The organism is Sulfitobacter sp. EE-36, from assembly GCF_000152605.1.
GTDB lineage: Bacteria > Pseudomonadota > Alphaproteobacteria > Rhodobacterales > Rhodobacteraceae > Sulfitobacter > Sulfitobacter pontiacus.
Window position 1 is genome coordinate 2,472,692 of record NZ_CH959310.1, and the last position, 454,582, is coordinate 2,927,273.

The 454,582-nt window shown below is 60.9% G+C and carries 430 protein-coding genes, 5 tRNA genes, 1 other RNA gene and 1 pseudogene (2 of these 437 cut by a window edge); 188 read left to right on the forward strand and 249 right to left on the reverse strand.

Annotated elements, in window-relative coordinates:
* Positions 1 to 724 carry the beginning of a penicillin acylase family protein gene (locus EE36_RS14540; RefSeq protein WP_005853505.1) on the reverse strand. Its footprint begins 1,745 nt before the window's first position, so 724 of the gene's 2,469 nt are visible here — the first part of the coding sequence; its start codon is at positions 722 to 724; its stop codon lies off the left edge, out of view.
* Positions 725 to 822: 98 nt separating this feature from the next.
* Here EE36_RS14540 and EE36_RS14545 point away from each other — a divergent pair, with 98 nt between their 5' ends.
* On the forward strand, positions 823 to 1,695 hold the full coding sequence (locus EE36_RS14545; protein ID WP_005853507.1) for an NAD(P)-dependent oxidoreductase: 873 nt from the start codon (positions 823 to 825) through the stop codon (positions 1,693 to 1,695).
* Between the two features lie 45 nt (positions 1,696 to 1,740).
* Here EE36_RS14545 and EE36_RS14550 read toward each other — a convergent pair whose 3' ends face one another.
* Both EE36_RS14550 and hemB read right to left on the reverse strand, forming a co-directional pair.
* On the reverse strand, positions 1,741 to 2,307 hold the full coding sequence (locus EE36_RS14550) for a YSC84-related protein (RefSeq protein ID WP_005853509.1): 567 nt from the start codon (positions 2,305 to 2,307) through the stop codon (positions 1,741 to 1,743).
* Positions 2,308 to 2,450: 143 nt separating this feature from the next.
* The gene (hemB, locus tag EE36_RS14555; protein ID WP_005853511.1) at positions 2,451 to 3,449 is read right to left on the reverse strand and encodes a porphobilinogen synthase; all 999 of its coding nucleotides are present in this window, start codon (positions 3,447 to 3,449) and stop codon (positions 2,451 to 2,453) included.
* A 153-nt stretch (positions 3,450 to 3,602) separates the two neighbouring features.
* Between hemB and EE36_RS14560 the strand changes: the two genes are divergently transcribed.
* Positions 3,603 to 4,130 (forward strand): hypothetical protein, encoded by a 528-nt coding sequence (locus EE36_RS14560; protein WP_005853514.1) that lies wholly within the window; start codon positions 3,603 to 3,605, stop codon positions 4,128 to 4,130.
* Between the two features lie 31 nt (positions 4,131 to 4,161).
* Positions 4,162 to 7,650, forward strand: coding sequence for a transcription-repair coupling factor (mfd, locus tag EE36_RS14565; RefSeq protein WP_005853515.1), 3,489 nt, complete (start codon positions 4,162 to 4,164; stop codon positions 7,648 to 7,650).
* Between the two features lie 51 nt (positions 7,651 to 7,701).
* On the opposite strand, the gene EE36_RS14570 is transcribed toward mfd, so the two are convergent.
* The 5 genes from EE36_RS14570 to mazG all read right to left on the reverse strand — a co-directional run bounded on the left by EE36_RS14570 (position 7,702) and on the right by mazG (position 12,407).
* Positions 7,702 to 8,523 carry a DUF533 domain-containing protein gene (locus tag EE36_RS14570; RefSeq protein ID WP_005853518.1) on the reverse strand — a complete coding sequence of 274 codons (822 nt, stop codon included), beginning with the start codon at positions 8,521 to 8,523 and terminating at the stop codon, positions 7,702 to 7,704.
* Positions 8,524 to 8,667: 144 nt separating this feature from the next.
* The gene (locus EE36_RS14575; RefSeq protein ID WP_005853521.1) at positions 8,668 to 10,080 is read right to left on the reverse strand and encodes a YdiU family protein; all 1,413 of its coding nucleotides are present in this window, start codon (positions 10,078 to 10,080) and stop codon (positions 8,668 to 8,670) included.
* A gap of 42 nt (positions 10,081 to 10,122) precedes the next feature.
* Entirely contained in the window at positions 10,123 to 10,572 is a 450-nt protein-coding gene (locus EE36_RS14580) for an N-acetyltransferase (protein ID WP_005853523.1), read from the reverse strand.
* Positions 10,569 to 11,510, reverse strand: a complete 942-nt coding sequence (locus EE36_RS14585; RefSeq protein ID WP_005853525.1) for a nucleoside hydrolase — start codon at positions 11,508 to 11,510, stop codon at positions 10,569 to 10,571. The genes EE36_RS14580 and EE36_RS14585 overlap by 4 nt, the downstream gene beginning before the upstream one ends.
* A 72-nt stretch (positions 11,511 to 11,582) precedes the next feature.
* Positions 11,583 to 12,407 carry a nucleoside triphosphate pyrophosphohydrolase gene (mazG, locus tag EE36_RS14590; protein ID WP_005853526.1) on the reverse strand — a complete coding sequence of 275 codons (825 nt, stop codon included), beginning with the start codon at positions 12,405 to 12,407 and terminating at the stop codon, positions 11,583 to 11,585.
* A 62-nt stretch (positions 12,408 to 12,469) separates the two neighbouring features.
* On the opposite strand from mazG, the gene EE36_RS14595 reads away from it, so the two are divergent.
* From EE36_RS14595 to EE36_RS14605, 3 genes are all read left to right on the forward strand, one after another.
* Positions 12,470 to 13,639: a M20 aminoacylase family protein gene (locus tag EE36_RS14595; protein ID WP_005853528.1), complete on the forward strand. Its 1,170-nt coding sequence runs from the start codon at positions 12,470 to 12,472 to the stop codon at positions 13,637 to 13,639.
* Between the two features lies 1 nt (position 13,640).
* Positions 13,641 to 14,618, forward strand: coding sequence for an agmatinase (gene speB, locus EE36_RS14600; RefSeq protein WP_005853529.1), 978 nt, complete (start codon positions 13,641 to 13,643; stop codon positions 14,616 to 14,618).
* A 72-nt stretch (positions 14,619 to 14,690) separates the two neighbouring features.
* Positions 14,691 to 15,122, forward strand: coding sequence for a DUF1499 domain-containing protein (locus tag EE36_RS14605; protein ID WP_005853531.1), 432 nt, complete (start codon positions 14,691 to 14,693; stop codon positions 15,120 to 15,122).
* Here the strand turns inward: EE36_RS14605 and EE36_RS17395 are convergent.
* On the reverse strand, positions 15,063 to 15,368 hold the full coding sequence (locus EE36_RS17395) for a hypothetical protein (RefSeq protein WP_083776471.1): 306 nt from the start codon (positions 15,366 to 15,368) through the stop codon (positions 15,063 to 15,065). The two genes, EE36_RS14605 and EE36_RS17395, sit on opposite strands and share 60 nt — an antisense overlap.
* A 62-nt stretch (positions 15,369 to 15,430) precedes the next feature.
* On the opposite strand from EE36_RS17395, the gene prfA reads away from it, so the two are divergent.
* The 3 genes from prfA (at position 15,431) to EE36_RS14620 (ending at position 18,225) form a co-directional block, all read left to right on the forward strand.
* On the forward strand, positions 15,431 to 16,486 hold the full coding sequence (gene prfA / locus EE36_RS14610; protein WP_005853534.1) for a peptide chain release factor 1: 1,056 nt from the start codon (positions 15,431 to 15,433) through the stop codon (positions 16,484 to 16,486).
* Positions 16,483 to 17,325 carry a peptide chain release factor N(5)-glutamine methyltransferase gene (gene prmC / locus EE36_RS14615; protein ID WP_005853536.1) on the forward strand — a complete coding sequence of 281 codons (843 nt, stop codon included), beginning with the start codon at positions 16,483 to 16,485 and terminating at the stop codon, positions 17,323 to 17,325. Before prfA ends, prmC begins: the two co-directional genes overlap by 4 nt.
* 216 nt (positions 17,326 to 17,541) lie before the next feature.
* A complete protein-coding gene (locus tag EE36_RS14620; protein ID WP_005853537.1) occupies positions 17,542 to 18,225 on the forward strand; it encodes a DUF4167 domain-containing protein in 684 nt (227 codons plus the stop codon).
* 77 nt (positions 18,226 to 18,302) lie between these two features.
* Here EE36_RS14620 and rsmA read toward each other — a convergent pair whose 3' ends face one another.
* Genes rsmA through lptF form a run of 6 tightly spaced genes read right to left on the reverse strand, consistent with a single transcriptional unit; the run spans position 18,303 to position 25,732 of the window.
* Positions 18,303 to 19,145, reverse strand: a complete 843-nt coding sequence (rsmA, locus tag EE36_RS14625; protein WP_005853538.1) for a 16S rRNA (adenine(1518)-N(6)/adenine(1519)-N(6))-dimethyltransferase RsmA — start codon at positions 19,143 to 19,145, stop codon at positions 18,303 to 18,305.
* Positions 19,146 to 19,185: 40 nt separating this feature from the next.
* On the reverse strand, positions 19,186 to 20,172 hold the full coding sequence (pdxA, locus tag EE36_RS14630) for a 4-hydroxythreonine-4-phosphate dehydrogenase PdxA (RefSeq protein ID WP_005853539.1): 987 nt from the start codon (positions 20,170 to 20,172) through the stop codon (positions 19,186 to 19,188).
* Positions 20,169 to 21,386 carry a peptidylprolyl isomerase gene (locus tag EE36_RS14635; protein ID WP_005853540.1) on the reverse strand — a complete coding sequence of 406 codons (1,218 nt, stop codon included), beginning with the start codon at positions 21,384 to 21,386 and terminating at the stop codon, positions 20,169 to 20,171. The genes pdxA and EE36_RS14635 overlap by 4 nt, the downstream gene beginning before the upstream one ends.
* 5 nt (positions 21,387 to 21,391) lie before the next feature.
* On the reverse strand, positions 21,392 to 23,506 hold the full coding sequence (gene lptD, locus EE36_RS14640; RefSeq protein WP_005853541.1) for an LPS-assembly protein LptD: 2,115 nt from the start codon (positions 23,504 to 23,506) through the stop codon (positions 21,392 to 21,394).
* A 1-nt stretch (position 23,507) separates the two neighbouring features.
* A complete protein-coding gene (gene lptG / locus EE36_RS14645; protein WP_005853542.1) occupies positions 23,508 to 24,605 on the reverse strand; it encodes an LPS export ABC transporter permease LptG in 1,098 nt (365 codons plus the stop codon).
* The gene (gene lptF / locus EE36_RS14650) at positions 24,602 to 25,732 is read right to left on the reverse strand and encodes an LPS export ABC transporter permease LptF (protein ID WP_005853543.1); all 1,131 of its coding nucleotides are present in this window, start codon (positions 25,730 to 25,732) and stop codon (positions 24,602 to 24,604) included. The genes lptG and lptF overlap by 4 nt, the downstream gene beginning before the upstream one ends.
* Before the next feature lie 139 nt (positions 25,733 to 25,871).
* Between lptF and EE36_RS14655 the strand changes: the two genes are divergently transcribed.
* Together EE36_RS14655 and EE36_RS14660 are read left to right on the forward strand one after the other, a co-directional pair.
* Positions 25,872 to 27,344 (forward strand): leucyl aminopeptidase, encoded by a 1,473-nt coding sequence (locus EE36_RS14655; RefSeq protein ID WP_005853544.1) that lies wholly within the window; start codon positions 25,872 to 25,874, stop codon positions 27,342 to 27,344.
* Positions 27,345 to 27,349: 5 nt separating this feature from the next.
* Positions 27,350 to 27,808, forward strand: coding sequence for a DNA polymerase III subunit chi (locus EE36_RS14660; RefSeq protein ID WP_005853545.1), 459 nt, complete (start codon positions 27,350 to 27,352; stop codon positions 27,806 to 27,808).
* 17 nt (positions 27,809 to 27,825) lie between these two features.
* Here the strand turns inward: EE36_RS14660 and EE36_RS14665 are convergent, their stop codons facing one another.
* Genes EE36_RS14665 through EE36_RS14675 form a run of 3 tightly spaced genes read right to left on the reverse strand, consistent with a single transcriptional unit; the run spans position 27,826 to position 31,013 of the window.
* Positions 27,826 to 28,410, reverse strand: a complete 585-nt coding sequence (locus tag EE36_RS14665; protein WP_005853546.1) for a TIGR02281 family clan AA aspartic protease — start codon at positions 28,408 to 28,410, stop codon at positions 27,826 to 27,828.
* A gap of 51 nt (positions 28,411 to 28,461) precedes the next feature.
* Positions 28,462 to 29,097 (reverse strand): MarC family protein, encoded by a 636-nt coding sequence (locus EE36_RS14670; RefSeq protein ID WP_009824621.1) that lies wholly within the window; start codon positions 29,095 to 29,097, stop codon positions 28,462 to 28,464.
* Between the two features lie 53 nt (positions 29,098 to 29,150).
* The gene (locus tag EE36_RS14675; protein ID WP_037945024.1) at positions 29,151 to 31,013 is read right to left on the reverse strand and encodes an ABC-F family ATP-binding cassette domain-containing protein; all 1,863 of its coding nucleotides are present in this window, start codon (positions 31,011 to 31,013) and stop codon (positions 29,151 to 29,153) included.
* Between the two features lie 104 nt (positions 31,014 to 31,117).
* Between EE36_RS14675 and ndk the strand changes: the two genes are divergently transcribed.
* Positions 31,118 to 31,540, forward strand: coding sequence for a nucleoside-diphosphate kinase (gene ndk / locus EE36_RS14680; protein WP_005853549.1), 423 nt, complete (start codon positions 31,118 to 31,120; stop codon positions 31,538 to 31,540).
* A gap of 91 nt (positions 31,541 to 31,631) precedes the next feature.
* On the opposite strand, the gene EE36_RS14685 is transcribed toward ndk, so the two are convergent.
* Positions 31,632 to 32,048: a DUF4112 domain-containing protein gene (locus tag EE36_RS14685; protein ID WP_005853550.1), complete on the reverse strand. Its 417-nt coding sequence runs from the start codon at positions 32,046 to 32,048 to the stop codon at positions 31,632 to 31,634.
* Positions 32,049 to 32,141: 93 nt separating this feature from the next.
* Positions 32,142 to 32,468 (reverse strand): TfoX/Sxy family protein, encoded by a 327-nt coding sequence (locus tag EE36_RS14690; RefSeq protein ID WP_005853551.1) that lies wholly within the window; start codon positions 32,466 to 32,468, stop codon positions 32,142 to 32,144.
* Positions 32,469 to 32,844: 376 nt separating this feature from the next.
* On the opposite strand from EE36_RS14690, the gene EE36_RS14695 reads away from it, so the two are divergent.
* The 5 genes from EE36_RS14695 (at position 32,845) to EE36_RS14715 (ending at position 35,848) form a co-directional block, all read left to right on the forward strand.
* A complete protein-coding gene (locus EE36_RS14695) occupies positions 32,845 to 33,012 on the forward strand; it encodes an RSP_7527 family protein (protein ID WP_235183784.1) in 168 nt (55 codons plus the stop codon).
* A gap of 83 nt (positions 33,013 to 33,095) precedes the next feature.
* Positions 33,096 to 33,314 (forward strand): DUF1127 domain-containing protein, encoded by a 219-nt coding sequence (locus EE36_RS14700; RefSeq protein WP_005853553.1) that lies wholly within the window; start codon positions 33,096 to 33,098, stop codon positions 33,312 to 33,314.
* A 321-nt stretch (positions 33,315 to 33,635) separates the two neighbouring features.
* Positions 33,636 to 34,388: an amino acid ABC transporter substrate-binding protein gene (locus EE36_RS14705; protein ID WP_005853554.1), complete on the forward strand. Its 753-nt coding sequence runs from the start codon at positions 33,636 to 33,638 to the stop codon at positions 34,386 to 34,388.
* Between the two features lie 6 nt (positions 34,389 to 34,394).
* Entirely contained in the window at positions 34,395 to 35,069 is a 675-nt protein-coding gene (locus EE36_RS14710; RefSeq protein WP_005853555.1) for an amino acid ABC transporter permease, read from the forward strand.
* Positions 35,066 to 35,848: an amino acid ABC transporter ATP-binding protein gene (locus tag EE36_RS14715; protein ID WP_005853556.1), complete on the forward strand. Its 783-nt coding sequence runs from the start codon at positions 35,066 to 35,068 to the stop codon at positions 35,846 to 35,848. Before EE36_RS14710 ends, EE36_RS14715 begins: the two co-directional genes overlap by 4 nt.
* 3 nt (positions 35,849 to 35,851) lie before the next feature.
* On the opposite strand, the gene EE36_RS14720 is transcribed toward EE36_RS14715, so the two are convergent.
* Complete coding sequence (locus EE36_RS14720) at positions 35,852 to 36,619, reverse strand: DeoR/GlpR family DNA-binding transcription regulator (RefSeq protein ID WP_005853557.1); 768 nt, start codon at positions 36,617 to 36,619, stop codon at positions 35,852 to 35,854.
* A 169-nt stretch (positions 36,620 to 36,788) separates the two neighbouring features.
* Between EE36_RS14720 and EE36_RS14725 the strand changes: the two genes are divergently transcribed.
* Genes EE36_RS14725 through EE36_RS14750 form a run of 6 tightly spaced genes read left to right on the forward strand, consistent with a single transcriptional unit; the run spans position 36,789 to position 42,565 of the window.
* Positions 36,789 to 37,757, forward strand: coding sequence for an ABC transporter substrate-binding protein (locus EE36_RS14725; protein WP_005853558.1), 969 nt, complete (start codon positions 36,789 to 36,791; stop codon positions 37,755 to 37,757).
* Positions 37,757 to 39,460: an iron ABC transporter permease gene (locus EE36_RS14730; protein ID WP_005853559.1), complete on the forward strand. Its 1,704-nt coding sequence runs from the start codon at positions 37,757 to 37,759 to the stop codon at positions 39,458 to 39,460. The genes EE36_RS14725 and EE36_RS14730 overlap by 1 nt, the downstream gene beginning before the upstream one ends.
* Positions 39,448 to 40,491: an ABC transporter ATP-binding protein gene (locus EE36_RS14735; protein WP_005853560.1), complete on the forward strand. Its 1,044-nt coding sequence runs from the start codon at positions 39,448 to 39,450 to the stop codon at positions 40,489 to 40,491. The genes EE36_RS14730 and EE36_RS14735 overlap by 13 nt, the downstream gene beginning before the upstream one ends.
* Before the next feature lie 51 nt (positions 40,492 to 40,542).
* Positions 40,543 to 41,559 carry an MBL fold metallo-hydrolase gene (locus EE36_RS14740; protein ID WP_005853561.1) on the forward strand — a complete coding sequence of 339 codons (1,017 nt, stop codon included), beginning with the start codon at positions 40,543 to 40,545 and terminating at the stop codon, positions 41,557 to 41,559.
* 2 nt (positions 41,560 to 41,561) lie between these two features.
* Positions 41,562 to 42,104 carry a histidine phosphatase family protein gene (locus EE36_RS14745; protein WP_005853562.1) on the forward strand — a complete coding sequence of 181 codons (543 nt, stop codon included), beginning with the start codon at positions 41,562 to 41,564 and terminating at the stop codon, positions 42,102 to 42,104.
* Positions 42,101 to 42,565, forward strand: coding sequence for an HAD family acid phosphatase (locus EE36_RS14750; protein ID WP_005853563.1), 465 nt, complete (start codon positions 42,101 to 42,103; stop codon positions 42,563 to 42,565). Before EE36_RS14745 ends, EE36_RS14750 begins: the two co-directional genes overlap by 4 nt.
* A gap of 122 nt (positions 42,566 to 42,687) precedes the next feature.
* Here EE36_RS14750 and EE36_RS14755 read toward each other — a convergent pair.
* Positions 42,688 to 42,777: transfer RNA gene (locus EE36_RS14755), tRNA-Ser, on the reverse strand.
* Between the two features lie 198 nt (positions 42,778 to 42,975).
* Here EE36_RS14755 and EE36_RS14760 point away from each other — a divergent pair.
* The 10 genes from EE36_RS14760 to EE36_RS14805 all read left to right on the forward strand — a co-directional run bounded on the left by EE36_RS14760 (position 42,976) and on the right by EE36_RS14805 (position 51,150).
* Positions 42,976 to 43,767, forward strand: a complete 792-nt coding sequence (locus EE36_RS14760; RefSeq protein WP_156785591.1) for a DUF2059 domain-containing protein — start codon at positions 42,976 to 42,978, stop codon at positions 43,765 to 43,767.
* Positions 43,768 to 43,769: 2 nt separating this feature from the next.
* The gene (locus EE36_RS14765; RefSeq protein ID WP_005853567.1) at positions 43,770 to 44,579 is read left to right on the forward strand and encodes a hypothetical protein; all 810 of its coding nucleotides are present in this window, start codon (positions 43,770 to 43,772) and stop codon (positions 44,577 to 44,579) included.
* Between the two features lie 223 nt (positions 44,580 to 44,802).
* Positions 44,803 to 45,516 (forward strand): 50S ribosomal protein L21, encoded by a 714-nt coding sequence (locus EE36_RS14770; protein ID WP_005853569.1) that lies wholly within the window; start codon positions 44,803 to 44,805, stop codon positions 45,514 to 45,516.
* A gap of 12 nt (positions 45,517 to 45,528) precedes the next feature.
* The gene (rpmA, locus tag EE36_RS14775; RefSeq protein ID WP_005853571.1) at positions 45,529 to 45,798 is read left to right on the forward strand and encodes a 50S ribosomal protein L27; all 270 of its coding nucleotides are present in this window, start codon (positions 45,529 to 45,531) and stop codon (positions 45,796 to 45,798) included.
* 98 nt (positions 45,799 to 45,896) lie between these two features.
* A complete protein-coding gene (locus EE36_RS14780; RefSeq protein WP_005853573.1) occupies positions 45,897 to 46,493 on the forward strand; it encodes a GNAT family N-acetyltransferase in 597 nt (198 codons plus the stop codon).
* Entirely contained in the window at positions 46,490 to 47,092 is a 603-nt protein-coding gene (locus EE36_RS14785; protein WP_005853574.1) for a LysE family translocator, read from the forward strand. Before EE36_RS14780 ends, EE36_RS14785 begins: the two co-directional genes overlap by 4 nt.
* A 2-nt stretch (positions 47,093 to 47,094) precedes the next feature.
* Positions 47,095 to 47,631, forward strand: a complete 537-nt coding sequence (locus EE36_RS14790) for a GNAT family N-acetyltransferase (protein WP_005853576.1) — start codon at positions 47,095 to 47,097, stop codon at positions 47,629 to 47,631.
* Positions 47,632 to 47,658: 27 nt separating this feature from the next.
* Positions 47,659 to 48,696 (forward strand): GTPase ObgE, encoded by a 1,038-nt coding sequence (gene obgE, locus EE36_RS14795; RefSeq protein ID WP_005853579.1) that lies wholly within the window; start codon positions 47,659 to 47,661, stop codon positions 48,694 to 48,696.
* Positions 48,684 to 49,793: a glutamate 5-kinase gene (gene proB / locus EE36_RS14800; RefSeq protein ID WP_005853581.1), complete on the forward strand. Its 1,110-nt coding sequence runs from the start codon at positions 48,684 to 48,686 to the stop codon at positions 49,791 to 49,793. Before obgE ends, proB begins: the two co-directional genes overlap by 13 nt.
* A 79-nt stretch (positions 49,794 to 49,872) precedes the next feature.
* The gene (locus EE36_RS14805) at positions 49,873 to 51,150 is read left to right on the forward strand and encodes a glutamate-5-semialdehyde dehydrogenase (protein ID WP_005853583.1); all 1,278 of its coding nucleotides are present in this window, start codon (positions 49,873 to 49,875) and stop codon (positions 51,148 to 51,150) included.
* Here EE36_RS14805 and EE36_RS14810 read toward each other — a convergent pair.
* Positions 51,147 to 51,749 (reverse strand): histidine phosphotransferase family protein, encoded by a 603-nt coding sequence (locus EE36_RS14810; RefSeq protein ID WP_005853585.1) that lies wholly within the window; start codon positions 51,747 to 51,749, stop codon positions 51,147 to 51,149. The genes EE36_RS14805 and EE36_RS14810 overlap by 4 nt on opposite strands.
* A gap of 82 nt (positions 51,750 to 51,831) precedes the next feature.
* Here EE36_RS14810 and EE36_RS14815 point away from each other — a divergent pair, with 82 nt between their 5' ends.
* The 5 genes from EE36_RS14815 (at position 51,832) to tsf (ending at position 55,810) form a co-directional block, all read left to right on the forward strand.
* Positions 51,832 to 52,035, forward strand: coding sequence for a DUF3553 domain-containing protein (locus EE36_RS14815; protein WP_005853586.1), 204 nt, complete (start codon positions 51,832 to 51,834; stop codon positions 52,033 to 52,035).
* 99 nt (positions 52,036 to 52,134) lie between these two features.
* Positions 52,135 to 52,899, forward strand: a complete 765-nt coding sequence (locus EE36_RS14820) for a GNAT family N-acetyltransferase (RefSeq protein WP_005853588.1) — start codon at positions 52,135 to 52,137, stop codon at positions 52,897 to 52,899.
* A complete protein-coding gene (locus tag EE36_RS14825) occupies positions 52,896 to 53,750 on the forward strand; it encodes a 1-acyl-sn-glycerol-3-phosphate acyltransferase (RefSeq protein WP_005853590.1) in 855 nt (284 codons plus the stop codon). The genes EE36_RS14820 and EE36_RS14825 overlap by 4 nt, the downstream gene beginning before the upstream one ends.
* A 188-nt stretch (positions 53,751 to 53,938) precedes the next feature.
* Positions 53,939 to 54,808 carry a 30S ribosomal protein S2 gene (gene rpsB / locus EE36_RS14830; protein WP_005853591.1) on the forward strand — a complete coding sequence of 290 codons (870 nt, stop codon included), beginning with the start codon at positions 53,939 to 53,941 and terminating at the stop codon, positions 54,806 to 54,808.
* Positions 54,809 to 54,934: 126 nt separating this feature from the next.
* Positions 54,935 to 55,810, forward strand: coding sequence for a translation elongation factor Ts (gene tsf, locus EE36_RS14835; protein ID WP_005853593.1), 876 nt, complete (start codon positions 54,935 to 54,937; stop codon positions 55,808 to 55,810).
* An 88-nt stretch (positions 55,811 to 55,898) separates the two neighbouring features.
* Here tsf and aroQ read toward each other — a convergent pair whose 3' ends face one another.
* Together aroQ and EE36_RS14845 are read right to left on the reverse strand one after the other, a co-directional pair.
* Positions 55,899 to 56,336 carry a type II 3-dehydroquinate dehydratase gene (aroQ, locus tag EE36_RS14840; RefSeq protein ID WP_005853594.1) on the reverse strand — a complete coding sequence of 146 codons (438 nt, stop codon included), beginning with the start codon at positions 56,334 to 56,336 and terminating at the stop codon, positions 55,899 to 55,901.
* A 60-nt stretch (positions 56,337 to 56,396) separates the two neighbouring features.
* Complete coding sequence (locus tag EE36_RS14845) at positions 56,397 to 56,795, reverse strand: rhodanese-like domain-containing protein (RefSeq protein ID WP_005853596.1); 399 nt, start codon at positions 56,793 to 56,795, stop codon at positions 56,397 to 56,399.
* 286 nt (positions 56,796 to 57,081) lie between these two features.
* Between EE36_RS14845 and EE36_RS14850 the strand changes: the two genes are divergently transcribed.
* A complete protein-coding gene (locus tag EE36_RS14850) occupies positions 57,082 to 57,921 on the forward strand; it encodes a fumarylacetoacetate hydrolase family protein (protein ID WP_005853598.1) in 840 nt (279 codons plus the stop codon).
* A gap of 5 nt (positions 57,922 to 57,926) precedes the next feature.
* On the opposite strand, the gene phoB is transcribed toward EE36_RS14850, so the two are convergent.
* The 10 genes from phoB to EE36_RS14900 form a co-directional block, all read right to left on the reverse strand.
* Positions 57,927 to 58,616, reverse strand: coding sequence for a phosphate regulon transcriptional regulator PhoB (gene phoB, locus EE36_RS14855; protein ID WP_005853599.1), 690 nt, complete (start codon positions 58,614 to 58,616; stop codon positions 57,927 to 57,929).
* A gap of 4 nt (positions 58,617 to 58,620) precedes the next feature.
* Positions 58,621 to 59,328: a phosphate signaling complex protein PhoU gene (gene phoU / locus EE36_RS14860; RefSeq protein ID WP_005853601.1), complete on the reverse strand. Its 708-nt coding sequence runs from the start codon at positions 59,326 to 59,328 to the stop codon at positions 58,621 to 58,623.
* A gap of 5 nt (positions 59,329 to 59,333) precedes the next feature.
* Positions 59,334 to 60,131: a phosphate ABC transporter ATP-binding protein PstB gene (gene pstB / locus EE36_RS14865; protein ID WP_005853603.1), complete on the reverse strand. Its 798-nt coding sequence runs from the start codon at positions 60,129 to 60,131 to the stop codon at positions 59,334 to 59,336.
* 17 nt (positions 60,132 to 60,148) lie between these two features.
* Positions 60,149 to 61,489, reverse strand: coding sequence for a phosphate ABC transporter permease PstA (pstA, locus tag EE36_RS14870; protein WP_005853605.1), 1,341 nt, complete (start codon positions 61,487 to 61,489; stop codon positions 60,149 to 60,151).
* Positions 61,486 to 62,985 (reverse strand): phosphate ABC transporter permease subunit PstC, encoded by a 1,500-nt coding sequence (pstC, locus tag EE36_RS14875; protein WP_050752203.1) that lies wholly within the window; start codon positions 62,983 to 62,985, stop codon positions 61,486 to 61,488. Before pstC ends, pstA begins: the two co-directional genes overlap by 4 nt.
* Before the next feature lie 108 nt (positions 62,986 to 63,093).
* Positions 63,094 to 64,134 (reverse strand): substrate-binding domain-containing protein, encoded by a 1,041-nt coding sequence (locus tag EE36_RS14880; protein ID WP_005853609.1) that lies wholly within the window; start codon positions 64,132 to 64,134, stop codon positions 63,094 to 63,096.
* Positions 64,135 to 64,286: 152 nt separating this feature from the next.
* On the reverse strand, positions 64,287 to 65,330 hold the full coding sequence (locus EE36_RS14885) for a cell wall metabolism sensor histidine kinase WalK (protein ID WP_005853611.1): 1,044 nt from the start codon (positions 65,328 to 65,330) through the stop codon (positions 64,287 to 64,289).
* 2 nt (positions 65,331 to 65,332) lie between these two features.
* The gene (locus EE36_RS14890; protein ID WP_005853613.1) at positions 65,333 to 65,854 is read right to left on the reverse strand and encodes a gamma carbonic anhydrase family protein; all 522 of its coding nucleotides are present in this window, start codon (positions 65,852 to 65,854) and stop codon (positions 65,333 to 65,335) included.
* Positions 65,851 to 66,492, reverse strand: a complete 642-nt coding sequence (gene gmk, locus EE36_RS14895; RefSeq protein WP_005853615.1) for a guanylate kinase — start codon at positions 66,490 to 66,492, stop codon at positions 65,851 to 65,853. Before gmk ends, EE36_RS14890 begins: the two co-directional genes overlap by 4 nt.
* A 3-nt stretch (positions 66,493 to 66,495) precedes the next feature.
* Positions 66,496 to 67,386, reverse strand: coding sequence for a YicC/YloC family endoribonuclease (locus tag EE36_RS14900; RefSeq protein WP_039912021.1), 891 nt, complete (start codon positions 67,384 to 67,386; stop codon positions 66,496 to 66,498).
* 228 nt (positions 67,387 to 67,614) lie between these two features.
* On the opposite strand from EE36_RS14900, the gene EE36_RS14905 reads away from it, so the two are divergent.
* Positions 67,615 to 68,274 (forward strand): PAS domain-containing protein, encoded by a 660-nt coding sequence (locus tag EE36_RS14905; RefSeq protein ID WP_005853619.1) that lies wholly within the window; start codon positions 67,615 to 67,617, stop codon positions 68,272 to 68,274.
* Between the two features lie 97 nt (positions 68,275 to 68,371).
* Here the strand turns inward: EE36_RS14905 and EE36_RS14910 are convergent, their stop codons facing one another.
* Positions 68,372 to 69,742 carry a class II 3-deoxy-7-phosphoheptulonate synthase gene (locus EE36_RS14910; protein ID WP_039912024.1) on the reverse strand — a complete coding sequence of 457 codons (1,371 nt, stop codon included), beginning with the start codon at positions 69,740 to 69,742 and terminating at the stop codon, positions 68,372 to 68,374.
* Between the two features lie 204 nt (positions 69,743 to 69,946).
* Here EE36_RS14910 and EE36_RS14915 point away from each other — a divergent pair, with 204 nt between their 5' ends.
* Complete coding sequence (locus EE36_RS14915; RefSeq protein ID WP_180827738.1) at positions 69,947 to 70,951, forward strand: GlxA family transcriptional regulator; 1,005 nt, start codon at positions 69,947 to 69,949, stop codon at positions 70,949 to 70,951.
* On the opposite strand, the gene EE36_RS14920 is transcribed toward EE36_RS14915, so the two are convergent.
* Entirely contained in the window at positions 70,948 to 72,057 is a 1,110-nt protein-coding gene (locus EE36_RS14920; protein ID WP_005853624.1) for a PQQ-dependent sugar dehydrogenase, read from the reverse strand. The genes EE36_RS14915 and EE36_RS14920 overlap by 4 nt on opposite strands.
* Positions 72,058 to 72,216: 159 nt before the next feature.
* Here EE36_RS14920 and EE36_RS14925 point away from each other — a divergent pair, with 159 nt between their 5' ends.
* From EE36_RS14925 to EE36_RS14955, 7 genes are all read left to right on the forward strand, one after another.
* Positions 72,217 to 73,407 (forward strand): ABC transporter substrate-binding protein, encoded by a 1,191-nt coding sequence (locus EE36_RS14925; protein ID WP_005853628.1) that lies wholly within the window; start codon positions 72,217 to 72,219, stop codon positions 73,405 to 73,407.
* A gap of 90 nt (positions 73,408 to 73,497) precedes the next feature.
* Positions 73,498 to 74,277, forward strand: a complete 780-nt coding sequence (locus EE36_RS14930) for an ABC transporter ATP-binding protein (protein ID WP_005853630.1) — start codon at positions 73,498 to 73,500, stop codon at positions 74,275 to 74,277.
* Positions 74,274 to 74,840, forward strand: a complete 567-nt coding sequence (locus tag EE36_RS14935; protein ID WP_005853631.1) for a hypothetical protein — start codon at positions 74,274 to 74,276, stop codon at positions 74,838 to 74,840. The genes EE36_RS14930 and EE36_RS14935 overlap by 4 nt, the downstream gene beginning before the upstream one ends.
* 11 nt (positions 74,841 to 74,851) lie before the next feature.
* Positions 74,852 to 75,673 (forward strand): ABC transporter ATP-binding protein, encoded by an 822-nt coding sequence (locus tag EE36_RS14940; protein WP_005853633.1) that lies wholly within the window; start codon positions 74,852 to 74,854, stop codon positions 75,671 to 75,673.
* 21 nt (positions 75,674 to 75,694) lie between these two features.
* Entirely contained in the window at positions 75,695 to 76,123 is a 429-nt protein-coding gene (locus EE36_RS14945) for a hypothetical protein (protein WP_005853634.1), read from the forward strand.
* Positions 76,123 to 77,133, forward strand: a complete 1,011-nt coding sequence (locus EE36_RS14950) for a branched-chain amino acid ABC transporter permease (protein ID WP_005853635.1) — start codon at positions 76,123 to 76,125, stop codon at positions 77,131 to 77,133. Before EE36_RS14945 ends, EE36_RS14950 begins: the two co-directional genes overlap by 1 nt.
* Positions 77,130 to 78,434, forward strand: coding sequence for a branched-chain amino acid ABC transporter permease (locus tag EE36_RS14955; RefSeq protein WP_005853637.1), 1,305 nt, complete (start codon positions 77,130 to 77,132; stop codon positions 78,432 to 78,434). Before EE36_RS14950 ends, EE36_RS14955 begins: the two co-directional genes overlap by 4 nt.
* A 71-nt stretch (positions 78,435 to 78,505) precedes the next feature.
* On the opposite strand, the gene EE36_RS14960 is transcribed toward EE36_RS14955, so the two are convergent.
* Entirely contained in the window at positions 78,506 to 80,056 is a 1,551-nt protein-coding gene (locus EE36_RS14960; RefSeq protein ID WP_005853639.1) for a helicase HerA-like domain-containing protein, read from the reverse strand.
* Positions 80,057 to 80,579: 523 nt separating this feature from the next.
* On the opposite strand from EE36_RS14960, the gene EE36_RS14965 reads away from it, so the two are divergent.
* On the forward strand, positions 80,580 to 81,218 hold the full coding sequence (locus EE36_RS14965; RefSeq protein WP_005853641.1) for an invasion associated locus B family protein: 639 nt from the start codon (positions 80,580 to 80,582) through the stop codon (positions 81,216 to 81,218).
* A gap of 89 nt (positions 81,219 to 81,307) precedes the next feature.
* Here the strand turns inward: EE36_RS14965 and EE36_RS14970 are convergent, their stop codons facing one another.
* The 4 genes from EE36_RS14970 to EE36_RS14985 are packed head-to-tail and all read right to left on the reverse strand — an operon-like array spanning position 81,308 to position 85,524.
* On the reverse strand, positions 81,308 to 82,516 hold the full coding sequence (locus EE36_RS14970) for a beta-ketoacyl synthase (RefSeq protein ID WP_005853643.1): 1,209 nt from the start codon (positions 82,514 to 82,516) through the stop codon (positions 81,308 to 81,310).
* A gap of 3 nt (positions 82,517 to 82,519) precedes the next feature.
* The gene (locus EE36_RS14975) at positions 82,520 to 82,777 is read right to left on the reverse strand and encodes an acyl carrier protein (RefSeq protein ID WP_005853645.1); all 258 of its coding nucleotides are present in this window, start codon (positions 82,775 to 82,777) and stop codon (positions 82,520 to 82,522) included.
* A 35-nt stretch (positions 82,778 to 82,812) separates the two neighbouring features.
* Positions 82,813 to 83,910: a UDP-3-O-(3-hydroxymyristoyl)glucosamine N-acyltransferase gene (gene lpxD / locus EE36_RS14980; RefSeq protein WP_005853647.1), complete on the reverse strand. Its 1,098-nt coding sequence runs from the start codon at positions 83,908 to 83,910 to the stop codon at positions 82,813 to 82,815.
* Between the two features lie 27 nt (positions 83,911 to 83,937).
* On the reverse strand, positions 83,938 to 85,524 hold the full coding sequence (locus EE36_RS14985) for a murein L,D-transpeptidase (RefSeq protein WP_005853649.1): 1,587 nt from the start codon (positions 85,522 to 85,524) through the stop codon (positions 83,938 to 83,940).
* A 355-nt stretch (positions 85,525 to 85,879) separates the two neighbouring features.
* Between EE36_RS14985 and EE36_RS14990 the strand changes: the two genes are divergently transcribed.
* The gene (locus tag EE36_RS14990) at positions 85,880 to 86,449 is read left to right on the forward strand and encodes a DUF882 domain-containing protein (RefSeq protein ID WP_037944325.1); all 570 of its coding nucleotides are present in this window, start codon (positions 85,880 to 85,882) and stop codon (positions 86,447 to 86,449) included.
* Between the two features lie 82 nt (positions 86,450 to 86,531).
* On the opposite strand, the gene EE36_RS14995 is transcribed toward EE36_RS14990, so the two are convergent.
* The 10 genes from EE36_RS14995 to acuI all read right to left on the reverse strand — a co-directional run bounded on the left by EE36_RS14995 (position 86,532) and on the right by acuI (position 96,774).
* A complete protein-coding gene (locus EE36_RS14995; RefSeq protein ID WP_005853655.1) occupies positions 86,532 to 86,963 on the reverse strand; it encodes a YqaA family protein in 432 nt (143 codons plus the stop codon).
* A gap of 89 nt (positions 86,964 to 87,052) precedes the next feature.
* Positions 87,053 to 87,142 (reverse strand) — tRNA-Ser (locus EE36_RS15000).
* An 82-nt stretch (positions 87,143 to 87,224) separates the two neighbouring features.
* Positions 87,225 to 87,944: an alanyl-tRNA editing protein gene (locus EE36_RS15005; protein WP_005853657.1), complete on the reverse strand. Its 720-nt coding sequence runs from the start codon at positions 87,942 to 87,944 to the stop codon at positions 87,225 to 87,227.
* Positions 87,941 to 90,283 carry a DUF3772 domain-containing protein gene (locus EE36_RS15010; protein WP_005853658.1) on the reverse strand — a complete coding sequence of 781 codons (2,343 nt, stop codon included), beginning with the start codon at positions 90,281 to 90,283 and terminating at the stop codon, positions 87,941 to 87,943. The genes EE36_RS15005 and EE36_RS15010 overlap by 4 nt, the downstream gene beginning before the upstream one ends.
* Positions 90,280 to 91,314 carry a cysteine synthase A gene (locus tag EE36_RS15015; RefSeq protein WP_005853660.1) on the reverse strand — a complete coding sequence of 345 codons (1,035 nt, stop codon included), beginning with the start codon at positions 91,312 to 91,314 and terminating at the stop codon, positions 90,280 to 90,282. The genes EE36_RS15010 and EE36_RS15015 overlap by 4 nt, the downstream gene beginning before the upstream one ends.
* 14 nt (positions 91,315 to 91,328) lie before the next feature.
* Positions 91,329 to 92,462: an NUDIX domain-containing protein gene (locus tag EE36_RS15020; protein WP_005853662.1), complete on the reverse strand. Its 1,134-nt coding sequence runs from the start codon at positions 92,460 to 92,462 to the stop codon at positions 91,329 to 91,331.
* A gap of 4 nt (positions 92,463 to 92,466) precedes the next feature.
* Positions 92,467 to 92,907, reverse strand: a complete 441-nt coding sequence (locus EE36_RS15025; protein ID WP_005853664.1) for a TrgA family protein — start codon at positions 92,905 to 92,907, stop codon at positions 92,467 to 92,469.
* 32 nt (positions 92,908 to 92,939) lie between these two features.
* A complete protein-coding gene (locus tag EE36_RS15030) occupies positions 92,940 to 94,148 on the reverse strand; it encodes a cyclopropane-fatty-acyl-phospholipid synthase family protein (protein ID WP_005853665.1) in 1,209 nt (402 codons plus the stop codon).
* Between the two features lie 77 nt (positions 94,149 to 94,225).
* Entirely contained in the window at positions 94,226 to 95,647 is a 1,422-nt protein-coding gene (locus EE36_RS15035; RefSeq protein WP_005853666.1) for a deoxyribodipyrimidine photo-lyase, read from the reverse strand.
* Between the two features lie 134 nt (positions 95,648 to 95,781).
* Positions 95,782 to 96,774, reverse strand: coding sequence for an acryloyl-CoA reductase (gene acuI / locus EE36_RS15040; protein ID WP_039912037.1), 993 nt, complete (start codon positions 96,772 to 96,774; stop codon positions 95,782 to 95,784).
* A gap of 189 nt (positions 96,775 to 96,963) precedes the next feature.
* On the opposite strand from acuI, the gene EE36_RS15045 reads away from it, so the two are divergent.
* The 9 genes from EE36_RS15045 to EE36_RS15080 all read left to right on the forward strand — a co-directional run bounded on the left by EE36_RS15045 (position 96,964) and on the right by EE36_RS15080 (position 103,272).
* Positions 96,964 to 97,707, forward strand: coding sequence for a FadR/GntR family transcriptional regulator (locus EE36_RS15045; protein ID WP_005853668.1), 744 nt, complete (start codon positions 96,964 to 96,966; stop codon positions 97,705 to 97,707).
* Positions 97,708 to 97,738: 31 nt separating this feature from the next.
* Positions 97,739 to 98,085: a transfer-messenger RNA gene (ssrA, locus tag EE36_RS17400) on the forward strand.
* Positions 98,086 to 98,346: 261 nt separating this feature from the next.
* Positions 98,347 to 99,165, forward strand: a complete 819-nt coding sequence (locus EE36_RS15050; protein WP_005853669.1) for a glycosyltransferase — start codon at positions 98,347 to 98,349, stop codon at positions 99,163 to 99,165.
* A gap of 154 nt (positions 99,166 to 99,319) precedes the next feature.
* Entirely contained in the window at positions 99,320 to 100,576 is a 1,257-nt protein-coding gene (gene chrA, locus EE36_RS15055; RefSeq protein WP_005853670.1) for a chromate efflux transporter, read from the forward strand.
* 72 nt (positions 100,577 to 100,648) lie between these two features.
* A complete protein-coding gene (locus tag EE36_RS15060; RefSeq protein WP_005853671.1) occupies positions 100,649 to 101,119 on the forward strand; it encodes an SspB family protein in 471 nt (156 codons plus the stop codon).
* A 112-nt stretch (positions 101,120 to 101,231) separates the two neighbouring features.
* Positions 101,232 to 102,626 (forward strand): class II fumarate hydratase, encoded by a 1,395-nt coding sequence (fumC, locus tag EE36_RS15065; RefSeq protein WP_005853673.1) that lies wholly within the window; start codon positions 101,232 to 101,234, stop codon positions 102,624 to 102,626.
* Positions 102,623 to 102,799 (forward strand): DUF4169 family protein, encoded by a 177-nt coding sequence (locus EE36_RS15070; protein ID WP_005853675.1) that lies wholly within the window; start codon positions 102,623 to 102,625, stop codon positions 102,797 to 102,799. Before fumC ends, EE36_RS15070 begins: the two co-directional genes overlap by 4 nt.
* Entirely contained in the window at positions 102,796 to 103,029 is a 234-nt protein-coding gene (locus EE36_RS15075) for a ribbon-helix-helix domain-containing protein (RefSeq protein WP_005853677.1), read from the forward strand. Before EE36_RS15070 ends, EE36_RS15075 begins: the two co-directional genes overlap by 4 nt.
* A 9-nt stretch (positions 103,030 to 103,038) precedes the next feature.
* Positions 103,039 to 103,272 (forward strand): hypothetical protein, encoded by a 234-nt coding sequence (locus EE36_RS15080; protein WP_005853679.1) that lies wholly within the window; start codon positions 103,039 to 103,041, stop codon positions 103,270 to 103,272.
* A 48-nt stretch (positions 103,273 to 103,320) separates the two neighbouring features.
* On the opposite strand, the gene EE36_RS15085 is transcribed toward EE36_RS15080, so the two are convergent.
* The 4 genes from EE36_RS15085 to EE36_RS15100 all read right to left on the reverse strand — a co-directional run bounded on the left by EE36_RS15085 (position 103,321) and on the right by EE36_RS15100 (position 107,668).
* Positions 103,321 to 104,214, reverse strand: coding sequence for a fructose bisphosphate aldolase (locus tag EE36_RS15085; RefSeq protein ID WP_005853681.1), 894 nt, complete (start codon positions 104,212 to 104,214; stop codon positions 103,321 to 103,323).
* 69 nt (positions 104,215 to 104,283) lie between these two features.
* Positions 104,284 to 105,636, reverse strand: coding sequence for a cytochrome P450 (locus EE36_RS15090; RefSeq protein ID WP_005853683.1), 1,353 nt, complete (start codon positions 105,634 to 105,636; stop codon positions 104,284 to 104,286).
* Positions 105,633 to 106,859, reverse strand: a complete 1,227-nt coding sequence (locus tag EE36_RS15095; RefSeq protein WP_005853685.1) for a hypothetical protein — start codon at positions 106,857 to 106,859, stop codon at positions 105,633 to 105,635. The genes EE36_RS15090 and EE36_RS15095 overlap by 4 nt, the downstream gene beginning before the upstream one ends.
* A gap of 56 nt (positions 106,860 to 106,915) precedes the next feature.
* The gene (locus EE36_RS15100; protein ID WP_037945030.1) at positions 106,916 to 107,668 is read right to left on the reverse strand and encodes a cytochrome c biogenesis CcdA family protein; all 753 of its coding nucleotides are present in this window, start codon (positions 107,666 to 107,668) and stop codon (positions 106,916 to 106,918) included.
* Between the two features lie 104 nt (positions 107,669 to 107,772).
* Here EE36_RS15100 and EE36_RS15105 point away from each other — a divergent pair, with 104 nt between their 5' ends.
* Complete coding sequence (locus EE36_RS15105; protein WP_037945031.1) at positions 107,773 to 108,000, forward strand: sulfurtransferase TusA family protein; 228 nt, start codon at positions 107,773 to 107,775, stop codon at positions 107,998 to 108,000.
* Between the two features lie 98 nt (positions 108,001 to 108,098).
* Here the strand turns inward: EE36_RS15105 and EE36_RS15110 are convergent, their stop codons facing one another.
* The gene (locus tag EE36_RS15110; protein WP_005853690.1) at positions 108,099 to 111,038 is read right to left on the reverse strand and encodes an Rne/Rng family ribonuclease; all 2,940 of its coding nucleotides are present in this window, start codon (positions 111,036 to 111,038) and stop codon (positions 108,099 to 108,101) included.
* Positions 111,039 to 111,605: 567 nt separating this feature from the next.
* On the opposite strand from EE36_RS15110, the gene EE36_RS15115 reads away from it, so the two are divergent.
* A complete protein-coding gene (locus tag EE36_RS15115; RefSeq protein WP_005853692.1) occupies positions 111,606 to 111,890 on the forward strand; it encodes a hypothetical protein in 285 nt (94 codons plus the stop codon).
* Positions 111,891 to 111,912: 22 nt separating this feature from the next.
* Here the strand turns inward: EE36_RS15115 and EE36_RS15120 are convergent, their stop codons facing one another.
* The 5 genes from EE36_RS15120 to purC are packed head-to-tail and all read right to left on the reverse strand — an operon-like array spanning position 111,913 to position 116,760.
* Positions 111,913 to 113,247: a sigma-54 dependent transcriptional regulator gene (locus tag EE36_RS15120; RefSeq protein ID WP_009824697.1), complete on the reverse strand. Its 1,335-nt coding sequence runs from the start codon at positions 113,245 to 113,247 to the stop codon at positions 111,913 to 111,915.
* Between the two features lie 4 nt (positions 113,248 to 113,251).
* The gene (locus EE36_RS15125; protein ID WP_005853695.1) at positions 113,252 to 115,012 is read right to left on the reverse strand and encodes an ATP-binding protein; all 1,761 of its coding nucleotides are present in this window, start codon (positions 115,010 to 115,012) and stop codon (positions 113,252 to 113,254) included.
* A gap of 36 nt (positions 115,013 to 115,048) precedes the next feature.
* Complete coding sequence (gene purQ, locus EE36_RS15130; protein ID WP_005853697.1) at positions 115,049 to 115,717, reverse strand: phosphoribosylformylglycinamidine synthase subunit PurQ; 669 nt, start codon at positions 115,715 to 115,717, stop codon at positions 115,049 to 115,051.
* Entirely contained in the window at positions 115,717 to 115,947 is a 231-nt protein-coding gene (purS, locus tag EE36_RS15135) for a phosphoribosylformylglycinamidine synthase subunit PurS (protein WP_005853698.1), read from the reverse strand. The genes purQ and purS overlap by 1 nt, the downstream gene beginning before the upstream one ends.
* 51 nt (positions 115,948 to 115,998) lie before the next feature.
* On the reverse strand, positions 115,999 to 116,760 hold the full coding sequence (gene purC, locus EE36_RS15140) for a phosphoribosylaminoimidazolesuccinocarboxamide synthase (protein ID WP_005853701.1): 762 nt from the start codon (positions 116,758 to 116,760) through the stop codon (positions 115,999 to 116,001).
* 224 nt (positions 116,761 to 116,984) lie between these two features.
* On the opposite strand from purC, the gene bmt reads away from it, so the two are divergent.
* The gene (bmt, locus tag EE36_RS15145; RefSeq protein WP_005853702.1) at positions 116,985 to 117,998 is read left to right on the forward strand and encodes a betaine--homocysteine S-methyltransferase; all 1,014 of its coding nucleotides are present in this window, start codon (positions 116,985 to 116,987) and stop codon (positions 117,996 to 117,998) included.
* On the opposite strand, the gene EE36_RS15150 is transcribed toward bmt, so the two are convergent.
* Positions 117,995 to 119,080 carry a PA0069 family radical SAM protein gene (locus EE36_RS15150; RefSeq protein WP_005853704.1) on the reverse strand — a complete coding sequence of 362 codons (1,086 nt, stop codon included), beginning with the start codon at positions 119,078 to 119,080 and terminating at the stop codon, positions 117,995 to 117,997. The two genes, bmt and EE36_RS15150, sit on opposite strands and share 4 nt — an antisense overlap.
* A 202-nt stretch (positions 119,081 to 119,282) precedes the next feature.
* Here EE36_RS15150 and EE36_RS15155 point away from each other — a divergent pair, with 202 nt between their 5' ends.
* Together EE36_RS15155 and EE36_RS15160 are read left to right on the forward strand one after the other, a co-directional pair.
* Positions 119,283 to 119,981, forward strand: coding sequence for a cobalamin-binding protein (locus EE36_RS15155; protein WP_005853706.1), 699 nt, complete (start codon positions 119,283 to 119,285; stop codon positions 119,979 to 119,981).
* A 65-nt stretch (positions 119,982 to 120,046) separates the two neighbouring features.
* A complete protein-coding gene (locus EE36_RS15160; RefSeq protein WP_039912298.1) occupies positions 120,047 to 120,685 on the forward strand; it encodes a DUF1638 domain-containing protein in 639 nt (212 codons plus the stop codon).
* A 61-nt stretch (positions 120,686 to 120,746) separates the two neighbouring features.
* On the opposite strand, the gene EE36_RS15165 is transcribed toward EE36_RS15160, so the two are convergent.
* Positions 120,747 to 121,157 (reverse strand): SufE family protein, encoded by a 411-nt coding sequence (locus tag EE36_RS15165; protein WP_005853710.1) that lies wholly within the window; start codon positions 121,155 to 121,157, stop codon positions 120,747 to 120,749.
* A gap of 120 nt (positions 121,158 to 121,277) precedes the next feature.
* On the opposite strand from EE36_RS15165, the gene EE36_RS15170 reads away from it, so the two are divergent.
* Positions 121,278 to 121,799: a hypothetical protein gene (locus EE36_RS15170; protein WP_005853711.1), complete on the forward strand. Its 522-nt coding sequence runs from the start codon at positions 121,278 to 121,280 to the stop codon at positions 121,797 to 121,799.
* A 36-nt stretch (positions 121,800 to 121,835) separates the two neighbouring features.
* Here the strand turns inward: EE36_RS15170 and rnd are convergent, their stop codons facing one another.
* From rnd to purM, 3 genes are all read right to left on the reverse strand, one after another.
* Positions 121,836 to 122,993, reverse strand: coding sequence for a ribonuclease D (gene rnd / locus EE36_RS15175; RefSeq protein WP_005853713.1), 1,158 nt, complete (start codon positions 122,991 to 122,993; stop codon positions 121,836 to 121,838).
* 73 nt (positions 122,994 to 123,066) lie between these two features.
* Complete coding sequence (gene purN, locus EE36_RS15180; RefSeq protein ID WP_005853715.1) at positions 123,067 to 123,663, reverse strand: phosphoribosylglycinamide formyltransferase; 597 nt, start codon at positions 123,661 to 123,663, stop codon at positions 123,067 to 123,069.
* Entirely contained in the window at positions 123,660 to 124,706 is a 1,047-nt protein-coding gene (purM, locus tag EE36_RS15185) for a phosphoribosylformylglycinamidine cyclo-ligase (RefSeq protein WP_005853717.1), read from the reverse strand. The genes purN and purM overlap by 4 nt, the downstream gene beginning before the upstream one ends.
* 136 nt (positions 124,707 to 124,842) lie before the next feature.
* Here purM and EE36_RS15190 point away from each other — a divergent pair.
* Positions 124,843 to 124,919: transfer RNA gene (locus EE36_RS15190), tRNA-Ile, on the forward strand.
* 107 nt (positions 124,920 to 125,026) lie between these two features.
* On the opposite strand, the gene EE36_RS15195 is transcribed toward EE36_RS15190, so the two are convergent.
* The 4 genes from EE36_RS15195 to EE36_RS15210 all read right to left on the reverse strand — a co-directional run bounded on the left by EE36_RS15195 (position 125,027) and on the right by EE36_RS15210 (position 130,707).
* Positions 125,027 to 127,123 (reverse strand): ATP-binding protein, encoded by a 2,097-nt coding sequence (locus EE36_RS15195; RefSeq protein WP_005853719.1) that lies wholly within the window; start codon positions 127,121 to 127,123, stop codon positions 125,027 to 125,029.
* A 235-nt stretch (positions 127,124 to 127,358) separates the two neighbouring features.
* Positions 127,359 to 128,735: an NAD-dependent succinate-semialdehyde dehydrogenase gene (locus tag EE36_RS15200; RefSeq protein ID WP_005853720.1), complete on the reverse strand. Its 1,377-nt coding sequence runs from the start codon at positions 128,733 to 128,735 to the stop codon at positions 127,359 to 127,361.
* A gap of 111 nt (positions 128,736 to 128,846) precedes the next feature.
* Positions 128,847 to 129,428 (reverse strand): DUF1190 domain-containing protein, encoded by a 582-nt coding sequence (locus EE36_RS15205; protein ID WP_005853722.1) that lies wholly within the window; start codon positions 129,426 to 129,428, stop codon positions 128,847 to 128,849.
* A gap of 43 nt (positions 129,429 to 129,471) precedes the next feature.
* Positions 129,472 to 130,707, reverse strand: a complete 1,236-nt coding sequence (locus EE36_RS15210) for a glutathionylspermidine synthase family protein (protein WP_005853724.1) — start codon at positions 130,705 to 130,707, stop codon at positions 129,472 to 129,474.
* A 230-nt stretch (positions 130,708 to 130,937) separates the two neighbouring features.
* Between EE36_RS15210 and EE36_RS15215 the strand changes: the two genes are divergently transcribed.
* The 6 genes from EE36_RS15215 to queF all read left to right on the forward strand — a co-directional run bounded on the left by EE36_RS15215 (position 130,938) and on the right by queF (position 134,754).
* The gene (locus EE36_RS15215) at positions 130,938 to 131,612 is read left to right on the forward strand and encodes a type 1 glutamine amidotransferase domain-containing protein (RefSeq protein ID WP_005853727.1); all 675 of its coding nucleotides are present in this window, start codon (positions 130,938 to 130,940) and stop codon (positions 131,610 to 131,612) included.
* A 71-nt stretch (positions 131,613 to 131,683) separates the two neighbouring features.
* Entirely contained in the window at positions 131,684 to 132,280 is a 597-nt protein-coding gene (locus EE36_RS15220) for an SDR family oxidoreductase (protein WP_005853728.1), read from the forward strand.
* Positions 132,281 to 132,512: 232 nt separating this feature from the next.
* Entirely contained in the window at positions 132,513 to 133,214 is a 702-nt protein-coding gene (queC, locus tag EE36_RS15225; protein WP_005853730.1) for a 7-cyano-7-deazaguanine synthase QueC, read from the forward strand.
* Positions 133,214 to 133,567, forward strand: a complete 354-nt coding sequence (gene queD, locus EE36_RS15230) for a 6-carboxytetrahydropterin synthase QueD (protein ID WP_005853732.1) — start codon at positions 133,214 to 133,216, stop codon at positions 133,565 to 133,567. Before queC ends, queD begins: the two co-directional genes overlap by 1 nt.
* Entirely contained in the window at positions 133,564 to 134,274 is a 711-nt protein-coding gene (gene queE / locus EE36_RS15235; protein ID WP_005853734.1) for a 7-carboxy-7-deazaguanine synthase QueE, read from the forward strand. The genes queD and queE overlap by 4 nt, the downstream gene beginning before the upstream one ends.
* Before the next feature lie 18 nt (positions 134,275 to 134,292).
* Positions 134,293 to 134,754, forward strand: a complete 462-nt coding sequence (queF, locus tag EE36_RS15240; protein WP_005853736.1) for a preQ(1) synthase — start codon at positions 134,293 to 134,295, stop codon at positions 134,752 to 134,754.
* Positions 134,755 to 135,360: 606 nt separating this feature from the next.
* Here queF and EE36_RS15245 read toward each other — a convergent pair.
* Positions 135,361 to 136,986, reverse strand: coding sequence for a long-chain fatty acid--CoA ligase (locus EE36_RS15245; RefSeq protein ID WP_005853738.1), 1,626 nt, complete (start codon positions 136,984 to 136,986; stop codon positions 135,361 to 135,363).
* 88 nt (positions 136,987 to 137,074) lie between these two features.
* Here EE36_RS15245 and EE36_RS15250 point away from each other — a divergent pair, with 88 nt between their 5' ends.
* Complete coding sequence (locus EE36_RS15250; protein WP_005853740.1) at positions 137,075 to 137,554, forward strand: thioesterase family protein; 480 nt, start codon at positions 137,075 to 137,077, stop codon at positions 137,552 to 137,554.
* Positions 137,555 to 137,590: 36 nt separating this feature from the next.
* Complete coding sequence (locus EE36_RS15255) at positions 137,591 to 138,043, forward strand: GNAT family N-acetyltransferase (protein WP_005853742.1); 453 nt, start codon at positions 137,591 to 137,593, stop codon at positions 138,041 to 138,043.
* A gap of 86 nt (positions 138,044 to 138,129) precedes the next feature.
* Here EE36_RS15255 and pgi read toward each other — a convergent pair whose 3' ends face one another.
* From pgi to zwf, 3 genes are read right to left on the reverse strand one after another with little or no spacing between them, the layout of a single operon-like run.
* Positions 138,130 to 139,719: a glucose-6-phosphate isomerase gene (gene pgi / locus EE36_RS15260; protein ID WP_005853744.1), complete on the reverse strand. Its 1,590-nt coding sequence runs from the start codon at positions 139,717 to 139,719 to the stop codon at positions 138,130 to 138,132.
* A complete protein-coding gene (pgl, locus tag EE36_RS15265) occupies positions 139,716 to 140,387 on the reverse strand; it encodes a 6-phosphogluconolactonase (protein ID WP_005853745.1) in 672 nt (223 codons plus the stop codon). Before pgl ends, pgi begins: the two co-directional genes overlap by 4 nt.
* Positions 140,384 to 141,853 carry a glucose-6-phosphate dehydrogenase gene (gene zwf / locus EE36_RS15270; protein ID WP_005853748.1) on the reverse strand — a complete coding sequence of 490 codons (1,470 nt, stop codon included), beginning with the start codon at positions 141,851 to 141,853 and terminating at the stop codon, positions 140,384 to 140,386. Before zwf ends, pgl begins: the two co-directional genes overlap by 4 nt.
* 177 nt (positions 141,854 to 142,030) lie before the next feature.
* On the opposite strand from zwf, the gene EE36_RS15275 reads away from it, so the two are divergent.
* Positions 142,031 to 142,978: a radical SAM protein gene (locus tag EE36_RS15275; RefSeq protein WP_005853749.1), complete on the forward strand. Its 948-nt coding sequence runs from the start codon at positions 142,031 to 142,033 to the stop codon at positions 142,976 to 142,978.
* A gap of 18 nt (positions 142,979 to 142,996) precedes the next feature.
* Here EE36_RS15275 and EE36_RS15280 read toward each other — a convergent pair whose 3' ends face one another.
* Positions 142,997 to 144,058: a DUF2855 family protein gene (locus tag EE36_RS15280; RefSeq protein WP_005853751.1), complete on the reverse strand. Its 1,062-nt coding sequence runs from the start codon at positions 144,056 to 144,058 to the stop codon at positions 142,997 to 142,999.
* 239 nt (positions 144,059 to 144,297) lie between these two features.
* Here EE36_RS15280 and gyrA point away from each other — a divergent pair, with 239 nt between their 5' ends.
* On the forward strand, positions 144,298 to 147,054 hold the full coding sequence (gene gyrA, locus EE36_RS15285) for a DNA gyrase subunit A (protein ID WP_005853753.1): 2,757 nt from the start codon (positions 144,298 to 144,300) through the stop codon (positions 147,052 to 147,054).
* 135 nt (positions 147,055 to 147,189) lie between these two features.
* Here gyrA and EE36_RS15290 read toward each other — a convergent pair whose 3' ends face one another.
* The 4 genes from EE36_RS15290 to EE36_RS15305 form a co-directional block, all read right to left on the reverse strand.
* Positions 147,190 to 147,540, reverse strand: a complete 351-nt coding sequence (locus EE36_RS15290; RefSeq protein WP_005853754.1) for a hypothetical protein — start codon at positions 147,538 to 147,540, stop codon at positions 147,190 to 147,192.
* Positions 147,541 to 147,682: 142 nt separating this feature from the next.
* On the reverse strand, positions 147,683 to 149,158 hold the full coding sequence (locus tag EE36_RS15295; RefSeq protein ID WP_005853755.1) for a carboxypeptidase M32: 1,476 nt from the start codon (positions 149,156 to 149,158) through the stop codon (positions 147,683 to 147,685).
* Positions 149,158 to 150,309, reverse strand: coding sequence for a heme A synthase (gene ctaA / locus EE36_RS15300; RefSeq protein ID WP_005853756.1), 1,152 nt, complete (start codon positions 150,307 to 150,309; stop codon positions 149,158 to 149,160). Before ctaA ends, EE36_RS15295 begins: the two co-directional genes overlap by 1 nt.
* A gap of 55 nt (positions 150,310 to 150,364) precedes the next feature.
* Positions 150,365 to 151,117: an RNA methyltransferase gene (locus EE36_RS15305; protein WP_005853757.1), complete on the reverse strand. Its 753-nt coding sequence runs from the start codon at positions 151,115 to 151,117 to the stop codon at positions 150,365 to 150,367.
* Positions 151,118 to 151,273: 156 nt separating this feature from the next.
* Here EE36_RS15305 and EE36_RS15310 point away from each other — a divergent pair, with 156 nt between their 5' ends.
* Positions 151,274 to 151,894 carry a thiamine phosphate synthase gene (locus EE36_RS15310; protein WP_005853758.1) on the forward strand — a complete coding sequence of 207 codons (621 nt, stop codon included), beginning with the start codon at positions 151,274 to 151,276 and terminating at the stop codon, positions 151,892 to 151,894.
* 16 nt (positions 151,895 to 151,910) lie between these two features.
* Here the strand turns inward: EE36_RS15310 and EE36_RS15315 are convergent, their stop codons facing one another.
* Positions 151,911 to 153,236, reverse strand: coding sequence for a HupE/UreJ family protein (locus tag EE36_RS15315; RefSeq protein ID WP_005853759.1), 1,326 nt, complete (start codon positions 153,234 to 153,236; stop codon positions 151,911 to 151,913).
* Between EE36_RS15315 and EE36_RS15320 the strand changes: the two genes are divergently transcribed.
* From EE36_RS15320 to EE36_RS15335, 4 genes are all read left to right on the forward strand, one after another.
* Complete coding sequence (locus EE36_RS15320) at positions 153,235 to 154,050, forward strand: DUF4198 domain-containing protein (RefSeq protein WP_039912046.1); 816 nt, start codon at positions 153,235 to 153,237, stop codon at positions 154,048 to 154,050. The two genes, EE36_RS15315 and EE36_RS15320, sit on opposite strands and share 2 nt — an antisense overlap.
* Positions 154,051 to 154,107: 57 nt before the next feature.
* Complete coding sequence (locus EE36_RS15325; RefSeq protein WP_039912048.1) at positions 154,108 to 154,992, forward strand: PfkB family carbohydrate kinase; 885 nt, start codon at positions 154,108 to 154,110, stop codon at positions 154,990 to 154,992.
* A complete protein-coding gene (locus EE36_RS15330; protein ID WP_005853762.1) occupies positions 154,989 to 155,903 on the forward strand; it encodes a pseudouridine-5'-phosphate glycosidase in 915 nt (304 codons plus the stop codon). The genes EE36_RS15325 and EE36_RS15330 overlap by 4 nt, the downstream gene beginning before the upstream one ends.
* A gap of 86 nt (positions 155,904 to 155,989) precedes the next feature.
* Positions 155,990 to 156,736 (forward strand): DUF502 domain-containing protein, encoded by a 747-nt coding sequence (locus EE36_RS15335; protein WP_050752204.1) that lies wholly within the window; start codon positions 155,990 to 155,992, stop codon positions 156,734 to 156,736.
* On the opposite strand, the gene EE36_RS15340 is transcribed toward EE36_RS15335, so the two are convergent.
* Together EE36_RS15340 and EE36_RS15345 are read right to left on the reverse strand one after the other, a co-directional pair.
* Positions 156,729 to 157,760, reverse strand: coding sequence for a patatin-like phospholipase family protein (locus EE36_RS15340; protein WP_005853766.1), 1,032 nt, complete (start codon positions 157,758 to 157,760; stop codon positions 156,729 to 156,731). The two genes, EE36_RS15335 and EE36_RS15340, sit on opposite strands and share 8 nt — an antisense overlap.
* 54 nt (positions 157,761 to 157,814) lie before the next feature.
* Entirely contained in the window at positions 157,815 to 158,588 is a 774-nt protein-coding gene (locus EE36_RS15345; protein WP_198005506.1) for a 3-hydroxybutyrate dehydrogenase, read from the reverse strand.
* Between the two features lie 423 nt (positions 158,589 to 159,011).
* Here EE36_RS15345 and EE36_RS15350 point away from each other — a divergent pair, with 423 nt between their 5' ends.
* Positions 159,012 to 160,730 (forward strand): extracellular solute-binding protein, encoded by a 1,719-nt coding sequence (locus tag EE36_RS15350; protein ID WP_005853770.1) that lies wholly within the window; start codon positions 159,012 to 159,014, stop codon positions 160,728 to 160,730.
* 91 nt (positions 160,731 to 160,821) lie between these two features.
* Here EE36_RS15350 and EE36_RS15355 read toward each other — a convergent pair whose 3' ends face one another.
* Positions 160,822 to 161,445 carry a helix-turn-helix domain-containing protein gene (locus EE36_RS15355; protein ID WP_039912303.1) on the reverse strand — a complete coding sequence of 208 codons (624 nt, stop codon included), beginning with the start codon at positions 161,443 to 161,445 and terminating at the stop codon, positions 160,822 to 160,824.
* A gap of 64 nt (positions 161,446 to 161,509) precedes the next feature.
* Here EE36_RS15355 and EE36_RS15360 point away from each other — a divergent pair, with 64 nt between their 5' ends.
* The 4 genes from EE36_RS15360 (at position 161,510) to EE36_RS15375 (ending at position 165,586) form a co-directional block, all read left to right on the forward strand.
* Positions 161,510 to 163,024, forward strand: a complete 1,515-nt coding sequence (locus tag EE36_RS15360; RefSeq protein ID WP_005853772.1) for a class I adenylate-forming enzyme family protein — start codon at positions 161,510 to 161,512, stop codon at positions 163,022 to 163,024.
* Positions 163,021 to 163,662, forward strand: coding sequence for a DsbA family protein (locus EE36_RS15365; protein WP_005853773.1), 642 nt, complete (start codon positions 163,021 to 163,023; stop codon positions 163,660 to 163,662). Before EE36_RS15360 ends, EE36_RS15365 begins: the two co-directional genes overlap by 4 nt.
* 115 nt (positions 163,663 to 163,777) lie before the next feature.
* Positions 163,778 to 164,260, forward strand: coding sequence for an adenylyltransferase/cytidyltransferase family protein (locus EE36_RS15370; RefSeq protein WP_005853774.1), 483 nt, complete (start codon positions 163,778 to 163,780; stop codon positions 164,258 to 164,260).
* A 90-nt stretch (positions 164,261 to 164,350) separates the two neighbouring features.
* Positions 164,351 to 165,586, forward strand: a complete 1,236-nt coding sequence (locus EE36_RS15375; protein WP_005853775.1) for a multidrug effflux MFS transporter — start codon at positions 164,351 to 164,353, stop codon at positions 165,584 to 165,586.
* A gap of 161 nt (positions 165,587 to 165,747) precedes the next feature.
* On the opposite strand, the gene EE36_RS15380 is transcribed toward EE36_RS15375, so the two are convergent.
* Together EE36_RS15380 and EE36_RS15385 are read right to left on the reverse strand one after the other, a co-directional pair.
* The gene (locus EE36_RS15380; RefSeq protein ID WP_005853776.1) at positions 165,748 to 167,049 is read right to left on the reverse strand and encodes a DEAD/DEAH box helicase; all 1,302 of its coding nucleotides are present in this window, start codon (positions 167,047 to 167,049) and stop codon (positions 165,748 to 165,750) included.
* Between the two features lie 317 nt (positions 167,050 to 167,366).
* Positions 167,367 to 168,410, reverse strand: a complete 1,044-nt coding sequence (locus EE36_RS15385) for an AbrB family transcriptional regulator (protein WP_005853778.1) — start codon at positions 168,408 to 168,410, stop codon at positions 167,367 to 167,369.
* Positions 168,411 to 168,544: 134 nt separating this feature from the next.
* On the opposite strand from EE36_RS15385, the gene EE36_RS15390 reads away from it, so the two are divergent.
* Entirely contained in the window at positions 168,545 to 169,414 is an 870-nt protein-coding gene (locus EE36_RS15390; protein ID WP_005853779.1) for a DMT family transporter, read from the forward strand.
* Between the two features lie 69 nt (positions 169,415 to 169,483).
* Positions 169,484 to 170,761 (forward strand): phosphopyruvate hydratase, encoded by a 1,278-nt coding sequence (gene eno, locus EE36_RS15395; protein ID WP_005853781.1) that lies wholly within the window; start codon positions 169,484 to 169,486, stop codon positions 170,759 to 170,761.
* A gap of 91 nt (positions 170,762 to 170,852) precedes the next feature.
* Here the strand turns inward: eno and EE36_RS15400 are convergent, their stop codons facing one another.
* Together EE36_RS15400 and EE36_RS15405 are read right to left on the reverse strand one after the other, a co-directional pair.
* Positions 170,853 to 171,533, reverse strand: a complete 681-nt coding sequence (locus EE36_RS15400) for a hypothetical protein (RefSeq protein ID WP_005853783.1) — start codon at positions 171,531 to 171,533, stop codon at positions 170,853 to 170,855.
* 333 nt (positions 171,534 to 171,866) lie between these two features.
* Positions 171,867 to 173,012: an anhydro-N-acetylmuramic acid kinase gene (locus EE36_RS15405; RefSeq protein ID WP_005853785.1), complete on the reverse strand. Its 1,146-nt coding sequence runs from the start codon at positions 173,010 to 173,012 to the stop codon at positions 171,867 to 171,869.
* Positions 173,013 to 173,077: 65 nt separating this feature from the next.
* Here EE36_RS15405 and tyrS point away from each other — a divergent pair, with 65 nt between their 5' ends.
* On the forward strand, positions 173,078 to 174,328 hold the full coding sequence (gene tyrS, locus EE36_RS15410; RefSeq protein WP_005853786.1) for a tyrosine--tRNA ligase: 1,251 nt from the start codon (positions 173,078 to 173,080) through the stop codon (positions 174,326 to 174,328).
* A gap of 41 nt (positions 174,329 to 174,369) precedes the next feature.
* Here the strand turns inward: tyrS and EE36_RS15415 are convergent, their stop codons facing one another.
* The 3 genes from EE36_RS15415 to EE36_RS15425 form a co-directional block, all read right to left on the reverse strand.
* Positions 174,370 to 176,181 carry an ABC-F family ATP-binding cassette domain-containing protein gene (locus EE36_RS15415; RefSeq protein ID WP_005853787.1) on the reverse strand — a complete coding sequence of 604 codons (1,812 nt, stop codon included), beginning with the start codon at positions 176,179 to 176,181 and terminating at the stop codon, positions 174,370 to 174,372.
* Positions 176,182 to 176,265: 84 nt separating this feature from the next.
* Entirely contained in the window at positions 176,266 to 177,015 is a 750-nt protein-coding gene (locus EE36_RS15420; RefSeq protein WP_156785549.1) for a GNAT family N-acetyltransferase, read from the reverse strand.
* Positions 177,016 to 177,024: 9 nt separating this feature from the next.
* Positions 177,025 to 177,489 (reverse strand): outer membrane protein assembly factor BamE, encoded by a 465-nt coding sequence (locus EE36_RS15425; protein WP_005853789.1) that lies wholly within the window; start codon positions 177,487 to 177,489, stop codon positions 177,025 to 177,027.
* A 91-nt stretch (positions 177,490 to 177,580) separates the two neighbouring features.
* Between EE36_RS15425 and EE36_RS15430 the strand changes: the two genes are divergently transcribed.
* From EE36_RS15430 to EE36_RS15465, 8 genes are all read left to right on the forward strand, one after another.
* Positions 177,581 to 178,135, forward strand: coding sequence for a DUF177 domain-containing protein (locus EE36_RS15430; RefSeq protein WP_039912052.1), 555 nt, complete (start codon positions 177,581 to 177,583; stop codon positions 178,133 to 178,135).
* A 195-nt stretch (positions 178,136 to 178,330) separates the two neighbouring features.
* Positions 178,331 to 178,537: a 50S ribosomal protein L32 gene (gene rpmF, locus EE36_RS15435; RefSeq protein ID WP_005853791.1), complete on the forward strand. Its 207-nt coding sequence runs from the start codon at positions 178,331 to 178,333 to the stop codon at positions 178,535 to 178,537.
* A gap of 42 nt (positions 178,538 to 178,579) precedes the next feature.
* Positions 178,580 to 179,656, forward strand: coding sequence for a phosphate acyltransferase PlsX (gene plsX / locus EE36_RS15440; RefSeq protein WP_037953718.1), 1,077 nt, complete (start codon positions 178,580 to 178,582; stop codon positions 179,654 to 179,656).
* On the forward strand, positions 179,653 to 180,624 hold the full coding sequence (locus EE36_RS15445; RefSeq protein WP_005853793.1) for a beta-ketoacyl-ACP synthase III: 972 nt from the start codon (positions 179,653 to 179,655) through the stop codon (positions 180,622 to 180,624). The genes plsX and EE36_RS15445 overlap by 4 nt, the downstream gene beginning before the upstream one ends.
* Before the next feature lie 97 nt (positions 180,625 to 180,721).
* A complete protein-coding gene (gene ihfA / locus EE36_RS15450; protein WP_005853794.1) occupies positions 180,722 to 181,024 on the forward strand; it encodes an integration host factor subunit alpha in 303 nt (100 codons plus the stop codon).
* Positions 181,025 to 181,028: 4 nt separating this feature from the next.
* Positions 181,029 to 182,054: a MerR family transcriptional regulator gene (locus tag EE36_RS15455; protein WP_005853795.1), complete on the forward strand. Its 1,026-nt coding sequence runs from the start codon at positions 181,029 to 181,031 to the stop codon at positions 182,052 to 182,054.
* Positions 182,055 to 182,123: 69 nt separating this feature from the next.
* A tRNA-Pro gene (locus tag EE36_RS15460) sits at positions 182,124 to 182,200 on the forward strand.
* A gap of 64 nt (positions 182,201 to 182,264) precedes the next feature.
* Complete coding sequence (locus EE36_RS15465; RefSeq protein ID WP_005853796.1) at positions 182,265 to 183,344, forward strand: 2'-deoxycytidine 5'-triphosphate deaminase; 1,080 nt, start codon at positions 182,265 to 182,267, stop codon at positions 183,342 to 183,344.
* A 25-nt stretch (positions 183,345 to 183,369) separates the two neighbouring features.
* Here EE36_RS15465 and EE36_RS15470 read toward each other — a convergent pair whose 3' ends face one another.
* The 7 genes and pseudogenes from EE36_RS15470 to EE36_RS15500 all read right to left on the reverse strand — a co-directional run bounded on the left by EE36_RS15470 (position 183,370) and on the right by EE36_RS15500 (position 190,160).
* Positions 183,370 to 183,612: a hypothetical protein gene (locus EE36_RS15470; RefSeq protein WP_005853797.1), complete on the reverse strand. Its 243-nt coding sequence runs from the start codon at positions 183,610 to 183,612 to the stop codon at positions 183,370 to 183,372.
* 83 nt (positions 183,613 to 183,695) lie between these two features.
* A complete protein-coding gene (gene scpB / locus EE36_RS15475; RefSeq protein ID WP_005853798.1) occupies positions 183,696 to 184,349 on the reverse strand; it encodes an SMC-Scp complex subunit ScpB in 654 nt (217 codons plus the stop codon).
* 1 nt (position 184,350) lies between these two features.
* Positions 184,351 to 185,136 carry a ScpA family protein gene (locus EE36_RS15480; protein ID WP_005853799.1) on the reverse strand — a complete coding sequence of 262 codons (786 nt, stop codon included), beginning with the start codon at positions 185,134 to 185,136 and terminating at the stop codon, positions 184,351 to 184,353.
* The gene (gene nagZ / locus EE36_RS15485) at positions 185,129 to 186,133 is read right to left on the reverse strand and encodes a beta-N-acetylhexosaminidase (RefSeq protein WP_005853800.1); all 1,005 of its coding nucleotides are present in this window, start codon (positions 186,131 to 186,133) and stop codon (positions 185,129 to 185,131) included. Before nagZ ends, EE36_RS15480 begins: the two co-directional genes overlap by 8 nt.
* A complete protein-coding gene (locus EE36_RS15490) occupies positions 186,133 to 187,137 on the reverse strand; it encodes an SPOR domain-containing protein (protein ID WP_254655596.1) in 1,005 nt (334 codons plus the stop codon). The genes nagZ and EE36_RS15490 overlap by 1 nt, the downstream gene beginning before the upstream one ends.
* A gap of 75 nt (positions 187,138 to 187,212) precedes the next feature.
* A pseudogene (gene argS / locus EE36_RS15495) lies at positions 187,213 to 188,954 on the reverse strand (arginine--tRNA ligase).
* A gap of 63 nt (positions 188,955 to 189,017) precedes the next feature.
* Positions 189,018 to 190,160, reverse strand: a complete 1,143-nt coding sequence (locus EE36_RS15500) for a deoxyguanosinetriphosphate triphosphohydrolase (RefSeq protein WP_005853804.1) — start codon at positions 190,158 to 190,160, stop codon at positions 189,018 to 189,020.
* 84 nt (positions 190,161 to 190,244) lie between these two features.
* Between EE36_RS15500 and EE36_RS15505 the strand changes: the two genes are divergently transcribed.
* Positions 190,245 to 190,568: an iron-sulfur cluster assembly accessory protein gene (locus EE36_RS15505; protein WP_005853805.1), complete on the forward strand. Its 324-nt coding sequence runs from the start codon at positions 190,245 to 190,247 to the stop codon at positions 190,566 to 190,568.
* Positions 190,569 to 190,651: 83 nt separating this feature from the next.
* Here the strand turns inward: EE36_RS15505 and EE36_RS15510 are convergent, their stop codons facing one another.
* Together EE36_RS15510 and EE36_RS15515 are read right to left on the reverse strand one after the other, a co-directional pair.
* Positions 190,652 to 191,743 (reverse strand): hypothetical protein, encoded by a 1,092-nt coding sequence (locus tag EE36_RS15510; RefSeq protein WP_005853806.1) that lies wholly within the window; start codon positions 191,741 to 191,743, stop codon positions 190,652 to 190,654.
* 57 nt (positions 191,744 to 191,800) lie between these two features.
* Positions 191,801 to 192,031 (reverse strand): hypothetical protein, encoded by a 231-nt coding sequence (locus EE36_RS15515; protein ID WP_005853807.1) that lies wholly within the window; start codon positions 192,029 to 192,031, stop codon positions 191,801 to 191,803.
* A gap of 349 nt (positions 192,032 to 192,380) precedes the next feature.
* Between EE36_RS15515 and xth the strand changes: the two genes are divergently transcribed.
* Positions 192,381 to 193,163, forward strand: a complete 783-nt coding sequence (gene xth, locus EE36_RS15520; RefSeq protein WP_039912068.1) for an exodeoxyribonuclease III — start codon at positions 192,381 to 192,383, stop codon at positions 193,161 to 193,163.
* Positions 193,164 to 193,189: 26 nt separating this feature from the next.
* Here xth and EE36_RS15525 read toward each other — a convergent pair whose 3' ends face one another.
* The 4 genes from EE36_RS15525 to EE36_RS15540 all read right to left on the reverse strand — a co-directional run bounded on the left by EE36_RS15525 (position 193,190) and on the right by EE36_RS15540 (position 196,037).
* On the reverse strand, positions 193,190 to 193,774 hold the full coding sequence (locus tag EE36_RS15525; protein ID WP_005853809.1) for an HNH endonuclease: 585 nt from the start codon (positions 193,772 to 193,774) through the stop codon (positions 193,190 to 193,192).
* A 213-nt stretch (positions 193,775 to 193,987) separates the two neighbouring features.
* Positions 193,988 to 194,653 carry an alpha/beta hydrolase gene (locus EE36_RS15530; RefSeq protein ID WP_005853810.1) on the reverse strand — a complete coding sequence of 222 codons (666 nt, stop codon included), beginning with the start codon at positions 194,651 to 194,653 and terminating at the stop codon, positions 193,988 to 193,990.
* Positions 194,650 to 195,282: a DNA-3-methyladenine glycosylase gene (locus EE36_RS15535; protein WP_005853811.1), complete on the reverse strand. Its 633-nt coding sequence runs from the start codon at positions 195,280 to 195,282 to the stop codon at positions 194,650 to 194,652. Before EE36_RS15535 ends, EE36_RS15530 begins: the two co-directional genes overlap by 4 nt.
* Positions 195,279 to 196,037 (reverse strand): precorrin-6A/cobalt-precorrin-6A reductase, encoded by a 759-nt coding sequence (locus EE36_RS15540; protein ID WP_005853812.1) that lies wholly within the window; start codon positions 196,035 to 196,037, stop codon positions 195,279 to 195,281. The genes EE36_RS15535 and EE36_RS15540 overlap by 4 nt, the downstream gene beginning before the upstream one ends.
* Positions 196,038 to 196,112: 75 nt before the next feature.
* Here EE36_RS15540 and EE36_RS15545 point away from each other — a divergent pair, with 75 nt between their 5' ends.
* On the forward strand, positions 196,113 to 197,336 hold the full coding sequence (locus tag EE36_RS15545; RefSeq protein WP_005853813.1) for an MFS transporter: 1,224 nt from the start codon (positions 196,113 to 196,115) through the stop codon (positions 197,334 to 197,336).
* A gap of 2 nt (positions 197,337 to 197,338) precedes the next feature.
* On the opposite strand, the gene EE36_RS15550 is transcribed toward EE36_RS15545, so the two are convergent.
* From EE36_RS15550 to cysS, 3 genes are all read right to left on the reverse strand, one after another.
* Complete coding sequence (locus EE36_RS15550; RefSeq protein ID WP_005853814.1) at positions 197,339 to 198,106, reverse strand: squalene/phytoene synthase family protein; 768 nt, start codon at positions 198,104 to 198,106, stop codon at positions 197,339 to 197,341.
* A gap of 5 nt (positions 198,107 to 198,111) precedes the next feature.
* Positions 198,112 to 199,728: a citramalate synthase gene (cimA, locus tag EE36_RS15555; RefSeq protein WP_005853815.1), complete on the reverse strand. Its 1,617-nt coding sequence runs from the start codon at positions 199,726 to 199,728 to the stop codon at positions 198,112 to 198,114.
* Positions 199,729 to 199,834: 106 nt separating this feature from the next.
* Entirely contained in the window at positions 199,835 to 201,298 is a 1,464-nt protein-coding gene (gene cysS / locus EE36_RS15560; RefSeq protein ID WP_005853816.1) for a cysteine--tRNA ligase, read from the reverse strand.
* Between the two features lie 225 nt (positions 201,299 to 201,523).
* Between cysS and EE36_RS15565 the strand changes: the two genes are divergently transcribed.
* A complete protein-coding gene (locus EE36_RS15565) occupies positions 201,524 to 202,702 on the forward strand; it encodes a pyridoxal phosphate-dependent aminotransferase (protein ID WP_005853817.1) in 1,179 nt (392 codons plus the stop codon).
* Positions 202,703 to 202,853: 151 nt separating this feature from the next.
* Here EE36_RS15565 and EE36_RS15570 read toward each other — a convergent pair whose 3' ends face one another.
* A complete protein-coding gene (locus EE36_RS15570; protein WP_005853818.1) occupies positions 202,854 to 203,462 on the reverse strand; it encodes an outer membrane protein in 609 nt (202 codons plus the stop codon).
* 371 nt (positions 203,463 to 203,833) lie between these two features.
* On the opposite strand from EE36_RS15570, the gene EE36_RS15575 reads away from it, so the two are divergent.
* Positions 203,834 to 205,198 carry a phosphatidylserine/phosphatidylglycerophosphate/cardiolipin synthase family protein gene (locus EE36_RS15575; RefSeq protein ID WP_005853819.1) on the forward strand — a complete coding sequence of 455 codons (1,365 nt, stop codon included), beginning with the start codon at positions 203,834 to 203,836 and terminating at the stop codon, positions 205,196 to 205,198.
* Complete coding sequence (locus tag EE36_RS15580; RefSeq protein WP_005853820.1) at positions 205,195 to 205,902, forward strand: endonuclease/exonuclease/phosphatase family protein; 708 nt, start codon at positions 205,195 to 205,197, stop codon at positions 205,900 to 205,902. The genes EE36_RS15575 and EE36_RS15580 overlap by 4 nt, the downstream gene beginning before the upstream one ends.
* A 99-nt stretch (positions 205,903 to 206,001) precedes the next feature.
* Here EE36_RS15580 and EE36_RS15585 read toward each other — a convergent pair whose 3' ends face one another.
* Positions 206,002 to 209,418 carry an indolepyruvate ferredoxin oxidoreductase family protein gene (locus EE36_RS15585; RefSeq protein ID WP_005853821.1) on the reverse strand — a complete coding sequence of 1,139 codons (3,417 nt, stop codon included), beginning with the start codon at positions 209,416 to 209,418 and terminating at the stop codon, positions 206,002 to 206,004.
* A 118-nt stretch (positions 209,419 to 209,536) separates the two neighbouring features.
* Here EE36_RS15585 and EE36_RS15590 point away from each other — a divergent pair, with 118 nt between their 5' ends.
* A complete protein-coding gene (locus EE36_RS15590; RefSeq protein WP_005853822.1) occupies positions 209,537 to 210,007 on the forward strand; it encodes an Lrp/AsnC family transcriptional regulator in 471 nt (156 codons plus the stop codon).
* A gap of 163 nt (positions 210,008 to 210,170) precedes the next feature.
* Here EE36_RS15590 and EE36_RS15595 read toward each other — a convergent pair whose 3' ends face one another.
* From EE36_RS15595 to pdxH, 5 genes are all read right to left on the reverse strand, one after another.
* A complete protein-coding gene (locus EE36_RS15595; RefSeq protein ID WP_005853823.1) occupies positions 210,171 to 213,824 on the reverse strand; it encodes a vitamin B12-dependent ribonucleotide reductase in 3,654 nt (1,217 codons plus the stop codon).
* A 640-nt stretch (positions 213,825 to 214,464) separates the two neighbouring features.
* Positions 214,465 to 214,541 (reverse strand) — tRNA-Pro (locus EE36_RS15600).
* Between the two features lie 74 nt (positions 214,542 to 214,615).
* Positions 214,616 to 215,125, reverse strand: a complete 510-nt coding sequence (locus EE36_RS15605) for a DUF192 domain-containing protein (protein WP_050752205.1) — start codon at positions 215,123 to 215,125, stop codon at positions 214,616 to 214,618.
* Complete coding sequence (locus tag EE36_RS15610) at positions 215,080 to 215,628, reverse strand: cold-shock protein (RefSeq protein ID WP_174226609.1); 549 nt, start codon at positions 215,626 to 215,628, stop codon at positions 215,080 to 215,082. Before EE36_RS15610 ends, EE36_RS15605 begins: the two co-directional genes overlap by 46 nt.
* Before the next feature lie 72 nt (positions 215,629 to 215,700).
* Positions 215,701 to 216,306 (reverse strand): pyridoxamine 5'-phosphate oxidase, encoded by a 606-nt coding sequence (gene pdxH / locus EE36_RS15615; protein WP_039912308.1) that lies wholly within the window; start codon positions 216,304 to 216,306, stop codon positions 215,701 to 215,703.
* A gap of 219 nt (positions 216,307 to 216,525) precedes the next feature.
* Here pdxH and fabI point away from each other — a divergent pair, with 219 nt between their 5' ends.
* The 6 genes from fabI to EE36_RS15645 all read left to right on the forward strand — a co-directional run bounded on the left by fabI (position 216,526) and on the right by EE36_RS15645 (position 223,630).
* The gene (gene fabI / locus EE36_RS15620; protein ID WP_005853827.1) at positions 216,526 to 217,332 is read left to right on the forward strand and encodes an enoyl-ACP reductase FabI; all 807 of its coding nucleotides are present in this window, start codon (positions 216,526 to 216,528) and stop codon (positions 217,330 to 217,332) included.
* Positions 217,333 to 217,336: 4 nt separating this feature from the next.
* Positions 217,337 to 217,849: a xanthine phosphoribosyltransferase gene (gene gpt, locus EE36_RS15625; RefSeq protein WP_005853828.1), complete on the forward strand. Its 513-nt coding sequence runs from the start codon at positions 217,337 to 217,339 to the stop codon at positions 217,847 to 217,849.
* 135 nt (positions 217,850 to 217,984) lie between these two features.
* Complete coding sequence (locus tag EE36_RS15630) at positions 217,985 to 219,151, forward strand: aminotransferase (protein ID WP_083776473.1); 1,167 nt, start codon at positions 217,985 to 217,987, stop codon at positions 219,149 to 219,151.
* Between the two features lie 67 nt (positions 219,152 to 219,218).
* Positions 219,219 to 221,063 carry a peptidyl-prolyl cis-trans isomerase gene (locus tag EE36_RS15635; RefSeq protein WP_005853830.1) on the forward strand — a complete coding sequence of 615 codons (1,845 nt, stop codon included), beginning with the start codon at positions 219,219 to 219,221 and terminating at the stop codon, positions 221,061 to 221,063.
* Positions 221,064 to 221,075: 12 nt separating this feature from the next.
* Positions 221,076 to 222,587 (forward strand): anthranilate synthase component I, encoded by a 1,512-nt coding sequence (gene trpE / locus EE36_RS15640; protein WP_005853832.1) that lies wholly within the window; start codon positions 221,076 to 221,078, stop codon positions 222,585 to 222,587.
* A 2-nt stretch (positions 222,588 to 222,589) separates the two neighbouring features.
* Entirely contained in the window at positions 222,590 to 223,630 is a 1,041-nt protein-coding gene (locus EE36_RS15645; RefSeq protein ID WP_005853834.1) for a succinylglutamate desuccinylase/aspartoacylase family protein, read from the forward strand.
* A gap of 65 nt (positions 223,631 to 223,695) precedes the next feature.
* Here EE36_RS15645 and EE36_RS15650 read toward each other — a convergent pair whose 3' ends face one another.
* Positions 223,696 to 225,402: a divergent polysaccharide deacetylase family protein gene (locus EE36_RS15650; protein WP_005853836.1), complete on the reverse strand. Its 1,707-nt coding sequence runs from the start codon at positions 225,400 to 225,402 to the stop codon at positions 223,696 to 223,698.
* Positions 225,403 to 225,560: 158 nt separating this feature from the next.
* Between EE36_RS15650 and EE36_RS15655 the strand changes: the two genes are divergently transcribed.
* The 7 genes from EE36_RS15655 to lexA all read left to right on the forward strand — a co-directional run bounded on the left by EE36_RS15655 (position 225,561) and on the right by lexA (position 231,047).
* The gene (locus EE36_RS15655) at positions 225,561 to 226,142 is read left to right on the forward strand and encodes an aminodeoxychorismate/anthranilate synthase component II (RefSeq protein ID WP_005853838.1); all 582 of its coding nucleotides are present in this window, start codon (positions 225,561 to 225,563) and stop codon (positions 226,140 to 226,142) included.
* Positions 226,139 to 227,158, forward strand: coding sequence for an anthranilate phosphoribosyltransferase (gene trpD, locus EE36_RS15660; protein ID WP_005853840.1), 1,020 nt, complete (start codon positions 226,139 to 226,141; stop codon positions 227,156 to 227,158). The genes EE36_RS15655 and trpD overlap by 4 nt, the downstream gene beginning before the upstream one ends.
* Positions 227,155 to 227,823 (forward strand): uracil-DNA glycosylase, encoded by a 669-nt coding sequence (locus EE36_RS15665; RefSeq protein WP_005853841.1) that lies wholly within the window; start codon positions 227,155 to 227,157, stop codon positions 227,821 to 227,823. The genes trpD and EE36_RS15665 overlap by 4 nt, the downstream gene beginning before the upstream one ends.
* Positions 227,820 to 228,644, forward strand: a complete 825-nt coding sequence (trpC, locus tag EE36_RS15670) for an indole-3-glycerol phosphate synthase TrpC (RefSeq protein ID WP_005853843.1) — start codon at positions 227,820 to 227,822, stop codon at positions 228,642 to 228,644. The genes EE36_RS15665 and trpC overlap by 4 nt, the downstream gene beginning before the upstream one ends.
* Positions 228,644 to 229,117: a cyclic pyranopterin monophosphate synthase MoaC gene (gene moaC, locus EE36_RS15675; RefSeq protein WP_005853845.1), complete on the forward strand. Its 474-nt coding sequence runs from the start codon at positions 228,644 to 228,646 to the stop codon at positions 229,115 to 229,117. Before trpC ends, moaC begins: the two co-directional genes overlap by 1 nt.
* On the forward strand, positions 229,114 to 230,286 hold the full coding sequence (gene glp / locus EE36_RS15680) for a gephyrin-like molybdotransferase Glp (RefSeq protein WP_005853847.1): 1,173 nt from the start codon (positions 229,114 to 229,116) through the stop codon (positions 230,284 to 230,286). The genes moaC and glp overlap by 4 nt, the downstream gene beginning before the upstream one ends.
* A 62-nt stretch (positions 230,287 to 230,348) precedes the next feature.
* Complete coding sequence (lexA, locus tag EE36_RS15685) at positions 230,349 to 231,047, forward strand: transcriptional repressor LexA (protein ID WP_005853849.1); 699 nt, start codon at positions 230,349 to 230,351, stop codon at positions 231,045 to 231,047.
* A gap of 6 nt (positions 231,048 to 231,053) precedes the next feature.
* Here the strand turns inward: lexA and EE36_RS15690 are convergent, their stop codons facing one another.
* Entirely contained in the window at positions 231,054 to 233,102 is a 2,049-nt protein-coding gene (locus tag EE36_RS15690) for a ComEC/Rec2 family competence protein (RefSeq protein ID WP_005853851.1), read from the reverse strand.
* A 126-nt stretch (positions 233,103 to 233,228) separates the two neighbouring features.
* Between EE36_RS15690 and gltX the strand changes: the two genes are divergently transcribed.
* The 3 genes from gltX (at position 233,229) to EE36_RS15705 (ending at position 236,696) form a co-directional block, all read left to right on the forward strand.
* Entirely contained in the window at positions 233,229 to 234,629 is a 1,401-nt protein-coding gene (gene gltX, locus EE36_RS15695; protein ID WP_005853853.1) for a glutamate--tRNA ligase, read from the forward strand.
* A 114-nt stretch (positions 234,630 to 234,743) separates the two neighbouring features.
* Positions 234,744 to 236,039 (forward strand): citrate synthase, encoded by a 1,296-nt coding sequence (gene gltA, locus EE36_RS15700; protein WP_005853855.1) that lies wholly within the window; start codon positions 234,744 to 234,746, stop codon positions 236,037 to 236,039.
* Positions 236,040 to 236,402: 363 nt separating this feature from the next.
* Positions 236,403 to 236,696 carry a hypothetical protein gene (locus EE36_RS15705; protein WP_005853859.1) on the forward strand — a complete coding sequence of 98 codons (294 nt, stop codon included), beginning with the start codon at positions 236,403 to 236,405 and terminating at the stop codon, positions 236,694 to 236,696.
* Positions 236,697 to 236,701: 5 nt separating this feature from the next.
* Here the strand turns inward: EE36_RS15705 and EE36_RS15710 are convergent, their stop codons facing one another.
* From EE36_RS15710 to EE36_RS15755, 10 genes are all read right to left on the reverse strand, one after another.
* On the reverse strand, positions 236,702 to 237,478 hold the full coding sequence (locus tag EE36_RS15710) for an enoyl-CoA hydratase-related protein (protein WP_005853861.1): 777 nt from the start codon (positions 237,476 to 237,478) through the stop codon (positions 236,702 to 236,704).
* Positions 237,479 to 237,550: 72 nt separating this feature from the next.
* Positions 237,551 to 238,021, reverse strand: coding sequence for a cytochrome c-type biogenesis protein (locus EE36_RS15715; RefSeq protein WP_005853863.1), 471 nt, complete (start codon positions 238,019 to 238,021; stop codon positions 237,551 to 237,553).
* A complete protein-coding gene (locus tag EE36_RS15720; RefSeq protein WP_005853864.1) occupies positions 238,018 to 239,979 on the reverse strand; it encodes a heme lyase CcmF/NrfE family subunit in 1,962 nt (653 codons plus the stop codon). The genes EE36_RS15715 and EE36_RS15720 overlap by 4 nt, the downstream gene beginning before the upstream one ends.
* 90 nt (positions 239,980 to 240,069) lie before the next feature.
* Positions 240,070 to 240,645 carry a holin family protein gene (locus EE36_RS15725; protein ID WP_005853866.1) on the reverse strand — a complete coding sequence of 192 codons (576 nt, stop codon included), beginning with the start codon at positions 240,643 to 240,645 and terminating at the stop codon, positions 240,070 to 240,072.
* Positions 240,636 to 241,247, reverse strand: coding sequence for a holin-associated N-acetylmuramidase (locus EE36_RS15730; protein WP_005853868.1), 612 nt, complete (start codon positions 241,245 to 241,247; stop codon positions 240,636 to 240,638). Before EE36_RS15730 ends, EE36_RS15725 begins: the two co-directional genes overlap by 10 nt.
* A gap of 80 nt (positions 241,248 to 241,327) precedes the next feature.
* On the reverse strand, positions 241,328 to 241,771 hold the full coding sequence (ccmE, locus tag EE36_RS15735; protein WP_005853870.1) for a cytochrome c maturation protein CcmE: 444 nt from the start codon (positions 241,769 to 241,771) through the stop codon (positions 241,328 to 241,330).
* 6 nt (positions 241,772 to 241,777) lie between these two features.
* Positions 241,778 to 242,806 carry an N-acetyl-gamma-glutamyl-phosphate reductase gene (gene argC / locus EE36_RS15740; protein ID WP_005853872.1) on the reverse strand — a complete coding sequence of 343 codons (1,029 nt, stop codon included), beginning with the start codon at positions 242,804 to 242,806 and terminating at the stop codon, positions 241,778 to 241,780.
* Positions 242,807 to 242,842: 36 nt separating this feature from the next.
* A complete protein-coding gene (locus EE36_RS15745) occupies positions 242,843 to 243,652 on the reverse strand; it encodes a glutamate racemase (RefSeq protein ID WP_005853874.1) in 810 nt (269 codons plus the stop codon).
* 12 nt (positions 243,653 to 243,664) lie between these two features.
* Entirely contained in the window at positions 243,665 to 244,555 is an 891-nt protein-coding gene (locus EE36_RS15750) for a lysophospholipid acyltransferase family protein (protein ID WP_198005507.1), read from the reverse strand.
* Between the two features lie 97 nt (positions 244,556 to 244,652).
* A complete protein-coding gene (locus EE36_RS15755) occupies positions 244,653 to 248,069 on the reverse strand; it encodes an indolepyruvate ferredoxin oxidoreductase family protein (protein WP_005853878.1) in 3,417 nt (1,138 codons plus the stop codon).
* A 261-nt stretch (positions 248,070 to 248,330) separates the two neighbouring features.
* On the opposite strand from EE36_RS15755, the gene EE36_RS15760 reads away from it, so the two are divergent.
* The gene (locus EE36_RS15760) at positions 248,331 to 249,236 is read left to right on the forward strand and encodes a LysR family transcriptional regulator (RefSeq protein WP_005853880.1); all 906 of its coding nucleotides are present in this window, start codon (positions 248,331 to 248,333) and stop codon (positions 249,234 to 249,236) included.
* Positions 249,237 to 249,488: 252 nt separating this feature from the next.
* Entirely contained in the window at positions 249,489 to 251,648 is a 2,160-nt protein-coding gene (gene purL / locus EE36_RS15765) for a phosphoribosylformylglycinamidine synthase subunit PurL (protein ID WP_005853882.1), read from the forward strand.
* On the opposite strand, the gene EE36_RS15770 is transcribed toward purL, so the two are convergent.
* Positions 251,645 to 252,907 (reverse strand): VWA domain-containing protein, encoded by a 1,263-nt coding sequence (locus EE36_RS15770; RefSeq protein WP_005853884.1) that lies wholly within the window; start codon positions 252,905 to 252,907, stop codon positions 251,645 to 251,647. The two genes, purL and EE36_RS15770, sit on opposite strands and share 4 nt — an antisense overlap.
* 76 nt (positions 252,908 to 252,983) lie before the next feature.
* Positions 252,984 to 253,895 (reverse strand): MoxR family ATPase, encoded by a 912-nt coding sequence (locus tag EE36_RS15775; RefSeq protein WP_005853886.1) that lies wholly within the window; start codon positions 253,893 to 253,895, stop codon positions 252,984 to 252,986.
* Between the two features lie 214 nt (positions 253,896 to 254,109).
* On the opposite strand from EE36_RS15775, the gene EE36_RS15780 reads away from it, so the two are divergent.
* From EE36_RS15780 to EE36_RS15795, 4 genes are all read left to right on the forward strand, one after another.
* Positions 254,110 to 255,111 carry a hypothetical protein gene (locus EE36_RS15780; RefSeq protein ID WP_005853889.1) on the forward strand — a complete coding sequence of 334 codons (1,002 nt, stop codon included), beginning with the start codon at positions 254,110 to 254,112 and terminating at the stop codon, positions 255,109 to 255,111.
* A gap of 69 nt (positions 255,112 to 255,180) precedes the next feature.
* Positions 255,181 to 256,218: a dihydroorotase gene (pyrC, locus tag EE36_RS15785; RefSeq protein ID WP_005853891.1), complete on the forward strand. Its 1,038-nt coding sequence runs from the start codon at positions 255,181 to 255,183 to the stop codon at positions 256,216 to 256,218.
* 95 nt (positions 256,219 to 256,313) lie between these two features.
* Positions 256,314 to 256,994: an orotate phosphoribosyltransferase gene (locus EE36_RS15790; protein WP_005853893.1), complete on the forward strand. Its 681-nt coding sequence runs from the start codon at positions 256,314 to 256,316 to the stop codon at positions 256,992 to 256,994.
* Between the two features lie 157 nt (positions 256,995 to 257,151).
* Positions 257,152 to 258,654, forward strand: a complete 1,503-nt coding sequence (locus tag EE36_RS15795) for a replicative DNA helicase (RefSeq protein WP_005853895.1) — start codon at positions 257,152 to 257,154, stop codon at positions 258,652 to 258,654.
* Positions 258,655 to 258,699: 45 nt separating this feature from the next.
* On the opposite strand, the gene EE36_RS15800 is transcribed toward EE36_RS15795, so the two are convergent.
* Both EE36_RS15800 and EE36_RS15805 read right to left on the reverse strand, forming a co-directional pair.
* Positions 258,700 to 259,425, reverse strand: a complete 726-nt coding sequence (locus EE36_RS15800; protein ID WP_005853897.1) for a sterol desaturase family protein — start codon at positions 259,423 to 259,425, stop codon at positions 258,700 to 258,702.
* A gap of 12 nt (positions 259,426 to 259,437) precedes the next feature.
* Positions 259,438 to 260,754: a dienelactone hydrolase family protein gene (locus tag EE36_RS15805; protein ID WP_005853898.1), complete on the reverse strand. Its 1,317-nt coding sequence runs from the start codon at positions 260,752 to 260,754 to the stop codon at positions 259,438 to 259,440.
* Positions 260,755 to 260,991: 237 nt separating this feature from the next.
* Here EE36_RS15805 and alr point away from each other — a divergent pair, with 237 nt between their 5' ends.
* The 11 genes from alr to EE36_RS15860 all read left to right on the forward strand — a co-directional run bounded on the left by alr (position 260,992) and on the right by EE36_RS15860 (position 271,161).
* Entirely contained in the window at positions 260,992 to 262,026 is a 1,035-nt protein-coding gene (gene alr / locus EE36_RS15810) for an alanine racemase (RefSeq protein ID WP_005853900.1), read from the forward strand.
* Positions 262,016 to 262,489 carry a paraquat-inducible protein A gene (locus tag EE36_RS15815; protein WP_005853902.1) on the forward strand — a complete coding sequence of 158 codons (474 nt, stop codon included), beginning with the start codon at positions 262,016 to 262,018 and terminating at the stop codon, positions 262,487 to 262,489. Before alr ends, EE36_RS15815 begins: the two co-directional genes overlap by 11 nt.
* Before the next feature lie 166 nt (positions 262,490 to 262,655).
* Positions 262,656 to 263,423, forward strand: coding sequence for a hypothetical protein (locus EE36_RS15820; RefSeq protein WP_005853904.1), 768 nt, complete (start codon positions 262,656 to 262,658; stop codon positions 263,421 to 263,423).
* A 60-nt stretch (positions 263,424 to 263,483) separates the two neighbouring features.
* The gene (gene radA, locus EE36_RS15825; RefSeq protein ID WP_005853906.1) at positions 263,484 to 264,851 is read left to right on the forward strand and encodes a DNA repair protein RadA; all 1,368 of its coding nucleotides are present in this window, start codon (positions 263,484 to 263,486) and stop codon (positions 264,849 to 264,851) included.
* Between the two features lie 28 nt (positions 264,852 to 264,879).
* Positions 264,880 to 265,434 (forward strand): CvpA family protein, encoded by a 555-nt coding sequence (locus EE36_RS15830; protein WP_005853908.1) that lies wholly within the window; start codon positions 264,880 to 264,882, stop codon positions 265,432 to 265,434.
* Positions 265,435 to 265,620: 186 nt separating this feature from the next.
* The gene (gene purF, locus EE36_RS15835; RefSeq protein ID WP_037944446.1) at positions 265,621 to 267,105 is read left to right on the forward strand and encodes an amidophosphoribosyltransferase; all 1,485 of its coding nucleotides are present in this window, start codon (positions 265,621 to 265,623) and stop codon (positions 267,103 to 267,105) included.
* A 219-nt stretch (positions 267,106 to 267,324) separates the two neighbouring features.
* Positions 267,325 to 267,591, forward strand: coding sequence for a hypothetical protein (locus EE36_RS15840; protein WP_005853915.1), 267 nt, complete (start codon positions 267,325 to 267,327; stop codon positions 267,589 to 267,591).
* 72 nt (positions 267,592 to 267,663) lie between these two features.
* On the forward strand, positions 267,664 to 268,314 hold the full coding sequence (locus EE36_RS15845) for an SDR family oxidoreductase (protein WP_005853917.1): 651 nt from the start codon (positions 267,664 to 267,666) through the stop codon (positions 268,312 to 268,314).
* Between the two features lie 72 nt (positions 268,315 to 268,386).
* On the forward strand, positions 268,387 to 269,172 hold the full coding sequence (gene surE, locus EE36_RS15850) for a 5'/3'-nucleotidase SurE (protein ID WP_005853919.1): 786 nt from the start codon (positions 268,387 to 268,389) through the stop codon (positions 269,170 to 269,172).
* Complete coding sequence (locus tag EE36_RS15855) at positions 269,169 to 269,828, forward strand: protein-L-isoaspartate(D-aspartate) O-methyltransferase (RefSeq protein WP_005853921.1); 660 nt, start codon at positions 269,169 to 269,171, stop codon at positions 269,826 to 269,828. The genes surE and EE36_RS15855 overlap by 4 nt, the downstream gene beginning before the upstream one ends.
* Positions 269,829 to 269,904: 76 nt before the next feature.
* Complete coding sequence (locus EE36_RS15860) at positions 269,905 to 271,161, forward strand: LysM peptidoglycan-binding domain-containing protein (RefSeq protein ID WP_005853923.1); 1,257 nt, start codon at positions 269,905 to 269,907, stop codon at positions 271,159 to 271,161.
* 77 nt (positions 271,162 to 271,238) lie between these two features.
* Here EE36_RS15860 and EE36_RS15865 read toward each other — a convergent pair whose 3' ends face one another.
* The 4 genes from EE36_RS15865 to EE36_RS15880 are packed head-to-tail and all read right to left on the reverse strand — an operon-like array spanning position 271,239 to position 273,837.
* Positions 271,239 to 272,078: an ATP-binding protein gene (locus EE36_RS15865; RefSeq protein ID WP_005853925.1), complete on the reverse strand. Its 840-nt coding sequence runs from the start codon at positions 272,076 to 272,078 to the stop codon at positions 271,239 to 271,241.
* Positions 272,075 to 272,959 (reverse strand): twin-arginine translocase subunit TatC, encoded by an 885-nt coding sequence (gene tatC, locus EE36_RS15870; protein ID WP_005853927.1) that lies wholly within the window; start codon positions 272,957 to 272,959, stop codon positions 272,075 to 272,077. The genes EE36_RS15865 and tatC overlap by 4 nt, the downstream gene beginning before the upstream one ends.
* Positions 272,956 to 273,594: a Sec-independent protein translocase protein TatB gene (tatB, locus tag EE36_RS15875; protein ID WP_005853928.1), complete on the reverse strand. Its 639-nt coding sequence runs from the start codon at positions 273,592 to 273,594 to the stop codon at positions 272,956 to 272,958. The genes tatC and tatB overlap by 4 nt, the downstream gene beginning before the upstream one ends.
* A 6-nt stretch (positions 273,595 to 273,600) precedes the next feature.
* A complete protein-coding gene (locus tag EE36_RS15880; RefSeq protein WP_005853930.1) occupies positions 273,601 to 273,837 on the reverse strand; it encodes a twin-arginine translocase TatA/TatE family subunit in 237 nt (78 codons plus the stop codon).
* Positions 273,838 to 274,056: 219 nt separating this feature from the next.
* Between EE36_RS15880 and EE36_RS15885 the strand changes: the two genes are divergently transcribed.
* Complete coding sequence (locus EE36_RS15885; RefSeq protein WP_039912083.1) at positions 274,057 to 274,710, forward strand: YafY family protein; 654 nt, start codon at positions 274,057 to 274,059, stop codon at positions 274,708 to 274,710.
* A 49-nt stretch (positions 274,711 to 274,759) separates the two neighbouring features.
* On the opposite strand, the gene EE36_RS15890 is transcribed toward EE36_RS15885, so the two are convergent.
* The 3 genes from EE36_RS15890 to EE36_RS15900 form a co-directional block, all read right to left on the reverse strand.
* Positions 274,760 to 275,863 (reverse strand): ABC transporter ATP-binding protein, encoded by a 1,104-nt coding sequence (locus EE36_RS15890; protein ID WP_005853933.1) that lies wholly within the window; start codon positions 275,861 to 275,863, stop codon positions 274,760 to 274,762.
* 43 nt (positions 275,864 to 275,906) lie between these two features.
* Positions 275,907 to 277,265, reverse strand: a complete 1,359-nt coding sequence (locus EE36_RS15895; RefSeq protein ID WP_005853935.1) for a hypothetical protein — start codon at positions 277,263 to 277,265, stop codon at positions 275,907 to 275,909.
* Between the two features lie 153 nt (positions 277,266 to 277,418).
* Positions 277,419 to 278,198 (reverse strand): SDR family oxidoreductase, encoded by a 780-nt coding sequence (locus EE36_RS15900; RefSeq protein ID WP_005853937.1) that lies wholly within the window; start codon positions 278,196 to 278,198, stop codon positions 277,419 to 277,421.
* Between the two features lie 183 nt (positions 278,199 to 278,381).
* On the opposite strand from EE36_RS15900, the gene EE36_RS15905 reads away from it, so the two are divergent.
* The gene (locus EE36_RS15905) at positions 278,382 to 279,395 is read left to right on the forward strand and encodes a Hint domain-containing protein (RefSeq protein WP_005853939.1); all 1,014 of its coding nucleotides are present in this window, start codon (positions 278,382 to 278,384) and stop codon (positions 279,393 to 279,395) included.
* Here EE36_RS15905 and EE36_RS15910 read toward each other — a convergent pair whose 3' ends face one another.
* Complete coding sequence (locus EE36_RS15910; RefSeq protein ID WP_005853941.1) at positions 279,396 to 279,755, reverse strand: nuclear transport factor 2 family protein; 360 nt, start codon at positions 279,753 to 279,755, stop codon at positions 279,396 to 279,398.
* 130 nt (positions 279,756 to 279,885) lie between these two features.
* On the opposite strand from EE36_RS15910, the gene EE36_RS15915 reads away from it, so the two are divergent.
* The 3 genes from EE36_RS15915 (at position 279,886) to EE36_RS15925 (ending at position 284,249) form a co-directional block, all read left to right on the forward strand.
* The gene (locus EE36_RS15915) at positions 279,886 to 281,505 is read left to right on the forward strand and encodes a peptide chain release factor 3 (protein ID WP_005853943.1); all 1,620 of its coding nucleotides are present in this window, start codon (positions 279,886 to 279,888) and stop codon (positions 281,503 to 281,505) included.
* A 42-nt stretch (positions 281,506 to 281,547) separates the two neighbouring features.
* Positions 281,548 to 282,492 (forward strand): glycosyltransferase family 2 protein, encoded by a 945-nt coding sequence (locus EE36_RS15920; RefSeq protein ID WP_005853945.1) that lies wholly within the window; start codon positions 281,548 to 281,550, stop codon positions 282,490 to 282,492.
* 137 nt (positions 282,493 to 282,629) lie between these two features.
* The gene (locus EE36_RS15925; protein ID WP_039912313.1) at positions 282,630 to 284,249 is read left to right on the forward strand and encodes a DEAD/DEAH box helicase; all 1,620 of its coding nucleotides are present in this window, start codon (positions 282,630 to 282,632) and stop codon (positions 284,247 to 284,249) included.
* Positions 284,250 to 284,421: 172 nt separating this feature from the next.
* Here the strand turns inward: EE36_RS15925 and EE36_RS15930 are convergent, their stop codons facing one another.
* From EE36_RS15930 to EE36_RS16095, 34 genes are all read right to left on the reverse strand, one after another.
* Entirely contained in the window at positions 284,422 to 286,089 is a 1,668-nt protein-coding gene (locus tag EE36_RS15930; RefSeq protein ID WP_005853949.1) for a ribonuclease J, read from the reverse strand.
* Positions 286,090 to 286,093: 4 nt separating this feature from the next.
* Positions 286,094 to 286,867: a type III pantothenate kinase gene (locus EE36_RS15935; RefSeq protein WP_005853951.1), complete on the reverse strand. Its 774-nt coding sequence runs from the start codon at positions 286,865 to 286,867 to the stop codon at positions 286,094 to 286,096.
* Between the two features lie 21 nt (positions 286,868 to 286,888).
* On the reverse strand, positions 286,889 to 287,671 hold the full coding sequence (locus EE36_RS15940) for a biotin--[acetyl-CoA-carboxylase] ligase (RefSeq protein ID WP_039912315.1): 783 nt from the start codon (positions 287,669 to 287,671) through the stop codon (positions 286,889 to 286,891).
* A 16-nt stretch (positions 287,672 to 287,687) separates the two neighbouring features.
* Positions 287,688 to 289,133, reverse strand: a complete 1,446-nt coding sequence (gene nuoN / locus EE36_RS15945) for an NADH-quinone oxidoreductase subunit NuoN (protein WP_005853955.1) — start codon at positions 289,131 to 289,133, stop codon at positions 287,688 to 287,690.
* 11 nt (positions 289,134 to 289,144) lie between these two features.
* Complete coding sequence (locus EE36_RS15950; RefSeq protein ID WP_005853958.1) at positions 289,145 to 290,701, reverse strand: NADH-quinone oxidoreductase subunit M; 1,557 nt, start codon at positions 290,699 to 290,701, stop codon at positions 289,145 to 289,147.
* A complete protein-coding gene (gene nuoL / locus EE36_RS15955) occupies positions 290,701 to 292,812 on the reverse strand; it encodes an NADH-quinone oxidoreductase subunit L (RefSeq protein ID WP_005853962.1) in 2,112 nt (703 codons plus the stop codon). The genes EE36_RS15950 and nuoL overlap by 1 nt, the downstream gene beginning before the upstream one ends.
* Before the next feature lie 4 nt (positions 292,813 to 292,816).
* A complete protein-coding gene (gene nuoK / locus EE36_RS15960) occupies positions 292,817 to 293,122 on the reverse strand; it encodes an NADH-quinone oxidoreductase subunit NuoK (protein WP_005853964.1) in 306 nt (101 codons plus the stop codon).
* A gap of 180 nt (positions 293,123 to 293,302) precedes the next feature.
* A complete protein-coding gene (locus EE36_RS15965) occupies positions 293,303 to 293,905 on the reverse strand; it encodes an NADH-quinone oxidoreductase subunit J (RefSeq protein WP_005853967.1) in 603 nt (200 codons plus the stop codon).
* Complete coding sequence (locus tag EE36_RS15970) at positions 293,902 to 294,303, reverse strand: carboxymuconolactone decarboxylase family protein (protein WP_005853969.1); 402 nt, start codon at positions 294,301 to 294,303, stop codon at positions 293,902 to 293,904. The genes EE36_RS15965 and EE36_RS15970 overlap by 4 nt, the downstream gene beginning before the upstream one ends.
* Positions 294,300 to 294,794: an NADH-quinone oxidoreductase subunit NuoI gene (gene nuoI, locus EE36_RS15975; RefSeq protein ID WP_005853971.1), complete on the reverse strand. Its 495-nt coding sequence runs from the start codon at positions 294,792 to 294,794 to the stop codon at positions 294,300 to 294,302. Before nuoI ends, EE36_RS15970 begins: the two co-directional genes overlap by 4 nt.
* Before the next feature lies 1 nt (position 294,795).
* Positions 294,796 to 295,836 carry an NADH-quinone oxidoreductase subunit NuoH gene (gene nuoH / locus EE36_RS15980; RefSeq protein ID WP_005853973.1) on the reverse strand — a complete coding sequence of 347 codons (1,041 nt, stop codon included), beginning with the start codon at positions 295,834 to 295,836 and terminating at the stop codon, positions 294,796 to 294,798.
* A 6-nt stretch (positions 295,837 to 295,842) separates the two neighbouring features.
* Entirely contained in the window at positions 295,843 to 296,211 is a 369-nt protein-coding gene (locus EE36_RS15985; protein WP_005853975.1) for a hypothetical protein, read from the reverse strand.
* 11 nt (positions 296,212 to 296,222) lie between these two features.
* Complete coding sequence (nuoG, locus tag EE36_RS15990; RefSeq protein WP_005853977.1) at positions 296,223 to 298,238, reverse strand: NADH-quinone oxidoreductase subunit NuoG; 2,016 nt, start codon at positions 298,236 to 298,238, stop codon at positions 296,223 to 296,225.
* Between the two features lie 4 nt (positions 298,239 to 298,242).
* Positions 298,243 to 298,644 carry a DUF5333 domain-containing protein gene (locus tag EE36_RS15995; protein WP_005853978.1) on the reverse strand — a complete coding sequence of 134 codons (402 nt, stop codon included), beginning with the start codon at positions 298,642 to 298,644 and terminating at the stop codon, positions 298,243 to 298,245.
* 117 nt (positions 298,645 to 298,761) lie between these two features.
* Entirely contained in the window at positions 298,762 to 299,088 is a 327-nt protein-coding gene (locus EE36_RS16000; RefSeq protein WP_005853981.1) for a hypothetical protein, read from the reverse strand.
* A gap of 92 nt (positions 299,089 to 299,180) precedes the next feature.
* Positions 299,181 to 299,588, reverse strand: a complete 408-nt coding sequence (locus EE36_RS16005; RefSeq protein ID WP_005853983.1) for an MAPEG family protein — start codon at positions 299,586 to 299,588, stop codon at positions 299,181 to 299,183.
* A 6-nt stretch (positions 299,589 to 299,594) separates the two neighbouring features.
* Positions 299,595 to 300,890 carry an NADH-quinone oxidoreductase subunit NuoF gene (gene nuoF, locus EE36_RS16010; protein ID WP_005853985.1) on the reverse strand — a complete coding sequence of 432 codons (1,296 nt, stop codon included), beginning with the start codon at positions 300,888 to 300,890 and terminating at the stop codon, positions 299,595 to 299,597.
* Positions 300,891 to 300,901: 11 nt separating this feature from the next.
* Positions 300,902 to 301,129: a DUF5337 domain-containing protein gene (locus EE36_RS16015; RefSeq protein ID WP_005853987.1), complete on the reverse strand. Its 228-nt coding sequence runs from the start codon at positions 301,127 to 301,129 to the stop codon at positions 300,902 to 300,904.
* A 21-nt stretch (positions 301,130 to 301,150) separates the two neighbouring features.
* Positions 301,151 to 302,143 (reverse strand): endonuclease, encoded by a 993-nt coding sequence (locus EE36_RS16020; protein ID WP_254655597.1) that lies wholly within the window; start codon positions 302,141 to 302,143, stop codon positions 301,151 to 301,153.
* Positions 302,144 to 302,177: 34 nt separating this feature from the next.
* Positions 302,178 to 303,488, reverse strand: a complete 1,311-nt coding sequence (locus tag EE36_RS16025) for an NADH-quinone oxidoreductase subunit E (RefSeq protein ID WP_005853991.1) — start codon at positions 303,486 to 303,488, stop codon at positions 302,178 to 302,180.
* Positions 303,489 to 303,566: 78 nt separating this feature from the next.
* Positions 303,567 to 304,790 (reverse strand): NADH-quinone oxidoreductase subunit D, encoded by a 1,224-nt coding sequence (locus EE36_RS16030; protein WP_005853993.1) that lies wholly within the window; start codon positions 304,788 to 304,790, stop codon positions 303,567 to 303,569.
* A complete protein-coding gene (locus EE36_RS17650) occupies positions 304,790 to 304,954 on the reverse strand; it encodes a hypothetical protein (RefSeq protein WP_005853995.1) in 165 nt (54 codons plus the stop codon). The genes EE36_RS16030 and EE36_RS17650 overlap by 1 nt, the downstream gene beginning before the upstream one ends.
* A gap of 8 nt (positions 304,955 to 304,962) precedes the next feature.
* Positions 304,963 to 305,568: an NADH-quinone oxidoreductase subunit C gene (locus EE36_RS16040; protein WP_005853997.1), complete on the reverse strand. Its 606-nt coding sequence runs from the start codon at positions 305,566 to 305,568 to the stop codon at positions 304,963 to 304,965.
* 9 nt (positions 305,569 to 305,577) lie between these two features.
* Positions 305,578 to 306,114: an NADH-quinone oxidoreductase subunit B family protein gene (locus tag EE36_RS16045; protein WP_005853998.1), complete on the reverse strand. Its 537-nt coding sequence runs from the start codon at positions 306,112 to 306,114 to the stop codon at positions 305,578 to 305,580.
* Positions 306,105 to 306,470, reverse strand: coding sequence for an NADH-quinone oxidoreductase subunit A (locus EE36_RS16050; protein ID WP_005854000.1), 366 nt, complete (start codon positions 306,468 to 306,470; stop codon positions 306,105 to 306,107). The genes EE36_RS16045 and EE36_RS16050 overlap by 10 nt, the downstream gene beginning before the upstream one ends.
* Positions 306,471 to 306,640: 170 nt before the next feature.
* Positions 306,641 to 307,540, reverse strand: coding sequence for an NAD(P)-dependent oxidoreductase (locus EE36_RS16055; RefSeq protein ID WP_005854001.1), 900 nt, complete (start codon positions 307,538 to 307,540; stop codon positions 306,641 to 306,643).
* A gap of 56 nt (positions 307,541 to 307,596) precedes the next feature.
* Positions 307,597 to 308,382 (reverse strand): crotonase/enoyl-CoA hydratase family protein, encoded by a 786-nt coding sequence (locus EE36_RS16060; RefSeq protein ID WP_005854002.1) that lies wholly within the window; start codon positions 308,380 to 308,382, stop codon positions 307,597 to 307,599.
* Positions 308,382 to 309,239 (reverse strand): hydroxymethylglutaryl-CoA lyase, encoded by an 858-nt coding sequence (locus EE36_RS16065; protein ID WP_005854003.1) that lies wholly within the window; start codon positions 309,237 to 309,239, stop codon positions 308,382 to 308,384. Before EE36_RS16065 ends, EE36_RS16060 begins: the two co-directional genes overlap by 1 nt.
* A 53-nt stretch (positions 309,240 to 309,292) precedes the next feature.
* On the reverse strand, positions 309,293 to 309,958 hold the full coding sequence (locus EE36_RS16070; protein ID WP_005854006.1) for a glutathione S-transferase family protein: 666 nt from the start codon (positions 309,956 to 309,958) through the stop codon (positions 309,293 to 309,295).
* 11 nt (positions 309,959 to 309,969) lie between these two features.
* The gene (locus EE36_RS16075; RefSeq protein WP_005854008.1) at positions 309,970 to 311,904 is read right to left on the reverse strand and encodes an acetyl/propionyl/methylcrotonyl-CoA carboxylase subunit alpha; all 1,935 of its coding nucleotides are present in this window, start codon (positions 311,902 to 311,904) and stop codon (positions 309,970 to 309,972) included.
* A 185-nt stretch (positions 311,905 to 312,089) separates the two neighbouring features.
* Positions 312,090 to 313,694, reverse strand: coding sequence for a carboxyl transferase domain-containing protein (locus EE36_RS16080; RefSeq protein WP_005854009.1), 1,605 nt, complete (start codon positions 313,692 to 313,694; stop codon positions 312,090 to 312,092).
* A 52-nt stretch (positions 313,695 to 313,746) separates the two neighbouring features.
* Entirely contained in the window at positions 313,747 to 315,270 is a 1,524-nt protein-coding gene (locus EE36_RS16085) for an AMP-binding protein (RefSeq protein WP_005854011.1), read from the reverse strand.
* Entirely contained in the window at positions 315,270 to 315,761 is a 492-nt protein-coding gene (locus EE36_RS16090) for a lysozyme inhibitor LprI family protein (protein WP_005854013.1), read from the reverse strand. Before EE36_RS16090 ends, EE36_RS16085 begins: the two co-directional genes overlap by 1 nt.
* Positions 315,758 to 316,921, reverse strand: coding sequence for an isovaleryl-CoA dehydrogenase (locus EE36_RS16095; RefSeq protein WP_005854015.1), 1,164 nt, complete (start codon positions 316,919 to 316,921; stop codon positions 315,758 to 315,760). The genes EE36_RS16090 and EE36_RS16095 overlap by 4 nt, the downstream gene beginning before the upstream one ends.
* Before the next feature lie 146 nt (positions 316,922 to 317,067).
* Between EE36_RS16095 and EE36_RS16100 the strand changes: the two genes are divergently transcribed.
* Together EE36_RS16100 and EE36_RS16105 are read left to right on the forward strand one after the other, a co-directional pair.
* Positions 317,068 to 317,538: a pyridoxamine 5'-phosphate oxidase family protein gene (locus EE36_RS16100; protein WP_005854017.1), complete on the forward strand. Its 471-nt coding sequence runs from the start codon at positions 317,068 to 317,070 to the stop codon at positions 317,536 to 317,538.
* A 139-nt stretch (positions 317,539 to 317,677) separates the two neighbouring features.
* Positions 317,678 to 318,079 carry a VOC family protein gene (locus EE36_RS16105; RefSeq protein ID WP_005854020.1) on the forward strand — a complete coding sequence of 134 codons (402 nt, stop codon included), beginning with the start codon at positions 317,678 to 317,680 and terminating at the stop codon, positions 318,077 to 318,079.
* On the opposite strand, the gene EE36_RS16110 is transcribed toward EE36_RS16105, so the two are convergent.
* Together EE36_RS16110 and EE36_RS16115 are read right to left on the reverse strand one after the other, a co-directional pair.
* Positions 318,076 to 319,281 (reverse strand): DegT/DnrJ/EryC1/StrS aminotransferase family protein, encoded by a 1,206-nt coding sequence (locus tag EE36_RS16110; protein ID WP_005854022.1) that lies wholly within the window; start codon positions 319,279 to 319,281, stop codon positions 318,076 to 318,078. The genes EE36_RS16105 and EE36_RS16110 overlap by 4 nt on opposite strands.
* A gap of 1 nt (position 319,282) precedes the next feature.
* On the reverse strand, positions 319,283 to 319,954 hold the full coding sequence (locus tag EE36_RS16115; RefSeq protein WP_005854024.1) for an HAD-IA family hydrolase: 672 nt from the start codon (positions 319,952 to 319,954) through the stop codon (positions 319,283 to 319,285).
* A gap of 118 nt (positions 319,955 to 320,072) precedes the next feature.
* Between EE36_RS16115 and glmU the strand changes: the two genes are divergently transcribed.
* Genes glmU through EE36_RS16130 form a run of 3 tightly spaced genes read left to right on the forward strand, consistent with a single transcriptional unit; the run spans position 320,073 to position 323,982 of the window.
* A complete protein-coding gene (gene glmU / locus EE36_RS16120) occupies positions 320,073 to 321,425 on the forward strand; it encodes a bifunctional UDP-N-acetylglucosamine diphosphorylase/glucosamine-1-phosphate N-acetyltransferase GlmU (RefSeq protein ID WP_005854026.1) in 1,353 nt (450 codons plus the stop codon).
* Positions 321,426 to 321,427: 2 nt separating this feature from the next.
* The gene (gene glmS / locus EE36_RS16125; RefSeq protein WP_005854028.1) at positions 321,428 to 323,248 is read left to right on the forward strand and encodes a glutamine--fructose-6-phosphate transaminase (isomerizing); all 1,821 of its coding nucleotides are present in this window, start codon (positions 321,428 to 321,430) and stop codon (positions 323,246 to 323,248) included.
* The gene (locus EE36_RS16130) at positions 323,245 to 323,982 is read left to right on the forward strand and encodes a DNA alkylation repair protein (protein WP_005854030.1); all 738 of its coding nucleotides are present in this window, start codon (positions 323,245 to 323,247) and stop codon (positions 323,980 to 323,982) included. Before glmS ends, EE36_RS16130 begins: the two co-directional genes overlap by 4 nt.
* A 73-nt stretch (positions 323,983 to 324,055) precedes the next feature.
* On the opposite strand, the gene EE36_RS16135 is transcribed toward EE36_RS16130, so the two are convergent.
* Entirely contained in the window at positions 324,056 to 324,565 is a 510-nt protein-coding gene (locus tag EE36_RS16135; protein ID WP_039912098.1) for a hypothetical protein, read from the reverse strand.
* A gap of 85 nt (positions 324,566 to 324,650) precedes the next feature.
* Between EE36_RS16135 and moaA the strand changes: the two genes are divergently transcribed.
* The 3 genes from moaA to EE36_RS16150 are packed head-to-tail and all read left to right on the forward strand — an operon-like array spanning position 324,651 to position 328,007.
* A complete protein-coding gene (moaA, locus tag EE36_RS16140; RefSeq protein ID WP_005854034.1) occupies positions 324,651 to 325,658 on the forward strand; it encodes a GTP 3',8-cyclase MoaA in 1,008 nt (335 codons plus the stop codon).
* Between the two features lie 7 nt (positions 325,659 to 325,665).
* Entirely contained in the window at positions 325,666 to 326,949 is a 1,284-nt protein-coding gene (locus EE36_RS16145; protein WP_005854036.1) for a 3-deoxy-D-manno-octulosonic acid transferase, read from the forward strand.
* Positions 326,946 to 328,007, forward strand: coding sequence for a glycosyltransferase family 4 protein (locus EE36_RS16150; RefSeq protein ID WP_005854038.1), 1,062 nt, complete (start codon positions 326,946 to 326,948; stop codon positions 328,005 to 328,007). The genes EE36_RS16145 and EE36_RS16150 overlap by 4 nt, the downstream gene beginning before the upstream one ends.
* Positions 328,008 to 328,041: 34 nt before the next feature.
* Here the strand turns inward: EE36_RS16150 and EE36_RS16155 are convergent, their stop codons facing one another.
* The 5 genes from EE36_RS16155 to EE36_RS16175 all read right to left on the reverse strand — a co-directional run bounded on the left by EE36_RS16155 (position 328,042) and on the right by EE36_RS16175 (position 334,941).
* Positions 328,042 to 329,205, reverse strand: a complete 1,164-nt coding sequence (locus EE36_RS16155) for a M20 aminoacylase family protein (protein ID WP_005854046.1) — start codon at positions 329,203 to 329,205, stop codon at positions 328,042 to 328,044.
* A 67-nt stretch (positions 329,206 to 329,272) separates the two neighbouring features.
* Entirely contained in the window at positions 329,273 to 330,436 is a 1,164-nt protein-coding gene (locus tag EE36_RS16160) for a M20 aminoacylase family protein (protein WP_005854047.1), read from the reverse strand.
* Positions 330,437 to 330,457: 21 nt separating this feature from the next.
* The gene (locus EE36_RS16165; protein WP_005854049.1) at positions 330,458 to 331,804 is read right to left on the reverse strand and encodes an FAD-binding oxidoreductase; all 1,347 of its coding nucleotides are present in this window, start codon (positions 331,802 to 331,804) and stop codon (positions 330,458 to 330,460) included.
* Between the two features lie 131 nt (positions 331,805 to 331,935).
* Entirely contained in the window at positions 331,936 to 333,096 is a 1,161-nt protein-coding gene (gene argE, locus EE36_RS16170; RefSeq protein WP_005854052.1) for an acetylornithine deacetylase, read from the reverse strand.
* 12 nt (positions 333,097 to 333,108) lie between these two features.
* Positions 333,109 to 334,941 (reverse strand): ABC transporter ATP-binding protein, encoded by a 1,833-nt coding sequence (locus EE36_RS16175; RefSeq protein WP_039912316.1) that lies wholly within the window; start codon positions 334,939 to 334,941, stop codon positions 333,109 to 333,111.
* 309 nt (positions 334,942 to 335,250) lie between these two features.
* On the opposite strand from EE36_RS16175, the gene EE36_RS16180 reads away from it, so the two are divergent.
* The 4 genes from EE36_RS16180 (at position 335,251) to EE36_RS16195 (ending at position 340,368) form a co-directional block, all read left to right on the forward strand.
* The gene (locus EE36_RS16180) at positions 335,251 to 336,972 is read left to right on the forward strand and encodes a peptide ABC transporter substrate-binding protein (RefSeq protein WP_005854055.1); all 1,722 of its coding nucleotides are present in this window, start codon (positions 335,251 to 335,253) and stop codon (positions 336,970 to 336,972) included.
* Positions 336,973 to 337,110: 138 nt separating this feature from the next.
* Positions 337,111 to 338,178 (forward strand): ABC transporter permease, encoded by a 1,068-nt coding sequence (locus EE36_RS16185; protein ID WP_005854056.1) that lies wholly within the window; start codon positions 337,111 to 337,113, stop codon positions 338,176 to 338,178.
* Entirely contained in the window at positions 338,171 to 339,169 is a 999-nt protein-coding gene (locus EE36_RS16190) for an ABC transporter permease (RefSeq protein WP_005854057.1), read from the forward strand. Before EE36_RS16185 ends, EE36_RS16190 begins: the two co-directional genes overlap by 8 nt.
* Before the next feature lie 164 nt (positions 339,170 to 339,333).
* A complete protein-coding gene (locus EE36_RS16195) occupies positions 339,334 to 340,368 on the forward strand; it encodes a YeeE/YedE family protein (RefSeq protein WP_005854058.1) in 1,035 nt (344 codons plus the stop codon).
* A 2-nt stretch (positions 340,369 to 340,370) separates the two neighbouring features.
* Here EE36_RS16195 and EE36_RS16200 read toward each other — a convergent pair whose 3' ends face one another.
* The 4 genes from EE36_RS16200 to EE36_RS16215 form a co-directional block, all read right to left on the reverse strand.
* Complete coding sequence (locus EE36_RS16200; RefSeq protein ID WP_005854059.1) at positions 340,371 to 341,654, reverse strand: DUF3422 family protein; 1,284 nt, start codon at positions 341,652 to 341,654, stop codon at positions 340,371 to 340,373.
* Positions 341,655 to 341,775: 121 nt separating this feature from the next.
* Positions 341,776 to 342,675 (reverse strand): MBL fold metallo-hydrolase, encoded by a 900-nt coding sequence (locus EE36_RS16205; RefSeq protein ID WP_005854060.1) that lies wholly within the window; start codon positions 342,673 to 342,675, stop codon positions 341,776 to 341,778.
* 124 nt (positions 342,676 to 342,799) lie between these two features.
* Positions 342,800 to 344,233: an NAD(P)(+) transhydrogenase (Re/Si-specific) subunit beta gene (locus tag EE36_RS16210; protein ID WP_005854061.1), complete on the reverse strand. Its 1,434-nt coding sequence runs from the start codon at positions 344,231 to 344,233 to the stop codon at positions 342,800 to 342,802.
* A gap of 13 nt (positions 344,234 to 344,246) precedes the next feature.
* Positions 344,247 to 345,821 (reverse strand): Re/Si-specific NAD(P)(+) transhydrogenase subunit alpha, encoded by a 1,575-nt coding sequence (locus tag EE36_RS16215; protein ID WP_005854062.1) that lies wholly within the window; start codon positions 345,819 to 345,821, stop codon positions 344,247 to 344,249.
* A gap of 246 nt (positions 345,822 to 346,067) precedes the next feature.
* Between EE36_RS16215 and EE36_RS16220 the strand changes: the two genes are divergently transcribed.
* Together EE36_RS16220 and EE36_RS16225 are read left to right on the forward strand one after the other, a co-directional pair.
* Positions 346,068 to 346,820 (forward strand): SDR family NAD(P)-dependent oxidoreductase, encoded by a 753-nt coding sequence (locus tag EE36_RS16220; protein WP_005854063.1) that lies wholly within the window; start codon positions 346,068 to 346,070, stop codon positions 346,818 to 346,820.
* Positions 346,821 to 346,869: 49 nt separating this feature from the next.
* Positions 346,870 to 347,088 carry a hypothetical protein gene (locus EE36_RS16225; protein WP_005854064.1) on the forward strand — a complete coding sequence of 73 codons (219 nt, stop codon included), beginning with the start codon at positions 346,870 to 346,872 and terminating at the stop codon, positions 347,086 to 347,088.
* Between the two features lie 4 nt (positions 347,089 to 347,092).
* On the opposite strand, the gene EE36_RS16230 is transcribed toward EE36_RS16225, so the two are convergent.
* The 5 genes from EE36_RS16230 to EE36_RS16245 all read right to left on the reverse strand — a co-directional run bounded on the left by EE36_RS16230 (position 347,093) and on the right by EE36_RS16245 (position 351,271).
* Positions 347,093 to 347,869, reverse strand: a complete 777-nt coding sequence (locus tag EE36_RS16230) for a gamma-glutamyl-gamma-aminobutyrate hydrolase family protein (protein ID WP_005854066.1) — start codon at positions 347,867 to 347,869, stop codon at positions 347,093 to 347,095.
* A 74-nt stretch (positions 347,870 to 347,943) separates the two neighbouring features.
* The gene (locus tag EE36_RS16235; RefSeq protein WP_005854068.1) at positions 347,944 to 348,369 is read right to left on the reverse strand and encodes a heme-binding protein; all 426 of its coding nucleotides are present in this window, start codon (positions 348,367 to 348,369) and stop codon (positions 347,944 to 347,946) included.
* 85 nt (positions 348,370 to 348,454) lie between these two features.
* Positions 348,455 to 350,596 carry a malate synthase G gene (locus tag EE36_RS16240; protein WP_005854070.1) on the reverse strand — a complete coding sequence of 714 codons (2,142 nt, stop codon included), beginning with the start codon at positions 350,594 to 350,596 and terminating at the stop codon, positions 348,455 to 348,457.
* Between the two features lie 106 nt (positions 350,597 to 350,702).
* Positions 350,703 to 350,861, reverse strand: coding sequence for a DUF2256 domain-containing protein (locus EE36_RS17405; RefSeq protein ID WP_083776474.1), 159 nt, complete (start codon positions 350,859 to 350,861; stop codon positions 350,703 to 350,705).
* 113 nt (positions 350,862 to 350,974) lie between these two features.
* A complete protein-coding gene (locus tag EE36_RS16245; RefSeq protein ID WP_005854072.1) occupies positions 350,975 to 351,271 on the reverse strand; it encodes a hypothetical protein in 297 nt (98 codons plus the stop codon).
* A 116-nt stretch (positions 351,272 to 351,387) separates the two neighbouring features.
* Here EE36_RS16245 and pepN point away from each other — a divergent pair, with 116 nt between their 5' ends.
* Both pepN and EE36_RS16255 read left to right on the forward strand, forming a co-directional pair.
* A complete protein-coding gene (gene pepN / locus EE36_RS16250; protein WP_005854074.1) occupies positions 351,388 to 353,940 on the forward strand; it encodes an aminopeptidase N in 2,553 nt (850 codons plus the stop codon).
* Positions 353,933 to 354,394, forward strand: a complete 462-nt coding sequence (locus tag EE36_RS16255) for a hypothetical protein (RefSeq protein WP_005854076.1) — start codon at positions 353,933 to 353,935, stop codon at positions 354,392 to 354,394. Before pepN ends, EE36_RS16255 begins: the two co-directional genes overlap by 8 nt.
* Positions 354,395 to 354,426: 32 nt before the next feature.
* On the opposite strand, the gene EE36_RS16260 is transcribed toward EE36_RS16255, so the two are convergent.
* Positions 354,427 to 355,269, reverse strand: coding sequence for a transglycosylase SLT domain-containing protein (locus EE36_RS16260; protein ID WP_039912104.1), 843 nt, complete (start codon positions 355,267 to 355,269; stop codon positions 354,427 to 354,429).
* 204 nt (positions 355,270 to 355,473) lie between these two features.
* Between EE36_RS16260 and EE36_RS16265 the strand changes: the two genes are divergently transcribed.
* The 4 genes from EE36_RS16265 to EE36_RS16280 all read left to right on the forward strand — a co-directional run bounded on the left by EE36_RS16265 (position 355,474) and on the right by EE36_RS16280 (position 359,588).
* Positions 355,474 to 356,790, forward strand: a complete 1,317-nt coding sequence (locus EE36_RS16265; protein ID WP_005854079.1) for a hypothetical protein — start codon at positions 355,474 to 355,476, stop codon at positions 356,788 to 356,790.
* A 122-nt stretch (positions 356,791 to 356,912) separates the two neighbouring features.
* Entirely contained in the window at positions 356,913 to 358,424 is a 1,512-nt protein-coding gene (gatB, locus tag EE36_RS16270; protein WP_005854083.1) for an Asp-tRNA(Asn)/Glu-tRNA(Gln) amidotransferase subunit GatB, read from the forward strand.
* Positions 358,425 to 358,504: 80 nt separating this feature from the next.
* The gene (locus tag EE36_RS16275; protein ID WP_005854085.1) at positions 358,505 to 358,972 is read left to right on the forward strand and encodes a thioesterase family protein; all 468 of its coding nucleotides are present in this window, start codon (positions 358,505 to 358,507) and stop codon (positions 358,970 to 358,972) included.
* 46 nt (positions 358,973 to 359,018) lie between these two features.
* Entirely contained in the window at positions 359,019 to 359,588 is a 570-nt protein-coding gene (locus EE36_RS16280) for a hypothetical protein (RefSeq protein WP_005854087.1), read from the forward strand.
* A gap of 21 nt (positions 359,589 to 359,609) precedes the next feature.
* Here the strand turns inward: EE36_RS16280 and EE36_RS16285 are convergent, their stop codons facing one another.
* A complete protein-coding gene (locus tag EE36_RS16285; protein ID WP_005854089.1) occupies positions 359,610 to 359,867 on the reverse strand; it encodes a BolA family transcriptional regulator in 258 nt (85 codons plus the stop codon).
* 75 nt (positions 359,868 to 359,942) lie between these two features.
* Here EE36_RS16285 and EE36_RS16290 point away from each other — a divergent pair, with 75 nt between their 5' ends.
* The 5 genes from EE36_RS16290 (at position 359,943) to EE36_RS16310 (ending at position 366,063) form a co-directional block, all read left to right on the forward strand.
* Positions 359,943 to 360,569: a J domain-containing protein gene (locus EE36_RS16290; RefSeq protein WP_005854091.1), complete on the forward strand. Its 627-nt coding sequence runs from the start codon at positions 359,943 to 359,945 to the stop codon at positions 360,567 to 360,569.
* A gap of 241 nt (positions 360,570 to 360,810) precedes the next feature.
* Positions 360,811 to 361,797 (forward strand): cobaltochelatase subunit CobS, encoded by a 987-nt coding sequence (gene cobS / locus EE36_RS16295; protein WP_005854093.1) that lies wholly within the window; start codon positions 360,811 to 360,813, stop codon positions 361,795 to 361,797.
* A 155-nt stretch (positions 361,798 to 361,952) separates the two neighbouring features.
* Positions 361,953 to 363,830, forward strand: a complete 1,878-nt coding sequence (gene cobT / locus EE36_RS16300) for a cobaltochelatase subunit CobT (protein WP_005854095.1) — start codon at positions 361,953 to 361,955, stop codon at positions 363,828 to 363,830.
* 57 nt (positions 363,831 to 363,887) lie between these two features.
* Positions 363,888 to 365,678 (forward strand): aminopeptidase P family protein, encoded by a 1,791-nt coding sequence (locus EE36_RS16305; protein WP_005854097.1) that lies wholly within the window; start codon positions 363,888 to 363,890, stop codon positions 365,676 to 365,678.
* Between the two features lie 40 nt (positions 365,679 to 365,718).
* Positions 365,719 to 366,063, forward strand: a complete 345-nt coding sequence (locus tag EE36_RS16310) for a DUF427 domain-containing protein (protein ID WP_005854099.1) — start codon at positions 365,719 to 365,721, stop codon at positions 366,061 to 366,063.
* A gap of 57 nt (positions 366,064 to 366,120) precedes the next feature.
* On the opposite strand, the gene EE36_RS16315 is transcribed toward EE36_RS16310, so the two are convergent.
* From EE36_RS16315 to EE36_RS16395, 17 genes are all read right to left on the reverse strand, one after another.
* Positions 366,121 to 367,881 carry a calcium-binding protein gene (locus tag EE36_RS16315; RefSeq protein ID WP_005854101.1) on the reverse strand — a complete coding sequence of 587 codons (1,761 nt, stop codon included), beginning with the start codon at positions 367,879 to 367,881 and terminating at the stop codon, positions 366,121 to 366,123.
* A 143-nt stretch (positions 367,882 to 368,024) separates the two neighbouring features.
* Positions 368,025 to 369,710, reverse strand: coding sequence for a chloride channel protein (locus EE36_RS16320; protein ID WP_005854103.1), 1,686 nt, complete (start codon positions 369,708 to 369,710; stop codon positions 368,025 to 368,027).
* A gap of 79 nt (positions 369,711 to 369,789) precedes the next feature.
* Positions 369,790 to 371,451, reverse strand: a complete 1,662-nt coding sequence (recN, locus tag EE36_RS16325; RefSeq protein ID WP_005854105.1) for a DNA repair protein RecN — start codon at positions 371,449 to 371,451, stop codon at positions 369,790 to 369,792.
* 38 nt (positions 371,452 to 371,489) lie between these two features.
* Positions 371,490 to 372,362 carry an outer membrane protein assembly factor BamD gene (locus EE36_RS16330; protein ID WP_005854107.1) on the reverse strand — a complete coding sequence of 291 codons (873 nt, stop codon included), beginning with the start codon at positions 372,360 to 372,362 and terminating at the stop codon, positions 371,490 to 371,492.
* 211 nt (positions 372,363 to 372,573) lie between these two features.
* Complete coding sequence (gene lpxC / locus EE36_RS16335) at positions 372,574 to 373,497, reverse strand: UDP-3-O-acyl-N-acetylglucosamine deacetylase (protein ID WP_037964582.1); 924 nt, start codon at positions 373,495 to 373,497, stop codon at positions 372,574 to 372,576.
* A 349-nt stretch (positions 373,498 to 373,846) separates the two neighbouring features.
* Positions 373,847 to 375,487 carry a cell division protein FtsZ gene (gene ftsZ / locus EE36_RS16340; protein ID WP_005854110.1) on the reverse strand — a complete coding sequence of 547 codons (1,641 nt, stop codon included), beginning with the start codon at positions 375,485 to 375,487 and terminating at the stop codon, positions 373,847 to 373,849.
* 172 nt (positions 375,488 to 375,659) lie between these two features.
* On the reverse strand, positions 375,660 to 376,994 hold the full coding sequence (ftsA, locus tag EE36_RS16345; protein WP_037944512.1) for a cell division protein FtsA: 1,335 nt from the start codon (positions 376,992 to 376,994) through the stop codon (positions 375,660 to 375,662).
* Between the two features lie 4 nt (positions 376,995 to 376,998).
* On the reverse strand, positions 376,999 to 377,886 hold the full coding sequence (locus EE36_RS16350; RefSeq protein WP_005854115.1) for a cell division protein FtsQ/DivIB: 888 nt from the start codon (positions 377,884 to 377,886) through the stop codon (positions 376,999 to 377,001).
* On the reverse strand, positions 377,874 to 378,794 hold the full coding sequence (locus tag EE36_RS16355; RefSeq protein ID WP_074634488.1) for a D-alanine--D-alanine ligase: 921 nt from the start codon (positions 378,792 to 378,794) through the stop codon (positions 377,874 to 377,876). Before EE36_RS16355 ends, EE36_RS16350 begins: the two co-directional genes overlap by 13 nt.
* Before the next feature lie 89 nt (positions 378,795 to 378,883).
* Positions 378,884 to 379,807 (reverse strand): UDP-N-acetylmuramate dehydrogenase, encoded by a 924-nt coding sequence (gene murB, locus EE36_RS16360; RefSeq protein ID WP_198005496.1) that lies wholly within the window; start codon positions 379,805 to 379,807, stop codon positions 378,884 to 378,886.
* Between the two features lie 74 nt (positions 379,808 to 379,881).
* Complete coding sequence (locus EE36_RS16365; RefSeq protein ID WP_005854121.1) at positions 379,882 to 380,163, reverse strand: hypothetical protein; 282 nt, start codon at positions 380,161 to 380,163, stop codon at positions 379,882 to 379,884.
* Positions 380,160 to 380,420, reverse strand: coding sequence for a DUF2484 family protein (locus tag EE36_RS16370; RefSeq protein WP_005854123.1), 261 nt, complete (start codon positions 380,418 to 380,420; stop codon positions 380,160 to 380,162). The genes EE36_RS16365 and EE36_RS16370 overlap by 4 nt, the downstream gene beginning before the upstream one ends.
* Positions 380,417 to 380,668, reverse strand: a complete 252-nt coding sequence (locus EE36_RS16375) for a DUF2484 family protein (RefSeq protein ID WP_005854125.1) — start codon at positions 380,666 to 380,668, stop codon at positions 380,417 to 380,419. Before EE36_RS16375 ends, EE36_RS16370 begins: the two co-directional genes overlap by 4 nt.
* A 32-nt stretch (positions 380,669 to 380,700) precedes the next feature.
* Entirely contained in the window at positions 380,701 to 382,116 is a 1,416-nt protein-coding gene (murC, locus tag EE36_RS16380) for a UDP-N-acetylmuramate--L-alanine ligase (protein WP_005854127.1), read from the reverse strand.
* Positions 382,113 to 383,213 (reverse strand): glycosyltransferase, encoded by a 1,101-nt coding sequence (locus EE36_RS16385; RefSeq protein WP_005854129.1) that lies wholly within the window; start codon positions 383,211 to 383,213, stop codon positions 382,113 to 382,115. Before EE36_RS16385 ends, murC begins: the two co-directional genes overlap by 4 nt.
* The gene (gene ftsW / locus EE36_RS16390; protein WP_005854131.1) at positions 383,210 to 384,379 is read right to left on the reverse strand and encodes a putative lipid II flippase FtsW; all 1,170 of its coding nucleotides are present in this window, start codon (positions 384,377 to 384,379) and stop codon (positions 383,210 to 383,212) included. Before ftsW ends, EE36_RS16385 begins: the two co-directional genes overlap by 4 nt.
* Before the next feature lie 111 nt (positions 384,380 to 384,490).
* On the reverse strand, positions 384,491 to 385,018 hold the full coding sequence (locus EE36_RS16395) for a redoxin domain-containing protein (RefSeq protein WP_005854133.1): 528 nt from the start codon (positions 385,016 to 385,018) through the stop codon (positions 384,491 to 384,493).
* 113 nt (positions 385,019 to 385,131) lie between these two features.
* Here EE36_RS16395 and EE36_RS16400 point away from each other — a divergent pair, with 113 nt between their 5' ends.
* Both EE36_RS16400 and EE36_RS16405 read left to right on the forward strand, forming a co-directional pair.
* The gene (locus EE36_RS16400; RefSeq protein WP_039912320.1) at positions 385,132 to 386,313 is read left to right on the forward strand and encodes an NAD(P)/FAD-dependent oxidoreductase; all 1,182 of its coding nucleotides are present in this window, start codon (positions 385,132 to 385,134) and stop codon (positions 386,311 to 386,313) included.
* A gap of 170 nt (positions 386,314 to 386,483) precedes the next feature.
* The gene (locus EE36_RS16405; RefSeq protein WP_005854136.1) at positions 386,484 to 386,867 is read left to right on the forward strand and encodes a nuclear transport factor 2 family protein; all 384 of its coding nucleotides are present in this window, start codon (positions 386,484 to 386,486) and stop codon (positions 386,865 to 386,867) included.
* A 218-nt stretch (positions 386,868 to 387,085) separates the two neighbouring features.
* On the opposite strand, the gene EE36_RS16410 is transcribed toward EE36_RS16405, so the two are convergent.
* The 4 genes from EE36_RS16410 to EE36_RS16425 all read right to left on the reverse strand — a co-directional run bounded on the left by EE36_RS16410 (position 387,086) and on the right by EE36_RS16425 (position 389,699).
* Positions 387,086 to 387,643, reverse strand: coding sequence for an MFS transporter (locus tag EE36_RS16410; protein ID WP_005854138.1), 558 nt, complete (start codon positions 387,641 to 387,643; stop codon positions 387,086 to 387,088).
* 100 nt (positions 387,644 to 387,743) lie between these two features.
* On the reverse strand, positions 387,744 to 388,829 hold the full coding sequence (locus EE36_RS16415; protein WP_005854140.1) for an FAD-dependent oxidoreductase: 1,086 nt from the start codon (positions 388,827 to 388,829) through the stop codon (positions 387,744 to 387,746).
* Positions 388,829 to 389,017, reverse strand: coding sequence for a hypothetical protein (locus tag EE36_RS16420; RefSeq protein WP_254655598.1), 189 nt, complete (start codon positions 389,015 to 389,017; stop codon positions 388,829 to 388,831). Before EE36_RS16420 ends, EE36_RS16415 begins: the two co-directional genes overlap by 1 nt.
* 1 nt (position 389,018) lies before the next feature.
* Positions 389,019 to 389,699: a cupin domain-containing protein gene (locus EE36_RS16425; protein ID WP_005854143.1), complete on the reverse strand. Its 681-nt coding sequence runs from the start codon at positions 389,697 to 389,699 to the stop codon at positions 389,019 to 389,021.
* Positions 389,700 to 389,825: 126 nt separating this feature from the next.
* Here EE36_RS16425 and EE36_RS16430 point away from each other — a divergent pair, with 126 nt between their 5' ends.
* On the forward strand, positions 389,826 to 390,371 hold the full coding sequence (locus EE36_RS16430) for a TetR/AcrR family transcriptional regulator (RefSeq protein WP_005854145.1): 546 nt from the start codon (positions 389,826 to 389,828) through the stop codon (positions 390,369 to 390,371).
* A gap of 165 nt (positions 390,372 to 390,536) precedes the next feature.
* Positions 390,537 to 391,538 carry a YHYH protein gene (locus EE36_RS16435; protein WP_254655599.1) on the forward strand — a complete coding sequence of 334 codons (1,002 nt, stop codon included), beginning with the start codon at positions 390,537 to 390,539 and terminating at the stop codon, positions 391,536 to 391,538.
* Positions 391,539 to 391,693: 155 nt separating this feature from the next.
* On the opposite strand, the gene murD is transcribed toward EE36_RS16435, so the two are convergent.
* The gene (gene murD, locus EE36_RS16440) at positions 391,694 to 393,097 is read right to left on the reverse strand and encodes a UDP-N-acetylmuramoyl-L-alanine--D-glutamate ligase (protein WP_005854149.1); all 1,404 of its coding nucleotides are present in this window, start codon (positions 393,095 to 393,097) and stop codon (positions 391,694 to 391,696) included.
* 46 nt (positions 393,098 to 393,143) lie between these two features.
* Here murD and EE36_RS16445 point away from each other — a divergent pair, with 46 nt between their 5' ends.
* Positions 393,144 to 394,055: a glutaminase gene (locus EE36_RS16445; protein WP_235183792.1), complete on the forward strand. Its 912-nt coding sequence runs from the start codon at positions 393,144 to 393,146 to the stop codon at positions 394,053 to 394,055.
* A 160-nt stretch (positions 394,056 to 394,215) separates the two neighbouring features.
* Here EE36_RS16445 and mraY read toward each other — a convergent pair whose 3' ends face one another.
* From mraY to EE36_RS16485, 8 genes are all read right to left on the reverse strand, one after another.
* Positions 394,216 to 395,298, reverse strand: coding sequence for a phospho-N-acetylmuramoyl-pentapeptide-transferase (gene mraY, locus EE36_RS16450; RefSeq protein WP_005854153.1), 1,083 nt, complete (start codon positions 395,296 to 395,298; stop codon positions 394,216 to 394,218).
* A gap of 31 nt (positions 395,299 to 395,329) precedes the next feature.
* Positions 395,330 to 396,766 carry a UDP-N-acetylmuramoyl-tripeptide--D-alanyl-D-alanine ligase gene (murF, locus tag EE36_RS16455; protein ID WP_005854154.1) on the reverse strand — a complete coding sequence of 479 codons (1,437 nt, stop codon included), beginning with the start codon at positions 396,764 to 396,766 and terminating at the stop codon, positions 395,330 to 395,332.
* A complete protein-coding gene (locus EE36_RS16460) occupies positions 396,763 to 398,244 on the reverse strand; it encodes a UDP-N-acetylmuramoyl-L-alanyl-D-glutamate--2,6-diaminopimelate ligase (RefSeq protein WP_005854157.1) in 1,482 nt (493 codons plus the stop codon). The genes murF and EE36_RS16460 overlap by 4 nt, the downstream gene beginning before the upstream one ends.
* A gap of 16 nt (positions 398,245 to 398,260) precedes the next feature.
* Positions 398,261 to 400,048: a penicillin-binding protein 2 gene (locus tag EE36_RS16465; RefSeq protein ID WP_005854159.1), complete on the reverse strand. Its 1,788-nt coding sequence runs from the start codon at positions 400,046 to 400,048 to the stop codon at positions 398,261 to 398,263.
* Positions 400,045 to 400,398 carry a hypothetical protein gene (locus tag EE36_RS16470; protein ID WP_005854161.1) on the reverse strand — a complete coding sequence of 118 codons (354 nt, stop codon included), beginning with the start codon at positions 400,396 to 400,398 and terminating at the stop codon, positions 400,045 to 400,047. Before EE36_RS16470 ends, EE36_RS16465 begins: the two co-directional genes overlap by 4 nt.
* A complete protein-coding gene (rsmH, locus tag EE36_RS16475; RefSeq protein ID WP_005854162.1) occupies positions 400,395 to 401,387 on the reverse strand; it encodes a 16S rRNA (cytosine(1402)-N(4))-methyltransferase RsmH in 993 nt (330 codons plus the stop codon). Before rsmH ends, EE36_RS16470 begins: the two co-directional genes overlap by 4 nt.
* 5 nt (positions 401,388 to 401,392) lie before the next feature.
* Complete coding sequence (mraZ, locus tag EE36_RS16480; protein ID WP_081781250.1) at positions 401,393 to 401,896, reverse strand: division/cell wall cluster transcriptional repressor MraZ; 504 nt, start codon at positions 401,894 to 401,896, stop codon at positions 401,393 to 401,395.
* A 768-nt stretch (positions 401,897 to 402,664) separates the two neighbouring features.
* Entirely contained in the window at positions 402,665 to 403,735 is a 1,071-nt protein-coding gene (locus EE36_RS16485; protein ID WP_005854165.1) for an Mrp/NBP35 family ATP-binding protein, read from the reverse strand.
* Between the two features lie 514 nt (positions 403,736 to 404,249).
* Here EE36_RS16485 and EE36_RS16490 point away from each other — a divergent pair.
* Positions 404,250 to 404,462: a DUF1127 domain-containing protein gene (locus EE36_RS16490; protein ID WP_005854169.1), complete on the forward strand. Its 213-nt coding sequence runs from the start codon at positions 404,250 to 404,252 to the stop codon at positions 404,460 to 404,462.
* Positions 404,463 to 404,682: 220 nt separating this feature from the next.
* Here the strand turns inward: EE36_RS16490 and EE36_RS16495 are convergent, their stop codons facing one another.
* Positions 404,683 to 407,103 (reverse strand): ATP-dependent helicase, encoded by a 2,421-nt coding sequence (locus EE36_RS16495; protein WP_005854171.1) that lies wholly within the window; start codon positions 407,101 to 407,103, stop codon positions 404,683 to 404,685.
* A 348-nt stretch (positions 407,104 to 407,451) separates the two neighbouring features.
* Between EE36_RS16495 and EE36_RS16500 the strand changes: the two genes are divergently transcribed.
* From EE36_RS16500 to EE36_RS16510, 3 genes are all read left to right on the forward strand, one after another.
* A complete protein-coding gene (locus tag EE36_RS16500; protein WP_005854173.1) occupies positions 407,452 to 410,892 on the forward strand; it encodes a pyruvate carboxylase in 3,441 nt (1,146 codons plus the stop codon).
* A 4-nt stretch (positions 410,893 to 410,896) separates the two neighbouring features.
* Positions 410,897 to 411,283 (forward strand): VOC family protein, encoded by a 387-nt coding sequence (locus EE36_RS16505; protein ID WP_039912114.1) that lies wholly within the window; start codon positions 410,897 to 410,899, stop codon positions 411,281 to 411,283.
* A 105-nt stretch (positions 411,284 to 411,388) separates the two neighbouring features.
* Entirely contained in the window at positions 411,389 to 411,871 is a 483-nt protein-coding gene (locus EE36_RS16510) for a DUF2244 domain-containing protein (RefSeq protein WP_005854177.1), read from the forward strand.
* Positions 411,872 to 411,874: 3 nt separating this feature from the next.
* Here EE36_RS16510 and EE36_RS16515 read toward each other — a convergent pair whose 3' ends face one another.
* Positions 411,875 to 412,333: a GatB/YqeY domain-containing protein gene (locus EE36_RS16515; protein WP_005854179.1), complete on the reverse strand. Its 459-nt coding sequence runs from the start codon at positions 412,331 to 412,333 to the stop codon at positions 411,875 to 411,877.
* A gap of 199 nt (positions 412,334 to 412,532) precedes the next feature.
* On the opposite strand from EE36_RS16515, the gene carA reads away from it, so the two are divergent.
* Positions 412,533 to 413,693, forward strand: a complete 1,161-nt coding sequence (gene carA / locus EE36_RS16520) for a glutamine-hydrolyzing carbamoyl-phosphate synthase small subunit (RefSeq protein WP_005854180.1) — start codon at positions 412,533 to 412,535, stop codon at positions 413,691 to 413,693.
* 97 nt (positions 413,694 to 413,790) lie between these two features.
* Positions 413,791 to 415,707 carry a glycosyltransferase family 2 protein gene (locus tag EE36_RS16525; protein WP_005854181.1) on the forward strand — a complete coding sequence of 639 codons (1,917 nt, stop codon included), beginning with the start codon at positions 413,791 to 413,793 and terminating at the stop codon, positions 415,705 to 415,707.
* Here the strand turns inward: EE36_RS16525 and EE36_RS16530 are convergent.
* A complete protein-coding gene (locus EE36_RS16530) occupies positions 415,704 to 416,357 on the reverse strand; it encodes a GntR family transcriptional regulator (protein ID WP_005854182.1) in 654 nt (217 codons plus the stop codon). The genes EE36_RS16525 and EE36_RS16530 overlap by 4 nt on opposite strands.
* A 98-nt stretch (positions 416,358 to 416,455) precedes the next feature.
* On the opposite strand from EE36_RS16530, the gene EE36_RS16535 reads away from it, so the two are divergent.
* Together EE36_RS16535 and EE36_RS16540 are read left to right on the forward strand one after the other, a co-directional pair.
* Positions 416,456 to 417,103: a pyrimidine 5'-nucleotidase gene (locus EE36_RS16535; protein WP_005854183.1), complete on the forward strand. Its 648-nt coding sequence runs from the start codon at positions 416,456 to 416,458 to the stop codon at positions 417,101 to 417,103.
* A 9-nt stretch (positions 417,104 to 417,112) separates the two neighbouring features.
* Positions 417,113 to 418,315 carry a UbiH/UbiF family hydroxylase gene (locus EE36_RS16540; RefSeq protein WP_039912117.1) on the forward strand — a complete coding sequence of 401 codons (1,203 nt, stop codon included), beginning with the start codon at positions 417,113 to 417,115 and terminating at the stop codon, positions 418,313 to 418,315.
* Positions 418,316 to 418,333: 18 nt separating this feature from the next.
* Here the strand turns inward: EE36_RS16540 and EE36_RS16545 are convergent, their stop codons facing one another.
* The 3 genes from EE36_RS16545 to EE36_RS16555 are packed head-to-tail and all read right to left on the reverse strand — an operon-like array spanning position 418,334 to position 420,424.
* Positions 418,334 to 419,461: an aminotransferase class V-fold PLP-dependent enzyme gene (locus EE36_RS16545; protein ID WP_039912322.1), complete on the reverse strand. Its 1,128-nt coding sequence runs from the start codon at positions 419,459 to 419,461 to the stop codon at positions 418,334 to 418,336.
* A gap of 49 nt (positions 419,462 to 419,510) precedes the next feature.
* The gene (locus EE36_RS16550) at positions 419,511 to 419,972 is read right to left on the reverse strand and encodes an Lrp/AsnC family transcriptional regulator (protein WP_005854186.1); all 462 of its coding nucleotides are present in this window, start codon (positions 419,970 to 419,972) and stop codon (positions 419,511 to 419,513) included.
* A complete protein-coding gene (locus EE36_RS16555) occupies positions 419,969 to 420,424 on the reverse strand; it encodes an Lrp/AsnC family transcriptional regulator (protein ID WP_005854187.1) in 456 nt (151 codons plus the stop codon). Before EE36_RS16555 ends, EE36_RS16550 begins: the two co-directional genes overlap by 4 nt.
* A 135-nt stretch (positions 420,425 to 420,559) precedes the next feature.
* Between EE36_RS16555 and ilvC the strand changes: the two genes are divergently transcribed.
* Both ilvC and EE36_RS16565 read left to right on the forward strand, forming a co-directional pair.
* Positions 420,560 to 421,582, forward strand: coding sequence for a ketol-acid reductoisomerase (gene ilvC, locus EE36_RS16560; protein WP_005854188.1), 1,023 nt, complete (start codon positions 420,560 to 420,562; stop codon positions 421,580 to 421,582).
* 104 nt (positions 421,583 to 421,686) lie between these two features.
* Entirely contained in the window at positions 421,687 to 422,613 is a 927-nt protein-coding gene (locus tag EE36_RS16565) for a DMT family transporter (RefSeq protein ID WP_005854189.1), read from the forward strand.
* A gap of 120 nt (positions 422,614 to 422,733) precedes the next feature.
* Here the strand turns inward: EE36_RS16565 and glmM are convergent, their stop codons facing one another.
* The 8 genes from glmM to EE36_RS16605 form a co-directional block, all read right to left on the reverse strand.
* Positions 422,734 to 424,080 (reverse strand): phosphoglucosamine mutase, encoded by a 1,347-nt coding sequence (glmM, locus tag EE36_RS16570; protein ID WP_037944541.1) that lies wholly within the window; start codon positions 424,078 to 424,080, stop codon positions 422,734 to 422,736.
* Positions 424,077 to 425,093, reverse strand: coding sequence for a dihydropteroate synthase (gene folP / locus EE36_RS16575; protein ID WP_005854191.1), 1,017 nt, complete (start codon positions 425,091 to 425,093; stop codon positions 424,077 to 424,079). The genes glmM and folP overlap by 4 nt, the downstream gene beginning before the upstream one ends.
* Before the next feature lie 3 nt (positions 425,094 to 425,096).
* Complete coding sequence (locus EE36_RS16580) at positions 425,097 to 426,020, reverse strand: dihydroneopterin aldolase (protein ID WP_005854192.1); 924 nt, start codon at positions 426,018 to 426,020, stop codon at positions 425,097 to 425,099.
* Positions 426,021 to 426,128: 108 nt separating this feature from the next.
* The gene (locus EE36_RS16585; RefSeq protein WP_005854193.1) at positions 426,129 to 426,764 is read right to left on the reverse strand and encodes a cell wall hydrolase; all 636 of its coding nucleotides are present in this window, start codon (positions 426,762 to 426,764) and stop codon (positions 426,129 to 426,131) included.
* 128 nt (positions 426,765 to 426,892) lie between these two features.
* A complete protein-coding gene (locus tag EE36_RS16590) occupies positions 426,893 to 429,415 on the reverse strand; it encodes a putative PEP-binding protein (protein ID WP_180829350.1) in 2,523 nt (840 codons plus the stop codon).
* A gap of 104 nt (positions 429,416 to 429,519) precedes the next feature.
* Positions 429,520 to 431,640, reverse strand: a complete 2,121-nt coding sequence (gene glyS / locus EE36_RS16595; RefSeq protein WP_005854196.1) for a glycine--tRNA ligase subunit beta — start codon at positions 431,638 to 431,640, stop codon at positions 429,520 to 429,522.
* Positions 431,641 to 431,738: 98 nt separating this feature from the next.
* Positions 431,739 to 432,260 (reverse strand): DUF6446 family protein, encoded by a 522-nt coding sequence (locus EE36_RS16600; RefSeq protein ID WP_005854197.1) that lies wholly within the window; start codon positions 432,258 to 432,260, stop codon positions 431,739 to 431,741.
* The gene (locus EE36_RS16605; RefSeq protein WP_005854198.1) at positions 432,257 to 433,195 is read right to left on the reverse strand and encodes a glycine--tRNA ligase subunit alpha; all 939 of its coding nucleotides are present in this window, start codon (positions 433,193 to 433,195) and stop codon (positions 432,257 to 432,259) included. The genes EE36_RS16600 and EE36_RS16605 overlap by 4 nt, the downstream gene beginning before the upstream one ends.
* Positions 433,196 to 433,352: 157 nt before the next feature.
* Here EE36_RS16605 and EE36_RS16610 point away from each other — a divergent pair, with 157 nt between their 5' ends.
* Positions 433,353 to 435,182 (forward strand): serine protease, encoded by a 1,830-nt coding sequence (locus EE36_RS16610; protein ID WP_005854199.1) that lies wholly within the window; start codon positions 433,353 to 433,355, stop codon positions 435,180 to 435,182.
* Positions 435,183 to 435,255: 73 nt separating this feature from the next.
* Here the strand turns inward: EE36_RS16610 and EE36_RS16615 are convergent, their stop codons facing one another.
* From EE36_RS16615 to ftsY, 8 genes are all read right to left on the reverse strand, one after another.
* Complete coding sequence (locus EE36_RS16615; protein WP_083776475.1) at positions 435,256 to 436,848, reverse strand: 5-guanidino-2-oxopentanoate decarboxylase; 1,593 nt, start codon at positions 436,846 to 436,848, stop codon at positions 435,256 to 435,258.
* Entirely contained in the window at positions 436,848 to 438,296 is a 1,449-nt protein-coding gene (locus tag EE36_RS16620; protein ID WP_037945061.1) for a TrkH family potassium uptake protein, read from the reverse strand. Before EE36_RS16620 ends, EE36_RS16615 begins: the two co-directional genes overlap by 1 nt.
* A gap of 113 nt (positions 438,297 to 438,409) precedes the next feature.
* Positions 438,410 to 438,646 carry a hypothetical protein gene (locus EE36_RS16625; protein WP_005854202.1) on the reverse strand — a complete coding sequence of 79 codons (237 nt, stop codon included), beginning with the start codon at positions 438,644 to 438,646 and terminating at the stop codon, positions 438,410 to 438,412.
* A gap of 227 nt (positions 438,647 to 438,873) precedes the next feature.
* Positions 438,874 to 439,962, reverse strand: coding sequence for a GTP cyclohydrolase FolE2 (folE2, locus tag EE36_RS16630; protein WP_005854203.1), 1,089 nt, complete (start codon positions 439,960 to 439,962; stop codon positions 438,874 to 438,876).
* 93 nt (positions 439,963 to 440,055) lie between these two features.
* A complete protein-coding gene (locus EE36_RS16635; protein ID WP_005854204.1) occupies positions 440,056 to 441,240 on the reverse strand; it encodes an aminotransferase class V-fold PLP-dependent enzyme in 1,185 nt (394 codons plus the stop codon).
* Positions 441,241 to 441,503: 263 nt separating this feature from the next.
* Positions 441,504 to 442,109, reverse strand: coding sequence for an inner membrane-spanning protein YciB (locus EE36_RS16640; RefSeq protein WP_005854205.1), 606 nt, complete (start codon positions 442,107 to 442,109; stop codon positions 441,504 to 441,506).
* Between the two features lie 12 nt (positions 442,110 to 442,121).
* On the reverse strand, positions 442,122 to 443,024 hold the full coding sequence (locus EE36_RS16645) for a DMT family transporter (RefSeq protein ID WP_005854206.1): 903 nt from the start codon (positions 443,022 to 443,024) through the stop codon (positions 442,122 to 442,124).
* Between the two features lie 22 nt (positions 443,025 to 443,046).
* On the reverse strand, positions 443,047 to 444,243 hold the full coding sequence (gene ftsY, locus EE36_RS16650) for a signal recognition particle-docking protein FtsY (RefSeq protein WP_005854207.1): 1,197 nt from the start codon (positions 444,241 to 444,243) through the stop codon (positions 443,047 to 443,049).
* 144 nt (positions 444,244 to 444,387) lie between these two features.
* Between ftsY and EE36_RS16655 the strand changes: the two genes are divergently transcribed.
* Positions 444,388 to 445,239 (forward strand): lytic transglycosylase domain-containing protein, encoded by an 852-nt coding sequence (locus EE36_RS16655; RefSeq protein ID WP_156785599.1) that lies wholly within the window; start codon positions 444,388 to 444,390, stop codon positions 445,237 to 445,239.
* Between the two features lie 30 nt (positions 445,240 to 445,269).
* Here EE36_RS16655 and EE36_RS16660 read toward each other — a convergent pair whose 3' ends face one another.
* A complete protein-coding gene (locus EE36_RS16660; RefSeq protein WP_005854210.1) occupies positions 445,270 to 446,982 on the reverse strand; it encodes an NAD(P)H-dependent oxidoreductase subunit E in 1,713 nt (570 codons plus the stop codon).
* A 170-nt stretch (positions 446,983 to 447,152) separates the two neighbouring features.
* Between EE36_RS16660 and EE36_RS16665 the strand changes: the two genes are divergently transcribed.
* Together EE36_RS16665 and EE36_RS16670 are read left to right on the forward strand one after the other, a co-directional pair.
* Positions 447,153 to 448,166: an alkane 1-monooxygenase gene (locus EE36_RS16665; RefSeq protein WP_005854212.1), complete on the forward strand. Its 1,014-nt coding sequence runs from the start codon at positions 447,153 to 447,155 to the stop codon at positions 448,164 to 448,166.
* 32 nt (positions 448,167 to 448,198) lie between these two features.
* Positions 448,199 to 448,594 (forward strand): hypothetical protein, encoded by a 396-nt coding sequence (locus EE36_RS16670; RefSeq protein ID WP_005854214.1) that lies wholly within the window; start codon positions 448,199 to 448,201, stop codon positions 448,592 to 448,594.
* 3 nt (positions 448,595 to 448,597) lie between these two features.
* Here the strand turns inward: EE36_RS16670 and xseA are convergent, their stop codons facing one another.
* A complete protein-coding gene (gene xseA / locus EE36_RS16675; protein ID WP_005854216.1) occupies positions 448,598 to 450,133 on the reverse strand; it encodes an exodeoxyribonuclease VII large subunit in 1,536 nt (511 codons plus the stop codon).
* A gap of 84 nt (positions 450,134 to 450,217) precedes the next feature.
* Between xseA and purD the strand changes: the two genes are divergently transcribed.
* Positions 450,218 to 451,483 carry a phosphoribosylamine--glycine ligase gene (purD, locus tag EE36_RS16680; protein ID WP_005854217.1) on the forward strand — a complete coding sequence of 422 codons (1,266 nt, stop codon included), beginning with the start codon at positions 450,218 to 450,220 and terminating at the stop codon, positions 451,481 to 451,483.
* 87 nt (positions 451,484 to 451,570) lie between these two features.
* On the opposite strand, the gene EE36_RS16685 is transcribed toward purD, so the two are convergent.
* Together EE36_RS16685 and EE36_RS16690 are read right to left on the reverse strand one after the other, a co-directional pair.
* Entirely contained in the window at positions 451,571 to 452,302 is a 732-nt protein-coding gene (locus EE36_RS16685) for a VCBS repeat-containing protein (RefSeq protein WP_217564303.1), read from the reverse strand.
* 20 nt (positions 452,303 to 452,322) lie between these two features.
* Complete coding sequence (locus tag EE36_RS16690) at positions 452,323 to 452,646, reverse strand: 2Fe-2S iron-sulfur cluster-binding protein (RefSeq protein ID WP_005854231.1); 324 nt, start codon at positions 452,644 to 452,646, stop codon at positions 452,323 to 452,325.
* 384 nt (positions 452,647 to 453,030) lie between these two features.
* Here EE36_RS16690 and EE36_RS16695 point away from each other — a divergent pair, with 384 nt between their 5' ends.
* On the forward strand, positions 453,031 to 453,399 hold the full coding sequence (locus EE36_RS16695) for a peptidoglycan-binding domain-containing protein (protein ID WP_244268797.1): 369 nt from the start codon (positions 453,031 to 453,033) through the stop codon (positions 453,397 to 453,399).
* Here the strand turns inward: EE36_RS16695 and EE36_RS16700 are convergent.
* Positions 453,396 to 454,154, reverse strand: coding sequence for an ABC transporter ATP-binding protein (locus EE36_RS16700; protein WP_005854234.1), 759 nt, complete (start codon positions 454,152 to 454,154; stop codon positions 453,396 to 453,398). The genes EE36_RS16695 and EE36_RS16700 overlap by 4 nt on opposite strands.
* Positions 454,151 to 454,582, reverse strand: partial view of an iron ABC transporter permease gene (locus EE36_RS16705; RefSeq protein ID WP_005854241.1) — the end only. 561 nt of this gene lie beyond the right edge of the window; only the last 432 of its 993 coding nucleotides appear in the window; its start codon lies beyond the right edge, outside the window — the gene reads right to left on this strand; it ends in the stop codon at positions 454,151 to 454,153. Before EE36_RS16705 ends, EE36_RS16700 begins: the two co-directional genes overlap by 4 nt.

Sequence of the window (454,582 nt, forward strand, 5' to 3'; positions counted from 1 at the left end):
TGGCAGCGAACTGCGGCAGGCCGGGGGCCAGCTGCGCATATTCGGGCAGGGCGGCGATGCCGCTACCGGGGGCGTCAGGCAGAATATCGGACAGGCGCTTATGATCGGGCAGCGCGAGCGAGGTGCGGGCGCGCTTGACCTCGGCATCCAGATGCCCCGACAGCTGCAAGGCCATCAGCTTGACCAGCGCGACGGAATCCGCTGCGCGCCAGGGGGCGACAGGGGCATCAAACAGCAGCATCTCGGGGGCACCGCGACCCAGGGCTTCGGTGTTGATCTGATCCAACCGGGCATTCACCCCGGCGGCATAGGCATCCAGCGCTGCGCGGGTCTTGGGGTCGAGCGCCTGAAGCGATTGCACCGACAAGGTATAAAGATCAAAGCGGCGCAGCAGACGGTCGATACGGACGGTCGTGGTGCCGAAAACCTCGGACAAGCGGCCTTGGACCGTGCGGCGCATGGTGATCATCTGCCACAGACGGTCCTGCGCATGGGCAAAGCCCAGCCCGTAGAACACATCTTGGTCACTTTCACCGAAGATATGCGGCACATTGGCGTTGTCGCGCACGATCTCCACCTCGGCCCCGAGGTTGGGCACGCGGACCGTATCGTCGTAGTCAGGCAGCGACCGCGAGGCCAGCCAATAGGCACCGCCGACACCAATTACCGCCAGCACCACCAAGAGCGTTGCAATTCGCATCAGCCACCGAAAAACCACTGCCATGTCACGCTCCTGGGTATATCTACGCGCGATTGACCAATGCGCGCAGGGTGATAGGTTCCTCTCAGGCAATAGCGCAACTGAATGACAAGGAAAAGACGATGGCAAAGCTCGCATTTTTGGGATTGGGCGTGATGGGCGCGCCAATGGCCGCGCATCTGCAAAAAGCGGGGCATGACGTGACCGTGTACAACCGCACCACAGAGAAGGCGCGCGCTTGGGCAGAAACCCACGGTGGCAAGATGGCAGAGACGCCCAAAGCCGCCGCTGAAGGAGCAGAAATCGTTTTTTCCTGCGTCGGCAATGATGACGATCTGCGATCCGTCTGCATTGGTGACGACGGCGCTTTTGCCGGAATGGGCGAGGGCACGATTTTTGTCGATCACACCACGGTCTCGGCAGCGGTTACGCGCGAGTTGCACGCGGCGGCGGATGCGCGCCAGATCAGCTTTGTCGATGCGCCGATTTCCGGCGGGCAGGCGGGGGCGGAGAATGGCCAGCTGTCCATCATGTGCGGTGGCGATTCCGGTGCCTTTGATCGTGCGCTGCCCGTGATGGAGGTTTACGCCAAGATCTGCCGTCGCCTTGGCGACAGTGGTGCCGGCCAGATGACCAAGATGTGCAACCAGATTGCCATTGCCGGTCTGGTGCAGGGCCTGAGCGAGGCGCTGCATTTCGCCCAGAAGGCCGGATTGGACGGGCGCGATGTGGTCGAGGTGATCAGCCAGGGTGCCGCAGGCAGCTGGCAGATGGCCAACCGCTACGAGACAATGCTGGACGATAAATTCGACCACGGGTTTGCCGTAGACTGGATGCGCAAGGATCTGGGGATTTGTCTGGACACCGGTAACGAGATCGACGCGAGCCTGCCTGTCACGGCGCTGGTCGATCAATTCTATAAGGATGTGCAGAAAATGGGGGGCGGACGTTGGGACACGTCGGCGCTGTTCAAACGTCTGAACGCCTTGGGTTAAGCCCAAAGCTGCCCGATCCGCGATGGTGCGGATCGGGCGTTTTGCTTAGGGAATGATGCGCGAATATTTCGTGCCTTCAAGCGTGGCACCGATACGCAGACCGGCGCGGCCAAAGACGGCGGCCAGCACGGGGGCAAGCACGGTTGTGGTATCCGCTTCGACGCTTTCGCCGCGATCCGAGATGACATATTCCAGATCGGCACCCGCAGCCCAACCGGGGGAGCGGCGGAAATCGCTGAGCGCGGCTTCGGTCATGAAGAACAGCACATGCGCATATTGCTGCGCCCCGATCTGCAAGCCGCCCGTCGCCTTGGTGACCGAGTAATAGTCGACAGTCACGTTATTCACCCGCAGCGCACCACGACCATAGGCACCGCCAAAGCCAAGGCCCGCCTCGGTCACCAGCGGCATGATCAGCATACCGTTGGATTTTTCCGCCAGTTGCCGCGTGTTGGGGAAGCTGCGGTACATCGCGTTGAGCGTCGCATCAACGCGGGCGTCGATCATCCCGCTGCCACGGCTGCCGACACCGTTGCCACATGCCGCAACGGCACCCGCGCTTGCAATCGCACCCAAAGCGAAAGCCCGGCGCGAGAAAGTGTTGTTTGTCATAGTCTTCTGCCTGTAATTGCCTGTGCCGGTTCATCCGGTTTCTGCGCGATCTTATGCTCAAAACCCGCGGGTGTCACGAATTTAGGGCTTGAATCGGCGGTGATTTGCCACAAGTGGCGTGCTATTTGCGCATCGAAGCCGCGTTATCCGTTCATCAACCGCGCCACGGCGGGGGCAAAATAGGTCAAGACCCCGTCACAGCCCGCACGTTTGAACCCCATCAGGCTTTCCATCATCACGCGGTCTTCGTCGATCCAGCCATTCTGGGCGGCGGCTTTCACCATGCTGTATTCACCCGACACCTGATAGGCAAAGGTCGGTGCCCCAAAGCTGGATTTCACGCGATGGCAGATATCAAGATACGGCATGCCGGGTTTGACCATGACCATATCGGCCCCTTCGCGCAGATCACGCTCGATCAGGCGGATCGCCTCGTTGCTGTTGGCGTAATCCATCTGATAGGTCTTCTTGTCGCCGGTCAGCGCCCCCGAGGCCCCGACAGCATCGCGGAACGGGCCATAGAAGGCCGAGGCGTATTTCGCCGCGTAGCTCATGATCATCACATCCGAATGGCTTGCCCCTTCAAGACCTGCGCGGATCGCGGCGATGCGCCCGTCCATCATATCGGACGGCCCGATGATATCGGCCCCCGCGTCGGCCTGCGCCAGCGCCATCTTGACCAGCGCCTCGACCGTGCGGTCATTGACGATGATCCCGTCTTCGACAAAGCCGTCATGGCCGTTGATATTATAGGTGTCCAGCGCGACATCGGTCATGAGGACCATATCGGGTACCGCCTCGCGGATCGCACGCAGGGCGCGGTTGGCGTTGTTTTCAGGATCCCAGGCACCGGCGCAATCCTCTGTCCGGTCCTCGATACCGGTATAGGGGAAGATACACATCGCCCCGATCCCCAGATCAGAAGCCTCGCGCGCGGCATCGACCAGCTTGTCAACGCTGCGCCGATAGACGCCGGGCATGGAGGGGACGGGCTCTTCCACGCCCTCACCGCTGCGCACGAACACCGGCCAGATCAGATCCCCCAAAGACAGCGCATTTTCACGGACCAATGCGCGGACGCCCTCGGATTGACGGGTGCGGCGCAGGCGGGTGGCGGGAAAGGGGGCTTGTTGGGGTCTCATGCAAAAATACCTCAGATGCTATCGGGCAAGGCTTGCCACGTATTTTTGCACGGCTCAAGGCTAGGAATTTCGCGAACGCGCCGCTATGACAGGCAGACGATTGTAGGGCAGCACGTCTGAACACAATGATTTCACTTCAAAGATGAGCGAACCTTGACCCTCTATCAGACAATTTTCGAAGTCATCGACATGCGGTCTTTTTCCAACCTGTGGTACTGGATCGCCGTTGCGGTGATCTGGTCTTCTGCCAGCCATTGGGTCTTGGGCGTGCCCTTTGATATGGTGCTGCGTGCGCGGCGCAACGGTGAACAGGCGCTGGTCGACCTGGAGGATATGGCACGCATCAACGTGAACCGTATTCTATATATCACCCAAGTGTCCGGCATCTGGATTTTGGGGTTCACCTGCTTTTTCATGACGATGCTCTTTACGCTGGCGGTTTTCTACCGTTTCGAATTCGCCCAAGCCGTGCTGTTGCTGGCCTTTCCGCTGTGTCTGGTAGGGGTGCTGAGCGTGTCGACCGCGCAGCAGATCCGCGAGGATTCCGGCACCGGCGACCGCCTGATCAAACGGCTGAACCGTCACCGTCTTTATACCCAGATCATCGGGATGATTTCGATTTTCATCACATCGATGTGGGGCATGTACCAAAACCTTTATACAGGTCCGTTTGGCGGTTGAAAAAACCGCGATCGGATACAGGTAGCTGCTGATGTCAGAGAAATCCCAAATCACGCTGTCCGGCGTTCCCGAAGGTTTTGACGCACAGGCGGTGCTGAACGAACTGGGCAAAAGTGGCACACCGGTGTTGCATATTGCCCGCGATGACAAACGCATGGTGGCAATGCAGGCGGCGCTGCGCTTTTTCGCGCCGGATGTGCCTGTGGTCGTCTTCCCCGGATGGGATTGCCTGCCCTATGACCGCGTGTCGCCCAATGCCGATATCTCGGCGCAGCGGATGGCGACGCTGGCGGGACTGGTGCATGGAATGCCGGACCGTTTTATCCTGCTGACCACGCTGAACGCCGCGACCCAGCGGGTGCCTGCGCGCGATGTGCTGCGCGATGCCGCGTTTTCGGCCCGTGTGGGCGACCGGATAGACGAGGCGGCCTTGCGCGGATTCCTTGTCCGCATGGGCTTTGTCCAGAGCCCGACGGTGACCGAGCCGGGCGACTACGCGATCCGCGGCGGCATCATCGACATTTTCCCACCCGGTGATCTTGGCCCTGTGCGGCTGGACCTCTTTGGCGATACGCTGGACGGGGCGCGCCGCTTTGATCCGGTGACGCAGCGCACTACAGAAAAGCTGGAGCTCGTGGAGCTTGCCCCCGTCAGCGAAGTCATCCTTGACGAAAGTGCTATCACCCGTTTCCGCCAGAACTACCGGATCGAATTCGGGGCCGCGGGGACCGATGATCCGCTATACGAAGCGATCAGCGCAGGGCGCAAGCATCAGGGCGCGGAACACTGGATGTCGTTCTTTCACGAAACGCTCCAGACCTTGTTCGACTATGTGCCGCAGGCGACGATCACGCTGGACGACCAACTGACCGCGCAACGTCTGTCGCGGTGGGAGAGTATCGCGGATCAATACGAAACCCGCAGGCTGGCGATGGCGAACCGGTCGAAGATGGACAGCGTCTACAAGCCCGCACCGCCCGAAGGGCTGTACCTGACCGACACCGCGTGGGAAACCGCGCTGATCGGCAAACGTGTGATCAGTTTCAAGCCGCTCCCACAGCCGACAGGTCCGAATGTGCTGGATGCGGGTGGACGCTTGGGGCGCAACTTCGCGCCCGAACGTCAACAGGAAACCGTCAGCCTTTTCGGTGCCTTGGCCGCGCATATTAAAGCAAAACTTCAAGAAGGTCCGGTGGTCATCGCCAGCTATTCCGACGGTGCGCGCGAACGGTTGACCGGGCTGATCGAAGACGAAGGCATGGGCGAGACCATCGCCATCAAGAACGGCACCCGCATCGGCAAACGCGGTCTGCATCTGGCGGTTTGGGCGTTGGAACACGGGTTCGAATCCCCTTGGGAAAGCGGCAGCAGCGCGTCGAAACTGACCGTCATCTCTGAACAGGACATCCTTGGCGACCGCTTGATCCGCGCGCCGAAACGTAAACGGCGGGCCGAGAATTTCCTGACCGAGACACAATCGCTGAGCCCCGGCGATCTGGTCGTGCATGTGGATCACGGTGTCGGCCGCTATCTGGGGATGGAGGTGGTCACCGCCGCCGGTGCCGCCCATGAATGTCTGCTGCTGGAATACGCCGAAAGCTCGAAGCTCTATCTGCCGGTCGAGAATATCGAACTGCTGTCCCGTTATGGCCATGACGAGGGGCTGCTTGACAAGCTGGGCGGTGGCGCGTGGCAGTCCAAGAAAGCCAAGCTCAAGGAACGCATCCGCGAGATGGCGGACAAGCTGATCCGCATCGCCGCCGAACGTGCGCTGCGCAAAGCGCCTGTCATGGATCCGCCCCCCGGCATGTGGGACGCGTTTTCCGCGCGCTTCCCCTATACCGAGACCGACGACCAGTTGAATGCCATCTCGGATGTGCTGGACGATCTGACCAGCGGCAACCCGATGGACCGGCTGATCTGCGGCGACGTGGGCTTTGGCAAGACCGAGGTCGCCATGCGCGCCGCCTTTGTCGCGGCGATGTCAGGGCTGCAAGTGGCGATTGTCGCGCCGACGACCCTGCTGGCACGTCAGCACTATAAATCCTTCGCCGAACGCTTCCGTGGCTTCCCGCTTGAGGTGCGTCAGCTGTCGCGTTTTGTCTCTGCAAAAGAGGCCACAGCCACCCGCGACGGCATCAATCGCGGCACTGTCGATGTGGTGGTCGGCACCCACGCGCTGCTGGCAAAGACGGTCAAGTTCAAGAACCTCGGCCTGCTGATTATTGATGAAGAACAACACTTTGGCGTGGGTCACAAAGAACGGCTGAAGGCGATGCGCACGGATATTCACGTGCTGACCCTGACCGCCACGCCGATCCCGCGCACCCTGCAGCTTAGCCTGACCGGCGTGCGCGACCTGTCGATCATCGGCACGCCCCCTGTCGACCGTCTGGCCATCCGCACCTATGTCAGCGAATTTGATGCCGTCACCCTGCGCGAGGCGCTGTTGCGCGAACATTATCGCGGCGGGCAGTCTTTCTATGTGGTGCCCCGCATCACCGATCTGCCGGAAATCGAAGCGTTCCTGAAAGAGCAACTGCCCGAGCTGACGTATCTTGTTGCCCACGGGCAGATGGCCGCCGGAGAGCTCGACGATCGGATGAACGCCTTTTACGACGGGAAGTATGACATCCTGCTGGCCACGACGATTGTGGAATCCGGGCTGGATATCCCGACCGCCAACACGATGATCGTGCACCGTGCCGATATGTTTGGTCTGGCGCAGCTCTACCAGATCAGGGGCAGGGTGGGCCGATCAAAAACCCGCGCCTATGCCTATCTGACAACCAAACCCCGTGCCAAGCTGACTGCCACCGCAGAGAAACGCTTGCGGGTGTTGGGCAGCCTCGACACGCTTGGGGCAGGCTTTACGCTGGCGTCGCAGGATCTTGATATTCGCGGTGCGGGCAACCTGCTGGGCGAGGAACAATCCGGCCAGATGCGCGACGTGGGGTTCGAGCTTTATCAATCCATGCTGGAAGACGCGATTGCCAAGATCAAATCGGGCGAGCTGGAAGGCGTGATCGACGACGATGGGCAGTGGGCACCGCAGATCAATCTGGGCGTGCCGGTGCTGATCCCCGAGGATTACGTGCCTGATCTGGATGTGCGCCTCGGGCTCTACCGTCGCCTGTCCGAACTGACCACCAAGGTCGAGCTGGAAGGCTTTGCCGCCGAGCTGATCGACCGTTTCGGCAAGCTGCCGAAAGAGGTGAACACGCTGATGCTGGTCGTGCGGATCAAGGCGATGTGCAAACGCGCCGGTATTGCCAAGCTGGATGGCGGGCCCAAGGGCGTCACGATCCAGTTCCACAACGACAAATTCGCCTCGCCCGAGGGGTTGGTCACCTTCATTCAGGACCAACGCGGACTGGCAAAGGTCAAAGAGAACAAGATCGTCGTCAAGCGCGACTGGAAAACCGATGCCGACAAGATCAAAGGGGCCTTTGCCATCGCCCGTGATCTGGCAGAGCATGTGATCGCCAAGGAAAAGAAGGCCAAGAAAGCAAAAGCCTGACCCGTTTCGGGGTCAGGCTTTCACAACCGTCTGTGGTCAGGCCGCGCCGCTTTAGGTGTAAAGCGACGGCACCCCCATCTGCGCGTGGATCTCGTTCACCGCGGCGGGCTGCATCCCATAGGCGCTGGCCAGCTTGTGCAGATATTGCGCCTCTTCCTGCGTATCCAGATCAATCGCCAGCAGCGACATCGCATAGATTTGCGGGCCCATGCCGTCGGGGGTCTGGGCGACCAGCGCGTCGACATCCACAGGGGCTTCCATCTGGCCTTGCACGAATGCGGCCTCGTCGGCGTCCACGTCGCCCAGATGGTTCAGCAGCTTTTCACGCTCGGACTCATCAAATGTGCCGTCGGATTTCGCGGCCTGGATCATTGCGGCGATCATCAGCGCGGCGGTGGCCTCCTGATCGCGCGAGGGGGTGATTTCGGGGGCAGGGTTGCTATCGAATTGCGAGTTCAGCACCGCGCCAAAGTCTGCCTCTGGCCGTTCGGGGGCTTTTTGGCTGGCACCGCCCAGACTGGACAGCAAGCCACCCGCACCTGCGGCACCGGCAAGCCCACCCAGCAGCCCGCCAAGGCCGCCCGAGCTGCCAGACGTGCTGGTGCCTGTGCCGCCGCCAAGCTGGTTCAGCAAACCGCCCAAGCCGCCGCTGCTGGCACCGGAGGATCCGCCCATCAAACCACCCAGCATATCCTGCAGGTTACCGCCCGAGCCGCCCGTGCTGCCGCCAGTCAGACCGCCCAGCAATCCGCCCAGTCCGCCGCCGCTGCTGGCGCTGCCGGTCGTGGATTTATTCTTGTTCATCATGGCGCTGGCCCCTTTGGCCACAGCCACGCCGATCGCCACTTTGGCCAATGTTTTCATCAAGCTCATTATCGATAATCCTTTTGGGTCAAATCGCCTGCAAGTCTGTTGCAGTTTACTGTGCAAAACAACCAAAAGATCGCGGGGGTTCCCGCTTGTCGACGTGCTTGACGGTGGGACAACGGGTGGCACCTGCCACCCGCTGGCCGTCGTTCAGGTGCCGCAGAAGGTGGCCGGCACGATTTCCTGCGTCGTCGGCGCGCGGTGCAGATCGGCGTCGGTTTCGCGGTAAGGGTGGGCAAGCGCTGTCATCAGCCGGTGGAACGGGTCCATATCACCAGCAACGGCGGCGTTGATCATCGCCTCTATCCGGTGGTTGCGCGGGATCACGGCCGGGTTGGCGGCCTCCATGACCGATTTAGGGTCCGGCTCGGCCGCGATGCGCTGCTGCCACGCGTCGCGCCAGTTGGCAAAGGCCGCGCGGTCGGTGAATTGGCCGGCGGCGTCATCGCCTGACAGCGCGCGGAAAGCATTGGTAAAATCCGCGCCATCCGTTTGCATCAGCGACAACAGCGCATCGATCAGCGCAGTATCTTCAGCCTTGGGCGTCGTGATCCCGATCTTGGCGGCAAAGCGTCTCAGCCAGGCTTGCTCGATCAACGCGGGCATGGCGTGCACGATCTCTGTTGCCTCGGCCACGCCGCTTTCGGGATCATCAAGCTGCTGCAACAACGAGGTTGCAAGCTGCGCCATATTCCACACGACGATCTGCGGCTGATTGGCATAGGCATAGCGCCCCTGCCGGTCGATGGAACTGAACACACGGTTGGGGTGGAACGCATCCATGAAGGCGCAGGGGCCGTAATCAATCGTCTCGCCCGAGATGGCGCAATTATCGGTGTTCATCACCCCGTGAATAAAGCCCACAGACATCCACGCCGCGACCAGATCCGCCTGTGCGGAGCACACCGCGCGCAGCAGGCCCAAGGGCCCGTCCGCCTGCGGGTAGTGCCGCTGGATCGCATAGTCGGTGAGGCGGCGCAGATTTTCGACCTCGCCCCGATGGGCAAAGACCTGAAACGTCCCCACACGCAGATGGCTTGCGGCGACACGGGTCAGCACGGCACCGGGCAGGGCGGTTTCGCGAAAAACATCCTCGCCACTTTGCACAGCGGCCAGGGCGCGGGTGGTGGGGATGCCTAGGGCGTGCATCGCCTCGGACACCACATATTCGCGCAAGACCGGCCCAAGCCAGGCGCGCCCGTCGCCGCCACGGGAATAGGGCGTGCGCCCCGATCCTTTCAGCTGGATATCGCGGCGCTGGCCCTTTGCATCCAGCACCTCGCCCAAGAGGATCGCGCGGCCATCGCCAAGCTGCGGGTTGTAATTCCCGAACTGATGCCCCGCATAAAGCTGCGCCAGCGGATCGGCACCGGCGGGCAGTTCGTTCCCGCTGAAGATAAAGGCCAGATCCTCGGTCGATCCGTGGGTGATCCCCAGCGTCTTTGCCAGCGGCGCGTTGAAAGCCAGCAGTTTGGGATCGGCCACCGGCGTAGGCGTGGTGCGGGTGAAAAAGCCATCGGGCAAGGCCGCGTAGCTGTTATCGAAGGGGGCTGATAATGTCATAGGGCAGATATAGGGGCCGCGGCCCCAGCTTGCCAGTCCGCGTCAGAATTTGCGCGACATGAACATGTAGTTTTCGCGAGGGCGAAAGCCTGCACGGTGGTAAAGCTTCTGCGCGATCTCGTTGCTACGCTCTACCTCAAGATGGATCGCGCGCAGACCGCCGCCCGCCAGCGCATTCGGGACGGCCAGCAATGCCTCTGTCGCGATGCCACGGCCACGCACGCCGGGGCGCACGTAGATTTCATCGATAATCGCGTCCAGACCGCCGAATTCAACCGACCAGCCGAAGGTGATGATGATATAGCCGATGGGTGCACGGGCCGGGCCGATCAGATAGGCCACCCCATAGGGCGTGCCTTCGAGCAGCGGTGCCAGCCCGTTGCGGCGGTCGTCATCCGTCTGCTCGATCCCCGTCTCGGCGTGAAAGCTGCCCACGAGGGCAACGAGACGGTCCAGATGCTCTGGCTTGGCAAGGGTGAAGGCCGCGCTCATAGACGGGCCAGCCGTTCGGTCAGCAGGGCAAAGAAGCCATCAGAATCCAGATCGCCCATAAAGGTCGCATTGGGGGCGCGGTCGGTCACGCCCCACCAATCGGCGACGGTCATACCCATGGTCAGCTCTGACTCTGTCTCGATCTCGACGTTGATGTGGCGGCCTTTGAACAGATCGGGGTTGATCAGATAGGCCGTGACGCAAGGGTCATGCAGCGGCGCGCCGTCAGAGCCGTATTTCTCTTTGTCGAACCGTTCGAAGAAATCGGTCATTTCAGCCACGGCGATGCCCACAGGCGTGCCAAGGGCGCGGAAAGCATCGTTGCGCGCTTTGGTCACCAGCGCCTTATGGGTAACGTCCAGCGGCATAACAACGATAGGAGCTCCGGATTTAAACACAATATCAGCCGCTTGCGGGTCGACGTAGATGTTAAACTCCGCCGTTGGGGTGATGTTACCCCCTTCGAAATAGCCACCGCCCATCAGCACGATCTTGGCGATGCGATCGGCGATATCGGGTGCTTTTTGCAACGCGGTGGCGATATTGGTCAGCGGTCCCAGCGGGCATAGCGTGACGGTTCCCGGTGCGTTATCGCGCAGCGTGTCGATGATGAAATCCACCGCATGGCCTTCGGCCATCGGCATGGTAGGTTCGGGCAAATCGGGGCCGTCCAGCCCGGTCTTGCCGTGCACATGCTCTGCCGTGACCAGTTCGCGGCCCAGCGGGCGGTCACATCCGGCAAAGACTTTGACATCCCGTTTGCCTGCCAATTCGCACACGATCCGGGCGTTGCGCGAGGTGAGGTCCAACGGCACATTGCCCGCGACGCACGTGATCCCCAGAACATCAAGCTCTTCGGGGCTGGCCAAAGCGACAAGGATCGCTACGGCGTCATCCTGACCGGGGTCCGTGTCGATAATGATCTTGCGCGGTGTCATGGGCTCTCCTGTCTTGGCTGTGCCAGAGCCTTGCCGCAAGTGCCGCGACTTGTCCAGCAGGCACGGGCGGTCCTAGCTGCGTTCCGCCCGTTTTACATCCTCCCACAGGGCATCCATCTCGGCCAGATCGCTGTCCGAGGGGGATTTACCTCGTGCGGCCAACCGCGCCTCTACGCCGCTGAAGCGGCGCATGAATTTGGCGTTGGCGGCGCGCAGGGCGGCTTCGGGTTCAACACCAAGATGCCGGCCCAGATTGGCCATAACGAACATCAGATCACCGTATTCCTCGGTCACCTCGGCCTGAGTCAGCGTATCGCGCGCCTCGACCAGTTCGGTCGCTTCCTCGGTGATCTTGGCGATCACATCATCGACCTGCGGCCAGTCAAACCCGACACGGGCCGCGCGTTTTTGCAGCTTGTAGGCGCGCAGCAGCGCGGGCAGGCCGACGGCCACACCGTCAAGCGTTCCCCCCTGGGCCTTACCCGCGCGTTCTGCCGCCTTGATCTTTTCCCAATCCGCGGTCTGCTGTTCGGCTGATTTATCGCGGCTTTCATCGCCGAAAACATGCGGGTGCCGCGCGACCATCTTGTCCGAGATATTGCGCACCACCGTCTGAAAGCTGAACCGCCCGTCCTCTTCGCCCATGGCCGTGTGATACACGGTCTGGAGCAGCAGATCGCCCAACTCTCCCTCAAGCTCGGGCCAGTCGCGGCGCTCGATCGCATCGGCGACTTCATACGCTTCTTCAATGGTATAGGGGGCAATGCTGTCGAAATCCTGTTCGATATCCCAAGGGCATCCGGTTTGCGGGTCACGCAGGCGGCGCATGATTTCCAACAAGCGTTCGATCCCGGCGTCGCGATCGTGGATCAACGCATCATTTCTTGTCTCGGCCATTGCAGCCCCCATGTGTCTGATGTCAGATGCAACCTGACCAACATCCCCACAGGAGTCCAGTAATGCCCGTCGTGAACCGTATCGCGGATTATGCCCCCCAAATGACAGAATGGCGCAGATATCTGCACACGATTCCGGAACTGGGGAACGACTGCTTCAAGACCGCGGCTTTCGTGGCGGAACGCCTGCGCGACTTCGGCGTGGACGAGCTGCACGAAGGCTTTGCCACCACGGGCATCGTCGCCATTATCAACGGTCAGGCCGAGGGGCCGACCATCGGGCTGCGCGCCGACATGGATGCGCTGCCGATCCCCGAGGAAACCGGGCTGGACTATGCCAGCACCCACGCAGGCAAGATGCACGCCTGCGGGCACGACGGGCATACAACGATGCTGCTGGGGGCGGCGAAATATCTGGCGGAAACGCGCAATTTCGCGGGCCGCGTGGCGCTGATCTTCCAACCTGCCGAAGAAACCGGCGGTGGGGCCGAGGTGATGGTCGAGGAAGGGATCCTTGATCGCTTCGACATCGGCCAGGTCTATGCGCTGCACAATGCGCCCGGCTTTGAGAAAGGGGGGTTTTACACATCCCCCGGCGCGATGATGGCGGCGGTCGATGAATTTCATATCCACATCAAGGGTTTGGGTGGTCATGGTGCCACACCGCACCTGACCCGCGATCCGGTCGTTGCCGCCTGTGGTATTGCGACGGCATTGCAGACCATCGTCAGCCGCAACCACTATGCGCAGGATGATCTTGTCGTTTCGGTCACGCAGATCCACACGGGCACCACCGACAACGTGATCCCCGAAACGGCCTATATCAACGGCACGGTACGCAGCTTTGACAAAGAGGTGCAGGCCATGGTGATCCGCCGGATGGAGCAGATCGTCGCCGGGCAGGCCGCCAGCTATGATGTCAGCGCGACACTGGAATACGAAAAGGGCTATCCCGCCACGGTGAACACCCCAGAAGAGGCCGGATTTGCCGCCGCCGTTGCCACCGAGATTGCGGGCGAGGACCGCGTGATTGCCGATAATGGCCGCGAGATGGGGGCCGAGGATTTCAGTTATATGCTGGAAAAACGCCCCGGTGCCTATTTGTTCATCGGGCAGGGTGATACCGCAGGGCTGCACCACGCCGCCTATAACTTCGACGATGAGATCGCGCCCGTGGGTGCATCCTTTTTTGCCCGCATCGTCGAGCGGGCCCAACCATTAGGAGCCAAGTAACATGGGTTTGGAAGACGCGAAAAATCAGGTTGATCAAGCCTTTACCCGCGATGATCTAAAAGGGCCGAGCTTCGAGAACGCCTTTGGCGGGGCCACGTCCTTTCTGCGGCGGCGCTATACCAAAGACCTGCGCGGCGTGGACATCGCCGTGACAGGCGTGCCCTTTGATCAGGCCGTGACCAACCGTACCGGCACCCGTCTGGGCCCGCGTGCGATCCGCGAAGCGTCTTCCTTACAGCCCTACGATCCGCCCTATGGCTGGGATTTCGACGTGCTCAGCGAGTTTGCCATCGCCGACTATGGCGATCTGGCGTTCGACTATGGTCACACAAGCCAGTTTCCTGCCGCTTTAATAAGGCATATCAAAGGGATACTGGACGCAGGTGCGGCAAGTGTGACCCTGGGCGGCGACCACTACATCAGTTTCCCGATCCTCAAGGCCTATGCCGAAAAATACGGCCCTATCAGTCTGTTACAGTTCGATGCCCATTCGGATACATGGCCCGACGATGATATGGACCGGATCGACCACGGCACCATGTTCTACAAGGCGGTGAAGTCGGGCATCGTTGATCCGAAAACCTCGGTTCAGGTGGGCATCCGCACGACCAACCCGGATACGCTTGGCGTGACAACCATCGACGCGCGCGAGGTCCACGAGAAAGGGCCACAGGCAGCCGTTGCCAAAATAAAACAGGTACTTGGCGACCGTCCTTGCTATCTTACATTCGATATCGATGCGCTTGATCCGGCCTTTGCGCCGGGCACAGGCACGCCTGTATGGGGCGGGCTCACGTCGGCGCAGGCGGCGATCATGATGCGGGATCTGGCGGGGATCAACATCGTGGGCGGCGACATCGTTGAAGTCTCTCCGCCTTTTGACACGACAGGTGCGACAGCGATCGCCGGCGCCCATGTGGCGACCGAGATCCTGTGCCTGCTGGGGTGGAACATGCGGCAGACCAAAGCCCGCGCATAACCACTGGCGGCGCAGTTTGCGACGGCAGGACGCTCCGCGGGGAGTTTATTTGGCAAAATGAAGGTAAAGATTATGATGGCATTTTTCTGGATCGCACTGGCGATTTTCGTCGCCTTGCAGGCGTTCATCCGCCTTGCACCCGCCCCCGCGGCCCGGTGGGAATTGGGCGCGGTCGACAAGGCCCCCGGTGATTACCCCTCGGCGGGGGGCTTTATGGCCGTGCGCGAGGTTGAAGGCGATGGCACGGCGTTCTTGAACCGGTTTGAGGACGCGATGCTGTCGTTGCCCCGAACCCAGCGGATCGAAAGCAACGCAGGTCAGGCGCTTTATGTCACACGCTCGGGCTTCTGGGGCTTTCCCGATTACACCAGCGTCGCGGTCACCCCCGTTGACGGGAAGGATCAGAGCCGCGCGGTGGTCTATGGGCGGCTGCGTTTTGGCAAGTCAGATATGGGTGTGAACGGCAAGCGTTTGAAGCGGGTTCTGGCCCAAGCCGGGGTCTAGGCGCTGTGCGAGGCCGGGGCAGGCCTCGCCGATATCGCGCCACATGGGCACATTCAGTGACATCTGGCATTGCGCGGCAAAGCGGCGACCGTTGACATCGAGGCAGATCGTTTGCCCCAGCTCGACCCGCTGGCCGTTGCGGTCGGTGCAATAGCACTCAACCGTTTTGCGCCCCGAGGGCGCAGGGTCCGCCGCAAGCGACGGGGCAAGGCAGATCAGACTGAAAACCAGCGAAATGCGTTTCATAGGGGCATCATAGCACAGGCTGGGTCTTGACCATAGCCGCTTCATCAGCGACATCCAGCGGTATGATCCCCATGGACCGCCTTGCCCAAATCACCCAACGTTTCCAGTTTCTGGAGGCGTCGATGTCTGCTGGCTCTGACGGGGCGGATTTTGCCAAGCTGGCCAAGGAATACGCCGATCTGCGCCCTGTGGTCGAACAGATCGACGCCTATCGCCAGTTGCTCCAAGACATGGACGACGCCCGCGCCATGTTGAAAGACCCCGAGATGGCGGAGCTGGCCGAGGAAGAGCTGCCGCGCCTGAAAGCCGCCTTGCCGCAAGCAGAGGCTGATTTGCAGCTCGCGCTGCTGCCGCGGGACGAGGCCGACAAAAAGCCCGCAATGCTGGAGATCCGCCCCGGGACCGGCGGGGATGAGGCAGCACTTTTCGCCGCTGATCTGCTGCGCATGTATCAACGCTATGCCGAGGCGCGGGGTTGGAAGGTCGAGCTGATCGAACAACAGTTCACCGAGCTCGGCGGCGTCAAAGAGGTCGTGGCCCATATCAAGGGCGAGAATGTCTTTGCCCGTCTGAAATACGAATCCGGTGTGCACCGCGTGCAGCGTGTGCCCTCTACCGAAAGCGGCGGGCGTATCCATACCTCTGCCGCGACTGTCGCCGTTCTGCCAGAGGCAGAGGATGTGGATATTCACATCGACGCCAATGATCTGCGGATCGATACGATGCGCAGTTCAGGGGCGGGCGGGCAACACGTCAACACCACCGATTCTGCCGTGCGCATCACCCACCTGCCGACGGGGCTGGTGGTGACGTCTTCCGAGAAATCGCAGCACCGCAACCGCGAGATTGCGATGCAGGTGCTGAAAGCACGGCTTTATGATATGGAGCGTCAGCGGGTGGACAGTGAACGATCGGCCAGCCGTGCCGCGCAGGTGGGGTCGGGGGACCGGTCTGAACGGATCCGGACCTATAACTTCCCGCAAGGGCGCCTGACCGACCACCGGATCAACCTCACCCTCTACCGGCTTGAAGCCGTGATGCAGGGCGATCTGGACGAGATTGTCGATGCGCTGACCGCGGATGCGCAGGCGCAGCTGCTGGCCGAGATGGGGCAGTGAGCGCGCCAACCGCCGCGCAAGCCATGGTCGCCGCCACAGCGCGATTGCGCGCGGCGGGCGTGCCTGACCCCGCACGGGATGCGCGGATCTTGCTGGCGCATGCGGCGTCAGTCGATGCGGCGCGGGTGACGTTGATCGCGCCCGAGGAAATCGCGCCGGATATTGCCGAACGCTACGAAAAGCTGATCGCCTTGCGGGCGGTGCGCGTGCCGGTCTCGCATCTGGTAGGGCAGCGGGCGTTCTACGGGCGCGATTTCAAGGTCAGCCGCGATGTGCTGGACCCGCGGCCCGAGACCGAATCCCTTATTGAACTGGCGCTGTCCGAGCGCTTTGAACGGGTGCTTGATCTGGGCACCGGATCGGGCTGTATTCTGGTGACGCTTCTGGCCGAACAGCAAGATGCACGCGGCGTGGGCCTTGATCTGTCCGAAGCTGCCTGTCTGCAGGCCAGCGCCAATGCGGTGTTGCACGGGGTGCAGGCACGCGCGGAGATCAAGCAATCGGATTGGTTCAGCGCGGCCGAAGGGCGGTTCGATCTGATCGTCTCCAACCCGCCATATCTGGCACAAAGCGAGATGGCGGATGTTTCGCCCGAACTGCGCTTGCATGAACCCGAGATGGCATTGACCGACGGGCAGGACGGGTTGAGTGTGTACCGTATCATCGCCGCGCAGGCACAGGGGTATCTGACGCCCACAGGTCGCGTTCTGGCAGAAATCGGCTGGCAACAGGGTGCCGATGTGAAAGCGATCTTTGAGGCGGCCGGTTGGGGCCGGGTGCGCATCTTGCCCGATCTGGGCGGGCGCGACCGTGTCCTTTGGGCCGATACGCCAGCATAAACACGCCAAAACTTGTCATTTGGGGGTGTTTTTCGCCAATTTCCACTTGCTCCAAATCATTTGCCGTGCTTATTCAAGGATGTTGCAGCGGTGGATGCCTTTTGGGCGGTCCCGCGCGGCGTTAAGCCCAACAGAGCGTAAAGCTAGCTTTTCAGGGACGCGACTGCGTCCGGCAGCTTATTCCGAAGCCCAGCATAACAAGGCTGAACTGATTACATGAAATCTTCCAGATCACGGTCCCGGTCCAAGAATAATCGCAACCGTCAGCCGCAAGGTGGCAACGTCGTTAACCGCGTTTTCGACAGTTCTGGCCCCGAAGGCAAGGTCCGCGGCACGCCGCAGCAGATTATCGAGAAATACAACCAGTTGGCGCGTGATGCCCAGCTGAGCAACGACCGCGTGGCGGCAGAGAACTTCCAGCAGCACGCCGAACATTACCTGCGGATGCTGTCCGAAGCACAACGCGAGATTGACCAGCGTCGCGATCAGCAAGAACGCGAGAACCGCGAACGTCAGGCAGAGCGGGACCGCGAGCGGGTAGAGCGTCAGGAACGCGAAGCTGCCCAAGCCGGTCAGAACACTGCGGATCAACCTGCCGCGGAAGCAGATACGGGCGACAAATCCGATGCGCCCCAGCAGGACAACGCCAAGGGCGATGCCCCCAAGCGCCGCCGCAGCCGCAGCAACAACCAGAATGATAATGCCCCTAAGTCGGACAGCGCGCCCAAGTCGGATGGCGATGATACGCAAGACGGCAGTGCGGCAGAGGACAATCTGGTGGACACGCCCGAGAACAAGCCCAAGCCCCGACGCGCGCCGCGCCGCAAACCTGCCCCCAAGGCAGAGGCGAGCGAACCGGCCAAGGACAACAGTGGCGACCAGCCCGAAGCGGCTGAATAAACGCTTTGATATCGTAACAAAGGCCCCGCGATTGCGGGGCCTTTTGCGTTTCGGACGGTGAGTGTGTTGTGGTGGCCTTAGCCCTTGGCGATTTCGCGGGCCAGCGCGCAGAAACCTTCCAGCGGCACCTGTTCGGCGCGCTCCGTCGGTTTCAATCCGGCCGCAAGCAAACGATCCTCGATATCCGGTGCGGTTCCTTTGAGGGCAGAGCGTAGCATTTTGCGCCGCTGATTAAACGCGGCCGCCACAACGCGGTTCAACACATCAGGATCCGCCGGAAAGCGGGGTTGGGGCAGGGCCGTCAGATGCACCACAGCGGAGGAGACTTTGGGCGGCGGGGTAAACGCCTCGGGTGGCAGGTTCAGCACGATACGCGCATCGGCCCGCCACTGTGCAAGCAGCGCCAGACGGCCATAGGCCTTGGAGCCGGGCTTGGCCACGATCCGCTCTGCCACTTCGCGCTGGAACATCAACGTCAGGCTTTGCCAGAACGGTGGCCATTCCTGCGGGGTCAACCAGCGCACCAGCAGCTCTGTCCCCACGTTATAAGGCAGGTTCGCCGCAATACGGATCGGTGGGGTCAGATGGGCCAGCGGGTCGATTTCAAGGGCGTCACCTTCGATCACCGTCAGACGGTCGGGATAGGCCTCGGCGATCTCGGCCAAAGCGGGCAGGCAGCGTTTGTCTTTCTCGATCGCCAGCACGCGGCGCGCGCCTTCGGATAGCAACCCGCGCGTCAACCCCCCGGGGCCCGGCCCGATTTCAAGCACATCACATTCGGTCATATCGCCCGCTTGTCGCGCGATCTTGGCGGTGAGGTTCAGGTCGAGCAGAAAGTTCTGGCCCAGCGATTTGCGCGCCTTCAGGTCATGGGTATTGATCACCTCGCGCAGGGGCGGCAGGTTGTCGATTGTGCTCATTCTTGGACCTGTGAAACAGAAGGGTTCTGGGGGCGCGGGGTCATGATTGCGCCATGCGATAGGCCATGCGCAGCGCCTCGACCATGCTGGTGGGGTTTGCGATGCCCTGACCCGCGATATCAAAGGCGGTGCCGTGATCGGGCGAGGTGCGGATGAACGGCAGACCGAGCGTCACATTGACGCCGCGGTCGAAATCCAGCGTCTTGATCGGGATCAGCGCCTGATCGTGATACATGGCAATCGCCGCGTCATAGCGCGCCCGTGCGGCGGCGTGGAACATCGTATCGGCAGGGTGCGGGCCGCTCAGGTCATAGCCTTCGCTCTGCATCCGGGTGACCAGCGCCGTCATCCAATCTGCTTCCTGACGACCCATCGTACCGCCTTCGCCCGCATGGGGGTTCAGACCTGCGATGGCGATCCTGGGGGCCTTGATCCCGAATTGAGAGCGAAGCCCCGCCGCTGTAATCTCTATCACGCGGCGCAGATGGGCGGGGGTCAGCACATTGGGGACCTGATCCAGCGCGATATGGATTGTGGCCGGCACCACCCGCAGTTGGTCAGAGGCAAGCATCATCACCACATCGCTTCCGCCCGCCAGCGCGGCAAGGTATTCGGTGTGGCCCGGATAGGCAAAACCGGCCCCGTCTTTCAGCGCCTTTTTGTGAATGGGCGCGGTGGTCAGCGCAGATGCGGCACCGCTGCGCACCAGGTCAACACCGCGCGCGATCACGTCGATCACTCCCTGCGCATTGGCGGGGTCCGGCTTGCCCGCGACGGCACCGGCGGCAAAGTCGTGGCGCAGCACGGGCAAAGCGTCGCTGCCCGCGGCAAGCGCGTCCGACGCGCTGTCGATAATGCAATGGGGAATGTCTTGGGGCAGGTGGCGCGGATCCCCGATCCAGGCGAGCGGCACTTCGCCCGCCAGCATCGCCCAGGCCCGTGCGGCGACCTCTGGTCCGATGCCAGAGGGTTCGCCGCAAGAGATCACAACCGGCTTGTCGGCCAAGCCCGTCTTGGCTTGGGTCATTTGCGAACGATGCGCGCGTCGGCCCGCAATTGCTCCAGCAGCTGTTCGGCATAGCCGGTCAGCCGTTCCTGGCGCAGCGCATTGGTCACATCCTCGCGCGAGGCAGAGGCATTGGCGGCGGCGGTACGCCCACACATCATCAGCAGCATCAGCGTCTGACCATTGGCACGGGTCAGCGTGGTCGAAACTTCGCCCGTGTCGAGCTTGGACAGTTCAATCGCCACGTCCTGCGGGATGTCCGAGGGGGCTTTTTTCACACGCTCCAACACTTCGGCGGGCTGGCCTTTGGCGATGCCGTAAAGGTCATCGCAGGTATCGATGCGGCCACGGATCTGCGCCGCCTGTGCCAGCGCGGGTTCTGTGCGGCCACCGGGGATGTAATAGGCAGCGTATTCAATCTCGGAATAGGTCGGCGCGGCGACGCTGGTTTCCTCGATGTCGCGCAGTTGGAACAGTGCCACGGCGTTGGGGATCGGCAGCGGGTCGGTAACCTCGCCCGGAGCGAGGTTCAGGATCAGCGGCTGCAGGCTTGGCGGCAGATCGGTCAGGTTCTGCCACGGCAGCCGCCCGCCACGCCCGCGCGATGCGGTCGCGGAATAGCGGCTGGCGTAGTTCGAAAACTCTGCCGTTGATTTGGATTGCGAGATTTGTTCGGCCAGCGCGTTCACCCGTGCGGCTTGCTGGGGCGGAGCGGGAATGATGATCTCGGACACGAGAACGCGCACACCGCTACCTTGTGTTTCGCCCAAAGCGCGGTTGATTTCAGCGTCGGTGATCTGCACGCGGCTGGCATAGCGGGCACGCACCAGTTCACGCCACCCGACCGAGTTTACGACGAAATCGCGAAACGTTTCGCGCGAGACGCCGGATTGACCAAGCGCCTGGGTGAATTCTTCGGTGCTCAGATCCGCGCGCGAGGCGAATTCGGCAAGGCTGTCTTCGATGCCCTGCGGCGTCAGTTCGATGCCCGCTTCGGCCACGGCCTCGTTGCGCAGGCGTTCGTCGATCAGCGAGGTCAGCGCCCCTTCGCGGGTCGCCCCCGGTGCGTTCAACACTTCAAGAAAGCGCTGGCGCTGCTGGACTTCGAATTCGGTTACAACGGATTCATTCACCTTGGCGACGGGCGCAAAGAGGTTCTGCGCCGAAACGGGGGCGGCGGTCATCAGCCCCAGCCCAAGGACGGCGATGCTTCGTGTCAGACGGTTCAGGTTCATCTTACTTATTTCCCACATGATCGCTCATATCTTTCTGTTCCGTTGGAGGCCGAGAAGCCCCGCAGGCCGATGTTAAACCCGATATCGGTAGAGGGCTCAACACTTGTTGAGGAGGTATAGCGGCGGCGCACCGAAAGGTCGACGCTTACACATTCATTATTGTAGGTCAGGCCAAGCCCAGCCGTCGCCGCTGTACTGTTTTGCACGTCATAGCGCACGTCGGCGCTGGCGGACCATTGCTTGTTGATGTCGTAGCTGCCGTCAAGCGACACCTCGGAAATCGCTTCGGTCCGGTCTTCGGCAGTATCCGCCTCGAGCCAGACATAGGTGCCTTCGACGGTGGTTTTGCCAAAGCTCCACCCGCCGCGCAGTTCCGCCTTGGAGATGTCGAAATCGGAGTCGACCAAGGTCCGCGCGGTCAGCGAAAGACCCGCGTTATTCTTGATCTGCCCCGCCAGCAGCACGTCAGAGCGCACGCCCGACAGGCCGGACGTATCGGTAAAGGCAGGGTCGCTGATGCTGCGGAACACCTGACCGACCGCGACATAGGTGTCCCAGCCATTGGGGTCAAAGCGCGACCAGTTCACCGCCACTGCCGCGGTTGTGCCGCGTTCGCGCCGGTCGGGGCGCGGAAAGCGCGAGAGTGACAGGATGTTACCCTGATCGAATTCAACGCGGGTGCTTTCCTCGTTCGGAATGTCGAGCCGGCTGCCATCGGTCCACCCCAGTTGCACCACAGGCGTCAGCACCTGCGACGCACCACCAGCCTCGCGGCGTGCCATCGGGTAGCTTAGACCGACCGCTGCGAAAGGCGCGATGTCGCTATGGTTCTGCGCAAAGGTATCGTCTTGGGTGATGTCGAAGAAATTGAACGTCGTGCCGACCTGCGCATCGGTGACCAAGCCGGAGCGATGGGTGAAGCGACGCAGATATTTTAGCGACCCGTTGATCCGCGATACATCGCGGCCAATCACATCCATATCGGACGAGCGCCAATGGCTATGCGCCTCCAGCCCGAACCGCAGTTCGCCCCCCCATGCCTTGGGGAAAAAGCGCCGTTCGAATTCGCCGTCGATCACGACTGTGGGCAGGGTGCTGTTCAACTCTCCGGGGCGGAGGGTTTCAAAGTTGTAAAGGCTGGTACGCACAAAGCTGTCACGTCGCGCGCGTGACAGTGTGAGGTCACTGCGCAAACGGTCCTCGTCCGAATAGCCGTATTCGGTAAAGTAAGAGCTGTCACTAACGGCCTCGATCGTGAAGCTCAGCTTGTAGCCGCGCTCAAGCTCAAAGCTGCCTTCACCGAACAGATAGCCGCGGGTCTCATCTGGCAGCTGGTCATCGCGGGTGTAGGCCCCGTTAAACTCGATATCACCATTGGTGAACGCCTGCCGATAGCGGAATTCAAGCGTGCGGGTCGAGGACGACAGATAGGGCGTCAGGGTCAGGTCGCGACTTTCGCCCAAGGTGATGAAATAAGGCAGCTTCAGCCCCGTGCCCAACAGCGACGTGGTGCGAATGGATGGGGCCAAAAACCCGTCCGCGCGGTCCAGCGTCGGGTCGGGCAGCCGCAAACGGGGCAGGTAGAACACCGGCACCGACCGGATATGAAAAGTCGCATCATCGAAATACAGTTGCTGCGCCTCGGTATCATGCACCACGCGGCGCGCGCGGATCTGCCAGAGGGGCAGCTCGCCGTCATTGCAGGTTTTGCAAGAGGTCACGGCGGTCTTGTACAGCTGGCTATAGCGCCCCTCGACGCGGTCGATCTGGACGGCGGCCATCTGCACCTGCTGGTTCAGCACCATACGTGCGCCGCGCAGCAGACCGTTCTGAAACCCCTGATCCAGCTCTGCCGCATCCGCGAGAATGACGGTGCCATCACCGTCGTTCAGCACAATCGGCCCTTCGATCACCAAGGCACCGGTTTCGTCATTATAGCGGATCGCAGAGGCACGGATGCGGGTCGTGCCTTGAAACGCCTCTACGTTACCTTGGGCGACCAGTTCCCGGTCACGGGTGATGAACAGGTCATCGGCCACCAGAACGGCAGGACGCTCGCTGTCTTGCGCGGCAGCGGGCAGACCAAGGGCGACAAGAAGGGTCAGGAGCAAACGGCGCATGTCAGCCATCCTCTGAATGAAGTAGAAGACCAAGCGCCAGAAGAATGGACGCGACAGGCGGTGCCCAGGCCGCAAGAAGAACCGGAATTTGCCCGTTCTCCCCCAGAATTTGCGCAAAACTGCGAATAAAATACAAGCCGAACCCCATCAGAACAGAGGCCAGCACCGCGACGCCCGTGCCTCCGAACCTCGTATGGCGCATGGTAAACGCGCTCGCAACCAGAACCATCGCAACCAGAAAGAACGGGCGCGCCAGTTCGGTCTGCAGCCAGACCTTGTGGCGACGCGGGCTGAAGCCTGCCAGTTCAAGCTGCTTGATGTAATCGGGCAGATCATAGATCGAGACGGCACCGGGATCGGTGATACTGTCGCGGATACGGTCCAGCGTCAGGGTCGAGGGCAGGGTGAGCGTGTCAAATGTCTCTGCCGCGCCTTCGGCGTTCACGCCCACCTCAAGCGGCCATGACTTCGCATCGGTTAGCGTCCAGATGCCATTCTCCAGCGCGGCGCTGTCCGCTTCGATCCGGCGTGCGGGACCGCCCTCGGGCGCGTAGCTGAGGAATGTGACATCATAAAGCACCGAGGCGTCCTTGTTTGACCGCCATGCGCGGATCACGGTCTGCCCCTCGTCACTGCCTTGGCGCAGCCACAGCCCTTCGTCGCTGACCGACAGGACAGAGGTCCCGCCCGCGCGAATGCTATCGCTGAGCTGGATGTAACGTTTGGCGGTCGCCGCAACGATGGGGTTCAACATGCCCACAGCCATCACGCCAATGATGAACGCCACCCAGATCGGGGCCTGCAACGCGCTGAGCGCTGACCGGCCGGCGGCACGGGTCACCACCAGTTCTGACGAGCGTGCCAGCGACAAAAACAACACCACAGTCGCAAGGATCATGATCAGCGGCAGGATCAGGTTCATGGTTTCAGGCGTGTTTAACAACGTCATCCCGAAGAGGCGCAGCCAGCCGATATCGTAGCTGCTGAACCGGCGCGCCTGATCGACCATATCCACCAACACGAGCAGAGAGAACAGCACAGCGGAAATGAGGATAAACCCCATAATAAAGCGGCGCGCGAAATAGAGATGCAGGATCATGCGACGCCCCTTTGCTTGCCCATCCGTTTGGTCCAGCCCGGATGGGCCGTTTGCCAGATCATCCCGATCACAATCACAGCGCCAATCAGGCTGGGCAGGAACAGCAGCGGCCAGCGGCTGGCGTCGTCGCGCACCGTTTCGACCAAAGTGCCGCGCAACCCGTCAATCGCGATGAGCAGACCAAAGGCAATCACGATCTCGCGCCAGACCCCGAAGCGCGAAAACCCTCCGAGCACCAGTGTCGCATAGCCGATCATCGCGGCGATCATACAAAACGCCGCCGAGGCAAAGCGCGCCGTCAGCTCTTCTGCGATCTCGCCCGCGCTGGATTTGGTGATCGTCTCAAGCTGATCCCACTGGGCAAACATCTCGGCAGTGGTCATGGCGTCGATGGATTGGGTGCGGGGTTTGTCGCTGCTGACCAATGCCGAGATATCGAACGAGAAATCGCGGAACTTGGCGGTCGACAGGCGCTTGCCGGCCATCTCAAGCCGTTGCGCCATGCCATCGACCATGATCAGCGTCGTGCCATCGCCATTGCGGATCAGATAGGCTTCGGACGCGGTATAGATCACGCCCTCGTCGGGGTTGCGTCGGTCCGACAGAAACACATCGCGCAACACCCCGTCGGCGTCGATCACGCGGGTATAGAATGTAACCTTGGAGGTCGGGTGCAGGAATGTGCCTTCGGTCAGCAGCCGCGCGGTGACATTCTGCGAAATCTCGGCCTCGCGTTCAGACAGCTGTCCGTTGGACAGGGGCAACAGCAGATGGGTCAGCACCGACATCATGATCGCGACGCATAGGCCATAGACGAACACGGGCCGCGCCAGACGCCAAGGGCTGGTGCCCGTTGCCTGCAGCACCGTCAGCTCGGATTCGCTGGTCATCCGGTTGATCACATAGACCGACCCCGCAAAGGTCGCGATCGGCAGCACAGTGGTGATCAGCTTGGGCAGCCCCAGCACGGTAAATTCCAGAAACACCAGCGCCGTCTGGCCGTCGCCGATCAGCCGGTCAAACAGCACCACGGCGCGGTTGATCCAGAAAATCGCCACCAGGATCAACGCAAAGAAACTGAACAAAATCAGGAACTGGGACAACATATAGCGGTCGAACTTGGCCAATCTGCATCCCTTGGGTATCAACACGGGTGAACTTTCGCCCGACGATAAAGTAAATTTCCGCCCACGAAAACTGCTATCTGGCCTTAACGACGCACGCAGGATACGTCTAAGCGAAATTCAGACAAAAGGGGTTCACCTGATGACCGCATTGACGCCAATGACATTTACCGAAACCGATATTGACCAGATCGCAGGCCACACGGGCCGTGTGGCTGTGACTGTGGGCGCGGATGGCAAGCTCAACCCCTCCGCGCGTCGCATCAACAAGCTGACCAAAGGCGCGCTGGAACGTCTGGTGGCCAGCGACAGCTTCACGAAATTGTCAGCGGGCGATGCGGTCAGCCTCGGTTTTCCCACCGGCATGGCGGCCGAAGCCGTGGATGTGGTGCAATTGGCGAATAACGCCGATCAGGAAGCCCTGCGCGCGGCCGGTGCGGCGCTTGCGAAACGGCGCGGCGATGCGGATCTGCTGGTGTTGACGGGCGGCTTGCGCAAAGCGGCCGAGCTTTGCTTTGGACTGGCCATGCGCGACTACACGTTCGAGGATCGCAAAAGCAACGGCAAGCCACGCAAGGGGCAGGTCGTGATCATGAATTCCAAACCCGAAGAGGTCGAAGCCGCTGCGGCGCCCCTGCTGGCCATCGCCGACGGTGCCTTTATGACCCGCGACCTGACGAACGAGCCCGCGAATATCCTGACCACCACCGAATTCGCCGACCGTCTGGCCGAGATGAGTTCAATCGGCCTTGAGGTCGAAGTGCTGGACGAAGCCAAGCTGGAAGAGCTGGGGATGCGCACCTTGCTCAGCGTCGGGCAGGGGTCGGCCAGCCCGTCCTACGTCGTGGTGATGAAATGGAACGGCGGCGAAAAAGACGCGGCCCCGCTGGCGCTGGTCGGCAAGGGCGTGGTGTTCGACACCGGCGGCATCAGCCTGAAACCGGGCGCGGGCATGGAAGACATGACCATGGATATGGGCGGCGCGGGCGTTGTCTCGGGCGTGATGCGCAGCCTTGCCCTGCGTAAGGCCAAGGCCAATGTCGTCGGTCTTGTCGGTATCGTAGAGAACATGCCATCCAGCACGGCAACCCGCCCCGGTGACGTGATCAAGACGATGAAGGGCGACACGGTCGAGGTGATCAATACCGACGCCGAAGGCCGTTTGGTGCTTTGTGATGTGCTTTGGTACGCGCAAGAACGGTTCAACCCCGCGGGCGTGATCGATTTGGCCACGCTGACCGGCGCGATTATCATCGGCTTGGGTCATGACAATGCGGGGGTTTTCTCGAACGACGATACGCTGTGCAACGCCTTCCTCAAGGCCGCGCAAACCGAGGGCGAAGGCGCGTGGCGGATGCCCTTGGGCGCGGGGTATGACAAGCTGCTGAAAAGCCGCATCGCCGACATGAAAAACATCGGCGGGCGGCCTGCCGGGTCGATCACGGCGGCGCAATTCCTGCAACGGTTCATTAAGGACGGCACGCCGTGGATTCACCTTGATATCGCCGGTGTGGCCTCCGTCAAATCCGAGACGGCGCTGGCACCCGTCGGGGCCACGGGCTGGGGCGTTGCCGCGTTGAACCGATTGATTTCAAACCTCTACGAGACAGAGTAAACCTGATGGGTGCCGCGTATTTCTACCATCTGACCCAGCGACCGCTGGTCGAAACGCTGACCATGCTTTTGGGCAAGGCCCAAGGCGCGGGCTGGCGTGTGGCGGTACGCGGCACCGATCAATCCTTGCTGGAACAGCTTGACGTCGCCCTGTGGCGCGGGCCCGAGGATAGCTTTCTGCCTCATGGTCTGGCCGGCGGGCCGCATGATGCCGAACAGCCGGTTTTGCTGACCACGGACACCCACGCGCCGAATAACGTAAGCTGCGTGTTCTCGATCCACGGCGCGGCCGTGTCGGCACAGGAAGTCGCGGCGCTGGATCGGGTGTGCATCCTGTTCGATGGGCTGGACGACCACGCCTTGAACGTCGCGCGGGACCAGTGGAAATCGCTGAAAGCCGCAGGAGCCTCTGCGCAATACTGGTCCGAGGAATCGGGCCGATGGGAGAAAAAGGCAGAGACCTGAGGGCGTTACGCCATGTTTCAACGGGTGAGGATCAACTCTCCGTTGGTGATCTCGATCCGGCCCCAGCGTTGCAGATAGCCCATCCCCAGCAAGGATTGCCGCATCTCGCCTTCGTTCACGACCGCGGGCACATCGGTATCGCGCACCCCGCCCAGTTCAACCTCGTCCAGCCGCACATAGGCGGTGCGCACTTCGCCATTGGCAGTGCTGGCACGGCCCAGATAGTTCAGGCGATCGGGCGAGAGCCCTGCGGCTTCGGCATCGGCGCGGGTCAGCACCATATCCGTCGCGCCGGTGTCCACCACAAAGCGGAGCGGCGTGCCGTTGATCGTCGCCGTCAGATAATAATGCCCGTCGCGGGCGCGTGGCAGGGTGACGCTGCCGGTGCTGGCCTCATAGGCTTGGCGCGGGATGTCGCCTTGCCGGTTGATATCCTCCCACAGGCCGTAGCCCGCGGCGACACCGGTAAAGATCATGGCCCAGACCGCGACCTGTTGCAGCGTCTTGTTCCAGCCCTGACGGCTTTGCATGAAGAACCAGCCCGCGACCATCGCCATGAGCACGATCAGATAGATCAAACGTCCTGTTTCAATGTCCGGCATCGTATATCCTTTGGCAATCTTCCAAAGATATGGGGGCAGGGTGCGGAAAAGTCAGCCCGGACCCGGTCCGAAACCAAAGGCGCTAAGCCCGTCGAGCACGAATTGCACCGACAGCGCGGCAAGCAGCATCCCCAAAAGCCGCGTGATCACGTTGATCCCGACCTTGCCCAAAGCGTTTTCAAGGTAACCGCTGGCCTGCATCGTGATGCCCATGATGATCAGGACGGCGAAAGTGATCGCGACGACGGTCACCAGCCCTTCAAGGCCCGGTTTCTCGCCCGTCAACAGGATCACCGACGCGATAGAGCCAGGGCCCGCGATCAAGGGAATGGCCAGCGGAAATACCGATGGGTCGTCGTGATCGTCATCCGCCTCGGCATGGCCCTCGCGGCGTTTCGTGCGGCGGTCGAACAACATATCAAGCGCGGTCAGAAACAGCAGCACGCCGCCCGCGACACGGAAGGCGGGCATGGAGATCCCGATAAAGCCAAGCACAGCCTCGCCAAACGCAGCAAAGACCAGCAGCAGCAGCCCCGCGATGACCACAGACCGCCACGCAATCAACCGGCGCTGGCGCGGTGTCATACCGGGGGTCAGAGCCAGAAACATCGGGCCAATCGCAAAGGGGTCAATGATCACGATCATCGTCGCAAACGCGGTGATCATGAATGCCAGATCAAGTGCCATCATAAACCGTCACCGGGGCCAGCCCCGTCCTTATCCCTTGCGCCGCGCTGGCATTACGCCGACGCGGTTTCCAGTTTTTCCAACGCGCCCATCCAGATCGCTTCCGCCCGTTCAAGCGCGGCCATGACTTCGGCGTATTTTTTGTTCCAGACCTCAAGTTCGCCGACTTTGTCCTTTTCGTAAAGGGCAGGGTCCGCGAGCTTTTTCGCAAGCTTGTCGCGCATGTCGTTGATCTTGGTGACCCGCGCCTCGGCCGTGCGCACTTCGGCGCGCAGGGCAAGGATGTCTTCGCGGTTGGCACGTTTGGGCTTTGGCGCTTCCTTGACTGGTTTGGGGTTCTTGCTGACGGGCTTTTCCACGGTCAACAGCATCTTGCGATAGGCTTCGAGGTCATCCTCATAGGGCTTGACCGTGCCGTTCGACACCAGCCACAGACGGTCCGCAACCATCGACAAAAGGTGCATATCGTGGCTGACAAGGATCACAGCACCGGAATAGCGCGTCAACGCCTCGACCAGCGCTTCGCGCGATTCGATATCAAGGTGGTTGGTCGGCTCATCGAGGATCAGCAGATGCGGTGCGTCCAATGTGGCGAGCAGCAGCGACAGACGCGCCTTTTGCCCCCCCGACAAACGCCCCACTTCGGTATCGGCCTGATCCGGCCCCAGACCGAACCCCGCCAGCTGTGCGCGCAGCTTGGATTGCATCACACCGGGGCGCGCGCTGATCATATGCTGCAGCGGCGTTTCATGGACGATCAATTCATCCACCTGATGCTGTGCAAAGAACCCGATGCGCAGCTTGCTGGAGTTGATTGCCTTGCCCTCGAACAACACCAAACGGTTGGAGAGCAGCTTTGACAGGGTAGATTTACCCTGACCGTTTTTGCCCAACAGCGCGATGCGGTCGTCTTGGTCGATCCGCAGGTTCAGGCGCGACAGGACGGGCTGGCCTTCGGTATAGCCGGTCGATCCGCCTTCGATACTGATGATGGGCGGTGAAAGCTCATCGGGCTGCGGGAAGGTAAAGACCTTGCGCGCGGCTTCTTCCGGCGGCGTGATTGTCACCATCTTCTCGATGGCCTTCATTCGCGATTGCGCCTGTTTCGCCTTGGACGCCTTGGCCTTAAAGCGGTCCACAAAGGCCTGCATATGCGCCTTATGCGCTTGCTGCTTTTTCGCCTGCGCTGTCAGCTGCGCGCGCTTTTCGGCCCGCATTTTCGCGAATTGGTCGTAATTACCCTGATAATACGTGAGCTTACGGTCTTCGAGGTGCAGGATACCACCGACGGCACGGTTCAACAGACCACGGTCGTGGCTGATGATGATCACCGTGTGCGGGTATTTCGACAGGTAGTTTTCCAGCCACAACGCGCCTTCAAGATCAAGGTAGTTGGTCGGTTCGTCCAACAGCAGCAAATCCGGCTGCGCGAACAGAACGCCCGCCAGCGCCACGCGCATCCGCCAGCCGCCCGAATAGGCCGAACAGGGCTGCTGCTGATCATGGTCGTCAAAGCCGAGCCCCTTGAGGATCGCGGCGGCACGGCCTTCGGCGGACCAGGCGTCGATATCGGCAAGGCGGGTCTGCACCTCGGCGATGCGCGCGGGATCATCCGTTGTCTCTGCCTCGTGCATCAAGGCGGCGCGTTCGACATCGGCGGCCAGCACCGTATCGATCAGCGACACGTCAGAGGACGGGACCTCTTGGGCGATGCCCCCGATCTTGGCGCGCGAGGGCAGACTGATGTCGCCCGCGTCCAGCGACAGCTCTCCGCGAATGATTTTGAACAGCGTGGTTTTACCCGCACCGTTTTGCCCGACCAGACCCACTTTGTGGCCTTCGGGGATAACCGCGCTGGCTTCCTCGAACAAGGGACGGCCTTCGACGGAATAGTTGATTTCTGAAATGCTTAACATGGACGCGGTGTGAACCATGTCTGGCCCCGCGTCAATCGCGGCTTTTCACGGGGCATGACCCATGCTAGGGAGCGGCCAAATCAACCCCACCTAGGAGAGCTATCATGGCCCTTGAGCGCACATTCTCGATCATCAAACCAGACGCAACACGCCGCAACCTGACCGGCAAAATCAACGCTAAATTCGAAGAAGCCGGCCTGCGCATCGTCGCACAAAAGCGTATTCACATGACAAAGGCACAAGCCGGCGTTTTCTATGCCGTGCACGCCGAGCGTCCTTTCTATGACGAACTGTGCGAATTCATGGCGTCCGAGCCTGTTGTTGTTCAGGTTCTCGAAGGCGAAGGTGCCATCGCGAAAAACCGCGAAGTGATGGGCGCAACCAACCCAGCAGACGCAGCCGAAGGCACGATCCGCGCAGAATTCGCCGAATCCGTTGGCGAAAACTCCGTTCACGGGTCCGACGCGCCTGAAACAGCCGCCGTCGAAATCGCGTATTTCTTCTCCGGTCTGGAACTGGTTGGCTAAGCCTTCACAGGTTTGGACAGATGAAAAGGGTCGCAGGCAACTGCGGCCCTTTTTTCATGCAACGGGGATCACATAGCGGCGACCGACCTGTTCAGCCTTTAAGGGTCGGATGGTGTGACGACAGTTCACCGTCCACAGGGCTCACGGTTTTCATCGGTGCCGTTTGTTCAAGATGACGGTGCAACAGATCGACGTTGCGGATGTTTGCCTTCCAGCCCACGTCAAAGATGTCACCGATCAGGGGGATCGCACCGATCGCAAGGTCGATGCCCACATTCGCCCCCATACGCGCCAGAACCGACCGGCTTGCGCCCATGCGATGCGCTTCCTTCAAGATATAGCCCGCCGGTGCCAAAGCCAGAACGTCGCCAACACCGGGTATCAGGCCAAGGATGCTGTCCCAGCCCAGCCGAACGCCCAGAACAGGCACCCGTAGGGCGCTATCCATCGTACGGGCAAGGCCACGCAGCCGGTCAAGGTCGTGTTGAACATCGGGGGAATGTGGCATGGGGCAGGGTATCCTGTTGGGGCTACGTTAGCGACCCAACGCTTATGGGCGCAGTGCCGTTCCGCTGCCGCCTTCAGGTTTCGCAGGGACGCGTTACGCCTCGCGCACACCGATCAGGTTCATCATGCGTTCGAATTCAGAGCGTCCGGTATCATGGGCACGGGCCTTGATCGCGTCGAACTTGACCCGCAGGGCTTTCTTTTCTTCCCCCTTGCAGTCGTTCCACGGGCGCCCCTGAAGCCCCATCACCAGAACATAGTACCCGATGAAGTGGGGGCGCTGACCATTTTGCAGCAACCTCTCATAGGCTGCATCGGCACCAAGATCGCGCAGCTCTTGCGCAGAGTGGATGCCAGCACGGGCGCAGCTTTCCTCGAACGCGGGGCCAAGATTGCGGATGGAAGAAACAGGGTCGGTCATACCGGCTGTTTATACCGCAGCGTGCCGCCTGTCACTTTCAGATGCTGGCGTAATCCGTAAATATCACCGGCTGGGGTTTTTCCGGCGCGGGTTTGGGTGGGGCGGATTGTTGCTGCTGCGGCGATTGCTTGGTCATGGGTCTTCTCCGGCTTGTGTTGGTCTCTCCGTTTCAGGGGCTACCAACGTTCGGGCGGCCCTTTCGTTCACGGTGAAGTCGAAAACTGCCGGTTTCGGGGCCGGATATGGGCGATATTGGGGCAAAACTGTGCCATTTAAGCCATGCATTTTCCGCATATCCACTATGGTTTGCACCTTTGCTGCACCGCGCACATATGACGGTCACGGGCATTGAAGCCCTGAAATGGAAAGCTGGAAAATGAAAACCGAAGCTACATACAAAACCGCCACTCCGGTCGAAGTCGACCGTCTTCTTGCCGAAGCCAACGCGCTGCGCAGTGCCTATATCTCTGCCGCTGTTGCCAAAGCATCGCGCAAGTTTACCGGCCTGTTCCGCACCGCACCCCGCGGCACGGCAGCAGCCTAAACCGCCAGCGCTTCGCTGACGGAACATACCAAACCGAATGCGGTGGATAGGCCGCCGCATAGACGTGAAAGAGAGAATAAGAAATGAGCTATACATCCACATATACCGCCGCACCTGTTGCGGGTCTGATGCCCAAGCTGCGCCAGTCGCTTGATGCATTCCGTGCCTACAGCGCTGACCAACGCGCCAAACGCCAGACCTTCCGCGAGCTGTCGGCGATGAATGACCGGGATCTGGCAGATATCGGTGTTGCACGTGGCGAGATCCGCCGTATTGCCTCGCAAGCGGTTGCCCTGCGCTAACCACGACGCCTAAAGCCACAAGAATTTCCCCGCCGCAAAGTCCTCCCACTTTGCGGCGGTTTTATTTTGTCCGATCAGATGCTTATGCGGTGCAATCCGGCGCTGGTGATTCCCCCAATTGCGCGCTAATTCGCTTGATATCTTCCCGCAATGCCCCTTCCGCCGCTGCGACCCCCGAAACAGCGTTTCGCGATCAAAGCCCTTGCCAGAATTTTATTCCTGACCAAGGATGAATGACACCACCGCGGACTTGCTTGACGCTGCGCCATTGAAGCGCGGCTGCGTCATGTTACCTCCCCCTTAGACGTAACGGAGAATATCATGATCAAACACGCCACACTCACCGCAATCGCCCTTGCTACCGGCGTCAGTGCTGCTCAGGCAGAGACGCTGAATGTCGGCATGTCGGGCGGGTACTTTCCCTTTACCTTCGTAAAGCTTGACGAGCTTCAAGGGTTCGAGGTCGATTTCATCAATGCCGTCGCCAAGGAAACCGGCGACGAGGTGAACTTTGTCACCATGTCCTTTTCCGGCCTGATCGGCGCGCTGGAATCTGGCCGCATCGACACGATCGCCAACCAGATCACCATCACCCCCGAACGCGAGGCGAAATTCGCCTTTTCGCAGCCCTATGTCTTTGACGGGGCGCAGGTCGTGGTGAAAGAGGGCAACGAAGACACCATCGGCAGTGTCGAGGATCTGAGCGGGAAGACCGTTGCGGTCAACCTCGGCTCCAACTTCGAGGAACTGCTGAACGAGCTGCCGAACGCGGGCGAGATCGACATTCGCACCTATGAAAGCAACATTGCGCAAGACACGGCCCTTGGTCGGGTGGATGCCTTTGTGATGGACCGCGTTTCCTCGGCCCAGCTGATCGCGGAAAGCCCGCTGCCGCTGGCGCTTGCGGGCAAACCCTTCAGCGAGATCCGCAACGCACTGCCCTTCCGCAACGATGACGAAGGTCAGGCCCTGCGTGACCGGTTCGACGCCGCGATCACCAAGCTGAAAGAAGACGGCACCCTGACCGAGATTTCGGAAAAATGGTTCGGCTCTGACATCACAACAGCCGAGTAACACAAGATGCGGGGACTGGATTTCGAATATATGTGGGGCCTGCTGCCTGTGTTGCTGGGCTATGTCCCGCTGACGCTGTTCATGGCGTTTGTGGGCATGGTCTGCGCATTGGTGCTGGCCTCTGTGCTCGCGGTTGAACGGGTGTTTCGGGTTCCGGTCCTCGACGTTTTTGTGCGGCTGTTCATCAGCTTCTTTCGCGGCACGCCGTTGTTGGTGCAGTTGTTCCTGTTCTACTACGGCCTGCCGCAAGTCCTGAGTTTTCTGGGCAAGATCGACGGCGTCACCGCGACCATCATGGGGCTGACGCTGCATTTCTCGGCCTATATGGCGGAAAGCATCCGCGCCGCCATTCTGGGTGTGGACCGCAGCCAGTGGGAGGCCGCGCAGGCTGTTGGCATGACCCAAGGCCAGATGATGCGCCAGATTATTCTGCCTCAGGCCTCGCGGGTCGCGGCACCGACTTTGGTGAACTACTTTATCGATATGATCAAAGGCACCTCGCTGGCCTTTACCCTTGGCGTGACCGAACTGATGGGGGCGACCCAGAAAGAGGCGGCGGGCAGCTTCCTCTACTTCGAAGCCTTTCTCGTCGTCGCCGCGATCTATTGGGTCATGGTCGAGACATTGGCCTTCGCACAGCGTCACCTAGAGGTCTATCTGAACAAGGCACATGCGCGATGACCGATACACGAAGCATTCCAGAGACGGGCAGGGCGACGGGTGACGGGATTACCATATCCTGCCTGACCAAATCCTTTGGCAGCACCGCCGTGCTGAAAGACATCTCGCTTGATATTGCCCAAGGCGAACGGGTGGTGATCATCGGGCCGTCGGGTACGGGGAAGTCCACCTTGCTGCGCTGCCTGAACTTTCTTGACGCGCCTGACGCGGGCATTATCCGTATTGGCGATATGTCTGTCGATGCAGCTACGGCGAAACGCGCCGATATTCTGGCGCTGCGGCGGCGCACGTCCTTCGTGTTCCAGAACTACGCACTGTTTGCCAACAAGACCGCGCGCGAGAATATCACTCAGGCGCTGATCACCGTTCAGGGCTATAGCAAGGCCGAGGCTAACGCCCGTGCCGATGCGACGCTGCGCGAAACCGGTCTGTTCGAGAAAGCCGACAGCTACCCCGCTGCACTGTCGGGCGGCCAGCAGCAACGGGTGGGCATCGGCCGCGCGATGGCGCTGGATGCGGATCTGATGCTGTTTGACGAACCGACCTCGGCGCTGGACCCCGAATGGGTGGGAGAGGTGCTCGACCTCATGCGGCGCGTGGCCGAGAAACGACAGACCATGCTGATCGTCACGCACGAGATCCAGTTCGCGCGCGAGATTGCGGATCGGATCGTCTTTATGGACGAGGGGCGGATTGTCGAACAGGGCCCACCGGCAGAACTGCTTGATGCGCCCAAAGACCCGCGCACCCAATCCTTTCTACGGCGTGTCACGGGGTAGGGATCAGACCTTGATCACCGTGCACCCATGGGCGGCGGCGCGGGACAGCAGATCGGGCGACAGCGCGGCCCCTGTGACAAGGTAATCATAGGCCCAGATCTCCCCGTGCTGGCAGGCAAGGTCCAACTCCGCCTTGCCCTGATCGGCCACCAGGATCGTTGTCTTGGCGCAGCCCGCAATCGCCTTGCGCGCCAGCACCTCGTCCGAGTTATAGTCCATCACCGCGCCCGACCCCGACAGCCCGCCACAGCTGAACACCGCGTAATCCATGCGGTAACCCGCGAAAAACGCCAGCGCTGCAGCGCCGATCAGATCCAGATCGCGCATCCGTACGTTGCCGCCCGCCAGCTCCACCATCACGCCCGCGGCATTCTGCAGGGCGCACACCGCGTGGATGCTATTGGTCGCGACGAACAGGTCTTTGTGCGACGACAGAAACCGCGCGCAATGCTCGACCGTTGTCCCCGTCCCAAGCGCCACCCGTGCGCCATCGGGGATCAGGTTCTTGACCGCCAAGGCGATGCGCTGTTTCTCCTGTCGCGCGATGGTTTCGCGGGGCAGGTAGCCGATATTCTCGCTTTGCTGGCGCAGCTGCACCTTTCCCTTGCGGCGCTGCACCAGTGCCGCGTCATCAAGGTCGCGCAGATCGGCGCGGATGGTCTGCACCGAAACGTCCAGATGCTGCGATAGTTCGGCAGGGGACAAAGCGTCGTTCTGCGACAGCAGCGCAATGATCCTGTCGCGCCGGTCGGTCAGAGTAGGTCGCGCCATCTATTTTCCTTCGAAAACAACTCAAGGTTAGCCGGACCCTAGAGCGACCCCGTTCACGGCGCAATATAATTAAATATGTTACGCAAATGTCATAAATCTGTAGCGTAAGATGGGAATAAGGCGAGCGTGAAATGCTTTCGTACGAAAGCTACCTTTTCAGGAGAGCCCCATGAAAACCATCCTCACCACCACCGCTTTTGCCCTGATGGCCAGCACGGCCCTTGCAGATACCATCACACTTTACACCTCGCAGCCCAATGCAGATGCGCAGCAGACTGTGGACGCCTTCAAAGCCGCCAACCCCGATACCGATGTCGAATGGGTCCGCGACGGCACGACCAAACTGATGGCCCGTCTGCGCGCCGAGATCGAGGCAGGCAACCCGCAGCCCGACGTGCTGCTGATCGCCGACACCGTGACGCTGGAGGGCATGGCCCAAGAAGGTCTGCTGACCGCCTACCAATCCCCCGAGGCTGCCAATTATGACAGCGCGCTTTATTCTGCCGACGGCTTCTATCACTCGACCAAGCTGATCACGACAGGCATCGTCTATAACACCGGCGTCGAGACGGCTCCGACATCGTGGAACGACCTGAGCGATGCGGCTCTGAAAGGGCAGGTGGCGATGCCATCCCCGCTGTATTCCGGCGCTGCGCTGATCCATCTGGCAACCCTGACCGGCGATGACAGCCTTGGCTGGGGCTATTACGAACAACTGGCGGAAAACGACGCCCGCGCCCAAGGCGGCAACGGCGGCACGTTCAAGGCCGTGGCCTCGGGCGAGAAACCTTATGGCATGGTCGTCGACTTCCTCGCGATCCGCAACAAGGCCGAAGGGTCGCCTGTCGAATTCGTCTTCCCGACCGAAGGCGTATCCTATGTGACCGAGCCTGTGGCGATCATGTCGACCGCCAAGAACGTCGAAGGCGCACAGAAGTTCGTCGATTTCCTGCTCAGCGCGGAAGGTCAGGATGTGGTGCTTGAGATGGGCTATATCCCCGCACGCGACGGCATGGGCGTGCCCGCCGGTTTCCCTGCGCGCGAAGACATCAAACTGATGGATTTCGATCCCGCGACCGCGTTGAAGGACGCCGAAGCCAACAAGGCCAAATTCACAGAGCTGTTTGGCGCCGAGTAATGGGCGTTCTGACAAAAAACGGGGGCAGCCGGTCCGAGGGGTGGCTGCTCTCTACCATTTTGATTGTGGCGATCAGCCTGACCCTTGCGCCGGTGCTGCGCCTGTTTGTCGAAGGCGTGACGGATCAGGGCGCGGTTGGCCTGTCGCTCGCGGGCGAGGTGCTGCGCCAGCCATCGACGCTGAGCGCGCTGAAGCATTCGCTGGTGACCGCAGGGTTTGGCACCTTGGTCTCGGTGGTTCTGGGGTCTGCCTTTGCGTTTCTGGTGGCGCTGACCGATCTGCGCGCCAAGGCGGCGCTGGTGTTCTGCCTGATGATCCCGATGATGATCCCGCCCCAGATTACTGCGCTGTCCTGGACCCAGATCATGGGGCCGTCGTCGGTGTTGCTCAAGACCTTGGGGCTGGCACCGCCACTGGGGTCGCCGCAGCCGCTTTATTCGGCGCAAGGTATCATTCTGTTGCTGGGCATCCAGCATATGTCGATCATTTTCCTGACCCTGCGTGCAGGTCTGCGCGCCATCCCGCAAGAGGTGGTAGAGGCGGCGCGCATCAGTGGCGCGCGGGGGCTGCGCACGTGGTGGCAGGTGGTCATGCCCTTGACCCTGCCCAGTTTGGCCGCGGGAACGGCGATCACCTTTGTCACCGCCCTTGGCAACTTTGGCATTCCCGCGATGCTGGGTATTCCGGCGGGCTATGCGACCCTGCCGACACTGGTTTACCAAAAGCTGGCGGGCATGGGCACCAGCGTGCTGGCCGAGGTATCGATTCTCGCCATGCTGATCGGTGCGGTGGCTGTAACGGGCATCCTGACGCAACGGTTCTTCCAATCGCGCCAACGGGTCTATCTGGTGGGGGCCACCTCGCGCCCCTTGGCGATCCCGCTTGGGGCGGCGCGTCTGCCGGTCGAGGTGTTGCTATGGGCCGTGGTCTGCACGATCCTTGTGCTGCCCATGTTCGGCCTGCTGGCGACGTCGCTGGTGCCTGCCTATGGCGTGCCACTGCGGCTTGACACCGTAACCCTTCAGGCGTGGACCGAGGTCCTGCTGCGCCAGCCCGTCACGACGCGGGCCTTTGCGAACTCCTTTGGTCTGGCAATCGGCGCGGCGGTTGTGCTCATGCTGCTCTGCCTGCCGCTGGCGTGGCTGATGGAGCGGAACCCGACGCGGCTGTCGCGGCTGTTCGATAGCCTGCTGGATCTGCCCTATGCCTTGCCCGGAGTGGTGTTGTCGATTGCGATGATCCTGCTGCTGATCAAGCTGCCGTTCACCGATGCGACGCTTTACGGCACGATCTGGATCATCTTCTTGGCCTATCTGGCGCGGTTCTTTGCGGTGATGTTCCGCCCCGTGCAAGCGAGCCTCAAGCAGTTGGAGCCTGCCATGGGCGAAGCCGCGCAATCGGTGGGGGCATCGCTGTTCCAGCGGCTGCGCGATGTGATCGTGCCGCTCTCGGCTCCGGCGGCGGCGGCTGGGGCGATCCTTGTGTTTCTCACCGCGTTTAACGAGCTCACGGTTTCCGCGCTGCTCTGGTCCTCGGGGACCGAGACGTTGGGCGTGGTCATTTTCAATCTGGATGACAGCGGCGAGACCGCAATGGCCAGCGCGCTGGCGATGACCATCGTACTGGTGGTTATGGCGCTGATGGTGCTGGTGCAGCTGATGTCCCGACGTTTCCCCAAAGGAGTAGTCCCATGGCAGACATAAGCCTGTCCGCGCTTGGCAAATCATTCGCCGGCGCCCCCGCGCTGCATGACATCACCACCACGTTCAAGGATGGCGAATTCGTCGCCCTGCTGGGGCCGTCGGGCTGCGGCAAGACCACGCTGCTGCGCCTGCTTGCGGGGTTCGAGATGCCGACGACGGGGCAGATTTCCATCGGCCCGCGCGAGGTCGCACATGTGGCCGGCAACCGCATGGTCCCGCCCGAGGATCGTAACATCGGTTTCGTGTTCCAGTCCTACGCGCTTTGGCCCCATATGAACGTGCGGCGCAATGTGTCCTATCCGCTGGAGATCCGGCGTTTTTCCAAGGCCGAAATCACCGCGCAGACCGATCAGGCGTTACAGGCGACGGGGCTGACGGACTATGCCGACCGGATGCCCTCCGAACTGTCGGGCGGGCAGCGTCAGCGGGTCGCTTTGGCGCGCTGTCTGGTGTCGCACCCCGATGCGGTGCTGCTGGACGAACCGCTGGCCAACCTTGATGTGGCGCTGCGGGCGTCGATGCAAACGGTGTTCACCGATTTCCACAAGCGCACCGGCGCGACGATGGTCTATGTCACCCACGATCAGTCAGAGGCGATGGCCATGGCCGACCGCATCGCCGTGATGGACAAGGGCCGCATCCAGCAGTTCGACACGCCTCAAACGCTGTATGAACGCCCCAGGAACCGCTTTGTCGCCGAATTCGTCGGGCGCGGCACGGTGGTGCCCATGCGCGGGGTCGAAAAGAGCGATAGCGCCCTGCACGGCCATGTCCTGGGCACGCGGATCGCGGTGCAAAGCGGGGATGACCTGCCAAGCCATGTCTGCCTGCGCCCGGAAAACCTGACCATCAGCGAAACCGGCGACCTGCGCGCCAAAGTGGCGCGGGTGACCTATCTGGGCGGCAAATACCTTCTGGAAACCGTCGCGGACTGTGGCACGCGCCTGCTGGCTGAAACACGGGCACGGTTTGATGTCGGCATGCAGCTTGGCCTGACGATCACCACCCCATGGGCATTCTCCGAGGAATAAATGCAAAGCGTAAGAGTACTTTCCGGCATCGGGGACAAGGGCCCCGCATGCATGCAATTGAACACGGGCAATCGGCGCTGGCTGCTGGACTGCGGCTTTGGCCCCGAGGCCCACGCCCATTTTGACCCGCGCTGGCTGAAGGGCGCGGATGCGGTCTTTATCACCCACGACCATATCGACCACATCGGCGGGGCGATCTATGCGGTAGAGGCGGGGCTGCCGATCTATGCCACTGCGCAAACCGCCAAGGCGCTGCCCCCTGCCGCCAAGGTCAACCTTCTGCCCGAACGGGGGGTATCTGTGATCGACGGCGTGCAGCTGACCACGGGGCGCAACGGGCACGCCATGGGCGGTGTCTGGATGCATTTCGCCTTGGGCGAGGGGCTGTTCTATTCGGGCGATTGGTCCGAGGAATCCGACTGGTTCCCGCTGGATCTTCCGCCGCCCGCGGCAACGGCGATCCTGGATTGTTCCTACCAGCTTGACGATGTGCCCCAGACCGAAAGATTTGCAGCACTTGACGCCTTGCTGGACAGGCTTGAAGGGCAGGTGCTTTTGCCAGTGCCGCCATCGGGCAGGGCGGGCGAAATGGCCTTGCACCTGATCCGGCGCTATGGTCACGCCAGCGTCATGCTGGACCCTGAATGTCAGGCGGTGCTGGCGACGGGTCTGCGCAGCGGCACGCTTGGCGTGGATGCGGCCAAGATCGCCCCGCTGCTGGCGCGCGGCCCGCTGGACGAGGCGCGTTTTCTGGTCTGCGACACCCCCAATGCCGATGGCGGTGCCGCCTGGGGCTATGTGCGCGCCTGGCATGAAAGCGGCCGTTTGGGGCGCGACGCGCATGTGGTTTTTACCGGCCATATGACCGCCCATGCCCGCGGCATCTGCAGCGTGCCGGGGGGATATTTCCAACGCTGGAACGTACACCCGCCGCTGCGTGATCAGGTGCGTATGCTGGAACGGCTTGGCGCGAAACGCTTTGCGCCAGCCTTCTGCACACAGCCAGAAGACTATTTGATCGAGGATCTGGGCGTCGAGGTTTTCATGCATGATCCGGTGCGCCTGTGAGGGTGGCTGCGCTTCCGCCCTCGGACTTTTGCCTGATCCGCCACGGCGAGACGACCGCCAATGCGCAAAGCATTATCGCAGGGGTGACCGATGTCGCGCTGACCGCCCGTGGCCGCGATCAGGCGCGCGCGCTGGCCCGTCGTCGCTGGCCGCAGCCGGTCACGCTTTTCGCCAGCCCCGCCGCACGGGCGCGAGAAACGTGCAAGCTCGCCTTTCCGCAGCGCGGTTTTACCGTGATTTCCGCGTTGCGCGAACGCGATTGGGGGGCGTTCGAGGGGCAGCCGCTGTCGCAGCAACCCATACGCGAAGACACCCCCGAAGGCGGCGAAAGCTGGCCCGCCATGCTTGATCGTGTCGCAGGCGCGATCCACGCGGCCTGTGCCGCCACACCCGCCGGCCACCTTCCGGTGCTGGTCTGCCATTCCGGTATCATCCGCGCCGCGCGCGTGCTGTGGACACCCCATGACGCGGGCACACGCCCGCCAAACGCCATCCCGATCCTGTTTCAGCGGTCGGGCACATTTCTTGAGGAGAAAGAGCTATGACATCCGCCCCCCTGACACCTTGCGTGGTATTCGACGTCGACGGCACTCTGGCCGAGTTCGACGCGGCAAAGCTGGGTCATCTGGTGCATGGCGTCGAGAAGCAATGGGATGCCTTCCACATGGCGATGGCCGACGCCCCGCTGATTGCACCCATAGCCAAACTGATGCGCCGCCTGAAGCAAAGCGGAGAGACGATCGTCATCTGCTCGGGCCGCCCTGACGGTTGGGCGGAACACACGATCGCCTGGCTGCACAAGCACGAACTGCCCTTCGACGGCGTTTACCTGCGCGCCAAGGATCAGGACGCCGCAAGCGATCCGGAGGTCAAACGTCAAGCGCTGGCGCAAATGCAAGCGGACGGGCTGGCCCCCTGGCTGGTCATCGATGATCGCAGTTCGGTCGTTGACGCATGGCGTGCCGAGGGGCTTGCCTGTCTGCAATGCGCGCCGGGAGATTTTTAACGCGGACGGGTGCAGCATCTCGACCCTGATCGCGAATTTTGACAGCGCACCGCTCCACAGGGGCGTGCGACCAAGGCGACGGCTTGTCCCGTAAGGGGTGAGCCTCAACTGTCAGGGTGAAATGGCGGAGAGACAGGGATTCGAACCCTGGGAACCCGTGAAGGCTCAACGGTTTTCGAGACCGCCCCGTTCGACCACTCCGGCACCTCTCCGCATCGGTGTGGTGCGTCCGTTTAGGATGGATTTTACGGGGTGGCAAGGGGGGCTAGGCCAGTTTTCGCGGACACGGGGAATTTCATTGCTGACAGATGGATTTCGCATAAGCTCTTGGGGTGGATCAACTTGAAAGGAATGCCCTGATGCGCCGACTGTCCCGTTTGCCGTTAACTTTATGTTTTGGATTGGCGGTCATGGTATCGCTGATTGCACCGATGGCGCGGGCCGCCGACAGGGAAAGGGTCGATGCATTTCTGGAAGTCACAGGGTTTGATATCGCCCTTGAAAGCATCCGGCTGTCTGCTGATTCCGCGCCGCAAATGCTGGGGATTGATGCGGATGCCTTCGGCTCTGAATGGTCGCGTCTGGTGCGCGAGGTATTCGAGACGGATTTGATGCTGGACATGGGGGCCGGTATTCTGGCGCAGGCGCTCAGCGATGATGCGCTGGAACATGCGTCGGATTTCTATGCCAGCGATCTGGGCCGACGCCTGGTGGCCGCCGAAAACGCGTCGCATATGGAGGAAGACGATGCCGCGAAGGCAGAGGCGGGCGATGCGATCCTGAACGGGCTGCGCGGGATCGATTCTCCGCGTGTGGATCTGTTGGCGCGTCTGAACGGGGCAAGCGATGTCGAGGATAGCTCGATCAAGGCGCTGCAAGAGGTGCAGATCCGGTTCCTGATGGCAGCGGCGGGGGCGGGCGTGATCGAATTACAGATGGAAGAGCCCGACCTGCGCGAAGCGATGCGCGCGCAAGAGCCCGAGATGCGCGCCTCTATCAAAGAGAACGCGCTGGCGGGGGCGGCCTATACCTATCAGGCGTTTTCGGATGAAGAGGTACTGGTCTATGCCAAGGCGCTGGAAGATCCGCAGATGCAGGAGGTCTACGCGCTGATGAACGCCGTGCAGTTCGAGATCATGGCGAACCGGTTTGAAGAGGTCGCACAGCGGCTTGGCACCATGCAACCCAGTCAGGACCTGTAACCATGCGCGCCCTTGTTCTTGCTGCTGGCCTGTGGATGCTGGCGCTGCCGCTTTGGGCCGACGCGCGGTCAACCGTGCTGGTGGATGTCCTGCGTCTTGGTGAACTGGCCGAGATTTTGCAGCGCGAGGGGTTGGAGAACGCGGAAACGCTTGATCGCGATATGCTGGGCGGGCAGGGCGGCGCGGGGTGGGCGCTGCAGGTGCGTGCCATCTACAACCCCGAACGGATCGTCGAAACCCTGCGCGGGGCATTGGATGCGGGCTTGCAAGGTCAGGCCCGCGAGGATGTCATTGCCTTTTTCGCGCAAGACACGGGCGCAAGGATCATCACGCTCGAGAACGAGGCCCGCGCCGCTATCACCGACCCCGAGGTGGAAGACGCCGCCCGTGCAGGGTTCCATGACCTTGAGGGCAGTGACGACCCACGTCTGGGGCAGATCACCACATTGATTGACAGTGGCGATATGATCGATCGCAATGTTACCGCCGCGATGAATTCCAACTTTCAATTCATGCGCGGGATGGCAGATGGCAACGCGCTGCAAATGACAGAGGCCGAGATGCTGGCCGACGTGGCGCAGCAGCAAGAAGAGATCGCGCAAGACACGCGCGGCTGGCTTTATGGCTATCTGCTGCTGGCGTATTCTCCGCTGGAGGATACAGAGCTCGACCGCTATATCGCCTTTGCGCAAAGCGATGCGGGGCGCAGCCTGAACACAGCGCTGTTCGAAGGCTTTGGCGCCGCGTACGAAGACGTGTCCTATGCACTTGGTCGCGCAGTTGCGTTGAACATGGTGGCCGAGGAACTATAGCCGGCCGCACCGCCTTTGCGATAAGTCCCGCGAGGCCCGTGCTGGCCCTTGACATCAGGGGGGCGGTGCATCATACGGCAAGCCTCAACCTAAGGGTGCCCGTTTCGGGTGCCTTTGTTATTTCATGAACATCCCGAAACGGGATGCGCTGTCCGAGGTGGGCCAAGGCCCGACAAACTCCCGAACGGGGACCACAGGATGCGGAAACAGTAAAGGAAGACGCATGTTTGCGGTCATCAAGACAGGCGGCAAGCAGTACAAAGTTCAATCCGGCGATATGCTGCGGGTAGAACGTTTGGCTGCTGACGCGGGCGAAACAGTCCAATTCAACGAAGTTCTCATGCTGGGCGGCGATTCCCCCAAGCTGGGTGCTCCTTTGGTCGCAGGGGCCGGCGTTCAAGCCGAGGTCGTCGATCAGATCAAGGGCGAGAAAGTCATTCACTTCGTCAAGCGCCGCCGGAAGCACTCTTCCAAGCGTACCAAAGGCCACCGTCAAAAGCTGACACTGGTCAAAATCGGCGAGATCCTGTCGTCCGGCGCGGATAAATCCGACGTCAAAGCGGCCATCGGAACCGGTTCCGTCAGCGCTGCTGCCGTGACAGCCATGGAAGAGCGTTATGCGCTGAACAAAACCGATCAGGCCGAAATGGCCAAGCGCGTGAAGAACAATCAGGCCGAAGAGAAATCGGCCAAGCCTGCCAAGGCGAAGAAGGCTAAAGCTGCACCCGCAGCCGAAGGTGCCGACGATCTGAGCAAGATCTCCGGTGTTGGCCCCGTCATCGTTGGCAAGCTGAACGGTGAAGGCATCACAACCTTCGCACAGATCGCTGCTTGGACAGACGCTGACGTCGAAGCTATCGAAGAGAAACTGTCGTTCAAAGGTCGCGTCGGTCGTGAAGACTGGATCGCACAGGCCAAAGAACTCGCAAAAGGCTAAGGAGAGACACCAATGGCACATAAAAAAGCAGGCGGCTCATCCCGTAACGGCCGCGACTCAGCAGGTCGTCGTCTTGGCGTGAAAAAATATGGCGGCGAAGCTGTCATTCCCGGCAACATTCTGGTGCGTCAGCGCGGTACAAAGTACTGGCCCGCTGAAGGCGTTGGCATGGGCAAGGATCACACGATCTTCGCAACCGTTGACGGCAAGGTCCAGTTCCACAAGGGGCTGAAGAACCGTACGTTTATCTCGGTCCTGCCAGCGGCAGAAGCCGCAGAATAAGCCGCACCCGAGAGGTTTGAAAATTTAGGGATCGGCGGAAACGCCGGTCCCTTTTCCATTTTATCGCCCAGTGTTCACCCAGGAAGGGAGGGGCCGTTATGTCACGATCAAACCGCCCCGCGCTGAGCGATGGCACCATCCGTCTGCGCGCGCCCGAACACCGTGACATCGACGCCCGGTTCAAGCTTGGAAACACGCCCGAGATCCACCACATGTTCGGGGCAGAGCTGAACGCCGTACCGGTGATGACCAAGGCGCTGGCCGAACGTTGGTATGAAACGCAGCTGGTTGAACCGCTGGCCTGGGTCATCGAACATCGCGGCAAGATGATCGGTGCGCTGCGCCTGCACAGTCTGCGTCCGTGGGACGCCAGCGCCGATGTCGCGATCGGCATTCTCGCCCCCAAGAAACTGGGCAAGGGGTTGGGGACACGCGCGCTGCATCTGCTTGCGGCCCACGCCTTTGGCTCGCTGTCGCTGCACCGCCTCTCGGCCCGTGTGCTCGACATCAACGAACGCGCTGCGGCCTGTTTCACCAAAGTCGGCTTTGCCGCCGAAGGGCGCGCGCGGCAGTCGTCTTTTCTGGGGGGCGAATGGCACGACAACCTGTTGTTCGGGCTAATCAAACCTGATTATGTTCCGCCCGTCTATGACGCCAAGCCGCGGCAAAAGCGCAAGAAGAAGAGCCAGTCATGAGCGTCGCCCTGACATCCTTTATCGTCTTCGCTGCAAGCCAGATCGGCACACCCGGACCCGCGAATATGGCGCTGATGGCCACTGGCGCGCGCTTCGGCTTTCGCGCGGCATTGCCTTTTGTCGCGGGCGTGGCACTTGGCAAACAGCTGGTGATCTGGCCAGTGGGTTTCGGGTTGATGCAACTGGCCGACCGCGCGCCGGCGGTTTTCGTCGCGCTGAAATTCGCCTCTGCCGCCTATATCATCTGGCTGGCGTGGAAGGTTGCGAACCTGCGGTTGGGGCAGGGCGCACGAACCGAGGCCGCACCGGGCTTTCTGGCCGGGCTGATCGTCCACCCGCTGAACCCCAAGGCCTGGGCGATGATCGTGGGCAGCTTCACGGCCTTCATCGCGCCTGGAACGCCTGCGCTGGCGGCGACGGCCACGGTGGCCGCCGTGCTGCTGGGATGCCAGATCGTGCTGCACCCCTTGTGGACGCTGGCCGGTGCGGGGATCGCAAAGACGGTCGCCGGCACCGTTTGGGAGAAATATTTGATGTGGACCTTGGCCGCTTTGACGGTGGCCTCTGTCTTGTTCGTGCTGTTCGGAGGAGGGACATAACGATGGAAGATTTAACAGTGTCGCAACAGCAAGTGATTGAAACAGAACGGTTTGACCTGCGCCCTGTGCGCATGTCGGATCGTGGGATGATCGAACATTATGCCAGCGATCCACGGGTTGCGATGCGCACCGCATCCATTCCGCACCCGCTACCGCCCGGCGTGATCGAAAGCTTCATCACCCGTGCCACAAGCACCCCCCGGACAGAAGATGTCTGGGTCATGGACGGGCTGAAAACCGGCGGCTCCGAGGTGATGGGCGTGATTTCCCTCATCCGGATGGACCGCGATCAATCCGAAGTCGGCTATTGGGTTGCCCCGGCGTTCTGGAACACGCATCTGGCGTCCGAGGCCGTACAGGCGCTGGTGCAGGCCAATCCCCTGCGCAACAAAAATATGTTCGCCTCGGTGTTTCGCGACAACCCTGCCTCTGCCAAAGTGTTGACAAATGCGGGCTTCCGCTATCTTGGCAATGCGGAAACCTATTGTCTGGCGCGCGAGACCTGCGTACCAACCTGGACGTATAGCCATAAACTATGACCACACGTGCCCCGAAAGGCCCTTTTGATGAAGTTTCTTGACCTGTGCAAAGTCTATATCCGCTCTGGCGCAGGCGGGGGCGGTTGCGTGTCTTTCCGGCGCGAAAAATACATTGAATACGGTGGTCCCGATGGCGGGGACGGCGGGTCGGGCGGATCGGTCTGGGCCGAAGCCGTCGACGGGCTGAACACGCTGATCGACTTCCGCTACCAGCAGCACTTCTTTGCCAAGAACGGCCAGCCCGGCATGGGCAAGCAGCGCACCGGCAAGGATGGCGATGACATCATCCTGCGCGTCCCCGTGGGCACAGAGATCCTTGATGAGGATCAGGAAACCGTGCTGGCCGATATGACAGAGCTTGGCCAGCGCGTCGAACTGGCGCGGGGCGGCAACGGCGGCTGGGGGAACCTGCATTTTAAATCCGCGACGAACCAGGCACCGCGCCGTGCCAATCCCGGACAGGAAGGCGTGGACCGCACGCTGTGGCTGCGTCTCAAGCTGATCGCGGATGTGGGTCTGCTCGGCCTGCCGAACGCGGGCAAATCGACTTTCCTCGCCGCGACATCGAACGCGCGGCCGAAGATTGCCGATTACCCGTTTACCACACTGCACCCCAATCTGGGCGTTGTGGGGGTGGATAATACCGAATTCGTCGTCGCCGATATCCCCGGCCTGATCGAAGGCGCGTCCGAAGGGCGCGGTCTGGGCGATCTGTTTCTGGGCCATGTCGAACGCTGCGCGGTGCTGCTCCACCTGATTGATGGCACGTCAAACACCATTGCCGAAGATTACCAGACCATCATCAACGAACTCGAAGCCTATGGCGGCGAGCTGGCGGATAAACCGCGGATCACCGTGCTGAATAAAATTGATGCACTGGATGAAGATGATCGCGTAACCGCCCGCGAGGAATTGGAAAAAGCCTGCGGCGCAGAGGTCATGATGATGTCTGGCGTCGCCCGCGAAGGGGTCACCGAGGTGCTGCGGGCTTTGCGTGGCCAGATTGACGACGATCGGCTGCGTTTCCGGTCCGAAGATGAAGAAGAGGCACCTTGGCAACCCTAAGCGACGGCACCCGTATCGTTGTAAAAATCGGCTCGGCGCTGCTCGTCGATCGGGCCACCGGCCAGCTTCGCCGCGATTGGCTGCAAAGTCTCGCGCAGGATGTGGCGTGGCTCAAGGGGCAGGGCAAGGATGTGGTGCTGGTGTCTTCGGGCTCCATCGCATTGGGGCGTGGTGTGCTTGGGCTGCCGGCAACCACGCTTGCGCTGGAACAATCCCAAGCCGCGGCGGCGGTGGGGCAAATCCGTCTCGCCCGCGCCTATGAAGAGGCGCTGGAACCCTACGGGATCACCGCCGCGCAGGTGCTTGTCACCCTGGAAGACAGCGCGGATCGTCGGCGGTATCTCAACAGCCGCGCCACGATGGAGCAGCTGTTGTCCATGGGGGCGGTACCCATCGTCAACGAGAATGACACCGTCGCCACGGACGAGATTCGCTTTGGCGACAATGACCGGCTCGCGGCGCAGATCGCCGTGACCGTGGCAGCCGACCGGTTGATCCTGCTGTCGGATGTGGATGGTTTCTATTCCGCCAATCCCAATGACGACCCCGATGCCATCCGCTATGAGGTGATCGACACGATTACCCCAGAAATCGAGGCGCAGGCGGGCGATGCGGGCTCTGGCCTGTCCAAGGGCGGCATGAAGACAAAGCTGATGGCCGCGAAAACCGCGACTGCTGCGGGCTGCGCTATGGCCATCTCCGAAGGATCACCGTTGCGGCCTTTGCTGACCCTCGAAAACGGGGCCAACGCCACTTGGTTCACCGCGCAATCCGACCCCCAAACCGCGCGCAAACAATGGATTACGGCACTCAAACCGCGCGGCAGCGTCACATTGGATGCCGGTGCAGTGGCTGCCATGTCCAAGGGCAAGTCGCTTTTGCCCGCCGGTGTCACCGCTGTTTCCGGCCCTTTCGGGCGCGGCGACTCCGTCGCGCTGCTGGCCCCAGATGGGCGCCCCATCGGGCACGGGCTGACACGCTATACCTCGGCAGAGGCAGAGCTGATCAAAGGTCGTCAATCCTCGGAGATCGAGGCCATTCTGGGCGCGCCGGGACGTGCTGCTTTGATCCATCGGGACGATCTTGCGCTTTCCTGACGTCCAAATGGTTTAAAATCCTCGCCGAAGGCTTTAGGTAGAGGGCAACCCGAAATGACAAAAAAGCAGTAATTAGGTTATGACCTTGGATATGACACAGACAGACGACATTCCCGCGTTGATGGCGGATATTGGCGCGCGCGCCAAAGCCGCCGCCGCGACATTGGGCTTTGCCAGTGCCGACCAAAAGCAGACCGCGCTTGAAAAAGCCGCCGACGCGCTGATGGCCAGCAGCGCCGATATTCTGGACGCGAACGCCAAAGATCTGGAGTTTGGCCGCGACAAGGGGCTCTCTGACGCAATGATGGACCGGCTCTTGCTGGATGATGCGCGCATCAGTGCCATCGCCGACAGCCTGCGCAGCATCGCCGCACAGGATGATCCCGTGGGGCAGGTGCTGACCGAATGGGATCAGCCGACGGGCCTGAACATCCAGCGCGTGCGCACGCCTTTGGGTGTCATCGGCGTGATCTATGAATCGCGCCCGAATGTGACCGCGGATGCCGGTGCGCTTTGCCTCAAGGCGGGTAATGCCGTGATCCTGCGGGGCGGCTCCGAAAGCTTCCATTCCTCGCGCGCGATCCATGCGGCCTTGCAACAGGGGCTCGAGGCCGCTGATCTGCCCGCGGATTCAATCCAGCTGGTGCCCACGCGCGACCGCGCCGCGGTGAGCGAGATGCTGACCATGACCGACACGATTGATGTGATCGTCCCGCGCGGCGGCAAGGGGCTGGTCGGGCTGGTTCAGCGCGAAGCGCGGGTGCCGGTCTTTGCCCACCTCGAAGGCATCGTGCACATCTATATCGATGAAAACGCCGACCCCGAGAAGGTTTTGAAGGTTGTTCTGAACGCCAAGACCCGCCGCACCGGCATCTGCGGCTCGGCTGAATGTCTGCTGATCCATGAAAAAGTGGCGCGGACGATTGGCAAGGGCGTGATCAAGGCGCTGCTGGACGCTGGCGTCGAAGTGCGCGCCGATGGCGCGCTGACCGAGATCGAAGGCACCGTGCCGGCCACGGCGGATGATTGGGGTCATGAATACCTTGATATGATCATCGCGGCAAAAACCGTGGGCAGCATCGACGACGCGATCACCCATATCCGCACCTACGGCTCGAACCACACCGATTGCATCATCACCGAAGACGATGCGGCGGCGACCAAATTCATGACGCGGCTGGATTCTGCGATCCTGATGCACAATGCTTCCACCCAATTCGCCGATGGTGGAGAGTTTGGGATGGGTGCCGAAATCGGGATCGCCACCGGCAAAATGCACGCGCGCGGGCCCGTCGGTGCCGAGCAGCTGACCAGCTTCAAGTATCTGGTGCGCGGCGATGGGGCTGTGCGCAGCTAAGCCGTGATCCCGAGGGTGATGGTCGTTTCTGTCACGATGGATGTTAACTGTTGCCCGCTGTCTTTCACGATGGCGGGCAACAGTCCGAACTGCACCTGCGATGCTGTTAGACGCTCTGCCCGAGACTGCCCCGCCAGCACGCCCCAAAGCGCAGCGTTGATGCTTAGCCGGTCGGCCGTGCCGGTGATGTCCCATCCCGCATCGCGGTGGTCTATGTTGATCTGCCCACCGTAGGGCATCCCCGTTTCCAGACACAGCAGGCTCAGGAACACCATCCGCAGCGCGTTGCGCGGCGCGGCAACGCCGTCGGGCCAGGATACCTGCCATTTGGACTGCGCATAAAGATCACGCAGGATACCGCTGGTCTCTTGGGCAGGGACAGGCTGCGCGTCGCCCGAGCCGAAAGCCACGCGAAAGAACCGCAGCCGCGCACTGGCGTTGCGCACGCTTTCATCGATCAGCGCGACTTCGGGGCTCATATTCATGCCCGACATCAAAAGCAGCTCAAGCCCATTGTTGATCGCGCCCACCGGCGATATCAAGTCATGACAGATGCGGCTGCCGATCAAGGCGGCAAGATCAGTGTCGGTTTCTACCATGGGAGACCCCCCAATTAGCTGGCCCTAAATAGCTGGTCCTAAATAGCTGCCCCCCACACCGCGCCGCAGAAAGGACGCACGTTTGGAAGACCTGAATGCGATACTGACACCCGGAATGCTTGTACGCCACCCCGCACATCCCGATTGGGGCGTGGGGCAGGTGCAAAGCAATATCAGCGGCAAGGTCACGGTAAACTTCCGCAGCGAGGGCAAGATCGTGGTCGATAGTCATCGGGTGATGCTCACCCCCGTCTTTGATGAAGGCTCTTCGTTAGCAAATCGTTAATTTTTCGCCGAAAACCACCGCGACGTGGGGCAAGCATTGCGCAACGGGCGGCAACTGCCTATTTATCCGCGTGATTGCGACCGGAGACGAAACCAGCCCATGATCATTGCAAAAGCGGCAGAGTTCGAAGTCCGTCTGGCGCGCACCCAAGCGGATCTTCATGCGGCGCAGCGGCTGCGGTATGACGTTTTTGTCACCGAGCTGGGGGCGGGCGGGCCTTTGGTGGATCACGAAAACCGGCGAGAGGTCGATCAATACGACGATTTCGTGGACCATCTGCTGCTTATTGATCGCAAAACCCAGCAAACCGTTGGCGTGTACCGGCTGATCCGCCGCGATATGGCGGATCGGGCAGGCGGGTTCTATTCGGAAAACGAATATGATCTGACCGCGCTCAAATCCTCTGGCCGCGAGATACTCGAGCTGGGGCGGTCCTGTTTGCATCCGTCCTATCGCGGGGGCATCGCGATGCACCAGCTTTGGGCAGGGCTTGCCTCTTACGTGGCGGAACACGGGATAGAGATACTTTTTGGCGTCGCGAGCTTTCATGGCACCCAAGCCGAGACATTGGCGCAGCCCTTGTCGCTGCTGCATCACACCTACCTCGCGCCACCCGATCTGCGCGTCACCGCCTTGCCAAAGGCACGCCAGGAGATGAACCTGATCCCCGCCGACATCCTGAACCGGCGTCAGGCGATGGTGCAGATGCCCAGCCTGATCAAAGCCTATCTGCGGCTTGGCGGATGTGTGGGCGAGGGGGCCTTTATCGATCATGACTTCAACACCACGGATGTGCTTTTGATGCTCGACACCGCCCGGCTTAGCGAGCGGCAGGCCAAGATCTATAGCGGACAGCAAGGATGAGCGCGGCCTGGGACAGCGCCGACCACCCGACACTAGTATCCGTCGGGCCCCTTGGCTGGGTGCTGATGCTGCTGCGAGGGGTGGTGCTGGCGACGGTGGTTCTTGTGGGGCTGGTGATCCTGCTCGCGATCCGCTTGATAGAGCGTCCGCTATATGGGCAGGGCCGGCCCGTGACCCCGCATATCACCCAGATCGTCTGCAAAATCGCATTCTGGATCATGGGGTTACGCCGCGCGGTTGTCGGCACCCCGATGCGCCACAGGGGCGCTGTCGTCGCCAATCACACCAGTTGGCTTGATATCTTCAGCTTGAACGCGGCGCAGCGGATATACTTTGTGTCCAAATCCGAAGTCGCCAGCTGGCCCGGCATTGGCTGGCTCGCCAAGGCGACGGGCACGTTGTTCATCGAACGCAACCCGAAACACGCGCGCAAACAGACCGAGGTGTTCCAGCAGCGCTTGCTCGACAACCACCGGCTGTTGTTCTTCCCCGAAGGCACCAGCACCGATGGCCTGCAGGTCTTGCCGTTCAAGACCACGCTCTTCCAGTCCTTCTTCGCGCCCGAACTGCGCGACGTGATCTGGGTGCAGCCTGTGACCGTGCTCTATACCGCGCCCGATGGGACCGATCCGCGGTTTTATGGTTGGTGGGGCGACATGAGCTTTGGCGGCCATCTGCTGCGCACCTTGGCGTCCCTGCGGCAGGGGCAGGTGACGACGATCTATCACACGCCGCTGGCCGTCGCCGATTTCGAGAACCGCAAAGCCCTGGCCCAAGCCTGTGAAGCACAGGTGCGCGCGGCCCATCCCTCGGGCGGGATTGCAGCGCCAAACCCCGCTGAATTGCGCTGATATAAGGCCCCAATGGCTAAAACATGCGCCTTGGACCTTGCGAAGCGTGAAAATCCGGACTATACGCGCGTCACTTAAACCCGCAGTCGGGGTTGGGCCTTTGAGGGAGAAATCCTTGAACGTCCGCCGGTTGGTCCCATTCCGGGATCGAGACCCCCGACGAGGCAAAACCGGAAAGGTATAAAGACATGGCTCTTCCTGAGTTCTCCATGCGCCAACTGCTTGAAGCAGGCGTACACTTTGGTCACCAAACACAGCGCTGGAACCCCCGCATGGGTCCGTTCATCTACGGCGCGCGTAACGGCATCCACATCATGGACCTGACACAGACTGTTCCAATGCTGGACCAGGCGCTGCAAGTCATCCGTGACACCGTCGCCAAAGGCGGCAGCATTCTTTTCGTTGGCACCAAGCGTCAGGCGGCACAGCCGATCGCAGAAGCCGCAGAGAAATGCGCACAGTACTACATGAACCACCGTTGGTTGGGCGGCACGCTGACAAACTGGCAGACCGTTTCCAAATCCATCCAGCGCCTGAAGTCCATCGACGAACAGTCCGAGCGTGGCTTCTCCGGTCTGACCAAGAAAGAGCGTCTTGGCATGGAACGTGACCAAGCGAAGCTGGAAGCATCGCTGGGTGGTATCCGTGAAATGGGCGGTCGCCCTGACCTGATCTTCGTCATCGACGTGAAAAAAGAAGCACTGGCCGTGGCCGAAGCGAACAAACTGGGCATTCCGGTTATCGCTGTTGTCGACACCAACTGCTCCCCCGACGGGATCGACTACATCATCCCGGGCAACGATGACGCCGCCCGCGCGATCCACATGTATTGCGATCTGGCCGCACGTGCAGCACTTGACGGTATGTCCGCGCAGCTGGGTGCCGCAGGTGTTGATATCGGTGCGATGGAAGAAGCGCCCGAAGAAGAAGCCCTGATCGACGGTGGTGTCGAAGTTGGCAACGCTTCGGAAGAAACCGTTTCGAACGACGCAATGGCAAAAGACGCACCTCTGGATATCGAATCCAAGAAGGAAACGCTGGCCGACGCCAAGTCGTAAGCGACGCGAAAGAGACGGGCAGGGGGCATGTTTCCCTCTGCCTGTCACAAAACCATTACATGATTGAGACAGTGGTGCAGGACGCTCTGCCCCTCAATTTATCCCAATTCAAGGAGAACCAAAGCGATGGCAATTACAGCATCCATGGTCAAAGAACTGCGCGACACAACCGGTGCCGGCATGATGGACGCGAAAAAAGCGTTGACTGAAACAGATGGCGACATGGAAGCAGCCGTTGACTGGCTGCGCACCAAGGGCCTAGCGAAAGCAGCCAAGAAATCCGGCCGTACCGCAGCCGAGGGCCTTGTTGCCGTTAAAGTCGAAGGCGGCCACGGTGTTGCTGTCGAAGTGAACTCCGAAACCGACTTCGTTGGCAAAAACGCTGACTTCCAGAAAATGGTTTCCGGCATCGCAGATGTTGCAACCGGTGTGTCCGACGTTGACGCGCTGAACGCGGCTGACATGGGCGGCAAGCCCGTTTCCACCGTCATCACCGATGCCATTGCGAAAATCGGCGAGAACATGTCGGTGCGCCGCATGCAGTCCATCGATGGGGACCAGGTCGTGTCCTATGTGCACAACGCTGTAGCACCCGGCATGGGCAAAATCGGTGTTCTGGTCGCAATGACCGGCGGCAACGAAGAGCTAGGCAAACAGATCGCGATGCACATCGCCGCTGTGAACCCTGCGTCCTTGTCCGAAGCGGATCTGGACCCGGCTGTTGTTGAAAAAGAAAAGCAAGTTCAAATGGACATTGCACGCGAGTCCGGCAAGCCGGAAGCTGTGATCGAGAAAATGATCACCGGCCGCATGCAGAAATACATGTCCGAAGTGACACTGCTGAACCAAGCATTCGTTGTGAACCCTGACCTGACAGTCGGCAAAGCCGCGGAAGAAGCCGGCGCGACCATCACCGGTTTCGTCCGTCTTGAAGTTGGCGAAGGCATCGAAGTCGTCAAAGAAGACTTCGCAGCAGAAGTTGCAAAAGCCGCCAAAGGCTAAGCTGTCACACAGCAGACGAGAAAAAGGGCGAGGGCGCATCGGCACCTTCGCTCTTTTTTATTATAAATCAGCTACTAAGCGATGAAACCTAATCCTTTAGGTGAGCTTTCAGCGCATCTAGGGCGATCAGATAACCCTGCGCACCAAACCCGCAGATCTGACCCAGAGCCACAGGCGCGATGTAAGACCGGTGCCGGAATTCCTCGCGCGCGTGGATGTTGCTCAGGTGTACCTCGACAACCGGCAGCTCGACCGAAGCGATCGCATCCATCAGCGCAATCGACGTATGGGTATAGGCACCGGCATTCAGCACGATCCCGGCATGTTTGCCTTTGGCCGCGTGGATTAGATCGATCAGCGCGCCTTCGTGGTTGGACTGCTCAAACGCCACATCAAACCCGAGCGACTTCGCTTTTTCGCGGCACAGCGCCTCGACATCGGCCAAAGTCGTCTTGCCATAGACCTCGGGCTGGCGCGTGCCCAGCAGGTTCAGGTTCGGACCGTTCAGGATCAGAATGGATGTCATAGCGATGGCCTTGTTGTTACGATGTGGTGGCGCAGACGTAGCACAGGCGCCGCGGCGTCGTTAGTCTTTCTTTTCAGGGTATTCGACCGGACCACCGTGCTTTTCCCACGTCGAAAAACCTTCGCGCAGATGCGCCGCGTCAAAGCCCATGTCTTGCAGCGTCGCCGTGGTGATCGCCGATCGCCAGCCAGAGGCACAGTGAAAGACAAAGGTCTTGTCCTGACCGAAGATCTCTTTGAAGTACGGGCTGTCAGGGTCGACCCAGAATTCGATCATGCCGCGCGGTGCGTGAAAGCTGCCGGGGATATAGCCGCTGCGCTGGCGTTCACGGATATCGCGCAGGTCAACGACAACAACATCCGGATCCTTCAGCATGGCCATCAGATCAGGCGTTTCGATCTCGCGGATACGCGCACGGGCAGCGGCAACCATATCCGCCGAAGACATCTTGAGCGTCATATTCTTCCTTTCGTTCAGCAGCCGCCAAAGCGCCGATCGCTTACAGTTGCATCGGCTTGGCGCATGTGGATTATGGCACGCAGAACAACGGGGTAAAGCAAGAAGCCACGCGGATGGGAGAATGGATAAACTGGATGAAGAAGCGTCTTTTTACATGAATTTTCAAAGCTTTATGGCGCACTTTAACAGTAAAACATCACCCAAGGCATACCAATTATTTACATAATACTGATTATGGGAATCAGATTAAGCGCATGCGCACCCCTCACAAACACAGGATTAGCTAATGAAACTCTGCCGTATCGAAACCCCTGACGGGATAAAACCTGCGATGATTGACGCAGATGGTGCCGCTCGCGATCTGACGCAGCATCTGACGGATATCGAGCTTGCCACAATGGCACCCGCAGCGCTGGACCAGCTGCGCGATGTGGACGTTACGGCCTTGCCTGTCATCACGGGCCGGTTTGCGCCTGTGATCAATGACATACGTCGTATTCTGTGTATCGGGCTGAATTACTCCGACCACGCGGCAGAAGCTGGCATGGACGTGCCCGATCACCCGATCCTGTTTAGCAAACTCTGCGCGGCCACCGGTGCCAACGACCCGATCATCATCCCCAAGGAATCCGAGAAAACCGATTGGGAAGTTGAACTTGCGGTCGTGATCGGTACTAAGGCACAGCATGTGTCCGAGGCCGACGCGTTGTCCCATGTGGCGGGTTATGCGACTTTCAACGACGTGTCAGAGCGCGCTTTTCAGATCGAATTCGGCGGTCAGTGGGTCAAGGGCAAGTCCTGCGACAGCTTCGCGCCCATCGGCCCGTATCTGGTGACCGCAGACGAGGTGCCGGACCCGCAGAACCTTGATCTATGGCTTGATGTGAACGGCACCCGTCGCCAGACGGGCAATACCCGCACGATGGTCTTCTCGGTGGCCGAGATTATCTCTTTTCTCAGCCGTTTCATGACCTTGCTGCCCGGAGACGTGATCGCCACCGGCACACCGCCCGGCGTTGGCATGGGCTTTAGGCCGCCGGTGTACCTGCAACCGGGCGACGTCGTTGAACTGGGCATCGAAGGCTTGGGGGATCAACGCCAAGAAGTTATTAAATTCAACGGGTAAGCGCCCTACCCTAATGCATAACCTGCACCGCGCACCGTGCGGATCGGGTCATCGCCACCGTGAGATGTCAGCGCCTTGCGCAGCCGCGCGATGTGCACATCCACGGTGCGCGTGTCGACATAAATATCGCGGCCCCAGACGTGATCCAGCAGCTGATCGCGGCTAAACACACGGCCCGGACGCTCTAACAGGGTGACCAGCAGCCGGTATTCTGTCGGGCCCAGTTTCAGCTCGTTCGCGGCGCGGTTCACGCGGTGGCGTTCCGTGTCCAGCGTGATATCGGCATAGCTGAGCGCCGCGCCCGACGATGCCGGGCGCACACGGCGCAATTGGGTGCGCACACGGGCCATGAGCTCGCGCATGGAATAGGGTTTGACGACGTAATCATCTGCCCCCGTCTCTAGCCCGCGCACGGTGTCCACCTCTTCTGACCGTGCCGAGAGCATGATCACGGGGATATTGCGCGTATCCTCGCGGGTCTTGAGCTGCCGGCACACCTCGATCCCGCTCAGCAGCGGCATCATCCAATCCAGAATAATCAGGTCCGGCAGCGCCTCTGCCACCAGCAGGATCGCTTCTTCACCATTCTCGGCCCGCCTTACGTCAAACCCTTCGGATTCGAGGTTATAAGCCAGAATTTCGCGCTGTGCGGGTTCGTCTTCCACCAACAGGATCTGGGGCTGCGCCGCCGACATGGTTCTACCCCTTCAGCTTGGTGGAGGTGTTATCCGCCTTTGGGCGGTCCTCGTCCGGATGGGTGCCGGTCACCAGATAGACGACCTGTTCCGCGATCGATGTGACCAGATCGCCCATGCGTTCCACGTTTTTCGCGATGAAATGCAGGTGCATACACGATGTGATGTTGCGCGGGTCTTCCATCATGAAGGTGAGGAATTCACGGAACAGCGCGTTGTACATCTGATCGACGTCTTCATCGCGTGCGATCACGTCCATCGCCAGTTCTGCGTCGCGCTGCACATAGGAATCCAGCGCGTCCTTGAGCATGGATTCAACCGTTTTACACATGCGGCGGATGGCACCGGCGCTATCGGCAACTGCAGGAAGCTGCGCGAGCACTGTATTACGCTTGGCCATGTTTTTCGCATAGTCGCCAATACGTTCCAGGCTGGCGCTGATCTTGATCACGCTCAGGATCAGACGCAGATCCACGGCTGTGGGTGCGCGCAGGGCGATGATGCGAGCGGCGCGTTCGTTGATCAGCTCTTCGAGCGCGTCAATCGCCTTGTCCCCGCCGCGGACCTGATCGGCCAGCTCTTCGTCGCGGGTTTCAAGCGATTGTGCGGCAAGGCGAATGGCATCTTCGACCATGCCACCCATTTTCATGATCTGTGCCTGAACGCTTTCGAGGTCACGGTCAAAGGCAGAGACAATGTGTTGATCTTGCATGATACTTATCCAATCCGGCCAGTGATGTAGCTTTCCGTCCGAGGGTCTTCGGGCGACGTGAAAATCTTGTCGGTCTCGCCGAACTCCACCAGATTGCCAAGGTGGAAGAACGCTGTTTTCTGGCTCACCCGTGCGGCCTGCTGCATGGAGTGTGTGACGATCACTACCGAATAGTCCTGACGCAGCTCGTCGATCAGCTCTTCGACCTGCGCGGTGGCGATCGGGTCAAGCGCGGAACAGGGTTCGTCCATTAGCAGAACTTCGGGTTCGGTCGCAACGGCACGGGCGATGCACAGACGCTGCTGCTGCCCGCCAGAGAGGCCAGTGCCGGGCGCGTGCAGACGGTCCTTGACCTCGTTCCAGATGGCACCGCGTTTCAGGGCCCGTTCAACGATATCGTCAAGCTCGGACTTGTTGCGGGCCAGACCGTGGATGCGGGGGCCATAGGCGACATTGTCGTAGATCGATTTGGGGAACGGGTTGGGCTTCTGGAACACCATGCCGACCTTGGCGCGCAGCTGCACCGGATCGACCGCGCTGTCATAGATGTCTTCGCCGTCGATCAGGATATCGCCCTTGACGGTGCAGATATCAATCGTGTCGTTCATCCGGTTGATACACCGCAGGAAAGTCGATTTCCCGCAGCCCGATGGTCCGATAAAGGCGGTGACGGTTTTGTCTTGGATATCGACAGAGACATCCTTGATCGCGTGGGTGTCCCCGTAGAAAACCTGCACGTTGCGGGCGGCGATTTTTGTTTGGTTCGTTGTCACGTCCGTCTCCGAAATTACGTTGTCTTTCATAGCCTTGCCTTTCATTCTTACCAGCGCCGCTCGAACCGGCGCCGCAGCATTACGGCGATGGCATTCATGGTGATCAAAAAGACCAGCAAGATGATGATACCGCCCCAGGCGCGTTCATAGAACGCGGGATCGGCGCGTTTGGCCCATTCGTAGATCTGCGCCGGCATGGCGGAGTTCGGGTCCATCAGCCCCGATGCGATGCCATCGGGCGGGTTCGAGGCGATGAAGCCCACCATCCCGATCAGCAGCAGCGGGGCCGTTTCACCAAGCGCCTGCGCCAGACCGATGATTGTGCCAGTGAGGATACCCGGGGCAGCCAAGGGCAGCACGTGGTGGAACACCGATTGCATCTTCGACGCCCCTACCCCCAGTGCCGCGTCACGGATGCTGGGCGGGACAGATTTCAGCGAGGCGCGGGTCGAGATGATGATCGTCGGCAGCGTCATCAGCGTCAGCACCAGCCCGCCCACCAGCGGGGCCGAGTTTGGCAGGTGCATATAATTAATGAAAACCGCCAGACCCAGAATACCAAAGACAATCGACGGCACCGCCGCGAGGTTAGAGATATTCACCTCGATGATATCGGTCAGCAGGTTCTTGGGGGCGAATTCTTCAAGGTAGATCGACGCGGCGACCCCGATGGGCAGCGCCAGCGCCAGCACCACCAGCATCATAAAGAGCGAGCCAAGCATCGAGACGCCCATGCCCGCCGCCTCGGGTCGTGCGTCAGACGCATCGGCACCGGTGATGAAATCGATGTTAAAGCGTTTTTCCAGCGCCCCATCTGCGACAAGGGCGTCCACCAGATCAAGCTGCTCTGCGCTGATGCTCTTGTCGTTGGCGATGCTGTCGCGCGTGACGCGGCCTTTCATATAGCCATCAACGCGGCTGTTGGTCAGGAATTTGAATTCAACCGCGGTGCCAATGAGCTCGGGGTTATCCAGCACAAAGTCACGCAGCTGTGCCGCCGCATCCTTAGACAGGATGCCCGCCATATCCTTGGGCTTTAGGTCCGTGGTAATCCCGGTCTCGGCCACCTTGGCCTCAAGTGCGGCGGCCATCAGCGGCGCGTAGCCGAAGGTCGATACCTTCTTGATCTCGTCCAGATTCCGGTTGCCGTTCTTGTCCAGCTTTTCCTCAAGCAGTTGCACGTTCAGCGTCAGGAACGTCTGCTGAAAGGCCCCTACGCCGCGTCCGATAATCGTGGTCAGCAAGATCGCCAGCATCAGCAGGCCCACGGCGATGGCCGCGATACCGTAGGATTTGAAACGGGCCTCTGCGCGGTTGCGTTTGACGGTGCGCGCGTCGGGCTTCAGCAGCGAATGGCGCGGCGTTGCGGTATTGGGCATGTCGGTCATTCGTACTGCTCCCGGTATTTGCGCACGATATAAAGCGCCAGAACGTTCAGCCCCAGGGTCAGCACGAACAGCGTCAGACCAAGGGCAAAGGCGACCAGCGTTTCAGGGCTGGCAAAGTCGGTATCCCCGGTCAGCTGGCTGACGATACGGGTGGTGATGGTGGTCATCGCTTCCAGCGGGTTGCCCGAGATGCGGGCGATAGCCCCTGCCCCCAGAACAACGATCATCGTCTCGCCGATGGCCCGGCTCGCGGCGAGAAGCACAGCCCCCACAATCCCCGGCAAAGCGGCAGGCAGCACGACTTGGCGGATGGTTTCGGAATGGGTCGCGCCCAGGCCAAATGACCCGTCGCGCATCGATTGCGGCACAGCGTTGATGATATCGTCGCTCAGCGAAGAAACGAAGGGGATCAGCATGATGCCCATGACCAGCCCCGCCGTCAGGACCGATGTCGCCCCGCTCATCCAGTCGACGCCCAGCAGACCATTCTCGCCGCGGCCAAAGATGTTCACAAGGAACGGCCCCACTGTCAGCAAGGCAAACAGACCGTAAACAATGGTCGGGATACCGGCGAGGATCTCCAGCAAAGGCTTGGCGAAAGAGCGTACTTTGTTGTTGGCGTATTCCGACAGGTAGATGGCGGCAAAGAGGCCGATGGGCACGGCCACCAGCAGCGCGATGATCGAGATATAGAGCGTCCCCCAAAGCAGCGGCAGGATCGACAGATCACTGTCCCCGCGGAAGTTCGGGGCCCATGTGGTGCCCAAAAAGAAATCCTGCCACGGATGCAGGCGGAAGAAATTCAGCGTCTCGAACAGCATCGACAGGACGATCCCCACGGTGGTCAGGATCGCCAGCGACGCGGCGAGCACCAGCAACCCGAGCAAAAAGCGTTCCACCGTATTGCGCGCGCGAAAATCGGCCCGTGCGGTGCGCATCGCGATGAACAGACCGGCCAGCGCCAAAACAGAGATCACCGCGATCATCAGCCAGCGGCCGGTGTATTCCATTGATCGGTAGCGCTGCGCGGCGGCCAGCACCTCTGGCGTCACGTCAGACCCAAGCGCCACGCCCGTGCCCGCCAGCAGCGCGCGCACGTCGGTGCCGGTCACGTCCAGATCACGGGCGCTTTGCGCGTCCAGCGCGCCCGATTGCACGGCCGCGTCCAGCCCGTTGGCCACGCGGCGCACGTCGCTCATCACCAGATTGACCGAAGAGCCTTCGTTCACAGCGCTTTGCGGGATCATGTCGATAACCGCGTTCTGGATCAGCATCGGCTGGACCAGCATCCAGATCGCCAGCACAAACAGCGCCGGGATGGCGGTGAGCATGGCGGCATTATAGCCGTAGTAATTCGGAAGGGAGTGCAGCTTGCGCGCATCGCCCGAGACGGACGACATGGCCCGGCTGCGCACCAGACCATAGGCAAGGACTGTTAATATCAAAACAACGGCAACTAAGAGCGTGGTAGATCCCACATTTAAAATATCGCGCATGGTGGCCCCCGGTCGCAGCCTGTTTCAGGCTGTCATTGTTTGGAAAGTATCAGTCGGCAGCAAAAATCCGGAGGCACCTCGCAGCGCCTCCGGATCGTCAGACAGGGTTTAGGAACCGCTGCCCATTACAGTTTCTTCAGCAACAACCGACTGTGTTTTCGCCAGTTCCGGGTCGGAGACCAGACCGTATTCAGCCAAAGGACCGTCGGGGCCAGCAATCTCGTCTGCCACGAAGAACTCGGCATATTCTTTCAGGCCGGGGATCACGCCGATGTGCGCTTTCTTGACGTAGAAGAACAGCGGGCGGGATACGGGGTAGTCGCCGCTCGAGATGGTTTCAACGGTGGGCTCAACGCCGCTCATGTTGGCGACGGTCAGCTTGTCGGTGTTGTTCTCGTAGAAGGCCAGACCGAAGACGCCGATGCCGTCTTTGTTGCTTTCGATGCGCGCCAGCGTTTCGGTGTAGTCACCGTCGATGTCCACGGACACACCATCGGTGCGCAGCGCGATACATGCTTTTTCAGCGGCTTTCTTGTCGTCGCCATTGGCGGCCTTGAACGCTTCGAAGTCGCCGGTGGCTTCACAGCCTGCCAGGATCACTTTTTCTTCGAAAACTTCGCGTGTGCCGTGCTTGGTGCCGGGGATGTAGGCCTGGATCGGCTGCTCGGGGAAGCTGGCGTTCACATCGGACCACATTTTGTTGGGGTTCGCCACGATCTCGCCGTCGACAACGACTTCGGCGGACAGGGCTTTGTACCAGTCTTCGGGGGTGAATTCGAATGTGTTGCCATTGATGTCAGAGGCAAACACGATGCCGTCATAGCCGATCTGGACTTCGATGATGTCGGTCACACCGTTCGCGGCGCAGGCTTCGACTTCGGAGCTTTTGATCTGGCGCGAGGCGTTCGCCACGTCGATTGTGTTCTCGCCAACACCTTCACAAAAACGCTTCAGACCCGCCGAGGACCCACCGGATTCAACAACAGGTGTCGGGAAATCGAAGTTTTCGCCAAAGGCTTCGGCAACGATGGACGCATAGGGCAAAACAGTGGAGGAACCGGCAACCTGTACCTGATCACGCGCGGCAGCGGCGGTTGCGGATACGGCGGCAATGGCCAGCGCGGAAGTGGTGAGTTTAACGAGCGACATGATGTCTCCTGTCAGCTTAGATTTGTCTGACCACCCCCATGGTGATCTTGCCGCACCAATAGGCGGGCGACACTGAGCTTTTGTGACAGTCATGTTACAGTTTTATGACACGGACGGAAATTGTAATTTCTTTTTGACCAAAATGCGCCCGATCACGCCACATCCATAGGCAAGATCACCGTGAATCGCGCCCCATCTCCCAGATCAGAGGTGATTTTCAGCCGTCCGCGGTGCCGGTTCAGGATATGTTTTACAATCGCCAGCCCCAGCCCCGTCCCGCCAAGGGCGCGGCTGCGGTGGCTGTCTGCGCGGTAGAAGCGTTCGGTCAGGCGTGGCAGGTGCACAGGGTCGATCCCCGGCCCGTGGTCGCGAATGGTGACCCGCACCGCAGGCCCGCGCAAGGAAGGGTCACGCAAGGTCGTCTCGACCGAAATTTCAACTTCTTTACCCACGCCCCCATATTTGATGCCGTTTTCAATAAGGTTCGTGAACACCTGCAACAGCTGGTCCGTATCCCCCATCAGGGGCAGCGGATCGTCCCCCATGGTCGCGACCAGCGTCACATTCGCCTCTACGGCCAAGGGGTTGAGGTTGCGCATGGTCGATTGGAGCACATAGCGCAGATCGACCTTATCCGTCGGGCGCACCCGTTCGTCCGATTCGACGCGGGACAGCGACAGCAGATCGCCCACCAGCCGGTTCATGCGTTCGGCCTCTCCGGTCATGATCCCCAGAAACCGGTCCCGTGCGGGGGCGTCGTCACGCGCAGGGCCGCGCAAGGTTTCAATGAACCCCATCATCGCCGTCAGCGGGGTGCGCAATTCGTGGCTGACGTTGGCAACGAAATCGCGGCGCATCTGGCTGGCGTTGGTGACCTGTGTGATGTCTTGAAAGCTCAGCAAGACGTAGTCCATGCCGGTCACCTTTCGGACGTGCACCCGAAAGGTCGTGTCATTGCCATTGTCGCTGGCCAGATATTGCGCCTCGCGCGGGGTATCATCCTGTTGGCATTGCTCTACCGCATCGACCACCGCAGGCTGGCGCAACACGTTGATGTAATGGCGGTCCAGCGCGCCACGGCCCAGCAGGGCTTGGGCCGGCGCATTCATCGCGACGATACGGTCAGCCCGATCAACGGCAAGCGTAGGCAAAGGCAGCGCTGCCATCAGATCCGGCAGATGCGGGCGCAGCACCATGCTCAGACGGGTTTAAGCTGGCTGGCAAAGCGCCGCGCGTTGTCTTGGTAGTGTTTCGCGCTGGCCGTCAGCCCCGCAATCGCCACCGCGTCCAGCTCGCGCACGACCTTGCCCGGTGCGCCCATCACAAGCGATCCGTCGGGGATCACCTTGTTTTCAGTGATCAACGCCCCTGCCCCGATCAGGCAATTCTTGCCGATCTTGGCCCCGTTCAGGATCGTCGCCCCCATCCCGACCAGCGAATTATCCCCGATGGTGCAGCCGTGCAGCATGACCTTGTGACCGATCGTACAGTTTTCCCCCACGGTCAGCGGGCAGCCCGGGTCCGTGTGAAAGACGCAGTTTTCCTGCACATTACTGCCCTTGCCCACGAGGATCAGCTCGTTATCGCCACGCAGCGTACAGCCGAACCAGACAGAGGCATCTGCCTCGAGCGTCACATTCCCGATGACATTGGCATCGGGGGCAACCCATGCATCAGCGTGAACCTGCGGGGTGATATCGGCCAGAGCGTAAAGCGTCATTTCGTGTCCTCGAATTCTGATTGCAGCGCGCGCACATGATCCACCAGTTTCGGCTGCTGCGAAAGGCGCAATCTTTCGGCGGTGATGATCGACTTCAGCTTGGCCTCTGTTTCGGTCAGGTCATCATTGACCAGCACGTAGTCGTAGCCGTCCCAGTGGCTGATCTCGTCCCAGCTTTTCTCCATTCGAAGCGCGATGGTATCGGGGGCGTCCTGACCACGGGTTTCCAGACGCCGCCGCAGCTCTTTGATCGAGGGCGGCAGGATGAAGATCGACAGCACGTGCTGCTTGAGCGTCGAGTTGCTGATCTGCTGCGCGCCCTGCCAATCCACGTCGAACAGCACATCGCGGCCACTGTCGATCGCCTTTTGCACCGGTCCCTTGGGCGAGCCGTAATAGTTGTTGAAGACGCGGGCGTGCTCCAGCATATCGCCATCGTTCACCATGGCGCGGAAGTCATCCTCGGCGGTGAAAAAGTAGTCCTTGCCGTCTTCCTCGCCGACACGCGGTGCGCGGGTGGTGGCCGAGACAGAGAATTCAAGCGAGGTATCCCAATCGCGCAGCTTGCGGGCCAGCGTCGATTTACCCGCCCCCGAGGGCGAGCTGAGGATGATCAATAGGCCGCGTCGGTCGCTCATGTCTTACTCCACATTTTGCACTTGTTCGCGCATCTGATCTATCACCGCCTTCAAGGCCAGCCCGATCTGGGTCAGCGCGGTGTTTTGTGCCTTGGCGCACAGTGTATTGGCCTCGCGGTTGAACTCCTGCATCAGGAAATCCAGTTTGCGCCCCACGGCCCCGTCCTGCGCCAGCAAGGCGCGGGCGGCATCCACATGGGCGTGCAGGCGGTCGATCTCTTCCGTGATGTCGGATTTGACGGCGATCAGCGCTAGTTCCTGCGCCAGCCGGTCAGCGTCCACGCCTTCGGCATTGTCCAGCACCCGCGAAAGATTGCGTTGCAACGTCTGTGCCATCTCGTCCTTGCGCGTCTCGGCCAGCGCGGCGGCCTGTGTCGTCAACTCTGCCACCTGCGCCAACTGCGCCTCAAGAACCTGCGCCAAGGCAGCCCCTTCGCGGGCGCGCATGTCGTTGAAATCGGCAAGCACCGTGGGAAATTCCGCCAACAATGTCGCGCAAAGGGCGGCCACATCATCCACCGTCGTCGCCTGTTCAAGCACGCCGCGCATGGTGACGATATCGGTCGCCTTGGAGGGCGCAAGCGAGATCCCCGCATCCATCGCGCGCGCTTCGATCTGGTGCAGCGCGTTCAGCACGACCTCAAGCTGATCCGCGTTCACCGTCAACGCGCCAGAACCATCCTCGCGGGTGATCCTCAGGTTGCAGGTGACATTGCCGCGGGCGATGGCGGCGCTTAGCGTCTTGCGCAGGCCCGCCTCCAGCCCGTCGATCCAGTCGGGCACACGCAGGCGCAGGTCGAGCCCCTTTCCGTTGACCGATCGCAATTCCCACCCCCAACTGTGCGGGCCGGACGCACCACTGGCCGAGGCGAAACCCGTCATTGAACGTATCATGGCATGGTCCTTGTCGATTGCGATTGTTGCGCGCCTTAAAAGGGAAACTCGCAAATGGGGCAAGTAAAAAGCCATTCTGCCGCGCGAGGTCTCCCCTTAACGGTCTGTTAACCAAGTTTGCTGTTATATCTACAAATTACCGCTGATTTGACTAAACTCAGGCAATACATCGCGGCCCCGCTGCCGCCCCCTGTCCTGCTCTTGTCCCGACCGCAATAAGGCTGCCCGATGAAACATCTTCCCCCTCTGGATGACATGCCCCAGACCGGCTCTCGCCGCGTGATGCCGCCGCCGACACCCGCGATGGTTGACGTGCGCGCCTATTGGCAGGGGCTGTGCCGTGGTCAGCCGGTCCCGTTCCGCTCGCAGATCGACCCTGCACAGATCACCTCCGTGCTTGATCGCGCCTTTGTTCTGGAACGCAGGCGGTCTGAACTGGCGCGGTTTCGCGTCGCCGGATCGCAGCTGTGCACTGCCATGGGGATGGACCTGCGCGGGATGCCGATGATCTCTCTGTTCGACCCGTCCGAACGTCGCCGCTGCAGTGATTGGCTGGATCACATTCTGGCACAACCCGCCACCGGAGAGATGACGCTCACCGCGGGGGATGCGGCCGTTCAGGCGCGTATGCTGGTGCTGCCGCTGCGCAGTGACATGGGGCAGATCGACCGGATGCTTGGCTGTCTGGAGATCACATCCAATGCCATCGAGCATCCGGGGTTGTATCGGATCGGCGACCTTGCCACGACACCAATCCCGCGCCCGCCACGGGCCGATGTGGCAGAGGAAACGCACACGCCCTGCCCCGAAGGTTTCGCCGATCCCGCCGCGCGTTTTGCCGCGCGGCGAGATCGCAACCGGCCAGCCTATCTACGGGTCGTGAAGTAAACGGGGCAACCCCGATGGGACGCACCCCGATGCCGCAAAAGAAAAAGGCCGCGCATGATGATATGCGCGGCCTTCCTTATTGCATGAGCTGCGGCAGTTAGCCGACGGCTTTGACCTGTTGGTTCGCCCGGCGTGCCGACAGTTCCTCGGCCACGAGGAAGGCAAGCTCCAGCGACTGGCTGGCGTTCAAACGCGGGTCGCAGGCAGTGTGGTAGCGGTCCGACAGGTCTTCGTCCTGAACGGCGCGGACACCACCTGTACATTCGGTCACATCCTGACCGGTCATCTCAAAGTGGACACCACCGGGCACGGTGCCCTCGGCCCCATGTACCGCAAAGAATTCACGCACTTCGCGCAGCACGGAATCAAAGGGCCGCGTCTTATAACCGCTTGAGGATTTGATCGTGTTGCCATGCATGGGGTCACAGGTCCAGACGACATTCGCGCCCTCTTCCTGCACGGTCTTGATCAGACGCGGCAGATGTTCCCCCACATTGCCGGCCCCGAAACGCGCGATCAGGGTCAGGCGACCCTCTTCGTTTTCGGGGTTCAGCTTGTGCATCAACAGCTTGAGGTCATCGCTGGTCATCGTCGGGCCGCACTTGAGGCCGATGGGGTTCTGAACGCCGCGGGCAAATTCCACATGCGCGCCATCAGGCTGACGTGTCCGGTCGCCGATCCAGATCATATGACCCGAGCCCGCCAGCCATTTGCCGGTCTGGCTGTCCTGACGGCACAGTGCCTCTTCGTATTCCAGCAGCAGCGATTCGTGGCTTGTATAATATTCCACCGATTGCAGCGTATGCGCCGTCTCGGACGTGACACCAGCCGCCGCCATGAAATCAAGCGTGTCTGAAATGCGGTTCGCGATCTCGCGGTATTTTTCCGCCTTTTCGCTTTCGGTAAAGCCCAAAGTCCAGCCGTGCACCTGATGCACATCGGCATAGCCGCCGGTCGAGAACGCCCGGATCAGGTTCAGGGTCGCGGCGGCCTGTGTGTAGGCGCGCAGCATCTTTTTAGGGTCGGGAATACGGGCGTCGGCGGTAAAGGCCAGCTCGTTGATGATGTCACCGCGGTAGCTTGGCAGTTCCACCCCATCCACCGTTTCAGTGGGCGCTGAACGCGGTTTGGCGAACTGACCCGCCATGCGGCCCAGCTTGATCACCGGCACTTTGGCACCGTGGGTCAGCACGATGGCCATCTGCAACATCACCTTGAAGGTGTCGCGGATCATATCGCTGCTGAATTGTTCGAAGCTTTCGGCGCAATCGCCACCCTGAAGCAAGAACGCCTCGCCACGGCCCGCCGCCGCCAGATGCTTTTTCAGCCGCCGCGCTTCACCCGCAAAGACCAACAATGGATAACGGGACAATTCAGCTTCGACCGCGCGCAGCGCGTCCTGATCAGGATAGTCGGGCATCTGGATCCGCGGTTTGTCGCGCCAGCTTGATTTTGTCCAATCGGTCATCATTTTTCTCCGAAGTCCGCAGCGCCCGAAGTGTCAGGCGCAAACATTGTGAAATTGTGGTATATAAAGGTCTGACCCAAGTGACCAGAACCGAAATTCACCCTATTGACCTTCGCCCCCGCCCGTGGGCAAGGTTTTTGGCAGGTTTTTGAGGGCAGCGCCCACTTTGCCCCAACGTATAACGCAAACCTGAAAGGCGACGTGATGAGCGACACCCGTCTGGCCAACCGCATTCTTCCTGACGCTGAAAAGACACGCCGCTTTGTCTTTGTGCTGCTGGAAAACTTCACCATGCTAAGCTTTGCCTCGGCGGTGGAATGTCTGCGCATTGCCAACCGCATGGCGGGTCGTCCGGCCTATGACTGGCGTCTGATCGGCGAGGATGGCGGGCGCGTGCGCTGTTCGGCAGGGGCGGAATTTACGCTGGACGGCGATCTCGACGATCTGGGCCGCGACGACACGCTGGTGGTGTGTAGCGGCATCGACGTGCAGGCGGCGACGACCAAGAAGCTGCTGGGATGGCTGCGCCGTGAGGCCCGCAAGGGCATGATGGTCGGCGGTCTGTGCACAGCCGCCTTTACGCTGGCCAAGGCCGGATTGCTGGACGGGAAGAAAGCCACGATCCACTGGGAAAATCAGGATAGTTTCAGCGAAGACTTCGAGGACGTCACCCTGACAAAATCGGTCTTTGTGGTGGACGGCAACCGGATGACGACAGCGGGCGGGACATCCTCGATCGATCTGATGCTCAAGCTGATTGCCGACGATCTGGGCGAGGATCTGGCAAATGCCGTTGCCGACCAGCTGATCTATAGCTCCATCCGCACGGACCAGGACACGCAGCGTCTGTCGGTGCCCACCCGTATCGGCGTGCGGCATCCCAAGCTGGGTCAGGTCATCCAGATGATGGAGGCCAATATCGAAGAGCCGATCAGCCCGTCCTCATTGGCGCGCGATGTCGGCATGTCGACGCGGCAGCTTGAACGGCTGTTCCGCCGCTACCTCAACCGCAGCCCGAAACGCTATTATATGGAACTGCGCCTGCAAAAGGCGCGTAACCTGCTGATGCAAACGGATATGAGCGTGATCAACGTGGCGCTGGCCTGTGGCTTTGCCTCGCCGTCGCATTTTTCCAAATGCTACCGTGCGCATTATAACACGACACCTTACCGCGAACGCGGGTCGCATGCGGCCAAGCCTGTCGCCTAATCGTTACTGATCCGGTACACCGCCCCGTTCCCGACCGAGATAAACCAGATCGCGCCGTCCGGTGCCTCTATGATGTCGCGCACCCGTGCCGTGGCGGGGGTAGAGATTTGCGCCACCTCGGCCAGCAGATCGCCCTTTAGCCGCGCGATATAATTGAACTTGAGTGAGCCGACGAAGATATCGCCCCGCCAGTCGGGAAACATCGTGCCCGAATAGACCAGCAACCCCGAGGGCGCGATAGACGGGTCCCAGTAGAAGGCGGGCTGCTCCATCCCCTCTTTCGCGGTGCCTTCGCCGATCTTGGCACCGGAGTAGTGACGCCCGTAGGATATCACCGGCCATCCGTAATTCGCGCCCTTGTGGACCGCGTTAACCTCGTCTCCGCCGCGCGCACCATGTTCTGACACCCAAAGGTTGCCCTTCAGATCAAGCGCTGCCCCTTGCGGGTTGCGATGCCCGTAGGACCAGATTTCCGGCAACACATCGTCACGCCCGACAAACGGGTTATCGGCGGGCACAGTACCGTCACGGTTCACCCGCACAACAGAGCCGTTGTGCTGCCCCAGATCCTGCGCCGCGGGGCGGTCGCCGCGCTCTCCGACAGTGACGAAAAGCGTGCCATCGCGCGCCTCGACCACGCGGCTGCCAAAGTGCTGACCGGCGGCAGACCCGCGTGACATGGTAAAGAGATCGCGTAGATTTTCGAGCCGCGCACCATCCTGCGACAGCTCTGCCGCGGCAAGCGCGGTACCGGCCCCGCCTTCAAGCGCCTTGGCGTAGGTCAGAAATATGGTGCGCGATCTGTCAAAATCCCGTGCCAGCGCGATATCGAGCAAGCCGCCCTGCCCTGCGTCAACGACCTGCGGTGCACCGGCAACCTCGTGGCTGGTCCCCTCGCGGACCCGCAGCAAGCGGCCGTCGCGTTCGGTGACCAGCACGTCCCCGTTTGGCAAAATCGCCAGCGCCCAAGGCGTCTCCAGCCCTGACACCTGCTGGGTAATCCGCAGCTCTTGCGCGACAACGCCCGACGCGCCCATGACCGATCCGGCTATGACCAACGCCCCGATGGCCCGTGTGGCCTGATGCATCATCCCCCCGCGAAACATGGCTTTCCCCCTTCATACAACCTATCCCTGCAAACCTAGCGCAGACAAAGCGTCGATCCACATCATCTTGCCCCACTTTACCTAGGGATAACGCTTTTCTTTTCCAAAATCGCCGCATAGGCTCTGGCGCAGAACACCATGTTCAACAGGGAGAGAAACATGAAAAAGATGCTTATGGCCACAACGGCTGCAGCATTGCTGGCCACCAATGCCTATGCCGACGCGCATAGCAAGGACGTGAAGCTTGGCGTGATCTTTGGCTACACCGGCCCGATTGAATCGCTGACCGGCATCATGGCATCCAGCGCCGAGCTGGCCATGAAAGAAGTCACCGACAGCGGCATGCTGATGGACGGGGCGACAGTCACCGCCTCGCGCGCGGACACGGGCTGCGTCGATAACGCGCTTGCGGTATCCAGCGCGGAACGCCTGATCGCCGAAGGGATCAACGGCATTGTGGGCGCGGCCTGCTCTGGCGTGAGCGGCGCGATCTTGCAAAACGCGGCACTGCCCAACGGCATGGTGATGATTTCGCCATCCTCCACATCCCCCGGCCTGAGCACGATGGAAGACGACGGCCTGTTCTTCCGCACCGCCCCCTCCGACGCCCGTCAGGGCGAGGTCATGGCAGAGGTGCTGATGGAAGAAGGCATCAAGGAAGTCGCGGTCACCTATACCAACAACGACTACGGCAAGGGTTTGGCGGACGCGTTCCAGCAGGCCTATGAAGCCGCGGGCGGGACGATCACCATCTCTGCCGCACACGAAGACGGCAAGGCCGATTACTCTGCCGAGGTTGGCGCGCTGGCCTCTGCCGGTGGCGACCGTCTGGTGGTTGCGGGTTACGTCGATCAGGGTGGATCGGGCGTTGTGCGTGCAGCGATTGATTCAGGCGCGTTCGACACGTTCCACTTCCCCGACGGGATGATCGCGGCGAACCTTGAAAACAACTTCGGCTCCGAGCTGGACGGCTCCACCGGCCAGCACCCCGGCACCGATAGCCCCGGCGCTGACAAATTCACCGCGCTGGTCGACGGTGCCTTCGATACCACATCGCCCTTCGCACCCGAAAGCTATGACGCAGCGGCGCTGCTGATGCTGGCGATGCAGGCCGCAGGGTCTTCCGATCCGCAGGTCTATAAGGATCAGGTCATGTCGGTTGCGAACGCCCCCGGCGAAAAGATCTATCCGGGTGAGCTGGCCAAAGCGCTGCAAATCCTCAAGGACGGCGGCGAAGTCGATTATGAAGGCGCAACCGCGGTTGAACTGATCGGCCCCGGTGAATCCGCTGGCAGCTACCGTCAGATCAAGATCGAAGACGGCAAGATCACGACGGTTCAATACCGCTAACATCACATGACGTGACAGAAAACAGCCCGGTGCATTGCGACCGGGCTGTTTTTGCAACGGGGCTTCGGCACCGCACGGGGAGACTACAAAATGATCGTCGTAGACGACATCCATAAACATTTCGGCGGGTTCCACGCCGTGGACGGGGCCAATCTGACCATTGGCAAAGGCACGATCACCGGTTTGATCGGCCCGAACGGTGCTGGCAAAACGACGCTGTTCAACGTGATCGCGGGGGTGCTCAAACCGACCTCGGGGCGCGTGACGATGGACGGCGAGGATATCACCGGCCTGCCCCCCCATACGCTGTTTCACAAAGGGCTACTGCGGACCTTCCAGATCGCGCATGAATTCTCGTCGATGACCTGCCGCGAGAACCTGATGATGGTGCCCGGCGATCAGGCGGGCGAGACGCTGTGGAACACGTGGTTCGGGCGCAAGCGCATCGCCGATCAGGAACGCGCCTTGCGCGCCAAAGCCGACGAGGTGCTTGAGTTTCTGACGGTGGAACATCTGGCCGAGCAGAAAGCGGGTCAGATCTCCGGCGGTCAGAAAAAGCTGCTGGAACTGGGGCGCACCATGATGGTCGACGCCAAGATCGTGTTCCTTGACGAGGTCGGGGCCGGTGTGAACCGCACGCTGCTCAATACCATCGGTGACGCGATCATCCGTCTGAACAAGGAACGCGGCTATACCTTTGTTGTGATCGAACACGACATGGATTTCATCGGCCGTCTGTGTGATCCGGTGATCTGTATGGCCGAGGGCAAGGTTCTCGCTCAAGGCACCCTGCCCGAGATCAAGGCCAACGAACAGGTGATCGAGGCCTATCTGGGCACCGGGCTCAAGAACAAGGCCGTGTCTGCATGAGACGGATGGCCACCGCATTGATGCTCTGCGCGGGATTTGCCCTGCCGCAGGCCGCTGCGGCCTGTGCGCAGCTGTCGGCGCAGGTCTGGATGTGCGATCGGGGCACCCCGTGGGAAGAAGCAACCTGGGACACGGTCGGCGACGGCTCTACGCGCTATCTGGGCGAGGTGATCCTGAACTTCACCCAAGAATGGCCCGGGTACGACATCGCCGACAGCACCTCGACGCTGGAAGAGCAATACGAGACCTATAGCGCCTGGATCGCGGCGGATGGCGGCCCTGCCCCCGAGGTGCTGAAGGTCGACCGGATCGACACCCCGATGGGCACGACCCTGCGCCACCTGCAATATGACGAGATCGAAGGCGACCGCACCATGAGCGCGGTCATGTTATCGGATGTCGGATCAGCGCGGATTATGCTGTATCTCGATACCACCGATACAATGCCTTTGGATGAAATGGACAAGATGTCCTTTGAGGTGGCCATGATGCTGCGCGACACATGTGCGGATGAGATATCCTGCGCCGCGCCCATCCCTGCGGCAGCCCTGGACACCGAATGAAAGAGAACGACATGAGCAACCCATACGGCGACCGGGGCAATAAGGACCTGTCGATCGCGAACCCCAAAGGCCAAGGCACCGCGCAGCCGGTCAAAGGGGGCGGCAAAAGCCACCCCGCGCCGGGGGGCGCCTTCCTGATCGGCGACACGATGACGGGCGGTTATGGCAAGGGCCCCGATATCCTGCACGGCTGTACCATCGCCGTCGAAAAGGGTGAGATCGCAGTCATCGTCGGCCCCAATGGCGCGGGCAAATCCACAGCGATGAAGGCGGTCTTTGGCATGCTCGACGTGCGCCAGGGCCATGTCCGGCTGGACGGCGAAGACATCACCGCGCTGTCGCCGCAGGACCGTGTGGCCAAGGGCATGGGGTTCGTGCCGCAGACCTCGAACATCTTTACCTCGATGACGGTGGAAGAAAACCTCGAGATGGGGGCGTTCATCCGCCGCGATGATTTCCGTGATACGATGGCGCAGGTCTATGACCTTTTTCCGATCCTCAAGGAAAAGCGCTATCAGGCCGCGGGCGAGCTGTCGGGCGGGCAACGCCAGCAGGTCGCTGTGGGCCGCGCGTTGATGACGCAGCCGAAGGTGCTGATGCTGGACGAACCCACCGCTGGCGTGTCCCCCATCGTGATGGACGAACTGTTCGACCGCATCATCGAGGTCGCGCGGACCGGTATCCCGATCCTGATGGTGGAACAGAACGCCCGCCAAGCGCTGGAGATTGCGGATAAGGGCTATGTTCTGGTGCAAGGGGCCAATGCCTTTACCGGCACGGGCAAAGAGCTTTTGGAAGACCCCGAAGTTCGCAAGTCCTTTCTGGGGGGTTAAGCGATGCGATGGACCCTTCCGATGGCCCTATTGGCAACCACGGCGCCAGCCTTGGCGCAGGACAGCGTTACCACGACCGCTGCAACAGCCCCGACCGCCGCAGCCGCTACGGCCCCCGCAGAGCCCTTCCAGCAGACGATTGCGATCGCCTGCCGCTTTACGTGGGAATGTGTGGAAAACGAGCCCTGCACCGAGACAGAGTTCACCCCCGACATCACCGGCAACGCAGGCGGAGCCTCTGCCGATGCGCTGACGGTTCAATCACAAATGGTCAGCGACGCCGAAACCGTCGACATGACCGGCACGAAACAGGTCAAGGCGCTGTCCCTGACGGGGGGTGGGTTTGATGCCCGCCACCTGCTGAGCATCGCCGCCGACGGGGCCTCCCGTTATACCGTGCATTACGCTGATGGGCCGATTGTCATCAGCTATCTAGGGACATGCAAATAATGGATTTACTCAACGCTTTCATCGCCTTGGCCAACTATGTGCTGGTTCCGGGCATCGCCTACGGGTCGCAGCTGGCGCTTGGTGCGCTTGGGGTGACGCTGGTCTATGGCATCTTGCGGTTCTCGAACTTTGCCCATGGCGACACGATGGCGCTTGGCGCGATGTCCGCCGTGCTGATCACCTGGGGTTTCCAGTCGCTGGGGCTGAGCCTGGGGGTCTTACCGACCGCACTGCTGGCGCTGCCATTCGCGATCATCATCACCATCGGGCTGCTGCTTGGCACGGATAAGCTGGTCTATAGTTTCTACCGCGAAAAGAAGGCAAAACCGGTGATCTTTGTCATCGTCTCGCTGGGGGTGACATTCGTCTATAACGGCATCACCCGCTTTATCATCGGCGCAGAGGATCAACGGTTTCTGGATGGCGAACGCTTCATCATCTCGGCCCGCGACTTCAAAGAGATGACGGGGCTGGAGGAAGGTCTGGCGATCAAGACAACCCAAGGGCTGACCGTGGTGACGGCTGTCATCGTGGTTGCCGCGCTGTTCTGGTTCCTGAACAAGACACGCTCGGGCAAATCCATGCGCGCCTACTCTGATAACGAGGATCTGGCGCTGCTGTCGGGCATTAACCCTGAACGCGTGGTCATGATCACCTGGATCATTGTGGCCTGTCTGGCGACCACCGCCGGCGTGCTGTATGGCTTGGACAAGTCCTTTAAACCCTTCACCTATTTCCAACTGCTGCTACCGATCTTTGCCGCCGCGATCGTGGGCGGTCTTGGCAGCCCGATCGGTGCCATCGCGGGGGGCTTTGTTATCGCATTCTCCGAGGTGACGATCACCTATGCGTGGAAAAAGGTCTTTGGCTACCTCGCACCCGAGGGGATGGCCCCCGACGGTTTGGTGCAGCTTTTGTCCACCGACTATAAATTCGCCGTCAGCTTCGTGATCTTGTTGATCGTGCTGCTGTTCAAACCCACAGGTCTGTTCAAGGGGCAATCGGTATGAACGAGACACTGAAAAACACCGCTCTTTTCGCCATTGTCGCGCTGCTGATCGTACTGACCGGGCTGGCGCAAAGCTGGAACGCGGCGCTGCTGATCATTGCGATGGGGCTGATCTCCAGCATCATGGCACTTGGCGTGAACCTGCAATGGGGCTTTGCGGGGCTGTTCAACGTGGGCATCATGGGGTTTGTAGCCCTTGGCGGTCTGGCCGCTGTGCTGATCGGCATGCCCCCCACGCAAGGCGCATGGTCCGCGGGGGGCTGGGGGATCCTCACCGCCCTGCTGATGGGGGCCGCGACGATCATTCTGGCGGTTCAGGTGATGAAACGCATGGCCAAGGGATGGCTGCGCACGCTGGTCGTTCTGGTGGTGCTGGTGGCGGGGTTCTTTATCTTCCGCGCCCTGCTCGACCCGTCGGTAAGCGCGGTCGAGGCCGTGAACCCCGCGACCACCGGCTATCTTGGCGGGCTTGGCCTGCCGGTGATCATTGCCTGGCCCGTAGGCGGGCTGTTTGCAGCCGGAGCGGCCTGGCTGATCGGGAAAACCGCGCTTGGGTTGCGGTCGGATTACCTAGCGATCGCGACCCTGGGCATCGCCGAGATCATCATCGCCGTGCTTAAGAACGAAGACTGGCTGTCGCGGGGCGTCAAGAACGTCATCGGCATCCCGCGCCCCGTCCCCTATGAAATCGACCTGCAAAATAACGCGGGCTTTGTCGAACAGGCGGCCGGCTTCGGACTGAACCCGGTAGAGGCATCGACGCTTTGGGTGAAGTTCCTGTATGTGTGTCTGTTCGCCGTGGTGCTCTTGGTGCTGATGTGGCTAAGCCAGCGGGCGCTGAATTCGCCCTGGGGCCGCATGCTGCGCGCGATCCGCGACAACGAGGTCGCGGCCGAAGCCATGGGCAAGGACGTGACCGCACGGCATCTGCAGGTGTTCATTCTCGGCTCTGCCATCTGCGGGATTGCCGGCGCGATGATGACCACGCTGGACAGCCAGTTGACGCCCGGATCCTACCAGCCGCTGCGCTTTACCTTCCTGATCTGGGTCATGGTGATCGTTGGCGGGTCCGGCAACAATCTAGGGGCCGTGCTGGGGGGCTTTCTGATGTGGTACCTTTGGGTGATGGTTGAACCCATGGGGCTGTGGCTGATGCAATTGGTCACCGCGGGCATGTCCGACGGCTATTGGCTGAAAGACCACCTGATCGAGTCCGCTGCGCATATGCGGCTGATGACGATGGGGGCGGTCTTGCTGCTGGTATTGCGGTTCAGCCCGCGTGGGTTGATCCCCGAGAAGTAAAAGAAAAGGCCTTATCCCTTGCGGGATAAGGCCAGCCTTCGGCGAGGATTTAGGACCATTTGGAAGCGCATTCAGCGTCCTTTGAACAACCCGCCCAAGATTCCGCGCACGATGCGCCGGCCGGTTGTGCCTTTCAACTCCTTGATCACCACACTCGCGATGGCACCGCCAAAGCTGTCGTCGCTTTTGGTCGTGCGTTTCGAGGTCGAGCGCGTGACCCGTTTGCCCGCATAGCGCCGCGCTGCGTTGAATTCGCGCAAGGCGGGGGATGTGTCTTCGGACTCGGCTTGTTCCTCGGCCTGTGCTGCCTCTTTCGCGGCGTCTTCGGCGCGTTTGGCCAGCATTTCGAACGCGGAGGCGCGATCAAGGCGGGTGTCGTATTTCCCCGCCATCGGGCTTTGCGCCATCAGGGCGGCGCGGGTGGCCGGATCGATCGGACCAAGCTGCGAGGATGGTGGCCGGATCAGGGTGCGTTCCACAATGCCGGGGATCCCTTTTTTCTGCAGCATGGAAGTCACCGCCTCGCCCACGCCCACATCGCGGATCGCGTCTTCGGTTTCGAAACGCGGGTTCCCGCGGTAGGTTTCGGCGGCAAGGCGCAGCGCCTTGCGATCACGCGCGGTGAAGGCGCGCAAGGCGTGCTGGATGCGGTTGCCCAATTGGCCAAGGATATCTTCGGGCACGTCTGCGGGGTTCTGTGTGATGAAATACACGCCCACGCCCTTGGAGCGGATCAGCCGCGCCACCTGTTCAACCTTGTCGACCAGCGCTTTGGGGGCGTCGTCAAACAGCAGATGCGCCTCGTCGAAGAAGAACACCAGTTTGGGTTTATCGGGGTCCCCGACCTCTGGCAGTTCCTCGAAGAGTTCTGACAGCAACCACAGCAGGAAGGTCGCGTAGAGCTTGGGCGACTGCATCAGCTGGTCGGCCGCCAGGATGTTGATAAAACCGCGCCCGTCCGTGTCTGTGCGCATCAGGTCGGTGAGCGCCAGCGCAGGTTCCCCGAAGAGATCAGCCGCGCCTTGGTTTTCCAGCACCAGCAAGCGCCGCTGGATCGCGCCGACCGAGGCCGACGATACATTGCCGTAGCGCAGTGCCAGGGTTGCAGCGTTTTCCCCGATCCAGACCAGCAGCGCCTGCAGATCCTTGAGGTCCAGCAGCGGAAGCCCGTCTTCGTCAGCAACGCGGAAGGCGATGTTGAGGATACCTTCTTGGGCCTCCGTCAGATCGAGAAGCTGCGCCAGCAGCAAGGGCCCCATTTCCGAGATTGTCGTCCGCACCGGATGCCCTTGTTTGCCGAACATATCCCAGAAGGTGACCGGAAAGGCGCTGTAGTCGAAATCGTCAAAGCCGATGGTCTGGGCGCGCTCTGAAAAAGGGGTGTGCAGCTTGTGGCTGGCAGACCCTGCCTGCGCCAGCCCTGACAGATCGCCTTTGACGTCGGACAGAAACACCGGAACCCCTGCGGCGGAAAACCCTTCGGCCAGGATTTGCAGCGTGACGGTTTTGCCTGTGCCCGTGGCCCCCGCGACCAGCCCATGACGGTTGGCATAGCCGATGTTGAGAAACTGTTTCGTCGCGTAGTTTTCGCCACCGCCGCCGATGAAGATATCATTTGTCACGTATTTAATTCCTTTTGGGCCAATAACCTGCAGCCAAAGTGCAGAGCGAGCATACAAACTTAACCTTTTCACACCATAGTGATTTTGTCGCCGGTCGTGATGTCCTTTTCGTGCTGGCGGCACTTCCTCCCTGTCAGACTTGGCCGCGCCTTCGGGTGCGGCCCTTTTTACGTTTGAGGTCCGTTTTACGCGCTTGAAACCGCTGTGATATTTTATGTTGACGGTGCCCGAATGCTTTCGTAACGTGCTTTCAATAAATCGGCCAAGTCCGATGGGGAGAACGAAGAACAGGGAAAAGGACGCATCGCGTCCTTTTTTCTATTTCAGCCCCCCGCGCCCGGCCTCTTCCCCGTGAAAACCTGATGAAATAGGCAATATTTTGCCTTAAATCACGATGGTTTCAGCGCTATCGTCCTGACATTGGCATTGGCGCATGGTAGATGGCGTCGAATTTAACTGATTTGGAACGAGCATGAAAAAGTATATCACACTTCTCCCTCTCTGCGCGGCGATGGCTCTGACTATGCCCGTTTCCGGTTACGCACAAACTGCAGCCACGGAAACACCCGCAGCAACAGACGCCCCGGAAACGGCGCAGCCGACCGCTGAAGCGGCACCCGCGACGGAAGAAAACACCACCACCGGCAGCAGCACCGACGTGCAGTCGCAGCTGAGCCTTGGTGAAGATGCCGACGGGGAGCCGACCCTGGGCAAGCCCTACACCAAAGAGGTGATCGGTGCCTGGGAAATGCGCTGCATCAAGACCGAAGAAGAGGTCGACCCCTGCCAGATGTACCAGTTGATGGATGATGGCCAAGGCGCGCCTGTCGCCGAATTCTCGCTGTTCCGCCTGCCAGCGGGCGGTAAGGCGACAGCCGGTGCCACTGTGGTTGTGCCCTTGGAAACGGCCCTGCCCTCGCAGCTGACGCTGACCGTCGATGGTGGCAAAGCGCGCCGCTATCCTTTCGCTTTCTGTAACCCCGTTGGTTGCTACGTCCGCATGGGCCTGACCGAAGCCGATGTCGCCGCGTTCAAACGCGGGAAAGAGGCCGTGATCACCATCGTGCCCGCGCTGGCACCTGACCAGAAGGTCGAACTGTCGCTGTCGCTGGACGGGTTCACCGCAAGCTTCGACAAATCCTCGGTTGTTGAAGACCGGTAAGCAGACGCTTGGCCCTCGGGCCGTTGAGACGACAAAGCCGCCCCGTTTGACGCGGGCGGCTTTTTCCATGGGCGGTGTCGCTGGTAAGATCAGATCGCGCGCAGCGCCAGTACCGCGTTCATGCCGCCAAAGGCAAAGGCGTTGGACAGCGCCACCGTGACCCGCGCATCGCGGGCCACATTGGGCACCACATCCAAAGCGCAGTCGGGGTCGGGCTCTTCGTAGCCGATGGTGGGGGCGATAACCCCGTCGCGCAGGGCCATGATGCAGGCCAAAAGCTCTACCGCGCCGGTGCCGCCGATCAGATGCCCATGCATCGATTTGGTCGAGCTGATCATCAGCCTGTCTGCATGGGTGCCGAACACATCTGCCACCGCCGCACATTCGGTTTTATCATTGGCTGCCGTGCCCGTGCCATGGGCGTTGATATAGCCCACCTCATCCGGGTTGATCCGGGCGTCGTCCAACGCGCCTTTGATCGCGCGGGCAGCACCCGCCTTGGACGGCATCACAATGTCCGACGCGTCAGAGGACATGGCAAAGCCCGATACTTCGCACAGGATATCGGCCCCGCGGGCGCGGGCGTGGTCATATTCCTCGAACACGAAAATGCCTGCGCCTTCGCCCTGCACCATCCCATTGCGATTGGCCGAGAACGGGCGGCAGGCGTCGCGCGACATCACGCGCAGCCCTTCCCACGCCTTGACCCCGCCAAAGCACATCATGGATTCCGAGCCGCCCGTGACCATCGCCGGTGCCATCCCGCTGCGGATCATCGAAAACGCCTGCGCCATCGCGTGGTTCGAGGACGCGCAGGCGGTTGAAACGGTGAAGGATGGCCCCTTGAGGTGATGCTCCATGCTCACATGGCTGGCGGCGGCGTTGTTCATCAGGCGCGGCACCACAAAGGGATGCACGCGGTTCTTCCCTTCGGCATAGACCGCACGGTAGTTATCGTCCCATGTGCTGACCCCGCCGCCCGCAGTGCCAAGCACCACGCCGGATTTCGCCGAGAGCTCTCCCTTGAACTCAAGCCCCGATTGGCGGATCGCCTCCGCCGCGGCGGCAAGGGTGAACTGGGTGAACCGGTCATACAGCGCGATTTTCTGGCGGTTATACTGGCTTTCACCGTCAAACCCATGGACCTGACCGCCGATCTTGATCGACAGCCGATCCACGTCGCGGAAATCAAGCGGCCCTATTCCACAGACCCCGTTGCGCATGGCCGCAAGCGTATCGGGCACGTTCAATCCCAGCGGATTGACCGTGCCCGCACCCGTAATCACGACACGTTTCACGCGTCAGGCCTGCTCGGCGCGCAGCCGTTCCACCCCTGCGACAATGCTGGCCACGCTGGAAATATCGAAACCCGTGGCATCCGGCTGGTTCGCGTTGAACGGCACCGATACGTCGAATGTCTCTTCGATCGCGAAGATGCTTTCGACGATGCCCATGCTGTCGATGCCAAGGCTTTCGAGCGTGCTGTTCATGGTGACATCCGATGGCGCCAGAAACGCTTGATCGGCGATAATGCTGATGACCTGATCTTTGATGTTCATCCTAAGTCTCCGTCAGAACGGGCCATGGATCGGCCCTAGCTTGTCTCACTGTCTTTGGAGGTGCCCATCTGGGATTTTAACGCCGCCACATCGCGAAGCAAGCGCGGCAAACGGCGCAGCGCTTTGTAGCCTTCGATCTGCTTGCCCATTTCCGTCGCGGGATAGCCCAGTAACGACCGGCCCGCGGGCGCGTTGGACAGGATCTTGGTGCCGCCGCCCGCGATCACCCCGTCGCCGATGGTGATATTGTCGCTGACGCCCACCTGACCCCCCAGCACCACGTTGTCGCCGATGGTCACGGAACCGGCGATACCGACCTGCCCGCACAGCAGACAGTTTTTGCCGACCACAACATTATGCCCCAGATGCACGAGGTTATCGAGCTTGCTGCCGTCGCCAATCGCGGTGTTGCGAATGGTGCCGCTGTCAACCGTGCAGTTCATACCGCATTCCACGTCGTTCCCGATGGTCACACTTCCAAGGGTGTGAATACGGGTCCATTGTTGCGCTTTTGTGTCGCCGCGATCACCAAGGGTCTTGCGGGTCTGTTCCACCGTGCTGGGCTCAGCCGTCACGAACGAAAACCCGTCGCCACCGATCCGCGCGCCCGGTTGTGCGATGAAATCATCGCCGATGCGCACCCGCGCGCCAATGCTGACGTGATCGCGCAGATAGGCGTTCTTACCCAGAACCGCGTCTGTACCAATGTAGCACTGCGGCCCGATGACAGAACCAGCGCCGATTTTCGCGCCCGCCGCCACAATCGCCAGTGGCCCGACAGAGACGTCCTCGGCCAGTTCGGCAGTCTCATCAATAACGGCAGAGGGGTGGATGCCAGCCCCGAACCCCTGCCCCGGATCCATCATGCGGGTCAGTCCCGACATGGCAAAGCGCGGACGGTCCGGCAGGATGGCGGCCTTCAACCCCATCTCTTGCCAATCGGCATCGGGCCAGAGCATCGCCGCGCGGGCCGATCCGTCAGACAGCGATTGTGCGTATTTGGGGCTCATGGCGAGCGCGAGATCGTCGGGGCCCGCGTCTGCCGGCTCTGCCAGTTTGGCAATCGAAATGGAGGTATCGCCGACCGCTGGCAAGCCAAGCGCGTCGGCGATCTGTTGGATGGTGTAGGTCATGTGCGGTCTCCCCTTATCAGGGACGAGTTAACCCTGAACCGCGCCCAATGCCACCCCCGCCTTGCTCAGCGCATCCCAGATACGGCCGTCGCGACCATAGATATCGGCGCGATACTGCGTATGGCCGCGCGGTGTGGTGAAGGCGGTGCGGTAGATGATGTGGACCGGCACTTCGGTATCCAGATGGACGAAAGTCTCGCGGCCTGTGGCCAGTTGCCGTTTGAAATAGGCGACAGGATCAGCCGCTTGCGGGGCCAGCAGCGTATAGGCGAAATCAAACGGATCGGCGAGCCGCACGCAGCCGTGGCTAAAGGCACGAACGTCGCGGTCAAACAGGCTCTTGGAGGGCGTGTCGTGCAGGTAGATGTTGTATTTGTTGGGGAAAATGAACTTCACCAACCCAAGCGCATTGGTCCGTCCCGGCTTTTGGCGCATGCCATAGGGGAAGGTACGCGCTGTATAACGGCTAAAGTTCACCGACCCGCGGCTGATGATCCGGCCACGATTATCGATCAGATCAATATGACCCGCTGCATTGGGATTGCGCTGCATCGACGGCAGATATTCCTTGGTCACGATCGACCGCGGCACCGTCCACGTCGGGTTGATGACGATATATTCCATCACATCCGAGAATTCAGGCGTCAGACGGTCCGATTGGTTCGCCCCCACGACCGAGCGTGTCTCGAAAGTGACCTGCCCGTTGTCGACGACGGACGCGGTGAAGGCGGGGATATTGACCAGCACGTGACGTGCGCCGCGTTCCTTGTTCAGCCAGCGTTCACGCTCCATCGCGACGATGACGGATTGCAGCCGCGTCTCGACGCTCTTGTTGATCTCGGCCATGGTGCCGGAGCCAGCGACGCCGTCCTCATTCAGCCCGTGATCTTTTTGAAAGCTGCGCACCGCCTCTTGCAAAGTGGCGTCATAGGTCATCACGTTGGATCGTTTCAGATACCCCATCGACATCAACCGGTTGCGCAGCGCGACCACTTGCGTGCCTTGCGCCCCGGGCTTGAGCGAGGATGCAGGCACTGCGGGGCCCCAACCGCCTTGGGTCAGCAAATGCTCCATCCGCAGCTTTTCACGCATCAGGGCGTTATACTCCATCGTCCGCGGGCGCAGATTGCGTAGGAACGGCGTGGGATCGGAAGAAATGAAATCGGTGATATAGGTCTGACGGTCGCGGTATGGCACCTCGCGCACGATGGACGGATCAATGCGCGACGGCACCAGCACACCGGTTTGCAGATCACGGGCGTATTGCAGGAAAACGCGCGTCATCTCGACCTCGGCCAGCCCGCGATCCCGCGGGGTCTGCGCGTTTTTGAGCTTTTCCATCAGCCCTTGAGGGTCATAGCGTGCGACGGGCAGCCCGTGCAAATCAGCCGCGCGGATCGCTGACATAAGTGCGGCACGTCGGGCGCGCTGTGTCTCTGTCGCTTCGGTCCAGATCGGTGCATAGCCGTGGGTCCGGTAGTAGGCGGCGATATCCTCATCCCGCGCGGCGGCTTCGGCAACGGCCTGTTTGAACGCGGTCACCTGCGCAAAAGCGGGTTGCGGCGCGGTAAAGAGTGTCAGAGCGGTGGCAGCAGCCCCAAGAAAACCGGCCATGCGGCGAAATTTCCGCGATTGAATGCTTAAAATACGAGTCATTGATTCCCCCGAAATCGGTGAGCTTTGGATTTCCTAGATAGGCAGGGAACCCTATGCTCTTGTCCAATAACAATGCCCGTGAACTGAAAACTAAGGATAAATTGATGCTTATCGGCATCGCCCCTGTGGCAAAAATGAACAACCAACTAAGGGTTGCGCAAAAATTCGCCTAAATTTGTTGATGGATGGAACCTTTTCGATTCAGCACTTGGTTCAAGAATCGCGCTATGCCATAAATTGTTGCATCTGGGGATCGATGGAAAACTCCGTGTAACATCATGGAACCAAAGGCAGAAGACGGGACATACAATCAATGACTGGTAAGAGCACTTCGGGCATGACCCGGCGCTCCGTATTGGGCGCATTCGCAGCGACAGCCGTAGCAGCGGCACCGACCTTCGCAAACGCAGCAGGATTTTTGCGTGGGGCCGGCGATATTCGTCGCATCAAGATGTATTCCGGCCGGACAGGCGAACGCATCGACATGATCTATTGGATCGAAGGCAACTACATCAAAGATGCCGTATCCGAGCTGAACTATTTCATGCGTGACTGGCGTACCGATGGCGTCAAATCGATGGACCTGCGCACCGTGGACATCATGGCCGCGTCGCATAACCTGCTGGATGTGTCCGAGCCCTACATGCTTCTATCCGGCTACCGCAGCCCGCAGACCAACGCGATGCTGCGTTCCAGATCGCGCGGTGTGGCCAAGAACTCCCTCCATATGCGTGGTCAGGCGGCTGACCTGCGTCTGGCATCGCGTTCGGTGAACCAGATGGCACGTGCGGCGATTGCCTGTAACGGTGGCGGCGTTGGTCGCTATTCCGGCTCTAACTTCGTGCATATGGATTGCGGTCAGGTGCGTAACTGGGGCGGCTAAGCGCCAGACGACGATCACGGAAACAAAGCGCCCTCGGGCGCTTTTTTCGTTTGAAGACAACGCGCTATTCGATCTCTTTCGCTCAGCCGATCCACACAAGCGTTACCCAGGCCAGCACCCCATAGCGCAATGCCTTGCCGATGCCGACGATTGCGACGAAGGACCACAGCGGCTCTCTTAGCACCCCTGCGGTGACGGTCAGCGCATCGCCGACAACCGGAAACCAGCTTACCAGCAACGACCAGCGTCCATAGCGCGCGTACCACGTCTCGGCTCGCGCCATTTGCGACGGGGATGCAGGAAACCATCGCTTGTGCTGGAACCGCAGCACCGCGTGCCCCAGCCCCCAATTCACCACCGAGCCCAAGACATTGCCCACCGTGGCAACCGCCAGCAAAGCCAGAACCCCGTGCTGGCCGTGGATCATCAGCCCGACCAGCAACGCTTCGGATTGCATCGGTAGAATCGTCGCTGCCAGAAAGGCGACCGCAAAAAGGCTCAGGTAACCGGTCATCGACGCGCCCGAACCAACGGGCAACTGGCGACCCGTTCGGGGCGTCGAAACCGATCACCGTACAGGCGGAATATATCGTAAGGGGGGTATGGCGGACAGACAGGGATTCGAACCCTGGAGACGGTCTCCCGCCTACACACTTTCCAGGCGTGCGCCTTCGACCACTCGGCCACCTGTCCATTGAGGGGGTGTTTAACGTGACCTGCGGGCGGGGTGCAAGGGGTAAAACGCGCGAAATTCAACAAGATTTCAATGCGCCGTTCAGCTGTCGAGATGGACGTAGATCCGGCGGGTGCCGCGCCCCTTTTTCTCAATCTTGCCAAGGCGTACCGCGCCAATCTCTCCGGTGCGGGCAACATGGGTACCGCCGCAAGGCTGCAGGTCGATCCATGCGTCACCCTCTCCGATTTGCACCAGACGTACGTTGGCCGCCGTGACCGGTGGTGCGACGGATAACGTCTTGACCAGCTCAGGCGCGGCTTGCAGTTCCTCTTGGGTAATCCAGTGATCCGTAATCGGCAAATCCTGCGCGATATAGGACGCCAGCGCGTCCTCGATGCCGTCGCGATCCTCTGGCGCATCGGCAAGGTCAAAGTCCAGCCGCCCATGGGTGGCCGAGATTTGCCCTCCCACCACGGGGAACGGCACGACCACGGACAACAGATGCAGCAGGCTGTGCACCCGCATATGCCGGTGCCGGCGGTCCCAATCCAGCTTCTGCGTGACATGGGTGCCCGGCTGGGGGATTTCCTCGGGTTCGGCCGGAACCAGAATGATGGACCCGTCCAGCCCCTTGACCGTCGTCGCAATCGGCATGCGCTGCTTGTCCCAGTTCAGCCAACCGCTGTCCCCTGGTTGCCCGCCGCCCGTGGGATAGAACACCGTCCGGTCCAGCACGATCCCGCCCTCGTCGGTGATGGCGATGACTTTTGCGGCACTGTCGCGGGCATAGGCGTCGGTGAGGTAGATCGGCTCGTTCAACTGTCCTCTCCATCCTGCTTAGAGGTTTTTTCGCCGGCGCGGGTGCGCAGCCATACGTCCCGCTGGGGAAAGGGCACCTCGATGTTTTCGGCGGCAAAGCGTTCGACGATGGCGTGGTTGATATCGCTTTTGACCGACATCATCCAATTCACGTCCCGCAGGAAGGCACGGATCTCGAACTCCAGCGCGTCGGCCCCGAACCGCACCAGCAGCACATTCGGCGCGGGGTTCGCAAGCACCAGCGGCTGGTCCTCCGCGATCTCGCGCAGGATCGCCTCGACACGGCGGGTATCGGTGCCATAGGCCACCCCGACCGAGATAATGACCCGCCCCACGGTATTGCCACGGGTAAAGTTGGTCACCGTACCGCTGACAAGATCGGCATTCGGGACAATGACATCGGTGCGGTCAAAGGTTTCGATCCGCGTGGACCGTACCGAAATATCGCGCACATAGCCGGACTTGCCACCGACCTCGATCCAGTCGCCTTCGGAAATGGGGCGTTCGATCAGCAGGATGATCCCCGAGACGAAGTTGCTGACGATGTTCTGCAGACCGAAACCGATACCGACCGACAGCGCACCGGCGACGATGGCAAGCGAGCTAAGGTCAATGCCCGCCCCCGTGATCGCGGCCAGCGCGGCGAGAAAGATCCCGACATAGCCCAGCCCCGACAGCAGCGCGTTCTGCCCGCCGATGTCGATCTTGGTCTTGGGCAGGACATTGCTGCGCAGCGCCCCTTGCAGCAGCCGCGTGAGCAGATAACCGATCGCAAAGATAACCGCGAAGGCCAGCAGGTTCGACGGCGAGATCTGGCTTTCCCCGATGGTGAACCCGCGCGAGAATGCGGCCCATAACTCGGTCAGGTCCGCGACCCGTGCGCCCCAGACCAGCGCAAGCACAGGCATCGCCAGTAACAGCAGAATCAGACCGAAGAACAGCGGCATCAGCGCTTCGCGTGCGGCAACGCCCTGCCCCGTGATCGCGCCATAGACATCCGCAGAAAAGCGTTGTAGCGCCATGACCAGCCCCAGCACCGCCAGTGTCGTCACATAGGGGCGCAGGATCGCATCCGACAGATCCTGATAGCCAAAGGCATACAGCAGCGGTGCCACAACAGAGACCGCAATAGCCCCCAGCCCGGCACTGCGTACAACCCGCGCATGGGACGACGCTTTGGTCATGCCATCGGCGTCTGGCGTATCCTCTTCGGGTTCACGGTAGCTGCGCAGGATCCGACCGATCTGGAACAGCGCGAGGCTGGTCAGCACCGCCAGCGGGAATTGCACCACCGCGCGTGTCGCCAAGCTGGGGTCACCGATTTCAAGCACCGTCAGCGCCACGATAGACAGGATCATCACGAAGGTGATCGCGTTCACGTAGAACCGTGCGGATTTACGTTGCTGTGCAGACAGCGGCAAAAGCGCTTCGTCTTCTTCGCGGGCAAAGACCCGTTCGGACACCCAGCGGAACCCGAAGATAAGCAGGCCAATCAGCGGCAGCAATTCAACGACCTGTGTCGCGCGTGTGCCCAGAAAACCAGATTGCCGTGCCGCGATGGTCAGCAGGTAGAGCCCCACCAGCGGGAACAGGATGCGCAACAGGGAGACGACAAAGCGCCAGATCCCCATGCCGCGCGCCTGATGAACGCGCAGGGTATGCGCAATCTTCATCGCCCAGACACGGCCGCGGAACAGCAAGAGCAAGCCTGCAATACCCGCGAAGAAAACGGTCGGCAGGTTGTTTTCCAACGTGTTCAGCGCGCTGTCCGTATCCTGTTCAGCACTTTCCTGCCAGAAAGCGGCAAAGGCATCCTGCATCTCGACCAGCGCGGGGCCCCAATAGGCGGGGTTCAGCGGCGACGGCGTGGTGCGGAGCAGCCGTTCGGTCTGGCGTTCGCGAATGATCTTGTCGATCTCGCGCACCAGTCCGTCTGCGCGCAGAAACTCGCGCTCTGCGATCTGCACGGGGGCCAGCAGGGTGTTCAGCTGCTGGTTGATGTCGGCGCGGGTCTTGGCCACCTCTGGTGCTTCGGGTTCGGCATTTTCGCCCTCGGGCGCTGTGCCCAAGGCGGCAAGCTGGTCACGCAGCGCAGCGATACGTTCAGCGTTCAGCGTGCGCGCGGCCTCGAACTCGGACCGGTAGTTGACGATACGTCCGCGCAGGCTGTCGAGTTCGGAAGTCGGTGTGTCGGCCTCTTCAACCGATTGTTCCGCCTTGACCGCAACACTATCCCATTGCTCCGCCGTTTCTTCGACGTCGGTCTGCGCGAAAGCCGCGGTCGTCAGGCAAAGCGCCAGAAGACCGCAGGCCAGAAGCCCCCTGAGCGTCGCGATCATTGGTCTTCGAATACGCCGGGAATGGATTGTGGGGCGCGGTCCAGCCAAGCGGGCACGGGCAGATCCTTTTCGCGCAGGAAGTCGGGGTTGAACAGTTTCGACTGATAGCGCGTGCCAAAGTCGCACAGGATCGTCACGATTGTATGCCCCGGCCCCATATCCTTGGCCAGACGCACCGCACCGGCGACGTTCACACCCGACGACGCCCCAAGGCAAAGCCCTTCGTGTTGCAGCAGATCAAAGACATAGGGCAGCGCCTCTGCGTCCGAGACGTTGTAGCTGAAATCGGGCGTGAACCCTTCGAGGTTCTTGGTGATGCGGACCTGACCGATACCTTCAGCGATTGATCCGCCTTCGGCGACCAGTTCACCCTTGGTGTAATAGTTATGCAGCGCGGCCCCGTCCGGGTCGGCAATCGCGATTTTCACGCCTTTGGGCTGCAACGCCATGCCGATCCCGGCCAGCGTGCCGCCAGATCCTACCGCACAGCAGAATCCGTCAACCTTGCCGCCGGTCTGCTCCCAGATCTCGGGGCCGGTGGTTTCGATATGCGCCTGACGGTTGGCGACGTTGTCGAACTGGTTGGCCCAGATCACCCCTTCATTCGTGGTGCGCGCCAGTTCATTCGCGAGCCGTTCCGAGTAGCGCACAAAGTTGTTGGGGTTGCGGTAGGGTGCCGCGGGCACTTGCACCAGCTCGGCCCCGGCAAGGCGCAGCATGTCCTTTTTTTCCTGACTTTGTGTTTCAGGAATGACGATCACGGTTTTGAACCCCATTGATGCGCCGACAAGTGCCAGCCCGATACCGGTGTTCCCTGCCGTGCCTTCGACAATCGTACCGCCGGGTTTCAGCGTGCCCTTGGCAATGGCATCCTGAATGATGAACAGCGCGGCACGGTCCTTGACCGACTGGCCGGGGTTCATGAATTCTGCCTTGCCGTATATCTCGCAGCCGGTTTCCTCGCTCGCCTTGCGCAGACGAATAAGAGGGGTGTTGCCAATGGCCTGCGCCAGATCAGATGCGACGTGCATGGGATGCTCCTAAATCAAGTTACATCCGGTGTAGCGGCGGGCGCTTCCAACCTCAAGCGTTCCCGATGCCGCGCAAGCCAGTAAGCGGCGATCACCAGCGGCGCATTGGCAGCTTCAAGCTGGTCTACCATCGTCATCAGCGCATCAAAGCCGATGAGATGGGACCGGATATCCTCGTTTTCGGCCTCAAGCCCGTTCACGCCGGTGCTATCATCGGGCAAATCGGCAAGGCCCAGATAGATATAGAAAAATTCCGTAGAATCCCCCGGAGAGGCATAGACTTCCGCGATTTTTTCAAGCTTGCGCAGGGTCAGACCCGCTTCTTCCTGCGCTTCGCGGTGCGCGGCGTCTTCGGGGCTTTCGCCCGGATCAACACGGCCCGCGATGGGTTCAAGCTGCCACTGCGCGCGATCCCCCCGCGCCACCGGCCCCATGCGCAGCTGCTCTACCAGCATCACCCGATCCCGCACCGGATCATAGGGTAGCACCAAGGCGGCATCGGTCGCGACGAAGACCGCACGCTCCAGCACATCGGTCATCGTGCCGTCGAAACGCTCGTGCGCGAGGTGATATTCGTTCAGCGCGAAATAATTGGTATAGGCGCGGTCAATCCGGTCGATCCGGACCTTGCCGTCCAGCGTCCCTGCCCCGTGTTTCGACCGAAGCGCATTCACCTGCGCCGCTGCCCGTGACCGGATCATCGGGAACATCTGCGCCACGCGGTCGGCAGTATAGACACCGAAATAATCCATCACCTCGCGCGCGGCAAAGCAGCTGAGCGCTCCCCAGTCCGTCTGCCACTGTGCCAGCGACCACGGGTCACGCGTTGTCCATTGATCGGGCCGCGCGAAATAGCCCAAAGCCTTTGCGCCGCTTTCCAACGTGATTTCTTGCAGGTCGTAGGCAAAGCTGCCCTCGTAGAAATTCAAGCGGTCCAGATCGTTCTGCCCCAACCCGCGCAGCAACAACCCTTCGGCGGATTGGCCCGGTGCCGGCACGATGCAGGGGAACGGCCCCTCGACAACGGACAAGGCGATGTGATCCGGCAAACGATCCGGCGAGATGTCAAGCCGGTCCGCCGCGCGCCCCATCACAATTTCAAGCAGCGGCACATGCCGCAACGACCCATAGAGAAAAAGATCTGTCATCGGCTTAAGGGAACTTGCTGTCGATAAGGTTTGTGATCACGCCACTGACGGCACCACCAATCAACACGACCGCGATGATCGGCACAGTTGCCATGATCAGGAAGTATTCGGCACCGATACCAATCATGCCCACCAGCGCCTCTCCGACACCGCCATAGCGGTGCATCATCGCGTTCTCGATCATCTCGCGGCCTGCCTGGATGAACAGCCCCCAGAACACCAGAACCACGGCACCGGTCAGCCCGATGGTGATCCCTTCGGAAACGCCACCGCCCGCACGTGCCCCCATGACCCGCCACCCGACCGCGAGCCCGAGGGCAATATTGGTGGGAATGAAATACCCGAACTGGGTGGATTCAGGCATCAGGGGCATGATCATGCGCGAAAGGGCAAAGCCCATCAGCGCCAGGCAGAAAGCGGCTGTCAGGCGGGCAGCGGTCGGCATCGGGATTTCCTTAGACTACAAGCAATGCGCCCTCAGGCCGGACGCTTCACGGTAATCTGTGTCACATCGCAATTGCCGCTGTCAAAGGTAGACGCGCAAGACGTGAGGTAGAAATCCCACATCCGCTTAAAGCGTTCGTCAAAGCCCATGCGCGCGATCTCTTCCCACTTCTCATTGAAGGTCGTATGCCAGCGGCGCAGCGTGACGTCGTAACTTTTCCCAAATTCGATAGACTTTTCAACGGCTAGCCCGGCATTCTCAACCTGTTGCTTCAACACCGTGGGGCTTGGTAGCATACCCCCCGGAAAGATATATTTCTGAGTGAAATCAACGCCTCGCTTGTAAACCTTCCAGCGACGATCCGGCACAGTGATGATTTGCAGGGTCGCTTGACACCCAGGTTTAAGACAGGCGTGCAACGTATTGAAATACGAAGGCCAATACTGTTCCCCAACGGCTTCGAACATCTCGATGCTGGCAATACCATCGTAGGTGCCACGCTCGTCACGGTAATCTTGAAGCTTGAACTGAACGACATCCGCCAAGCCCGCGTTTTCAATACGTTCTTTGGCGTAGTTAAACTGCTCTTTGCTGATCGTGAGGCAGGTGACCTTGAGCCCGCGTTCCTTCGCTGCATATTCAGCGAAACCGCCCCAGCCGCAGCCGATTTCCAGCACATGGTCCCCAGCCGAGACTCCCATCTGATCCACCATAGAGGCATATTTCGCAGTCTGCGCCGCCTCTAGCGATTGTTGAAAGCCGTCCTCGAAAAGCGCGCTTGAATAGGTCATCGTGTCATCAAGCCACAATTTGTAGAAATCATTCCCCAAATCATAGTGATAGCTGATGTTCTTACGCGCTTGCTTCTTGCTGTTGCGCTGCAACCAGAAGCGCAGGGATTCAAATTTGCGGATCAACCCCATGCCGGGGAATGAATCGTAGATATCCTCATTCGCATGGGCCACGTCCATAAAGGCCTGCAGGTCCGGTGTGCTCCACCATTCGTCAAGGTAGGCATCGCTGAAACCAAGATCACCCTCCCTGATAAGACGCGCGAACAAGTCATTGTTATGGATACGGATTTCCGCAACGGGCAGCGGGTTCTTTCCGGTTGCGCGAAAGCACCGCCCGTCGGGCAAAACAAAGTCGACCTGCCCGTTTTGCATTTCCTGCGCCATCGCAAAAACACGCGAGAAATATCGTGGAAGGGCAGTCTGCCCCTCGGTGCTGGTCAAAATCATTCGCTCTCCAGTATGCGCTTGGACGCGTATCTTATTGGTTTATGGGTGTTACGTGGGAGATCCACGTTTCATAAAGGTTAAAAGTTTCGCCCCTTATAGGTTTCAAGGGCCCGTTCGCGCCCTTCGTCCAGCGCGATGATCTTTTCGGGATAGTCATCATCCGCCGACAAGGGCCAACTGCGCGGGATCGCATCAAAGAATGCAAGCGCGTCCTTATGCGGATTGGCGCGCCCTTCGGCGATCCAGCGACTGGCGTAGTCTCTATTCTTATCAAATTTATCCAGCTGTGTCTCGGGGTTGAACACGCGGAAATACGGAGACGCATCCGGCCCCGACCCCGCCGCCCATTGCCACCCCATCGCATTGCTCGCGGGGTCCCAGTCGATTAGACAATGTTCAAACCACTTTTGCCCGATGCGCCAGTGACACATCAAATGTTTCGTCAGATAGCTCGCGACGATCATGCGGCCCCGGTTATGCATGCGGCCGGTGACATAGAGCTCGCGCATGGCGGCATCGACAAAGGGTTCGCCCGTGCGCCCCTGTTTCCAGGCTTTCACCTCGGCGCGGCGTTCATCTTCGTTCCAGGGGAAGGCATCCCATTCCTCGCGCCAGTTATCGGTCAGCATCCGTGGCGTGTGATGCATCAAGTGATAGGCAAACTCGCGCCACACCAGCTCTTTCAGAAAGGTCTCCGCCCCCTGTTTGCCGTCATGCAAGGCGCGCTGTGCGGCGTGCCAGCATTGATGCGGGCTGATCTCACCCAGCGACAGGTTTTCCGACAGGTTCGACGTGCCATCGGTGCCGGGAATGTCACGGGTCAGCTTATAGTCGGCCACCCCATGCGCCATGAACGCCCCCAGCCGCGACTGCGCGGCTTTTTCGCCCAGACAGACAAACCGGCGCACCACATCGGCACCACGGTCCATCGCAGCCCCCAAGCCCCACCCGTCCAGCGCATCACTGTCGGGCCAGCTTTCCGGCGCGGGCAGATCTGAAGGTGCGGACAACGGCGGTTCAACATCACGGGTTTTGACGTTGTTCCAGAACGGCGTGTAGACCTTATAGCAGTCGCCCGCCTTGGTCTCGACCGTCCAGGGTTCGAACATGACGTGCCCGCCAAAGGATTTCGCCTCTATCCCGTCGTTGCACAGGGTCTCTTTGATCTTGCTGTCGCGCTGCACGCTGTCCGGATCATAAAGCCGCGACCAATAGACCGTGCCCGCGCCCGTCTCCTTGATCAGAGCCTGTAATGCCTCAAGCGCATCGCCTTCACGCAAGATCAGCCTGCTCGACACCCCCTCAAGACTGTCCGCCAGCGCCCCGACCCCCAACCCCAGACGCCATTTCGGTGCCGCGCCAAGGGCGTTGACGCTCTTGTCCTTGATAAAGACGGGTATCACGGGCCGCCCCGCGTTTGCAGCGGCAGATAGGGCCGGATGATCGCTAAGCCGCAGATCGCGGCGATACCAAAGAAGGATGGGGCTTTTATCGGACATGTCACACTTTGCGTTAAGGTGATGCAAAGCTAGTGCTGACCCCGCAAGGTCAAGGCCGTACCAGTCCCTAAATACGCCAAACGGCGACCCCAAGGGGCCGCCGCCAGACAAATCGTAGCCTTAGTGCCGGTGGTTTAGCCGTTCACATCAACCACAACACGGCCCCGCACCTGACCGTTCAGGATGTCTGCCCCCAGCTTGGGCAGATCGCTCAGTGTCGCAGGCACGACCATATCCTCAAGCTTGGACAGTGGCAGGTCTTTCCCGATCCGCTGCCATGCGCGCAGACGGTTGTCATAGGGTTGCATGACGGAATCGATCCCCAGCAGGTTCACACCGCGCAGCAGGAAGGGGATCACCGTGGCCGGCAACCCTGCCCCGCCTGCAAGCCCGACAGCTGCGACTGAACCGCCGTATTTCATCTGCCCCAAGACCCGCGCCAGCATTTCGCCGCCCACGGCATCAATGCAACCGGCCCAGGTTTCGGATTCCAGCGGACGTTTAACGGTTTCGTTCAACTCTTCCCGCGCGACGATCTGCGTGGCACCCAGCGATTTCAGATAATCCGCCGTATCCGGGCGGCCCGTCACACCGGCGACCTCGTGACCCAATGCAGCAAGGATGGCGACCGCGACGGACCCCACGCCACCGGCGGCACCCGTCACCAGCACCGGCCCGTTGCCTGGCACCAGCCCGTGATCCTCCAGCGCCATGACAGACAGCATCGCGGTAAAGCCCGCCGTGCCCACGGCCATGGCTTGGCGGGTATCCAGCCCCTCGGGCAGCGGCACCAGCCAGTCTGCCTTCACACGCGCCTTTTGCGCATAGCCGCCCCAATGGGCCTCGCCCACACGCCAGCCGGTCAGCACGACCTTGTCGCCGGGTTTGTAACGATCATCGTCCGATGCCTCCACGGTGCCTGCGAAATCGATACCGGGAATATGGGGATACTTGCGCACCAAGCCGCCGCCCGGTCCGATGCACAGCCCGTCCTTGTAGTTCACGGTCGAATATTCGACAGCAACGGTCACATCACCCTCGGGCAAACGGTCAAGGTCGATCTGGGTAACCTCGGCATGGGTCTTGCCGGATTCCTCATCCTTATTCACCATCAACGCATCAAACATCATTTCTCCTGTCTCGGACCGCCGTTCAGGGCCCGCTTCATTTTGCCAGTAAACTCCGGGGAGCCCGAGGGGCTGGCCCCTCGGTTCCATGGGTTCAAGCTGCGCGCCAGTGGAGTTGCCCGCCGACTCACATCTTGCAAAATTAATGTCAGACAATTAAAGTTTTTCCAAACCATAAATGTAAGACATATGAATTCCACGCCAGAAACCGCCTCTGATCTGTCCAGCCATATTGCCGCGAACATCCGTGATGCAATCATCAAGGGTGTGCTGATCGTCGACGAACGCCTCCCCTCCGAGGCGGAGCTGTCGGCGCAGTTCAACGTCTCGCGCGCGACGGTGCGCGAGGCGCTCAAGCGGTTGGCGGCACAATCACTGATCCGTACGCAACGGGGGGCAACGGGCGGCGCTTTCGTCAATCGCATCAGCTTTGAAGCCGCCCAAACGCAGCAGATCACCACCTCTACCCTGCTTTTGTCGATGAACGACGTGAGCTTCGAGACCGCCTGCGAGGCCCGCTTCGCGCTAGAGCGCGCCTGCGCCCCCCTATCGGCGGCACGCAGGCAGGATCATCATCTAGACGCGATGCAAAACGCGCTTACCGCGCAATCTGCCCCCGATCTGTCGGACGCGGGCTTTTGCGCGGCTGATGTCGCGTTTCACCGCGCGCTGGTCGATGGGGCGTGCAATCCGGTGCTGTCCTATCAACTCGCCGGTGCTGTCGAAGCGATGCAGCCGCTGATGAACATGATCACCTTCACCGCATGGTCCCGCGACGCCATCGTCGCGCGCCATCGTGACATCGCCACCGCGATCGCCGCCCGCGACGCCGGCGCCGCCGCCCAAGGGCTGACCCTGCTTGAGGAAGAGACCCAGGCCCTCGCCCGCACCGTCTTTGCCCGCCGCAGCAAACAGAGTGACGCGGCCCGATAGCCCGCGGGTCACCTTTCGTTTTCAAAGCTTTCCCCTTGCAAAGCAAATCACGCCCCTTATATCTGGGGTGTCCTTCGGGACTATGGGTATAAACGCGCATGTAATAAGCGGTTCGGACCCGGGGGCGGTACCCGGCGACTCCACCAAACATCCGTCATTTGCGGATCATGGGGTCGAAATAGGATCGACGAACGTCTAAAGATGTTGCTTTATCTCGGCTGACTGCCACCGTTATCGGCGTAAAATGTACAATTGCAAATGACAATCGTGCTCCAATGGCGATGGCCGCGTAAGCGACCGGAACTATTGAAACTTAAGTCCTTACGTTTAGCGACCTAAGGCGGGGTTCGCAGGTACCTGGCAACAGAAACCTGCACTTACCTCTCCCCCGTAATTTTCCACTTTCAAGCGCATGATGTGCACTTTCGGCCTGCTTATGGTCAGGCGGGCCTTCGCCTGTGCTGCAATCGAAGGGCAGCTTGCATAAGCACTTCGTCCGCTTCAGAATGAAGGGCAGAACACCCAAGCCCTTGAACCCTGACTTTCAACGCGCAGTTCGGGTTTGTTTGACTTGCAGTCAAAAAGTCCATAATTTTTAATAAGATACATTAACCGCCCACAACGCAGAGAAGCCGCTCAATGTCCCAATCGACTGAAATCCTTGTCTCAACTCGGTTCTCGTTTCTAGGGGCGTCAGGATGGCAAAGCGACTTTTCCAAAGATGCGGCGATGCTGTTCGATAAAAACAGGCTATTGCGGCGGCTGTGGCTGTTCAACAATATCGCATTGGCGAGCCTCGCGTCGCAAACGGACGATAACTTTCACCATTTCATCCTCTCCAGCGATCAGATGCCCGATTGGGCGAAATCAGAGCTGACCGATATGTGTGAAGACCGTTTAGGGGCTGGCAAGTTCACGATACAATTCGCGCCGCAGGGCCCGGCGAGGAAGTTTCAGCGCCACGCAATCGCAAAATTCGCAGGGAGCGATCCGGTAGCGCAAGTCGTCCTTGATGATGATGACGGGCTGTCTTCGGATTTTATCGCAACGCTCAGAGCGCATCTAGCGCAAGCCGAGCCGCTCGAAGCAGAGGGCACGCCCCATTTTTACACATTCCCAAAGGGGTACGCATTGGGCCTGCGTGACGACGAGGTTCAGCTATGGGCACATCGCTTTAAATTCATCAACTTGGGTCTGACGATGGTTGGCAGGAAAGACCATAAAAACATATTCGGCATCGGCCATATGGATGCACCAAAACGGTTCGGCTACACCAGCGACACTCGGAAACTCATGTATATCCGCACGTTGAGCGACGTGAACGACTCGCGTGTCAGCGTCGGTGAAAGATGGACAGAGGTCGAGAATTGGCGCGACGACGAGGACTTTAAATCAAGGTTCCCTTGGATGCTGGACGTGCCGTTCAAAGAGTTCAACGAGTTCGATAGTTTGGCGTGATAGCAACCCGCGCCCCCTAACTGACAATCCGCATCGTTTGAAACCCGCCGCGCGTATGTGCGGGCAGTGCCAATCGGTGCCCCACCGGCGCTTGACCTCGGGGGCCGGTACTGCGACCTCTGGCGCGGGGCATCGTGAGAGGCATATGCGAGATATGAGTGTACCGGAATGGGGCCTGCTGGCGCACGTGTTCGGGCGGATCGGGGTGCTGTCCTTTGGGGGGCCAGCGGCCCAGATCGCCCTGATGCACAAAGAGTTGGTCGAGCGTCATCGCTGGCTTTCGGAAGACGGGTTTTTGCGCGCGCTGTCCTTGTGCATGTTGTTGCCCGGGCCAGAGGCAATGCAACTGGCGACCTATGCCGGATGGCGGCTGCGCGGCACCCTTGGCGGGCTGTTGGCGGGGCTTTTGTTTGTACTCCCCGGGGCTACGGTCATTCTGGCGCTGGCCTTTGGCTATGCCTATTTCGGCCAGCTTCCCTTGGTTCAAGCCGCGTTTATGGGGATCAAGGCGGCGGTCATTGTCGTGGTCTTTCAAGCCTTGCGCAATCTGGGACGGAAAGCGTTGCACGGGCGCGCGGGATGGGTGCTGGCCGAGCTGGCTTTTGTGGCTTTGTTCGTCTTTGGCCTGCCCTTCCCGCTGATCATTCTGGGTGCGGGCCTTTGGGGCGCTTTCGGTGCCACCGGGCACGGCAGCATGGCCGAGATTGAGGGGCTACATCATCGCCCTGCCCGCCCCTTCGGCGTCATCGGACTTTGGGTCGCGCTATGGGCGTCGCCGCTGATGTTTGTCTGGGGTATGGGGAATGAATTCCTGCTCAAGATCGGGCTCTTCTTCTCGAAGCTCGCGGTGGTGACCTTTGGCGGCGCCTATGCGGTGCTGGCCTATATGGCGCAGACTGTGGTGCAGGATCACGGGTGGATCACCACCGAACAGATGATCGACGCTTTGGGGCTGGCCGAGACGACGCCGGGCCCTCTCATTCTGGTGACGGAGTTTGTCGCCCTGTTGGCGGGTTTTGCCCAATCGGGGCCATGGGGCGCGGTCTCGGCCGGGGCTCTGGCGCTTTGGGTGACGTTTACGCCCTGTTTTCTATGGGTTTTCCTTGCCGGCCCGTATCTGGAGGCGATCTCGGCGCAGCCGCGGCTGGCGGGGGCCTTGCGCGCGATTACCGCCGCCGTCGTCGGCGTGATTGCCAATCTATCGGTCTGGTTCGCGCTGCATGTGATGTTTGAACGCGTGCTGACTATGGCGCATCTGGCCGTGCCTCTGCCTGATTGGAGCAGTTTTGATCCCGTGGCCGCTGTATTGACGGGTGTGGCGGGAGTGTTGATGCTGGGGCTGCGGTTCGGCTTTGTCCTGACGATGACGATAAGCGCTGCATTGGCACTTTGCTGGCGCCTGTTGCTATAAATTTTTGCGCCCCCTTTTCACTGGTGCGAAATGCCGTATGCTATCGCCATCAACCAAGGCCGGAGAGAAGTAATGAGCCGAAGCATTGAGTATGGCAATCTGATGCACGATGCCATGCGCGGGTTAATTCGTCAGGTATTACTTGACGTTGCAGCCAATGGACTGCCCGGCAACCATCACTTCTTTATCACGTTCGACACCTCACATCCGGATGCGGAACTGGCCGATTGGCTGTCTGACCGCTACCCCGGCGAGATGACCGTTGTCATGCAGCATTGGTACGACAAGCTTGAGGTCACCGAGGAAGGATTCTCGGTCACGTTGAACTTTGGCGATGCGCCCGAACCGATGTATATCCCCTATGACGCGATCCGCACCTTTGTGGATCCGTCGGTGGAATTCGGCCTGAAGTTTGAACAGCAAGAACCCGGCCAGCAGGACGAGGACGAAGACCTGCCCCAGCAGGACGAAAGCGAGCTTGAGGTCGAGGAAGAAGCCCCGAAAGCCGCCGAAATCGTATCGCTGGACAGCTTCCGCAAGTAATCGACCGATCACCGCGCCTTGTCGCCAAGGTTAGCGCCATCGGCTCATTGCACCGCAGCGGCCCGCGGGGTAAACCCTGATCAGACATAAGCCCAAGATCAGGAGCCTTTTCATGGCCGATACCCGTACAGAAACCGACAGCTTTGGCCCATTGGAAGTGCCGTCCGACAAATACTGGGGCGCGCAGACCCAGCGGTCGATCATCAATTTCCCCATCGGGTGGGAAAAACAGCCCGTGCCGATCATCCGCGCCCTTGGCGTCGTGAAAAAAGCCTGTGCGATGGAAAACCTGAACCAGGGCAATCTGGACCAGAAGCTGGCCGATGCGATCACCGCCGCCGCGACCGAGGTGATCGAGGGTAAGTTCGACGACAATTTCCCGCTGGTCGTCTGGCAGACCGGTTCCGGCACCCAGTCGAACATGAACGCGAACGAGGTGATCTCGAACCGCGCGATCGAGATGCTGGGCGGCGAGATGGGGTCGAAAGATCCGGTCCACCCCAACGACCACTGCAACATGGGACAGTCGTCCAACGATACCTTCCCCACCGCGATGCATGTGGCCATCGGCATGCAGGCCCGCGATGTGCTGCTGCCCGGTCTGCAAAAACTGCACGACGCCTTGGTCGCGAAGTCCGAAGAGTTCAAGGACATCATCAAGATCGGCCGGACCCATACCCAGGATGCGACACCGCTGACCTTGGGTCAGGAATTCTCGGGCTATGCGCATCAGGTGAAAAAGGGGATCGAACGGGTCAACGCCTGCCTGCCCGATATCTATGAACTGGCTCAAGGCGGTACTGCCGTTGGCACCGGTCTGAACACCAAAAAAGGCTGGGCCGAAGCCGTGGCCGCGCATATGGCCGAGATCACCGGCCTGCCCTTTGTCACCGCGCCGAACAAGTTTGAATCGCTGGCCGCCCATGACGCGATGGTCATGTTCTCGGGTGCGCTGAAAACCGTGGCGGGATCGCTGTTCAAGATCGCCAATGACATGCGCTTGCTGGGGTCCGGCCCGCGTTCGGGTCTGGGCGAGTTGATCCTGCCCGAGAACGAGCCCGGGTCGTCGATCATGCCGGGCAAGGTGAACCCGACGCAGGCCGAAGCGCTGACAATGGTCTGTGCGCATGTCATGGGTAATGACGCCGCCGTCGGCTTTGCCGGGTCGCAAGGGCATTTCGAGCTTAACGTCTACAACCCGATGATGAGCTATAACGTCCTGCAATCCATGCAGCTTTTGGGCGACAGCGCCTCGGCCTTCACGGACAATATGGTGGTCGGCACGCAGGCCAATGTCGAACGTATCGACAAGCTGATGAAAGAAAGCCTGATGCTGGTCACAGCGCTGGCCCCCACGATTGGCTATGACAACGCGACCAAAGTCGCGAAGACGGCCCACAAGAACGGCACGACGCTCAAGGAAGAAGCAATCGCCTTGGGCTTTGTCGATGCCGAAACATTCGACCGCGTGGTGCGGCCGGAGCAAATGATCGGACCCAAAGAATGAGCGCCCCCATCAACCTCAACAAGGTCAAGAAAGAGCGCAACCGCGCCTCGCGCAAGGCCCGTGCCGATGAAAACGCGGTACAGTTCGGCCAGAGCAAGGACCAGAAAGAGGTTTTAAAAGCCCGTCTGGCGCAAATCTCGCGCAATCTGGAAGCCCATAAGCGCGACACATGAGCGCCCGGCCGGTGAAACATTCGGTGACCCTTCGGGGTCACCGTACGTCGATCTCGCTGGAGGATGAATTCTGGCAGGAATTGCGCGACCTTGCGCAAGAGATGGACATGCCGATCAATGCGCTGGTGGCGCAGATCGATGCAGAGCGCGGCGTTGAAGCGGGGCTGGCCTCTGCGATCCGCGTCTATGTGCTGCGTGCATTAAGGGAACGTTTACCTTCGCGGGGGTAAGTTTCCCCCATGGTCAAACAACAGTTTTCTCCATTGTCGCCCGAGGGCTGGATGCTCGCCCTATTCAGTTCGAAGGCCGCCCGCAGCGGGTGTGTCGTGCGGCGGAATGTCAGGGATGTCGAAAGATATGTGGGCCGCCACGCGTTCGAGCAAGAACTGCTACGCCGCGGCTATCACGCTGTAGAAAATGCGGGCCAGCTCGTGATCTTTTGCAATCAAGAGCCGATCCGCATTATTGTTTAGGGGTTTTCTTCCCAAGAAAACCCCCGCGGAATTTAGGAAAATTCCAATTTAGGCGACAGAGGCGTCGTAGATCTTGCTAATGTTCTGCCCCAGTGCCGTGTTGAACTCGGCATCCGACATTTTGACGTTCAACCCTTCGGTCAGCGCGCGCGAGAAGCTGGCGATCATCTTGGGGTTTTGCGTCAAACGCGCGCAGGCGTCTTCGGTCGAATACCCGCCCGACAGCGCCACGACCCGCAGCACATTGGGGTGATCCGCAAGGCTGTCATAAAGCCCCGCGCGTTCTGGCAGGGTCACCTTGAGCATCACCAGTTCCTCCGCGGACAGCGCGGCGAGGTGTTTCTCGAGCTCGGATTTCAGGATGTCTTCGGCTTCCGCCTTGCTCTCGGAATGGATGTTCACCTCTGGCTCGATGATCGGGACCAGACCGGCGGCACAGACGGTTTTGGCAACGGCGAATTGCTGCGCCACGACCGACGCGATCCCTTCGGCATTGGCGGATTGGATGACCGACCGTTCCTTGGTGCCAAAGATTCCGGCGGCTTTCGCGCGTTTCAGCAGATCGTCTAGCTCGGGCATGGGTTTGAGCAGTTGCACGCCGTTTGCTTCGTCTTCCAGACCTTTGTCGATCTTCAGGAAAGGCACAACGCCGCGGTCTTCCCACAGCAGTTGGGCCACAGGTTTGCCGTTAATCGTGTTGTCCATCGTGCGTTCAAACAGGATCGCGCCCAGAACTTTGCCAGAGGTGAAATCATCGGCCAGAATGATCCGCGCGCGCATGTCGTGCATGGCTTGAAACATCTCGGCATCGCCCGAGTAATCAGAGGGTTCAACGCCATAAAGGCTCAGCGCCTTGGGGGTCGATCCGCCCGACTGGTCCAATGCGGCCACAAATCCCTCCCCTGTTTCCATTTGTGTGCGCTGTGCGTCTGTCGTGGTCATGATGATCCTGGCCCTTATTGATTCCGTCGAATGTTCGTTTAACGCATCTATTCCCGCGATGATATATCGTTAGCGCCGGACAAAGCGCAGCAAAATGCCGTCTTTTGAACGAACTGTCAGATGTGCCACGGGAATAGGTGGCTTTTCGCCGACAACCTCTATGCGGTAATCGCGCAGGATACGCGACAGGATCAACGGGCCTTCGACCATGGCGAAGCCTGCCCCCGGGCAGACCCGCGCACCGGCGCTGAACGGCAGATAGGCCTCGCGCTGGCATTTCTTGCCGTTCTCGCTGTGCCAACGCGCCGGATCAAACCCGTCGGGGTTATCCCACAGGCGTTCGTGACGATGCAGATGCCACGGGCTGATCACCACCTGTGCCCCACGCGCCACGGTCCGGTCGCGGAACGTCGCGGGGCAGCTTGCTTCGCGCACCATCATCGGCACGGGGGGATAAAGGCGCAGTGCCTCGCGGAAGACATCGCGGCTTTGTTTGAGCTTGCCCATAACCGCAAAATCGCACTGGTCGATCGCCTGCGCCTCTGCGGCCAGACGGTCCTGCCAGTCGGGATGGGTCGCCACCAGATACATCGCCCATGCCAGCGCCGAGGCGCTCGTCTCGTGGCCCGCAAGAAAGAAGATCGCGACCTGATCGACCATTTCATCGGTGGTAAAGGTAGATCCGTCTTCGGGATCGGGCGTGGTCATGATCTTGGTCGCCAGATCGTCTGGTGCGGTGCCCGCCTTGATCGCCTCCATCCGTTCGGCCGTCAGCGCGGTGATCAGTCGCCGGATCTTGGCAGCGCTGCGTTTGGTGTCGCGGCGGAACAGCCGTGGCAGCCAGCGGGGCAGCGGTACAAAGGCCGCGATGTTCAGGATCGGCTGGCTGCGCTGATAGGTTTTGAATTCGTCAAAGACCTCGCGCGCCATGTGGTGTTCGATGGGAATCGAAAACAACGTGCGAAAGATCACATCCGCCGCCGCGTGGCTGGTCTGCGCCTCGACCTCTAGCGGCGCGCCATCATGAGGCGCAAGCCGTGCCGCCGCTGCCTCTGCCGCGTCCCAGATCGCGGGGAAGGTTTCGCGCAAACGGCCCCCTTCAAACGCGGGGTCGATGATGCGCCGCTGCCGTTTCCATATCGCCCCGTTGGTCAGGAAGACCGAATTGCCAAGCAGCGGGCGCAATCCTTCGCCGATCCGGTCGGACTTGGGATAATCGTCGGGGCGCGTCTTGAGCACGGTCTGGATCAGATCGGGCTGGTTGATCAGATAACTGCGGAAGAACGGCGTCTTGAACTCTGCCATCCAGGCCCGATACAGCCGTGCGGGCTGCGCCGACAGGATGTCTTGGCGAAAGAGCCGCGCATAGCGCCAAAGCGACACTTTCGCGGGGCGGCTCTCGGGTTTGGGGGGCAGCGTCATGGCGCGGTAGAGGTGAATTTATTCACCGGTTTGACAATGCGCGACCGGGATGCAGGCCGTCCGGCATAGCGTTCGGCCAGACTGTGCGGGCCGGCGGTGATCTGGAAATAGTCATAGTCCTTGGGCGCATCAAAGGCGCAGAGGTATTGGAAATGCAGCCGGAAAAACCGCCAGCGCAGCTCTTTCCAGCGGGCTGGGGTCAGCGATTGAGTGAAGGCCGCGGAAAACACCAGCGGCCAGCGTTTATCCTCGGGGGCAACGCCCGACACCGCTACCGGATCGCAAAGCGCAAAGGCACAGCCGTCGCCGGGGGCGGTCACATCGACCCACGTCAGACCCTCGCATTGGGACAGAAAGCGCAAATCAGCGCGCAGACGGTGGGCATCGCGCAGGAAGGACACCATCGGCACCACCTGCCCCAAGGTCATAAAGGCCAGCGCAGGTCCGTCAGCAGGGACACGGCCCGCGCGGATCAGATCGGCAAGGATCGACACCCCCAGATGCGCGCCCGAGGAATGGCCCACGACAAGCACCTCGTCCACATCAGACCTCAGCGCCTGCGCGATGGCATCCCCGAATTCGGTCATGCGCGTTTCAAGCGCGGGCGGGTTCGCCCCTCGCGTCGCGGCCCCGAAGGCGTAATCATGCATCAGGTAATAGGCGAAAAGCTTGCCATCGTGTTTCTTGAACCAGCGCAGCACCTGCCAACCCAGCCCCACGCCAGCGGCGGCGGCGATCCCCTTGAACCACGCAGCCCCGCCAAAGAAGGTCACCCCCGCGTAGAGCAGCTTGCCCGCGAGGGCCGCGATCAACAGTTGCAGCAGCAACATCCCCACCGGATAAAGCGCTGCAATCACCGGCCCCTTGCGCAGCTTCATCAACCGCCAAAGCGCACCCGATGCGATATAGACCCAAGCCGTCTGCACCAACTGCCCATAGGTCGCTAGGATCGAATTGCTCATGGAGATGCGCACGATGTCGGACCAGACGAGCACGTCGACCTGAGCCTCTACATCAACGCCATCGATATGCGCGGCGACGTTCCAGCCGTAGTTCCCGCCGCCCTTCTTGGGCGACAGCGCGATCTGATAGTCCGAGATCCGCGCCTGCGCGCTGCCTTCCTTGCGGTAAAGCTCGCGGTAGCGGCGCGGATGAATGGGGTCATAGCCCGGGATATAGAAAACCCGTCGCGTCCTGACTGTCTGCTCTATGTTCTCGGCCATCGTTCACCCTGTATTTCGCCGCAGCTTAAACAGGTTTTCCGGCAAGAGTAAGGCGCCTAACCCAAGGATCCCAATGCAGGAAATGTTTCCAGCAACCAGAAAGAGAAGGTCGTAAACGCTCCCGTCAGCAGCGCCAGACCGACGACCACCAGCAAGATCCCCATGCCGCGTTCGATCAGCTTCATATAGGGCTTGATCCGGTTCATGACGTGGGTGGCGCGGGTGATGAACATCGCCGCCAGCAAAAAGGGAATACCCAAGCCCGCCGCATAGACCCCCAGCAAAAGCGTGCCGCGCGTGACCGAGGCTTCGGACGCCGCGAGCGACAGGATCGCGCCAAGCTGCGGCCCGATGCAGGGTGTCCAGCCGAAGGCGAAGGCCAGCCCAAGGATATAGGCCCCAAAGGACGTGCCGCCCTTGTCGCCCGCATCCAGACGCGCTTCTTGGTCGAGAAAGGGAATGCGGAAAACGCCCAGGAAATGCAGACCAAAGATGATCACCACAATGCCCGACAGCCGCGCGAAGAGCACCTGATTTTGCAGGAAGAACGCCCCGAAAACAGAGGCCGTGAACCCCAGAATAAGGAACACCGTGCTGAGCCCCATCACAAAGAACAGGGCCGCGATGACAGCCTTGCGGCGCGCGGCGGCGACCGATGACATGTCGTTCAGGGTTACCCCGCTCATATAGGCGAGGTACGGGGGGACGATGGGCAGGACGCAGGGGCTCAGGAAGCTGATGATCCCGGCGGTCAGCGCGATGAGTATGGCGGGCAGTAGTCCCGCGTCGATCAGGTCAAATCCAAACATGACATCAGCCATAATCTGCTTTGTCCGGCGCGTCACCTGCTGTTGCGCGTGATCCCCGTCACAAGGTTGTGGACGCGTTGAAACATGTGGCTTATCTGAGGATCATGACAGATAAAAACTTTCTCGACGCGACGGGGCTTTTGTGCCCCCTGCCCGTGCTCAAAGCCCGTAAACGCCTGCAATCATTGGCCTCTGGCGATCTTCTGACCGTGCATGCGGATGATCCCGCCGCGATCATCGACATCCCGCATTTCTGTGCCGAGGCCGGCCACAGCCTTGAAAGCGCCGCGATGGACGAAACGCCGCAGGCCTATGTGATCCGCAAAAAGTAACAGCCCGCGCTGCCCCCCGCGCCGCGGATACCGCAGAAAAAAGGCAGACCCGAAGGTCTGCCTTTTGTCGTTTCTATATGTCAGCGCAGGGGCGCTGCTTAGCCGCCCAAGGACCACCAGCCGCGCCGCTTGGGCTTGGCGGGTTTTTCGGGCTCCGCCTGCGGGGTCGCCTCGGGCTGAGGTACTTCGGTGACCGGTGGCTCCGGCTGGATTTCCTGCGCGGGCGGCATTTCCGTCGGGGTGCTATCGGGCACCTCGGTCGGGGCCGGCGTTTGCTCCACCTCGGCGGGCTGGGACGGCTGCGCAGGCGTGGGTTCCGGCGTCGGGATCGGCGTCGGCTCCTTTGCGGGCTCGGGCGTCGGCGCGTCTGGCGTCACCTCTGGTTCGGGCTTGGGCTCGGGGGTTGGCTGCTCTTTTGGCGCAGGTGTTTCCTCGGGCTTGGGTGCCTCTTGCGAGCCCTCTTCGGTAGCCTCAACCGGAGCGGCCTTGGGCTTGCGCGTGCGAGTCCGCTTGGGTTTTGGCTTGGGCGCGTCTTCGGCGGCTTCCGCGTCGGCAGGGACCGCGTCGGCAGGTTTCGCGTCCTCGGAGGTCTTGGCATCCGCGTCTACGGTCGCTTCTGCCGCGGCATCAGCCTTGGGTTTGCGGGTCCGGCTGCGGGTGCGCTTGGGTTTGTCCTGCGGTTTCGCGTCATCAGAAGCGGCGTCTGCAGCCGCATCCGTTTTCGTGTCATCCTTGGCACCAGCAGTATCCGCCTCGGTTTCCGCGGGCGCGTCACTATCGCCGTTGTCACCGTTAGTGTTGCTATCGCCGTTGTTTTCACCGTTGGCCGCATCATCCCCGTTGGATTTGCCACCCCGACGCCGCCGGCGACGACGACGACGCTTGGGTTTCCCTTCGCCATCATTGTCATCGTCAGAGCCATTGTGCTGGCTCTGCCCGCCATTGCCGTTGCCGCTGGGTTCATTGTCAGCGTTGTCCGCATCTGCTTCCGGATCGACATCCAGATCGTCGACCTCGTCCATGATGGAGGTATCAACCGACACCACATGTTCGATCGGCGTGACAACGCGTGTCGCGGTCTTGAACTTTTCAAGCGAGAAATCGGGGCTGACCAAAGCGGGGTCGCCTTCGATGCGCACGGCCATGCCATAGCGGCCTTCGATATGGGCGATATGTTCGCGCTTCTGGTTCATCAGGAAGTTGGCGATGCCGACGGGCGCGGTGATCAACACCTCGCGCGACCGTTTGCGGGTGCCCTCTTCCTCGATCTGGCGCAGGATCGACAGCGCAAGGTTGTCGTCCGACCGGATCAGGCCGGTGCCGTGGCAGGCGTGGCACGGCTGTGTCGTCGCCTCGATCATACCGGGACGCAAACGCTGGCGCGACATTTCCATCAGGCCAAAGCCGGAAATACGGCCCACCTGAATACGCGCACGGTCGGTTTTCAGCTTTTCCTTCATCAGCTTTTCAACGGCGGCGTTATTGCGACGCTCGTCCATGTCGATAAAGTCGATGACGATCAGACCAGCGAGATCGCGCAGACGCAGCTGGCGGGCGACTTCGGCGGCGGCTTCCAGGTTAGTCTTGGTCGCGGTCTGTTCGATGGAGCCTTCCTTGGTGGCCCGGCCCGAGTTCACGTCGATGGCAACTAGCGCTTCGGTCACACCGATCACGATATACCCGCCCGAAGGTAGCTGTACCGTGGGGTTGAACATGCCCGAGAGGTAGCTTTCGACCTGATAGCGCGCGAACAAGGGCAGTGTTTCGCTATAGAGCTTCACGTTCTTGGCGTGGGACGGCATGATCATCTTCATGAAGTCCTTGGCGATGCGGTACCCGCGTTCACCTTCGACAAACACCTCGTCAATCTCGCGGTTATAAAGGTCGCGGATCGAGCGTTTGATCAGGTCGCCTTCTTCGTAGATCTTGGCGGGCGCGATGGATTTCAGCGTCAGCTCGCGGATCTGTTCCCACAGGCGTTGCAGGTATTCGTAGTCGCGCTTGATCTCGGCCTTGGTGCGTTGTGCACCGGCGGTGCGCACGATCAGACCGGCACCTTTTGGCACCTGAATTTCGTTTGCGATCTCTTTCAGCTTCTTGCGGTCCGCGGCGTTGGTGATCTTGCGGCTGATGCCGCCCCCACGCGCGGTGTTGGGCATGAGCACACAATACCGGCCGGCCAGCGACAGATAGGTTGTCAGCGCCGCGCCCTTGTTGCCACGTTCCTCTTTAACGACCTGCACCAGCAGGATCTGACGCACCTTGACGACTTCCTGGATTTTATAGCGCTTGGGCCGTGGCTTGCGCGCGGTGCGCAGATCGTCGTGGTCATCGTCATCCGCCACGGATTCGATGCTGTCATCCTTGGAGGACGCATCTTTAGCCTTGGGGCTATCGTCGCTGTCATCCGCGTCGTCGCTGTCGTCCTGATCATCGGCATCAGGTTTTGCGGCGTCTTTCGCATCTGCTTTGGCGGCCTTGGGGGTGTCACCCTCTGCCTTGCTGTCATCGCCGTCTGGCTCTTCGACAGGCGTCTCGGCAACCCGCTCCATCGGAGAGGAGCCTTCTTCATCGTCCAGATCGACGGTCTGCATGCCGTTGATCTGGTCGCTGTCGGTCGCATCGGCGTCTTTACTGACCGTCGCGTCATCGGACACGGTGTCTTCGGCTTTGGACTTGCTGCGGCTGCGCGAGCGTGTCCGGCGTTTGGGCTTTTCGTCTTCGTCTTCCTTGGCGGCCTGCGCTTCGGCATAGGCACGCTCTTCCTCCATCAGCGCCAGACGGTCAGCGACGGGGATCTGGTAGTAATCGGGGTGAATTTCCGAAAAGGCGAGGAAACCATGACGGTTGCCGCCATAATCCACAAACGCGGCCTGCAACGAAGGTTCGACCCGCGTGACTTTCGCGAGGTAGATATTGCCAGCTAGTTGGCGTTTATTCTCTGATTCAAAGTCAAATTCTTCGACCTTGTTTCCGTCAACCACAACAACGCGAGTTTCCTCAGCGTGGGTGGCATCGATAAGCATTTTCTTAGGCATAAATCCATTTTGCACAGCTGCGCAAACAGCAGCCCCGGTGGGGCGCTGCGAGGCAGGGTATGTCTTGTCAGGGCGATGGGTGACGCGGCTAAAACAGGGCCCAAAAGGCCGCCTGTCTGTCTGCTCTTGGCGTCTGCGCGCGTCATCGCGGTTCTTCTCCGACATGGGTGGTGCGTACCGCGCCCCCATATCCATTAATTTACTGCGGTTGTCCGGCCAAAGGCACGGCGCAATCGTCAGCGGTTCTTGAGCCTTTTTTAAGGGCCTAATCGGTCTGCCTGGTCACCACATGCCGGGGAACCGAGGCATCGAAACTGTCTGGGGTCTGGTTTGCCATCCAAAGAGGCAAACAGCCCTATCTACAATTAACGGCAGAAGGCACCAAATGACAATGGGAAATCGCGTTTAGCGGCTTTGCAGATACGGGGGCCGATAGCGGTATCACGCCCCCTGCCGCCTTGCTTGACAAGCGTCGGTGCTATGGGAAAAGCTTTGCCAGCGGGTTTATGCCCGTGCCGCAGCCCTGTGACGGGATGCACAAAAATAAGACAGATAAGGATGATACGAATGTATATTTCCCTGCGCGCAGCCCTGTGCCTGCCGTTTCTGGCGCTTGCCGCCTGCGAAGACATGAGCACGACCGGCGGCAGCGACCCCGAGGGCCCGTCCAAGCGCAGTTGCATCCGTGCCGTGGAAAAACACACCGGCAAATCGGGCGGTACACTCAACACGACCATCCCTATCGTCGAGACGGGCCAGCATATTGTCGATATCCCCGGCGGCCCGTCGTGGACCTGCTACACCGATGAAACCGGTGCGGCACGCGAGCTGATCGAGACGCGGCTCGGCTGAGCCTTTCTTCAAAATGCGGCGCTCAGAGGTAATCCGAGCGCTGCAAACCGTATTTCGCCATCTTCTCGTTCAGCGTCCGGCGCGGCAGGCACAACTCCTCCATCACACTGGCGATAGACCCTTTGTGCCGGCGCATGGTATTATCGATCAGCATACGCTCGAAGGCTTCTACATATTCTTTCAACGGCTTGCCGTCGGTGGTCATCACCGGCTGCATCTCTTCGTGGTCCGACATCAGCAGTGATGCGATAGAACCGGACCCGCGACGCGACTGCAACACAGCGCGTTCAGCCACATTGATCAACTGGCGCACGTTCCCGGGCCAGGGAGCTTGCAACAGTTGCGCGGCCTCTTGCGCGGAAACCTGCGGAGTCTCGCAGCCATATTCATCCGCGAATTCTTCGGACAAACGTGTGAACAACGTCAGAATATCCTCGCCCCGTTGGCGCAGCGGCGGCACGGTGATGCGCAGAGCAGCCAGACGATAGAAAAGATCAGAACGCAGCGCATCTTCGGAGGTGCGCCCCGCTTCTTGCAGGTTCGAAATCGCAACGATCCGCGTTTCCGCAGGCGTGCCTTGGTCATTGATCGCGCTAAGAAGACGGGCTTGCAGCGTCTCGCTGAGCGATTCAACCCCTTCCAGCACCAAAGTGCCGCCGCGGGCCTCCTCGATCGCGGGAAGCTGGGCGTCTTCAGGCATCATGGGCCCGAACAAACGCTTGCTCAGCGCGTCTTCCTCTAGCGCGCCGCAGCTGACCAGCACGAACTTCTTGCCCGCGCGCGATCCCACAGCATGCAGCGCATGCGCCACCAGCGTCTTGCCCGTACCGGTTTCACCGTCGATCAGCACGTGACCGTCGGCTTGACCAAGATCCAGAATATCCTCGCGCAGCCGCTCCATCACGGGCGAGCCGCCGATGAGCTTTTTCATCAACTGGCTGCCGTCAGACAGTTCCCGACGCAGGGCGCGGTTGTCCATGACCAGACGGCGCGCATTGGTGGCCTTCTTGGCCAGTTCGCTCATCCGGTCGGGGTTAAAGGGCTTTTCAAGGAAGTCGAACGCGCCGACGCGCATCGCCTCGACAGCCATGGGCACATCACCGTGGCCGGTGATCATGATCACGGGCAGCGCGCTGTCGGTCCCCATCAGCTTTTTCAGGAACTGCATGCCGCCCATGCCGGGCATCTTGATGTCGGAGATCACGATACCGGGGTAATCCGGCCCCAGTGTTTTCAGCGCATCCTCGGCGCTGCCGAACGTCTCTGTGTCATAGCCCGAAAGCGCCAGCCACTGGCTGATCGACTGACGCATGTCTTGTTCATCATCAACGATCGCGATTTTCATTGCCTGAGCCATTGGTTTACTCTGCCGCCTGTGTCTTCTCTGTGCTGTCCATAATGGGCAGCTGCATTTCAAAAACCGCACCGCCATGTTGGCCGTTGCGGGCTGTCAGCCTGCCCCCCAGATCGGATACAATACCCGACGAGATCGCAAGCCCCAGCCCGACACCATCGCCGGGCTGCTTGGTCGTGTAAAACGGCTCGAACAGGCTATCGAGATCTTCGATCCCGGGGCCATTATCGCGCACGGTAAGCGTCGCCGTCTCACCCGCTGATAGTATAATCTCTACCGTCGGGTTTCGTTCCGATTTGGTGGCATCCAATGCGTTGCGCAAGAGATTGACCAATACTTGTTCGATCCGCATGCGGTCCCCCATCACCTGAACAGGCTCTGCGGGCAGGATACGGTTGATCTGCACCTGACGCTGACGTAGCTGCGGCTCCATCATTGACAAGGCAGAGGCAAGCGCCTCCCCCATATCAAAGGGCGAAAACTGCTGTTGGCCCTTGCGCGCATAGCTTTTCAGCTGCCGCGTGATGGCCCCCATGCGTTCGATCAGATCGTCGATGCGCCCGAATGACGCCAGCGCTTCCTCCAGCCGGTTGCGCTGCATCAACAGACGCGCGCCCGCCAGATAGGTTTTCATCGCGGCCAACGGCTGGTTCAGCTCGTGGCTGACGGCGGCGGACATTTCGCCCAAGGCAGCGAGCTTGCTGGATTGTTCCAACGTCTGCTCGGCCACGGCCAAAGTCTGCTGCACCCGTTTGCGTTCCGCCACCTCGCGCTGAAGGGCGGCGTTCAGCGCGCGCAGCTCGGCGGATTCACGCTGAAACAGCGCCGCGCGCCCCGCCGTCCGACGGCTGAGAGCATAAAACGTCAGCGCCAGAAGGATCGCAAAGCCCATCACCTCAAGCGCCAGCACCCCGTTCACCTTCTCGCGGACCGAGGCATAGGTGGTATAGCTCGTGATCCGCCAGCCCCGAAACGGTATCCGCGACGACAGACGCATCACCGCCTCGCCCTGCAGATAGGCATCCGCGGGCAATGCGGTCCAATCGGCGGTGGCCTTGATCGCGCGCTCGATGGCGCTTTGCGGGGTCTGGTTCGACAAAGCCTCGCTTTCCGTCAGACCGCGCCATCGCGGTTCGGTCGCCATGATGATGTCACCCGTGCTATCAGTGACAATCACCGCATCCGAGATACCGGCCCAGGCCCGTTCAAACCGTTGCAGATCCACCTCGGCCGCGATCACCCCAAGGTTGGTGCCGCCTTCCTGAATACGCCGCGAATAGAAGAACCGATAGCCGCCGGTATCACGGGGAATAACGCTGAACACGGTCGAATTCGATCGCAGCGCGTCAACAAAATACGCCTCTTGCCGGTGCGAGGCCCCCAACCGGTTGCGGTCGGTCGCAGCCACCGTGCGCCCATCGATATCATAAAGCATCAAGGACGCCGCGCCGATCTCTTCTACAAAAGAGATCAATCGCTGGGTCGACAGGGAATAATCGGATCGGGTCAGCGCCTCGATCAAGGCAGGATCGCGCGACAAAAGCTGTGGCACAATCGCGTTCTGGCGTAGCTCGGCCAGCAGGTTGCCGCTGTAGAGCGCGATCCGAAGCTCGGCCCGGTTACGTGTGCTTTCGGTAAAGCGATCCGTCAGCAGCTTGTTGGTGACCGAAATCGTGGCCACGGCAATGACCAAAAGCAAAGCAACCGCCAGCCGGACGCGCCAGCTGACAGATAAAGGGGCTTCACTAGAGGACGCAGACCGAAACATGGCGGCAATCTACGCGTCCTCACCGGTGCACTCAAGTCACGCCGTGACCAGAGACCCCGCCAATGCGCGGAAGAGCGCCGCCCCGTCCGTGCCCCCATGCCCCGCATCCGCTGCGCGTTCGGGGTGTGGCATCATCCCCAGCACACGACGGTTCGACGAAAGGATGCCCGCGATGTCCGACTGCGACCCGTTGGGGTTATCGCCATAGGTAAAGGCAACACGATCCTCGCCATGCAGTTTGGCAATTGTATCGCCATCGGCAAAATAATTGCCATCATGGTGTGCGATCGGGATGTCGATCATCGCACCGGCCTCGTAACCCGATGTGTAATCGCTGTCCGCCGTGGCCACGCGCAGCGGCACGGTGCGACAGATGTATTTCAGCCCCGCATTGCGCAGCAGGGCACCGGGCAGCAGACCGGTTTCGGTCAGCACCTGAAAGCCGTTGCAGATCCCCATGACATAACCGCCACGCTCCGCATGGGCCGCCACTTCGCGACAGATCGGAGAATTCGCCGCGATGGCACCGCAGCGCAGATAGTCGCCATAGGAAAAGCCGCCGGGTACACCTACAATATCGACGCCCTCGGGCAGGCTCGTGTCCTTGTGCCAGACCATCGACACTTTGGCACCGACCGCCTTGAACGCCACCGCCAGATCGCGGTCACAGTTAGAGCCGGGAAAAACGATGACCGCTGCGTGCATCAGCTCATCTCCACTGTGTAGGATTCGATCACCGTGTTCGCGAGCAGCTTTTCACACATCGCCTCGACGTCGGCCTTGGTTGCGCCCTCGTTCAGGTCCAGCTCGATCACCTTGCCCTGACGCACGCCATTGACGCCTTCAAAGCCCATGGCCCCAAGCGCGTGGCGCACGGCCTCGCCCTGCGGATCCAGAACACCGTTTTTCAACATCACATGCACCCGTGCTTTCATGACGCGTCCCCTATCTTCATTTTGCAAAATAAACTCATCTGCGACGCCAGCCTAGTTGATCAACGTCGGTTTCATCATCGGTGTCGACGTCTTGGGCATGACCCCCAAACGTCGGGCGACTTCGGTATAGGCATCCGTCAGCGACCCCAGATCGCGGCGGAACACATCCTTATCCAGCTTCTGTCCGGTTTCGATATCCCACAGACGGCAGCTGTCGGGGCTGATCTCGTCGGCGACGATCAGACGCTGGAAATCGCCCTCGTAGATCCGGCCCACCTCAAGCTTGAAGTCCACCAGCCGGATGCCCACGGCCATCATCACGCCGGACATGAAATCATTGACCCGCAGCGACAGGCTCAGAATGTCTTCCATGTCCTGCTGACCGGCCCAGCCAAAGGCGGCGATATGTTCCTCGGTGACCAGCGGATCGCCAAGGTCATTGTTCTTGAAGTGATATTCTACAATCGGGCGCGGCAGTTGCATGCCCTCGTCAATGCCAAGCCGCGTGGACAGATCCCCCGCCGCATAGTTGCGCACAACGATCTCGAGCGGGATGATCTCTGCCTGACGGATCAGCTGTTCGCGCATGTTCAGACGTTTGATGAAATGCGTGGGCACGCCGATGTTGTTCAGGCCGGTCATGAAGAATTCGGACAGGCGGTTGTTCAGCACGCCCTTGCCTTCGATCACCGCTTTTTTCTCGGCGTTAAAGGCGGTTGTGTCGTCTTTGAAGTGCTGGACAATGGTCCCCGGTTCCGGTCCTTCATACAGGATCTTCGCCGTACCTTCATAGATTTTCGTGCGACGGGCCATGCACATCCCTTCCAGACAACAGGCCGGTTGGAATACCCATCAGCCATTTCTAGCCTGTCACATAGTCCAAGCGCCCCTGCCACGCAAGCGCGCGCCCTGCCCTCATGGCAGCCATGCACGCAGAAACCATGGCAACGGCTCATGACGATCATGAGAATAATGAAGTTGCGTCAACAGGGGCGTTGTGGGAAACGGCAAAATCACCCATTTAGCGGAGCGTTTTGATGTCCAACCCCCTCACCGATCTTCTGGCTGAAAAAGGCACGCTGCTGGCCGATGGTGCCACTGGCACGAACCTGTTCAACATGGGCCTGATGTCCGGTGATGCGCCAGAGATGTGGAACACCGAACAGCCGCAAAACATCATCAAGCTGTATCAGGGTGCGGTGCAATCAGGCAGCGATATCTTCCTGACCAACTCCTTCGGCGCGAATGCCTCGCGTCTGAAACTGCATAATGCCGAAAAACGCGCCCATGAGCTTAGCCGCGTGTCCGCCGAGCTCGCGCGCGAGGTCGCGGATAAGGCCGGTCGCAAGGTCATCGTTGCGGGCTCCGTCGGCCCCACAGGCGAGATCATGGAGCCGGTCGGCCCCCTCACCCACGCGCTGGCGGTCGAGATGTTCCACGAAACCGCAGACGGGCTGAAAGCCGGTGGTGCCGATGTGGGCTGGCTGGAGACCATCAGCGCCCCCGAGGAATACCGCGCCGCCGCCGAAGGCTTCAAGCTGGCAGGGCTCGACTGGGTCGGCACAATGAGCTTTGACACCGCAGGCCGCACCATGATGGGCATGACCTCCGAGGCGATGGTCGACATGGTGCATGACCTCGATTATGGCCCGCTGGCCTATGGGGCCAACTGCGGCACCGGCGCGTCGGATGTGTTGCGCACGGTGTTGGGGTTCGCCTCAAAAGGCATGCCGACGCCGATTGTGTCCAAGGGCAACGCGGGCATCCCGAAATACGTCGAAGGCCACATCCACTATGACGGCACGCCCGAACTGATGGCCGATTACGCCGAGATGGCCCGCAACTGCGGCGCGTCGATCATCGGCGGTTGCTGTGGCACCATGCCGGAACATCTGGTGCATATGCGCGCCGCTCTCGACAGCCGACCCAAGGGCGACGCCCCCACGCTGGAACAGATTGTCGAGGCCCTTGGCCCGTTTTCATCGGCAAGCGATGGCACCGATGGCGAAGGCCCAACCCGCGCACCACGCCGTGGCCGCCGCCGGGGTTAATCCCCGAACAGATCCAACTGCGCGCTCGCCCGTTTGGGCGGGCGGAACAGATCGCAGCGCATCGGCGGCAATAGCGTATCCAGCCCCAACCGTTTGACCGCCAAGGTAAACCGCTGCGCAATCATCTCGGCATAGGGGCCTTCGCCGCGCATCCGTCGGTGCCAATTTGCGTCATATTCCTTCCCCCCGTGCATCTCGCGCAGCCGCGCCATGATGCGACTCGCGCGGTCAGGGTAATGCGCCGTCAACCATTCCTGCATCAAGGGCGACACCTCGCGCGGCAAGCGCAGCATGATCCAGCTGGCCGCGACGGCCCCCGCATCGCGCCCCGCTTCCAAAATCGCCTCAAGCTCGGGATCGGTCAGCGCCGGCACCATGGGGGACGCCATGACCCGCACCGGAATTCCTGCCTCTGCCAAACGTTCGATCACCTGCAACCGGCGTTTCGGGGCAGGCACCCGCGGCTCCATCAACCGCGAAAGCTTCGCATCCAGCGTCGTCACCGACACGCCCACGCGGCACAGCCCGCGCGCCGCCATATCCGACAGAATATCAATATCCCGCTCGATCAGACTGCCCTTGGTCACAATGGCAACGGGATGGTTCGCGTCTGACAACACCTCAAGCAGAGCGCGCATGATCCGATGCTCTTTCTCGATCGGCTGATAGGGATCGGTATTCGTGCCAATCGCAATGGGGGCGACCTGGTATTTCTTCGCCGCCAACTCTCGTTTCAACACCTCGGGTGCCTCGGGCCGTGCGATCAGCCGCGTCTCGAAATCCAGGCCCGGCGACAACCCCAGATAGGCGTGGCTTGGCCGCGCGAAACAATAGACACAGCCGTGTTCACACCCGCGATACGGGTTGATCGACCGGTCGAACGGCAGGTCCGGCGACTGGTTGTAGCTGATCACAGAGCGTGGAATTTCAACGCTCACCTGGGTGCGCAAGACCGGCAAAGGGTCATCATCGCCCGCCCATCCATCGGCCACAGCGCTGACGGTCAGCGGCTCGAACCGGCCCGATCGGTTGCTGGATGTGCCCCGTCCGGGCAGTCTGTATTTGCGCTGTGCCTGATCCATTCAAATCTTTTGGAACAAATTAGGAACATGGTCAAGTATATTGGCCCAAGCCATTGTTTTACAGCACGATTGAGCGTAATTTCCCAACAACCAAAGCGTCGCACGCGGTGCCGGGTTTGTCGCAAAAAGCACGAAGCTTTCGGCGCGTATGTGACAAAAAGGCACAAGCCCGCGCGGGTGAGTTAACCGATGAGGAACGACTATGTCGGATGAAGACGAAATTATCCTTGCCGATCTGGACGACGAAGAACTTGTTCAGCAGATGTTTGATGATCTCTATGACGGTCTGCGCGAAGAGATCGAAGAAGGGGTCAATATCCTGATCGAACGCGATTGGGCACCCTATGATATTCTGACCAAGGCGCTTGTTGGCGGCATGACCATCGTCGGGGCCGACTTCCGCGACGGTATCCTCTTTGTCCCCGAAGTGCTTCTGGCTGCGAACGCGATGAAAGGCGGCATGGCGATCCTAAAGCCGCTGCTGGCCGAAACCGGTGCGCCGCGCGTGGGCAAGATGGTGATCGGTACGGTCAAGGGCGACATCCACGACATCGGCAAGAACCTTGTGTCGATGATGATGGAAGGCGCGGGCTTTGAGGTTGTCGATCTTGGCATCAACAATTCGGTCGAAGCCTATCTTGAAGCGATGGAGACCGAAGGGCCGGACATTCTTGGCATGTCCGCGCTCCTGACCACGACCATGCCCTATATGAAAGTCGTGATCGACACGATGGTCGAACAGGGCATCCGCGATGACTATATCGTGCTGGTCGGCGGTGCCCCGTTGAACGAAGAATTCGGCAAGGCCATCGGTGCCGATGCCTATTGCCGCGATGCCGCCGTCGCGGTGGAAACCGCCAAGGAATGGGTCGGGCGGAAACACAACGCCGCCAAGGCGTAAACAGTTGATCTAGAACATAAAGGCCCTTCCCTACCGGAGGGGCCTTTTGCATGACGGAGCGTGAGATGAAGCCGCCCTCGGACCGTGATCTGACAGAAAAAGGCCTGCCGCTCGCCCCGCAGACGGGCCGCATTCTGCTGATCGCCTGCGGGGCGCTGGCGCGGGAAATTCTCGACCTGAAAGAGGCGAACGGCTGGTCGCATCTGGACCTGACCTGCCTGCCCGCCAAGCTGCATCTCTACCCAGAAAAAATCACCGACGAAGTCCGCGCAGCCGTTAAGAAACATCGCGACAAATACGACGATATATTCGTTGTCTACGCCGACTGCGGCACCGGCGGATTGCTAGAGGCGGAGTGTAAGAAACTTGGCGTGCAGATGGTCGCCGGGCCCCATTGCTATAGCTTTTTTGAGGGCAATGACCGCTTTGCCAAGATCTCGGAGGACGAGATTACCACCTTCTATCTCACTGATTTTCTGGTCCGCCAGTTCGACGCTTTCATTATAAAACCCATGGGGCTCGACCGGCACCCCGACCTGCGCGATATGTACTTCGGGAACTACGAAAAGCTTGTGTATCAGGCGCAAACAGATGATCCCGCGCTCACCGCCAAGGCGAAAACATGCGCTGATAGGCTCGGCCTTGCCTTTGAACGGCGCTTTACCGGCTACGGTGATCTGGCGCGCACCCTCAAGGCGCTCTGATCTTCATTTTGCCAAATAAACTCAACTGGCACAGCCGTCGCCACCCCCCGCAGGCGCGCGTTCAACCTTGCTGTGCAGCCTCGCCGCGAATCCGTTCGATCATCGCGGTCAGCCCGTTAGACCGCTGCGCCGACAGATGTTCGTTCAACCCAAGACGCCCCATCTCGGCACGGGCATCGATGGCGCTGACGTTTGCCGCGGGCACGCCGTTATACAGTTTTTGAAGCACGGCAATCAGGCCTGAAACGATCATCGCATCGCTGGCCCCGTCGAAATGGAGCACGCCATCCTCGAACTGCGTATGCAACCAGACCTGACTGGCGCACCCATCTACTTTGGTTGCGGGCACGCGCAGCTCTTCGGTCAGCGGCTCCATCGCCTTGCCCAGATCGATCACATGGCGATAGCGGTCTTCCCAATCGTCCAGAAACTCGAAATCCTCGACCAGTTCTTCAAATGCCTCTGTCGCCACGGTGCGTCCCTCTTTTCGCTTGCCAAACAGGTAGGTTGCACGATGCCAAAGGTCCACCCCCTTCCCAACGGGTCTGGGATGGGTTAGTCAAATATTACCGAAATTTCTACGGCGGACCCCATGCGCAAGACCTTTTCAGCCATCCTGGTATCGACCCTTGTTTTGACAGGCTGCGCGACCGTGCGCGACAGCCGTGTCAACCCGTTCAACTGGTTCGGGACCGCGCGGTCTGAACCGATCACCCGTCAGGAAGCCTCGACCAACCCTTTGATCCCGCAGCGGACCGGATTGTTCTCCTCCTCGCGGAATAAAGAGGTTGTATATGCCGGTCGCCCCTTCGACCAGATCATTGATCTGACGATCGAAGAAGTACCAGGCGGTGCCGTCGTGCGCGCCACCGGTCGCGCGGATCGTCAGGGCATTTACGAGGTGCAGCTGACCCCCGCGAACGAAGACGAGCTGCCAGTGGACGGCGTTCTGACCTACCGTCTTGAAGGGGTAGAACCAAGCGAGGCGACCGCCGTCGGCACGCCTCCAACCCGCGAGGTTACGGCCGGCCGCAAGCTGACCAACCAGACGCTGGCTGGCGTGACGACCATCCGCGTCGAAGGGCTGCGCAACGCGATGACATCGCGCCGCTAACCCAAAATAAATTAATAAAAACCAAAAGGTTGAGCGTTAAAGCTCAACCACTTTCAGATCGGACCCGACCGCGGTCAAAGCGATCTCACCGTTGCACAGTCTCAGCGCATCTTCCCCGAATACCTCGCGTCGCCACCCTTTCAGGGCGGCCACATCACGCAGCCCTGCGGCGATCCCGTCAAGATCCGCAGCGGGGGCGATCAGCTTGGCCGCAACGCCTGCGCTTTCGGACTTGGCCTTCAGCAAGACACGCAGCAGATCGGACAACGCCGGATTGACCTGAAGCTTGTCGCGGCTGCGATCCGGTTGCGGCATATCGCCGGGCGGGCAATTCACGCCAGCGGCCACCGCCTTGAGGATACCATCCGCGATCTCGCCCTTGCGGGCCTCGCGCAGAAGCAAACGGGCGCGGCCCAGTTCCTCGTGGTTTTTCGGCTTATTGCTGGCCAGCTCTACCATCGCGTCATCCTTATAGACGCGGCTGCGCGGGATGTTGCGTGTCTGGGCGTATTCCTCGCGGAAGGCGGCCAGTTCGCGCACAAGCGCCAGGAACTTTGGCGAATTCGTGCGCGTCTTGACCCGACGCCATGCCTCGCGCGGCGGGGTGACATAGGTGTCAGGGCTGGTCAGGATCTCAAGCTCTTCCTGAACCCAGCGGGCGCGGCCCGTCTGTTCAAGCTTACGCGCAAGGAATTCGTAAATCTGGCGCAGGTGCGTGACATCGGCCAGCGCGTATTTCGCCTGCGCATCGCTCAGCGGGCGGCGCGACCAGTCGGTAAAACGGGACGTCTTATCAAGAGGTTGATGGGCGATCTTGCGCACCAGAGTTTCATATCCCACCTGTTCGCCAAAGCCACAGACCATCGCTGCGACCTGTGTGTCGAACAAGGGTTCGGGAAAGACGCCCGCATCGACATAGAAAATCTCTAGATCCTGCCGCGCGGCGTGGAAGACTTTGACCACCGACGTATCACGGAACAGCGTGTACAGCGGGTCAAGCGACAGCCCTTCGCTCAGCGGGTCCACCAGAACGGCATTGCTATCGTCGGTGCCGGGCATCGCCAACTGGATCAGACAGAGCTTGGAATAATAGGTCCGTTCGCGCAGAAACTCGGTATCGACGGTCACGTAATCATGCTTGGCGGCCTCTGTGCAGTAGGCTTCAAGCTCGGCGGTGGTGGTGATTGTTTTCATAGCGCTACTTTGGACAGAGGAAGCCATTCAGGCAATGGAAAAGCGCATGGTTTCAGCGCAATAGACCGCGCGGTCAGCTTTCCAGCATTAAAAGATCACGGTTGCCGCTGGCAAACCGCCGCAGCACCGCAGGGTAAAGACGATGTTCCTGCACCAGAACCCGCGCTGCCAGATCCTCTGGCGTGTCGCCGGCCATGACGGGAATGGTCGCCTGCCCCAAAATCGGCCCGTCATCCAGCGCCGCTGTAACCTCGTGCACGGTGCAGCCATGTTGGGTATCGCCGGCCTCAAGCGCCCGGGCATGGGTGTGCAGCCCCTTATAGCGCGGCAGCAAAGACGGATGGATATTGATCATCCGCCCCGCCCAAGCATCCGTAAAGCCACCGGTCAGTTTGCGCATAAACCCGGCCAGACAGATGATGTCCGGTGCGTGGGGCATCAGCCGCGCGGTCAGTTCGTTTTCAAAGGCAGCGCGATCCCCTGCAAAGGGCTTGTGATCCACGACTTCGGTCGGGATGCCGCGTTCTTTGGCCCAGGCGATCCCGCCCGCGTCCGCCACATTCGACACCACCACACAGGGACGCGCGGGGTGGTCGCCGGTCATGTCTTCGACCAGCGCCCGCATGTTCGACCCGCCACCCGAAAGGAAAATCGCAACCCGTTTGGTCACAGCAGGCTGCCGGTATAGGCAACGCCCGTGGTCTCGGTGACATTACCCATCGGATAGACCGTTTCGCCCGCCTCGGACAGCAGTTTGCTCAGCGCCTCGGCCTCATCCGCCTTGACCACAAGGATCATACCCACGCCGCAGTTAAAGGTCTTGAGCATCTCGGCTTCCGAGATCGCACCCACATCGGCCATCCATTTGAACACGCCGGGCAGCTCCCAGCTGTCCAGATCAATCTGCGCGCCCAGATCATCGGGCAGCACACGGGGCAGGTTTTCCGTCAGACCGCCGCCGGTGATATGGGCCAGCGCATTCACGCCCCCTGCCCGCACGGCCTGCAACGCGGGTTTCACATAAAGCCGCGTCGGCGTCAGCAGCACCTCGCCCAATGTTCCGTCTGCCCAGGGGCAATCCGCATCCCAGCCAAGACCAGAGATCTCGACCAGTTTACGCACCAAAGAATAGCCGTTCGAATGCACCCCGTCCGAGGCAAGCCCCAGCAGCACATCCCCCGCCGCCACATCACGGGGCAGGTCCGCGCCGCGTTCCATCGCGCCCACAGAGAAGCCCGCGAGGTCGAAATCACCTTCGGAATACATGCCAGGCATCTCTGCCGTCTCGCCCCCGATCAACGCGCAGCCAGAGCCTTCGCAGCCTTTGGCGATGCCTTCGATGATCCGCGCGGCCTGTTCGGTCTCAAGCTTGCCGGTGGCGAAATAATCGAGGAAAAACAGCGGCTCCGCCCCTTGGCAGACCAGATCGTTGACGCACATGGCGACCAGATCGACCCCAACGCCATCGACGTTGCCGGTATCAATCGCGATCCGCAGCTTGGTGCCCACACCGTCCGTCGCAGCGACGAGGATCGGGTCGGTATAGCCCGCCCCCTTGAGGTCGAACAGCGCGCCGAAACCGCCAAGCCCCGACATCACGCCCGGACGCTTTGTCCGTTTGGCCGCCGGTTTGATACGTTCTACCAGCGCGTTGCCTGCATCAATATCCACACCAGCGTCTGCATAGGTGATCGAGTTCTTGGAGTTGGTCATGACGCATCCCGCTGCCTGTTCCCTTTGCGAAAGTGGGTTATAGCAGGTTGCGCAGGCGTGCAATGCACCTAAGCCACATCTGCGCGTTTCTATCCCTTGACGCGACGCGCCCGCCCGCTTACCAAACCGCGCAGGCGGGCCTGTAGCTCAATTGGTTAGAGCAGAGCGCTCATAACGCTTTGGTTGCGGGTTCAAGTCCTGCCGGGCCTACCAAACTTTCAGTATTCAAACTGAAACCGCCGCGTTCCATTTGAAAATACAGGGTTACTCCGGGGTTGCACGCTACGATCCGCGGGACAATCGCGCTGTTTCGCGTGGCCTCAGGCGGCAGCGTTTACCTCGAGGCTTTGCGCGGCGCGGATGGGGAGTGTCAGGATAAAGCAGCTGCCCTGCCCGACGACGCTGGACACGCTGAGGCTGCCGCCCTGCATCTCTGCCAGACTGCGCGAAATCGCGAGCCCCATGCCCGTGCCGCCTGCCCGACGCGTGGCGGTGGAATCGACCTGATAGAAGACCTCGAAAATGCTTTGGAGTTCGGCTTCGGGGATGCCGGCACCGCTGTCATGCACTTCGAAGCTGACGACATCGCCCACGGGTTTCACCACCAGACGGACGAAACCGGTGTCGGTGAATTTGATCGCGTTGCCGATGAGGTTGAACAGGATCTGCCGCGCGCGCACCTTATCGGCAAAGACCATATCCGCCTCTTGCACCACATCAAAGGCCAGCCCCTTCTTGCTTGAAAGTGTGCGAAGCTGTTCGATCACCGGATCGACAATATCCTGCACCGCACAAGGACTGGGTTCGATCACAAGGCTGCCGGATTCGATCTTGGCCACGTCGAGGATCTCGTTGATGAGGTGCAACAGATGCTCGCCGGATTGCACCAACCGGTTCATCAGGCCGGACAGCTGGTCGTACATCTCATCCAGCAGACGCTTTGCCTCTGCGTGGCTGATCTCTCCGTCCTCATAGCCCTTGAGCAGCGCCTTGGATGACGACAGCATACGCGCATTGCGGGAAAGCTGCGCCACGCCCATGATCACCGTCAGCGGCGTGCGCAGCTCGTGGCTGAGGACGCCCATGAAATCAGTCTTGGCCTTGCTGGCAGCTTCGGCGGCATCCTTGGCGTGGCTCAGCTCGGTCACATCCACGCGCAGGCCGACATAGCTACCGTCTGCCAAAGGCCGGTCAGAGGCTTTGATCACGCGCCCGCCCCACAAGTGTTGTTCTGTCTCGGATGTCCTGTTTTCGCGATGAATGGCCAAGCGACGCTCGATCCATTCTTCCTCGTTATAGCGCCCCATGGGAAATTGCTTGCTTTTGACACCGATACGCAGCAGCTCGGCAAATGGTGTTCCGGGTTTGAGCACTTCAGAGGGAAGATCGTACATCTCTTTGTATTTCGAGTTGCTCAGAAGCAAACGATCCTGCGCGTCGAACATGACAAACCCGTCGTTCAGCGCCTCGATCCCGCTGCTTAGCAGAACTTCGGCACGTTTGCGCCGCTCTGACACCTGCAGCACATAAAGCAGCGTGCCCAAAAGCATCAGCCCGGCCGATGCGATCAGCGCGCGTTTTGACCATTGATCGGGCGCGTGTTTGGGCCATCCGCCCTTGGTGCGCGCTTCCAGCATCCATTCCTCGAAGGAGAAATCGAATTCCAACGTAACAGTATCCGCCTCCAGCAGGCTCTGATCGCCGTAGGTGAACATCTGCGGCCCTACCCCCACCTGCGGAGAGGCCGCATGAATGAGGATATCATAGCGTTCTTCGGCCTCACGTATGCCGGAATTGATCAGGAATTGATCATAGTCCAGCACGAGCGATACGATCCCCCACAGCTGGCGTTTGCTGCCGTCAACATCGCCTTCGGTGGCAAAGTCGGGATCGGGCCAATAGACCGGGGCGCGCAGGATCAGTCCCTTACCGCCTTGCACCAGATCGACGGGGCCGGTCATCAGTTCTTTGCCCAGGTTCAGCATCCGTTCGATGCCGGGAAACTGGTCTTCGTTTGTGCGGTAATCTAACCCAAGCGCGCCCATGTTAGGCTCGAGCGGGTGGATCAGGGTCACGACAAGTTCGGGCGCGGCAGCGATATTGATGACCGTGTCGTCGATTTCACGTATATTCTGAACCCGCTGGGTAAACTCTTCCTGCTTGGCAAAGGGGTTTTCGCCTATGAACGTCGCAAGTTCGCGCAGCGCGAGGGACCGTTCGTGAATGATCTCTTCGAACTGTTCGCGCACCTCAAGCAGGTCCAGATATGTCTGGGCGCGGGCTTCGTATACGAAAGCTTCGGAGAGCAGACGATCCAGACGGCCGGCGGCGTAGGTAATGATGACCGTCGCGACAAAAAACGCGACCAGTGACCAGATACCACCGATGTGGGTGCGCTTTGTTCTACTTAAGGGCAAGCACTGTTCCGCCTGAAGCGCAGCCTAGCTGCGGATTACATCAAGCATCCAAGTCTAAGAGATCGTTCTATGCGGCGGCAGGGCGAGGTTCCGCCGACATAATACTATTGGAGATGTGTGGCGCGCGCGCCTCATTTATTAACTTTGCGTAAACCTTAACCTTCGCGCCCAAATAAGTTGCGCGCGCCGGATAAATATCCGACGCGCGCACCACGTTTACCGTTGCCTCGCAGGCTTAGGGCAGGAAAATCGCCTTGGCATTGGCGAATTCCTTCATGCCGAATCCGCCATGCTCACGCCCATAGCCGGAATCTTTCACCCCGCCAAAGGGCATATTCGGATCGGCAGCCCCGAAGGAGTTGATGCGGATCATGCCTGTGTCGAAATGCTCTCTCGCGAGCTTCAAGGCGCGGTCCTCGTCCTTCGAGAATATCCCGCCGCCCAGACCGTAGCGACTGTCATTCGCCAGACGCATCGCATCGTCGTCATCCTTCGCACGGATGATCGACGCGACGGGCCCGAAGATTTCATCGTCAAACGCCGGCATACCGGGTTTGAGGTCGGACAATACCGTCGCGGGGTAATAGGCCCCCGTACGGTCAGGCACCTCGCCACCGCACAGCACCTTGGCCCCTTTATCAACGCTTTCTTTCACCTGATCGCGCACGGTCTCGAACTGGTCTTGGCTGGACAACGGCCCGAGCTGAACGTTTTCGTCGGTCGGATCGCCCATATTGATCTTCTTCATCTCGGCGACGAAGGCATCAACAAAGGCGTCATGCACCTTATCGGCGACAATAAAGCGTTTCGCCGATACACAGGTTTCCCCGTTGTTATAGAGCCGACCCATAACCGAGAATTTGACCGCTGTTTCGATATCAGCATCCTCAAGCACCAGATAGGCGTCGTTGGACCCGAGCTCGAGCACGGTCTTTTTCAGCGACTTCGCGGCGACCGACCCGATGTGACGGCCCGCGCCATCGCTGCCCGTCATTGTCACGCCACGCACCTTGGGGTGTTCGATCAGCTTGTCGCTGGTGTCGTGGTCGATGAGGATCACTTGGAATAGGTCTTCGGGTAGCCCAGCCTCGATACAAAGTTCGCGCAGGCGAAGGCCCGAGCCGGTGCAGATGCTCGCGTGTTTCAGAACACAACCGTTGCCGGTCATCAGGTTCGCCGCAAGCACACGGGTGGGTTGGTACAGTGGGAAGTTCCACGGCTGGATCGAATAGATGACGCCGATAGGCTGATAAGTCACGACCCCGCGTTTGCCGTCGGCACCGTGGGTGCGTTCTTCATCCGCAAGCACGTCGGGGCCATTCTTGGCGGTATATTCAAAGATGGCCGCGCAAATCTCTACCTCGGTCTTGCCATCTTTCAGCAGCTTACCTGTCTCGCGCGTCATGAGGGCGGCTAATTCATCCGCGTTCTCGCGCAGCTTGGCGGCGATCTTGGTCAGATAGGGCGCGCGTTCTTTGTGCGACAGCTTGCGCCATTCAAGATGCGCGTCATGACAGGCTTCGACCCGCTGAATAGCCTCTGCTTCGCTCATCAGATCGTAGGACTGGATCTCTTCTTCGGTGGCGGGATTGATTGTCGTGATCTTGGACATGTCTGCTCCTTCTTCGCTTATTCGCGTCGAAGGGCAAACACATGGCCGTCGTATCAAGTTCCTGCGGTTGCGGCTGCTGCGGTCACGTCTGCGTGTGCGACACCCGCGCACTTAGCCGCCGAAGCCCGTGCGCCCGCTGCCCACCTTCCCGAAACCGCCGCGGGATTTCGCCGTAGCGCGGGTCATCGGGGTTTTGCCCACGGTCGTCGCGGGGCGGGTGAATTGCGAGGTGCTGAGCTTGGCGGCCCCCTTGTTGCTGGAATAGGTGCTGGTGCGCGCCGCATTGGTAAACTTGCCATCCGCCGTCTTATACATCGGCTGGCTTGCGGCCATGCCCGACCGCCCGCCCAGCATGTTCCCGATCAGATAGCCCGCGAGCAACGGCATGAAGATACCGCCCGACCCGCCCTGTGTTTGCTGCGCCTCTGACCCGCAGGCCCCTTCGCCGTGTTGTTCTTCGCAGACATCCAAACTGTTGTAACGCGGTGCGGATTCTACATGCAGTGTCTCTGCCTCGGCAAAGGCGGTTTCACAATCGGCGGCGGTGAATGTGCCCCCAAAAGACGCCTCGTTCTTGCAGCTTTGCACATCGGGAAAGGCAGCGGCATCAATCTTTTCGTCGCGGCAACCGGCCAGTGTAAAGGCGGTGGCCCCGATGATCGCGATGGCGACGCGTTTTGACCGTTTTGTCATGATGATCTGCTTTCTGCTGTGGTTCGGCGATTAGGCGACGATGCTAACCGGAATATGGCGCAATGTAATGGGGTTTGAAACGTGACAGATCCTGCGTGATCCTAGACCTGTCCTCGCGCAGGCCGATGCCCGCACAGGTCTGCCCGATGATCCACGCGCCGACCACGGGGCGCATCCCGTCGAACTGCGGCAAAGGCGCATAGGCCTGAAGGATACGGGCGTGTTCGGCATACGCCGTGTTGCTGGCACTTTCGATGATCTGGCCGGATTTCACGATCTCGACCGAGGCCCCTTCGCGCGACAGGATCGGTTTGCGCACATGGGCCCGTGCAAGCCATGCGCGCGCTCGGTCAAAGGCATCCGCCGCACGCCCCGTGACAGAGCCGCGCCCCGCCATCGCCTCGCCCACATCCTGTTCAAAGAACGCAGGGAGCAGGTTCGGGTGATCCTCGAACATCTCCCACAGCACGGGCAGTAGGCCCTTGTTGGAAAGCAGCGCTTTCCATGCGGGTTCAAGAAACAGACAGCCAGAGCCTTCGATGTGGTCCGCGTAATCGTCGCGCAGCAGGTCTTCCCACGGGTAGAGTTTGAACAAGACGGCGATGCGGCGGTCCTCATCATCCAGAAACTGCCCGTCATCGCTCAGCGCGATTTTATCAAGGTCGCAATAATGCGCCCCCAACCCCGCCTCGCGCGCAGCCCAACCCATAGCCTCTACCGTGCCGTAATCTTCGGGATTGCCCGCCACGGCGGTGAAATGCAGATCGCTATCGGGTTCAAACACGTCGGCGAAACGGGCGACAAGCGCCTCGTGGATGCCGTTGAACTGATCCGCCCCCTCGGGCAGGTTGCCTGCCTCTAGCTGATCTTCCAACCACTGCCACTGGAAGGACGCCGATTCATAAAGCGAGGTCGGCGTATCGGCATTATACTCCAGCAGTTTGGCAGGCCCCTGCCCGTCATATGCCAGATCGAAGCGGCCATAGATCTCGGGGTCGCCTTGCTTCCAGCTGTTCGCAATGAGGTCGCGGTGCGCTTCGGGAATGGCAAGCTTGTCCAACAGCTCTTCGCTGGCAAGGATGTGATCCACCGCCTCGCGGCACATAGCATGCAGCGCGGTCGCGGGGTCTTCGATGTCATTTTCAATCTGGTCAAGCGAGAACGCATATACAGAGGTTTCGTCCCAATAGGGTTCGCCGTGCATGTCCGCGAAGGAAAAACCGACCTCTTTGGCGTGGTCGCGCCAATGGGGCCGTTCGGCTAGTTCTACTCTTTGCATCCGGCCCGACCTTTCCCGCGAAAAACTACCGCGGGTTTAATCGCTTTGCCCCTGTGGTGCCAGAGCATATCCACCATTGCCCCTTCCGCACCCGCATCAGTCACAAAAACGTCAGACATATCGCGGAACAACAGGCGCGCCCATTCGTTGAACGGTCTACGCGGTCGTTATTGCGGCGTCTCGGATGACGCCCTGACCGGTATAAGAAATGAATTGAAAGGCCCAAAAACATGAAAATTCTCATGGTACTCACCTCCCACGACAAGCTGGGCGACACTGGTAACAAAACCGGTTTCTGGCTCGAAGAGTTCGCGGCCCCCTATTATGTGTTCAAGGACGCTGGTGCAGAGATCACTTTGGCATCGCCCAAAGGCGGACAGCCGCCGCTTGATCCGTCCAGCGATGCAGATGATGCGCAAACCGACGCGACCAAACGGTTCAAGGGCGATGACGCCGCACAGAAAGAGCTGGCCAACACCGAGGTGCTTTCGAGCGTTTCGGCTGACGGTTTCGACGCGATCTTCTACCCCGGGGGCCACGGCCCGCTGTGGGATCTGGCTGAAGACAAGGCCAGCATCAACCTGATCGAAAGCTTTGCCGCCAGCGACCGCCCCGTCGGGGCCGTCTGCCATGCGCCAGCGGTGTTCAAGCACACCAAAGGCACCGACGACAAACCGCTGGTATCGGGCAAAACCGTCACCGGTTTCACCAATACCGAGGAAGAGGCCGTGGGCCTGACCGACGTGGTCCCCTTTCTGATCGAAGACATGCTCAAGACCAATGGTGGGACCTATAAGAAGGGTGACGACTGGGCATCCTTCGTGGTGACCGATGGCAAGCTTATCACCGGCCAGAACCCCGCGTCTTCGGAAGAAGCCGCCCACAAGCTATTGTCGCTGCTGTAAAAGACCGCCCGCCGCGCGAGGGTCGCGCGGCGGGCAGTTTTTCCGCGACACGTATAACAAGGATTACAACCATGAATATTCTCGTCGCCGGCGCGACCGGCAAAACCGGTATCCGCGTCACTGAACAACTCCGCGAACAGGGTCACACGCCGATCGCCCTTGTCCGCGATTCCTCTGACACCAGTGCGCTGGCCTCTGACGTGGTGCTGCGCAAGGGGGACCTGACCAATCTGTCCGCTGACGCCTGCGAAGGCTGCGATGCGGTGATCTTTGCCGCGGGCTCTGGCGGGTCCACAGGGCCAGAGATGACCGACAAGGTCGACCGCGATGGTGCCAAAGATCTGGTGGATATCGCCGCCAAGGCCGGCATCTCGCGCTTTGTGATGCTCAGCAGTGTCGGCGCGGACAACCCCGACCCAGACAGCGAGCTTGCGCATTATCTGCAAGCCAAGCACGAAGCCGACGTGCATTTGCAAAACTCCGGCCTCGAATACGCCATCCTGCGCCCCGTCGCGCTGACGGATGATGCGGGCAATCGGAATATGATTTTTGGCGACAGCGTTGACGTCAAAGCCAAGGCCGCCCGTGGCGATGTTGCCGCCGCTTTGGTCGATGCCGTCACCGACCCCGAATGGAAGAACCAGGCTTTGCTGATGCAATCCGCCTGATCACGAGTTTGCTTATAATCTGACTACGCGCGGCACCTCCCACCCGCTCGCGGAAAGAATGCGCTATGCCGCCAGACCCCATCGGTCTGGCGGTTTTTCTATGAGTGACGCTGCGAAAGCGACATTTCGCGCCAAATCCGCCCCATTGCCCCCCTTGGCATCCCTGATCGTCTCGTCTATCAGGCGCCTTCCCGGTCGCAGCCTACCCGGGTATCAAAACAAGGGTTAAGAAATGAAAACGATTGTCATCTGCTCCGGCGGATTGGATTCTGTGTCGCTCGCTCATATGGTGGCGGCAAATCGCAAGCTGACGGGGCTGGTGTCTTTCGACTACGGTCAGCGTCACCGCAAGGAACTAGACTATGCCGCGCTCTGCGCCAAACGTCTGGATGTTCGCCATGACATCATCGATATGCGCGGGATCGGTGCGGCGCTGACCGGGTCCGCGCTGACTGATGATGTGGATGTACCCGACGGGCATTACGCCGAAGAAACGATGCGGGTCACCGTTGTCCCCAACCGGAATGCGATCATGCTGACGGTCGCCTATGGCATTGCCGCCGCACGGGGGGATCAGGCGGTCGCAACCGCGGTGCATGGGGGCGATCACTTCATCTACCCCGACTGCCGCCCCGATTTCACCCAAGCGTTTGAGTTCATGCAATATATGGCGCTGGACGGCTACGCCGATGTGTCGCTTTACACGCCGTTTGTGCACCGCTCAAAAGCCGATATCGTGACTGAAGGCCAGCGCCATAACACCCCCTTCGCCGAGACATGGTCTTGCTACAAGGGCGGCGTGCATCACTGCGGGCGCTGTGGCACCTGCGTGGAACGGCGCGAGGCTTTCGATCTGGCGGGGGTTACCGACCCGACCCAATATGACGATCCCGATTTCTGGGCCGAAGCGGTCAAGCGGAAGATCCTCGCCTGATGTATACCATTACGAAAGAGTTCCATTTCTCCGCCTCACATCAGCTGTCGCATCTGCCCGATGGCCACCAATGCGCCCGCCTGCACGGGCATAACTATGTCGTGGTGGTGGAGCTTCGGGCCAAAGAGCTGAACGCCGACGGTTTTGTTCGCGACTACGGAGAGCTGAAGCCGCTCAAGACCTATATAGACGAGACTTTCGATCATCGTCACCTCAACGACGTGCTGGATTTTGTCTCCACCGGCGAGAATATGGCGCGTCATCTCTATGAATGGTGCGCGAACCGTTGGCCCGAGACCACCGCCGTCAAAGTCAGCGAGACGCCCAAAACCTGGGCAGAGTACCGGCCATGAGCCAGCTACGCATCGCCGAGGTGTTCGGCCCCACGATACAGGGCGAAGGCGCGCTGATCGGGGAACCCACCGTCTTTGTGCGCACGGGCGGCTGTGACTATCGCTGCGCGTGGTGCGACAGTATGCACGCGGTTGACCCCGCATTCCGCCATGACTGGGCCAACATGTCGACCGACGCGGTCTGGCAAGAGGTGCAGCGCCTGTCGGATAACACGCCGCTGACCGTATCCCTGTCAGGCGGCAACCCCGCCATTCAGGACTTCGCGCCCTTGATCCAATTGGGTCATGCTGCCGGCTACCGTTTTGCCTGCGAAACGCAAGGCTCCATCGCGAAGCCGTGGTTCGGGCAGTTGGATTGTCTTGTGCTGAGCCCGAAACCACCATCCAGCGGCGAGACGGTGGATTGGGCCGCTTTCGACCGTTGCGTTGCAGCTGGCGAAACGGCGGCCCAGACGGTGATGAAGATCGTGATATTCGACGACGCGGATTACGATTGGGCCCGCGTCGCCGCCACCCGCTACCCCCAACTGCCGCTTTATCTGCAACCGGGCAACGACGAGGTCGACCCGAGCGTCGCTGTCGATCCGCAGGTGCTGGCGGGTAAGCTATTGTGGCTGGTGGACAAAACCATGGCAGATCGCTGGTTCACGCCGCGCCTGCTGCCGCAACTTCACGTATTGCTATGGGGCAACAAACGCGGGGTCTGACCCGCCACCGGAGGATTTATGGAAACGATTTACAGCGATTTGCAGCAGCTTGGCGGCAAGACAGAGCTTCCCGCCTCGCCCGAAGAAGCGATGCTCGAGAAAGTCGCGAACCCTCAGGCCGATGTCGATTACTGCGTGCGCTTCACCGCGCCCGAGTTCACCTCGCTTTGCCCGATGACCGGCCAGCCCGACTTTGCGCATCTGGTGATTGACTATGTACCGGATCAGTATCTGGTCGAGTCCAAATCGCTCAAGCTTTACCTGGGCGCATTTCGCAACCACGGTGCCTTTCACGAGGATTGCACCGTCTCTATCGGCCGCCGTCTGGTAGAGCTGCTGTCGCCCCGCTGGCTTCGCATCGGCGGTTACTGGTATCCGCGCGGGGGCATCCCCATCGACGTGTTCTGGCAAACGGGCGAGACCCCCAAAAGCGTCTGGATTCCCGACCAGGGCGTGCCGCCCTATCGCGGGCGCGGGTGAAGCGAGAGAAACCCCAACACTACCTAAGGTGGATCAAAGCCGCGCAACGAGTGCCTCGCTGCGCGGCTTTTTTGTGCTCGGATTTCTCGGCATATTCTTATGCCAAACCTGCCGATTACCTTTAGATATGAGCGCAAAGCCCGGCGATCAGTCAGCCCCGTCTCGCAGGACCCAGAACAACTAAAACGTGTTACCGCACGTAAGCTGTTAGCCTTAAAGGTTATTTATCGCTAGACATTGCACTTTTTAATTGCGTTAATATTTCAATAGCGAGTGATTTCAGTACGAGTATCGATTTTTACACTTCGCCAAGTTTTTTTGGCAGACATTTCAGGTGACACATGTTTTCGAAGCTCGTCCGGGCGCTTTCGCGCGTGCCGTGCAAATTTGGTATTCATCGCTGGCGTGACAGTACAACCATGCCGCAAAAAGTCTGTACGAGGTGCCACTGTCGGCGACAGACCTACGTTTAAGGTCAATGTCTCCGCTTTATAATGCGCCCTTCTGAAGACCACATATAACGCTCCTGCCCCGCATATATTCTATACTGTGGGACAGAAGAAAGCTCAGTCACCGGGGCAGCAGCCTGCCCCGGTGAAGCATTCATCAGCCGTTGATCAGCACTTCGCCGAAGCTTTCGCGCAGATCACGTTTCAACACCTTGCCGGTCGCGTTGCGCGGCAATGCGTCGGTAAAGACGACGCGATCAGGGATCTGCCATTTGGCGATCTTATCCTCGAAAATCGACAGGATCTCTGCCTCGCTCGGGTCCTGGCCTTCGGCTTTCACCGCAATCAGGATCGGACGTTCGTCCCATTTCTCGTGACGGGCACCGATGACGGCCGCATCTGCGATTTGCGGGTGACCGATCGCGATGTTTTCAAGCTCGACCGAGCTGATCCATTCGCCGCCCGACTTGATGATATCTTTTGACCGATCACGGATCGTGACATAGCCGTCAGGGTCCATTGTCGCCACATCGCCCGTGTCGAACCAACCGTCCTTGTTCAGCGTCTCGCTGCGGGTCTTGCGGAAATAGCTGTCGAGAATCCAGTAGCCCTTGGTGACCAGATCGCCCTGCGTCACGCCGTCATGCGCCACGGGATTGCCGTCGTCATCAAGGATTTCAAGATCCACACCAAAGACCGGACGACCCTGATTTTCGCGCAGCTTGTTTTGCGCGTCGGCAGAAAGCTTGGTGTGTTTGGCCAGCAGCTGGTTGATGCTGCCGACGGGCGACATCTCGGTCATGCCCCAGGCGTGGATCGTCTCTACCCCGTATTTCTCGCGGAAGGCGGTCATCATCGACGGCGGGCAGGCAGAGCCGCCAACCACGGTACGCTGCAGGCTTTCCAGCTTGCTGCCGATCTTATCCGCCTCGTTCAGCAGCCCCAGCCAGATGGTTGGAACGCCAAGCGCCAGCGACACATGGTTGGTGTCGATCAGTTTTACCAGCGACGGGCCATCCAGACCGGGACCGGGCATTACCATTGCCGCGCCAACCATGGCGCAGGCATAGGGCGCGCCCCAGGCGTTGACGTGGAACATCGGCACGACGGGCAACACCACATCCTTGGCCGTGATCGCAATGCTGTCGGCCAGGTTGATCCCAAAGCTGTGCAACACGGTCGAACGGTGTGAATACAGAACGCCCTTGGGGTTACCCGTGGTGCCCGAGGTGTAGCACAGGCTGGAGGCGGTGTTCTCGTCCAGATCCGGCCAGATGAACTCGGGGTCGCCGCTGGCGATCAGGTCGTCATAGAACTTGATCCCGGGCAGTTGCGCGGCGGCTTCTTCATCGGTGCCTTCCATCAGAACGACATGCTCAAGATGTTCAAGCTTGTCCTGAATGCCCGCAATCAGCGGCACAAACGTCTTGTCGATGAACAGCACCTTATCTTCGGCGTGGTTCAGGATATAGACAAGCTGTTCGGGGAAGAGACGCGGGTTGATGGTGTGGCAGACGAAGCCGCCGCCCGATGCACCAAAGTAGATTTCGAGGTGACGGCGGTTGTTCCAGGCGATGGTGCCGCAGCGCGCCTGCGGGTCCAGCCCCAGATTTGTCAGCGCAGAGGCCAGCGCACGGGCGTTGCGCGCGACTTGACCCCAAGAGGTCTGCTCCAACCCGCCGGTGGTCTTGACAGAGACAATCTCTGTCTCGCCGTGAAAGCGTTGTGCGTGTTCGATCAAGCTCGAAATCAGCAGCGGTTTATTCATCATTTGGCCAAGCATGGCGCATCCTCCCAATTACTCGTTGGGTGCAAAATGGACAAATCACCCCAGTCTTGCAAGCGCCCTCATTGCTGCTTACGCAGGGTTCATGACAGTTATTTATCACACGCCCCTTTCCCCCGATCAGCAACGCGCCGCCGGTATGCCAACACCGCAACCGCTGGCCATGGCAGATCAGGTCCGCTTCTCTGATCTGGACACCAACAACCACGTCAATAACACCGTTTATTTCGAATGGTTCGAACGGCTGCGCATCCGCTATACGCAGTCATTGGTGGAACGCGGGCTGATCGACAGCCCCGGCCCGCGCGTGGTGATCCGGTCAGGGTCGATCCGCTATCTGCAAGAGATGCTGGAGCGCGAGAATTACATCGTCACCTGCCGCTGCACCAGCTTTCGCAACACCTCTTACGCTTTGGCGCAAGAGGTTTGGGTGGGCCGCGAACTGCGGGCGACGTTCGAGTGTATTTTGGTACTGCTGGAACGAGACGGCTCCGGTCGGTATCCCCTGCCCGACCGTTTGAAACAGTATTTTGAGCAGACTGAAAACGCCCGCCCCGAGGGGTAACCGCCGCGCGCGCATGCATCGAAAGGAACATAAGATATGACAGTCACCACCCGCCCGATGGACGCCGCGGATCGCAGCGCCTGGGAAACGCTCTTTGCCGGCTACGCCGCCTTCTACAAGGTCGATCAGACGCCGCAGATGCGTGAAACCGTCTTTGGCTGGTTGATGGACCCCGATCACGGCAGCAATTGCATCGTGGCACAGGATGACAGCGGCACGCTTGTCGGATTTACCCATTACCGCCCCTTTGTCAGCCAGCTGCGCGCGGCGACGAACTGTTTTCTGGATGATCTGTTTGTCAGCCCGCAGGCCCGCGGTACCGGAGCCGCACAGGCGCTGATCAAAGCGGTTGAGACGGTGGCGAAAAACAACGGCTGGGGCACGCTGCGCTGGATCACGGCAGAAGATAACTATCGCGGGCGTGGGGCCTACGACAAGCTGGCGACCCGCACGGGCTGGGTGACCTATGACATCGCGCTGAAGGGGTAGGCTGCAGCGCTGTGCGCGAGGTTGGGGATGAGGGGCGCTGCCCCTCACACTCCCCGGAGTTTATTTGGCAAAATGAAGCCGTGATCCTAATCGGCGTGTTTTGCAATAAAGGCGACAAGAGCGGCGGTTGAGCCGTCTTTATCGGTCGCAGGTGCCGCGCCCTCGACGATGGGTTGCAATGAGGTGGCGAGCTCTTTGCCCAGCTCCACGCCCCACTGGTCGTAGGAATTGATGCCCAGAATGACCCCTTCCACAAAGACGCGATGTTCATACAGCGCGATGATTTGGCCCAAAGTGAACGGGTCGAGCAGAGGGTAGCTGAGCGTGGTCGAGGGGCGGTTTCCGGGGAAGACGCGGTGGCGCGCCTGACGGTCCAGCTCGGCACCGGTCAGACCTTTTGCCGCCATCAGCTCTGACGCTTCTTGCAAGGATCGACCGCGCATCAATGCTTCGGATTGCGCAAGGCAATTGGCGATCAGCAGCTTGTGGTGATGCGTCAGGTCCGGCTCGTGCCCATTGGCCGCGATCAGGAATTCGCAAGGAATAACGCGGGTGCCTTGGTGGATCAGTTGGTAGAACGCGTGCTGACCATTGGTGCCCGCTGCGCCCCAGACGACGGGACCCGTGTGATAGGGCGCGGCAGTGCCATCCATCAGGGTCGACTTGCCGTTGGATTCCATTTCAAGCTGCTGGAGGTAATCGGGCAGTTGCCCCAACCGCTGGTCATAGGGCAGCACAGCGCGGGTGGCATAGCCGCAGATCTGATTATGCCAGATGCCGACCAGGGCGAGCAACATGGGCATGTTCTCGTGTGGGGCGGCCGCGCAGAAGTGACGGTCCATCGCCTGCCCCCCGCGCAAGAACGCATCAAAGGCGCGTGGGCCAATGGCGATCATCAGCGACAGGCCGATGGGCCCCCAGACAGAATAGCGCCCACCGACCCAGTCTTCGAAGCCAAAGACCTGATCCGCATCGATACCGAAATCGCTGGTCTTGTCCTGCGCTGTGCTCAGGGCTGCAAACTGTTTTGCCGGATCGCCGCCATTCTCTGTCATCCACGCACGTGCGGTACGGGCGTTTGTCATCGTCTCGATCGTGGTGAAGGTCTTGGAAGCGACGATCACCAATGTGGTTTTCGCATCAAGCCCGCGGAGCGTGTCCGAGATATGTGCCCCGTCGACATTCGACACGAAGTGGCAGCGCGGCCCGTCATGATAGGGCGAGAGCGCCTGCACCGCCATCGCGGGCCCAAGATCGGACCCACCGATCCCGATATTCACCACATCCGTGATGTCGCTGCTGCGGATCTGATCCGCGAAACCGCGCATCCGGTCGAGCGTATCATGGACGCCGGGAATCACATCCGCCCCATCCACCATCACCGCGCCCCCATCAAGATTGCGCAGCGCCGTGTGCAGTACCGCGCGGTCTTCGGTCTCGTTGATCTTTTCGCCGGCGAACATCGCATCGCGGCGCGCGGGCACATCGGCGGCGTCTACCAGTCCCAGCAGCGCATCCATCGTATCGCGGTCAAGGTTGGTTTTGGAGAAGTCGAACAACATGTCGCCGGTCTGCGCGCTGAACGTCTGGGCGCGATCGGCTGTGTCGAACAACGACAGGATAGAGCGGTCTTGCACCGCCGCCTGCATACGGATCAAATCATCAAACTGCGTCATGGTGCCCAATGTACTGTTGCCTCGTTCAATACTGCGCCGATGGGGGCCTGAAGGGCCGGCAGGCTTTGCGCCTGTTCCACCGCTGCACGTTTTTCATCGCCAAAGATCACAAGATGTTTTGACATTGCACCTTCCAGCACCCTGCGCGACAGGGTGATGCGCCCGATATCCTGCCCGTCGACATCGATCGGACAGAGCGCCGGCGCGTCCGCGGCCATCGCCGCCTCCAGCCCGTTTGACCCGGGAAAGAGCGAAGCCGTGTGCATATCCGCGCCCATGCCCAGCAACAGCACCGACAGCGGCAATCGGGTTTCGATCTGGGGGGACAGTGTTTCTGCGGCCTCGGCCGAGGTCAGCCCGTCGATGTAGAAAGGGGTGAACGCTGCCTCGGCCGCGCGGCCCACCAGCAGGCGATTGCGCAAGAGCCGCGCGTTCGACATCTCGTGGTCGGGGGCGACCCAGCGTTCGTCGCCTAGCATGACCTGCACCCGCGCCCAATCAAGATTGGCCGCGCTCAGGCTGTCAAAGATCGGCCCCGGGGTTGTTCCGCCCGGCACGGCGAAGCTGACCGTGTCATGGGATAACAGGGCGTTCTTCAGCTCCCCTGCGATCAGATTGGCAAGGTCCATCGCAAGGACTTCGCGGTCGGCATATTCGATCAACCTCATGCAGAATACTCCCGCCATTGGCGCTGGTCACGGCGCATCAGTTCGTTGGCATCTGTCGGGCCGTCAGACCCGCTGTCGTAGGGTTTGGGCACGTCATTGCGCGCTTCCCAGCCCTGGATGATCGGGTCGGTCCAGGCCCAAGCGGCCTCTACCTCGTCGCCGCGCATGAACAGGGTCTGGTTGCCACGGATCACGTCCATGATCAGACGTTCATAGGCGTCTACCTGTTCGGAGCCTTCAGGCCCCAAAGCGTCGGCGAATGTCATGTCCAAGGGCACGTCCACCAAACGCATGCCGCCCGGGCCCGGTTCCTTGATCGTCACGCCAAGGGTGATGCCTTCGTTCGGCTGCAAACGGATCGACAGAACATTGCGGTGGCGGCCTGCGTCTTCGGCAAAAATCGAATGGGGTGTTTCCTTGAAGACGACCGTGATCTCGGAGGACCGCGCCGCCATGCGTTTGCCGGTACGTAGATAAAAAGGCGTGCCAGCCCACCGCCAGTTACTGATGTGGGTTTTCAGCGCGACGAAGCTTTCGGTGCGCGAGCGTGGATCCCCCACAGCGGTACGGTAACCGGGTTGTTCGGCCTCGTTGCACGGTTCCGCTTGATATTGACCGCGGGCGATATGATGCGGCAGCACAGGGTCAAGCGCGCGGATCACCTTGAGCTTTTCATCGCGTACCGCGTCGGGGTCAAACCGCGCGGGCGGCTCCATCGCGATCAGGCACAAAAGCTGCATCAGGTGGTTTTGCACCATATCGCGCATGGCACCCGATTTGTCGTAATATTCGCCCCTGCCCCCGACGCCGACGGTTTCAGCCACGGTGATCTGGATGTGATCGACATATTGGCTGTTCCACAGCGGCTCGAACAGCATGTTGCCAAACCGCACAGCCATCAGGTTTTGCACTGTCTCTTTGCCTAGATAGTGGTCGATCCGGTAGATCTGGCTTTCGTCGAAATACTTGGCGAGCGTGGCGTTGAGCGCCTGCGCGGTTTTCAGGTCGCGGCCAAAGGGCTTTTCGACGACGATCCGGCTTTGCGCGTCAGCCATGCCCCATTGTTGCAGACGTTCCGCCAGATCACCGAACAACGCGGGCGAGACAGAGAAATAATAGGCCTCTACCCGTTCGGTCCCGGCCATGAGCTTTTGCAACTCGGCCCAGCCGTCCTCGCCTTTCGCGTCGATCGCGACATATTCCAGCCGGTCGATGAACCCGTCCAGCTGCGCCTTCTCGTGCCCGAAGTCGCCGTTGAATTCGGCAATCGCCTCGCGGATCATCTGCTGGTAGCCCGCGCGGTCCATTTCTGTGCGCGCGGCACCGATGACACGGGCGTTTTCGGGCATCTGCCCTGCGCAAAAGCGCCGGAACAAGCCCGGCAGGATCTTGCGGCGCGCCAGATCGCCTGTGCCGCCGAAAATCACCAGATCAAAAGGATCGACCGGAATGACGCGTGATACCATGTGGATGCTCCTTGTCGCGAGGCTACGACGTTTGGGTGCCGAGATGTGATGTTAGCGCAAACATACTGAGATTTCCGTTTTTCACAAGTCTGTGCACCAAATGACACGGGGTTTTATTGCGCATACCATTCGCATAGACAAAGAAAAGTAATTTATACAGGTGAGGTCCGGTTTCCTATGAAAGACGTTGTCGACGCAAATATCGGTAAATTTCAGGATCCTGCCCTGACGGCCAAGGGCGAACCCCGCGCGACTGTCAGCCTGACAAACCCGCAGACGCTGTGGTTCAACACCGGCACCCTGTGCAACATTGAATGTGTGAACTGCTATATCGCGTCCAGCCCGACGAATGATGCGCTGGTCTATATCACCGCCGACGAGGTGCGCGATTATCTGGGGCAAATCACGCAGCGCAACTGGCCGGTGACAGAGATTGCCTTTACCGGCGGTGAGCCGTTCATGAACCCGCAGATGATCGAGATCACCGAAGCCTCGCTGGCCGCCGGATATGACGTGCTGATCCTGACCAATGCCATGCGCCCGATGATGCGTAAATCCGTGCAAGCGGGGCTGGTACGCCTGAACGAAGCCTATCCCGGCAAGCTGACATTGCGCATTTCCGTCGATCACTACCGCACCGATCTGCATGACGCAGAGCGCGGCGCGGGCGCGCTGGAAAAGACAGTGACCGGCATGAAATGGCTGCGCGACAATAACATCCGCATGGCCGTTGCGGGGCGGTCGGTCTTTGGCGCGACGGACGAAGACAGCCGCGCCGGATACGGGGCTTTCTACGCTGAACACAACTTTGACATCAACCCGCAAGACCCTGGGATGACAGTGCTTTTTCCTGAGATGGATGAAACCGTCGAAGTGCCCGAAATCACCACCGCCTGCTGGGGAATTCTGGATAAATCCCCCGACGCGGTGATGTGTTCAAGCTCGCGTATGGTGGTAAAGCGCAAAGGTGCGGCGACCCCTGCCGTGCTGGCCTGCACCCTGCTGCCCTACACCGAAGAGTTCGAGCTGGGCCATTCGCTGGAAGAGGCGGAAAAAGACGTAGCCCTGAACCACCCTCATTGCGCCAAATTCTGCGTCTTGGGCGGGGCAAGCTGTTCGGCCTGACCCCGCGCCCGCACTGCACTAGGGGCGGATGATCGCGCCGACCTTGGGGTCGGCCTCCCCCCGTGCGAGGGTGGCATAGACCTCTTCCGCATCGGCCACGCCGTCATGCACCTGCACCTCCATCCAATCGGATGCGCTGGCCGCGATGCGTTTCCACGCGGCGGTGATCTGCGCCTCGATCTTGCCGGGACCCCATTCCTCGCGCCGCTTGGCGACCTGTGAGGGCGCAAAGAAGAATTGCGGCTTGGGGCCATCCAACGGGGCTGTCGGGGTGAACTGATCCCAATGGCTCAGCCCGACAGCCGAGGAATGTTTCAGCTGATTTTTCAGCGTGCTGTGCAGTTTGGCTTTGACCGTACTATTGCCGGACATATCGACATAGACGGATGGGACGTGGGCCAGCGCGTCGATCTGGTCGTAGGTCAGCACCGTATCGCAATGCCCCAAACCTTCAACAAACGCGCGATTGCCAGCAGATGTGAGGCCCACGATCTTGACCCCGCGCGCCTCTGCCTCGGCGAGGTAGCTGCACAGGCCCAATCCGGTCTTGGACGATGCGCTGCCCACAATAATCTGCTTGGCACCGAAGAATTCGTTATCCAGCAGCCAGTCGTAGATCAGATACGACGTCGCCAGCAGCGGTTGCAGCAAGGCGCGCAAGTGATTCTCTGATGCGGGGGCGGTTTTGACGGGCGTGTACTGATTATAGATCAAGGGCAATTTCGCGCGATGTGCCGCCGCATCCATCAGACCGGCCGCGCCTTTTTCAGGCGTGATCACCAGTTCGGATGCCATTGGATAGAAGCCATAAAGCCGCGTGCCGAGCTCAAGAACCTCTGTGCGGCTTTCGACGACTTTTGCAGTCCCCCACACGGGCACAATCCCCCATCCGTTCTCGGATGTCGGGAAAAACTGCCAATAGCCGATATCGAAACCCGCCGCCGCATAGGTCACATTGTTCGATGTCACCGCGAAGCTTTCGATCGCAAGACGCGCCTGCCCCGGTGCCAGCGGCTCTCCCTCCGCCTCGAGCATGCGGGTTTCGGTGATTGCGTTTTGATTGACTAATATCTGTTGCACGTAGATGCCTCCCCCTCGTTTTGCTTTAGCCTACCCCAAACGCGCGGGCTTGAACCACCAATTGACATTGACGTTACGCCACAAAAGTCACGCCGGATTTAGTATCATTACATTTCAACAACTTAGCCTGATGAGCAAGTGAATCCCCGCCTGCCAAGGCCGCAGGCATTGCACCCGATATGCCCCGTCTGCTATACAAAACCGCAAGATATAGAACCAGCAAGAGCTAGGCAGATTACGTGAACGACACGCCAGAAACCCCTGAAAACGATGATGAAATCCCGGCTACGCGCCCCGTGTATGATGGCCCTTCGGTCAATATCGAACACGAGATGCGGACATCCTATCTGGATTACGCCATGTCGGTCATCGTTTCGCGCGCCATTCCCGACCTGCGAGACGGGCTGAAACCGGTTCACCGCCGCATCATCTATTCGATGTATGAAAAAGGCATCACCCACGAAAAAGCCTACCGCAAGTCGGCAAAGTCCGTGGGCGACGTGATGGGTTCCTATCACCCGCATGGGGACAGCGCGATCTATGACGCTCTGGTCCGCATGGCGCAGGACTTCTCTATGTCGCTACCGTTGATTGACGGTCAGGGTAACTTTGGGTCGATGGACGGCGATAGCGCTGCGGCGATGCGTTATACGGAATCGCGCCTTGATAAGGTCGCGTCCTTCATGACCGGCGATCTGGACAAGGAAACCGTTGATTTCATCGACAACTACGATGGCAAAGAACGCGAACCTACAGTTTTGCCTGCACGTTTCCCGAACATGCTGGTCAACGGTGCGGGCGGTATCGCCGTTGGTATGGCGACGAACATCCCGCCGCATAACTTGGGCGAAGTGATCGACGCCTGTCAGGCCCTGATCGAGAACCCCGATCTGACCTCGGAAGAGCTGATCGAATATATCCCCGGCCCCGACTTCCCCACCGGCGGGATCATGCTGGGCCGATCGGGCGCGCGCAAAGCCTATCTTGAGGGGCGCGGCAGTGTGATCATGCGGGCCAAAACCCGTGTCGAAGAGATTCGCAAAGACCGTTTCGCCATCGTCATCGACGAGATTTGCTATCAGGTGAACAAATCCACCATGATCGAAAAGATCGCCGAGCAGGTGCGCGAGAAGAAGATCGACGGCATCGCCCATGTTCAGGATGAATCTGACCGCAACGGCGTGCGGGTTGTGATCGAGCTGAAGCGCGACGCGACGGCCGAAGTGGTGATGAACCAGCTTTACCGTTTCACCCCGATGCAGACCTATTTCGGCTGTAACATGCTGGCGCTCAACGGCGGCCGGCCAGAGCAGCTGACCCTGCGCAAGTTCCTGACATCCTTCATCGATTTCCGCGAAGATGTCGTCGCCCGCCGCACTGCCTATCTGCTGCGCAAAGCGCGTGAACGCAGCCACATCCTGTGTGGTCTGGCCGTGGCCGTTACCAATATCGACGAGGTCGTCGCGACGATCCGGTCCTCCGCCGATGCCGCTGAAGCGCGCGAAAAGCTGATGACCCGCCGTTGGCCCGCGGAACAGATCCTGCAATATATCGCACTGATCGACGATCCGACACATACCGCCAATGACGACGGCACCTATAACCTGTCCGAAGCACAGGCCCGCGCCATTCTGGAACTGCGTTTGCAGCGTCTGACACAGATCGGGGTGAAAGAGGTCACCGACGAGCTGGAAGAACTGGCCAAGAAGATCAAGGAATACCTTGAAATTCTGGGCAGCCGCGAACGGATCATGGGCATTATCTCGGACGAGCTGGCCGAGGTGAAAGACCAGTTTGCCGTGCCGCGCCGCACAGAGATCGTCGACTGGTCCGGCGATATGGACGACGAAGACCTGATCGCGCGCGAGGATATGGTCGTGACCGTAACCTCCGGCGGCTATATCAAGCGCACCCCACTGGTCGATTTCCGCAGCCAACGCCGCGGCGGTAAAGGTGTTTCGGGCATGCAGACGAAGGAAGAGGACGTCGTCACCACTCTCTTCGTTGCCAATACCCACACGCAACTGTTGTTCTTCACGACCGACGGCATGGTCTACAAGCTCAAGACCTGGCGCTTGCCCCAAGGCGGGCGCACGTCAAAGGGCAAGGCGATCGTTAATATCCTGCCCATCCCGACCGGCGTCTCCATCGCGGCGATTATGCCCGTGGATCGCGACGAAAAAGAATGGGACGACCTTCAGGTCGTGTTCGCGACATCCGCCGGCACCGTGCGCCGTAACAAGCTGTCGGATTTCACTAACGTCATGCGCAACGGCAAGATCGCCATGAAGTTCGAGGACGACCACGCCGACACCACGCTGATCAACGCACGCATCGCGTCGAATGACGATGATGTCATGCTGGTGACCAATTCGGGCCGCGCGATCCGCTTCCCTGCGACGGATGTGCGCGTCTTCAACAGCCGCGCCTCTGTCGGGGTGCGCGGGATCAAGCTGAACGGCGATGACGAGGTCGTCTCCATGTCGATCATCCGTCACTTCGACGCCAGCTCGGAAGAGCGGACGGCCTACCTCAAGATGCGGCGCGCGATGGCCGGTCTGGCCGATGATGCGGAAGGCGACGAAGACGAAGCCCCCGCCGATCCGAATTTCTCTCAAGAACGCTACGCTGAAATGTCCGCAGCCGAGAACCTGCTGCTGACAATCACCGAAAAAGGCGCGGGCAAACTATCCTCCAGCCACGACTATCCCGTGCGCGGGCGTGGTGGCCTAGGCGTGACCGCGATGGACAAAGCGATGCGCGGTGGCGATATCGTCGCCTCCTTCCCTGTCGAGATGGATGATCAGATCATGCTCGCGACCTCTAAAGGGCAATCGATTCGCGTCCCGGTAGAGGGTATTTCTTTCCGGTCGCGCAGTGCCGGTGGCGTCAAAGTCTTTGACACCGGACGCGGCGAAGTTGTGGTTAGCGTTGCCTGGATTGCAGATCAGGGTGATGAAACCGGCGACGACGAGATCGCAACGCCTGAAGCGTAAGTCGCCCACCAGAATGCTAAAAGCCGCCCCTCGTACTGAGTGGGCGGCTTTTTTCTTTGCGCGCTACGGATTGGCATAAAAAAACGCCCCCGAGGGGGCGTTTTCGAAACTCTCAGATCGTCAGATCTGTATTGGTTACGACCCGTTGGAACCGTTGGAGCCGTTTGTGCCGTTTGCGTCGTCATCGTTGCTTGCGATAACTGCAACTGCAACGATAACCGCTGCGATACCACCGGCCGCGGCGGGGCTCAGGCCCTCAAAGCCAACGCCACCAGCGGCGCTTGGATCGATGCAACGACGTGCAATGATGCCATCGATTTCGGTAGGTGCCTGGCAAGCGTAGGTAACGCCGTTTTCGCCAACAACTGTGGTTGGGTAGCCGGCAACGCCGGAATCACCACCAACAGCGGCTTGGGTTGTAACTTGGGCGGAAGCTGCGCCGGCAGTCATCAAAAGCGCGGCGGCAAATGCTGTAAAGCGTGTCATAATAATTTCTCCAGTTTGCGAAGGTCAAAAATCTTGATCATCATATCGCATATTTCAGGCGCAATAGCAAACTTGATATTGACGCTAGGGTCATCAGATCAAGTAAATGCAATTCAACCGACCGTTTTCGGGCTCGGCCAGACTATAATGCATATAGAGTGCTGAATTTCTCCGTCAAATAGGAAAGCAAGGGGGCCTCGCTCGGCTGCTCCCCGGTGGCGCGCGTGATCAGATTCCGCGGGGCGTAAAGCCCGCCGTGGCGTTGGACATTCTCACGCAGCCAGCCCGTCGCCGCAGAGGTATCGCCCTGCGCCAATTGCGCATCCAGTTCCGGTACATCGCGGCGCAGCGCCGTATTCAGGCACCCGGCATAGACATTGCCCACGGAATATGTCGGGAAATAGCCGAACAACCCGACCGACCAATGTACATCTTGCAGCACGCCATTCGAGGGCCGGTCAACCGCATAGCCGAAATCGGCTTCGAACCTGTCGTTCCACGCGGCTTCCAGATCACCGACCTGCAGATCACCCGCCATCAAAGCGCGTTCCAGATCAAACCGCAAAAGCACGTGCAGATTGTATTGCAGCTCGTCGGCCTCGGTCCGGATATAGCCGTCAGAGACGCGGTTGACGATGCGGTAGAAGGTTTCTTCATCCGCTACGCCAAAATCACCGAAGGCATCGCGCATCTGACCATACAACCAGCCGGTAAAGGCACGGCTACGTCCAAGCTGGTTTTCATAGATGCGGCTTTGACTTTCGTGGACCCCCATAGACACCCCCGCCCCCAGCGGCGTCAGAAGGTAGTCCTTGTCGATGCCCTGCTCGTAGCAGGCATGCCCGACCTCGTGGATGGTGGAATAGAAACAGTTGAACGGGTCCAGCTCGTTGGTGCGTGTGGTGATCCGCACATCAAGCCCGGACCCGCTTGAGAACGGATGCACGGCCTTATCCACGCGCCCCATGGTCATATCATAGCCGAAGGTGGTGGCGAGCTGGCGTGTCAGCTTCATCTGGGTCTCCGCGTCAAAACGGCCCTCTAGCACCGGCGGTGCTTCGGCGGCGCGCACGGCTTCACGCAGGCGCGTCAGCTCGGGGCGCAATGCGCCGAACATCGCCTCCAGCTCGGCAGCACGCGCACCGGGTTCATAATCATCCAGCATCGCGTCATAGACATCGCCGCCAGCAGCCAGCGCCTGCCCTTCTTCGCGCTTCAACGCGATCACCTCGGCCAGGGTCGGGGCAAAGGCCGCGACATCATCGGCGGCGCGCGCCTCGGCCCAGATGCCCTGCGCTTCCGAGGTGACCCGCGCGATGCGCGCGGCAAGGGCTGCGGGCACTTTAGAGCTGCGCGCGTGACTGCGACGGATGTCACGCAGCTGCGCTTGTCCCACGGGGTTCAGCGCCGCCTCGTCGATCCTGTCCAGCCATTCGGGAATGCGCGGATCCACACGGCGCGCATGAAGCACGCCTTCCATTGCCGCCATCTCCTCGCCACGCTGCGGGGCGGCCCCGCGTGGCATGACGGTCTCCTGATCCCAGCCCAATCGGCCTGCGACCTGTGCCAGCGCCTCGGTTTCGCGCTGGAACGCCATCAGCTCATCAAAAGCACTCATCAGGATTTACCTCGTACAGATGTCGGAATGGGATAGGCGCTCAGGAAGCGGGCGCGCAGGATCAGCACCCACAGCACCACGGCAAGCACCTGATGGAAGATCGCGATATGTACCGGTGCGGCGTTGATCACGGTCACAATGCCCAAGGCAATCTGCCCCAGCATCGCAATCATCATCAGGTTGAACGCTTTGCGCGTATTGGGATGCGCCGATTTACGGCCGCGCAGCCAGACCACGATAGCAAAGGCAAACAGCAGATAGCCCGCCATGCGGTGCATGAACTGCACCAGCCCGGGGTTTTCAAAGAAGTTGCGCCAGACCGGCATGATGCTGAAGGCGTCAGGCGGAAAGAACTGCCCCTGCATCAGCGGCCAATCGACAAAGAACCGCCCCGCATCGATCCCCGCGACCAGCGCGCCCAATAGGATCTGCAGGAAGGCAAAGTGCAACAGGCCCGTCGACATGCCGAACAGCTTCGCCTCCTTGGCGCGGCGCGCCTGCATCAGGTCACGCTCGCTTCGGCCCAAGAGCAACGCATACCAGGTGATGAACCCGAGGATGACAAAGGCAAGCCCCAGATGCGTGGCCAAACGGTAGCTGGCGACATCCAGAACCGCCTCTCCGGTGGTGACGCCCGATGACACCATCCACCAGCCGATCGCGCCCTGCAGACCGCCAAGACCGCCCAACACAAGCAAACGCCCGGACCAGCCAACGGGGATCTGGCGACGCAAGAGAAACCACAAGAACCCGACAGCCCAGACCAGACCAATCACCCGGCCCAACTGCCGATGGCCCCATTCCCACCAGTAGATTGCTTTGAAATCAGACAGTTCCATCCAGGAGTTCTGGACCTGAAACTCGTCAATCTCTTGGTATTTGGCGAATTCCGACTGCCAGTCCGCCTCGTTCATCGGCGGCATGGCTCCGGTAAAGGGCTTCCATTCGGTGATGCTCAGGCCGCTATCGGTCAATCGGGTCAGACCGCCCACGGCGATCATCACAAAGACCAATGCGAATAGGATGAACAGCCAGATACGGATGCCACGGCGTGCCCCACCCCGCCCACGGTCAATGCCGCCAGCCTGTGCCACGGGGCGCGTGGCCTGCGCCTCGCCTACGTCCTCGAACAGCTTTCGTTTTTCGGCCATGGTGCCTCTCGTCTGCTAGGGTTTGTGCAGAAGTAGGACACAAGCGCACAAAGGTCTAGCCGCGCTCTTTCCAACGTACCATCTGTCGCAGGGTGCCGTGCAAGGTCTGCACATCGGCACGGGTCAGCGGCAGGCGCGACCACATGTTGCGCAGATTGATCTTCATGCTGGCGGCCTTGTGCTCGGGATAGAAAAAGCCGGCGGTGTCCAGACGGTCCTCGAAATGCCGTGCGAGATGTTCGATCTCGCTGTTGTCGGCCCAGTCGGTGCCCGCCATCTCGACCTGCTCGGCCACGACATCGCCCTGCGCGCGCATCCACTCATAGCCCATCAACAACACACATTGCGCAAGGTTAAGCGAAGCAAAGGCAGGGTTCACCGGCACCGAGACAATCGCATTCGCGCGGCTGATATCGTCATTCTCAAGCCCTGCCCGTTCCGGCCCGAACAGCACCGACACACGGCGGCCCTCGCGGATCATCTGCGCGGCTTTCGCCATAGCCGCTTCAGGACTATAAACTGGCTTGGTCAGATCTCGATCACGCGCCGTGGTGGCAAAAACAAAGGCAGCATCACCCACAGCACCAGCCAGATCATCATAGATCACCGCCTCATCCAGCAACCGCCCCGCACCAGATGCCATGGCAACGGCCGAAGGGTTCGGCCAGCCGTCACGCGGCGCGACAATGCGCATGCGATCAAGGCCAAAGTTCCACATGGCGCGAGCGGCGGCACCGATGTTTTCGCCCATCTGCGGGCGCACAAGCACAAAGGCCGGGATCTGCGGGTGTTCTACTGTATCATTCATGGGCACCTCATACGCGCGCGGCGCGCACCTCGCAAGAACGACGGGGCGCTCCATCCGCCTTCCAAATGGGAAAAAATCCTCGCCGAAGGCATAAAAGTTTTTCTTTCCCCGCGTGATCCGCTAATTGACGCGCAATAATGCAAAGGACAGCAAGCCATGGATACGCCCGAACAGCCGCAGCTTTACCTGATTACCCCGCCCGAGCTTGAACTCTCCAGCTTTCCCGACCAGCTGGCGCGTGTGCTGGATGCGCATGATGTGGCCTGCGTGCGTCTGGCGCTTAGCACCCGTGACGAAGATCGCGTGATGCGCGCGGCGGATGCGCTGCGGGGCGTCACCGACGCGCGTGACATTGCGCTGGTGATTGCGGATCACACTTTGCTGGCGGAACGGTTGGGGCTTGATGGCGTGCATCTGTCGGATGCGGCGCGCTCCGTGCGTCATGCGCGCAAGACCTTGGGCGATGACGCCATTGTCGGCAGCTTTTGCAACGGCTCGCGTCACGACGGCATGGCCGCAGGCGAAGCGGGTGCGGATTACATCAGCTTTGGTCCGGTGAACGCGTCCCTGCTGGACGATGGCACCCACGCCGAACAAGACCTGTTCCAGTGGTGGTCCGAAGTGATCGAAGTGCCGGTCGTCGCCGAAGGCGGGCTCAACACCGATCTGATCCGCACGCTCACCCCCGTTACCGACTTTTTCGGCATCGGGGATGAAATCTGGACCAGCGAAACACCCCAGCAGGCGCTCGCTGATCTGATTGCCGCGATGAAGTAACCGCGCAGGGCGGGTGTTACAGGAACACCCGCTCTACGAACCAATAGGCCCCGATGATCGCAATCGCGACCGAAGCCGGGATGGCGACAAAGCGACGGTAGGGTGCCGCGACCTGACGGAACTGCACCGACAGGAAACACCCGGTAAAAACCAGCGCCAGCGGGATCAGGAACACCGGCACCGGTGCCTCCAGCAGCGCGGCCACGGCGGGCATCGGCACGATGCACAGCGCCAGCGCAATCACCGTCAGCGCCACATAAAGCCCCTTGGCCGCACGCGGGTCACCCTGCCCGCGCATCACCCGCAGCGCCTGCCAGACACAGAGGAACATGACTGCAATCACGGTGAGCTGCCCGATCTCTACCCCGATGTTGAACCCGATGAGCGCCGGGATGAACTGGTCTTGCGGCAAGCCGAATTCCCCCAGCACCGAGGCAAAACCAAGCCCGTGCAACAGACCAAAGCCAAAGATCACCAGCGGTCTCCACGGGCTGAGCCCTGCAAGAAAGATATTCTCGACCGCGACATAAACGATAGAGGCGGCGATCAGCGGCTCGACAATGCTGCCGGGAACAGTCACCCAGCCAAGCGCGCCAAGCGCCAATGTCACCGTATGCGCTGCCGTAAACGCCGTAACCTGCCAGATCAGCGGGCGCAGATGTGTCGACAGGAAAAATAGGCCCAGCACGAACAGGATATGATCCAGCCCCTTGGGCAGGATGTGGTCAAACCCGACGGGAATATAGCTGGTAAAGGCCTCCCACGCGGATTGCTGTCCGCCGCCCGCAAGCAAAATTTCGGGGCTTTCCGCGCCACCGTCCAGATAACCGGTATAGGGGTTTTCGACCCCTTGTTGGCGCAGGACCAGCGCGCCTGACCCATCGGGCCATGACACCACCAGCCCGCGCGTGTCTTGCGGCACCGTTGCTTGCAGCGACCATTCTGCGATACGGGGCAGCTCTGGGTTCACATCTTCGGGAAGCGTCAGCGCCACTGCCTCCAGCGCCACAGGCTCCCCATCGGCGCGCAGCAGCGGTAGCGCGTTCCACTGGGCCAGCAATTCCGGCGCACGGGCCGCGACCTCACCGGTCGGCAAGGCACGCAAGCTGTCGTAATCGCTGGCATTTTCGGCATCATTCGTATCGGCCACCGCGTCCAGATCAATGCCGGACATCAGCGCCTCTAGGTTCACGCGCAGATCAAGCGTGACCTGACCGTCGCTGCTTTGCACGTCGGCGATGGTCGGCACGACTTCATGCGCCTGCGCGAGCCCTGCCATCCCACTTGACAAAACCAGCGCATAGGCCAGCTTGAGTATCAGTTTATAAAAGGTTGTTGTCATGTTTCTGTCCCGTTTCGTACTCGTACTATCATTCTTATTACCAACTTCGGCTGTCACTGCGCATGAATTCTGGTTGGACGCGCCCGCGTATCAAGTACAGACCGGCACCGAAATAACAACCGACATCCGCAACGGTGAGTTGTTTGAGGGCACACGCCTCGCCTATTTCCCGAACAGCACCGAACGGTTTGACGTGACTTTTGACGGGGAAACCACACCGGTCTCAGCGCGCATGGGCGATATCCCGGCGCTGAAGATGACCGCGCCGGATCAGGAAGGGCTGGCAATCGTCGCGCATCAGTCCAAGGCGACAATGCTGACCTATAAAGACTGGCAAACATTCGTCGGATTTACCGTGCATAAGGATTTCATGCAGGCATTGGCCGAGCACCGCTCAAAGGGCTACCCCCAAGACAAGGTCCGCGAACGCTATAGCCGCTATTCCAAGGCGCTGATCGCGGTCGGCGACGGACAAGGTGAAGACAAAGCCTTGGGGCTTGAAACCGAATTTGTCGCGCTCACCAACCCCTACACGCTTGCGGCGGATCAGCAGATGGAGGTCGCGCTGACCTACCAGCAAGAGCCGCGCCGCGATGTGCAGGTTGAAGTCTATGAACGTGACGCTGACAAGAACGTCACCGTGACCAAATACCGGACGGATGACACGGGGCACGTCCAATTTCCGGTTACCGCGGGGATGACCTATCTGGTGGATGCCGTGGTGCTGCGCCCTGCCCCGGACGTGGAAACCACCCCCACCAGCCCCCAATGGGAGAGCCTTTGGGCATCGCTGACATTTGCCGTGCCGGAATAGGCCTTTTCGCGCCGCCGCGCCTTGCGCCCGCCATATCGGTTGGGCCATACCGGCGGCATGACACATACACCTGACATTCTCTGCATCGGTTCCGTGCTTTGGGACATTATCGGCCGTGGCGATACGGTCATGCGACAAGGCTCTGATATGCCCGGTCGCATCTCGCGTCTGCCCGGTGGCGTTGCGCTGAATATCGCGATGGCGCTGGCCCGCTTTGGGCTGTCCCCCGCCCTCATCAGCGCCGTCGGCCGCGACCCCGAAGGGGACGAGCTGATCGCCGCGTGCAAGCTGCGCGGGCTGCATACGGATCACGTGTACCGCTCGGATGATCTGCCCACGGACCGCTATATGGCGGTCGAGGGCACCAACGGCCTGATCGCCGCCATTGCCGATGCCCATTCGCTCGAGGCTGCGGGCGATAAAATCTTGCGCCCGTTGGAAGACGGATCGCTGCCCACTCCCTACCGCGGGGCCGTGGCGCTGGATGGCAACCTGACGCTGGACCTGCTGTCGCAAATGGCACGTAGCCCGCTGCTTGAGCATGCCGATCTGCGCGTCGCTCCTGCGTCGCCGGGCAAGGCGCAACGGCTCACACCGTTTTTGCAGGCGGAACGCGGCACGCTTTACGTCAACCTCGAAGAAGCGGGCCTGCTGTGTCAGGCGACATTCGACAATTCGCGCGATGCGGCCACGGCGCTGCTGTCCCGCGGTGCGGTTCGCGCGGTGGTGACCGATGGCGGCAATCCCGCGACGGTGGGTGCGCCAAGCGGTCTGATCACCCAGAGCCCGCCGCCCGTCTCTGTCACCCGCGTCACCGGTGCCGGTGATACGTTCATGGCTGCCCATATCGCGGCTGAAATCAAAGGGGCGGCACCAGACGCGGCCCTGACCCAAGCGCTTAGTGCCGCTGCCCAATATGTTTCTGGAGAGACCAAAATATGATTCCCCTGCACCGCTCTGCCGAAGTCGCCAAAGCCCATGCGAATGGCACCCCCGTTGTTGCGCTGGAAAGCACGATCATCACCCACGGGATGCCCTATCCGCAAAACCTAGAGGTCGCGCGTCAGGTCGAGGCGGATGTGCGTGAGGCCGGTGCGATCCCCGCCACCATCGCTGTGATCGACGGGCGGTTGCACATCGGGCTCGAGGACGACGAGCTGACAGCATTGGCGCAGGCCAAGAATGTCGCCAAACTGTCGCGTGCCGATATGGCGGCCTGCATCGCCACGGGCGGCACCGGCGCCACAACGGTTGCCGCGACAATGATCGCCGCCCATCTGGCCGAGATCGCGGTTTTCGCCACCGGCGGTATCGGCGGCGTGCATAAGGGCGCAGAAGACAGCTTTGATATCTCTGCCGACCTGATGGAGCTTGCCCAAACGCCGGTGACCGTTGTCGCCGCGGGGGCCAAGGCCATTCTGGATGTGGCCAAAACGCTCGAGGTGCTGGAAACGCAAGGCGTGCCGGTGATCACCGTCGGCCAAGACAGCTTCCCCGCGTTCTGGAGCAGCACCTCCCCGCTGAAATCGCCCCTGCGCATGGATAGCGCGACTGATATCGCCGCCGCCCATAAAATGCGCGGTCATATGGGTTTGCCTGGGGGGCAGCTGGTCGCCAACCCGATCCCGAAAGAGGATGAAATCGCCGCCGCTGATCTGGCACCCATCATCAAGGCCGCCCAAGCCGATGCCAATACCCACGGCATCAGCGGTAAGGCCGTGACCCCCTATCTGTTGCAGCGCATCTTCGAACTGACCGAAGGCCGGTCGCTGACCGCGAACATCGCATTGGTGCGCAACAACGCCCGTTTTGCGTCCAAAATTGCGGCTGCACTTATGTCAAAAGACGCATAAAGCTTAATTATTATGCGTCCTCCATTGTAGCAACGCGTGAAACGCCCTAGCTCTAACGCATTGCTGCAGTGGGATAACCTTCATTCATGAACACACCGTTTACGCCGCCCCTTCCTCCCGCACCGCGCCGGACTTTGTTCGCGCGGATCAGGGCTTCGTTCCTGACGGGGCTGGTGGTGATTGCGCCGGTCGGCCTCACGATCTGGCTGATCTGGACCGTGATCGGCTGGATCGACGGGATCGTGCTGCCGATGGTGCCGCTGGCCTATCACCCTGATCGGCTGATCCAGACGTATTTCGGGTTGGACCCGTCTGCCCAGATCAACGTGCGCGGCATCGGTGTGATCATCTTCTTGCTGTTCACGGTCATCGTCGGTTGGCTAGCCAAGGGCATTATCGGCCGGTCGTTCATCCGTTTCGCCGAAAGTCTGGTAGAGCGTACACCTGTTGTGCGGACCATCTATTCCGGCATCAAGCAGATCTCGGAAACGATTTTCGCCCAGTCAGAGCGCAGCTTTGAAACCGCCTGCATGATAGAATACCCGCGTAAAGGTATGTGGGCGCTTGGTTTTATCTCTATCCCCGCAAAGGGAGAGGTCGCCGCCGCAGGGGGTGAAGGATCGAACCTTGTGGGGGTGTTTGTGCCGACCACGCCCAACCCCACCTCGGGCTTTTTGTTGTTCGTGCCGCAAAAGGATGTGACCGAGCTCGACATGTCGGTCGAGGACGCGGCCAAGCTGGTGATCTCTGCCGGGCTGGTCTATCCGCCAAAGAAACCGGTGCCGGTGGACCCACCCGCGACGCCGCGGCCCGACCGCATTTCCCCTAGCTGAACATCTTGCGCAGATCGACTGAACTGCACTTGCCTACGCTGTCGATATCCGTTTGCAGAAACCGCTCGGCCGAGGTGCGGCCTGCGGATTTAAGCGCGGTGATCACCGCCCCGTTCGGCACGCTTTTGGTAGCGGTGGACAGCTGTGACATCAGATCATCGTCAGCGATCATGTGAATCCGCAACCGCTGCATCTGGCCTTCCTCGACACGTCCCTGATCCAGCAGGTTCTGCACAAAGTGGATCGCACGAAGTTCGCGCAACAGGCTGGAGTTAAAGCTGATTTCATTCACTCGATTATGGATCATCTGCGGCGTGGTGGGCAGTTCGTCCCGTTCAAGCGGGTTGATATTGATGATGACGATATCCCCCGGCAAGTCCGAGGAATACAGCGGGAAAAGCGCCGGATTGCCGGTATAGCCCCCGTCCCAGAACGCCTCGCGCCGGCCCGATTTCGGATCCTCCATCTCGATCGCCTGAAACAGCGTCGGCAGACAGGCAGAGGCGAGGATCGCATCTGGCGTGATTTCTTCTTTCTCGAAGACGCGGATCTTGCCGTCGCGCACTTTGGTCGCGCTGACAAACAGCCGTGGTCCCGCCGCCTCGCAGATATGTTCGTAATCAAACGTCTCGACGATATCGCGCAGCGGGTTGCGATAGAGCGGGCCGTAAACATAGGGCGACACGATCTGCGTCATCGCCGTGCTGAGCATGACCGGCCAGCTATAAGCCATCGCCTGACTAAGTGCCCCCACGCCAAAGGGGGCCATCCAGCCGTTCAGATGCAGGTTCCCGACACCGGCGACCTTGTCCCACAGCCAATCCAGATTATCGCGCGCGGCCTGATGCCCGCCCTTGATCAGCCCCGCCTTCAACGCAGCGCCGTTCAGCGCGCCAGCCGATGTGCCGGAAATGCCGCTGATCTCAAGCTCTGGCTCTTCCAGCAGCCGGTCAAGCACGCCCCAGGTATAGGCCCCATGCGCGCCGCCGCCCTGTAGCGCAAGGTTGATCTGTTTTTTCTGCATCTAGACGCTCCGCCAATCGGCGCGCGCGAGGTATCCCCGCGCCCGCGTGTTATATTACAAGGCGGTCCAGCCACCATCGACGCTGATCGTTGTACCGGTGATCTGGTCCCCCGCCTCGGAACATAGGAAGGTCGCGGTGCCGCCCAGTTGTTCGACCGTGGCGAACTCTTTCGACGGTTGGCGCTTGAGCATGACGTTCTTGATCACCTCTTCGCGCGACATGTCGTATTCTTTCATCGTGTCGGGGATCTGCTTTTCGACGATATCGGTCAACACATAGCCCGGGCAGATGGCATTGCAGGTAATCGGGTCTTCGGCCGTTTCCAGCGCGGTGGTTTTGGACAGCCCGACGATCCCGTGCTTGGCCGCAATATAGGCGGATTTATAGGGCGAGGCCGTCAGTCCGTGCGCCGAAGCGACGTTGATCACGCGGCCCCAGCCCGCCTCGCGCATCATTGGCAGAGCCACCGCCGTGGTGTGAAACGCAGAGCTGAGGTTGATGGCGATGATCGCGTCCCATTTCTCGGTCGGGAAGCTGGGGATCGGTGCGACATGCTGGATCCCCGCGTTGTTCACCAGAATATCGCAGCGCCCTGCATCGGTGATCAACTGGCGGCATTCTTCGGCTTTCGACATATCCGCCTTGATATAGCGCGCGGTCACGCCGGTTTCGGTGGCGATGTCTTTAGCAATAGCGTGGTCTTCGTCACGGTCGGTAAAGGAGTTCAGCACAACATCCGCCCCCGCCCGCGCCAATGCCCAAGCGATGCCAAGCCCGATACCGGAATTGGACCCCGTGATGACTGCTGTTTTTCCTGAAAGATCGATGCTGTAAGCCATGAAAATCTCCTAGCGTTTCTGCAGGTGCATCATGGCGGGCTGCGAAACGAATGGAAACGGCTAATTCCGCACCCCGGCGGAATGCCCCTGCTGCCCGGACATATGCCGGATCACGGGCAAAAAAAAACGTCCGCACGAAGCGGACGTTAAGTTATTGAGGCAGGTTTCATACAGGCAAGAAACCTATCGAGCAGTGAGTTCGTTATACGCAATTCGCCGCCGTAATCCAAGCTTAAAGTTTGAACTGTAGCCGCCGCATCGCTAAGGAATACGCTAATAAAACAAGGGCAGAGCGGGATTGTTGCTAAAATGGCGTTTAAATTTTTCCAAAGCTGTCGGGCAGTTGCAGCTGTTTCTTCACTGATTCTTCTCGGTGGATTCGCCCGCGCCGAGCCCGCACATGGTATATCTATGTATGGGGACCCTGCTCTCCCACCTGATTTTGTGTCGCTGCCCTATGCCAACCCGGACGCACCCCAAGGCGGCGCGATCGTTCTGGGCAACACCGGCGGGTTTGACAGCCTCAATCCCTTCGTGCGCAAGGGCACCTCGCCGTGGCAGTTGCCGTTCTTTACCCATGAAAGCCTGATGGGCCGTTCGTGGGATGAACCTTTCGCGCTTTACGGTCTTTTGGCCGAATCGATTGAGGTCCCGGAGGACCGGTCCTGGGTCGAGTTCACCCTGCGACCCGAGGCGCGTTTCTCCGATGGCAGTCCGGTCACCCCCGAGGATGTGATCTTTAGCTACGACATGCTCGGCACTGAAGGGCACCCGCGCTACCACGGGCTTTATGCCCAGATCGACAGCATCACCCAGACCGGTCCGCGCAGCGTCAAAATGGTGTTCAACACCGACAACCGAGAGCTGGCCCTGCTGGCAGGGATGCGCCCGATCCTGAGCAAGGCGCAATGGGAGGGCCGCGATTTCGCCAACGCCCCGCTGGCGGATATACCGCTCGGCTCCGGCCCCTATGTGGTCAGCGATTATAAAGCCGGCAAACAGGTCACCCTGACGCGCAACCCTGACTACTGGGGCAAGGATGTGCCGTTTCGCAAAGGCACCCATAACATCGACGAGATAAAGCTCGACTTTTATGGCGACGCGAATGTGTTGTTCGAGGCGTTCAAGGCCGGAGAGATTTCCGCCCTGCGCGAATTCAACGCCGAAAGCTGGGAGACGCAATATGACTTCCCGGCCGTGCAGCGCGGTGATGTGGTCAAATCCACCTTCGCCCATAGCAAACCCTCGGGCATGACCGGATTGGTCATGAACACCCGCCGCGCCCCGTTTGACGACATCCGTGTGCGTGAGGCGCTGATCGCGGCCTTTAACTTCGAGTATATCAACGAGACGCTGACCGGCGGGGCGCAACCGCGCATTACCTCTTATTTCTCGAACTCCCCGCTGGCGATGCAAGACGGCCCCGCCACCGGCCGCGTGGCCGAGTTGTTGACCCCCTTTGCTGATGATCTGCCCGCCGGCGCGCTTGACGGCTATGCGCTGCCCGTGTCCGACGGATCCGCCCGCAACCGCGCGGGCATCCGCCGCGCCATGGGCGCGTTGGCCGACGCGGGATTCAGCGCCGACGGCGGCACCATGCGGGGGCCTGACGGGCAGCCCTTGTCGTTCAGCATCCTGCTGTCCAAAGGCAGCAGCGAGAATATCGCCATTGCCGAGCTTTATATCCAGGCGCTGGCCCGTCTGGGCATCACCGCCCGCGTGGACGCTGTGGATGACGCGCAATTCGTCGCGCGCAACGCGGCCTTCGACTTTGACATGGCCATCTTCCGCCGCGCCCTTTCGCTGAGCCCGGGCAACGAACAACGCTATTACTGGGGGTCGGAGGCAGCCGATCAGGAAGGCAGCCGCAACCTGATGGGGGTGAAATCCCCTGCCATTGACGCGATGATCGATACGATGGTCGGGGCCAGCAGCGCCGAGGCGTTCACCGCCGCCACCCGCGCGCTGGATCGCGTGCTGACCGCCGGGCGCTATGTCATTCCGTTCTGGCAGTTCACCGAAGACCGCATCGCGCATGTCGCAGCGATGAAATACCCTGAACACGTGCCGCTGTATGGAGATGGGCCGAACTATATGCCCGAGGTCTGGTGGATTGAACCGGCCCAGTAAGCGACGCGTATCGGTATCAGGCGAAGGTGCCTGCGGCGTAGCGGCCCTTCGGGGAGAGTTTACTTGGCAAAATGAAGCGCGGGCCCGTCGGTTAGGTGAGCGATGTGACCCAAAGGATCGTGGCGTCCTCGTCGCTGGTAGAGACGACGTTATGCCCCATCGTCGCATCATAATAGGCGCTGTCGCCGCGGCGCATTTCGACGGGTTCGTAGAATTCGGTGTATAGGGTGATGACGCCGGTCAGCACGTAAAGGAACTCCTCCCCGTCGTGGCGCACCCAGCCGTCGAACTCATCCATCCGGCGGGCACGGATACGCGCGCGGTAGGGCAGCATCTGCTTTTTGCGCAGCGTATCGGCCAGCATTGTGTGCTCGTAGGTGGTCGTCGCCTTGGCCGCCCCCTCGCCCGATTTGGTGACCGCCATGCGCCCGTTGATCTGCCCCGCCGAGGGGGGCGTAAAGAGCTGCGGCACCGAGATTTCCAACCCCACGGCAAGCTTTTTCAGCGCCTCATAGGTGGGCGACATCTGGCCGTTCTCGATCTTGCTGAGCGTGGAGCGGGCCAGTCCGGCCTGATTGGCGGCTTGCTCCAGCGTCCAGTTGCGCGCCTTGCGCAGCTCGCGCACGCGCGCCCCCAGATCAACAGGCGGGGCGGTTTCCGTCTCGCCGCTTTCGCGGGCGATCTGGATCATGGATTTCGGGCCGTCTTGCGTCATGCGCTGGCTATAGCGCCGCGCCGGGGCGCTTGCAACGCTGCTGCGCGCGGGGTAGCGATTGGGCATGCTGTCCGTCTCTGCGTCCTCCGGCTTTGCGCCTTGCCCCGCCCCGTTCAATCTTGCCGCCCATGTTCTGGGCCGCGCCGCCGATTTGGGCGACAAGACGGCGCTTGCCATTGTCGGGCCCGATCGCGTTGAGGCGTGGCGTTTCGACCAGCTTGAGGCCGCCGTGCGCGGCACCGCGACGGGGTTGCTGGGCATGGGGCTGCGCCCGGGGGACATCGTGCTGATGCGCCTTGGCAATACTGTGGATTTCCCGCTGGCCTATCTGGGCGCGCTGGCCGCAGGCTTGGTGCCTGTCCCCACCGCCGCCGCACTGACAGAACCGGAGGTCGCCGCGATCATCGCCACCCTCGCGCCCAAGGCGATCTTGCGCGATCCCGCTGTGCCCTGTCCGCCGAATGACACCACCGTTGATCTGGCCCAGCTCAGGTCCATGCGCGATTTGCCCGCGGCCCCCTGGCATATGGGAGACCCCGACCGGCTGGGCTATATCATCTATACATCTGGCACGTCGGGCCGGCCAAGCGCGGTGATGCACGCACATCGCGCCATCTGGGCACGGCAGATGATGGTGCGCGGATGGTATGATCTGAAGCCCGAGGATCGGGTCATGCATGCAGGCGCGTTCAATTGGACCTATACGCTGGGGACCGGCCTGATGGACCCCTGGACCGCCGGTGCCACCGCCCTGATCCCGGCTGCGGGCGTGGTGCCTGCGGATCTCCCTGCCTTGATGGCGCGGCATGACGCGAGCCTTTTTGCAGCCGCACCGGGGGTGTACCGTCAGATCCTGAAACACCACGACCGGATCAATGCGCCAAGCCTGCGCCACGGGTTGAGCGCGGGGGAAAAGCTGCCCTCGGCGGTTGCCCGCGCATGGCAGGCTGCCAGCGGCACGCCGATCTTCGAGGCCTACGGTATGTCGGAGTGTTCGACCTTCCTCTCCGCCTCTCCCGACCGTCCGGCGCGGGCCGGCACATTGGGCCGGCCCCAGGACGGGCGGCGCATCGCGTTGATCGGGACGGAAGGCCCGGTAGAGATCGGCCAAGAGGGCACCATCGCGATCCACAAGAGCGACCCGGGGCTGATGCTTGGCTATCTTGGCGCGCCGGATCAAACGGCCCAGAAATATCAGGGTGACTGGTTCGTGACCGGCGATCAGGGCGTCATGGGCACCGATGGGCAGATCACCTATCTGGGGCGCAATGACGATATGATGAACGCGGGCGGGTTCCGCGTCTCGCCGATCGAAGTGGAACAAACCCTCGCCAAATTCCCCGGCATCCATGCTGTCGGCGCGGCGGAGGTCGAGGTTAAACCCGACGTGACCGTGATCGCGGCCTTCTATACCGCCGATAGCCCGCTGGACGAGGCCGCGCTGGCACTTTATGCACAAGACAACATGGCGCGCTACAAGCAGCCGCGCCTTTTCATCCACCTGCCAGAGCTGCCGATGGGCGCGAATGGCAAACTGCTGCGCCGGTCCTTGCGTGCAGCCTATGAGGCACAACGATGACCCAGACGATCAAGCTTGATATCATGTCCGACCCGATTTGCCCTTGGTGCTATATCGGCAAGGCCCATCTGGACCGCGCCTTGGAAAGCGAGCCGGACCACCCTTTCGCGATCGAATGGCACCCGTTCCAGCTTAACCCCGACATGCCTGCCGAAGGGATGGACCGCCGTGCCTATCTGGAAGGCAAATTCGGTGGCAAGGAAGGTGCGGTGCGGGCCTATGCCCCTGTGGTGGAACATGCCGAGAAAGCCGGTCTCAAGATCAACTTCGAAGCGATGCAGCGCACCCCCAACACGCTGAACGCCCATCGGTTGATCCACTGGGCCGGGATCGAAGGGCGCCAAACCGCTGCGGTATCGGCGTTGTTCAAAGCCTATTTTGTTGATGCGCGCGATATTGGCGATGCCGAGGTGCTCGCCGATATCGCCGACGGGATCGAGATGGATGCATCTGTTGTGACGCGTCTATTGGCGACGGATGAGGATATGGAAGACATCCGCAAACGCGACGCGCACAGCCGCGAGATGGGCATTAACTCCGTCCCGACCTTTATCGTGGGCGGGCGTCACGCGGTGCCGGGCGCGCAGCCGCCTGAGCTTTGGAAAAAAGTTCTGGCCGAGCTGCGCAACGCGGGCTGAGGTCACGCGCCGGTACTGGCAATATGGGGCAGAAAGGCTTTGCCTTTGTGCTGAAACCCGCCTAGAATCAATCGGATAAAGGGGCAAAGACCCCTATCCAGATCGAGCGGGCAGCATGAAATACGATATCCCCTTTCCCTTTATGGGACGCGGGCGGGCGACGGTGGTGACACCGGCGGCGCGCCCGTCCAGCTTCACACCCTCCACGCCAATGACGCGGACGATCCTGACCTATGGCGGGTTCGACGGATTCCACACCGGTCACGCCGACTGGCTACGGCAGCTGGCCCGTATGGGCAGCGATCTGGTCGTCGGCTGCCAGAGCGAACAGTTCTGTCAACGAGCGGGGCGTCCGGCGCATCTCGGCTTTGCCGCCCGCCGTGCAGTGCTGGAGCGGTGCCGCTATGTCTCGCGGGTCATTCCGCTTGAGACATGGGATCAGGTGCGCAGCGATATCGTGAATTACAACGTCTCGGTATTGGCCCTGCCAGCGCATCTTCCCCTGCCGGTGTCGGGACTGGACGAGATCGTGCAGGTATTGCGTTTGCCGGTGACCACCCGCGAGACAGGGCCGCGCCAGCGCGCCCGAGCCAGCTGACGGCGCGACGCCGATTGCACTATCTGTAAGGCAGCCTTATGAACACCATAGGCTGCGCCCTGCGGCCCACCGTCACGATGGAGCCGATGGATGACCGACGACCGCCCCGACATCAACATGAGCCGCCCCGAGTTTGTGGCGCTGATTGCGATGATGTTTGCAATCATTGCGTTCTCGACCGATGCAATGCTGCCTGCCCTGCCCGAGATCGGCGCAGAGCTGTCGCCTTTGGATATGACCAAAGTCCCGCTGATTGTGACCGCCTTTATCCTGGGCATGGGGATGGGCACTTTTGTCACAGGGCCGCTGTCGGATGCTTTCGGGCGCAAGAATATCATCTACCTCGGGTCTGCGATCTATATCTCGGGGGCTGTGGTGGCGTGGCTGAGCCAATCGCTTGAGGTGATGCTGATCGCGCGGGTCGTGCAGGGCGTGGGGGCTGCGGGCCCTCGGGTTGTGGCGCTTGCGGTGATCCGCGACCTTTATTCGGGCCGGCAGATGGCCAAGATCATGTCTTTCGTGATGATGATCTTTGTCGTCGTGCCCGCCTTTGCCCCTGCGATGGGGGCTGTGATCATCGCCCTGTCCGATTGGCGTGGCGTATTCTTGTCATTCATCGTTTTCTCGGCAACCTGTGTGGTCTGGGCCATGCTCCGCCTGCCCGAAACCCTGCCCAAGCCCAAGCGTCGACCTTTGCAGATCGGCCTGCTGTGGAACGCCGTGAAAGAGATTTTCAGCAACCCGATGGTGTGTCTGTCGATCACGGTGCAGACGCTGGTGATGGGTTTTTTGTTCTCGACGCTGATGCTGGTGCAACCCATTTACGACCAAGTCTATGATCGCGCCGAGAGCTTCCCCTTCTGGTTTGGCGTCGCGGCGCTGATCTCGGGGACGTCGAGCTTGCTGAACGCGCTGCTGGTCGTCCGGCTGGGGATGCAGCGGATCGTGATCCTTGCGCTTGGCCTGCAGATCGTACTGTCGGGCCTGATGCTGGGTCTTGGTCTGGGCGATCTGCCCGAGCCCTATGGCTTTGTCTTTTTCCTGATGTGGCAGGCGTCGCTGTTCTTTCAGGTGGGGCTGGTGATGGGCAACCTCAACGCGCTGGCGATGGAGCCTTTGGGCCACATCGCCGGCATGGCGGCGTCGGTCATCGGGGCGGTGTCGACGGTGATGGCAGCCATGCTCGCCTCGCCCATCGGGTTGATGTTCAACGGCACGATCACGCCGCTGATCGGCGCGGTACTGACGCTGGCGACACTCGCCTTTGCGCTGATGCTGCTTCTGGCGCGGGTCAACCGACAGGCGGCTGCAGACCCCGCGGAATAGGGCTGAGCGACCACGTGGTTGCTGGCGGTGCCGGTTTCGCCCTTCGGGCGAGGATTTAGAGCCATTTGGAAGCGCGGACCATGGCGCTTTAGAGAGAGGTAACAAAAAGGGGCACCGCTGATGGCGGTGCCCCTTGTGATAGTGCGTTGATACCTGCGCGCTTATGCGGCGCGCTGCCCGGCTGGCTTGCGACGACGCCGCGCGGCACCGGCGGGTTTGCCCGCACCGCCGCCATTACCACCGCCACCGTTACCGCCACCGCCACCGGGGCGACCACCGCGACCACGACCGCGTCCCCCGCGACCCTTTGGCTTGGCAGGCTCATCAATCGCTTCCCACGGACGGCCGGAGGCCACGGGGATCGAGATTTTCATCGTCTTCTGGATATCTTTCAGTTCGCCCATCTCATCCGGTGCGCAGAAAGCGATCGCCGCCCCGTCTTTGCCCGCGCGTGCGGTCCGGCCGATACGGTGGACATAATTGTCGGGCACATTGGGCAGCTCGTAGTTGTAGACGTGCTTCACGTCGGGAATATCCAGACCGCGGGCGGCGACATCCGTTGCCACCAGCACGGTGACCTCGCCTTTCTTGAAGGATTCAATGGCGCGGTCCCGCTGACCCTGGCTTTTGTTGCCATGGATCGATGCCGCTTTGAAACCGGCTTTGACCAGATCTTTCATCAGCTTTTCACAGCCGTGTTTGGTCCGCCCGAACACCAGGGCGCGTTCCTCGGTGTGTTTGCCAAGCAGTTCGATCAGCAGGGATTTCTTTTCCGCCTTGGCGATGAAATGCACCTCTTGGGTGATCTTGTCCGCCGCCTTGCCCGGAGGCGAGACTTCGATGCGGATCGGGCTGTTGAGGTAGCTGTTGGCGATCTCGTTCATCAGTTTCGGCATGGTTGCCGAGAAGAGCATCGTCTGACGCTCTTTCGGCAGCACCGCCGCAATCTTGCGCAGATCGTGGATGAAGCCCATGTCGAGCATCTGGTCCGCTTCATCAAGCACAAGGAAAGTGGTCTTGTGCAGCAACACCGCGCGGCGGTCCATCAGGTCCAGCAAGCGCCCGGGAGTGGCCACCAGCAGGTCGACGCCGCGCTCCATCCGTTTGATCTGCGGGTTGATCGACTGGCCGCCGACAATCATCATGGTTTTCAGCTGGGTCCCTTCGCAGAACCCCTTGAGGTTCTCCATGATCTGGTTGGCCAGCTCGCGGGTCGGGGCCAGCACCAGCCCGCGCACGGTGCGCGGCTCGGGGCGGGCTTCGCGTTCCAGCATCTGGGCCACCAGCGGGATACCGAAGGCGGCCGTCTTGCCGGTGCCGGTCTGTGCCAGCCCCATCACGTCGCGGCCATTCATCCCGTGGGGGATCGCCTGTTTCTGGATCGGGGTCGGATCGGTCATGCCCATATTGGTCAAGGCTTTGACCAGACGGCGCGGCAGGCCCATCATTTCAAAATCGCTCATCGTTTTGTCGTCTTTCCGCGGGATGCGGGGCAAAGCCCCTTCCCGCCATAGCAATCACGCGGGCCCTGTCGATGCAGGGAAACCGCGAGGGACGCAAAGCAGATCGCAGGGGGCAGCCTAGTGCCAACACCCTGTCTGTTGCGCTTGGCCCCACGCGTGATTTTGGGAACATCGGCGGCCTTTTGTTCAGCTATCGTAAGACGCGACGATTTTAGGTCGACAGGTCAAGGGCTGGTCTGCTCACGCGGCAGAAGGCATCGCTTGCGCCCCAGATGGGCTGTTTGGGCGGCAAAGTCAACGGTGCTGTGAAAGATAGCCTAGCGCGGGGTGCTCCGCGCCAACATCAGGGGCAGCACAGCGCTGAGGATGAACAGGCGCATCATGTGGCATGCGGCGACGAAACCCGGGCTGATCCCCAGCACGCTGCCCATGGCGATCATGGTCTCGAACCCACCGGGCGCAAAGGCCACGAGGATATGCGCCAGCGGCATACCAAGCGCCATAGCGACCGGGATCGCCCCCAGCAGGGCCAACCCCACGGCAAGGCAGGTCACAGCCAGCCCCGCGGCAAGCCCCTTGGTCAGATCGTCAAGCCGCACGCCGGAGAACCGCGTGCCGATCAAGGCACCGAGCACCACATAGGCGGGCATCACCAGCCACAGGGGCAGCACACCGGGGGCGAGCCCTGTCACATGCGCAAGCGATGACACCAGCATCGGCCCGATCAACATCGGCGCAGGCACCCGGATGCGCCCCAGCAGCACCCCTGCCGCGACGGAGAGCACCGCCATCACCAGCAATGTCACGCAGCCCATAACGGGGCCGTCGGGCACGATGGACCCGCCCAGATCAACACCCATCGCCAGCGCGACAAAGGGCACCACCAGCGTGAGCGACAACAGCCGCACCGACTGCGTGGTCGAGATCCGCACCACATTATCCCCGCCATCGGCCGCCATCGCCAGCACAAAGCTGAGGTGTCCGGGCGCCGAAGCCAGCAGTGCTGCACGACGGTCAAAGCCAAAGAACCGCGCCAGCAGCCAGCGGCTGAGCACCAGCATCGCCCAGACCAGCACGGCCATCCCTACAAAAGCCAGCGGCCAGCGCAGCATCGCATCGACCGCGTTCTGGTCAAACCCTGCCCCCACCGACAGGCCAATGACGACAAAGCAGATGTTGCGCAGTGGCAGCGACACCCCCATGCGCGCGCCCGCCAGACCTGCCAGCGACACCAGCACCGCAGGCCCCAACAGCATGTAGATCGGCGCGTTCAGCAGCCAGCCGATACCGGCCCCCACCGCGCCGATACAGACGGTGAAAACGGTCGTATGCGTATCAGACGGGGGGCGCGGCCATTTCATACGCTTGTGCTAGCAGTTGGTCCCTTCCGCCACCAGCCCCGTCACGGAATGCGCCGCGAGGCTTGCACATCCCACGACAAAGGGACATGCATCCTCTGACGGAATTTTAGAACGATTGTATGAAGGAATAGGATATGGACAATCTGCGCGGCGCTTTGATCATGGTGCTGTCGATGTTGGGCTTTGCCATTGAGGACATGTTCATCAAGCTGATCGGGACGGATATCCCGATCGGGCAGATTATCTTTATGCTCGGGACCGGTGGCGCGCTTTGCTATGGTGCGATGGTGGTGATGAAGGGCGAGCCCTTGATGGATCGCGCGATGCTGACCCGCCCGATCCTGCTGCGCGCCTTGGGCGAGATTGTCGGCACATTAGGGTTTGTATCGGCCATTGTGCTGACGCCGATTTCTTCTGCCTCGGCCATCTTGCAGGCGACACCGCTGGTGGTGACCCTAGGCGCGGCGCTGTTTCTGGGCGATCCCGTCGGCTGGCGCCGGTGGAGCGCTATTTTGGTTGGTATGCTGGGCGTCTTGCTGGTGATCCGCCCGGGGATGGACAGCTTTCAGGCGCTGTCCCTGCTGGCGGTGCTTGGGGTGCTGGGGCTGTCCTTGCGCGATCTGGCAACGCGGCGGGTACCGCAATCGACCTCTACGTTCCAGCTGTCGTTCCTTGCGTTTCTGGCGCTGGTCCCTGCAAGCCTGCTTTTCATGCTGGGCACGGGCACGGCCTTTGCGCCGATGTCGGGGGTGCAATGGCTGTTCATGGGGGCCGCGCTGACAACCGGCATGGTCGCCTATTACGGCATCGTCGCGGCCATGCGTATCGGCGAAATCAGCTTTGTCACACCGTTCCGCTATGCGCGCTTGCTGTTCGCGATGGTTGTGGGCATCACGATCTTTGGCGAACGCCCCGATCTGCTGACCTATGTTGGCGCAACCATCATTGTTGCCTCGGGCATCTATACGGTATGGCGTGAGCGAAAGGTCAAAGAACAGGCCTGAACACTTTCCATCCTCCCCCCGGCGCGCTAAACCGCTGCGCAATTGTCATCTGCAAAAGGATAGCCCCTTATGAGCACGATCATCGACATCCACGCCCGCGAAATCATTGACAGCCGGGGCAACCCCACGGTCGAAGTCGATGTGACGCTTGAAGACGGCACCATGGGCCGTGCGGCCGTTCCCTCTGGCGCATCCACCGGTGCCTATGAGGCGGTAGAGCGTCGCGACGGCGACAAAAATCGCTATATGGGCAAGGGCGTTCTGGAAGCCTGCGCCTCGGTCAATGGCGAGATCGCGGATGCGCTGGTCGGCATCGACGCGACAGAGCAGGTCGAGATTGACGGCACGATGATCGAGCTGGACGGTACCGACAACAAGTCGCGTCTGGGGGCCAACGCCATTCTGGGCGTCTCCCTCGCGACGGCGAAGGCCGCGGCTGATTATTGCTCGCAGCCGCTCTACCGCTATGTGGGCGGCACCTCTGCGCGCATGCTACCCGTGCCGATGATGAACATCATCAACGGGGGCGAGCACGCGGATAACCCGATCGACATTCAGGAATTCATGATCATGCCCGTCGCGGCAGAGAATATCCGCGACGCGGTGCGCATGGGCTCCGAGGTGTTCCACACGCTGAAGAAAGAGCTTTCGGCCGCAGGTCTGTCCACCGGTATCGGCGACGAAGGCGGCTTCGCACCCAACATCAGCTCCACCCGCGATGCACTTGATTTCATTCTGAAATCCATCGAAAAAGCAGGCTATAAGCCGGGCGAGGAAATCTACCTCGCGCTGGATTGTGCGGCGACGGAATACTTCAAGGACGGCAGCTATGTCCTTTCTGGAGAAGGGAAAACCCTGACCAGCGCCGAGAATGTGGATTATCTGGCGGCCCTCTGCGCCGATTACCCCATCATCTCTATCGAAGACGGCATGTCCGAAGACGATTGGGATGGCTGGAAACTGCTGACCGACCGTCTGGGTGACAAGATCCAGCTGGTGGGCGACGATCTATTCGTGACCAACCCCGAACGTCTGGCCGAAGGCATCAAACGGGGGTCTGCCAACTCCATGCTGGTGAAGGTCAACCAGATCGGCACCCTGTCCGAGACGCTGCAAGCGGTCGACATGGCGCATCGTGCGGGCTTTACCAACGTGATGTCCCACCGCTCGGGCGAGACTGAAGACGCGACGATTGCGGATCTTGCTGTTGCGACGAACTGCGGTCAGATCAAGACCGGCTCGCTCGCGCGGTCCGACCGGTTGGCGAAATACAACCAGCTGATCCGCATCGAGGAATCGCTTGGTGTGACAGCGGAATACGCCGGCCGTTCGATCCTGAAAGGTTGATCAAGGGGGGGGCATCTTGCCCCGCCCGAAGATACGAAAGCGCGCCCGATCAAGGCGCGCTTTTTTTGTGCTTGCGGTGTCGCGTCCAGTGTCAGCTTTGGATCTGACGCAACAAGCCCGACTTGGTAAAGCCCACACGGATCATATCCGTGTCACTTTTCAGCATCGGCATCTTGATCTGGATTGTCCGCGGCTGTGCGCCAAAGGCTACGTTCATTCGGATGGTGGCCACGAATTTGCCTTGCGTCGACGGGCGCACGTCTTCGATCATACCGACGACTTCGCGGTCGGTGGTCATGACCGTAGCGCCCAATGCCGCCGTGATCGGGACAGAGGCCGCGGCGCGGGACACATCGCCGCTAACACTGCGCGATACCGCGGCGGTCGCGCTGCTGGTCGTCCCGCTGCTGTCGGTCGTCGTGCCGCCACCGCTGTTGGACCCGCCAGTGCTGCCGACACCCACGCCAACGCCCGCGACGGAACCCCCGCCAACCGAGGCCCCGACACCAGCGCCCACGCCGCCGACAGAGGCGCCAGCGCCCGCATCAGCAACCGAACCGCCACCGACAGAGGCACCCGCCCCCGCGCCGACGCTGCCTGCGCCCACACCAACACCGACATCCGCGGCGGACCCGTGGCCGACGCTGGCCCCTACGCCCGCGCCAATACCGCCAACGCTGGCACCGACGCCAACATCCAGCGCAAAGGCCGACGTGGCGATGAATACAGTTGCAACCGAAGTTGCGGCGTTTTTAAGAAACATACTCGTCATGGTCATTCTCCTTTTGAAAAGGAACGGCGCAAGCAAAGCCCCCACTTTCTGCGCCACCGTTCTGAGGTAGTACAATTCAAGGTAGAACCACCCAGATATCAAGCAAGGAAACAGACTGTTTACGGAATACCACTGTGCAAGCGGGCAACAGCCCTTTGCCGCGCCAGAAACCCGCGCCGCGCAACTAACCTATTCGGGAAAAACGAAGAATACGCACGACTATAGCGCGAAAAGCCAACGGGCGACTCACGCCGCAACACGTCCTGTCCAGAGAAAAGCGCAGGTCACAGGGGTGACGATACGCTGGCGCAAAACCCATCAAAGGGCCCTATTCTAAACGCTGATCGCCTCTGTCGGCATGCTGACGGTGCCGCCCCCGACCGCAGCCCGCACCCCCGTGGTGCCGGGGCAAGAGGTCGGCAGCCCGCGCGCCACCCGCACGGCAAGATATCCGAAGGCCTGCGCCTCCAGCATATCACCGTCGAGCCCGATCTCTTCTATCGGCATGACCGGACAATCCAGACTGACGCTGAGCATCTTCATCAACACAGGATTGTGCCGCCCGCCCCCGGTGACCAGCACACGATCGGGCAAACGCGGACAATGCTGCATTGCTTCGGCCACGCCAGCGGCACACATGGCCGTCAGCGTCGCGGCGGCATCTGCGTCCGACAGTTCGGTCACCAGCGCGACCATCTCGTCAAAATCGTTCCGGTCCAGCGACTTGGGGGGCATCCGTGCGAAATAGGGCTCGGCCAGAAACAGCTCAAGCGCGCCGGTCTCTACCCGCCCGCGCGACGCGGTCTTGCCGCCCTCGTCAAAGGGCAGCCCCAGACGCGCCTGCATCAGATCGTTGATGGGCGCATTGGCGGGCCCCGTGTCGAAAGCCAGCAGCGCCCCCTCCGCCTCGGGCAACGGGATCGCCGAATCCACCCAGGTCAGGTTCCCCACCCCGCCAAGATTCAAAAAGGCCACCGGCCCCGTCAGCCCCGCATAGCGGGCACAGGCGTGGTGAAAGAACGGCGCGAGCGGTGCGCCCTCTCCGCCCAGATGCACATCGGCGCTTCGGAAATCCCACACGACGGGCAGCCCCAGATGATCCGCCAGCGCTGCACCATCGCCCACTTGCAACGTCCCCTGCATGCGCGGCGCATGGGCCAGCGTCTGCCCGTGAAAGCCGATCAGATCCACATCGGTATACGCGCCAAGGGCATCGATATGCGCCGCCTCGACCACCTGCGTCGCCGCCGCCACCTCTGGCCCTGACCATTTGCCGAAACCGGCCGCGATAGTGCGGCGCTCCTCGGCGGAATAGCTGCGGTAGCTCGATGTGCCGAAACCCATGATATCGCGGCCGTCCGTCTCGATCACCGCAACGTCTACCCCGTCGAGCGAGGTGCCGCTCATCGCGCCTGCGGCCCGCAACGGGCCTGTTTTCGCGATCCGTGTCGGGGTTCTTGCCCCTTGGGCCTTATTCATGGCCTTTTCCTTTGTCTGCTCAGCACCTATAGAGTGCACCACCACCCAAGCTGAGGGCAAGCACCATGACATACCACCCCAAATCCGATTTCATCCGCATCATGATGGAGCGCGGCTTTCTCGCCGATTGTACGGACTATCAGGGCCTTGATGACGCGCTGATGAACGGGGCTGTTCCTGCCTATATCGGCTATGACGCGACAGCGAAATCCCTTCATGTGGGGCATCTGATGAATATCATGGTGCTGCGCTGGTTGCAGAAATGCGGCGGCAAACCGATCACCCTGATGGGCGGCGGCACAACCAAAGTGGGCGACCCGTCCTTCCGGTCGGATGAACGCCCCCTGCTCGACAATGCCGCCATCGACGCCAATATCGCCGGCATGCAGCAGGTTTTCGAGAAATACCTGTCCTACGGTGACGGTGCCAGCGACGCGATCATGCTGAACAACGCCGAATGGCTGGACAATCTGAACTACCTCGCATTCCTGCGCGACATCGGGCGGCATTTCAGCGTGAACCGGATGCTGTCGTTCGAAAGCGTCAAATCCCGTCTTGATCGGGAACAGTCGCTGTCCTTCCTCGAATTCAACTACATGATCTTGCAGGCCTATGACTTCCTTGAACTCAACCGCCGCTATGGCTGCCTACTGCAGATGGGCGGCTCGGATCAATGGGGGAATATCGTCAACGGGATCGACCTGACCCGCCGCGTGCTGGATCAAGAGATTTTCGGGCTCACCACGCCTTTGCTGACCACCAGCGACGGCCGCAAAATGGGCAAATCCCAGGGCGGCGCGATCTGGCTGAACGGGGACATGCTGTCGCCTTACGAGTTCTGGCAGTTCTGGCGCAACACCACCGATGCGGACACGGGCAAGTTCCTCAAGATCTTCACCGAACTACCGGTCGAGGAATGCGACCGTCTGGGCGCGCTGAAAGGCTCCGACATCAACGCGGCCAAGATCATCCTCGCGAACGAGGTCACGACCCTGCTGCACGGTGCCGAAGCCGCAAAGAATGCCGAAGCCACGGCACGCGAAGTGTTTGAAAAAGGCGGCGTCGGCGATGACCTACCCACCCTGACGCTCAGCGCTGAGGATATCGGCGACGGCATTTCTATCGTGCAGTTGATCGTGAAATCCGGTCTGGCCGGTTCGGGCAAAGAGGCAAAGCGTCTGATCACCGAAAACGGTGCCCGCTATAATGACGAACCGCTGACAGACGCAGGGCTGATGGTCGATGCCGACACGCTGGCCACACCGATCAAGCTTAGCGCGGGCAAGAAACGCCACGCGCTTGTACAACTGGGCTAAGCCCCCGCAATACGCGAGGGGGGCGGGTCGCCCTGCCCCCTTCAGTTTTCGGCTTTTTCTTCCAGCATCAGCCACTCGGCCTCTGCGTCCTGCAGCTTTTCATTCCGCTCGACCAAGGCATCGGTCGCTTTCTGGAATTTCACCGGATTGTCGGAATAGAGCGTCGGATCACTCATCAACTCTTCCAGTTTCGCGATTTCAGCTTCCAGTCGCGCAATCTCGGCGGGCAGCGCCTCTAGCCGGTGCTTTTCGGTAAAGCTCAGGCCCGATTGCTGCGTCGCTTTGGGCTTTTCGGATTTCGCCCCGGGCTTTGATTTGGCGACGACGCTTTGGTCAAAATCATCCTGCTGGCGCTGCGCCAGATAATCCGTCCAGCCGCCCGCATAGACGGTCGCCTTGCCGTCACCCTCCATCGCAATGGTGGTCGCGGCAACACGGTCAAGGAAGTCACGGTCGTGGCTGACCAGCAGCACAGTGCCGTCATAGGTCGACAGCAGCTCCTGCATCAGATCAAGGGTTTCGACATCCAGATCGTTGGTCGGTTCATCAAGCACCAAGAGGTTGCTGGACCGCGCCATGATCTTGGCCAGCAGCAACCGCGCCTTTTCGCCCCCCGACAAGGACCGCACGGGCGCACGGGCCTGCCCCTCGTCGAAGAGGAATTCTTTCAGGTAGCCGACCACGTGTTTCGGCTGCCCACGCACCAGAATCTGGTCCGCCTTGCCCGATACACGCATTTCCGGATCGCCGGTCAGACTGTCCCACAGCGACATATCGCCATCAAGCTGCGCGCGCGCCTGGTCGAACAGCGCGATCTCAAGATTGGTACCCTGTTTGATCTCGCCCCCGTCGGGCTGTTCTTTCCCGATCAGCATATTCAGCAACGTCGTCTTGCCCACACCATTCGGCCCGACCAATGCGATCCGATCACCCCGCTGGATGGTGATGTCAAAGGGACGTAGAATCGTCTTGTCGCCAAAGGCCTTGGTGATGCCCATAGCCTCGACCACCTTGCGGCCCGACTTCGGCCCCGCTTCCAGCGCCATGGCGGCGGTGCCCTGACGTTTGATCTGGCTGGCGCGTTCGGCTCGCAGGTCTTGCAGGGCGCGCACACGGCCCTGGTTACGCTTGCGCCGCGCCGAAATACCTTCGACAGCCCACCGTGCTTCCGCCTTGATCTTGCGGTTCAGCTTGTGGCGCTGCATGTCCTCTTCTTCCCACATCTGGTCGCGCCAGGCTTCAAACCCGCCAAAGCCGATGTCCTGCCGACGCACAACACCACGGTCTACCCACAGCGTCGCACGGGTCAATTCGCGCAGGAACGCCCTATCGTGAGAGATAATCACAAAAGCGGCCCGCGTCGCTTTCAGCTCGTCTTCAAGCCAGCGGATCGCTTCAATATCCAGGTGGTTCGTCGGCTCGTCCAGCAACATCAGCTCGGGCTCGGACGCCATCAAACGCGCCAATGCCGCACGGCGACGTTCCCCCCCGGATGCGGTGCTGACAGGGCGCGCGGGGTCGAACTTCAACCCCTCTCCGGCCCGTTCGACCTTGTACATCTCGGACGGGTCCAGTCCATGGGCCGCGAAGTCGCCCAAAGTCTCGAATCCGGTCAGATCCGGGTCTTGCTCCATATAGCCTACCGAAACGCCGGGCCCGACGATCACGTCGCCGCTGTCGGCCTCGACCAATCCGGCCATAACCTTCATTAAAGTGGATTTACCTGACCCGTTCCGGCCCACCAGCGCCAGTCGGTCGCCGGATTGAACCACAAGGGACATGTCTTCGAATACGGGATCTCCGCCGAATGTCAGCGAGATCTCGTTAACTTGTAAAAGGGGTGCGCGTGCCATGACAGCCAGCTAGCGCCGCGCCGCGTCAGCGTCAATGACCCCTCTTCCAAATGGGCTAAAATCCTCGCCGAAGGCATGAAACTCTTAGGCGGCACCGCGCAGCAGGCGCTTACGCCCCTCGGGGATCGCCGCGATTTCAAGGCCGGTAAACACATGCAGCGTGTTCATCTGATGGTCGATCACCGCATGATCGCTCACCCAGCCCCCCATCATCAGATAGCTTCGCAGCAGCGGCGGCAGCATTTGTAGCGCGGCTTTCTCGGCCGGTTTGTCCAACCTCCGTTCCACAAAGCCCACCGTATCGGGGGCCTTGACCTGCGGCTGCCATTGCAGTGGCGCAAGGTGGCGGCGGTGCAAAAGCGCCATGACATCGCTATAGGGTCCCGGATCGGTACCCTTGAAGGAGGTGCACCCAAAGAGCAACGCGACCGTATGGGCGTCCACAAACTGTGCCAGCGCGGCCCAGGCCATGCGCACGACATCCGGGTCTGTGACCCCCGGGGCCAGACAGAACCGCCCCAGTTCCATCATAGCGCCGGGGAAATATGCAAGCTTGGTCAGATCGTAGAATTGCGCGGCATAGCTTTGATCCAGCGACGCGCCCTCCATCAGCCCGATCCGGTAGCAGCACAGCAGGTCACCGCTGCCTTGATGCCGCACGAGGATATGATGTTTTTGCGCATCAAACCCATCGATATCGCGCGGCTGAACCAGCCCAAAGGCCCGCGCGCGCAATGCTTGCGCGGCGTCGATATCCTCAGGCGTGGTGGCACAATAGGCGCGGTACGGACCGCGTAAAAGCGGCTTGATCACAGCACCCTCCGGCACCGTCACGCGCCTGCCCTAGCCAGCCAGCGCCGCAGGGTTGAAGCGGCCAATGTTGCCCAGAAGCTGGCGAATAAAGGATTTATCCGAGATCGGCGAACTGGTGACGCGGCGGTCAAGGGTGACGACATTGCCACGCTCCAGCCCGAAACGTTCGACGTTCTGCACCACCCCGTTGCTGTCAAAGCTGACAGCGACAACTTCGCGCTCTGTCTCGCGCGGGGCCATGAACCACATCGCCTGACGGCGCGACCGGACATAGTAATACCCCGAATTGGTCAGCAACCCTGCCGACGCGGGCACGCCCACGGTTTCGGCCACGGTGTCGCGTGTGTCCTGGCCCACGGTGATCTTCTCAAGATCCTCTTGCGGCGGGATATAGCCGTGGTTGGAGTATTGCGGGGAGCAGGCCCCAAGCGTCAGACCAGCAGCGAGAACTGTGGCGGTCAGCAGTGTCTTTTTGACATGGCGGTCGATACGCATTCTTGGTGCCCTCTTGCCCTTGGGGATCATGGCTTTTATCTCGCATACACTAAGCACGCCCCATGGTTCAAGAAACGAAAGTACCCCTAACATGTCTCGCACGCCCCCAAGCCCTACAGCATTGCGCGTCGCAGAGCTGTCGCAGAATGCGCAAACCCCTTTCTCCCTGCGTCCCGACGCCGACAGCTTGCGGATGATCGCAGAAGAACTTGATCTTTCAGCCTTACGTAAACTTTCATTCGAAGGGCACCTCAAAGCGCTTGGTCGCAGTGATTGGGAACTCAAGGCGCGTCTGGGGGCCACTGTGGTACAGCCCTGCGTGGTGACGCTGGAGCCGGTCCAGACTCGGATCGACGTCGATGTCACACGGCTTTTCGTGCAGGATTACGAAGAACCCGAGGAAGCCGAGATCGAGATGCCCGAGGATGATCGCACCGAACCGCTTGGCGCGTGGATTGATCCCGCGGCCATCATGATCGAAGCGCTGGCGCTTGAGATTCCCGAATACCCCCGCGCCGACGGGGCCGAACTGGGGCAAGCGGTCTATACCAAACCCGGCGACACCCCGATGACCGACGAAGACGCCCGTCCCTTTGCGGGGCTGGCCGGCCTCAAGAACCAGCTTAAGGACGATACCACCGAATAACCCTGCCGGTTTGGGTGAAAAAAGGGTTGCTTCGGCGGGTTTTCGCAGTATTTTGCGCCCTTCACCCCAATTAAGGTTGGACATCGGATAGGCTTCGGCCTAAACGCACGTCACGCCCAAACCGGGAGTTGATCTGAAACACGGTCGTCTTTGGCAGGAAGCCGATGAACGACCCCGAAGGCAAAGGCACCAGACATGGCTGTCCAACAGAATAAAGTTTCCAAATCGCGTCGCAACAACCGCCGCGCACACGATTCGCTGACTGCAGCGAACCCGAACGAATGCTCCAACTGTGGTGAGCTGAAGCGCCCGCACCACGTTTGCGCAGCATGCGGTCACTATGACGACAACGAAGTTGTTTCTCTGAACGAAGAGATCGACCTCGACGAAGACGCGGCGTAAGCTCGTCCCGTCAACCGCAGTTCATAAGAGGCATCGCACCAGATGACGGCCACGTCCGATCAGCCTAGCGCGAGAACTCAGCGCACCCTTATCTCAGTTGATGCGATGGGGGGCGATCAGGGCCCGGCAATCGTTGTTGCCGGGTGCTCTGCGTCCGCGCTAAAAAATCCCGATATCAGCTTTATCCTGCACGGCCCTGCCGAAACGCTGGAACCGCTGGTAGCAAAGCGGCCCGAACTGAAAGGGCGCTGCACCATTCGGGATGCCCAAGGGGTTGTCACAATGGATGACAAGCCCAGTAATGTCGTGCGCAATGGCAAGGGCACATCGATGTGGTCCGCCATCGAATCCGTGCGCGACAACGAAGCCTCGGTCGCGGTCAGCTGCGGGAACACCGGCGCGCTGATGGCGCTGTCGATGATCCGCCTGAAAAAGCTGCCGGGTGTGAACCGCCCTGCCATCGCCGTGCTCTATCCCTCCACCAACCCTCAGGGCTTCAACGTTCTGCTGGATGTGGGTGCGGATGTGCGTGCGGATGCCGATGACCTGCTGCGCTATGCGCTGATGGGCAAATCCTACGCCCGCAACGGCATGGACATCGAACGCCCGCGGATCGGGTTGCTGAATGTCGGCACCGAAGAACACAAAGGCCGGACCGAGCTGAAAGAAGCCCACGAGTTGATTCGCGACGCCGCGGATGACGCGGGTTTTGAATTTGTCGGTTTTGTTGAAGGCGGCGATATCTCGGGTGATGTCGCAGATGTGATCGTCACCGATGGATTTACAGGTAATATTGCGATCAAGACCGGTGAAGGCACCGCGACGCTGATCGGCAATGGCCTGCGCCAAGCGTTCAAGAATTCGATCTGGTCCCGCGCGGCATCGCTGCTGGCCTATACCTCGCTGCGCCGCGTCAGCAAACGGTTTGACCCGCGCCGTGTGAACGGCGGTGTGTTTTTGGGGTTGAACGGCACGGTCGTTAAATCACACGGTGCCGCTGACGCGACGGGGGTTTCCTCGGCGATCAAACTGGCCGCGCGATTAGCGGAAAGTGAATTTACAAATCGGTTGGCTGCGCGTGTTGCTGCAGCAAAGCCGACGAAAGAGACCGAAGAATGACAAAAAGAGCCGTCGTAATTGGTGCCGGACACTACCTTCCGGAACGCGTTGTCGAAAACGCGGAGTTTGAAGGCAAGATCGACACCAGTGACGAATGGATCCGGTCACGCTCTGGCATTGAACGGCGTCACTTTGTCGGCGAAGGCGAAACCACGTCGACCATGGCCACCGCCGCCGCCAAGGCCGCACTGGCCGACGCGGGCAAGACAGCCGCCGATGTGGATGCGGTGATTGTCGCCACCTCTACCCCCGATCTGACTTTCCCCTCTGCCGCAACGATGGTGCAGGCGCAGCTTGAGATGGAGCGCGGCTTTGCCTTTGATGTACAGGCCGTATGCGCGGGCTTTGTCTATGCGCTGGCCAATGCCAACGCGCTGATCGTCTCGGGTCAGGCTGACCGCGTGCTGGTCATCGGCTCCGAGACCTTCTCGAAAATCATGGACTGGACCGACCGCAGCACCAGCGTGTTGTTCGGTGACGGTGCCGGCGCGATCCTGCTTGAAGCGCAAGACGGCGACGGCACCGCAGCCGACCACGGTATCCTCTCCACCGATCTGAATTCGGACGGGCGCTACAAAGACTTGCTCTATGTCGACGGTGGCATCAGCACGGGCACGACCGGCTATCTGCGCATGCAGGGGAATCAGGTCTTCCGTCACGCGGTTGAAAAACTCGCCGCGTCGGCAAACACAGCGATGGACCGTGCCGGCGTCAGCGCCGAGGACGTCGACTGGATCGTCCCGCATCAGGCGAATATCCGTATTATTCAAGGCACTGCCAAAAAGCTGAACCTGTCGATGGATAACGTCGTCGTGACGGTTCAAGACCACGGCAACACCTCTGCCGCATCGATTCCGCTGGCACTTTCCGTCGGGCAAGAGCGTGGCCAGATCAAGAAAGGCGACCTTCTGGTCACCGAGGCGATCGGCGGCGGGCTGGCCTGGGGCGCGATCGTTCTGCGCTGGTAAGCGGCTTTTCTTCGCGCGAACAGCACGTTACGCCCCATAGTTGTTGACTTGCGGAAAAATCACAGCCTATGCTGCTTAAAACACATGGGGGGAAGATATGGCCGACAAAACGTTGACCCGGATGGATTTGAGCGAAGCAGTCTTTCGTGAAGTAGGTCTTTCCCGCAATGAAAGCGCACAGCTGGTCGAAGCGGTGCTTGAACATATGTCCGATGCGCTGGTCAAAGGCGAACAGGTCAAGATTTCATCTTTCGGCACTTTCTCGGTGCGCGACAAGTCGGCCCGCGTTGGCCGGAACCCCAAAACCGGCGAAGAGGTCCCGATTAACCCGCGCCGCGTGCTCACATTCCGCCCGTCCCATCTGATGAAGGACCGGGTTGCAGACGGGAACAAGCGATAACCTAATGCCCAAGTCTCCGGACGCATTCAGAACCATCTCAGAAGTTGCAGAATGGCTTGAAATTCAGGCGCATGTCCTGCGTTTCTGGGAAAGCAAGTTCACGCAAGTCAAACCGATCAAACGCGCAGGCGGGCGGCGATATTATCGCCCCAACGATATGCTGCTGCTTGGCGGCATCAAACGCTTGCTGCATGAAGACGGGCTGACGATCAAAGGCGTCCAGAAGGTATTGCGCGAAGAAGGCATGGGCCATGTCGCGGCCCTGTCTGCGCCTCTTGACGGGGTCACGCAGGATGATCTGGATGCCGGTGGCGACACGATCGACATGACCCCCGCGCCGATGCACGAGGACGCAGAACAGACCCACGAGGGTGTTGTCCTCCCGTTCGAGCAACGCGGGAGCAAAGCGGCTAAGCCAGCCCCTGTCGAAGCGCCCGAAACACACGCAGAAGCCGCTTCCGCGCCCGAGGTGTCGGCAGAGGATACCCCACCCCTGCCTGCCGACGAACCGACCCTCGACGCGACAGAGGCGGAGCCGGAGGAGAAAACCACTGCCCCCGCCGATACCTCTGCGGAGGACGGTGCCACCCTGCCCGGCTTCCTGCGCCACCCGATGACCGATGCACCGGTGCCGCCAAGCGATAACACGCCGGACGACGCCCCTGACGCTACGCAAACACGCGCCCCGGATCAGGACGCGCACGCACTGCCCATCGACAGCGCGCCAGAGGCAGCGCCGGAAGACAGCACCGCCGAAACGCTGGAGGCGGAAACGCGGGACGTCGAAGCGCCAGAGATCAACGAGGCACCGGAAGCCCCTGTTGTGGCAGGTCCCAAGCCGCGTGTGATCGATCTGCCGCCTCTGACGGCAGAAGAAGACTTCCCCGCCAAACCCTCTGTGCTTTCTGCTGCATTGCTGTGCCGCGATCTGCCCGAGGATTCGGCCCGCGATATCGCGCCTTTGCTTAACCGTTTGGGTGAACTGCGCGATTCCATTCGGGCCGATGTGGTCCGCGGCACAAAAGTCTAAGCCGCGCGTGCGATTTGCGACAATTCCCCCTTGCACGCACGGTTTTATCAGGTATGAAACGCCTCATGTCGGGCTATGGCGCAGCCTGGTAGCGCGTCCGTCTGGGGGACGGAAGGTCGCAGGTTCGAGTCCTGCTAGCCCGACCAACCGACATAAAACAAACGCCCGTACCCTAATGGGTGCGGGTGTTTGCATTTGAAAGGCCCGGATATGATCGGCGTAGTTCCCAACCAGCATATCACCGACATGATCGCTTCGGGTCAGATCATCGGCACACCACCTGTCGACAGCGCCCAGATCCAGCCTGCGAGCCTTGATCTTCGTCTAGGAACAGTGGCTTACCGCGTACGTGCCTCATTTCTTGCGGGGCATGGGGCCAAGGTCGCCGACCGTCTGGAAGAGTTCGAGATGCACCGCGTCGACCTGACGAATGGGGCGGTGCTGGAAAAGGGCTGCGTCTACGTTGTCCCGCTGATGGAAAGCCTCGCCCTGGCCCAAGGCACCTCTGCGGCGGCCAATGCCAAAAGCTCCACCGGGCGGCTGGACCTGCTCACGCGCACCATCACCGACGGCGGGACCGAGTTTGATCGCATCGCGTCGGGCTATACCGGCCCGCTTTACGCAGAGATTTGTCCGCGGTCTTTTTCGGTGCTCGTACGTCCGGGCATGCGGCTGAACCAGATCCGTTTTTCCACCGGTGCCGCCACGCTTGACGATGCCGCGCTGCGCGCATTGCACGCCGACAGCCCGCTGGTGGATGGCGAGGCCGTGATCGATGATGGTCTGGGATTCTCGGTCGATCTGCGCCTGCCTGACACCACGCTGGTCGGCTACCGCGCCAAACCGCATACGGGTGTGATCGATCTGGACAAGATCGGCCATTATGACCCCGCGCAATACTGGGAAGAGGTCCACAGCGACAACGGTCAGATCATCCTCGACCCCGGTGCGTTCTACATTCTGGTGAGCCGTGAAGCCGTGACCATCCCGCCCGAATACGCCGCAGAAATGGCCCCTTATCTGGCAATGGTGGGCGAATTCCGCGTGCATTACGCGGGCTTCTTTGACCCCGGTTTCGGCCATGCCTCCGCAGGGGGTGCGGGATCACGGGGCGTACTTGAAGTGCGCTGCCACGAGGCCCCTTTCGTGCTGGAGCATGGTCAGGTCGTCGGACGGTTGGTCTATGAGAAAATGACCGACGTACCGACCCAGCTTTACGGGTCGGGCATCGCGTCGAACTATCAGGGTCAGGGCCTCAAGCTCAGCAAGCATTTCAGCGCGCCGCGCTAAGCTTCGCAGCGCCTGATCACGCGGGTTAGAAACGCGTCAGCTTGCGCATGTTCTTGACCATATTGCGCGCCTGTTTGCCCTGCTCGCGGCTGCTTTTGTCACGACGGGCCATTTCCTCGGCGCTTGGTTGGACAGGATTGCCGTCACGGTCCACTGACGCCCGACGCCCCTTGCCCAGCTTTGACGCCTGATCAAAGCCGATATCAACGCCTTTGTTGATCAAACGCCCCATCACGCGACGCATAATCATATTAATTATCTGGTTCATGTCCTGACCTCTTTACCGCGCGTTAAACTGTGTCTGAGGCCAATATAGCACCTATTGCGGCGATTTTCAGGCCACCTGCGGGATTAATCCTCGAACAGCTCGCTCTGGCCCTCGGTCGCTTCTGGCTCTTCCTCGCTGTCGACACCGGGCATCTCGCCAAAGGCGGGGCGGCTTTCCAGCAATCCGGCAGAGCGGAGCTCTTTCAACCCCGGCAGGTCGCGGGGGCTTTCCAGACCGAAGTGGGCCAGAAATTCCTGTGTCACGACAAAGGTCACCGGACGACCGGGGGTCATTTTGCGACGGCCAAAGCGAATCCAGTCCAGCTCAAGCAGCTGATCCAGTGTGCCGCGCGATACGGATACGCCGCGGATCTCTTCGATCTCGGCGCGGGTGGCGGGCTGGTGGTAGGCGATGATCGCCAAGGTCTCGATCGCGGCGCGCGACAGTTTGCGGGTCTCGACCGTTTCGTGTTGCATGAGATACCCCAGATCCGCCGCCGTGCGCATGGCGTAGGCATCCCCGATGCGGCACAGCTCCACACCGCGGCCGGTGTAGCGTTTGCGTAGATGCACCATCGCTTCGGCAGGGTCACAGCCATGCGGCAGACGCGCCGCGATCTCGCGCAGGGTCATCGGCTCTGCGGTGGCGAAAAGGATCGCTTCGATCATGCGCTCCTGTTCGGCCAACGGCGGGGCCTCGAACAGGCTTTCTTCTGTTTGTTCAACGGGTTCGGCCACGTCAGATATCCTTCTTGCGCAACTGGATCGGGGCAAACACGCCCTCTTGGCGAATTTCCAGATGCCCTTCCTTTACCAATTCAAGCGACGCCGCAAACGTCGATGCCGTGGCCGAGCGGCGCATTGCCGGTTCTTCGCCCCATCCGTCGGGCATGTAGCTGGTCAGGTCAGACCAGTCGCCAGAAAACCCAATCAAGCCGCGCATGCGCTCCAGCGCCTGCTCCATCGTAAAGACCTTGTCACGGTCCATCACGAAGGGGCGGAAATCGTCGCGGGTGCGGATACGCGCGTAGCCCTGCATCAGGTCCAGCAAGGTCGCGGTATAGGTCACGCGGCGGGTCTGGCGCATTTCCTGCGTCTGGCCGCGGGCAAAGAAGTCGCGCCCCAACTGGTCACGGGCCATCAGCTGGGCCGCCACGTCGCGCATCGCTTGCAGACGTTCAAGCTGGAACGCCAGATGCGCGGCCAGTTCCTCGCCCGAGGGGCCATCGTCCTGCGGATCAGGTGGCAGCAGCAGGCGGGATTTCAAAAACGCAAGCCACGCAGCCATGACCAGATAATCCGCCGCAAGCTCAAGCCGCAGCGCCTTGGCCTTGTCCACGAACATCAGATATTGGCGTGCCAGTTGCAGCACAGATATCTTGCGCAGGTCGACCTTCTGGGTGCGGCTGAGGGTCAGCAACAGGTCCAACGGGCCCTCGAACCCGTCGACATCCACGATCAGCGCCTCGGCCGCGAGCCGTTCAGCAACTTTCGTTTGCCCGTCTTCCAACTGCGTTTCAGCCATAAACCGCCCCGCCCAAAAGCTTGTCGAGCTTTGCAGTCAGGGCAGGAATGTCAACATCATCAGGGGTCCGGCGCATGGCAAGGGCCCGCGCGGCCCGTGTTTGCGCAGCGTCGGACATCTCTCCGGCAGCATCGGCAACCCGGGTGCGATCCTCAAGCGTGGCGTTGCAATACAGCACCACATCACAGCCTGCGGCCAAGGCACCGGCGGCGATGGCATCCACCTCGCCCGTCAATGCTTTCATCGAGATATCATCCGTCATGATCAGGTTATCAAAGTCGATATCCTCGCGGATCAGCTGCATCATCACGGGCGACAGTGTGGCAGGGCGCGGATCAATCGCGTCATAGACCAGATGCGCCGTCATCCCCATCGGCAGGTCGTTCAACGCCTTGAACGGGGCGAAATCATGGGTGTCCAACGCGGCACGCGGCGCATCAACCTGCGGCAAGTCAAAATGACTATCCATTGTGGCGCGCCCATGTCCGGGCATATGTTTGACCACGGGCAAAACGCCCCCCGCCAACATGCCGTCTGCCGCCGCACGGCCCAAAGTCGCCACGGCATCGGGCGTCGTGCCGTAACAACGGTTGCGCAGGAAAGCGTGGGTTTGCGCCCCAGCGACATCGACCATCGGCGCGCAATTGCTGTCGATGCCCACGCGGTGCAGCTCGTCCGCGATCAGTCGAAAGCGCAGATACATCGCCTCTGCCGCCTTGGGGCCTGCCGCTTGCACGAAGTCCAGCGGTGCTGTCCAGTCGCGCCAATGCGGTGCGCGCAACCGCTGCACCCGCCCGCCTTCTTGATCCACGGTGATCACAGCCTCGTGGCCCGCCGCCTCGCGCAGTTCATCACACAGCGCACGGACCTGATCCGGCGTGTCGATATTGCGCGCAAAGAGAATGAACCCAAAGGGCTTTACGGCGCGAAACAACGCCTTTTCCTGCGCCGTCAGCCGAAGCCCCGACGCGTCCAGTATCGTCGCCCCGTATCGCATCAGCGTGTAACGACGGGAATGCAGTCGGTGTTTTCAGCAACCAGCGCCGAACAGAAGCGTCGCGCATCCGCGATGTCCGAGAACCCATGCGCACGCAGACGGTAGAAAGTGCGCCCGCCGCTGCTGGCCTCTTGGATGATGCGGTCCTTGCCTTCCATATAGGCCCCGAAACGCGCGTTCAGACGGACCCATTGCGCCCGTGCGATCTGCGGTGAATCGAATGCGCCAAGCTGCACCAGACGCGTACCGGTGGGCAGGCTGTCGGGCGAAAGCTCTTTCACTTCGGCGGCGGCGACCGGTGCCGGTTCAAACGACGCTTTGGTCGCGACGGCACGGCCACCGGGGCGCGTTTGAGGACGCAAGGAGGCGCGCACGCCCGGCTCTTCACCCATGGCAACGGCCACCGCGTTCGACACCGCCATCTCAAGCGGGTCGACATCCATCGTCGCACTTGCGTTCATCGGCTCTGGCAGGGCGGTGCCGTCTTCTTCGTCTTCCAGTGGTTCCACCCCATCGGTGAGAGAGGCGACAAGATCGTCCACATCGCCGTTTTTCAAAGCCTCTGCCACGTCAGCCGCAGGCGATGATTGCGTTGGTGCCTGTTGCGCAGGTGCAACCATCGCAACGGGAATGGGCTGGTCTTCTTCTTCCAGATCCAGTGGCTTCGGGGCCAAAATCAGCTGTTCCGCGAATTGGTTCGCCGTCCCCTCAGAGGCCACAGCATTGACCGACAGACCCTGATTGTCCGCCAGTTGGCCGCCAGGATTTTCGGGCCGCACGCGCATATCGCCCTGGGCCGCACGCACCACCGGAATGCCGGTAACATCGCGCACCAGCAGCTTGTAGCCCCAGACCCCGATGCCGACGATCAAGGTGATGGAAAGCGCCGCGCCCGCGAAATTTGCAAACTTGGTCAAGGGCTTGGCCGCAACTTGCGGTGCCATGCCTGCGTCATGTTCAAAGGAGTACCCCCCACCCTGGGAGGAGGACGTGTAATCTGCCATTTCTGCCTCACTGCCCGCGTCAGATATCACCCGCGCGGGTCTGTTTTTTGAACCTGCCTGACCAGCAATGGTGCGTTATCGCATCTCTTCCGCTGGCTTGACCCCAAGAATACCAAGACCTGACGCAATTACAATCGCTGCGGCTTGGGCCAGCGCGATTTTTGACTGGGACAGGGCCGCATCATCCTGCAGGAAACGCAGTTCAGGCACGTCGTTGCCGCGGTTCCACAGGCCGTGGAAATCGCCCGCCAGCTCATACAGGTAAAAGGCGATCCGGTGCGGTTCGTTGCTGCGCGCCGCGGTCTCTACCATCCGGGGCCATTCGGCCAGCTTTTGCGCCAGTTTCAGCTCTGCTTCGTGGTCAAGCTGGCTCAGGTCGGCACGCTGCAAGGTTTCAATATCGGTGTCGACACCCGCCTCTGCTGCCTTGCGCAGGACAGAATGCACACGCGCATGGGCATATTGCACGTAGAACACCGGATTCTCACGCGACTGTTCCAGTACCTTGGCAAAGTCAAAGTCCAGCATCGCGTCATTCTTGCGGGTCAGCATGACAAAACGCGTCACATCAGGGCCCACCTGATCAACAACATCGCGCAGGGTGACGAATGTCCCTGCCCGTTTGGACATCTTGAATTCCTTGCCGTTCTTGAACAGCTTGACCAGCTGCGTCAGCTTAATGTCGAGCGGCACCGCCCCCTCGGACAGCGCCGAAACAGCGGCTTTCATCCGTTTGACATAGCCGCCGTGATCCGCGCCAAAGACGTCGATCAGCCTGTCAAAGCCACGCTGCACCTTGTCGTAGTGATACGCGATATCGGGCGCGAAATAGGTCCAGCCGCCGTCGGACTTCATCACCGGACGGTCGACGTCATCGCCATGGGCGGTGGATTTGAACAGGGTCTGCTCGCGCGGCTCCCAGTCCTCGGGCTTCTTGCCTTTTGGCGGCTCAAGCACGCCCTCATAGATCAGCCCTTTGGCTTTCAGGTCATCAATCGCGGATTCGATCCGGCCCGTGCCATAAAGCGACTTTTCGGAATAAAACACATCCATCTCCACCCCGAGAGAGGCGAGATCATCGCGGATCAGCTTCATCATCTCGTCGGTGGCAAAATTGCGCACCTCTTCAAGCCAGACGGATTCATCGGCGTCGATATAGGCGTCGCCCACGTTGTCTTCAGCGCGGCCCCCACATCGATCAGATAGTCGCCGGGGTATGTGCCTTCGGGAAAGGCGACCTCTTGGCCGTGCGCCTCGAGATAGCGCAGATAGACAGAGCGCGCCAAAACATCGACCTGCGCGCCGCCGTCATTGATGTAATATTCACGCGTGACATCGAAACCCGCGAAATCCAGCAAGGACGCCAGCGCATCGCCAAAGACCGCGCCGCGGGTGTGCCCCACATGCAGCGGCCCCGTCGGGTTGGCCGAGACATATTCGACGTTGACCCGCTTGCCTTGCCCCAGATCGCCCCGGCCAAAGTCTGTGCCCTGCCCCAGAACGGCACCGACAACGCCCTGCCAGACCGCAGCGCTTAGCCGCAGGTTCAAGAACCCCGGTCCCGCCACATCCGCCGCGGTGATCCGTGGATCCTCGGCCAGCTTTTCGGCCAGCTTTTCAGCGATATCGCGCGGTTTCATACGGGCCGGTTTCGCCAGCACCATCGCGGCATTGGTCGCCATATCCCCATGCGCCGCATCGCGCGGCGGCTCTACGGTGATGGCGTCAAAGCTCAGCCCCTCGGGCAGAAACCCGTCGGCAACCAGCGTATCAAGGGTGGACAGCACGAGGCTGCGGATATCGGCAAATAGGTTCATAACGGGGTTCCTTCGACTTGGCCCCGTGTATCACCTGAATATGCGCCCATAATCAAGGGCGGTTCAGCCTTTAACGATCAACCGCTCATGTTCCTGCAAGGCAAAGCGATCTGTCATCCCCGAGATATAGTCGCTGACGATCCGCGCAAGCGCCGTATCGCCGTCCGCGTCCTCTACATCCTTGCGCCATTGCTTGGGTAATTGGTCCGTATGCGCGCAGAAATAGGGGAACAGATCCTCGACCACCTGCGTGACCTGCTTGCGCATGATCACCACGGATGGCGCGCGATACATGCGGTCAAAAAGAAAGGCGCGGATGACCTTGAGATCCTGGAAAACCGGATCGGAGAACTGGATCAACGTGCGCCCGGCCATGCGAATATCGGTGGCGGTTTCGGGCTTCATCTCGGCCAGACGGTGGCGAGCGACGCTGATCACGTCCTCCACCAGCACGCCAAAGAAACGGCGCAGTGCCTCGTGACGGCGGCGATAGTAGTTCAGACCGGGATACAGCCTGTCCACTTCGGCGAAATTCTGCTTCAGGATCGGCAGTTCGGCCAGCTCGTCCGTCGAGAACAGTTCGGCCCGCAAACCGTCATGCAGGTCGTGGTGGTTATAGGCCACATCATCGGCAATCGCCGCCACCTGCGCCTCGGCACTGGCGAATGTCTCCAGCTCAAGATCATGCTGACGCTCATAGGCCGCAAGTGCCCACGGCAGCTCTCCCGTCACCGGCCCGTTATGTTTGGCCAACCCCTCCAGCGTGTCCCAAGTCAGGTTCAGCCCGTCGAAATCCGCGTAATGCCGCTCCAGATGGGTGACGATGCGGATGGCTTGGGCGTTGTGGTCAAACCCGCCATAGGGGGCCATCAAAGCTTCCAGCGCGTCCTCGCCCGTGTGACCAAAGGGCGGATGCCCCAGATCATGGGCCAGGGCGACCGCCTCTGTCAGCTCGGCATTCAGACCCAACGCACCGGCGATCGTGCGTGCCACCTGCGCCACCTCGATCGAATGGGTCAGCCGCGTGCGATAGTAATCGCCCTCATGCTCGATAAAGACCTGCGTCTTGTGCTTGAGCCGCCGAAAGGCGCTGGCGTGGATGATCCGGTCGCGGTCCCGCTGAAAGCAGGAACGAAAGGTGCTTTCCTCTTCCGGTATCAACCGTCCCCGGGTCAACGCCGGATCAGAGGCAAAAGAAGCGCGCATAGTCGGTGGTCCTTGTGGCCTGTCCTGCGGGTTTCTATATTGTAAGACAACACAGATGGAAACCGATCACACCGGAGCCCGAAAATGAACCTGCCCCCCCAAGTTACCCCACGCGCCTTTGACCGCCTTGCCGAAATCGGTGCCGCCGCAGAGGGCAAAGCCCTACGCGTCGCAGTAGAGGGCGGCGGCTGCTCCGGATTTCAGTATGACATCGCGCTGGATGATCCCAAAGACGATGACCTAATCCTTGAAGGGGCTGGCCAGAAAGTTGTGGTCGACAGCATCTCCCTGCCCTTTCTTACCAATGCCGTCATCGACTTTTCCGAGGAATTGATCGGCGCGCGTTTCGTGATCGAAAACCCCAATGCCACCAGCGCCTGTGGCTGCGGCACGTCTTTCTCGATGTAACGCGCGCCCGATACACGCGCCCGCTTCATTTTGCCCAAGTAAACTCCCGCCGGAGGCTGGCCTCATGCCCGCATGAGGCCATTCTAGTGCCGTCGCTGCACCATAGAGCCCACTGCCAGGATCGGTGCCCGCGCAAACCGCGCGAAAAACGCTTCAAATTGCGGGCAGGATGCCTCTGCCTCGGTCAGTATCTCCTGCGCCTCTGGGTCCAGCGCCCTCATGACCCGTCCACGCATAAGCGACCACTGCGCTTGCCGCGTCTCTCCCATGTCAAAAAGCGCCGCCGATAGCGCCTGCAGCGCCCCGTTTGGCGGGGTATAGCGGATGGCCACAGCCCCTTGTGGCACCGGTTGGCAAAATGCCGCCCCTCCGGACATGTGCGCGGCCCAGCCGGTCACCAGATATGCGTGATACCCGTCCACCGGTCCGCCCCCCTGCTGCGGTACGATCCGGCAGGCACGTGCAGCGGACTGAACCGCATCCTTCCACAGTGCAGGTGACGCAGCGCCTGCAAACCGTAGCGCGGCACAAATCTCGGCCAGCAGATCCATATCCTGATCAAGATACGCCAGAATACCGGCAAAACTCAGGCTTCTGATCGCTGTCGTCGGCAGTTGGGGGGCGCGCTGACCGTAGTCAGACAGATAAAAAACGATATGTGCCAGCTCATAGGATGCTTTCTTATTGGGCAGCGCAAAGGTTTCGGATCGCGTGAAAAACCGGCGCAAGCGGGATTGCAGGGCGTCGTCGCGCGGCACGGACATCCGACGCGCCAGCAGGCGCTGCGCTTCGGCGCGTTGCAGGTCAGACAGTTCCCCATCCGCCAGCCGCATACGGGCGACCCAATGCACCAGCCGCTCCCCCGCGTCGCCGGGCAAGCCCAGATCCTCAAGGTCCAGCGCGAGGGACAGGAAAAATCGGTAGTACTGCGGGAAGAAGCGGATCGTCTCTTCGATACGGTCATAGAACGACGCATAGGGCACCAGAGCGTCTGGCGGGACAGGCATGTTCGCGCTTGCGAAAATCCCCAGCCATTCCGCATTTTCCTTCAACCAGAATACATCCCCCGCACGGCGTCGCTGCACCGCAAACATACGGCTGATCGCGGCGCTATCGGCGTGTTTGCGACCGCTATTGCGCGCACGGACGGATGACAGCGGTATAACATTCGACATAGGCCCCCCTTTTGGCAAGAAACCCCTGCGCCGGTTCCAGCGCAGGGTGTGTTTGGATTAGCAGCCGGTGGTAAACAAACCGGTAAGCGTCCCAGTCGCCATGCCGCCTGCCTGCGGTCCCGACTGGGATCCTGTGGTGAACAGCCCGGTGCCGTGGCCGCAATGGGGGTCTTGCCCTGCACGGATACAGCCGGTGGTATAAAGCGCGGTCCCCGCCCCCTGATGGAGCGATGCCGCCCCGGCGTGAACATTCGGGAAAGCAGTTTCGACGTAAGCAATAGCGGTCATGAGTTTTCCTTTTTGACGCGATTTTGAAATCGGCAACTAAACCTCAAGCTGCACTCCCTTCATCAATCACCACCTCAGGGCTTTGACCTAGGCGACAAAAAGATCGCATTTTAACGATGTAAATCATCCACATGCGCTGCGTGTTTGATCCGGTTGAAACCACGCAGTGATGCCGTGTTCTCCACAATAGCGACAATTGTAACGGAACGCAGGCAAAGCGCCCCGCCGCGGCGTGGGCACTGTCGGCTCTCCTTCGAATCGCAGGCGAAACCTGCCCAAACCGGTGCAGCCCCCTTGCCCCATATTGCGGTATGCGCGATAGCTGCGGAGACCAATGCAGGGGGCCGTCATGAAAATCGCCACGTTCAACATCAACGGGATCAAAGCGCGGATCGACGCCCTGCCCCAATGGCTCGACGAAGCGCAGCCCGATGTCGCCATTCTGCAAGAGATCAAATCCGTCGACGAAGGCTTCCCGCGCGAGCTGTTCGAGGATCGCGGCTATAACGTCGAGACCCACGGGCAGAAATCATTTAACGGCGTCGCGATCCTGTCAAAGCTCCCGCTTGAGGATGTAACCCGTGGCCTGCCCGGGGACGAAAGCGACGAACAGGCGCGCTATATCGAGGCAACGGTCGTGGGTGATCATTCATCTGTGCGGCTCTGTGGGTTGTATCTACCCAACGGCAACCCCGCACCGGGCCCCAAGTACGATTACAAACTGGCGTGGATGCAGCGTCTTGAAGACCGTGCGCGCGCACTCTTGGCCGAGGAAACACCGTTTCTGCTGACAGGCGACTTCAATATCATCCCCCAAGCCGAAGACGCGGCAACGCCAGATGCCTGGCGTGAAGATGCGTTGTTTCGCCCTGAATCCCGCGCCGCCTGGCGACGTCTGCTGGCCCTTGGCCTGACAGAGGCGTTCCGCGCACGGACCCAAGGGCCGGGGCATTACAGCTTTTGGGATTATCAGGCAGGCGCATGGAACCGCAACAACGGCATCCGTATCGACCATTTCCTGCTTAGCCCTGCCATCGCCGACAGCCTGCGCGACTGCCAGATCGACAAGGATGTACGCGGACGCGAGAAACCCTCCGATCACGTGCCCGTCTGGGTGGAGCTTGACCTCTAGCTCGGACGCACAAGTGCGGCCCTAGATCACGCCTGAAGCTCGGCATCCCAATAAAGAAAATCCATCCAGCTATCATGCAGGTAGTTGGGCGGGAATTTCCGGCCCATATTGCGCAGATCCTCGGCTTGCGGCTGGCGCGGCGGTTTGCGCAGCTGGAATCCGGTCTGGTGCAGCGCCTTGGACCCTTTTTTCAGATTGCACGGGCTACACGCCGCAACAACGTTCTGCCAGCTTGTGATACCGCCCGCGGCACGGGGCACCACATGGTCAAAGGTCAGATCCCCCCGTGCCCCGCAGTACTGGCAGCAGAATTCGTCCCTCAGAAATAAATTAAAGCGCGTGAAGGCCACGCGCTTTTGAGGTTTGACATAATCTTTGAGAACGACCACCGACGGGATGCGAATTTGCATCGACGGGCTGTGAACATAGTCGTCATATTCAGCGACGATATCCACCCGATCCAGCCATTTGGCCTTTACCGCTTCCTGCCAGGGCCACAGCGACAGCGGATAGTAGGACAAGGGCCTGTAATCCGCGTTCAGCACAAGGGCCGGTTTGTTTTTCAGCCCTGCCGGGCTTCGGGTGAATTCAGTTCTAAAGTCGCCGTCCATTGTTCGATAGCCCCTTGCCGTTCCGCGTCCGGTCCAGCGGGACAGCCCCGCTGATGCTTTCGACTATATCTCGTGGTTTGCGTCTGACAAGTCGCAAACGGGTACAAGATGTCGCAGAATGCGTAAGCTGATTACGTAACAGGCATGTGACGGAAACGGTTAATCCGGCCGGGGCCTTCCTGCGGGTCGCGCATGCGCCCGCAGGGGATGGGATCAAAGACCCAGTTTGTCGCGCATAAAGGCCAGCGCCACGCTCAGCCCGTCGGGGGCGATTCCGTGGCCTGTGCCCTTCATGATATGGGCGAAAACGTCCGTCCATCCGGCTTCTTGCAAGGTTTCGGCGGCCTGCGGCAGGGATTGCGGCGGGACAACATCATCGGCGTCGCCGTGCACCAGCAAGACCGGAGGGCGCACGACCGCTTCGTCTTTCAGGCTCTCGGGCGACAGCAAGCGGCCCGAAAACGCGACAACACCGGCCACGGCGTCTTCGCGGCGCGGCGCGACATGCAGCGCCATCATCGTACCTTGGGAAAAGCCAAACAGCACGACCTGTTCGGGCAGCAGATCTTCGTCCACCATCAGCGCATCGAGAAAGGCGTTCAGGTCGTCGACCGCCTGCATCATCCCGCGTTCGGCTTCTTCCTCCGAGGAGTTATCGATCCAGGGGATCGGGAACCACTGGAATCCCATGGGCGCACCGGCACAGGCTTCGGGCGCATCGGGGGCCACGAACAGCGTGTCGGGCAGATGTTCCCCCAACGGGTCGGCAAGCCCCAGCAGATCGGCACCATTCGCGCCATAGCCATGCAGGAACACGACGGCAGACCGCGTTTCCCCCGAGACCGGTTCGCGGCGCTCTGCGTTTAGTACTCGTGTCATGAAATCCCTTCCCGTTGTTTTGCCACGCGGTAGTACGAAAACAGGATGCGGGCTGCAACCGATCGCCACGGCGACCAGTCCTGCGCCATGTCCGCAAGCTGCTTCGGCTTTGGTCGCTGGGGCAGATCAAACAGGATTTTCGCGGCCTCTTGCAAGGCCAGATCGCCCTGCGGCAGGATATCGGCGCGGCCCAGCGAAAACATCGCATAGATCTGCGCCGTCCACAGCCCGACACCGGGCACCGCGGTCAGCGTGTCAATCACCACCGCATCCGGTGCGTCCCGCAAGGCGGTATAGTCGATCCCGGCCTCGGCCAACGCCAACGCATAGCGGATTTTCTGGCGGCTCAGCCCCGCCGCGCGCAGGCCATCCTCGCCCGCGGTGAGTATCGCCGTCTCATGGGTCAGTCCCGCCGCATCCATCTTGGCACGCATGGCATTTGCCGACGCGACAGAGACTTGCTGGCTGATGATCGCCCCGATCAGCGCGTCAAACCCGTCCGCACGCAACCGCAGAGGCAAAGGGCCAGTAGCGGCCAAGGCGGTAGCAAACTGCGGCACATGCGCAGCGAGCCAATCAGCCCCTTCGGCGACATCCGCGTCGCCAGTGATAATCCGTCCGATGCTCATCCGGTTTTGCCCCCCGTTGTCAGCGTCTCGACCCAGCGGATCGCCGCATCCGGCGCGGCGAGAACCTGCGCGCCGACGGGGGCCGCCGGACGGTCAATGGCAATCACCCGCAGACTCATTGCGCACGCTGCGTCCAGTTTGGGGCGGCTTGGCACGCCACCGACGTTGCGCAGAACCAGCGTATCGATCTGCAAGGCGCGAAACAACGCCTCCTCCGCCACCCGAGTGAAGGGCGGCTGGCCATAGACGGCTTCGGCAAAGGGGGGCAGCTTGGTTCGGGCCTGCGCGTTGGTCTGCCGCAGATAAAGCCGCGCGCCTGCGAAAGGGGCGTAATCCGCCACCGTTCCGCGCCCCGTCGCGGCAAAGACCCGTGCTTGGGGTCGGATCATCCGTGCCGCCGCCGCGACCGACGCGGCCCGTTCAACCGGTGCCGAGATGTCCCACATGGGCCGCAGGACACGCAGATAAGGCAGCCCCAACCGCGCGGTGGCGTCATAAGCGATCTGCGAAATATCCGCGTCAAACCCGTGCCCTGCGTCCAGCACCGCGGTAAACCCATGGGCGCGCAGGTAAGCTGCCATCTCATCCATGTTGCGCGGCGACCAGATCTCGGATGGTACGGCCAGCGGGCCAAAGCTGCGCTCCGCCCGCCTTAACACCGCCCGTGCACAGACGTCAGAGGCCGACATCGCAGCGGCGATCTCATGCGCTTCGGCGCTGCCAGCGATCAGCAGAATATGGGGGGCCTGGTTCATGGCGCGACCATCGTTGACCCCGCCGCGGGACGCAAGGCCCTTGCAGCCCCCCAAAGCCCGGTCTACGCATTCACCATGACAGTGATTGATGACACCCGCGCCAAGCGCAACGTCGCCGTGCTGGTGACCGCGCAGGCCTTTCTTGGCAGCCAGATGCCGATGTATTTTGTAGTCGGCGGATTGGCGGGGCAACAGCTATCGCCCAACGTCTGCCTCGCGACATTGCCGATCTCTATGATCGTCTTCGGGTCGATGACCACGGCCCCGTGGCTGTCGACGGTGATGCAACGCTTTGGCCGTCGCGCGGGCTTTGTGGCGGGCGCATTTGGCGGGATGACGGGGGCCGTGCTTTGTGCCTATGCCTTGACGATCCAGAGTTTCATGACCTTCCTGCTGGGCAGCTATCTGATCGGCATCTACATGTGCTCGCAAGGGTTTTTCCGCTTTGCAGCGACGGACACCGCATCTGACGCGTTCCGGCCCAAGGCGATTTCCTATGTCATGGCGGGCGGGCTGATTTCGGCCATCATCGGGCCGCAGCTGGTAGGGTTTCTGACCGGTGCCAACGGCGATGCGACGATGATGCGGTTTTTCCCGGTCTACCTCGCCGCGATTGCGCTGAACGCTGTGGGCATGGTGCTTTTCGCCTTCCTCAACATCCCCAAGCCGCCCGTGCCGGCCGTAGATGCCCCCAAGGGCCGCACCCGGATGGAGCTTTTGAAGACCCCGCGCATCGCCGTCGCTGTGATCTGCGGCATGGTATCCTATGCGCTGATGAACCTTGTCATGACCTCGACGCCGCTTGCGGTTGTGGGCTGCGGCTATGACATCGTGGATGCGTCCCATGTGGTCACAGGCCATGTTCTGGCGATGTATGCGCCGTCGTTTTTCACCGGCCACCTGATCGCGAAATTCAGGGTCGAAAAGATCCTCGGCCTTGGCATCGCGATCCTTGCGGGGGCCGGTGTGGTCGCGCTGCAGGGGGTGGAGCTGAACAACTTCTACATCGCGCTGATCCTGCTGGGGATCGGCTGGAACTTCGGCTTTATCGGCGCGACATCCATGCTGGCCGGGGCCCATGAACCGCACGAGCGTGGCCGCATGCAAGGTCTGAACGATCTTCTGGTATTTGGCGGGGTGACCTTTGCGTCGCTGTCAAGCGGCGGTCTGATGAACTGCTCGGGCGGCAACCCCGTCGAAGGCTGGGCCGCCGTCAATATCGCGATGATCCCGTTTCTGGTGCTGGCAGGCGGGTCGCTGATCTGGCTGATGCTGCGGCAACGCAGCGCGCGGGTCTAGCGCTACCAACGCCCCGACAAAGCCCGCCACGACAGGGCGAAATCATTCATCGGCGGCAGTTCTGCGGCGCTGACACGCCCGGGGGCGGCGATGGCCGCGCTCAGCACCTTGTCTGCCGCGCCGACGCTATACATCGCCGGTCGCGCCGCTTTCGAGATCTTGCCACGGTTGGCCCGCGCCTGTCGCAACCGCGCCCGCGCCTTTTGGGCCAGCGCCACAACGCCAGCGTCGGTGCCATCCAACAACGGGACACGCCCCTGCTCTACCAGCTGAGGGATCGCGTGCAGCCAAGCCGCCACCCCCGCCCCATAGGCCGCATCGCGCACCGTGGTCTCCTCCGCCGGTCCCAAAGACCGCGCCGCCACCCACATCAGATGGCCCGCGGTCTGGTCGATATAGGCGTCGAAATGGGCGGCATCTTCAAAGGCGTCGCGGTAGATATCCCACCGCCGCGCGGCGGCCAGCGTGTCCAGCAACACCGCGTCTTCGGGCGAGATGGCCAGTGCAAGGGGTGTCGCAACCTCGTGCCGCCGCACAACCCCACGGTTCGCGATCTCGTCACAGACATCGCGCCACCACTGCAAACGCATCTCGGCGATCATGGTTTCCTGCGTCACCCAGGGCGCGCGCGCCACCTCGATATTAAAGGCATAAAGCGGGAACAACACACGGCGTGCGGCCACAGGGGCCGCCATGCTGGCGCGAAAGCGCAGCGGATCGGCACGCTCGATAATAGCCGCGCAGGCGCTTAGATCGGCATCAAATTCCATGGGTCCTATCCCTTGCGGTCGCGGATCAGCTTCCAGCGGATCGCGTCCAACAGCGCTTCGAAAGACGCATCGACGATGTTGGCCGACACACCCACAGTAGACCAGCGCCGCCCCTGCCCGTCTTCGCTGTCGATGATCACCCGCGTCACCGCCTCCGTGCCACCTTGCGTGATCCGCACCTTGAAATCCACCAGATGCATATCCTCCAGCAGCGCCGAGTACTGCCCCAGATCCTTGACCAGCGCCTTGCTGAGCGCGTTCACCGGCCCGCGGTCGCAGCCTTCGGCATCCATGCTCTCGCTCACCGACAGACGTTTCTCGCCATCAACTTTCACGACGACAACCGCTTCTGACAGGCTGACCATCTGGTCGTATTTGTTTTTGCGCCGCTCGACGGTCACACGATAGCGTTTTACCTCGAAGAGGTCCGGCATCTGCCCCAGAGCTTTACGCGCCAGCAGCTCAAAGCTGGCCTGAGCGGTGTCATAGCTATAGCCTTCGGCCTCGCGCGCCTTCACCTCGTCAAGGATCTGCCCCAAGGCCGGATCCCCCTTGGCGATGGTCAAGCCCGCACTTTCAAGGCGCCGGCGCAGGTTTGACTGGCCCGCCTGGTTCGACATGGGGATGATACGCGTGTTGCCGACCAGCGCGGGGTCGATATGTTCATAGGTGGACGGGTCTTTCAGGATCGCGCTGGCATGCAGCCCCGCCTTATGCGCAAAGGCCGACGACCCGACAAAGGCCGCCTGTTTGGTCGGCACGCGGTTCAAGATCTCGTCCAGCGCACGGCTGATCTGGGTGAGGTTCGCCAGACCATCTATCGGTATTCCCGTGTCGAACCGGCTGGCATAGGGCTCTTTCAGCAGCAAAATCGGGATCAGCGTGGTCAGGTTGGCATTACCGCAGCGTTCGCCTAGGCCGTTCAACGTGCCCTGTATCTGCCGCGCGCCCGCATCAATGGCGGCCAGCGAACAGGCGACCGCGTTTTCGGTGTCGTTATGGGTATGGATGCCCAGATGATCGCCGGGGATGCCTGCGGCGATGACCTCGGCTGTGATGCGCCCGACCTCGGCGGGCATGGTGCCGCCATTGGTATCACAAAGCACGATCCACCGCGCGCCAGCCTCATAGGCCGCCTTGATCGCGGTCAGCGCATAATCGGGGTTGGCGCGGTAGCCATCAAAGAAATGCTCCGCATCGAACAGCGCCTCGCGGCCCTGCGCCACCAGATGCGCGATGGATTTCACGATATTATCCGTGTTCTCGTCCAGCGTAATCCCGAGCGCTGCCGAGACGTGAAAATCATGGGTTTTACCCACCAAGCAGACCGTCCGCGTGCCCGCATTCATCACCGCCGCCAGCACATCATCGTTCTGCGCCGACATGCCGTTGCGCTTGGTCATGCCAAAGGCCGTCATCTTCGCCCGTGTGGTCGGCGCTGCGTCGAAAAAGGCACTGTCCGTCGGGTTCGCGCCGGGCCAGCCGCCCTCGATGTAATCCACCCCCAGCGTATCGAGCGCGCTGGCAATCGTGATCTTTTCGGCGGTCGAGAATTGCACCCCTTGGGTCTGCTGCCCGTCGCGCAAAGTCGTGTCATACAGATAAAGGCGTTCGCGGGTCATCGCAGCGATCCCTCCTTCATTTTGCCAGATAAACTCCGGGGAGCGTGAGGGGCTGGCCCCTCACTCCCGCACGTCGCACAAGCACCAGCGCTGGACCCGGCGCAGATCACTTCAACACATCCAGCTTGGTAGGGTCGAAGGTGGGACCCGCTATAACTTCGGTTCCCAGCTTGCTTATCCTCACCTCGCACCCCGCTGCCAGCAATGCAGACTTGAGGGCGTCGACATTAGAAAAATCCTTGGTCTTCATAGCCATCTGCCGCAGCTCGTCCAAGCGATTGGCCAGCTCGGTCTCGACCTCAGAGCCACCGCTCCCGAAACTTGTCGTGTAGGCGGCACGTGCTTTCGCATCATCCTCCCGCGATTTGTCGCTGAGAAACCCTAGCCATCGCGCATGATCGAGCAGTTTTTGCGGCTGCGCGGTCAGAGCGTTCAAATAGGTCAGCGCGAGATGCGTATTCAGGTCGTCGGCAAGCGCGTCGATCAGTTTCTGATCGGGCTTAAAGGCGGCAGGGTCGCAAGGCTCTAAGTCTCGCGTCAGGTCCATCCACTTCGTTAACGTCTTCGTCGCTTCGTCCCGCTTTTTCTCGGTCCAGTCCATCGGCTTGCGGTAATGCGTGCTGAGCATGACAAAACGGATCACCTCTCCGGGCACGCCTTGATCCAGCAGATCGCGTACGGTGAAGAAGTTACCAAGCGATTTGGACATTTTCTTGCCCTCGACCTGCAACATCTCGTTGTGCAGCCAGTAGCGCGCCATCTCGTCGGTGCCATTGGCGCAGCAGCTTTGGGCGATCTCGTCCTCGTGGTGGGGGAATTGCAGGTCCAGACCGCCGCCGTGGATGTCAAAGACGTGCGGTGCGCTCTTCGCCTCATCCGATAGACGGTCCTGACGCAGGGGCTCTTTCCACAGCAGCTCGTCCGCCATGGCGGAACATTCGATGTGCCAGCCAGGGCGGCCACGGCCCCAGGGGCTGTCCCAGCCCGGCGTCGCGTCGTCCGACGGCTTCCACAGTACGAAATCCATGGGGTTACGCTTGTAGGGCGCAACCTCGACCCGCGCGCCGGCAATCATATCGTCGATCGACCGGCCCGATAGCGCGCCATAGGCTTTGTAGCTTTCGACAGAGAACAGCACATGCCCCTCGGCGGCATAGGCGTGGCCCTTTGCAATCAGGTCTTCGATCATCGCGACCATCTGCGGAATATAAGCGGTGGCGCGTGGCATGTGGTCGGGCTCAAGCGCGCCGACGGCGGCCATATCGTCCAGAAACCACTGGGTTGTCTCGGCGGTGATCTCTCCGATCGACCGTCCGCTTTGTGCTGCGCGCGCGTTGATCTTGTCATCCACATCCGTGAAGTTGCGCACATAGGTCACATGGGCGTCGCCATAGACATGACGCAGCAACCGGTTGAGCACGTCAAACACGATCACGGGGCGCGCATTGCCCAGATGGGCGCGGTCGTACACCGTGGGCCCACAGACATACATCCGCACGTTCTTATCATCAATCGGGGTGAAATCCTCGCGTTTGCGGGTTTTCGTGTTGTGCAGCTTGATCGTGGTCATGGCGCGTCCTTACGCAAGGATTGCGCGGGCATGGCACAGAAATCTCGGGAAGAAAACGATGTGAGCAAGCCCGCCGGAAGGTCTTAGCAGGTAATACAGCAAATAATGAGTGGCATCATCTTCATGCCGTCTGCGTAGCCCGACCCGCCACTGGCGGTCAAGCCTGATTGACAAATCAACCATGCTCTGCGCCCCTGCGTCTTCAAGTTACGAGGGAGAGACGGCATGCAACTATCATCGCGCATCACAGGGCTGCTTGGCGGCGGATCAGACGGCTGGGGCGTTTTCCTGCGTGCCCGCCAGATGATTGAACAGGGTACGCAGGTGACAGAGCTGACGATTGGCGAACATGACATCCGCACCGCCGCACCGATCCTGCAAGATATGCACCGCGCCGCTTTGGCCGGTCACACCGGATATGCAGCCATCCCCGGCACCACGGGTCTGCGCGATGCCGTGGCCGCGCGGTTGCAGGAACGTACCGGCGTGCCGACGACGCGCGACAATGTGCTGATCACGCCGGGTGGTCAAAGCGCGCTGTTTGCCGCGCATATGGCCACCTGCAACCCCGGCGATACAGCGCTGTATATCGATCCCTATTACGCCACCTACCCCGGTACGATCCGCGGTGTCAGCGCCCTGCCCCATGCGATCGCAGCCCGTGCGGAAGATGCGTTCCAGCCCCGTGCGGACGTGATTGCCGCCGCTGCGAAACAGACCAACGCGGCGTCGCTGTTGGTGAATTCGCCCAACAACCCCACCGGCGTTGTCTATTCCCGCAAGACGCTTGAAGGCATCGCGCAGGTCTGTCGCGATCACGACATGTGGCTGATCTCGGACGAGGTTTACGACACGCAGGTCTGGGAGGGCGCGCATCTCTCGCCACGCGCATTGGACGGGATGGCGGAGCATACTCTGGTCGTCGGGTCGATGTCGAAAAGCCACGCGATGACCGGCTCGCGCTGCGGCTGGATCGTCGGGCCCGTGGATGCGATCGAGCATCTGACCAATCTGGCGACCCACACGACCTATGGCGTGCCCGGATATATTCAGGACGCGGCGTTGTTCGCGCTGAACCAAGGTACCGGTTTCGAGACAGAGATCGCCGCGCCGTTCCAGCGCCGCCGTCTGCTGGCGCAGGATATTCTTGCGCGACAGAACGCCGTCAGCCTCGTACCCGCCCAAGGCGCGATGTATCTGATGCTGGATGTGCGCAGCACCGGCATGAGCGGCGAGGATTTCGCCTATGCGCTGCTGGAAAAACACCACATCGCGGTGATGCCCGGCGAAAGCTTCGGGACGGCAGCGGCAGGCCATATCCGCGTCGCGATGACCATCGAGGACACGCGCTTTGCCCAAGCGCTGGCGACAGTATGCGACTTCGCGGAGGGCCTCGCCGCCTGACGAAAGCGTCGCGCGGCCGCAGTTTCCAACATACGAAAAAGGCCGGAGGATCATCCTCCGGCCTTTTTGACTGGCACATTATTATTTCCTGCCGAGGGCACCGTTATGCGACGCCCTCGGCAGATACACCGCCAGTTGTCAGCGTGTCAGCTTAGAAGCGGTAGGAACCACGGATGTTGAATGTGGTTACATCCGCGTCGTCACCGGAAACACCGTTTACGTCGTCAAACTTGTGCTCAAGCAGTTCTGCGCCAACGCTGTATTGCTCGGTGATTTTGTAATCCATGCCGATACCATAGAAGGCACCGTCTTCGTCACCCAAGGATGTGTCGGCACGAGCGTAACCGCCGGTTGCGTAGATCAGAGTGCTACCCAGGTCGTAGCCACCTTTGATTTTCGCACGAGCAACGGAGTCGATGGAACCCTGTGTTACGCCTGCAGCGTCGTCCAGATCGATGTCTGTTTTGTCGTAGTCAAGCTCACCGCCCAAAACGAAGCGACCGAAGTCGTAGTTGTAACCAGCGTGGAAACCGTAGGACCCGTTGTCGCCTTCCAGACCGTTGTCGACCTCAGCGTCGGAATAGCCCAGTTGCAGACCGGTGTAGAAGCCTGTCCAGTCGCCACCCAGATCGGGTGCAGGAACGGGTGCGGTCATTACGGGCTCAACCACTGGCTCTGCCAGGCTACCGGCGTATGTTGCGCCAGCGAATGCTGTGGATGCCAGAACGGCTGCGGATGCAAGTTTCATAGTGCGTTTCATAATCGTAACTCCTCGATCAGTTTGTACCGGAGCGGGTGCTTCCCGCTTCATCGACACAACACGGCAGCTAAGATCTGGTTTCGGGATTTCCCAATCACGGGTTGGTGATCGGAAAATTGTTGCTCAAATGCACGGCGTCTCGGCGGCCCGTCGCCGCTATTAACCCTTTTTACCAAGGCCAAAACGCGGTTCCGCGGAGATGCGCCAAAATCACCCGAAATTAAATTTTCAAGAAGATGGAACAATCTGCGCGTAGGCTGCAGCGGAAATCCCGCGAAAATGCTGCGAAAAGTGGCGTTTACCCCCCTATGTGCTAGGTAGCGATGCGGCGCGGATGACAGCATGTCCGGCATAATCGAGGCGAAACGAGTATGATCGAATTCTTCATCACCCATATAGAGGTCGTTGGCGTCATCCTTTTGACCCTCGGCGTGGCCTTCATCCTGCTTCAGCAGCGCCGCAGCCCACAATCAACTGCCGCCTGGATCCTGTTTCTGGTGGTGATGCCCTATGTCGCCGCGCCCTTGTTCTTGGCGCTTGGCTTTCGCAAACAGGGCAAACGCTACGAGCCTATTATCTTTACCCAAAAAGAAGACCCGCAAACGCCCGTGCATGCGCTGGACGAGATGTTCCAGAGCTTCAACCTGCCCCCCGCGCTGGAAGCACAGCGACTGAACCTGCATGATACACCGCAAACCGCCTATGCCGCCGCGATGGAGGTGATCGAGAGCGCGACACAGACGATTGATGTGCTGTTCTATATCGTCTCGGACGATGACACCGGCAATCACGTGGTCGACGCCCTGACCGAAAAAGCCCGCAACGGCGTCAAGGTGCGCCTGCTGATGGACCGGCTTGGCACCCTGCGCGGCCCCTCCAAGGCGGTCAAGGCGCTGCGCAAGGCCGGCGGCGAAGTGCTGTTCTTTTCGCCGATCCTGCAACTGCCCAGCAGTGGCCACCTAAACCTGCGCAATCATCGCAAGATGATCATCGCCGATCATGCCCGTGTTTTTTCAGGCGGGATGAACATTGGCGAACACTATATGTCAGACCACCCGCACACCGATCATTGGGTCGATCTGGCCTTCACCCTTGAAGGGCAATCGGTACAGACATTCTGCGATGTCTTCCGCTCGGACTGGGAAGTCGCCTGCGGTGAAGACGTGGATCATATTAAAACGCCTGCCCCTACCACCGCGGGCAATGCGACGGTGCAGCTGATCCCCTCGGGCCCTGATATTATCGAAGACCCGCTGCACGACGGGATCATTCGCGCGCTGCATCTGGCGAAAACCCGTATCTGGATCGCCACCCCCTATTTCGTCCCGACCGAGCCGCTGGCCAATGCGCTGCGCATCGCGGCGCTGCGCGGCGTGGATGTGCGTATTCTGGTGCCGCAGAAGTCGAACCAGCATATCGCGGACTTCGCCCGTGGCGGCTATCTGCGCGATGCGCATACCGCGGGGGCCAAGGTCAAATATTTTGAACCTGCGATGATCCACGCGAAAGCCGCGCTGATTGACGATGTGGGGCTTGTGGGCACGGCGAATTTCGACGTGCGCAGTATGCTTTTGAACTTTGAGGCGATGTTGTTCGTTTATGATGCACGCAGCGTGTCAACCCTGTCGGACTGGTTCACGGCCCGCGAAGCAGACTGCCACGAGAATATGCCAAGCCCGCATTTGCCCCGCCGTCTGGCCGAGGGCGTCTTTCGCATAGGAGCACCGATCTTGTGACCCAAGCCCCCCTTCGCATCGCCAGCTATAACATGCGCAAGGCCATGGGCACTGACCGCAAACGCGATCCCGCCCGCATCCTGCGTGTGATCCAGACGCTCGCGGCGGATATCGTTGTACTGCAAGAGGCCGACATGCGCCTTGGCCCCCGCCCCTCGGCGCTGCCCATGGATCAGGTGACGGCGCAGACCGGTTTGATCGCGGTGCCGGTCCCCAGTGAGGTCAGCATCGGCTGGCATGGCAACGCGGTCTTGCTGCGCCCCGAGGCAGAGCTGATCGAGGTCAAACACCTGAACCTGCCGGGGATGGAGCCGCGCGGTGCGATGGTGGTGGACTTCGACCTGCGCGATATCCCACTGCGCATCATTGCCACCCATCTGGGGCTGATGCGCCGGTCGCGGCGCGCTCAACTTTCCGCGCTCATTGCCCATCTGGATGCGCAGTCCAAACGGCCGACGTTGATCGCGGGCGATATGAATGAATGGTCGCTGAACGTCGGGCTTGGGCGTCTGGCGCATCACTTTGACATTTACGCACCGGGTAAAAGCTATCACGCGCGCCTGCCTTTGGCCGCACTGGATCGCATCGCGGTGGATGACGCGCTGCATGTGATGGGCGGTGGCGTTTGCGAGACTGACGATGCGCGCCGCGCCTCGGACCACCTGCCGATCTGGCTGGATTTCGCGCGTTCTACCGATCAGTAGAGCGCGCGAAATCAGCTAAATTATCAGATGAGACTGCCAACATAACCTACTGATAATTATAATACAAACGCCACACTTAAACCAATTTCTGAAGTGCCGTCAGAGCAATTTCCGCAGCCGCGCCTCCTCTGCGCGCGCCTGTTCGATCGCGGCGTGTTTCACCGGCCCATAGCCCCGAATATCCATCGGCAGTGCCAGCAGATTCTGCACCGTCTCGACCGTTGACTCGCCGGTCTTGGCGGGCAGCTCTGACAGCAAGGCTTCATACCAGCGGATCAGCGCCACCTCTTCGCGACGTTCCTGAGTGTAGGAAAACACATCCAGCGCCGTGCCCCGTAGGGGTCGCAGCTTTGACAGTGCGGTCAATACCGGCGTGAACCATGCACCGAACGCGCGCTTGACGGGCCGCCCCCGCGCGTCCTTGCGCAGGGACACGATCGGCGGAGCCATGTGGTAGTTGATCTTGAACCCCGGCTCGAACTCCTGCGCCAACATCTCGGCAAAGGCAGGATCGCGGTGCAGCCGCGCGACCTCGTATTCATCCTTGAACGCCATCAGTTTGAACAGGGCCTTGGCCGCGACCTCTGTCAGCGCGTCGGCATGGGCGGCGGGCACGGCGGCGTTGAACTGCGTAAGCCTGTCGCGGTAGCGCTGTGCGTAGCTGTCGTTTTGATAGGCCCGCAACCGGTCGGCGCGATCCGCGATCAACGCGGCGCGGTCCAAGTCTGGCTGTTTGCTCGACGGCAGGGCCAGCGCGTCAGGCGTTTCCGCCATCACGCGGCCCAGATCAAAGGCGCGATGATTCTTGTCGATAGCAACGCCATTCAACACGACCGCCTGCCGCAGCGCGCCGTGTGACACGGGCACCAACCCTTTCTGCCATGCGAAGCCCAGCATGATCATATTGGCGAAAACCGTATCGCCCAGAAACCGTTCTGCCATCGCATTGGCATCGAAACCGGCAAGGTTTTCACCCCCCACGGTATCGCGGATCACACTCTCGCGCTGGTCGGTGTGCAGCTGCGCGTCACGGTGCAATACCAGATCGCCCGTGGGCATTTCGGCGAGGTTCAGCACCACCTTGGTCGCGGGCCCGTAGTAGACCGACGCCTGCGCGGCAGAGGAAACGACGATATCGCAGCCAATCACCGCATCCGCCGCCCCGTGATCAATGCGCACCTGATGGATCGCATCAGGGCGCGCCCCGATCCGGATAAAGCTAAGCACCGTGCCGAACTTCTGCGCGAAACCGGTGAAATCCAGCACGCTGGCCCCCTTGCCCTCCAGATGCGCGGCCATGGTGATCAGCGCGCCAACCGTGATCACGCCGGTGCCGCCCACGCCTGTGACCAACAGATCAAAGGGCGCATCAAGGCTGGGCAGTTCGGGACGCGAGATACCCGCCAGCAGCGCGTCCACATCGACCTCTGCCCCGGTTTTCTTGCGCCGCACCGCCCCTTCAAGGGTGACGAAGCTGGGGCAGAACCCGTTCAGACACGAGAAATCCTTGTTGCAGCTCGACAGGTTGATCTTGCGCTTGCGGCCCAGATCCGTCTCCAGCGGTTCGATGCTCAGACAGTTGCTTTCAAGCGAGCAATCGCCGCAGCCCTCGCATACGGCGGGGTTGATGAAGGCAAAGCGTTTGGGGTCCTCCATCTGCCCGCGCTTGCGGCGGCGGCGTTTCTCGGTGGCGCAGGTCTGTTCGTAGATCAGCACCGACACGCCTTTGACCTCGCGCAGTTCGCGCTGCACGGTGTCCATCTCTTCACGCGGGTGAAAGCTGGTGCCTTGGGGGAAATCGCCGCGGTCGAATTTGTCGATCACATCCGACACCAAGGCGATGCGCTGGACCCCTTCGGCACGACAGGCCTGCGCGATTCCGGTCACGCTGATCGGCCCGTCCACCGGTTGCCCCCCGGTCATGGCCACCGCGTCGTTATAGAGGATTTTATAGGTGATATTCGTCCCTGCCGCGACAGCCTGCCGAATGGCGAGCGACCCTGAATGGTACCACGTGCCCTCGCCCAAGTTCTGGAACAGGTGTTTGCCGCCGTTGAACTTTGAGGCCACCACATGCGGCACACCCTCGCCGCCCATCTGCGCATAGCCACCGGTTTCGCGGTCCATCCACCCCGCCATGACGTGGCAACCGATGCCCGATGCGGCTTGCGACCCCTCGGGCAGCTTGGTCGAGGTGTTATGCGGGCAGCCCGAACAGAAATATGGCGTGCGCTTTGCCCCCGGCACATTCAGCAGGACAGGCGGCTTTTCCGTCAACGCGCGGGCCTTTTGCGGCAGGTTTTCATCGGGGAAGAACGCGTCCAACCGCTCGGCCACCACGGGCACCAGCGCCAGCGGGCTTAACTCACCGGTCCAGGGCAGCAGCGGATCACCTGCCGCGCGGTGTTTGCCGACCATGCGACCGGGCTTGTGCCCCGGCCAGTCGTAGAAATATTCCTTCAGCTGGCTTTCGATGATGCCGCGCTTTTCCTCGATCACCAGCACTTCTTCCGTGTCGGCAACAAAGGCCAGCGCATCACGCCGCGCCAAGGGCCAGACCATGCCGACTTTGTAGATATCGATGCCAAGACGGCGGCAGGCGGCTTCGTCCAGACCCAGCAGACGCAGCGCCTCCATCAGATCCAGATGGCCCTTGCCGGTGGTGACGATGCCAAAGGTGGCATTGTCCAGATTATAGATACGCCTGTCGATCGGGTTGGCCTCGACAAAGGCTTCGACGGCGCTGAGCTTATGCTGCAACCGGGTCTCGATCTCGGGGCTTGGCATGTCAGAGCGGCGCACATGCAGCCCGCCGGGCGGTGGCGTGATCTGGGGCAGCGTAAACGCGCGGTCTGGCTGCAACGCCACCGATTGCCCGCTTTCCACCGTCTCGGAAATCGCTTTGAACCCGACCCATGTGCCGGAAAAACGGCTTAGCGCGAGCCCGTAGGCCCCGAATTCAAGGAACTCTCCCACATTCGCGGGGTTCAGCGTCGGCATCATCCAGGTCATAAAGGCGACATCCGATTGATGCGGCATGGACGACGACACACAGCCGTGGTCATCCCCCGCCACAACCAGCACGCCCCCCTTGGGCGAAGAGCCATAGGCGTTGCCGTGGCGTAGCGCGTCCCCCGACCGGTCCACCCCCGGCCCCTTGCCGTACCACATGGAGAACACACCCTCGACCTCGCAATGGGGATCGAGCACAGCCTGCTGCGCCCCCAGAACCGCCGTGGCCCCCAGATCTTCGTTCACCGCGGGCATAAAGGTGATGTTGTTCTCCTTGGTCACATCCCGTGCGCGCCACAGCTCAAGATCGACCGCGCCCAATGGCGACCCGCGATACCCCGAGATAAACCCAGCGGTGTTCAGCCCCTGTTGCTTATCACGCCGCGCCTGATCCAACATGATCCGCACCAGCGCTTGGGTGCCGGTCAGAAACACCGTTCCTTCTGTGCGCGTGTAGCGGTCGGATAAGGCATAGGGGTAAAAATCGTGGGTTTCTTTGGTCATGATGGCAATCCTTGGCTGTCTTGACCATCAAACCACGTTTCCGTGAAATATCTGCCCCCTCTTGCGCCTGCACGCGGAATAAACGAATGTTTTATTCAGCATATAGGGGATTGATGAAATGTCTGACCAAATGCGCTTTGACGACCGCGACCGCAAGATACTGGAGCTGTTGCAGCGCGACTGCCGCATCTCCAACGCCGATCTGGCAGAACGGGCCGGCATGTCCGCCTCCGCCTGCTGGCGACGGGTGAAAGCTTTCGAGGACGCCGGCGTGATCGAACGCTACCGCGCGGATGTGTCCCCGACCAAAGCGGGCAACAGCTTTCAGGCGCTGGTGCAGGTGCAGCTTGCGCGTCACAATCAGGAAAAGCTGGCAGAGTTCATCAAAGCCATCGCACACCGCGCAGAGGTGCTGGAATGCTATGCCACCACCGGACAGGCCGACTACCAAATGCGCGTCCTCTGCCGCGACATCGCCGCCTATAACCGCTTTCTCGAAGACTTCCTGTTCCGCCTCCCCGCCGTCGAAAGCGCCCAAACCAACGTGGTCCTGCGCGAGATCAAACGGAATACGAGCATCCCGATGTAGCCCCCAAACGAAGAAAGGGTGCCCGATGGGGCACCCTGAGTTTCGCCTGACCTTGCTCATCGTTCACCGCTCGTTTGTTTTATGCCTGCGGCAAGGCCAGCGTCAGGGGCAAGCGCACCTGCCCCATGTAGAAAGCCCCGACCGCAAGGCCGGGGCGTTTGTCTTAGCTGCAGCCCGACGTTCCGCCGCAGGTGTTGCACTTCATGCAGGTGCCGTTGCGGACCAGCGTGTAGTTGCCGCATTCTCCGCAGGCTTCACCCTCGTAGCCCTGCATCTTTGCCTTGGTTCGGGCGTCCATGCTGACCGCGCCGCTGGACACCGCTGTGGTCGACCCCATGCTGGCCGCGACCGAGGCTTGGCCTGCCTGTGGCATCATACGGTCAAGCGTCTGCGTGTCGCCCTGCCCCTGCCCGCCTTGCAGCAGCACCAGATCCTGCGGCAGACGGTTGCGCAGATACCCGGTGGAGCTGATCTGCTTGAGCACCTCGAGCGAGCGGTTGGCGGCGGTTTCAGAGATCTCCGCCACATTGGCAACGCTTTCCTGATCGCCGCGGCCGAGGCTGTCAAAGCTGGCCCCTTCGGGTTGCACATGCGCCAGATCGGTACGGTCCAAATAGGACACGGCGAGCTCGCGGAACACATAGTCAAGGATCGAGGTCGCGTTCTTGATGCTGTCGTTGCCCTGCACCATGCCAGCGGGTTCGAACTTGGTGAAGGTGAAGGCGTCGACGAATTCCTCCAGCGGGACGCCGTATTGCAGGCCCACGGACACGGCGATGGCAAAGTTGTTCATCATCGCACGGAAGCCCGCGCCTTCCTTGTGCATGTCGATAAAGATCTCGCCCAAGGAGCCGTCTTCGTATTCACCGGTGCGCAAATAGACCTTGTGCCCGCCCACATTGGCCTTTTGGGTATACCCCTTGCGGCGCTGAGGCATCTTTTCGCGGTGCGATTTGATGATTTCTTTGACGATGACCTTCTCGACGATCTTTTCAGCCAGCACGGTGGCTTTCTCGTGGGTGGTGCCGCTTTCCAGCGTTTCGGCGGCCTCGTCATCATCCTCGACCAGCGCAGAAGCCAGAGGCTGCGACAGTTTTGATCCGTCGCGGTACAGCGCGTTGGCTTTGACGCCAAGCGACCACGACAGCTCGTATGCGTTCTGGCAATCCTCGATGGTGGCGTCATTCGGCATGTTGATCGTCTTCGAGATCGCGCCAGAGATGAAGCTTTGCGCCGCCGCCATCATGTAGATGTGGCTGTTGACGGACAGGTAGCGCTTGCCCTTCTTGCCGCAGGGGTTGGCGCAGTCGAAGATGCCGTAGTGTTCGGGCTTGAGGTGCGGCGCGCCTTCCAGCGTCATCGTACCGCAAACATGGTCGTTGGCCGCTTCGATGTCTTTCTTGGAAAAGCCCAGGGATTTCAGCAGGTCAAACGTCGGGTCGTTCAGCTTTTCGGCAGGGATGCCAAGGACTTGCGTGCAGAACTCCTCGCCCAATGTCCATTGATTGAAGACAAAGCGGATGTCGAAGGCCTGTGCCAGCGCCGCGTCGATCTTGGCCAGCTCGTTAGGGCCAAAACCGTGACCGACCAGCGTGGTGTGGTTGATCGCAGGCGCGTTCCCGATAGTGCCGTGACCGACGGCATAGCCGACGATCTCTTCGATCTGGGCCGAGCCGTAGCCAAGCTTTTCAAGCGCTGCGGGTACCGACTGGTTGATGATCTTGAAATAGCCACCGCCCGCGAGCTTCTTGAATTTCACCAGCGCAAAGTCAGGCTCGATCCCGGTGGTGTCGCAATCCATCACCAGACCGATGGTGCCCGTCGGCGCAATCACAGAGGTTTGCGCGTTACGGTACCCGTGCTTTTCGCCAAGCCGCAGGGCTTCGTCCCAGGTCGCGGTGGCGATGTCGATCAGGTTGGCTTGCGGGCAGTTTGCGTGATCCAGTGGAACGGGCTTGACCGACAGCGCCTCGTAGCCGTCGGTCTTGCCATGGGCCGCATTGCGGTGGTTGCGGATGACGCGCAGCATGTGGTCGGCGTTCTTGGCGTGACCGGGGAAGGCCCCCAGCTCGCCCGCCATCTCGGCGGAGGTGGCATAGGAAACGCCTGTCATGATCGCGGTCAGCGCCCCGCAAAGCGCACGGCCTTCGTCGCTGTCGTAGCTAAAGCCCATGTTCATCAGCAGACCGCCGATGTTGGCATAGCCCAGACCCAGCGTGCGGAAATCATAGGACCGCTGCGCGATTTCCTTGGACGGGAACTGCGCCATCATCACCGAGATTTCGAGCGTAACGGTCCACAGACGCGAGGCGTGCATATAGTCTTCGACCATGAACTCCCCGTCTTGCAGGAAGGTCAGCAGGTTCATCGACGCAAGGTTACAGGCCGTGTCGTCGAGGAACATGTATTCGGAACACGGGTTAGACCCGCGGATCGCGCCGTCTTCGGGGCATGTGTGCCAGTCGTTTACCGTGTCGTGATACTGGATACCGGGATCGGCGCAGGCCCATGCGGCGTGGCCGACTTGCTCCCACAGGTCACGGGCACGGATGGTTTTCGACACGCGTCCGGTGGTGCGGTCCAGCAGTTCCCAATCGGCGTCTTTTTCGACGGCGTGCAGGAAGGCGTTGGTCACCCGGATCGAGTTGTTGGAGTTCTGGCCCGAGACCGAGGAATAGGCTTCGGAATCCCAGTCTGTGTCATAGGTCGGGAATTCGATCGAGGTATGACCCTGCTTGGCATAATCCAGCACGCGCTTGACGTATGTCTCTGGGATCGCGCATTTTTTCGCGCTGCGGATCGCGGCCTTCAACTGGTCGTTCTTGGCGGGGTCATAGGCGTCGGCCTCTGCGCCGTCCCATGCTTTGATCGCGGCAAACAGCTTGTTCAGCTCGCGTTCATGCATCTTCGAGCCAGCGACGATGCTCGCCACCTTTTGCTCTTCGATGACCTTCCAGTTGATGAAATCCTCGATATCGGGGTGGTCCGCATCCACGATCACCATCTTGGCCGCGCGCCGTGTGGTGCCACCCGATTTGATCGCGCCCGCTGCACGGTCACCGATCTTGAGAAAGCCCATCAAGCCAGAGGATTTCCCCCCGCCCGACAGTTTCTCGCCCGCCGCCCGCAGGCTCGAGAAGTTGGTGCCGGTGCCGGAACCGTATTTGAACAGACGCGCCTCGCGGACCCACAGGTCCATAATGCCGCCGTCACCTACCAGATCGTCAGCGACGGACTGGATGAAGCAAGCGTGGGGCTGCGGATGCTCGTAAGAGGATGTCGACCGCGTCAGCTTACCGGATTTGTAATCGACATAGTAATGCCCCTGCGCGGGACCATCGATGCCGTAAGCCCAATGCAGACCGGTGTTGAACCATTGCGGGCTGTTGGGTGCGCCGCGCTGGCTGGCCAGGATGTGGCGCATCTCGTCATAATAGGCTTGGGCGTCTTCTTCGGTGGTGAAATAGCCACCTTTCCAACCCCAATAGGCCCAAGCGCCGGCCAGACGGTCGAACACTTGCTTCGACGACGTCTCGCCGCCCATGGTCGCATCATCGGTCGGCACCGAACGCCAGAGGAATTCTGGCACGCCCTTTTCCTTGACCTTCTTGGTCTCGGACGGGACGCCTGCCTTGCGGAAATATTTCTGGGCGATCACATCAGAGGCGACCTGGCTCCAGCTGGAGGGCACTTCGACGTTATCGAGGCGAAAGACCACCGACCCGTCAGGATTGCGGATTTCGGAGGCTGTGCTCACAAAGTCCAGTTCTGCGTAGGCATCCTGACCGGATCGCGTGAATTTTCTCTCGATTTTCATAAGTGCTGCCCCAAATTTTCAAACTCTCAACCAGCGGCATGATCGGGCCGCCAAACCTATCGCCGGTGTGCATCGTCCCCCGCACCCGCATCAGGTTGGTCTTGGATCAAGCCGTTTAACCGGCGCAAAAGTGCGAAACCCAATTTCACCCGATCAGCACGCCACCCCGATCAATCACCAGATGTAGTGGCCCGCCCGTCGATTTACACAAACTGGCGTATGCAGCCCTATTGGGTCAACGGCTTTATTATCGAAATAAGGGAAGTTGCATCTTGACCGGATCGGCATTTTTTGAAGCTTCGGTCGGCGCGGTGATTCAGCGAAATGATATGCACAGACAGCGGATCACGAGGGTGATTTCCCACACCGCGGATAAAGTTAATAAACGCTAAGGTTTAGCGCGGCTGGCTCATGTATCGCTTGAGTTATCCACAAAATCCCAAACAGCGGGCTGGGGATAAACATGGCGGAACTGTGGATGATAAAAATTTATGCAGCCACCAGATATAGGTTCGCAATCCCGGCTATCTCACCAGATTTAGAGCGTGCTTCTGTGGCAAAAAAGAACGACTGCACACAAATACAGCGTTCTGATCTGCATGAAGCAGATCAGGAACACTATATGTGGTGGTTCTTAAAGTGGTCGGGGCGAGAAGATTCGAACTTCCGACCCCCTGTACCCAAAACAGGTGCGCTACCAGGCTGCGCCACGCCCCGACTGCGGCCTACTTAGCCCCAAGCAATCGGATTGAAAAGCCCTAAGTTCACAGAAAATGATAGTTTCTGACGAACTAACAGGGCCATGCCGGATTGCGCCCTGCAAACGCGGGATGGCGCAGCTCTGTCCCCGGTGTGATGCCCATCCGCGCGCTTAACCCGCCGTTAATTTCCAACACCGCCAGCAGCGCATCACTGCCCCCCTCAAGCGGAGATTCGTCGAGCGGAATCGCATTATGGTGGATGTGCTGCACCACACCGTGGGAATCGATGAACAATAGGTCGAGGGGAATCAAAGTGTTGCGCATCCAAAAGCTAAGCGGCTGCGGTTCTTCATAGATAAAGAGCATACCCGCGCTGCCCGCCAGTGAGGTGCGATGCATCAGTCCTTGGGCACGTTCACCGGCATCATCGGCAATCTCGACGCTAAAGCGCGCCTGCCCCCAGTCGCCGCGCAACGCCACGCTGGTGTCGCTGCATTTGGCAGCGGCCGCCCCTGCCATCGCCAGAGAGGCTAAGGCCAAAAGACCCGCGCGGATCAGCTTTGCGCGGTGCCAGATGAATCGAGTCGTACCGTTTCCCATGCATGTACCTCTGCCGCCATCTGGCCGCGTTCCCCGTTAATGACCCGCAGCGCCAATGCCTCGCCCGGTTGCAAATCCGACAGGCCCGACTGGCGCAACACTTCTATATGTAGAAAGATGTCATCGCTTTTGCCAAACACATTCGCGAAACCAAAGCCTTTGGATTTATCGAACCATTTGACCCGCGCGGGTTCCAGCGGTGCGGCGGCCACCAGCGCGGGATCAATGCCCACAATATCCGACAACGCCATCGCCTGAGCGGCAGCGGGCGGGTGTACCGCATGGACCTGGGTCGCCTGCACCCCACGTTCGGTCTTTTGCACCGTCAGATCAATGCGCGCACCGTCCGCGACAGAGCTTTGACCGTAATTACGTAACACATTGACGTGCAACAGGATATCAGGCCCGCCAGCGTCTGAGACAACGAAACCGAACCCCTTTGCGGGGTCAAACCATTTCACCACGCCGGAAATGGCAGAGCTATTGCTGGATACTTCTGACACAAATGTCCTTTGGTCTTCTCTAGGTCAGGCAACAGCGTGCCCGCGTACAAAATATCAGCGGCAAAAGCCGCCTTATGGGTTCAATCTCGTTACGCTCCAATCACCGTTTTGTTCGGCACGTCGCCAGACAAAACGGTCATGCAATCTATACTCTCCGTCGGCCCAGAACTCGATTTCAACCGGGGTGATCCGGTAGCCCCCCCAAAACGGTGGACGGTCTGGGTTTGGCCCCTTTTTGGCGGTGACTTTTGCCACTTCGGCGACCAATGACGCACGGCTGGCTAAAGGGGACGATTGGTCAGAGGCCCAGGCCCCCAACCGGCTTTTGAGCGAACGCGACTTGTAATATGCGTCCGCCTGCGGGCCTTCTTCTTTGGAAACCACGCCGCGCACCCGTATCTGGCGGCGCAGGGATTTCCAATGCATCACGAAAGCGGCCTTGCCCGCGTGATCCAGCTCTTGCGCCTTGGCGCTGGTGTAGTTTGTGTAAAAGACGAATGCCGCGTCTTCGATTTCCTTTAGCAACACCATGCGCGCATTGGGCATACCGTCGGCATCCACGGTCGATAGCGCGATGGCATTTGGGTCGTTAACCTCTGTCTGCGTTGCCTCATCCAGCCAGCGGCGCGCAATCACAAAGGGATCGTCACCGGCAAAAATGCCTTTGCGCACTTCCATGATCATGATCCCCTTCCTTGCGCATCGACGCAAACTTGCGACAATGCCTTACATCAAATGACATACTAGAACAACTAAACACACTGTCGCGCCTAGAAACCGCCAGGGCGGTCTATCACGGCGTCCTCTCAAGTGCCGCGATCACCGTGCAGCCTTGATGCCAAACTATCAATAGCATAAACCGGATAAAAGTTCAGTGACATAGTCGAAGGAAGTACAATGGCAAATGACCTGATGGCAGGCAAACGTGGGCTTATCATGGGCCTCGCCAATGACAAGTCGATTGCCTGGGGCATCGCACGCACCCTCGCGGATGCCGGTGCAGAGCTGGCATTCTCGTATCAAGGCGACGCGCTGAAAAAGCGGGTCGATCCGCTGGCGGCGCAACTGGGTAGCGATCTGGTCCTGCCCTGCGATGTGGGGTCGGAAGAGTCGATTGACGCGCTGTTTACCGCTTTGGGCGAACGTTGGGACGGGATCGACTTTATCGTCCACGCGATCGGGTTCTCTGACAAGAACGAATTGCGCGGGCGCTATGTCGACACAAGCCGCGCCAATTTCGCGATGTCGATGGATATCTCTGTCTACTCCTTCACCGCTGTGATGCAGCGCGCGGAAAAGATGATGAAGTCCGGCGGCAGCGCGGTCACGCTCACCTATTACGGTGCCGAAAAAGTGATGCCGCATTATAATGTGATGGGCGTCGCCAAGGCCGCTCTGGAAGCATCGGTCAAATATCTAGCCGAGGATCTGGGCAAGGACGGCATCCGCGTTAACGCCATCAGCGCCGGCCCGATCAAGACATTGGCCGCATCCGGCATCGGCGACTTCCGCTATATCATGAAGTGGAACGAGTATAACTCGCCCCTGCGTCGCAACGTGACCATCGACGATGTGGGTAAATCCGCGCTGTTCCTGCTTAGCGATCTTGGCTCGGGCACGACGGGCGAGAATCTGCATGTGGATGCGGGTTACCACGTGGTGGGCATGAAAGCCGTCGACGCCCCAGACATGGCAAAGGAATAACGACATGAGCAAGGATGCCTCGCGCCTGCCCCATGAAAAAGGGTTTCACATCAGCTGGGACCAGATCCATCGTGACAGCCGTGCGCTGGCGTGGCGTCTGGACGGCATGGGCCCCGATGACGGCGGCTGGCGTGCTGTGGTTGCGATCACCCGTGGTGGTATGGCCCCCGCGATGATCGCCGCCCGCGAGCTGGATATCCGCACCGTCGACACGATTTCGATCAAGTCCTATGACCATCAGGATCAATCGGACGCGGTCGTGCTCAAGGCCCCCGATGCAGAGCTGATGGGTGACGGCACCGGTATCCTGATCATCGACGATCTGGTGGATTCCGGTAAGACCCTTGAAGTCGTGCGCCAGCTTTACCCCAATGCGCATCTGGCCACCGTCTATGCCAAGCCCAAGGGCCGCCCGCAGGTGGATACCTTCATTACCGAAGTCAGCCAGGATACGTGGATTTTCTTCCCCTGGGATATGGCGCTGCAATATGTAGAGCCCTACCGCGGAAAAGACTAAGCGGCACCCCCGCAGATACCTGCCTTCGGCGAGGATTTAGGACCATTTGGAAGCAGCGGCCCCGCGCCGTGTCAGACTTTGCGCTGGTCCGCTCGCCGAAGCGCCCCCTCCCTCGCCCAGTCAGGAGCATTGACCATGACCCCGCGTACCGCTGCGACTTTCTCTCCTCCGGTGATGGAGGCGCGCCGCTGGTTGACGGGCGTCCACTTTGACGCCGACCGCCCCCTGATCAACGTGAGCCAAGCCGCCCCTGTCGATCCGCCACCGCAGGCCATGCGGCAGGCCATGGCTGATGTCGCGCTGAACAACGATGATGCGCATCTTTATGGTCCGGTGCTGGGTCTGCCCGAATTGCGCGACGAACTGGCCGCGCAGGTCAGCGCCCATTACGCTGGCGCGGTAGAGCCCGCGCAAGCGGCGATTACATCGGGCTGCAACCAGGCCTTTGCCGCTGCGATTGCCACGCTCTGTGCCGAGGGGGACGAGGTGATCCTGCCGGTGCCGTGGTACTTTAACCACAAGATGTGGCTGGATATGTCGGGTGTCGCCGCCGTGCCGCTGCCGGTGGGGGATGCACTTTTGCCCGACCCGGAACAGGCTGCTGCCCTGATCACCGACCGCACCCGTGCCATCGCCTTGGTCACGCCCAACAACCCCGGCGGCGTTGAATACCCCGAAGAGTTGGTGCAGGCGTTTTTCGATCTGGCCCGTGCGCGCGGTATCGCCCTCATCCTGGACGAGACCTATCGTGACTTTGACAGTCGTTCCGGCCCGCCGCACCGTCTGTTTCAGGACCCCGACTGGCACGATACGTTGATCCATTTATATTCTTTTTCAAAGGCCTACCGTCTGACTGGTCACCGAGTGGGCGCGATTGTCGCCTCCCAGACGCGTCTTGCCGAGGTTGAGAAGTTCCTGGATACCGTTGCCATTTGTCCCGGCCAGATCGGCCAACATGCCGCCCTTTGGGGGATGCAGAACCTTGACACATGGCTGGCCGCCGAGCGGCGCGAGATCCTGGCGCGGCGACAGGCGATTGCCGACAGTATGCATCGTTTGGACGCGAGAGGCTGGAAGCTTTTGGGGCTTGGCGGCTATTTCGCCTATCTCTCGCATCCCTTTGACGAAAGCTCTGCCACATTGGCCCCGCGGCTGGTGCGCGAGGCGGCCGTGCTGACCCTGCCCGGCACCATGTTCCATCCGGCAGAGGATATCACCGGCGGGCGGCATCTGCGCCTCGCTTTTGCCAATCTGGATGTCGCAGGCATCGAGGTGCTGTTTGACCGTCTAACACAGGTCTAACGCGGCTCTTGCCCCCCTGCCGCGCACCGCATAGACAGGGCAAAACGTGCGTTTAAGGGATGACACCATGAAAGCCAAAGGCAACAGCTTTACGAAAACCGCAGTATGGGGGCTGATGGGTCTTTTGATCCTGGGTCTGGGCGGTTTTGGCGCGGTGAATCTGAACGGCAGCGCACGCACTGTCGGCGAAGTGGGCGACAAGTCTATCTCGGTCGACGATTACGCCCGCGAGCTGCAGCAGCAGATCCGCGCCATCGAAAGCCAGTCCGGCGAACAGCTTAGCTTTCAAGAGGCCCAAGCCATCGGGCTAGACCGTGCCGTGCTGCAACGTCTGGTCCGTTTGCGCGCGCTTGACAATGAGGCCGACGAGATGGGCCTGTCCATCGGCGACGCAAACCTGCGCGAACGCGTTGTGGAAATACCGTCGTTTCAAGGCGTTGACGGGAATTTCGACCGCGAGGGCTATCGCTTTGCCCTACAGCAGGCCGGTCTGAACGAGAATGAATTCGAACAATCGCTGCGCGAGGAAGCGGGCCGCACCCTGTTGCAGGAAGCGATCACCGGCGGGGTTGCGATGCCCGACGCCTATGCCGACACGCTTGTATCCTATGTGGGCGAGCAGCGCAGCTTTACCTGGGCTAAACTGACGCAAGATGATCTGGACGCGCCCCTGCCCGACGCTACCGATGCGCAGTTGCAGGCCTATTACGACGAGAACGCCGACCAGTTCATTCTGCCCGCCAGCAAGACCATCAGCTATATCACCATGGGCCCGCAGGATCTGCTGGACGAAGTAGAGCTGACCGACGAAGAGCTGCAGGCCGCCTATGACGACCGCGCGGATGAATACATCCAGCCCGAACGCCGCTTGGTCGAACGTCTGGTCTTCCGCGATCAGGAGGCCGCCGATCAGGCTGCCGCCGCGCTCGAGGTGGATGGCAATACATTTGAGGGGCTGGTCGCGGACCGTGGGCTTTCCCTGTCGGATGTGGATCTTGGCGATCTGAGCCAGCAACAGTTGGGTGCCGCAGGGGACGCCGTGTTTGCTGCCAAAGTGGGGGATATTGTCGGCCCGCTGCCCAGTAACCTCGGGCCTGCATTGTTCCGTGTGAACGGTGTGCTGCCGTCGCTGAACACCACCTTCGAAGAAGCCCGCCCGACGCTGGTGCAAGACCTTGCCGCGGACCGCGCGGCCCGTCTGGTTGAGGTCCGCGCCCAAGATCTGGATGACCAATTGGCCGGTGGTGCCACGCTGGAACAGATCGCCGAGGAAAGCAAAATGACCCTCAGCACCATCGAATGGACGCAGGACAGCAGCGAAAGCATCGCCGCCTATGCCGGTTTCCGCGAGGCCGCGACACGTCTGACCGAAGGCGACTTCCCCCAGATCCAGCAGCTGGATGACGGTAGCGTTTTTGCCATGCGTCTTGATGGCACCAAAGAGGAACGCCCCAACCCGTTTGACGCCGCCCGTGCAGACGTGGCCGAGGCGTGGCAGAACGAACAATTGATCACCGCCCTGCGTGTCAAGGCCGAGACCCTGCAGGCCGAGCTTGCCGATGGCGCTGATTTTGCCGAGCTGGGGCTGGAGCCCAAGACCGGGACCGACCAGACCCGCGACGCCGTGGTCAGCGCCGCGCCGCAGGGGTTCATCGCCGCTGTGTTTGACGCAACCCCCGGCGAGGTCGAACTGCTGGAAGGTGCCGATGAGGTCGCGCTTGTCCGTCTTGATAGCATCAAGGACGCGGGCGAGAATGACCGGATGACGCAGGTCAAAACCCAGATCGCCACCCAGCTGGATGACCAGCTGTCGCAAGCGCTTTTCGCCGCTTTCTCTGACGACGTGATCCGCCGCACGGCACCGCGTGTCGATCAGCAGGCGATCAACGCCGTCCACGTGAACTTCCCCTAAGTTAGGTCTCCCATGTCGTTGACACCCGATTATGACAGCTTTGCCGCAGGCTATGCGGCGGGCAAGAACCAGATCGTTTACACCCGTCTGGCTGCCGATCTGGACACGCCTGTTTCGCTGATGCTCAAGCTCACCGGTGCGGCACAGAACGCCTTTGTGCTGGAATCTGTGACCGGCGGCGAGGTCCGCGGGCGCTATTCGATTATCGGGATGAAGCCCGATCTGATCTGGCGCTGTCAGGGCACCACATCGGCCATCAACCGTTCGGCACGCTATGACGTAGATGCCTTCGACGATGTTGCGGGGGATCCGCTGGATACTTTGCGAGCGGTGATCGCGGAGTCGAAGATCGACCTACCTGATGACCTGCCGCAAGCCGCCGCCGGGCTGTTCGGATATCTGGGGTATGATATGATCCGGCTGGTGGAGCATCTTCCGAATGTGAACCCCGATCCCATGGGGCTGCCCGATGCGATGATGGTGCGCCCCTCGGTGATTGCCGTGCTCGACGGGGTCAAGGGCGAGGTCACGATCGTGTCGCCAGCTTGGGTGTCTGACGGGCAATCGGCCAAGGCCGCTTATGCCCAAGCCGCCGAACGCGTGATGGATGCGGTGCGTGATCTGGAACGGTCGATGCCCGGCACCAGCCGTGATCTGGGTGACGCCCACGAAGAATCCGCCCCCGTCAGCAATTTCACCCGCGAAGGCTATAAATCCGCCGTAGAAAAAGCGCGCGAATATATCGTGGCGGGCGACATCTTTCAGGTGGTGCCGTCGCAACGGTGGGCGCAGGGGTTCTCTCAGCCGCCCTTTGCGCTGTATCGCAGTTTGCGCCGGACCAACCCGTCGCCCTTCATGTTCTATTTCAACTTCGGTGATTTCCACGTCGTCGGGGCCTCGCCCGAGATCCTTGTGCGCGTCTTCGGCAACGAGATCACGATCCGCCCCGTTGCAGGCACCCGTCGTCGCGGGGCCACGCCGGAAGAAGACCGCGCGCTGGAGGCTGATCTGCTGGCCGACCAGAAAGAGCTGGCTGAACATCTGATGCTGCTTGATCTGGGCCGCAATGACGTGGGCCGGGTCGCCAAGATCGGCACCGTGCGCCCGACCGAGGAATTCATCGTCGAACGCTACAGCCACGTCATGCATATCGTGTCCAATGTTGTGGGCGAGCTGCGCGAAGACCGCGATGCGCTGGATGCCTTCTTTGCGGGGATGCCTGCGGGCACAGTGTCAGGCGCACCCAAGGTCCGCGCGATGGAGATTATCGACGAGCTGGAGCCCGAGAAACGCGGCCTCTACGGCGGCGGTGTTGGCTACTTTAGCGCGGGCGGCGACATGGACATGTGCATCGCCCTGCGCACTGCCGTCATCAAGGACAAGACCCTGTACATTCAGGCCGGTGGCGGCGTCGTCTATGACAGCGACGCAGAGGCGGAGTATATGGAGACGGTGCATAAATCCGACGCGATCCGCCGTGCGGCGGCCGATGCAGCACGCTTCGCAGGTCAAGGGAACAGCTGAGGATGCCGACCCAAGCCCCGTTCGAGATTTCGGGTCAACACGTGGCACCCGGCACTCGGGCACAGATCGACTTGCCGATCTCGATCCTGCCGGACCACACGCCTGTCGGGCTCTCGCTTGAAGTGATCCACGGCAAGCGCCCCGGCCCCACAATGTTTGTCAGCGCCGCTGTTCACGGGGACGAGCTGATCGGGGTCGAGATCGTGCGCCGTCTGCTGCGCGCACCGCAGTTGAAATCCCTGCGGGGGACGCTGCTGGTGATCCCGGTGGTGAACTCTTTCGGGTTCCTGAACCGGTCACGCTATCTGCCGGACCGGCGCGATCTGAACCGTTGTTTTCCGGGGCACCCGTCGGGGTCTTTGGGGTCACGGCTGGCGCATATCTTTCTGAACGACGTGGTGCTGCGCTGTGATTTCGGAATCGATCTGCATTCAGCCGCGATCCACCGGACCAACCTGCCGCAGGTGCGGATATCTCCATCAGATGCGGTGACGCGGCGCATGGCCGCCAGCTTTGCCGCACCGGTGGTGCTGACCTCGCCCCTGCGCGACGGATCGCTGCGCGCGGTCGCCGCCGCCAAGGGCACGCCGGTGCTGCTGTATGAGGCGGGCGAAGGGCTGCGCTTTGACGAGATGGCCGTGCGCGCGGGCGTTGCGGGTATCTTGCGGGTCATGCATGCCGAAGACATGCTGCCGGCCAAGGGCATCGCCCCTTCGCGCAGGCAGTCCCATGTCTGCTCAAGCTCGACCTGGCTGCGCGCGCCCGTGGGTGGGCTGCTGCGCACCTTCAGGGCCGAGGGGGAGACCGTGAAACAGGGCGACGCGCTGGCGACAGTCTCTGACCCGTTCGGCAAGACCGAAGAGGATATTATCGCCCCCCATGACGGTATCCTGATCGGCCGCGCGATCCTACCCGTGGTGAACGAGGGCGACGCGGTCTTCCACTTGGCAAAGCTGCTGCCCAAGGCGGTGGCAGACACGGTCGAGGATATGATCACGCAGCTCGAAAGCGACCCACTGTTCGACGAAGACGAGATTATCTAGGCAAATCACATCCAGGCACGTCGAAGCCCGCGCAGCGCGCAGGTTTTGACGGCTTTACCGGTAGATCATTCAGGCGTGGCGTTTTTCAGCACGGCTGAGACAGGGGCAAGTGCGACTTGGCTGGCACGGTCCTGCAACCCCCAGACCAACAGCGCCGAGATCGTCTCGGGCCGCATCCGCCCCATCATGATCACCGACCCTTCGATCCCCGCCTTGAACGCGGCCTGATCAAGGAACCGTCGGATCACGGTGGGCGTCTGCCCCTTGCTGTCAAAGTCGCGGAACACAGGTGCAGCGGGCACGCCCTCTTTCACCGCAAGCTTGGGCATCGTGTTCAGCCCCTTGTCCTGGGTCACAAGGCCATAGCCCCCCTGCCCAAGGATCGCAGTCACCTGATCTGCTGTCGCACGGTCGGGTTGCAGCCCGGCACCCTGCCCTTCCAGCACGCCGATCACCTCGGGCATGCGCGAGAAGGCGACCGCCAGCGTGGTCTCTGCATCGCTTGGCTGCGCGCCTTGGGGCAGGTCAACCATCGCCAGCACCTCGAACCCTTCGTTGCGGTAGGTCTGCATGCGCTCTGCCGCGTCGGGCAGGCTGACGTCGACGGCAAAGCTCAGCGGATAGGGAAAGCTGCGCAGCGCGGCGATACCGACCTCGCCCCCTTGCAGATCACTGCCCACGTCCATCAACAGGACGCTCATCAGCGGTTTGTCATCAGGATTCGCGAAAGGCTGGCCATAACGGGTGATAGCGGGGCTTTGTGCGGTGGCTTGCGCCTCGGGGGCGGTCTGTTCGCCCGATTGGGCGTTCGGCAGGCGGTTGATCGTCACGCCCGTATCCCGTTCAGAGGTGATCGCCGCAGGGGTGCCGATTGTGGGCCGCCCGTCTGTGCGTTGCTCGGGCGCGCCAAAGACAACATCGGCAGGGGCTTCTTCGGGTCGCGCGTCGGGCGCGCTTGGCGCGGTGGCGACTTCGGTGTCCGGCGTGGGCGACACGGGGGTGGTGTCCGGCGTGGGCGACACGGGGGTGGTGTCCGGCGTGGGCGACACGGGGGTGGTGTCCGGCGTGGGCGACACGGGGGTGGTGTCCGGCGTGGGCGACACGGGGGTGTCGACGCTTTCGTCGGCGGTGACGGGCGGTGCTGTCCGGGTCTCGATGCCAAGCGCATCCGGCTCGGTCGGTTCCATCGGTGCGAGCGCCATCGGATTGGGCAAAACAGGATCATCAAGCGTGATCTTCGGTGCAGCCGCATCGGGCACGGTCACGGGAGCTGTCGCGTCGACATCCTGCGCGATCTGCGGCGCGGGCTGCGGCGTTGGGGCGAGCTCTGGCTCGGGCTGTGGTTCAGCCTCTACCGTCTCAGGTGCTGCCGCGACATCCGGCGCGTCCTCTGAAGGTGCATCTTGCACAGCCTCTTGCGTGACCGGTGCTTCTACTTCTGGTGTGACCTCGGCTCGCGGCACAGTCTCGGGCTCTGGTTCAACGGTAGGCGCCTCGACGACAGGCGCTTCGACAACTGGCTCCGGCTCTGGCGTGATCACATCCTCGTTAGTGTCCTCAGCCGCCGTCACGGGCGTTTCATCAGCCGCTACTACCGGGGGTTCCGCAATATCGGCCGCGTTGGTCGCGCGCTCTGCGTCAGGCGCGTCACTTGGCACAGGCGTGTCTTGCAAGGGCGCGGGCCCCATAGGTACCATGAAGGACGCGACACCGGCGACGCCGACACTGAATACCGCACCAATAAGGATGCCGCCAATAAACCCGCGTGACATAGATGATCGCTCCTGTTTTTGTTCCGGTTCGCGCGGCTCTCCGGCCTGCTGCCCTTGACGATAGGTCTTAACCCTGAACATGTATCAGCGGACATTATACCGTGGTTTTGCACGGTTCCTCTAGCCCTAAACCCTGCCCCAATACAAAGAATTGCCGCATGCTGCTCTTGATAGATAACTACGATAGCTTCACCTACAACCTCGTACACTATCTGGGTGACCTCGGGGCCGAAGTCGAAATCCGCCGCAACGACCAGATCGACGTGCAGGCCGCGATGGCGATGAACCCCGCGGGGATCATCCTGTCGCCCGGCCCCTGCGACCCGGATCAAGCGGGCATCTGCCTTGCGCTGACGGCAGCCGCCGCCGAAACAAGCACGCCGCTTTTGGGTGTGTGCCTTGGCCATCAGACGCTGGGTCAGGCGTTCGGCGGCAAGGTCGTGCGCGCGGGCGAAATTGTGCACGGCAAGATGGGCATGATGCACCACAAGGGTCAGGGCGTCTTTGCGGGGCTGCCATCGCCCTTTGCCGCGACACGCTATCATTCGCTGATCGTTGACCGCGCCACCCTGCCCGACTGTCTTGAGATCACGGCAGAGCTTGAGGACGGCACGATCATGGGCCTGCAACACCGTGACCTGCCGCTGCATGGCGTGCAGTTCCACCCGGAATCGATCCGCTCGGATCACGGTCACCAGATGCTGCAAAACTTCCTGAACAACGTAAAGGTGCCCGCATGAGCGATGCTCTGAAACCTCTGATCGATGCGGCCGCCAATGGCCCGCTGACCCGCGATCAGGCCGAGACCGCGTTCCAGATCCTGTTCGAGGGCGAAGCGACCCCCAGCCAGATCGGTGGTTTCCTGATGGCCCTGCGCACCCGTGGCGAGACGGTGGATGAATATGCCGCCGCCGCCCATGTCATGCGCGCCAAATGCAATCCTGTCACAGCCCCCGAGGGCGCGATGGACATCGTGGGCACCGGCGGCGATGGCAAGGGCACGCTGAATATCTCTACCGCGACGGCCTTTGTCGTGGCCGGCGCGGGCGTCGTGGTAGCGAAACATGGCAACCGCAACCTTTCGTCCAAATCCGGTGCGGCGGATGCGCTGACGCAGATGGGGCTCAAGGTGATGGTCGGGCCCAAGGTGGTCGAGGCCGCCCTGCGCGATGCGGGCATCGGCTTTATGATGGCCCCGATGCACCATCCCGCGATTGCCCATGTCATGCCCACACGGTCCGAATTGGGCACACGCACGATCTTCAACATCCTCGGCCCGCTGACCAACCCTGCGGGCGTCAAACGGCAGCTGACCGGGGCCTATCGCCGCGATCTGATCCGCCCGATGGCCGAAACACTTGGCGCGCTTGGCTCTGATAAAGCGTGGCTTGTGCATGGCTCCGACGGGACGGACGAGCTGACGATCACCGGCACCAGCTGGATCGCCGCGCTGAACCCTGATGGCACCATTTCCGAATTCGAGATCACGCCCGAAGACGCGGGCCTGCCGGTCCATCCGTTCGAGGATATTGTCGGCGGCACACCCGAAGAAAACGCACGTGATTTCAACGCGCTGCTGGACGGAACCCCATCGGCCTACCGCGATGCGGTCTTGCTCAATTCGGCGGCGGCGCTGGTCGTGGCCGATGCCGCGCCCGATCTGAAAGCGGGGGTAGAGATGGCGCGCCACAGCATCGACAGCGGTGCGGCCCGTGACAAGATCACCCAAGTCGCGCGGATCACCCAGACCGCATGAGCCGTTTTGACCTGTCGCGCCTCGGGGCCTGGCGCGACCTTGCGTTCTTTGACGATACCCTGCCCGGCATCGCCGCCGCGCTGGCCGCGGACCCGCGCGAGACCCTGCCGCCCCGACCGCAGGTTTTCGCCGCGCTGGAACATACCCAGCCCGACGCGGTGCGCGCGGTGATCCTGGGGCAAGATCCCTATCCCACCCCCGGCCATGCCCACGGCTTTGCCTTTTCCGCCAGCGCCGATATCAAACCGCTGCCCCGTTCGCTGTCCAATATCTATAAGGAAATGGTGGATGACATCGGCGCCTGCCCACCGGATGCCGATCTGCGGTTCTGGGCGGATCAGGGCGTGCTGTTGTTGAACACAACATTGACCGTGCCTGCGCGGGACGTAGGCGGCCATGGGAAACTGGGCTGGCAGCAGCTGACCACGCAAATTCTTGGCCGCTTGGCCGACCGTCCCCGCGCGTATTTGCTGTGGGGCGCGCATGCCCAAAAAGTCGCGCGGGATGTGGACGGGGGACCGAACTTCAAACTCGAAACCCCGCACCCGTCGCCCCTGTCCGCGCGGCGTGGGTTTTTCGGGTCACGCCCCTTCTCGCGCTGCAATGACTGGTTGCACGCCCAAGGCCAAGCGGCCATAAACTGGGCAACACCGGAGAGATCATGACCGATACCAACACTGGCACCATCCTAGACAAGATCAAAGCCTACAAGCTGGAAGAGATCGCCGCCGACAAGGCCGCCAAACCGCTTGAGGCCGTAGAGGCAGAGGCGCGCGCCGCCTCGCCCGTGCGCCCCTTTGCCGACGCATTGTTCGACGCCTCTCGCGAGGGGTACGGGCTGATCGCCGAGGTCAAAAAAGCAAGCCCGTCAAAAGGGTTGATCCGCGCCGATTTCGACCCCGCTACACTGGCCGCTGCCTATGCCGCGGGTGGCGCGACCTGCCTGTCGGTGCTGACGGACACGCCCAGCTTTCAGGGGGCCAAGGAATATCTTGTCGCCGCCCGCGAGGCCTGCACCCTGCCCGTGCTGCGCAAGGATTTCATGTACGACCCCTATCAGGTCGCCGAAGCCCGCGCGCTTGGGGCCGATTGCATCCTGATCATCATGGCCTCTGTCAGCGATGCCCAAGCGATCGAGCTTGAGGACGCCGCCGCCCAATGGGGCATGGACGCGCTGATCGAGGTGCATGACAAGGAAGAGCTGGACCGCGCCGCCGTGCTGAAAAGCCGCATGATGGGGATCAACAACCGCAACCTCAAAACCTTCGAGACGACGCTTGATACCACGCGCCGCCTGTCGAAACATGTGGATGTGGAAAAGATGATCGTATCGGAAAGCGGGCTGAACACGCCCGACGATCTGGCCGATATGGCGAAATACGGATCGCGGGTGTTCCTGATCGGGGAAAGCCTGATGCGTCAAGACGATGTAGAGGTCGCAACCCGCAATCTGCTGGCCACACCGCTGCGGCCGGGGGGCATGTAATGGCGCTCACGCATTTTGACGGTAAGGGTGACGCGCATATGGTCGACGTGTCGGACAAACCCGTGACGTCGCGGGTGGCCATTGCTGAAACCCACATCAAGATGTTGCGCGAAACCTTTGATATCATTACCGAGGGCCGCGCCAAAAAGGGTGATGTCATGGGTGTGGCCCGTCTGGCGGGGATCATGGCGGCAAAACGCACCGCCGATCTGATTCCGCTGTGCCACCCTCTGCCGATCACCAAAGTGTCGGTTGAACTGACACCCGATGCCGACCTGCCCGGCCTGCGCATTGCCGCGACCGTCAAGACCACCGGACAGACCGGCGTCGAGATGGAGGCGCTGACCGCCGCCTCTGTCACCGCGCTGACCGTCTATGACATGGCCAAGGCCGTGGACAAAGGCATGGAGATCGGCGGCCTGCGGGTCGTGCTGAAAGACGGCGGCAAATCGGGCCGATACGAGGCAGAATGATCTCTGTCAGCGACGCCCTGTCGCATCTCTTTGATCTCGTCACCGCCACCGAAGTGGAATCGGTCCCGCTGCGTCAGGCCGCGGGCCGTGTGCTGGCGCGCGATGGTGTTGCCACCCGCACCCAGCCGCCTTTCGCGGCCTCCTCTATGGATGGCTATGCCCTGCGCCAGACAGAGGTCGAGCCCGACGCGATGTTCAAGGTCATCGGCGAAGCGGCGGCGGGCCATCGGTTTGACGGAGTGGTCAAGGCCGGTCAGGCCGTGCGCATCTTTACCGGTGCCCCTGTCCCCGAAGGGGCTGATTTCGTTGTGATCCAAGAGGATACGACCCGTCGCGGCGATCTGATCATGCTGGGCCATGACATCGGCCCCAAGACCAATATCCGCCCCGCCGGTGGGGATTTCCATGCAGGCGACACGATGGATGCGCCGCGCCTGCTGCGCCCTGCCGATATCGCGCTGCTGGCGTCGATGAATGTGGCGACGGTGCCGGTCTATGCCAAACCACGCGTCGCGATCATCGCCACGGGGGACGAGCTGGTGCAACCCGGCGAGGTGCCGAACCCCGACCAGATCATCGCCTCCAACACCTATGGACTGGCCGCCCTGCTCGAACAACATGGCGCGCAGTGCCGCATGATCCCGATTGCCCGCGACACGGTGCCCTCGCTGACCCAAGCCTTCACCATGGCGCAGGATGCCGATCTGATCATCACCATCGGCGGTGCCTCTGTCGGAGACCACGATCTGGTCGCCCCCGTCGCTGCCCAAATGGGGATGGACCAGTCTTTCTACAAAGTCGCGATGCGCCCCGGCAAACCTCTTATGGCGGGGCGGCTGCGTGATGTCCCAATGATCGGCCTGCCCGGCAATCCGGTGTCGGCCATGGTCTGCGGGACGGTCTTTGTCGTGCCGGTGCTGCGCAAGATGCTAGGCCTGCCCGCCGCGCCCGCCGCACGGATCGATCTGCCGCTTGGCGTCGATCTGCCCGCCAATGGGCCACGCGAACATTATATGCGTGCGATGCTCCGTGACGGTGCCGTCCTGCCCGAAGACAATCAGGACAGTTCGCTGCTGGGTATCCTGTCGCGCGCCGATGTCCTGATGGTCCGCCCGCCCCAAGATGGGGCCCGCACAGCCGGAGAGATCATAGGCTGTATTCCCCTCTGACGGTTGACACAAAACAGGAACATCCCTAGAACAAACCCCAAATAGAAACGGGGAATGTCCGGATGCTGACCAAGAAACAACTCGATCTGCTGGCCTTTATTCACAAACGTGTGCAGCGCGACGGCGTGCCGCCCAGCTTTGACGAGATGAAAGAAGCGCTTGATCTGCGGTCCAAATCCGGCATCCATCGTCTGATCACAGCGCTGGAGGAACGCGGATTCATCCGCCGCCTGGCGCATCGCGCCCGCGCGATAGAGGTGGTGAAACTGCCCGATAGCTTGGGCAGCCTTTCCGGTGCGGGCTTTACCCCGCGCGTGATTGACGGCGACCGCCCCGATGGTCCGCCCCCTTCTGCCGCGCAGCCGGTCAGCGCGTCGTCCTTTGATGTGCCGATGATGGGCCGGATCGCCGCCGGTGTCCCGATCGAGGCGATCAGCACCATGACCCAATCCGTCGCCGTCCCCGGCGGGATGATCAGCGGCAGCGGCGAACATTACGCTTTGGAGGTGCAGGGTGATTCCATGATCGACGCAGGGATCAACGATGGCGACGTGGTGATCATCCGCGAAACCTCTGTCGCGGATGATGGGGATATCGTGGTTGCGCTGGTCGAAGACCACGAGGCGACGCTCAAGAAATTCCGCCGTCACGGCAGCTCTGTCGCGCTGGAAGCCGCTAACCCCGCCTATGAAACGCGGGTTCTGCCGTCGGATAAGGTCAAGGTACAGGGACGTCTGGTCGGATTGATCCGCACCTACTGACGCTTGCTACCGCGGCGGCCTGTCCTTGGGCCATGCAGTCCACAACCGCGTGCCCGCCTTTTGGCGGGCCGTTTGCATGGTGACCCGCCCCTTATAGAGGGTGAGTGCGACTGCCCCCGTGGATCGCAACCGGTCGGGCTCAAACACATCGCAGCCGCCCGTCAGCGGCGGTTCAGGCACAACTGACAGCACGATGATCTGATCCGCACGGCACGCCCCGAACGCCGCGCGCGCGCGCTTGCCGGACAGGTGGATCACCTCTCGCCCCCCGATCTTTGGCCTTGTGGGCCAACGCGCGGCGGCCCGGGCCTGATCGGTGCCGTCGCCGTCATTCTCCAGCCAGTTGAGCGCGACAAAGCCTGCGCCTTTTGCCTTGCTCAGCGCACGGCCCGTGGGGGTCATCACCCCCACCAGACTGCCGGTGTCAGAGATCAGTACCGTCGGACGCTCTGCACCGTGCCACAATACCCCCGCAGCAATCACGGCCCCCAAACCGGCAAACCGCAACCAGCCCTGCCACAGCAACAGCCACAAAAACCCGAGCGCCAGCAGCGGCAGCACCCAAGGGCCGGGGGCGGCCACATGCCCCTGCGCCCCGTCGATCTCTGCCACGCCTTGCGCGACCAGCAAGATCCAGCGCAACCCTGCGCCCATGACCTGCAGGGGGATCCACTCTAGCCCCAGCGGAGCCATGACCAAGGCCGCCACGGCGGCCGGCATCACCAAGATCCCCATCAGCGGGACCGACAGCAGGTTCGCGACCAAGCCATACTGCGCAATCGTGTTGAAATGGGCCGCCCCGATGGGCGCGGTAAAGCCCCCCGCCACAGCCGAGGAAATCACCGTCGCCACAGCCGGTGCCAGCCACTTCGGCCCAAGCGAGACCTCGGCGTTGCGCAACCAGCCAAAGATCGCAACCAACCCCGTGGTGGCGGCAAAGGACATCTGGAACCCCGACCCCGTCAATGCCTCCGGCCGCAAGACCAATACGATCGTCGCTGCAATCGCCACGGCCCGCAGGGTCAGCGCCCGCCGCCCGATGATCAACGCGCCAAGGGCAACGGCGACCATGATGAACGCGCGTTCGGTTGCGACATTACCCCCCGACAACAGCAGATAGCCGCTGGCCGCCACCAGCGCCCCTGCCGCTGCGATACTGCGCGTGGGCCAGCGCAGCGCGATCCACGGCACCAACGTCAGCACGATCCGCAACGCGCCAAAGACCACCGCGCTCAGCAACCCCATGTGCAAGCCCGAGATCGCCAATAGATGCGCAAGGTTGCTGGCGCGCAGATCCTGCAGCGCGTCCTGGCTGATGGCGCTGCGGTCGCCGGTGGTGATCGCCGTGGCAAACCCGCCGATATCACCCGGCAAGATCCGCTGAATCCGGGCCGAGGCCGCCATGCGCGCCCGAAAGACCGCCAGCCCGCCATGCCCCGCCTCAGCCGGTGTCGCCGCCAGTAACGGGGTGCGACTATACCCCACAGCACCCAAGCCCGCGAACCATGCATGCCGTTGGAAATCAAAGCCCTCAGGCTCGACCGGGCCGCTTGGCGGCGATAGATGCCCCGTGGTCATCACACCCAACCCCGGCGTGATATCCGCGTCAAAGCGTCTGTCGCCGTGCAAGGACACGCGCACATGCAGCGGCGTCCGAGGCGCAGACACCCGTTCCAGCACAACCCGATCCAGCGTCAGCCGCAAGGCGTCGGACTGGCTGCGATCCACCGCCACGACGCGCCCCGCGATCGGACCGTAGTAGCGCCACCCCAGCACCGGCCCGCCGACAGCATGGGCACGCCACGCCGCCAAATCAAAACCGACCAACGCCAAGCCCGCGCCCAACAAAACGGGCCCCGCGACCTCGCCCGCTAGAAAGGCCGCACCCCCCAGCAGCGCCGCCCCGCCCGCGACCCAAAGCAGGACGGTCAGCGAAGGCTCGGCCCGCAGCGCAAAATAGCTGCCGATCCCCACGGCCAGACACACCGGCACCCAGCCGATCAGATGCCCCCGCTGTGCGCGCATGCTCTGCGCCATATAGGACAACAGCCCCATACTTGCCCCCGTTCTCTGCACTGGGTAGATAGTCGGGGACGCTATCTCCAAAGGAGTTAGCAAATGATAAACGGCACCCCGAACGGGCGTTTTCCGTGAACTTCTGCTGCAAAGGATCCTCCGCCCATGACAACGCCTGTCGTTACCCGTTTCGCCCCGTCTCCTACCGGTTATCTGCACATCGGCGGCGCGCGGACGGCGCTGTTCAGCTGGCTTTATGCGCGCGGTCGGGGCGGTAAATTCCTGCTGCGTATCGAAGACACCGACCGCCAGCGCCACACCCCCGAGGCAACCGAAGCGATTCTGCAGGGCATGGCGTGGCTGGGACTGGATCACGACGGTGACGTGGTCAGCCAGTTCGAAAACGCACCCCGCCACGCCGAGGTGGCGCTGCAACTGCTTGCCGAAGGAAAGGCCTATAAGTGCTTTGCCTCGCAAGAAGAAATCGCCGCGTTCCGGGATCAGGCCAAGGCCGAGGGGCGCAGCACCCTGTACCAATCACCCTGGCGTGACGCCGCGCCCGAAACGCACCCCGACGCCCCCTATGTCGTACGGATCAAGGCCCCGCTGACGGGCGAAACCGTCATCCGCGACGCGGTCCAGGGCGACGTGGTGATCGGGAATGACCAGCTTGATGACATGGTGCTGTTACGTTCGGACGGTAGCCCCGTATACATGTTGGCCGTTGTTGTTGATGACCACGACATGGGCGTGACCCATGTGATCCGCGGGGATGATCACCTCAACAATGCCGCGCGCCAGATGATGATTTACAACGCCATGGGCTGGGACGTGCCGGTCTGGGCGCATATCCCGCTGATCCACGGCGCGGATGGCAAGAAACTGTCGAAACGTCACGGCGCTTTGGGCGCGCAGGAATATCAGGCCATGGGCTTTCCCGCGGCCGGTATGCGCAACTACCTCGCCCGTCTGGGGTGGAGCCATGGGGACGACGAATTCTTCACCGACACCCAAGCGCAAGAATGGTTCGATCTGGACGGTATCCGCAAAAGCCCCGCGCAATTCGACCTCAAGAAGCTGGAAAACATCTGCGGGCAGCACATCGCCGCGGCGGATGATGCTGCATTGCGGCACGAGATCGAGGCCTATTTGACCGCTGCCGGTCTGCCCGCGCTCACAAAAGCGCAAGCTGACGGGTTGGAGCGGGCGATGTATTGCCTAAAGGATCGCGCGAAGAAATTCCCTGATCTTCTTGAAAAAGCTGAATTTATCCTCGCCGAACGCCCCATCCAGCCGGACGAGAAGGCAGACAAGCACTTGGACAATGTATCCCGTGGTATGCTGACTGAATTGACGCCGCAGTTGCAGAATGTTACTTGGGACAGAGAAACGCTGGAGGAGGCGCTGAACGGCTTTGCCGCCGCTCGGGACACCAAATTCGGCAAACTGGCGGGGCCGCTGCGCGCAGCACTCGCCGGGCGGGCAGCAACCCCATCAGTTTTCGATATGATGCTGGTACTTGGGCGTGACGAAAGCCTTGCCCGTTTAAACGATGCGGCTATCTAAGATATGCAAAAGCATATTCCTGATATGCTCAACAATAACTGAGGGGCGGACCGTTTCGGTATCTCCCCAGTCGACGGCATAACGCACGTCGATAAAACGATAGGAAGGGACTTCATGGCCGAAAGTACAAAATCCGCAACGTTGACCATCGACGGGAACAGCTTTGAACTGCCGATCTATTCCCCGTCGGCGGGCCCGGATGTCATGGACATCCGCAAGCTGTTCTCTCAGGCGAATGTGTTCACATATGACCCTGGCTTCACCTCGACAGCGGCCTGTGACAGCACGATCACCTTCATTGACGGTGACGAAGGCGTGTTGCTGCACCGTGGGTATCCGATCGACCAACTGGCCAGCGAATCTCACTACCTCGAAGTGTGCTACCTGCTGCTGTATGGCGAACTGCCCTCTGCCGCGCAGCTGGAAGAGTTCGAAAATCTGGTGACCAACCACACCATGATCCACGAGCAGATGATTAACTTCTTCCGTGGTTTCCGCCGTGATGCACACCCGATGGCGATCATGGTCGGCGTTGTGGGCGCGATGTCTGCCTTCTACCACGACAGCACCGACATCAACGACGCGCACCAGCGCGAAGTGGCAACGATCCGTCTGATCGCCAAGATGCCGACGATTGCCGCGATGGCCTATAAGTACACCATCGGTCAGCCGTTCATCTATCCGCGCAACGACGTAGACTATGCCGGTAACTTCCTGCGCATGTGTTTCGCCGTCCCTGCCGAGGATTATGTCGTCGACCCCATCCTTGCCCGTGCGATGGACCGCATCTTTACGCTGCACGCGGACCACGAACAGAACGCATCGACATCGACCGTGCGTCTGGCGTCCTCTTCCGGGGCGAACCCCTTTGCCTGTATCGCTGCTGGCATCGCCTGCCTTTGGGGGCCGGCGCATGGTGGGGCGAACCAGGCGTGTCTGGAAATGCTGAAAGAGATCGGCACACCGGACCGCATCCCTGAATTCATCGCCCGCGCCAAGGACAAGAACGACCCGTTCCGCCTGATGGGCTTTGGTCACCGCGTCTACAAGAACCACGACCCACGCGCGACCGTGATGAAAGAAAGCGCGGACGAAGTGCTTGAGCTGCTGGGTGTCGAAAACAACCCGATCCTGCAGGTCGCGAAAGAGCTTGAAAAACAGGCGCTGGAAGATCCGTATTTTGCAGAGAAGAAGCTGTTCCCGAACGTCGATTTCTACTCGGGCATCATCCTCGAAGCGATGGGTTTCCCCACGTCGATGTTCACGCCGATCTTTGCGCTGGCACGGACCGTTGGCTGGATCTCGCAGTGGAAAGAGCAGATCAGCGATCCTCAACTGAAAATCGGGCGTCCCCGTCAGCTGTATCTTGGCGAAACACCACGCGACTATGTGAATATCGAAAAGCGCTGAATGTCAGTACATTAGTCAAAACGCCCCGCCCTCACGGCGGGGCGTTTTGCGTTTCAGGGCGGGCTGCTGCTGCTTGGAACGCAGGACAAAGAGAATCACCTGAAAGCCCGCCCAAAAGCGCCCCGTGATCAAAGCGCCTCTTTCCAGCCCACTGTTTCAACTCACTTTTCCCCATTTCGAAACCATAGGGTCCGAAATATGGCAGTTTTGTGTTGTTGTTTCCAAGCTGGGCATAATGGTCAAAATTGATTGACCAACTGCCCCGATCATCCCAGATTCATCGTCAATTCAGCGCAGGTTTACCCTGTGCGATGCACAGCAGACCCCAATACGCCCGCTGCCCCCCGCGGAAAGGATGACCGGATGAACGACCCTCGGCCTCGCCTTCAATGGGATAACGCGACCAGTCTAAGCTGCAAGACCGCACGGCATCACCCCGCGCCGCAGGGATCGTTCGTGCATGATATCGAACAGAAATGTGACCAGATCGCGGTGGTCTATGACAAGGGCCAGACGCCGCCGCGGATCACGGTCAAGCAAGTGTCCGGCAGCGTGCACACGGTGCTCGCCGACGGGATAGCGGTGGCTGTGGTTGCCAGCGCCTCGCGTCCGACGCTCAACCCCGATGACGTGTTGCTGGTCGAACGCTCGGTCTAGCGGGATTAGCGGCCCTCGAAGCTCGCGGGGCGTTTCTGCATAAAGGCCATCACGCCCTCTTTGAAATCACGAGATTGCCCGCATTTCCCTTGTTCCTGCGCCTCTAGCGACAGCTGATCCTCCAGCGTGTTGTCCCAGCTGGCACGAATGGCGTTCTTGGCAGCAGCATAGGCTGCGGTCGGACCTTGCGCCAGATGCGCCGCCTTGGCACGCCAATGGGCATCAAAGGCGGCATCGGCCACGGCTTCCCAGATCATCCCCCAGTCATCCGCCTGACGGGCAGAGATTTTATCCGCGAACAAGGCCGCGCCCATAGCCTTGGCCGTGCCCATCTGGCGGGGCAACGTATAGGTGCCGCCCGCATCGGGCATCAGACCAATGCGCGTAAATGCTTGCAGGAAATAAGAAGATTCCGTCGCAAAGACCACATCCGCAGCCAGTGCAAGGTTCGCCCCTGCCCCTGCCGCAGGACCATTGACCGCGGCGATCGTTGGCACAGGACAGTTTGTGATCGCCCGCAGCATGGGGCCATATTCCTCGCGCAGGGTGCGTTCCAGATCCAGCGAGCCCTTGCTGCTGCTGTCGCTCAGATCCTGACCGGTGCAAAACGCACGACCGGCACCGGTGATGACCACACAACGCGCGTCTTTGCCCGCTTGGGTAAACGCGTGCTCGATCTCTGCCCGCATTTGCGTGGTCAGCGCGTTCATCTTGTCGGGGCGGTTCATGGTGACCACGGCCAGCCCGTCGGTCAGTTCATAGGTCAGGGTTTGATAGTCCATGGCACGGGTTCCTCATCTAGATTTCCCCCGCACCTTACCCATACGACAGGCCACCGCCAGTGAAACCCCGCGTTATCGCTTCAGAATGTCGTCCAGCCGCGCCTGTTCTTGCGCGCTAAGCGGGGCCTGTTCCGCGGACGGTGCCTTCGCACGACCGCGCAGGTAGCCAACCCCGACCCCCGCCGCAATCAACAGCATCAGCGGCCCCGCCGCCCACAACACCCAGGTCGATCCCCGCGCGGGCGGGTTGAGCAGGACATATTCACCATAGCGGTCGACGATATAAGCGACCGCCTCTTCGTCGCTGTCGCCGGCCACCAGACGTTCGCGCAGCAGGATACGCAGGTCGCGCGCAAGGCTGGCGTTGCTTTCGTCGATGCTTTCGTTGCGGCACACAAGGCAACGCAACCCTTTCGACAAGCTCCGCGCGCGTTGTTCAAGCGCAGGATCCGAGAGCACCTCGTCCGGCTGCACGGCCCAGGTCGGCGCAACCGATAGCACAGATGCTACAAGCAACATCAGGGCGAGGATCAGCGCTCTCATTGTGCAGGCACCGGTTTTGTTTTCGCCGCCCCTGCCGCAACGCGGTAGCGCCGGTCCGAAAGACTTAACACGCCACCAAGAGCCATCAGCGCGCAGCCGATCCAAATCCAGTTGGTCAGCGGCTTGACATAAGTGCGCACCACCCAGCCACCATTTGCCTGTTCATCCCCGATCACGACATAGACATCGCGCAGCAGATTATAGTCGATCGCCGCTTCGGTCGTGGGCATCTGCGCCACGGGATAAAAGCGTTTCTCCGGTCGTAACTGCGCAATCTCTTCCCCGTCGTGGAACAATGTCACGCTGCCGGTCGTCGCCGTATAGTTCGGACCCTGGCCTTGGGTGACATCGTCCAACTGCACGGTGTAGCGCCCCACATCGTAGGAGTCCCCCAGCGGAACGGCGCGGATATCATCAATCGACCACGCCGTCAGGCCAGCCACCCCCGCCATGGTCACCCCAAGGCCGGCGTGGGCCACCATCTTGCCCCAATCCGCGCGCGGCAACCGCCCAAGCCGGCGCAGCCGATTACTACCGCGCCCCGTGCGCCCCCATAGGTCAACCACGGTGCCCATCACGATCCACGCCCCCAAGAACAACCCGAGCGGACCCAGTAAGCTACGCCCCGACTGCATCGCGTAGGCCAATCCCCCAATCGCAATCGCCAATACAAAAGCGTAGCGTAGCGGCTTTAGCGCCCGCGAAATCACCGCACGCTTCCAAGGCATCGCCGACCCGATCGGTAGGATCAGCCCCAGCATAATCATGAAAGGTGTAAAGGCGGCGTTAAAAAACGGGGGGCCAACGCTCAATTTTCTGTCGAAGAACATTTCCGCCAGCAGGGGCCACATCGTGCCAATGAACACGACGAAACAGGCAACGGCGAGCAGCACGTTATTTACCAGCAAAGCCGACTCTCGGCTGACCATGCTGAACACGCCTTTCGCCTCTAACGCGCTGGCGCGCGCCGCGAACAGAACCAGCGCTCCACCCATGAAAAACGCCATGATCATCAGAATAAACACGCCGCGTTCGGGGTCATTCGCAAAGGCGTGGACCGAGGTTAGCAACCCAGACCTGACGATAAACGTCCCGATCAGCGAGAAGCCAAAAGCCAGGATCGCAAGCAGGATCGTCCAGCTTTTCAGGCTTTCTCGTTTCTCCACAACGATGGCGGAATGAAGCAGCGCTGCCGCCAGAAGCCAGGGCATAAAGCTAGCGTTTTCAACGGGATCCCAGAACCAGAACCCGCCCCAGCCAAGTTCGTAATAGGCCCACCACGACCCGAGCGCGATGCCGATCGTCAAAAACACCCACGCCGCCAAGGTCCAAGGGCGCACCCACCGGCCCCAAGCGGCATCAATCCGCCCTTCGATCAAGGCGGCAACGGCAAAGCTGAAGGTCATCGAAAGGCCGACATACCCCAAATACAAAAACGGCGGGTGGAAGGCGAGCCCTGGATCCTGCAGCAGCGGGTTCAGATCCTGCCCGTCAAAAGGTGGCGTCGCCAGCCGCAAGAACGGGTTGGATGTGAACAGGATGAAGGCAAAAAACGCCACACCGATTGCGGCTTGCACAGAAAGAACCCGCGCCCGCAAAGTCGGCGGCAGATTGCCCCCGAACCACGCGGCCATCGCCCCGAATAGCGACACAATGAGCACCCACAGCAGCATTGAGCCTTCGTGATTGCCCCAAGTACCGCTGATTTTATACAAAAGCGGCTTCATCGAGTGGCTGTTCAACACCACCAATCGCAGCGAGAAATCAGAGGTGACAAAGGCCCACATCAACGCCCCAAACGCCAGCAATGTCAGGGCGAATTGCGCCCCGGCGGCGGGCTCTGCCACGGCCATCCAACCGGGCCAGCGTTTATGGGCACCAATCAGGGGCACGACCATCTGAACGATGGCAACGCCGAAGGCGAGGATAAGGGCGAAATGTCCGAGCTCTGTAATCATACCCCGATCATAGAGCGGAGCACCGCCCCATACCATGCCGATTCACCGCGAAATCACACGACTGTGCGCAGCAAAGCGTCGCAGGCCCCCTTACCCTGCAACCCTGCGCCAGTCCGCAAGCGCCGCGTTGTCCGATCTGTCGCGCACTGCGTCAGATGCGCCTTCCAGATCCCGCAGGGCCCCTTCTTCAACACCATCAACACGCAGCGTTTCCAGCTCTTGGATATGCCGCATGACCGTTGGCGTCTGCGCAATGGTGCGCGCGATAGAGCGTTGGAACTCTTGTGTTTTTACCTGATGCCGCGCGCCAAAGTAGAAGGACACGACAACCCCCAGAAGCCACCATAACGGATCTGGCACCAGCGACACGCCCTGCATCCGGCTGGCAAACCAGACCGGATCAACCATCGCCGTGATGAACAAGCCCAAGGTACCAAGCGCCAGCGCTGGACGCGGAAGCCGGTTCAGCCCGTCCATGAAACGGTCAAACCGTCCCTTGCGGGGCACAGCGAATTCCGCCCCAAATTGCACCATAGCCTGTTCCCGCGCGGTCGCATCACGGCCGGCCGTCTTTTCCGCATTGGCGCGAAATACCTCGACCGTGTCGCGCACCACATTGCGGCCGTCGCCAAAGACCAACGCAAGCGCGGTATCAATCATCCCCATGCCGCGACCCTTTCGTTAAAGTCACGGATGCTCAGATGGTACCGCGGCGACATGAATTCCTCTGCCCGTTTGATCCATCCTCCCTTCTTTCCGGCCCTTGTGCGGGCGTATTTGCGACTTGCGGGGCGCTGATCCGCCAGCCCAAAGTAATAGTTGCGCCGCGCCACGGCGTAGGCGTCCACCATCTGCGCAGGTGCAGCGGCGTAAGCGCGCCCCGTAGCGCCAAGCGTTTGCGGTCCAAGCGCCCCGTCCACGGCCACATCAAACCCCATATCTCTTAACAATCGCTGAAGAATCTTCACCGCATTCGCCCCCGCATTCACGTACATGTCGAAAACGGAGGGCTGGAGCGGACGGGGCAGCTGCGCGATCTTGGGTTTGTGGAAGTAATGGGTGATGAATATCTCGGTCGCTTGATCTTGAGTAAGCTCTTGAACATCGGCGAGATTTACTGCGCCGTCACGGTTCACATCCAGCCCCAGCCGACGCAGCGTGTGGATGGTGACGCCGTGGTTCGTTGCCCCGCCCGGATCATCGGGGTCATTCACAAAGCCCCCCTCACGCGCGACGATGGACTTTGCAATTTCCTCAACAGTTTGCATCAAATTGGCCCTTCTTGCAGGTTGCACTGCTGCAAGAATGACGTCTCAGATGTTAACGAAACCCGGCAGGCCCGTACGCATCACCCCTCGGGGGCAACATAAACGCCTTGCTCTTTCAGGGCGTCGACGACCTCTTTCGGCATGTAGGTCTCGTCATGTTTGGCAAGGATTTCAGTCGCTTCGAAGGTGCCGTTGATGTAACGCCCTGTCCCCACCATGCCTTGATTTTCCTCGAACAGATCGGGCAATACACCGCTGTAGGTCACAGGCACAGCCGCGCCGCCATCGGTCACGGAAAAGCGGATCGTCAGACCATCCCCGCGCACAAGGCTGCCTTCTTCGACCAGGCCACCGATGCGGAACACCTCTGTCGGGCCGGGGGGTTCGGCGATCACCTGACTGGGCGCGCGGAAAAAGTTGATCCCGTCGCGCATGGCATATCCAATCAGCGCCGTGGACAGCACAAGCGCCACGACCGCGACGCCGATGATCTGGATACGCCGTTGCTTTTTAAGACTTTTCATGCGCCCTCAGGGAAATAGCGGAGCCATCATCAGCCCCTCGACCTCGTCAATACCTAACATCAGGTTGGCGTTTTGCAACGCCTGCCCGCTGGAGCCCTTGGTCAAATTATCGAGCGCGGCAACCACAATGGCACGGCCGTCAATCCGGTCTGCCACCACGCCGATATGACAGAAGTTCGACCCGCGAATATGGCGCGTGCTCGGGGCCTCCCCCATGGGCAGCACCTCGATAAAGGGCTCTGCATCATAGGCCGCGGCAAGGGTTTTGTGGATCACCTCGGCGTCGCCTTTGACATAGACGGTCGCCAAAATACCGCGGTTGGCGGGCACCAGATGAGGGGTGAACTGCACCTTAACCGGACGGCCAGCAATGGCGGAAAACTCCTGATCAAACTCACCCAGATGGCGGTGCGTCCCGCCAAGGGAATAGGCGTGATACCCCTCGGACAGTTCTGCATGCAGCAGGTTTTCCTTCAACGACCGCCCCGCACCGGACACGGCGCATTTGAGGTCAAGGATGATGTCGTCCAGATCAATCACCCCTTTTTCGATCAAGGGGCGCAGGGCGAACTGGCCGGTGGCGGCGTTGCAGCCTGTACCGGCCACAAGACGCGCGGATTTGATCTCTTCGCGGTAGAATTCGGTGAGGCCATAGACCGCCTCTTTCTGCTGCTCCAGCGCGGCATGGGGGTTGCCGTACCACTTGGCGTAGGCCTCGGGGTCGCGCAGCCGGAAATCTGCCGAAAGATCGACGATTTTCAGGTCTTTAGGCAGGTTGGCAATGACCTCTTGGCTGGTTTTATGGGGCAAGGCGCAAAAGCACAGGTCAATGTCCGAGAAATCGATCTCTTCGATGGTGACCAATGCGGGCAGGTCGAGATGGCGCAGATGTGGAAACACCTCTGCGATGGTTTGCCCCGCCTTGGAGTTTGCCCCCAAAGCTTTGATCTGCATAGAGGAATGGCCAGCGATCAGCCGGATCAGCTCGGCTCCGGTATAGCCGGAGGCACCAAGAATGGCGATATTATGGGTCATGTCGGGTTCCGTTCGGAAAGTGTTAGCAAATACGTGTTAGGCCGCTTGAAAGGTCAACGGTCGTCGCAAGAATTGCGTGGCACGGCTGCTGACCTTTTTGGGGTCGCCCGTGGTCAGGAAAGCCGCCTCGCCCGTGCCCAGCATATTGGGGTGACGCTTTAGATAGTCGCTTAGACTATGGGCGACCAGATTGGCTTGGCTAAACACTTTGACATCGGGGCCAAGCGCGTCCTGAAAGGTTTCCTGCATCAGCGGGTAATGGGTGCAACCCAGAATGGCCGCTTCGGGTGCGGGCATCTTGCGTTTCAGCGCGTCCACATGGCTGCGCACCAGCGCTTCGGCGAGGATGAAATCACCGTCCTCGATCGCATCGACGACACCACCACAGGCCTGCGCTTCGACATCGACGCCGATCGCCCGAAAGGCCAGTTCACGCTGGAACGCACGGCTTGCCACCGTTGCGGGCGTCGCAAACAGCGCCACATGCTTGAGATCCACCTCGCGCGGGGGGGAATTGTCGCCCCATTGGCGTTCTGTCATCGCCTCGATCAGCGGCACAAAGACGCCCAACACGCGCTTGTCCGACGGGATCCATCCTTCCTGCATCCGGCGTAGCGCCGCAGCAGAGGCCGTGTTGCACGCCAGGATCACCAGATCGCAGCCCGCATCAAACAGACGCTGGGTTGCAGCAGTGGTCAGGTTATAAATGTCATCCGCGTTGCGCACACCGTAGGGCGCATGGGCGCTATCGGCCAAATACACGAAATCCACATCCGGTAGCTGTGCCTGCACGGCATCCCAAACGGTCAGCCCGCCTAGCCCAGAATCGAAAATACCAACTGCCATAACACCTTGCCGTCACCTGTCGGCACGATGCCGACCTTCAAATTCAAACCCCAGATCAAAGGATTTTGCCGGGTCTGGTGACAACTCATACGTCGCTTTGCGCAGGAAATCCATCATAGCTTTTGCGTCTTTTGCCATGGGGTCCAGCACGTTTCTGCCGATGGGGTCGCCGATGACTACGCGCACGGGCGTGTCGACCCGTTTGCGGAATTCCTTGATCAGCAGTCCCATGCGCAGGGTGTGATGCAGATGGCTGGCAATCTGGAACAGGCGGCTGGTGTGGCCGTCAAAGTAGATCGGCACGACGGTGGCATCCGATTTCGCGATCATGCGGGCGGTAAAGCTGCGCCAGCCCGGGTCCATGGGGCGCGAAAACGGCCGTGCGCTGGTGCTGACGGTGCCCCCCGGAAAGATACCAACCGCGCCACCCTGCCCCAGATACTCCAGCGCGGTCTTGCGCGTGCGCAGGTTCAGCGCCAGCGCGGCCTTGTCCTCGTCAAAACTGATCGGCAGCAAATGGCGGTTCAGGTCGGGTGCGCGGTTAAAGACCGAATGGGCCATGATCTTGAACCCGTCCCGGCGGCGCGCCAACATATGTCCCAGCATCAACCCGTCCAGAATACCGTAAGGATGGTTCGCCAGCGCGATGACAGGCCCTGTTTCAGGGATGTTCGCCAGACTGCCGCCCACGACATCAAGCGTCAGCCCATAGCGCTGCGCCATCACGTCAAAGAACCCCATCCCGCGCGCCATGTCGTCTTCATAGCCGGTTGCGCGTTTCATCAGCCCCAACCGCCCTGTGCTATTCTCCATCAGGCGGATGAAGGCACGCGCGGGCCGCGACTTGGCGGAATAGGCATAGCTGATGTCACGCGCTGTCAGAGGCCGAAGATCGGGCTGCAAGAGGGTCAAGGTCGGTTCCTTTTCACGGGCTTTGCCTTGCCCTCTAGCAGTGGATCATGACAGTCGCGTGACAAACAGCTTATTCAGCCTACTCTGCCTACTCTGCCGCGCGCGAGTTTTGCGTGCCCCCTGACCGGATGACGGCCAGCAGCTCTTCGCGCCGCTTTGCGGCCTTGGCTTCATTCGCCTGCTTCACCGGACCAAAGCCGCGGATCTGCAAGGGAAGCTCTGCCAAGGCGACAATCGCGTCGTGGGTTGCATCAGTCAGCTTGGGCAGAACATCCTTCATGTCGGCCTCGTATTGCGTGATCAAGGACCGCTCCATCCGGCGTTCTTCGGTGCGGCCAAAGGGATCGAACGGCGTGCCGCGCAGGAACTTCATCCGCGCCAGCATGTTGAACGGCCCCTCCATCCACGCGCCAAAGGTCCGTTTCATCGGACGGCCATCCGCGCCGGTTTTCGACAGGATCGGTGGCGCAAGGTTGAAGGTCAGCTTGGGATCCCCCTCAAAGGCCTCTGCCACTTTGGCGCGGGTGGATTTCAACAGGCGCGCGACCTCGTATTCATCCTTATAGGACAAGAGCTTGTGGTAGCCCAAGGCCACGGCCTCTTTCAGGCGCGCGTCGGTAATGCTGTCCACCATGGTGCCATAACGCTTCGCCAGCCGCTTGCCCTGATAGGCGATCAGGTGGTCCTTGCGGAAGGCGATCCGTTCGTCCAGCGTTTTCGGCAGGGCGACGACATTGGGCGTCATCACGCGCTTGGCGTCTTCGGGGTGCAGCACGGCCCAACGGCCCAGTTCAAACGCACGCAGGTTCCGCTCGACCGCGGCACCGTTCAACGTGATCGCCTGTTGCAAGCTGTCCAGCGACAGCGGGATCAACCCTTGCTGCCACGCTGCGCCGAAGATCATCATGTTCGAATAGATCGAATCCCCCAGCGTCGCCTTCGCCAAATCAGAGGCATCAAACAGCGCGACGTCATCCTTGAGCCGCGCCTCAAGCGCGAGGGTCAGCCGGTCGTAGGGCATCTGGAACTCGGTATCGCGGGTAAACTCGCCCGTGATGATCTGGTGCGAGTTCACGACCGCCCCCGTCCGCCCAGCGCGCGTCAGGCCAAGCGTCTTGGTCCCGGCAGAGACAACAAGATCGCCCCCGATCAACGCATCCGCTTCACCCGTTGCCACGCGAATGGCGCTGATGTCTTCGGGACGGTTCGCAATGCGGCAATGGATATGCACGGCACCGCCCTTTTGGGCAAGGCCTGCCATCTCCATCATCCCAGCGCCCTTGCCGTCAATCTGCGCGGCTTGCGCCAGCACGGCACCGATGGTCACAACGCCGGTCCCACCGACACCGGTGATCACCACGTTATGCGTGCCATTGATCGCTGGCAGGGTCGGCATGGGCAGGTCGGGGATCTTGACCTCTGTCGTGGGATCCTTACGGATCTTCGCCCCTTCCAGCGTCACGAAGGATGGGCAGAACCCTTTGACGCACGAGAAATCCTTGTTGCACGAGGATTGATCAATCGCCCGTTTGCGCCCCAGTTCTGTTTCTTCGGGCACGATCGAGACGCAGTTGGACTGCACACCACAATCCCCGCAGCCTTCGCAGACATCGGTATTGATGAACACGCGCTTGTCGGGATCAGGGAACAGCCCCCGTTTGCGACGGCGACGTTTCTCGGCGGCGCAGGTCTGGATATAGACGATGACGCTGACGCCTTTGTGTTTGGCGAAATTCTCTTGCACGGTCTGCAGGTCTGCACGCTCGTACATCGGCACGTCGCCAAAGGCTTTTTCGTCTACGTCTTCTTTCTCGTCATAGACCACGGCGATATTCTTGACGCCCATGGCCTTCACCTCTGCCACGATACGCGGCGCGTCCAGATCGCCTTCGTTATGCTGGCCACCGGTCATGGCAACGGCATCGTTATAAAGGATCTTGTAGGTGATGTTCGTCTTGGCCGCGATGGCCGCACGGATCGCCAGATTACCCGAATGGTTGTATGTCCCGTCACCGAGGTTCTGGAACACATGGTCGCGTGTCGAGAATTTGGATTCACCGATCCAGTTCGCGCCTTCCCCTCCCATATGGGTAAAGCCGGTTGTCTCGCGATCCATCCATTGCACCATATAGTGGCAACCGATCCCGGCGTAGGCGCGGCTTCCCTCTGGTAGCTTGGTTGATGAGTTATGCGGACAGCCCGAACAGAAGTAGGGCACACGCGCGGCGATGTCTTCGGCGTTATCGGCACGTCGCGCGGTATCCAGCGCTTCCATACCCGCCTTGATGCCATCGGTGGTGCGGCCTTCCTCGATAAAGATACCGCCCAGCTTTTCGGCAATCCAGATCGGGTCCAGTGCGCCACGGGTGGGGAACAGCTCTTCGCCATGCTCCATCCCGGCACCACCGCCTTTGTGCCAGCCATAGACGCGGCGATGCGTATCCGAGAACAGCGCCTCTTTGATCTGCACCTCGATCAGCTTGCGCTTCTCTTCCACGACGATCACCAGATCGAGCCCTTCGGCCCACTCATGGAACCCCTTCATGTCCAGCGGGAAGGTCTGCCCGATCTTATAGAGCGTGATTCCCAGACGTTCGGCTTCGTTCTCGTCGATGTTCAGCAAGCTCATGGCGTGGATCACATCCAGCCAGTTCTTGCCGGCTGCCGCGATGCCGATCTTGGCACCGCGCTTGCCCCACATGCGTTTGTCCATCTTGTTGGCGTGGCTAAACGCCTCTGCGGCAAAGCGCTTACAGTCGATCATCCGCGCTTCTTGCAGATGCGGCGTGTCTTGCAGACGGATGTTCAGCCCACCGTCGGGCATATCGAACTGCGGGGTGACCAGCTTCATTCGGTTCGGGTCCCCATTCACGACCGATGTCGCCTCTACGGTGTCTTTCATCGTCTTGAGCCCGACCCACAGCCCGCTGAAACGGCTTAGCGCCCAGCCATAGATACCGTAATCAAGGAACTCCTGCACACCGGCGGGGCTGACGACGGGCATATAGGCATCCACCATCGCCCATTCTGACTGGTGCAACACGGTAGAGGATTCACCCGTGTGGTCATCCCCCATGGCCATCAGAACACCACCGTTCACGGACGAGCCCGCCATATTCGCGTGACGCATCACATCGCCAGAGCGGTCCACACCCGGGCCCTTACCGTACCACAGGCCAAATACACCGTCGTACTTCCCCTCACCGCGCAATTCTGCCTGCTGGCTGCCCCATAGGGCCGTAGCGGCAAGATCTTCGTTCAGGCCCGGTTCGAACACGACGTTATGCGCGGCCAGCGTCTTGGCGGCGCGGTCCATCTGAAGGTCAACGGCCCCCAGTGGCGATCCACGATATCCGGTCACGTATCCGGCGGTATTCAACCCTGCCGCCTTGTCCCGTGCCGCCTGCATCATCGTCAGGCGCACCAACGCCTGCGTGCCGTTCAGCAACACGGGCGATTTCTCGAGGTCATACCGGTCAGTTAGTGAAATTTTTTGCGTACCCATAGCGCGTCCTCCCCTACGTGCAATCAATAGCTATGGCATCACACTAGGTCACAAAAGCTGACCTGTCTAGCGTTGTATCTGCCCCTAGGTCATAAAGCGCCAGGGCGCGGGGCTTGATCTTTTGCACCTCCGCCCGATCTATCCGTGATAAGATAACCGCACATATACCGATGCGCCGCGTCGAAGGGTTGTTTTTAAACTGTAAAACGCGCAAAGATGACCGTTCTTGCGAACACTGCGCTCATTATAAAGGTAGTCCTCATGGATTGGGACAAGCTCAGAATATTTCACGCCGTGGCGGACGCGGGCAGCTTGACCCATGCGGGCGACAAGCTGAATTTGTCGCAATCTGCCGTCAGTCGCCAGATCCGCGGACTGGAAGAGCAGCTGAACACCAACCTGTTCCACCGCCACGCACGCGGCCTGATCCTGACCGAACAAGGCGAGCTGCTGTTCGACGCCACCGTCGCCATGTCCAAACGGCTGGATACCGCTGCTGCGCGCATCCGCGACAGCGAAGAAGAAGTCTTTGGCGAATTGCGTGTCACCACGACCACGGGCTTTGGCACCCTATGGCTGGCCCCGCGCCTGCCGAAGCTCTACGAGAAATACCCCGACCTCAAGGTCGACCTGATGCTCGAAGAACGCGTCCTTGACCTGCCCATGCGCGAAGCCGATGTCGCCATCCGCATGAAAGAGCCGTCGCAAGCCGATCTGGTGCGCAAGAAGCTGATGATGATCAAGATGTGCATGTACGCCTCGCCCGCCTATCTTGCGGCGAACGGCACGCCCCAGCGGCTTGAGGATATGTCGGACCACCGTCTGATCTGCCAGAACACCGACAGCAACCAGGTGCATGCGGGTCTGAACCTGATCCAGCAGCTTATGATGCATGACGTGCGGTCGATGCTGACGGTGAACAACTACTTTGGCGTATTGCAAGCGGTGATCAACAACCTCGGGATCGGCGTACTACCCGACTACCTCATCCAAGACTTCCCCGATCTGGTGCAAGTTCTGCCAGAGACCGAGTCGGCGGATGTGCCCGTATTCCTTGCCTACCCCGAAGAATTGCGCGCCTCCAAGCGGGTCGCGGCCTTTAAAGACTTCGTGCAGGACGAGATCATTACCCACCGCAAACTGCTGCGCGAGAAAGAGTCCCACTAGCTATGCGAAAACCGCATAACGGGCATGTCATAGATTAACGATTCCATCCTTGAACCGTGCACAAACGCCACTTAATTGGGCGGTATGAAGACGGGCGGCTCCGCGCCGCTACTTCATACCTCCCTGTTGGACTCGGCCGAGCTTCGTGCTCGGCCTTTTTTTTGGCTATGGCGCTTCACGAGCCTTAGGTCTTTTCCCCGCGCTGCGCTTGATCTAAGAGGTGTGGCATATTGCTAGGGGACAACGCGCACCATGACCGAACCAGCCATCACCCAAGACCTGATTTCCAGCCACGGCATCAACGCCGAAGAATATCAGCGTATTCTGGATATCATCGGGCGCGAACCCACCTTTACCGAACTGGGCATCTTTTCGGCCATGTGGAACGAACACTGTTCCTACAAGTCGTCAAAGAAATGGCTGCGTACCCTACCGACCGAAGGCCCACAGGTGATCTGCGGACCGGGCGAGAATGCGGGCATCGTTGATATCGGTGACGGCCAAGCGTTGGTCTTCAAAATGGAAAGCCACAACCACCCGTCCTACATCGAACCCTATCAGGGTGCGGCGACTGGCGTGGGCGGCATCCTGCGGGACGTCTTCACGATGGGCGCGCGTCCGATCGCGGCGATGAACTCTCTTAGCTTCGGGTCGCCCGACCACCGCAAGACCCGTCAGCTGGTGCATGGCGTGGTTGCAGGCGTTGGCGGCTATGGTAACTGCTTTGGCGTGCCGACGGTGGGGGGCGAAGTGCGCTTTGACACCGCCTATGACGGCAACTGCCTTGTGAATGCCTTTGCCGCGGGTTTGGCCGACACTGACAAGATCTTCTATTCCGCCGCTTCCGGCGTTGGCATGCCAGTCGTTTACCTTGGTGCGAAAACTGGCCGCGACGGTGTGGGCGGTGCGACGATGGCATCGGCCGAGTTCGACGACACCATCGAAGACAAACGTCCCACCGTTCAGGTTGGCGACCCCTTCACCGAAAAACGCCTGATGGAAGCCACGCTCGAACTGATGGCGACCGGTGCCGTGATCTCCATTCAGGATATGGGCGCTGCAGGCCTGACCTGTTCGGCCGTGGAAATGGGCGACAAGGGCAACCTTGGTGTGCGCCTTGACCTCGAAAAGGTCCCGACCCGCGAACACGCCATGACCGCCTATGAAATGATGCTGTCGGAATCCCAGGAACGGATGCTGATGGTCCTGCGCCCCGAGCTTGAGGCAGAGGCGAAAGCCGTCTTCGACAAATGGGACCTCGATTTCGCCATCGTAGGCGAAACAATCGCCGAGGACCGTTTCTTGATCGTGCACAATGGCGAGGTCAAAGCCGACCTGCCGCTTAAAGCGCTCTCGGGCAACGCGCCCGAATACGACCGCCCCTATGTCGAGACACCCGCAGCCGAACCGCTGTCGGATGTTCCCGGCATCGACCCCATCGACGGGCTGAGCGCGCTGATCTCCAGCCCGAACTACGCGTCCAAAGCGTGGGTGTTTGAACAATACGACACAATGGTCATGGGCGACAGCGCCCGCACCCCCGGTCTGGGATCAGGCATCGTACGCGTACATGGCACCGACAAGGCGATCGCCTTTACCTCGGATGTGACCCCCCGCTACGTCAAGGCGAACCCTGTCGAAGGCGGCAAACAGGCCGTGGCCGAAGCCTACCGCAACCTCTGCGCCGTGGGGGCACTGCCGCTGGCGACCACCGACAACCTCAACTTCGGCAACCCCGAAAAGCCCGAGATCATGGGCCAGTTCGTTGGCGCGCTGAAAGGCATCGGCGAAGCGGTTGCCGCGTTGGACATGCCGATCGTATCGGGCAACGTGTCGCTGTATAACGAAACCGACGGCAAAGGCATTCTGCCCACCCCCACCATCGGCGCGGTCGGCCTGCTGAAGCACACGGACGAGATCATCGGCAAAGAGGTCCGCGAGGGCCATGTCGCTTTGGTTCTTGGGGCCACCGAAGGGCACATCGGACAATCCGCCCTGCTGCTTGAAGTGTTCAACCGCCGCGATGGCGACGCCCCCCATGTCGATCTGGCGCTGGAGAAGGCCCACGGTGAATTCATCCGTGCCAACCGCGCGTTGATCAAAGCCTGCACCGACCTGTCTGATGGCGGTCTGGCACTGGCAGCCTTTGAACTGGCGGACGAGGCCGGCGTCGGCGTGACCCTGGATTCTGCCGATACGCAGGTTCTGTTTGGCGAGGATCAAGCCCGCTATCTGATCGCCTGTAACTTCGATCAGGCCGAAGCCCTGATGATCGCCGCGCAAAACGCCGGTCTGCATCTGGAAAGCGTCGGCAAGTTCGGCGGGGATCAAGTGAACTTCGGCGGCGTCAAAGCGCCTTTGGCTGACCTGTCAGCGACCTATCGCGGGGCTTTTGCCGAAACCTTCGCCTAAGGGGTCGCCCCCATCATTTGCATCAATCGCGTTTTCTCGCCCCGGTCATCGGGGCGGGAGATCACCTCTGCCAGTTCTTGCAACGACGCAATCGAGTGACCGGCCCGAAAGCTGTCGGTAAAGGGCAACATCGCACGGATACCCGCCGCTTTGGGCGCGAACCCGTCCCACCGCAGCAGCGGATTTAGCCAGATCAGCCGACGTGCGGACAGATGCAACCGCTGCATCTGTCGCGCCAGATCATCGGGCGCATCGCGGTCCAGCCCGTCAGTGATCAACAGCACAACCGCACCCTGCCCCATGACCCGCCGCGACCAATCGCGGTTGAACGCCTCTATACAGGCCCCGATGCGCGTGCCGCCCTCCCAATCCTGCGCCTCTGCCCCCGCCGCCTTGAGCGCTGCATCCACGTCGCGCGTCGCCAGATGGCGGGTGATATTGGTCAGCCGCGTGCCAAAGGTAAACGCATGCACCTGCGCCCACCCCGCGCCCTTGGCATTGCTCACCGCGTGCAGGAAATGCAGCACCATGCGGGAATATTGGCTCATGGAACCGGAGATATCACAAAGCACCACCAGATTGGGATAGCGTGGGCGCGGGGTTTTCAGCACCAGCTTGTCCATCTCTCCGCCCCGGCGCAGCGCGGCCCGCAGGCTGCGCCCCGCGTCGATCCGCCCCCTCGGGGATGTCATGGCACGGCGCGACGGCATGGGTTTGACCGGCAGACGCAACCGCGCCAGCATCTTCTTAGCCTCCGCCACCTCCGCGAGGCTCATCAGTTCGAAATCAAGACTGCGCAGCCGTTCTTGCGAGGACATGGTCAGGCTGGCATCGACCTCGATCTCTGTCTCGCCTTCATCTTGCGGTTCTTCGCGGTCGCGTTCCGGCGCTTCGGCACCGTCCAGCAGCGCCTCTGCCGCGCGTTTCTCGGCGGCTTGGGCGGGGCGGTCTTCCTGCACGCCACGGATCGCGGGCAGCATCGCGGCCATCATATGTTCCAGATACCGCGGGTCGCGCCAATAAAGCCGGAAGAGCTGCGCAAAGACGGTCCGGTGTTCAGGACGGTTCACAAAGCAGGCGTGCAGGGTCCAGTAGAAGTCGGTTTTATCGGTGAACCCCGCCACCTCTACCGCGCGGATTGCGTCAATCACGCGACCGGGGCCAATAGGCAAACCGGCGCGACGTAGGGCACGGGCGAAATGGGTGATATTGCCGGCAAGTTTGGGGTTATCGGGCAGATCCAGGGGCAGATGTTCCATCAGGTCGCCTGCCGCCGGGGGCTGTCGGCCCCCGGACCCCCGAGGATTTTAGACCATTTGGAAGCGGCAGTATCCGTCAAGGGGTCGCGTCCAGCGTGGCTTTGGCTTGATCGAGGATGCGTTTCGCCTCTGATCCTTGCAGTTTGGCGATGTCATCCTGGTATTTCAGGATCGCCCCAAGCGTATCCGCAATGGTTTCGGGGCTGAGGTTGATCACATCCAGCGCCAGCAGACATTTTGCCCAATCGATGGTTTCGGCCACGCCGGGCTTCTTGAACAGGTCCTCGGTCCGAAGCTGCTGGACAAAGGCCACGACCTCGCGGCTGAGCGCGGCTGAGGCTTCGGGGGCGCGGGCGGCCAGAATCTCCATCTCGCGGGGGAAATCGGGATAGTCGACCCAGTGATAAAGACAGCGGCGTTTGAGCGCGTCATGCACCTCGCGCGTGCGGTTCGAGGTCAGGATCACGATGGGCGGCTCGGGAGCCTTGATCGTGCCGAGTTCGGGGATCGTGACCTGAAAATCGCTGAGCGCCTCAAGCAGGAAGGCTTCGAACGGGGCGTCCGTGCGGTCAAGCTCGTCGATCAACAGGATGGGGGCGCCGCGGCCGTCAGGGCGCATCGCTTCGAGCAAGGGGCGTTCGATCAGAAAGTCGTCGCTAAAGAGTTCTGTTGTGAGCTGCTGTCGCGAGCGATCACCCGTGGCCTCAGCCGTGCGGATTGCCACCATCTGCGCAGGGAAGTTCCATTCGTAGACCGCCGTGGCGGCATCCAGCCCTTCATAGCATTGCAACCGGATCAACTTGCGGTCCAAGGCCAGCGCCAATGCTTTGGCGATCTCTGTCTTGCCGACGCCTGCCTCTCCCTCGAGGAACAGCGGCCGGCCCAAGGTCAGGCTCAGGAACACCACCGTGGCCAAAGGCCGCCCGCAGACATATCCCTGCCCCGCAAGCAGCTCTTGCACGGCGTCGATCGAAGGGGGCAGTTGCATGGCATTCTCCGGTTGTGATTGGGACGAGTGGTGCATTCTGATCCCGCGCGGTCAAGGGGTCTGCACGGGGTTCAACAGACTCTATGCCTTGGAGCGACCACAGAATGTGCTATAAATGTGCTTCAAATCTCCGCATTTTCGCCTTAATGCGCCGATACCTCAGACCAAAAGCCAGGGGGTTTCCTGTGCCCAGATACGATTGAGGAAGTTTACCATGATCGATACCGCCGTAACGCTCGACACGTCTTTTGAGGACTATTCCAAAAGCGAGTGGATGGATGCTGTGAAGCAGGTCGCGCAGAATGGCGGGTTCTATGAAGCGCTCGGGTCACGACACCATGCGATGTTTCTGGAAAAATCCTCTACCCTGCTGGTCAGCTTTGAAACCATCAACGGGATGCGCGCCTTGTCGTCTATGGCGCATCCCTTGGGGTGGGAAATGGTGCGCAGCGAGGGCTGGTCGCATCTTTGTCTGGCGTCTGAAGGGGATACATGGTTCCGGGACGCGCCCGTTTACGCGTTTTTCGACCGGCTGATCGACGATGGCTTTTTCGACAGCTTTGACCGCGTGGTCTTTTATGGCGCGGGTCCGGGCGGCTATGCGGCTGCGGCATTCTCTGTCGCGGCACCGGGCGCAAAGGTCGTTGCCATCCAGCCGCAAGCGACGCTGGACCCCAGCGTGACCGAATGGGACGATCGCTTTGTCGAGATGCGGCGCACTGATTTCACCTCCCGGTTCGGATATGCCCCCGATATGCTGGACGCGGCCGAGGCCGCCTTTGTGATCTATGACCCGACTGTGCCGCTGGACGCGATGCATGCCAGCCTCTTTACCCGCCCCAATGTGACCAAACTTCGGATGCGGCGCATGGGCACGGCGCTGCAGTCGAAACTGCTGGAGCTTGACCAGTTCGAAAACCTGCTGACCCTTGCAGCCGATGGCGAGCTGACAATCGCGAGCTTTGCACGCATCGCCCGGGCGCGCCGCGATCACCGCCCCTATCTGAAGGGCCTGCTTGCCGCGCTGGAACGCGAGCAGCGCGATCCGTTGACGCTCACGCTATGCAATTTCGTGACAGGGCACATGTCGGCCCCTCGGTTTGTCCGGCGCAAAAAGCAGTTAGAGGCCGAACTGGCCCTGCGCGTCGCACAGGAAAACGGGACTGCAGAGGAACAGGATACGCCATCGCAGGATGCAGCCAAAACCACCGGCTGACGTTTGCTGCGGTCCCTTTGACCAACCCGAGACTAGCGCGCCCGCACGCCCTGTGCTAGCGGGGAGCCCATGACACAGACCCTCACGCTTCGACGCCCCGATGATTGGCACCTGCACCTGCGCGACGGCGCGATGCTAGACGCCGTTTTGCCCCATACCGCCGCGCATTTTGCCCGCGCCATCATCATGCCCAATCTGGTGCCCCCGGTGGTGCGTGGTGCCGATGCGGCCGCCTACCGCGATCGTATCCTAGCGGCACTGCCCGAGGGCGCGGATTTCAAGCCGCTGATGACCCTGTATCTGACCGAGGATACCGATCCCGACGATGTGGCGGCCGCCCATGCCAGCGGGTTGATCACCGCGGTCAAGCTCTACCCCGCTGGTGCGACGACAAATTCAGCCAGCGGCGTGTCGAACTTTGACACTGTTGCGCCCGTGCTGGAACGCATGGCCGAGATCGGCCTACCCCTGTGCACCCACGGCGAGGTCACCGACCCCGAGATCGACATTTTCGACCGCGAGGCCGTGTTCATCGACCGCGTGCTTGACCCGATCCGCACCCGTCATGCGGGGCTGAAAGTCGTGATGGAGCATATTACCACCGCCGACGCCGCCCAGTATGTCACGGAAAGCACCGGGAATCTGGGCGCGACCATCACCACGCACCATCTGGTGATCAACCGCAACCATATCCTCGCCGGTGGGATCAAACCGCATTACTACTGCCTGCCCGTCGCCAAACGCGAGAGCCACCGTCTGGCCCTGCGTGCTGCCGCGACTTCGGGCGACGCGCGTTTCTTTCTGGGCACGGATTCCGCGCCTCACACGGACGCGAACAAGCTGCTGCCCTGCGGCTGTGCCGGCTGCTTTACCGCGCCCAACACCATGTCGATCCTGGCCGAGGTCTTTGAACAGGAAGACGCGCTCGACCAATTGGAACGGTTTACCTCGCTGAACGGGCCGGATTTCTACGGGCTTTCCCCGAACGAGGCGACGATGACGCTGACCCGCGCACCGGCGACCTACCCCGATCACATCGACACGCCCGACGGGCCGGTCACCGTGTTCGATCCGATGATGCCGCTGAACTGGTCCGTCACCGACTGACGCCCCCCCAGCACCAAAGACAGTTTGCCGGTCGCAGCAGGATGAGACCGGCCACCACCGCCCTCAACGCCAAGGCCCCAAAAGGAACGCATGACATGATCCCCACCAGCTACCCCGACTCTACCGAAATGGCGCGTCTGACCGCGCGGATGTTGCTGGAGATCAAGGCCGTTCATTTCAACGCGGCAGAGCCCTTTACCCTCGCCTCCGGCCTGCCGAGCCCGACCTATATCGATTGCCGCAAGCTGATCAGCTATCCGCGCATCCGCGCCACCTTGATGGACTTCCTGACCGTCACCGTGATGCGCGAAGCGGGATTCGAGGCGTTTGACAATATCGCGGGCGGTGAAACCGCGGGCATCCCCTTTGCCGCGATGGTGGCCGAGCGCATGGCGCTGCCCATGACCTATGTGCGCAAGAAGCCCAAAGGCTATGGCCGCAACGCCCGGATTGAAGGTGAAATGACCGAAGGCCAACGCGTTCTGCTGGTCGAGGATCTAACCACCGATGGCGGCTCGAAGATCAGCTTTGTCGACGCGATTCGCGATACCGGTGCAACCTGCGCGCATACGGCAGTGATCTTTTACTACGGTATTTTTCCGCAGACAGAAAAGACCTTGGGCGATCACGGGGTTACGTTGCACAGCCTTTGCACCTGGTGGGATGTGCTGGCCGAGGCCAAAGCCCAGAACGCGTTTGACACAGAAACCCTGACCGAGGTCGAAGCCTTCCTGAACGCGCCAGAAGCGTGGCAGGATGCGCGGAAAAAAACCTAAGCAATCCACATGATATTGTGTCGCGTGGTGTAAAATCACGCGACATATGCTACGCTAGCGCAGAGATAAGGTTATCCACAGCTTATAAAGATTGCGGGATGACGGGCGGCTCGGGTAGATAAGCCTCGGGTCATTAATCAGTGGGGCAACACGTAGCATGAACGAGATTTCAAGCATCGACGGTAACCAGCTAACGGTTCAAGCGGCCGAGACAATGCCGCATTCCATCGAAGCGGAACAGCAGTTGTTGGGCGCGATCCTGACCAACAACGATATCTACGACCGCGTGGCGTCTGTCATCGGTCCCAAGCATTTCTACGACCCCGTTCACGCCCGTATTTTCGAGATCGCCGCCGCGCGGATCGCCAAGAACAACCTTGCCTCCCCCGTGACGCTCAAAGCGTTTATGGAGGATGACGAAGGGCTGAAAGAACTGGGCGGCCCCGCCTATCTGGTGCGCCTTGCCGGTGCCGCGATCAGCGCCTTTGCCGTGCGCGACTATGCGCAGATGATCTATGATCTGGCGGTGCGCCGCGACCTGATCCAGCTGGGCCGTGACATCGCGGCCAAAGCCGCACAGGTCGATGTCGCGTCAGAGCCGCGCGAACAGATCGTCGAGGCCGAACAGAAACTCTATAAGCTCGCAGAGCAGGGTCAGACCGAAAGCGGTTTCCAGAGTTTTCTGAAAGCCGTGACCGATGCGGTCAACGTGGCCAATGCGGCCTACCAGCGCGACGGTGGCCTATCCGGTGTCTCTACCGGTCTGATTGATATGGATAAAAAGCTGGGCGGGTTGCACCCCTCTGACCTTTTGATCCTTGCCGGTCGTCCGTCGATGGGGAAAACCTCGCTTGCGACGAACATCGCCTTCAACGTCGCCAAAGCCTACCGCCGTGGCACCTTGCATGACGGCACCGAAGGCGCAGTAGATGGTGGCGTTGTCGGGTTCTACAGCCTCGAGATGAGCGCGGAGCAGTTGGCCGCGCGTATCCTGTCCGAAGCGGCCGAGATCCCGTCCCACCAGATCCGGTCGGGTGATATGACAGAGACCGAATTCCGCCGTTTCGTCGATGCCGCCAAAGCGCTGGAAGCCTGCCCGCTGTATATCGACGACACGCCCGCCCTGCCGATCAGCCAGCTGGCCGCCCGTGCGCGGCGGCTCAAGCGGACCCATGGGCTGGACGTGTTGATTATCGACTATCTCCAGCTGGTACGCGGGACGGGCAAAGGCGAAAACCGGGTGAACGAGATCTCGGAAATCACCATGGGCCTCAAGGCCATCGCCAAAGAGCTCAACATCCCCGTGATCGCCCTGTCGCAGCTGTCGCGTCAGGTTGAAAACCGCGAAGATAAGCGCCCGCAGCTGTCAGACTTGCGTGAATCCGGGTCGATCGAACAGGATGCCGACGTGGTGATGTTCGTGTTCCGCGAGGAATACTATAAGGAACGCGAAAAGCCCGGCGATCACGAGCTGGATAAAATGGCGATCTGGCAAGAAGAGATGGAGCGTTTGCACGGTCGCGCCGAAGTGGTCATCGGCAAGCAGCGTCACGGCCCGATTGGTACTGTCGATCTCAGCTTTGAAGGGCGCTACACCCGCTTTGGTAACCTTGTGAAACCGTGGCAGAGTGAAAATGGCGGCGGCGATCAGGAGTTCTGATCGCCACACCCCTTTAATTTAATGAATACACGCTATGTGCGGAGGTCAGACAACCGCCGCGCGGGCGATCTCTGCCTCTGACAGATTGTATTTCGCGGCAAAGCGTTCCCGCGCCGCGATCAGCCTAGGGTCATTGGGTCGCATCCCCAAAGTACGAATGAATTCAATTCGTTGCTGGTGCTTTAGCGCCTCGCGGTCAATCGCCGTCCCCATAGCGCGGTCAATCACCGCCCCGCCGGGGCTGACGTGGAACCACTTGCTGAAATCACGGAAGTGATGCTGGTTGTGCAGCGTGGTCACATAACGCTCTACCCGCGTTTTGGGCACGTTCACATGGGCGGTCATGTGGAACCATTCATAGACCAGAAAGGTCAGCACCCCGCCCACTGGCACGATGGCCACGGCGATCCAGCCTGCCTGCGGCACACCAAACAGGGCAAGAACGCCCCACAGCAGCCCTCCGTTCACCAGTAGCATCGGCAAAGCGACCCAGATCGGCACGAAAAACAGCTTGGTGTTGGTCGGGAAATCATGATGACCGTAGTGCGCCATATACAGCAGGTTGAATGCCCATTGCGCCCGCGGGGGCGACAGGTGGAATACATAGCGGTGCAGGTTGTATTCATTCAGCATCTGCGCCGCGACTCCGAAAGGGATCAGCGCCCAGACCCATAGCGGCGCGAACAGCGCCAAGCCAACCAGCCCCGCCCCACAGGCGACCGCCATCACCACGACGGCCGCATGCGAGAACATGATACGCAAGCGCATCATCAGCGGTGTCCCTTACTCGGGCGACAGGGTTTCATAGCGCAACCCTTTGGCGGTGTCCTTGTCGAACCCCTTCCAATAGCTGTGATCCTCCTTCGGGGTGCCATCCTCGTTCATCGACCAGACCCCGTCGTTGGAGTTTTCGACCAGATCAAGATAGGCCCCCATTTCGGCATCGCCCTTGAGATGCTGTGCCATCCAGACGGTGGCGAAATGCTGCGCGATGTTGTTCATGCGCACCGTGTCCCAGACCGGATCGGTATAGTGGCCCGACACGTTGAACCCCAGGTCAGCGTCATCGCGAAAGGATTCCGCAGGCGCAGGCATCGGGGCCGCCGCATTATGGCCGCCGTTTTCAAAGGTCAGCAAGGCGCGGTCGACGCTGCTGGCGTTTTCCCAAATGGCGCGCACGCCTTTTTCGTACAGCGATACCATATCCTCGGACCCGGCCATGAACAGCATGGGGATCTGCACGCCCTTCAAGCCTTCGGCATCCCAGAAGCCCGTGTTCATGCCCCAGGGGCCGATCGCGATGGCGGTCTTGATACGTGGATCCGGCAGGTTGTTATACGTCTCGGACCCCGCCTGATGGATGCCCAAGGTGCCATGGGGCCCGCCCCAGCCATAGCCGACCGACGCTTCGGTCACGCCACCACCTGCGGTGATCACCGCGCCGTAGCCGCCCATGGAATAGCCGATCAAACCGGTGTTATCCGCATCCACCAACCCATTGAGAAAAGAGCTTTCATCTTGCGACAGACGCGCCATTTCATCCAGCACGAAAAGCTGGTCCAGCGACCGGTTCACCAGCGTAGAGCCAAAGGCCGCCTGCGTGCGATAGGTGGAATCCAGGTGATCGATGGACGCCACGACATAGCCCTTTGACGCGATATTCTCGGCCAGATGGGACATCAGGAAGCGGTTGCCGGGATAGCCGTGGGAAACGATGACCAGCGGATAGGCCGCGTCGGGCTGTGCGGGATCCGCGTCGCGCATGGCTTTGCCTTGCAAGGTGACCTCGGTCTTGCCATCGCGGATGAACGCCTTGATCGCGGTGTCGCCGGTGGCCCCGTCCGCGGCGGGGTACCAGACCTCTACGGTCAGCGGGCGATCATAGCGCGGCAGGGTTTCAGGTTTGTCCGCTGCGGGATCGATGGACAAGATATCGATCTGGTCCTTATGCACCAGGTCAAGCTGGCGTACGCCGATCGCTTCGTCGCCATAGGCCGCCATATCAGGGGCTGTGGGCATCTGGGTATCGATCCGGTTCTCGGCCAGCGCCATAGGCGCGGCCATCGCCGTGACCACCGCCAGCACGGGCCCCGTTGTCATTGTTGAAACTCGCATTGAACTCTCTCCCGTTTTATATCCGGCTACTGCGCGCAGCCTGTCTTTTGTCAGGAACCAAGCTATCGCGTTCGCGGCACCATGCAAGCATCATGCGAAGGTTTCGTTACGTTAGGGAAATGGGCCAAACATTCCGCCCCCCTCCCCGCAAGGCGTGGGATTATTGGCCGGTGACCTTGGTCGTGGCTTGACCTTGGCGGGCATACGGTCAAAACAAATCCCATGACAACAGCCACCCTCTCTATCGACCTCAATGCGATTGCCGCCAATTGGCAGGCGCTGAACAAAATGACCGGCTGCGACACCGGTGCCGTGATCAAGGCGAATGCCTATGGTCTGGGCGTTGACCGCGTGGCCCCGGTTCTCGCCGCCCAAGGCGCGCGCAAGTTCTTTGTCGCTGTCGCGGAAGAGGGCGTGGCCCTGCGTCGCGTGTTGGGGCCCGGCCCAGCGATCAACGTCTTTGCGGGGCATATGCCCGGTGACGCCGATATGATCCGGAGCGCGGCCCTGACGCCGATGATCAATTCGGTCGACCAGATGATCGCCCATGTCGAAGCCCTGCCCGGCCATCGTTTCGGGGTGCAGCTGAACAGCGGCATGAACCGCCTTGGCATGGACCCCGCGGAATGGGCCGCGCTGCGCGACATCGCCCTGGCGCAGAACCCGACCTTGATCATGTCGCATCTGGCCTGCGCGGATGAACCGAACCACCCGATGAATGCCCGCCAGCTCAAGACCTTCCGCGAAATGACGGATGGGTTGAACGTGCCACGATCCTTGGCCGCGACGGGGGGGATCATGCTTGGCCGTGACTACCACTTTGACCTGACCCGCCCGGGCATCGGGGTCTACGGCGGATTGCCCTTCGCCGATGCGATGCCGGTGGTGACGCTGGATGTGCCTGTCATTCAGGTGCGCGAAGTCGCGACGGGCCAGCCCGTCGGCTATGGCTGCGCCTGGACGGCACCCCGCCCGACATTGGTCGCCACGGTTGCTGCCGGTTATGCCGACGGGTTGATCCGCGCCTTGGGCAACGGGGCCACTTTCACCCACGAGGGGCGCAAACTGCCCGTTGTTGGCCGTGTCTCTATGGATCTGATCACCGTCGATGTGACCAGCCTGACAGAGGTGCCAGAGCATTTGCAGCTGATCGGGAACTATCAGTCTGTTGATACGGTCGCCGGGTTTGCGGGCACCATCGGCTACGAGGTGCTGACCGCGCTTGGCGCGCGCTATGACCGGGTCTATGTGGAGTGATGGGGCACGCCTCCGCGCAGATCGCTTTGATATGCTGCTGCGCGTCGCAAACCTGTCTCTGCTGATCCTCTACCCTGTTGCATGGGCCGCGCCTTTATTGCGGGCGGGCGTGCTGCCACTGTTCGGGCTCACCGAAATCTCTGTCCTGAGCGGGCTGAAATCCCTATGGGACACCGACCTGTTTCTGGCGCTGATCGTCGCGATTTTTGCCCTTGTCGCGCCTTATGTAAAGACAGTCGGCTTGACGCTGGTTCAGTTCCGCCTGATCGGCCCACGCGCCCTGCCCGTCTTGCAGGCAATCGGCAAACTGGCGATGGCGGATGTGTTTCTGATCGCGCTCTATGTGACCCTGTCAAAGGGAATCGGGATCGGGCGGATCGAGACGGCTTGGGGGCTATACCTGTTCACAGGCTGCATCCTCGCGTCGCTGTGTATCGGGCACCGCGCGCAGAAAATCGCCTAGGCAAGCTGGTGTTTTCTACACTACTAGCCCACTCGCACAGGTAGAATTATTTGGAATTTCCCAAGTAAATTCGATTCATTTACGGAAAATTCAAGATTTTCTTCGCCTTTTGCCAACATCGGCATATTCTTGCTTACAACAGCAACTCAAGCACAAGGTGAGACAGATGAACGCGTTGACGGCACTTATTCAGTATCTTTTTCAAAGACTCGCATTCGCGGTTTTCGCTGTTGCCGCCGTGGCGATCACCGTCTGTACCGCTATGGCCGCGCTTGGCCAATGGGCCTGGATTGAACTACCGCTCAACTATGACGGGCAACCCGTTGAGAATGCAGGGATGTATGCGCAGATCGGCCTGACCATTCTGGCCGTGGGCATCTGCTTTTTCATCCCCACCAACCGCCGCATCATGCAGCTTGAGACATCGCACCGCAAATTTGCGCTGAACATGGATGACATCACCCGCGCCTACGGGGCGGTGCATGCAGCGGATCGCGGCGACGTTTTTCACATGTCCTCCGAATTCGACTCGGTCCGCGAACGGCTGGCTTATCTGCGCGATCACCCTGATCTCAGCACGCTTGAACCCGCCCTTCTGGAAGTCGCCGCGCAGATGAGCCACATCTCGAAAGAGCTGGCGACCGTCTATGCCGACGAGAAAATCGAACGCGCGCGCAATTTCCTCAAGCAGCGTCAGGAGGAAGTGAACCTGTTCAACAGCCGTCTGGATCAGGCCAAAGGCATCACGTCCGAAATGAAGCACTGGCTGCACGAGGTCGAGCTGGAAGAAAGCGTGGCCGCGGCACAGCTGGAACGCCTGCGCGCCGAAATGCGCGAGATCATGCCCGAACTGGGAATCGAACGTACCGTATCGGCGGATGAAATGGCCCGCGATTCACGCGTGGTAGAGCTGCCGCCCAAAGCAGCAGAGTAACCCCGCGTGGGCGCCAAGGTTTTGCTTTGACGTTTCCCCTTTGTTCGGCCAGAAAGACGCATGGCTAAATCTCCCGTTACATTTTCATGCACGGCTTGCGGTGCGACCTATAACAAATGGTCCGGGCGCTGTGATGCCTGCGGCGAATGGAATACGATCCAGCAGGACAAGGGCATTTCATCCGGCCCGCCCAGCAAATCGCTTGGCACCCGCCGCGGTGCGGCGATGGTGTTGACCGACCTCACCACCAAGGACACGCCCCCGCCCCGCAGCCAATCCGGCATTGCCGAGCTGGATCGCGTTTTGGGCGGCGGGCTGGTACCGTCCTCTGCCATTCTGGTGGGCGGCGATCCGGGCATCGGGAAATCCACCCTTTTGCTGCAAGCAGCGGCCCATTTTGCTCGCAGCGGTTTGAAAACAATCTACGTCAGCGGAGAGGAAGCCTCGGCGCAGGTCCGTATGCGGGCGCAGCGTTTGGGGCTGTCCGACGCCTCGGTGCAGTTGGCCGCCGAAACCAATCTGCGCGATATCCTGACCACACTTGAAGAGGTGAAGCCCGATCTGGTCATCATCGATTCGATTCAGACCATGTGGGCCGATAACGTCGATTCCGCCCCCGGGTCCGTCAGTCAGGTCCGCGCCGCCGCGCACGAGCTGACAAGCTTTGCCAAACGGCGCGGCGTTTCCGTGATTCTTGTGGGGCATGTCACCAAGGACGGGCAGATCGCGGGGCCGCGCGTGGTCGAGCATATGGTCGATACCGTGCTGTATTTCGAGGGCGAGCGCGGCCACCAGTTCCGCATCTTGCGCGCGGTCAAGAACCGCTTTGGCCCCGCCGACGAGATCGGCGTGTTCGAGATGACCGGCGAAGGGCTGGCAGAGGTCACCAACCCCTCTGCCCTGTTTCTCTCCGAACGCGGCACGCCCGCCGCGGGGTCAGTGGTTTTCGCAGGTATCGAAGGCACCCGCCCTGTTTTATGCGAGCTTCAGGCGCTTGTGGCCCCGTCGCCTCATTCGCAGGCGCGGCGTACGGTTGTGGGCTGGGACGGGGGACGGCTTGCGATGATCCTCGCCGTGCTAGAGGCCCGTTGCGGCATCCCCTTTGCGGGGCTTGATGTTTACCTCAACGTGGCAGGCGGCATGAAAATCTCGGAGCCTGCGGCGGATTTGGCGGTCGCGGCCGCGTTGCTCAGCGCGCGCGAAGACGTGGCTTTGCCCGCGGAAACCGTTGTTTTCGGCGAAATCAGCCTGTCCGGTGCGCTACGCCCCGCCAGTCAGACCGAAAACAGGTTGAAAGAAGCGCAAAAACTTGGTTTTACCAGCGCCATCGCGCCCGCGGGCGGAAAACCGGTGGGCAAGAACGGCATAACGCTTAACACCATGAGCGATCTCACCGGATTTGTAGGCGAAATATTCGGGGCTGGCTAACCGCCCCTTCAAGGAAGGCAAGACGACCATGGAAGGTTTTACCATCATTGACGGGGTTGTGGCGCTTGTCATCGTTCTGTCGGCTTTGCTGGCTTATGGCCGCGGGCTTGTACGCGAATTTATGGCGATCGTGGGCTGGATTGCCGCCGCGATCCTTGCGTTTCTCTTCGCGCCGCAGGTTGAACCGCTGGTGTCAGAGATCCCTGTTGTGGGCGAATTCCTTGCCGACAGTTGTGAACTATCGATCATCGGGGCCTTTGCCATCGTCTTTGCCATTGCGCTGATTGTGGTCTCGCTGTTCACCCCGTTGTTTTCGTCGCTGGTGCAGCGCTCTGTTCTGGGTGGTCTGGATCAGGGGCTCGGGTTCCTTTTCGGCGTAGCGCGCGGCATCCTCTTGGTCGCCATCGCCTTCTTTGTCTATGACACCGTGATCACCGGCCAGACCTTCACCATGGTGGACGAAAGCCGGTCGGCACAGGTCTTCGGGCGCTTTACCGGCCAGATCGAAGAGCAGAACCCGGAAGCCGCATTGGGCTGGATCACCACCCGCTACGAGGCTTTGGTTGGTGCTTGCGGTGCCTAATCGCCGCTGACGCTGCCAAAAGTTAAACACGCGCCCCCGTTTTCGGGGGCGTTTGCGTTTCTGCCATATGTTGCATCGCAGCATATGCAGGGGCAAAATGTAACGGCGGGGTGACAAGGCCCGCCCAAAGTCCTACATAGCCCCTATCCCTTCATCGGATTCGGAGTTGCCCCGTTGTCCAAGATCATGCCCCCCGCGCACCCGTTTGATTCCTCCTATCTGCGTGATGCAGATGACGGGGATAAACTCAAAGAAGAATGCGGGGTGTTCGGCGTGATCGGCGTTGCAGACGCCTCGAACTTTGTGGCCCTCGGCCTGCACGCGTTGCAGCACCGTGGTCAGGAAGCCGGCGGGATCGTCAGCTATGATCCCGCTGCCGGTTTCCAGTCCGCCCGCCGCTTCGGCTATGTGCGCGACAACTTCACCTCGCAAAAGGTGATGGAGACGCTGCCCGGCGAACTGTCTATCGGGCATGTGCGCTATTCGACCTCTGGTCACAAAGGCCCGACAGCGATCCGCGATGTGCAGCCCTTCTTTGGCGAATTCGCCATGGGCGGTGCCGCGATTGCCCATAATGGCAATATCACCAACGCCAACGCCCTGCGCCGCGAGCTGATTGAACGCGGGTCGATCTTCCAGTCCTCGTCGGACAGCGAATGTATCATCCACCTGATGGCGCGGTCCCTGCAACGTAACATTCCCGAACGCATGGAAGACGCGCTGCGCCGCGTCGAAGGCGCGTTTTCGGTCGTGGCGATGACCCGCACCAAGCTGATCGGCGTGCGCGATCCTTTGGGCGTGCGCCCGCTGGTTCTGGGAAAGCTTGGCGACGGATGGGCTCTCAGCTCCGAGACCTGCGCGCTGGACATCATCGGTGCCGAATTCGTCCGCGAGATCGAGCCCGGCGAGATGGTCGTGATCACCCCTTCGGGCGTCGAAAGCCATTTCCCCTTCCGCCGTGTCGCATCGCGTTTCTGTATCTTTGAACACGTCTATTTCAGCCGCCCCGACAGCATCCTTGGCGGTCGTTCGGTCTATGAAACCCGCGAAGCCATCGGGCGCGAGCTGGCAAAGGAATCGCCGGTAGAGGCGGATCTTGTCTGCCCCGTCCCCGACAGCGGCACGCCTGCGGCCATCGGTTTCAGCCTCGAATCGGGTATTCCCTATGCGATGGGGATTATCCGCAACCAGTACATGGGCCGGACCTTCATCGAACCGACCGAGCAGATCCGCAACATGGGCGTGAGGCTAAAGCTCAACGTGAACCGCGCGCTGATCAAGGGCAAGCGGGTCATCCTTGTCGACGATTCGGTTGTGCGTGGCACCACCAGCCGTAAGATCAAAGAGATGATCCTTGATGCTGGCGCGAAAGAGGTCCACTTCCGCATTGCTTCGCCCCCCACCGCGTGGCCCTGTTTCTACGGTGTGGACACGCCGCAACGTGAAAAGCTGCTGGCGGCCACCATGTCCGAAGAGGAAATGCGCGAGCATTTGCAAGTGGATAGCCTCAAGTTCATTTCGCTCGACGGGCTTTACCGCGCCGTGGGCGAGGCAGAGGGCCGCAACAACAAGTGCCCTCAATATTGCGATGCCTGCTTCTCGGGCGATTACCCCGTCACCCCTGCCGACCAGATCAACCAAGGGTTCGAGATGAAGCCAGCCGCCGAATAAAGCCGCCGCTTCGCGACAAGTTCCGCAAGGGCGGGCGCAGGGTTCAACCCCTCGCCCGCCCTTTTGCTATTTCGCACCCCCGTGCCGCTGGCAAAGCTTTGCCGACGTGCAAGCCAGTCTTTGCCAGCTTCCCCCGCGCCCTCTTTCGGCTGTCAGGCAGCTTTGTTAGCCCCTCGGTCTAACCATTCTTTGCCCCCCTAAGCGCAGCAAGAGGCACCCATGTCGACTGACGAAAAAGGCACTCCGACCCCGCAGAAAACACTTAATCTGGCAACGCAGCAGGCGTCCCTGCCCAAGCTCGCCCTGATTGGGACCTTCGGCAGCCTGACCGACCCCGGCGCGTTGATCCGCGATGGCCGCGGACGCATCCACCGCGTGACATTGAACGACAAGATCAGCGACGGCATCGTCGCCGCCATTGGCGACGACAGCGTGGTTCTGGCGCAGCGCGGGCGCACGGTGACGCTCAAACTTCCTAAAGGGTGAAACGCCCCGCGACATGACCCCGGGTGCCGCGCCCCTCTTGACGGGGGGCGGAGGCTCAGGCAAAGCCACCCCATGACAAAAACAGCTCTTATCACTGGCGCGTCCCGCGGTCTTGGTGCCGCCCTGGCCGAAGCACTTTGCGACACGCATCACATCATTGCAGTCGCCAAAACCACCGGTGCCCTGGAAGAGCTGGACGACCGCATCCAGTCCCGCGGCGGCAGCGCGACCTTGGCCCCGATGGACATCACCAATGCCGATGCGATGGCGACCCTGTGCCGTGGCATCTATGACCGCTGGGGCAGCCTTGATCTGTGGCTGCACACCGCTGTCCATGCCGCCCCCTTGGCCCCGACCGATCACATCGACGCCAAAGACATGGCCAAATCTGTCGCCTGTAACGTCACCGCCACGTCTACCCTGATCACCTATGTGGCACCGCTGCTGGGGCAATCGGGTCAGGCCGTGTTCTTTGACGATCCGGTTGTGGCGACCAAATTCTTTGGCAGCTACGGGGCCACCAAGGCCGCACAGATCGCGCTGGCCAAAAGCTGGCAGTCCGAAGCCGTGGCAATCGGCCCGCGCGTCCACATCATGACCCCCGCCCCCATGCCAACCGCGACACGCGCGCGTTTCCACCCCGGTGAAGACCGCGAGGCGCTGAACACGCCACAGTCGCAAGCCGCTGAAATTCTGGCGCAACTGGCTGTTTCCCAGCTTTAAAACATGATGCGGTGAAGGCTCCTGCCTTGCCGCGCCGCGCCCCGTCGCCTATCAAGGCGCAAAGGGGAATTTATGCGCATTCTGATCACCAACGACGACGGTATTCACGCTCCGGGTCTGAAGACCCTGCAGGGCATTGCCACTGACCTGGCCGGACCCGATGGCGAGGTCTGGATCGTGGCCCCCGCCTATGAACAATCCGGCGTCGGGCATTGCATCAGCTACACCAAGCCGATGATGGTCGAAAAGGTCAGCGACCGGCGCTTTTCAGTCGAGGGCAGCCCGGCCGATTGTGTGATGGCGGCACTGCATGACTGTATGCTGGATGCCCGCCCTGATCTGGTGCTGTCGGGTGTGAACCGCGGCAACAACGCGGCTGAAAACACGCTCTATTCCGGCACGATCGGTGGCGCGATGGAGGCGGCGCTGCAAGGCATCCCCGCCGTGGCGCTGTCGCAATATTACGGCCCTGCCAACCGCGATCTGGATGACCCGTTCGAGGCCGCCGCCGGCCACGGGGCCGATGTGATCCGCCGTATTCTGGATGCGACACCGGCGCATGGGGATGGCTACCGTCTGTTCTATAACGTGAATTTCCCGCCCGTCGCAGCGGCAGAGGTTCAGGGCATCCGTTTGGCCCCCCAAGGAATGCGCCGCGATACCAGCTTTTCCACGATCCCGCAGTTGTCGCCCTCGGGGCGTCGGTTCTTGTGGATCAAGGGCGCGGACCAGCAGATCCCGACGGACGACGGCACCGACGCCGCGCTGAACCTTGACGGCTATATCTCGGTCACGCCCATGCGCGCCGACCTCACCGCTCATGATACATTTGACGCGCTAAAAGCCATCAATACATGAACGACGAAGAAGACATCACAGACGCGACACGCAAGATGCAATTTCTTTACGCACTCCGTTCCAAGGGCGTCACCGATGCCCGTGTCCTGAACGCGATGGAGCAGATCGACCGTGGTCCCTTCATCCGCGGCCTTTTCGCGTCCCGCGCCTACGAGGACATGCCCCTGCCGATCGCCTGCGGTCAGACCATCAGCCAGCCTTCGGTTGTGGCGCTGATGACGCAGGCGCTGGATGTGTCATCGCGTGACAAAGTGCTCGAGGTGGGGACCGGATCAGGCTATCAGGCCGCAATCCTCAGCAAACTGGCGCGGCGCGTCTATACCATCGACCGCCACCGCAGGCTGGTGGTAGAGGCTCGCCAGATCTTCGAGGATCTGGCCCTGTCCAACATCACGGCGATCATTGGCGACGGCAGCTTTGGCCTGCCCGAACAGGCCCCCTTTGACCGGATCATCGTGACCGCCGCCGCCGAAGACCCCCCCGGCCCGCTTCTGGCTCAGCTCAAGGTGGGCGGCATCATGGTCGTGCCTGTTGGCCAGTCGGACACGGTTCAACACCTCATACGTGTACGCAAAACCGAGACCGGGCTGGAATATGACGAGCTGCGCAAGGTCCGCTTTGTTCCCTTGCTTGAAGGGCTGGGAAAAGACGGCTAAATGCAGTATAGCAAGGGGAACTCCGCCCGAACGGGGACCCCAAGGCGCTGACGGCACCGAAGACGAGGACGAGCAGATGACCCAACCAAACGTGACCCGTACCCTCAGGCTGACGGTACTGGCGGGCAGCTCTGCGCTTTTGCTCGCCGCTTGTGAACAGCCCCTTGATATGGATTTGCGCGGCGGCTTTGGCGACGGTTTCACCACCGCCCACGCAGCCACCGGCCCGCTGGATGAACGCCCCGCACCGGACAACCGCGGTGTGATTTCCTACCCCAACTATCAGGTGGCTGTGGCGCGGCGTGGCGATACGCTGTCTGACGTGGCCACCCGCGTGGGTGCCGATGTGGGCAGCCTGTCGCGCTATAATGGCATCGACCCCACTGTCCCCCTCCGCAAGGGAGAGATCATCGCCCTACCGACCCGCGTCGCCGAACCCTCGCCCGCGACTGGCGCGTCGGGCACAGGTCCGATCACCACCGCTGCGGTCGACATCCAGACCATCGCAGGCGGCGCGATCAACCGGGCGCCCGCCACCCCCGGCGTGCAGACCACCACCCTGCCCTCGGCGCAGACCACCACCCGCGAGAACCCCGCGAAACAGACCGGGATCGAGCCTGTGCGCCACAAGGTGGAACGTGGGGAAACCGCCTATACCATCGCGCGTCTCTATGCCGTGCCGGTTGAAACGCTGGCCGAATGGAACGGGCTTGGCGCTGATTTCTCTGTCCGCGAAGGGCAGTTCCTGCTGATCCCCGTGGCGCAGCAGGCCGCCCCGAAACGCAGCGCTGCGGTGCCAGCCGCCGCGACGGCCACCGCGCCGACAACGACCAGCTTGCCCGGCACCGGATCGCCAACGCCGACCCCGCCAAGCGCCGCGAAACCGCTACCGCCCGTGGACGAGAAGCCCGCCGCGCCAAAGCCCGAACCCGCCGCAGCCAAGCCTGTCGCCGATGTGGGCAAGACGACGCAACCCGCCTCTTCGGGCCGCATGTCGCCCCCCGTACAAGGCAGCATCATCCGCGCCTATTCCAAGGGCAAGAACGAGGGCATCAACATCAAGGGCACACCGGGTGCTGCGGTCAAAGCCGCCGATAGCGGCACCGTCGCCGCGATCACCAAAAGCGCCGAGGGCGTGCCGATTGTCGTGATCCGCCACCCTGACAACCTGCTGACCGTATATGCCAATGTCGCCAATGTGTCGGTCGCCAAAGGGGATAGCGTCTCTAAAGGGGCGAGCATCGCCAAGCTGCGCCCGGGCGATGATTCATTCGTACATTTCGAGGTGCGCAAAGGCTTTGATAGCGTCGATCCGACGCCCTACCTGAACTAAGCCAACTGCAAAACGGAACAGCTTCAACACGCGGCCCCTTTTCGGGGCCGCTTGCTTTTGTGCAGGCCGCTTATCGCTTACAGCGCGACGCCGCGCCGCCCTGCCAGATCAACGAAGTACTGCCACGCCACACGGCCCGACCGCGCCCCACGGGTCGCTTGCCATTCGATCGCCTCGGCGTGCAGGGTCTTGGCGTCAATCTCGACCCCATAGGCCTCGCAATAACCGCGGATCATATCCAGATACTGTTTCTGGTCGCAGGGATGGAAGCCCAGCCACAGCCCGAACCGATCCGACAGCGATACTTTCTCTTCCACCGCCTCGGCAGGGTTGATGGCAGAGCCACGTTCGTTCTCGATCATGTCACGGGGCATCAGATGCCGCCGGTTCGACGTGGCATAAAGCACGACATTCTCTGGCCGCCCCTCGATCCCGCCATCCAGCACCGCCTTCAGCGACTTGTAATGCGCGTCATCATGACCAAAGCTCAGATCATCACAATAAAGAATAAACCGTTGCCGCGCACCGCGCAGCAGGCTCAGCAGACGGCCCACGGATGGCAGGTCTTCGCGTTGCAGTTCCACGATGCGCAAACGGTCGTGCGTCTCGCGGACATGGGCGTGCACGGCTTTCACAAGGCTCGACTTGCCCATCCCCCGCGCGCCCCACAGCAGGGCGTTGTTGGCGGGCAGACCGGCGGCGAATTGCATCGTGTTGGCCAGCAACGTGTCGCGCGCACGATCCACCCCAACCAGCAGCGACAGATCAACCTTGCTGACCGTTTCGACCGGTGCCAGATGGTCCGGCCCTGTCTGCCAGACAAAGGCCCCCGCTACATCAAAATCCGGGGTTTTCAGCGGCGGAGGAGACATCCTCTCCAACGCCGCTGCAATACGGTCCATCGGGTCACGGTTCACTTCAGGTCGTCCTCATCCTCTTCGAACTCTGCGAGGATCGGGTCATCATACTCGTCGTCATAATATCCGTCTGCGCGCAGCTGCTCTTCTCGTTTGCGTTCAACCCGCCCTACAAGAAAGATAGAGATTTCGTAAAGCCCGTAGACCACAACAAACAGGATCCCTTGGGTGATCACATCCGGCGGCGTGACAAGTGCGGCCAGCACCAGAATACCAACCACCGCATATTTGCGCACGTTGCCAAGCCCTTCGGCGCTGACCAATCCGGCCTTACCCATCAGGGTCAGCAATACGGGCAGCTGAAAGCACAGGCCAAAGGCCACGATGAACTTGATCGTCAGGCTCAGATACTCCTGAGCCGACCCCTGGAACGCGATGGCCGCGATCCCGCCTGCGTTATCCGTCCCTTCGCCGACAAGCGTGCCCGCCTGCTGGAACCCGAGGAAGAAATCGAAAGCCAGCGGCGTCACGACATAAAAGGCAAAGGACGCGCCCAAAAAGAACATCAGCGGGCTCGAGATCAGGAAGGGCAGAAACGCGCCCTTCTCGTTCTTGTAAAGCCCCGGTGCCACGAAGCGCCACAGCTGGTAGCTGATATAGGGGAAGCCCAGCACCAGCCCGCCCAGCAAAGAGATAGAGATGGCGACGAAAAAGCCCTCTTGCAGCTTGATCAGGATCAACCCGCAGTCTTCCTGCCCGCGCTCGGCCATAGCCGAACACAAAGGATTTGTCAGGAAGTTAAAGATCGGATTCCAAACGGTAAAACAGATCACCATGCCGATGATAAAGGCGATCACCGAATGGATCAGCCGCGTGCGCAGCTCGGCCAGATGCTCGATCAGCGGGGCGGCGCTGTCGTCAATATCGTCTGATGCACTCATGTGTCACTCTTTTTGGCCGCTGGCGCTTTGGGCGCGGCTTTCTTGGCCACAGGTTTCGCTGCGGCAGGTTTCTTGGCGGCAGGCTTCTTCGCGGGCGTGGCTTTGGCTGGCGTTTTGGCGGCAGCTGCCTTCTTGGCTGGCGCTTTCTTGGCAGGAGCTTTCGCCGCCGGCTTCTCGATCTGCGGCGCGGCGGCGGGTGTCGCGAGTTTCGCTTCTGCCGCATCGGCCTGTGCCAGCGCTTCGGCAGCTTCACGCTGCTTGCGCTCGGCACCGGCACGGGCGGTGGCCGCCTGGATCTTCTTGACATCCTCGGCCCGCTGCGAAGCCAGTTTGCCCGTCTCGCTTTCGGGGTCGAATTTGGACAGGGATTTGGTCGCTGACTTCACTTCGTCCATCGCCGATCCCAGCGGGTTCGTCGCGGTTTTCAACGTCTTGTTCAAACTGGACGACATTTCGCGCATGCCCGTGTCATCGGCGGCATCATTCATCGCATTGCTGAACTCGCGCGCCATCCCCTTGGCCTTGCCCACAAACTGGCCGACCTTGCGAAACAGCACGGGCAGGTCCTTGGGACCCACCACAATCAGCGCGACAACGCCAACGACCAACAGCTCTGACCACCCCATATCAAACATGAGAGATTACACCCGGTCCTTGTCGGTCTTCGTGTCGGTGACAACAACGGTGTCATCGCTCAGCTCGGCAGTGTCCTTGTCGCCGTTTTTCACGTCATCTTCGCCTTCGCTGATGCCTTTCTTAAAGCTGGTGATACCCTTGCCGACTTCGCCCATCAGGCTGGAAATCTTGCCGCGCCCGAACAGGACCAGCACCACAACTGCAATCAGCAAAAGACCCGGAAGGCCGATATTGTTCAACATAGTCTCAACTCCATAATCCGAATGTGAGGCAGAGGGACTGCCCCCGCCGGTAAACTCTGTCCCTTTTTAGGCCCCTGCTCTGGCAGCTTGAAGGGCCAAAGCGTTTCCCCCGCCGCGCGGCCCCGCAAAATTTACGCCCTCCGACGACCGCCCCAACACTCCTGACAGTTTTTTGACAGTTGCCTTGCACCCTGCCCCCCTGGGTGGCACATAGAAACCATGCGCCGCAGCGATCGATTATTTTCCCTGCTCTCCCTCTTGGGCGACCACCAGCTTCACCGGGCCGAGGATATGGCGCAGGCGGCGGGCGTGTCCTTGCGCACGCTCTACCGCGACATCGCGCGGCTGCAGGCGTCGGGCGTTGCGATCACCGGCACCCGTGGCGCAGGCTACCGGCTGACACCGGCGACGGTGCTGCCGCCGCTATCCCTCTCCCCCGAAGAGATAGAGGCATTGCAACTCGCCCTCGCCGTTGTGCTTGAAACAACCGACCCCGACCTACAGGCCGCCGCGACCTCTCTGGCGCAAAAGATCGACGCGGCCTTGCCCGAAACCGCACAGCCCGCAACGCAGGACTGGCAGCGCATTGAACACCCTTTCGCCAATGCCGCGCGGGGGTTGGGGCATCTGCCCGTGCTGCGCGCCGCAATCCGCGCGCGCCAGAAACTCAGGATCGTCTACAACGCCGACGATGGCTCGCTCGATACGCTGGTGCTCCACCCCTACAGGCTCAGCCATGCCGCCCGCAGTTGGAGCCTGTCAGGTTGGGATGAAACCAAAGGGCAAAACACCACCCTGCGGCTTGACCTGATCGAGGCAACACACCCGCTGCCCGCGCTATTCACCGCGCCGCCCGCCTTCCAAATGGATTAAATCCTCGCCGAAGGCATCCCGAGGTGCCACAGTGGCAGTCGCCAGCGGTCTACCCTGCCGCATGCACCGGAAAGACAAAACAACGATCGCGGCGCACGGTGAGCCACATGACGGCCCCGGGCTGCGGCAAAAAGACATTGGGCACGGTGGCGCGCAGGGTGCTGCCGTCATGGTCCATGACAAATTCCACGAGACTTTCATTCCCCATGAAACGCGCACGCGCAACAACGGCGCGGGCTGCGGTGCCGTCGGTCGAGGTTGGCAACGGCCCCTTGCCCGCTCGGTCAAAGTCGATGCGCAAATGCTGGGGCCGAAACACGATATCCACCTGCGTCCCATCCGGCACGCCGGGGGCCAGAAACCGGCCAAAGACCGTATGCGCCAGCGCCCCAGACACCTCGGCCCGCAGCACATTCGCGTCCGAGAAAAAAGCCACCGACGCGCGGTCGACGGGACGCGTGTACACGTTATAGGGGGCCCCCTGCTGCACAATCTTGCCATCGCGCATCAAGGCGATCTCGTCTGCCATGCGCATGGCTTCCTCGGGCTCGTGGGTGACCAGCAAGACGGCGGTACCTTCCTCTTTCAGGATGCCCAAAGTCTCGTCCCGGATGTCATCGCGCAGCCGGTTATCAAGACCCGAGAAGGGCTCGTCCATCAGCATGATCTTGGGCCGTGGGGCCAAGGCACGCGCCAGCGCCACGCGCTGTTGTTCGCCCCCTGACAGTTGATGGGGATAGCCGTCGATAAATCGCAGCAGGTCCACACGTTCAAGCAGTTCCTCGATACGGGCGCGGCGTTCGGCCTTGGTGCCGGTTTTCAAGCCAAAGCCCACGTTGTCGGCCACGCTAAGATGCGGAAACAGCGCGAAATCCTGAAACATCAACCCGATCTCGCGCCGTTCGGGGGGCACGCGGAAAACCGTGTCACAGATCAGCTTGCCGTCGACGTGGATCGTCCCGCTGTCCTGCATCTCGACGCCGGCGATCATCCGCAGGGTGGTCGACTTGCCACAGCCCGATGGCCCCAGCAGGCAGGTCACCTGCCCCGGCATGATTTTCAGGCTGACATCATCCACGACGGCCCGCCCGCCATAGGCGCGCTGCAGGTTCTTGATTTCCAGTCTCGGGTGCACGTCAGTCACTTCAGTCATGGGCGCGGTCTAATCCGATCAATTCGCTCGGGATCGACCGCTATCAGCCCCGCCGCGCGCCCGCAAGCACCGCCGCGAAGCCTGCGACCAGAACGACCACACAAATCACCATAAGCTGTTCGTATTTATGCCCCTCTGGCAGCACCGCGGCAAAGGCGGGCCACGCACGGGCAAAATAGGCAAAGGCCCCGATCATCGCCGCCCCGAAGGCCGCCAGATAGGCCCATAGGTCGATCTGCCGTTGCATCACCAGCCCGACCACCAGCACCGGCGTCAGGAACATCGACGCGGTACCCGACACGGCCACCGCATCAAACAGCGTCGCATTGCCCCAGAGGGTCAGCACCGTGCCCGCGGCCATAAAGCCCAGCATCACGATCCGCCCGCCGTACAGGCTACGCGGTGCGAGCTTCAGCTCTTCAACCACCAGACGCGCGGCAGAAGAGAGCGCGGAATCCAGCGTGCTCAGCGCCGAGACCAGCAGCGAAATCATCAGCGCGACAAACACCCACGCAGGAAACATCGTGGCCCAGGTGCCGATCAGCTCGCCCTCGTAGGCCGCACCGACAAGGCTCGCCTGAATGCCGAAGAACCCGAAGCCGATGATACACAGGGTCGAGATCCAGAAGGCATGCAGAAAGGACTGGCGCGTCACCTCCGGGTCGGCGATAAACCCGCGGTCCATCATCACCGGATCATGCGCGGGGTAGGAAAACACTTGCAACAGCGCCACGGCCAGCAAGACCCAGCCGTTATAGGCCCCTGCGGTCCCCGGTGCCGTGACAACCGCCCCCAGATCAAAGCCGGGCGACACGACCAGCGCCACAAAGGCGACACCGAAAACCACGAGGAACACGACCATCTGCACCACATCGGTGCGCAGCGCAGCACTTAGCCCGCCCCAAGCGGAATAGCCCAGCCCCACAAGCGCGATGATCAGGATCGCAGGCGTGCCGCTGCCCGCCAGCACGGCGTTAAAGATCAGCCCCACCACCAGCAGATTGGCAAACACCTCGGACAAGAGCCGCAGCGCGATGACCAGATTATAGCAGGCATTGCCCGCCCCGCCAAAGCGCGCGCCCAGCCAATCCTGCACCGACATGGCACCGTTCTGGCGCAGACGCCCGACGATAAAGCCCCCGGTCAGGAAAGACCCGTAGTAGGCCGCATAGGCCAGCGTGCCCGCGATGCCGTAATAATATCCCAGGATCGCCGCGTTCATCAGGCTGCGCGCGAAAATCCATGTGGTGACCTGGCTGAGCACCAGCGTCCAAAGCCCCGGCGCACCGCCTTGGGCCGTCATCCCGCCAAAGAACCCCTCGACCGAGGCGCGGCGCGGTGCGGCCAGCAGACTTGCGGCGATGATGGCACCGAAGAGGACAAACAGAACAATGGGGGACATCCGGGAATACCTTTGAAAGGGACAGCAACGTCCATGGGTAGCCTAGCACAAACCGCCGCGCTATCTGTTGCGCGGCGGTCTGTCGTAAACGTGATGAAATATGTCAGACGGGCGCGCGCGCCGCGACGGCATCGCAGCGCCCGGCCCTCGCCCTTACATCGTGATATTGGTCGCCCCGCCGTCCAGCAGCAAGTTCTGCCCGACGATAAATCCCGCGTGTTGCGAGCACAGGAAAGCACAGGCCGCGCCGAATTCATGCCGCGTGCCATAGCGCCCTGCGGGAATCGTCGATGCGCGCTCGGTGCGGGCCTCTTCCAGCGTGATGCCCTTTTGTTTGACGACGCCGCCATCCAGTGCATCGGCGCGATCTGTGGCGTGGATGCCGGGCAGCAGGTTGTTGATCGTGACACCCTTGCCCGCGACCTGACGCGAGGTGCCCGCGACATAGCCGGTCAGACCGGTACGTGCCGAGTTGCTAAGCCCCAGAACGCCGATTGGCGCACGCACGGATTGCGAGGTGATGTTGACGACGCGGCCCCAGCCACGGTCCATCATCGCGGGCACCAGCGCCTTGATCATCGCGATGGGGGCCAGCATGTTCGCATCGAGCGCCTTGATGAAATCCTCGCGGTCCCAATCGCTCCACATGCCGGGGGGTGGGCCGCCTGCGTTATTGACCAGAATGTCGATCTGGCCCGCGGCCTCCAGCACCAGCTTCTGGCCTTCGTCCGTGGCGATATCGGCGGCGATGGTGGTGACCTCGACGCCATAGTCCTGACGGATGCGTTCGGCGGCTGTTTCCAGATCAGCGGCACCGCGTGCGTTCATCACCAGATCCACACCCGCTTCGGCCAGCGCCTCTGCGCAGCCCAGGCCGAGGCCCTTTGACGATGCGCAAACCAATGCGCGTTTTCCCTTGATTCCCAGATCCATAGCGATCTCTCCCGGTTAGTGTTCGCGCAAGTCGTAGCACTGTCTTCGCGGACAATGCCAGCAAAAGGCCAAAGGCTTGACCCGAATGGGACACAATCCTATGGCAAGGACACAAGAACCACCGGCAGTTGTGTGACTGCCGACCCCGATATCATTCATCTTTCGCGCGCAAAGGCCCGCCCCATGACCTCGCCCCGCCCTTCCCCTCCGCAAAGTGTCCCTGTCTTTCGTGCGACGCAATTCACGGCGACGGATGGTGCGAATATGGGCGACACGCTGTCTTTTGCCTCGGAGCTGCTGCTGGATGATGTGTACGAGCTGTCCTACGGGGCGGAACCAGTGCGCCTGTCGATCCAGACGGCACCGGATGGCAGCCTGTCGATCGCGCCCGATACGCAAACCGGCACCAGCGGGGCCGCCCTGCATCTGGATTGCGCACTGACCTTCATGTCGCCTGACGGGCAGATCAACGATGCGATCCTGCTGGTCGAAGTGGCCGATGACGGCCATGCCGAAGCGATCTATCTCATCCCGCTCAGCGCGCTGTCGTCCAAAGTGGAATACCGGCTGGTTGGCATCGACACCGAGACGATGCGCCAGAAGTTCGCGCAGGTGGCCTGTGTGTCCTTCACACGCGGCACGCACATTACCATGGCCACCGGTGAGCAGCGCCCGATCGAAGAACTCTGCGTCGGGGACAAGGTCCTGACCCGCGATGACGGTGTGCAGGCGATCCGCTGGATCGGGCAAAGCACCGTACGCGCGGTTGGCGAATTCGCCCCGATCTGCATCAACGCGGGCACATTGAACAACGACAATGACCTGATCGTCAGCCCCGATCACCGCCTGTTCATCTACCAGCGCGAAGACCGTCTGGGCGCCGGCCGGTCAGAGCTGCTGGTGAAGGTCCGCCATCTGGTCAACGGCGATACGGTACGGGTACAGGACGGCGGCTTTGTCGACTATTTCCAACTGCTGTTTGACGGGCACCAGATCATCTATGCCGAAGGCATCGCGGCGGAATCCATGCTGATCGACAGCCGTACCAAAGGTGTGCTGCCGCAAGAGCTGTCGGACGCCATGGGCGATGTCATCCCCGGCCATTCCGACCTGCCCCATGCGGGGCTGGATGTGTCGGAACCCCTGCTGGACCGCCCCGACGCAGCTGAACTGCTGCGCCGCGCCAGCATGCGCTGATCAGCCAAAGAATTCCTCGCGCACGATCTTGCCATTGGCCACGTGGTAGATGGCGACCTCTTTCATCTCCATCTCGGTGCCGCTTTCCTTTTCGCGCGCCGCAACATCAAAGAGGACAGCAAAACGGTCATCGCCATGGAGCATCGGGTCGCTGACATTCTGACGCGTCACCTCCATCGCGCTGTCCCACCACGCATGCTTGCCCTTGATGCCGTCAAGGCCCTGCGTCTCGCGCCCGTTTCCGTGGTCCATCCCTTCAACCGACACGGCGTCCTGGGCGTAAAGCCGATCAAGGTTCGCCACCTCGTGGCCCTCGCGGCAGCCTTTTACCAACGCATCTGCGATCTCTTTCAATTCCATTGTCACACCCTCTCTGGTTTCATCTGCCCCCATGATACCGCAGTTTCGCGCCTACCCCCAAGGAAATGCCAGCACCCGCCTGATCCAAGCAGACTTGCGCGTGTGTTCGGGCGTGGATATATGCCAATCCATGTTGGATACCCCCTCAAACCGCCCCGCTTTGCCTGCCGAAATCGCTCGGCGTCGCACCTTTGCGATCATTTCCCACCCCGATGCGGGGAAAACCACGCTGACAGAGAAATTCCTGCTGTTCGGCGGGGCGATCCAGATGGCCGGTCAGGTCCGCGCCAAAGGTGAAGCGCGGCGTACGCGCTCTGACTTTATGGCGATGGAGAAAGACCGCGGCATCTCTGTCTCGGCTTCGGCCATGTCGTTCGATTTCATGAACAAGGGCACGAATTTCCGCTTTAACCTTGTGGATACGCCCGGCCACTCTGACTTTTCCGAAGATACCTACCGCACGCTGACCGCCGTTGACGCGGCCGTGATGGTGATTGACGGCGCGAAGGGCGTGGAAAGCCAGACGCAAAAGCTGTTCGAGGTCTGCCGCATGCGCGACCTGCCGATCCTGACATTCTGTAACAAGATGGACCGCGAAAGCCGCGATGTCTTCGAGATCATCGACGAAATTCAGGAAAACCTTGCCATTGATGTGACCCCTGCAAGCTGGCCCATCGGCGTGGGCCGCGACTTTATCGGCTGCTACGACATCCTGCGCGACCGGCTTGAACTGATGGACCGTGCAGACCGGAACAAGGTCGCTGAGAGCATTGCGATCGAAGGGTTGGATGACCCGAAACTGGCCGAACACGTGCCCGCCGCCCTGCTTGAGAAACTGCGCGAAGACCTTGAGATGGTACGCGAGCTGATGCCGCCGCTGGATGCGGCGCTGATGGCCGAAGGGTCGCTGACACCGATCTGGTTCGGCTCTGCGATCAACAGCTTTGGCGTCAAGGAACTGATGGACGGCATCGCCACCTACGGCCCCGAACCGCAGATTCAATCGGCAGAGCCAAGACAGATTTTACCTGAAGAACCAAAGGTTTCCGGCTTTGTCTTCAAGGTTCAGGCGAACATGGACCCCAAGCACCGCGACCGCGTGGCCTTTGTCCGTCTGGCGTCGGGCCATTTTACCCGTGGCATGAAACTGACCCATGTGCGGTCCAAGAAAACCATGTCTGTCACCAACCCCGTGATGTTCCTTGCCGCCGACCGCGAGCTGGCCGAGGAAGCATGGGCCGGTGACATCATCGGCATTCCCAACCACGGGCAGCTGCGCATCGGTGACACCCTGACCGAGGGCGAGGCGATCCGCGTCAGTGGCATCCCGTCCTTCGCGCCAGAGCTGTTGCAGGGCGTGCGCGCGGGCGATCCGATGAAATCGAAACACCTTGAAAAAGCGCTGATGCAATTCGCCGAAGAAGGTGCGGCGAAGGTCTTTAAACCCGCCATCGGCTCGGGCTTTGTTGTGGGCGTCGTCGGGCAGCTACAGTTCGAAGTGCTCGCCAGCCGGATCGAGCTGGAATACGGGCTGCCGGTGCGGTTCGAACAATCGCAGTTCACCTCTGCTCGTTGGGTGAACGGTGACCGGCAAGCCGTTGATAAGTTTACAGAAGCCAACAAACAGCATATCGCCCATGACCACGATGGCGACATCGTTTACCTGACGCGGCTGCAATGGGATATCGACCGTGTGGACCGCGATTACCCCGATGTGCGCCTGACCGCGACCAAGGAAATGATGGTCTGACTTGGGCTTGCCAGCCCGACCGACGCACCGCAAACTGGCCCCATGACTGATGTGACATGGGGCATCGCCTCTACCATTCTGGCACCGACGCGCGACATATTGCAGTTCGCCGCCTATCATCTGGCGGCGGGCGCGCAGCGGCTTTACATCTATCTGGATGCGCCCAACGACGAGGCCTTTACCCATCTGGACGCCCATCCCAAGATCCGTGTCATCACCTGTGACGCGCGCTATTGGAAGCAGCGCAAACGCGACCGGCCAGACGCCCACCAGCAACGCCAGACGGCAAATGCGACCCATGCCTACAACCGCCGCCGCGAGGTGGACTGGCTGATCCACATGGACGCGGACGAGTATCTGGTCGCAGACCGCCCGATCGCTGACATTCTGGCCGATATCCCGCAAGCTGCGCCCGCCACCCGCATCCGCCCGATGGAGCAGCTTTCAGGCGATCCGACGGCGTTCAAGGGGTTCATCCCCGCCGGCCCCGACCGCGCGCGCATTGTGGCAGAGCTTTATCCGACCTATGGCGCTTATTTGAAGGGCGGGTTTCTCAGCCATCTTGCGGGCAAGGTATTTGTCCGCACGGGGCTGCCGAATATGCATCTGCGCATCCACAACGTCTTTCAAAAGGGCGAGATGCTGGAGTGTCGCGACGCTCCGCCCGACATCACGCTGGCCCATGCCCATGCGAAAACATGGGACGACTGGATCGCCGCTTACCGCTACCGCGTCACCAAGGGCAGCTACCGCCCCGAACTGCGCCCCAACCGCCCCTATGACCAAGGCGGTCTGTCGCTCAACGACCTTTTCTCGATGATAGAGAGTGAAAGCGGCGAGGACGGATTGCGCGCGTTTTTCGACGAAGTCTGCGCAGATACACCGGAATTGCGCAGCCGCCTGCGCGACCACGGGCTGCTACGCGAGGTTGATCTGGCGCTGCCCAACCAACTGGCAACACATTTCCCCCGTTTCACAGGGCTTTAGCGCATCCATTTGACGCGACGGGGAGTCTTTGTTAATGGGTGCAGAACATGTCGCGGAGAGCCTCCGCCCCTTGGGCCATGCGGGCCGACATGAATGCTGCCGCGGGCCAAGTGTATGTCCGCTATCATCGGACACACATGACAAAATTTTCTGATCTAAACCTTAATCCTAAAGTCCTGAAAGCCATTGATGAGGCCGGGTATGAAACCCCCACGCCGATTCAGGCCGGCGCGATCCCCCCTGCCCTTGAAGGCAAGGACGTCTTGGGAATCGCCCAAACAGGCACCGGCAAAACTGCCAGCTTTACCCTGCCCATGATTACCCTGCTTGCCCGTGGCCGCGCCCGCGCCCGGATGCCGCGCAGTCTGGTGCTGTGCCCCACGCGGGAACTGGCGGCACAGGTGGCCGAGAACTTCGACACCTATACCAAGCACCTGAAACTGACCAAAGCGCTGCTGATCGGCGGTGTGTCGTTCGGAGAGCAGGACAAGCTGATCGACAAGGGCGTTGACGTTTTGATCGCCACGCCCGGCCGTCTGATCGACCACTTTGAGCGTGGCAAGCTGATCTTGTCCGACGTGAAGATCATGGTCGTAGACGAGGCCGACCGGATGCTGGATATGGGGTTCATCCCCGATATCGAACGCATCTTCCAGATGACGCCTTTTACCCGTCAGACGCTGTTCTTCTCGGCCACTATGGCCCCCGAGATCGAGCGGATTACGAACACCTTCCTCTCTGCGCCAGAGCGTATCGAAGTGGCCCGTCAGGCCACCACGAGCGAGAATATCGAGCAAGGCGTGCTGATGTTCAAAGCCTCGCGCAAGGACCGCGAAGCGACGGAGAAACGCAAAGTGCTGCGCGCGTTGATCGACGCCGAAGGCGACAAATGCACCAACGCGATCATCTTCTGCAACCGCAAGATGGATGTGGATACGGTCGCTAAGTCGTTGAAAAAGTACGGCTATGACGCGGCTCCGATCCACGGGGATCTTGATCAAAGCCAGCGGACCAAAACACTGGAAGGGTTCCGCAACGGCGATCTGCGCTTCCTTGTTGCCTCTGACGTGGCGGCGCGCGGTCTTGATGTGCCGTCGGTCAGCCACGTGTATAACTACGACGTGCCCTCCCATGCCGAGGATTACGTACACCGGATCGGCCGCACGGGTCGCGCGGGACGTGATGGCAAGGCGATCATGATCTGCGTCCCGCGGGACGAAAAGAACCTCGAAGACGTTGAACGTCTGGTACAGCGCGAGATCCCGCGCCTCGACAACCCCTTGGGCGGTTCGGAGGCAAAAGCGGCCCCCGCGGCAGAGGCCAAGACAGCCGACGCCCCCGCTGCGAAATCCGATGACGCGGCTAAATCTGAAAAGCCCAAACGCACCCGCACCCGTAGCCGTAAAAAGCCTGATGCGGCTAAGGTTGACGCTGAACAAACAGAGACGGCGCAGGCGGACAGCCCCAAGGCGGACAAATCCGATGCCAAAGCGGACGCCAAATCTGACGCAAAGCCGCAAGACAAAAAGTCGGACAAACCAGCCAAGGAGTCCGCAGACAAGGCCCCTGCCCAAAAGGCAGACGCCGCTCAGGACGACAAACCCAACAACCGTCGCGGTGGCCGTGGCGGGCGCGGTGATAACAACCGCGGTGATAACAACCGTCAGCAGAACAACCGCAACGACAACCGCGTCGTCGGTCTGGGCGATCACACGCCCGAGTTCATCGGCCTAAGCTTTGCCGAGCGTCGCGAATAACCCCACGCACCACTGACAGAAACGACTAAAGGCGCAGAGCATCCTCTGCGCCTTTTTCTTTGTGGCTACCGCTTTGCCTTGCAGCAGCCCCGACGCGCCACACCCTGCCCCCACAAACGCAAAACGCCGCGCAGGGGACTGCGCGGCGTTTTCTATTTAGCGTGAGAGCGTATTAGCTCAGGCGGCTGACCACGATGGTAACCTCGGGCTTTTTGCCGATCTCATCGTTGGCGGACTGACGCACAGTGCGCTTCAACCCATCGTGCAGCTTGTCGTCGTCGCGTAGGGTCTTGGCGTTTGCACGGCCAAGGAACTGGGCCAGATCGGCTTCCAGCACGTCAACCAGCGACGTCTTGGACCGACCTTGCTCTGGCAGACCCATGGCATCGACCCAAGGATCACCCAAGGCTTCGTCATTCTCGTCCAGGATGACGGTCACGGTGACGTGGCCGTTCAGCGCCATGCGGATACGGTCGCGCACAACGCCGTCCATCGCGCCAATCTGGGTAGAGCCGTCAAGGTAGGTCCGCCCGCTGTCGACATATTCAACGACCTTGGGCTCGTTGCCCGACAGGTCGATCATCATGCCGTTGACGGCCAAAACACCCTTCATCCCCTTGGCGTTGGCGATTTTGGTGTGTTCACGCAGATGGCGGTGCTCACCATGCATCGGGATCAGAATCTGCGGCTTGACCACGTCATGCAGCGTTTCCAGATCGGGACGGTTGGCGTGGCCCGATACGTGATACAGACCCGAGCTGTCGTCGACGATATCAACGCCCATCTCGGAGAATGCGTTGATCACCTTGATCACGCCACGTTCGTTGCCGGGAATGGTTTTGGAGGAGAACAGGAACATGTCCCCTTCCTTCATTTCCAACCCCATGTATTTACCGCGTGCCAGCTGTGCCGACGCCGCGCGACGCTCCCCTTGCGAACCTGTCACCAGCAGCATCAGGTTCTCGCGCGGGATGCCGCGGGCTTCTTCCGGGCTCACGACCGGGGGGAAGTCCTTCATCACGCCGGTTTCAAGCGAGGCTTCGACCATGCGTTTCATCGCACGTCCCAGCAGCACAACCGACCGCCCTGCCCGTTCGCCCGCATCCGCCAGCGTCTTCACACGCGCGACGTTAGAGGCGAAGGTTGTCGCAACGACCATACCCTGCGCGGTGCCGAGCAGCTTTTCAATCTCTGGCCCGACGGTCGCTTCGGACCGGCCTGCATGCTGCGAGAAGACGTTGGTACTGTCACAGATCAGCGCCTTGACGCCGTCCTTGGACACGTCGGCCCAAAGTTCGGGGTCGTAGGGTTCACCAACACCGGGTGTCATGTCGATCTTGAAGTCGCCCGAGTGGATCAACCGATCGCCGGCCACGTCGATCACCAGCGACGACGATTCAGGGATAGAGTGGGACATGGGCAGGAAGCCCACTTTGAACGGCCCTACGGTCGTTTGCTGCGGCCAAGGGGCCACGGTGGTCACCGCATCGTCGGGGTGGCCGTATTCGTCCATCTTGCGCTTGGCGATATTGGCGGTGAATTTCCGCGTATAGATCGGCGCGCGCAGGCGGTCATAGGTATGGGCCACGGCACCGATATGGTCTTCGTGGGCGTGGGTGATGAAAATCGCCTCGATCTGGTCGCGGCGTTCTTCAAGCCAGGCGATATCGGGGATGATCAGATCCACGCCGGGGCTTGTGTCCATGTCGGGGAAGGCAACGCCAAGGTCGACAACAATCAGCCGCTCCTTACCGGGTTTCCCGTATCCATAAACATAGGCATTCATGCCAATTTCACCTGCCCCACCGAGGGGCAGATAGATCAATCTTTCGCTGCTCATATGACTAAGCGGTATCCTTGTTATAGTTATAAATCACGGTCAGGCCGTGCATCGTCAAATCATCTTGGTATGCATCAAACAGATCGACTGTCTGTTGAAAGAGCGGGGCCAGCCCGCCTGTGGCAATCACGCGCATTTCGCGGCCGCGCTCAGCCTTTATTCGGGCACATATCTCACGGACGAGGCCAACATAACCCCAAAAAATGCCCGATTGTATGCAAGAGACGGTATTTGTACCAATCACCGACTGTGGTTTCGAGATGTCTACATGAGGTAAGGCCGCTGCGGCGTTATGCAATGCCTCAAGGCTCAGGTTTACACCGGGGGCAATCACCCCGCCGATATAGGCCCCGTCCGTATCGACCACGTCAAAGGTCGTCGCCGTACCGAAATCGACAATGATCAGATCACCGCCATAAAGATCATGCCCCGCCACCGTGTTGACCAGACGGTCAGGGCCCACGGCGGTGCCTTCGTCAACGCGGACATCCACCGGTAGCAGGCAATCGGGTTTGCCCACCACAATGGGCCGCGTGTCAAAATAGCGGTCCGCCAGAACGCGCAGGTTGAACACCACCCGCGGCACGGTCGAGCTGATGATGACATCGGTGATATCTGCCTCGACGCCCTGAAACTTCATCAAGGTGCTGAGCCAGACGTAATATTGGTCAGAGGTACGCTGCCATTCGGTAGAGGTCCGCCACGTCCCGAGGAACCGCGCCCCGTCCCAGATCGAAAAGACTGTATTGGTGTTTCCGCAGTCAATCGCCAACAGCATGGCACATCCCTCCGCTCGCGCTTAGAAAAATACATCCGCCGCAGTGATGGGCACACGGCCTTTAGGGGTGCGCAGGATCAGGTTGCCTTGCGCGTCCACGTCTTCGAACACACCACGGGTTTCGTCCTTCATGGTGCGCGCGACGATCTCTTCGCCCAAACGCGCGGCATGGGACAACCACGCGGTACGGATGGGGGCAAAACCATAGGTCTGGAACTGGGTTTCCAGCTGCGCATATTCCGCCGCCAGCGCATCCAAAAACACCTCGGGCGGTACCACTTTGCCGGTCTCAGCCACGACGGAAACGGGGCGCAGGGCCCCTGCCTCGACCTGATCGGCACCGGGCGCATGGGCAAGGTTCACGCCAATTCCGATGGCCAGAAAATCACCGATGCTTTCCAGCAGGATGCCCGCGACCTTACCGCCATTCAGCAGCACGTCGTTGGGCCACTTGAGGGTAAAGGCCCCCTCGTCCCGCGTGGTGGCGACAAAGGCGCGGCGCAGGGCAAGCGAGGCGACAAAGCTGCGCAGTGCAGCAGTCGAGGGGCTTTCCGACCGGCGCATCATCAGCGTCGCAGCAAAATTGCCCCGTGGTGTGGCCCAGGACCGCCCGCGCCGACCGCGTGCGGCGGTCTGCTCCTGCGCGAGGATCCATGTGGACCCCGTCAGCTCGCTCGCTTGGCGTGCCGCCTCGCTCAGCGTGGAATCGACGCTATCGAAAACCTGCCGCCCGTAGCCATCGGGCCAAGACGCGTTTAGCGCCTTGGCCCCCGTTGCTCCCGCGGTGGAAGCGCCATTGTTCACCGATGTCACCGGCAGATCAGTTGATCAGCGTCGCCGCTGCAGAGATCGCAGCAGTTTCGACGCCAAACATGTTCAGGATACCCACGACCATGATCACGGCAGAGGCAACAACGAACCCCGACAGCAGGCTGCTTTTGCCCTCGTCCAGACGGTCATCGCCTTCGGCACCGAAATACATCAGGAAAACGATACGCAGGTAATAATAGGCACCGATGGCCGAGGCGACCGCACTGGCGACAACCAGCCAGACCAGCCCTGCATCCACACCCGCCTGCCAGACACCCAGCTTGGCGAAGAAGCCCAGCATCGGCGGCACACCAGCAAGCGAGAACAGCAGCACCAGCATCGCCAGCGCCTTACCCGGCGCGCGTTTGGAATACATGTTCAACGCCGAGATATCGGTGACCGGCTGGCCGTCTTTCTCCATCCCGAGGATGAAGGCGAAGGTGCCGATGTTCATGGTCACGTAGATCGCCAGATAGACCAGCATGGATTTGACACCCAGTTCAGTCCCCGCAGCAAGGCCGATCAGCGCATAGCCCATGTGGGCGATCGAGGAATAGGCCATCAGGCGTTTGATGTTGGTCTGACCAATCGCGGCAACGGCACCAAGGAACATGGACAGGACCGACAGCAGCGCGACGATCTGGCTCCAGTCGGCGACAGCATTGCCGAAGGCGTCATGCAGCACGCGTGCAAACAGCGCCATCGCGGCAACCTTGGGGGCTGTGGCGAAGAAAGCTGTAACCGGCGTCGGTGCGCCCTCGTAGACATCGGGCGTCCACATGTGGAACGGCACGGCCGAGACCTTGAACGCCAGACCAGAGACGACAAAGACGATCCCGAACAACAGGCCAATCGATGTCTGCCCTGCGCTTGCAAGGCTCATGACGCCCGCGAATTGCGTGGTGCCGGCGTAGCCATAGACCAGCGACACACCGTACAGCAGCAAACCCGAGGACAAAGCGCCCAGAACGAAATACTTCAGACCCGCTTCGGTCGATTTCACGCTGTCACGACGCAGAGAGGCGACGACATAAAGCGCCAGCGATTGCAGCTCGAGGCCCATGTAAAGGGTCATCAGGTCGCCTGCGCTGACCATCATCATCATGCCGACGACGCTCAGCGCGATCAGCACCGGATATTCAAACCGCAGCAGCCCGCGCTTTTTCATATAGGCTTCGGACATCGCCAGCACCGCCGCCGCGCTGAGCAGCATGGTGACTTTGGCAAAACGGGCAAAGCTGTCTTCGACGAACAGACCGTTGAAGGCGATGCGCGTGGTGCCACCGCTGGTCATACCGATCCAGATCGCCAGCAGCGTCATCACGATTGCCGTGGCCCAGACGATCACCCCCGCGGCGGCGTCCTTGTTGGTGTAGACCGCCCCAAGCAGTGCCAGGATCGCGAAAAGCGCCAGCAGGATTTCGGGCAGGATGACATTCAGATCAGCGGAAATCATCGCGCGGTCCTTTATTCTGAGGCCGTCTGGACAGCGGCACCTGCCGCCTCCAGGGCCGTATCATAGCTATCAACAAGGGCGGCAACCGATGGCCCGATCATGTCGAGCACCAGCGCCGGGTAGACACCCAACAGCAACGTCATTGCCACCAGCGGGGCAAAGATCCAGCGTTCGCGGCGCGACATGTCGGTGATGGTGCGCAGGCTTTCCTTGATCAGATCGCCCATCACCACGCGGCGATAGAGCCACAGCGCATAGGCCGCCGAGAAGATCACCCCGGAGGTGGCTACCGCCGCGACCCAGGTGTTCACCTGGAACGTGCCCATCAGCGTCAGGAATTCCCCGACAAAGCCCGATGTCCCCGGCAGACCGACGTTGGCCATGGTGAAGAACATGAACACCAGCGCATAGGCAGGCATCCGGTTCACCAGACCGCCATAGGCGTCAATCTCGCGGGTGTGCATCCGGTCATAGATCACGCCCACACACAGGAACAACGCCGCCGAGATGAAGCCGTGGCTGATCATCTGGAAGATCGCGCCGTCCAGGCCCTGCTGGTTAAAGGTAAAGATACCCATGGTCACGAAACCCATATGCGCAACCGAGGAATAGGCGATCAGCTTTTTCATGTCTTCCTGCACCAGCGCCACCAGCGAGGTATAGACAATCGCGATCGCCGACATCCACAGCACCAGCGGGGCCATCACATCTGCCCCCACAGGGAACATTGGCACCGAGAAGCGCAAGAAGCCGTAGCCGCCCATTTTCAGCAGGATAGCCGCCAGCACCACGGAACCGGCTGTCGGTGCCTGAACGTGCGCGTCAGGCAACCATGTGTGCACCGGCCACATCGGCATTTTCACCGCGAAGCTGGCAAAGAACGCCAGGAACATCATGGTCTGCAACCCGCCGACCACGGTGATCCCCGCAATCGAGAAGCTGTCGGAGGCAAAGGTATGGGTCAGCAAGCTGACCTCGCAGCCGCCAATACAGGTCGTGCCGGCATCCGCGTACATCATCACCATCGCCACCAGCATCAGGACGGACCCGAGGAAGGTGTAGAGGAAGAACTTGAACGAAGCGTAAATGCGGTTCGCCCCGCCCCAGATGCCGATGATCAGGAACATCGGGATCAGACCTGCTTCGAAGAAGAGGTAGAAGAGCACCAGATCCAGCGCCATGAACACGCCAAGCATCAGCGTTTCCAGCAGCAGGAAGGCGATCATATATTCCTTGACCCGCGTCTCTACGTTCCAGCTGGCGGCAATGACCAGTGGCATCATAAAGGTGGTCAGCATCACGAACAGGATCGAAATCCCGTCAACGCCCAGACGGTATTGCAGCCCCATCAGCCACTGCGCCTCGTCGACGAACTGGAACCCGGTGTTGGACGGGTCGAAGTCGAACAGGATGAACAGCGAGATCAGGAAGGTGACCGTTGTCGTGATCAATGCGAGCCACTTTGCATTGCGCCCCGCTGCGGCGTCATCGCCCCGCAGGAACACAGCCAGAATAAGCGCCGCAAAGCTGGGCATGAAGGTAATGATGGAAAGCAAGTGATGATCCATTAGTGTGCCCCCCCGCTCATCGTCATCCAGGTCACAAGGACCGCGATGCCGATCACCATGGCAAAGGCGTAGGTAAAGATATAGCCGGACTGCGCGCGCCCTGCCAGTCGGGTGAGGAACGGGATGATCCCCATAGCGACACCGTTCAGCGTGCCGTCGATCACATTGCCGTCCCCGCGCTTCCAGAAGAAGCGACCGATGGCCATCGCGGGTTTGACGAAGATCACGTTATACAGCTCGTCGAAATACCACTTGTTCAACAAGAACAGATAAAGCGGCCGCTGGTTCGCCGCCAGACGCGACGGCAGGGTCGGGTTCCAGATGTAGAACCACAGGGCCATCACAAGGCCAAAGACCATCGCGATGAACGGGCTGACCTTGACCCATGCCGGTGCGGCGTGGGCGTCGTCCAGAACGTGGTTGTCGGGTGCGATATACAAGGCCCCCTCGCCCGGTGCACCGGCGAAGGCGGGACCGTGGTGACCGGCATCGGCACCGTGCCCGTCTTCAGTGTGGTCGCCTGCGTCGGCGTGGCTGTCTTCCGCCCCTTCAACATGGGTTTCACCACCGGCGGCCATCTCGGCCATGGGGATGCCATAGAACTCGCCCACATCCTCGGCATGGCCAAAGAAGCTGTTGTACCAGATCATACCCGCAAAGATCGCGCCAAGGCTCAGCACGCCAAGTGGCACCAGCATGACCATCGGGCTTTCATGTGCGTGGTCATGGGTATGCTTGTCGCCGCGCGCCTTGCCAAAGAAGGTCAGGAACATCAGGCGCCAGCTGTAGAAGCTTGTCATCGCAGCCGCGATCACCAGCATCCAAAAGCCATACATGGACCCGCCACCCCAGGCGCTTTCGATGATCGCATCCTTGGACAGGAAGCCCGCGAAGCCGAAATGCGTCAACGGAATACCGACACCGGTAATCGCCAGCGTACCGATCATCATCGCCCAGAACGTATAGGGGATTTTCTTGCGAAGCGCGCCATAGTTACGCATGTCCTGTTCGTGGTGCATCGCGTGGATCACCGACCCCGCCCCCAAGAACAACATCGCCTTAAAGAACGCGTGGGTGAACAGGTGGAACATCGCGGCAGAATACATGCCAACGCCAGCGGCCACGAACATATACCCAAGCTGCGACATGGTCGAATAGGCGATGACGCGTTTGATGTCGTTCTGCACCAGACCGATGGTCGCGGCGACAAAGGCGGTGGTGGCTCCTAGGAAGGTGACGAAAGTCATTGCCTCGGGGGCGACCTCCATCAACGGAGACATACGGCAGACAAGGAAAACACCGGCCGTCACCATCGTCGCGGCGTGGATCAGCGCCGACACAGGCGTCGGGCCTTCCATCGCGTCGGGCAACCATGTGTGCAAAAAGAGCTGCGCCGATTTACCCATCGCACCGATGAACAGCAGGATCGCGATCAGGTTCGCGGCGTTCCAGTCGGCCCAAAGGAAACCAACGGTGGTTTCCGCCAGCTCGGGTGTTGCGGCGAAGACATCGTCGAACTTGATCGAGTCGGTCAGATAGAACAGGCCAAAGATACCAAGCGCAAAGCCGAAGTCACCGACACGGTTGACCACAAACGCCTTGATCGCCGCCGCATTCGCCGAGGGCTTCTTATAGTAGAAGCCGATCAGCAGATAGGATGCGACGCCCACGCCTTCCCAGCCAAAGAACATCTGAACAAGGTTGTCAGATGTCACGAGCATCAACATCGCGAAGGTGAAGAATGACAGATAGGCGAAGAAACGGGCGCGATAGGGTTCGGCGTCCGAGAAATTCTCGTCATGAGCCATGTAGCCGAAGGAATAGAGATGCACGAGGCTGGAGACCGTGGTGATCACGATCAGCATGATCGCGGTCAGACGGTCGAGGCGGATCGCCCAATCGGTCGACAGGCTGCCGCTTTCGATCCAGCGCAGGATCTGGATGTGCTGTGTTTCACCGTCAAACGAAAGGAAGACGATCCAGCTGAGCAGTGCAGCGAGGAACAGTAGACCCGTTGCCACATATTGGCCGGTCTTCTCCCCGATCAGCTTCCAGCCGAAACCACAGATCAATGCACCGACAAGTGGTGCGAAAAGAATGATCGTTTCCATGATCTTAGCCCTTCATCACGTTGACATCTTCAACCGCGATCGTACCCCGATTGCGGAAGAAGCAGACCAGAATGGCCAGCCCGATTGCGGCCTCTGCCGCAGCGACGGTCAGGACGAACAGCGTGAACACCTGCCCCACCAAATCACCCAGATAATAGGAGAAGGCGACAAAGTTGATGTTCACCGCCAAGAGCATAAGCTCGATCGACATCAACATGATGATGATGTTCTTGCGGTTCAGGAATAGCCCGAAAATGCCAATGACAAACAGCGTCGCCGCTACTGTCAGGTAATGTTCAATTCCGATCATGTCGTCCCTCGGTTCTTTTGCCCGTTTCAGGCGTTCTTTAGTTCTTGTCGCGAGATGTTTCCATCCCGATCCCGTCGCATCTAGAAAATGCTGTAGCCGCCCACGACCACGATCAAAATCACGACAAGCACCACAATTGTATTACGTGACATGGATCACATCCTTGATTGGGCAGGCCGCTTAAAGGCCCTGCCCGGGTTTCACATCATTCAGTTTCATCGCCAGCTTCGGATCACGCATCATCTGATCGACCACGTTCTGGCGTTTCACATCCGCACGGTGGCGCAGCGTCAGCACAATCGCCCCGATCATCGCGACCAGCAGGATCAGACCCGACAGCTGGAACAGCAGGAAGTATTGATCATAAAGGATCAGGCCCAATGCAGCGGTGTTGTGCACCTCGTCGGTGATCACCTGCGTGCGCAGACCTTCGGCGGCAGAGTTCGCATCCCACGCGCCGAACGCCATAACGAATTGCATCAGGATCACCAGACCGATCAGCAGGGCCAGTGGCATATAGCGCGCCATTTCGGCCTTGAGCTCGGCGAAATCGACATCAAGCATCATAACAACGAACAGGAACAGAACCGCGACCGCGCCGACATAGACAATGATCAGCAGCATCGCGACGAATTCGGCGTTGAGCAGCACGAAAAGCCCCGCCGCGCTGAGGAAGGACAGGATCAACCACAGCACCGAATGCACGGGGTTGCGGCTGATCACAGTGAACAGCCCGCCAGCGATCACGCTGATCGCGAAGAGGTAAAATGCGAAAACGCTCATGCGTCACCTTCCTTGTCATCCAAAACACCCTGCGCGATTTCCATTGCGCGGGTCATGGCGGGGATGCCGGCGAAAACCGCCATCTGCCCGATCGTCTCTATCACTTGCTGCTTGTGGGCCCCTGCCTCTACCGCGTGGATCACGGCCTGACGCAGCGCCACGTCATTCTGGGCACCCTGCATGGTCAGCCCCGAAATCGTCAGCAACATCCGTGTTTTGGCATCCAACCCGTTGGGGTTCATCGTATTGCCAAAAAACGTTTCCATCATGTCTTTGGGCATCTTGCCCATCATCGCCTCGAACCCTTTGGGGGAAAACGCATCCATTGCAGGAAAGGCTTTGGCCATATCCTGCATCTGACGCATCATCTCTTCAAAAGGGTTCTGGCTGTCGGTCATCGGTACGGCGCGTCCAGTTCAAGGTTGCGCGCGATTTCAGCTTCCCAGCGTTCGCCGTTGTCCAGCAGCTTGGCCTTGTCGTAGAACAGCTCTTCGCGGGTCTCGGTCGAGAATTCAAAGTTCGGCCCCTCGACAATCGCGTCAACCGGACAGGCTTCCTGACAGAAGCCGCAGTAGATGCACTTGGTCATGTCGATGTCGTAGCGCGTGGTGCGGCGGCTGCCGTCATCGCGCGGTTCCGCATCGATGGTGATCGCCTGCGCCGGGCACACCGCTTCGCAGAGTTTGCACGCGATGCAACGCTCTTCCCCGTTGGGATAGCGGCGCAGGGCGTGTTCACCACGGAAACGAGGGCTCAACGGGCCCTTTTCGTGCGGGTAGTTGATCGTCGCCTTGGGCTTGAACATATACTTAATGCCCAGCTTCAAGCCTTGATAGAAATCCTGCAGCAGGAAGTATTTCGCGTGACGGGTATAGTCGGTGTTAGCCATATCAGCCCCCTACTGTCCAACGGGCATAGATACCCCAGAACCAATCGAATTTCGCGGCGAAGGATACGAAGACAACCCAGAACAGGCTGAATGGCAGGAACACTTTCCATCCCAGACGCATCAGCTGGTCATAGCGGTACCGCGGGGTGATCGCCTTGACCAACGAGAAGAAGAAGAACACCAGCCCCATTTTGGCGACCATCCAGAAGATGCCGTCCGGCAGGCCGGGGATCGGCGACAGCCAACCGCCAAAGAACATCAGCGAGATCAGCGCGCACATCAGCACCACGGCGACCAGTTCACCGATCATGAACAGCAAGAAGGGCGTGGAGGAATATTCGACCTGATACCCTGCAACCAGTTCCGATTCCGCTTCAGGAAGGTCAAACGGCGGACGGTTGGTTTCGGCCAGCGCCGAGATAAAGAACAGGATCAGCATCGGGAAGTGCGGTAGCCAATACCAGTTCAGCAGACCGTAGTCGCCGCTTTGCGACAGCACGATGTCCCCGAAGTTCAACGAGCCAGAGCTGATGACGACGCCGATGATGATCAGACCGATCGACACCTCGTAAGAGATCATCTGCGCGGCAGAGCGCAGCGAGCCCAGAAACGGGTATTTGGAGTTTGACGCCCACCCGCCCATGATCACGCCATAGACTTCAAGCGACGAGATCGCGAAGACATAAAGGATCGCGACGTTGATGTTCGACAGAACCCAACCGTCGTTGAACGGGATCACCGCCCAGGCAACCAGCGCCATAACCAATGTGACCATCGGGGCCATGAAGAACACGGCGCGGTCCGCACCAGCGGGCACGACCACCTCTTTGACGATGTATTTCGCGAAATCCGCAAAGGATTGCAGCAGACCGTAGATGCCTACAACGTTCGGGCCGCGGCGCAGCTGTACCGACGCCCAGATTTTCCGGTCGGCGTACATCAGGAACGCAAGGGCAAGAAGCAGGGGAATCACAACAAGGAAAATCTGGCCAATAATCAGCAGGATCGTCCCCAGCGTGGTGTTGAAAAAGAAGTCAGCCATAGGTCCTCACACCGTCGGTATGCCTTTTTCCATGCAGTTCTGCACGGTCACTTCAGCATCTATTGTCTTCAAGCCCGCAGGCAGGCTCGGCGAGATGGTGTAAACAGCATCTGCGTGCCAGACACCACCCTCGATCTCAACATTTGTACGCACGTGGCGGGCAAAACCAAAGCCCCGGATCAAAGTATAGCGCGCCGCGGCACATTCCGCGTATTCCGCTACATTCTCGGATGACTGTGCTTTGGTCATCGCCACGTCGAACTGGACAAGATCCCCGTCCAGCAGTTTGGTTTCAACACCGCGATACTCGGGAATGAAATCTTCGGCCATGGGCGCTTGCGTCTCGCAGGCACCCAGAACCAAAGGCAACATCATCCCCAAAATCCTCACTCCGCCGCCAGTGGTTTTTCGCGGCGGGCTTTGGCGTTGGCCGAAAGCTCTGCCATCAACTGGCTAGCGCGGGCGATGGGGTTGGACAGGTAGAAATCGGCAATCGCAAAGCGCAACGGGCTGTCGCCCAGATCGCCTGTGGCCACAGGCCGCCATGCGTTTTCAGCAACCTGATCAATATTTCCCAGATGCGGGACATCAGCGACCAGCGCCTTGCGCAATGCTGCAAGCGAATCGAATGGCAGCTTGGCGTCCAGCTCGGCACTCAGCGCGCGCAGGATGGCCCAGTTTTCCTTGGCCTGACCGGGGGCAAAGCTGGCGCGCGCGGCAAGCTGCGGACGGCCTTCGGTATTGACGAACAAACCGCCCTCTTCCGTATAGGCGGCACCGGGCAGGATGATATCGGCACGGTGCGCGCCGCGATCCCCGTGCGAGCCTTGATAGATCACGAAGGGGCCAGCAGGAATGTCGCCCTCATCGGCACCAAGGTTATAGATCACATCAGCGGCCAGCACATCGTTGATGCCATTTTCAGCAACGGCACCGACATCCATCGCACCCACACGGGATGCGGCAGTGTGCAAGGCCATAAAGCCGGATTGCGTCGCCTCGGCCAGCGCCATGGCAGCGGCCAGAACCTCTGCCCCGTCTTCGCGCGCCAAGGCCCCCATGCCCACAACGATGACCGAGGATTTCTCGGCAATGTCGGCGTGGTCCTTTTTCAGCAGGTCATTCAGCAGCGACGGGCTGTCGCCCAGATGATCGTAATCGTAGGTCAGATCGACCGCTGGGCCCATCAGCGCCACATCCGCGCCGCGGGTCCATGCCTTGCGGATACGGGCGTTCAGCACCGGTGCTTCCACCGCGGGGTTCGCGCCGATCAGCATCACGGCTTGCGCGTGATCCAGATCTTCGACCGTAGCGGTCCCGACATAGCCCGAACGGTTGCCCGCAGGCAGCTTCGCGCCATCGGTCCGGCATTCGACAACACCGCCCTGCCCTTCGATCAGTTGTTTCAACGCATATGTCGCCTCGACCGAAGCAAGATCACCGATCAGACCGGCGACAGTCTTACCCTTCATCGCAGCAGCGGCAGCGGCCAATGCTTCGGGCCAGTCAGCTTTGCGCAGTTTACCGTTTTCACGAATATAGGGCGTGTCCAGACGCTGGCGGCGCAGACCATCCCAGACGAAACGGGTTTTATCGGAAATCCATTCCTCGTTCACGCCATCATGGTTGCGCGGCAAGAAGCGCATGACTTCACGGCCCTTGGTATCCACACGGATGTTCGACCCAAGCGCATCCATCACGTCGATCGATTCGGTCTTTGACAGTTCCCACGGCCGTGCGGTGAAAGCATAGGGTTTCGAGACCAGCGCCCCCACGGGGCACAAGTCGATGATGTTGCCCTGCAGGTTCGAATCGAGCGTCTGCCCCAGATAGGCTGTAATCTCGGCGTCTTCACCACGGCCGGTCTGGCCCATCTGGTGAATGCCCGCGACCTCGGTGGTGAAACGCACACAACGGGTGCAGGAAATGCAGCGCGTCATATGGGTTTCGACCAATGGGCCCAGATCCAGATCTTCGGTCGCGCGCTTCGGCTCGCGGTAGCGGCTGAAGTCGACGCCGTAGGCCATCGCCTGATCCTGAAGATCACACTCACCGCCCTGATCGCAGATCGGGCAATCCAGCGGGTGGTTGATCAGCAGGAATTCCATGACGCCCTCGCGGGCCTTTTTAACCATGGGCGAATTGGTTTTGACGACAGGCGGCTGGCCCTCCGGGCCAGGACGCAAATCACGCACCTGCATGGCGCAAGACGCCGCAGGCTTGGGTGGGCCGCCCACGACCTCCACAAGACACATCCGGCAGTTACCGGCAATCGACAGACGTTCATGGTAACAGAAACGCGGAATTTCCACCCCTGCTTCCTCGCACGCCTGAATGAGCGTCATCGCCCCTTCGACTTCGACTTCCTTGCCGTCAATGATGATCTTGCGGGTATCGCTCATATGCTTATTTCGCTCTCAGTAACGAACCGATCCGGCTCGATTTTTGGATTTCTGCACGCCCTAACGCACAATAGCTTTGCGGGTCCGAAGTATCGACCCCCTTCGCCTTTAAATATGCGGCCCCACGGGCCTTCATGCGCGCCTTTTCAGCATCGCTTTTGCGGTAGGCGTCAATTTCGTCCGACGTATAGCCCAAAGATTTCGCCGTATTGTGCACATTGTTCAAATAGCTGAGCGCGCGGATCATACGGGCCGAGATATCGGGGCATTCTTTGCGAATCCGGTCGGCCAGTCCAAGATCAAGCAGCGCATCATCAACAGCCGGTACATCACGCAGCGGCGGCTTTGCGGCGACAGGGCTGGCCATCAGGGCCACGGTTGTTACGGCGATCAATACGTTACGCATCTTACTCTCCTCATGTAGCGGGGCGGACTGCCCCTTGCTACACATGGGAACTGACCCCGATGTTATTCAATAACATCTCCGGATCAGCCATTTGCCAGCGGTATGTCGCGCAAACGGTCAGGAAGGGCAAGCCCCCTGAAACGTCAAAGCGTCGTCCACAAGGCGCAAATTCTCGGGCGGGGTGTCCGGCCCCACGACCCATTTGATATCCGAACTGCCATAGTTGGTCACACAATAAACCGTCGCTTCATAGCGCGCCGCTTCACGGGCACCGTTGATCGACTGCGACGCATTGCGCACCCGCAGGGTAAAGACATCGCGTTGCCCGTCGACTTTGCTCAGTTTGGTGCGGAAATATTTACCATCAAAGGCCAGACGGTCTTCGCGGGCGGTACAGCCGGCCAATACCGCGGCCGTTATACAAAATAGAACAATCTGCTTCATCTTCCCTCACTCTGCCGGTGTGGCCGGACCCGTCTTTTTGTGCAGCCCCCTGCCCGATCAACGGGTGAAAGCTATCGTTCTTCAGTCGTGCCTCAGAAGGCCGCGAAAATCGCCAGTACCGCCAAGGCGAGAATACAGACCAGCCCCAGCATAAAGAACAGCGACCGCATCAGCTGGTTGGTTGTCCCGATATGCACCACGGCCATCGCGACCCGCACCACCACGAACAGCGCCGCAAAGAGGTTCACCCAAAACACAGGCGCGCCAAGCAGCACCGCCGCAAGCGTCGATGCCAGAAACGGGCCCGACGCCTCTATCGCGTTCATGAACGCGCGTTCGCGGCGATAGACCACATCGTCGTAGTTCCGCTTGGGCTTGCCGCAATCGCAGCGCCCCTCTGGCGTGCGCCCCATGGTAGAGAGCGCGCCAAGGACACTGATCAGAATGGCCCAAAAAGCCAAAGCAGTCAGCGCGTGGCTATAGGCGGCAAAGCTTTCCATCAAAGCTTACTCCGCCGCGACGGCGCTGACGCGGCCGGTGCGTTTGTGCTTGATGCGATCCTCGATCTCGTCGCGGAAGTGACGGATCAGACCCTGAATGGGCCAAGCCGCCGCATCCCCAAGGGCACAGATCGTGTGGCCTTCGACCTGCTTGGTCACGTCGAGCAGCATGTCGATCTCTTCGGGCTCCGCATCGCCGCGCACCAAACGGTCCATCACGCGCATCATCCAGCCGGTCCCTTCGCGGCATGGCGTACACTGACCACAGGATTCGTGCTTGTAGAACTTCGCCAGACGCCAGATCGCCTTGATCACATCGGTGGAGTTATCCATCACAATGATCGCAGCCGTCCCCAGGCCCGAGCGTTGCTCGCGCAGGTAGTCGAAATCCATGATCGCGTCGCGCATCTGTGCACCGGGAATCATCGGCACCGACGACCCGCCGGGGATCACAGCCTTGAGGTTGTCCCAGCCGCCACGGATACCGCCGCAATGCTTTTCGATCAGCTCTTCAAAAGTGATGCTCATCGCTTCTTCGACGACGCAAGGATTATTCACATGGCCCGAGATCGCAAACAGCTTGGTGCCCGCGTTGTTCGGACGGCCAAAGCTTGAAAACCATTCCGGACCGCGACGCAGGATCGTAGGGACCACCGCGATGGATTCCACGTTGTTCACCGTGGTCGGGCAGCCATAAAGACCGGCCCCCGCAGGGAACGGCGGCTTCATCCGCGGCATGCCTTTTTTGCCTTCAAGGCTTTCTAGCAACGCGGTTTCCTCGCCACAGATATAGGCACCTGCCCCGTGGTGCAGATAGATGTCGAAATCATAGCCGGATTTGCAGGCATTCTTGCCCACTAGACCCGCGTCATACGCCTCGTCGATCGCGGTTTGCAGCGCTTCACGCTCGCGGATGTATTCGCCGCGGATGTAGATGTAGCAAGCGTTGGCATTCATCGCGAAGCTCGCGATCAGGCAGCCCTCAATCAGCGTGTGCGGATCGTGGCGCATGATCTCGCGGTCTTTGCAGGTGCCGGGCTCGGATTCATCGGCGTTCACCACCAGATAGCTGGGGCGACCGTCGCTTTCCTTGGGCATGAAGGACCACTTCAGACCGGTGGGGAAGCCCGCACCGCCACGGCCCCGCAGCCCCGAGGCTTTCATCTGGTCGATGATCCAGTCGCGCCCGTTCTTGAGGATGCCCGCCGTGCCATCCCAATGGCCACGCGCCTGCGCGCCTTTCAGCGTGCGGTCGTGCATACCGTAGATATTGGTAAAGATGCGGTCTTGATCCTGAAGCATGAAGCTAACCTTTATGTGTCACGGCTGGCCGCGCGGGCCCGCCTCATCTGATATATATTGACCATCGCCCAGATCAGGGCTGCCAGCGCGGCAAAGTCGAACAGCAGCGCATAGCGTCCGGGCAAGCCGAACTGCGGTGCAAGCCATTGCGCCGCGATCCAAAGCAACATGGTGCCGGCAATGACAAGGCCGACCATCCGGCCCTTACGGGCCAGGGCGATTTCTTCCTTATCTGTCATTACACGGCATCCATGTCAGGCTCAGGTCTTTTTGCTACGGGTGGAGAATTCGGTCTCTCCACCGGAGGCGAGGGTTTTGGCCTGCGCCATCCAGTCATCACGTTGAATACGGCCTTTGAACCGCACGCGGGCGTCAACCCAAGCGATTTCAGCTGCAGTCCATTTGGCGATCTGATCAAAGTGATAGATCCCCAGCTCATTCAGCGTTTGTTCAAGTTTCGGCCCTACCCCACTGATAAGCTTGAGGTTATCGGCACCGCCAGCGCGCGGTTTGTCCAGCGTTTCGGGGCTGCTTTCCACAGTACCCGCCGGAATATCCGCGATCCCCGAACGGGTCGAGGTAGCACCCTTGACGGTGGCCGGTGCCTGCGGTGTTTCAGCCGGCGTTGGTTCCGGGATAGAGGCGACAGGTTCCGCCGCTTCTGTTGCTGGCGCAGGAGCCGGAGCCGCCTTGGCCTTTGCAGGCTCGGCTGCGGGGGCTTCGTATTTGTAGCTGCCTTTGCGCGCAGCGAGTTCCTCTTGGCCCTTCAGCTTGGCCGTGGGCTTGATCCCCGAGAAAGCGGCGGGTTCGTCTTTGGCCGCTGGCGAGGTGCCCGCTGTTGCCTCTGACGCGGCACCGCCGACATCGGCCTCGGCCTGACCGCCGGTCGTATCTTCGGGGCGGGTCTCTACCGTTTCGGTGGCAGCGGGTTCCGCCTCCAGCGTCGGCTCAGGCTCTACCGCGGCGTCGCTGGTTGGTGCGGCGCTGGCCGCCTGGGTTGTGGCCGCCGTTGCAGGGGCCGCAGCCGCCGCAGGGGTGCTGGCCGTCTGCATAGGCTCATCCCCAAGCGACCCGCACATGAGTTTGGACAGGACCACAAAGGTCACAAGCCCCAGTATGATTCCAAGGAACAGGGAGGCGATAAAGCCCCAGCCGAAAACCAGCCAAAATAGCAACGCGAGGACAAGGCCGACCCCGGCCCCCCACCGCATGCAACCGCGTTTGCATTGCTCTTTTTGCGTCAAATCAGTCATGTCCGTCCCTTCGTTCGCCATTCAAGATGATCTATTATGTGTTATAGATACCATCTTTTGTGGCGCGCGACGAGAATTCTGTTTCTTCACCAGCAGCAAGTTTTTTCGCCTGCTCGACCCAGTTGTCGCGGGTCACGCGACCCTTGAAACCTTCGAGGTTCTGATCCACCCAGGATACCTCGTTCGGGCCCCAGTCAGCGATCTGGCTAAAGTGGTAAAAGCCCATCTTGTTCACCAGCGCTTCGAGCTTGGGACCGATGCCCTTGATCATCTTGAGATCATCCGCCGCGCCGCCTTCGGGGGCATCCAGCGTCTTGGGCTTGGTGGCTGCCGCATCCGCATTGGCCTCTGCAGATTTTGCAACCGATGCTTTTTTGGTGCCCGCGGTCGAGGCTTTGGGCGCAGGGGCCGGATCGCCGGGTGCGACGCTGCCTGCTTCGGGTTTGCCTACAGCTTCGGTGCCGTCAGCCTCTCCCGGTGCTTCGGAGCGTTGATCCGAGGCATCGCCCACATCACGTGGTGCGTCTTCCTCTGCGGCGGTACGACCGCCTTGGGCACCGTCAGGGCCTTCGGGTGGCATATTGTCATCCCGCGCAACAGGCTGTTCCTTGTCAGAACCGGCGCTGTCTGCACCATCTTTACCCTGCCAGGGCGCTGTCAGCGGCACTTCGGTACCATCGATGCGCTTGAGCGTATCTCCGATGTCCACGGCCAGCTGCGCGCTGGCGTTATATTGTGTCTTGCCGCTGTCGTGATCGGTCAGGCTGGTCAGCCCGGACAGCGGTTCAGAGGCATAGCGCCCGTTCTGCGGGCCGGGTACGGGCACCTGTCCCGCCGCCATCTCGTCGATCATGGCGCGGAAGCCGTCGACGGTCAGATCTTCGTAATAGTCCTTGCCGATCTGCGCCATCGGCGCGTTCGAACAGGCCCCCAGACATTCGACTTCTTCCCACGAGAATTTGCCGTCTGCGCTGATCTGATGGGCCTTGGGCGCGATGCGTTCCTTGCAGACCTCGATCAGGTCTTCGGCCCCGCAGATCATGCAGGATGTCGTACCGCAAATCTGGAAATGCGCGACCTCCCCCACAGGCTGAAGCTGGAACATAAAGTAGAATGTCGCGACCTCGAGCCCGCGGATATAGGCCATGCCCAGCATTTCCGAGACATGTTCGATTGCAGGGCGGCTCAGCCAGCCTTCCTGTTCCTGCGCACGCCACAGCAAAGGGATGATCGCGCTGGCCTGACGGCCTTCGGGGTATTTCGTGATCTGCGCTTCGGCCCAGGCCTGGTTGGCAGGGGTGAAGGCAAAGCTTGTCGGTTGGTCAGGGTGCAAACGGCGCAGCATCAGATCAGGCTTTCGTTCTTGCGGAAACGGCGGGCGCCTCCGGCGGGAGTTTATTTGGCAAAATGAAGAGGACCCGGCTCAACGGTCGACCTCTCCGAAAACGATGTCCATGGTGCCGATGATCGCCGCGACATCCGCCAGCTGATGCCCCTTGGCGACATAGTCCATCGCTTGCAGGTGCAGGTAGCCGGGCGCGCGCAGTTTGGCACGGTAGGGTTTGTTCGATCCATCCGCCACAAGGTAGACGCCGAATTCGCCCTTGGGGGCCTCGACCGCGCAATAGACTTCGCCGGCGGGGACGTGGAACCCTTCGGTGTAGAGCTTGAAGTGGTGGATCAGGCTTTCCATGTCGGTTTTCATCGCGGTCCGGCTGGGGGGCGTGATCTTGCCCCGCGCCAATACATCGCCCTGCCCTTCGGGCGCGCGCAGCTTCTCGATGGCTTGCTGGATGATGTAGGTGGACTGGCGCATTTCTTCCATCCGGACGAGGTAGCGGTCATAGCAATCGCCGTTCACACCGGTCGGGATCTGGAAGTCGAATTCATCGTAGCATTCATAGGGCTGCGCACGGCGCAAATCCCATGCCAGGCCAGAGCCGCGGACCATCACGCCCGAGAAGCCCCAATCCTGGATGTCCTGTTCAGACACGATGCCGATGTCAGCGTTACGCTGTTTGAAGATCCGGTTTTCTGTCAGCAGCTGATCCACGTCGACCATGAAGCCCGACAGGAACTTGTGGGTCCATGCCTCAATATCATCAAGCAGCGCGGGCGGCAGATCCTGGTGGACCCCGCCGGGGCGGAAATAGGCCGCGTGCAGACGGGCACCGCAGGCGCGTTCGTAGAAGATCATCAGATCTTCGCGTTCTTCAAAGCCCCAGAGCGGCGGTGTCAGCGCGCCCACGTCCATCGCCTGTGTGGTGACGTTCAACAGGTGGGACAGGATGCGGCCAATTTCGGAATAGAGCACGCGGATCAGCGAGGCACGACGGGGCACTTCGACACCGGTCAGCTTTTCGATGGCCAGACACCAGGCGTGTTCCTGGTTCATCGGGGCCACGTAATCGAGCCGGTCGAAATACGGCAGGTTCTGCAGGTAGGTGCGGCTTTCCATCAGCTTTTCGGTGCCACGGTGCAGCAGGCCGATATGCGGATCGCAACGTTCGACGATCTCGCCGTCGAGTTCGAGAACCAGACGCAGAACCCCGTGCGCCGCAGGGTGTTGCGGGCCGAAGTTGATGTTGAAGTTGCGGATCTTCTGCTCGCCGGTCAGGGCGTCTTCGAAACCTTTGGTGCCGTCCATCATTTACGCTCCAGCTCGGTCAGTTTGACGCCCATCCACCACAAAAGGGCGACGGTGCCCAAAGGCACGATACAGGCAACAGACCAGTATTTATTGATCCCGAAAAACGGCAACAGCTTGACCATCGGGATGATTGTGAGGGCAGACAGTATGAACCACCACATGCCCCCCATTATTTTGCCTCCGGCTTTTCATCGCCCGGCAGAATATATTCGCCCCCTTCCCAAGGCGACATAAAGTCGAACTGGCGATATTCCTGAACGAGGCTCACGGGTTCATAGACCACGCGCTTTTCCGTCTCGTCATAGCGGACTTCGGTATAGCCGGTGGTCGGGAAATCCTTGCGCAGCGGGTAGCCGCGGAACCCGTAGTCGGTCAGCAGGCGACGCAGGTCGGGGTGGCCGGCAAAGATGATGCCGAACATGTCAAAGACCTCGCGTTCGAACCAGTTGGCCGACGGGTGGATATCGACGATCGAGGGGACCATATCCTCTTCGCGCGCGGCGACGCGCAAGCGGATGCGCTGATTCTGGTACATCGACAGGAAATGATAGACGACATCAAAGCGTTTGGCGCGGCCCGGGTAATCCACCGCGGTGATATCCACCAGCGAGGAGAAACGGCAGGTCGCGTCGCTTTTGATAAATTCTACCAGACCGGGCAGATTGGCCTGGGTAACATCCATGTTCAGCTCGTCAAAGGCGATGTCCCAGCCGAGGATACAGTCGGGGCGTTTCGCTTCGATATACGCGCCAAGTTCGTTCAGTTGTTCTGACATATCAGCCCCTCAGCGAACAATTGTGCCGGTGCGGCGGATTTTGCGCTGCAACTGCATGATACCATAAAGCAACGCCTCTGCCGTGGGGGGGCAGCCGGGCACATAGACATCGACAGGCACGACACGGTCACAGCCGCGCACCACGGAATAGCTGTAGTGGTAATAGCCGCCGCCATTCGCGCAAGACCCCATAGAGATCACATAGCGCGGTTCCGGCATCTGGTCATAGACCTTGCGCAGGGCCGGTGCCATCTTGTTGGTCAGCGTGCCCGCAACAATCATCAGGTCGGACTGACGTGGAGACGCGCGTGGCGCGGTGCCAAAACGTTCCAGATCGTAGCGCGGCATCGAGGTGTGCATCATCTCGACGGCGCAGCAGGCCAGACCAAAAGTCATCCAGTGCAGCGAGCCGGTACGGGCCCAGTTGATGATGTCTTCGGTCGAGGTCAGCAGGAAGCCTTTGTCCTGCAGTTCCTTGTTCAGGTTCTGGGTGGCCACATCGCGGTCCATCCCGGCCACATTGGCCCCGGCGGCTGCTACTGCCATTCCAGTGCTCCCTTTTTCCACTCATATGCAAAGCCGGCGGTCAGCACGGCAAGAAAGACCATCATCGACCAGAAACCGGCCATGCTCACGTCCTGAAAGGCCACGGCCCAGGGGAAGAGGAAAGCGATTTCGAGGTCAAAGATGATGAACAGGATCGACACGAGGTAGAACCGCACGTCAAATTTCATCCGGGCGTCATCAAAGGCGTTGAACCCGCATTCATAGGCCGACACTTTTTCAGGGTCCGGGTTGCGCACGGCCAGCACGACGGCAGCCAGGATCAAAACAATGCCAAGGACAATCGCCACGGCTAGAAAAAGTAGGATCGGCAGGTATTCCCGCATCATGTCGTCCAAGGGGAAGCTCCTTTTGCGTATGCGACGCGCCACGCGCCCTGTCAGCCAAACGGCACTATTGGCTTTGGTCGGTTTACTCCGCTGTCCGGTCAGGGTCAACCGAGCCCGCCATATTTGCGTCATCCTGTCGTGGGGCGCGGCACACCCTGCCCGCGCCCGCGTGATTGGCGCTATTTTTCCAGCAGATCGCGGCTCTCGCGCCAGCTGTGCTGCGGCGCGAACCCCAGCAGGTCACGCGCCTTTTCGATGCTGTAGAATGTCTCGAACTGGCCCATATCGCGGGTCTGGCGCACGTCTTTATAGTAGCGATCAATCAAGTCAGACGTTTGTGCGGCGACAGAGGTGTCCGCGTTGGCCACATTGAACACCTCATACCCCAAGCCGTCCACATCAAGACAGCGCTGCACCATCTGCCCCAGATCGCGGGCATCGATATAGGCGAAGATATTGCGCCGCCGTTGATCGGGGTCGTGAATGAAGCCAGGGAAAAGGCTGGCGTATTCATGCGGTTCGATCACGTTGTTGATTCTCAACCCATAGATATCCGCCCCCGTGCGCGCCTGAAAGCTGCGCGCCGTCGCCTCGTTGCAGACCTTGGACATGGCATAGCTGTCTTCGGGCACGGTCGGGTGATCTTCATCGACGGGGATATAGTCGGGCTTACGCTCCCCCTGGGCAAAGCAGACGCCATAGGTCGTCTCGGATGAGGCAAAGATGATCTTGGGCACCCCCGCCTTCACGGCAGCATCAATGACATGATAGGTGCCAAGCGTATTGACCCGAAACACCTCTGTATCCGACGTGATCAGGATGCGCGGCACGGCGGCGAAATGCACAACGGCGTCAAACCCCTGCACGCCGGTGCCCTCATCCAGTTCGCCCAGATTCATCAGACTATGCATCACATCATGCATCTGGCCCGCGTCGGTGATATCGGCAATGCGGTTGTCAACGCCGGGGTGATCCAGCGGCTGCTGGTCCACATTCAACACCTGATGCCCCTGATCCAGCAGATAGGGGATCACATGCCGCCCCGCCTTGCCGCTGCCGCCGGTGAATAGAATACGCATGGGGGACCCTCTTGCCATTGATGTCGTGGCAAAGCCTAGAGCCTTGCCGCCCCGCTTCAACCCGTAACCCAGGCCGCCTTGCGCTTGTCGAAGAAGGCACCGATTCCCTCGGCCGCCTCTTCGGTTTCCCAGCGGTCGGCCAATGCGGCGATGGTATGGTCCACGACCTGCGCGTCGATCCGCGGCCCCAAATCCCGCGCGAGCTGTTTCGCCGCAGCCACGGCCCCCGGCGCACAGGACAGATAGGGCAGGACCTCGGCCTCGATCGCAGCGTCCAGCGCATCCGCCGGCACGGCACGGGCCAGCAAGCCCAGATCGACCGCCTCCGCCGCGTCAAACAGACGGGCCGACATGAACACACGCCGCGCGCGCCCCTCGCCCATACGGGCCAGCACATAGGGGCCGATGGTGGCCGGAATGATCCCCAGCCGCGTCTCGGTGAACCCCATCTTCAACGTATCAACCCCGATCGCCACGTCACAGACCGAGGCCATGCCGACACCGCCACCAAAGGCATTCCCCTGCACCCGACCGATCAAGGGCTTGGGCAGCGTGTTCAGCGCGCCCAGCATCGTGGCCAGTTTGCCTGCCTCGGCCGAGCGTGTCGGCCCATCCATATCGCGCTGCGCCTGCATCCAGCCCAGATCACCGCCCGCGCAAAAGCTTTTGCCCGCGCCGGTCAGCACCACGACCCGCACAGCGTCATCAGCGGCCAAGGCGGCGGCGGCCCCGGTCAGCTCCGCGATCATCTGCGCGGACATGGCGTTGTGCTTTTCCTCGCGCGCCAACGTCAAGGTCGCGACCCCGCGCGCGTCGGTCTCCAGCTTCAGTGTCTCGTACATCATCCTGCCCTCATCCGCCGCGCCATCTCGGCGGCTTCCTCGATCACCGCCTGATCCAACCCGGTGTCATAGCCAAGCGCCATCAGATGCGCGTTGACCTTTTCCGTAGCAACATTGCCCGCAGCCCCCGGCGCATAGGGGCACCCCCCCAAACCGCCTACGGCGGCATCGAACACCCGCAGGCCCATGGACAGGGATGCATCGATGTTGTCCATCGCCCGCCCGTTGGTGTCATGGTAATGCCCGGCCAAACGCCCCACGGGCACCACATCGCGCACCGCCAGCAACATGCGCGCAATCGTATCCGGCGTGCCCGCCCCGATGGTGTCGCCAAGCGAGACCTCATAGCAGCCCATAGAGAAAAGACGATCCGCCACTTCAGCCACCTTGGATGGCGCGACCGCCCCGTCATAGGGGCATTCCACCACACACGAGACATAGCCCCGCACCGGCATATCCACATAGCGTGCCTGCTCTAGGATCGGCGCGAAACGCTCGAACGCCTCCTCGATGCTGGCGTTGATATTCTTCTGGCTGAACCCCTCGCTGGCCGAGGCGAACACCGCGATCTCTCCCGCTGGGGCCGCGACCGCATCCTCGTAGCCCCGCATATTCGGCGTCAGCGCGGCATAACGCACCCCCTCGACCCGAGCAATCCCGCCCAGTACCTCAGCCGATCCGGCCATCTGCGGCACCCATTTGGGGCTGACAAAACTCGCCACCTCGATCCGGGAAAACCCCGCACGGCTCAGCAGGTCAACCAGCGCGATCTTCTCCGACACCGGAATTTCACGCGCCTCGTTTTGCAGCCCGTCCCGTGGACCGACCTCGAATATCTCGCAGACCCCTTTATCCATAACGCCCCCTCCCCTTCATTTTGCCAAATAAACTCACCTGCGTGACGGTAGCATCACTCGACCGGCCACGGGTCATAAAACGTCCGGTCAAACAACGGCACGTCTTTGGGCAGCGACAGCTGGAACGCCTCGCGGTCGGTGATGCGCGCATACCAGGCCGCCACATTGGGGTGATTGTCGAGCTTGGCGAAATGCTGCGCCATATAGACCGCCTGCCCCACGTTCACATCCGCCGCCGTGAAACCGCTCATCAACAGATAATCCTGCGACAGTATCCCGCCACCCAAACGCGCCTCGATCGCGTCGTAACATTTCATCAAACGCGCGGCTTCCAGCTTCATCACGATGGGGCTACGCATTGAATCATCGCGCAGCGCCACATGCTGCTGGGTCAGCGCGGCACAATGCTGCGATACCGTCTCGGCAAAGTGGATCCACACCAACCACGCCATGCGATCCGGTGCCCCCGGCATCCGCCCCAAACGGTCGGGGCTGAACCGTTCGCAAAGGTATTCCGCAATGGCGCCTGTCTCGAACATACGCTCCCCGTCGATCTCGAGCGAGGGCACACGCCCCGCCGGCGAAATCGCCAGATAGCCCGGATCACGCAAGGATTTGTCGAAGGCGTGGATCGACACCTCAAAGGGCACCTCCAGCTCGTGCAGCAACCAAAGGGTGCGCATGGAACGGGTCTGTTCGACGTGGTGCAGGGTAATCATGGTGCGGTCTCCTATGCCTCGGGCTCTAGCCGCACCAGTGCTACACCCGCCTCGACCTGATCACCAGCCTGCGCCAGAACCTCGGCGACAACGCCATCGCGCGCGGCAAGCAGGCTGTGCTCCATCTTCATGGCTTCCAGCACCGCAAGGCGGTCGCCCTTGGACACCGTTTGGCCGACCTTGGCATCCACGACACGCACCAATCCGGGCATCGGGGCCTCGATCAGGTTGCCGTCGCCGTGACCACCCGCGGCACGGGCCAGCGGGTCGATAACGTCAAACACCAGCCCATAGCCGTCAAAGACCGTCACGCGCCCCTCGGCGACAGATACAGCCGCCGCCTGTTGCCCGCCTAATGACCAACGCCCGCCGATGCGCTGCGCCACCACCTCTGTCCCGTCCACGGTCCAGATCTGGTGATCCGCCGAGACGACCTGCACCTGTAGCAGATGATCCTCTCCGCCCCAGGTCAATCCGACCGCGCGGCGCAGCGGCTGCCACAGCGTAAATCCCGCCCCCCCGGCCGGATCCAGCAACGACAGTGCCGCCATCCCGGCAAGCGCTGCATGACGCGGCTCCACCTCGGGCGCTTGTGTCAAATCATCAATGTCACGGGCGATCAGCCCGGTATCCACATCCCCCGCCGCAAACCCTTCATGCACCGCCAAAGCGCCCAGAAACGCAAGGTTCGTGACCGTCCCCGCCACCTCGCAGCCGGTCAGCGCCGCGCGTAGGCGCGACAGGGCGATCTCGCGCGTGTCGCCATGCACGATCACCTTGGCAATCATCGGATCATAGAAAGGGCTGATCGTATCGCCGGCGCGCACGCCGCTGTCGGCCCGGCAGGCGGGCGTGAACTGCAAATGTGTCAAGGTGCCCGTGGCGGGCAGGAAGCCCTTGGGCACATCCTCCGCATAAAGCCGCGCCTCAAACGCATGTCCGTGGATCGACAATTCGTCCTGGCGCAGGGGCAGCCCCTCGCCTGCCGCCACGCGCAGCTGCCAGGCCACCAGATCAACGCCGGTAATCGCCTCGGTCACGGGATGTTCCACCTGCAAACGGGTGTTCATCTCCATGAAAAAGAAGCCGTCCGTCTGCAACCCGCCAGAGCCGTCGACGATGAATTCAATCGTGCCCGCCCCAGCATAGCCGATCGCCTCGGCTGCTGTCACCGCCGCCTGCCCCATCGCTTCGCGCATTTCGGGCGTCATGCCGGGGGCCGGAGCCTCCTCGATCACCTTCTGGTGGCGCCGCTGAAGCGAGCAATCGCGTTCAAACAGATGCACGGCCTTTTTGCCGTCGCCAAAGACCTGCACCTCGATATGGCGCGGTTTGGTGACGAATTTCTCGACCAGCACATCGGCGTTGCCAAAGGCTGTCTTGGCCTCGGAGCGCGCACTCTCCAGCGCGGCCTGAAAACCGTCCGCCGCCTCCACCAGCCGCATGCCCTTGCCGCCGCCGCCGGCGACGGCCTTGATCAACACCGGATAGCCGATCTTATCCGCCTCTGCCGCCAGCAGCGCGTCATCCTGATCGGCCCCGTGATACCCCGGCACAACCGGCACGCCCGCCTCGACCATCAAGGCCTTGGCGGCATCTTTAAGCCCCATCGCGCGGATGGCCTTGGCCGACGGACCGATAAAGACCAGCCCCGCCGCCTCTACCGCATCCACGAAATCGGGGTTCTCGGACAAAAAGCCATAGCCCGGATGGATCGCCTGCGCGCCCGTATCCAGTGCCGCCTGAATGATCACTTCGCCGCGCAGATAGCTATCGGCAGGGGCCGAGCCGCCGATATGCACCGCCGTATCCGCCATCGCCACATGTTTCGCCGCGCGGTCCGCGTCGGAATAGACCGCCACACAGCGCACCCCCATGGCCTGCGCTGTCTCCATCACGCGGCAAGCAATCTCGCCCCGGTTCGCAATCAGGATCGTATCAAACATCACGCAGTTCCCTCACATCCATCTTATCTTCATTTTGCCCCTTAAACTCCGGGGGTCCCGGGGGCTGGCCCCCGGCCTTATAAAAGTCTTGGGCTGGCCCCCGGCTTGATTAAAAACTTGGGCTGGCCCCCGGCTTTACTCAAGAATTTGGGCTGGCCCCCGGCCGCATAAAGGCCCACCGCGGCCTACATCCGGAACACACCAAACTTCGTATCCTCGATTGGCGCATTCAAGCTTGCCCGTAGCGACAGGGACAGCACCTCGCGGCTGTGGCGCGGATCGATCACGCCGTCATCCCAAAGCCGCGCGGTCGCATAAAGCGGGTGTGACTGTTCCTCGAACATATCAATCGTGGGCTGCTTGAAGGCTGTCTCTTCTTCCTCGGTCCAGCTGTCGCCCGCGCGTTCGATCGCATCGCGTTTTACCGTTGCCAGAACGCCCGCCGCCTGCGCACCGCCCATGACCGAAATGCGCGAGTTCGGCCATGTCCACATGAAGCGCGGGGAATAGGCGCGGCCCGCCATACCATAGTTACCGGCCCCGAACGACCCGCCCACCAGCATGGTGATCTTGGGCACATTGGTCGAGGCGACAGCCGTCACCATCTTGGCCCCGTGCCGCGCGATGCCTTCGTTCTCGTATTTGCGGCCGACCATGAAGCCGGTGATGTTTTGCAAGAAGACCAGCGGGATCTTGCGCTGCGAACACAGCTCGACGAAATGCGCGCCTTTCTGGGCGGATTCCGAGAACAAGACGCCGTTGTTGGCGATGATACCGACGGGGCAGCCTTTGACATGGGCGAAACCGCAGACCAGCGTCTCGCCAAAGCGCGCCTTGAATTCGTCGAAGCGGCTGCCATCGACCAGCCGCATGATGACTTCGCGGATGTCATAGGGCGTGCGCAGATCGGCGGGGACAACGCCCAGCATCTCGGCCGGATCATAGGCAGGGTCTTCGGCCGGTTGCCACTGCACATTCATCGGGGCCGCGCGGTTCAATCCCGCCACAGCGCGTCGTGCCAAGGCCAGCGCGTGGGCGTCATCCTCGGCCAGATAGTCGGCCACACCTGACAGACGGGTATGCACATCGCCACCGCCCAGATCCTCGGCGCTGACCACCTCGCCCGTGGCGGCCTTGACCAGCGGCGGACCGGCCAGAAAGATCGTGCCCTGCTCTTTCACAATGATCGACACATCCGACATCGCGGGCACATAGGCCCCGCCCGCGGTGCACGATCCCATGACCACCGCAATCTGGGGAATGCCCTTGCCGCTCATCCGCGCCTGATTATAGAAAATCCGGCCAAAGTGGTCACGGTCGGGAAAGACCTCGTCCTGATTGGGCAGGTTCGCGCCGCCGCTGTCTACCAGATAGATACATGGCAGATGGTTTTCCTCGGCGATCTCTTGGGCACGCAGGTGTTTTTTGACGCTCATCGGGAAATAGGTGCCGCCCTTCACCGTGGCGTCGTTGCACACGATCATGCAGTCGATGCCCTGCACCTTGCCGACACCCGCGATCACACCGGCCGCTGGGGCCGCCCCGCCATAGAGCCCATGTGCGGCCAGCGCACCGACCTCAAGGAAGGGCGAACCGGGGTCGAGCAGATTGGCCACCCGTTCGCGGGGCAGCATCTTGCCGCGGCTCACGTGGCGGGCGCGAGATTTCTCGCCGCCGCCCAGTTCCGCCGCATCCGCAGCCTCGCGGATGGTTTGCAGGGCGGCCAGATGCGCGGCCTCGTTCGCCTTGAAGCTTTCGGACGAGGGCAAGGCTTGCGAAATCAGCTTCATGTCGGTCTCCTTGATCGGATGGAATGGGGGGACGTCACAGTCGGGTATTGCATCACGCAGCCCCTTCGGCAGCGGCGCGGGCTTTAAGCGCGCGGCGGATCACCTTGCCTGTGACGGTCATCGGCAAGGCATCCAGAAAGGCCACCTCGCGCGGGTAGGAATAGCTGGCAAGGCGGGTTTTCACCCAGTCTTGCAGGGTCTGTTCATCGACAGTCGCACCGGATTTGCGCACGACATAGGCTTTGACGATCTCTGTCCGCAGCGGGTCGGGCTTGCCCACCACACCGCAGGTTGCCACATCGGGATGGGTCAGCAGGCAATCCTCGATCTCTGCCGGACCGATGCGATAGCCGCTTGAGGTGATCACATCATCCTCGCGCCCGATAAAGCGCAGGTATTCACCGTCGAACACGCCGCGATCACCGGTCAGCATCCAGTCACCCCGGAATTTTTGTGCTGTCTCGTCGGGGCGCTGCCAATAGCCCAGCATCATCGCGGCTGATCCCTTGCGGATGGCCACGTCGCCTTCGTCTGCCGTCGGCGCGCCGGTATCATCCAACACTTCAACGTTATGGCCCGGCACAGGTTTACCGATGCAACCGGGGCGCGGCGGGAACCGGCTGCCCGCGCTGGTGGCGACCATATTACATTCGGTCTGCCCGTAGAATTCGTTGATGCTCAGGCCAAAGGCTTGCTGCCCCCATGCCAGCATCTCGGCCCCCAAAGGCTCTCCCCCAGATGCGACAGAGCGTAGCCCCGCGATCGTGGCTCCCTCGGCCTTGAGCATCCGCAGCGCGGTCGGCGGGAAGAACACGTTGCGCACATCGCCCTCGCGGATGATGCGCGCACAGGCGTCTGGAGAGAATTTCGCCAAGCGTGCCGCGACAACAGGCACGCCAAGCGCCAGCCCGGGCATTGCCACATCGAACAGCCCGCCGATCCACGCCCAATCCGCAGGCGTCCAGAGGCAATCGCCGTCCTGCCCCAGCACATCATGGCTGAGCGAGACGCCGGGCAGATGGCCCGTCAGCACCCGATGGCCATGCAGCGCACCCTTGGGCGACCCCGTCGTGCCCGAGGTATAGATCAGCACCGCCGGATCGTCAGGGCCGGTGTCGGCAAAGGCAACAGGATCCCCCGCCACGCCGACGCTATCTGCCATCAAGGGCGTCGCCAGCCCTCCCAGCAGATCGCGCCCTTCGGGATCGGTCAGCACCAGCGTCACGCCCGCATCACGCACCCGCGATGCGAGGGCATCATACTTGAAGAGTTTGAACAAAGGCACTGAAATCGCGCCGATTTTCCAGATCGCCAGATGGGCCGCAGCACACCACGGGCTTTGCCCCAGCAGCACGCCCACACGGTCGCCTGCCTGGACCCGCTGCGCCAAGGCGCGGGCCAGCCCGTCGACCATATCGGACAGGGTGCCAAAGCTGACATCGCGTCGCGCGTCACCTGTCAGGTCAATGATCGCGCGCCGCGCGGGGTCATGGGACAGACATTGCGCCGCCATGTTCAGCCGCGCCGGAATCTCCCACGCGCCTGTCCCGTCCAGACCTGGCAGGACGTCAGCCATCAGCCTTCCCACACGTCCAGCGACAAAGCCTGACGCGCGGTCTGTTGCATCAGACAGTTAATCGCCGCAGGTCCGCGCCCCGTGCCCCCCTGCCAAAGCGAGGCTTCGTAGGTGCACGCCTTGTCGCGGAACACGATCCACGCCCGCTGCATCTCGCGGAGGGCATCCGCCACGCCGGGGCTTCCCTCGGGCCCCGGGATCGCATCGGCATCCATCCGTTTGGCCTGCACCATCACCGCGGCGTAATTATCGTTCAACCGCTGGTCCCAGAATTGCAGCTCACGGTCCAGACACCCGCCCATACCATAGGTGCTGCTCCCGCCCGGAGAATCCTCCATGCACTGGTTCGCAGAGACACCGACGCAGGCCATCTCGGCGGCAAAACCATCTGCGTCGGCGAGGCAAATCTCTGTGCCGCGATCAGTATATTGCAGATCCTGCGCGGCAAGCGGTGAGGCGCAGAGCATCAGGGCAAGGACCAGAGGTTTCACGCCATCGCTCCCATCATCTCGCGGCCCACCAGCATCCGGCGGATTTCAGAGGTGCCTGCCCCGATCTCCATCAGCTTGGCATCGCGGAAGATGCGCCCCACGGGGTTGTCCGACAAATAGCCCGCCCCGCCCATGGCCTGCACCGCCTGATGCGCCTGTTTCATCGCCTCTTCGCTGGCATACAAACAGCAGGCGGCGGCATCCGCACGGGTGACATCACCGCGATCACAGGCCTTGGCGACCTCGTAAACATAGGCGCGGGCCGAATTCATCGCGGTGTACATATCCGCCATCTTGCCCTGCATCAGCTGGAAGTTCCCGATGGGCTGCCCGAATTGCTTTCGCTCGACCATATAGGGCATGATCTCGTCCAGACAGGCGGCCATGATCCCCAGACCGATCCCCGCCAGCACCACGCGTTCGTAATCAAGCCCCGACATCAGCACCGCCACGCCGCGCCCCTCTTCCCCCAGAACGTTTTCAAACGGGACTTCGACATCGTCAAAGATCAGCTCTGCCGTGTTAGACCCGCGCATGCCAAGCTTGTCGAAATGCGGGCTGGTGGTGAAGCCTTTCATGGATTTCTCGATCAGGAAGGCGGTGATGCCTTTCGATCCGGCATCGGGGTCGGTCTTGGCATAGACCACCAGCGTGTCGGCGTCAGGGCCGTTGGTGATCCAGTATTTGTTGCCCGACAGGCGGTAGTGATCGTTGCGCTTTTCAGCGCGCAGTTTCATCGACACCACGTCGCTGCCCGCAGAGGGTTCGGACATCGCCAGCGCGCCCACATGTTGACCCGAGCACAGGCCCGGCAGGAATTTCGCTTTCTGTTCGGGGCTGCCGTTGAGACGGATCTGGTTGACGCAGAGGTTCGAATGCGCCCCGTAGGACAGCGAGACCGAGGCGGAAGCGCGTGCGATTTCTTCAACCGCGACGGTGTGTGCGACATAGCCCATGCCCGAGCCGCCGAATTCTTCCTCGACCGTCATGCCCAGCAGACCAAGGCTGCCCATCTCTTCCCAGAGCGCGGGCGGGAATTCGTTCTTGGTGTCGATCTCGGCGGCCATCGGTTTGACCCGTTCCTGCGCCCAACGGTGCACCATATCGCGCATCTCGTTCACGTCGTCGCCCAGATCGAATTTCATGGTGGTGTTGAACATAGACCCCTCCCCCGAGTTTATTGAACAGTTGTTCATTACACTACACTTCTCGCGGATTCGGTCAAGCAAATGTCGCAGGCTGCGCGGAACTGCACCCGCGCCGCCGATGTTACCCCCGTGACACAGGATAGAAAGGACGCCCCGATATGAGCACGTCATTGAAGAAAGAATTCTGGGACCGCGTAGACGACACCCGCATCGGCATGCTGGCCACCGATACCGCCCGCGCCATCCCCATGAGCCACTATGCCGACCACGACGCCAATTGCCTTTGGTTCATCACCGCACGGGACACCGATCTCGCGAAATCCGCCCAGACCGGTGCTGCGGCCGAATATCTGGTGACCAGCAAGGACGAACACCTATACGCCCGGATCGACGGTACCGTTCAGGCTGTGACCGACCCTGCCAAACTGGACGAGCTGTGGAACGCCTTTGCCGCCGCCTGGTTCAAGGACGGACGCAAGGATGACGACGTGCAACTTGTCCGTATGGACCTCAAACAGGCGGAGGTCTGGCTGACCGGCGGCAGCCTGTCCTTCCTGTACGAGATCGCCAAAGCCAATGTGACCAAACAGGTTCCGGACGCGGGCGAACATGGGACCATTCGCTTCTGAACGGCGGACACGCCATCAATCGCAGCAAGGGCGGGCCGTTGTGTCTGCCCTTTTCGCGATGCCATGCTAGGGTGCTGCCGAACACCCGCGGGCTTTGCTCGATACCCGGCCCGATACAGCCATGAACGGATGAATCGATATGAAAATCTATGTGACAAGCATCTTCGTTGACGACCAAGACAAGGCCCAGAAGTTCTATTGCGACAAGCTGGGATTTGAGGTGAAGAACGATATCCCCCTCGGGACGCACCGCTGGCTCACTGTGGTATCGCCCGAACATCCCGAGGGAACAGAGCTTTTGCTAGAGCCCAGCGATCACCGCGCCGTCGGCCCCTACAAACAGGCGCTGGTGGAGGACGGGATCGCGGCCCATTCCTTTCAGGTTGAGGATCTGGATGCCGAAGTCAAACGGCTGACCGACAGCGGTGTCGTCTTCACCCAAGACCCTATTGATGCCGGCCCTGTCCGCATGGCGGTACTGGATGACACCTGCGGGAACCTTATCCAGTTGATCCAGATGGCGCACCCCGGCGCGGCCTAGCCCTGCTGGAACACCGCCGAGACTTCCGCGCGAATGATCCGTGCGATCAGCGCGCAGTCGTCCAACGAGAATGTCAGCGGAACGCGCATGTCGATGATACTGGCGAGCACCGCATCGCTGGCGGGTAGCGCAGAGGGTTCGGCATAACGCCATGAATCGTAGCGGCTGGTAAAGCCCACAGGCTCCGCCCCGCCGAACCACTTCAGTTCCACCCCGCGGGCGGCGCAACGGGTCAGCACTGATGCGATGGCCTCGGGGGCCCAGCCAGACAGCAGGAACTGGAACGACGATCCGACAAAGCGTTCCACCGCGGGGCGATTGATGAGGGTCAGGCCGGGCGTGTCGCGCAAGCCGTCCTGAACCACGTGATACCGCGCATTCCACCCGTCGATCTGTGTCTCAAGCCGCTTGAGCTGCGGGCGCAGGATCGCCGCGCGCAGGTTATCCATCCGGCCAGAGATATTCGGCGTGTCGTATTTCACCGTCTCGAAGGCTTCGGGCGGCGGCCCCGCCAAATGCCGGTCATAAAGCATATAGGACCCTGAGAGCATGATCGCCCGCGCCGCAAGTGCGGCATCGTCGGTGACCAGCAGCCCGCCTTCGCCCGCGTTGACGTGTTTATAGGTCTGGCAGGAATAGCATCCCACCGCCCCATGCCGCCCCGAGGGCACGCCGTTCCAGCTTGCCCCCATGGTATGGGCGCAATCCTCTACCACGGTGACACCGGCGGCATCACAAAGCGCCATCAACCGGTCCATATCGCAAATATGCCCGCGCATATGGCTTAGCAGTAGCACCCGCGCCTGATCCAGTTTGGCGGCCAGATCGTCCAGATCGATCACCAGCCCTTGGGTGACATCGACAAAGACCGGCGTGGCCCCGACCGCGGCAATCGCACCGGGAACGGGGGCCAGCGTGAAAGCGTTGGACAGCACCCGATCCCCCGGCTTGACGCCAACAGCCCGCAAGGCGGTCGCGATGGCATAGCCGCCCGAGGCCACGGCAAGGCAGTATTGCGCGCCCACCATCGCGGCGAACTCCTGCTCTAGCAGCGCGGCCTCGGCGGTTTCGCCGGGCGCGGTGTTATAGCGGTGCAGCCGCCCGTGGCGCATCACGGCGACGGCGGCGTCGATGGCTTCCTCGGGGATCGGTTCTTGCTGGGTGAAGCTGCCGGCGAACACCTCTGCCGTGTCAGATACCATGTCAGACGGCACCGATCAGACGGGTGACGATGTCGGGCAGATCGTCATAGTGGTCCAGCAGGGCTTCGGGGCCAAGTGCTGCCATATCATCGCCCGAGGGACCGAAGGAGACCAACACGCAAGGCACCCCCGCCGCGCGCGCGGTCTCGCGGTCGGTATTGGTATCGCCCACAAGCAAGCACAGCGCGGGGTCGCCCCCGGCACGCCGCGCGGTTTCGAACAGATGCTCCGGATCGGGTTTGCGGATCGCCAGCGTATCGGCCCCCACCATCGCGCCAAAGGCATCGCGCACGCCAAGCTTGGTCAGCAGCGTATGGGCCAGCCCCTCGGGTTTGTTGGTGCATATCGCCACGCGGTAGCCCGCGGCTTTCAATGCCTCCACCGCCTCCATCGCGCCGGGATACAGCACGGTATGGGTGTCGATCTCGCGGCCATAGGCTTCGAGCAGCATGGGATAGTAGCGGTCGATCGTCTCGGCGTCGTCGGCGCGCCCCAAACGTTCCATGCCCAACCGCAGCATCGCGCGACCGCCTTTCAGCGCCGTGCCTGCATCGGTTTTGGCATCCAGCACATCGCCCTCGCCCATGTCGCGGAAACAGGCATTGGCCGCGGCGATCAGGTCTCCGCTCGTGTCCGCAAGCGTCCCGTCGAGGTCGAATACGACTGTTTTCATCGGCATTCCTTTGCTGAATGTGTTGCAGGCGGAAATCTTCTTTGATGACCCCTAGCCTTGCGCAAAATCGCCAACAAGGTAAAGAGAGCAGACATTAAATTGATTAAAGAGATTATACATGGAAGTTGCACTGATCCTTTTGGCCGCAGGCAAAGGTACCCGTATGCAATCGGATCTGCCCAAGGTTCTGCATGCCGTCGCCCATGCACCACTGTTAGAGCACGCCATGGCATCAGGTGCAGCGCTGTCGCCTGCCCGCACGGTCGTTGTTGCAGGCCACGGGGCAGATCAGGTCCGCGCCGCAGCGCAGGCGTTTGACGACGAAGCACAGGTCGTTGTGCAAGAGGAACAATTGGGCACCGCCCACGCCGTCGGTCAGGCGCGCGAGGCGCTGGCAGGCTTCGACGGCACGGCCATCGTGCTTTATGGCGATACGCCTTTCGTGCAGACCGAAACGCTTGAAAACATGTGCGCAGCGCTTGAGACGAATGATGTCGTCGTGCTGGGCTTTGACGCCGCTGATCCTGCCCGTTACGGCCGGTTGGTGATGCAGGGCGACAGCCTTGACCGCATCGTTGAATACAAAGATGCCACGGATGAAGAACGCGCTATAACCCTTTGTAATAGCGGGGTTGTTGCATGCAAATCCGACCTGCTGTTTGACCTGATTGATGCGGTCGGCAACGACAACGCATCGGAAGAATACTACCTCACCGATATCATCGGCATTGCACGGGAACGCGGGCTGAAAGCCACTGCCGTCACCTGTGACGAGGCCGAGACGATGGGCGTGAACTCCCGCGCGGATCTGGCCGCTGCCGACGCCGCGTTCCAGTCGCGCGCCCGTGCAGCCATGCTCGAGGACGGTATCACGCTGATGGCCCCCGAAACGGTCTATTTCGCCCGCGACACCTATATCGGCCGCGACACGGTGATCGAACCCAATGTAGTCTTTGGCCCCGGCGTGACGATTGAATCCGGTGCCACTATCCGCGCGTTCAGCCACCTTGAAGGCTGCCACGTCGCACGCGGCGGGGTCATCGGCCCCTACGCCCGCCTGCGCCCCGGTGCAGAGCTGTCCGAGGATGTGCGCATTGGCAACTTTGTCGAGGTCAAGAACGCGCAGATCGCCGAAGGGGCCAAGGTGAACCACCTGAGCTATATCGGCGACGCGACCATCGGCGCCAAAGCCAATATCGGCGCGGGCACGATCACCTGCAACTATGACGGCGTGATGAAGCACCACACCCATATCGGGGCCAATGCCTTTATCGGGTCGAACACCATGCTGGTGGCCCCCGTGCATATCGGCGACGGAGCGATGACGGGATCGGGGTCGGTCATCACCTCGGATGTGGAGGCGGACGCATTGGCGCTGGCGCGTGCACATCAGGTCGAGAAACCGGGCATGGCGCGGAAATTGTTGGAAATGTTAAAGGCCAAGAAGGCCAAACAGCAGAGAGGCAGCTAATTATGTGTGGTATTGTCGGTATCCTTGGCCAACACGAAGTTGCGCCTACCCTTGTCGAAGCCCTGAAACGTCTGGAATATCGCGGCTATGACAGCGCCGGTATCGCGACGATTGACGCGGGCAAGCTGGACCGCCGCCGCGCGGTCGGCAAACTGGTGAACCTGTCGGATCTGCTGGTGCACGAACCGCTCGCCGGGAAGTCGGGCATCGGGCATACCCGTTGGGCGACCCATGGTGCGCCATCGGTCACCAATGCGCACCCGCATCAGGCGGGGCCCGTGGCTGTTGTGCATAATGGCATCATCGAAAACTTCCGCGAGCTGCGCGCCGAACTGTCCAAGGACGGCGTTGAATTCGTGACCGAGACGGACACGGAAACGGTCGTGTTGCTTACCCAGAAATACATGGCCGAAGGGCTGGGCCCTGTAGACGCCGCGACCAAGACCATTGCGCGGCTGCATGGGGCTTTCGCGCTGGCGTTCCTGTTTGACGGTGAAGACGATCTGATGATCGGTGCGCGCAAGGGGGCTCCGCTAGCCGTCGGCTATGGCGACAACGAGATGTATCTGGGCAGCGACGCGATTGCGCTTTCGCCCATGACGGACCGTGTGACCTATCTCGAGGAAGGCGACCGCGCCGTGCTGACCCGCACATCGGTAAAAATTTACGACGCCGATGATGCCCCTGTCGATCGTGTGATCAAGAAGATCAGCCTGGATACCACCCGCATCGACAAGGCCGGCCACAAGCATTTTATGGCGAAAGAGATCGCAGAGCAGCCCGCCGTCATTGGCGAGGCCCTGTCGCGCTATCTCACCGCGGACGGAGAGATCATGCTGCCCGATCCGGGGCTCGATTTCACCAAGATCGACCGTATCACCATGGTCGCCTGCGGCACGGCTTTCTACGCCTGCCTCACCGCGAAATACTGGTTCGAACAGATCGCCCGCATGCCGGTCGAGGTCGATGTCGCGTCGGAATTCCGCTACCGTGAACCGCCCATCTCGGACCGGACCATGGCGCTGTTTGTCAGCCAGTCGGGCGAAACCGCCGACACGCTGGCCGCGCTGCGCTATTGCGCGGGCAAGGCCGATCTCATCACTTCGGTGGTCAATGTGACTGAATCCTCCATCGCGCGGGAAAGCAATCTGGCGTTGCCGATCCACGCCGGTGTCGAGGTGGGCGTCGCCTCTACCAAAGCCTTTACCTGCCAGTTGACCGTCTTGTTCCTGATGGTGCTGAAAGCCGCCGTGGACCGTGGCGCGATCACCAAGGAAGAGCTGGCCGATTATGTCTCTGGTCTGCGGTCCATGCCGTCGCTGATCAACACCGCGCTCGAACAGAACGCCGCCCTGCGCGACGAAGCCTACAAGCTTTCCTCGGCCCGTGACGTGTTGTTCCTGGGGCGTGGCGCGATGTTCCCTCTCGCCCTCGAAGGCGCATTAAAACTGAAAGAAATCAGCTACATACACGCCGAAGCTTATGCGTCAGGAGAACTTAAACACGGCCCGATCGCGCTGATCGACGAAAACGTGCCTGTGGTGGTCATGGCCCCCAATGACACGCTTTTCGACAAGACCGTCAGCAACATGCAAGAGGTCATGGCGCGCAAGGGCAAGGTGATCCTGATCTCGGATCGTGCGGGGCTGGATGAAGCCGCCGAAGGCACGTGGGGGCAGATCGAAATGCCACCCGTCGCCGATGCGCTCGCCCCCATCCTCTATGCGATCCCGGCGCAGTTGCTGGCCTATCACACCGCGATTGCCAAAGGCACCGATGTCGACCAACCGCGCAACCTGGCAAAATCGGTGACTGTGGAATGAACCTTGCCCCCTATATGGCGCAGCTGAACGAACTGGCTGATCCCGCCGCTGTCGAGAAAATGCAGGCCTATCACAAGGTGGATCGCCCCTATCTGGGCGTTGCCAATCCGCAGATCAACGATCTGACCAAAGCGTGGCGGGCCGAGCTGTCGCTGACCGACCGGATCGCGCTGGCCGATGCCCTGTGGCAGACGGATATCTTCGAGGCGCGGGTGGCGGCGGCCAAGCTGTTGACCCAGGCCCGCCTGCGCCCGGATGACGAACCCGCGTGGCAATTGATCCAAAGCTGGGTACCGGATTTCGACAGCTGGGCAATCGCGGATCATGCCTGCATGGCGGCGCAAAAACGTCTGCTGGCAGACCCTCAACGTCTGGATGTGGTCGAGACCTGGACCCAATCGGGCGAACTCTGGTCGAAGCGGGCGGCACTTGTTGCCACCCTGCCCTGGACCAAGCAGAACAACCCCAAGCCCGAAGAGCTGGACGCGCGCGAGCGTATCCTTGGGTGGGCAGCGGGGTATCTGCCGGTCAAGAACGGCATCCTGCAAAAGGCCATCGCGTGGTGGGTCCGCGACCTCAGCCGTCATGACCCCGTGCGCGCCGCCGCCTTTATCGAGGACAACCGCGCCACCCTCAAACCCTATGCGATCAAGGAAGCCGCGCGCCATATGCCGGATTTCCCGCTGGAAGCCGCAGTGACGGCGGAAGACGAAGCCCCCGCATCAGACAGCTGATCCCTACAGAAAACGGGCGTCCAAGGTTCCCCCTCGGACGCCCGTTTTGTATCTTACACCATTACCGCGCGGCTTAACCGTTGGTGGACACTTCAACCTTGGTCAGATCCGTCAGCGACGCGCCAATCAGACGCAGCGCCGACAACGACATGCGGCTCCCGCCCGAAGCAGGCCCATCCAGCGGGATCAGTTCAACCGTAGAGGATTTGCCCGTCGCGGGGTTCGTCACGCGGCCCTGCATTTCCGATTTCACCAGCGGTGTTTTCATCCACAGCCCCGGCTCTGTCGCGCTACCAAGCGAGGCGACGGTGGTGCCCAGCGATTTAGCCCCTGCCTCAGCAGGTTTTGACGCCTCGGCGCGTTGTTCGGCCGTTGTGGTGTCAAGCGCGTCGGCTGTGCGTGCCCCAGCAGGCGGACGGGCAGCCGCGGTGGCTGACGACAGGGACGCCTCTGCACGCGCCTCGGCCTCGGCCGTGGGTGGGGCTGCGTCCGCCCCGCGTTTGCCCAAACCCAAACGATCCGTTACGCCCGCACATCCGGCCAGAGCAACGACAGCGACACCTAGAATAATATAATGTTTCATGGGTTAAATCTAACGCTCCGCCCCTGCCGCTTCAATCTCCTAAATGCTACTTGCCCCGGGATGGGCCGATGTTTACCTATGGGATATGAATGCACCTTTGATTGACCCGTTCGCCCGCGCTATCACCTATTTGCGCGTCTCTGTCACAGACCGCTGTGACTTCCGCTGTGTTTATTGCATGTCCGAGAATATGAATTTCCTCCCCAAGAAGGAACTTCTGACCTTGGAAGAGCTGGATCGGCTGTGCACCAACTTTGTCGATCTGGGTGTGCAAAAGCTGCGCATCACCGGCGGTGAGCCTTTGGTCCGCAAGGGTATCATGACCTTCTTCGACAGCATGACCCGCCATCTGGACGCCGGCACGTTGAAAGAGCTGACGCTGACCACCAATGGCAGCCAGTTGGAACGCTATGCCGCCGATCTTTATGCTGCGGGCGTGCGCCGTGTGAATGTCTCGCTTGATACGCTGGACGATCAGAAATTCGCCGACATCACCCGTTGGGGGCGTCTGCCGCAGGTGCTGCGCGGGATCGACGCGGCGCAGAATGCCGGGCTGCGGGTCAAGATCAACGCCGTCGCGCTGAAAGGCTTCAACGAGGCAGAACTGCCGTCGATGACCGCATGGTGTGCGGATCGCGGGATTGATCTGACCTGGATCGAGGTGATGCCCATGGGCGACTTGGGCAACGAGGACCGCTTGGGCCAGTATTGGTCGCTCAAGGATGTGCGCCGCACCTACGAGGAACATTACACCGTCACCGATCTGGCCGAGAATACGGGCGGCCCTGCCCGATATGTCCGGCTGGAAGAGACCGGCCAGAAGATCGGCTTTATCACGCCGCTGTCCCATAATTTCTGCGAAAGCTGCAACCGTGTGCGGATCACCTGCACCGGTGAAATCTACATGTGTCTGGGGCAGGAAGATGTGGCCGACCTGCGCGCGCCCTTGCGCAATCACCCAGATGACGACGCACCCTTGAAAGACGCGATTCGCGCGGCGATCAACCTTAAGCCCAAGGGCCACGACTTTGATTATTCACGGCAAAAGCTGGATGGGCAGATGCCCCGCCACATGAGCCACACAGGCGGCTGACGCGACCGTGTCCGCGCCTTTCCTGTACCGCGCCTGGGTTCTTGCCAGCCGCTGCTTGATCCCCTTTGCCGCCAGCGCAGAGGCGCGCAAGCTGAACGCGCAGGATGTGCCCGCCGCCCGCGCGGGCGAGAAACGCGGCATCGCCACACAGCCGCGCCCAAGCGGCGCGCTCGTCTGGGTGCATGCGGCGTCCGTGGGCGAAAGCCTGTCGGTGCTGGCGCTGATCACCCGCATGGGGCACATGCTGCCCAACGCGCATTTCCTGATTACGTCCGGCACCGCGACCTCGGCCAGGCTGGTGGACCAACGTCTGCCGCCGCGCAGCTTACACCAGTTTGCCCCGCTGGACGCCCCCGGCCCGTTAAAGCGGTTCCTGACCCATTGGCAGCCCGACGCCGCGATATTTGTCGAAAGCGAGATTTGGCCGCAGATGTTGCGACGGACCCACGCGACCGGCGCGCCGATGGCGCTGGTCAATGCGCGCATGTCTGACAAGACGGTCGAGTTCTGGGAGAAATGGCCCCGCACTGCCCGCTACCTGTTCGATGTCTTCACGCTGATCGTGACGCAGAATGACGCGATGGCGCGCAATATGATCCGCATGCATGCCCCCGCCGATCGTGTGTCGCCGGGCGTGAACCTGAAATCCATGGCCGGCCCGCTACCCGTCGATGCACAGGCGCTGGCGGCTGCGCGCACAGCGCTTGGCGGGCGGGCGGTCTGGGTCGCCTCCTCCACCCACGAAGGCGAGGAACGCAGCGTGCTGGACGCACATAAGAAGCTGCTGCGCGAGATCCCCGATCTGTGTCTCATCCTCGCCCCCCGCCACCCCGAACGCGGCGACGCGGTAGAGGCGCTGGTACAGGCTGCGGGGCTGACCGTGCAGCGCCGCAGCCGTGGGGACGCCCCCGGGGGCCAAGTCTATCTGGCCGATACGCTGGGGGAATTGGGCCTCTGGTACAGCCTGTCCGATGTCGTGTTTCTAGGCGGATCGCTGCTGCCCATTGGCGGGCATAACCCGTTCGAGGTGGCGCAATCGGGTGCCGCCGTGCTGTCGGGCAACCATGTTGCGGCCTTTGCGGAAACCTATGCCCAGCTCGAGGCTGAAGGCGCCGCGCGGATCGTGGCGGATGGCGATGATCTGGCCGCCCGCGTTGCCGCGCTCTTGACCAAACCGGACGAGCTGGCGACGATGACCGCAGCCGCTGCCCGCTTCATCGCGGCACAGGATGACCAGCTTGATGCCATCGCCAGCCGTCTGATCACCACATTGAAGTTGGATACCCCATGACGCACCCCCTTGCCCGCACCGATGTGATCGCGCCGAATTTCAAACGCAGGCTCAGCGGCGTCACGGCCACTGTGATGCGGCTGGTGCCGGTCCAATCGCGCGATATCTCTATCGCGGCAACGGGCCCCGTTGTGCCTGATGATGTGCCGCAGGTGCCGCTGGCCTCGCTTGTGACCATGTCGCGCCGCGGGCCGTCGCCGTCGGGCTGGCGGGTCTGGCACGCGCGGCGCAACGTCGAGATGCTGGGCGGGCTGGCGCTGCGCTATCTGCTGGGCAAGCGGCTCAAGCTGATGTTCACCTCGGCCAGCCAGCGTGAACAGACCGGCCTGACGCGCTGGCTGATCCGGCGGATGGATGCCGTTGTGGCGACCTCGGACCGGACCAACGCCTATCTGGAAAACCCCGGCCATGTGATCATGCACGGGATCGACACCGAAGGCTTTGCCCCCTCGCCCGACCGCGCCGCCCTGCGCGCCGAGCTCAAGCTGCCAGTGAACGCGACGCTGGTGGGTTGCTATGGCCGTATCCGCGCCCAAAAGGGCACCGATGCCTTTGTCGAGGCGATGCTGCCGATCCTGCGGGACAACCCCGATGTCGTCGCCCTTGTGATGGGACGCGCGACCGAGAAATACGAGAGCTTCGAAAAGGGCCTGAAAGACCGCGCCCGCGCCGAAGGGCTGTCGGACCGGATGCTGTTCCTGCCAGAGGTGCCTGTGGGCGATATGGCGGATTTCTACCGCGTGCTCGACCTTTACGTCGCCCCCCAACGGTGGGAGGGCTTCGGCCTCACCCCGATCGAGGCGATGGCCTGCGGTGTGCCCGTGGTCGCGACCCGTGTGGGGGCCTTTGAAAAGCTGGTGGTGCAAGGTACGACGGGCCTGCTGGTGGACCCCGATGACATTCCCGCGCTCGAGGCCGCGACGCGCGATGCCCTGTCCGACCGGACCCGACTGGCCGCATGGGCAGAGGCCGGGCGCAGCTATGTGATGTCGGATTTCTCTATCGCGCGCGAAGCGGCGGCGCTGGTCAAAATCTATCGCAAGCTGCTGGCGGCATAGGGCGCGGGTTTCCCCCCGCCCCATGCCTGTGTGATCAGCCGATGGGCATGCGTTGTTCGGCGATACCCGCCCACCAGCTGCAGCCTGCGGGAATGATATCGTCGTTAAAGTTATACATCGGGTGGTGCACCATCGCGGTGTCGCCATTGCCGACCAGAATATAAGCACCGGGCCGCTCTTCGAGCATAAAAGCGAAATCCTCGCCCCCCATGACTAAAGGTGCTTCGTCGCATTGACCCGAGATGCCGCGCGCGACATCCGCCGCGAATTCAGTCTGTTCGTCGTGGTTCACCATCACCGGATAGTTGCGCACGTATTTGACCTTTGCTGTCGCGCCGAAGGTTGCCGCGATGCCTTCGCAAATCTCTGTCACGCGCTTTTCAGCCAGATCGCGCAGGTCATTGGACAGGGTGCGCACGGTACCCAACAGATTCACCCGCTGCGGGATCACGTTGAACGCCTTGGACGAGGATTCGATCGAGGTGATCGAGACAACGATATTGCCCACGGGGTCCGCGTTCCGGCTCACGATGGTTTGCAGCGCGGTGATGATATGTGCGGTGACCACACCTGTATCGATAGTCTCGTGCGGTTTGGCCGCGTGGCCGCCCAGACCCTCGACTTCGATTTCCAGCAGGTCGGTGGCCGCAAAGAACGGGCCGGGGCGGATGCCGAATTGTCCCGCGGGAATGCCGGGCCAGTTGTGCATGCCATAGACTTCCTGAATGCCCCAGCGTTCCATCATGCCGTCTTTGCACATCTCGCGCCCGCCGCCGCCGCCTTCTTCGGCAGGCTGAAAGATCACCACAACAGTCCCGTCAAAATTCCGTGTCTCGGCCAGATACTGCGCCGCGCCCAATAGCATCGCCGTGTGGCCGTCGTGGCCGCAGGCATGCATCGCATTGGGCGTTTTGGAGGCATAGTCCAGCCCCGTCTGTTCGTGGATCGGCAGCGCGTCCATATCGGCACGCAGCCCGATGACCTTGCCCGAGGTGGTGGCATTGCCCTTGATCACGCCGACAACACCGGTACGCCCTATGCCTTCGACAACTTCATCACAGCCGAAGGCGCGCAGTTTCTCGGCCACGGTGGCAGAGGTGCGATGCGTCTCGAACAGGATCTCGGGGTGTTCGTGCAAATCACGTCGCCATGCGGTGATGTCATTGTGCAATTCGGCAAATCGGTTCTTAACGGGCATTTTTCGAAGTCCTTGAAGTCTGTGAAAAAAGGGAACGCGCAGCGCCCCTTTCGGGCAAAGCCGGCGGCTAGGCTGGCAATCTTGTTTCAATCATTTCCGCGAACCAGCTACAACCTGCGGGGATCGCGTCATCGTTGAAATTATACATGGGGTGGTGGACGGTGGGCCCGTCGCCATTGCCCAGCATGATATAGGCACCGGGGCGCTGGTTCAGCATATACGAGAAATCCTCTCCGGCCATGATCGGAGGCGTGTCGCGGTCCACACCGGGGGCGATATTCTCGGCCACATCGGCGGCATAGGCGGTGTTCGCGTCAGCGTTCACGGTGATGGGATAGCCGCGCGTGTAAGTAATGTCGGCAGTGCATTGGTGGGCGGCGCAGGTGTGGGTCACGACTGCCTCCAGCCGGTCCTGCACCAGATCGCGGATGCCCGCATCCAGCGTGCGGACCGTGCCGCGCAGCCGCACGGTTTGCGGCAGGACGTTGTGGCTGTCGGTATCGGACCGCAGGGTACAGACCGACACGACAGCATTCTTGATCGGATCAACGTTGCGTGCGGCGATGGATTGCAGCGCGACAACGACATGCGCCGCGGCAAGGTTGGTATCGATCGCCTCGTGCGGGGCTGCGGCATGGCCGCCCTGCCCGGTGATGATGATGTCGAACTCATCCGCCGCCGCCAGTAAAGGGCCACTGCGGATCGCGAATGCGCCGACGGGATGGCCGGGCATATTGTGCAGCCCGTAGACCTCGTCGATGGACCAACGCTCCATCAGGCCTTCCTCGACCATGACGTTGCCACCGCCGCCGCCCTCTTCGGCGGGTTGGAAGATAAGCACCGCCCGCCCGTCAAAATTACGCGTCTCTGCCAGATATTGCGCGGCCCCCAGCAGGATCGCGGTGTGCCCGTCATGGCCGCAGGCATGCATCTTGCCCGGCGTTTTGGAGGCATACTCAAGCCCCGTCGCCTCGGTGATGGGTAAAGCGTCCATGTCCGCGCGCAAGCCGATGCTGCGCCCCGAGGCATTGGTCTTGCCCTCGATCACCGCGACGATGCCGCTTTGCGCCACGCCGGTGGTGATATCGGTAATGCCAAAGCTGCGTAGCTTCTCTTCGACGAAAGCCGCGGTCTGCGGCAGATCGAATTGCAATTCGGGGATCGTATGCAGGTGACGCCGCCACGCGGTGATGTCGGCATGGGTTTCGGCAAAGCGGTTCTTGATCGGCATCGCGTGCGTTCCTTTTTGTGTCTAGACGTTCGGGCCCAGGATCATCGGGCTTCCATCGGTGAAACGTGCGAGGCGAAAGCGGGTCAGGTCGTGCCCGGCGCTTTGCCCCGTGGCCAGACGCGCCAGAACGCGGCCCATACCCGGCCCGATACCAAAGCCGTGCCCCGACATGCCCGTGCCGATGGTCAGCCCCGGCAGTGCTGCCACAGTATCCACGACAGGTACAATGTCAGGCATCGTGTCGATCATACCCGCCCAGGCAGATTTCAGCTTTATCGGCCCCAGATCGGGAAACATTGCTGAAAAATCACGCAGCAAGCGGCGGATCTTGGCCATATTGGGCGCGGGGTTAAGGATGCGCATCGCCTCGAAGGGAGATGGGGTATCGGCCTGCCAGCGCCGCTTGGTCGCCCAGGCATCGGGAAAGCCTTTGGGCGCAAAAGGGTGAAGCCGTTGACCAAAGGGGTCGGCGCGCAACTGGGTCAGGTAATGGGGCAAGGCGCGAAAGGCGTCAGGGCCCACGAACAGCTCGGGCGCGCCGGGAGGGGCCAGCGTATAGCCGCCATCCTCGCGCCGCCGGAACGCGACCCGCCCGTCCGACACCGCCCCTGCGTAAATTTCAGGCAAGCTTTCGGTCGCCGCCACATTTTCGCGTACCGACAGCTGCGGCATAGCGATACCGTGATTGCGCAGGAAAAGCGCCGACCACGCCCCGCCTGCCAGCACCACCTGCGAAGACGCGATACGCCCCTGTTCCGTGATTACCCCGGCAACCCGCCCCGCCGCGATGTCAAGGCAGCGCACGGCGCAATTCTCGATGATCTGAACGCCCTCTCGCGCGGCGATACCGGCGAGGGCGGGCACCGCGACCCAAGGCTCCGCCCGCATGTCCGACGGCGTGATCAGCGCGCCGATCTGAGGTGTCGCAAGGCCGGGGAACATGGCGGAGACCTCGGCCGCCGTCATCATCCGGCTGTCCGCGCCATTGGCCCGCGCATGGGGCAGCCAGTCTTCGTAGCCCGCAAGCTGTGTCGGCCGTTGCGCCAGATAGGCGATGCCGCCCTGCCGCAGCCCGATATCCACGTTCGTTTGCCCCGCAAGGTCGCGCCAGAGCGCCTGCGCCTCGGCCATGATCGGCATCTCGTCGGGGTCGCGCCCCTGTTGCCGGATCCACCCCCAGTTGCGGCTGGATTGTTCAGCGGCGATGCGGCCCTTTTCCAGCAAGGTGACCGAGTGACCCTCCCGGGCGAGGAACAGCGCCGTGCAGACCCCGATGATCCCGCCGCCGATAACGACGATATCCGACGTGGCTGGCTGGGGGCCGGGATAGGTAACGGGGGTGGTCGTATGGATCGGGAAAGGCTGCATGGGTCAGGCTTTATATTGCGTGGGCGTCGCGGGCAAAACAGGCCTGGATCGGGGGCCAGCCCCCGGTGCCGCGCTGCGGCCCCTCCCCCGGGATGTGATGCCATTTGGAAGAAGGGAGCCGCTGCGCTGTGTCATTTCAAACGGTCAAGCAGGTCGCGCATGAATCTATGGCCGGCCTCGAATTGCGCGACTTCGATATATTCGTTGGGCTGGTGCGCCTGTGCGATATCGCCAGGGCCGCAGATCACCGCGCTATACCCCGCTTCCTGGAACTGTCCGGCCTCGGTCCCGTAGGAGACCTTGTGGCTGGCATTGTCGCCGGTGATCTGGCGCACGAAGGTTTCGGCCAGCCCGTCTTTTTCGGGTTGTAGTGCGGGGACGTCGAAACGGGGGGTGACCTCGATATAGGTTTCGGGGACGACCTCTTGCATCTGCTTTTCGACCTCGCGCACCTTTTCCAGATAGGCGGTGCCCCAGGCGTCTTTGTCTTCGCCCGGCACGACGCGGAAATCCATGGCGAAGTGGCAATCCTTGGCGGTGATATTATGCGCCGTTCCGCCCGAGATCACGCCCACATGGGCGGTGGTAAAGGGCGGGTTGAACATCGCGGCAAGCTCGCTGGGTTTGCGAGCCATGTTCTCGGTGTTCACCTCATTGGCCCATTCGATCAGCTTGGCCCCCGCCATGATCGCGTTGACGCCTGTGTGCAGGAGCGAGGAATGGACCTCGAAGCCGACCACATGGGTGTTGAAGCCCGTGCCGCCCTTGTGGCCTGTAACGGCCTGCATGGTGGAGGGTTCCCCCACGATCACCAGCGCCCCCTTGGGCAGCACCGGTTGCATCGCCTCGATCATCGGAGGGGCACCGGTGCAGCCGATTTCCTCGTCAAAGCTGAGCGCGATCTGGAGCGGGCGTTGCACGTCGGCGTAATGCGCCTCTACCAGTGCCCAGATGGCCAGCGCATCAAAGCCCTTCATGTCGCAGCAGCCGCGCCCATAATAGCGCCCGTCCCGTTCGACCACGGTGAAAGGGTCGCTGTCCCAGGGTTGGCCGTCCACCGGCACCACATCGGTATGCCCCGACAGAACCACCGCGCCCTCTTCCCACGGGCCCACATGGGCGAAAAGCGCATGTTTGGGTTGATCGGGATGGATATAGCGATGAGACGCGATGCCGTGGCTTTCAAGGTAATCGGCCACCCAGTCGATCAGCGGGATATTCGTATCCCGCGACACAGTGGGAAAGCTGACGAGTTTTTCCATCAGCTCGAACGGGGTCATGCGCGCAGTCATTTATGTGGTCCTTTAGTATCCGCTATCGGTGATCAAGACCTGATGGCCGGGGGATACGGTTTTGTAAACAGAGGGTTCCGCGACATAGCTTGTCGGATGGATCGGGGACGGGATCGGCTTGAAGTTCAGCTCGCTTTCCTTTTTGCGACGCCGTGGATCGGCGATGGGGACGGCTTTCATCAGGGCCTGTGTATAGGGGTGCTGCGGGTTTTCAAACACCTGCGACCGCGTGCCCATTTCTACGATCCGGCCCAGATACATCACGCCGACGTGGTGGCTGACCCGTTCGACCACAGCCATATCGTGGCTGATGAACAGGAAGGACAGCCCCATTTCCGCTTGCAGCTCCAGCATCAGATTGACCACCTGCGCCTGAACCGACACATCCAGCGCCGACACGGCTTCATCCGCGACGATCAGCTTGGGGTTCAACGCCAAGGCCCGCGCGATGGCGACGCGCTGGCGCTGACCGCCTGACAGCTCGTGCGGGAAGCGGCGCATGAAGCTGCGCGGCAGTTCCACACGGTCAAACAGCATCTCGATGCGTTTGGTCAGCTCGGCCCCTTTGAGCGTGCCATAATTGTGGATCGGTTCGGCCACCTGATCCGATAGCTGCACCTGCGGATTGAGCGAGGCAAACGGGTCCTGAAAGATCATCTGCATGTCCAGCCGCGCCTTGTGCAGGCCACGTGAATCCAGTGCCATGATGTCTTTGCCATCGAGGTTGACCTCGCCCGATTGGGGTTCGACCAGCCGCAGCAAGGACCGCCCCGCCGTAGATTTTCCGCAGCCGGATTCCCCCACAAGGCTTAGCGTCTGGCCCTTGTTGATGGTAAACGATAGGTCCTCCACCGCATGGACATTGGCGACGGTGCGGCGCAGGAAGCCGCCCTGCACCGGAAAGCGCGTGGTCAGGTTCTTGACCGTCAGCAGCGTTTCCTCTGTGCCCTTGATGGGTTTGATCTCTTTATCCGCAGTTCCGAGCAGTTTCATCGGTTCGGGATAGGGTTTGCCGCGCATCTCGCCCAGCTTGGGCACGGCGGCCAGCAACGCCTTGGTATAGGGGTGTTGGGGATTCTCGAAGATTTCCTCGACCGTGCCTTCTTCGACCTTGTTACCGCGGAACATGACGACGACGCGATCGGCCATCTGGGCGACAACGGCCATGTCATGGGTGATGAACATGACGGCGGTGCCGGTCTCGCGTTTCAAGCGGTCGATCAGCGCGAGGATTTCGGCCTGAATGGTCACATCCAGCGCGGTGGTGGGTTCATCCGCGATCAACAGCCGCGGCGAACAGGCCAGCGCCATGGCGATCACCACACGCTGGCGCATCCCGCCCGACAGCTCGTGCGGGTATTGTGCAAGACGGCGGGCCGGTTCGGGGATGCGGACCTGGGTCAGAAGCTCCAGCGCGCGGGCCTCTGCCTGCGCCTTGGACATGTTCTTGTGCAGGCGCAGCCCTTCGGTCAGCTGGCGACCGACGGTAAAGACCGGGTTCAGCGCGGTCATCGGTTCCTGAAAGATCATCCCGATCTCATTGCCGCGAATATCGCGCATCACATCCTGATCTGTGCGCGCCAAATCGACAGCAGGATCGTTCTGGCGCTCAAATAATAGGCGCCCACCCGCAATTTTTCCGCCGCCGAACTCGACCAGACGCATCAGCGACAGCGAGGACACCGATTTACCCGAGCCGGATTCGCCCACAACGCAGACAGTTTCACCCGCATTGATGTCAAAGCTGACGTTCTCCACACCTAGAACGGGTCCGTCCTGGGTCTGAAATTCGACCCTAAGCTCTTGAATTTGCGCGATTGGTGTCGGCGTTGCCTCGTCTAGCATGGTATTTTCCAGCGCTTCTCGTTTAATCAATTTGACGACGCTAAGGCACTTCGTCATCTGGTGTCAAATCGGTCCAAGGGACCGCTAACATCCGCTGCTTTGGAGGCTTGCATTTTTTTTCAAACCTGTTTCGATGCTTCGACGTTATTGGCGTGGCTGGAAAAACGGGCGTTTTGGCGGGCATCCCTGTCTGTCGCAGCACCCTGCCCCCGGCCGTGATCAAGATTGACGTTTTTGGCATTGCCAGAAAAGACAGACCATAAAAAAAGGCACCTCAAAAAACCAACGGTGTCCAACAAGGAGTAAGCTATGAACATGAAAACCCTGTTACTGGGAGCCGCGGCTTCGGTAGCGATTGCCCCCGCCGCATTCGGCGCCGCCCACGAGGGCGAGCGTGGACGCGACGGCGAGGTGAAAGTTATCTACTGGCAAGCGCCCTCGATCATGACCCCCTATCTGTCGGGCGGCACAAAAGACCTCGAGGCGGCGAGCCTCGTGCTGGAGCCTATGGGCCGCTATGACGAAACCGGCGCGTTGGTCCCCTATCTGGCGACCGAGATTCCCACCGTTGAAAACGGCGGCGTGGCCGAAGACCTGAAATCCATCACCTGGAAGCTGAAAGAGGGCCTGGTTTGGTCCGACGGCACGCCGGTGACCTCGGCGGATCTGAAATTCACCGCTGAATACTGTATGCACCCCGAAGGCGGCTGCGCGCAGGCGTCGAAGTTCGATGGCGTTGAAAGCATCGATATTGTGGATGATCTGACGGTTACCGTTCATTTCACCGACGCCAAGCCAAACCCTTACGGCCCGTTCATGGGCGCGCAATCACCGATCATTCAGGCCGCGCAGTTCAAGGACTGCCTGGGCGCGAAAGCCCCCGAATGTACCGAAGCCAACTTTAACCCCATCGGCACCGGCCCGTTCCGCGTGACAGATTTCCGTCCCAATGACGTGATCCAGATGGAAGCCAACCCCAACTACCGTGACCCCAGCAAACCTGCGTTCGCGACACTGACCCTCAAGGGCGGTGGTGATGCGAATGCCGCGGGTCGTGCGGTGATGGAAACCGGCGAATACGACTATGCCTGGAACATGCAGCTGGCCCCTGATGTGCTGGCGAAAATGGCCGAAGGCGGCAAGGGTCAGGCGATCTCTGCATTCGGGACATTGGTCGAACGGATCGAGATGAACCTGACAGACCCATCGCCGGACCTGCCGGAGGGCGAACGCTCCACCGTGGCGCATCCGCACCCGATCCTGTCCGACTTTAAGGTCCGCAAGGCGCTGTCCATGGCGATCGACCGTCCTTTGCTGGTCGAAGTCGGCTATGGCCAGGCGGGTCGCGCGACCTGTAACCTCGTGCCCGCGCCCGAACTTTATGCCTCCGACAACACCGAATGTCTGACGCAGGATCTGGAAGGCGCGAAAGCTCTGCTGGAAGAAGCCGGCTGGACCGACACCAATGGCGACGGCATCCGCGACAAAGACGGTGAAAAATTGTCCCTGCTGTACCAGACCTCGACCAACGCTGTCCGTCAGGATTTTCAAGCGCTGATCAAAGACTGGTGGAACCAGATCGGTGTCGAAGTCGAACTGCGCAATCTTGATGCGTCGGTCTTCTTTGGGGGTGACCCCGGTTCGCCCGATACCTTCCAGAAGTTCTATGCCGACGTTGAAATGTACGCGAACAACTTTGACGGCACCGATCCGCAGGCTTACCTGTCTGCCTATCGCTGTGGCAACGAGCCCAAGCCTTCCAGCCAGTGGCAGGGTGAAAACATCAACCGTTTCTGCAACGAAGAATATGACGCGTTGCTGGACGAACTGTCGCGCACGGGCGAGTTGGACAAGCGCGGCGAGATCGCCAAGCAGCTGAACAACATCATCACACGTGACACGATGACCATCGTTCCGCTGGTCGACCGTGGTCGGGTTTCCGCTGCGTCCAACACTCTGGGCGGCGTGATCCTGAACACATGGGATTCCGAACTGTGGAATGCCGCCGACTGGTACCGCGTGAAAGAATAATCACGCCCAAGCTCAGAGGAGCACGCAGCGCGCGTGCTCCTCATGACTTGATGCCTGTGTGAATGTGTGCGAAATCGCGCCTCCCTTCGATTTTGACATGCTTCCCCTCCCCTAGACCGACTTGCAAAGGCGCTGTGCATGCTGACCTTCACCATTCGTCGACTACTTTTGTCGATACCAACGCTTTTGTTTATCAGCCTGGTAATCTTCCTGCTGTTGCAACTGGCCCCCGGCGATCCGATGGCCCAGGTGCCGCTGACAGTCCCACCAGAGGTAAAACAGAAAATGCGCGAGGCGCTTGGCCTCGGGCAGCCGATCTATGTGCAATACTATAAATGGCTGATCCAGTTCTTCTGGGTTGAACCGCAGGTCTTCATTGACTGGGCCACCCGCGACAGCTTCCTGCTGGGCTGGCTGCCCGACACCAGCCTGTCGACCTTCATTGACCCCGACACAGGTGCTGTGCGTCCCGTACAGCGTGCAATCAGCTGGCAGACACGCAGCCCGATCATGGATATCGTGATCCAGCGGATGCCGCAGACGCTTTGGGTGGTTGGGCTTAGCTATATCGTGGGCATCCTGATCGCGATCCCGATTGGCATCTATTCGGCTTACCGCCACTATTCGCTATTCGATCAAGCCGGCACCTTTGTCACCATGATCGGCTTTTCGATCCCGCCCTTCTTCACCGGGCCGCTGCTGATCGTGATTTTCTCGGTCTCGCTGGGGTGGTTGCCGTCGATCTACGACACGACCCATGTGGTGACCGACTGGGAGAGCTTCAAAATCCAGTTCATGCAGATGATCATGCCCGTGATGGTGCTGGCGCTGCAAACTACCGCGCAGATCAGCCGCTATATGCGCGGCGCGATGCTGGATAACCTGAACCAGGACTATGTGCGCACCGCCCGCGCCAAAGGGCTGCGCGAGAAATCGGTCGTTCTGGTCCATGTGCTGCGCAACTCGATGATCCCAGTGGTCACAGTGATTGCCCTTGGCATGCCCGCGATCTTTGGCGGCGCGATCATTACCGAGAATGTGTTCAAGGTGAATGGTATCGGTCAGCTGCTGCTGACCGCGCTTTTTGCCAACGACCTGCCGATGGTGATGACGCTGACCTTTATCTTCGCCATCCTCATCGTTCTATTCAACCTGATTGCCGATGTTCTATACGGCCTGCTTGACCCAAGGATCCGCTATGACTGAGCAAGCCACCCCCGCAAGCCCGATCGAGGCCGACATCGAACTCTATGGCGCGCTGGTCGATAAAGAGCCGCAAAAGCCGCCACGCAGCCAGTGGATCGACGTCTGGCAGCAGTTCCGCAAGCACAAGGGCGCTGTCTTTGGCGGAGGCTTCTTGCTGTTCATCACCCTCGCGGTGTTGTTCGGCCCCTACCTTTGGGATGTCGACCCCAAGGCGTTGGATATCCGCAACAAGAACTGGCGCCCCGTGTATCAACTGCTGTTCGACAGCGAGGCCAAGGCCGGTTGGGCACACCCCTTTGGCACCGACCAGCTGGGCCGTGATATCATGGCACAGATGATCGCCGGCGGGCGCGTGTCTATGGCGGTGGGCTGGCTGGCCATGGGACTGGCGCTGGTCATCGGTTCGGCCATCGGCGTCATCTCGGGCTATTTCAAACGGCTCGATTTCTGGCTGATGCGCTTTACCGATCTGGTTCTGTCGCTGCCGATCCTGCCGCTGACGCTGCTGGCGGTGACCCTGTTCCGCCAACCGCTCAACGCACGGTTTGGCCCCGAAGGCGGGATGTTCATCCTGATCGTCGGCATCATCGGGCTGACCTCGTGGATGCAGACCGCGCGGATCGTGCGCGGCGACATTCTGGCGCTGAAAGAGCGCGAGTTCATCCTCGCCGCGCGGTCCATCGGGACGCGGTCGGGCAAGATCATCCGCAAGCACCTGCTGCCCAACGTCATCTCTCCGATCATGGTCTCGGCCACGCTGGGACTGGCGACCGCGATCATCACCGAAAGTGCGCTGAGCTTTCTGGGCGTCGGCTTCCCGTCGGACTATCCGACATGGGGCAAGCTCTTGTCCGATGCTGTGTCACGGATGCAGGAATTCCCCGAGCGGGTGATCCTGCCCGGCGTCGCGATCTCGCTGACCGTGCTGAGCGTGAACTACCTGGGCGATGGGCTACGTGACGCGCTGGACCCGCGGTTGCGCGGACGGTGATCCGGATCGGACTGTCGCCTTTTGGGGCTTCTGTCGGGTCTGAGTATTTGAAAAAGGGTGAAGGGGGGCTGCGGCCTCCCTTTGTCATGGGGGCGCAAAAGGCTTGAACTCAGGCGGTTTCCGCGTCAGGGAACTGTCGTGCTGTCGTCAAGGGGATCACGGGGATGTTTGAACAATTCGGTTTTGAGACCACCACACCGCAACAAGCGGCTGTCTGGTTCGCGCTGGCGGTTGGGGTGATCTTTGGCATACTCGGGCAGATCACCAAATTCTGTTTTCGCCGCTCGCTGATTGGCGAGGACCGGCGCGCCGCAAAAGGGGTCTGGCTGACAGCGCTGGCCTTTGCCGTGCTGGGGACGCAGTTCGCGGTCGCCATGGGCTGGATCAGCTTTGCCGAACACCGCTTTATGGTGCCGGATGTGCCCTATCTGGCGATTGGCATCGGCGGCCTGCTTTTTGGCGCGGGGATGGTGTTGACGCGGGGCTGTATCTCTCGGCTGACCATTCTGGCGGGCTCCGGCAACTTGCGCGCGGCCTTGGTCGTGGTTGTGTTTGCGGTCGTGGCCCATGCCACGTTGAAAGGCGTGCTGGCTCCGATGCGCGTGGCGCTTGGCGGTGTGGCCCTTGGGCTTGGCGATTACGTCAGCCTTGCCGCCCTGCCCGGGGGGGTGATGCTATGGAGCGGGCTGATCGTGGTGGCGGCCCTTGCCGTGGCGCTGCGATCGGGCAACCGCTGGACCCATCTGGTGATGGCGGCGATGATTGGCCTGCTGGTCCCGCTGGCCTGGGTCGGGACGGGGTTTATCCTGTTTGACGAATTCGACCCTATCGCGATGGAAAGCCTGTCGTTCACCTCTCCTTCGGCCGATGCGCTGTTCTGGGTGGTGGCCAGCAGTTCGATCCCCGCGGGCTTTGGCGTCGGGCTTTTGGGGGGCGTGGCCTTGGGGGCCTGCGCGTCGAGCCTGATCTTTGGCGGCTTTGGCTGGCAGAGTTTCGAGACACCCGCCCAGACGGGCCGCTATCTGGCCGGAGCAGCGCTGATGGGTGTGGGCGGTGTATTGGCGGGCGGTTGCACGCTGGGGGCCGGATTGTCCGGCGTGCCCACGCTATCCCTTGCCGCGATCCTTGCGATTGTGATGATCGGTGTTGGCGTGCTGGCGATGCATGCCACCCTGCGTGCCACCCCGGCGGGCAGCTGACCCTATTTGATCTTGTGGCGCAGGCGGCGCAGCAGCCCCCAGACCAACAGCACGACCACCGGGACGGCCACTGCCGTGAGCGTGCCCTTGCTGACCCCGATACGGTCGGCCAGCGGGTAAAGCATATAGCCCACCAGTGACACCGCGTAATAGCTGATCGCGACCACGGACAGCCCTTCGACCGTGTGTTGCAAGCGCAGTTGCAGGTCAGAGCGTTTGTCCATGCTGGCCAGTATCGCCTGATTTTGCGCGGATCGTTCCACATCAACCCGTGTCCGCAACAATTCGGCCGCGCGGCTGGCGCGGGCGGACATTTTATTGAGCCGTGTTTCCGAGGATGTGACCGTACGCATCGCAGGCTCGTAGCGGCGCATCATGAATTCATCAAACCCTTGCCGCGCCATGAACCGTGTTTCGCGCAGGGCCCCTATCCGCTGTGCCACGATGGCTTTATACGCCTCTGTCGCGCCCAGACGGTAAGACGCATCGGCCGAAAGCGCCTCTAGCCCGACAGAGATATCCAGCAGCCGGTGCAGCGTGTCTTCGGCCATGGCAGAGGTGCCTGCCATACCCGCCATCAGATCGTTCAGCTCTGCATCTATACGGTCCAACTGGCCCGCGAATTCGCGCACCTTGGCAAAGCCAAGCATCGACATGGATTTATAGGTCTCTATCTCGCACAGACGTTGCACGATGCGGCCCAAGCGGCGGCTGCCCGTGCCTTCGCTGGCAAAGACCGCCATGCGCATGTGACCCGCGGGGTCGATACGGAAATCGCTGGCGATGACGGCCGCATCTTCAAGCACCGATGCCACGGCGAGGCTTTCGGGGACGAACCAGTCTTGCAACGCCTCGGCGATCTGCGCGTCCTGTGGCGGACGGGGCACCAGCCGCAGCAGAATAGAGGTGATCCGCTGCGCGTTCAGGCCCGCGCGCCAATCCTGCGGGAAGACATCAAACTCTGCCGGATCAAAGGGGCGCTGGCCGAGCTGATCCAGAAACACCGTATAGGTCACGAACTCGGTATGCTGCTCCCACTTCAGCGTATATTTTCCCATCGGGCCGAAATAATGGGTCGCGTCCGCGGCGGGCAATGGCGCACCATAATGGGCCAAGAGATCACGGAGCTGTTGCAGATCGGCAGAGCGGTCCCGCCGCGCGGCCTCCCCCAAGGGGCGCACGGCCAGATAGGCCGCAACATGGGGCGCGGTGAGCGAGGGGAACGGGCGGGCGTGCAGCTCGCTATTGAGCGTATAGCGCAGAGGGTGATCGTCGAGGGCGGGCACGATGCGGGCTTTCTACAAGGGGTCAATCAAAGCAGTCTATCGTGACCACCGCCATTCGCCTAGATATATTTCACATATCTTTCATAGGGTTAACCGTATACCGCGGAATACCGGAACCGTTTCAGAACCGGTTGACCGGTATCTTGAGGTAAGCGTGACCGTCATCTTCCGCCTCCGGCAAGCGCCCTGCCCTAAGGTTCATCTGCAAGACATGCAGCATCCGGTCGGGCAGCGCGAGGGTCTTATCCCGCGCCTCGCGCTGGTCGACGAAGCTTTGCTGCGACACGCCACCGCCGATATGGGCGTTGTGCCGGCGTTGTTCGGCCACGGTGGATTCCCACATGGGTTGGCTGCGATACTCGGTGCCATAATCATGGCCGATGAACAGGCGCGTGGCATCCGGCAAGGCAAGGATATCCTGCAGGGACTGGTAGAGTTCAGCCGCGGTGCCCCCCGGGAAATCGGCGCGCGCAGTGCCCACGTCAGGCTGCATAAAGCTGTCATGTACAAAAGCCGCGTCAGAGCCTACAACATAGGTGATCGACCCCAACGTATGCCCCGGCGACAACATCACCCGCACGGGCAGCTCGCCGATGGTGAATGTATCGCCATCCTTGAACAGGTGGTCGAAATCGGCGGCGGGGTCAAAGGCGTCGGGCATGTTGTAATAGTCACGCCAGAGCTCTGCGATCTCTCTCACCTTGGCCCCGATGGCATTGGGCTTGTTCAACCGCTGTTTCAATACGTGTGAGGCCATGAGATGGTCCGCATGGGGGTGCGTGTCGAGGATCCATTCGATCTCGTAGCCCGCGGCTTCCGCGTGGCGCACGATGGTATCGACATGCTGCGTGTCAGTCGCCGCACTTTGTGGGCTGAAGCCCAGAACCACGTCGATCGCCGCCGCCTTTGAGGTCGCCGGATCAGCCACCAGATATTGGATGCTGCCGGTATCGTCATCGTAAAAGCCGGTCACTTCAGGGGAACCGGGGCCGGTCGAGGGGCTGGTGCGTGAAAATTTCATATTCAAATCCTCCTATATGACAATTCAACACGTGCCACCGCCTTGAGTTCCACTGCCTTCGCCCCAAAAGCAAAAGGGGCGGCGCATTGCTGCACCGCCCCTTGGTTTGTCGTCTGTCGTGTAATCAGTCGATCAGCGGCAGCAGCTTGTCGAGGCTCGCCTTGGCGTCGCCGTAAAGCATCCGCGTGTTGTCCTTGAAGAACAGCGGGTTCTCGATGCCGGAATAGCCTGTCCCCTGCCCGCGTTTGGACACGATGACGTTCTTGGCCTTCCAGCATTCCAGAACCGGCATACCGGCGATGGGGCTGTTGGGGTCGTCCTGTGCGGCAGGGTTCACGATGTCATTGGACCCGATCACGATCGCCACGTCGGTCGACGGGAAATCATCGTTGATCTCGTCCATTTCCATCACGATGTCATAGGGCACTTTGGCCTCGGCCAGCAGCACGTTCATGTGACCCGGCAGACGCCCCGCAACGGGGTGAATGGCGAAACGCACGTTCTTGCCTTTTGCCCGCAGCTTCTTGACCAGCTCGCTTACCGCTTGCTGCGCCTGAGCGACCGCCATGCCGTAACCGGGGATGATGATGACGCTGTCGGCCTCGTTCAGCATGGTGGCAACACCGTCAGTGTCGATCGCGACCTGCTCGCCCTCGACCTCCATCTGCGGACCGGATGTCCCGCCGAAACCGCCGAGGATCACGCTGACGAACGACCGGTTCATCGCTTTACACATGATGTAGGACAGGATCGCACCAGACGAGCCGACCAGCGCGCCCACGACGATCAGAAGATCGTTGCCAAGGCTGAAACCAATCGCCGCCGCAGCCCAGCCAGAGTAGCTGTTCAGCATCGACACAACCACGGGCATATCCGCGCCGCCGATGCCCATGATCAGGTGGTAGCCAATGAACAGCGCCGCAAGGGTCATGATGAACAGCGGCAGGAAGCCACCGGTGTTGAAGTACCAGATCAAGCAGAGCAGCGACAAGCCAGCCGCCGCCGCGTTCAGGATGTGACCGCCGGGCAGCTTGGTCGCCGCCGTATCCACGCGCCCCGCCAGCTTACCATAGGCGATGACCGACCCGGTAAAGGTGATGGCACCGATAAACACGCCGAGGAACAGTTCGACCCGCAGGATCGCGATCTCGACGCTGTCTTTCTTGGCCAGCAGCGCTGCGAACCCTTCGGTCGCCTTGCGGGCGGTTTCATCCATCGCCAGCACGTTGCCCAGTTCGATATGCGCGTTATAGCCGACGAAGACCGCCGCCAGACCCACAAGGCTGTGCATCGCGGCAACCAGTTCGGGCATCTGCGTCATCTGCACTTTTGTCGCCAGTTGATAGCCGATGGCACCGCCACCCGCGATCAGGATCAGCGACAGCAGCCAGAAGCCGGCCCCCGGCCCGATCAATGTCGCAGCCACGGCCAAAGCCATGCCCACGATCCCGTACCATACGGCACGTTTTGCACTTTCCTGCCCCGACAGCCCGCCAAGGCTGAGGATGAAGAGGATGGCGGCGACTACGTAAGCCGCTGTTGTAAAACCAAAATCCATTTACCTGAACCCTTTACGATTTTTGGAACATGGCAAGCATGCGCCGTGTCACGAGGAAGCCACCAAAGATGTTGATCCCGCACATAAAGACCGACAGCGCGGCCAGAATAATCACCAGGAACGACCCGGACCCGATCTGCATGACCGCCCCCAGAATGATGATCGACGAAATCGCATTGGTCACAGCCATCAGCGGTGTGTGCAGGCTGTGTGCCACACCCCAGATCACCTGGAAGCCGATAAACACGGAGAGCACGAATACGATAAAGTGCTGCATAAAGCTGGCTGGCGCGACCAGACCCACTGCCAACAGCAGCACGCCACCGATGGCCAGCAGGCCGACCTGATTGCGGGTTTGCGTCTTGAACGCGGCCACTTCGTTGGCGCGTTTCTCTTCCGCTGTCAGCTCTTTCGGCTTGTCTTTCTTCGGCGCCGCCGCAATTGCCGCGACCTTGGGGGGCGGCGGTGGGAAGGTGACTTCCTTGTCATGGGTGATGGTCGCCCCACGGATCACGTCGTCTTCCATGTTGTGGTTGACCACACCGTCTTTTTCCGGCGTCAGATCGGTCATCAGGTGACGGATATTGGTCGCATAAAGCGTCGAGGCCTGCGTTGCCATCCGGCTGGGGAAATCGGTGTAGCCGATGATGGTCACGCCATTCTCGGTCACGATTTTCTCGTCCATCTTGGTCAGCTTGCAGTTGCCGCCCTTTTCCGCCGCCAGATCGACGATCACCGACCCGGGCTTCATCGCTGCGACCATATCTTCGGTCCACAGTTCAGGCGCTTCGCGGTTGGGGATCAGGGCGGTGGTGATGACGATATCGACCTCGGGGGCCAGCTCGCGGAATTTGGCCAGCTGTGCCTCGCGGAATTCAGGCGAGGAAACAGAGGCATAGCCACCGGAGGCAGAGCCGTCCTGCTGCTCTTCCTCGAAATCGAGGTAGACAAACTCGGCCCCCATCGATTCAACCTGCTCTGCCACTTCTGGACGCACGTCAAAGGCCAGCGTGATCGCGCCAAGGGATGTGGACGTGCCGATTGCGGCCAGACCGGCAACACCGGCACCGACAACCAGAACCTTCGCCGGAGGCACCTTGCCCGCCGCCGTGATCTGACCGGTAAAGAAGCGGCCAAAGTTGTTGCCTGCCTCGATCACCGCACGGTAGCCCGCGATGTTCGCCATGGACGACAGCGCATCCATCTTTTGCGCGCGGCTGATCCGGGGGATCATCTCCATCGCGACGACAGTGGTGCCTTTCTCGGCCGCCTCTTTCATCTTGGCCTCATCGGCCACAGGGCTAAAGAAAGAGATCAGCGTCTGGTCGGACCGCAGCATCGCCATTTCTTCGGTGTTGGGGACGCGGACCTTGGCCACGACATCCGCCGTCTCCCAAAGCTCGGCCGCCGTGTCGATCACCTCTACCCCGGCTTCGACATATTTATCGTTGGAAAAACCAGCCGCCTCGCCTGCGCCAGCTTCGATCATACAGCTATGACCAAGCTTTTGCAGCTGCAGCGCTGATTCCGGAGTCATCGCAACGCGATTTTCCCCTTCAAATGTTTCTTTTGGCGTCCCGATCTTCAATCCAGAGTCCCCCGTTTGTGCTTCTACGCCCAGTGTGGCGCAATAATATTACCCAGAGCGATAGCGCTTGGGTTCCTATAGTACAAGAGACGGACATAATTAGAACAGCGTTTTGCAGCGTCAATAGCGCTAACAGCCCGATTTTTAGGTTTACGACGTTGCGTGAAAACCCGCGCGCCCTTGCACCTGCCCCCTGCTGCCGACAGCATGCCCCCCATGATGATCCATTTCATAAGGGAGAGCAGAATGGACCTACAGGGAAAACACGCGCTGATCACGGGCGGCGGCACCGGCATCGGGCTGGACATCGCGCGGGATCTGGCCGCACGGGGCGCACATGTGACCATCACAGGCCGCCGCCAAGAGGTGCTGGACGAGGTCGCAGGCGATAACATGACCGGCATGGCCATGGACGTGCGCAGCGAAGAAGACGTGGTCGCCAAGATCGCCGCCGCCGTCAAAGCCCACGGCCCGATCCAGATCTGCATCCCCAACGCCGGCATCGCCGAGGGTAAGGCCGTGCATAAGACCGATATGGAATTCTGGCGCAATATGATGTCGACCAATCTCGACGGTGCTTTTCTGACCATCCGCGAATCGCTGAAAACCATGCGCGATACCGACTGGGGCCGCGTCATCGCGATCTCTTCGATGGCGGGCCTGAAGGGGCTGCCTGGGGCTGCGGCCTATTCGGCGTCGAAACACGGGATGATCGGTTTGGTCAAATCGCTGGCGGCGGACTATCTGGGGCAACCCTATACGTTCAACGCGATCTGCCCCGGCTATGTCGACACGCCCATCGTGTCGCGCAATACGGCGTCGATCTCGGAACGTGCTGGTATCTCGGAAGAAAAAGCGCGCGCGATCATGGTCAACTCCAACCCGCACAAGCGTCTGATCGAGGTGTCCGAGGTCACAGCCGCGGCCGCATGGCTCACCGGTCCGGGGTCGCAAAGCATCAACGGTCAATGCATCCAGGTCACCGGCGGCGAGATGTAATCCCCCACCGGTCATGATTTGTTAACTTTGGGGCGGCTAAGGTCGCCCCATGCACAAGATCACATACCCGATAGCCCCGCCCCCAAGCGCCGTCGCTTTTCAAAGCTGCCGCAAACGGCACCGCCAGCACGCGGGCAAACCGCGCGCGCCGCAGCCAAGATCTGCCGCGCCGCCGGATTTCGTCTGGCAGAAGATCGACACGCTGACCGCCCGCTATCTAGCAAGGACAGGCCGCTTGCATGTGCCGCGCATCACGCTGTCGGGGTAACCTGTCAGGCAGATTTCAACATTCGCTGATGCTTGCTGTCCGCCCAGGCCTGCGCCGCCGCACCAAAGCGTTCGAACAGGGGACGCGACACCGGATCATTGCCCGCGTCCCATTCTGGGTGCCACTGCACGGCAAGGGTGAACCCCGGCGCGTCCTTGATATATATCGCCTCTGGCGTGCCGTCTTCGGCAAAACCGTCGATCACCACACGCGGACCAGCCGCCTTGATCCCCTGCCCGTGCAAGGTATTCGTCCGCACCTTCGGGGCCCCCAAGACCTCGTGGAAGACGCCCCCTTGGGTAAAGGTCACGTCGTGGCGCAGCTCGAACTTCTGCTCCATCGTGCCATCGGGGGGCATGCGGTGGTTCATACGGCCGGGTAGCTCACGGATTTCGGGGTAAAGCGTGCCACCCATGGCGACATTCACCTCTTGGAACCCCCGGCAGACACCAAAGAACGGCTGCCCGCGTTCAACGCAGGCGCGCACCAGCCCCAGAGCGATAGCGTCGCGCGCACGGTCAAAGGTGCCATGCGCCTCGGTCGCGGGTTCGCCGTATTCCTCGGGGTGCACATTGGGCCGCCCGCCGGTCAGCAAAAAGCCGTCGCAGGTTTCCAACAGCTCTTCCACCGACACAAGCGACGGGTCGCTCGGGATGATCAGGGGCAAACAGCCAGACACCTGCGCCACCGCGATGGTGTTCATCGTGCCGGCGGCGTGGATCGGATATTGATCGTTCAACAGGCTGGTGTTTCCGACAATACCAACAACAGGACGCGCCATATTCAGCCTCAGAGTTTGATTTCGCTCAAAGCCTACCGCGTCCTCAATCCGACCTCAACACCCCAAAGCGGGCGTTATTCCTCGCCTTTCAGCCCTGCCGCTTCGATCCCTGCCAGCGCTGCTTTGACGTCGTTGTCCGAGGTATCCCCCGTCACGCCCAGCGCGCCAATCACGACGCCGGCGTCATCGCGCAGCAGCAAGCCGCCCGGCACAGGCACCACCGCCCCGCCATACACACCGTTCACTGCCGCCATGAAATAGGCCTGCTGTTCGGCCCGCGCCATCTGCGCGCGCCCTGCCATCCCCAGCATCACCGCGCCATAGGCTTTGCCGTGGGCGATTCCGAAACGCCCCGGTGCGGCACCGTCTTCCCGCTCGAAGGCTTGCACGTGGCCGCCCGCATCAAGCACCACTGCCGACAAGGGCTTCAGCCCCAGCTCATGCCCCTTCTTGAACGTCTCGGCGATCATCGTGCGCGCCTGCTCTAATGTGACTGCCATGCTATCCTCACTATTCCTTCATTTTGCCAACTAAACTCCGGGGAGCGCGAGGGGCTGGCCCCTCGCCCTTTCCGAAACTTCAAACTCAGCCCTGCGCGGCTTTCAGTTCCAACCGGCGGGCATGCAGGACAGGTTCGGTATAACCCGAAGGCTGCACGCGCCCTTTCAGCACCAGATCGCTGGCTGCCTGAAACGCGATGCCGTCAAAACCCGGTGCCATAGGCTGGTACAGCGGATCGCCCGCATTCTGCCGGTCCACGACAGCGGCCATCTTCTTGAGGGCTGCCGTGACCTGCTCTTCCGAGATCACCCCGTGGTGCAGCCAGTTCGCCAGCGCCTGAGCCGAGATACGGCAGGTCGCGCGGTCTTCCATCAGGCCGACGTCATGGATGTCTGGCACCTTCGAGCACCCAACACCCTGATCGACCCATCGCACAACATAGCCAAGGATGCCTTGGGCGTTGTTCTCAACCTCCTGCGCGACATCCGCGTCCGACAGGTTACGCCCGTCCAGTACCGGAATGGTCAGCAAATCGGCCAGCGTGCCACGGGCCCCTCCCTGTTTGATCTCGTCCTGACGCGCAAGCACGTCGATTTTGTGGTAGTGCATCGCGTGCAGTGTGGCGGCCGTGGGCGATGGCACCCAAGCGCAGTTCGCACCCGCTTTGGGGTGACCGATCTTGGCCTCCAGCATCGCCTCCATCAGATCCGGCATGGCCCACATGCCCTTGCCGATCTGGGCACGTCCTTGCAGGCCGCAGGCCAGACCGATATCAACGTTGCGATCCTCATAGGCGCTGATCCAAGGGGCGTTTTTCATCTCGCCCTTGGGCACCATCGGCCCTGCCTCCATAGAGGTGTGGATCTCGTCGCCGGTACGATCAAGGAAGCCGGTGTTGATAAAGGCCACGCGAGATTTGGCCGCGCGGATACACTCCGCGAGGTTGACCGAGGTGCGGCGCTCTTCATCCATGATGCCCAGCTTGACCGTATTGGCAGGCAGACCCAGCACGGTTTCCACGCGGGTAAATATCTCATCAGCAAAGGCCACTTCCTCGGGCCCGTGCATCTTGGGCTTAACCACATAGACCGATCCCGCGACCGAGTTGCGCATGCCCCCGGTCTTTTGCAGATCGTGCATCGCGATCAGCGTGGTGACCATGGCATCCATCAGCCCTTCACCAATCTCGCGCCCGTCGCGGTCCAGAATGGCGGGGTTGGTCATCAGGTGGCCGACATTGCGCACCAGCATCAGCGACCGCCCCTTGATCGTCAGCGCGCTGCCGTCTGGCGCGGTATAGTCGCGATCCCCGTGCATCTCGCGCGTGACCTGCTGGCCGCCCTTCTCGAAGGTTTCCGACAGATCGCCTTTCATCAGCCCCAACCAATTCCCATAGGCCACGACCTTATCCTCGGCGTCCACGGCGGCGACGCTGTCTTCACAATCCATGATCGTAGACATCGCGGATTCCAGCAGCACATCCGCCACGCCTGCCGGATCGGTCTTGCCGATGTTATGCGCGGCGTCGATCCGGATTTCGATGTGCAGCCCGTTGTTGCGCAGCAAGATCGCCTCGGGCGCGGCGGCATCGCCACGATAGCCGACAAACTGTGCCGGATCTTTCAACGCAGGTGTCAGTGCGCCGTCAACCACGGCATAGCCCGTTACATCCGCGTGACTGCCTGACGCCAGCGGCACCGCGTCATCCAAAAACGCCTTGGCCTGCGCCACGACCCGTGCACCACGGTCCGCATCGTATCCCTTGCCCTGCGGCAGATCACCCAAAGCGTCGGTGCCGTAATAGGCGTCATACAGGCTGCCCCACCGCGCATTGGCGGCGTTCAGGGCAAAGCGGGCGTTGGTGATCGGCACCACCAGCTGCGGGCCGGGCACCTGAGCGATTTCAGGGTCGACGCCTTTTGTGTCAATCTCGAACGCGGGGCCTTCGGGCACCAGATACCCGATCTCGCGCAGAAAGCTTGTGTAGGCGTCCGCATCATGAGGCTGGCCGGCCCGTTCTTTATGCCAGCTGTCGATCTTGGCCTGCATGTCTTCACGGGTCTGCAACAGCGCGCGGTTCGTGGGGCCAAGGTCATGTACCAGATCGCTGAGCCCCGCCCAGAACGTTCCCGCATCGATGCCGGTGCCGGGCAGTGCTGCACCCTCGATAAAATCAACCAGTTCGGCGGCAACCTGAAGGCCGTTTTTGTCGGTACGCTGTGTCATCTCATAGCTCCTGTCGCTCGCGTGGAATTTGCTTTGCGACAAGACTTAGAAGGTATCCCCCCGTGGAGCAACATGTATTGGTAAAATCATCTTACCAATGCAGCCCCTACCGAGCGCCAACTGCCCCCCGTGCCCTGCGGCATCGGTCAGAGCAGTATTTCACCGTCTCCCAATCGCGCGCCCATTTGCGACGCCAGCTAAAGGGCAGCCCGCAGCTTTGGCATATCTTGGTCGGCAGATCTGATTTCTTGCGCATTTTCGCCATTGCGCCTTACCCCCCCCGGATGATCCCTATCATCATAAAAAACGGCAGGCCTTGTCGCCAAGGTCTGCCGTCCAAATCATTAAATCTTCAATCGTTAAAAGCGCTTATAAAACTCAGTTGCTTTCGTTTGTCCCCGGTGCGACGGGATCCACAGGCGCTGCGTTGGTATCGTCCGCCTGCGTTGCGCCGCTTGTGTCTTCCTCGGTCACCGCGGGGACGGTGCTGTCAGTGGTAATGGCCTGCGTGCCTTCTTCGGCAGCGGGTTGACGGTCTTCGCGACCGTTGTCGATCAGGATGAAGCCAAGAATGGCCGTAATCACGATGCCGAAGATCATCGCGCCTTTGACGCCAAGCAGCGCGGGTTTGTGCTGTTTCTCTTGTTTGTCGATATTTGTGTCGGGTGCAGACATGATGCCCTCCGATGGGTTCGGTGAAAGTTGATCTTCTCGGGTGGCGACCTTGCAGGTGCCGTGTTGCAAGACTAACTTGAGCGCTGGACATCTGGTTCCAAACAGAAGGAAAAAACATGCGCGACGCTGCCCCCCAGACGATATATCTGGCCGACTACACGCCTTATGGCTTTATCATCGACGATGTCGCGCTGCATTTCGATCTGGACCCGCGCAAGACCCGTGTCAAAAGCCGTATCTCCTTTCGCCCCAACCCCGATGCAAGCGACCACACGTTCTTTCTGCACGGGGAGAACCTGTCGCTTGTCTCGGCCATGATTGATGGCACGCCCGTCTCGCCCGAGGTGACGCCCCAGGGGCTGACCTGCGATGTGCCGGACGCGCCCTTCGTCTGGGAAGCGGAGGTAGAGATCGACCCGATGGGCAACACCGCGCTTGAGGGGCTTTACATGTCGAACGGCATGTATTGCACCCAATGCGAGGCGGAAGGCTTTCGCAAGATCACCTATTACCCCGACCGCCCCGATGTGATGGCGGTGTTTACTGTAACCATCAACGGACCACATCCGGTATTGCTGTCCAACGGCAACCCCGTCAGCAGCGGCAAGGATACCGCCGAATGGCATGATCCCTGGCCCAAGCCTGCCTACCTGTTTGCTCTGGTCGCGGGCGATCTGGTCGCACACCCCGGCAGCTTCACCACGAAATCAGGCCGCGACGTTGACCTGAACCTCTATGTGCGCCCCGGTGACGAAGGCAAATGCGCTTTTGGGATGCAGGCCCTGAAAGACAGTATGAAATGGGACGAGGACGTTTATGGTCGTGAATACGATCTTGATCTGTTCAACATCGTTGCCGTGGATGACTTCAACATGGGCGCGATGGAAAATAAGGGGCTGAACATCTTCAACTCCTCCGCCGTTCTCGCGTCGCCCGAAACCTCGACCGATATGAACTTTGAACGGATCGAGGCGATTATCGCGCATGAGTATTTCCACAACTGGACCGGCAACCGCATCACCTGCCGCGATTGGTTTCAGCTGTGCCTGAAGGAAGGGCTGACGGTCTATCGCGACAGCCAGTTTACCTCTGACATACGCTCTGCCGCGGTGAAGCGGATCGGTGATGTGATCGACCTGCGCGCCCGCCAATTCCCCGAGGACCAAGGCCCGCTGGCCCACCCCGTGCGCCCCGAGAGTTTTCAGGAAATCAACAACTTCTACACCGCCACGGTCTATGAAAAAGGGGCCGAGGTGATTGGCATGCTCAAGCTGCTGGTCGGGGACGCGGCGTATTCAAAAGCGCTTGACCTCTATTTCGATCGCCACGACGGGCAGGCTTGTACCATCGAAGACTGGCTACAGGTGTTCGAGGATACAACAGGCCGCGATCTGGGGCAGTTCAAGCGCTGGTATTCCCAAGCGGGCACGCCGCAGCTGTCGGTCACGGAAAGCTGGGACCACGGCACATTGACGTTGCATTTCAAGCAGCACACCCCCGCCAGCGCGGCCACCGCCGACCCGCAGCCCTATGTGCTGCCGATCGCTGTCGGGCTGATCGGTCAGGACGGGGACGAGGTGCACGAGACCACGGTGCTGGAAATGACGCAGGCCGAACAAAGCTTTGTCTTTGACGATCTGGGGACGCGCCCTGTGGCATCCGTGCTGCGCGGCTTTTCAGCACCGGTGGTGCTGACCCAAGACCTGTCGGACGCAGACCGCGCGCATCTGCTGGCCCATGACACCGATCCGTTCAACCGTTGGGAACAGGGGCGCATGCTGGCCTATGGGTCGCTGCTTGGGATGATCCGCGAGGGCAAGGCCCCGAACAAGGATTGGCTGGCCGGTATCCGCGCGGTGATCGGGGATGAAACCCTTGATCCGGCGTATCGCGCGCTGATGCTGGGGCTGCCGTCGCAATCCGATCTGGCGCGCGCGCTGTCAGAGGCAGGCGACACCCCAGACCCCGACATCATCTATGCCGCGACCGAGGCGACCCGCGCCGCGATGGCCGACGCCTTTGCCGATCTGTTGCCGACGCTTTATCGCCGCCACACCGTCGACGCCCCGTTCGAGCCAAACGCGAAACAGGCGGGCAAGCGCGCCCTGTCCAATGCCGCCCTGTCACTGCTGACGCGCAATGACGACGGCGTGCTTGCGCAAGAGCAATATGACGCGGCCGACAATATGACCCAGCAGCTTTCCGCGTTGGCCAATCTGGTCCGCGCCGGTCGCGGCAAGAAGGCTGTCGAGGCCTTCGAGGCGCAGTGGAAAGCGGACCGTCTGGTGATGGACAAATGGTTCGGCCTGCAGGTGATGGAAGCCGACCCCGAAGACGCCCACGAGGTGGTCGAGACGCTGACCAAACACCCTGACTTCAACTGGAAGAACCCGAACCGCTTCCGCGCTGTGCTGGGGGCCTTTGCTGCGCATCACGCAGGCTTCCACCATGCCTCGGGGGCGGGCTATCGTCTGCTTGCCGATTGGCTGATCCAGCTTGATCCGGTGAACCCGCAGACCACTGCGCGGATGTGTTCGGCCTTCCAGACATGGAAACGCTATGACGCTGACCGTCAGGACATGATCAAGGCAGAGCTGGACCGCATCCTGTCGCAACCCGGTCTGTCGCGTGACACGACCGAAATGCTGACACGTATCCGCGGTGCATGATGCCGCCGAAGGTGTCCCGCCGCGGGGCACCTTCCACTACCGGCGTGCGGGGCGCAGCCTTTGGACGGCTTTGGTGGTCGCGGCTGTCTGGCTGGCGCTGATCGCTGCCTATGTCGTGATTGACGCGTCCCCGGTGATACTGGCGATCGTCGCCCTCTTCACCCTGCCCGCGCTATGGGATCTTGCGACAAACCCCATCGCCAGCCTGAGCCTCACCCCGCAGGCGCTGGTCTGGCAGCGGGGCAAGGATAAGGTTACGATCCCGCTCGACACAATCGACCACATCCGCCTTGATACGCGGCTGGACCTTTCTGTCCGCGCGACGGTGGTGCTGCGCTCGGGGCAGCGGTTGCGTATTCCCCCAGATGCCATGCCCCCGCACCGCCCGTTCGAGCACGCGCTGCACGCCGCTGGCGTCCCCACGCAGCGGCACCACTTTAGCCTGCGCGGCTAGGCCGGCCACGGGCGGCGCGTTCAGGGTCACGTTCAGGGGCGCGGCTTGGGGCGCGTGGCATCCAGTGGTTTGCAATAGGCTTGCTGCTTCAGCCAGCGCGACATGTCCCGACGTTTCGCAGGGCTGCGCAACGGGCCCCAGTCCGCCGCGACACCACGCCCGCCGCGACCATAGATCACCCCGTCACGGGGCACGGTGACCGCCATGATCCGCACAGCACAGCTCAGGTTCGCGGCCCCGTTCTGCAACCCCGCGCCCGTGCCGACGTTGCAGCCATAGCCGCGCGCGGTGGCAGGCAGGATCTGAAGCAACCCGTACCACAGACCGCCCCCCCCGACCGCGCGCGCCTTATAAGTGCTTTCGTGTTTCGCCAGCGCCGACATGAACCCGACCCAAAACGCCCTGCGGTCCGCGTCCGATGCCGTGGGATAGGCCGGGCACCAGTCGTTGATGTCGCCGGGCACCATATCAACCAGAGGCTTGCCGTGGGACTTGAGCGCGGACAGCGCCGTGCGCGTCCAGACCGCATGCCCGCGCCGGTGCTGCCACCTTGTGCGCGGGATCACACCGTTGCGCGCAGGCGGCGAGACCTCGTAAAGATTGATCGGCGCGGCGGTCGCAAGGTCGGGGCCCGCTGTGCCACCCTCTCCGGGCACTGCAGGCGCGGGTTCGATCGGCGCAGCGGCGGTCGGCGGCGTGGTGTCAGGATCAGGGACCGCGCTGCGGGCCACCGGGCGCAGGACATTCACCGTCTCGGCCGCCAACGGCAGTGCCACGCCACCGGACAGAAGCGCGACCACCACCGGCGCGAGAATCACCCGCCCCAGACCACCGCGCCGCATCCCGCTGCGACGTGCTTTTATCTTTGCTGACATTCCTACTCCCCCAGTCGTATTCGCGCACAACATAGCGTGTTCCGCGCCATCGTCGCCGGTCTTTGAACAATCAGGCATTATTCAGCCTTAAAGCCGCGTTCAGACGCTTGGCAAATCCCAGACTAACCATCGCGATGCCATCTTGGTGCCTAAATATCCCGCCATTTTCAGTGGCAGAAGACGGGTTCATATAGGACTGGACAAATGATGCGGCACCTCAAGAATTTATTCAAACGCAAAAGCGTTCCGACGCTGCTGTTGGATTCTGACGATCTTGGCCAAACGCCGCGCAAGCAAGAACCCCGCCCGCAGCCTCAGAAAACCGCGCAAACCGCCGTGCCGCGCCCGGATGCTGTACCGCCTTCGCCCCATGAAATGCTCAGCATCGACTGCCCTGATCCCACGGCCGAGGACCGTCTTTGCGATGAAAACCACCAGCTGGGCCAAGGCTTGGTGCGGCAGGAGAACTGGGCGGCGCTGTCAAAGGTGATCCGCGCGGCAGACGCTGATAGCACGCTCACCCCCGGGTCCATGCCTGTGGCCGAGCTGATCGCCTATGGTGCCCGCGCCGATGTGGTGATGGCGACAGAGCATGCGATCGAGGACGTGGACAGCGGCTTTGCCAAGGCCTTGCTGAGCGGGATCGAGGATTTCGAACATGTGCTGGACGAGCACCAAGACGATTACGTCGTCGCCTGCGTCGTGGCCCAGGCGCATATCGACATCGGCTGGGCGTGGCGCGGCAAAGGCGAAAGCAACGTGCTGCCGCAACGCAACCGCGACGCCTGCATCGCCCACTTTGAGCGCGCCGGAGAGATCATCGCCCCCTTCATTGCCCAGCATCCCACCAGCGCGCTTGTCGCGGCCACCTGCTGCGCCCATGCGAGCGGGCCGTTCAACCACCAAGGCGGGCTGCGCGAAAGCTACGAAAAGCTGATCATGCTCAACCCGCTGAACCCGCGCCCCATGCGCGCCTTGGGCAACCACCTGCTACCGCGCCATCACGGCGGCTATTCAGAGCTTGAGCTTGAAGCCCGACGCACCGCCGCGCGGGTGCAGAATGTCTGGGGGGCCGGTGGCTATACCTGGGTGATGTTTGACGCGATCTGCTCTGATGATACGGCCTGTGCCAATCTGGACGTTGACTATTTCATCGACGGTTTGCGCGACATCCTTGCGCATCACTCCACCGCCTATTTCGCGAACCTGCTGGCGGCCTATTGCGCCAATATGACCAGCTTTGGCGGCGGCGGAAACGAACGCGCCGACAGCATTCGCGCCCGCATCGGTGCCTGCACCGAATGGATCATCCGTGCGCATCTGACAGAATTGCACCCGATGATCTGGGCCCATGCCGCCCACGGCTTTGACAACAACCTGCGCATCCGGTCGCCGCATAAATTCGCCGCGTCCGGCCGCGAGGATGCGATGCAGGTGATGACCAGCCTATTCCGTTCCGAGCTCGCCTCGGGGCAGCGGATCGTGTTCACCAGCAAGGGACCAGAGGCCACGCCTGCCTAAGATCGCCTTTGGGCAGCACCTCTTGGCCGGTCCGGCGCGCATTGGCGCGGCCTGCCTCTTGCAGCACCCCGCCCCCTGTCTTATGACCAAGGCGTTCTGTTTCTGACGCCAAAGGTGCCCCCATGCTTGACCTGACCTATGACACCCCCAAAGTGCGCACCATTGCGGGTGCCAAACATGACTGGGAACTGGTCATCGGGATGGAGGTGCACGCGCAGGTTCTATCGAACGCAAAGCTCTTTTCCGCCGCCTCGACCAAATTCGGGGCCGAGCCGAACAACAACGTCGCTTTCGTTGACGCGGCCATGCCCGGCATGCTGCCCACCATCAACGAATACTGTGTCGAACAGGCCGTGCGCACGGGTCTGGGCCTGAAGGCCGAGATCAACCTGCACAGCGCCTTTGACCGCAAGAACTATTTCTACCCCGACTTGCCACAGGGCTATCAGATCTCGCAGCTTTACCACCCCATTGTGGGCGAAGGTGAAGTGCTGGTGGAATTGGGCGATGGCACGGCGCGGCTGGTACGCGTTGAACGCATCCACCTTGAACAGGACGCGGGCAAATCGATCCACGACATGGACCCGAACATGTCCTTCGTCGACCTGAACCGCACCGGTGTTGCGCTGATGGAGATCGTGAGCCGCCCCGACATCCGCGGCCCCGAAGAGGCCGCCGCCTATCTGACCAAACTGCGCCAGATCCTGCGCTATCTGGGGACCTGCAACGGCGACATGCAGTCCGGTGCCATGCGCGCGGATGTGAACGTGTCGATCTGCCTGCCCGGTCAGTACGAAAAATATCAGGAGACGCAGGATTTCAGCCATTTGGGCACGCGCTGCGAGATCAAGAACATGAACTCCATGCGGTTCATCCAGCAAGCGATCGAGGTCGAGGCGAAACGCCAGATTGCCATCGTCGAGGCCGGTGGCGAAGTGGTGCAGGAAACCCGCCTGTTCGATCCGGACAAGCAGGAAACCCGCTCCATGCGCTCCAAGGAAGAGGCGCATGACTATCGCTATTTCCCCGACCCCGATCTGTTGCCTTTGGTGATCGAACAGGCGTGGGTGGACGACATCGGTGCCAACCTGCCCGAATTGCCTGACGCCAAGAAAGCACGTTTCATCAACGACTTTGGCCTAAGCGACTATGACGCCTCGGTGCTGACCTCGGATCTGGACAGCGCAGGCTATTTCGAGGCGACCGCACAGGGTCGCGACGGCAAGATGGCGGCGAACTGGGTGATTAACGAACTGTTTGGCCGTCTCAAGAAAGACGAGAAAGCCATCACCGACAGCCCCGTCAGCCCTGCTCAGCTTGGTGGTGTGATTGATCTGATCGCCTCTGACGCGATTTCGGGCAAGATCGCCAAGGATCTGTTTGAAATCGTCTATACCGAAGGCGGTGATCCTGCGGTGATCGTTGAAGAGCGCGGGATGAAGCAGGTCACAGACACCAGCGCGATCGAGGCCGCCGTGGACGAGATCATCGCCGCGAACCCCGATCAGGTCGCCAAAGCGCGCGAGAACCCAAAGCTCGCCGGTTGGTTCGTCGGTCAGACGATGAAGGCCACGGGCGGCAAGGCGAACCCCAAAGCGGTCAACCAGATCGTCGCGCAAAAACTGAACGGCTAAGACATCGGGCCGGGGTTCACCAAAACCCCGGCCCTTTTCTTGCCACGCTCCCCCATCTGACATCTTGTGAAAGGTCATTTATGGAAACGCCCTTCCGGTCATCGCCGCGCATTGTTCAACCCGAATGGATCGACTTTAACGGTCACCTGAACATGGCCTATTATTCGGTGCTGATGGATAACGCCGTCGATGATGCCTATCACCAGATCGGGTTCGGACCAGAGTATCAGAAGACCGGCCACACCACCTATGTCGCCGAATTCCACATCTGCTATCTGCGCGAGCTGCACGAAGGGGCGTCGACCTATTGCACCTTCCAGCTGCTCGACTTTGATGAAAAACGTTTCCATTCCTTCACGCAGCTTTGGCACGAGGACGGATGGCTTGCCGCCACGGGCGAGGCGCTGACGCTGCACATCGACCAGTCCGGCCCCCGCGTGGCCCCCATGCCCGCCGACCTCATGGCGCGGCTTGAGGCGATGAAAACAGCCCATGCCAGCTTGCCCTATCCTGAGCAGGCGGGCCGCAAGATTGGCCTGAAACGCTGAGTGTATCCCGCTGCCTACCCCCGTATTGATTTGAAAGCCAGCCGCCATGCCACGCTATGAATACAAAGTTGTGCCCGCCCCGACCAAAGGGTTGAAAGCCAAGAACGTCAAAGGGTCAGAAGCGCGATTTTCCCATGCGTTGCAAGAACTTATGAACGGTCTTTCAGGGTATGGGTGGGAATATCAACGGGCCGAGACCCTGCCGTCGATCGAACGCGCGGGCCTGACCGGCAGCACGACAGAGTGGCGCAATGTGCTGGTGTTTCGCCGCCTCCGCGAGGCCGAGCCCGAGGACGAAGCCGTCACTACAGAGCTGCTTCCCCCGCCGCAGCCCGACACGCACGACACGCCCGAGCCCGAAGCTGAAACCACCCAAGCAGAGGACGCAGGCGACGCGCCCTATTTCGAGGATGAGCATGGCGAAACGAAAGACGACGGCAAGACCGCCGTGGTGGCCCCGTCCCTGCTGAACGCGCTGGCGTCGCGCCGTAAATCAACCACCGTGAAAACGCCTGCCAAGCCAAGCGCCACAGCCGCAGAGACCGCCCCGAAGACCGAGGCAGACACCACGGCCCCCGAAACGAAAACGGCAAAGACGGATAAGACGGCAGACTAGCCGCAAACCGTGACGCAGGGCTTAAACGTCGAGATCCAGCGCAAGCGCGTGAATGCGGCCAATCAGATCGGGGCCAAGCGCGCCATGCACGGCACGATGCCGCGCAACACGGTTCAGCCCCTTGAAATGGGCCGACCGGATTTTCACATTAAAATGACTTTCGCCGCCCTCGCGATAGCCCCCGTGGCCGCGATGGCTTTCACTATCGTCAACGACGCTTAATTCCGACGGGGCAAACGCCTCTTCCAGCCGGTCGGCAATTTCTTGTGTCACTGACATTTTTTAGCTCAGCCCCCCTTCAATCTCACAGCCCAAGGTCTAAACTGACCGGCCTGAGTCGGAAAGGTCCATATCATGCCCAAAAGTGATCCCTTTGGATTCGACATGTCCGTGTCGTCTTCGAAAAAGAAAAATCCCCGTGGCCGTCGCGGGATGTCCGGTGCGTCCGAGACATCGCAACGCGTCTGTTCGCACGAAGGCTGCGAAGAACCGGGCAAGTACCGCGCGCCCAAAGCACCGGACGTGCTGGATGATTATTTCTGGTTCTGCCAGAAACACGTGCGCGAATATAACCTCAAGTGGAACTTCTTTGACGGCACCACAGAAGCCGAATTGAACGCCCAGCAGTCCAAGGACAAAGTGTGGGAGCGTACGACCAAGCCTCTGGGCGACCCCGAAGCACGGGCCTGGGCGCGTTTGGGCATCGAGGACCCGCATCAGGTTCTGGGCAAGAACGCGACGCAGAACCCCGGCAAAGGGCCTGCCGCAGGTCGCCGCCTGCCCCCCACGGAACGCCGCGCGCTCGAAATTCTGGAAGCCAAGGACACCTGGACCAAACCCGAAGTGCGCAAGGCCTATAAGGCGCTTATCAAGGTGCTCCACCCCGATATGAACGGCGGGGACCGCAGCCAGGAAGAGCAGCTGCAGCTCGTCGTCTGGGCCTGGGACCAGTTGAAGGGCAGCCGCAACTTCAAGGACTGACGCCGCGGCATTCCGGCGGGCCGAGGGCATCGGCATCCGCCTGTGACGGGCTTGAGAGCCATATAGATGGGGCGGTGCAGACAAATGCGCCGCCCCTTTTCCATGTGTCCCGGGGATTCGCGGTTTTGCCGCAGGTGCGAATTGCCCCTTTCCCTCGCGCTCAGGAAAGATATGTTGCCGTGGACGCCACCCTTGATCCGCAAGCGGTGCGCAAGACAGAAGCATGAAGGACGTACAGAATATGGCCGAGACCTCATTGGACCTCACAACCAAACCCACCAAAGAGATCTCCGTTCGCGAAGTCTTTGGCATCGACACCGACATGGTGGTGCATGGCTTTGAAGAACGTACAAGCCGCGTTCCCGATCTGGACAGCACCTATAAATTCGATCCCGACACCACGATGGCGATCCTTGCGGGGTTCAACCATAACCGCCGCGTGATGGTTCAGGGCTACCACGGGACGGGCAAGTCCACCCACATCGAACAGGTGGCAAGCCTGCTGAACTGGCCCTGTGTCCGCGTCAACCTTGATAGCCACATCAGCCGGATCGACCTGATTGGCAAGGATGCGATCAAGCTGAAAGACGGCAAGCAGGTCACGGATTTTCAGGAAGGCATCCTGCCTTGGGCCCTGCGCAACCCCACAGCAATCGTGTTTGATGAATATGACGCAGGCCGCGCCGATGTGATGTTCGTGATCCAGCGTGTGCTGGAAGTCGACGGCAAGCTGACGCTGCTGGACCAGAACCAGGTGATCGAACCCCACCCCTATTTCCGCATCTTCGCGACCGCGAACACGGTGGGTCTGGGCGACACCACGGGTCTTTACCACGGCACACAGCAGATCAACCAGGGCCAGATGGACCGTTGGTCGCTGGTGGCGACGTTGAACTATCTGAGCATCGACGCCGAAACCCAGATCGTTCTGTCAAAGAACCCGCATTACAACACCGAAAAAGGCCGCAAGACGATCAAACAGATGGTTACCGTCGCCGACCTGACGCGCACCGCCTTCATGAATGGTGAACTCTCGACCGTTATGTCGCCGCGGACCGTGATTGCCTGGGCCCAGAACGCCGAGATTTTCCGCGACGTGGGCTATGCCTTCCGCCTGTCGTTCCTCAACAAATGTGATGAACTTGAACGCCAGACCGTTGCCGAATTCTATCAGCGTCTGTTCGACGAAGAGCTACCGGAATCCGCCGCCAGCCTGAGCCTTGGCTAAGCTACGATCCACCCCGTGCCCGCGTTGGCAGGGATGAAGAACAAGACGTCCACCGGCAGCTTGGTCGGTGGGCGACAGTCTGACCGCAGCGCCCCGTTTCGTGTGGCCGCGGTGACCAAAGCCGCAGGTCGGCCGCACTCGGATGGGAGAATGACATGAGCAAACAATCAGATAACCCCGCCGACGCGTTCAAAAAGGCTTTGGCCGAAGCGACCAAGGTCATGTCGAACGATCCTGACCTCACGGTCAGTTATTCCGTTGATCCGTCGGGGCTAAGCGGGGATTCCATGCGCCTGCCACAGGTCAGCCGCCGCATGACCCGCGAAGAAGTCCTGCTGGCCCGCGGCACCGCCGACGCGCTCGCGCTGAACCGGCGCTATCACAACGGCCAGACCCACGCGAAATACATGCCCGCCGGTGACATGGCCCGCGATCTTTATGAAGCGATGGAAACCGCCCGCTGCGAAGCCGTAGGTGCCCGCGACATGCCCGGCACCGCGGGCAATATCGACGCGAAGATCAAATACGACTCCCTGCGCAAGGGCTATGATCAGGCCAAGCAACCCTCGGACGTGCCTTTGGCGACGGCGGCAGGCTATCTGGTGCGCCATCTGGCGACGGGGCGTGACATGCCCGCCGGTGCCGCCAACGCAATGGAGCTGTGGCGCGGCTATATCGAGGATCAGGCCGGAGGCACGCTCGAGACGTTGAACGATACGCTGGATGATCAGGCCGCCTTTGCCCGCTTTGCGCGCAAGATGATCGTTGATCTGGGCTATGGCGATCAGCTGGGCGATGACCCCGACCAAGGCGACGACGACCAAGACAGTGCCGAGGAAGAAGGCACCGAAGAAGAGCAAGAGCCCGATAGCACCGGTCAGGACGATCAGGACGACGACGAGGCAGAAGCCTCGCCCGAGCAGTCGCAAGAGCAGCAGCAGGATGAATCTCAGGCGCAGGTGTCGATGGATGACACCGCCGATCAGGAGCTTGGCGAAGAGGCCGAGATGCCCGATGGCGATGCCCCGATGGAGCCGCCCGCCCCGCCACAAGCCTCGGACGCGGACCCGAATTATCTGGTGTACCAGACCGAGCATGACGAGGTGATCGGGGCCGAAGACCTTGCCGAACCGGCAGAGCTTGAACGCCTGCGCGCCTATCTGGACCAACAGCTTGAACCGCTGAAAGGCGCGGTCAGCCGTCTGGCCAACAAGCTGCAACGTCGCTTGCAGGCGCAGCAGAACCGGTCGTGGGAATTCGACCTAGAGGAAGGCACACTGGATGCCGGCCGTCTGGCCCGTGTCGTGGCCAACCCCACAACCCCGCTGTCGTTCAAGGTCGAACAGGACACCGAATTCCGCGACACCTGTGTGACCTTGCTGCTGGACAACTCCGGCTCGATGCGCGGGCGGCCGATTTCCATCGCCGCGATCTGCGCCGATGTTCTGGCCCGCACGCTGGAGCGTTGCAACGTCAAGGTCGAGATCCTAGGCTTTACCACCCGCGCCTGGAAAGGCGGCCAAGCCCGCGAGGCCTGGTTGAACGACGGCCGTCCGGTCCAGCCGGGCCGTCTGAATGACCTGCGCCACATCATCTATAAATCCGCCGACGCCCCCTGGCGGCGCACGCGGCCCAATCTGGGGTTGATGATGAAAGAAGGCTTGCTGAAAGAGAACATCGACGGGGAGGCGCTGGAATGGGCGCACCGCCGAATGATCGCCCGCCACGAGGCGCGCAAGATCCTGATGGTGATCAGCGACGGTGCGCCTGTGGACGACAGCACCCTGTCGGTGAACCCAGCGAATTATCTGGAAAAACACCTGCGCGACGTGATCGCCATGGTCGAGAAACGCAAGGCGGTGGAACTGCTGGCTATCGGCATCGGCCACGACGTCACCCGCTATTATGACCGCGCCGTCACGATCACCGATGTCGACCAGCTGGCCGGTGCGATGACCGAACAGCTGGCGGCGCTGTTTGATACCGATCCCCGCGCGCGGGCCCGTGTCATGGGCATGCGCCGCGCAAGCTGAGGGTCAGGGACGCTCCGCGGGGAGTTTTAAGAGCAAAATGAAGAATGGGGTGGGGATATGTTTCAATCGTTCGAGGTAACCTCGCGGCCGGAACAAGGGCCGCCACGGCTGGCGGCGCTGCGCAAAGAGCTGCAGGCAGAGGCGCTTGACGGGTTTCTTGTGCCCCGCGCCGACGCGCATCAAGGTGAATATGTTGCCCCCCGTGACGACCGCTTGAAATGGCTCACGGGGTTCACCGGATCGGCCGGCTTCTGTGCCGCTTTGCGCGATGTGGCGGGCGTGTTTATCGATGGGCGCTACCGCACGCAGGTCAAGGCGCAGGTGGCGGATGTCTATACGCCCGTGGCCTGGCCCGAAGTCTCGTTGGCTGAATGGCTCCGCGCACAGCTGCCTCAGGGTGGCGTTATCGGCTTTGATCCGTGGCTGCATGCCGCCGGTCAGATCGTCCAGCTTGAGGACGCCTTGGACGGCAGCGGCATCACGCTGCGCCGCACCGATAATCTGGTCGACCGCGTCTGGGAGGACCAGCCCGCCCCGCCCATGAACCCCGCCAAGGTCCACCCGATCGACTATGCGGGCGAGGCCCATGGCGATAAGATCGCGCGGCTGGCCGAAGGGCTGCGCGACAAGGGCCGTGGGGCCGCCGTGATCACCCTGCCCGACAGTCTGTGTTGGCTGCTGAACATCCGCGGGTCCGATATCGCGCGCAATCCGGTCCTGCATGGCTTTGCCGTGCTGCACAGCGCGGGTCACGTGGACGCGTTCGTCGCCCCATCCAAGCTGGAGGGGCTTGAGGCGCATTTGGGCGCGCATGTGACCCTGCGTGCGCCTGAGGCGTTTTTAGACGCTCTCGCCGACCTGTCGGGCCCCGTGCTGGTCGAGAAGGCCACCGTGCCTGTGGCAGTCTCGGACGCTTTGGGCGACAGGATCGTTTGGGGCGACGACCCCTGCGCCCTGCCCAAAGCTTGCAAGAACGCGGCGGAGATCGAAGGCTCTGTCGCGGCGCATTTGCGCGACGGGGCGGCCTTGGTCGAAGTGCTGGCCTGGCTGGACGCGCAGCCTGCGGGCAGCGTGACGGAGACGCAAGTGGTGACCCAGCTGGAGACCGCGCGCCGCCGTGATCCGGCCTTGCAAGAGATCAGCTTTGAGACCATTGCCGGGACCGGCCCCAATGGTGCGATCATGCACTACCGCGTGACCGAGGACACCGATAGCCTTTTGCAAGACGGGCATCTGCTGGTGCTGGATTCGGGCGGGCAATATCTGGATGGCACCACCGACATCACCCGCACCATCGCCATCGGCACGCCGCCGGTAGAGGCGAAAGAGGCGTTTACCCGTGTGCTGAACGGTTTGATCGCCATGAGCCGTCTGCGCTGGCCCCAAGGGCTGGCCGGGCGCGATATCGAGGCTGTGGGGCGTTTGCCGCTCTGGATGGCGGGGCAGGATTTCGATCACGGGCTGGGCCATGGCGTCGGGGCCTATCTTAGCGTGCACGAAGGGCCTCAACGCCTCAGCAAGCTGAGCACGGTGCCCCTGTCCGAAGGGATGATCCTGAGCATCGAGCCCGGCTATTACCGCGAGGGGGCCTTTGGCATCCGGCTGGAAAACCTTGCCGTGGTGCGGTCTGCGCCTGATCTTCCGGGCGGGGACGCGCATCGCGCCATGCTGTCGTGGGAGACGCTGAGCTTTGCGCCCATCGACACGCGGCTGATCGTGCCGCAGATGCTGAGCCAGGATGCGCGAGACTGGCTGAACGCCTATCATCACGACGTTGCGGAAAAGATCGGGCCGCGGCTATCACCGGTTGCAAAACTGTGGTTGGATGCGGCAACAGCGCCGGTTTGAGCGCGATATATTTCAGTTCATTCAGGGAGGACGGTCAGCAATGGCAGACCATATCAAGATATTGAAGTCGAACGGAACATGGACAGTGCGCGCAGGGGGCGCGGTACTGGCCGAAACACGTAACGCGCTTGAGCTGCGCGAAGGCGACCACGACGCGGTGATCTATATCCCCCGTTCGGATATCGCCATGGCGTTTCTGGACAAGACCGACAAGACCACCCACTGCCCGCATAAGGGCGACGCGCATTATTTCTCGGTCGTGACCAAAAGCCGGACGTTGGAAAACGTGGCATGGTCCTACGAGGACCCCAGCGAGGATGTCGCCGAGATCAAGGGCCATCTGGCCTTCTACCAATTGCCCGAGGTTGCGGTAGAACAAATCTAGGGCCCCCGAAAGGGCCCTGGAAATTCAAGATCGAAGCAAGGGGGGCTGCGGCCCCTCTTATGCGTTCAGCAGCCAGCTTGTGTCCGCGCTGAGATCGGAGGCGCTGGTGTTCTGCACGATCACCACGACATTGCCGTTGACCACAAGTTCACTGTCGGTGCCATTGGCCGCGGCGCGGATTTCGAACATCCCGTCACCGGGGGCAAATTGCGCGGGCGAGCCTTGGGTTTCCTGCAGGTAAAGCCCGTCTTCGGCGAGATTAAAGTCGGTCACGATGACCGGGGCTTTGCCCACTTGATCATAGCCGATGGCATTGATCACATCGGCCCCTTCGCCCCCTGTCACAGTATCGCCGTCGTTGGCGCTGATGGTGTCGTTGCCATCGCCCCCCAGCACGACATCTGCCATCGTATCGGTATCGCCCGACACATTGCCGTTGAGGTTGAAATCGAACGCGCGGATCACATCGTCACCGGCACCGCCGTCAATACTGTCGGTCCCCAGCCCCGAGAGCAGGAAGTCATCTCCCGCCCCGCCGTTCAACGTGTCGTCGCCCAAGCCGCCGAACAGCGCGTCATTGCCAGCGTCGCCATCAATCAGGTCGTCGCCCCTGTTGCCCGCCAGCTTGTCCGGCCCCTCGCCGCCTGACAGCGTGTCATTGCCGGGGCCTGCGTTGATCGTATCGGCACCTGCATCGCCAGACAGCGCATCATTGCCACTGCCGCCGTTGATCAGATCGCTTTGGGTGCCGCCGCTGATCACATCGTCGCCGCCATTGCCATTCAGCGTGTCGTTCAACCCGCCCCCCATCAACGTGTCGTTCCCGATGTTGCCGTTGAGCAGGTCGTTGCCGCCCTGCCCGTCGAGAATATCATCGCCCGCCAAGCCGCTCAGCGTATCGCTGCCAACCCCGCCCATCAGCGTGTCATTGCCCTGCCCGCCACTGAGCCCGTCGTTGCCTTCGTTGCCCATCAGGATGTCGTCGCCGTCGTTCCCTTCGATGTAGTCAAAGCCTTCGCCACCGCTTAGCGTGTCATTGCCGCGCCCCCCCAGCACGGTATCCGCGCCAAAGTTGCCCATGGCGTCGTCATCGCCCGACCCGCCGTTGACCAGATCGTTGTTGGTGCCACCGCGCAGCACGTCATCGCCGGAACCGCCAAAGAGCGTATCCATCAGCCCGCCGCCCAAAAGCGTATCATTATCGGCCCCGCCATCCAGATTGTCGGACCCGAGCCCGCCCACGAGGGAATCCGCACCGCCAAAGCCGCCAAGGCTATCGTCGCCGCTGCCGCCGATCAGCGTGTCATTATCGGCACCGCCATCAAGCGTATCGCTGCCGTTGTTCCCATTGAGCAGATCGTCCCCCAGACCACCGCGCAGCATATCGCTGCCCTGCCCGCCGGACAGGTCATCGGTGCCCCCGAAGCCTGAAAGACTGTCGGCACCGTTCCCGCCCAGCAATGTGTCGGCTCCCGGCCCGCCGTTGACGGTATCGCGCCCCTCTTCGCCATTGCCAAGATTGTTGCCACCGCCAAGGTTCAGCAGGTCATTGCCCGCGCCGCCCTGCACCGTGTCATCGCCGCCAAAGCCGTTTACCGTGTCGTCACCGCCAAACGCGTCGATGTCGTCATCCGCGCCCGTGCCCGTGACCAGATCAGGGCCGTTGGTGCCCTGCTGCGTGGCGATCTGCGGGTCTGTCACCTCGGGCTCTGCCACGTCTTGCATGTCGTCGTTGGTATCGTCGTCATCGCTGTCGCTGCCAATCAATCCCGCAAATCCCAAAAGCGCGAGCGCTGGTAGTAAAGTCAATCCAAGCATGTTCAAATCCCCCTAAGCTATACCCAGAGTGTAGCTTACGCTGAGGAACGCAAGAAAGACAAATTACCGCCGCATTTCAGACACACTTCAATATTTAGGACAGTTCATCCCTGCCGCACCTACTGTCGCGAATACAGCGACAATCAGGAGTGTTCCTCGGCCGCTGTCTCGGCCAGGGCGCGGTTATAGGCCTTAAGCGCATCCACATGGAACAGCGCGCCCAGCAGTTCGGGCGGCGATTCGGGCTTGAGCGTGACCACGGGAATAAACGCCGCGCCGGTCTGCTCGAAAATCGGCATCGCGGCCTCTAGCGTGGCGGTGCCGTCGATATAGGTACCCTCGCCGATCAGATCCCAGCAGGTTTCTTCGTTCGCAGCGCGCAGGTCGTCGGGGCGGCGCATGATGCGGCCCACCATGAACATGCCCAGCAGATAGGCCTGAGGACCGGCGGCAAGGTGGATACCGCGGCGTTCCATCTGCGTCAGGAAAAAGCTGCGGTGCACCAGACGCGAGGCAAGCGCGGTCGACATGCTCACAGCGACCATCACCGCCAGACCTGTCTGCCAGTCTCCGGTCAGTTCGAATACAATCAAGGTGGTAGAGATCGGCGCCCCCAGCACGGCAGCTGCCACCGCGCCCATGCCCGCCAGCGCATAAAGCGATGTGGCCCCCGACATCGTGGGAAAGACGCCCGTGGCGATCAACCCGAAGGCCAGCCCCGTCAGCGCCCCCAACATCAGCGAGGGCGAAAACACCCCGCCGCCCATCCGCCCGCCAAGGGTGATCGACACCGCGATGATCTTGAGCACGGCAAAGACAACGGCTTCGTGCAGGATCATATCACCGCTTAGCGCGCGGGTCGTCGTCTCGTATCCGACGCCGATGATATGCGGGAACCACAGCGCGATCACGCCAAGGATTGCCCCTGCCACGGCAGGGCGCAGGTAACGCGGCAGCTTGCTGCGGGCCTGTATGAAGTTGCCGAAATCCTCGGCCCAGAAGATACCGCGCATCAGAAAGACCGCCACCACACCGCAGGTCAACCCCAGCAGCAGGAAGGCGGGCAGCTCGGCATAGAAGGACATATCGCCCACGGTGGGCAGGGCAAATTCGGTAAGGCCGCCGAATTCCAACCGGTTGATCACAGTGCCTGCGGCCGACGCGATCACGATGGGCGCAAAGGCGTGCACGGCAAAGTGGCGCAACACGATCTCGAGCGCGAAAAGCGCGCCTGCGATCGGCGCATTGAAGCTGGCAGAGACGGCCGCCGCAACGGCGCAGCCCAGCAGGTCACGACCGGTAATACCGCTGGCATTGATCCGGCGGCTCACCAGGGTCGAGATCACGCCCGCAAGGTGGACCACCGGCCCTTCTCGCCCTGACGATCCGCCGGTGCTCAGCGTGATCAGCGAGGCCAGCGCCGACGCAATACCGGCCCGTGTTTCCACCCGACCTTCGTGCAATGCCGCGCCAAGGATCACATCCCCGACGCTGCGCACACGGGCATCTCGGGTGAAATTATGCAAGATCAGCCCCACGGTCAGCCCGCCAATGGTGGGGATCAGAACGACCCAATACCAGTCAAGGCTGCCGATAAAGCTATGCAAGTGCTGCACATCTTCGGTGCCATAAAGAAACGCCTGTAGTGCGTTGATCCCTTTACGAAAAAACAGCGCGGCAAAGCCTGCCGAGATGCCGATTGCAAGCGCGATGAACCAGAATGTGACCTTGCCCGGCCCTTTTTCACGCAACACATCCCACCCCAAACGCGCATGGTTGCACAACGTGTCATACTGCTGGTTCAGAAAGGGGCGCGGTTTCAAAGGCATGGCGGCTTTGCTGTCAGGGTTTACCCATGTCTAGGACAGAGCCGCCTGCGTTAAAACCCCTGCAATCAAGACTGTGCCGTTAGCTGGCGAATTCTTCGCCCAAAAGCTCGCGCGCGGCGGCGCGTGCGGCCTCGGTAATCGTATCCCCTGCCAGCATCCGCGCGACCTCGTCCACGCGTTCTGGCGCGGACAGTGGCGTGACGGTCGATAGGGTCATGCCCTTGGACACGGCCTTGGACACGCGCCAGTGATGCGCGCCCAAAGCGGCAACCTGGGGGGAGTGGGTGACAACAAGCACCTGCCCGCCCTGCGACAGCGCCGCCAGACGACGCCCCACCGCATCGGCCGTCGCACCGCCGACACCCCGGTCGATTTCGTCGAAGATCATCGTCAGGCCGGTTTGCCCCTTGGCCAGACAGACCTTAAGCGCGAGCAGAAAGCGGCTGAGCTCCCCGCCTGATGCGATCTTGCCAAGTGGGCCCGCAGGCGCGCCGGGGTTGGTGGCCACGGTAAAGGACACCGCATCGCGGCCTTCCGGTCCGGGTGTTTCCTCGGTGATCTGCGTGGCAAAAACCGCGCGCTCCATCTTGAGCGGGGCAAGCTCTGCCGCGACGGCGTTGTCCAGCTTGCCCGCTTTCTTGCGGCGCGCGTCGGTCAGGGCGTCGGCCGCGGCATCATAGGCGGCTTGGGCGTCGCGCACGGCTTTTTCCAGGCCCGCCTGTGCGGCCTCGCCTGCGTCCAGCGCGTCCAGCTTGCCGCGCAACGTATCGGCAAAGCCCGCCAGATCATCGGCCAGAACCTCGTGCTTGCGGGCCATGCCGCGGATCGCAAAGAGGCGCTCTTCCGTTTCTTCCAGCTCGATCGGGTTGAACGACATGGTGTCGATGGCGGCGACCACGCCTTCCATCGCCTCGTCCAATTCGACCATCGCACGCGAGAGCGCAGCCATCGGGGCCTCTAGCGCGCCGTCGGCTTTATGGGCCACCCCGTCGAGCCAGCGCAGGGCGTCGCCCAGCTGTGTCTCTGCCCCGCCCTGCCCCATCATCTCGTAGGCGTTGACCACATCGCTGCGGATCTTTTCGGCGCTTTGCATCAGGCGACGGCGCGCGTCGAGCTGTTCTTCCTCGCCCGCTTGCGGGTCCAGCTTGTCCAGCTCTGCCACGGCGTGGCGCAGGTATTCTTCTTCGGCGGCAATGGCCTCGCGTTCGACGGCGGCCTGTTTGGCAGCCTTGCGCGCCGCAGCCAAGGCAGACCACGCCTGCCGCACCTTGTCGCGCAGCGGGGCGGTGCCGGCGAATTCATCCAGAATGGCGCGGTGGCCCTTGGGGTCAAGCAACCCGCGGTCATCATGCTGGCCGTGCAATTCGACCAGCGTTTCCGACAGCGCGCGCAGCACCTCGCCCGAGCAGCGGCGGTCATTGACCCAAGCCGTTTTGCGCCCGTCAGACCCGTTGATACGGCGCAAGATCAGCTCGCCCCCGCCGGGCAGGCCAGCCTCCTCCAGCACCGCATGGGCGGCGTGACCTTCGGGCAGATCGAACCATGCCGTGACCTCGCCCTGAGACGCGCCCTGACGCACCAGATCGGCGCGCCCGCGCCAGCCCAGCACGAACCCGAGACTATCGAGCAAGATCGATTTACCCGCCCCGGTTTCGCCGGTCAGAACGTTCAAACCCGGCTGAAACGCAAGTTCCAGCCGGTCGATGATCAGCATATCCGAAATATCTAGGCCGCGTAGCATGGGTCACTATCCGTGTGGGCCGTCAAAAGGCGCTTGGGTCAGATCCATTCGCCCTTGATCGTTTGGCGGTAGATCGCGGTCAACCAGTTATCGCCGAAGGACTTCATTTCAAGGCCCTGACCGGTCAGCAGCTTATAGCTTGCCTCGTACCATTCGGTGGACTGGTAGTTGTGCCCCAGAATGGCACCTGCGGTCTGCGCCTCGTCCGTGAGACCCAGCGACAGATAGGCCTCTACCAGACGGTGCAGCGCCTCGGCGGTGTGGGTGGTTGTCTGGAAATCCTCGACCACGACGCGGAAGCGGTTGATCGACGCGGTATAGTGTTTGCGACGCAGATAATAGCGCCCCACTTCCATTTCCTTGCCCGCCAGATGGTCAAACGCCAGATCGAATTTCAGCACGGAAGACCGCGCATATTCGCTGTCTGGATAATCCTCGATCACGCGACGCAGCGCTTGCAGCGCCTGAAAGGTCAGCCCTTGGTCGCGGCCAACTTCGTCGATCTGGTCATAATAGCTTAGCGCGAGAAGGTAGCTTGCATAGGACGCGTCATCATCATCGGGGAAGAAATCAATATAGCGCTGCGCGGCAGAGCGGCTGTTGGGGTAATCCTGATCCTGATGATAGGCAAAAGCCTGCATGATCAGCGCCCGCTTGGCCCATTCGGAATAGGGGTAGAGGCGTTCAATCTCGGAGAAATACTCAGCGGCTTCGGCAGGTCGCTTGCGGTTCAGTTCAAATTCGCCACGCTCGTAAATCTGCTCGGCCGAGTATGTTTCAAGCGGAATTTCCTGAGGGTTGAAGAAGCTGTTGGTCGTCCGACCCGTGTCCTGAGCACCACCGCACGCGCCAAGAACGCCCGCCAAAAGCACCGCACCGACCACCCGCTTGCGCGACATCGTACCCGTCATGCGTTTCACCCTCGCTTTAAACTCTGCGTCACGTTTCACGATACGCCTTTGCCCGTGACTAGCACAAGGTTTCGCGCAACAAAACGACCATTCGGCAGTCCCCTGCAAGGGCGGCTGTCGACGGGCCAAATCGTAAACAAAGGATTACCCAAGCCCCACCGGAGTTTCAACCGTCGTTAACGCCCTGCCCTGCGACATCGCGTTACCGCTTTCAGGCAACGGCGGGGATTTCGTCCCACTCAAGGCCAAAGCCGGGCAGACGCGACGCCATTTGCGCGTCACATTCAACCATGCGCACGGCACCGGGGGTCGCGAACAGCGCCCGCAGCAGCGTGTTGGTCAGGCTGTGGCCGGCGCGCACGCCGGTGTAATGCCCGATCAGCGGTGCACCGGCCAGCGCCAGATCACCCAAAGCATCCAGCATCTTGTGGCGTACGGGTTCGTCCGCGTGGCGCAGACCACCGGGGCTCAGCACTTGGTCGCCGTCGAAGACGACAGCATTTTCACCAGCGTGACCGCCCAATGCCAGACCATTCGCCTGCATCGCGTCCACATCCGCCTGACGGCAGAAGGTCCGGCTGTCGCAAAGTTCGCGGGCGAAGCTGCCGTTGTTCATGACCAGCGACTTTTCCTGATGGCCAATGGCGGCATCGGCGAAATCGATGACAAAGTCGATCTTCATGGTGTCTGCCGGTGCGATGGTGGCCGAGGCTTCGCCATCCGTCACGGTGACCGTTTTCAGCACTTCGAAAGCGCGCACAGGGGCCGCCAGCACGCGAACGCCGCGCTGCATGATACCACGCACGAAGGGCGCGGCAGAGCCGTCGAGGATTGGCACTTCGGGGCCGTCAATCTCGACCAGCGCGTTGTGGATGCCACAGCCGGCCAGTGCGGCCATCAGGTGTTCAACAGTAGAGATTTGCAGACCCGCCGCATTTTCAAGCTTGGTGCAGAGAGGCGAGCGATTCACCGCGTCCCAGCGGGCGGGAATCAGGCGATCGCCAACATCCACGTCACTGCGCGAGAACCAGATACCGTGATGCGCGCCAGCCGGACGGATCGTCACAGTTGCAGGACGGCCGGAATGAAGGCCGGTGCCGCTAAAGCTGATCGCTGTCTTAATGGTTGTCTGCACGGTCAATACTCACTGTCCAAAGATCATCTGTCTAAGTTGAACTCTGTCCTAACGGGGCCGTTCCTAATGCTCAATTCAATCATTGCTACCGTCTGAAACATCACTGTCACAATTGGGCGTTAACGTGCGCATACCCCCAATAAGACATTGTTATATATACATTTCAGGCTCCCGATCAGCCCTGAAATGACGGCCAAGCGTGAACATATAACAGCAATATTTCAACGAATGTTATCGACCCGCACCCCCCAATTGCTGCACCGCAGCACGCTTAAAGTTGTGGCGCTAACGGAAAAGACCACCCCTAAGGGTGGCCTTTCGGACGTTTACGAGGACGTCTTAGGTAAGCTTAGTTCGCCTGACGACGCAGGAAGGCGGGGATTTCGATCCGCTCTTGATCTTCGTCCTGAACGTCGCGCGGCTGTGGCGCGGCAGAGGTCGCGCGGGTCTGAACCGGCGGCTGCTGACGTGCGGGACGCTGCTGCTGTGTTTCCGCCTCACCGTGACCGGTCATGCGGTTGATCAACGAGTTGATGCCAAAGCGCTTCTCGCCCTGCTCGGCGGCGGGTTGTTGACGCTGCTGCTGCGGCTGCGCTTGTGGCTGACGCTGTTGCTGCTGGCTTGGCGACGCTTTTTGCGCGGCGGCGCGCAGACGGGCCAGTGCTTCGGGCGATGGGGTGCCGGGTGCAGGGGCGCGTGGCGCAACAAACGCCTCTTGCTCTTGCGCGTCGACATTCACCTCTTCGCGGCGCGGCTGGAAGGACGCAACCTCGGGACGGTAGGCGGGGGGCGGCAGATCATCTGCGTCCGACGCTTCGTCTTCATAGGATGTGTCAGAGAAACCGCCGTGGTTGACCGCGGGTTCTTCCTTGAACAGCTGCTGCTGTGGCTCTTCTTCGTACTCGGCCTGTGCGGCAACAGGTGCAGGTGCTTCGGCGGCGGGGGCTTGTTCAACCTCTGGCGCTTTGGCAGGCAATGGCTGCGACATGGAGCGGCGCGGCACGGGCATCTCTGTGTTGACGTCAACCGCATCGATCCCAGTGGCAACAACGCTCACGCGCATGACGCCACCCAGTTCGGTGTCGAGCGTGGACCCCACGATGATGTTCGCGTCTGGGTCGACTTCTTCGCGGATACGGTTCGCCGCTTCGTCCAGTTCGAACAGGGTCAGGTCGTGACCGCCGGTGATGTTGATCAGAACGCCCTTGGCACCGCGCAGGCTGATTTCGTCCAGCAGCGGGTTCGCGATGGCCTTCTCGGCGGCCTGGATGGCGCGATCTTCGCCCTCTGCCTCGCCGGTGCCCATCATCGCTTTGCCCATCTCGTCCATCACGGCGCGCACGTCCGCAAAGTCGAGGTTGATCAGGCCGGGACGGACCATCAGGTCCGTGACGCCTTTGACACCTTGGTACAGCACGTCATCCGCCATGGAGAATGCTTCGGTAAAGGTGGTTTTTTCATTCGCCAGACGGAACAGGTTCTGGTTGGGAATGATGATCAGTGTATCGACGACCTTTTGCAGCGCCTCGATACCGTCTTCAGCCTGACGCATCCGCTTGATGCCCTCAAACTGGAACGGCTTGGTCACGACACCAACGGTCAGAACGCCCAGTTCACGTGCAGCCTGCGCGATGATCGGCGCGGCCCCTGTCCCGGTACCCCCGCCCATACCGGCGGTGATAAAGCACATGTGCGCGCCGGCCAGGTGGTCCACAATCTGTTCAATGCTTTCTTCGGCAGCGGCAGCACCGACAGAGGCCCGCGCGCCCGCACCCAGACCTTCGGTCACTTTGATGCCCAGCTGAACACGGCTTTCCGCTTTGGCTTGCTGCAACGCTTGCGCGTCTGTGTTGGCAACCACGAAATCAACACCGTCGAGCTCTTTCTCGATCATGTTGTTCACGGCGTTGCCGCCTGCCCCGCCAACACCAAACACTGTGATGCGGGGTTTCAGGTCGCCCTGTCCGGGCATTGAAAGATTAAGGGTCATGAGCCATCCGCCTGTATTGTTTAGCTCGCTTACGGAGCATTTTTTGTGCAATCCCCCTTATTGTATAGGGAGAACGCCCATGCGTCACCTAGAAAACACGGTTTTGACACATTATATGGGCGTTTTTTTGCCGGTTTTCTCATGATTTCGACGCGCGCACCGCATCTGGGGGTTACCAGTTGTCGCGGAACCACTTGACAGCGCGCTTCAACGACCGGGATGGGTAGCGGTCGGCGGGAATGTCAAAGTCCCACCACTCGTCCTGCGGGTGCGCGGCAAACAGCGCCAACCCTACAGCAGAGGCGAAACCCGGACCGGTTGCGGCTTGCGGCAGGCCATGCACGCGCAGCGGGCGGCCCAAACGGACCTGTTGGCCCAAAATCTTGCTTGCCAGACCATCAAGGCCCGGAATCTGACTGCCGCCGCCGGTCAGCACGATCTGCTGGCTTGGCAGGTGGTCAAAGCCCGCGGCATCCAGACGGGCGCGGACTTCTTCCAGAATTTCTTCGACACGGGGGCGCATGATGCCGATCAGCTCGGCGCGGCTCACGGTGCGACGGTCGTGTTCGTAATCACCGGTATCTCCACCGATATCGATCATCTCGCGATCGTCCATGCCTGTCGCATGCACCCCGCCATAGAAGGTCTTGATCCGTTCAGCGTTGGCCGTCGGCACCTGCAACCCCATAGAGATGTCAGAGGTGATGTGATCCCCGCCCATGCGCACGCTGTCGGCATAGATCATGTGTTTGCGAATGAAGATCGAAACAGAGGTCGACCCGCCGCCAAGATCGATACAGGCGGCACCAAGTTCCTGTTCGTCCTCGACCAGCGATGAAATCCCCGAGACATAGGCCGAAGACGCAACGCCCGCCAGTTCGAGGTCACAGCGTTTGATGCAATGGGCAAGGTGTTGAACCGCCGCGGCGTCCACGGTCAGCATATGCATATCGACCGACAGGGTATTGCCCAACTGGCCGCGCGGATCGGACAGGCCCGACCGGTTATCCAGTGCAAAGTTCACCGGCTGCGCATGCAGCACTTCACGGCCCTCGCCGTATTCGGGCACGTCGCAATTGGCCAGAACCTGCGCGACATCCTGCTCGGACACGACCTGCCCTTCCAGATCCAGCGCGGCATCCAGACCGTAACTGCGCGGTTCAGCCCCCGAGAAACAGGCGATCACGTGATCCACACGGATGTTCGCCATTTTCTGTGCCGCCTGCAGCGCGGTACGCACAGCGCGTTCGGTTTCCTGCATGGCGCAAATCTCGCCAAAGCGGACCCCGCGCGACCGCGTGGTCGCAGCCCCGATCACGCGAAAACCGGATTGCCCCGCGAGCGATCCGATCTCGCCCTCTTCAGAGACGCGGCCCGTGCCGTCAAACCGCAGCACCAGGCAGGCGATCTTTGACGTGCCCACATCCAGAATAGCCACCACGCCGCGTTGCATCGCAAGCTTACGCATGTGGCGCATGGATCGCTGACTATCGTATAGGTCCATCATCTTTTCACTGTCCCGAAATCTGCCTGATGCGCCACAATTCTTGTGTGGCGTCCTTGTTCATTTGCACAGTGGGCCGTTGGGCCAACCGCATGTCTACCCGCGCGACGTCGCGGGCCAGCACATCCTGTGCGCCTTCCAGCGCGATCACCCGCTCCAGCGCCTGAACGGCCTGGGTTTCGGGCAGCAAGATACGCTGTTCACGGTCAAGAACGACGTCCCATCGCCGCTCTCCCATGCGTACCAAACCGCGCAGCCGCTCCCCCAACGGAGCCGCCGTGCGGATCAATTCAAGCGCTTCGCTCACGCGCTGGTTCGCCGCCTCGCCTACCACCAAGGGCAGGTCCGTGCGATCGCCACGCGATGCAAGCTGGCCGATGGGGCTTCCCTCGGCGTCGATCAGCAGCAGCCCGTCCTGGCTGCGCCAAACGGCGACCGGCACCCGTGGCTGTACCGACACCTGCAACACGCCGCCCGGCTTCACCCGCAGCGACGCCTGCTTGACGCCGGGAAGATCGGTGATCGCCTGCCGCAATGCAGGCAGATCAAGATCAAAGGAACTGGTTGGAAATTCGACAGGCACAGCGGCACGCACGTCAGCGGCCAAAACGCCTTCGACACCATCAATCGCCATCAGCTTGACCATGAATTCGGGGCGCTGCTGGATGCTAGTGCGGGCATTGGCATAGACATCGGCCAACTGGCCGCGCCGTGCTTCGTCCGACAGATAGATTGTCCCCGCTGCCAAGGCCAAGCAGAACGGCACCCCGACGCGCAGCCCGAAACGGAACGTCGGCGTCAGCATCAAGCGCTGCATGCGCCATGCCCAACGTGACGGTGCGGGATCTGCCTTGGCCGGCTTGGCGGGTTTGACGCGTTTGATCAACGATTGCATGACGCGTCCTCGACCATCCAGGCGCAGAGCTCGCCAAAGGAAATGCCAACCGCCTGCGCCTGCTCGGGCGACAGCGACGTGGGGGTCATGCCGGGCTGGGTGTTGGTTTCCAGCAGGAACAGCCCCGCTGCCCCCTTGCTTTCATCCCACCGGAAATCCGTGCGGCTGACACCGCGACAGCCAAGCGCGTTATGCGCCCGCAGGGCGTAATCCATGCAGAGCTCAAAAATCTCGTGCGGGATATCGGCAGGGACCACATGGGTCGACCCGCCCGCCTTGTATTTGGCGTCGTAATCATACCAGCCCGTCGTGTGGATGTCGGTCACGGTCAGCGCACGTTCGCCCATCACGGTGGTGGTCAGTTCGCGACCGGGGATAAATTTCTCGACCATGACCTCGGCGGGCATGGCATCATCCAACTGTGGCGGGCCGTTGTTTTCGATCTCGACAAGGTAAACACCGACGGATGACCCTTCGTTGTTCGGCTTGACCACATAGGGCGGGTCCATCACATGGGATCCCCGCACCGTCGCCGCCGACACGATCAAGCTTTCCACAACAGGCAAACCCGCGGCACGAAAAACTTCTTTGCTGCGCTGCTTGTCCATCGCAAGGGCAGAGGCCAGCACGCCGGAGTGTGTGTAGGGCAGGCCCATCCATTCCAGCAATCCCTGAACGCAGCCGTCTTCACCCCAGCGGCCATGCAGACAATTCAGAACGACATCGGGTTGAGCAGCGCCCAGATCGGCACAAAGGTCGGGGCCGCAATCGACCTCGATGACTTCGAAACTCCGGTCCCGCAAAGCCGCTGCGCAGGCGCGCCCTGTTGACAGAGACACCTCGCGTTCCGCCGAGGGGCCACCCAACAATACTGCAACTCTCGGGGGTGTCCTGCTCGACAATCCCACTCAATCTGCCTTTTTAAACGGGCCTGTTGCGACCCTTATTCATTCTGTTCCGGGCCTTTTGGCGGCCCTAAATCATGACGCTCGAACGTTTATTTTTCGCCGATCCGCATAATTTCCCACTCTAGCGTAATCCCGCTGGAATCGTAAACCTTTTTTCGCACCATTTCACCCAATGCTTCAAGGTCTGCTGCCGTCGCGGACCCCGTATTGATCAGGAAGTTGGGGTGTTTCGGGCTCATCTGCGCGCCACCCAAGGTGGCACCGCGCAAACCGGCGTCGTCAATGACCTTCCACGCCTTCAGATCATGGCGGTCATCCGCCTGCCCCGTGCTGGAAAACCCCGCCGGATTGCGGAACGTCGACCCCGCGCTGCGGTCCTTGGTGGGTTGGGTTTCGTCCCGTTTGCGTAGCTGGTCCTCCATCCGCGCGTGCAACGCCTCGGCCTCGCCTTTGGGGGGCGCGAAACGGGCAGCAGTGATGACATATCCGTCTGGCAAGGCAGTCTGGCGATAGGCAAATTGCAGATCCTCCGGCCCAAGCGTGACCTTTTCGCCCGTGCGGGTGATCGCGTCTGCGCTGATGAAATAATCAGCAGTATAGGCACCATAGCAGCCCGCGTTCATCCGTACCGCGCCGCCAATACTACCCGGGATTGTGCGCAAGAAGGTCAGGTCCAGCCCCGCGTCCGCTGCCTTGCGCGCGACATGGGCGTCCAGCGCCGCGGCACCTGCGGTGACGATTCCATCCTCGCAACTGATGGTGTTGAACCCGCGCCCCAGCCGGATCACCACAGCCCGCAAGCCGCCGTCGCGCACGATCACATTCGACCCGACCCCCATCGGCATGACCACGACATCGGCGGGCAGCGCCGTCATGAAAGCTGCCAGATCATCCGCATCGGCAGGCTGGTAGAAATAGTCAGCAGGGCCGCCCACGCGCAGCCAGGTCAGATCAGCCAAGGGGCGGTTTTGCGTCAGCTTACCGCGCATATCGGGAAAGGAAATATCTGTCATGCCCATCGCCTAGCCCGCTTTGGGAGGGAGGTCAATTTTCCACATGCGCCCGAAGCGCGCCAAAAAACGCCCAATCAATCAGGTCGGTTCGCCCGCAGCTCGCGCGTGATACGGCCGGCCAGCCATCCTGCAAGAAACGCGCAGACCGCATAGCCCGTGGCGGCGGCTTGCGCCATGAACACCGGACGCTCCAGCGGTTTCGCGCCAAGGCCCCAGATCATCCACGCCCAGTTCAGCGCGAGCCCCGCCAGCAGGACCAGCACAAAGCCGCCATACCGGCGCATCAGACCGCACCAGCCCGCGGCAAGCATCCACACCACGAGGATGCCGATCAGGATCACCAGCGTCAGGTTCACTTTGCGGCATCCCGCACAGCAGCGCCGCGCAGCCAGCGCATCAGATAGATCACCGGCCAGCGCAACACCGAACACCCGCCCGCAAACACCAGCATCCCGACCCAAGGGCCATGCTGCATGGTGACAAACCCCAGAACGGGGATGCCGACGGCAATCAGCACATAGGCGCTGCGCCAATGCTGGTCAGAACTGGGCGTCATCGCCAACACATTGGCAACGACCGCCCAAAAACAGGCAAGAACCAGTGATATACTCATTTTGGAACCTCCGGGTTTTGTCCGCGCAGCTTGGCCAGCAAAAAGCGCAAGGGATTGCGGAACATGGACACAAAGGCAGCAAGAGCAAGCAGGCTATAGAGCCAGCCCACCTGAAGACCGATCAGGATGATCAGCACCGGTGCGGCAATCAGCAGGATCACACCGGGAATATATTGCAGACGCATGGGCAGCGTCGCCACCGTGGCCGAGCAAAAGACCCACAGGATGCAAGCCCAAAGCAAGGTCATGACCGGCCCCCGTATGATGGGGTCCGCGCCATTCAGACGGCTTCCTTCTTCAAGGCTTCAAGCGCGGCAGGCAAGGCGTTGGCCCAGGTGCTGATTGTCCCTGCCCCAAGGCAGACAACCATATCCCCCGGCCCTGCCTGTTCGCGGACCAGTCGCGCCAGATCATCCTCGCTTTGGACGGCGCGGGCGTGGCGGTGACCATGACGGATCAAGCCTGCGACCAGATCATCGCGCCCTGCCCCCTCGATCGGGGCCTCGCCCGCGGCATAGACCTCGGCGATGCCAACGACATCGGCATCGTTGAAGCAGGCGCAGAATTCCTCGAAATGGTGGTGCAAGCGGCTGTAGCGGTGGGGCTGGTGGACCGCGATCACGCGCCCTTCGGTGGCCTGACGTGCGGCTTTCAGCACGGCGGTAATCTCGACCGGGTGGTGACCGTAGTCGTCGATGATCGTCACGCCATCCACTTCGCCCACTTTGGTAAAGCGACGGTTCACGCCGCCGAACCCGGCAAGAGCGGCACGGATTTCTTCGGTTTTCATCCCAAGGTGGCGCGACACGGCGACCGCCGCCATCGCGTTTGACACGTTGTGATCTCCGGGCATCGGCAGGCTGCAATCCTTGATCGTGATGCCTTCGGTCTGGAACATGATATCGAAATGCGCCACGCCCGCCTTGTAGTGCAGGTTGACCGCGCGCACGTCGGCCTGGGTGTTAAAGCCATAGGTCATGACACGGCGGTCGGTGATCTTGCCGACCAAGGCCTGCACCTCGGGGTGGTCGATGCAGCAGACCGCCAGCCCGTAGAAAGGAATGTTCGAGACGAAATCCAGAAACCCTTTGCGCAGGGTATCGAAGTCGCCCCAATGCTCCATATGCTCGGGGTCGATATTGGTCACGATGGCAATGGTCGCGGGCAGACGGTTGAAGGTGCCGTCGGATTCATCCGCCTCGACCACCATCCATTCGCCCTGCCCCATCCGTGCGTTCGACCCGTAAGCATGGATGATCCCGCCGTTCACAACCGTCGGATCGATCCCGCCGTTGACCAGCAGTTCGGCCACCATCGTCGTTGTGGTGGTCTTGCCGTGGGTTCCCGCCACCGCAATGTTGGATTTCAAGCGCATCAGCTCTGCCAGCATCTCGGCGCGGCGCACGATGGGAAGGCCCGCCACCCGTGCGGCATCCAGTTCAGGGTTGCCCGGCTTGATCGCGGAAGAGATCACGACCACGGCGGCCCCTTCGATATTCGCGGCCTCTTGCCCTTCGAACACCGTCGCGCCAAGGTCCACCAGACGGTCGGTGATCTTGGTCGATTTCAGGTCCGACCCCTGCACGCGGTAACCGTGGTTCAACAACACTTCGGCAATGCCGGACATGCCGATACCGCCAATACCCACGAAATGGATCGGGCCCACATCGGTGGGAAGTTTCGTGGCTGCGTTCATCGTTTCTTTCCTTCGGTTGCCAGGGTTTCCACCATCTGGGCGAGTTCTTCTGCGGCGTCCGGCTTGGCGACAGACAGGGCGGCACGCGCCATCTGCTGCGCGCCCTCTGCATGGGTCAGCACCATTTCGATCTGAGCCCGCAGACTGTCGGGGTTGGCCATGTTTTCGGGCACCATGATCGCGGCACCGGCGTCCACCAGTCCACGCGCATTGGCTGTCTGATGGTCGCCCGTCGCCGCCGCAAAGGGGATCAGGATCGAGGGCCGCCCGATGATAGAGATATCGGCAACGCTCGACGCGCCAGCGCGGCTGATCACCAGCTGGGCTTCGGACATGCGCCGCGGCACATCGTGGAAAAACGGCTGCACATCGGCATTGATCCCGTTCTCGGCGTAAAAGGTCGCGACCCGCTGGCCATCCTCGTCCCGCGCCTGATGGCTGACGCGGATATTGCGCAGCAGTTCCATCGGCAGATCGGCGATGGCGGGGGGGATCACCTCGCTCAAGATGCGCGCGCCCTGGCTGCCGCCCATCACTAACAGCTCCATCGGGTAGTCACCCGGCGCGATATAGCCCGCGCCCGCACGCTCCAACACCGCGGCACGCACCGGATTGCCGGTGTGTTCGGCGCTGACACCATCGGGCAATGTGGTCGGCCATGTGCCGCAAGCCACGGCATCGACATGTTTGGAAAACAGATCATTGACCCGCCCGAGCACGCCGTTTTGTTCGTGGATCATCCGGGGCTTGCGCAGCACCCAGGCCGCTGTCAGCGCGGGGATCGATGGATACCCGCCAAAGCCGACAACCACATCAGGCTTGTCGCGCAGCATACCGGAAATGCCGCCAAGCACACCGCCCAGAATACGAAACGGCGCGATGGCCTTGGCCACCAGACCGCCGCGCGCGAAAGTGGCGCTGCTGACCTGCTGAATCTCGACCGCCTCGGGGAAACCGCCGGTATAGCGCGCCCCCCGCGCGTCGGTGGACAGCTTTACCCGCCAGCCCCGCGCCAGCATGACTTCGGCAAGCGCTTGGGCGGGAAACATATGCCCTCCTGTCCCCCCTGCGGCGATAACCAGCAGCGGCGCCGTCATCGGGCACGGCTCCGGCCCAATAGATCAGAGATCTGGCCCTGTGGTCGGGTCCGGGTAAACGCCAGCAACATGCCCACGGCGATGCCAGAGGCAATCACCGACGACCCGCCGTAGCTAACGAAAGGCAGCGTCATACCCTTGGCGGGCAGCAGCCGCACAGCCACGCCCATGTTGATCATCGCCTGCACGCCGAACATGCAGGCCAGCCCGGTGCCGGCCAGACGGATAAAGGGATCACGCTCGCGCACCAGACGCAGCAGCGACCGCACCACGATCACGGCGTAAAGCGCGATCACACACATCACGAGGATCAGGCCGTATTCTTCGGCAGCAACGGCGATGATGAAATCGGTATGCGCATCGGGCAGCGACCATTTCACCTGCCCCTCGCCTACGCCGACACCGAACAGACCGCCTTCGCGGATCGCATCGGTGGCATAGCCAAGCTGCGTGCGCGGATCGATGTCGGGCGACAGGAACCCATCAATCCGCCGGGCAAAGTGTTCGGAGTTGGAATAGGCAAAAGTCCCCGCCAAGACGACCAGCCCGGCCATGCCCACCAGTAGCACCAGCGGCGCACCGGCTACGAAATACATGACCCCCCAGCCGAACAGGACCAGACAGGCCTGACCAAAGTCGGGCTGCAACGCCAGCATCAGCACGATGGAAATACACAGCGCAAAGGACCACGTTTTGCCCGGAGGGCCGTTGATCTCGAGCGCGGCCGCCATCATCCACGCCGCCACAACGACAAAACCGGGCTTGAGGAACTCTGAGGGCTGGAAGGACGCAAAGCCCATGGAGTACCAGCGCACAGCGCCTTTGCCAAAGTCGGTGCCAAAGAACGGCAGCAAGGCCAACGCCACAAAGGACACCAGAAAGCCGACGATCGCCAGACGCCGCACCATCACGGGCGTCATCATCGACGTCAGCACCATGGCAATCACGGCAAGCACACCGAAAACAGCCTGTCGCTGCACATAATGAAAAGAGTCAAAGCCGTTTTTCGCGGCCAAGGGCGGGGAGGCCGCCAGCCCCAGCAACATGCCCACGGCGAACAGCAGGAGGATGCAGGACATCGCCCATTTGTCGATCGTACGCCACCATTTGGGAAGAATCGGTTCGCCATCCCGAACGGGAACCGCGCCATAGACCATTTCTGTCATGGGACCTGCCTTACACTGCCTCGTTCCGCCCCTTTTCGGGGTCTAGCTTGCAGTGTAGCGCGAAAGGTCACGCGGGGCTAGTGTGTTTTAACCAGCCCCGCGCAAAGCTGCCTATGCCCCCGCGTGCGTGCCGCGGATCGGATAGTCGTTGTCACGCACAAACTTGATCCCGTTCAGCAGCCCCTCCAGATCAGGCCGCGCGAAGGGCGCGTTCGAGATGTCGAGGATCTGGATATTGCCGTCGCCATTCACCACAAAGACGCCGGGCTCTGCGAAGGGCTGATCGGTTTCTTGCGGGCTGCGCGGGTCAGAGACATATAGCCCCAGTTCGCGCATCTGTGCGATGCTCATGTCATAGCCGATCGTCAGGGACAGATCCTGCTCTTGCGCCATCTCGCGCGCCTTGTCTTTCGGGTCACCCGATACGGCAACAACGTCCACACCTGCCTTGTTGAAATCCGCGACCAGCCCGTCCAGCGTCGACAGGTATTTTTTGCAGATCGGGCAATGCAGACCGCGATAGACGACCACCAGCTGCCAATCATGATCGCCCCGTGGGGTGCCAAGGGTCAGCATGCCACCTTGCAGCTCTGCCACGGTCAGTTTCGGGAATGCGTTACCTGCGTCCAATACGTTCATCGGGTCTCTCCTTTAATTGCTTCGTCACTCACGGAGTTAGTCTTCATGCGCCGGGTTACCACCCCGCTCACGGCCACTTGACCGGCTTGCGTGGCGGGGGCTATGGCGGGGCCATGCAATATGACACGGTAATTTTAGGCGCAGGGGCCGCAGGCATGATGTGCGCCGCCCACGCAGGCGGATCGGTGCTGGTCGTGGATCACGCCAAAGCACCGGGCGAGAAAATCCGCATTTCGGGCGGCGGGCGCTGCAATTTCACCAATATGCACTGCACGCCCGATGCCTTCATCTGCGCCAACCCCCATTTCGCCAAATCGGCGCTGGCACGTTATACCCAGTGGGATTTCATCGAACTGGTAGACGCACATGGGATCGCGTGGCACGAAAAGACCCTCGGCCAGCTCTTCTGCGACACTTCCGCCAAAGAGATCGTCGCCATGCTGCGCGGCCTGATGCAAAAAGCCGGTGTCGATCTGCGGCTGCACAGCACGCTGACAGATATCGCCGCGCGTGATGCCGGATATAGCATGACCTTGCACACGCCCGACGGCACCACGCCAATCACCGCGCGCAACTTTGTCGTTGCCTCTGGCGGGAAATCCATCCCCAAGATGGGGGCGACGGGGCGCGCCTATGAGATCGCCGCGCAGATGGGTATCCCCGTCACCGACACACGGGCGGGGCTGGTGCCCTTCACCTTTACCGACGCCCGTTTCGCGCCCATATCCGGCACCGCGACGCCCGCGCGGGTTACTGTCCAAGGCCCCGCCTTTGACGAAGCCCTGCTGTTCACCCACCGTGGCCTCTCCGGCCCTGCCGTGCTGCAAGCTTCAAGCTACTGGACCGAAGGCGCGCCGATCACGGTGAACCTGCTGCCAGACAGTGATCTGCTGACCAAGCTACGTAGCCAACGCCAGACCTATGGCCGCCGCAACCTGACGACAGAGCTTTCCCACCACCTGCCCGCGCGGCTGGTGGATCATCTTGCGGGGATCATGGACCTTGGCGGCAACCTCGCCGATTGGTCGGATGCAAAACTTAGCACCCTGATCGACAGGCTGTCGCATTGGGTGATGACCCCTTCTGGCACCGAAGGCTACCGCACCGCCGAAGTCACCCTCGGCGGGATCGACACCGACGCACTGTCCTCCAAAACACTAGAGACCAAGACACGCCCCGGTCTCTACTTCATCGGCGAGGCCGTCGACGTGACCGGATGGCTGGGTGGCTACAACTTCCAATGGGCCTGGTCCTCTGCCATGGCCTGCGCCGCAGATATCGCTCAGAAACACTAATTTCCAAATGGCCCTAAATCCCGGGGGAGCCGCCATAGGCGGCGGGGGCAGCGCTCCTGGCCCGACACCATCGACCCAAAGCTGTCATCGTCGCATGGAAGCGACCCCGCAATGCAGCTTCCCCAATGCAGACATGCGCCACACTATCGGTAAATTCAGAAAGGAAGACCATGCGTGATCCAAAAACCGACAAGGCCAACGTCATCGCCTTTTACGAAATGATGTTCAATGATTGCCGCCCCGCCGACGCCATCGCGCGCTACGCCGGAGCGCAATACATTCAGCACAATCCCCATGTGGCGGACGGCAAGGCGGCCTTCGTTGACTATTTCGAACGGATGGCACGCGAACATCCGGGCAAACATGTCGAGGTCAAGCGGTCATTCGTGGACGGCAATCATGTGATCCTGCATTGCCATCAGCTATGGCCCAACGGTCCCGATTATGCAGGGATGGACATTTTCCGTCTCGATGATCAAGGCAAGATCGTCGAGCATTGGGACGTGCTTCAGGAAATGCCTGTACAAAGTAACAACGACAACGGGATGTTTTGATACAATAAATGCCGTGCGAGCACAGCAATGAAAGGCCAAAGCTATGCGTTGGCATTTTTGCCAAGAACCGAGCCGCAAGCCTTTTAACCGCGTCGACAATCAACGTGCCGCCACCCCCAACAAGCGTCACAGTTATAAGAACTTGCACATTAGGCATGTTAAGTTCTTCCTTGAGGTTGGCGGTACGTTGCAGTTTTTGAGACAGTATTGTCACCGCCCTATACGCGCCGCGCCGCTTGGCTCAGGAAACTCCCCGCAAAGGGCACCCCCGGCACAGCGTCGCGCGTGGCAATGACCAGTTGCGGGCCGATAATGGCAGCGATCAGCCCGCCGACCATGACCCATGAAATGGCGCGCCCCCTGTCTGCCCCTTCGCGCCCGTCGGCAGCTGCGAAACGGTAAGACTGTACATAGGACGCATAGAGCCCCGCCAGAAACGTGCCCAAACAGAAGAATATGAACGCCCCAAAGGATATCGCACCAGCGGCGACCAATCCCGACAACACGCCGATCATCGCGCCCAGAAGATAACCGCTGCGCCGCCCATATTGTCGCATGATCCAAGCGGCAGGCACCGTTCCAAGGGCAAGCCCAAGATTATAGATGCTGACCGGAAGGGTCGCCAAAGCGGGGTCAGTCGCGAGATCCTGACCAACCAATCCCCCCAGCGAGATCACAATCGGTCCGCTGGCAGCCCCTAAAGATTGGGCGAGGATCAGCACCGTCAGGTTGCGGCCGAACCCGGCGGTTTCAGTCGTGTCTATTGTCCGAGTCATCATATATCATCCGTATGGCCACCATGCCCGTTGGATTGGCTTGGCGCGGCGTGTTTTCATTTTTCTATTGGATGCCCAAACCCCTGCGGGCGGGTGGTGATCAGGTCTGCATGGGGTCGTGCAGCGCCAGCGTGCTGGCCGCATGTTCGGCCGCCTCTAATGCGCCCTCAAGAAAGCCTCCGAATTCCGGGGCGGTTTCGGTCGACGCAAATATCATCCCGCGTGCTGACAGGGCATGCAGGTTGGACGGCAAACCATAGCGGGGATGGCTTCGAACCGGTTGTCGGTCCTGTGGGCGCGCGATGTGGGGAATGGTCGCCCAGTCTTGCAAAACAAGGTGCATCGGGTCGGCCATTTCCGGTCCGAACATCGTCGTCAGCTGCGTCACCGCAAGGCGCATCATCTCATCTTTGTGCTGGGCACGCGCATCCGCAGGAACCCCGACAAAACCGAAGAGCGCATAGGGACCGCCCAGCCTTGGCGAAGCATCGTGGATTTCGACCATCGGCCCTTGCTGGCTCATGGCGTCGCCGGACAGCCCGGCATGTCGCCAATGAGGCTGATCGTAAACCGCAACGATCTTGGCCTGACCGGCCATCCAGGTCGGCAGGTTTTGCAAAGCCTGCGTTTGGGCCGCATCCAGAGCGGGGTCAAAGGAGACGGTATCGGCAATGACCCGAGGCGGCATGGCCATCACGATCCAGTTGGCCTTGATGATCTGCGCTGTGCCGTTTTGATCAACCTGCGCCGTGATGTTGCCCGCCGAATGGTCGACCGACGTCAGTCGCGTGCTGGTCATGATCTTCGCCGGATCCAACCCTTTGGCCAAAGCATCGACCACAGAGCCGATCCCACCGGCCAAGCGGTAGGCCCCCTCCATAGAGGCATAGCCGCGCCCGCGCTGCACGGTGCCGTTTTGCTCTTGATAGACCAAGTCACCCGTCGAGAACTGCCCGAACACCGGGATCTGAAAACGTTCCGCGAGAGCTGCCATGCGCGGCTGGCCCGGCCAGAACCACGCAGGCCCAAGGTCGAAGGCACCGCCCGAAAATTCTTTGGTCAGGATACGCCCGCCAAGGCGGTCCTGCGCTTCAACCAGCAAGAAATCGCGGCCTTGGCGGGCCAGATGGTCGGCTAGCGCAAGACCCGACAGACCACCGCCCACAATCAGAATATCGGTCTGCATCAGAACGCCCCTCCCATCGGCCTGAGGTCCAGCCCATGCGTCCAGGTGGACCGAGGTTGATCTGTCAGCGCCAGATAGGTTCTGGCAATATCGGCTGGCTTCTTCATCCGTATAGAGCCCATTCTGTGCAGGGCGTGGCTGGCAAGACCGGCACCCGCCCCGCCAATGATTGCAAGTGGATCTGACATCTTATCCCCCGACATTCGGGGCCGTCGGCGTGTCTGCAAGATGGCCAGATTTGACCCAAAGCCGCGCCCCATCAGGGCCGGAAACAGCGTTCAGCGGCGTGTGGGGCGGTAGGCGCAGCCAGGAATTGACCCCGAAGACCTCATCCCCTTCGATAAAGCTTCCTTCGACCACAAGGGCTTCGAACCCGTTGTGGCCGGCCTGTGTCACTGCCACGTTGGGCTCCCAAAGCTCGATCCGCACCCGTTCGTGCGCATCCGCGAACAGCGGGATTTCTGAAACACCCGCACGCACCGGCTGCGGGGTCTGGGTGGTGGTGTCCATGGTGATCTGCTGACGGTCATCCATGTCGAACTGCCACAGCTTGACGAAGATCGTCGCCCCCTCGGCAGAGCTTGGGGTGTGCGAAGACGTCGGCGGGTTGCGCACGTAGGTGCCGACCGGAAAGTCACCGTGTTCATCCTGAAACACGCCCTCAAGCACCAGAAACTCTTCGCCGCCGGTATGGGTATGGGCCGAAAACGCGCTGCCCGGCGCATAGCGGACGATGGTCGTCGCCCGCGCGACTTCGTCCCCGATCCGGTCCAGCATCCGCCGGTCTACGCCTTTCATCGGAGATGCAACCCACGGCTGCCGATCCGAATGTACAACGGCACGTTCATCAAAATTTGCGTTCAGGTCCATGGTACATCCTTCCGGTTCAGCGCGCAGCGGCGCCACATAGCTACCTATCAGTTGATAGGCTTCCAGTTAGATATTGCCCTCCTCGCTGTCAACACCTATCTACCACATGATAGACAGGAGCCCCAAATGCCGCAGACAATGAAAGACAAAATCCTTGATGCCGCTGAAAAGCGTGTCCGTGGTGCGGGTTTCTCGGCGATGAGCTTTCGCGACCTGGCAAGCGATGTCGGCATCAAAAGCGCAAGTGTTCACTATCACTTCCCGACCAAACCTGATCTTGGCGAAGCTTTGGTGGATCGCTACACCAGCCAGTTCAAAGAGCGCCTTGAACAGATCGATACGGCCAGCTTGCAAACGGCGTTGGACAGCTACGTTGCGCTCTACTCTCAAGCGCTTGTCTTGGACGAAACCATCTGTCTTTGCGCGATCATGGGCGCAGAAGCGATCGGGCTGCCCAAGAATGTAAACCAGAAAACAAAGGCATTCTTCAAAATGAACAGAATGTGGCTGCTTGACCTGTTCCACCGTAATGGCGTCGAAAACGCCGAAGACACGTCCTGCCTCATCGTCGCGGCGCTGGAAGGCGGCATGATCGTTGCGTCATCCTCCGACGATCGTGCGGTGTTTGACCAGATTGCCAAGGCCGCGATCCGAAGTATCGCCAAGATTTGACGTCTATACGGCAGCGCTCGGAAAATTCTAGGGCGCTATATTTCTGTTGAATAAAAACGACGGAAAGTTGGCACGTGTCCGTTTAAGGCCTAGCTTCGGCTTAGCTGCGCCTCGACCCAAAGTTGGAAGTAAAGATACCGACATCTCATGGGAGATCAGAAAATCATGTCCAGGAAAACTCTCTATGGGACAGCCGCCGCATCGGTTGTGCTGGCCGCCGCATCCCTGATCTATTCGCCTTCATCGGCTCAGAATGCGCAACAGTCGAATGACACTGCGGCGGTCGTTGAAGCGGCAAATTGGGCAGGTCATGTCAAGATCACGGTCGATGCTGACGCAAAGACATTCCGCTTCCAATCTAACGGCATCCCGGACCACGGCTTTGCGGAACAATACTTGATTCCAAGCAATCCAAACGATCAACCTTTTGCCGACAAGCCGCTGGAATTCTTTGATGTGCAGAACTCTGCCGACTACTTCAAAGAGACCGAGATCGACGCGACAATCACAACGCAGGCGGTCTATTCGGATACATCAACGGACACCTCGCTGGGGAGAATTGGCGTGGCCTTGAGCGGCGCACAGATTTTCAACGATTACGAGAACCCCGACCGCTCCGTCGTTGCGATTGACGATCAGGTTGTTCATGATCACGTGGCATTTCTGGACAACTGCAACGGGCACACGCTCGTGGACGGGACGAATTACCACTATCATGGCATCCCTGTTTGTATCGCCGAGGCCGCGGCGCAAGCCGGGCAACATTCGCGGATGATCGGTGTTTTGGCCGACGGCTTTCCTGTCTATGGCAACAATGATGTCGGTGGCATTGTCGTGGTGAATGACGATCTGGATGCGTGCAGCGGCCACTCCGGCCCGACACCTGAATTCCCGGAAGGGATTTACCACTACCACCTCACGGCAGATGAAGCGCCCTATATGATCGACTGCTACCATGGTGAGGTCGACGTGGCCGCGAACAATGGCCCCGGTGGCGGTGGTGCCGCACCGGATTTTGCCGCAGTTGCCGATCAACTGGGTATCACAGAGGCTGAATTGGTCGGGGCCCTTGGTGACACGCGCCCGCCGGACTTTGCCGCGGCGGCTCAGGCACTTGGTGTCAGCGAAGCCGACCTGCGCGCAGCTATGCCCGCACCCGGCCAGTAAAGACCGGATCTGGTGGAAAAACTCGCCTATGTAATAATCGGGGCGTCGATGGCCCCGATCAAACAACCGGTCACGCGCCATAATCTGGACCGGAGCAGACCGAAACACCGCAATCATTGCCCGTGCGGCGCTCCCTCCCTCCCCCAAAAACGCAGTTACGCGTTCGTCAGATGCTTCTGCACCTGCGCGACAAAATCCTCTCCGCGGCGCTCGAAACTGTCGTATTGGTCAAAGCTCGCCGCCGCAGGGGCCAGCAAAACGACGTCCCCCGCCTCGGCATCCTCGACCGCGCGTGCGACCGCGATGTCCATCGTGCCACAGACCTCGGCCTCGACCCCCAGCTTCATGGCGAACTGCGCCGCCTCGCGCCCGATCACATAGGCTTTGCGCACCGTCTCCAGCGGTTCTGACAAACTGCCCAAACCGCCCTCTTTCTCAAGCCCGCCGCAGATCCAGCGGATGTTCCTGAACGCCGCCAGTGCCTTGACCGCGCTGTCCACATTGGTCGCCTTGCTGTCGTTGACGAAACGCACGCCGCCCGCCTCGCCCACGGTCTGGCTGCGGTGCGGCAGGCCGCCAAAGGAATGGAACGCCGCTTCGATGATCTTGGGCGCGAACCCCAGCGTGCGACAGGCGGCATAGGCGGCACAGGCGTTCTGGTGGTTATGCGCGCCGGGCAAGCCGGTAATGCTGCGCAGATCGATGGAGCCGATCTGCTTGCCGCCGCGATATTCCGACAAGAAGCCTTTGCGTGCGAAGACCTGCCAACCAAGACCCGTAAGCTTGCGGTCCACCGACACGCGGATCACCCGGTCGTCGGCCGCCCCTTCGCTGAGCTGTCCCGCAAGAAAACGCCCTTCGGGTTCATCCACGCCAATGACGGCACGATCCGGCCCGCCTTCAGCAAAGAGCCGCCGTTTGGCCGCGAAATAGCCGCCCATGCCCGCATGGCGATCCAGATGATCGGGGCTAAGGTTGGTGAAGACGGCGACATCCGGCGTCAGATTGCGCGCCAGATCGGTCTGGTAGCTCGACAGCTCCAGCACCACGACCTCGCCGTCAATGGCAGGCTCTATGTCCAGCACCCCGCGACCGATGTTTCCCGCCAGCTGCGTCGGGCGGCCTGCGTGTTTGAGAATGTGATGCACCAACGCCGAGGTGGTGGATTTCCCGTTCGACCCGGTGATCGCGATGATCTTGGGCACCACGTCAAAATTATCCCAGGCCAGCGTCGCGAAGCTTTGAAAGAACAGCCCGATGTCATTGTCCACCGGCACACCTGCGTCCTGCGCGGCGACGATCACCGGGTTCGGTGCCGGATAAAGATGCGGGATGCCGGGCGATACGATCAGCCGCGCGATGTCATCAAAGACGCCGGCTTTGCCCAGATCCACACAATCGAACCCTTCGGCCTGCGCGGCGGCGCGTGCGGCGGGGTTGTCATCCCAACAGATAGGCACAGCGCCCCCGGCGGCCAGCGCACGGGCCGCAGACAGCCCCGACCGCCCGAGCCCCAGAATGGCTACCTTTGCGCCGGTCAAACCTTGAACTGGTATCATGCCTGCTCTCCTGTTAGCGATGACCCTGAAACTTTCGGAGCCCCTTATGCCCCCTCTGCCAGAGATTTTAGCCCAGCTCAACGCCGACATGCGCGCCACGGATGACTGGGGAGACGTGGCAGCCTATATCCCGCAGCTGGCCTCTGTCGATCCTGCGCAATTCGGTATCGCGATCACCACCGCGGACGGCGAGGTCTTTACCGCCGGGGATGCCGATACGCCATTTTCGGTGCAATCCATCACCAAGGTCTTCACCCTTGCCATCGCCCTTGGACGGTCAGGCGACCAGCTGTGGAAGCGCGTGGGCCGCGAGCCATCGGGGCGCGCATTCAATTCCATTGTGCAGCTTGAGGCCGAACAGGGGCGCCCGCGCAACCCCTTCATCAACGCCGGTGCCATTGTCACCACGGACGAGGTGCTCACGGGACGCGAACCGCGCGAGACCTTGGCCGAAATCCTGCAATTCGTCCGCGCCGCCGCCAGTGACGACGACATCCACATCAACGAAACCGTCGCGGCCTCTGAAACCGCCCATGGCCACCGCAACTTTGCCCTGGCGCATTTTCTGGCCTCCTGCGGAAACCTGAACAACCCGCCGGAGAAGACGCTCGGCACTTATTTCCACCACTGCGCCATCGACATGTCCGCGCGGCAGCTGGCCATGGCCGGACGGTTCCTGATCGAAACCGACAAGCTGCCCCGCATGATCCTGCCGCCCCGTATCCGGCGCCTCAATGCGCTGATGCTCACCTGCGGGCATTATGACGGGTCGGGCGATTTTGCCTACCGCGTAGGGCTTCCGGCGAAGTCCGGTGTGGGCGGCGGTATTCTTGCCATTGTCCCCGGGCGCGCCAGCATCGCCGTCTGGTCCCCTGGTCTGAACCGCTATGGCAACTCGAAGAAAGGCACCCAGGCCATGGCCCGCCTCGCGCGCGAAATGGGCTGGTCGATCTTCTGACGCCCCCCGCGTCAAGCCTCGCCCGCCCTTCATTTTGCCAAATAAACTCCGGGGGACGCGGCCCTTTGGCCGCGCGGGGGCTGGCCCCCGTCCGCCATAAAAAAAGCGCGCCACATCCCTGCAGCGCGCCCTCTTGTCTCTTACCGCTTTGCGAAACGGCTCAGCGGACCTTCAGCGTCGCCAGCCCGATCATCGCGAGGATCAAAGAGATGATCCAGAAGCGAATGACGATCTGCGGCTCGGCCCAGCCTTTCTTTTCATAGTGATGGTGGATCGGTGCCATCAGGAAAACACGTTTGCCCGTGCGTTTGAAATAGAGCACCTGAATGATCACCGACAGCGCCTCGACCACAAACAGGCCGCCGACGATGGCCAGCACCAATTCGTGCTTGGTGGCAACCGCGATGGCCCCCAATGCGCCGCCAAGGGCCAGCGATCCGGTGTCGCCCATAAAGACCGCGGCGGGGGGCGCGTTATACCACAAAAAGCCCAGACCACCGCCAAAGATACCGGCGGTAAAGACCAAAATCTCGCCCGTCCCCGGCACATAGTGCACGTCCAGATATTCGGTGAAATCGACGCGGCCGACGGCATAGGCGATCACGCCAAGCGCCCCGGCGGCGATCATCACGGGCATGATCGCCAGCCCGTCCAGCCCGTCCGTCAGGTTCACCGCATTCGCCGCCCCCACGATCACGATGATCGAGAAGGGCACGAACAGATACCCAAGGTTGATCAGCGTGTTCTTGAACACGGGCAGCGCCAGTTGGTTCTGCAGCTCTGCGGGGTGGAATTGCGCCGCCCAATAGGCCGCGCTGCCCGCGATGATAAAGCCCAGCAACAGACGCATTCTGCTGGAAACACCAGCGGTCGTCTGCTTGCTGACCTTGGCGTAGTCATCGGCAAACCCGATGGCGGCAAATGCCATTGTCACCAGCAGCACCATCCACACAAACGGGTTGTCCAACCGCGCCCACAGCAGGGTAGAGGTCAGCAAGGCCCCCACAATCAGCAGCCCGCCCATGGTCGGCGTACCCGCCTTGACAAAATGCCCCTCTGGGCCGTCATCCCGGATCGGCTGGCCCTTGCCCTGCCGCTTGCGCAGCACGGCGATCAGCGGCTTGCCGAACAGAAAGCCAAACACCAGCGCTGTCAGGAAGGCCCCACCGGCGCGGAAGGTGATGTAGCGGAAAAGGTTAAAGAAATCGCCGCCATCTGACAGGAGGGTCAACCAATAGAGCATCGTACGCGTCCTAACTCAAAATCTTGTGGGCTTAGCCCTGTCGTTCATTCGGGACCGGATGGCCCATTTTGCGGATCGCGTCAACGATCAGCCCTAGTTTCATGGACAAGGAGCCTTTGGCGAGCACAACATCGCCACTGTCCAGATGCGACGAAAGCGCGGGCAGCAGGTCTGCGGCGGTTTCGGCCCATTCCCCACGTTGATGCGCTGGCAGCAGGTCATAAAGCGACTTCATCAGCGGGCCCACACAGTGGATCACATCCAGCTTTTTGGTGGCATCGAGATGCGCGAGCCCTGCGTGCAGGGCGATCTCGTCCGGTCCCAGTTCCTTCATGTCCCCCAGATAGGCGATGCGCCGTCCCTTGCTGACGCGGCCGATATCATGGGTAACCTCGGCGGCGGCCAGCACCTCTAGGGCGGCGGCCATCGAGGTGGGGTTCGCGTTATAGCTATCGTCGATGAGGTTCAGCGTTAGATGGGTGTCGACCACGTCGAGATGGATGACCTCTCGCACGCCGCGCCCCTTATACGGTGTCCAGCGCCCCAAGGAGGCCGCCGCCAGCGCCAGATCCGCGCCCATGGCCTGTGCAGACGCCAAGGCCCCTAAAGCGTTCATCGCGAAATGCCGCCCCGGCGTTCCGATCTTGAACAGCAGCGGCGTGCCGTCCGCGTCGGCGCGCACGACGGTGGTATCGCCTTGCACCTGCACATCCAGCAGTTTGTACTGATAGCCATGCTCGCCAAATTCGACCTCGCGCAGGCGGCGATCCACGGCCTTGGCCATCAGGATCGCGGCGTGTTCGATGTCAGCGTTGATCACCGCCACGCCCCCCGGTTGCAGCCCGTCAAAAACGGCGGCTTTCTCGACCGCGATTTCCGCGACATTCGCGAATGCTTCCAGATGCACGGCGGCGACGGTGGTGACCATCGCGACATCCGGCTTGGCCATCTGCGCCAGCGGAGAGATCTCTCCGGGGTGGTTCATGCCGATCTCGATCACGGCATATTCCGTATCCGCAGGCATCCGCGCCAGTGTCAGCGGCACACCCCAGTGGTTGTTATAGCTGTCGACAGAGGCATGCGCCCGCCCCTGGTCGGCAAAGATCGCAAGCAGCATTTCCTTGGTCGAGGTCTTGCCGACGCTGCCCGTCACCGCGACGACCTTGGCCTGCGTTCGGGCCCGCGCGGCGGCACCAAGCGCCTCTAGGGCCCTTAGCACATCCTCGACGATCAGCAGGGGTGCATTCTCGGCCACGCCCTCGGGCACATGGGTGACCAGCGCGGCCCCTGCCCCTTTTTCCAGCGCCATGGCGACAAAATCATGCCCGTCGCGCACGTCTTTCAGCGCGACAAACAGATCCCCCGGTGCAAGGGTACGGGTATCAATCGACACGCCGTCACAGGACCAGTCCCCGATGGCGCGGCCGCCGGTGGCGCTTTCGGCCTCTTTTGCTGTCCACAAGCTCATGCCAATCTCCCATCCAGCGCCGCGACGGCGACGCTGGCCTGCTCCACATCATCAAAGGGTAGCACATCGTCACCGATGGTCTGTCCGGTTTCATGTCCTTTGCCCGCGATCAGCAGCGCGTCGCCCGTGCCGATGGCGTCGATGCCCCGCAGGATCGCCTCGGCACGGTCGCCCACCTCGGTCGCTTCTGGCGCGCCCTCCATGACGGCGGCACGGATGGTCGCCGGATCTTCGGAGCGCGGGTTGTCATCGGTCACGAACACCAAATCCGCATGGGCCGCCGCCGCCTGCCCCATCAGCGGGCGTTTGGCGCGGTCACGGTCGCCGCCTGCGCCCACGATAGCGACCAGCCGGCCCATGACATGGGGGCGCATCGCTTGCAGGGCGGTGGCAATGGCGTCGGGGGTATGGGCGTAATCCACAAACACAGCCCCGCCATTGTCCCGCGTGGCGGCAAGCTGCATACGGCCGCGCACGGTGGTCAGATGAGGCAGAGTATCGAACACATGGGCGGGGTCCGCCCCGCAGGCAATCACCAGCCCCGCCGCGAGCAACACGTTGTCCGCCTGAAACCCGCCAATGAGGTTCAGGCGTTTCTGGTAGGTCTTGCCACGATAGCTGAACCGCAGGTCCTGCCCCGTCGCATCAAAGCGCTGGCCGGTCAGATGCAGATCGCCGCCGTCGCGCCCCACGGTGATCACCTCGCAGCCGCGGGCGCGTGCGATGGCGACCATATCGACCCCCTTGGGATCATCGATATTGATCACCGCCGTGCCATCCTCGGGCAGCACCCGCGAGAACAGTCCGGCCTTGGCGTCGAAATAGGCGTCGAAGGTCTCGTGGTAGTCGAGATGGTCTTGGGTAAAATTCGTGAACCCCGCCGCCTTGAGCGTCACGCCATCCAGCCGTCGCTGGTCCAGCCCGTGGCTCGACGCCTCCATCGCGGCATGGGTGATACCGTTGGCAGAGGCCTCGGCCAGAGTGCGGTGCAGGGTGATGGGCTCGGGCGTGGTATGCGCCAGCGGTGCGGTCCATGCGCCCTCGACGCCAGTGGTGCCAAGATTGACTGCCGCCAGCCCCATCTCGATCCAGATTTGCCGCACGAAGGTGCTGACAGAGGTTTTGCCATTGGTGCCGGTGACGGCAATCATCGTCTGCGGCTGCGCGCCGTACCACAGGGCTGCCGCGCGCGACAGCGCCTCGCGGGGGGCATCGGTGACGACAAGGGCAACGTCAGCCTGTGCCAGCGCGTCAGCGGCCAGCTTGGCCCCCTCGGCGTCGGTCAACACCGCCACCGCGCCCATGTGCAGCGCATATTGGATAAACTCGGCCCCGTGGACCTTGCTGCCGGGCATGGCGGCGAACAGGGTGCCGGGCTGGACCTGACGGCTGTCGACGCTGATACCTGCAATGGGCGGGTTGCCCCCCCCTTTCGCGGTCAGACCAAGGGAGGATAACGGGACGGCCTGTGTGCCCATGGGGACGCTCTTTATATTAGTTGCTGCTGGAGAGCGTTATATCAGCGAGGCTGTCCGGTTCAACAGTCGGTCGCAGACCCAGCAGGGGCGCGACGCGACGGACCATTTCCGCGGCCACGGGCACGGCTGTCCAACCGGCCGTGCGGCGCGGTTTGTCGCCCGAGGTCTCGACCGGTTCGTCCAGTGTGACGATCAGCACGTATTTGGGGTCATGCGCCGGGAACATGCTGGCAAAGGTCGCGATAACCGTATCCTCAAGATAGCCACCACGGGGGCCGGGTTTATCCGCCGTACCGGTCTTGCCGCCGATCTGGTAGCCGGGCACTTCGGCAAAGCTGGCCGTGCCTTCGGTCACTACCGCACGCAACATTGCGCGGGCATCCGCCGCCGCGCGTTCAGACATCACACGCGGGCCGACCACGGGGCCGGATTGCTTGCGCAACGTCGGGGTGACCTTGTGCCCGCCATTGGCGATGGCGGAATAGCCCGCCGCCAGATGCATCGGGCTGGAGGACAGGCCGTGGCCATAGGAGACGGTTACGGTGCTCAGCTCTTGCCAGCGCTGCGGCAGCAAGGGCTTGCCGCCAGAGGCTTCGACGATCTCGAAGGGGGTTGGCTCAAAGAACCCGAGGTTTTTCAGAAACTCCTGCTGACGCTCCGCGCCGATCTCAAGCGCAAGCCGCCCTGTCCCGCGGTTGGAACTGTGCACGATGATCCCCGTCACCGTCTGCTTGCCATAGTTCTTGCCGTGGAATTCGCCGATGCGGAAGCCGCCGACCTTCATCGGGCCAGAGGTGTCGATCACCGTATCCGCAGTGGCAATGCCAAGGTCGATCGCCTGTGCCGCGGTGAAAATCTTGAAGACAGAGCCAAGCTCGTAGACGCCTTGCACCGACCGGTTGAACAGCGGGCTGTCGGACGCATCGCCTGTGACGGCGGCATGGGGCCGGTCGTTGGGGTCGAAAGAAGGCAAGGATACGGCGCTGATCACCTCGCCCGTGTGCACATCCATCAGGACCGAGGTCGCCCCCTTGGCGTTCATCAGCTTCATGCCGCCATAAAGAATACGCTCGGACGCGGCCTGTACGGTCATGTCGATCGACAGTTCCAGCGGCTTGTTCCCATTGGCCGGATCGCGCAGATAGTCGTCAAAGTATTTCTCTGCTCCCGCGACGCCGATCACCTCGGCGGCATGGACACCCTCGCGGCCATAGCTGGCCCCTCCCATGATATGCGCGGCAAGCGACCCGTTGGGGTAAAGGCGCATGTCACGCGGTGCAAACAGCAAGCCCGGCTCGCCGATATCATGCACGGCCTGCATCTGCTCGGGGCTGATTTTTTTCTTGATCCACAAGAACTTGCGCTTACCGGTAAAGTCGCGCAGCAGGCGTTCCTCGTTCAGGTCGGGGAACACGGCCATCAGCTTTTTCACGGCCCCCTGCGGGTCGATCATGTGGTGCGGCTGCGCATAAAGCGCATGTGTCTCAAAGTTGGTCGCCAGCAGATTGCCGTTGCGATCGACAATATCGGCACGGGTGGCCGAGATCACGGAACCGGGGGCCGCCGCGCGCGGCTCTGTCGGGTCGGTGGTCGCCATGACCCCCATACGCGCGCCCACAACGGTGAAGGCGCAGAAGAAGAAGACCCCCAGAACCAGCAAACGTCCCTCGGCGCGCTGCCGAGAGGCGTCGCGCATCTGCTCGTGGCGGATACGCTTGTTCTCGCGCTCGATCGCATCGGGGTTTTCGCCCTTTTGACGGGCTTCAAGAATACGGGCCAGCGGGCGCAGCGGGGTGCGGATCATTCGGGGGCCTCCATCGAGGATACGTCAACGCCGTCGGTGATCTCGAACAGCGGCAGTTCTGGCAACGGCGGGTAGCTCACCTGATCGATAGATCCGAACTGGTCGGGATGCAGCGGCAAGAGGTTCAGCCGGTCAAAGTTGAGCTCTGCCAGATCGCGCAGACGGTCGGGGCGGTTCTGATAGGCCCATTCCGCCTTGAGCACGGCCAGACGGCTGTAGGCTTCGCGGATTTCATAGCGCAGGTCATCGGCATCACTCAGGGCTTGCTGGGTCGCGTAATTCTCGCGGTAGGCCCAGAAGGCCAGCCCGATCACCGAAAAGGTGGTTAGGATGTAAAGCACGGTTCTCATACGGTTAATCCCCTGACCATAGGCATGCCGAGTGCCTTGGCATCGATGCTGCCCGCAGGCGCATCAGTGCGAATTGCGACGCGCAGCTTGGCCGAGCGGCTGCGCGGGTTCTCTTCCAGCTCTTGCGCATCCGGCCCGATGGCCTTGCGCTTGAGGATCTTGAACTGCGGCTCGGGTGCTTCGATTTCGGGCGCAAAGCGATTGGCATTGCCCCCTGCCCCCGCACGCGCCGTCAGGAAGCGTTTGACCATACGGTCTTCGACCGAGTGGAAGGTCACAACGGCCAGCTGGCCACCGGGTTTCAACGCACGTTCCGCCGCCATCAACCCGTTGAACAGCTCGCCATATTCATTGTTCACCGCAATGCGCAGCGCCTGAAAGCTGCGGGTCGCGGGATGCGACTGGCCGGGTTTCGAGCGCGGCAAACAGCTTTCGACCAAGCCTGCAAGTGCCAGCGTTGTGGTGATCGGGGCTTCTTCGCGGGCACGTACAATCGCTTTGGCGATGCGGCGGCTGGCACGTTCTTCACCGTATTGGAACAGGATATTGGCAATCACCTCTTCCTCGGCCTCGTTGACGATATCCGCCGCCGAGGGGCCGTCCTGGCTCATCCGCATATCGAGCGGCCCGTCACGCATGAAAGAGAACCCGCGCTCTGCCAGATCAAGCTGCATGGAGGACACGCCCAGATCGAGCACGATCCCGTCCAGATCCTGCGCATAATCGTCCATCTTGGAAAAGACACCGCGCTGCATGACGATCCGGTCGCCATAGTCACCGGCCCAGGCCTGCGCCATTTCAAACGCAAGCGGGTCACGGTCCACGGCCACCACCTGCGCAGCACCCGCGTCCAGCAGGCCACGGGTATAGCCGCCCGCGCCAAAGGTGCCATCCAGCCAACGCCCCGAAACAGGGGCCACCGCCGCCAGCAAGGGGCGCAGCAGAACCGGTGTGTGCGGGGCGGAGGGGGTATCGCTGGGTCCGCTCATATCGATCAAGCCTCCGGCTTGCCGTCCAGGAAGGCCATCGGATCAAAGTCTTCTGGCAGATCGTCCAGCCATTCCTCTTCGCGGGCCTTTTCCTCGGTCTCGTAGGTTTCGGGCTTCCAGATCTGGAAGGTATCACCGGCGGCGATAAAGAATGCTTCGTTTTCCAGGTCGATCTTGTTGCGCAGCTTCGCTGGCAGAACCAGGCGGCCCGTTTCATCGACCGATGTGGGAAAGGACTGACCGTGGAACAGGCGCTGCAGCATCTTGCGTTCCATTGACCCGCGCGGCAGCGCGTCGATCTTGTCGTCCACCTCTTCGATGGCCTGCATGGTATAGCATTCAAGATAGCTGCGGCGGCTGTCGCCATAGACGATCACCAACTCGGGTGTGCCACCGTTTTGCCAATTCGGGTCACCGGCTTCCAACACACGACGAAAAGAGGCTGGGATAGACACCCGCCCCTTCGTATCGACCTTGTGTTGGCTTTCGCCTCTGAACCTGCGGCTCACGTGTTTGTCCCTGCCTGCGACGCTTGTGCGCCCTAAAATCATGCCCCCGGCGGTAGATGTAGAAACGGCGGGCTGATCTGCTGCCACTGATCAACCCGCCGCCCGTCCCGCCTTGGCGGGGAAGTCCGACTGCGCGCGCCACCTGGGGGGATGTCTGCTCGCTCGCGCGCCGGATCTCTTGGTCTGATGAAAGCGAGGTGCCTGTATGAACCTGCTAGAGTTTTATTTGGTCGTTGGGGTCGTTTGGTGCCCCGTGTCTCGTTCTCATCCGATGCACTAGGGATGCCATGGGAATTGATGGGCGTCTATAAGTTTTTTGGGAAATACACACCAAATTTGGTTTTGCACAGGGTTGTAAATCAATATGTGGGAAAGAAATATCAGCGATATTTAGCCTATATCGAATAAATGCAAAATTTAGACACAACATATTGGGGTTAAAAACGCGTGCTGAAATTTCCCACAATTTCCCAACAATTTTAGACCACAGAGTTATCCACAACCTGTGTTCGCGGCTTGTTCCCCGATCGCAACACCAATTGCAACTGTTTTATCGCGCAAACTGAGGATTCCGCGCCTCAGACAGCCATTTTCCGCCGAATCACCTTGCCAATCCGGCAGGGTCCAGCCGGCGATCTCCCATGTTTTCCCATGAGGTTTTCCCATGCGATCCCATACGCACGTCCACACGACGCCGATGAACGCGAAACGCCGCGCAGAGGGCTGCGCGGCGTTGAGTATAGATAGGATGGTGAAGGAGGTCGCCCCTTAGGCCATCCCACCCTTGATCAAACCTTCGGCGATGCGGGCATAGGCCTGAGCCATCGGCCCATCCCCCGCGGCCACCGGCGTGCCACCATCGCCGGAAAGCCGGGTATCAAGATCGATGGGTAGACTGCCGAGCAAAGGCACCTCCATCTTCGCGGCTTCGGCTGCAACCCCGCCATGGCCAAAGATTTCATGTTCGGACCCACAATCAGGACAGACGAACAGCGACATATTCTCGATCAATCCCAACACGGGTGTCTTCAACGTATTGAACATATCAATCGCCTTGCGCGCATCGATCAGCGCCACGTCCTGCGGCGTCGACACCACGATCGCGCCAGACAATTCGGATTTAGTACATAGTGTCAGCTGCACATCGCCCGTGCCCGGCGGCAGATCGACAAGCAACACGTCCAGCTCGCCCCACTCTACCTGCCCCAGCATCTGCTGCAGCGCGCCCATCAACATCGGGCCACGCCAGACCACTGCCTTCCCCTCCTCCATCATAAAGCCGATGGACATCAGGGTCACACCATGGGCATGCAGCGGGATGATCGTCTTCCCATCCGGCGAGGCGGGCCGCTTGTTCACCCCCATCATACGCGGCTGACTGGGACCATATATATCGGCATCCAGCAGACCGACCTTGCGACCTGCCCGCGCCAGCGCCACGGCGAGGTTCGAGCTCACGGTCGATTTGCCCACGCCCCCCTTGCCCGACCCAATGGCGAGAATGCGCTGTACGCCAGCCGGTTTCATCGGGCCATCCTGCGCCTTCGGGTGCCCACCAATCTTGAGGCTTGGGGCCGATTGCTTTGGCGCGGGGCCATGAGCCGTCAGGGCGACTGTTACGCTGCCAACACCATCAACCTCGCGCACCACGGCCTCTGCCGCGTCGCGCAGCGGGGCCATCTGCGCGGCGACCTGCGCATTGGGGGCTTCTATAACAAAGCGCACCACATCGCCCTCGACCGTCAAAGCGCGGATCAGATCGTGATCAAGGATAGATTTCCCATCCGGCAGCATCACCCGGGCCAGAGCAGATTCGACGTCGGATTTAGAGAGCGGCATGACATATTCCTTTCGAGACTGCTTTTGACATGGCAGTTTCTGGCCAAATCGCAACCCTACGTTCGCATGCCGCACAGCACCAAGGCAAAACGAACATTTAGCGCCCAAAAATTACGCAAAACCCCTATGTTTTCGCTGCATGGCAGCAATGCACAATTTGAGAATTGTGCAAACGCAGCAAATAGGTCAAAAAGGTTTCAGGAACGCAGACACTGCGAGCCAAGAATAAGACCAAACTCATCCATCCTCCTCCCGGATGTGTTTGTTTTCGGCGGCGATACCCTCCTCCTCCCTGGTATCGTCGCCATTTTTTTTCATACAACTCCTCCTGGCTGCTAAAGCGTTTGCGCTAGGGTTATTTTGTTCCCGATCAAGACGTTACGTCACCTTTTGCCCATGCATTTTCTGCATAGCAGCATTGACGATCTGACTATTGTGCAGATGCAGCATTTTACTACATAACCAACACAAGACGAATGATAACGAACACAGACGAAACAAGACGAGGTATCCGATGGCCTACTTGAACGCTACAACCGCACCGACACTGGCAGACCGCTTTGCCGCGCTGATGTCCACACTCGAGACTCGCCGCAAGCAACGCCGCGTATACCGCTCCACTTTCAACGAGCTGAGCTCCTTGTCCAACCGCGAGCTGAACGACCTGGGCATGGGCCGCTCGCAAATCCGCGGCATCGCGCTGGAAACAGCACGTAACGCTGCATAAATCATACTGGATCGGGCACACGCACCCTCCCTGTTGTGTGCCTGTAGAAAGCTTCGGGTCTCCTCCTCCTCCCTGAGACCGGCGGCTTTCATAAACGTCCCCTTCCCCCTTTCCTCCCGATTGGATTGGGGACGTAGATAAAGACGGCGGTGCTTTCCTCCCAAAGCACCGCCGTTCTTGCATCTAATTCTTGATATTTCGTAAAACTCATGACGCCCGTTTAGAACGGAACGTCATCCGATGCGCTCAGATAGCGCGACACGACCTTCTTGATCCCGGCCTTGTCAAAGCTGATCTCAAGCTTATCCCCTTCGATTCCAACGACTTCGCCATAGCCAAATTTCTGGTGGAACACCCGTTCTCCCATCGCAAAACTGCTGACGGCGGACATGTCGATCGTCACATTTCGGGCTTCCGAAGGCTGGCTCACGCTGCGCGCTTGGCTGCGCGTCTGCAATCTGCGCCACCCCGGAGAGTTATATACATTCGCTTCCGCGGCTTTTTCATGCAGATTCGATTTGGGCATCGCTGCGCCATACCCGCCACCATACAGCCCCGGCGGGGTCAGCACATCCACATGAGCTTCGGGAAGTTCGTCGATAAACCGTGACGGCATGGCGCTTTGCCACTGACCAAACACGCGGCGGTTGGCCGCAAAAGAGATCGTGCAAAGCTGCTCGGCCCGGGTGATTCCGACATAGGCAAGCCGCCGCTCTTCCTCCAGCCCCTTCAGGCCAGATTCGTCCATCGATCGCTGCGACGGAAACAGCCCATCCTCCCAGCCGGGAAGAAACACCGCCGGAAACTCTAGCCCCTTGGCCGCGTGCAACGTCATGATCGACACTTTGGCACCACCATCGTCGCTTTCATTATCCATGATCAAGCTGACGTGTTCCAGAAGACCTTGAAGATTCTCGAACTGCTCCAACGCTTTAACCAGCTCCTTCAGGTTCTCGAGCCGCCCCGGAGCTTCCGGCGTTTTGTCGTTCTGCCAAAAACCAGTATATCCGCTTTCATCCAAAATAATCTGCGCCAATTCCACATGGCTGACCTCGGGCGGGCCATATTCCTCGTGAAACAGCGGCGCACCTTCGTCGATGACGCTATCGTCATCAACCACAGTCTGTAGGCGCGGGCCCCGGGCCAGTTCGGACCAGCGCTGAATCCCGTCGATGAGCAGACGCAACTGCGCCGCACCACGCCCGCCAATCCCGCCATTCGCCAATAGGATCCGCGCCCCCTCCACGAGGTTCACACCGTTTTCACGCGCGGTTTTCTGTATATTTTGTTGCGCTTTATCGCCCAAACCACGCTTGGGCGTGTTCACGATTCTCTCAAAAGCAAGATCGTCATCAGGCGAGGTAACCACCCTGAAATAGGCCATGGCGTCGCGAATTTCTAACCGTTCATAGAAACGGGGGCCACCGATCACGCGGTACGGTAGGCCAATGGTCAGGAACCGATCCTCGAACGCGCGCATCTGGTGTGATGCCCGTACAAGAATCGCCATATCGTCCAATGTGTATGGATCAAGCTCGCGTGTGCCGCGCTGCAACGCTTCGATTTCGTCGCCGATCCAACGCGCCTCTTCCTCGCCATCCCAATGGCCGATGAGACGCAGCTTTTCTCCCTCACGGGATTCCGTCCACAAAGTCTTGCCCAAACGCCCCTCGTTTCCTGCGATTACGCCCGAAGCGGCCGCCAGGATGTGCGGTGTTGACCGGTAATTCTGTTCCAACCGCACCACATGAGCGCCGGGAAAATCTTTTTCGAACCGCAGGATGTTGCCAACCTCGGCCCCTCGCCATCCGTAGATCGACTGGTCGTCATCCCCGACACAGCAGATATTCTTGTGGCCAGAGGCCAGCAGACGGAGCCACAAATACTGTGCCACGTTGGTATCCTGATACTCATCCACCAGAATATATTTGAACCACCGCTGATATTGCCCCAGCACGTCTTCGTGCTGCTGGAAGATGGTGACCATATGCAGCAGCAAATCACCGAAGTCGCAGGCGTTCAGATCTTTAAGCCGCGCTTGATACTGCGCATAAAGCTCCGCCCCGCGGTGGTTATAGGCACCCGCATCGGCCGAAGGAATTTTGTCGGGCGTCAATGCGCGGTTTTTCCAGCCATCAATAACGCCTGACAGCAAACGCGCGGGCCAACGTTTGTCATCAATCCCTTCCGCTTTGATCAACTGCTTGAGCAGACGCAGCTGGTCATCCGTGTCCAGAATGGTGAAGTTCGACTTTAGCCCGACCAATTCAGCATGGCGGCGCAACAGCTTGACGCAAATCGCATGAAACGTTCCCAGCCAAGGCATCCCTTCAATGCTCTGCCCCAGCATATGCCCCACACGGTTTTTCATCTCGCGCGCGGCCTTATTGGTGAAGGTTACCGCGAGAATCTCGTTCGGGCGGGCGCGCCCGGTGTTCATCAGATGCACGATCCGCGCCGTCAAAGCCTTGGTCTTGCCCGTGCCTGCCCCCGCGAGCATCAAGACAGGGCCATCCATCTGCTCCACCGCGGCACGCTGGGCCGGATTCAGCCCATCAAGATAGGGTTGCGGACGCGCAGCCATAGCGCGCGATGATAGGGAAGCGCCCTCGAAGGCGGCCATTTCGTCAAAATCATTCATGCGGCCAATCTATCCTGCGCACGCACCAAATAAAAGACACGTTCGCAAAATGTTCCCGCCGCATTTTCTATAATGCAGCGGCGGTTTGCTAGCCGTCTAGCGTCGAAGCCGCAGGAATTATTGCTATCTGTTCCTCCTTATTACTCATGTCATTGCATAGGTACGATCGCGCCCTCGACTCGGCGTAGCACCCCATCTCTTTCCAAATGGTTAAAAATCCCCCGCGGAGCGCAAAAAACTTCTACTTGCACACCGCGTCAAACAGACGCAACAATGCCGCAGCGCAGCGTTAGCGCGCGCTCTAGACGCTTGAAAATTAAGATTTCTCGCCAGCAGGAAGGCCTAGCTATGACCGACTTTAAGAAAATTCTAATCGCAAACCGCGGCGAAATCGCCATTCGAATTATGCGCGCGGCCAACGAGATGGGAAAAAAGACGGTCGCCGTTTTCGCCGAGGAAGATAAGCTGGGCCTACACCGTTTCAAGGCCGATGAAGCCTATCGGATCGGGGCCGGTTTGGGGCCTGTCGCCGCCTATTTGAGCATCGATGAAATCATCCGCGTGGCCAAAGCCTCGGGCGCGGATGCGATCCACCCGGGCTATGGGCTACTGTCAGAAAATCCCGATTTTGTAGATGCTTGCGCGCAGAACGGTATTACTTTTATCGGGCCGCGTGCGGAAACAATGCGCGCCTTGGGCGACAAGGCCAGCGCGCGACGCGTGGCGATGGAAGCCGGCGTGCCGGTCGTCCCCGCGACAGACGTTCTAGGCGATGATATGGAGGTCGTCCGCAAGCAGGCCGCAGAGGTTGGCTACCCGCTGATGCTCAAGGCGTCCTGGGGTGGCGGGGGTCGTGGCATGCGCCCCATCGCGAATGAAGAAGAACTTAAAGAAAAAGTGATGGAAGGCCGGCGCGAGGCAGAAGCGGCCTTCGGCAATGGCGAAGGCTATCTGGAAAAGATGATCCTGAAGGCGCGCCATGTCGAGGTGCAGATTTTGGGCGACAGCCACGGCGAAATCTACCATCTATTTGAAAGAGATTGTTCCGTTCAGCGTCGCAACCAAAAGGTCGTCGAACGCGCGCCTGCCCCCTATCTTACCGAAGAACAACGCGCCGAGATTTGCGAATTGGGCCGCAAAATCTGTGCACATGTTAACTATGAATGTGCCGGTACGGTCGAATTCCTGATGGATATGGACGACGGCAAGTTTTATTTTATCGAGGTAAATCCAAGGGTTCAGGTCGAACACACGGTCACCGAAGAGGTCACCGGCATCGATATCGTCCAGGCGCAAATCTTAATTGCCGAAGGCAAGACCATCGCCGAGGCGACAGGCAAGGACACGCAGGCAGATGTGCAACTGAACGGCCATGCGTTGCAGACTCGGATCACCACCGAAGATCCCCAAAACAACTTCATTCCTGATTATGGCCGCATCACCGCCTTTCGTGAGGCCACCGGCATGGGCATCCGCCTGGACGGCGGTACCGCCTATTCGGGCGGGGTGATCACGCGCTATTATGACAGCCTTTTGGTCAAGGTGACGGCGAAAGCGCAAACGCCCGAGCAAGCGATCGCCCGCATGGACCGCGCCCTGCGCGAGTTCCGAATCCGGGGCGTGTCGACAAACATCGCCTTTGTCGAAAATTTGCTGAAACACCCGACCTTCCTCGATAATAGTTACCACACCAAGTTTATCGACCAGACGCCCGAGCTTTTTACCTTTGAAAAGCGCCGCGACCGGGCGACCAAAGTATTAACATATATCGCTGATATTACGGTGAACGGGCACCCTGAAACCAAAGGGTTCGAACGCCCTGCGGCGGCCGTCCGCGCGCCGCAGCCGCCCGCCGCCCGAGCCGAGCCGATGATGGGCACCCGTAACCTGCTTGAACAAAAAGGGCCGCAGGCTGTTGCCGATTGGATGGGGCAACAGCGACAGCTTTTGATCACCGACACCACCATGCGTGACGGCCACCAGTCATTGCTTGCGACGCGAATGCGCAGCCATGACATGATCAAGGTTGCACCCGCCTATGCCGCTAATCTTCCACAGCTTTTCTCGATGGAGTGCTGGGGCGGCGCGACCTTTGATGTGGCCTACCGGTTCTTGCAAGAATGTCCGTGGCAGCGCCTGCGCGACCTACGCGCTGCCCTGCCAAACGTGATGACGCAAATGCTGCTGCGTGGGTCGAATGGCGTGGGCTACACCAATTATCCGGACAATGTGGTGCAAGAATTTGTCCGCGTGGCCGCGACCGAGGGTGTCGATGTTTTCCGCGTGTTTGACAGCCTGAACTGGGTTGAAAACATGCGTGTTGCGATGGATGCGGTGATTGAAAACGGTAAGATTTGCGAAGGTACCGTTTGCTATACCGGCGACATTTTTGATCCGGACCGATCAAAATACGACCTGAAATATTATGTTGCCATGGGCAAGGAGCTAAAAGCGGCCGGAGCCCACGTTCTGGGCCTGAAAGACATGGCCGGCGTGCTCAAGCCGAATGCTGCCAAAGTATTGATCAAAGCGCTGAAATCCGAAGTCGGCCTGCCGATCCATTTCCACACGCATGATACCGCAGGCACGGCGACCGCGACGATCATGGCGGCCTCCGAGGCGGGCGTGGACGCGGTAGATTGCGCCATGGACGCGCTATCGGGCAACACGTCTCAGGCGACGCTCGGGTCCGTGGTCGAAGCGCTGAAACACACGGATCGCGACACGGGCCTGTCGATGGACGCGGTGCGCGAAATCTCTAACTACTGGGAAGACGTGCGTGGCGAATATGCCGCGTTCGAGACCGGCATGCAGGCCCCTTCCTCCGAAGTCTATCTGCACGAGATGCCCGGCGGGCAGTTCACCAACCTCAAGGCGCAGGCCGCGTCGATGGGGCTGGATGATCGTTGGCCCGAGGTCGCCAAGACCTATGCCGAGGTCAACCAGATGTTTGGTGATATCGTCAAGGTGACACCGTCGTCCAAAGTGGTCGGCGACATGGCTCTGATGATGGTATCCCAAGGGTTAACCCGCGCGCAGGTCGAAGACCCGAAGGCAGAAATGTCCTTTCCTGACAGCGTGATCGACATGATGCGCGGCAATCTGGGCCAGCCTCCGGGCGGGTTCCCTGACGCAATCGTCGACAAAATCCTGAAAGGCGAAAAACCGAACACGGAACGCCCCGGTGCGCATCTGCCTCCTGCCGATCTTGAAGCGACACGCAAGGAATTGCGCGACCTTCTGGAAGGGGCTCAGGTTGAAGACGATGACCTGTCAGGGTACCTGATGTACCCCAAGGTTTTCCTGGATTACATGGGTCGTCACCGGACCTATGGCCCTGTCCGTGTATTGCCGACGCGCACCTTCTTCTACGGGATGGAACCGGGCGAAGAGATCACCGCGGAAATCGACCCGGGCAAGACGCTGGAAATTCGTCTGCAAGCCTTGAGCGAGACCAATGAAGACGGCGACGTTAAGGTCTTTTTTGAACTGAATGGCCAGCCGCGCGTGGTGCGCGTGCCCAACCGGATGGTCAAAGCGACGACTGCACAGCGTCCCAAGGCAGAGATCGGTAACGTCAATCACATCGGAGCACCGATGCCGGGGGTTGTTGCCTCGGTCGGGGCGACGGTGGGTCAAAAAGTCAAATCCGGCGACCTGCTTCTGACCATCGAGGCGATGAAAATGGAAACCGGTATCCACGCGGACCGCGATGCTGTCGTCAAAGCGGTTCATGTTACGCCCGGGGGCCAGATCGACGCCAAGGATCTGCTGGTCGAGTTGGAGTGATCCTATGCGCCTTTCTGCCCTGACTTTGATCGTTCCCAGCTACGACGAAGGAATATCCTTTTACTGTGGCACGATGGGGTTCGAGCTGACACAGGACGAGGACCAGGGGCATAAACGCTGGGTGCGCGTCACCCCTTCGGGTGGCGGCACCGGCTTTATCCTCGCCGAACCGGGCGACGATACTCAGCGTGCAGCGATTGGGAACCAAGGTGCGGGCCGGGTCTGGTTGTTTCTAGAGACCGAGGATTTTGCCCGCGACCATGCCCGACTTTTGGCTGGGGGCGTGACATTCGAAGAAGCCCCTCGCCATGAACCCTATGGCACTGTCGCGGTGTTCCGCGACGCTTTCGGCCATCGCTGGGATCTGATTGAACCGCGTACGACCCCCTAGAAAAAACATCGGCCCTGACACTTGGGGTCGGATGCATTCTGCCGCATTGATCAGGCCCGTTCTGCTGCTACGTTCAGGGCTTGGCACGACAGATGGACACCCCCCATGCCCTATGAATGGAAAACCCGACCCGACGCCTCGACGCAGGTTCTTTGCCTGCGGCCGCACCAATCCCTGCCGGCAAAGGGATTCGCAAGTTTTATCCTTGTCACGTTTGTCCTCATTCTGATCCCCGTTCTGCCACTGTTGGGGACTGTTCTGCTGTGGGGGCTTCTTCCTTTCATGCTGGCCGCCGTCGCGGCGATGTATTGGGCGCTACAGCGCAACCATAAGGCCAGACAGATTGAAGAAGTGTTTACGCTCGACCACAATACAGCACATTTATCCCATCGCACCGCGCGCGGAGAGGTCAAAGAATGGCAGTGCAACCGGCATTGGGCCGTCGTGACGAAATATGAAAAAGACGGCCCCGTACCCCATTACGTGACCCTGCGCGGCATGGGCCGCGAGGTCGAAATCGGGACCTTCCTGAGCGAAGAAGAACGGATCGCCCTTTATGACGAGCTGAACCGTTCGCTGATGCGCTAAGCCTTAGCTCAGTCGCTCTTTCACTTTGGGGCCAACCGCGCCAAAATCCATTTGCCCCGTGTACTTACCTTTAAGCAGGCCGATCACCTTGCCCATGTCACGGATCGATGTCGCGCCCACTTCGGCAATGGCGGCATCGACGGCCTTGGCGGTTTCTTCTTCGGTCAGCTGACGGGGCAGAAACTCTTCGATCACGGCAATCTCTTCACGCTCGCGATCCGCAAGATCAAGCCGCCCGCCCTCTTCATAGGCGCGTACGGATTCCATACGTTGTTTCGCCATTTTACCTAAAATCGCGAGCACTTCGGCATCACCAACACCCGTGTCGCCCTCATCAGCGCGCGCCGCGATGTCTTTATCCTTGATCGCCGCATTGATCAGCCGCAGGGTCGACAGCCGGTCCGCTGCCTTGTCTTTCATTGCCTGTTTCAGTGCATCCGAGATGCGAGTGCGCAGTACCATTACCATCGTCCTTTTGACCCTAGGGGGTATTAAGCCGTGCAACATAGAGATATTGCGCGGCGCAGGCAATGCCACAGGCCTCGCACAACACATTGAAAATTAACGATATTTCATTTTCAACCTGCTATTGACCCCGACGAACTGCGGCTTTAGGTTGCCACCGTTTAGCTCCATATACCTGCCGCTGGAGGCCCCCGACATGACCGCGACCACATCACCTCGTCCGACTGCCTGCCTGGCGCTAGCGGACGGATCGATTTTCTACGGCATGGGCTTTGGCGCAACGGGAGAGACCGTGGCCGAGCTTTGCTTTAATACAGCGATGACGGGCTATCAGGAAATCATGACCGACCCGTCCTACGCGGGGCAGATCGTGACCTTTACCTTCCCCCACATCGGCAACACCGGCACCAACCCCGAAGATGACGAAACCGGCGATCCGGTAGCAGCGGGGATGGTTGTCAAATGGATGCCCACCGACCCGAGCAACTGGCGTTCGGTCCAGCCGTTGTCCGAATGGCTGGCATCGCGCGGACGCATCGCGATTGGTGGTATTGATACACGCCGCCTGACCCGCGCCATCCGGCAGCAAGGGGCCCCTCACGCGGCATTGGCGCATAATCCTGACGGCGTTTTCGACGTCGAAGCGCTGGTCGCTGCGGCACGCGGTTTCGCGGGCCTGGAAGGCATGGATCTAGCGAAAGATGTCAGCTGCAAACAATCCTACCGCTGGAATGAAATGCGGTGGGCTTGGCCCGACGGCTATACTGCGCAGGAAAACGCTCCTCATAAAGTGGTCGCGATCGACTACGGTGCCAAGCGCAACATCCTGCGCTGCCTTGCCTCGGCCGGCTGCGACGTCACGGTGCTGCCCGCCTCTGCCACGTATGAAGATGTGATGGCGCATAATCCTGACGGTGTTTTCCTGTCAAACGGCCCCGGCGATCCGGCGGCGACCGGCGTGTATGCCGTGCCGATGATCAAGGATGTCATCGAAAAGACAGAGCTTCCGGTTTTCGGCATTTGCCTTGGCCACCAGATGCTTGCGCTGGCTCTTGGCGGGCAGACGGTCAAGATGGGTCACGGTCACCACGGTGCGAACCACCCCGTTAAGGACATTGATACCGGCAAGGTCGAAATCACCTCGATGAACCATGGTTTTGCCGTCGATGCGCAAAGCCTGCCAAGCGGAGTGGTTGAAACGCATCAGTCGCTGTTTGACGGCTCCAACTGCGGCATCCGGATGGAGGGGCGGCCCGTCTGGTCCGTTCAGCACCATCCCGAAGCGAGCCCCGGCCCGCAAGACAGTTTCTATCTGTTTGAACGCTTTGCCGCGGCGATGGCAGAGCGGGCCAGCTAAACCTGACAATTGCGGGCGTTCTCTTCATCCGCAATTAACGTCCCATTAAGGCATCTCTTCCAAGGTGGTCCTATTCCGACAGGAAGGGATTCGCCCTTTGAGCAACCTTGGATTAGAGCTGAAAGCACCCAGTCCCGCGCGTGCGCGCGGACGCTATCGTCCCTTCGGGCGCATATTGGTCGACGCAGGGTTGATTGATCAGGCCGATCTGGTGCACGCGCTTGAAGCGCAGCGCGATCTGGATGCACCGCTTGGGGAAATCCTTCTGGCTCAAGGGCTTGTCTCGCGCAGTGAGGTAACCAAAGCACTGGCGCTGCAACATCAGATCCAGCAGGTCGATCTTGACGCAGACCCGCCCAAACCGATGCTTGCGCGCCATCTGTCTGCCGAAGCCAGCTTGCACCATAAGATTGTGCCATGGCGGCGGATGGGCCAAACGCTGTTTGTCGCGACCAGCCGGCCGGATACCCTTCATACCCTTGCGCATGAGGCCTTCGGCAACAGCGATCTGGACATCGTACCGGTGCTGGCGGACCCCGCGCAGATCAACCATCAGATCACCGCGCTTTACGGGACCGAGCTGGCCAAACGCGCGGCAGAGCGTGTGCCCCCTCATGAAAGCTGCCGAACATGGCGGGTTGCCGGTCCGCGTCGGCGTATTTGGGCCGCCGGTGTCATTTTTGTCGCGAGCATGCTGTTCGCGTTACTCCCCGCGGTGACGTTTACGGCGTTTGTTCTATGGGCATTGTTCTGCAGTACTATGATCATGACGCTACGATTGTCGGCCTTTCTGGCGCGCTGCCTGTGGGGGAACACACCACTGCCCTCAGATCCCGCTCCGCCATCGGCCCCGACACGATGGCCAAAGGTATCGGTTCTCGTCCCTCTTCTGCATGAGGAGGAGATTGCCAGCGCCTTGATCGCACGCCTATCGCAGCTCAGCTATCCCAAGGCGCTGCTGCAGGTCGTGCTGGTGCTGGAGGAAGGCGATCAAATGACCCGCGACACCATCGCACGAACCGAACTGCCCTTCTGGTTCGACGTGATCGAAGTGCCCCAAGCAGGCAAACTGCGCACCAAACCCCGTGCCCTGAACTACGCGCTGGAATTTTGTAGTGGCAGTATTATCGGCGTGTGGGATGCCGAGGACGCGCCGGAGGCCGATCAGATCAACCGCGTCGTACAACACTTTGATATGGCGCATAAAAATGTCGCTTGTGTACAGGGCGTTCTGGATTTTTACAATGCGCGCACCAACTGGATCTCGCGCTGTTTCACTCTGGAATATGCGACTTGGTGGCGCGTGATCCTACCCGGTGTCGCGCATCTGGGGCTGATCATTCCCCTCGGCGGCACCACATTATTTTTCCGCCGCGCCGCTTTGGAGAAACTGCAGGGCTGGGATTCCCATAACGTCACCGAAGATGCCGATCTTGGCGTCCGCCTCGCACGGCATGGCTATAAAACCGACCTGCTGCCGACTGTCACTTACGAAGAGGCCAATTTTCGTGCGTGGCCGTGGATCAAACAAAGGTCACGATGGCTGAAAGGCTTCTTGATTACATGGGTCGTGCACAGCCGTGCCCCCTTCCAACTGATCCGTGATGTCGGGCTTATTCGGTTTATGGGCGTGCAGGTATTGTTCCTCGCGACGTTCTGCCAGTTCATCTTTGCCCCCCTGCTCTGGTCTTTCTGCCTACCGCTGTTCGGCGCGGCGCATCCTGTCCAGACAACACTGGGCGCTGATGTGTTCTACGGGCTTTTCGGATATTTCCTCTTCGCGGAAATCCTCAATATATCTGTCGCGATGACCGCGGTTTCGGGTCCGCAGCATCGCCACCTTATACCCTGGGCAATCACCCTTCCGTTTTACTTTATCCTCGGCTCTTTCGCTGCCTATAAGGCGCTATACGAATTCGTGGTCACGCCGTTCTATTGGGATAAGACCGAACATGGCGTCGCACATAAATCCAGCCCAATTGGCTCTACGGCGTCACCACTTCGTCCACCCTAGCCTTCGTCTTTACGCTGTGCCGCTTCTTGCTTGAGCCGCGTCATGAAGGCGACAGAAATATGCGTGCGCAATGCTTCATCCGCACCATCTTCGTCACGCTGTTCGATCATCTGAACAATGCGGTCATGTTCATCCTGCGCGATCGCACCGCGCCCATCCACGGCCAGTGACGATGTCGCCATCAGCGCCATGGACCGGTGCACCAGATCAAGTTGCTGCACCAGATACCGGTTGTGCGACGCGAGATGAATTTGTTTGTGAAAACGGCGGTTCGCACGCGCCAGCGCCGCTGGATTGTCGCGAAAAGCGTCGTCTTCCTCGACCATTTCGCGCAATACACGGACTTCTTCAGCGGTGGCGTGACGGGCGGCAAGCCGCGCGGCCAACCCCTCCAACTCGCCGCGTACGACGTAAAGTTCGGCCACCTGATTGTGGTCCAACGATGCAACGATCAGGCTCCGCCCGTCCCGCGCGAGCAAGGATTGCGTCTCAAGCCGTTGTAATGCTTCACGAACCGGCGTTCTTGAGACACCGAAGCGTTCGGCCAATTCGCTTTCCACCAACCGATCACCGGGGCGATAGGTGCCCACGTCAATCGCGTCCAGGATCATGGAATAGGCGTCTGTGGGTCCGGAGCGTGGCGTCGTCATTGGTTCTCTTTCAAAAGGCTCCGGCACCTTAGCCCCCGCGTCCAATTGCGCAACCCCGTGATCTTGCGCAGATCATCTGGTCAGCGTAGCAAGTCCCCATGCCACACGCCTCTTTTTCTCATGTGAATACTTGGGTCTTTGACCTTGATAACACATTATACCCGCCATCCGCCCGCCTGTTCGACCAGATTGAACAGCGGATGACGCATTGGGTGATGACCGCCTTGAATGTCGATGAGCAGCGCGCGGATTATCTGCGCCGACATTATTGGCACACCTACGGCACCACGCTGGCCGGGCTGATGCGCGAACACGACCTTGATCCCGGCCCCTATCTGCACGAGGTGCACGAGATCTCCTTTGACGCGCTGATCCCGGATCCTCTGCTTGCCGCGCGGATCGCCGCCCTGCCGGGGCGCCGGATCATCTATACCAACGGCACGGCCCCCTACGCCGAAAAAGTCATTGCCGCACGGGGGCTGTCGGGCCTGTTCGATGCCATCTACGGCGTTGAGCACGCGTCATTTTTACCCAAACCCGAACGCGCCGCCTACGACCTGATATTTGCCGCCGACGCATTGACCCCAACCACCGCCGTGATGTTCGAGGACGACCCCCGCAACCTGATCGCCCCGCATGACATGGGGATGGGCACCGTCCATGTGGCCGAGCACCCCGCGCCCGCGCCGCACATCCATTTCCACACCGATGATCTTTCGGCTTTTCTTGCACAGATCACGGGCTAACTGACGGGCATGACTATGGCATGTGATATCTTGATTTCGGGCGGCGGCATTGCCGGTTTGACGGCGGCAGCGGCTTTCGGCACCGCGGGTTTCAACGTGGTCTGCGTCGACCCCACGCCCCCCGTCACCGATGGTGCGGCGAAAGGGGCCGACATGCGCTCTACCGCGATGCTGCAACCGGCGCGCCGCGTGCTTGAGGCAGCGGGCATCTGGGCCCATCTGGAAGACCACGCCGCACCTTTGCAGGTGATGCGTATTGTGGATGCGGGCGGTGACGGCGATGCACCGGTGATCAGCCGCGCTTTTGATGCTGCCGATATCTCGGACCAACCTTTCGGCTGGAACTTCCCGAACTGGCTGCTAAGGCGCGCGCTTCTGGAGCGGCTAGAGGCTTTGCCGAACGTCGATTTCCGCCCCGGCACCGCAACCACCAGCTTGTTCACCCGCACCACCGGCGCACGCGTAAGCCTCAGCGATGGCACGAAAATTTCGACAAAGCTCGTGATTGCCGCAGACGGGCGCGACAGCCCCATGCGCGACGCCGCCGGGATTGAGGTGACCCGCCAAAGCTATGGCCAAAAGGCGCTTGCCTTTGCCGTGACACACCCGATCCCGCATGAAAACGTGTCGACCGAGGTGCACCGCAGCGGGGGCCCCTTCACCCTTGTACCCCTGCCCGATCGCGACGGTCTGCCCTGCTCTGCCGTGGTGTGGATGGATGACGGCGCGTCCTGCCTTGCGCGGATGGCGCTTGACGCAGATGCGTTTTCCCAAGCCGCGACCGACCGCAGTGCCCATGTGCTCGGCCCGTTGACGCTGGCCTCCGAACGGGCGATCTGGCCGATCATCAGCCAACATGCCGCGCGTCTCTCGGCGGAACGCGTCGCCCTGATTGCAGAAGCCGCCCATGTGATGCCCCCCATCGGCGCGCAGGGTTTGAACATGTCGCTGCAAGACATCGCAACGCTGCTGGAACTGGCGCAAAAGCACGGCGCTGATCTGGGCAGCCAGCCCATGCTGGACGCCTACCACAAGGCGCGGTTTGGCGACATTCAGCTGCGCTTGCGCGGCATCGACCTCTTGAACCGCGCCAGTCAGGCGACAACGCCGCTGGCCCGCGATGCCCGCGCCAAAGGGCTCAGCGCGCTATATGCCCTGCCCCCCGTACGGCGCATGCTGATGGAGATGGGCTTGGGCATGCGGCAAGGCTGACCTGCCGCGCGCCTTTATTTACAGTACCTTATCGACCACGGCGGCCAACCGCGCGAGCGTGGCATCGACGTCGTAAAGCTTATCCAGACCGAACAGCCCCAGGCGGAAGGTCTGGAAATCCTCTGGCTCGTCACACATCAACGGCACGCCAGCGGCGATCTGCATGCCTTCGGCAGCAAAGGCCTTGCCGTTTTGCACGGAGGGATCCGCGGTATAGCTCACCACCACCCCCGGCGCGCCAAAACCTTCCGCCGCGACAGAGGTAACGCCCCTCTCCGCCAGCATCTTGCGCACAGAATCCCCCAGACGCCACTGCGCCTCTTTTAGACGGTCAAACCCGTAGGATTTCGTCTCAAGCATGGTATCGCGGAATTGGCGTAGCGCATCGGTCGGCATGGTCGCGTGATAGGCGTGGCCACCATCTTCATAGGCTTTCATAATGCTATGCCACTTGGCCAGATCGATGGCAAAACTGTCCGATGTCGTCTCTCCCATGCGTGCAACAGCGCGGTCCGACATCATGACCAGCCCGGCAGAGGGCGAAGCGCTCCAGCCTTTTTGCGGCGCAGAGAGCAATACGTCGACGCCAAGCGCCTTCATATCCACCCATGCGCAGCCCGACGCGATACAATCCAGCACCACCAGCGCGCCGACGGCATGGGCCGCTTCTGCCATCTGCTTGATATAGTCATCGGGCAGGATCACCCCCGCACTGGTCTCCACATGAGGTGCGAAAACCACCTCCGGCTTATGCGTCTCGATGGCTTTGACAACGTCATCAATCGGGCTTGGGGCAAAGGGCGCGGGCGTGCTGTTGCCCTGCATCTGCGCCTTCATGACGGTGGCATTGCCGGTCAGATCGCCGCTCTCGATGATCTGGCTCCACCGATAGGAAAACCAGCCGTTGCGCACGACCAGCACCTCGGCCCCCCGTGCGAACTGACGGGCGACCGCCTCCATCCCGTAGGTGCCGCCCCCGGGGACGACAGCCACGGCATCGGCCTTGTATACGTCCTTGAGCAAAGCGCTGATGTCGCGCATGACCTCCTGGAACACGGCGCTCATATGGTTCAAGGACCGGTCGGTGAACACGACCGAAAACTCTTCAAGCCCTTCCGGGTCAACTGAATTTAGCAAAGCGGGCATGATATCCTCCTGATGGTTTCGCGCGAACATAGCCCCTCGCGTGGTAAAGTCACAGGCCCAAAGGTCCGGTCAGTCGTTCCTCGCTTAGAAGCACATTTGCCTCGACCGCCCCCGCCCCCGGCAGGGTCATGATCCGCCGCCGCAGTACCCGTTCGAAATCCGCCAGATCCCGCGCAACAACCCGTAAACGGTAGTCATATAGCCCCAGAACATGCTCCACCGTTTGGACCTCGGGGATGGCACTGACGGCGCGTTCGAAATCCTCCAAGCTAACCCGCCCTTTGGTCGCAAGCTTGACGCCAAGAAAGACGGTGACGCCGAACCCCAATGCCTCGCGGTTCAAGCGCAACCTCTTGCCGCGCAGGATGCCTGCCTCCTCCAATCGTTTGATCCGCCGCCAAGTGGCAGGCTGCGACAGCCCCAGATGACGCCCCAGGGCACCGGCGCTTTGAGTGGCATCGCGCGCAAGCGACCGGATCAGCCGGTGGTCCACCTCATCGAGCGTGATCATAGCGGCAACGCTTCCTCTGACTTGATCCGCGCCACATGCATCAGCGCCTCGATATCGGCAATATGCGGCAAGGTCAAAATACCCTCCCGGTAAATCTGCTGATAATGCGCCATATCCCGCGCAATTACCGATAGGCGCACATCCACCCGCCCCAGAAAGGTCTGGAGCTCGATCACCTCAGGCAGCTGGCGTGCCTCTTCAAGAAAGCGGTCAAAGGCATTGCCCTGTGTCTTGTCCAAAGTGATCCGCAAGGACACCTCGACCGTGTAGCCCAATGCCGCCCAATCGACGACAGCCGCCACCCCCTGCACGACACCGGCTTCCTGCATGCGCGTGATCCGCCGCGACACCTTACCCGCTGTCAGCCCCGTAAGGTCGGCCAGCTCCGCCGGCGACAGCCCCGCATCCGCCTGCCAGTGGCGCAGAAGTCGTCGATCCATATCATCAAGCATGATTTTTCCATTTTTAAAGCATACCGCGCATTAGCATCTTCATTTTGCCAAATAAACTCACAATTCCGCAATAGCATCTCGCAGCAGCTTCGATATGTTCTCCCTAGATTTCAACGAACCCGAAAGGACGCCCCAATGCGCGTTTATTACGACCGTGACTGCGATGTGAACCTGATCAAGGACAAGAAAGTCGCCATCCTCGGCTACGGCTCCCAGGGCCACGCCCACGCGCTGAACCTGCGTGATTCCGGTGCGAAAAACCTCGTCGTTGCGCTGCGTGAAGGCTCCGCTTCGAAAGCGAAAGCCGAAGGCGAAGGCCTGACAGTCATGGAAATCGCCGAAGCAGCAGCTTGGGCCGATGTGATCATGTTCACCATGCCCGACGAATTGCAGGCTGAAACCTACAAGAAATACGTGCACGACAACATCCGCGAAGGCGCTGCAATCGCATTCGCCCACGGGTTGAACGTCCACTTCGGCCTGATCGAACCCAAACCTGGCGTTGATGTGATCATGATGGCCCCTAAAGGCCCGGGCCACACTGTGCGCGGCGAATACACCAAAGGCGGCGGCGTGCCTTGCCTGGTTGCGGTAGACACCGACGCCACCGGCAAAGCGCTGGAAATCGGCCTGTCCTATTGCTCCGCCATCGGTGGCGGCCGGTCCGGCATCATCGAAACCAACTTCCGCGAAGAATGTGAAACCGATCTGTTCGGCGAACAGGCTGTTCTGTGCGGCGGTATCGTTGAATTGATCCGCTGCGGCTTTGAAACACTGGTCGAAGCCGGCTACGAGCCCGAAATGGCCTATTTCGAATGTCTGCACGAAACCAAGCTGATCGTTGACCTGATCTATGAAGGCGGCATCGCCAACATGGACTACTCGATCTCGAACACAGCGGAATACGGCCAATACGTCTCCGGCCCGCGCATCCTGCCCTACGACGAGACCAAAGCGCGCATGAAAGCCGTTCTCAGCGACATCCAGTCGGGCAAATTCGTGCGTGACTTCATGCTGGAAAACTCCGTCGGTCAGCCCACGCTGAAATCCTCGCGTCGCGCCAATGACGAGCATCAGATCGAAGTCGTCGGCGGCAAGCTGCGCGAAATGATGCCCTGGATCTCTGCCGGCAAGATGGTCGACAAATCCAAGAACTGATCGCCGATGCAGCGATGTGAAAAGGCCCGGTTCTGCACCGGGCCTTTTCTTTTGCGCAACCGGCTGTCACATCTGGCGGGCCGAAGTTTCCCACAGGATATGTCATGCCGGACGCGCCCCAGATCACCAAATCCAGCTGGCTGATGATCCTGCTGCTTGCCTTCATCTGGGGAGGCACGTTTCTGGTGACCGAAATCGCCCTGACTGAAATGCCACCCTTCTGGATCGCGGCCACACGTGTCGGGTTCGCGGCCACCGTCATGATCGTTATCTGGGCTCTGCGCGGGTTTCGGCTCTTTACCAAATCCCCCACGCGCGGCGACATTGCGGCCGTGATCTTTATCGGTGCCGCCAGCTCTGCCGTGCCGTTCAGTCTGCTCGCATGGGGTCAGCAATATGTCACCTCGGGCTTTGCGGGGGTGACCATGGCGGCGACGGCGCTGATCATCCTGCCGCTTGCGCATTTCTTCGTTCCGGGCGAAGCGATGAGCCCGCGCAAGGTGATCGGATTTGCCCTGGGCTTTGTCGGCGTTGTCATCCTGATCGGCGCGCAAGCCTTTGAAAGCACCGGCACCGCGCTTGAAACCCAAGGACGTCTGGCCTGCCTGGGAGCGGCGGGGTGCTACGCCACCAGCTCGATCATCATGCGCCGCCTGCCCGCGGTGGATGCGATCGGCCTTGCGACCATCCTGCTGATCATTGCCACCTGCATCACCATTCCCATGGCGATCATCATCGAAGGTCTACCGCCCCGCCCCTCGCCGCCCATCTTCGCGGCGCTGGCATTTCTGGGCCTGATCCCGACCGCCGCTGCGAATTTCCTGCGCGTGCTGGTGATCCGCAGCGCAGGCCCGGTGTTTATGTCACTGGTGAACTACCAAGTCCCCGTCTGGTCCGTCTGCCTCGGCGCGCTCTTGTTGAGCGAACCGCTGCCGCCATCCCTGCTCTACGCGATGGTGCTGATCCTCTCGGGTGTCGCGCTCAGCCAATATGGCGCGTTCCGCCGGCTGTTCACCCGCACGCGCGCCTAACTTCCAAATGGCTCTAAATCCTCGCCGAAGGCATCCCTCAGCCACCGCAGGCGGCGCGTCCCGCGAGGGCAAGGCAGGGCCGCTGCGCAGGACATCCCCGCCAGCAGCCCTGCGATCAGCTTAAGGTGCGACAGCCGCTGTGACCGCATCCACGACGGAATCGACCGCACGCTCCATCAGCTGCGCGTCTTCATGTTCTGCCATCACACGCACCAGCGGCTCGGTGCCGGATTTGCGGATCAGCAAACGCCCCTGACCGGCCAGATCGGCCTCGGCCTGGGCGATAGCCCCTTGCACCTGCGCGTCTTCCAACGGCACTTGACCGGCAGAAAACCTCACGTTCTTAAGCAGTTGCGGCACGGGTTCAAAGTTATTCAGCAGCTCGGAGGAGGTCTTCTCCGACCGGATCATCTCTGCTAGAAACTGCAGCCCCGCCATCAGACCGTCACCCGTGGTGGCGTGGTCGGTCATGACGATATGGCCCGATTGCTCGCCGCCCAGATTGAAGCCGCCTTCGCGCATCCGCTCGACCACATAGCGGTCGCCGACGGACGTCCGCTCAAGCCGTAGCCCCTTGCCCTGCAAGAAGTGTTCAAGGCCAAGGTTGCTCATCACGGTGGCAACCAAGGCACCGTTGGCCAGCCGGTCTTCGGCCGCCCAACGGGAGGCCATAAGGGCCATGAATTGATCCCCGTCACCGACCTTTCCGGTTTCGTCAATCAGGATCACGCGGTCCGCGTCGCCATCCAGGCAAATGCCCACATGGGCACCGTGCTCTACCACCGCCGCTGCGGCGCGTTCGGGGTGGGTCGAGCCACAATTCTCGTTGATATTAAAGCCGTTCGGCGACACGCCAATCTCGATCACCTCGGCCCCCAATTCCCATAGGGTTTCGGGCGCGACGCGGTGTGCGGCCCCATTGGCACAGTCGATCACGACCTTCAGCCCGTCCAGACGCATCTGGCGCGGGAACGACGACTTCACCCGCTCGACATAGCGGAACCGCCCGTCATCGATCCGCTTGGCACGGCCGATCTTGTCGGCGGGGTTCAACTCCACACCGCCTTCGATCAGCGCCTCGATCTCTGCTTCGACAGCGTCGCTCAGCTTGAACCCGTCGGGGCCGAAGAACTTGATGCCATTGTCCGTCGCCGGATTGTGACTGGCCGAGATCATCACCCCCAGATCAGCCCGCATCGACCGCGTCAGCAGCCCGACCGCAGGCGTGGGCACCGGCCCCAGAAGCAGCACATTCATCCCCGAGGACGTCAGGCCCGCCGTCAGCGCGTTTTCGAACATATAGCCCGACAACCGCGTGTCCTTACCAATCACCACACGGTGCACACCGTCACGACCCGCGCTAAAATAGCGCCCCACAGCGGCCCCGATTTTCAGGGCGACCTCGGCTGTCATCGGATGCACATTGGCCTTTCCGCGAATACCGTCTGTTCCAAATAATTTTGTCATAAAATGCTCCCAAAATATGCGGCATGCCACAGAGCGACCGCTTGGCGGGTGTCGTCAACGTCATGCACACGGATCATTTGCACACCCTGCCCCAATCCTGCAAGCGCCACGGCGATCGACCCCGGCGCGCGGTCCTGTGCCTGCGGCGCGTTGCCGATCGTTCCGATGAACCGTTTGCGCGACACGCCTAGCAGGATAGGCGTCCCCAAAGCGTGAAACAGGCTCAGCCGCGCCAGCAGAGCCAGATTGTGATCCTGCGTCTTGCCGAACCCGATGCCCGGGTCCGCCAGAATGGCCCCCCGCGGGATGCCTGATGCCTCTAGGATGCTGACCTGCCGCTCCAGCGCGTCAAAAACATCAAGCAGCACGTTATCATACTGTGGGTCCAGATGCATGGTCGCGGGATCGCCTTGGGCATGCATAACGCAAACCGGCAGCGCCAGTTTTTGACACAGGGGCCCAAGGGCGGGATCAAAGGTGAAGCCCGACACGTCGTTTACCAGATTGGCACCAGCGCTCACCGCGGCCTCGGCCACGGCGGCCTTGCGGGTATCGATGGAGATCGGCGTTTGCAGCCCCGCCCCCCGCAACGCGGCGATGACGGGAGCGGTGCGCGTGATCTCTTCGGAGACGGGCACAAAATCCGCGCCGGGGCGCGTGGACTCACCGCCAATATCCAGAATATCCGCGCCGGCTGTCACCATCTCTTGTGCGACGCGCAGCGCATCGGGCACGGCATTATGCTGCCCCCCGTCCGAGAAACTATCGGGCGTCGTGTTCAGAATGCCCATGATGCGCGGGCGGTCCAGCGTCAGCCCTGCCATCGCGGGTCTGGGCGCGGTCAGCCGTGCCATCACGCTTGCCGGGATATCAGCCGCGGGCACAACACGGGGCGGCGTGCTGCGCGACAAGACCTCGGCATGGGTGAACCAGCCCCACCCCCCCGCGAGAGACACCGCAGTGTCAGGCCGCGCGGGGCCGATCTGGACGAGAGGTCGGAAATAATCGGTCATGTCTCACAGACTGCCTTGGTCTACCGCTACGGCGCGCAGCGGAACAGAGGCGTCAGCCGGCAGGTCCGCCCCGATCACCAACATCTCTGTCGCGTCGAAGCTGGCGGCGAACCACGCGGCCAAGGCCACTGCATCGCGCGGCTGCGCCGAGGGGGTATCCACGCTATCAAGCACGATCTTCGACGGGGCCCAAACGCTCGTCTGGCCGTTCTTCATTGCCCAATCCAGCTCTGTCCGCGTCGCCACCACAACACAGCGATCGTCCTTTGCGGCCAGCACCCAGGCGTTCTGTTCAATCGCCAGCAGATCAATGCGGCGCTGCGCCATTTTATGCCCGACCTGCGGCGCGGCGGTGTCCGATGCGCCGACACATAGGATCAGGGGCCGCCCCATCTGGTGCAACTGGTCCAGCCACCCCGCCAGATGCGGCGAGGCGATGGCATCATTGCTCAGATAAACCAGCTCGGGGTGCGGCACCTCGCGCGCCGCGGCCTGACTGTCGGGGGTATCATCGCGGGCGCGCACGATCTCGACTCCCAAAGCACCGGGGCCACGGTCCAGCTTTTCGATGCGCACAAACACCCGCATCGCCTGCCGTTCCAGCAGGATACGATCCGCGACCCGTTCGGCCAGCGTCTCGAGCAGATTCAGCCGTTCGTCCGACAGCTCGTAGGCGATGGCCTCGGTCACGCGGTCGTAGGACAGGATACGGTCCACATCGTCGTCCACGGGGCCGGTCAGCGGCTGCACCTCGACGACGACATTGAAACAGATGCGCTGCGTTACGCCACGTTCGGCCTGAAAGGCACCGATCTCGACCTCAACGATATGATCGCGCAGGGAAATCCGGTCCAGAGGTTCAGGCCCCGCCGTCGCTGCAGCGCGTTCGGACGGGTGCGCAAAGGCAAGCCGCGTGTCACTTGTCATGGGTTTGGGCCTTTGCTTGTCTCACTCGCAAACGATCCTAGACCGTTTGCGCGGATGTACCAAAGCCAGACACGGCTGGCCAGCCATCAAAGACGACAGAAACGCCGCTTAGTTCGACGCGGTCTGAACGCCGTCGCGATAGAACATGTGCACGCCGATCTTGGTGGTGCGGGTAAAGACGCGCGACCAACGGGGGCTCACGGCGGTGGTATGATAATACGTCGCCCCCCCTGTCAGCGATGGTGCCTTGCCGTCCAGCACCGCCCGCGCGACCTTGCCGACCTGCGCATAGGCGCGCGGCTCTGATATCACTTCGGCATTGCCATCGCAGGTGTAGGTGAACTGGCACTGGTATTTGCGACCTGTTCCCTGATTGATCACGCTGCACAAAGACCCGGGAAACTGCGCGGACTTCACACGGTTCATAATCACTTCGGCCACAGCGAACTGGCCCTTGACCGTCTCGCCGCGTGCTTCAAAGTACAGCGCCTCTGCCAGACAGCGCCATTGTTCGCCGCCCGATGCTTTCGGCTGTTCGGCCAGCCATGCGCGGGTGAACTCCACCTCGCTTGCGTTGTTCGATGCGATCATGCTTTCCAGACGTTCCGACCCGACAGAGCGCAGCCCTTTGGCTTCGATGTCAGCCAGTGCTTTGGCCTGTTGCGGGCTGGCGGACGCCACGGCAGGAGCAAGCAAAGACAGCGCCAGCAGGGCGCAGGACGAGAATTTCTGAAAAGAACGCATTGAGCGCCTCGCAAGTAGTTTCGGACAGCGCCCCCTACCCAAACTGGCACCAAGCGTAAACCCTGCCGAAACCGCCTGCGCGGGAACCCGCACAGGAAAACAACATCTAGGCGATCAGCCGCGCAAAACTACCCGATCTTGTCCGCGATTGCGAGCTGTGCCGCCGCCAATCGGGCGACCGGAACACGGAAAGGTGAGCAAGAAACGTAGTCGAAACCCGCTGCACGGCAAAAAGCAATCGATTCGGGGTTGCCGCCGTGCTCTCCGCAGATCGACAAGGTAATCCCAGGTTGTGCTTCCCGCCCCCGTGCGGCACCAAGCTGAAGCAGCTCTCCGACGCCATCACGGTCCAGCATATGGAACGGATCTTCGGGAAAAACGCCCTGCTGCACGTAGGTCGACATGAACCGTCCCGCGTCATCACGGCTCAACCCATAGGTCATCTGCGTCAGGTCGTTTGTCCCGAAACTGAGGAAGGAACAATGGGGCGAAATCTCTCCGGCGCGCAGGGCGGCACGGGGCGTTTCGACCATCACGCCCAAACGGTAGGTAAAGCTCGCGCCGCGTTCGGATTTCACCGCCGTTGCGATCTTGTCGACGCTGGCCTTGATCAGCTCAACCTCGCGTTTGGCCGAAACAAGCGGGATCATGATCTCGGGCACCACAGGGTCGCCATCGCGGCTGGCTTCGATCGTGGCCTCGAAGATCGCGCGGGCCTGCATCTCGTAGATTTCGGGCACCGTCACGCCAAGACGCACGCCGCGCAGGCCGAGCATCGGGTTATATTCGGTCATCGCCTCGATCCGGCGGGTCACGTTGGACAGCGGCAAATCCAGCGCCTCGGCCAGATCGCGTTGACCGGTTCGGGTCGAGGGCAGGAATTCGTGCAAGGGCGGATCGAACAGACGGATGCACACCGGCTGACCCTGCATGATGCGGAAAAGCTGAATGAAATCATCGCGTTGCATTGGCAGCAAGCGTTCTAGCACGGCGCGACGGCCTTCGCTGGTATCGGCAAAGATCATCTCGCGCATCACGGTCAGGCGGCTGGGGTCAAAAAACATATGCTCTGTCCGGCACAGCCCGATCCCCTGCGCGTCGAAATTGCGCGCGGTTTGCGCGTCGGCAGGGGTGTCGGCGTTGGCACGTATCCCGATGTCAGCGGCATCTTCGGCCCAGGACATGAGCTTTTGGAAGGTCGCGTCCAGCAGCGGCTCAAGCATATCCGCGGCCCCGCACAGCACCTCTCCCGAGGTGCCGTCGAGGGTGATTTCATCGCCTGCCTTGAACATCCGCCCGTCGGGGGCCGTGATCACCCCCTTGACCAGATCGAACCGCATCGACGAGGCACCGACGACGCAGGGCAAGCCCATGCCCCGCCCGATCACCGCGGCGTGGCTGGTGATGCCACCGCGTTCGGTCAGCACGGCTTGGGCGGCATGCATCCCGCGAATATCCTCGGGCGAGGTTTCGCGGCGCACCAAAATACATTTCTCGCCCCGTGCGGCACTGGCTTGCGCATCATTCGCGTTGAACACGATCCGGCCGGTGGCGGCACCGGGGCTGGCGGCAATGCCGCGCCCGATCACATCGCGTTTCACCCGGGGGTCAACCTGCCGGTGCAACAGCTCTGTCAGGGTGCGGGGCTGGACACGCATCAGCGCCTCTTCGCGGGGGATGATCCCTTCGTCCGCCAGCGCCACCGCGATCCGCACCGCCGCCCGCGAGGACCGCGACACGCGCACGCCATCAAGGATAAACAACTCTCCGTCAGAGATGACGAATTCCACCTGCATCTCGGCGCGCAGCCGCACCCGCATCAGCGCCGCGTGCTGTTTGAGCATCTCGAAGGCTTCGGGGGCGTGTTCCTCAAGCGACGGTCCGCGCGGATCGCGCGTCAGGTAAAGCGCATCGGCCGTGTCCTGCAAGGCGTCGCGCCCCTGCGACTGGCTCAGGTACCGCCCGGTGATCTGCGGCAAGCCGGTGGTGCTGTCCACCAGCTGCAGCACGCCCGAGCCGCAAATCCCCGTGCCCACACCGAACACCATCTGCTGCACGATCAGGCCCAGCCCCGCGTCCGCAGGCGCCCCCTTGGCCTGGCGCAACAGCCGCGCCGATGTGCCCTCCCACGCCCGCGCCATGGAACTGAGCACGGCAGTCAGCTGGGTCACACGGTCCTGGGGGAAGCTTTCTTCGGTCTCAAGCTCGTAGGCGCGTAAGGATTGCAGCAGCGCCTCGCGCCCGTCGCCTTCGACGTCGTCGAACATATCGGGGTCCAGCCGCGCCACATTGACGGCATAGGATTGCACGAAACGGGTATAAAGCGCCGATGCGGGCCCCTCGCCCATGCGTTCGCAATAATCGGCATAGCGGTCATCGTTCATGCCGATGTTCATCACCGCCCCCGGCCCGCCCCAATCCGGGTCCTGGCTAGAGGGGCGCACGCATAGCAGCGCGTCTTGGGGGAATTCATCGGCGACCGCTTGCAGATCGGGGATCTGCCCCTGCGCAATCTCGAGCACGACATCAAAGGGCAGCGCCACGGTGCGCGGCACCGGCAGATCAAGACGGACCAGACGTTGCAGACATTTCGCACGCCCCCCATGCGTATCATTCGCGATGGGGGCGGTTTGGGTCACAAGGGTTGTCATGGCGGTTTTCTGCACTGCGGCACCTTTTGGTTCCTGCGCAGCATAGGCTTTCGCCGTGGTGTGGCAAGGCGTGATCGCCTTGCCCACGTGTCGGGTCTGCTGCGTTACCCGTCGATTTTCGTCAGATCCGCGACCGAGCTACAGATCGTGCGGATACGGCTGAGCAGGTTCAACCGGTTGCGCCGGACCGTCGCATTGTCCGCGTTCACCTGCACCGCGTCAAAGAAAGCATCAATCGGGCCGCGCAAGGATGCCATCGCGGACATGGCTGTGCCGAAATCCTGTGCCTCCATCGCCGGTTTGATCTGCGCCTCCGCGGTATCAAGGGCGGCAAACAGCGCGCGCTCTTCGTCCGTCTCGGCAAACTTGATATCTGCCCCGAAGGAGTATTCCACCCTATCCGCGTCCTCGGCTTGGCTCAGGATGTTGTTGGCGCGCTTGAACCCCTGGATCAGGTTTTCCCCGTCATCGGTTTTCAGCGTCTCGCTCAGCGCCTTGGCGCGTTTGACCAGCAGGGTCAGGTCGTCGTTGCCGTCCGTCGCACCAGCAGGTGCGCCATCAGAAGAACTGATGCAAGCGTCGATGATGTCATGACGGACGCCTTGGTCTTTGAGGTAGACCTTAAGGCGATCATGTAGGAAGGAGAGGAGGTTTTCTGCCGTCTCTTCGGCGCTTCCAGCAGCCGGTGCAGGGGCTTGAGACAAATGCTCAAGGATGGTGTCACGCAGTTTCATTGACACATCATTCTCGACCAAAATCCGAATAACGCCCAAGGCCGCGCGACGCAGCGCAAACGGGTCTTTGCTCCCGGTCGGTTTTTCGTCAATCGCCCAGAAGCCGGTCAGCTTGTCGATTTTCTCTGCCAGCGCCACGGCGATGGACACGCGCGCGGTTGGCACGTCGTCGGATGGCCCCAGCGGCGCATAGTGGTCTTGGGCGGCGGCGGCGATGGCCTCGGACTTGCCTGCGGCTTTGGTATAGTAGCTGCCCATAAGCCCCTGAAGTTCGGGGAACTCATAGACCATTTCGGACGAAAGATCGGCCTTGGCGAAACGGGCGGCGGCGCGGGCCTCTTCCGCATCGGCCCCGACCATCGGGGCGAGTTCCCCAGCCAGTGCTTCCATGCGCGAGATCAGCTCTGCCTGTGTGCCCAGCTTGTTGTGGAAGGTCACGTTGGACAGACGGTCCACCCAGGTCTGCATCCCTGCCTCCGATTGCGCGATGCGCAGATCGTTTTCCCAGAAGAATTTAGCGTCCGACAGACGCGCAGAGAGCACTTTTTCATTGCCCGCCAGAATGGTCGCGCCATCGTCGGCGGTGGTGCGGTTGGCGACGGTGACAAAGCGTTCGATGCGGCCCGTCTTGGGGTTACGCACGGAAAAGAACTTCTGGTGCTCTTTCATTGAGGTTTGCAGCACCTCGGGCGGCAGACCAAGGAAATCATCGCCAATCTGCCCCATCAGCACGACGGGATATTCCACCAGCCCTGCGACCTCGGCCAGCAGCCCCGCATCCTCGACCACCTCAAGCCCGTTGGCAAAGGCCATATTGGTCGCGTCGTTCCAGATCGTATCGCGCCGCTCTGCCGGATCGAGCACGACAAAGACGCGTTTCAGCTTGGCGCTGTAGTCGTCAAAGCTGCTGACGGTGATTGTATCGGGGGCCAGAAAGCGGTGCCCGCGCGTGGTATCGCCTGCGGTAATCCCGTCGATGGTCAATGGCACGGTCTGCACGCCATCCTCGGCCGACAGGATACACAGGATCGAATGCAACGGGCGCACCCACCGCAAGCTGCCACTGCCCCACCGCATGGATTTGGGCCATGGGAAGTTGCGAATGGTGGTTTCCAGCACTTCTGCCACGATCTCGGCCGCGGGGCGGCCCGGCTTGTTGATCATGGCGAACAGGATCTTGCCCTTGGGCGTGTCGCGTTCTTCCAGCTGGTCGCGGGTCAGCCCCGCGCCACGCAAGAACCCTTCGATGGCTTTTTCCGGCGCGTCGGCCTTGGGGCCTTTGCGTTCCTCGACCAGCGACGGGCTGGCGTCCAGCATCCCTTCGACGGTCAGGGTCAGGCGACGCGGCGTCGAAAAGGCCGCGGCAGAGGCATAGGTCAGCCCCGCATCCACCAGACCGTTCGTCACCAGTTTCTTTAGATCATCCGCCGCGCGCGCCTGCATGCGGGCGGGAATTTCTTCCGAGAAAAGCTCTATCAGGAGGTCGGGCATGGGTTCGTACCTTTCGGGGCCGCGTGTCGCTTGGGTGCGGTTAAATATGTGTCGCGCAAACAGCGCTTATGTCAAAGGGCCTGTCGATCCGGGGTGGATCAGTCGGCGGGGCGTTCCGGGCAGGCTTCGCCCACCACGGTGCCATCATAGGATTTGTCGCCACAATCGTTCAGCTCGTGCCAGACATAGCCGCGCCCGTCCGAAGTGATCGCAACAATACGGTCTACGCCGAAATGCACGTTCTTCTGCCCCAGAAAGGTCAGCGCCGTGCCTGCCTCGATCTCTTCTGCGATGGCCTTGGCGTCGAAACAGTCGAACCAGCCCGGTGCATTGCGCGGCGTGACCTCGTCGCTGACGACATAGGTTTCGGACAGCATGGCGAGGCTAAGCGAGGTGTCGAAACATGCGCGGTAGCGGATGGGCGAGCTGTCGGCGTCGATGGCGCGGAAATTGTCGGTCAGGATCGGCTCGGACGCATTGCTGGAGATCGACACCAGCGAGACGCCCTCATCCGGTGCCGGTGCCTCGTGATAATAGCCGTAGACCTGTAGATAATAAAGCGCGAGACCCGCAATGGCTGCTGCAACCAAGATGACGCCTCCTACAATTTTACCGTTCATGCCGCGTTTTCCGACCAACCGCCGGCCCGTGTCTGAACAAAGGCGTCAGCGCAGGCTTTGGCAAGGGTGCGCACCCGCCCGATGTAAGCCTGACGCTCTGTCACCGAGATGACACCGCGTGCGTCCAGCAGGTTGAAGATGTGGCTCGCCTTGATGCATTGGTCATAGGCGGGGTGCGCCATCACGATGCGCTTGCCGGTCTTGGGGTCCACGGCGTCTTGCGCAAGGATCGCCTTGCACTCGTTCTCTGCCTCGACAAAGTGGTCCAGCAGCACGTCGGTATTGGCGACATCAAAGTTCCAGCGGGCGTATTCTTCCTCGGTCTGTTTGAACACATCACCATAGGTCAGCGGGATCGGCGCGTCGGGGCTGTTAAAGGGCATGTCCATCACGTGATCGACGCCCAGAACATACATCGCCAAACGCTCGAGCCCGTAGGTCAACTCTCCCGACACAGGGTGGCAATCATGGCCGCCGACCTGCTGGAAATAGGTGAACTGCGACACTTCCATGCCGTCACACCAGACTTCCCAGCCCAGTCCCCATGCGCCCAAAGTGGGGCTTTCCCAGTCATCCTCGACAAAGCGGATGTCATGCAGCGCCATATCGATCCCGATCGCCTCAAGCGATCCGAGGTAGAGCTCTTGCAGGTTGGGCGGGCTGGGTTTGATCAGTGCCTGAAACTGGTAGTAATGCTGCAAACGGTTGGGGTTTTCCCCATAGCGCCCGTCGGTCGGGCGGCGCGAGGGCTGCACATAGGCGGCGGCCCAAGGGTTGGTGCCAAGCGCGCGCAGGGTCGTGGCCGGGTGAAACGTACCCGCACCGACTTCCATGTCGTAGGGCTGCAGGACCGCACAGCCCTGACGCGCCCAATAGGACTGTAGGGCGAGGATGATTTCCTGAAATGAACGGGGGCGCTGGACCGGGTCGGACATAAGATTTTGCCTTTGCTGCTGCGCGCCTTTCCTAAGGTGCTGTTGCGGTAGGGTCAATTGGCAGCTTTGTGATGATTTGCGCTGTCTCAAGCATGGTATTTTGCACAGGTTCCTGCTTATCTACTGCAAGTTTAAATCCTTGAGAGCACCCATACCTATGACGCGACTGTTTGCGGCCCTAATCGCCGCCTTGTTTATTGCCCCGTTTGCCTTTGCACAGTCTGCCGATGATGTGGTTTGGATACAGGTTGAAGCCCAGCCCAATCTGGCCGCGGCGACAGATCGCGCACGTGCCTATAGCGCCAATCTTGAGGATGTGAACGGCTTTGCCTTGGGCGGCAGCTGGTATGGAATCGCGGTCGGCCCCTATCGCCGTGATGACGCAGAGCTGTTGTTGCGCCGCTACCGCCGGGACGGGGTGATTCCGCGCGACAGCTTTATCCAGCTTTCTGAACGGTTCCAGCAGCAGTTCTGGCCCGTGGGCGCGAACGTCCTGAACATTCCGCTGATCGCACCGGTTGACCCCGCATCCCCCACCGATACGCAGACAGACAGTGAGATCACGCAAACCACCCTGCCCCCCGCCAGCGAAGCGCTGGAGCAAGAGAACACCGCCACCGTAGAGGTAGAAACCACGCAAGTCCCCGTCCTGCCAGAACCACCACGTGACGAAACCCTGGCCGAAGCGCGCGCCAGCGAACGGGATCTTGACCGCGAGGCGCGCGAACAGTTGCAGGTCGCGCTGAAGTGGGCCGGGTTTTACAATGCCTCTATCGACGGTGCCTTCGGGCGGGGTACGCGGGGGTCTATGGCCGATTGGCAAGGGGCCAACGGCTATGACGCCACCGGCGTGCTGACAACGCTGCAACGCGCCGCCCTTCTGAAACAATATAACGCCGTGCTCGAAGGTCTGGGCCTGCAGGTCGTGCGCAACGCCGACGCGGGGATCGAGATGGTGATGCCGACCAAGATCGTGGGGTTTGACCGGTTCGAGCCCCCCTTCGCCCATTACAATGGCACCGGCGACATCGACGCGCGGGTTCTGCTGATCAGTCAGGCGGGCGATCAGGATACGCTCTTTGGCCTGTATGACATCATGCAGACCCTTGAAATCGTCCCCGAAGAAGGCCCGCGCGAGCGGAAGTCCGACAGTTTCGAGCTGATCGGCGAGAACGGTCGCATCGTCAGCCAGACGCAGGTGTCGCTGCAGAATGGCGAGATCAAGGGTTTCACCCTCATCTGGCCCGCCGGGGACGAAGACCGCCGCCGCCGCGTGATTGCCGAGATGACGAAATCCTTCACCCGCCTGCCCGGTACGCTGGATGCCGCAGCGGGGGGGGGCGACCGTCAGGCTGTCGATCTGGTGTCGGGTCTGCAAATCCGGTCGCCGAAAATCTCGCGCTCGGGCTTCTTCATTGATGGGCGCGGTACTGTTGCCACCACATCCGAGGCGGTGCAAAGCTGTGGTCGTCTGACGCTGGACGACGAGACAGAGCTTGATGTGGTTGTTGACGATGCGGCCAGCGGGATTAGCCTGCTGAAACCCCGCGCAGCGCTTTCGCCACTGGATGTGGCGGCGTTCAACACCGTGCCCCCCCGTTTACAGTCAGAAATCGCGGTTGCGGGTTTCCCCTATGAAGGCGTGCTTGGATCAGCGACGGTGACCTATGGCACGCTGGCCGATGTGCGTGGGCTGCAAGGCGAAGAGAACATCGCCCGCCTCGCGCTAGAAGCCCGCAGCGGTGACGCGGGTGGTCCGATTCTGGATCGTGACGGGCGGGTCTTGGGCATGTTGCTGCCCCGTGCCAATGGCGCACGCGAATTGCCCGAAGATGTCGCGTTTGCGGTTGAATCCAAGGTCATCGCAGAGCTCGCGCAAAAGGCCGGTGTCACCGTGGATACCACGGCCAGCAGCACCACGATCAAGCCGCAGGACCTGCGTGAAAAAGCCAAGGGCATGACCGTACTGGTCAGCTGTTGGGAATAAAGAAAACCCCCGATCTCCCGTTTAACGGGGGATCGGGGTCAGTCGTTTGAACCGCTTCGGGCAGCGCCCTTGATCAGACTGCGGTCTGGGGTGTCAGATAGATCAACGTCGGGCGGTCGGCCTTGAAGGCTTGCGCCAAGACCTCTGGCAACTCCTCCAGCGATTTCGGTGCCGCAGCATAGGCTCCATAGGCTTCGGCCAGTTTGCAAAAATCGGGATTATGAGCGATGACCGCATTTGGCGCGATCTGCGCGCGGGTCATGCTGTCTTCGATTTCGCCCAGTTTGCCATTGTCCCACAGGATGATCGGCAAGGGCAGCCCCAGCTCTACCGCAGCCCCCAGTTCCTGCACCGTGTATTGAAAGCCATAATCGCCGATGATCGCCATGGTCGGCAGTCCGGGGCGGCCAATGGCACCACCAATCGCAGCAGGTGTTGCGTAGCCAAGCGTGCCGAACCCGTAAGGATGATGCCAATTTCCGGGGCGGTCCATCTCCCAGACCTCTGTCGCGGCATAGGCGAATTGGGTCATGTCCGAGTAGATCATCGTGCCTTCGGGCGTCGCAGCCTTCACCGCCTCCACCACGGCAAGGATGCCCGGACGTTCCATATCCACTTCTGACCGCCAGCGTTTGCGCCAGCCTGCCACCTCGGCCGCATTCCAACCCGCTGCTGTGCGTTCGTCCGGCAAGGCAGCGTCAAGCGCGGTCATTACCTGTACCGCATCCCCAAGGATGGCAAACGGTGCTGCCTGCGGGTCCGCCAGAACCGACGGATCAATATCAACGCGCACCAGCTCGCCTGAATGGCCCAGATGATCGCGCCAGAGGTCCACCTCTGCCAGCTCGGTCCCGACGGCGATCACAAGATCCGCCTGCGCGATCACATCGACGCTGCTTTCCCGCGCGAGATAGGCCCCGAAATGCAGCGGCGCTCCGGGCGAGACGATGCCACGTCCGGCATAAGTCGTCAGGCTCGCCGCCTGCCAGCGGGCCAGCAGGGCGTCAACGTTTTGAACGCCAACGGCACCACCGCCAAAAATGAACAGCGGCTTCTGCGCTGCCGCCAGCTTTTGCGCCAGAAGGTCGATCTGCGCAGAGGGCACCGCCGGCAAGGTCGCGCTGACGGCAAGGGCGTGCGCGGGGGCGGCCTCTGCCTCCAGCAGGTGAATGGGAACAGAAATATGCTTGGACCGCGGGCGGCTGGTGGCAAATTCGGTCAGGGCGCGATCAATCAACTGGTAGGCCGCCGGTGCCGTCAGCGCCATTTCGGACCAGTCGCACACGGTTTCCGCCGCCGCGCGCTGATCGTTCATCTGGTGCAGCTGCCCCTTCCGCGCCGCCGTTTCATCCAGACAGGAGGACAACACCAGCACCGGCACGGAATCGCTGTAGGCCTGCCCCATCGGCGTCATCACATTGCACAGCCCCGGGCCGGTGATCACATAGGCGATCCCCGGCTTGCCTGTGGCCCGGGCATAGCCATCTGCCATAAAGCCCGCCCCCTGTTCGTGCCGCGCCAGCACATGGGTCAGCCCTGCTTCCTCGATCCCGCGGTACATCTCTTGGTTATGCACGCCGGGGATGCCAAAGATCACCTCTACCCCGCGAGTTTTGAGCATATGAGAAATCTGTGCCCCCAAAGGACGGGTTTGTACTGCGCTCATTATGCTCTCCAGAATTTGAATGTCAGAATGACGTATACCGCCATAAGCTCCAGCCGCCCGACCAGCATTGCGGCGGTCAGGATCCATTTGGCTGTGTCGTTGAGGGTGCTGAAATTGCCCGCCGGCCCGATGATCTTGCCCAGACCCGGCCCGATGTTCCCCAAGGCCGCCCCCGCCCCCGAGATCGAGGTCACGAAATCCAGCCCTGTCATGCTGAGCGCCACGGCCACCAGCCCTAATGTCAGCGTGAAAAACATGAAAAACGACATGACCGAGATCATGACATCGCCGCTGATCGGGCGACCGTCATAGCGCGGGGTAAAGATGCCGTGGGGTGACCGGATTCGCTGCAACTGCGCACGGATGGATGCGAACAACAGCTGATAGCGGAAGATCTTGATCGAACAGGCGGTGGACCCCGCGCAGCCGCCAATCAGCCCCGTAAAGAAAAACAGCGCCACGGGAAACGGCCCCCAGGTCATATAATCGACCGAGGCAAAGCCCGTGCCCGAAATGATTGAAGTGATGTTGAACAGCGCCTCGCGCAGGGATTGCTCCCAATGATGCGGAAAGACCGACTGGATAGAGATAAAGATCAGCCCCACCAGCACCGCAATCGTCAGCAAGAAACCCTTTACCTGCGGATCACGATGCAGGGCCAAGGGGTTACCGTTCAGCAGTTGCACGTAGCGCACGAAAGGCAGCGCCGCGAGCACCATGAAGATCGACGCCGCATATTCCGCATTGCCGCTAAAGGTACCGAAAGAGGCGTCATAGTTTGAAAACCCGCCCGTAGACACCGTGGTCAGCGCGTGGACCGTCGCGTCAAAGACGTTCATTCCCAAGGTCAGATAGGTCAGCGCGCAGGCGAAGGTCAGCCAGACATATATGACCGAGATCTGGCTGGCGATCTGCCCGGCCCGCGGGAGGATTTTACCAAAGGTATCAAAGGCTTCCGACTTAAAAATCTGCATACCACCGACGCGCAGTTCGGGCAGGAACACCATCGCCACAACAATGATACCGATGCCGCCCAGCCACTGCAGGATCGCGCGCCACAACAACAGCCCCTTGGGCAGATCATCAAGCCCGGAAAACACCGTTGATCCGGTGGTGGTCATGCCCGACATGGCCTCGAACACCGCATCGACGAAACGTGCCTCTGTCGCGCCCAGCATGAACGGCAAAGCGCCGAAGAGCGGCAGCATCAGCCACACGGCCGTGGTCAGCAAAAAGGTCTGCTGGATCGTCAGCCCTTCCCTGACCCCGTTGGCACAGGCCAGCGCGATCATGCTGCCCCCCAGCATAGTGATCAGCCCGGCCTCGACGAAGACAGGCCAATGGCCGCGCCCTTCGGCAATATCGACCAACATTGGCACGATCATCGCAATGCCAAGCACCGACACCAACAGGCCGATGACATATCCAACTGGGCGCAAATCCAACATCTGCGCAGCGTTGGCGCGGCGGCGCGCCGGTGTCAAGGACGCGCCCTGCGGTAAAACGCAAAACGGCCCGGGCAAGACACACCCGGGCCGTCAATACTCAACCTGTGAACCGATCAGACGTAATATGTGTCGCGGAAAACATGGTGCACGATGTCATCACGCTTGATACCCATCGCGGCCAGCTCTTCGTCGGTCTTGGATTGCAGGAATGTCACCTGACGCATCCGGCCCGAATTCGCACCCGCTGCGATCAAACCGTTCCAGATGGCAGCAAAAAACCCGCCGATGACGGCGAATGGAGCTTTGATGGTGGGGACGTTGCTTTGCGAAATTGTGCTGTTGTAAGCCATAATAAACTCTCGATTTATCTTGGCATTTCTGCCGGTTACCTTGTTCTGCCTCTTAATATAACGAAGCAATCCCCAATGAGAACCGACGTTTCTGCATAGCAGCATCCCGAAGATGCCGCATCGCAGCATGGCTTTGTGCATGTTTCAAGCAAGCACCACAAACCTCCGCGCAATAAATACGCAGAATGAAAACATGTCAGAGTAACTGCCCTAAAACCGTGCGAACATCAGCCGACGTGAAACAGCGTGCTGAACAGTCTGGGGTCGATGCTTTGAGCCGCAAAGGTATCGCCCTGCGTCAGAACAGAGATCGCATCATGACTGTGCAGGCTTTCTTGGTGGCTGGCCACAACGCGAAAATCACGCACCCGCGGTTCGGCTTGCAACTGCTCGCAGAACAGCCGCGCCGCATCCTCGACAAAGATCGGATTAGCGGCGTTCAGCTCGGCAAACGCCTGTTCGTCCTCGCGTTTGACCATCACCTGCGTCTCAGTCGGCACCGCACGGCGCGCCGCGTCGATCAGGTCTTCGAACCACAGGCAGCTTTCCTCGCAGTTCACCTCGACCGAGATCCGCGCGACAGAGCGTTGCGAATGCGGCGTGGCAAGCTGCCCCCGTGTCGCACGGGCATGCTCGGACAGCTCCAGCGAACAGGGACAGGTAGAGGAATAGACGTAATCAAGGTGGATGATTTTCTTGCGCGCGCCTGCGGCCTCGACCAGCTCAAGCGCGATGTCGTAATACTGGTAGCCCGACAGGCCCGACCGCAGGCTATCGATCCGTACCGGAAAAGAAAACCGCATCTGGATGCGGGCATCATAGCTTTCGAGGTCGGACTTATAATCATCCAGCGCAGCTTCCATCACCTCGAAGCTGAACACCTCATCCGCATGTTTATAGAAACTGCGCATGATGCGGGACATGTTGATGCCCTTCTTATCCGCCTCAAGGCTGACCGATCCGGTGACCGATGTCTCGAGCGTCAGATCGCTGCCCTCGCGGGTGTGAAACCGCATGGGCAACCGAAAGTTCGATATCCCCACATGCTGGATCTGCTGTTTCGCACCACGGATCAGGCTCGACGGTCCGTTTTGCAGATCCGGTAGCGTGGCCTTGTAATTGTCACCCACGGCGAAATCACTGGGGTAATCGCGGCTGAACTGCGGGTAGCTTTCGGCGCTTTGCAGCAGACGGGCCAGCGACGGGTCCAGCGTCTCAATCTCGGCGGCGCTGGCCTTGCGCGCCCAGGCACGCAACGTATCAAGTGCCGCAACCGCATCATCACGGTCCGGTATCACTGTCGCGGCGATATTCATAGCAAGGCCCTTTCGCAAGTTGCCCCCTATATAGGCGATATCGGGGGCTTTACCAATGCTCCGTCCAGCCAAGCAGGCAAAGCCCCCGAGTGATCACTTCAATGTGTCCAGCGCCTGACGGATGTCGGCGATCAGATCATCCACGTCTTCAAGCCCCGCAGACAAGCGCACAAGGCCGGGGCTGATCCCCAGCGTAGCCTTCTGGTCATCCGGCAAACGCTGGTGCGTGGTGGTCGCCGGATGGGTCGCAATGGATTTCGCATCGGCAAAGTTGTTCGAGATGGTGATAATCTCGAGCGCATTAAGGAATGCAAAACACGCGTCCTTACCGCCCTTGACCTCTACCGCCAAGACAGTCCCCGCCGACGGCGCATGAGACGTGGCGAGCGTGTGCTGCGGATGGCTGGGATGTGTCGGATAGCGCACAGCGCTCAGCTTGGGGTGCCCATTCAGCGCATCAGCGATCTTATAGGCGGCATCCGCTTGGGCACGCACACGCAGGTCGATGGTTTCAAGCGCCTTGAGGTGGGTCCAAGCGGTAAACGGGTTCATCGCGCCGCCGGTGTGTTTCATATAGGCTTCGATGGGTCCGCGGATCAGCTCTTTGGAGCCGCAAATCGCGCCGCCCAGCATACGCCCCTGCCCGTCCACATGTTTCGTGGTCGAGATAATTGCGATATCCGCACCACATTCCTTGGCATAGGAAAATACCGGCGTCGCCATCGCGTCATCCGCCAGCACCAGCGCGCCGACGGCATGGGCCGCTTTCACCACATGGCGCATGTCAACGACTTCCAGGGTGGGGTTCGAAATGCTCTCAAAGAAGACCATGGTCGTGTCAGGGCGAATGGCCGCATCCCAGGCCGCGTTATCCGTGCCGTCGATCAAGGTCACCTCGACCCCGAAACGCGCCAGGATATCCTCCAGCACATATAGGCACGACCCGAAAAGGGCGCGCGCGGCGACCACGTGATCGCCTGCTTTCAGCAGCGATGTCAGCGCGCCGCTGACCGCCGCCATACCAGAGGTACAGGCGAAACAATCCTCATACCCCAAAAGCCCCGAGATCCGGTCCTCGAACATGCGCACCGTGGGGTTGCCGTAGCGGGCATAGATAAACTCGTCATCCCCCAGCGACTGGAACCGCGCCTCGGCCTGTTCGGCGCTGTCATAGACAAAACCCTGTGTCAGGAACACGGCCTCGGACACTTCGTTATACTGGCTGCGGCGGGTGCCACTGTGAACAGCCTTGGTCCGTGGTTTCCAATCAACGCTCATTCTCTCATCCTTCCTGTCCCGCCGTGCAGCGGGCGTAAAAAAACCCCAGACGCGGTCAAGCGAAAGGGGGCTTTCATCCTGACCTTTTAGCGGAATTTGGCAGGTTACTCTGCCCGTGGCCCGCAATCCGGTATCAAATCGCCACGTGTCATCTGCTACGCCCCTCGCCCGCTCGCGTCAACTATAACAGCAAGCCGCCTTCCAAATGGCCGTAAATCCCGGGGGTGCTGCCCCATACGGGGCAGCGGGGGCTGGCCCCCGTCCTAGCTTTCGTCTTTTTCCAAACCATAGGTCTGGAACAGCCGCCCTTGCGTCATGAAAAACACAAACACCGCCGCCGTCAGCCCGAATGTCTTGAAATACACCCAAGTCTCGGTGCTGGCAAAGCGCCAGATCAGTTCGTTCGCGAGCGCCAGACCGAAAAAGCACAGCATCAACCGTTTGGTCAGGATCATCCAGCCGGCGTCATTCAGAGGCATCATCTCTTCCATCACGAACTTGAGATAGGATTGCCCCCGCGCCAGACCGATCGCCAGCAGCACTGCAAACAAAAGGTAGATGGCGGTCGGCTTCATTTTAAAGAACCTCTCGTCATTCAGCCAAACCGACAGGCCCCCGAACAGTGTTACCAGAATGACTGTGGCAACCTGCATGCGGCTGATCTTGCCCGTCAGCGCCCACAGCGCGCCCGTCGACAGGATCAACAGCGGCACGAAGGCCGCCGTGACCACGATAAAGCCGCTGTAGTCGGTGCCCCACAGGGTGAAGGTCTCGTCCTTGAAGCGCAGATAGGCGACAAAGAATATCAGCACCGGCCCGTATTCCAGCGCCGATTTGACGAAAGGGTTTATCTCGCGTGTCGTGCTCATCTTGCTCTCCAGTTATCCGCCCATTTCGACGATCACCGCGCCAAGCGCGATCAGCGCCATCAGGGCAATACGGCGCGGGCCTACGGTTTCTTTCAGCACCAACCATCCGATCAGCGCCGCAAACACGGTCGAGGTTTCACGCAGCACGGCGGCCTCGCCCACTTTGTCCAGACGGGTCGCCAGCATGATCGAGCCAAAGCTGAAAAAGGCGACAAAGCCACCCGCCACGCCGCGGGTCATCAACGGGCCAAGCTCGGGGCGATCCTCCATCCGCAGCCAGCGGCGCGCGGCGATCACGGGCATGACCAGCCCGTCGATCATGAAAAACCACGCCAGAAAGGTAAATGGGTTGTCCGTCGCGCGGATGCCATAGGCGTCGAACGTGGTATAAAGTGCCACGAAAAGCCCCGTCAGCACCGCCAGCCCAAGGGCGGCGTTCAGCGTATCGCGTTCGGACACGAGGTAGACAAAGTTATACAGCGCCAGCCCGAAGATGCCGGCCACCAGCACCGCAACGCCCAACCATTGCACGCCCGAAAAGCTCTCTCCAAAAATGAGGTAGGCACCGATCACAGTGAACAAGGGCCCCGTGCCGCGCACCACAGGGTAGACGACCGTATAGGCCCCCTTGGTGTAGGCCCAGGCCTGTAACAGCTTGTACACAATATGGATCGCCCAAGCCCCGGCAAAAATGACCCACATATGGGGCTCGGGCCACGGCACGACAAACAGCGCAAAGGGCGCTGCCATCAGGCAATAGGAAAAGTCGATAGCCCCGCGGGTCAACCACGGATCATGGCGCCCTTTCTGAAGCGCGCCAAAAACGGCGTGCAGAAAAGCCGCGGCCAGCGCAAGCCAAAGCGCCGCTTGGTGCCCCGCTGCGGTGCCTTCAATTTGGCTGATCCATTCGGTCATGTCGCCGAACCTTTATGCTGCGTCACTGCGGGTCCAGCCCCATCAAGGCATCCGCAAACTCCTGCGGGTCAAAGGGCTGCAGATCGTCAATCTGTTCGCCGACGCCGATGGCGTGGATCGGCAGCCCGAACTTATCTGCAAGCGCCACCAGTACACCGCCCTTGGCCGTGCCATCCAGCTTGGTCATGACCAGACCGGAAACATCTGAAATTTCCTGAAAAACCTTCACTTGGTTGAGCGCATTCTGCCCTGTCGTCGCATCCAGCACCAACAGAGTATTATGCGGCGCGCTTGGGTCTTTCTTGCGAATGACCCGCACGATCTTGGCCAGTTCTTCCATCAGGTCGCCGCGGTTCTGCAACCGTCCGGCCGTGTCAATCAGCAGCAGATCAGCGCCGTCACGCTCCGCCTGCGTCATCGCGTCGAACGCAAGGCTCGCTGGGTCCGACCCCTGCCCTGCGGTCAATACCGGCACGTCGGCACGGTCGCCCCAGACCTGCAATTGTTCGACAGCGGCGGCGCGAAATGTGTCACCGGCGGCGATCACGACGTTCTTGCCTGCGGCTTTAAACTGGCTGGCCAGCTTGCCGATTGTGGTCGTCTTGCCGGACCCGTTTACCCCCACCACAAGCACCACCTGCGGTGTCTTGGCATAGATCGGCAAGGGCTTTGCAATCGGGTCCATGATCCGCGCGACCTCTGTCGCCATCAGGCGCTTGATCTCGTCCACAGACAGACGCTTGCCAAAGCGCCCCTCGGCCATATTCGCGGTGACGCGCAGGGCCGTATCCACGCCCATATCGGTCGAGATCAGCAGCTCTTCGAGTTGTTCGAGCATCTCGTCATCCAGCACACGCCGCACAACAGGGGCCGCGGCGCTGCGTCCCATCAAGCGGCCCATCAGACCGGGTTTGGCCGGTGCTGGCTCGGGGGGTGCGGGCACCAGATCGGGGGCCACGGGGGTCATCGTCTCGCGCAGCGGCACGGGCGCGGGCGTATCCTCTTCATCCGCTGGCATCGGTGCGGGTTCATCATCCACCGCTTCGGGCAATGCTTGGGCCGCGGCCTGCGGCGCATCCATCACCTGATCGACAGGAACTTCATCCACCGTTTCAGGGGTATCCGTCGCCCCACCATCTTCGACAATCGCCTCAAGCCCCTCGTCGATCTTGGACGAGGATTTGAACATTTTGGATTTCAGCTTTTGAAAAAAGGCCAAGCGCGCTCTCCGAATTGTCAGGCGTTTTCTATGATCTATAGGCTCGACCGGCGGGATGGAAGGGCGACAAGAGCAATTGACAGCAAGGGGCCCGTCGCGCACCAAGTCTGCATGCGGTTTTTATGGGTGCTCTGGGTGATACTGATGGCTGGGGCGGCGCAGGCCGAGCCGGACCAGCGTTACTGTTCCAGCACCAAATGGGGCCATGCCCACTGCATCCGCCCTGCGCATTTCGTGTATGACACGTGCAACGCGATCAAGGTCTTTTCCGAGCGGCACGGGCTGGACAGCGGATTTTTCGCGCGGCTCATCTGGCAAGAAAGCCGGTTTGACCAAAACGCGTTGAGCCATGCCAATGCGCGCGGCATTGCGCAGTTTATCCCCTCCACCGCCGCGCTGCGCGGGCTGAAAGACCCGTATAATCCAGCTGATGCACTGGAACACTCTGCCCAGTATCTTGCTGAAATGACGCAGAAATACGGGAACGAAGGGCTGGCCGCGATCGGCTACAATGGCGGTGAGCGACGTGCAGAGGGGTTTCTGGACGGCAAGGGGCTCGCCCCCGAGACGGTCGCCTATGTCCCCATCATCACCGGTCTGGACGCCGAGCAATGGCGCGATGCGCCGCCCAAAACGCCCGATTTCCGACTATCGAAAACACAACCTTTCCTTCCCGCCTGCTACGAGATGGCACGCAATCGTCGGGTGACCGCCCTAAAAGTGACACCCCCTGCCCCGGTGATCAAACCCTGGGGGGTTCAGGTATCCTTCGGGACCAGCAAGGACCGCGCGCGGGATAAAGCCAATGCCCAGACAGCAAGCTGTCGCAGCGCGGTAAAAGGGCGGCGTCTGGATTTCCTGTTCAAGAAAAACCGAGTGTCGCGCCGCAAGGGATTCTACTTTGGGCAATACGGCAGCAACACCCGCACCGAAGCCCAGCGCCTATGCGACAGGATGCGCGCGACCGGGTGCACCTGCTTGGTGGTGCAAAACTAATTCCCACTTTAAAGAGACGTCTATCCCGTTCTAAACCTCGTCCGCGAAGTGTTTGATCACCAGGCGGATCGGGTTCGGCGCTGCCTGCCCCAGCCCGCAGATAGAGGCATCGACCATAGCGGTCGAGAGCTCTTCCAGCAGGGGTTTATCCCAGCGGTCCGCCTGCATCAGCTTGACGGCTTTTTCGCAGCCCACGCGACAGGGGGTGCATTGCCCGCAGCTTTCATCCTCAAAAAAACGTAGCATATTCAACGCTGCGGCCTTGGCGCTATCTTGGTCCGACAGCACCACCACAGCTGCAGAGCCGATGAAAGACCCGTGCGGCTGCAACGTATCAAAGTCGAGTGGTATGTCATCCATCGCGGCGGGCAGCAGCCCCGAAGATGGCCCACCCGGTTGATAGGCTTTGAACCGGTGCCCGTCGGCCATGCCACCCGCAGCCTCGATGACATCGGTGATCGTGGATCCCGCAGGCAGTTCATACATCCCCGGTTTGGCAACGCGCCCGGATACCGAATAGCTGCGCAGGCCCTTACGCCCGTTCTTTTCCGTGCTGTTCAGCACCTCGGGCCCTTCGCGGCAGATACGCGCCACCCAATGCAGGGTTTCAACGTTATGCACCAAGGTGGGGCGACCAAAGATACCCACCTGTGCCACATAGGGGGGACGGTGCCGTGGCAGCCCACGCTTGCCTTCAATGCTTTCAATCATCGCGGATTCTTCACCGCAAATATAAGCCCCCGCACCGCGCCGCAGATCAATGTATCCTGCGGGAACAATGCATGCAGCCTCGAGCGCCGCAATCTCTGTCCGAAGGAGCGCGAGCACCTGCGGGTATTCGTCCCGCATGTAGAGGAACACTTTCTCTGCCTCTACGGCCCAGGCGGCGATCAGCATCCCCTCTAGGAACAGATGTGGTACGCGTTCCAGGTACCAGCGATCCTTGAAGGTGCCGGGCTCCCCCTCATCGCCGTTGACCGCCATATAGCGCGGGCCCGCATTATCCCGCACGAACCCCCATTTCTTACCCGACGGGAAACCGGCGCCGCCAAGACCGCGCAAACCAGCGTCGAGCAAGTTTTGCTGCACGTCCTCCCAATCGCCATCACGGCGCAGTTTCTTAAGCGCCTCATACCCCCCGCCAGCGACATAGGCGTCGAAAGCTTCGTAGTCGGGCACATGCACATGGGTATAGCCTGCCGCGATGACCTGCTTCACCTTTTCCAGCGTTGCGTGGTCGACAAAGTTATGCCCGATCTCAAGCGCCGGTGCCGTATCACAACGCCCCATACAAGGCGCACGCACGACACGCACCTCTGACGCGTCCAACCCATCTTCCAGTGCGGTTTTCAACGCCTGCGCACCGGCCAATTCGCAGGACAGAGAATCGCAGATCCGTATGGTCAACGCGGGCGGTGGTGCTTCCCCCTCTTTCACCACGTCAAAATGGGCATAGAACGTTGCGACTTCGTAAACTTCGGCCATGCTCATGCGCATTTCTTCAGCCAAAGCGCGCAGGTGCGCCGCAGAAAGATGCCCGAATTTATCTTGAATAAGATGCAAATGCTCAATCAGCACATCGGCACGTCGCGGTTTATCCGCCAATAGGGCGCGCACCTCATCCCACGCGTCCTCTTGCAGCTGGCGACCCTTGGTGTGGCTGCGCCCCTTACCCTTGCCGGATTTCCACACACCTTTGCGCGGTGCGTTTGCATCTGCGGTATCATGATTATCCAACGCCATCGGGCTGCCCTCTCGTATCGCTTTCGCATCACGCTATCAAAGCCGCATCAGCTTGCGCAGAGTAAAAGCGACCAATCCGCAGCAGTTTACGCGGTAGCTGCGGCGACCTAGGCCCTTTTTCACGCGCCATTTCGCGTATAAGAAACACGCATCCCCAGCGGAGCCGCCCTATGTTCTGGTACAGCATCGCCAGCCTGACCCCAGCGATATTTCTGTTTCTCGCCTGTCTACGCGGCGGCCCCTGGCCCTTGATCGCGCTGCTGTCGATCACTGTGGTCGTGTTCTTCCTTGATAGGCTATCTCGCCGGCTGCCAGTGCGAAACTCTTCGGGTCGTGTTCTAAGCCTGACACTGGGCGCTGTGCATTTCACGCTTTTGCCCCTTGGGGTCTGGGCGCTAGGCGCAAGCGACACGTTGAACGTGACCGACAAGCTGTTGATTTATATCGGGATTGGCCTGTTTCTTGGCCAGATCTCGAACTCCAACGCGCATGAGCTGATCCATGCCGCGTCGAAATGGCCTCGACGGATCGGCACCGCGATTTATTGCAGCCTTTTGCACGGCCATCACGTGTCGGCCCACCTGCGCGTGCATCACATCTACGTCGCAACGGAGCATGATCCGAATTCGGCCAGATTGGGCGAAGGCTTCTATACCTATGCCCTGCGCGCCCTAAAAGGCGAGTTTATGGCTGGGCTGCAGGCTGATACGCGGCAGCGGCGTGGAAAACGGCACCTGTTGTCACACCCTTATGTCACCTATGTCACCGGTGCGTTGATCACCCTCGCCGTCAGCTTTGCAGTGGCCGGAGCGCGCGGGGTCGTTGCGATGCTGGCGCTGGCGGCCTATGCGCAAATGCAGCTGTTGCTTTCCGACTATGTGCAACACTACGGCCTGCGCCGCAAAACATCCGAAAATGGCAAGCCCGAGCCCGTGGGCCCGCAGCATAGTTGGAATGCGCCTGCGTGGTATTCCTCGGCGATGATGTTGAATGCGCCGCGCCATTCGGACCATCACATGCGCCCCTCGCGCGCCTTTCCCGCGCTAAAGCTGACACCGGGCACCATGCCGATGCTGCCGCGATCCCTGCCAGTGATGGCTGTGCTGGCGCTGGTCCCACCGCTGTGGCGTCGGGTGATGGACCGCCGTGTTGCGCGTTGGCAGCCGGTCCGCGATCAAGACTAGATCACGCCTCGGGTTTCTGGCACGCTGCGGCTATGAAACAGCTTGCCCTGATCCTCGCCCTGACACAGGCCGCCCCTTTGGCCGCGCAATCCATGATGTCGGCGGCAGAATTTGACGCCTATACACGGGGCAAAACCCTGTTCTACGCCCAAAACGGAGAGACCTACGGTGCCGAGCGGTATCTGAGCAACCGGCGCGTCGAATGGTCCTTTCTGGACGGTGAATGCAAGTCAGGCAGCTGGTACGAAGATGCGGGCAAGATTTGCTTTACCTATGACGAGAACCCGACACCCCAGTGTTGGCGCTTTCGCGAAGGGGCGTCCGGGTTGATCGCGCAGTTCGAAAACGACCCGACCACCACCGAGCTTTACGAGGCGCAAAACAGCGGTCAGGATTTCACCTGCCTCGGCCCGAAGGTGGGTGTCTAAGTCCTAGAAGAGACTGCCTTGTTCGGGCGCTTTCTTGGGGGTCTTTTTGGGGGCCGCCCCGCCGCCGATCTTCATCTTGCCGTCGATAAATTCAATCTCGAGCGCCGAGGCATCCTGCGCCGCCTGCTTGGTTGTCACCACGCCCCCGTCGCCGCGCACCACGGCGTAGCCCCGTGCCAGCGTCGATTTATAGCTCAGCATTTCATGCAGACGGTCAAGCCCTGCAATCTGTTTGTGCCAGCCTTGGGTCTGCCGTTGCCCGGCATCTGAAAGCCGCCGCGCAAGCGATTGAAAGGCTTCTTCTTTCCGCTTGCGGTCCTGCTCTAACGCGTCGGGGCGGAAACGGGCGATCAATCCCTCAAGACGGCGCTTTTGCTCGCGGCCCAATGCCTCGGGGCGGAAGCGATCAGCCAGGGCGGCCAGCCTGCGTTGCTCTGTCTGAAGGCTGCGGCGCAGGGTGGCAGGGCGCAACGCGCCAGAGATGTCAGAGAGATGCACCTTGCGTTTCTGCACACCCGCGGTCAGCGCCGGACCCAGACGGGCGCCGCGCATATCGAGCCGTTGGCGCGGACCATCAAGCAGGCTGTCGGGCCGAGGTAACGCGCGCGCCATGTCGCGCAACCGCTGGTCGCGGCGCGCAAGGCCCTGACTGAGCGCTTGGGTCATCCGTGCCTCCTGCCCATCAAGCAGGGCGACAAGTTCATGGCGCACAGGCACCGCAAGCTCGGCCGCCGCCGTCGGCGTGGGCGCGCGCTTGTCAGAGACATAGTCGATCAGCGTGGTGTCGGTTTCATGCCCCACCGCCGAAATCAGCGGAATGTCGGAGGCTGCGGCTGCCCGAGCGACGATCTCTTCGTTGAACCCCCATAGATCCTCGACCGAACCGCCGCCGCGCGCCACAATCAACAGATCAGGCCGTGGAAGGGCACCCCCCGGGGTCAGCGCGTTGAACCCCGCAATGGCGCGCGCGACTTCTGGCGCGCATTTCGCCCCCTGCACGGCGACGGGCCAGATCAGCACCTTGCGCGGAAACCGGTCGCGCAGACGGTGCAGGATATCGCGGATCACCGCCCCCGAGGGCGAAGTCACGACGCCGATCACCTCTGGCAGGTAGGGCAGCGGGCGTTTGCGTTCAGGGGCGAACAGCCCCTCGGCCGCCAGCGCCGCCTTGCGCTTTTCCAGCAACGCCATCAGCGCGCCCATGCCCGCGGGTTTGATATCCTCGATCACGATCTGGTATTTCGACTGCCCGCCAAAGGTGGTGATGCGGCCCGTGGCAATCACCTCCATCCCCTCTTCGGGTTGGGTTTCAAGCCGTGCTGACACGCCTTTCCAGATCACACCGGAAATAACCGAACTGTCGTCCTTGAGGTCAAGATAGATATGCCCCGAACGTGGCCGGCTGACACGCCCCACCTCGCCGCGAATCCGAACATGGCCGAATTCGCCCTCGATCACCCGTTTGATCGCGCCCGAAAGCTCGGTCACGGTGAATTCCGGGCTGTTCTGCCCCTCGCGCGGGTCGTCGATCAGATCCATCAGCGGTGTCTTTCCGTGTTTATCTTGTGTCGGGCTCAGTCCCAGCTTAGAACGCGCAGCAACCAAGGCCAAGGGAGTGCAACCATGAACATCCTCATTCTGGGCAGCGGCGGGCGCGAACACAGCCTGGCCTGGGCCGTATTGCAAAATCCTAAATGCGACAAGCTGATCGTGGCACCGGGCAATGCCGGAATCGCCGCCATCGCGGATTGCGCCAGTTTCGACATCAACGACGGGGCCGCGGTGGTCGGTTTTGTCGATGAAAACAACATCGATTTCGTCATCATCGGGCCAGAAGCCCCGCTTGCCGCAGGCGTTGGCGATGATCTGCGCGCTGCCGGCGTATTGGTGTTTGGCCCGTCAAAAGCGGCCGCGGCGCTGGAAGCCTCCAAAGCCTTTACGAAAGAGATCTGCGACGCCGCAAACGCCCCCACTGCCGCCTATGGGCATTTCACCGACGCAGACGCGGCGCGGGCCTATCTGGCCGACCACCCTGCCCCGATCGTGATCAAGGCCGACGGCCTTGCAGCGGGCAAAGGCGTGATCATCGCCGAAACCGATGCCGAGGCGCTGGCCGCCGTCGATACGATGTTCGACGGCACCTTCGGCGACGCGGGCGCAGAGGTGGTGATCGAGGAGTTTATGGACGGCGAAGAAGCGTCCTTTTTTGTTTTATGTGACGGCGACACCGTACTGCCGATCGGCACAGCCCAAGACCACAAACGCGTCGGCGACGGCGATACCGGCCCCAACACCGGCGGCATGGGGGCCTATTCGCCCGCGCCGGTGCTGACCGACGAGATCGCCGAACGTGCGTTGGCAGAAATCATCCGCCCGACCATGGCCGAAATGGCCAAGCGCGGCACGCCTTACCAAGGGGTGCTTTATGCCGGCTTGATGATCAAGGACGGTGCCCCCCGTCTGGTCGAATACAACGCCCGTTTTGGCGACCCTGAGTGTCAGGTCCTGATGATGCGCCTTGGCGCGCAGGCTTTTGACCTGATGCATGCCGCCGCCGAAGGGCGCCTGAACGAGGCCCGCGTGAACTGGGCCGACGATCACGCTGTCACCGTCGTTATGGCTGCGCAAGGCTATCCTGGAAGTTATGACAAGGGAAGCGTTATCAAAGGGTTGGATGCCCTCCCCGAAGACAGCCGCAACATGGTGTTCCATGCGGGTACCGCCAAGAAAGACGGGGCGATAACGGCCATCGGCGGGCGGGTTCTGAACGTCACGGCGCGTGGCGACACCCTGGCCGAGGCACAGGCACGCGCCTATGAGATGGTCGAGGCGATTGACTGGCCGGGCGGGTTCTACCGCCGCGATATCGGCTGGCGTGCGCTGTCCTGAGGGCGCGGCCTGCTGGTCTGACGAGACCGACCGGGGGCTCGCCCCCGGACCCCCAGGATTTTCAACCAATTGGAAGCAAGTCTGTGTTCAGCTTGGGCTGAGCGTACAGGCTTGGGCGGCGGCGGTATTGCTGGCCGTGAAGGGCACGTCGAAGCTTCGCGGGCTTAGTGTTTTACCGTCAAGCTGAAGGGCCACCATTTGCGATGGCGCACTGCGCTGCCACGGCATCTGCGCAAGGATCAATTCGGGGTGTGGGCCGCATGTGCGGATACCCCCCGCGATGTCCGGATCACCGATGCGGTGGTTGGTGAACCCCTCTGCCGTAGCAATGACGGTGAGGCTGCTGTTATCGTAAGCAAGCAGCTGCACCGAACCGGACAGATGCGGGGTGACGACGATCGCGATCTCGAGCCGCCCATTGCCGGTGAAGTCCGCAGCACCAATCGGGGCAAGCCAGCGGTTTTTCCGCCCGATAAAGGGCGTCTGTGCGATACGCCCGGACGCGCCATAGACCGCAAGCCGCGCGCCTTTGGACTGATGGCTTTCAACCACAATCACTTCGGGTTGGCCGTCACCATCCAGATCCGCAATCCGAGGCGACGTGTCTTCGAATACAAGGACTTGGGGCAAGATTATGCGGCGGCGGGTGCCGTCAGCCAAGCCCAGCGTCAGGCTGCCCCATTCGACCGCATCGCCCAATACGCCGTGATCATAGCGTGTGGTCGGATCACCAAAGCTAGCGCGGGCGATGTCTTGCGCTGAAGCGGGCAGCGCATTGATCACGCATGCCGCAACGATCGGCAAAAGGCGCGACGACATATGTCGCGCCAGCCGTCGCATCAGATTTGCTTTTCGGGCATTTTCACGCGCAGGCCGTCCAGCGCGTCTGTAACCTTGATCTGGCAGGTCAGACGGGACGTTGCGGGATCGGGCTCGAACGCGAAGTCGAGCATATCTTCTTCCATGTCGTCCTTGGCGGGCACTTTTTCGACCCAGTCGGGATCCACATAGACGTGGCAGGTGGAGCAGGCGCAGGCACCGCCGCAGTCGGCCTCGATCCCGGGGATGTTATTGTCACGGGCCCCTTCCATGACGGTCAGGCCATTGGCCACATCGACGACATGTTCGGTGCCATTGTGTTCTACATAAGTGATCTTGGCCATCTGAATGCCCCTTCGAATTTAGAATTTCGACATATGTAAACAGCAGCCCGCGGCTTCGCCAGCCCCTTTTCACGGCTCATGCAAGGGGATTGCGTTATTCACATCCCGATAGGCCTATGATCTAGGCATTGCTGCGAAAAGCCGCTAGCCTGCGACCGACCCTTTGACCCGCAAGGCCCGGCTGTGCAATATTTTTCCCGATCACATTTAGTTCAATTTGCCTGCGCATTTACGGTTCTCGTCTCGCTCGGAGCGTGTAATGCCCCCTCCCAAGATGCAGAGGCACCCGAGCCTGGCGTTCGCGAGGCGACAACCAAGGGCCCGGCAGGGGCTGCACCGGGCAGCTGTTGGGGGCGGACCGTATCACCTGCAGTGATCGAAACGGTGACCGAGCAGGTACAGGTGCAACCGGCGCAGATCAGCTCTACCGGCGAGATCCAGTCGCTGCCGATCTACCGCACGGAAACACGGCAAAAGATCGTCTCTCCCCGTGTGGACAACTGGTTTGAGACGCCCTGCACCAGCGCGCTTACGCCCGACGTGATCGCAACGCTGCAACGTGCGTTAGAGGCGCGAGGGTTCTATGGCGGGGCCATTAATTCGGAGCTCGACGACGCGACACGGCGGGCAATGCGGGCGTATCAGATCAGCACTGGCGGGCCCGATAGCCCCGTTCTTGCACTGGCCACCGCGCGATCATTGGGTGTCATCGCTGTGGACATCCCCGGTGTTTCTCGGGACAGCAGCGGTTAAGAAACGACCTCAAGCGGTTGGAAAACAAAACCTTTGTCGGTGACTTCACTGAACGCAGTAATGCCAAAGACGGCTTCGACAATCTCTGTCGTCAGCGCCGCCTGTGGCACGTCGTCTGCGACAACTGCGCCGTTGTGTAACACGATCAACCTTGTGCAATGCCGCGCTGCCAATCCCAGATCATGAAGCGAGACGAGCACCCCGCGCCCTTGGCCCGCTGCTTTGGAAAAGCTTTCCATCGCGGCGATTTGATGGGCGGGGTCTAGCCCGGCGGTGGGCTCGTCTGCGATCAGCAAGGGTGCCTCTTGCGCGAGGCTACGTGCGATCAGCACGCGCGCCTGCTCCCCACCCGACAGCTGTGTGGCGGGACGATTGCGGAAGGTGTCCAAATCCATCTGCGCAATGGCACGATCTACGGCAGCCTGATCTTCTGCCTGTATTTTCTGCCCGCCCCGTAGATGGGGTGTGCGGCCCAGTCGAATGATCGTTTCAACCGTGACCGGCCATGCAATCTCGCGCGATTGGGGCATCCACGCGGCGGCGCGCCCGCGCATGCGCGGCGCAAGTGCGGCGATTGAACTTTGGCCATCAGCGGGGATCAGGCCCAGTGCCGCGCGCATCAAGGTGGTCTTGCCGGCACCATTCGGCCCGACCAGGCCTACGACCTCTCCTTCACGTAAGGTCAGGTTGATGTCGGATAAAACGGTTTTCCGCCCCCGATGAACGGAGAGGTTTTGTAGTGATAGCAGGGTCATAGCCCTTCCCTCCGCGTGCGATAGATCAGGTGGAGAAACAGCGGCGCGCCCACCAATGCCGTCACAACCCCAAGCTTGAGATCACGGTCGGGCACCACAAGGCGCACAAGGATATCCGATGCGAGGATCATCGCCGCGCCGCCAAGTGTCGCGGCCCATAGCAGCGCCCCCGGTCGCGCGCCAACAAAGCCACGTAGCAGGTGCGGCATGACCAGCCCCACAAACCCGATCGCCCCCGCCACGGCGGTAGAGGCACCAACGACCGCCGCCGTACCGATAATGACCGTGAGGCGAAGCCGGAATAGGTTGATCCCCATCGCCTCTGCCGCGTCTTCGCCCAAGGTCAGCGCGTCAAGCCCGCGCTCGAGGGTCGCCAACAGGACACCGCCCCCAAGCAGAAAGGGCATCGCGATCCAGACATGGGTCAT

Excerpts from the sequence above, each read along its gene's own strand:
- nuoF (WP_005853985.1), bottom strand. The coding sequence starts at position 300,890 with ATGCTTCAGGATCAAGACCGCATCTTTACCAATATCTACGGTATGCAC.
- EE36_RS15370 (WP_005853774.1), top strand. The coding sequence starts at position 163,778 with ATGAAATACGATATCCCCTTTCCCTTTATGGGACGCGGGCGGGCGACG.
- EE36_RS14910 (WP_039912024.1), bottom strand. The coding sequence starts at position 69,742 with ATGACCGATTGGACAAAATCAAGCTGGCGCGACAAACCGCGGATCCAG.
- EE36_RS15720 (WP_005853864.1), bottom strand. The coding sequence starts at position 239,979 with ATGATTACAGAGCTCGGACATTTCGCCCTTATCCTCGCCTTCGGCGTT.
- purQ (WP_005853697.1), bottom strand. The coding sequence starts at position 115,717 with ATGCACGCAGCGGTCATCGTTTTTCCCGGCTCTAACTGTGACCGCGAT.
- EE36_RS14575 (WP_005853521.1), bottom strand. The coding sequence starts at position 10,080 with ATGACATTATCAGCCCCCTTCGATAACAGCTACGCGGCCTTGCCCGAT.
- EE36_RS15360 (WP_005853772.1), top strand. The coding sequence starts at position 161,510 with ATGCTGTCCGTCTCTGCGTCCTCCGGCTTTGCGCCTTGCCCCGCCCCG.
- EE36_RS15885 (WP_039912083.1), top strand. The coding sequence starts at position 274,057 with ATGCGCCGCAGCGATCGATTATTTTCCCTGCTCTCCCTCTTGGGCGAC.
- EE36_RS14965 (WP_005853641.1), top strand. The coding sequence starts at position 80,580 with ATGCCCGTTTCCGGTTACGCACAAACTGCAGCCACGGAAACACCCGCA.
- phoU (WP_005853601.1), bottom strand. The coding sequence starts at position 59,328 with ATGCAAGATCAACACATTGTCTCTGCCTTTGACCGTGACCTCGAAAGC.
- EE36_RS16670 (WP_005854214.1), top strand. The coding sequence starts at position 448,199 with ATGAAACAGCTTGCCCTGATCCTCGCCCTGACACAGGCCGCCCCTTTG.
- EE36_RS16585 (WP_005854193.1), bottom strand. The coding sequence starts at position 426,764 with ATGCGTTCTTTTCAGAAATTCTCGTCCTGCGCCCTGCTGGCGCTGTCT.
- surE (WP_005853919.1), top strand. The coding sequence starts at position 268,387 with ATGCGCATTCTGATCACCAACGACGACGGTATTCACGCTCCGGGTCTG.
- EE36_RS15545 (WP_005853813.1), top strand. The coding sequence starts at position 196,113 with ATGACAGTGATTGATGACACCCGCGCCAAGCGCAACGTCGCCGTGCTG.
- EE36_RS15390 (WP_005853779.1), top strand. The coding sequence starts at position 168,545 with ATGGACAATCTGCGCGGCGCTTTGATCATGGTGCTGTCGATGTTGGGC.
- radA (WP_005853906.1), top strand. The coding sequence starts at position 263,484 with ATGGCTAAATCTCCCGTTACATTTTCATGCACGGCTTGCGGTGCGACC.
- EE36_RS15790 (WP_005853893.1), top strand. The coding sequence starts at position 256,314 with ATGATCCCCACCAGCTACCCCGACTCTACCGAAATGGCGCGTCTGACC.
- EE36_RS14770 (WP_005853569.1), top strand. The coding sequence starts at position 44,803 with ATGTTTGCGGTCATCAAGACAGGCGGCAAGCAGTACAAAGTTCAATCC.
- EE36_RS14720 (WP_005853557.1), bottom strand. The coding sequence starts at position 36,619 with ATGGCGCGACCTACTCTGACCGACCGGCGCGACAGGATCATTGCGCTG.
- EE36_RS15215 (WP_005853727.1), top strand. The coding sequence starts at position 130,938 with ATGAAAATTCTCATGGTACTCACCTCCCACGACAAGCTGGGCGACACT.
- queE (WP_005853734.1), top strand. The coding sequence starts at position 133,564 with ATGAGCCAGCTACGCATCGCCGAGGTGTTCGGCCCCACGATACAGGGC.
- EE36_RS15540 (WP_005853812.1), bottom strand. The coding sequence starts at position 196,037 with ATGAACCAGGCCCCCCATATTCTGCTGATCGCTGGCAGCGCCGAAGCG.
- queD (WP_005853732.1), top strand. The coding sequence starts at position 133,214 with ATGTATACCATTACGAAAGAGTTCCATTTCTCCGCCTCACATCAGCTG.
- EE36_RS15935 (WP_005853951.1), bottom strand. The coding sequence starts at position 286,867 with ATGCTGTTGGCGATTGACTGCGGAAACACCAATACAGTCTTTTCGATC.
- EE36_RS15125 (WP_005853695.1), bottom strand. The coding sequence starts at position 115,012 with ATGTTTCGGTCTGCGTCCTCTAGTGAAGCCCCTTTATCTGTCAGCTGG.
- EE36_RS14925 (WP_005853628.1), top strand. The coding sequence starts at position 72,217 with ATGAAAAAGATGCTTATGGCCACAACGGCTGCAGCATTGCTGGCCACC.
- EE36_RS15465 (WP_005853796.1), top strand. The coding sequence starts at position 182,265 with ATGATCGGCGTAGTTCCCAACCAGCATATCACCGACATGATCGCTTCG.
- EE36_RS16205 (WP_005854060.1), bottom strand. The coding sequence starts at position 342,675 with ATGAAATTTTCACGCACCAGCCCCTCGACCGGCCCCGGTTCCCCTGAA.
- EE36_RS14655 (WP_005853544.1), top strand. The coding sequence starts at position 25,872 with ATGACCGCATTGACGCCAATGACATTTACCGAAACCGATATTGACCAG.
- EE36_RS14670 (WP_009824621.1), bottom strand. The coding sequence starts at position 29,097 with ATGGCACTTGATCTGGCATTCATGATCACCGCGTTTGCGACGATGATC.
- EE36_RS16580 (WP_005854192.1), bottom strand. The coding sequence starts at position 426,020 with ATGACAAGTGACACGCGGCTTGCCTTTGCGCACCCGTCCGAACGCGCT.
- EE36_RS16565 (WP_005854189.1), top strand. The coding sequence starts at position 421,687 with ATGCCGGACGCGCCCCAGATCACCAAATCCAGCTGGCTGATGATCCTG.
- glp (WP_005853847.1), top strand. The coding sequence starts at position 229,114 with ATGATCTCTGTCAGCGACGCCCTGTCGCATCTCTTTGATCTCGTCACC.
- pgl (WP_005853745.1), bottom strand. The coding sequence starts at position 140,387 with ATGAGGTTGATCGAATATGCCGACCGCGAAGTCCTTGCGATGGACCTT.
- EE36_RS15855 (WP_005853921.1), top strand. The coding sequence starts at position 269,169 with ATGAACGACGAAGAAGACATCACAGACGCGACACGCAAGATGCAATTT.
- EE36_RS15595 (WP_005853823.1), bottom strand. The coding sequence starts at position 213,824 with ATGAAAATCGAGAGAAAATTCACGCGATCCGGTCAGGATGCCTACGCA.
- EE36_RS16085 (WP_005854011.1), bottom strand. The coding sequence starts at position 315,270 with ATGGCTGACGTCCTGCCAGGTCTGGACGGGACAGGCGCGTGGGAGATT.
- EE36_RS15315 (WP_005853759.1), bottom strand. The coding sequence starts at position 153,236 with ATGACAACAACCTTTTATAAACTGATACTCAAGCTGGCCTATGCGCTG.
- EE36_RS15290 (WP_005853754.1), bottom strand. The coding sequence starts at position 147,540 with ATGACACGCTTTACAGCATTTGCCGCCGCGCTTTTGATGACTGCCGGC.
- phoB (WP_005853599.1), bottom strand. The coding sequence starts at position 58,616 with ATGTCGGCGGCGCAGCCCCAGATCCTGTTGGTGGAAGACGAACCCGCA.
- EE36_RS15250 (WP_005853740.1), top strand. The coding sequence starts at position 137,075 with ATGACAGTTATTTATCACACGCCCCTTTCCCCCGATCAGCAACGCGCC.
- trpC (WP_005853843.1), top strand. The coding sequence starts at position 227,820 with ATGACCGATACCAACACTGGCACCATCCTAGACAAGATCAAAGCCTAC.
- EE36_RS17395 (WP_083776471.1), bottom strand. The coding sequence starts at position 15,368 with ATGAAACGCATTTCGCTGGTTTTCAGTCTGATCTGCCTTGCCCCGTCG.
- ndk (WP_005853549.1), top strand. The coding sequence starts at position 31,118 with ATGGCCCTTGAGCGCACATTCTCGATCATCAAACCAGACGCAACACGC.
- mfd (WP_005853515.1), top strand. The coding sequence starts at position 4,162 with ATGTCAGAGAAATCCCAAATCACGCTGTCCGGCGTTCCCGAAGGTTTT.
- EE36_RS15705 (WP_005853859.1), top strand. The coding sequence starts at position 236,403 with ATGAACGACCCTCGGCCTCGCCTTCAATGGGATAACGCGACCAGTCTA.
- pstB (WP_005853603.1), bottom strand. The coding sequence starts at position 60,131 with ATGAAAGACAACGTAATTTCGGAGACGGACGTGACAACGAACCAAACA.
- EE36_RS16470 (WP_005854161.1), bottom strand. The coding sequence starts at position 400,398 with ATGAGAACCGTGCTTTACATCCTAACCACCTTTTCGGTGATCGGGCTG.
- EE36_RS15535 (WP_005853811.1), bottom strand. The coding sequence starts at position 195,282 with ATGAGCATCGGACGGATTATCACTGGCGACGCGGATGTCGCCGAAGGG.
- EE36_RS15020 (WP_005853662.1), bottom strand. The coding sequence starts at position 92,462 with ATGACAGATCTTTTTCTCTATGGGTCGTTGCGGCATGTGCCGCTGCTT.
- EE36_RS14730 (WP_005853559.1), top strand. The coding sequence starts at position 37,757 with ATGGGCGTTCTGACAAAAAACGGGGGCAGCCGGTCCGAGGGGTGGCTG.
- rsmH (WP_005854162.1), bottom strand. The coding sequence starts at position 401,387 with ATGAGCGGACCCAGCGATACCCCCTCCGCCCCGCACACACCGGTTCTG.
- EE36_RS15605 (WP_050752205.1), bottom strand. The coding sequence starts at position 215,125 with ATGGGAAACGGTACGACTCGATTCATCTGGCACCGCGCAAAGCTGATC.
- EE36_RS16460 (WP_005854157.1), bottom strand. The coding sequence starts at position 398,244 with ATGGGCACACAGGCCGTCCCGTTATCCTCCCTTGGTCTGACCGCGAAA.
- EE36_RS16395 (WP_005854133.1), bottom strand. The coding sequence starts at position 385,018 with ATGAACGTATTGGACGCAGGTAACGCATTCCCGAAACTGACCGTGGCA.
- EE36_RS15645 (WP_005853834.1), top strand. The coding sequence starts at position 222,590 with ATGCCGACCCAAGCCCCGTTCGAGATTTCGGGTCAACACGTGGCACCC.
- EE36_RS16640 (WP_005854205.1), bottom strand. The coding sequence starts at position 442,109 with ATGAGCACGACACGCGAGATAAACCCTTTCGTCAAATCGGCGCTGGAA.
- EE36_RS15365 (WP_005853773.1), top strand. The coding sequence starts at position 163,021 with ATGACCCAGACGATCAAGCTTGATATCATGTCCGACCCGATTTGCCCT.
- EE36_RS15075 (WP_005853677.1), top strand. The coding sequence starts at position 102,796 with ATGAGCGCCCGGCCGGTGAAACATTCGGTGACCCTTCGGGGTCACCGT.
- EE36_RS14765 (WP_005853567.1), top strand. The coding sequence starts at position 43,770 with ATGCGCGCCCTTGTTCTTGCTGCTGGCCTGTGGATGCTGGCGCTGCCG.
- EE36_RS15050 (WP_005853669.1), top strand. The coding sequence starts at position 98,347 with ATGTCCCAATCGACTGAAATCCTTGTCTCAACTCGGTTCTCGTTTCTA.
- EE36_RS15210 (WP_005853724.1), bottom strand. The coding sequence starts at position 130,707 with ATGCAAAGAGTAGAACTAGCCGAACGGCCCCATTGGCGCGACCACGCC.
- EE36_RS15910 (WP_005853941.1), bottom strand. The coding sequence starts at position 279,755 with ATGGAATTGAAAGAGATCGCAGATGCGTTGGTAAAAGGCTGCCGCGAG.
- nuoK (WP_005853964.1), bottom strand. The coding sequence starts at position 293,122 with ATGATCGGAATTGAACATTACCTGACAGTAGCGGCGACGCTGTTTGTC.
- tatC (WP_005853927.1), bottom strand. The coding sequence starts at position 272,959 with ATGAGTGCATCAGACGATATTGACGACAGCGCCGCCCCGCTGATCGAG.
- EE36_RS16310 (WP_005854099.1), top strand. The coding sequence starts at position 365,719 with ATGGCAGACCATATCAAGATATTGAAGTCGAACGGAACATGGACAGTG.
- EE36_RS16110 (WP_005854022.1), bottom strand. The coding sequence starts at position 319,281 with ATGGTATCTGACACGGCAGAGGTGTTCGCCGGCAGCTTCACCCAGCAA.
- EE36_RS15245 (WP_005853738.1), bottom strand. The coding sequence starts at position 136,986 with ATGCTTGGCCAAATGATGAATAAACCGCTGCTGATTTCGAGCTTGATC.
- EE36_RS15080 (WP_005853679.1), top strand. The coding sequence starts at position 103,039 with ATGGTCAAACAACAGTTTTCTCCATTGTCGCCCGAGGGCTGGATGCTC.
- EE36_RS15510 (WP_005853806.1), bottom strand. The coding sequence starts at position 191,743 with ATGTCGAATGTTATACCGCTGTCATCCGTCCGTGCGCGCAATAGCGGT.
- EE36_RS15995 (WP_005853978.1), bottom strand. The coding sequence starts at position 298,644 with ATGCGTAACGTATTGATCGCCGTAACAACCGTGGCCCTGATGGCCAGC.
- EE36_RS14945 (WP_005853634.1), top strand. The coding sequence starts at position 75,695 with ATGGCCCTATTGGCAACCACGGCGCCAGCCTTGGCGCAGGACAGCGTT.
- EE36_RS16350 (WP_005854115.1), bottom strand. The coding sequence starts at position 377,886 with ATGCAATCGTTGATCAAACGCGTCAAACCCGCCAAGCCGGCCAAGGCA.
- EE36_RS14620 (WP_005853537.1), top strand. The coding sequence starts at position 17,542 with ATGAAATCTTCCAGATCACGGTCCCGGTCCAAGAATAATCGCAACCGT.
- EE36_RS16055 (WP_005854001.1), bottom strand. The coding sequence starts at position 307,540 with ATGCGTATTCTATTCACCGGCGGCAGCGGCAAGGCGGGGCGGCATGTG.
- EE36_RS16590 (WP_180829350.1), bottom strand. The coding sequence starts at position 429,415 with ATGACAACCCTTGTGACCCAAACCGCCCCCATCGCGAATGATACGCAT.
- EE36_RS14785 (WP_005853574.1), top strand. The coding sequence starts at position 46,490 with ATGAGCGTCGCCCTGACATCCTTTATCGTCTTCGCTGCAAGCCAGATC.
- EE36_RS14595 (WP_005853528.1), top strand. The coding sequence starts at position 12,470 with ATGCCCGTCGTGAACCGTATCGCGGATTATGCCCCCCAAATGACAGAA.
- pgi (WP_005853744.1), bottom strand. The coding sequence starts at position 139,719 with ATGACGCAGTTTGATGATTTGATCCGTATGCAGGCGGCGGTGCAAGAC.
- EE36_RS15985 (WP_005853975.1), bottom strand. The coding sequence starts at position 296,211 with ATGATGTTGCCTTTGGTTCTGGGTGCCTGCGAGACGCAAGCGCCCATG.
- EE36_RS16490 (WP_005854169.1), top strand. The coding sequence starts at position 404,250 with ATGGCCTACTTGAACGCTACAACCGCACCGACACTGGCAGACCGCTTT.
- EE36_RS14735 (WP_005853560.1), top strand. The coding sequence starts at position 39,448 with ATGGCAGACATAAGCCTGTCCGCGCTTGGCAAATCATTCGCCGGCGCC.
- EE36_RS14665 (WP_005853546.1), bottom strand. The coding sequence starts at position 28,410 with ATGCCGGACATTGAAACAGGACGTTTGATCTATCTGATCGTGCTCATG.
- eno (WP_005853781.1), top strand. The coding sequence starts at position 169,484 with ATGAGCACGATCATCGACATCCACGCCCGCGAAATCATTGACAGCCGG.
- EE36_RS15120 (WP_009824697.1), bottom strand. The coding sequence starts at position 113,247 with ATGGCTCAGGCAATGAAAATCGCGATCGTTGATGATGAACAAGACATG.
- EE36_RS16415 (WP_005854140.1), bottom strand. The coding sequence starts at position 388,829 with ATGCAGACCGATATTCTGATTGTGGGCGGTGGTCTGTCGGGTCTTGCG.
- lexA (WP_005853849.1), top strand. The coding sequence starts at position 230,349 with ATGCTGACCAAGAAACAACTCGATCTGCTGGCCTTTATTCACAAACGT.
- EE36_RS15110 (WP_005853690.1), bottom strand. The coding sequence starts at position 111,038 with ATGCCTAAGAAAATGCTTATCGATGCCACCCACGCTGAGGAAACTCGC.
- xth (WP_039912068.1), top strand. The coding sequence starts at position 192,381 with ATGAAAATCGCCACGTTCAACATCAACGGGATCAAAGCGCGGATCGAC.
- EE36_RS16600 (WP_005854197.1), bottom strand. The coding sequence starts at position 432,260 with ATGAACGGTAAAATTGTAGGAGGCGTCATCTTGGTTGCAGCAGCCATT.
- EE36_RS15340 (WP_005853766.1), bottom strand. The coding sequence starts at position 157,760 with ATGCAGAAAAAACAGATCAACCTTGCGCTACAGGGCGGCGGCGCGCAT.
- EE36_RS14580 (WP_005853523.1), bottom strand. The coding sequence starts at position 10,572 with ATGAGCGCGGCCTTCACCCTTGCCAAGCCAGAGCATCTGGACCGTCTC.
- gmk (WP_005853615.1), bottom strand. The coding sequence starts at position 66,492 with ATGAGCGACCGACGCGGCCTATTGATCATCCTCAGCTCGCCCTCGGGG.
- EE36_RS14915 (WP_180827738.1), top strand. The coding sequence starts at position 69,947 with ATGAGCGACACCCGTCTGGCCAACCGCATTCTTCCTGACGCTGAAAAG.
- EE36_RS15745 (WP_005853874.1), bottom strand. The coding sequence starts at position 243,652 with ATGGCAGTTGGTATTTTCGATTCTGGGCTAGGCGGGCTGACCGTTTGG.
- glyS (WP_005854196.1), bottom strand. The coding sequence starts at position 431,640 with ATGCCCGACCTCCTGATAGAGCTTTTCTCGGAAGAAATTCCCGCCCGC.
- pstC (WP_050752203.1), bottom strand. The coding sequence starts at position 62,985 with ATGCGCGATATTTTAAATGTGGGATCTACCACGCTCTTAGTTGCCGTT.
- EE36_RS15815 (WP_005853902.1), top strand. The coding sequence starts at position 262,016 with ATGTGGAGTGATGGGGCACGCCTCCGCGCAGATCGCTTTGATATGCTG.
- EE36_RS16025 (WP_005853991.1), bottom strand. The coding sequence starts at position 303,488 with ATGCTGCGCCGTTTGCACCCTGACCAACCGACAAGCTTTGCCTTCACC.
- EE36_RS15305 (WP_005853757.1), bottom strand. The coding sequence starts at position 151,117 with ATGAATGATACAGTAGAACACCCGCAGATCCCGGCCTTTGTGCTTGTG.
- EE36_RS14725 (WP_005853558.1), top strand. The coding sequence starts at position 36,789 with ATGAAAACCATCCTCACCACCACCGCTTTTGCCCTGATGGCCAGCACG.
- EE36_RS15770 (WP_005853884.1), bottom strand. The coding sequence starts at position 252,907 with ATGGAACATCTGCCCCTGGATCTGCCCGATAACCCCAAACTTGCCGGC.
- EE36_RS15335 (WP_050752204.1), top strand. The coding sequence starts at position 155,990 with ATGAACACACCGTTTACGCCGCCCCTTCCTCCCGCACCGCGCCGGACT.
- EE36_RS14930 (WP_005853630.1), top strand. The coding sequence starts at position 73,498 with ATGATCGTCGTAGACGACATCCATAAACATTTCGGCGGGTTCCACGCC.
- ftsW (WP_005854131.1), bottom strand. The coding sequence starts at position 384,379 with ATGACAGAAATGGTCTATGGCGCGGTTCCCGTTCGGGATGGCGAACCG.
- EE36_RS16220 (WP_005854063.1), top strand. The coding sequence starts at position 346,068 with ATGGACCTACAGGGAAAACACGCGCTGATCACGGGCGGCGGCACCGGC.
- EE36_RS16080 (WP_005854009.1), bottom strand. The coding sequence starts at position 313,694 with ATGAAGCTGATTTCGCAAGCCTTGCCCTCGTCCGAAAGCTTCAAGGCG.
- EE36_RS16515 (WP_005854179.1), bottom strand. The coding sequence starts at position 412,333 with ATGGTACTGCGCACTCGCATCTCGGATGCACTGAAACAGGCAATGAAA.
- EE36_RS15930 (WP_005853949.1), bottom strand. The coding sequence starts at position 286,089 with ATGAGCAGCGAAAGATTGATCTATCTGCCCCTCGGTGGGGCAGGTGAA.
- EE36_RS15090 (WP_005853683.1), bottom strand. The coding sequence starts at position 105,636 with ATGACGCTGCCCCCCAAACCCGAGAGCCGCCCCGCGAAAGTGTCGCTT.
- EE36_RS15060 (WP_005853671.1), top strand. The coding sequence starts at position 100,649 with ATGAGCCGAAGCATTGAGTATGGCAATCTGATGCACGATGCCATGCGC.
- EE36_RS15325 (WP_039912048.1), top strand. The coding sequence starts at position 154,108 with ATGACACATACACCTGACATTCTCTGCATCGGTTCCGTGCTTTGGGAC.
- EE36_RS15905 (WP_005853939.1), top strand. The coding sequence starts at position 278,382 with ATGACCTCGCCCCGCCCTTCCCCTCCGCAAAGTGTCCCTGTCTTTCGT.
- EE36_RS16150 (WP_005854038.1), top strand. The coding sequence starts at position 326,946 with ATGACGCACCCCCTTGCCCGCACCGATGTGATCGCGCCGAATTTCAAA.
- EE36_RS16135 (WP_039912098.1), bottom strand. The coding sequence starts at position 324,565 with ATGAAACATTATATTATTCTAGGTGTCGCTGTCGTTGCTCTGGCCGGA.
- EE36_RS14990 (WP_037944325.1), top strand. The coding sequence starts at position 85,880 with ATGACTGGTAAGAGCACTTCGGGCATGACCCGGCGCTCCGTATTGGGC.
- EE36_RS15400 (WP_005853783.1), bottom strand. The coding sequence starts at position 171,533 with ATGACGAGTATGTTTCTTAAAAACGCCGCAACTTCGGTTGCAACTGTA.
- rpmA (WP_005853571.1), top strand. The coding sequence starts at position 45,529 with ATGGCACATAAAAAAGCAGGCGGCTCATCCCGTAACGGCCGCGACTCA.
- nuoG (WP_005853977.1), bottom strand. The coding sequence starts at position 298,238 with ATGAGCGATACCCGCAAGATCATCATTGACGGCAAGGAAGTCGAAGTC.
- purF (WP_037944446.1), top strand. The coding sequence starts at position 265,621 with ATGCCCCCCGCGCACCCGTTTGATTCCTCCTATCTGCGTGATGCAGAT.
- EE36_RS16485 (WP_005854165.1), bottom strand. The coding sequence starts at position 403,735 with ATGCCGCTCTCTAAATCCGACGTCGAATCTGCTCTGGCCCGGGTGATG.
- cimA (WP_005853815.1), bottom strand. The coding sequence starts at position 199,728 with ATGACCCGCGAACGCCTTTATCTGTATGACACGACTTTGCGCGACGGG.
- EE36_RS16015 (WP_005853987.1), bottom strand. The coding sequence starts at position 301,129 with ATGACAGATAAGGAAGAAATCGCCCTGGCCCGTAAGGGCCGGATGGTC.
- EE36_RS15500 (WP_005853804.1), bottom strand. The coding sequence starts at position 190,160 with ATGCGCGCTTCTTTTGCCTCTGATCCGGCGTTGACCCGGGGACGGTTG.
- EE36_RS16320 (WP_005854103.1), bottom strand. The coding sequence starts at position 369,710 with ATGCCTTTGAAACCGCGCCCCTTTCTGAACCAGCAGTATGACACGTTG.
- nuoI (WP_005853971.1), bottom strand. The coding sequence starts at position 294,794 with ATGGCTAACACCGACTATACCCGTCACGCGAAATACTTCCTGCTGCAG.
- EE36_RS15255 (WP_005853742.1), top strand. The coding sequence starts at position 137,591 with ATGACAGTCACCACCCGCCCGATGGACGCCGCGGATCGCAGCGCCTGG.
- EE36_RS16495 (WP_005854171.1), bottom strand. The coding sequence starts at position 407,103 with ATGAATGATTTTGACGAAATGGCCGCCTTCGAGGGCGCTTCCCTATCA.
- EE36_RS14845 (WP_005853596.1), bottom strand. The coding sequence starts at position 56,795 with ATGACGCTCAAGATGTCTTCGGCGGATATGGTTGCCGCTGCCCGTGCG.
- EE36_RS16545 (WP_039912322.1), bottom strand. The coding sequence starts at position 419,461 with ATGCCCGCTTTGCTAAATTCAGTTGACCCGGAAGGGCTTGAAGAGTTT.
- EE36_RS15220 (WP_005853728.1), top strand. The coding sequence starts at position 131,684 with ATGAATATTCTCGTCGCCGGCGCGACCGGCAAAACCGGTATCCGCGTC.
- EE36_RS15105 (WP_037945031.1), top strand. The coding sequence starts at position 107,773 with ATGACAGATAAAAACTTTCTCGACGCGACGGGGCTTTTGTGCCCCCTG.
- EE36_RS15800 (WP_005853897.1), bottom strand. The coding sequence starts at position 259,425 with ATGATGCGCTTGCGTATCATGTTCTCGCATGCGGCCGTCGTGGTGATG.
- EE36_RS15820 (WP_005853904.1), top strand. The coding sequence starts at position 262,656 with ATGAACGCGTTGACGGCACTTATTCAGTATCTTTTTCAAAGACTCGCA.
- gatB (WP_005854083.1), top strand. The coding sequence starts at position 356,913 with ATGCTTGACCTGACCTATGACACCCCCAAAGTGCGCACCATTGCGGGT.
- gltA (WP_005853855.1), top strand. The coding sequence starts at position 234,744 with ATGGCCGAAAGTACAAAATCCGCAACGTTGACCATCGACGGGAACAGC.
- EE36_RS16410 (WP_005854138.1), bottom strand. The coding sequence starts at position 387,643 with ATGACTCGGACAATAGACACGACTGAAACCGCCGGGTTCGGCCGCAAC.
- EE36_RS16075 (WP_005854008.1), bottom strand. The coding sequence starts at position 311,904 with ATGTTTGATACGATCCTGATTGCGAACCGGGGCGAGATTGCTTGCCGC.
- EE36_RS16535 (WP_005854183.1), top strand. The coding sequence starts at position 416,456 with ATGCCACACGCCTCTTTTTCTCATGTGAATACTTGGGTCTTTGACCTT.
- cobS (WP_005854093.1), top strand. The coding sequence starts at position 360,811 with ATGGCCGAGACCTCATTGGACCTCACAACCAAACCCACCAAAGAGATC.
- EE36_RS15070 (WP_005853675.1), top strand. The coding sequence starts at position 102,623 with ATGAGCGCCCCCATCAACCTCAACAAGGTCAAGAAAGAGCGCAACCGC.
- rnd (WP_005853713.1), bottom strand. The coding sequence starts at position 122,993 with ATGAAAACAATCACCACCACCGCCGAGCTTGAAGCCTACTGCACAGAG.
- EE36_RS16230 (WP_005854066.1), bottom strand. The coding sequence starts at position 347,869 with ATGGCGCGTCCTGTTGTTGGTATTGTCGGAAACACCAGCCTGTTGAAC.
- EE36_RS15630 (WP_083776473.1), top strand. The coding sequence starts at position 217,985 with ATGACCCCGCGTACCGCTGCGACTTTCTCTCCTCCGGTGATGGAGGCG.
- EE36_RS16605 (WP_005854198.1), bottom strand. The coding sequence starts at position 433,195 with ATGTCCGACCCGGTCCAGCGCCCCCGTTCATTTCAGGAAATCATCCTC.
- EE36_RS14750 (WP_005853563.1), top strand. The coding sequence starts at position 42,101 with ATGACATCCGCCCCCCTGACACCTTGCGTGGTATTCGACGTCGACGGC.
- EE36_RS16540 (WP_039912117.1), top strand. The coding sequence starts at position 417,113 with ATGACTATGGCATGTGATATCTTGATTTCGGGCGGCGGCATTGCCGGT.
- EE36_RS14820 (WP_005853588.1), top strand. The coding sequence starts at position 52,135 with ATGATCATTGCAAAAGCGGCAGAGTTCGAAGTCCGTCTGGCGCGCACC.
- EE36_RS15470 (WP_005853797.1), bottom strand. The coding sequence starts at position 183,612 with ATGAACCAGATAATTAATATGATTATGCGTCGCGTGATGGGGCGTTTG.
- EE36_RS16615 (WP_083776475.1), bottom strand. The coding sequence starts at position 436,848 with ATGAGCGCAGTACAAACCCGTCCTTTGGGGGCACAGATTTCTCATATG.
- EE36_RS15845 (WP_005853917.1), top strand. The coding sequence starts at position 267,664 with ATGACAAAAACAGCTCTTATCACTGGCGCGTCCCGCGGTCTTGGTGCC.
- EE36_RS14920 (WP_005853624.1), bottom strand. The coding sequence starts at position 72,057 with ATGTTTCGCGGGGGGATGATGCATCAGGCCACACGGGCCATCGGGGCG.
- EE36_RS16635 (WP_005854204.1), bottom strand. The coding sequence starts at position 441,240 with ATGAGCGTTGATTGGAAACCACGGACCAAGGCTGTTCACAGTGGCACC.
- EE36_RS16665 (WP_005854212.1), top strand. The coding sequence starts at position 447,153 with ATGTTCTGGTACAGCATCGCCAGCCTGACCCCAGCGATATTTCTGTTT.
- EE36_RS15375 (WP_005853775.1), top strand. The coding sequence starts at position 164,351 with ATGACCGACGACCGCCCCGACATCAACATGAGCCGCCCCGAGTTTGTG.
- EE36_RS14790 (WP_005853576.1), top strand. The coding sequence starts at position 47,095 with ATGGAAGATTTAACAGTGTCGCAACAGCAAGTGATTGAAACAGAACGG.
- EE36_RS14710 (WP_005853555.1), top strand. The coding sequence starts at position 34,395 with ATGCGGGGACTGGATTTCGAATATATGTGGGGCCTGCTGCCTGTGTTG.
- pstA (WP_005853605.1), bottom strand. The coding sequence starts at position 61,489 with ATGACCGACATGCCCAATACCGCAACGCCGCGCCATTCGCTGCTGAAG.
- EE36_RS14935 (WP_005853631.1), top strand. The coding sequence starts at position 74,274 with ATGAGACGGATGGCCACCGCATTGATGCTCTGCGCGGGATTTGCCCTG.
- EE36_RS16445 (WP_235183792.1), top strand. The coding sequence starts at position 393,144 with ATGCCCCCTCTGCCAGAGATTTTAGCCCAGCTCAACGCCGACATGCGC.
- EE36_RS14885 (WP_005853611.1), bottom strand. The coding sequence starts at position 65,330 with ATGGTGCTGCGCCCGCATCTGCCGGATCTGATGGCAGCGCTGCCTTTG.
- EE36_RS15970 (WP_005853969.1), bottom strand. The coding sequence starts at position 294,303 with ATGACCGACAGCCAGAACCCTTTTGAAGAGATGATGCGTCAGATGCAG.
- EE36_RS15725 (WP_005853866.1), bottom strand. The coding sequence starts at position 240,645 with ATGGGGATGATTGATACCGCGCTTGCGTTGGTCTTTGGCGACGGCCGC.
- obgE (WP_005853579.1), top strand. The coding sequence starts at position 47,659 with ATGAAGTTTCTTGACCTGTGCAAAGTCTATATCCGCTCTGGCGCAGGC.
- nuoH (WP_005853973.1), bottom strand. The coding sequence starts at position 295,836 with ATGGCTGACTTCTTTTTCAACACCACGCTGGGGACGATCCTGCTGATT.
- EE36_RS15650 (WP_005853836.1), bottom strand. The coding sequence starts at position 225,402 with ATGTCACGCGGGTTTATTGGCGGCATCCTTATTGGTGCGGTATTCAGT.
- EE36_RS14940 (WP_005853633.1), top strand. The coding sequence starts at position 74,852 with ATGAGCAACCCATACGGCGACCGGGGCAATAAGGACCTGTCGATCGCG.
- rsmA (WP_005853538.1), bottom strand. The coding sequence starts at position 19,145 with ATGAGCACAATCGACAACCTGCCGCCCCTGCGCGAGGTGATCAATACC.
- EE36_RS15405 (WP_005853785.1), bottom strand. The coding sequence starts at position 173,012 with ATGAATAAGGCCCAAGGGGCAAGAACCCCGACACGGATCGCGAAAACA.
- EE36_RS16290 (WP_005854091.1), top strand. The coding sequence starts at position 359,943 with ATGCCCAAAAGTGATCCCTTTGGATTCGACATGTCCGTGTCGTCTTCG.
- EE36_RS16370 (WP_005854123.1), bottom strand. The coding sequence starts at position 380,420 with ATGAGTATATCACTGGTTCTTGCCTGTTTTTGGGCGGTCGTTGCCAAT.
- EE36_RS15775 (WP_005853886.1), bottom strand. The coding sequence starts at position 253,895 with ATGCAACTGCCCCCTTCGATCGACGCCGTGCAAGAGCTGCTTGCGGGG.
- rpsB (WP_005853591.1), top strand. The coding sequence starts at position 53,939 with ATGGCTCTTCCTGAGTTCTCCATGCGCCAACTGCTTGAAGCAGGCGTA.
- EE36_RS14545 (WP_005853507.1), top strand. The coding sequence starts at position 823 with ATGGCAAAGCTCGCATTTTTGGGATTGGGCGTGATGGGCGCGCCAATG.
- EE36_RS15755 (WP_005853878.1), bottom strand. The coding sequence starts at position 248,069 with ATGGGTACGCAAAAAATTTCACTAACTGACCGGTATGACCTCGAGAAA.
- ctaA (WP_005853756.1), bottom strand. The coding sequence starts at position 150,309 with ATGGCCGAAAAACGAAAGCTGTTCGAGGACGTAGGCGAGGCGCAGGCC.
- folP (WP_005854191.1), bottom strand. The coding sequence starts at position 425,093 with ATGACCGATTATTTCCGACCTCTCGTCCAGATCGGCCCCGCGCGGCCT.
- EE36_RS15515 (WP_005853807.1), bottom strand. The coding sequence starts at position 192,031 with ATGACCGCTATTGCTTACGTCGAAACTGCTTTCCCGAATGTTCACGCC.
- EE36_RS16265 (WP_005854079.1), top strand. The coding sequence starts at position 355,474 with ATGATGCGGCACCTCAAGAATTTATTCAAACGCAAAAGCGTTCCGACG.
- EE36_RS15015 (WP_005853660.1), bottom strand. The coding sequence starts at position 91,314 with ATGCACGTCGCATCTGATCTGGCGCAGGCCATTGGCAACACCCCTCTT.
- prfA (WP_005853534.1), top strand. The coding sequence starts at position 15,431 with ATGATCCCCATGGACCGCCTTGCCCAAATCACCCAACGTTTCCAGTTT.
- EE36_RS16420 (WP_254655598.1), bottom strand. The coding sequence starts at position 389,017 with ATGTCAGATCCACTTGCAATCATTGGCGGGGCGGGTGCCGGTCTTGCC.
- EE36_RS15665 (WP_005853841.1), top strand. The coding sequence starts at position 227,155 with ATGAGCCGTTTTGACCTGTCGCGCCTCGGGGCCTGGCGCGACCTTGCG.
- EE36_RS16435 (WP_254655599.1), top strand. The coding sequence starts at position 390,537 with ATGTCCAGGAAAACTCTCTATGGGACAGCCGCCGCATCGGTTGTGCTG.
- fabI (WP_005853827.1), top strand. The coding sequence starts at position 216,526 with ATGGCAAATGACCTGATGGCAGGCAAACGTGGGCTTATCATGGGCCTC.
- EE36_RS15565 (WP_005853817.1), top strand. The coding sequence starts at position 201,524 with ATGCAACTATCATCGCGCATCACAGGGCTGCTTGGCGGCGGATCAGAC.
- EE36_RS16660 (WP_005854210.1), bottom strand. The coding sequence starts at position 446,982 with ATGGCGTTGGATAATCATGATACCGCAGATGCAAACGCACCGCGCAAA.
- EE36_RS15380 (WP_005853776.1), bottom strand. The coding sequence starts at position 167,049 with ATGAGCGATTTTGAAATGATGGGCCTGCCGCGCCGTCTGGTCAAAGCC.
- EE36_RS15030 (WP_005853665.1), bottom strand. The coding sequence starts at position 94,148 with ATGATTTTGACCAGCACCGAGGGGCAGACTGCCCTTCCACGATATTTC.
- lpxD (WP_005853647.1), bottom strand. The coding sequence starts at position 83,910 with ATGACCTACACCATCCAACAGATCGCCGACGCGCTTGGCTTGCCAGCG.
- EE36_RS16065 (WP_005854003.1), bottom strand. The coding sequence starts at position 309,239 with ATGGATAAAGGGGTCTGCGAGATATTCGAGGTCGGTCCACGGGACGGG.
- EE36_RS15590 (WP_005853822.1), top strand. The coding sequence starts at position 209,537 with ATGTCTGACCAAATGCGCTTTGACGACCGCGACCGCAAGATACTGGAG.
- bmt (WP_005853702.1), top strand. The coding sequence starts at position 116,985 with ATGTCCAACCCCCTCACCGATCTTCTGGCTGAAAAAGGCACGCTGCTG.
- glmS (WP_005854028.1), top strand. The coding sequence starts at position 321,428 with ATGTGTGGTATTGTCGGTATCCTTGGCCAACACGAAGTTGCGCCTACC.
- EE36_RS14995 (WP_005853655.1), bottom strand. The coding sequence starts at position 86,963 with ATGACCGGTTACCTGAGCCTTTTTGCGGTCGCCTTTCTGGCAGCGACG.
- EE36_RS14805 (WP_005853583.1), top strand. The coding sequence starts at position 49,873 with ATGACCTTGGATATGACACAGACAGACGACATTCCCGCGTTGATGGCG.
- EE36_RS16610 (WP_005854199.1), top strand. The coding sequence starts at position 433,353 with ATGACGCGACTGTTTGCGGCCCTAATCGCCGCCTTGTTTATTGCCCCG.
- argE (WP_005854052.1), bottom strand. The coding sequence starts at position 333,096 with ATGACTGCGCGCATGACCCCGTTCGAGCTGATGGAAAAACTCGTCAGC.
- EE36_RS16180 (WP_005854055.1), top strand. The coding sequence starts at position 335,251 with ATGAACATGAAAACCCTGTTACTGGGAGCCGCGGCTTCGGTAGCGATT.
- EE36_RS14850 (WP_005853598.1), top strand. The coding sequence starts at position 57,082 with ATGAAACTCTGCCGTATCGAAACCCCTGACGGGATAAAACCTGCGATG.
- EE36_RS16530 (WP_005854182.1), bottom strand. The coding sequence starts at position 416,357 with ATGACGACGCCACGCTCCGGACCCACAGACGCCTATTCCATGATCCTG.
- EE36_RS14955 (WP_005853637.1), top strand. The coding sequence starts at position 77,130 with ATGAACGAGACACTGAAAAACACCGCTCTTTTCGCCATTGTCGCGCTG.
- EE36_RS14760 (WP_156785591.1), top strand. The coding sequence starts at position 42,976 with ATGGTATCGCTGATTGCACCGATGGCGCGGGCCGCCGACAGGGAAAGG.
- EE36_RS14605 (WP_005853531.1), top strand. The coding sequence starts at position 14,691 with ATGATGGCATTTTTCTGGATCGCACTGGCGATTTTCGTCGCCTTGCAG.
- EE36_RS15490 (WP_254655596.1), bottom strand. The coding sequence starts at position 187,137 with ATGGCAGATTACACGTCCTCCTCCCAGGGTGGGGGGTACTCCTTTGAA.
- EE36_RS16500 (WP_005854173.1), top strand. The coding sequence starts at position 407,452 with ATGACCGACTTTAAGAAAATTCTAATCGCAAACCGCGGCGAAATCGCC.
- EE36_RS15805 (WP_005853898.1), bottom strand. The coding sequence starts at position 260,754 with ATGACAACGGGGCCCGTGCTGGCGGTGGTCACGGCGATGGCCGCGCCT.
- EE36_RS16275 (WP_005854085.1), top strand. The coding sequence starts at position 358,505 with ATGGAAACGCCCTTCCGGTCATCGCCGCGCATTGTTCAACCCGAATGG.
- EE36_RS15025 (WP_005853664.1), bottom strand. The coding sequence starts at position 92,907 with ATGCCGACCGCTGCCCGCCTGACAGCCGCTTTCTGCCTGGCGCTGATG.
- EE36_RS15965 (WP_005853967.1), bottom strand. The coding sequence starts at position 293,905 with ATGAGCGTTTTCGCATTTTACCTCTTCGCGATCAGCGTGATCGCTGGC.
- purC (WP_005853701.1), bottom strand. The coding sequence starts at position 116,760 with ATGGCCCGTCGCACGAAAATCTATGAAGGTACGGCGAAGATCCTGTAT.
- EE36_RS15350 (WP_005853770.1), top strand. The coding sequence starts at position 159,012 with ATGTATGGGGACCCTGCTCTCCCACCTGATTTTGTGTCGCTGCCCTAT.
- EE36_RS14740 (WP_005853561.1), top strand. The coding sequence starts at position 40,543 with ATGCAATTGAACACGGGCAATCGGCGCTGGCTGCTGGACTGCGGCTTT.
- nuoN (WP_005853955.1), bottom strand. The coding sequence starts at position 289,133 with ATGATTTCCGCTGATCTGAATGTCATCCTGCCCGAAATCCTGCTGGCG.
- EE36_RS16020 (WP_254655597.1), bottom strand. The coding sequence starts at position 302,143 with ATGACTGATTTGACGCAAAAAGAGCAATGCAAACGCGGTTGCATGCGG.
- plsX (WP_037953718.1), top strand. The coding sequence starts at position 178,580 with ATGACGGCCACGTCCGATCAGCCTAGCGCGAGAACTCAGCGCACCCTT.
- EE36_RS16305 (WP_005854097.1), top strand. The coding sequence starts at position 363,888 with ATGTTTCAATCGTTCGAGGTAACCTCGCGGCCGGAACAAGGGCCGCCA.
- EE36_RS15320 (WP_039912046.1), top strand. The coding sequence starts at position 153,235 with ATGTTTCTGTCCCGTTTCGTACTCGTACTATCATTCTTATTACCAACT.
- EE36_RS16240 (WP_005854070.1), bottom strand. The coding sequence starts at position 350,596 with ATGACACAGCGTACCGACAAAAACGGCCTTCAGGTTGCCGCCGAACTG.
- EE36_RS15200 (WP_005853720.1), bottom strand. The coding sequence starts at position 128,735 with ATGTCCAAGATCACGACAATCAATCCCGCCACCGAAGAAGAGATCCAG.
- EE36_RS15690 (WP_005853851.1), bottom strand. The coding sequence starts at position 233,102 with ATGGGGCTGTTGTCCTATATGGCGCAGAGCATGCGCGCACAGCGGGGG.
- EE36_RS15385 (WP_005853778.1), bottom strand. The coding sequence starts at position 168,410 with ATGAAATGGCCGCGCCCCCCGTCTGATACGCATACGACCGTTTTCACC.
- EE36_RS15095 (WP_005853685.1), bottom strand. The coding sequence starts at position 106,859 with ATGGCCGAGAACATAGAGCAGACAGTCAGGACGCGACGGGTTTTCTAT.
- nuoL (WP_005853962.1), bottom strand. The coding sequence starts at position 292,812 with ATGGAAACGATCATTCTTTTCGCACCACTTGTCGGTGCATTGATCTGT.
- EE36_RS15780 (WP_005853889.1), top strand. The coding sequence starts at position 254,110 with ATGATCGATACCGCCGTAACGCTCGACACGTCTTTTGAGGACTATTCC.
- ccmE (WP_005853870.1), bottom strand. The coding sequence starts at position 241,771 with ATGAAAAGTCTTAAAAAGCAACGGCGTATCCAGATCATCGGCGTCGCG.
- EE36_RS16685 (WP_217564303.1), bottom strand. The coding sequence starts at position 452,302 with ATGTCGTCGCGCCTTTTGCCGATCGTTGCGGCATGCGTGATCAATGCG.
- EE36_RS15035 (WP_005853666.1), bottom strand. The coding sequence starts at position 95,647 with ATGTCCGATAAAAGCCCCATCCTTCTTTGGTATCGCCGCGATCTGCGG.
- ftsZ (WP_005854110.1), bottom strand. The coding sequence starts at position 375,487 with ATGACCCTTAATCTTTCAATGCCCGGACAGGGCGACCTGAAACCCCGC.
- EE36_RS15505 (WP_005853805.1), top strand. The coding sequence starts at position 190,245 with ATGAACCTGCCCCCCCAAGTTACCCCACGCGCCTTTGACCGCCTTGCC.
- EE36_RS15760 (WP_005853880.1), top strand. The coding sequence starts at position 248,331 with ATGGATTGGGACAAGCTCAGAATATTTCACGCCGTGGCGGACGCGGGC.
- EE36_RS16155 (WP_005854046.1), bottom strand. The coding sequence starts at position 329,205 with ATGCCCGTTAAGAACCGATTTGCCGAATTGCACAATGACATCACCGCA.
- EE36_RS16280 (WP_005854087.1), top strand. The coding sequence starts at position 359,019 with ATGCCACGCTATGAATACAAAGTTGTGCCCGCCCCGACCAAAGGGTTG.
- EE36_RS16330 (WP_005854107.1), bottom strand. The coding sequence starts at position 372,362 with ATGACGGGTACGATGTCGCGCAAGCGGGTGGTCGGTGCGGTGCTTTTG.
- EE36_RS14705 (WP_005853554.1), top strand. The coding sequence starts at position 33,636 with ATGATCAAACACGCCACACTCACCGCAATCGCCCTTGCTACCGGCGTC.
- EE36_RS16000 (WP_005853981.1), bottom strand. The coding sequence starts at position 299,088 with ATGAAGCAGATTGTTCTATTTTGTATAACGGCCGCGGTATTGGCCGGC.
- EE36_RS16165 (WP_005854049.1), bottom strand. The coding sequence starts at position 331,804 with ATGCAGCCTTTCCCGATCCATACGACCACCCCCGTTACCTATCCCGGC.
- EE36_RS15295 (WP_005853755.1), bottom strand. The coding sequence starts at position 149,158 with ATGAGTGCTTTTGATGAGCTGATGGCGTTCCAGCGCGAAACCGAGGCG.
- tyrS (WP_005853786.1), top strand. The coding sequence starts at position 173,078 with ATGACATACCACCCCAAATCCGATTTCATCCGCATCATGATGGAGCGC.
- EE36_RS16115 (WP_005854024.1), bottom strand. The coding sequence starts at position 319,954 with ATGAAAACAGTCGTATTCGACCTCGACGGGACGCTTGCGGACACGAGC.
- EE36_RS14585 (WP_005853525.1), bottom strand. The coding sequence starts at position 11,510 with ATGACACCGCGCAAGATCATTATCGACACGGACCCCGGTCAGGATGAC.
- EE36_RS15880 (WP_005853930.1), bottom strand. The coding sequence starts at position 273,837 with ATGTTGAACAATATCGGCCTTCCGGGTCTTTTGCTGATTGCAGTTGTG.
- EE36_RS15525 (WP_005853809.1), bottom strand. The coding sequence starts at position 193,774 with ATGGACGGCGACTTTAGAACTGAATTCACCCGAAGCCCGGCAGGGCTG.
- glmU (WP_005854026.1), top strand. The coding sequence starts at position 320,073 with ATGGAAGTTGCACTGATCCTTTTGGCCGCAGGCAAAGGTACCCGTATG.
- folE2 (WP_005854203.1), bottom strand. The coding sequence starts at position 439,962 with ATGAATATCGCCGCGACAGTGATACCGGACCGTGATGATGCGGTTGCG.
- EE36_RS16430 (WP_005854145.1), top strand. The coding sequence starts at position 389,826 with ATGCCGCAGACAATGAAAGACAAAATCCTTGATGCCGCTGAAAAGCGT.
- EE36_RS16385 (WP_005854129.1), bottom strand. The coding sequence starts at position 383,213 with ATGACGGCGCCGCTGCTGGTTATCGCCGCAGGGGGGACAGGAGGGCAT.
- purM (WP_005853717.1), bottom strand. The coding sequence starts at position 124,706 with ATGACCAACTCCAAGAACTCGATCACCTATGCAGACGCTGGTGTGGAT.
- EE36_RS14825 (WP_005853590.1), top strand. The coding sequence starts at position 52,896 with ATGAGCGCGGCCTGGGACAGCGCCGACCACCCGACACTAGTATCCGTC.
- EE36_RS16195 (WP_005854058.1), top strand. The coding sequence starts at position 339,334 with ATGTTTGAACAATTCGGTTTTGAGACCACCACACCGCAACAAGCGGCT.
- nagZ (WP_005853800.1), bottom strand. The coding sequence starts at position 186,133 with ATGCGATACGGGGCGACGATACTGGACGCGTCGGGGCTTCGGCTGACG.
- ihfA (WP_005853794.1), top strand. The coding sequence starts at position 180,722 with ATGGCCGACAAAACGTTGACCCGGATGGATTTGAGCGAAGCAGTCTTT.
- EE36_RS15715 (WP_005853863.1), bottom strand. The coding sequence starts at position 238,021 with ATGAGAGCGCTGATCCTCGCCCTGATGTTGCTTGTAGCATCTGTGCTA.
- EE36_RS15430 (WP_039912052.1), top strand. The coding sequence starts at position 177,581 with ATGTCTCGCACGCCCCCAAGCCCTACAGCATTGCGCGTCGCAGAGCTG.
- EE36_RS14880 (WP_005853609.1), bottom strand. The coding sequence starts at position 64,134 with ATGTCGCTCGTTAAACTCACCACTTCCGCGCTGGCCATTGCCGCCGTA.
- EE36_RS14810 (WP_005853585.1), bottom strand. The coding sequence starts at position 51,749 with ATGGTAGAAACCGACACTGATCTTGCCGCCTTGATCGGCAGCCGCATC.
- mazG (WP_005853526.1), bottom strand. The coding sequence starts at position 12,407 with ATGGCCGAGACAAGAAATGATGCGTTGATCCACGATCGCGACGCCGGG.
- EE36_RS15585 (WP_005853821.1), bottom strand. The coding sequence starts at position 209,418 with ATGACCAAAGAAACCCACGATTTTTACCCCTATGCCTTATCCGACCGC.
- pdxH (WP_039912308.1), bottom strand. The coding sequence starts at position 216,306 with ATGGAAGTGCGCAAAGGCATTTTTGCCGGTGACGATCCCTTTGTGATT.
- EE36_RS16045 (WP_005853998.1), bottom strand. The coding sequence starts at position 306,114 with ATGGCAGTAGCAGCCGCCGGGGCCAATGTGGCCGGGATGGACCGCGAT.
- EE36_RS15915 (WP_005853943.1), top strand. The coding sequence starts at position 279,886 with ATGTTGGATACCCCCTCAAACCGCCCCGCTTTGCCTGCCGAAATCGCT.
- tatB (WP_005853928.1), bottom strand. The coding sequence starts at position 273,594 with ATGTTTGATATGGGGTGGTCAGAGCTGTTGGTCGTTGGCGTTGTCGCG.
- EE36_RS14690 (WP_005853551.1), bottom strand. The coding sequence starts at position 32,468 with ATGACCGACCCTGTTTCTTCCATCCGCAATCTTGGCCCCGCGTTCGAG.
- EE36_RS15310 (WP_005853758.1), top strand. The coding sequence starts at position 151,274 with ATGGATACGCCCGAACAGCCGCAGCTTTACCTGATTACCCCGCCCGAG.
- EE36_RS14890 (WP_005853613.1), bottom strand. The coding sequence starts at position 65,854 with ATGACGCTTTACGCTCTGGCCGATATCACCCCGCAGGTTCACGCTGAT.
- EE36_RS15100 (WP_037945030.1), bottom strand. The coding sequence starts at position 107,668 with ATGTTTGGATTTGACCTGATCGACGCGGGACTACTGCCCGCCATACTC.
- EE36_RS16555 (WP_005854187.1), bottom strand. The coding sequence starts at position 420,424 with ATGCTTGATGATATGGATCGACGACTTCTGCGCCACTGGCAGGCGGAT.
- EE36_RS14685 (WP_005853550.1), bottom strand. The coding sequence starts at position 32,048 with ATGCCACATTCCCCCGATGTTCAACACGACCTTGACCGGCTGCGTGGC.
- EE36_RS16425 (WP_005854143.1), bottom strand. The coding sequence starts at position 389,699 with ATGGACCTGAACGCAAATTTTGATGAACGTGCCGTTGTACATTCGGAT.
- EE36_RS16400 (WP_039912320.1), top strand. The coding sequence starts at position 385,132 with ATGCAATATGACACGGTAATTTTAGGCGCAGGGGCCGCAGGCATGATG.
- EE36_RS14695 (WP_235183784.1), top strand. The coding sequence starts at position 32,845 with ATGAAAACCGAAGCTACATACAAAACCGCCACTCCGGTCGAAGTCGAC.
- gltX (WP_005853853.1), top strand. The coding sequence starts at position 233,229 with ATGACAACGCCTGTCGTTACCCGTTTCGCCCCGTCTCCTACCGGTTAT.
- cobT (WP_005854095.1), top strand. The coding sequence starts at position 361,953 with ATGAGCAAACAATCAGATAACCCCGCCGACGCGTTCAAAAAGGCTTTG.
- EE36_RS16285 (WP_005854089.1), bottom strand. The coding sequence starts at position 359,867 with ATGTCAGTGACACAAGAAATTGCCGACCGGCTGGAAGAGGCGTTTGCC.
- EE36_RS15045 (WP_005853668.1), top strand. The coding sequence starts at position 96,964 with ATGAATTCCACGCCAGAAACCGCCTCTGATCTGTCCAGCCATATTGCC.
- EE36_RS15925 (WP_039912313.1), top strand. The coding sequence starts at position 282,630 with ATGACAAAATTTTCTGATCTAAACCTTAATCCTAAAGTCCTGAAAGCC.
- EE36_RS16005 (WP_005853983.1), bottom strand. The coding sequence starts at position 299,588 with ATGGAAAGCTTTGCCGCCTATAGCCACGCGCTGACTGCTTTGGCTTTT.
- lptG (WP_005853542.1), bottom strand. The coding sequence starts at position 24,605 with ATGATCCTGCATCTCTATTTCGCGCGCCGCTTTATTATGGGGTTTATC.
- EE36_RS15840 (WP_005853915.1), top strand. The coding sequence starts at position 267,325 with ATGTCGACTGACGAAAAAGGCACTCCGACCCCGCAGAAAACACTTAAT.
- mraY (WP_005854153.1), bottom strand. The coding sequence starts at position 395,298 with ATGCTCTATTGGTTGACCCTCCTGTCAGATGGCGGCGATTTCTTTAAC.
- queC (WP_005853730.1), top strand. The coding sequence starts at position 132,513 with ATGAAAACGATTGTCATCTGCTCCGGCGGATTGGATTCTGTGTCGCTC.
- EE36_RS16190 (WP_005854057.1), top strand. The coding sequence starts at position 338,171 with ATGACTGAGCAAGCCACCCCCGCAAGCCCGATCGAGGCCGACATCGAA.
- purS (WP_005853698.1), bottom strand. The coding sequence starts at position 115,947 with ATGAAAGCACGGGTGCATGTGATGTTGAAAAACGGTGTTCTGGATCCG.
- EE36_RS15160 (WP_039912298.1), top strand. The coding sequence starts at position 120,047 with ATGAAGCCGCCCTCGGACCGTGATCTGACAGAAAAAGGCCTGCCGCTC.
- queF (WP_005853736.1), top strand. The coding sequence starts at position 134,293 with ATGGAAACGATTTACAGCGATTTGCAGCAGCTTGGCGGCAAGACAGAG.
- EE36_RS15895 (WP_005853935.1), bottom strand. The coding sequence starts at position 277,265 with ATGTCCCCCATTGTTCTGTTTGTCCTCTTCGGTGCCATCATCGCCGCA.
- EE36_RS15795 (WP_005853895.1), top strand. The coding sequence starts at position 257,152 with ATGAACGAGATTTCAAGCATCGACGGTAACCAGCTAACGGTTCAAGCG.
- chrA (WP_005853670.1), top strand. The coding sequence starts at position 99,320 with ATGAGTGTACCGGAATGGGGCCTGCTGGCGCACGTGTTCGGGCGGATC.
- EE36_RS14660 (WP_005853545.1), top strand. The coding sequence starts at position 27,350 with ATGGGTGCCGCGTATTTCTACCATCTGACCCAGCGACCGCTGGTCGAA.
- EE36_RS15860 (WP_005853923.1), top strand. The coding sequence starts at position 269,905 with ATGACCCAACCAAACGTGACCCGTACCCTCAGGCTGACGGTACTGGCG.
- EE36_RS15920 (WP_005853945.1), top strand. The coding sequence starts at position 281,548 with ATGACTGATGTGACATGGGGCATCGCCTCTACCATTCTGGCACCGACG.
- purL (WP_005853882.1), top strand. The coding sequence starts at position 249,489 with ATGACCGAACCAGCCATCACCCAAGACCTGATTTCCAGCCACGGCATC.
- moaA (WP_005854034.1), top strand. The coding sequence starts at position 324,651 with ATGAATGCACCTTTGATTGACCCGTTCGCCCGCGCTATCACCTATTTG.
- murB (WP_198005496.1), bottom strand. The coding sequence starts at position 379,807 with ATGACAGATATTTCCTTTCCCGATATGCGCGGTAAGCTGACGCAAAAC.
- EE36_RS16620 (WP_037945061.1), bottom strand. The coding sequence starts at position 438,296 with ATGTTGGATTTGCGCCCAGTTGGATATGTCATCGGCCTGTTGGTGTCG.
- EE36_RS15570 (WP_005853818.1), bottom strand. The coding sequence starts at position 203,462 with ATGAAACGCACTATGAAACTTGCATCCGCAGCCGTTCTGGCATCCACA.
- EE36_RS16100 (WP_005854017.1), top strand. The coding sequence starts at position 317,068 with ATGAGCACGTCATTGAAGAAAGAATTCTGGGACCGCGTAGACGACACC.
- EE36_RS16175 (WP_039912316.1), bottom strand. The coding sequence starts at position 334,941 with ATGCTAGACGAGGCAACGCCGACACCAATCGCGCAAATTCAAGAGCTT.
- EE36_RS15530 (WP_005853810.1), bottom strand. The coding sequence starts at position 194,653 with ATGACACGAGTACTAAACGCAGAGCGCCGCGAACCGGTCTCGGGGGAA.
- glmM (WP_037944541.1), bottom strand. The coding sequence starts at position 424,080 with ATGACAAAATTATTTGGAACAGACGGTATTCGCGGAAAGGCCAATGTG.
- EE36_RS15550 (WP_005853814.1), bottom strand. The coding sequence starts at position 198,106 with ATGGAATTTGATGCCGATCTAAGCGCCTGCGCGGCTATTATCGAGCGT.
- xseA (WP_005854216.1), bottom strand. The coding sequence starts at position 450,133 with ATGGATCTGATCGACGACCCGCGCGAGGGGCAGAACAGCCCGGAATTC.
- EE36_RS16645 (WP_005854206.1), bottom strand. The coding sequence starts at position 443,024 with ATGACCGAATGGATCAGCCAAATTGAAGGCACCGCAGCGGGGCACCAA.
- recN (WP_005854105.1), bottom strand. The coding sequence starts at position 371,451 with ATGCTACGCGGCCTAGATATTTCGGATATGCTGATCATCGACCGGCTG.
- EE36_RS15425 (WP_005853789.1), bottom strand. The coding sequence starts at position 177,489 with ATGCGTATCGACCGCCATGTCAAAAAGACACTGCTGACCGCCACAGTT.
- EE36_RS15205 (WP_005853722.1), bottom strand. The coding sequence starts at position 129,428 with ATGACAAAACGGTCAAAACGCGTCGCCATCGCGATCATCGGGGCCACC.
- EE36_RS17650 (WP_005853995.1), bottom strand. The coding sequence starts at position 304,954 with ATGTGGTGGTTCATACTGTCTGCCCTCACAATCATCCCGATGGTCAAG.
- pdxA (WP_005853539.1), bottom strand. The coding sequence starts at position 20,172 with ATGACCCAAGCCAAGACGGGCTTGGCCGACAAGCCGGTTGTGATCTCT.
- EE36_RS16655 (WP_156785599.1), top strand. The coding sequence starts at position 444,388 with ATGGCTGGGGCGGCGCAGGCCGAGCCGGACCAGCGTTACTGTTCCAGC.
- pepN (WP_005854074.1), top strand. The coding sequence starts at position 351,388 with ATGCGCGACGCTGCCCCCCAGACGATATATCTGGCCGACTACACGCCT.
- murC (WP_005854127.1), bottom strand. The coding sequence starts at position 382,116 with ATGAACGCAGCCACGAAACTTCCCACCGATGTGGGCCCGATCCATTTC.
- aroQ (WP_005853594.1), bottom strand. The coding sequence starts at position 56,336 with ATGACATCCATTCTGATCCTGAACGGTCCGAACCTGAACCTGCTGGGC.
- acuI (WP_039912037.1), bottom strand. The coding sequence starts at position 96,774 with ATGTTTGATGCGTTGATGGTGAATAAGGATGAGGAATCCGGCAAGACC.
- zwf (WP_005853748.1), bottom strand. The coding sequence starts at position 141,853 with ATGGTATCACGCGTCATTCCGGTCGATCCTTTTGATCTGGTGATTTTC.
- purD (WP_005854217.1), top strand. The coding sequence starts at position 450,218 with ATGAACATCCTCATTCTGGGCAGCGGCGGGCGCGAACACAGCCTGGCC.
- EE36_RS15655 (WP_005853838.1), top strand. The coding sequence starts at position 225,561 with ATGCTGCTCTTGATAGATAACTACGATAGCTTCACCTACAACCTCGTA.
- EE36_RS16095 (WP_005854015.1), bottom strand. The coding sequence starts at position 316,921 with ATGTTCAACACCACCATGAAATTCGATCTGGGCGACGACGTGAACGAG.
- EE36_RS16070 (WP_005854006.1), bottom strand. The coding sequence starts at position 309,958 with ATGATTACCCTGCACCACGTCGAACAGACCCGTTCCATGCGCACCCTT.
- EE36_RS15150 (WP_005853704.1), bottom strand. The coding sequence starts at position 119,080 with ATGGATCAGGCACAGCGCAAATACAGACTGCCCGGACGGGGCACATCC.
- gpt (WP_005853828.1), top strand. The coding sequence starts at position 217,337 with ATGAGCAAGGATGCCTCGCGCCTGCCCCATGAAAAAGGGTTTCACATC.
- tsf (WP_005853593.1), top strand. The coding sequence starts at position 54,935 with ATGGCAATTACAGCATCCATGGTCAAAGAACTGCGCGACACAACCGGT.
- EE36_RS16505 (WP_039912114.1), top strand. The coding sequence starts at position 410,897 with ATGCGCCTTTCTGCCCTGACTTTGATCGTTCCCAGCTACGACGAAGGA.
- EE36_RS15830 (WP_005853908.1), top strand. The coding sequence starts at position 264,880 with ATGGAAGGTTTTACCATCATTGACGGGGTTGTGGCGCTTGTCATCGTT.
- EE36_RS14985 (WP_005853649.1), bottom strand. The coding sequence starts at position 85,524 with ATGGCCGGTTTTCTTGGGGCTGCTGCCACCGCTCTGACACTCTTTACC.
- EE36_RS15950 (WP_005853958.1), bottom strand. The coding sequence starts at position 290,701 with ATGGATCATCACTTGCTTTCCATCATTACCTTCATGCCCAGCTTTGCG.
- EE36_RS15085 (WP_005853681.1), bottom strand. The coding sequence starts at position 104,214 with ATGACCACGACAGACGCACAGCGCACACAAATGGAAACAGGGGAGGGA.
- EE36_RS16245 (WP_005854072.1), bottom strand. The coding sequence starts at position 351,271 with ATGTCTGCACCCGACACAAATATCGACAAACAAGAGAAACAGCACAAA.
- EE36_RS15480 (WP_005853799.1), bottom strand. The coding sequence starts at position 185,136 with ATGGCTGAAACGCAGTTGGAAGACGGGCAAACGAAAGTTGCTGAACGG.
- EE36_RS16315 (WP_005854101.1), bottom strand. The coding sequence starts at position 367,881 with ATGCTTGGATTGACTTTACTACCAGCGCTCGCGCTTTTGGGATTTGCG.
- EE36_RS16625 (WP_005854202.1), bottom strand. The coding sequence starts at position 438,646 with ATGGCTTACAACAGCACAATTTCGCAAAGCAACGTCCCCACCATCAAA.
- EE36_RS16160 (WP_005854047.1), bottom strand. The coding sequence starts at position 330,436 with ATGCCGATCAAGAACCGCTTTGCCGAAACCCATGCCGACATCACCGCG.
- EE36_RS16060 (WP_005854002.1), bottom strand. The coding sequence starts at position 308,382 with ATGTACGAGACACTGAAGCTGGAGACCGACGCGCGCGGGGTCGCGACC.
- murD (WP_005854149.1), bottom strand. The coding sequence starts at position 393,097 with ATGATACCAGTTCAAGGTTTGACCGGCGCAAAGGTAGCCATTCTGGGG.
- EE36_RS16235 (WP_005854068.1), bottom strand. The coding sequence starts at position 348,369 with ATGGCAGTCACATTAGAGCAGGCGCGCACGATGATCGCCGAGACGTTC.
- EE36_RS16225 (WP_005854064.1), top strand. The coding sequence starts at position 346,870 with ATGCACAAGATCACATACCCGATAGCCCCGCCCCCAAGCGCCGTCGCT.
- speB (WP_005853529.1), top strand. The coding sequence starts at position 13,641 with ATGGGTTTGGAAGACGCGAAAAATCAGGTTGATCAAGCCTTTACCCGC.
- EE36_RS15355 (WP_039912303.1), bottom strand. The coding sequence starts at position 161,445 with ATGACGCAAGACGGCCCGAAATCCATGATCCAGATCGCCCGCGAAAGC.
- EE36_RS14700 (WP_005853553.1), top strand. The coding sequence starts at position 33,096 with ATGAGCTATACATCCACATATACCGCCGCACCTGTTGCGGGTCTGATG.
- carA (WP_005854180.1), top strand. The coding sequence starts at position 412,533 with ATGACCGCGACCACATCACCTCGTCCGACTGCCTGCCTGGCGCTAGCG.
- EE36_RS15275 (WP_005853749.1), top strand. The coding sequence starts at position 142,031 with ATGAAAGACGTTGTCGACGCAAATATCGGTAAATTTCAGGATCCTGCC.
- EE36_RS16550 (WP_005854186.1), bottom strand. The coding sequence starts at position 419,972 with ATGATCACGCTCGATGAGGTGGACCACCGGCTGATCCGGTCGCTTGCG.
- EE36_RS16105 (WP_005854020.1), top strand. The coding sequence starts at position 317,678 with ATGAAAATCTATGTGACAAGCATCTTCGTTGACGACCAAGACAAGGCC.
- cysS (WP_005853816.1), bottom strand. The coding sequence starts at position 201,298 with ATGACCACGATCAAGCTGCACAACACGAAAACCCGCAAACGCGAGGAT.
- EE36_RS16690 (WP_005854231.1), bottom strand. The coding sequence starts at position 452,646 with ATGGCCAAGATCACTTATGTAGAACACAATGGCACCGAACATGTCGTC.
- pyrC (WP_005853891.1), top strand. The coding sequence starts at position 255,181 with ATGACACAGACCCTCACGCTTCGACGCCCCGATGATTGGCACCTGCAC.
- trpE (WP_005853832.1), top strand. The coding sequence starts at position 221,076 with ATGTCGTTGACACCCGATTATGACAGCTTTGCCGCAGGCTATGCGGCG.
- rpmF (WP_005853791.1), top strand. The coding sequence starts at position 178,331 with ATGGCTGTCCAACAGAATAAAGTTTCCAAATCGCGTCGCAACAACCGC.
- EE36_RS15575 (WP_005853819.1), top strand. The coding sequence starts at position 203,834 with ATGATCGAATTCTTCATCACCCATATAGAGGTCGTTGGCGTCATCCTT.
- EE36_RS14975 (WP_005853645.1), bottom strand. The coding sequence starts at position 82,777 with ATGAACATCAAAGATCAGGTCATCAGCATTATCGCCGATCAAGCGTTT.
- EE36_RS16700 (WP_005854234.1), bottom strand. The coding sequence starts at position 454,154 with ATGACCCTGCTATCACTACAAAACCTCTCCGTTCATCGGGGGCGGAAA.
- ftsA (WP_037944512.1), bottom strand. The coding sequence starts at position 376,994 with ATGATGGACCTATACGATAGTCAGCGATCCATGCGCCACATGCGTAAG.
- fumC (WP_005853673.1), top strand. The coding sequence starts at position 101,232 with ATGGCCGATACCCGTACAGAAACCGACAGCTTTGGCCCATTGGAAGTG.
- EE36_RS15710 (WP_005853861.1), bottom strand. The coding sequence starts at position 237,478 with ATGGACTATCAAACCCTGACCTATGAACTGACCGACGGGCTGGCCGTG.
- EE36_RS15730 (WP_005853868.1), bottom strand. The coding sequence starts at position 241,247 with ATGCAAACTGTTGAGGAAATTGCAAAGTCCATCGTCGCGCGTGAGGGG.
- EE36_RS16130 (WP_005854030.1), top strand. The coding sequence starts at position 323,245 with ATGAACCTTGCCCCCTATATGGCGCAGCTGAACGAACTGGCTGATCCC.
- EE36_RS15155 (WP_005853706.1), top strand. The coding sequence starts at position 119,283 with ATGTCGGATGAAGACGAAATTATCCTTGCCGATCTGGACGACGAAGAA.
- EE36_RS14900 (WP_039912021.1), bottom strand. The coding sequence starts at position 67,386 with ATGATACGTTCAATGACGGGTTTCGCCTCGGCCAGTGGTGCGTCCGGC.
- EE36_RS14780 (WP_005853573.1), top strand. The coding sequence starts at position 45,897 with ATGTCACGATCAAACCGCCCCGCGCTGAGCGATGGCACCATCCGTCTG.
- lptD (WP_005853541.1), bottom strand. The coding sequence starts at position 23,506 with ATGCGCCGTTTGCTCCTGACCCTTCTTGTCGCCCTTGGTCTGCCCGCT.
- EE36_RS14635 (WP_005853540.1), bottom strand. The coding sequence starts at position 21,386 with ATGAACCTGAACCGTCTGACACGAAGCATCGCCGTCCTTGGGCTGGGG.
- ilvC (WP_005854188.1), top strand. The coding sequence starts at position 420,560 with ATGCGCGTTTATTACGACCGTGACTGCGATGTGAACCTGATCAAGGAC.
- murF (WP_005854154.1), bottom strand. The coding sequence starts at position 396,766 with ATGAGCTTGTGGACAGCAAAAGAGGCCGAAAGCGCCACCGGCGGCCGC.
- EE36_RS15455 (WP_005853795.1), top strand. The coding sequence starts at position 181,029 with ATGCCCAAGTCTCCGGACGCATTCAGAACCATCTCAGAAGTTGCAGAA.
- argC (WP_005853872.1), bottom strand. The coding sequence starts at position 242,806 with ATGACCCATAATATCGCCATTCTTGGTGCCTCCGGCTATACCGGAGCC.
- EE36_RS15445 (WP_005853793.1), top strand. The coding sequence starts at position 179,653 with ATGACAAAAAGAGCCGTCGTAATTGGTGCCGGACACTACCTTCCGGAA.
- EE36_RS15890 (WP_005853933.1), bottom strand. The coding sequence starts at position 275,863 with ATGACTGAAGTGACTGACGTGCACCCGAGACTGGAAATCAAGAACCTG.
- EE36_RS16405 (WP_005854136.1), top strand. The coding sequence starts at position 386,484 with ATGCGTGATCCAAAAACCGACAAGGCCAACGTCATCGCCTTTTACGAA.
- EE36_RS15115 (WP_005853692.1), top strand. The coding sequence starts at position 111,606 with ATGTATATTTCCCTGCGCGCAGCCCTGTGCCTGCCGTTTCTGGCGCTT.
- EE36_RS16260 (WP_039912104.1), bottom strand. The coding sequence starts at position 355,269 with ATGTCAGCAAAGATAAAAGCACGTCGCAGCGGGATGCGGCGCGGTGGT.
- trpD (WP_005853840.1), top strand. The coding sequence starts at position 226,139 with ATGAGCGATGCTCTGAAACCTCTGATCGATGCGGCCGCCAATGGCCCG.
- EE36_RS16030 (WP_005853993.1), bottom strand. The coding sequence starts at position 304,790 with ATGGACGGCACCAAAGGTTTCGAAGACGCCCTGACCGGCGAGCAGAAG.
- EE36_RS15635 (WP_005853830.1), top strand. The coding sequence starts at position 219,219 with ATGAAAGCCAAAGGCAACAGCTTTACGAAAACCGCAGTATGGGGGCTG.
- EE36_RS15010 (WP_005853658.1), bottom strand. The coding sequence starts at position 90,283 with ATGATCGCGACGCTCAGGGGGCTTCTGGCCTGCGGTCTTCTGGCGCTT.
- EE36_RS14675 (WP_037945024.1), bottom strand. The coding sequence starts at position 31,013 with ATGTTAAGCATTTCAGAAATCAACTATTCCGTCGAAGGCCGTCCCTTG.
- EE36_RS15415 (WP_005853787.1), bottom strand. The coding sequence starts at position 176,181 with ATGGCACGCGCACCCCTTTTACAAGTTAACGAGATCTCGCTGACATTC.
- moaC (WP_005853845.1), top strand. The coding sequence starts at position 228,644 with ATGGCGCTCACGCATTTTGACGGTAAGGGTGACGCGCATATGGTCGAC.
- EE36_RS14950 (WP_005853635.1), top strand. The coding sequence starts at position 76,123 with ATGGATTTACTCAACGCTTTCATCGCCTTGGCCAACTATGTGCTGGTT.
- EE36_RS16210 (WP_005854061.1), bottom strand. The coding sequence starts at position 344,233 with ATGGATTTTGGTTTTACAACAGCGGCTTACGTAGTCGCCGCCATCCTC.
- EE36_RS15330 (WP_005853762.1), top strand. The coding sequence starts at position 154,989 with ATGATTCCCCTGCACCGCTCTGCCGAAGTCGCCAAAGCCCATGCGAAT.
- EE36_RS14715 (WP_005853556.1), top strand. The coding sequence starts at position 35,066 with ATGACCGATACACGAAGCATTCCAGAGACGGGCAGGGCGACGGGTGAC.
- EE36_RS14905 (WP_005853619.1), top strand. The coding sequence starts at position 67,615 with ATGAAACATCTTCCCCCTCTGGATGACATGCCCCAGACCGGCTCTCGC.
- EE36_RS15170 (WP_005853711.1), top strand. The coding sequence starts at position 121,278 with ATGCGCAAGACCTTTTCAGCCATCCTGGTATCGACCCTTGTTTTGACA.
- EE36_RS16375 (WP_005854125.1), bottom strand. The coding sequence starts at position 380,668 with ATGACCTTGCTTTGGGCTTGCATCCTGTGGGTCTTTTGCTCGGCCACG.
- EE36_RS15900 (WP_005853937.1), bottom strand. The coding sequence starts at position 278,198 with ATGGATCTGGGAATCAAGGGAAAACGCGCATTGGTTTGCGCATCGTCA.
- EE36_RS17405 (WP_083776474.1), bottom strand. The coding sequence starts at position 350,861 with ATGGCGAAAATGCGCAAGAAATCAGATCTGCCGACCAAGATATGCCAA.
- alr (WP_005853900.1), top strand. The coding sequence starts at position 260,992 with ATGACAACAGCCACCCTCTCTATCGACCTCAATGCGATTGCCGCCAAT.
- EE36_RS16185 (WP_005854056.1), top strand. The coding sequence starts at position 337,111 with ATGCTGACCTTCACCATTCGTCGACTACTTTTGTCGATACCAACGCTT.
- EE36_RS16465 (WP_005854159.1), bottom strand. The coding sequence starts at position 400,048 with ATGATCCGCACCCCGCTGCGCCCGCTGGCCCGTATTCTTGAAGCCCGT.
- EE36_RS16510 (WP_005854177.1), top strand. The coding sequence starts at position 411,389 with ATGCCCTATGAATGGAAAACCCGACCCGACGCCTCGACGCAGGTTCTT.
- EE36_RS14570 (WP_005853518.1), bottom strand. The coding sequence starts at position 8,523 with ATGAGCTTGATGAAAACATTGGCCAAAGTGGCGATCGGCGTGGCTGTG.
- EE36_RS16040 (WP_005853997.1), bottom strand. The coding sequence starts at position 305,568 with ATGTCAGAACAACTGAACGAACTTGGCGCGTATATCGAAGCGAAACGC.
- EE36_RS14550 (WP_005853509.1), bottom strand. The coding sequence starts at position 2,307 with ATGACAAACAACACTTTCTCGCGCCGGGCTTTCGCTTTGGGTGCGATT.
- hemB (WP_005853511.1), bottom strand. The coding sequence starts at position 3,449 with ATGAGACCCCAACAAGCCCCCTTTCCCGCCACCCGCCTGCGCCGCACC.